Origin of the sequence: 'Nostoc azollae' 0708, from assembly GCF_000196515.1 — a bacterium.
In the GTDB taxonomy this organism is placed as follows: Bacteria; Cyanobacteriota; Cyanobacteriia; order Cyanobacteriales; family Nostocaceae; genus Trichormus_B; species Trichormus_B azollae.
This window is the reverse complement of the sequence record NC_014248.1, coordinates 1669559-2130931: the sequence shown is the minus strand read 5'-3', so window position 1 is coordinate 2130931 and position 461373 is coordinate 1669559. Positions and strand designations below refer to the sequence as shown.

At 38.6% G+C, this 461373-nt stretch carries 379 protein-coding genes, 1 tRNA gene and 86 pseudogenes (2 of these 466 only partly in view); 253 read left to right on the top strand and 213 right to left on the bottom strand.

Features of this window, described 5'->3' with window-relative positions; translation table 11 throughout:
• From AAZO_RS41185 to AAZO_RS29655, 3 genes are all read right to left on the bottom strand, one after another.
• Nucleotides 1-12 carry the 5' portion of a hypothetical protein gene (locus AAZO_RS41185; RefSeq protein ID WP_266888917.1) on the bottom strand. 111 nt of this gene lie to the left of the window's left edge, so the window shows 12 of its 123 coding nt (coding positions 1-12); the start codon lies at nucleotides 10-12; the stop codon falls past the left edge of the window.
• A 45-nt stretch (nucleotides 13-57) separates the two neighbouring features.
• Nucleotides 58-270 (bottom strand): hypothetical protein, encoded by a 213-nt coding sequence (locus AAZO_RS09705; protein ID WP_144031271.1) that lies wholly within the window; start codon nucleotides 268-270, stop codon nucleotides 58-60.
• A gap of 410 nt (nucleotides 271-680) precedes the next feature.
• Entirely contained in the window at nucleotides 681-863 is a 183-nt protein-coding gene (locus AAZO_RS29655; RefSeq protein ID WP_081462746.1) for a hypothetical protein, read from the bottom strand.
• A gap of 2 nt (nucleotides 864-865) precedes the next feature.
• Here AAZO_RS29655 and AAZO_RS29650 point away from each other — a divergent pair, with 2 nt between their 5' ends.
• From AAZO_RS29650 to AAZO_RS09685, 5 genes are all read left to right on the top strand, one after another.
• Nucleotides 866-1240: a thioesterase domain-containing protein gene (locus tag AAZO_RS29650; RefSeq protein ID WP_081462745.1), complete on the top strand. Its 375-nt coding sequence runs from the start codon at nucleotides 866-868 to the stop codon at nucleotides 1238-1240.
• 706 nt (nucleotides 1241-1946) lie between these two features.
• Nucleotides 1947-2441, top strand: coding sequence for an Hsp20/alpha crystallin family protein (locus AAZO_RS09695; RefSeq protein WP_013191121.1), 495 nt, complete (start codon nucleotides 1947-1949; stop codon nucleotides 2439-2441).
• A 131-nt stretch (nucleotides 2442-2572) separates the two neighbouring features.
• On the top strand, nucleotides 2573-4441 hold the full coding sequence (gene dnaK / locus AAZO_RS09690; protein ID WP_013191120.1) for a molecular chaperone DnaK: 1869 nt from the start codon (nucleotides 2573-2575) through the stop codon (nucleotides 4439-4441).
• A 354-nt stretch (nucleotides 4442-4795) separates the two neighbouring features.
• The gene (locus AAZO_RS37665) at nucleotides 4796-5041 is read left to right on the top strand and encodes a hypothetical protein (protein WP_013191119.1); all 246 of its coding nucleotides are present in this window, start codon (nucleotides 4796-4798) and stop codon (nucleotides 5039-5041) included.
• 10 nt (nucleotides 5042-5051) lie between these two features.
• On the top strand, nucleotides 5052-6050 hold the full coding sequence (locus AAZO_RS09685) for a hypothetical protein (protein WP_013191118.1): 999 nt from the start codon (nucleotides 5052-5054) through the stop codon (nucleotides 6048-6050).
• Between the two features lie 161 nt (nucleotides 6051-6211).
• On the opposite strand, the pseudogene AAZO_RS09680 reads toward AAZO_RS09685, so the two are convergent.
• Nucleotides 6212-6598: pseudogene (locus tag AAZO_RS09680) on the bottom strand (transposase); the annotation flags it as partial.
• 122 nt (nucleotides 6599-6720) lie between these two features.
• Here AAZO_RS09680 and AAZO_RS09675 point away from each other — a divergent pair.
• Nucleotides 6721-7422, top strand: coding sequence for a TauD/TfdA family dioxygenase (locus AAZO_RS09675; protein WP_228371589.1), 702 nt, complete (start codon nucleotides 6721-6723; stop codon nucleotides 7420-7422).
• Between the two features lie 15 nt (nucleotides 7423-7437).
• A complete protein-coding gene (locus AAZO_RS37660; protein ID WP_228371588.1) occupies nucleotides 7438-7605 on the top strand; it encodes a TauD/TfdA family dioxygenase in 168 nt (55 codons plus the stop codon).
• A 39-nt stretch (nucleotides 7606-7644) separates the two neighbouring features.
• Here the strand turns inward: AAZO_RS37660 and AAZO_RS09670 are convergent, their stop codons facing one another.
• Together AAZO_RS09670 and AAZO_RS09665 are read right to left on the bottom strand one after the other, a co-directional pair.
• A complete protein-coding gene (locus AAZO_RS09670; protein ID WP_013191116.1) occupies nucleotides 7645-9153 on the bottom strand; it encodes a UbiD family decarboxylase in 1509 nt (502 codons plus the stop codon).
• Between the two features lie 341 nt (nucleotides 9154-9494).
• Nucleotides 9495-11084, bottom strand: a complete 1590-nt coding sequence (locus AAZO_RS09665; protein ID WP_013191115.1) for a B12-binding domain-containing radical SAM protein — start codon at nucleotides 11082-11084, stop codon at nucleotides 9495-9497.
• 204 nt (nucleotides 11085-11288) lie between these two features.
• Between AAZO_RS09665 and AAZO_RS09660 the strand changes: the two genes are divergently transcribed.
• A complete protein-coding gene (locus AAZO_RS09660) occupies nucleotides 11289-11672 on the top strand; it encodes a hypothetical protein (RefSeq protein WP_041639804.1) in 384 nt (127 codons plus the stop codon).
• A gap of 129 nt (nucleotides 11673-11801) precedes the next feature.
• Here the strand turns inward: AAZO_RS09660 and AAZO_RS09655 are convergent, their stop codons facing one another.
• Complete coding sequence (locus AAZO_RS09655; RefSeq protein WP_013191113.1) at nucleotides 11802-12821, bottom strand: ABC transporter ATP-binding protein; 1020 nt, start codon at nucleotides 12819-12821, stop codon at nucleotides 11802-11804.
• 93 nt (nucleotides 12822-12914) lie between these two features.
• Complete coding sequence (gene rsmH, locus AAZO_RS09650; protein ID WP_013191112.1) at nucleotides 12915-13820, bottom strand: 16S rRNA (cytosine(1402)-N(4))-methyltransferase RsmH; 906 nt, start codon at nucleotides 13818-13820, stop codon at nucleotides 12915-12917.
• A gap of 134 nt (nucleotides 13821-13954) precedes the next feature.
• On the opposite strand from rsmH, the pseudogene AAZO_RS26350 reads away from it, so the two are divergent.
• A pseudogene (locus AAZO_RS26350) lies at nucleotides 13955-15225 on the top strand (IS701 family transposase).
• 149 nt (nucleotides 15226-15374) lie between these two features.
• Here AAZO_RS26350 and AAZO_RS09640 read toward each other — a convergent pair.
• The 6 genes and pseudogenes from AAZO_RS09640 to pedR form a co-directional block, all read right to left on the bottom strand.
• On the bottom strand, nucleotides 15375-16301 hold the full coding sequence (locus tag AAZO_RS09640) for a phosphodiester glycosidase family protein (RefSeq protein WP_013191111.1): 927 nt from the start codon (nucleotides 16299-16301) through the stop codon (nucleotides 15375-15377).
• A gap of 113 nt (nucleotides 16302-16414) precedes the next feature.
• A complete protein-coding gene (locus AAZO_RS09635; RefSeq protein WP_013191110.1) occupies nucleotides 16415-17665 on the bottom strand; it encodes a DUF4912 domain-containing protein in 1251 nt (416 codons plus the stop codon).
• 1036 nt (nucleotides 17666-18701) lie between these two features.
• The gene (locus AAZO_RS09630) at nucleotides 18702-19697 is read right to left on the bottom strand and encodes a glycosyltransferase (RefSeq protein WP_013191109.1); all 996 of its coding nucleotides are present in this window, start codon (nucleotides 19695-19697) and stop codon (nucleotides 18702-18704) included.
• 196 nt (nucleotides 19698-19893) lie between these two features.
• Nucleotides 19894-20547, bottom strand: a complete 654-nt coding sequence (locus AAZO_RS09625) for a DUF6391 domain-containing protein (protein WP_013191108.1) — start codon at nucleotides 20545-20547, stop codon at nucleotides 19894-19896.
• A gap of 144 nt (nucleotides 20548-20691) precedes the next feature.
• A pseudogene (locus tag AAZO_RS29640) lies at nucleotides 20692-22108 on the bottom strand (IS66 family transposase).
• A 319-nt stretch (nucleotides 22109-22427) separates the two neighbouring features.
• Nucleotides 22428-22703 (bottom strand): photosynthetic electron transport-dependent transcriptional regulator PedR, encoded by a 276-nt coding sequence (gene pedR, locus AAZO_RS09615; protein WP_013191107.1) that lies wholly within the window; start codon nucleotides 22701-22703, stop codon nucleotides 22428-22430.
• 494 nt (nucleotides 22704-23197) lie between these two features.
• Here pedR and AAZO_RS09610 point away from each other — a divergent pair, with 494 nt between their 5' ends.
• Nucleotides 23198-24169: a carbohydrate kinase family protein gene (locus AAZO_RS09610; RefSeq protein WP_013191105.1), complete on the top strand. Its 972-nt coding sequence runs from the start codon at nucleotides 23198-23200 to the stop codon at nucleotides 24167-24169.
• 378 nt (nucleotides 24170-24547) lie between these two features.
• Here AAZO_RS09610 and AAZO_RS09605 read toward each other — a convergent pair whose 3' ends face one another.
• Both AAZO_RS09605 and AAZO_RS35210 read right to left on the bottom strand, forming a co-directional pair.
• A complete protein-coding gene (locus AAZO_RS09605) occupies nucleotides 24548-27076 on the bottom strand; it encodes a mannose-1-phosphate guanyltransferase (RefSeq protein WP_013191104.1) in 2529 nt (842 codons plus the stop codon).
• 637 nt (nucleotides 27077-27713) lie between these two features.
• The gene (locus tag AAZO_RS35210) at nucleotides 27714-27860 is read right to left on the bottom strand and encodes a hypothetical protein (RefSeq protein ID WP_187289635.1); all 147 of its coding nucleotides are present in this window, start codon (nucleotides 27858-27860) and stop codon (nucleotides 27714-27716) included.
• A 57-nt stretch (nucleotides 27861-27917) separates the two neighbouring features.
• Between AAZO_RS35210 and AAZO_RS09600 the strand changes: the two genes are divergently transcribed.
• Nucleotides 27918-28112, top strand: a complete 195-nt coding sequence (locus AAZO_RS09600; protein WP_013191103.1) for a hypothetical protein — start codon at nucleotides 27918-27920, stop codon at nucleotides 28110-28112.
• Nucleotides 28113-28166: 54 nt separating this feature from the next.
• On the opposite strand, the gene AAZO_RS09595 is transcribed toward AAZO_RS09600, so the two are convergent.
• Nucleotides 28167-28436, bottom strand: coding sequence for a YciI family protein (locus AAZO_RS09595; protein WP_013191102.1), 270 nt, complete (start codon nucleotides 28434-28436; stop codon nucleotides 28167-28169).
• Between the two features lie 319 nt (nucleotides 28437-28755).
• Nucleotides 28756-29049, bottom strand: a pseudogene (locus AAZO_RS43600) (IS1634 family transposase); the annotation flags it as partial.
• Between the two features lie 570 nt (nucleotides 29050-29619).
• On the opposite strand from AAZO_RS43600, the pseudogene AAZO_RS32750 reads away from it, so the two are divergent.
• From AAZO_RS32750 to AAZO_RS43590, 3 genes and pseudogenes are all read left to right on the top strand, one after another.
• Nucleotides 29620-30637, top strand: a pseudogene (locus tag AAZO_RS32750) (IS630 family transposase).
• Between the two features lie 459 nt (nucleotides 30638-31096).
• Nucleotides 31097-32725, top strand: a pseudogene (locus AAZO_RS43595) (IS1634 family transposase).
• A 115-nt stretch (nucleotides 32726-32840) separates the two neighbouring features.
• A complete protein-coding gene (locus AAZO_RS43590; protein WP_013191101.1) occupies nucleotides 32841-33089 on the top strand; it encodes a hypothetical protein in 249 nt (82 codons plus the stop codon).
• On the opposite strand, the pseudogene AAZO_RS09570 reads toward AAZO_RS43590, so the two are convergent.
• Nucleotides 33055-33891: pseudogene (locus tag AAZO_RS09570) on the bottom strand (IS701 family transposase); the annotation flags it as partial. The gene AAZO_RS43590 and the pseudogene AAZO_RS09570 overlap by 35 nt on opposite strands.
• Before the next feature lie 221 nt (nucleotides 33892-34112).
• Between AAZO_RS09570 and AAZO_RS43585 the strand changes: the two are divergent.
• The 8 genes from AAZO_RS43585 (at nucleotide 34113) to fabD (ending at nucleotide 41652) form a co-directional block, all read left to right on the top strand.
• Nucleotides 34113-34268 (top strand): transposase family protein, encoded by a 156-nt coding sequence (locus AAZO_RS43585; RefSeq protein ID WP_187289634.1) that lies wholly within the window; start codon nucleotides 34113-34115, stop codon nucleotides 34266-34268.
• A gap of 1189 nt (nucleotides 34269-35457) precedes the next feature.
• Nucleotides 35458-35682, top strand: coding sequence for a hypothetical protein (locus AAZO_RS09555; protein ID WP_144031270.1), 225 nt, complete (start codon nucleotides 35458-35460; stop codon nucleotides 35680-35682).
• A 33-nt stretch (nucleotides 35683-35715) separates the two neighbouring features.
• Nucleotides 35716-35922: a hypothetical protein gene (locus AAZO_RS09550; RefSeq protein WP_041639789.1), complete on the top strand. Its 207-nt coding sequence runs from the start codon at nucleotides 35716-35718 to the stop codon at nucleotides 35920-35922.
• 94 nt (nucleotides 35923-36016) lie between these two features.
• On the top strand, nucleotides 36017-36199 hold the full coding sequence (locus AAZO_RS43580) for a CHAT domain-containing protein (RefSeq protein ID WP_081462743.1): 183 nt from the start codon (nucleotides 36017-36019) through the stop codon (nucleotides 36197-36199).
• A 405-nt stretch (nucleotides 36200-36604) separates the two neighbouring features.
• Nucleotides 36605-38077 (top strand): leucyl aminopeptidase, encoded by a 1473-nt coding sequence (locus AAZO_RS09545; protein WP_013191100.1) that lies wholly within the window; start codon nucleotides 36605-36607, stop codon nucleotides 38075-38077.
• A gap of 434 nt (nucleotides 38078-38511) precedes the next feature.
• On the top strand, nucleotides 38512-39537 hold the full coding sequence (gene plsX / locus AAZO_RS09540; protein ID WP_013191099.1) for a phosphate acyltransferase PlsX: 1026 nt from the start codon (nucleotides 38512-38514) through the stop codon (nucleotides 39535-39537).
• A gap of 152 nt (nucleotides 39538-39689) precedes the next feature.
• Nucleotides 39690-40691: a beta-ketoacyl-ACP synthase III gene (locus tag AAZO_RS09535; RefSeq protein ID WP_013191098.1), complete on the top strand. Its 1002-nt coding sequence runs from the start codon at nucleotides 39690-39692 to the stop codon at nucleotides 40689-40691.
• Nucleotides 40692-40770: 79 nt separating this feature from the next.
• The gene (fabD, locus tag AAZO_RS09530; RefSeq protein WP_013191097.1) at nucleotides 40771-41652 is read left to right on the top strand and encodes an ACP S-malonyltransferase; all 882 of its coding nucleotides are present in this window, start codon (nucleotides 40771-40773) and stop codon (nucleotides 41650-41652) included.
• Between the two features lie 178 nt (nucleotides 41653-41830).
• Here fabD and AAZO_RS09525 read toward each other — a convergent pair whose 3' ends face one another.
• Both AAZO_RS09525 and AAZO_RS43575 read right to left on the bottom strand, forming a co-directional pair.
• Nucleotides 41831-42022, bottom strand: coding sequence for a DUF2795 domain-containing protein (locus tag AAZO_RS09525; protein WP_013191096.1), 192 nt, complete (start codon nucleotides 42020-42022; stop codon nucleotides 41831-41833).
• A gap of 574 nt (nucleotides 42023-42596) precedes the next feature.
• Nucleotides 42597-44084: pseudogene (locus AAZO_RS43575) on the bottom strand (IS1380 family transposase).
• 142 nt (nucleotides 44085-44226) lie between these two features.
• Between AAZO_RS43575 and AAZO_RS09515 the strand changes: the two are divergent.
• The 4 genes and pseudogenes from AAZO_RS09515 (at nucleotide 44227) to AAZO_RS41175 (ending at nucleotide 46355) form a co-directional block, all read left to right on the top strand.
• On the top strand, nucleotides 44227-44865 hold the full coding sequence (locus tag AAZO_RS09515) for a lysophospholipid acyltransferase family protein (RefSeq protein WP_013191095.1): 639 nt from the start codon (nucleotides 44227-44229) through the stop codon (nucleotides 44863-44865).
• A gap of 545 nt (nucleotides 44866-45410) precedes the next feature.
• A pseudogene (locus AAZO_RS09510) lies at nucleotides 45411-45728 on the top strand (AI-2E family transporter); the annotation flags it as partial.
• Nucleotides 45729-45827: 99 nt separating this feature from the next.
• Nucleotides 45828-46163: a DUF2288 domain-containing protein gene (locus tag AAZO_RS09505; RefSeq protein ID WP_013191093.1), complete on the top strand. Its 336-nt coding sequence runs from the start codon at nucleotides 45828-45830 to the stop codon at nucleotides 46161-46163.
• A gap of 69 nt (nucleotides 46164-46232) precedes the next feature.
• Complete coding sequence (locus tag AAZO_RS41175; protein ID WP_013191092.1) at nucleotides 46233-46355, top strand: hypothetical protein; 123 nt, start codon at nucleotides 46233-46235, stop codon at nucleotides 46353-46355.
• Nucleotides 46356-46488: 133 nt separating this feature from the next.
• Here AAZO_RS41175 and AAZO_RS29615 read toward each other — a convergent pair.
• From AAZO_RS29615 to AAZO_RS35200, 4 genes and pseudogenes are all read right to left on the bottom strand, one after another.
• Nucleotides 46489-47297, bottom strand: a pseudogene (locus tag AAZO_RS29615) (IS5 family transposase).
• A 383-nt stretch (nucleotides 47298-47680) separates the two neighbouring features.
• A pseudogene (locus AAZO_RS43570) lies at nucleotides 47681-47821 on the bottom strand (DUF4351 domain-containing protein); the annotation flags it as partial.
• Nucleotides 47822-47896: 75 nt separating this feature from the next.
• Nucleotides 47897-48109: a hypothetical protein gene (locus AAZO_RS26325; RefSeq protein WP_049790639.1), complete on the bottom strand. Its 213-nt coding sequence runs from the start codon at nucleotides 48107-48109 to the stop codon at nucleotides 47897-47899.
• Between the two features lie 1061 nt (nucleotides 48110-49170).
• Entirely contained in the window at nucleotides 49171-49320 is a 150-nt protein-coding gene (locus AAZO_RS35200) for a hypothetical protein (RefSeq protein WP_013191089.1), read from the bottom strand.
• A gap of 359 nt (nucleotides 49321-49679) precedes the next feature.
• Between AAZO_RS35200 and AAZO_RS09485 the strand changes: the two genes are divergently transcribed.
• The 6 genes from AAZO_RS09485 to AAZO_RS09465 all read left to right on the top strand — a co-directional run bounded on the left by AAZO_RS09485 (nucleotide 49680) and on the right by AAZO_RS09465 (nucleotide 55557).
• Entirely contained in the window at nucleotides 49680-49880 is a 201-nt protein-coding gene (locus AAZO_RS09485) for a UPF0175 family protein (protein WP_013191088.1), read from the top strand.
• A 133-nt stretch (nucleotides 49881-50013) separates the two neighbouring features.
• Nucleotides 50014-50208 carry a hypothetical protein gene (locus tag AAZO_RS09480; RefSeq protein ID WP_013191087.1) on the top strand — a complete coding sequence of 65 codons (195 nt, stop codon included), beginning with the start codon at nucleotides 50014-50016 and terminating at the stop codon, nucleotides 50206-50208.
• 96 nt (nucleotides 50209-50304) lie between these two features.
• On the top strand, nucleotides 50305-50481 hold the full coding sequence (locus AAZO_RS35195; protein WP_013191086.1) for a hypothetical protein: 177 nt from the start codon (nucleotides 50305-50307) through the stop codon (nucleotides 50479-50481).
• Between the two features lie 51 nt (nucleotides 50482-50532).
• Nucleotides 50533-53010: an endonuclease MutS2 gene (locus tag AAZO_RS09475; RefSeq protein WP_013191085.1), complete on the top strand. Its 2478-nt coding sequence runs from the start codon at nucleotides 50533-50535 to the stop codon at nucleotides 53008-53010.
• Nucleotides 53011-53274: 264 nt separating this feature from the next.
• Complete coding sequence (locus AAZO_RS09470; RefSeq protein ID WP_013191084.1) at nucleotides 53275-53883, top strand: DUF3038 domain-containing protein; 609 nt, start codon at nucleotides 53275-53277, stop codon at nucleotides 53881-53883.
• 87 nt (nucleotides 53884-53970) lie between these two features.
• Nucleotides 53971-55557, top strand: a complete 1587-nt coding sequence (locus AAZO_RS09465) for a DUF4335 domain-containing protein (RefSeq protein ID WP_013191083.1) — start codon at nucleotides 53971-53973, stop codon at nucleotides 55555-55557.
• A 172-nt stretch (nucleotides 55558-55729) separates the two neighbouring features.
• On the opposite strand, the pseudogene AAZO_RS09460 reads toward AAZO_RS09465, so the two are convergent.
• Nucleotides 55730-57244 (bottom strand): annotated as a pseudogene (locus tag AAZO_RS09460) (IS5 family transposase); the annotation flags it as partial.
• Nucleotides 57245-57920: 676 nt separating this feature from the next.
• Here AAZO_RS09460 and AAZO_RS09455 point away from each other — a divergent pair.
• Nucleotides 57921-58199 (top strand): annotated as a pseudogene (locus AAZO_RS09455) (YiaA/YiaB family inner membrane protein).
• 49 nt (nucleotides 58200-58248) lie between these two features.
• Here the strand turns inward: AAZO_RS09455 and minE are convergent.
• From minE to AAZO_RS29595, 9 genes and pseudogenes are all read right to left on the bottom strand, one after another.
• Complete coding sequence (minE, locus tag AAZO_RS09450) at nucleotides 58249-58551, bottom strand: cell division topological specificity factor MinE (protein ID WP_013191082.1); 303 nt, start codon at nucleotides 58549-58551, stop codon at nucleotides 58249-58251.
• Nucleotides 58552-58586: 35 nt separating this feature from the next.
• Nucleotides 58587-59393, bottom strand: coding sequence for a septum site-determining protein MinD (gene minD / locus AAZO_RS09445; RefSeq protein WP_013191081.1), 807 nt, complete (start codon nucleotides 59391-59393; stop codon nucleotides 58587-58589).
• Nucleotides 59394-59442: 49 nt separating this feature from the next.
• Complete coding sequence (minC, locus tag AAZO_RS09440; RefSeq protein WP_013191080.1) at nucleotides 59443-60477, bottom strand: septum site-determining protein MinC; 1035 nt, start codon at nucleotides 60475-60477, stop codon at nucleotides 59443-59445.
• Between the two features lie 82 nt (nucleotides 60478-60559).
• Complete coding sequence (locus AAZO_RS09435) at nucleotides 60560-61882, bottom strand: four-carbon acid sugar kinase family protein (RefSeq protein ID WP_013191079.1); 1323 nt, start codon at nucleotides 61880-61882, stop codon at nucleotides 60560-60562.
• Between the two features lies 1 nt (nucleotide 61883).
• Nucleotides 61884-62327: pseudogene (locus AAZO_RS09430) on the bottom strand (DUF29 domain-containing protein).
• Between the two features lie 120 nt (nucleotides 62328-62447).
• Nucleotides 62448-63011: pseudogene (locus AAZO_RS09425) on the bottom strand (hypothetical protein).
• Nucleotides 63012-63013: 2 nt separating this feature from the next.
• Nucleotides 63014-64269 (bottom strand): annotated as a pseudogene (locus AAZO_RS29600) (IS701 family transposase).
• 174 nt (nucleotides 64270-64443) lie between these two features.
• A pseudogene (locus AAZO_RS09415) lies at nucleotides 64444-64716 on the bottom strand (DUF29 domain-containing protein); the annotation flags it as partial.
• 122 nt (nucleotides 64717-64838) lie between these two features.
• Nucleotides 64839-65021 (bottom strand): annotated as a pseudogene (locus tag AAZO_RS29595) (DUF29 family protein); the annotation flags it as partial.
• Nucleotides 65022-65067: 46 nt separating this feature from the next.
• On the opposite strand from AAZO_RS29595, the gene AAZO_RS09410 reads away from it, so the two are divergent.
• A complete protein-coding gene (locus AAZO_RS09410; protein ID WP_013191077.1) occupies nucleotides 65068-65403 on the top strand; it encodes a DUF5615 family PIN-like protein in 336 nt (111 codons plus the stop codon).
• Nucleotides 65404-65479: 76 nt separating this feature from the next.
• Here the strand turns inward: AAZO_RS09410 and AAZO_RS35190 are convergent.
• The 6 genes and pseudogenes from AAZO_RS35190 to AAZO_RS33585 form a co-directional block, all read right to left on the bottom strand.
• Nucleotides 65480-66497: pseudogene (locus AAZO_RS35190) on the bottom strand (IS701 family transposase).
• Between the two features lie 311 nt (nucleotides 66498-66808).
• Nucleotides 66809-68398 (bottom strand): glycoside hydrolase family 57 protein, encoded by a 1590-nt coding sequence (locus AAZO_RS09400; protein WP_013191076.1) that lies wholly within the window; start codon nucleotides 68396-68398, stop codon nucleotides 66809-66811.
• 523 nt (nucleotides 68399-68921) lie between these two features.
• A complete protein-coding gene (gene rsgA / locus AAZO_RS09395; protein ID WP_013191075.1) occupies nucleotides 68922-70034 on the bottom strand; it encodes a small ribosomal subunit biogenesis GTPase RsgA in 1113 nt (370 codons plus the stop codon).
• Nucleotides 70031-70288, bottom strand: coding sequence for a sulfurtransferase TusA family protein (locus AAZO_RS09390; protein ID WP_013191074.1), 258 nt, complete (start codon nucleotides 70286-70288; stop codon nucleotides 70031-70033). The genes rsgA and AAZO_RS09390 overlap by 4 nt, the downstream gene beginning before the upstream one ends.
• Nucleotides 70288-71424: a molecular chaperone DnaJ gene (gene dnaJ, locus AAZO_RS09385; RefSeq protein ID WP_013191073.1), complete on the bottom strand. Its 1137-nt coding sequence runs from the start codon at nucleotides 71422-71424 to the stop codon at nucleotides 70288-70290. The genes AAZO_RS09390 and dnaJ overlap by 1 nt, the downstream gene beginning before the upstream one ends.
• Before the next feature lie 428 nt (nucleotides 71425-71852).
• A pseudogene (locus AAZO_RS33585) lies at nucleotides 71853-72224 on the bottom strand (ISAzo13-like element transposase-related protein).
• 440 nt (nucleotides 72225-72664) lie between these two features.
• Between AAZO_RS33585 and AAZO_RS09375 the strand changes: the two are divergent.
• On the top strand, nucleotides 72665-72883 hold the full coding sequence (locus AAZO_RS09375; RefSeq protein WP_013191071.1) for a WD40 repeat domain-containing protein: 219 nt from the start codon (nucleotides 72665-72667) through the stop codon (nucleotides 72881-72883).
• Between the two features lie 430 nt (nucleotides 72884-73313).
• Here AAZO_RS09375 and dnaK (AAZO_RS09370) read toward each other — a convergent pair whose 3' ends face one another.
• From dnaK (AAZO_RS09370) to grpE, 3 genes are all read right to left on the bottom strand, one after another.
• Nucleotides 73314-75302, bottom strand: a complete 1989-nt coding sequence (dnaK, locus tag AAZO_RS09370) for a molecular chaperone DnaK (protein ID WP_013191070.1) — start codon at nucleotides 75300-75302, stop codon at nucleotides 73314-73316.
• A gap of 116 nt (nucleotides 75303-75418) precedes the next feature.
• Nucleotides 75419-75742 (bottom strand): hypothetical protein, encoded by a 324-nt coding sequence (locus AAZO_RS09365; RefSeq protein ID WP_013191069.1) that lies wholly within the window; start codon nucleotides 75740-75742, stop codon nucleotides 75419-75421.
• A 420-nt stretch (nucleotides 75743-76162) separates the two neighbouring features.
• Nucleotides 76163-76834 (bottom strand): nucleotide exchange factor GrpE, encoded by a 672-nt coding sequence (gene grpE / locus AAZO_RS09360; RefSeq protein WP_013191068.1) that lies wholly within the window; start codon nucleotides 76832-76834, stop codon nucleotides 76163-76165.
• A gap of 93 nt (nucleotides 76835-76927) precedes the next feature.
• On the opposite strand from grpE, the gene AAZO_RS35185 reads away from it, so the two are divergent.
• From AAZO_RS35185 to AAZO_RS09340, 5 genes and pseudogenes are all read left to right on the top strand, one after another.
• Entirely contained in the window at nucleotides 76928-77080 is a 153-nt protein-coding gene (locus AAZO_RS35185) for a hypothetical protein (RefSeq protein WP_013191067.1), read from the top strand.
• A gap of 405 nt (nucleotides 77081-77485) precedes the next feature.
• Nucleotides 77486-79498 (top strand): GspE/PulE family protein, encoded by a 2013-nt coding sequence (locus AAZO_RS09355; protein ID WP_013191066.1) that lies wholly within the window; start codon nucleotides 77486-77488, stop codon nucleotides 79496-79498.
• 112 nt (nucleotides 79499-79610) lie between these two features.
• A complete protein-coding gene (locus AAZO_RS09350) occupies nucleotides 79611-80735 on the top strand; it encodes a type IV pilus twitching motility protein PilT (protein ID WP_013191064.1) in 1125 nt (374 codons plus the stop codon).
• 137 nt (nucleotides 80736-80872) lie between these two features.
• Nucleotides 80873-82096, top strand: a complete 1224-nt coding sequence (locus tag AAZO_RS09345; RefSeq protein WP_013191063.1) for a type II secretion system F family protein — start codon at nucleotides 80873-80875, stop codon at nucleotides 82094-82096.
• 111 nt (nucleotides 82097-82207) lie between these two features.
• Nucleotides 82208-82769, top strand: a pseudogene (locus AAZO_RS09340) (hypothetical protein).
• Between the two features lie 44 nt (nucleotides 82770-82813).
• Here AAZO_RS09340 and bioU read toward each other — a convergent pair.
• From bioU to AAZO_RS09315, 3 genes and pseudogenes are all read right to left on the bottom strand, one after another.
• Nucleotides 82814-83809, bottom strand: coding sequence for a (S)-8-amino-7-oxononanoate synthase BioU (gene bioU, locus AAZO_RS09335; RefSeq protein WP_013191062.1), 996 nt, complete (start codon nucleotides 83807-83809; stop codon nucleotides 82814-82816).
• Between the two features lie 575 nt (nucleotides 83810-84384).
• Nucleotides 84385-85350, bottom strand: a pseudogene (locus AAZO_RS29585) (IS701 family transposase).
• Between the two features lie 398 nt (nucleotides 85351-85748).
• Nucleotides 85749-86823: pseudogene (locus tag AAZO_RS09315) on the bottom strand (ISKra4 family transposase).
• A gap of 249 nt (nucleotides 86824-87072) precedes the next feature.
• Here AAZO_RS09315 and AAZO_RS29575 point away from each other — a divergent pair.
• Complete coding sequence (locus tag AAZO_RS29575; RefSeq protein WP_266888880.1) at nucleotides 87073-87219, top strand: transposase family protein; 147 nt, start codon at nucleotides 87073-87075, stop codon at nucleotides 87217-87219.
• A gap of 553 nt (nucleotides 87220-87772) precedes the next feature.
• Nucleotides 87773-89026 (top strand): annotated as a pseudogene (locus AAZO_RS09305) (IS4 family transposase).
• Between the two features lie 1123 nt (nucleotides 89027-90149).
• Here the strand turns inward: AAZO_RS09305 and petA are convergent.
• Entirely contained in the window at nucleotides 90150-91151 is a 1002-nt protein-coding gene (petA, locus tag AAZO_RS09300; RefSeq protein WP_013191060.1) for a cytochrome f, read from the bottom strand.
• On the opposite strand from petA, the gene AAZO_RS35180 reads away from it, so the two are divergent.
• The gene (locus tag AAZO_RS35180) at nucleotides 91072-91239 is read left to right on the top strand and encodes a hypothetical protein (RefSeq protein WP_187289688.1); all 168 of its coding nucleotides are present in this window, start codon (nucleotides 91072-91074) and stop codon (nucleotides 91237-91239) included. The genes petA and AAZO_RS35180 overlap by 80 nt on opposite strands.
• A gap of 29 nt (nucleotides 91240-91268) precedes the next feature.
• Here AAZO_RS35180 and petC read toward each other — a convergent pair whose 3' ends face one another.
• Nucleotides 91269-91808 carry a cytochrome b6-f complex iron-sulfur subunit gene (gene petC, locus AAZO_RS09295; protein WP_013191059.1) on the bottom strand — a complete coding sequence of 180 codons (540 nt, stop codon included), beginning with the start codon at nucleotides 91806-91808 and terminating at the stop codon, nucleotides 91269-91271.
• 323 nt (nucleotides 91809-92131) lie between these two features.
• Between petC and AAZO_RS09290 the strand changes: the two genes are divergently transcribed.
• Entirely contained in the window at nucleotides 92132-92440 is a 309-nt protein-coding gene (locus AAZO_RS09290; RefSeq protein ID WP_013191058.1) for a DUF3067 family protein, read from the top strand.
• A 23-nt stretch (nucleotides 92441-92463) separates the two neighbouring features.
• Nucleotides 92464-93861, top strand: a complete 1398-nt coding sequence (locus AAZO_RS09285; protein WP_013191057.1) for a cobyrinic acid a,c-diamide synthase CobB — start codon at nucleotides 92464-92466, stop codon at nucleotides 93859-93861.
• 157 nt (nucleotides 93862-94018) lie between these two features.
• Here the strand turns inward: AAZO_RS09285 and AAZO_RS09280 are convergent, their stop codons facing one another.
• Entirely contained in the window at nucleotides 94019-94444 is a 426-nt protein-coding gene (locus AAZO_RS09280) for a cyclic nucleotide-binding domain-containing protein (protein ID WP_013191055.1), read from the bottom strand.
• A 346-nt stretch (nucleotides 94445-94790) separates the two neighbouring features.
• On the opposite strand from AAZO_RS09280, the pseudogene AAZO_RS29570 reads away from it, so the two are divergent.
• The 4 genes and pseudogenes from AAZO_RS29570 to AAZO_RS09265 form a co-directional block, all read left to right on the top strand.
• A pseudogene (locus AAZO_RS29570) lies at nucleotides 94791-96036 on the top strand (IS701 family transposase); the annotation flags it as partial.
• Nucleotides 96037-96847: 811 nt separating this feature from the next.
• Nucleotides 96848-97204: a CHAT domain-containing protein gene (locus AAZO_RS09275; RefSeq protein WP_041639782.1), complete on the top strand. Its 357-nt coding sequence runs from the start codon at nucleotides 96848-96850 to the stop codon at nucleotides 97202-97204.
• A 197-nt stretch (nucleotides 97205-97401) separates the two neighbouring features.
• Entirely contained in the window at nucleotides 97402-100368 is a 2967-nt protein-coding gene (locus AAZO_RS09270; protein WP_013191054.1) for a UPF0182 family protein, read from the top strand.
• Between the two features lie 844 nt (nucleotides 100369-101212).
• Nucleotides 101213-101401 carry a hypothetical protein gene (locus tag AAZO_RS09265; RefSeq protein WP_013191053.1) on the top strand — a complete coding sequence of 63 codons (189 nt, stop codon included), beginning with the start codon at nucleotides 101213-101215 and terminating at the stop codon, nucleotides 101399-101401.
• 355 nt (nucleotides 101402-101756) lie between these two features.
• On the opposite strand, the gene AAZO_RS09260 is transcribed toward AAZO_RS09265, so the two are convergent.
• Together AAZO_RS09260 and AAZO_RS37620 are read right to left on the bottom strand one after the other, a co-directional pair.
• The gene (locus AAZO_RS09260; protein WP_013191052.1) at nucleotides 101757-101999 is read right to left on the bottom strand and encodes a hypothetical protein; all 243 of its coding nucleotides are present in this window, start codon (nucleotides 101997-101999) and stop codon (nucleotides 101757-101759) included.
• A 67-nt stretch (nucleotides 102000-102066) separates the two neighbouring features.
• Entirely contained in the window at nucleotides 102067-102195 is a 129-nt protein-coding gene (locus AAZO_RS37620; protein ID WP_228371687.1) for a type II toxin-antitoxin system HigB family toxin, read from the bottom strand.
• A 305-nt stretch (nucleotides 102196-102500) separates the two neighbouring features.
• Between AAZO_RS37620 and AAZO_RS09255 the strand changes: the two genes are divergently transcribed.
• Complete coding sequence (locus AAZO_RS09255) at nucleotides 102501-104072, top strand: B12-binding domain-containing radical SAM protein (protein WP_013191051.1); 1572 nt, start codon at nucleotides 102501-102503, stop codon at nucleotides 104070-104072.
• A 176-nt stretch (nucleotides 104073-104248) separates the two neighbouring features.
• Complete coding sequence (locus AAZO_RS09250; protein ID WP_013191050.1) at nucleotides 104249-104692, top strand: SRPBCC family protein; 444 nt, start codon at nucleotides 104249-104251, stop codon at nucleotides 104690-104692.
• Nucleotides 104693-104742: 50 nt separating this feature from the next.
• Here the strand turns inward: AAZO_RS09250 and AAZO_RS09245 are convergent.
• Both AAZO_RS09245 and AAZO_RS37615 read right to left on the bottom strand, forming a co-directional pair.
• Nucleotides 104743-105518, bottom strand: a pseudogene (locus tag AAZO_RS09245) (SirB1 family protein).
• A 666-nt stretch (nucleotides 105519-106184) separates the two neighbouring features.
• Nucleotides 106185-106490, bottom strand: a pseudogene (locus AAZO_RS37615) (ISLre2-like element ISCst1 family transposase); the annotation flags it as partial.
• A gap of 307 nt (nucleotides 106491-106797) precedes the next feature.
• On the opposite strand from AAZO_RS37615, the gene AAZO_RS26320 reads away from it, so the two are divergent.
• From AAZO_RS26320 to atpD, 3 genes and pseudogenes are all read left to right on the top strand, one after another.
• Nucleotides 106798-107118 carry a hypothetical protein gene (locus AAZO_RS26320; RefSeq protein WP_013191047.1) on the top strand — a complete coding sequence of 107 codons (321 nt, stop codon included), beginning with the start codon at nucleotides 106798-106800 and terminating at the stop codon, nucleotides 107116-107118.
• 343 nt (nucleotides 107119-107461) lie between these two features.
• A pseudogene (locus tag AAZO_RS43565) lies at nucleotides 107462-107569 on the top strand (PEP-CTERM sorting domain-containing protein); the annotation flags it as partial.
• Nucleotides 107570-107823: 254 nt separating this feature from the next.
• The gene (gene atpD / locus AAZO_RS09225; protein WP_013191045.1) at nucleotides 107824-109272 is read left to right on the top strand and encodes a F0F1 ATP synthase subunit beta; all 1449 of its coding nucleotides are present in this window, start codon (nucleotides 107824-107826) and stop codon (nucleotides 109270-109272) included.
• Here the strand turns inward: atpD and AAZO_RS09220 are convergent.
• A complete protein-coding gene (locus AAZO_RS09220) occupies nucleotides 109269-109442 on the bottom strand; it encodes a hypothetical protein (RefSeq protein WP_187289633.1) in 174 nt (57 codons plus the stop codon). The genes atpD and AAZO_RS09220 overlap by 4 nt on opposite strands.
• A 35-nt stretch (nucleotides 109443-109477) precedes the next feature.
• Here AAZO_RS09220 and atpC point away from each other — a divergent pair, with 35 nt between their 5' ends.
• Nucleotides 109478-109891, top strand: coding sequence for an ATP synthase F1 subunit epsilon (atpC, locus tag AAZO_RS09215; protein WP_013191044.1), 414 nt, complete (start codon nucleotides 109478-109480; stop codon nucleotides 109889-109891).
• Nucleotides 109892-110295: 404 nt separating this feature from the next.
• Here the strand turns inward: atpC and AAZO_RS09210 are convergent, their stop codons facing one another.
• The 5 genes from AAZO_RS09210 to AAZO_RS35170 all read right to left on the bottom strand — a co-directional run bounded on the left by AAZO_RS09210 (nucleotide 110296) and on the right by AAZO_RS35170 (nucleotide 126946).
• Nucleotides 110296-111609: a TldD/PmbA family protein gene (locus tag AAZO_RS09210; RefSeq protein ID WP_013191043.1), complete on the bottom strand. Its 1314-nt coding sequence runs from the start codon at nucleotides 111607-111609 to the stop codon at nucleotides 110296-110298.
• A 165-nt stretch (nucleotides 111610-111774) separates the two neighbouring features.
• A complete protein-coding gene (locus AAZO_RS09205; RefSeq protein ID WP_013191042.1) occupies nucleotides 111775-112635 on the bottom strand; it encodes a Tab2/Atab2 family RNA-binding protein in 861 nt (286 codons plus the stop codon).
• 62 nt (nucleotides 112636-112697) lie between these two features.
• Nucleotides 112698-122573 (bottom strand): non-ribosomal peptide synthetase, encoded by a 9876-nt coding sequence (locus AAZO_RS09200; protein ID WP_013191041.1) that lies wholly within the window; start codon nucleotides 122571-122573, stop codon nucleotides 112698-112700.
• A 155-nt stretch (nucleotides 122574-122728) separates the two neighbouring features.
• Nucleotides 122729-126520, bottom strand: a complete 3792-nt coding sequence (locus AAZO_RS09195) for an SdrD B-like domain-containing protein (RefSeq protein ID WP_013191040.1) — start codon at nucleotides 126518-126520, stop codon at nucleotides 122729-122731.
• A 288-nt stretch (nucleotides 126521-126808) separates the two neighbouring features.
• A complete protein-coding gene (locus AAZO_RS35170) occupies nucleotides 126809-126946 on the bottom strand; it encodes a hypothetical protein (protein ID WP_013191039.1) in 138 nt (45 codons plus the stop codon).
• Between the two features lie 833 nt (nucleotides 126947-127779).
• Here AAZO_RS35170 and AAZO_RS09190 point away from each other — a divergent pair.
• Nucleotides 127780-128784, top strand: coding sequence for a hypothetical protein (locus AAZO_RS09190; protein WP_144031268.1), 1005 nt, complete (start codon nucleotides 127780-127782; stop codon nucleotides 128782-128784).
• Nucleotides 128785-130439: 1655 nt separating this feature from the next.
• Here the strand turns inward: AAZO_RS09190 and AAZO_RS09175 are convergent.
• A pseudogene (locus AAZO_RS09175) lies at nucleotides 130440-131297 on the bottom strand (lysophospholipase).
• A 331-nt stretch (nucleotides 131298-131628) separates the two neighbouring features.
• On the opposite strand from AAZO_RS09175, the gene AAZO_RS09170 reads away from it, so the two are divergent.
• The 3 genes from AAZO_RS09170 to AAZO_RS42440 all read left to right on the top strand — a co-directional run bounded on the left by AAZO_RS09170 (nucleotide 131629) and on the right by AAZO_RS42440 (nucleotide 133371).
• Complete coding sequence (locus AAZO_RS09170) at nucleotides 131629-132552, top strand: lysophospholipid acyltransferase family protein (protein ID WP_013191034.1); 924 nt, start codon at nucleotides 131629-131631, stop codon at nucleotides 132550-132552.
• 305 nt (nucleotides 132553-132857) lie between these two features.
• The gene (locus AAZO_RS42445; RefSeq protein ID WP_338027189.1) at nucleotides 132858-133145 is read left to right on the top strand and encodes a DUF6765 family protein; all 288 of its coding nucleotides are present in this window, start codon (nucleotides 132858-132860) and stop codon (nucleotides 133143-133145) included.
• 13 nt (nucleotides 133146-133158) lie between these two features.
• Nucleotides 133159-133371, top strand: a complete 213-nt coding sequence (locus AAZO_RS42440; RefSeq protein ID WP_338027099.1) for a DUF6765 family protein — start codon at nucleotides 133159-133161, stop codon at nucleotides 133369-133371.
• 775 nt (nucleotides 133372-134146) lie between these two features.
• Here the strand turns inward: AAZO_RS42440 and AAZO_RS09160 are convergent.
• A complete protein-coding gene (locus AAZO_RS09160; RefSeq protein WP_013191033.1) occupies nucleotides 134147-135619 on the bottom strand; it encodes a hypothetical protein in 1473 nt (490 codons plus the stop codon).
• A gap of 208 nt (nucleotides 135620-135827) precedes the next feature.
• Between AAZO_RS09160 and AAZO_RS09155 the strand changes: the two genes are divergently transcribed.
• Complete coding sequence (locus AAZO_RS09155) at nucleotides 135828-138950, top strand: alpha-mannosidase (RefSeq protein ID WP_013191032.1); 3123 nt, start codon at nucleotides 135828-135830, stop codon at nucleotides 138948-138950.
• Nucleotides 138951-139233: 283 nt separating this feature from the next.
• Here the strand turns inward: AAZO_RS09155 and psbN are convergent, their stop codons facing one another.
• Nucleotides 139234-139371, bottom strand: a complete 138-nt coding sequence (gene psbN / locus AAZO_RS09150; protein WP_013191031.1) for a photosystem II reaction center protein PsbN — start codon at nucleotides 139369-139371, stop codon at nucleotides 139234-139236.
• A gap of 258 nt (nucleotides 139372-139629) precedes the next feature.
• Between psbN and psbH the strand changes: the two genes are divergently transcribed.
• The 3 genes from psbH (at nucleotide 139630) to pth (ending at nucleotide 140994) form a co-directional block, all read left to right on the top strand.
• Nucleotides 139630-139833: a photosystem II reaction center phosphoprotein PsbH gene (psbH, locus tag AAZO_RS09145; RefSeq protein WP_013191029.1), complete on the top strand. Its 204-nt coding sequence runs from the start codon at nucleotides 139630-139632 to the stop codon at nucleotides 139831-139833.
• A gap of 154 nt (nucleotides 139834-139987) precedes the next feature.
• The gene (locus AAZO_RS09140; RefSeq protein ID WP_013191028.1) at nucleotides 139988-140260 is read left to right on the top strand and encodes a TatA/E family twin arginine-targeting protein translocase; all 273 of its coding nucleotides are present in this window, start codon (nucleotides 139988-139990) and stop codon (nucleotides 140258-140260) included.
• A 104-nt stretch (nucleotides 140261-140364) separates the two neighbouring features.
• The gene (gene pth / locus AAZO_RS09135) at nucleotides 140365-140994 is read left to right on the top strand and encodes an aminoacyl-tRNA hydrolase (RefSeq protein ID WP_013191027.1); all 630 of its coding nucleotides are present in this window, start codon (nucleotides 140365-140367) and stop codon (nucleotides 140992-140994) included.
• A gap of 231 nt (nucleotides 140995-141225) precedes the next feature.
• On the opposite strand, the gene rpsU is transcribed toward pth, so the two are convergent.
• Nucleotides 141226-141402 carry a 30S ribosomal protein S21 gene (gene rpsU / locus AAZO_RS09130; RefSeq protein ID WP_013191026.1) on the bottom strand — a complete coding sequence of 59 codons (177 nt, stop codon included), beginning with the start codon at nucleotides 141400-141402 and terminating at the stop codon, nucleotides 141226-141228.
• 518 nt (nucleotides 141403-141920) lie between these two features.
• On the opposite strand from rpsU, the gene AAZO_RS35165 reads away from it, so the two are divergent.
• The gene (locus tag AAZO_RS35165) at nucleotides 141921-142097 is read left to right on the top strand and encodes a hypothetical protein (RefSeq protein ID WP_187289632.1); all 177 of its coding nucleotides are present in this window, start codon (nucleotides 141921-141923) and stop codon (nucleotides 142095-142097) included.
• 131 nt (nucleotides 142098-142228) lie between these two features.
• Nucleotides 142229-142369 carry a hypothetical protein gene (locus AAZO_RS35160; RefSeq protein ID WP_187289631.1) on the top strand — a complete coding sequence of 47 codons (141 nt, stop codon included), beginning with the start codon at nucleotides 142229-142231 and terminating at the stop codon, nucleotides 142367-142369.
• A gap of 87 nt (nucleotides 142370-142456) precedes the next feature.
• On the opposite strand, the gene rsmI is transcribed toward AAZO_RS35160, so the two are convergent.
• From rsmI to AAZO_RS33565, 4 genes are all read right to left on the bottom strand, one after another.
• Nucleotides 142457-143332: a 16S rRNA (cytidine(1402)-2'-O)-methyltransferase gene (gene rsmI / locus AAZO_RS09125; RefSeq protein ID WP_013191025.1), complete on the bottom strand. Its 876-nt coding sequence runs from the start codon at nucleotides 143330-143332 to the stop codon at nucleotides 142457-142459.
• 243 nt (nucleotides 143333-143575) lie between these two features.
• Nucleotides 143576-143686 carry a PH domain-containing protein gene (locus AAZO_RS43560; RefSeq protein ID WP_420807060.1) on the bottom strand — a complete coding sequence of 37 codons (111 nt, stop codon included), beginning with the start codon at nucleotides 143684-143686 and terminating at the stop codon, nucleotides 143576-143578.
• Nucleotides 143686-143817 carry a hypothetical protein gene (locus tag AAZO_RS41170; RefSeq protein ID WP_013191024.1) on the bottom strand — a complete coding sequence of 44 codons (132 nt, stop codon included), beginning with the start codon at nucleotides 143815-143817 and terminating at the stop codon, nucleotides 143686-143688. The genes AAZO_RS43560 and AAZO_RS41170 overlap by 1 nt, the downstream gene beginning before the upstream one ends.
• Nucleotides 143818-144192: 375 nt before the next feature.
• Nucleotides 144193-144399, bottom strand: coding sequence for a DUF29 domain-containing protein (locus AAZO_RS33565; RefSeq protein WP_013191023.1), 207 nt, complete (start codon nucleotides 144397-144399; stop codon nucleotides 144193-144195).
• 46 nt (nucleotides 144400-144445) lie between these two features.
• Between AAZO_RS33565 and AAZO_RS09110 the strand changes: the two genes are divergently transcribed.
• From AAZO_RS09110 to AAZO_RS09100, 3 genes are all read left to right on the top strand, one after another.
• A complete protein-coding gene (locus AAZO_RS09110) occupies nucleotides 144446-145312 on the top strand; it encodes a sugar kinase (protein ID WP_013191022.1) in 867 nt (288 codons plus the stop codon).
• A gap of 235 nt (nucleotides 145313-145547) precedes the next feature.
• Nucleotides 145548-146402, top strand: a complete 855-nt coding sequence (locus tag AAZO_RS09105; RefSeq protein ID WP_013191021.1) for a 3'(2'),5'-bisphosphate nucleotidase CysQ family protein — start codon at nucleotides 145548-145550, stop codon at nucleotides 146400-146402.
• A 283-nt stretch (nucleotides 146403-146685) separates the two neighbouring features.
• The gene (locus AAZO_RS09100; RefSeq protein WP_013191020.1) at nucleotides 146686-147315 is read left to right on the top strand and encodes a precorrin-8X methylmutase; all 630 of its coding nucleotides are present in this window, start codon (nucleotides 146686-146688) and stop codon (nucleotides 147313-147315) included.
• A 143-nt stretch (nucleotides 147316-147458) separates the two neighbouring features.
• Here AAZO_RS09100 and AAZO_RS09095 read toward each other — a convergent pair whose 3' ends face one another.
• From AAZO_RS09095 to mnmE, 3 genes are all read right to left on the bottom strand, one after another.
• Nucleotides 147459-148163 (bottom strand): hypothetical protein, encoded by a 705-nt coding sequence (locus tag AAZO_RS09095; RefSeq protein ID WP_013191019.1) that lies wholly within the window; start codon nucleotides 148161-148163, stop codon nucleotides 147459-147461.
• Between the two features lie 29 nt (nucleotides 148164-148192).
• Entirely contained in the window at nucleotides 148193-149029 is an 837-nt protein-coding gene (gene dapB, locus AAZO_RS09090) for a 4-hydroxy-tetrahydrodipicolinate reductase (protein WP_013191018.1), read from the bottom strand.
• 140 nt (nucleotides 149030-149169) lie between these two features.
• Nucleotides 149170-150564: a tRNA uridine-5-carboxymethylaminomethyl(34) synthesis GTPase MnmE gene (gene mnmE / locus AAZO_RS09085; RefSeq protein WP_013191017.1), complete on the bottom strand. Its 1395-nt coding sequence runs from the start codon at nucleotides 150562-150564 to the stop codon at nucleotides 149170-149172.
• Nucleotides 150565-150719: 155 nt separating this feature from the next.
• Between mnmE and AAZO_RS09080 the strand changes: the two genes are divergently transcribed.
• The 4 genes from AAZO_RS09080 to gshB all read left to right on the top strand — a co-directional run bounded on the left by AAZO_RS09080 (nucleotide 150720) and on the right by gshB (nucleotide 154377).
• Nucleotides 150720-150920 (top strand): hypothetical protein, encoded by a 201-nt coding sequence (locus tag AAZO_RS09080; RefSeq protein WP_013191016.1) that lies wholly within the window; start codon nucleotides 150720-150722, stop codon nucleotides 150918-150920.
• A 159-nt stretch (nucleotides 150921-151079) separates the two neighbouring features.
• Nucleotides 151080-152831 carry a GTPase HflX gene (hflX, locus tag AAZO_RS09075; protein ID WP_013191015.1) on the top strand — a complete coding sequence of 584 codons (1752 nt, stop codon included), beginning with the start codon at nucleotides 151080-151082 and terminating at the stop codon, nucleotides 152829-152831.
• Nucleotides 152832-152988: 157 nt separating this feature from the next.
• Complete coding sequence (gene grxC, locus AAZO_RS09070) at nucleotides 152989-153249, top strand: glutaredoxin 3 (protein WP_013191014.1); 261 nt, start codon at nucleotides 152989-152991, stop codon at nucleotides 153247-153249.
• Nucleotides 153250-153414: 165 nt separating this feature from the next.
• Complete coding sequence (gene gshB, locus AAZO_RS09065) at nucleotides 153415-154377, top strand: glutathione synthase (protein WP_013191013.1); 963 nt, start codon at nucleotides 153415-153417, stop codon at nucleotides 154375-154377.
• A 243-nt stretch (nucleotides 154378-154620) separates the two neighbouring features.
• Here gshB and ftsZ read toward each other — a convergent pair whose 3' ends face one another.
• Complete coding sequence (gene ftsZ / locus AAZO_RS09060; RefSeq protein WP_013191011.1) at nucleotides 154621-155910, bottom strand: cell division protein FtsZ; 1290 nt, start codon at nucleotides 155908-155910, stop codon at nucleotides 154621-154623.
• Nucleotides 155911-156940: 1030 nt separating this feature from the next.
• Between ftsZ and AAZO_RS09055 the strand changes: the two are divergent.
• A pseudogene (locus AAZO_RS09055) lies at nucleotides 156941-157246 on the top strand (ISLre2-like element ISCst1 family transposase); the annotation flags it as partial.
• A gap of 475 nt (nucleotides 157247-157721) precedes the next feature.
• On the opposite strand, the gene AAZO_RS09050 reads toward AAZO_RS09055, so the two are convergent.
• Both AAZO_RS09050 and AAZO_RS09045 read right to left on the bottom strand, forming a co-directional pair.
• Nucleotides 157722-158612, bottom strand: coding sequence for a cell division protein FtsQ/DivIB (locus tag AAZO_RS09050; protein ID WP_013191009.1), 891 nt, complete (start codon nucleotides 158610-158612; stop codon nucleotides 157722-157724).
• A gap of 179 nt (nucleotides 158613-158791) precedes the next feature.
• On the bottom strand, nucleotides 158792-159100 hold the full coding sequence (locus AAZO_RS09045) for a hypothetical protein (protein ID WP_013191008.1): 309 nt from the start codon (nucleotides 159098-159100) through the stop codon (nucleotides 158792-158794).
• Nucleotides 159101-159773: 673 nt separating this feature from the next.
• On the opposite strand from AAZO_RS09045, the gene psbO reads away from it, so the two are divergent.
• The 4 genes from psbO to AAZO_RS09025 all read left to right on the top strand — a co-directional run bounded on the left by psbO (nucleotide 159774) and on the right by AAZO_RS09025 (nucleotide 163415).
• Entirely contained in the window at nucleotides 159774-160607 is an 834-nt protein-coding gene (gene psbO, locus AAZO_RS09040) for a photosystem II manganese-stabilizing polypeptide (RefSeq protein WP_013191007.1), read from the top strand.
• 608 nt (nucleotides 160608-161215) lie between these two features.
• Nucleotides 161216-161992 carry an RNA polymerase sigma factor SigF gene (locus AAZO_RS09035; RefSeq protein ID WP_041642856.1) on the top strand — a complete coding sequence of 259 codons (777 nt, stop codon included), beginning with the start codon at nucleotides 161216-161218 and terminating at the stop codon, nucleotides 161990-161992.
• 132 nt (nucleotides 161993-162124) lie between these two features.
• Nucleotides 162125-162985, top strand: a complete 861-nt coding sequence (locus AAZO_RS09030; RefSeq protein WP_013191005.1) for a hypothetical protein — start codon at nucleotides 162125-162127, stop codon at nucleotides 162983-162985.
• 178 nt (nucleotides 162986-163163) lie between these two features.
• On the top strand, nucleotides 163164-163415 hold the full coding sequence (locus AAZO_RS09025) for a hypothetical protein (protein ID WP_013191004.1): 252 nt from the start codon (nucleotides 163164-163166) through the stop codon (nucleotides 163413-163415).
• 173 nt (nucleotides 163416-163588) lie between these two features.
• On the opposite strand, the gene AAZO_RS09020 is transcribed toward AAZO_RS09025, so the two are convergent.
• The 3 genes from AAZO_RS09020 to AAZO_RS35155 form a co-directional block, all read right to left on the bottom strand.
• On the bottom strand, nucleotides 163589-163780 hold the full coding sequence (locus AAZO_RS09020; protein ID WP_013191003.1) for a hypothetical protein: 192 nt from the start codon (nucleotides 163778-163780) through the stop codon (nucleotides 163589-163591).
• Nucleotides 163781-163879: 99 nt separating this feature from the next.
• Nucleotides 163880-164653 carry an imidazole glycerol phosphate synthase subunit HisF gene (gene hisF / locus AAZO_RS09015; protein ID WP_013191002.1) on the bottom strand — a complete coding sequence of 258 codons (774 nt, stop codon included), beginning with the start codon at nucleotides 164651-164653 and terminating at the stop codon, nucleotides 163880-163882.
• Nucleotides 164654-164701: 48 nt separating this feature from the next.
• Complete coding sequence (locus tag AAZO_RS35155) at nucleotides 164702-164860, bottom strand: hypothetical protein (protein ID WP_187289630.1); 159 nt, start codon at nucleotides 164858-164860, stop codon at nucleotides 164702-164704.
• A gap of 1 nt (nucleotide 164861) precedes the next feature.
• Between AAZO_RS35155 and ruvB the strand changes: the two genes are divergently transcribed.
• From ruvB to AAZO_RS35150, 4 genes are all read left to right on the top strand, one after another.
• The gene (gene ruvB, locus AAZO_RS09010) at nucleotides 164862-165977 is read left to right on the top strand and encodes a Holliday junction branch migration DNA helicase RuvB (RefSeq protein ID WP_013191001.1); all 1116 of its coding nucleotides are present in this window, start codon (nucleotides 164862-164864) and stop codon (nucleotides 165975-165977) included.
• 245 nt (nucleotides 165978-166222) lie between these two features.
• On the top strand, nucleotides 166223-166477 hold the full coding sequence (locus AAZO_RS29545; protein ID WP_338027188.1) for an FkbM family methyltransferase: 255 nt from the start codon (nucleotides 166223-166225) through the stop codon (nucleotides 166475-166477).
• Nucleotides 166478-166652: 175 nt separating this feature from the next.
• Nucleotides 166653-167453, top strand: a complete 801-nt coding sequence (locus AAZO_RS09000; RefSeq protein WP_013191000.1) for a tetratricopeptide repeat protein — start codon at nucleotides 166653-166655, stop codon at nucleotides 167451-167453.
• 179 nt (nucleotides 167454-167632) lie between these two features.
• Nucleotides 167633-167800: a hypothetical protein gene (locus AAZO_RS35150; protein ID WP_187289629.1), complete on the top strand. Its 168-nt coding sequence runs from the start codon at nucleotides 167633-167635 to the stop codon at nucleotides 167798-167800.
• Nucleotides 167801-167851: 51 nt separating this feature from the next.
• Here the strand turns inward: AAZO_RS35150 and AAZO_RS08995 are convergent, their stop codons facing one another.
• Complete coding sequence (locus AAZO_RS08995; RefSeq protein ID WP_013190999.1) at nucleotides 167852-168352, bottom strand: dihydrofolate reductase; 501 nt, start codon at nucleotides 168350-168352, stop codon at nucleotides 167852-167854.
• 19 nt (nucleotides 168353-168371) lie between these two features.
• Between AAZO_RS08995 and AAZO_RS08990 the strand changes: the two genes are divergently transcribed.
• Entirely contained in the window at nucleotides 168372-168542 is a 171-nt protein-coding gene (locus AAZO_RS08990) for a glycosyltransferase family 1 protein (protein ID WP_144031267.1), read from the top strand.
• 213 nt (nucleotides 168543-168755) lie between these two features.
• On the opposite strand, the pseudogene AAZO_RS08985 reads toward AAZO_RS08990, so the two are convergent.
• Nucleotides 168756-170141: pseudogene (locus tag AAZO_RS08985) on the bottom strand (cytochrome P450).
• A gap of 339 nt (nucleotides 170142-170480) precedes the next feature.
• On the opposite strand from AAZO_RS08985, the gene AAZO_RS08980 reads away from it, so the two are divergent.
• A complete protein-coding gene (locus AAZO_RS08980; RefSeq protein ID WP_041639759.1) occupies nucleotides 170481-170708 on the top strand; it encodes a transposase family protein in 228 nt (75 codons plus the stop codon).
• A gap of 345 nt (nucleotides 170709-171053) precedes the next feature.
• On the opposite strand, the gene AAZO_RS08975 is transcribed toward AAZO_RS08980, so the two are convergent.
• Nucleotides 171054-171845 carry a TIGR01548 family HAD-type hydrolase gene (locus AAZO_RS08975; protein ID WP_013190997.1) on the bottom strand — a complete coding sequence of 264 codons (792 nt, stop codon included), beginning with the start codon at nucleotides 171843-171845 and terminating at the stop codon, nucleotides 171054-171056.
• A 476-nt stretch (nucleotides 171846-172321) separates the two neighbouring features.
• Here AAZO_RS08975 and AAZO_RS08970 point away from each other — a divergent pair, with 476 nt between their 5' ends.
• Nucleotides 172322-172648, top strand: coding sequence for a 30S ribosomal protein PSRP-3 (locus AAZO_RS08970; protein WP_266889408.1), 327 nt, complete (start codon nucleotides 172322-172324; stop codon nucleotides 172646-172648).
• 56 nt (nucleotides 172649-172704) lie between these two features.
• Here AAZO_RS08970 and AAZO_RS41165 read toward each other — a convergent pair whose 3' ends face one another.
• The 4 genes and pseudogenes from AAZO_RS41165 to AAZO_RS26295 form a co-directional block, all read right to left on the bottom strand.
• The gene (locus AAZO_RS41165; RefSeq protein WP_049790637.1) at nucleotides 172705-173145 is read right to left on the bottom strand and encodes a WD40 repeat domain-containing protein; all 441 of its coding nucleotides are present in this window, start codon (nucleotides 173143-173145) and stop codon (nucleotides 172705-172707) included.
• Between the two features lie 70 nt (nucleotides 173146-173215).
• Entirely contained in the window at nucleotides 173216-173410 is a 195-nt protein-coding gene (locus tag AAZO_RS41160; RefSeq protein WP_049790636.1) for a WD40 repeat domain-containing protein, read from the bottom strand.
• The gene (locus AAZO_RS43555; protein ID WP_420807059.1) at nucleotides 173322-173588 is read right to left on the bottom strand and encodes a WD40 repeat domain-containing protein; all 267 of its coding nucleotides are present in this window, start codon (nucleotides 173586-173588) and stop codon (nucleotides 173322-173324) included. The genes AAZO_RS41160 and AAZO_RS43555 overlap by 89 nt, the downstream gene beginning before the upstream one ends.
• Nucleotides 173589-173601: 13 nt before the next feature.
• Nucleotides 173602-173991: pseudogene (locus tag AAZO_RS26295) on the bottom strand (serine/threonine protein kinase); the annotation flags it as partial.
• A 142-nt stretch (nucleotides 173992-174133) separates the two neighbouring features.
• Here AAZO_RS26295 and AAZO_RS29540 point away from each other — a divergent pair.
• Nucleotides 174134-174942, top strand: a protein-coding gene (locus AAZO_RS29540) for an IS5 family transposase (RefSeq protein WP_228371582.1) whose coding sequence is annotated in 2 segments (ribosomal slippage) — nucleotides 174134-174470 and nucleotides 174470-174942 — 810 coding nt in all. Because the reading frame shifts where the segments join, the coding sequence is not laid out codon by codon here.
• Nucleotides 174943-175031: 89 nt separating this feature from the next.
• Here AAZO_RS29540 and AAZO_RS08950 read toward each other — a convergent pair.
• The 5 genes and pseudogenes from AAZO_RS08950 to tnpA (AAZO_RS08930) form a co-directional block, all read right to left on the bottom strand.
• Nucleotides 175032-175379 carry a protein kinase family protein gene (locus AAZO_RS08950; RefSeq protein WP_013190993.1) on the bottom strand — a complete coding sequence of 116 codons (348 nt, stop codon included), beginning with the start codon at nucleotides 175377-175379 and terminating at the stop codon, nucleotides 175032-175034.
• Between the two features lie 328 nt (nucleotides 175380-175707).
• Nucleotides 175708-177686, bottom strand: a pseudogene (locus tag AAZO_RS08945) (SPFH domain-containing protein); the annotation flags it as partial.
• Nucleotides 177687-177993: 307 nt separating this feature from the next.
• Nucleotides 177994-178203 carry a hypothetical protein gene (locus AAZO_RS35145; RefSeq protein WP_187289628.1) on the bottom strand — a complete coding sequence of 70 codons (210 nt, stop codon included), beginning with the start codon at nucleotides 178201-178203 and terminating at the stop codon, nucleotides 177994-177996.
• A 331-nt stretch (nucleotides 178204-178534) separates the two neighbouring features.
• Nucleotides 178535-178792: a hypothetical protein gene (locus AAZO_RS29530; RefSeq protein WP_144031266.1), complete on the bottom strand. Its 258-nt coding sequence runs from the start codon at nucleotides 178790-178792 to the stop codon at nucleotides 178535-178537.
• A 417-nt stretch (nucleotides 178793-179209) separates the two neighbouring features.
• Nucleotides 179210-179608, bottom strand: a pseudogene (gene tnpA / locus AAZO_RS08930) (IS200/IS605 family transposase); the annotation flags it as partial.
• Nucleotides 179609-179732: 124 nt separating this feature from the next.
• Here tnpA (AAZO_RS08930) and AAZO_RS08925 point away from each other — a divergent pair.
• Nucleotides 179733-182312: a chloride channel protein gene (locus tag AAZO_RS08925; RefSeq protein WP_013190991.1), complete on the top strand. Its 2580-nt coding sequence runs from the start codon at nucleotides 179733-179735 to the stop codon at nucleotides 182310-182312.
• A 275-nt stretch (nucleotides 182313-182587) separates the two neighbouring features.
• Here AAZO_RS08925 and AAZO_RS08920 read toward each other — a convergent pair whose 3' ends face one another.
• Nucleotides 182588-182803, bottom strand: a complete 216-nt coding sequence (locus AAZO_RS08920; protein ID WP_013190990.1) for a hypothetical protein — start codon at nucleotides 182801-182803, stop codon at nucleotides 182588-182590.
• A 241-nt stretch (nucleotides 182804-183044) separates the two neighbouring features.
• Here AAZO_RS08920 and AAZO_RS08915 point away from each other — a divergent pair, with 241 nt between their 5' ends.
• The 4 genes from AAZO_RS08915 to AAZO_RS08900 all read left to right on the top strand — a co-directional run bounded on the left by AAZO_RS08915 (nucleotide 183045) and on the right by AAZO_RS08900 (nucleotide 186457).
• On the top strand, nucleotides 183045-185204 hold the full coding sequence (locus AAZO_RS08915; RefSeq protein ID WP_013190989.1) for a Tex family protein: 2160 nt from the start codon (nucleotides 183045-183047) through the stop codon (nucleotides 185202-185204).
• 103 nt (nucleotides 185205-185307) lie between these two features.
• Nucleotides 185308-185628, top strand: a complete 321-nt coding sequence (locus tag AAZO_RS08910; RefSeq protein ID WP_013190988.1) for a 2Fe-2S iron-sulfur cluster-binding protein — start codon at nucleotides 185308-185310, stop codon at nucleotides 185626-185628.
• 149 nt (nucleotides 185629-185777) lie between these two features.
• The gene (locus tag AAZO_RS08905) at nucleotides 185778-186167 is read left to right on the top strand and encodes a phage holin family protein (protein ID WP_013190987.1); all 390 of its coding nucleotides are present in this window, start codon (nucleotides 185778-185780) and stop codon (nucleotides 186165-186167) included.
• 101 nt (nucleotides 186168-186268) lie between these two features.
• Nucleotides 186269-186457, top strand: coding sequence for a YqaE/Pmp3 family membrane protein (locus AAZO_RS08900; RefSeq protein ID WP_013190986.1), 189 nt, complete (start codon nucleotides 186269-186271; stop codon nucleotides 186455-186457).
• Nucleotides 186458-186916: 459 nt separating this feature from the next.
• Here the strand turns inward: AAZO_RS08900 and AAZO_RS08895 are convergent, their stop codons facing one another.
• Nucleotides 186917-187279, bottom strand: coding sequence for a four-helix bundle copper-binding protein (locus AAZO_RS08895; protein WP_013190985.1), 363 nt, complete (start codon nucleotides 187277-187279; stop codon nucleotides 186917-186919).
• Between the two features lie 640 nt (nucleotides 187280-187919).
• Between AAZO_RS08895 and AAZO_RS08890 the strand changes: the two genes are divergently transcribed.
• Nucleotides 187920-188537, top strand: a complete 618-nt coding sequence (locus AAZO_RS08890) for an MBL fold metallo-hydrolase (RefSeq protein WP_013190984.1) — start codon at nucleotides 187920-187922, stop codon at nucleotides 188535-188537.
• Nucleotides 188527-188637: pseudogene (locus tag AAZO_RS37595) on the top strand (Uma2 family endonuclease); the annotation flags it as partial. The gene AAZO_RS08890 and the pseudogene AAZO_RS37595, both read left to right, overlap by 11 nt.
• Nucleotides 188638-188735: 98 nt before the next feature.
• Here AAZO_RS37595 and AAZO_RS35140 read toward each other — a convergent pair.
• From AAZO_RS35140 to AAZO_RS08870, 5 genes are all read right to left on the bottom strand, one after another.
• Nucleotides 188736-188909 (bottom strand): hypothetical protein, encoded by a 174-nt coding sequence (locus AAZO_RS35140; protein ID WP_187289627.1) that lies wholly within the window; start codon nucleotides 188907-188909, stop codon nucleotides 188736-188738.
• Between the two features lie 18 nt (nucleotides 188910-188927).
• The gene (locus tag AAZO_RS35135) at nucleotides 188928-189167 is read right to left on the bottom strand and encodes a hypothetical protein (protein ID WP_049790634.1); all 240 of its coding nucleotides are present in this window, start codon (nucleotides 189165-189167) and stop codon (nucleotides 188928-188930) included.
• Between the two features lie 90 nt (nucleotides 189168-189257).
• Nucleotides 189258-190388, bottom strand: a complete 1131-nt coding sequence (locus AAZO_RS08880) for a CO2 hydration protein (RefSeq protein ID WP_013190983.1) — start codon at nucleotides 190386-190388, stop codon at nucleotides 189258-189260.
• Nucleotides 190389-190671: 283 nt separating this feature from the next.
• The gene (locus AAZO_RS08875) at nucleotides 190672-192150 is read right to left on the bottom strand and encodes an NADH-quinone oxidoreductase subunit M (protein WP_041639751.1); all 1479 of its coding nucleotides are present in this window, start codon (nucleotides 192148-192150) and stop codon (nucleotides 190672-190674) included.
• Nucleotides 192151-192261: 111 nt separating this feature from the next.
• Nucleotides 192262-194118 carry an NAD(P)H-quinone oxidoreductase subunit F gene (locus tag AAZO_RS08870; RefSeq protein WP_013190981.1) on the bottom strand — a complete coding sequence of 619 codons (1857 nt, stop codon included), beginning with the start codon at nucleotides 194116-194118 and terminating at the stop codon, nucleotides 192262-192264.
• A gap of 659 nt (nucleotides 194119-194777) precedes the next feature.
• Here AAZO_RS08870 and AAZO_RS08865 point away from each other — a divergent pair.
• The 8 genes and pseudogenes from AAZO_RS08865 to AAZO_RS29520 all read left to right on the top strand — a co-directional run.
• Nucleotides 194778-195086 (top strand): carbon dioxide-concentrating mechanism protein CcmK, encoded by a 309-nt coding sequence (locus AAZO_RS08865; protein ID WP_006276527.1) that lies wholly within the window; start codon nucleotides 194778-194780, stop codon nucleotides 195084-195086.
• A 111-nt stretch (nucleotides 195087-195197) separates the two neighbouring features.
• The gene (locus AAZO_RS08860) at nucleotides 195198-195542 is read left to right on the top strand and encodes a carbon dioxide-concentrating mechanism protein CcmK (RefSeq protein ID WP_013190980.1); all 345 of its coding nucleotides are present in this window, start codon (nucleotides 195198-195200) and stop codon (nucleotides 195540-195542) included.
• Between the two features lie 4 nt (nucleotides 195543-195546).
• A complete protein-coding gene (locus AAZO_RS08855; protein ID WP_013190979.1) occupies nucleotides 195547-195852 on the top strand; it encodes a beta-carboxysome shell vertex protein CcmL in 306 nt (101 codons plus the stop codon).
• Nucleotides 195853-195978: 126 nt separating this feature from the next.
• On the top strand, nucleotides 195979-197637 hold the full coding sequence (locus AAZO_RS08850) for a beta-carboxysome scaffolding protein CcmM (RefSeq protein WP_013190978.1): 1659 nt from the start codon (nucleotides 195979-195981) through the stop codon (nucleotides 197635-197637).
• Between the two features lie 319 nt (nucleotides 197638-197956).
• Nucleotides 197957-198724, top strand: a complete 768-nt coding sequence (locus tag AAZO_RS08845) for a beta-carboxysome scaffolding protein CcmN (RefSeq protein WP_013190977.1) — start codon at nucleotides 197957-197959, stop codon at nucleotides 198722-198724.
• 49 nt (nucleotides 198725-198773) lie between these two features.
• Nucleotides 198774-199559, top strand: a complete 786-nt coding sequence (locus AAZO_RS08840; RefSeq protein ID WP_041639747.1) for a beta-carboxysome assembly protein CcmO — start codon at nucleotides 198774-198776, stop codon at nucleotides 199557-199559.
• Between the two features lie 245 nt (nucleotides 199560-199804).
• Nucleotides 199805-200749 (top strand): LysR family transcriptional regulator, encoded by a 945-nt coding sequence (locus AAZO_RS08835; protein WP_013190975.1) that lies wholly within the window; start codon nucleotides 199805-199807, stop codon nucleotides 200747-200749.
• A 212-nt stretch (nucleotides 200750-200961) separates the two neighbouring features.
• Nucleotides 200962-201335, top strand: a pseudogene (locus tag AAZO_RS29520) (DUF4140 domain-containing protein); the annotation flags it as partial.
• On the opposite strand, the gene AAZO_RS35130 reads toward AAZO_RS29520, so the two are convergent.
• Together AAZO_RS35130 and AAZO_RS37590 are read right to left on the bottom strand one after the other, a co-directional pair.
• Nucleotides 201265-201465: a hypothetical protein gene (locus tag AAZO_RS35130; protein WP_049790633.1), complete on the bottom strand. Its 201-nt coding sequence runs from the start codon at nucleotides 201463-201465 to the stop codon at nucleotides 201265-201267. The pseudogene AAZO_RS29520 and the gene AAZO_RS35130 overlap by 71 nt on opposite strands.
• A 202-nt stretch (nucleotides 201466-201667) precedes the next feature.
• Entirely contained in the window at nucleotides 201668-201829 is a 162-nt protein-coding gene (locus AAZO_RS37590) for a helix-turn-helix domain-containing protein (protein ID WP_228371683.1), read from the bottom strand.
• A 378-nt stretch (nucleotides 201830-202207) separates the two neighbouring features.
• On the opposite strand from AAZO_RS37590, the gene AAZO_RS26280 reads away from it, so the two are divergent.
• The 7 genes and pseudogenes from AAZO_RS26280 (at nucleotide 202208) to AAZO_RS08800 (ending at nucleotide 207119) form a co-directional block, all read left to right on the top strand.
• Entirely contained in the window at nucleotides 202208-202555 is a 348-nt protein-coding gene (locus AAZO_RS26280) for a hypothetical protein (RefSeq protein ID WP_049790632.1), read from the top strand.
• 3 nt (nucleotides 202556-202558) lie between these two features.
• Nucleotides 202559-202846, top strand: coding sequence for a hypothetical protein (locus tag AAZO_RS26275; protein WP_049790631.1), 288 nt, complete (start codon nucleotides 202559-202561; stop codon nucleotides 202844-202846).
• A gap of 448 nt (nucleotides 202847-203294) precedes the next feature.
• Nucleotides 203295-203840, top strand: coding sequence for a shikimate kinase (locus AAZO_RS08820; protein WP_013190974.1), 546 nt, complete (start codon nucleotides 203295-203297; stop codon nucleotides 203838-203840).
• Nucleotides 203841-203923: 83 nt separating this feature from the next.
• Nucleotides 203924-204814, top strand: a complete 891-nt coding sequence (argB, locus tag AAZO_RS08815; RefSeq protein ID WP_013190973.1) for an acetylglutamate kinase — start codon at nucleotides 203924-203926, stop codon at nucleotides 204812-204814.
• 116 nt (nucleotides 204815-204930) lie between these two features.
• A complete protein-coding gene (locus tag AAZO_RS08810) occupies nucleotides 204931-205452 on the top strand; it encodes a tetratricopeptide repeat protein (RefSeq protein ID WP_013190972.1) in 522 nt (173 codons plus the stop codon).
• 45 nt (nucleotides 205453-205497) lie between these two features.
• Nucleotides 205498-206325 carry a DUF3153 domain-containing protein gene (locus AAZO_RS08805; RefSeq protein ID WP_013190971.1) on the top strand — a complete coding sequence of 276 codons (828 nt, stop codon included), beginning with the start codon at nucleotides 205498-205500 and terminating at the stop codon, nucleotides 206323-206325.
• Between the two features lie 68 nt (nucleotides 206326-206393).
• Nucleotides 206394-207119 (top strand): annotated as a pseudogene (locus AAZO_RS08800) (Uma2 family endonuclease).
• Between the two features lie 37 nt (nucleotides 207120-207156).
• On the opposite strand, the gene pdxH reads toward AAZO_RS08800, so the two are convergent.
• Nucleotides 207157-207801, bottom strand: a complete 645-nt coding sequence (gene pdxH / locus AAZO_RS08795) for a pyridoxamine 5'-phosphate oxidase (protein ID WP_013190970.1) — start codon at nucleotides 207799-207801, stop codon at nucleotides 207157-207159.
• A 147-nt stretch (nucleotides 207802-207948) separates the two neighbouring features.
• On the opposite strand from pdxH, the gene AAZO_RS08790 reads away from it, so the two are divergent.
• The 3 genes from AAZO_RS08790 to AAZO_RS08780 all read left to right on the top strand — a co-directional run bounded on the left by AAZO_RS08790 (nucleotide 207949) and on the right by AAZO_RS08780 (nucleotide 211410).
• Nucleotides 207949-209046, top strand: coding sequence for an AI-2E family transporter (locus AAZO_RS08790; RefSeq protein WP_013190969.1), 1098 nt, complete (start codon nucleotides 207949-207951; stop codon nucleotides 209044-209046).
• Nucleotides 209047-209129: 83 nt separating this feature from the next.
• Nucleotides 209130-209990: a segregation/condensation protein A gene (locus AAZO_RS08785; RefSeq protein ID WP_013190968.1), complete on the top strand. Its 861-nt coding sequence runs from the start codon at nucleotides 209130-209132 to the stop codon at nucleotides 209988-209990.
• Nucleotides 209991-210240: 250 nt separating this feature from the next.
• Nucleotides 210241-211410 (top strand): nucleotidyltransferase family protein, encoded by a 1170-nt coding sequence (locus tag AAZO_RS08780; RefSeq protein WP_013190967.1) that lies wholly within the window; start codon nucleotides 210241-210243, stop codon nucleotides 211408-211410.
• Between the two features lie 179 nt (nucleotides 211411-211589).
• Here AAZO_RS08780 and speA read toward each other — a convergent pair whose 3' ends face one another.
• Complete coding sequence (gene speA / locus AAZO_RS08775; RefSeq protein ID WP_013190966.1) at nucleotides 211590-213599, bottom strand: biosynthetic arginine decarboxylase; 2010 nt, start codon at nucleotides 213597-213599, stop codon at nucleotides 211590-211592.
• A gap of 456 nt (nucleotides 213600-214055) precedes the next feature.
• Between speA and ndk the strand changes: the two genes are divergently transcribed.
• Nucleotides 214056-214505: a nucleoside-diphosphate kinase gene (ndk, locus tag AAZO_RS08770; protein WP_013190965.1), complete on the top strand. Its 450-nt coding sequence runs from the start codon at nucleotides 214056-214058 to the stop codon at nucleotides 214503-214505.
• Nucleotides 214506-214627: 122 nt separating this feature from the next.
• Here the strand turns inward: ndk and AAZO_RS08765 are convergent, their stop codons facing one another.
• Nucleotides 214628-215347, bottom strand: coding sequence for a TerC family protein (locus tag AAZO_RS08765; RefSeq protein WP_013190964.1), 720 nt, complete (start codon nucleotides 215345-215347; stop codon nucleotides 214628-214630).
• A 107-nt stretch (nucleotides 215348-215454) separates the two neighbouring features.
• On the opposite strand from AAZO_RS08765, the gene AAZO_RS08760 reads away from it, so the two are divergent.
• The 10 genes and pseudogenes from AAZO_RS08760 to AAZO_RS42430 all read left to right on the top strand — a co-directional run bounded on the left by AAZO_RS08760 (nucleotide 215455) and on the right by AAZO_RS42430 (nucleotide 226435).
• Nucleotides 215455-216201, top strand: coding sequence for a COP23 domain-containing protein (locus tag AAZO_RS08760; protein WP_013190963.1), 747 nt, complete (start codon nucleotides 215455-215457; stop codon nucleotides 216199-216201).
• 576 nt (nucleotides 216202-216777) lie between these two features.
• A complete protein-coding gene (locus AAZO_RS08755) occupies nucleotides 216778-217200 on the top strand; it encodes an FG-GAP repeat domain-containing protein (protein WP_187289626.1) in 423 nt (140 codons plus the stop codon).
• Complete coding sequence (locus AAZO_RS08750; RefSeq protein ID WP_228371682.1) at nucleotides 217107-217481, top strand: FG-GAP repeat domain-containing protein; 375 nt, start codon at nucleotides 217107-217109, stop codon at nucleotides 217479-217481. Before AAZO_RS08755 ends, AAZO_RS08750 begins: the two co-directional genes overlap by 94 nt.
• Nucleotides 217482-217772: 291 nt before the next feature.
• Nucleotides 217773-218078, top strand: a pseudogene (locus AAZO_RS08745) (ISLre2-like element ISCst1 family transposase); the annotation flags it as partial.
• A 169-nt stretch (nucleotides 218079-218247) separates the two neighbouring features.
• Nucleotides 218248-218448: a hypothetical protein gene (locus AAZO_RS08740; RefSeq protein ID WP_013190960.1), complete on the top strand. Its 201-nt coding sequence runs from the start codon at nucleotides 218248-218250 to the stop codon at nucleotides 218446-218448.
• Nucleotides 218449-218606: 158 nt separating this feature from the next.
• Nucleotides 218607-219872: pseudogene (locus AAZO_RS29510) on the top strand (IS701 family transposase).
• A gap of 527 nt (nucleotides 219873-220399) precedes the next feature.
• The gene (locus tag AAZO_RS08730; protein WP_013190959.1) at nucleotides 220400-221131 is read left to right on the top strand and encodes a peptidylprolyl isomerase; all 732 of its coding nucleotides are present in this window, start codon (nucleotides 220400-220402) and stop codon (nucleotides 221129-221131) included.
• Between the two features lie 331 nt (nucleotides 221132-221462).
• On the top strand, nucleotides 221463-224468 hold the full coding sequence (locus AAZO_RS08725; protein WP_013190958.1) for a peptidase domain-containing ABC transporter: 3006 nt from the start codon (nucleotides 221463-221465) through the stop codon (nucleotides 224466-224468).
• Between the two features lie 200 nt (nucleotides 224469-224668).
• Nucleotides 224669-226237: a beta-barrel domain-containing protein gene (locus AAZO_RS08720; RefSeq protein ID WP_013190957.1), complete on the top strand. Its 1569-nt coding sequence runs from the start codon at nucleotides 224669-224671 to the stop codon at nucleotides 226235-226237.
• A 42-nt stretch (nucleotides 226238-226279) separates the two neighbouring features.
• On the top strand, nucleotides 226280-226435 hold the full coding sequence (locus tag AAZO_RS42430) for a hypothetical protein (protein WP_228371581.1): 156 nt from the start codon (nucleotides 226280-226282) through the stop codon (nucleotides 226433-226435).
• Between the two features lie 365 nt (nucleotides 226436-226800).
• Here AAZO_RS42430 and AAZO_RS08715 read toward each other — a convergent pair whose 3' ends face one another.
• The 6 genes and pseudogenes from AAZO_RS08715 to AAZO_RS08695 form a co-directional block, all read right to left on the bottom strand.
• Nucleotides 226801-227805 (bottom strand): transaldolase, encoded by a 1005-nt coding sequence (locus AAZO_RS08715; protein WP_013190956.1) that lies wholly within the window; start codon nucleotides 227803-227805, stop codon nucleotides 226801-226803.
• A 156-nt stretch (nucleotides 227806-227961) separates the two neighbouring features.
• A complete protein-coding gene (locus tag AAZO_RS08710) occupies nucleotides 227962-228708 on the bottom strand; it encodes a pyruvate kinase (RefSeq protein ID WP_228371580.1) in 747 nt (248 codons plus the stop codon).
• Nucleotides 228678-229904 (bottom strand): annotated as a pseudogene (locus tag AAZO_RS29500) (IS701 family transposase). The gene AAZO_RS08710 and the pseudogene AAZO_RS29500 overlap by 31 nt, the downstream one beginning before the upstream one ends.
• A 66-nt stretch (nucleotides 229905-229970) precedes the next feature.
• Nucleotides 229971-230228: a pyruvate kinase gene (locus AAZO_RS41150; protein WP_049790628.1), complete on the bottom strand. Its 258-nt coding sequence runs from the start codon at nucleotides 230226-230228 to the stop codon at nucleotides 229971-229973.
• Nucleotides 230225-230569: a pyruvate kinase gene (locus AAZO_RS41145; protein WP_049790627.1), complete on the bottom strand. Its 345-nt coding sequence runs from the start codon at nucleotides 230567-230569 to the stop codon at nucleotides 230225-230227. Before AAZO_RS41145 ends, AAZO_RS41150 begins: the two co-directional genes overlap by 4 nt.
• A 23-nt stretch (nucleotides 230570-230592) precedes the next feature.
• A pseudogene (locus AAZO_RS08695) lies at nucleotides 230593-231615 on the bottom strand (type I glyceraldehyde-3-phosphate dehydrogenase).
• Between the two features lie 277 nt (nucleotides 231616-231892).
• Here AAZO_RS08695 and AAZO_RS43550 point away from each other — a divergent pair.
• Both AAZO_RS43550 and AAZO_RS43545 read left to right on the top strand, forming a co-directional pair.
• Nucleotides 231893-233537, top strand: a pseudogene (locus AAZO_RS43550) (IS1634 family transposase).
• 102 nt (nucleotides 233538-233639) lie between these two features.
• Complete coding sequence (locus AAZO_RS43545) at nucleotides 233640-233882, top strand: hypothetical protein (RefSeq protein ID WP_013190954.1); 243 nt, start codon at nucleotides 233640-233642, stop codon at nucleotides 233880-233882.
• Nucleotides 233883-234551: 669 nt separating this feature from the next.
• Here the strand turns inward: AAZO_RS43545 and AAZO_RS08675 are convergent.
• The 6 genes and pseudogenes from AAZO_RS08675 to AAZO_RS35125 form a co-directional block, all read right to left on the bottom strand.
• Nucleotides 234552-236933, bottom strand: coding sequence for a phosphoketolase family protein (locus AAZO_RS08675; protein WP_013190953.1), 2382 nt, complete (start codon nucleotides 236931-236933; stop codon nucleotides 234552-234554).
• A gap of 383 nt (nucleotides 236934-237316) precedes the next feature.
• Nucleotides 237317-237457, bottom strand: a complete 141-nt coding sequence (locus AAZO_RS37570) for a hypothetical protein (protein ID WP_228371578.1) — start codon at nucleotides 237455-237457, stop codon at nucleotides 237317-237319.
• 34 nt (nucleotides 237458-237491) lie between these two features.
• Nucleotides 237492-238300, bottom strand: a pseudogene (locus tag AAZO_RS29480) (IS5 family transposase).
• Nucleotides 238301-239022: 722 nt separating this feature from the next.
• A complete protein-coding gene (locus AAZO_RS08655; protein ID WP_041639734.1) occupies nucleotides 239023-239397 on the bottom strand; it encodes a type IIL restriction-modification enzyme MmeI in 375 nt (124 codons plus the stop codon).
• A 97-nt stretch (nucleotides 239398-239494) separates the two neighbouring features.
• On the bottom strand, nucleotides 239495-239893 hold the full coding sequence (locus AAZO_RS08650) for a type IIL restriction-modification enzyme MmeI (RefSeq protein WP_041639732.1): 399 nt from the start codon (nucleotides 239891-239893) through the stop codon (nucleotides 239495-239497).
• A gap of 108 nt (nucleotides 239894-240001) precedes the next feature.
• Nucleotides 240002-240154, bottom strand: a complete 153-nt coding sequence (locus AAZO_RS35125) for a hypothetical protein (protein WP_013190950.1) — start codon at nucleotides 240152-240154, stop codon at nucleotides 240002-240004.
• A 615-nt stretch (nucleotides 240155-240769) separates the two neighbouring features.
• On the opposite strand from AAZO_RS35125, the pseudogene AAZO_RS33550 reads away from it, so the two are divergent.
• The 4 genes and pseudogenes from AAZO_RS33550 to AAZO_RS08635 all read left to right on the top strand — a co-directional run.
• Nucleotides 240770-240925, top strand: a pseudogene (locus AAZO_RS33550) (dienelactone hydrolase family protein); the annotation flags it as partial.
• A 208-nt stretch (nucleotides 240926-241133) separates the two neighbouring features.
• Nucleotides 241134-241355: a helix-turn-helix domain-containing protein gene (locus AAZO_RS37565; RefSeq protein ID WP_338027186.1), complete on the top strand. Its 222-nt coding sequence runs from the start codon at nucleotides 241134-241136 to the stop codon at nucleotides 241353-241355.
• A 202-nt stretch (nucleotides 241356-241557) separates the two neighbouring features.
• Nucleotides 241558-241815, top strand: a complete 258-nt coding sequence (locus AAZO_RS37560) for a transposase family protein (RefSeq protein WP_228371577.1) — start codon at nucleotides 241558-241560, stop codon at nucleotides 241813-241815.
• Between the two features lie 223 nt (nucleotides 241816-242038).
• Nucleotides 242039-242629: pseudogene (locus AAZO_RS08635) on the top strand (dienelactone hydrolase family protein); the annotation flags it as partial.
• A 124-nt stretch (nucleotides 242630-242753) separates the two neighbouring features.
• On the opposite strand, the pseudogene tnpA (AAZO_RS08630) reads toward AAZO_RS08635, so the two are convergent.
• Nucleotides 242754-243117: pseudogene (gene tnpA / locus AAZO_RS08630) on the bottom strand (IS200/IS605 family transposase).
• 414 nt (nucleotides 243118-243531) lie between these two features.
• Between tnpA (AAZO_RS08630) and AAZO_RS37555 the strand changes: the two are divergent.
• From AAZO_RS37555 to AAZO_RS08585, 9 genes are all read left to right on the top strand, one after another.
• Nucleotides 243532-244053, top strand: coding sequence for an RNA-guided endonuclease InsQ/TnpB family protein (locus tag AAZO_RS37555; RefSeq protein WP_228371680.1), 522 nt, complete (start codon nucleotides 243532-243534; stop codon nucleotides 244051-244053).
• A 460-nt stretch (nucleotides 244054-244513) separates the two neighbouring features.
• On the top strand, nucleotides 244514-246061 hold the full coding sequence (locus AAZO_RS08620; RefSeq protein ID WP_013190948.1) for a type II CAAX endopeptidase family protein: 1548 nt from the start codon (nucleotides 244514-244516) through the stop codon (nucleotides 246059-246061).
• 322 nt (nucleotides 246062-246383) lie between these two features.
• On the top strand, nucleotides 246384-246659 hold the full coding sequence (locus AAZO_RS08615) for a TM2 domain-containing protein (RefSeq protein WP_013190947.1): 276 nt from the start codon (nucleotides 246384-246386) through the stop codon (nucleotides 246657-246659).
• 451 nt (nucleotides 246660-247110) lie between these two features.
• The gene (locus AAZO_RS08610; RefSeq protein WP_013190946.1) at nucleotides 247111-249513 is read left to right on the top strand and encodes a heavy metal translocating P-type ATPase; all 2403 of its coding nucleotides are present in this window, start codon (nucleotides 247111-247113) and stop codon (nucleotides 249511-249513) included.
• 365 nt (nucleotides 249514-249878) lie between these two features.
• The gene (locus AAZO_RS08605; protein ID WP_013190945.1) at nucleotides 249879-250379 is read left to right on the top strand and encodes an FHA domain-containing protein; all 501 of its coding nucleotides are present in this window, start codon (nucleotides 249879-249881) and stop codon (nucleotides 250377-250379) included.
• Between the two features lie 1113 nt (nucleotides 250380-251492).
• Nucleotides 251493-253064, top strand: coding sequence for a tetratricopeptide repeat protein (locus AAZO_RS08600; protein ID WP_013190944.1), 1572 nt, complete (start codon nucleotides 251493-251495; stop codon nucleotides 253062-253064).
• Between the two features lie 346 nt (nucleotides 253065-253410).
• Entirely contained in the window at nucleotides 253411-254736 is a 1326-nt protein-coding gene (locus tag AAZO_RS08595) for an ATP-binding protein (RefSeq protein ID WP_013190943.1), read from the top strand.
• Nucleotides 254733-255308: a hypothetical protein gene (locus AAZO_RS08590; RefSeq protein WP_013190942.1), complete on the top strand. Its 576-nt coding sequence runs from the start codon at nucleotides 254733-254735 to the stop codon at nucleotides 255306-255308. Before AAZO_RS08595 ends, AAZO_RS08590 begins: the two co-directional genes overlap by 4 nt.
• A 200-nt stretch (nucleotides 255309-255508) precedes the next feature.
• Nucleotides 255509-255826 carry a DUF29 domain-containing protein gene (locus AAZO_RS08585; RefSeq protein ID WP_013190941.1) on the top strand — a complete coding sequence of 106 codons (318 nt, stop codon included), beginning with the start codon at nucleotides 255509-255511 and terminating at the stop codon, nucleotides 255824-255826.
• On the opposite strand, the gene AAZO_RS35120 is transcribed toward AAZO_RS08585, so the two are convergent.
• Together AAZO_RS35120 and AAZO_RS37550 are read right to left on the bottom strand one after the other, a co-directional pair.
• Nucleotides 255792-256016, bottom strand: coding sequence for a hypothetical protein (locus tag AAZO_RS35120; protein ID WP_187289687.1), 225 nt, complete (start codon nucleotides 256014-256016; stop codon nucleotides 255792-255794). The two genes, AAZO_RS08585 and AAZO_RS35120, sit on opposite strands and share 35 nt — an antisense overlap.
• A gap of 134 nt (nucleotides 256017-256150) precedes the next feature.
• Nucleotides 256151-256306 (bottom strand): hypothetical protein, encoded by a 156-nt coding sequence (locus AAZO_RS37550; RefSeq protein WP_228371576.1) that lies wholly within the window; start codon nucleotides 256304-256306, stop codon nucleotides 256151-256153.
• Between the two features lie 307 nt (nucleotides 256307-256613).
• Here AAZO_RS37550 and AAZO_RS08575 point away from each other — a divergent pair, with 307 nt between their 5' ends.
• Nucleotides 256614-256841: a hypothetical protein gene (locus AAZO_RS08575; protein ID WP_041639726.1), complete on the top strand. Its 228-nt coding sequence runs from the start codon at nucleotides 256614-256616 to the stop codon at nucleotides 256839-256841.
• A gap of 178 nt (nucleotides 256842-257019) precedes the next feature.
• Here AAZO_RS08575 and AAZO_RS08570 read toward each other — a convergent pair whose 3' ends face one another.
• Nucleotides 257020-257247, bottom strand: a complete 228-nt coding sequence (locus AAZO_RS08570) for a hypothetical protein (RefSeq protein WP_041639724.1) — start codon at nucleotides 257245-257247, stop codon at nucleotides 257020-257022.
• Between the two features lie 179 nt (nucleotides 257248-257426).
• Nucleotides 257427-257789, bottom strand: a complete 363-nt coding sequence (locus AAZO_RS08565) for a hypothetical protein (RefSeq protein ID WP_013190940.1) — start codon at nucleotides 257787-257789, stop codon at nucleotides 257427-257429.
• 267 nt (nucleotides 257790-258056) lie between these two features.
• Between AAZO_RS08565 and AAZO_RS08560 the strand changes: the two are divergent.
• Nucleotides 258057-258269: pseudogene (locus tag AAZO_RS08560) on the top strand (hypothetical protein).
• A 48-nt stretch (nucleotides 258270-258317) separates the two neighbouring features.
• Here the strand turns inward: AAZO_RS08560 and AAZO_RS08555 are convergent.
• The 3 genes from AAZO_RS08555 to AAZO_RS08545 form a co-directional block, all read right to left on the bottom strand.
• On the bottom strand, nucleotides 258318-258983 hold the full coding sequence (locus tag AAZO_RS08555; RefSeq protein ID WP_013190938.1) for a LapA family protein: 666 nt from the start codon (nucleotides 258981-258983) through the stop codon (nucleotides 258318-258320).
• Nucleotides 258984-259179: 196 nt separating this feature from the next.
• Entirely contained in the window at nucleotides 259180-259800 is a 621-nt protein-coding gene (locus AAZO_RS08550; RefSeq protein ID WP_013190937.1) for a flavin prenyltransferase UbiX, read from the bottom strand.
• Between the two features lie 21 nt (nucleotides 259801-259821).
• A complete protein-coding gene (locus AAZO_RS08545; protein ID WP_013190936.1) occupies nucleotides 259822-262176 on the bottom strand; it encodes a ribonuclease R family protein in 2355 nt (784 codons plus the stop codon).
• A gap of 714 nt (nucleotides 262177-262890) precedes the next feature.
• On the opposite strand from AAZO_RS08545, the gene AAZO_RS08540 reads away from it, so the two are divergent.
• Nucleotides 262891-263709: a hypothetical protein gene (locus AAZO_RS08540; protein WP_041639721.1), complete on the top strand. Its 819-nt coding sequence runs from the start codon at nucleotides 262891-262893 to the stop codon at nucleotides 263707-263709.
• 80 nt (nucleotides 263710-263789) lie between these two features.
• Here the strand turns inward: AAZO_RS08540 and clpP are convergent, their stop codons facing one another.
• Entirely contained in the window at nucleotides 263790-264395 is a 606-nt protein-coding gene (clpP, locus tag AAZO_RS08535; protein WP_013190934.1) for an ATP-dependent Clp endopeptidase proteolytic subunit ClpP, read from the bottom strand.
• A 1328-nt stretch (nucleotides 264396-265723) separates the two neighbouring features.
• A complete protein-coding gene (locus AAZO_RS29460; protein WP_081462736.1) occupies nucleotides 265724-265912 on the bottom strand; it encodes a transposase in 189 nt (62 codons plus the stop codon).
• 678 nt (nucleotides 265913-266590) lie between these two features.
• Here AAZO_RS29460 and AAZO_RS35115 point away from each other — a divergent pair.
• Together AAZO_RS35115 and AAZO_RS08530 are read left to right on the top strand one after the other, a co-directional pair.
• Nucleotides 266591-266737: a hypothetical protein gene (locus AAZO_RS35115; protein ID WP_013190933.1), complete on the top strand. Its 147-nt coding sequence runs from the start codon at nucleotides 266591-266593 to the stop codon at nucleotides 266735-266737.
• 120 nt (nucleotides 266738-266857) lie between these two features.
• Nucleotides 266858-268950 (top strand): annotated as a pseudogene (locus AAZO_RS08530) (thioredoxin domain-containing protein).
• 497 nt (nucleotides 268951-269447) lie between these two features.
• Here AAZO_RS08530 and AAZO_RS08525 read toward each other — a convergent pair.
• The 3 genes and pseudogenes from AAZO_RS08525 to AAZO_RS29455 form a co-directional block, all read right to left on the bottom strand.
• Nucleotides 269448-270539: pseudogene (locus AAZO_RS08525) on the bottom strand (ISAs1 family transposase).
• A 155-nt stretch (nucleotides 270540-270694) separates the two neighbouring features.
• A pseudogene (locus AAZO_RS08520) lies at nucleotides 270695-271214 on the bottom strand (hypothetical protein).
• Between the two features lie 302 nt (nucleotides 271215-271516).
• The gene (locus AAZO_RS29455; protein ID WP_228371678.1) at nucleotides 271517-271732 is read right to left on the bottom strand and encodes a tetratricopeptide repeat protein; all 216 of its coding nucleotides are present in this window, start codon (nucleotides 271730-271732) and stop codon (nucleotides 271517-271519) included.
• A 312-nt stretch (nucleotides 271733-272044) separates the two neighbouring features.
• Between AAZO_RS29455 and AAZO_RS08515 the strand changes: the two are divergent.
• Together AAZO_RS08515 and AAZO_RS08510 are read left to right on the top strand one after the other, a co-directional pair.
• Nucleotides 272045-272589, top strand: a pseudogene (locus AAZO_RS08515) (molybdenum cofactor guanylyltransferase).
• Between the two features lie 173 nt (nucleotides 272590-272762).
• On the top strand, nucleotides 272763-273536 hold the full coding sequence (locus AAZO_RS08510) for an ABC transporter substrate-binding protein (protein WP_338027185.1): 774 nt from the start codon (nucleotides 272763-272765) through the stop codon (nucleotides 273534-273536).
• A 95-nt stretch (nucleotides 273537-273631) separates the two neighbouring features.
• On the opposite strand, the gene AAZO_RS08505 is transcribed toward AAZO_RS08510, so the two are convergent.
• The 5 genes from AAZO_RS08505 to AAZO_RS08485 form a co-directional block, all read right to left on the bottom strand.
• Nucleotides 273632-274579 carry an FTR1 family iron permease gene (locus AAZO_RS08505; protein ID WP_013190930.1) on the bottom strand — a complete coding sequence of 316 codons (948 nt, stop codon included), beginning with the start codon at nucleotides 274577-274579 and terminating at the stop codon, nucleotides 273632-273634.
• Nucleotides 274580-274676: 97 nt separating this feature from the next.
• Nucleotides 274677-275111 (bottom strand): ferritin-like domain-containing protein, encoded by a 435-nt coding sequence (locus AAZO_RS08500; protein WP_013190929.1) that lies wholly within the window; start codon nucleotides 275109-275111, stop codon nucleotides 274677-274679.
• Between the two features lie 186 nt (nucleotides 275112-275297).
• Nucleotides 275298-276326 carry a helix-hairpin-helix domain-containing protein gene (locus AAZO_RS08495; RefSeq protein ID WP_013190928.1) on the bottom strand — a complete coding sequence of 343 codons (1029 nt, stop codon included), beginning with the start codon at nucleotides 276324-276326 and terminating at the stop codon, nucleotides 275298-275300.
• A gap of 904 nt (nucleotides 276327-277230) precedes the next feature.
• Nucleotides 277231-277674, bottom strand: a complete 444-nt coding sequence (locus AAZO_RS08490; RefSeq protein ID WP_013190926.1) for a transposase family protein — start codon at nucleotides 277672-277674, stop codon at nucleotides 277231-277233.
• 136 nt (nucleotides 277675-277810) lie between these two features.
• Nucleotides 277811-278836, bottom strand: a complete 1026-nt coding sequence (locus tag AAZO_RS08485; RefSeq protein ID WP_013190925.1) for a multicopper oxidase domain-containing protein — start codon at nucleotides 278834-278836, stop codon at nucleotides 277811-277813.
• Nucleotides 278837-279182: 346 nt separating this feature from the next.
• Between AAZO_RS08485 and AAZO_RS08480 the strand changes: the two genes are divergently transcribed.
• From AAZO_RS08480 to AAZO_RS08440, 9 genes and pseudogenes are all read left to right on the top strand, one after another.
• Nucleotides 279183-279374: a CbtB domain-containing protein gene (locus AAZO_RS08480; protein ID WP_013190924.1), complete on the top strand. Its 192-nt coding sequence runs from the start codon at nucleotides 279183-279185 to the stop codon at nucleotides 279372-279374.
• Nucleotides 279375-279524: 150 nt separating this feature from the next.
• Nucleotides 279525-280673 (top strand): hypothetical protein, encoded by a 1149-nt coding sequence (locus AAZO_RS08475; protein WP_013190923.1) that lies wholly within the window; start codon nucleotides 279525-279527, stop codon nucleotides 280671-280673.
• 463 nt (nucleotides 280674-281136) lie between these two features.
• Nucleotides 281137-282195: pseudogene (locus AAZO_RS08470) on the top strand (IS701 family transposase); the annotation flags it as partial.
• Between the two features lie 701 nt (nucleotides 282196-282896).
• Complete coding sequence (locus AAZO_RS08465; protein WP_013190922.1) at nucleotides 282897-283820, top strand: energy-coupling factor ABC transporter permease; 924 nt, start codon at nucleotides 282897-282899, stop codon at nucleotides 283818-283820.
• Nucleotides 283813-284463 carry an energy-coupling factor transporter transmembrane component T family protein gene (locus AAZO_RS08460; protein WP_013190921.1) on the top strand — a complete coding sequence of 217 codons (651 nt, stop codon included), beginning with the start codon at nucleotides 283813-283815 and terminating at the stop codon, nucleotides 284461-284463. Before AAZO_RS08465 ends, AAZO_RS08460 begins: the two co-directional genes overlap by 8 nt.
• An 80-nt stretch (nucleotides 284464-284543) precedes the next feature.
• Entirely contained in the window at nucleotides 284544-285308 is a 765-nt protein-coding gene (locus tag AAZO_RS08455) for an energy-coupling factor ABC transporter ATP-binding protein (protein WP_013190920.1), read from the top strand.
• A 121-nt stretch (nucleotides 285309-285429) separates the two neighbouring features.
• Complete coding sequence (locus AAZO_RS08450; RefSeq protein ID WP_013190919.1) at nucleotides 285430-285900, top strand: hypothetical protein; 471 nt, start codon at nucleotides 285430-285432, stop codon at nucleotides 285898-285900.
• A gap of 331 nt (nucleotides 285901-286231) precedes the next feature.
• A pseudogene (locus AAZO_RS08445) lies at nucleotides 286232-286885 on the top strand (DUF1361 domain-containing protein).
• 122 nt (nucleotides 286886-287007) lie between these two features.
• A complete protein-coding gene (locus AAZO_RS08440) occupies nucleotides 287008-288177 on the top strand; it encodes a baeRF7 domain-containing protein (protein ID WP_013190918.1) in 1170 nt (389 codons plus the stop codon).
• A gap of 289 nt (nucleotides 288178-288466) precedes the next feature.
• Here AAZO_RS08440 and AAZO_RS08435 read toward each other — a convergent pair whose 3' ends face one another.
• The 5 genes from AAZO_RS08435 to AAZO_RS08420 all read right to left on the bottom strand — a co-directional run bounded on the left by AAZO_RS08435 (nucleotide 288467) and on the right by AAZO_RS08420 (nucleotide 295618).
• Nucleotides 288467-290809 (bottom strand): putative PEP-binding protein, encoded by a 2343-nt coding sequence (locus tag AAZO_RS08435; protein WP_013190917.1) that lies wholly within the window; start codon nucleotides 290807-290809, stop codon nucleotides 288467-288469.
• Between the two features lie 241 nt (nucleotides 290810-291050).
• Nucleotides 291051-291206, bottom strand: a complete 156-nt coding sequence (locus tag AAZO_RS42425; protein WP_338027091.1) for a hypothetical protein — start codon at nucleotides 291204-291206, stop codon at nucleotides 291051-291053.
• Between the two features lie 75 nt (nucleotides 291207-291281).
• Nucleotides 291282-291470, bottom strand: a complete 189-nt coding sequence (locus AAZO_RS42420) for a hypothetical protein (protein WP_338027090.1) — start codon at nucleotides 291468-291470, stop codon at nucleotides 291282-291284.
• A gap of 2 nt (nucleotides 291471-291472) precedes the next feature.
• Nucleotides 291473-292588 (bottom strand): DNA replication/repair protein RecF, encoded by a 1116-nt coding sequence (recF, locus tag AAZO_RS08425; protein WP_013190916.1) that lies wholly within the window; start codon nucleotides 292586-292588, stop codon nucleotides 291473-291475.
• A 168-nt stretch (nucleotides 292589-292756) separates the two neighbouring features.
• Entirely contained in the window at nucleotides 292757-295618 is a 2862-nt protein-coding gene (locus tag AAZO_RS08420) for a cation-translocating P-type ATPase (RefSeq protein ID WP_013190915.1), read from the bottom strand.
• A 171-nt stretch (nucleotides 295619-295789) separates the two neighbouring features.
• On the opposite strand from AAZO_RS08420, the gene AAZO_RS08415 reads away from it, so the two are divergent.
• Nucleotides 295790-297460 (top strand): transglutaminase domain-containing protein, encoded by a 1671-nt coding sequence (locus tag AAZO_RS08415; protein WP_013190914.1) that lies wholly within the window; start codon nucleotides 295790-295792, stop codon nucleotides 297458-297460.
• A 345-nt stretch (nucleotides 297461-297805) separates the two neighbouring features.
• Nucleotides 297806-299167, top strand: a complete 1362-nt coding sequence (locus tag AAZO_RS08410) for a hypothetical protein (RefSeq protein WP_013190913.1) — start codon at nucleotides 297806-297808, stop codon at nucleotides 299165-299167.
• Nucleotides 299168-299190: 23 nt separating this feature from the next.
• On the opposite strand, the gene AAZO_RS08405 is transcribed toward AAZO_RS08410, so the two are convergent.
• The gene (locus AAZO_RS08405) at nucleotides 299191-300045 is read right to left on the bottom strand and encodes a PD-(D/E)XK nuclease family protein (RefSeq protein ID WP_013190912.1); all 855 of its coding nucleotides are present in this window, start codon (nucleotides 300043-300045) and stop codon (nucleotides 299191-299193) included.
• 116 nt (nucleotides 300046-300161) lie between these two features.
• On the opposite strand from AAZO_RS08405, the gene AAZO_RS08400 reads away from it, so the two are divergent.
• Nucleotides 300162-301589 carry a phosphoglucomutase/phosphomannomutase family protein gene (locus AAZO_RS08400; RefSeq protein WP_013190911.1) on the top strand — a complete coding sequence of 476 codons (1428 nt, stop codon included), beginning with the start codon at nucleotides 300162-300164 and terminating at the stop codon, nucleotides 301587-301589.
• A gap of 105 nt (nucleotides 301590-301694) precedes the next feature.
• Nucleotides 301695-301964, top strand: coding sequence for a lipopolysaccharide assembly protein LapA domain-containing protein (locus tag AAZO_RS08395; protein WP_013190910.1), 270 nt, complete (start codon nucleotides 301695-301697; stop codon nucleotides 301962-301964).
• 83 nt (nucleotides 301965-302047) lie between these two features.
• Here AAZO_RS08395 and murJ read toward each other — a convergent pair whose 3' ends face one another.
• Entirely contained in the window at nucleotides 302048-303652 is a 1605-nt protein-coding gene (gene murJ, locus AAZO_RS08390; protein WP_041642823.1) for a murein biosynthesis integral membrane protein MurJ, read from the bottom strand.
• A gap of 43 nt (nucleotides 303653-303695) precedes the next feature.
• Here murJ and aroQ point away from each other — a divergent pair, with 43 nt between their 5' ends.
• Nucleotides 303696-304187 (top strand): gamma subclass chorismate mutase AroQ, encoded by a 492-nt coding sequence (gene aroQ, locus AAZO_RS26245; protein WP_013190908.1) that lies wholly within the window; start codon nucleotides 303696-303698, stop codon nucleotides 304185-304187.
• A gap of 168 nt (nucleotides 304188-304355) precedes the next feature.
• Here aroQ and AAZO_RS08380 read toward each other — a convergent pair.
• Together AAZO_RS08380 and AAZO_RS08375 are read right to left on the bottom strand one after the other, a co-directional pair.
• Nucleotides 304356-304862 (bottom strand): annotated as a pseudogene (locus AAZO_RS08380) (pentapeptide repeat-containing protein).
• Between the two features lie 61 nt (nucleotides 304863-304923).
• Nucleotides 304924-306429 carry an LCP family protein gene (locus tag AAZO_RS08375; RefSeq protein WP_013190907.1) on the bottom strand — a complete coding sequence of 502 codons (1506 nt, stop codon included), beginning with the start codon at nucleotides 306427-306429 and terminating at the stop codon, nucleotides 304924-304926.
• Nucleotides 306430-306643: 214 nt separating this feature from the next.
• Here AAZO_RS08375 and AAZO_RS08370 point away from each other — a divergent pair, with 214 nt between their 5' ends.
• The 4 genes from AAZO_RS08370 to AAZO_RS08355 all read left to right on the top strand — a co-directional run bounded on the left by AAZO_RS08370 (nucleotide 306644) and on the right by AAZO_RS08355 (nucleotide 311399).
• Nucleotides 306644-307708: a mannose-1-phosphate guanylyltransferase gene (locus AAZO_RS08370; protein WP_013190906.1), complete on the top strand. Its 1065-nt coding sequence runs from the start codon at nucleotides 306644-306646 to the stop codon at nucleotides 307706-307708.
• 244 nt (nucleotides 307709-307952) lie between these two features.
• Nucleotides 307953-309596, top strand: a complete 1644-nt coding sequence (locus tag AAZO_RS08365) for an ABC1 kinase family protein (RefSeq protein ID WP_013190905.1) — start codon at nucleotides 307953-307955, stop codon at nucleotides 309594-309596.
• Between the two features lie 6 nt (nucleotides 309597-309602).
• Entirely contained in the window at nucleotides 309603-310583 is a 981-nt protein-coding gene (locus AAZO_RS08360) for an ABC transporter ATP-binding protein (protein ID WP_013190904.1), read from the top strand.
• Nucleotides 310584-310610: 27 nt separating this feature from the next.
• Nucleotides 310611-311399, top strand: a complete 789-nt coding sequence (locus AAZO_RS08355) for an ABC transporter permease (protein ID WP_013190903.1) — start codon at nucleotides 310611-310613, stop codon at nucleotides 311397-311399.
• Between the two features lie 269 nt (nucleotides 311400-311668).
• Here AAZO_RS08355 and AAZO_RS42415 read toward each other — a convergent pair.
• Both AAZO_RS42415 and AAZO_RS08350 read right to left on the bottom strand, forming a co-directional pair.
• Nucleotides 311669-311939: pseudogene (locus tag AAZO_RS42415) on the bottom strand (transposase); the annotation flags it as partial.
• A 40-nt stretch (nucleotides 311940-311979) separates the two neighbouring features.
• A pseudogene (locus AAZO_RS08350) lies at nucleotides 311980-312650 on the bottom strand (serine/threonine protein kinase); the annotation flags it as partial.
• Nucleotides 312651-312907: 257 nt separating this feature from the next.
• Between AAZO_RS08350 and AAZO_RS43540 the strand changes: the two are divergent.
• The 9 genes and pseudogenes from AAZO_RS43540 (at nucleotide 312908) to AAZO_RS37530 (ending at nucleotide 319404) form a co-directional block, all read left to right on the top strand.
• Nucleotides 312908-314540, top strand: a pseudogene (locus AAZO_RS43540) (IS1634 family transposase).
• 109 nt (nucleotides 314541-314649) lie between these two features.
• The gene (locus AAZO_RS42410) at nucleotides 314650-314892 is read left to right on the top strand and encodes a hypothetical protein (protein WP_013190902.1); all 243 of its coding nucleotides are present in this window, start codon (nucleotides 314650-314652) and stop codon (nucleotides 314890-314892) included.
• Between the two features lie 176 nt (nucleotides 314893-315068).
• Nucleotides 315069-315455 (top strand): hypothetical protein, encoded by a 387-nt coding sequence (locus tag AAZO_RS08340; RefSeq protein WP_013190901.1) that lies wholly within the window; start codon nucleotides 315069-315071, stop codon nucleotides 315453-315455.
• A 10-nt stretch (nucleotides 315456-315465) separates the two neighbouring features.
• Complete coding sequence (locus AAZO_RS08335; protein WP_041639713.1) at nucleotides 315466-315666, top strand: hypothetical protein; 201 nt, start codon at nucleotides 315466-315468, stop codon at nucleotides 315664-315666.
• 218 nt (nucleotides 315667-315884) lie between these two features.
• Nucleotides 315885-316382, top strand: a complete 498-nt coding sequence (locus AAZO_RS08330) for a hypothetical protein (RefSeq protein WP_041639712.1) — start codon at nucleotides 315885-315887, stop codon at nucleotides 316380-316382.
• 304 nt (nucleotides 316383-316686) lie between these two features.
• The gene (locus tag AAZO_RS29440) at nucleotides 316687-316995 is read left to right on the top strand and encodes a response regulator (protein ID WP_338027183.1); all 309 of its coding nucleotides are present in this window, start codon (nucleotides 316687-316689) and stop codon (nucleotides 316993-316995) included.
• Nucleotides 316996-317879: 884 nt separating this feature from the next.
• Nucleotides 317880-318062, top strand: coding sequence for a HaeIII family restriction endonuclease (locus AAZO_RS43535; RefSeq protein WP_041639708.1), 183 nt, complete (start codon nucleotides 317880-317882; stop codon nucleotides 318060-318062).
• Entirely contained in the window at nucleotides 318055-318897 is an 843-nt protein-coding gene (locus AAZO_RS08315) for a DNA adenine methylase (protein WP_013190900.1), read from the top strand. Before AAZO_RS43535 ends, AAZO_RS08315 begins: the two co-directional genes overlap by 8 nt.
• Nucleotides 318898-319170: 273 nt before the next feature.
• A complete protein-coding gene (locus AAZO_RS37530; RefSeq protein WP_041639707.1) occupies nucleotides 319171-319404 on the top strand; it encodes a hypothetical protein in 234 nt (77 codons plus the stop codon).
• On the opposite strand, the gene AAZO_RS42405 is transcribed toward AAZO_RS37530, so the two are convergent.
• A complete protein-coding gene (locus AAZO_RS42405; protein WP_013190899.1) occupies nucleotides 319300-319533 on the bottom strand; it encodes a hypothetical protein in 234 nt (77 codons plus the stop codon). The two genes, AAZO_RS37530 and AAZO_RS42405, sit on opposite strands and share 105 nt — an antisense overlap.
• Before the next feature lie 109 nt (nucleotides 319534-319642).
• Nucleotides 319643-321258 (bottom strand): annotated as a pseudogene (locus AAZO_RS43530) (IS1634 family transposase).
• Nucleotides 321259-322477: 1219 nt separating this feature from the next.
• Here AAZO_RS43530 and AAZO_RS37505 point away from each other — a divergent pair.
• Both AAZO_RS37505 and AAZO_RS08295 read left to right on the top strand, forming a co-directional pair.
• A pseudogene (locus AAZO_RS37505) lies at nucleotides 322478-322759 on the top strand (recombinase family protein).
• Between the two features lie 582 nt (nucleotides 322760-323341).
• Complete coding sequence (locus AAZO_RS08295) at nucleotides 323342-324589, top strand: IS701 family transposase (RefSeq protein ID WP_013190898.1); 1248 nt, start codon at nucleotides 323342-323344, stop codon at nucleotides 324587-324589.
• A 485-nt stretch (nucleotides 324590-325074) separates the two neighbouring features.
• On the opposite strand, the gene AAZO_RS08290 is transcribed toward AAZO_RS08295, so the two are convergent.
• Nucleotides 325075-325563 carry a peptidoglycan-binding domain-containing protein gene (locus AAZO_RS08290; protein WP_013190896.1) on the bottom strand — a complete coding sequence of 163 codons (489 nt, stop codon included), beginning with the start codon at nucleotides 325561-325563 and terminating at the stop codon, nucleotides 325075-325077.
• On the opposite strand from AAZO_RS08290, the pseudogene AAZO_RS08285 reads away from it, so the two are divergent.
• The 11 genes and pseudogenes from AAZO_RS08285 to AAZO_RS37460 form a co-directional block, all read left to right on the top strand.
• A pseudogene (locus AAZO_RS08285) lies at nucleotides 325472-326005 on the top strand (transposase); the annotation flags it as partial. The gene AAZO_RS08290 and the pseudogene AAZO_RS08285 overlap by 92 nt on opposite strands.
• A 575-nt stretch (nucleotides 326006-326580) precedes the next feature.
• A complete protein-coding gene (locus AAZO_RS08280; RefSeq protein WP_013190895.1) occupies nucleotides 326581-327096 on the top strand; it encodes a DUF2231 domain-containing protein in 516 nt (171 codons plus the stop codon).
• Nucleotides 327093-327698 carry a DUF2231 domain-containing protein gene (locus AAZO_RS08275; RefSeq protein WP_013190894.1) on the top strand — a complete coding sequence of 202 codons (606 nt, stop codon included), beginning with the start codon at nucleotides 327093-327095 and terminating at the stop codon, nucleotides 327696-327698. Before AAZO_RS08280 ends, AAZO_RS08275 begins: the two co-directional genes overlap by 4 nt.
• Nucleotides 327699-327718: 20 nt before the next feature.
• The gene (locus AAZO_RS37500) at nucleotides 327719-328030 is read left to right on the top strand and encodes a cytochrome c oxidase subunit II transmembrane domain-containing protein (protein ID WP_228371572.1); all 312 of its coding nucleotides are present in this window, start codon (nucleotides 327719-327721) and stop codon (nucleotides 328028-328030) included.
• A 45-nt stretch (nucleotides 328031-328075) separates the two neighbouring features.
• Nucleotides 328076-328276, top strand: coding sequence for a cupredoxin domain-containing protein (locus AAZO_RS37495; RefSeq protein WP_228371571.1), 201 nt, complete (start codon nucleotides 328076-328078; stop codon nucleotides 328274-328276).
• 2 nt (nucleotides 328277-328278) lie between these two features.
• Nucleotides 328279-328437, top strand: a complete 159-nt coding sequence (locus AAZO_RS37490) for a cupredoxin domain-containing protein (RefSeq protein ID WP_266888769.1) — start codon at nucleotides 328279-328281, stop codon at nucleotides 328435-328437.
• Nucleotides 328438-328976: 539 nt separating this feature from the next.
• A pseudogene (locus tag AAZO_RS08260) lies at nucleotides 328977-330115 on the top strand (transposase).
• 43 nt (nucleotides 330116-330158) lie between these two features.
• On the top strand, nucleotides 330159-330311 hold the full coding sequence (locus AAZO_RS37485) for a hypothetical protein (RefSeq protein WP_228371570.1): 153 nt from the start codon (nucleotides 330159-330161) through the stop codon (nucleotides 330309-330311).
• Between the two features lie 215 nt (nucleotides 330312-330526).
• Entirely contained in the window at nucleotides 330527-330766 is a 240-nt protein-coding gene (locus tag AAZO_RS37480; RefSeq protein WP_228371569.1) for an SMP-30/gluconolactonase/LRE family protein, read from the top strand.
• A gap of 206 nt (nucleotides 330767-330972) precedes the next feature.
• Nucleotides 330973-332362 (top strand): annotated as a pseudogene (locus AAZO_RS43525) (IS1634 family transposase).
• Between the two features lie 114 nt (nucleotides 332363-332476).
• Nucleotides 332477-332727, top strand: a pseudogene (locus tag AAZO_RS37460) (C4-dicarboxylate ABC transporter).
• 106 nt (nucleotides 332728-332833) lie between these two features.
• Here AAZO_RS37460 and AAZO_RS26235 read toward each other — a convergent pair.
• From AAZO_RS26235 to AAZO_RS08230, 4 genes and pseudogenes are all read right to left on the bottom strand, one after another.
• The gene (locus AAZO_RS26235) at nucleotides 332834-333082 is read right to left on the bottom strand and encodes a hypothetical protein (protein ID WP_049790623.1); all 249 of its coding nucleotides are present in this window, start codon (nucleotides 333080-333082) and stop codon (nucleotides 332834-332836) included.
• Nucleotides 333083-333300: 218 nt separating this feature from the next.
• Entirely contained in the window at nucleotides 333301-333516 is a 216-nt protein-coding gene (locus tag AAZO_RS26230; RefSeq protein ID WP_049790622.1) for a hypothetical protein, read from the bottom strand.
• A gap of 36 nt (nucleotides 333517-333552) precedes the next feature.
• A complete protein-coding gene (locus AAZO_RS35110; protein ID WP_187289625.1) occupies nucleotides 333553-333723 on the bottom strand; it encodes a hypothetical protein in 171 nt (56 codons plus the stop codon).
• Between the two features lie 81 nt (nucleotides 333724-333804).
• Nucleotides 333805-334608: pseudogene (locus AAZO_RS08230) on the bottom strand (alpha/beta fold hydrolase).
• A gap of 206 nt (nucleotides 334609-334814) precedes the next feature.
• Between AAZO_RS08230 and AAZO_RS08225 the strand changes: the two are divergent.
• Nucleotides 334815-336344 carry a SagB/ThcOx family dehydrogenase gene (locus AAZO_RS08225; protein WP_013190892.1) on the top strand — a complete coding sequence of 510 codons (1530 nt, stop codon included), beginning with the start codon at nucleotides 334815-334817 and terminating at the stop codon, nucleotides 336342-336344.
• Nucleotides 336345-336542: 198 nt separating this feature from the next.
• Here AAZO_RS08225 and AAZO_RS08220 read toward each other — a convergent pair.
• Together AAZO_RS08220 and AAZO_RS08215 are read right to left on the bottom strand one after the other, a co-directional pair.
• A pseudogene (locus AAZO_RS08220) lies at nucleotides 336543-337283 on the bottom strand (Uma2 family endonuclease).
• A gap of 122 nt (nucleotides 337284-337405) precedes the next feature.
• Nucleotides 337406-338431, bottom strand: a pseudogene (locus AAZO_RS08215) (ISKra4 family transposase).
• 356 nt (nucleotides 338432-338787) lie between these two features.
• On the opposite strand from AAZO_RS08215, the gene AAZO_RS08205 reads away from it, so the two are divergent.
• From AAZO_RS08205 to AAZO_RS08195, 3 genes are all read left to right on the top strand, one after another.
• On the top strand, nucleotides 338788-338988 hold the full coding sequence (locus AAZO_RS08205) for a hypothetical protein (protein ID WP_041639698.1): 201 nt from the start codon (nucleotides 338788-338790) through the stop codon (nucleotides 338986-338988).
• A complete protein-coding gene (locus AAZO_RS08200; RefSeq protein WP_041639695.1) occupies nucleotides 338981-339196 on the top strand; it encodes a hypothetical protein in 216 nt (71 codons plus the stop codon). The genes AAZO_RS08205 and AAZO_RS08200 overlap by 8 nt, the downstream gene beginning before the upstream one ends.
• A gap of 214 nt (nucleotides 339197-339410) precedes the next feature.
• Complete coding sequence (locus AAZO_RS08195) at nucleotides 339411-340910, top strand: hybrid sensor histidine kinase/response regulator (RefSeq protein WP_013190890.1); 1500 nt, start codon at nucleotides 339411-339413, stop codon at nucleotides 340908-340910.
• A gap of 23 nt (nucleotides 340911-340933) precedes the next feature.
• Here AAZO_RS08195 and AAZO_RS08190 read toward each other — a convergent pair whose 3' ends face one another.
• From AAZO_RS08190 to AAZO_RS41980, 3 genes are all read right to left on the bottom strand, one after another.
• Nucleotides 340934-343477, bottom strand: coding sequence for a DUF3769 domain-containing protein (locus AAZO_RS08190; RefSeq protein WP_013190889.1), 2544 nt, complete (start codon nucleotides 343475-343477; stop codon nucleotides 340934-340936).
• 208 nt (nucleotides 343478-343685) lie between these two features.
• The gene (locus AAZO_RS08185; RefSeq protein ID WP_013190888.1) at nucleotides 343686-343802 is read right to left on the bottom strand and encodes a photosystem II reaction center protein I; all 117 of its coding nucleotides are present in this window, start codon (nucleotides 343800-343802) and stop codon (nucleotides 343686-343688) included.
• Between the two features lie 198 nt (nucleotides 343803-344000).
• Nucleotides 344001-344699 (bottom strand): acyltransferase, encoded by a 699-nt coding sequence (locus tag AAZO_RS41980; RefSeq protein WP_013190887.1) that lies wholly within the window; start codon nucleotides 344697-344699, stop codon nucleotides 344001-344003.
• Between the two features lie 1475 nt (nucleotides 344700-346174).
• Between AAZO_RS41980 and AAZO_RS08175 the strand changes: the two genes are divergently transcribed.
• The 5 genes from AAZO_RS08175 (at nucleotide 346175) to AAZO_RS35105 (ending at nucleotide 352695) form a co-directional block, all read left to right on the top strand.
• Entirely contained in the window at nucleotides 346175-346498 is a 324-nt protein-coding gene (locus tag AAZO_RS08175) for a hypothetical protein (RefSeq protein ID WP_013190886.1), read from the top strand.
• A 573-nt stretch (nucleotides 346499-347071) separates the two neighbouring features.
• A complete protein-coding gene (gene glgP / locus AAZO_RS08170) occupies nucleotides 347072-349636 on the top strand; it encodes an alpha-glucan family phosphorylase (RefSeq protein WP_013190885.1) in 2565 nt (854 codons plus the stop codon).
• A 494-nt stretch (nucleotides 349637-350130) separates the two neighbouring features.
• Entirely contained in the window at nucleotides 350131-350970 is an 840-nt protein-coding gene (locus AAZO_RS08165; protein ID WP_013190884.1) for a fasciclin domain-containing protein, read from the top strand.
• A 1032-nt stretch (nucleotides 350971-352002) separates the two neighbouring features.
• Nucleotides 352003-352275 carry a hypothetical protein gene (locus AAZO_RS08160; RefSeq protein WP_013190882.1) on the top strand — a complete coding sequence of 91 codons (273 nt, stop codon included), beginning with the start codon at nucleotides 352003-352005 and terminating at the stop codon, nucleotides 352273-352275.
• Between the two features lie 258 nt (nucleotides 352276-352533).
• Entirely contained in the window at nucleotides 352534-352695 is a 162-nt protein-coding gene (locus AAZO_RS35105) for a hypothetical protein (RefSeq protein ID WP_013190880.1), read from the top strand.
• On the opposite strand, the gene AAZO_RS35100 is transcribed toward AAZO_RS35105, so the two are convergent.
• The 3 genes and pseudogenes from AAZO_RS35100 to AAZO_RS08150 form a co-directional block, all read right to left on the bottom strand.
• Nucleotides 352692-352865, bottom strand: coding sequence for a hypothetical protein (locus AAZO_RS35100; RefSeq protein WP_013190879.1), 174 nt, complete (start codon nucleotides 352863-352865; stop codon nucleotides 352692-352694). The two genes, AAZO_RS35105 and AAZO_RS35100, sit on opposite strands and share 4 nt — an antisense overlap.
• 424 nt (nucleotides 352866-353289) lie before the next feature.
• Nucleotides 353290-353604 (bottom strand): annotated as a pseudogene (locus AAZO_RS43520) (IS1634 family transposase); the annotation flags it as partial.
• A 348-nt stretch (nucleotides 353605-353952) separates the two neighbouring features.
• Nucleotides 353953-354504: a YciE/YciF ferroxidase family protein gene (locus AAZO_RS08150; RefSeq protein ID WP_013190877.1), complete on the bottom strand. Its 552-nt coding sequence runs from the start codon at nucleotides 354502-354504 to the stop codon at nucleotides 353953-353955.
• Between the two features lie 261 nt (nucleotides 354505-354765).
• Here AAZO_RS08150 and AAZO_RS08145 point away from each other — a divergent pair.
• Nucleotides 354766-355457, top strand: a pseudogene (locus AAZO_RS08145) (HEAT repeat domain-containing protein).
• A 74-nt stretch (nucleotides 355458-355531) separates the two neighbouring features.
• Nucleotides 355532-356107 carry a phycobiliprotein lyase gene (locus tag AAZO_RS08140; RefSeq protein WP_013190876.1) on the top strand — a complete coding sequence of 192 codons (576 nt, stop codon included), beginning with the start codon at nucleotides 355532-355534 and terminating at the stop codon, nucleotides 356105-356107.
• 445 nt (nucleotides 356108-356552) lie between these two features.
• On the opposite strand, the gene AAZO_RS08130 is transcribed toward AAZO_RS08140, so the two are convergent.
• A complete protein-coding gene (locus AAZO_RS08130; protein WP_013190875.1) occupies nucleotides 356553-358028 on the bottom strand; it encodes a site-2 protease family protein in 1476 nt (491 codons plus the stop codon).
• A 260-nt stretch (nucleotides 358029-358288) separates the two neighbouring features.
• On the opposite strand from AAZO_RS08130, the gene AAZO_RS08125 reads away from it, so the two are divergent.
• Nucleotides 358289-359062: an MBL fold metallo-hydrolase gene (locus tag AAZO_RS08125; protein ID WP_013190874.1), complete on the top strand. Its 774-nt coding sequence runs from the start codon at nucleotides 358289-358291 to the stop codon at nucleotides 359060-359062.
• Between the two features lie 163 nt (nucleotides 359063-359225).
• On the opposite strand, the gene ctpA is transcribed toward AAZO_RS08125, so the two are convergent.
• Nucleotides 359226-360467, bottom strand: a complete 1242-nt coding sequence (gene ctpA / locus AAZO_RS08120; protein ID WP_013190873.1) for a carboxyl-terminal processing protease CtpA — start codon at nucleotides 360465-360467, stop codon at nucleotides 359226-359228.
• A 349-nt stretch (nucleotides 360468-360816) separates the two neighbouring features.
• Between ctpA and petB the strand changes: the two genes are divergently transcribed.
• The 3 genes from petB (at nucleotide 360817) to AAZO_RS08105 (ending at nucleotide 362957) form a co-directional block, all read left to right on the top strand.
• Nucleotides 360817-361464 (top strand): cytochrome b6, encoded by a 648-nt coding sequence (gene petB, locus AAZO_RS08115; protein WP_013190871.1) that lies wholly within the window; start codon nucleotides 360817-360819, stop codon nucleotides 361462-361464.
• Between the two features lie 281 nt (nucleotides 361465-361745).
• Nucleotides 361746-362228, top strand: coding sequence for a cytochrome b6-f complex subunit IV (gene petD, locus AAZO_RS08110; RefSeq protein WP_013190870.1), 483 nt, complete (start codon nucleotides 361746-361748; stop codon nucleotides 362226-362228).
• A 306-nt stretch (nucleotides 362229-362534) separates the two neighbouring features.
• Entirely contained in the window at nucleotides 362535-362957 is a 423-nt protein-coding gene (locus AAZO_RS08105) for an ATP-binding protein (RefSeq protein ID WP_013190869.1), read from the top strand.
• Between the two features lie 163 nt (nucleotides 362958-363120).
• Here AAZO_RS08105 and AAZO_RS08100 read toward each other — a convergent pair.
• The 3 genes and pseudogenes from AAZO_RS08100 to AAZO_RS08090 all read right to left on the bottom strand — a co-directional run bounded on the left by AAZO_RS08100 (nucleotide 363121) and on the right by AAZO_RS08090 (nucleotide 368797).
• A pseudogene (locus AAZO_RS08100) lies at nucleotides 363121-363845 on the bottom strand (pirin family protein).
• Between the two features lie 335 nt (nucleotides 363846-364180).
• The gene (locus AAZO_RS08095) at nucleotides 364181-365680 is read right to left on the bottom strand and encodes an MBOAT family O-acyltransferase (protein WP_013190868.1); all 1500 of its coding nucleotides are present in this window, start codon (nucleotides 365678-365680) and stop codon (nucleotides 364181-364183) included.
• A gap of 90 nt (nucleotides 365681-365770) precedes the next feature.
• Entirely contained in the window at nucleotides 365771-368797 is a 3027-nt protein-coding gene (locus AAZO_RS08090) for a hypothetical protein (RefSeq protein WP_013190867.1), read from the bottom strand.
• Nucleotides 368798-369149: 352 nt separating this feature from the next.
• Here AAZO_RS08090 and AAZO_RS08085 point away from each other — a divergent pair, with 352 nt between their 5' ends.
• The 3 genes and pseudogenes from AAZO_RS08085 to AAZO_RS29410 all read left to right on the top strand — a co-directional run bounded on the left by AAZO_RS08085 (nucleotide 369150) and on the right by AAZO_RS29410 (nucleotide 372913).
• Nucleotides 369150-369395: a hypothetical protein gene (locus tag AAZO_RS08085; protein WP_013190866.1), complete on the top strand. Its 246-nt coding sequence runs from the start codon at nucleotides 369150-369152 to the stop codon at nucleotides 369393-369395.
• A 104-nt stretch (nucleotides 369396-369499) separates the two neighbouring features.
• Nucleotides 369500-372553, top strand: a complete 3054-nt coding sequence (ppc, locus tag AAZO_RS08080) for a phosphoenolpyruvate carboxylase (RefSeq protein WP_013190865.1) — start codon at nucleotides 369500-369502, stop codon at nucleotides 372551-372553.
• A 102-nt stretch (nucleotides 372554-372655) separates the two neighbouring features.
• Nucleotides 372656-372913, top strand: a pseudogene (locus AAZO_RS29410) (hypothetical protein).
• A gap of 68 nt (nucleotides 372914-372981) precedes the next feature.
• Here AAZO_RS29410 and AAZO_RS08075 read toward each other — a convergent pair.
• Nucleotides 372982-373365 carry a hypothetical protein gene (locus AAZO_RS08075; RefSeq protein WP_041642811.1) on the bottom strand — a complete coding sequence of 128 codons (384 nt, stop codon included), beginning with the start codon at nucleotides 373363-373365 and terminating at the stop codon, nucleotides 372982-372984.
• 197 nt (nucleotides 373366-373562) lie between these two features.
• Between AAZO_RS08075 and AAZO_RS08070 the strand changes: the two are divergent.
• A pseudogene (locus AAZO_RS08070) lies at nucleotides 373563-373868 on the top strand (small RNA NsiR4-regulated ssr1528 family protein).
• 123 nt (nucleotides 373869-373991) lie between these two features.
• Here AAZO_RS08070 and AAZO_RS42400 read toward each other — a convergent pair.
• The 8 genes from AAZO_RS42400 to AAZO_RS43510 form a co-directional block, all read right to left on the bottom strand.
• Nucleotides 373992-374249, bottom strand: a complete 258-nt coding sequence (locus AAZO_RS42400) for a DUF3370 family protein (RefSeq protein ID WP_049790621.1) — start codon at nucleotides 374247-374249, stop codon at nucleotides 373992-373994.
• 80 nt (nucleotides 374250-374329) lie between these two features.
• Nucleotides 374330-374614 carry a DUF3370 family protein gene (locus tag AAZO_RS42395; RefSeq protein WP_338027182.1) on the bottom strand — a complete coding sequence of 95 codons (285 nt, stop codon included), beginning with the start codon at nucleotides 374612-374614 and terminating at the stop codon, nucleotides 374330-374332.
• Nucleotides 374615-374646: 32 nt separating this feature from the next.
• Nucleotides 374647-374805 carry a hypothetical protein gene (locus AAZO_RS42390; RefSeq protein WP_338027087.1) on the bottom strand — a complete coding sequence of 53 codons (159 nt, stop codon included), beginning with the start codon at nucleotides 374803-374805 and terminating at the stop codon, nucleotides 374647-374649.
• Between the two features lie 29 nt (nucleotides 374806-374834).
• Nucleotides 374835-375161 (bottom strand): transposase, encoded by a 327-nt coding sequence (locus AAZO_RS29400; protein ID WP_081462733.1) that lies wholly within the window; start codon nucleotides 375159-375161, stop codon nucleotides 374835-374837.
• A gap of 27 nt (nucleotides 375162-375188) precedes the next feature.
• Complete coding sequence (locus tag AAZO_RS29395) at nucleotides 375189-375614, bottom strand: hypothetical protein (RefSeq protein ID WP_187289624.1); 426 nt, start codon at nucleotides 375612-375614, stop codon at nucleotides 375189-375191.
• On the bottom strand, nucleotides 375560-375766 hold the full coding sequence (locus AAZO_RS29390) for a helix-turn-helix domain-containing protein (protein ID WP_081462731.1): 207 nt from the start codon (nucleotides 375764-375766) through the stop codon (nucleotides 375560-375562). Before AAZO_RS29390 ends, AAZO_RS29395 begins: the two co-directional genes overlap by 55 nt.
• 213 nt (nucleotides 375767-375979) lie before the next feature.
• Entirely contained in the window at nucleotides 375980-376150 is a 171-nt protein-coding gene (locus tag AAZO_RS43515; RefSeq protein ID WP_420807048.1) for a DUF3370 family protein, read from the bottom strand.
• Complete coding sequence (locus AAZO_RS43510; RefSeq protein WP_049790619.1) at nucleotides 376137-376460, bottom strand: DUF3370 family protein; 324 nt, start codon at nucleotides 376458-376460, stop codon at nucleotides 376137-376139. Before AAZO_RS43510 ends, AAZO_RS43515 begins: the two co-directional genes overlap by 14 nt.
• A 952-nt stretch (nucleotides 376461-377412) precedes the next feature.
• Between AAZO_RS43510 and AAZO_RS08040 the strand changes: the two genes are divergently transcribed.
• Nucleotides 377413-377640 carry a hypothetical protein gene (locus AAZO_RS08040; RefSeq protein ID WP_013190862.1) on the top strand — a complete coding sequence of 76 codons (228 nt, stop codon included), beginning with the start codon at nucleotides 377413-377415 and terminating at the stop codon, nucleotides 377638-377640.
• Nucleotides 377641-377785: 145 nt separating this feature from the next.
• Nucleotides 377786-378115, top strand: a complete 330-nt coding sequence (locus tag AAZO_RS29380; RefSeq protein WP_338027181.1) for a helix-turn-helix domain-containing protein — start codon at nucleotides 377786-377788, stop codon at nucleotides 378113-378115.
• A 242-nt stretch (nucleotides 378116-378357) separates the two neighbouring features.
• Here AAZO_RS29380 and AAZO_RS35095 read toward each other — a convergent pair whose 3' ends face one another.
• The 5 genes and pseudogenes from AAZO_RS35095 to AAZO_RS08015 form a co-directional block, all read right to left on the bottom strand.
• Nucleotides 378358-378531 carry a hypothetical protein gene (locus AAZO_RS35095; protein ID WP_187289623.1) on the bottom strand — a complete coding sequence of 58 codons (174 nt, stop codon included), beginning with the start codon at nucleotides 378529-378531 and terminating at the stop codon, nucleotides 378358-378360.
• A 95-nt stretch (nucleotides 378532-378626) separates the two neighbouring features.
• Nucleotides 378627-379139: pseudogene (locus AAZO_RS08030) on the bottom strand (Uma2 family endonuclease).
• Between the two features lie 124 nt (nucleotides 379140-379263).
• Nucleotides 379264-379694 (bottom strand): annotated as a pseudogene (locus AAZO_RS43505) (NUDIX hydrolase).
• 18 nt (nucleotides 379695-379712) lie between these two features.
• Nucleotides 379713-380171, bottom strand: coding sequence for a DUF3531 family protein (locus tag AAZO_RS08020; RefSeq protein ID WP_013190861.1), 459 nt, complete (start codon nucleotides 380169-380171; stop codon nucleotides 379713-379715).
• 112 nt (nucleotides 380172-380283) lie between these two features.
• Complete coding sequence (locus tag AAZO_RS08015) at nucleotides 380284-381216, bottom strand: Sll0314/Alr1548 family TPR repeat-containing protein (protein ID WP_013190860.1); 933 nt, start codon at nucleotides 381214-381216, stop codon at nucleotides 380284-380286.
• Between the two features lie 404 nt (nucleotides 381217-381620).
• Here AAZO_RS08015 and AAZO_RS08010 point away from each other — a divergent pair, with 404 nt between their 5' ends.
• The 8 genes and pseudogenes from AAZO_RS08010 to AAZO_RS41125 all read left to right on the top strand — a co-directional run bounded on the left by AAZO_RS08010 (nucleotide 381621) and on the right by AAZO_RS41125 (nucleotide 386823).
• The gene (locus AAZO_RS08010; RefSeq protein WP_013190859.1) at nucleotides 381621-382292 is read left to right on the top strand and encodes an ABC transporter ATP-binding protein; all 672 of its coding nucleotides are present in this window, start codon (nucleotides 381621-381623) and stop codon (nucleotides 382290-382292) included.
• A 386-nt stretch (nucleotides 382293-382678) separates the two neighbouring features.
• Nucleotides 382679-382861: a hypothetical protein gene (locus AAZO_RS08005; protein WP_049790617.1), complete on the top strand. Its 183-nt coding sequence runs from the start codon at nucleotides 382679-382681 to the stop codon at nucleotides 382859-382861.
• A gap of 558 nt (nucleotides 382862-383419) precedes the next feature.
• Nucleotides 383420-383858, top strand: a pseudogene (locus tag AAZO_RS08000) (ISKra4 family transposase); the annotation flags it as partial.
• A gap of 163 nt (nucleotides 383859-384021) precedes the next feature.
• Nucleotides 384022-384183 carry a hypothetical protein gene (locus AAZO_RS35090; RefSeq protein WP_187289622.1) on the top strand — a complete coding sequence of 54 codons (162 nt, stop codon included), beginning with the start codon at nucleotides 384022-384024 and terminating at the stop codon, nucleotides 384181-384183.
• Nucleotides 384183-384434, top strand: a complete 252-nt coding sequence (locus AAZO_RS29375; RefSeq protein ID WP_081462730.1) for a DUF5131 family protein — start codon at nucleotides 384183-384185, stop codon at nucleotides 384432-384434. The genes AAZO_RS35090 and AAZO_RS29375 overlap by 1 nt, the downstream gene beginning before the upstream one ends.
• A gap of 204 nt (nucleotides 384435-384638) precedes the next feature.
• On the top strand, nucleotides 384639-384974 hold the full coding sequence (locus AAZO_RS07995; protein WP_013190857.1) for a hypothetical protein: 336 nt from the start codon (nucleotides 384639-384641) through the stop codon (nucleotides 384972-384974).
• Nucleotides 384975-386371: 1397 nt separating this feature from the next.
• Nucleotides 386372-386584 carry a hypothetical protein gene (locus AAZO_RS07985; RefSeq protein ID WP_013190854.1) on the top strand — a complete coding sequence of 71 codons (213 nt, stop codon included), beginning with the start codon at nucleotides 386372-386374 and terminating at the stop codon, nucleotides 386582-386584.
• 104 nt (nucleotides 386585-386688) lie between these two features.
• Nucleotides 386689-386823, top strand: coding sequence for a hypothetical protein (locus AAZO_RS41125; protein ID WP_266888747.1), 135 nt, complete (start codon nucleotides 386689-386691; stop codon nucleotides 386821-386823).
• Between the two features lie 497 nt (nucleotides 386824-387320).
• Here the strand turns inward: AAZO_RS41125 and AAZO_RS07975 are convergent, their stop codons facing one another.
• The 3 genes from AAZO_RS07975 to AAZO_RS07955 all read right to left on the bottom strand — a co-directional run bounded on the left by AAZO_RS07975 (nucleotide 387321) and on the right by AAZO_RS07955 (nucleotide 390458).
• On the bottom strand, nucleotides 387321-387650 hold the full coding sequence (locus AAZO_RS07975) for a hypothetical protein (RefSeq protein WP_144031259.1): 330 nt from the start codon (nucleotides 387648-387650) through the stop codon (nucleotides 387321-387323).
• A 494-nt stretch (nucleotides 387651-388144) separates the two neighbouring features.
• Nucleotides 388145-388414 (bottom strand): hypothetical protein, encoded by a 270-nt coding sequence (locus AAZO_RS07970; protein WP_013190851.1) that lies wholly within the window; start codon nucleotides 388412-388414, stop codon nucleotides 388145-388147.
• A 1972-nt stretch (nucleotides 388415-390386) separates the two neighbouring features.
• Nucleotides 390387-390458 (bottom strand) — tRNA-Lys (locus AAZO_RS07955).
• 403 nt (nucleotides 390459-390861) lie between these two features.
• Here AAZO_RS07955 and AAZO_RS37450 point away from each other — a divergent pair.
• Nucleotides 390862-391014 (top strand): hypothetical protein, encoded by a 153-nt coding sequence (locus tag AAZO_RS37450; protein WP_228371568.1) that lies wholly within the window; start codon nucleotides 390862-390864, stop codon nucleotides 391012-391014.
• 1 nt (nucleotide 391015) lies between these two features.
• Here the strand turns inward: AAZO_RS37450 and AAZO_RS37445 are convergent.
• The 3 genes and pseudogenes from AAZO_RS37445 to AAZO_RS37440 form a co-directional block, all read right to left on the bottom strand.
• Nucleotides 391016-391189, bottom strand: a pseudogene (locus AAZO_RS37445) (histidine kinase dimerization/phospho-acceptor domain-containing protein); the annotation flags it as partial.
• A 403-nt stretch (nucleotides 391190-391592) separates the two neighbouring features.
• Complete coding sequence (locus tag AAZO_RS41120) at nucleotides 391593-391724, bottom strand: hypothetical protein (RefSeq protein WP_266888744.1); 132 nt, start codon at nucleotides 391722-391724, stop codon at nucleotides 391593-391595.
• 560 nt (nucleotides 391725-392284) lie between these two features.
• A complete protein-coding gene (locus tag AAZO_RS37440; RefSeq protein ID WP_266889376.1) occupies nucleotides 392285-392524 on the bottom strand; it encodes a hypothetical protein in 240 nt (79 codons plus the stop codon).
• Between the two features lie 879 nt (nucleotides 392525-393403).
• Between AAZO_RS37440 and AAZO_RS41115 the strand changes: the two genes are divergently transcribed.
• Nucleotides 393404-393532: a hypothetical protein gene (locus tag AAZO_RS41115; protein WP_266888742.1), complete on the top strand. Its 129-nt coding sequence runs from the start codon at nucleotides 393404-393406 to the stop codon at nucleotides 393530-393532.
• A 32-nt stretch (nucleotides 393533-393564) separates the two neighbouring features.
• On the opposite strand, the gene AAZO_RS37435 is transcribed toward AAZO_RS41115, so the two are convergent.
• The 6 genes and pseudogenes from AAZO_RS37435 to metH all read right to left on the bottom strand — a co-directional run bounded on the left by AAZO_RS37435 (nucleotide 393565) and on the right by metH (nucleotide 401698).
• Nucleotides 393565-393723: a hypothetical protein gene (locus AAZO_RS37435; RefSeq protein WP_228371567.1), complete on the bottom strand. Its 159-nt coding sequence runs from the start codon at nucleotides 393721-393723 to the stop codon at nucleotides 393565-393567.
• A gap of 59 nt (nucleotides 393724-393782) precedes the next feature.
• Entirely contained in the window at nucleotides 393783-393956 is a 174-nt protein-coding gene (locus AAZO_RS37430) for a hypothetical protein (RefSeq protein ID WP_013190847.1), read from the bottom strand.
• A gap of 100 nt (nucleotides 393957-394056) precedes the next feature.
• Nucleotides 394057-394656: pseudogene (locus tag AAZO_RS42380) on the bottom strand (glycoside hydrolase family 10-like protein).
• A gap of 759 nt (nucleotides 394657-395415) precedes the next feature.
• Nucleotides 395416-396885, bottom strand: coding sequence for a glycolate oxidase subunit GlcD (gene glcD, locus AAZO_RS07935; RefSeq protein WP_013190846.1), 1470 nt, complete (start codon nucleotides 396883-396885; stop codon nucleotides 395416-395418).
• Between the two features lie 466 nt (nucleotides 396886-397351).
• On the bottom strand, nucleotides 397352-397534 hold the full coding sequence (locus AAZO_RS07930) for a hypothetical protein (protein WP_013190845.1): 183 nt from the start codon (nucleotides 397532-397534) through the stop codon (nucleotides 397352-397354).
• A gap of 633 nt (nucleotides 397535-398167) precedes the next feature.
• Nucleotides 398168-401698, bottom strand: coding sequence for a methionine synthase (gene metH / locus AAZO_RS07925; RefSeq protein WP_013190844.1), 3531 nt, complete (start codon nucleotides 401696-401698; stop codon nucleotides 398168-398170).
• Between the two features lie 330 nt (nucleotides 401699-402028).
• On the opposite strand from metH, the gene AAZO_RS07920 reads away from it, so the two are divergent.
• Entirely contained in the window at nucleotides 402029-402913 is an 885-nt protein-coding gene (locus tag AAZO_RS07920) for a peptidoglycan recognition protein family protein (RefSeq protein ID WP_041642801.1), read from the top strand.
• A gap of 335 nt (nucleotides 402914-403248) precedes the next feature.
• Here AAZO_RS07920 and ribBA read toward each other — a convergent pair whose 3' ends face one another.
• The 6 genes and pseudogenes from ribBA to pyrE all read right to left on the bottom strand — a co-directional run bounded on the left by ribBA (nucleotide 403249) and on the right by pyrE (nucleotide 411596).
• Entirely contained in the window at nucleotides 403249-404922 is a 1674-nt protein-coding gene (gene ribBA / locus AAZO_RS07910) for a bifunctional 3,4-dihydroxy-2-butanone-4-phosphate synthase/GTP cyclohydrolase II (protein WP_013190842.1), read from the bottom strand.
• Nucleotides 404923-406060: 1138 nt separating this feature from the next.
• Nucleotides 406061-406854: pseudogene (locus tag AAZO_RS29365) on the bottom strand (IS5 family transposase).
• Nucleotides 406855-407013: 159 nt separating this feature from the next.
• Complete coding sequence (locus tag AAZO_RS07895) at nucleotides 407014-408405, bottom strand: malic enzyme-like NAD(P)-binding protein (protein WP_013190839.1); 1392 nt, start codon at nucleotides 408403-408405, stop codon at nucleotides 407014-407016.
• A gap of 873 nt (nucleotides 408406-409278) precedes the next feature.
• Entirely contained in the window at nucleotides 409279-409416 is a 138-nt protein-coding gene (locus tag AAZO_RS35085; RefSeq protein WP_187289686.1) for a hypothetical protein, read from the bottom strand.
• A 102-nt stretch (nucleotides 409417-409518) separates the two neighbouring features.
• Complete coding sequence (gene psbA, locus AAZO_RS07890) at nucleotides 409519-410601, bottom strand: photosystem II q(b) protein (RefSeq protein WP_013190836.1); 1083 nt, start codon at nucleotides 410599-410601, stop codon at nucleotides 409519-409521.
• 368 nt (nucleotides 410602-410969) lie between these two features.
• A complete protein-coding gene (pyrE, locus tag AAZO_RS07885; RefSeq protein ID WP_013190835.1) occupies nucleotides 410970-411596 on the bottom strand; it encodes an orotate phosphoribosyltransferase in 627 nt (208 codons plus the stop codon).
• A 101-nt stretch (nucleotides 411597-411697) separates the two neighbouring features.
• On the opposite strand from pyrE, the gene AAZO_RS07880 reads away from it, so the two are divergent.
• Nucleotides 411698-412132: a hypothetical protein gene (locus AAZO_RS07880; protein ID WP_013190834.1), complete on the top strand. Its 435-nt coding sequence runs from the start codon at nucleotides 411698-411700 to the stop codon at nucleotides 412130-412132.
• Between the two features lie 350 nt (nucleotides 412133-412482).
• Here the strand turns inward: AAZO_RS07880 and AAZO_RS07875 are convergent.
• A pseudogene (locus tag AAZO_RS07875) lies at nucleotides 412483-412717 on the bottom strand (N-acetyltransferase family protein); the annotation flags it as partial.
• 88 nt (nucleotides 412718-412805) lie between these two features.
• On the opposite strand from AAZO_RS07875, the gene AAZO_RS37425 reads away from it, so the two are divergent.
• Nucleotides 412806-412952, top strand: coding sequence for a penicillin-binding transpeptidase domain-containing protein (locus AAZO_RS37425; protein ID WP_228371566.1), 147 nt, complete (start codon nucleotides 412806-412808; stop codon nucleotides 412950-412952).
• 349 nt (nucleotides 412953-413301) lie between these two features.
• Here the strand turns inward: AAZO_RS37425 and AAZO_RS07865 are convergent, their stop codons facing one another.
• Together AAZO_RS07865 and AAZO_RS07860 are read right to left on the bottom strand one after the other, a co-directional pair.
• Nucleotides 413302-414021, bottom strand: a complete 720-nt coding sequence (locus tag AAZO_RS07865; protein ID WP_013190833.1) for a class I SAM-dependent methyltransferase — start codon at nucleotides 414019-414021, stop codon at nucleotides 413302-413304.
• A gap of 82 nt (nucleotides 414022-414103) precedes the next feature.
• Nucleotides 414104-415753 (bottom strand): dipeptide ABC transporter ATP-binding protein, encoded by a 1650-nt coding sequence (locus AAZO_RS07860; RefSeq protein WP_013190832.1) that lies wholly within the window; start codon nucleotides 415751-415753, stop codon nucleotides 414104-414106.
• A 245-nt stretch (nucleotides 415754-415998) separates the two neighbouring features.
• Between AAZO_RS07860 and AAZO_RS41110 the strand changes: the two are divergent.
• The 5 genes and pseudogenes from AAZO_RS41110 (at nucleotide 415999) to mtnA (ending at nucleotide 418871) form a co-directional block, all read left to right on the top strand.
• Nucleotides 415999-416997: pseudogene (locus tag AAZO_RS41110) on the top strand (cation:proton antiporter).
• Nucleotides 416998-417208: 211 nt separating this feature from the next.
• Nucleotides 417209-417508 (top strand): hypothetical protein, encoded by a 300-nt coding sequence (locus AAZO_RS37410; RefSeq protein WP_228371563.1) that lies wholly within the window; start codon nucleotides 417209-417211, stop codon nucleotides 417506-417508.
• Nucleotides 417509-417542: 34 nt separating this feature from the next.
• A complete protein-coding gene (locus tag AAZO_RS37405) occupies nucleotides 417543-417728 on the top strand; it encodes a hypothetical protein (protein WP_228371562.1) in 186 nt (61 codons plus the stop codon).
• 2 nt (nucleotides 417729-417730) lie between these two features.
• The gene (locus tag AAZO_RS37400; protein WP_228371561.1) at nucleotides 417731-417865 is read left to right on the top strand and encodes an alpha/beta hydrolase; all 135 of its coding nucleotides are present in this window, start codon (nucleotides 417731-417733) and stop codon (nucleotides 417863-417865) included.
• Nucleotides 417837-418871, top strand: a complete 1035-nt coding sequence (gene mtnA / locus AAZO_RS07850; protein WP_013190830.1) for an S-methyl-5-thioribose-1-phosphate isomerase — start codon at nucleotides 417837-417839, stop codon at nucleotides 418869-418871. Before AAZO_RS37400 ends, mtnA begins: the two co-directional genes overlap by 29 nt.
• Before the next feature lie 322 nt (nucleotides 418872-419193).
• Here the strand turns inward: mtnA and AAZO_RS37395 are convergent, their stop codons facing one another.
• The gene (locus tag AAZO_RS37395) at nucleotides 419194-419481 is read right to left on the bottom strand and encodes a hypothetical protein (protein WP_228371560.1); all 288 of its coding nucleotides are present in this window, start codon (nucleotides 419479-419481) and stop codon (nucleotides 419194-419196) included.
• 38 nt (nucleotides 419482-419519) lie between these two features.
• Here AAZO_RS37395 and AAZO_RS37390 point away from each other — a divergent pair, with 38 nt between their 5' ends.
• Together AAZO_RS37390 and AAZO_RS07840 are read left to right on the top strand one after the other, a co-directional pair.
• Nucleotides 419520-419666, top strand: coding sequence for a hypothetical protein (locus AAZO_RS37390; RefSeq protein WP_013190827.1), 147 nt, complete (start codon nucleotides 419520-419522; stop codon nucleotides 419664-419666).
• Between the two features lie 842 nt (nucleotides 419667-420508).
• On the top strand, nucleotides 420509-421042 hold the full coding sequence (locus AAZO_RS07840; RefSeq protein ID WP_013190826.1) for a DUF4330 domain-containing protein: 534 nt from the start codon (nucleotides 420509-420511) through the stop codon (nucleotides 421040-421042).
• Nucleotides 421043-421110: 68 nt separating this feature from the next.
• Here the strand turns inward: AAZO_RS07840 and AAZO_RS07835 are convergent, their stop codons facing one another.
• On the bottom strand, nucleotides 421111-422007 hold the full coding sequence (locus AAZO_RS07835; RefSeq protein ID WP_013190825.1) for an alpha/beta fold hydrolase: 897 nt from the start codon (nucleotides 422005-422007) through the stop codon (nucleotides 421111-421113).
• 1437 nt (nucleotides 422008-423444) lie between these two features.
• Here AAZO_RS07835 and AAZO_RS07825 point away from each other — a divergent pair.
• Nucleotides 423445-424161: a hypothetical protein gene (locus AAZO_RS07825; protein ID WP_013190824.1), complete on the top strand. Its 717-nt coding sequence runs from the start codon at nucleotides 423445-423447 to the stop codon at nucleotides 424159-424161.
• A 61-nt stretch (nucleotides 424162-424222) separates the two neighbouring features.
• Here AAZO_RS07825 and tkt read toward each other — a convergent pair whose 3' ends face one another.
• The 3 genes from tkt to acpP form a co-directional block, all read right to left on the bottom strand.
• The gene (gene tkt, locus AAZO_RS07820; protein ID WP_013190823.1) at nucleotides 424223-426235 is read right to left on the bottom strand and encodes a transketolase; all 2013 of its coding nucleotides are present in this window, start codon (nucleotides 426233-426235) and stop codon (nucleotides 424223-424225) included.
• Between the two features lie 316 nt (nucleotides 426236-426551).
• Nucleotides 426552-427799: a beta-ketoacyl-ACP synthase II gene (fabF, locus tag AAZO_RS07815; RefSeq protein WP_013190822.1), complete on the bottom strand. Its 1248-nt coding sequence runs from the start codon at nucleotides 427797-427799 to the stop codon at nucleotides 426552-426554.
• A gap of 167 nt (nucleotides 427800-427966) precedes the next feature.
• A complete protein-coding gene (gene acpP, locus AAZO_RS07810) occupies nucleotides 427967-428218 on the bottom strand; it encodes an acyl carrier protein (protein WP_013190821.1) in 252 nt (83 codons plus the stop codon).
• Between the two features lie 217 nt (nucleotides 428219-428435).
• Here acpP and AAZO_RS07805 point away from each other — a divergent pair, with 217 nt between their 5' ends.
• On the top strand, nucleotides 428436-429341 hold the full coding sequence (locus tag AAZO_RS07805; RefSeq protein ID WP_013190820.1) for a CoB--CoM heterodisulfide reductase iron-sulfur subunit B family protein: 906 nt from the start codon (nucleotides 428436-428438) through the stop codon (nucleotides 429339-429341).
• Between the two features lie 180 nt (nucleotides 429342-429521).
• Nucleotides 429522-430811 carry a phosphopyruvate hydratase gene (eno, locus tag AAZO_RS07800; RefSeq protein ID WP_013190819.1) on the top strand — a complete coding sequence of 430 codons (1290 nt, stop codon included), beginning with the start codon at nucleotides 429522-429524 and terminating at the stop codon, nucleotides 430809-430811.
• A 110-nt stretch (nucleotides 430812-430921) separates the two neighbouring features.
• Here eno and argC read toward each other — a convergent pair whose 3' ends face one another.
• Entirely contained in the window at nucleotides 430922-431980 is a 1059-nt protein-coding gene (gene argC, locus AAZO_RS07795; RefSeq protein WP_013190818.1) for an N-acetyl-gamma-glutamyl-phosphate reductase, read from the bottom strand.
• A 211-nt stretch (nucleotides 431981-432191) separates the two neighbouring features.
• Here argC and AAZO_RS07790 point away from each other — a divergent pair, with 211 nt between their 5' ends.
• From AAZO_RS07790 to AAZO_RS07775, 5 genes and pseudogenes are all read left to right on the top strand, one after another.
• A complete protein-coding gene (locus tag AAZO_RS07790) occupies nucleotides 432192-432392 on the top strand; it encodes a helix-turn-helix domain-containing protein (RefSeq protein WP_013190817.1) in 201 nt (66 codons plus the stop codon).
• Between the two features lie 135 nt (nucleotides 432393-432527).
• Nucleotides 432528-432701 (top strand): ScaI family restriction endonuclease, encoded by a 174-nt coding sequence (locus AAZO_RS43500; protein ID WP_187289621.1) that lies wholly within the window; start codon nucleotides 432528-432530, stop codon nucleotides 432699-432701.
• A gap of 211 nt (nucleotides 432702-432912) precedes the next feature.
• Nucleotides 432913-433654 (top strand): annotated as a pseudogene (locus AAZO_RS37385) (IS982 family transposase); the annotation flags it as partial.
• 45 nt (nucleotides 433655-433699) lie between these two features.
• Nucleotides 433700-434050 carry a hypothetical protein gene (locus AAZO_RS07780; protein WP_013190816.1) on the top strand — a complete coding sequence of 117 codons (351 nt, stop codon included), beginning with the start codon at nucleotides 433700-433702 and terminating at the stop codon, nucleotides 434048-434050.
• Between the two features lie 30 nt (nucleotides 434051-434080).
• Nucleotides 434081-434278 carry a hypothetical protein gene (locus AAZO_RS07775; RefSeq protein ID WP_013190815.1) on the top strand — a complete coding sequence of 66 codons (198 nt, stop codon included), beginning with the start codon at nucleotides 434081-434083 and terminating at the stop codon, nucleotides 434276-434278.
• Nucleotides 434279-434542: 264 nt separating this feature from the next.
• Here the strand turns inward: AAZO_RS07775 and AAZO_RS07770 are convergent.
• Nucleotides 434543-435852, bottom strand: a pseudogene (locus AAZO_RS07770) (IS701 family transposase).
• A 543-nt stretch (nucleotides 435853-436395) separates the two neighbouring features.
• Between AAZO_RS07770 and AAZO_RS26200 the strand changes: the two are divergent.
• The 6 genes and pseudogenes from AAZO_RS26200 to AAZO_RS35075 all read left to right on the top strand — a co-directional run bounded on the left by AAZO_RS26200 (nucleotide 436396) and on the right by AAZO_RS35075 (nucleotide 439527).
• A complete protein-coding gene (locus AAZO_RS26200; protein ID WP_013190814.1) occupies nucleotides 436396-436983 on the top strand; it encodes a type III secretion system chaperone family protein in 588 nt (195 codons plus the stop codon).
• A gap of 365 nt (nucleotides 436984-437348) precedes the next feature.
• A pseudogene (locus AAZO_RS29355) lies at nucleotides 437349-438052 on the top strand (IS5 family transposase); the annotation flags it as partial.
• A 172-nt stretch (nucleotides 438053-438224) separates the two neighbouring features.
• The gene (locus AAZO_RS41105; protein WP_266888726.1) at nucleotides 438225-438353 is read left to right on the top strand and encodes a hypothetical protein; all 129 of its coding nucleotides are present in this window, start codon (nucleotides 438225-438227) and stop codon (nucleotides 438351-438353) included.
• A gap of 45 nt (nucleotides 438354-438398) precedes the next feature.
• Nucleotides 438399-438629, top strand: coding sequence for a winged helix-turn-helix domain-containing protein (locus AAZO_RS43495; protein WP_049790495.1), 231 nt, complete (start codon nucleotides 438399-438401; stop codon nucleotides 438627-438629).
• Nucleotides 438630-438722: 93 nt separating this feature from the next.
• On the top strand, nucleotides 438723-439202 hold the full coding sequence (locus AAZO_RS07740; protein WP_041639670.1) for a transposase: 480 nt from the start codon (nucleotides 438723-438725) through the stop codon (nucleotides 439200-439202).
• A gap of 172 nt (nucleotides 439203-439374) precedes the next feature.
• Complete coding sequence (locus AAZO_RS35075) at nucleotides 439375-439527, top strand: hypothetical protein (RefSeq protein ID WP_013190811.1); 153 nt, start codon at nucleotides 439375-439377, stop codon at nucleotides 439525-439527.
• A gap of 473 nt (nucleotides 439528-440000) precedes the next feature.
• Here the strand turns inward: AAZO_RS35075 and AAZO_RS07735 are convergent, their stop codons facing one another.
• The 5 genes from AAZO_RS07735 to AAZO_RS07715 all read right to left on the bottom strand — a co-directional run bounded on the left by AAZO_RS07735 (nucleotide 440001) and on the right by AAZO_RS07715 (nucleotide 444161).
• Nucleotides 440001-440261, bottom strand: a complete 261-nt coding sequence (locus tag AAZO_RS07735) for a DUF1016 N-terminal domain-containing protein (protein WP_228371671.1) — start codon at nucleotides 440259-440261, stop codon at nucleotides 440001-440003.
• 91 nt (nucleotides 440262-440352) lie between these two features.
• Nucleotides 440353-441108: a creatininase family protein gene (locus tag AAZO_RS07730; protein ID WP_013190809.1), complete on the bottom strand. Its 756-nt coding sequence runs from the start codon at nucleotides 441106-441108 to the stop codon at nucleotides 440353-440355.
• Between the two features lie 749 nt (nucleotides 441109-441857).
• Nucleotides 441858-442130, bottom strand: a complete 273-nt coding sequence (locus AAZO_RS07725) for a cupin domain-containing protein (protein WP_013190808.1) — start codon at nucleotides 442128-442130, stop codon at nucleotides 441858-441860.
• A 21-nt stretch (nucleotides 442131-442151) separates the two neighbouring features.
• Complete coding sequence (locus tag AAZO_RS07720; RefSeq protein WP_013190807.1) at nucleotides 442152-442490, bottom strand: Mo-dependent nitrogenase C-terminal domain-containing protein; 339 nt, start codon at nucleotides 442488-442490, stop codon at nucleotides 442152-442154.
• Nucleotides 442491-443687: 1197 nt separating this feature from the next.
• Entirely contained in the window at nucleotides 443688-444161 is a 474-nt protein-coding gene (locus tag AAZO_RS07715; RefSeq protein ID WP_013190805.1) for a TspO/MBR family protein, read from the bottom strand.
• 238 nt (nucleotides 444162-444399) lie between these two features.
• Between AAZO_RS07715 and AAZO_RS07710 the strand changes: the two genes are divergently transcribed.
• Nucleotides 444400-444996 carry a DUF3611 family protein gene (locus AAZO_RS07710; RefSeq protein WP_013190804.1) on the top strand — a complete coding sequence of 199 codons (597 nt, stop codon included), beginning with the start codon at nucleotides 444400-444402 and terminating at the stop codon, nucleotides 444994-444996.
• Between the two features lie 11 nt (nucleotides 444997-445007).
• Here AAZO_RS07710 and era read toward each other — a convergent pair whose 3' ends face one another.
• Both era and AAZO_RS07700 read right to left on the bottom strand, forming a co-directional pair.
• The gene (gene era / locus AAZO_RS07705; RefSeq protein ID WP_041639667.1) at nucleotides 445008-445982 is read right to left on the bottom strand and encodes a GTPase Era; all 975 of its coding nucleotides are present in this window, start codon (nucleotides 445980-445982) and stop codon (nucleotides 445008-445010) included.
• Nucleotides 445983-446168: 186 nt separating this feature from the next.
• Nucleotides 446169-446804, bottom strand: a pseudogene (locus AAZO_RS07700) (histidine phosphatase family protein).
• A gap of 150 nt (nucleotides 446805-446954) precedes the next feature.
• Here AAZO_RS07700 and AAZO_RS07695 point away from each other — a divergent pair.
• Nucleotides 446955-448245, top strand: a pseudogene (locus AAZO_RS07695) (carotenoid oxygenase family protein).
• A gap of 34 nt (nucleotides 448246-448279) precedes the next feature.
• Here AAZO_RS07695 and AAZO_RS33510 read toward each other — a convergent pair.
• Nucleotides 448280-448585 (bottom strand): hypothetical protein, encoded by a 306-nt coding sequence (locus AAZO_RS33510; RefSeq protein ID WP_013190802.1) that lies wholly within the window; start codon nucleotides 448583-448585, stop codon nucleotides 448280-448282.
• Between the two features lie 194 nt (nucleotides 448586-448779).
• Here AAZO_RS33510 and AAZO_RS43490 point away from each other — a divergent pair.
• Nucleotides 448780-449813 (top strand): annotated as a pseudogene (locus AAZO_RS43490) (J domain-containing protein).
• A 354-nt stretch (nucleotides 449814-450167) separates the two neighbouring features.
• Here AAZO_RS43490 and AAZO_RS42370 read toward each other — a convergent pair.
• Nucleotides 450168-450368: an alpha/beta hydrolase family protein gene (locus AAZO_RS42370; protein ID WP_338027081.1), complete on the bottom strand. Its 201-nt coding sequence runs from the start codon at nucleotides 450366-450368 to the stop codon at nucleotides 450168-450170.
• Nucleotides 450369-451180: 812 nt separating this feature from the next.
• On the opposite strand from AAZO_RS42370, the gene rpmB reads away from it, so the two are divergent.
• The 12 genes and pseudogenes from rpmB to AAZO_RS07630 form a co-directional block, all read left to right on the top strand.
• Nucleotides 451181-451417 carry a 50S ribosomal protein L28 gene (gene rpmB / locus AAZO_RS07675; protein ID WP_013190801.1) on the top strand — a complete coding sequence of 79 codons (237 nt, stop codon included), beginning with the start codon at nucleotides 451181-451183 and terminating at the stop codon, nucleotides 451415-451417.
• Nucleotides 451418-452055: 638 nt separating this feature from the next.
• The gene (locus tag AAZO_RS07670) at nucleotides 452056-452748 is read left to right on the top strand and encodes a PEP-CTERM sorting domain-containing protein (protein ID WP_013190800.1); all 693 of its coding nucleotides are present in this window, start codon (nucleotides 452056-452058) and stop codon (nucleotides 452746-452748) included.
• A gap of 657 nt (nucleotides 452749-453405) precedes the next feature.
• On the top strand, nucleotides 453406-454794 hold the full coding sequence (locus tag AAZO_RS07665) for a hypothetical protein (RefSeq protein ID WP_228371559.1): 1389 nt from the start codon (nucleotides 453406-453408) through the stop codon (nucleotides 454792-454794).
• Between the two features lie 268 nt (nucleotides 454795-455062).
• Entirely contained in the window at nucleotides 455063-455842 is a 780-nt protein-coding gene (locus AAZO_RS07660; RefSeq protein WP_013190798.1) for a type II secretion system protein, read from the top strand.
• Nucleotides 455843-455867: 25 nt separating this feature from the next.
• On the top strand, nucleotides 455868-456305 hold the full coding sequence (locus tag AAZO_RS07655) for a pilus assembly FimT family protein (RefSeq protein ID WP_187289620.1): 438 nt from the start codon (nucleotides 455868-455870) through the stop codon (nucleotides 456303-456305).
• A gap of 49 nt (nucleotides 456306-456354) precedes the next feature.
• Nucleotides 456355-457092 carry a prepilin-type N-terminal cleavage/methylation domain-containing protein gene (locus AAZO_RS07650; protein WP_013190796.1) on the top strand — a complete coding sequence of 246 codons (738 nt, stop codon included), beginning with the start codon at nucleotides 456355-456357 and terminating at the stop codon, nucleotides 457090-457092.
• A gap of 994 nt (nucleotides 457093-458086) precedes the next feature.
• A complete protein-coding gene (locus tag AAZO_RS07645) occupies nucleotides 458087-458497 on the top strand; it encodes a hypothetical protein (RefSeq protein WP_144031258.1) in 411 nt (136 codons plus the stop codon).
• 399 nt (nucleotides 458498-458896) lie between these two features.
• Complete coding sequence (locus tag AAZO_RS35070; RefSeq protein ID WP_187289619.1) at nucleotides 458897-459034, top strand: hypothetical protein; 138 nt, start codon at nucleotides 458897-458899, stop codon at nucleotides 459032-459034.
• A gap of 240 nt (nucleotides 459035-459274) precedes the next feature.
• Entirely contained in the window at nucleotides 459275-459736 is a 462-nt protein-coding gene (locus AAZO_RS07640) for a hypothetical protein (RefSeq protein WP_041639661.1), read from the top strand.
• Between the two features lie 88 nt (nucleotides 459737-459824).
• Complete coding sequence (locus AAZO_RS35065; protein ID WP_013190794.1) at nucleotides 459825-459989, top strand: hypothetical protein; 165 nt, start codon at nucleotides 459825-459827, stop codon at nucleotides 459987-459989.
• Nucleotides 459990-460025: 36 nt separating this feature from the next.
• Entirely contained in the window at nucleotides 460026-460457 is a 432-nt protein-coding gene (locus AAZO_RS07635) for a hypothetical protein (protein WP_013190793.1), read from the top strand.
• A 564-nt stretch (nucleotides 460458-461021) separates the two neighbouring features.
• Nucleotides 461022-461373 (top strand): annotated as a pseudogene (locus AAZO_RS07630) (prepilin-type cleavage/methylation domain-containing protein); it runs 134 nt beyond the window's last position.

The following is a 461373-nucleotide window of genomic DNA, read 5'->3' as shown; positions in this document are numbered from 1 at the left end:
ACTTGAACCCACAATGGATTCTAATTCGCCAGGAAAAAGAGTATCAGACCCATAAAATCAAGGGAAGTCACTATTAGCAAAAATCCATAACCATTGTTTCACCCCTTTGAGTACCCAGGGTGTTTCATCCCCAAGGATATGAGGCTGGGTTTGTTTTATCCACTGTTTGAGGCTATAAATACTTTGAGCCACTGGACCATCTATTCCTTCATTGGTACCTACTAATGTTCCCACTCCAATTTCTATTTGACCCAGTTCCCACAACAACAAGTGTTGTTGTGGGAACTGGGTCAATGGCCCTAGTTATTGCTCCATCCCAAAAAAGCTTGTCCTGTGATTCCTATATCTTTTACCGGTACTATCTCTGGTGACCAGTGTACACTTTGTGTTTCCCCACACACACTGCAAATCCATTTCCATTGGCCTGTCCACCAAGTCCCCTACTTGTTGTGTTTGGATTTTTATTGGTTCGCCAAACAATTGCCCGTGACCTCACCATCCACACACTTGCTGTCCCACTATCTTAAATCTATTCTATCTACTCCACCAAACCCCTTTCTCCTTTTTCCCCTATGCCCTGGTTGTGCTCCTGGTTTCCGTTTTCGTATCTGGTTCTCTTCTTGTTTCTCTTGTTGTTTGTTATCGCTTTTTTTGAGGATGTCTCCCGATGGTGGTTTGGATCATGTTATGGTCTCTAAATCTCTACTGACTTTGAGTTTCTCTATTTCCTTTTCCAGTTCTACTACTCTATTTGTTAGCTTCTCTATACTTCTCCCCTGGTCAATAATGATTTCTACGAGTTCCTCTGTTGCCAACTGCTTCAATATCTCTCTGTCTAGTTTTGGTGGCAGCTTCTTTTCCATAACTGCTATATTCTGCCTCACCTATCATACTTGTCAATACCCCACCACCTCAATCCTTACCAATTTACAAATTACCATATGCAGAGTTTTGGCAAGAAATTCGCAATTTTAATGGTACTTCTGATGATGTCATAGAAAATGAAGACATTGTCAAACTTTTTCTGCCAATTCTCCGGGCTGATTTTACAGTTTTAGATACCTACAGTTACAGTCATCAAAGACCTTTCGATTGTCCTATTAGTGTTTTTGGTGGTTTGCAAGATCCCACATTTACTGATTATGAGCTAGAAGCATGGGAAGAACATACAACTGCGGCTTTTACTCGACTTCTTGCAGAATTAATTTTATGTTATAATAGGGTGATGTCCTTGTTTTAGCTAAAAGTTAGAGTTACAGGATTATGTTTGAATTAGCGATGGTAAATAACACCAAGAATATATAAAATCTGAAACTCTCTATCATACCACAGAAAGAAGTTTGCAAGAGGTCTACTTTACATAAGTTTCACGGTAATCATTTCTTCATAACATCAAATCAAAATGTTTTACTGAAAAGCATATCTCAATAGTTACAGTAAAACTAAGCAGGTAGACACAAATAAATATAACTATGTAAGAAAATGTAAATTACTTGAAACCCTTGGGATTGCTTGATTCCCCCTTGCTACATTCGCCATAACATAACATAACATAACATAACATAAATTTTTACGCCCACCTACTTATTTCTATTAAAAATAACTTTTACACCTTGGGTAGAGTTATAGTTAACTAATTTTTGATATAGCAGTTCCAAATAATTCATGAATAACAAAATTCCTGACTAATCTAAGAAGTCAACTCATTCTTATAACTAACTTTGTAATAAATTGTGAACCAAGTCAGCAGGTACGGCTATTGCGATTCCCATACCTATAAAACCGAACCAACTGAATTTGAAAGTTGGTGTTATTGTTTAAGTAGGAAGCAAAAGATTAAGCTTCAGGCATCGAAAGATTTAAAAAAATAGTAGTATTTTTTGCCATTTGTGAAGCTTGAATTTAAGCCTCCAAAGTCCAAATACACCATTGTACAGGAGATAGATATGGCACTAGTTCGTTGGGATCCAATCCGGGATATTGAACGCTTAGAACCATTTCGTGAACTTGAACGCTGGGACCCTTTCCGCGAAATTGATAGCCTCCAACGACGGATGAATCGGTTGTTTGAAAGAATGATACCGGGTGATGGGGGTGAAAGAACAGGATTAACCTTTATCCCTGCTGCTGAACTTGAAGAAACTGATAATGCCTTTAAATTAAAACTAGAAATACCTGGTTTAGAAGCGAAAGATGTAAATGTGGAAGTAACTCCTGAAGCTGTTTCTATTACTGGTGAGAGGAAATCTGAAACTACCACAGAAAGAGAAGGTTATACTCGTTCCGAATTCCGTTATGGTAAATTCCAACGGGTAATACCATTGCCTTCTACTGTGCAGCATGAACAAGCACAGGCTGAATATAAAGATGGGATTTTGCGGTTGAACTTGCCGAAAGCAGAACCTCAGAAACAAAAAGCTTTCAAAGTTAATCTTGGTTGATTTATCAGCAAGTTCTGATTGGTGAAAACCTAGATTCTTGTTTTTTCTCATTCCCATATAGAGTATGGGAATGAGATATAGCTGAATGCTTACTAAAAAAGTAAAGTTCTACTGAAGCCCAGGGGGAAGATATGGCAAAAGTAGTAGGAATTGATTTAGGAACTACAAACTCTTGTGTTGCCGTGATGGAAGGAGGGCAACCTTTAGTAATTGCTAATTCTGAGGGGCAACGTATTACTCCTTCGGTTGTAGCTTACACAAAAACTGGTGAACGCTTAGTTGGTCAAATTGCTAGACGACAAGCGGTAATGAACCCAGAAAATACTTTTTATTCTGTGAAACGTTTCATTGGGCGCAAATATGAAGAAATTACCCATGAAGCCACGGAAGTTTCTTATAGAACTCTGCGGGATAGTAATGCCAATGTAAAGCTCAATTGTCCCGCTGCAGGTCAAGAATTTGCACCAGAAGAAATTTCTGCCCAAGTGCTAAGAAAGTTAGTTGATGATGCTAGTAAATATTTAGGAGAAAAAGTTACTCAAGCGGTGATTACAGTTCCTGCTTATTTTAACGATTCTCAACGGCAAGCTACTAAAGATGCAGGTAAAATTGCTGGGTTAGATGTTCTCCGCATTATCAATGAACCAACAGCAGCAGCTTTGGCTTATGGTTTGGATAAAAAGGAAAATGAAACTATCTTAGTATTTGACCTTGGTGGCGGTACTTTTGATGTTTCTATTTTGGAGGTTGGGGATGGTGTATTTGAAGTTAAATCTACTAGTGGGGATACTCATTTAGGTGGTGATGACTTCGATAAAAAGATTGTTGATTGGTTAGCAAATCAGTTTCAGAGTAACGAAGGCATTGACTTACGTAAGGATAAACAAGCTTTGCAAAGATTGACTGAAGCTGCGGAGAAGGCAAAAATTGAGCTTTCTAGTGCAACTCAAACTAATATCAATTTGCCCTTTATTACTGCTACTCAGGCGGGTCCAAAACACTTGGATATGATGCTGACACGGGGTAAATTTGAGGAGATGACAGCCGACCTTCTCGACCGTTGTCGTAAACCAGTCCAACAAGCATTGCAAGATGCAAAACTCAGTAATGCTCAACTTGATGAAATTGTTTTAGTTGGTGGTTCGACTCGCATTCCCGCTGTGCAAGAACTGGTGCGACGGATGACGGGTAAAGAACCTTGTCAAGGTGTAAATCCTGATGAAGTTGTAGCGGTGGGTGCGGCTATTCAAGCGGGTGTTTTATCCGGTGAAGTCAAAGATATTTTACTGCTTGATGTTACGCCGTTGTCTTTGGGTGTGGAAACTATTGGCGGTGTGATGACTAAGATTATTAGCCGCAATACAACTATCCCGGTGAAGAAATCAGAAGTCTTTTCTACGGCTGCTGATGGTCAAAGTAATGTGGAAGTTCACGTTTTGCAAGGTGAGAGGGAACTAGCTAAAGATAATAAGAGTTTAGGTACTTTCCGTTTGGATGGTATTCCTCCAGCACCGAGAGGTGTACCGCAAATTGACGTTACTTTTGACATTGATGCTAACGGTATTCTTTCTGTTACTGCTAAGGATAAAGCCACGGGCAAACAGCAGTCCATTTCTATTACAGGTGCTTCTACTCTCGATAAGCGGGATGTAGAAAAGATGGTGCGGGATGCAGAATCTCATGCGGAGGAAGATAGAAGACGACGTGAACAAATTGATACTAAAAATTTGGGTGATTCTTTAGTTTATCAAGCTGAGAAACAACTCAGAGACTTGGGTGATAAGGTGAGTGCTGTTGATAGAGGACGAGTTGAAGATTTGGTCAAGGATTTGGCGGAAGCTATCAATCAAGATCATTTCGATCGGATTAAGTCTCTGAGCAGTCAATTACAGCAAGTGTTGATGCAGGTTGGTAGTACGGTTTATGCACAAGCAGGAAGTTCTGATGGAAGTAGTAGGAGTGAAGATGTGATTGATGCTGACTTTGTAGAAAATAAATAACAAAAAGCATGAATCCTAAATTAGGAAGGATGAAGAGTTTCATCCTTCTATTTCATCCGTGAGGAGGATGCTTTAAAAACCAAAGTTATCAAGATTCTCACTAGGTAGGGATGAAAGAGTAAAAAGACTTGATTAAATAAATATGAATGGTCATTGCCAGGAAAGTATAAACAGCGGAACAATCACAATGATTAGGAGATTACTTCACTGTTTATTGTTGACAAATAACATTCACATCCTATGCTTGGTTTTATTTTAAGGATTTGAATACAACTTACACTAAAACAAATACTGATGTAGTTTCATTTGGTTGAATAGCTATATTAAGAGTATAGAAATGGGCAATTCTTAATTATGGCTACCAAAACCATTGATGTTAGAGAATATACTGTCAGAGCGCATAAAAGGCTGATTCACACTCGTGTTTTTAATTTTGTTTGTAAAGAATGTAATCAGGCTACAAAACGGGAAACTTTCGGACCTAGACCTTTATATTGTGAAAGTTGCCGTCCTCTTCAAGTACGTAAAAGCTCATTGTCGGAATCTAGAAAAATTAAACCTCGGTCGATGACTTACAAGAGTGATGTTGATTTAGATTGATTGAAGTAATATGAATCCTAAAGAACAATTGCAACCTCCTTCAGAGGTATTTATTACACCGTTGTTGGAATTACGAGACTATTATACTGCTCTAACACAAGAGTACCAACGGCTATTCATAGAAGCGCGCTCGCAACTGGATCATGTGGAGGCTTTGTTGTCTCCTTGGTCTTATGATGAACATGAATCACTTTCTCAACTGGAAGCTGCTGATGAAAACGATTCACCTTTGTCCTTGTCATCTGATGATAGGTCGGATTTAGAGTTGTTGGAGTCTCTAGAATCAGAACCTGCTAATTTGGATAAATGGGAAATAGACAGTTCAAGTTCTGCTACTGTTGCTACAGAGTTAGAAAGTTCTGATCTGATCAATACCTTTTCAGAGAGTCATGAGGCTTTTACGAAGGGGGCAGAAATTCCTATGTTGCTCCAATATCAATCTCTGACTCGCATGGAAGCTCTGAAAATACTGCTGCATGAATATGCTGGTACGGTATGCCATATAGATTTTATTGTGCGATCGCTTTACGGATATTTGGAGTCAACTATTTTCAAAATTGTCAAAGGTAGGGTTCAATCTTCTCTTACCCAAGGTAGAGAAAGGGGTTATTGGTCTGCTATTCCTAATGAACCTGGTTGTTATACTCTGGTGTTAAGTCTGTTAGCCCCAAATCATCATAATGGTGCTTCGTCAGATGCTAAAAGTAGAAAGAAAAGGCCTTTTCTTTCACCGCAAGCTAAAGTTGTTCCGATGCTGGAAGAATTTGAGGGTCAATTTCTGATTGACGCTATCACCTCTTTTTTAGAACAACATCGACAACGAGTTTTTAGTGTCAATGAAGTGGTCAATGGTATTTATGGAGAACTTAATGATCAGGAAATTAGAGAGGTGAAAAACAAAGTTCTCAATGAATTATCTAGAGGTCATCGCACAGGTAGATTCTCTAGAGTTCCTAACCAAATCGGTTTCTATACCTGGGATGCAAGGATGATACAAAAAAGGATGTAGGGATTAGAGTCTAGGGTCAGTTATCAGTTATAGCTGTTCACTGTTCCCTGTTCCCTATCACCTGTGTTTCTTAGTAGATATTCACAAAAGGGTTACGAATGCTATACTTGTAGCTACAAAGGAGTTTCATTTGTGCTCAAGGTTTCTTAATTAGAGATGATTTATAAAGTAAATGTTGAGGAGACAAGAGGAAGTAGCATAATTCTAGTCATAAGAGCATATATAGCCCCTTCCCTCATTTGTGTTAAACGCTCATAATCCTTGCTTAGACGATGATATTGGTTAAACCACCCAAATGTTCTTTCTACTACCCAGGGTTGTGGTAAAACTTTAAATTCTTGCTCAGTAGTTCCTATGACTTCAACATGAGCTTGAATCAGGAACCAAACTGCAAGTGCAAATTTATCACCGTCATAACCGGAATCAACCCATAAAACTTGGACTTTTTCCAATAATTCTGTGGGTTCCTCTAGCAGTTCCATTAGTGCATAGGCAGCAAGTATTAGTTCTGGGGCATTCGCTTCACTAACAACAAGTTTCAACATAAGTCTGTGGGGTAAGACTTTCGTTCCATGAGTAGCTATGTAAATACACTACATTTACGTATCCTATCCTTCCAACATTCCTTTTCCAGTCCCCTTTACATTTACTTTATCAATAGCCTCTTAACATGAATATTATCACACAGCCAATTTCGGAAATAATCGAACAGCAAATCATCAACCAAGACGATAAGAGTATTTTGGAAAGAGACAGAGAAAAAATTATTAATCTCTTTAAAGAATATGGAGTTTTATTGTTTAGAGGATTTAATGCTGATACGGAAATATTTAGAGATTTTAGCAATTTATTCAGTACTGATTTTTTAGATTATGCTGGTGGTCCTTTCAAGAGAAGGGTCATTGATAATGATCAGACTATTTTAAGTGTTAACGATTTCCAGACAGAGATTAAGTTACATGGAGAAATGTACTATGAGAAGAATATTCTCCTGATGTTGTGGTTTTTCTGTGCTAACCCCGCTTCACAACATGGTGAAACAACGGTGTGTGATGGTAGGTATTTCTTTGCAGAACTCAGTAATTCAACTAAAGAATTATTCAGCCGAAACAAGCTTAACTTTACTGTGAGAATGAATAAAGAGCAATGGCTGACGAAATATAAAATTGATGATGTTAATCAGCTAAAAGAGATGTGTAAAAGTCACGATACGCATCTAACCATATATGAAGATGAATCAATTTTATTGGAATATTATATTTGTCCAGTAGTTATTCCTAGCAGATGTGGAAATCATAAGGTTTTTATTAATAGCCTTTTACCATCAATGCAATTGAATCCTGATGTTCTGAAATTTGATGATGATTCATAAATTACTGATGAACTTATGGAAGAATTGAATGGAATTGCGGATAAAATTAGTACCAGTATTTGCTGGAATCAAGGGGATATTCTAATGATTGATAATACAAGAATTATGCATGTTAGAAGGGCTTTTACGGATAAAACAAGAGAGATTTATATTCGTTTGTGTTCTCCAGGTTTTCAATTTTAAAATAACACTCCCCCAAGGAGAGGAGTGGTAATACGTGTATTACTTCATATCATAACCAAACAAATTGGGGTCTACTTCTCCTAGTTTTAAATCTGCTAAACCATATTCTGCCCAGCGTCTTTCTACCATTGCAGCAATATCAGGATCTGATTCTAATGGTTCACCCCATTCATGTTCAGTTTCTGGGGGAATTTTGGTAGTTGCATCTATGCCCATTCTGCCCCCTAACCCGAGTTTTTCACTAGCAAAGTCTAAGGTGTCAAAGGGTGTCTTTGGTAATATGAATACATCCCGTGAAGGGTCTACTTTAGAACTAATTGCCCAGACAACCTGACGTGGATCACGAATGTTGATATGTTTATCAACAACAATCACAAATTTAGTGTATGTGAATTGGGGTAATGCACTCCAAAAAGCTAAGGCTGCTCTTCTTGCTTGTCCAGGGTAAGCTTTATCTATAGAAATAATCGCAGCTTTGTAACTTAATGCTTCCATGGGTAGGAAGAAATCGACTATTTCTGATACTTGTTGCCGTAATATAGGGGTATAGATGCGGTTGAGTGCAATCGCCATCATAGCTTCTTCTTTGGGTGGACGACCGCTAAATGTAGTCAGATAAATTGGATCTTTGCGGTGAGTCATACACTGGAAGCGTACCAATGGCGAATCTTCCACGCCACCATAATATCCCATGTGATCGCCAAAGGGTCCATCGGGTAAAACTTCCCCTGGTGTAATTGTTCCTTCTAAGACAAATTCTGAATCTGCGGGAACTTCTAAATCTACTGTTTTACACTTGGCTAATTGTACCCCTGAACCACCATAAAGCCCTGCAAATAACCATTCTGATAAGTCTAGAGGAATGGGTGTGGCTGCTGCCATAATAATTAAAGGATCAACACCAAGTGCGATCGCAATTTCTAATTTTTTACCAAATTCCGCTGCTTTGCGTAAATGTCTCGCACCACCCCGCACTGATAACCAGTGTACTGTCATGGTGTTCTTAGATTGCAGTTGTAGCCGATATACACCAACATTGGGCGTTCCTGTGTCATAATCCTTGGTAATTACCAATCCTAGCGTAATAATTTTTCCGGCATCTCTCTGATAAGGACGTATCAACGGCAACTTATTTAAATCTACATTATCCCCTTCCACTACCACCTGTTGACAAGCAGGAAAAAAATCCCTTCCTGGTTTCGCTTTCACTACATCAAACAGCACTTTCCCAAAGTCTATCGCTTGGGAAATCTTTTTAGGTGGTTTGGGTTGCTGAAGCATACTCAGTTTCTTTCCCAAGGTTTCCAATTCCTCTGGTTTTTCCATGTTCATCGCCCAGCATATCCTTTCCAGTGTCCCCATTAAATTGACAGCAACGGGGAAAGATGCACCTTTGACATTTTCAAAGATTAATCCTGTCCCACCTTTTTGTAGCATCCGGTTGGAAATTTCGGCAATTTCCATATTTGGGTCAACTAAAGCTGAAATTCGCTTTAATTGTCCTCTTTGTTCTAGGATTTTGATAAATCCCCGTAAATCTCGCGCCATATTTCCCTAAAAGTTAAGAAGTGTAAAGCTATTTTCATCTTAGTGGTCATTAGGAATGATTTAAAGTATTAGTTATAGATATCCTATCAATAGGAAAGATTAAGACTTACGCACGAGTCACGGAATAAGTAACCGCAGAGGAAACAGAGAAGTAGGAGTTTGGGAGAGTTTTTGCGTAAGTCCTAGTACCGCTGTGAATTCAAAATGCTTCTTTCAGAAGAGCTACCCTAACAAAATATCTCCTTCGGAGACCCTACGCGAACACAATTCAAAATGAATACGGCGTGAGCTTTTCAGACATTTAGAATGGTTGGTTTATTTACGCCGTACTGTACTAGCCTCTAAACTAAAACTTGAGCTTTTTCTTCCTCAAGCTTAACTTGAGCTTCTGCTGCCAAAAACTCAGCCATTTGAACCTCAATTTGATCCCGCACAATCTGACGATATTCCAAGAAATGCTCAATTTGAGCGCAAACGGCTAAATAACTACTGATACCACCAGGATTATGCTTGTACATACTCCAGAGATTGCGCCAGAATTGCCAACGAGTATTACGGAACACACCTTGTTGCCAGCAAATAGTCAACAATGCCCGCAGTACCTTCCAATTCAATGGTTTTTTAGCACCTTTGCCCTTTTTGGGATAGGTTGCTTGACCCAAAATGCGGTAGTGCCGATAAGCACGATCTAAAAATCTTGATGGTTCGTATAGTTCCCAAAACGCTTCTACATATTCGCTGGCTATTTCTGCTAAAGGTCTTGTAGGAAAAAAATTCATCAATGTGGTTTGATTAATATTAGCAGATTTATTGCGGAGTCGGTTTTCCTTTTCTAATCTATGCCACAATGCTGTATCAGGCAGGGCCTGGAGCATACTAAATAAAGCGGTGGGAATGGCTGTCTGTTCCACAAATTTAACAATTCTCGCCCCAGCACCCGACTTTTCGCCATCAAAGCCAATAATAAAACCTGCCATGACTCGTAACCCTGAGCGTGTAATTTTATTTACTCCTTCGGTGAGGGAATCTCGAGTATTTTGGAATTTTTGAGTAAAAGTAAGGCTTTCTTCGTCGGGGGTTTCAATTCCCAAGAACACAGCCCCGAAATTACACCTTACCATTGCATCCATCAATTCTTGATCTTGGGCTAAGTCAACGGAAGCCTCTGTGGCAAAGGAGAAGGGATAATGATGTGCAACCATCCAAGGTTGTAGTTCTTTCAAGAATAATTTAACGTTACGCTTATTGCCGATGAAGTTATCATCCACCATAAAAATACTGCGTCGCCAACCTAATTCATAGAGATAATCAAGTTCTGCGAGGAGTTGGGCTGGTGTTTTGGTGCGGGGTTTGCGACCGTAGAGGACGATAATGTCGCAGAACTCACACTGGAAGGGACAGCCACGGGAAAATTGCACTGACATTTCCGCATAGGCATCAAATTCCAGTAGGTCAAAACGAGGAATGGGAGTGTTTGTCACATCTGGTTTTTCACCACCAGAACGAAAGATTCCTGAAGATTCACCGCGTCCGATCGCATCTATAAATAAAGGTAGCGTAATTTCCCCTTCATCCAAAATCAAATAATCTGCTCCCACATCTGTGACTTCGTTAGGTAATGCTGTCGGGTATGGTCCACCCACAGCCACAAGCTTACCACGACGCTTTGCTTCCTGAATCTGTGCGAGTAAATCCTCTTTTTGGACAATCATCGCTGATAAAATCACCAAATCAGCCCAAGCCCATTCTGCTTCGGTAATTTGGCGAATATTCCTGTCTACTAGCTTAAAATTCCATTGTTGGGGTAAAATTGCGGCTACTGTCACCAAGCCCAATGGTGGTAACATCGCTTTCCTGTCTAGCAAAGCTAGTGTTTTTTCAAAAGACCAAAAACTTTTTGGAAACAACGGATATATAAGTAATACATTCATGATGTTAATTGGAAAACCTGAATTTGGCTTGTAAGTTTATTTCCAACAAAGACTGAAAATAAGTCAATCCTACGGTCTATTTATTAATAATAACATCTGATATTTTGAAGCAAATCCTGAGAATCTTGAGCTAATGTATCCTAATAGCACTATTTATCACCAAAATAAAGGTAAGATTAAATGTTGCCAAATTACCAGGATACCATGCAGGAGATATTGCCCTTTCGATTTGAGTTGGATAAAATCCTGATAGCAGGCTCGTGTTTGTGGTCTTTGGCACTATATCTTGCTTTCTCTCCAGTCGGTGAATGGGTGACAGAACAACTAAATCGGTGGTTTAATTTTGCCGAGCGATCGCTGTATACTAGTCAAACAGAGTTTGAAAAAACACGCAAAGCCAGAGAATCACAAAACGCCTTTTACGCGTCACTTTTTAGCATTGTGCCTTTTATCATAGCTGGTATTTTATTTAACTGGGTGATAAAAATCAGTTTAAGTGATAGCTGGGGAATCAGCACGGGTATGCTTGCCTGTATGGGTGCAGGTATTTATCAACTAGGACGTAGAGATGGCGACTATTCTGATTAGACGCAGGAGTGCAGGGGTGGCTGGCGAAACTGAGGAAGCAGGGGTGGCTGGGGAGGGATAGGGCAAATATCTTTTTCTTCTGGAGTCGGGAGTCGGGAGTCCCGACTCCCGACTCCTGACTCGTGACTCCTATCTCATATTTTGCTTTTTCTCGGCTTTGGGCTCACGATTTGCCACACCAGCTAATTCTGCATCTAATAAAGTCCTTCCTGTAGCTGCAAGATAAACATCATCTAAACTAGGACGAGACTGGGCGATACCAAAAATAGGTAAACCTGCATTATTTAAGGCCCGTTGAATTATAATTAATGCATCATTTTGAGGTTTGATAACTAAATTTAAAGAATTACCTTGAGCATTATTAATAATAATTTCCTGCACAAAAGGTAGCTCTTGAAGTAGGTTTTTGGCTTTGTCGGCTTCATCGCTTGGTGAAAATTCCCGAATACGTAAAGTAATGCGATCCCCTCCTACTTGATCTTTCAATTGGGAAGGTGTACCCGTAGCAATTACTGTTCCTCGATCTATAATTGCCACTCTATCAGCTAAAGCATCAATTTCTTCCAAATAATGGCTGGTAATGACAACTGTAGTACCGGCAGCACGTAATTTTCGCAAGAAGTCCCAAACTACAAATCGGCTTTCAATATCCAATCCTACCGTTGGTTCATCTAATACCAACATATCTGGAGAATGAAGTAAACCCGCAGCTAAATCTAGACGTTTACGTAAACCGCCGGAATAAGTTCCTGTTTTTTTATCTGCGTATTCTTGTAAACCAAGTAAGTCCAATATCGTGTTAATTCGCTGTTTGATCACTCCACCCGGAAGATGATAAAGTGCTGCTTGCAACTCTAACAATTCCTTACCTGTGAGCATTTTATCCAAAGCCACTTCCTGGGCTACATAACCCAATTTTTGCCGTGCTAATTTAGGATGATCTAAAACCGAAATCCCCGAAACTTCAATTTTCCCAGCATCGGGAATAGTCAAGGTACACAAAGCCCTCAGAGTAGTGGTTTTCCCAGCACCGTTAGGACCGAGTAAACCAAAGATTTCCCCCGGCTGTACCTGAAAGGAAACGTTCTTGACGGCTTCCACAGTACCGTAGCGTTTTTGTAGGTTTTCAATTAAAACGGCGGCAACCATAACAGCTATAATCCCTAACTATACAATTGTCAACAATCTATCTTCTATTGTACGAGTTAGCTGTGAGATGCTGATAGCTCAATGCTGACAAAATTACTCATCAGGATTTTTCTTTTCTGCTATTCTCAATTTAGCAGAGCGCGATCGTAGATTTTCAGTAATTTCGGACTCTGTACCGAGAATTGGCTTTTTTGTCAATACCTGCAACAGAGATAAATTTCTTAAACCGTGTTTGACCAGCCTATCTTCTAAACTGTGAAAGCTGATAATAGCAATTCTGCCACCAGGCACTAACGAATGAGGTGCTTTATCTATCAAAGTTTCTAAAACTTTCAACTCATCATTGACCACGATTCGTAAAGCTTGGAAAACACGGGTAGCGGGGTGAAGTCTCCCATAACGGTATTTAGGAGGAACAGAATAGGCGATCACATTGGCTAATTCTGTAGTAGTGTGAAATGGACGTTTTTCTACAATTCGTCTAGCAATACGACGTGACAGTCTCTCTTCACCATATTTAAAGAAAATATCCGCCAATTCTCCTTCATCCCAGTTATTAATAATATCACCAGCCGTTAAAAATTGTTGCTGGTTCATACGCATATCTAAATTTGCAGTATTTCTAAAACTAAAACCTCTTTCTGGGTTATCCAAATGATAGGAACTTACACCCAAATCTGCTAAAATGCCATGATATGTATTGGGGGGAAAATCGTAATTAGCAAAATTGCTATGGATAAAATTTACCCTATCACCAAACTCAGCTAAATTAGCTTTCGCAGCTTTTAAAGCATCCTCATCTTGGTCAACTGCTGTGACTTTCACATCTTCAGCAGTTTCTAGTATTAAACGACTGTGGCCACCACCACCAACAGTTAAATCTAAATAATTCCCACGGGGACTTACCACTAAACCTCCAATAACCTGTTGACTGAGAACAGGAACATGAGAAAAAGCAATTTCATTTAAATGTAGTGAAGTTTGTAAATCTGATTGCATTATGAATTTATTGGTAATTAGGGTTTGCTGAAAGAGTTTTTTTGTGAGGTTAACTTAACGGGACTTAAACAAAAGTTAAGAGTAAAAAGGAGTATAATGCAACTTCGGTGTAGCTTTCAAGTTAAAAGAAGCTGATGAAAGAAACCACTGCCGCAGCAATGGCACCATGGTTTGAAAGATGGTGTGATTTGATAATGTATTTACTCATCAAGGGGAAAAAAGAGAGTTTAGACATTATTTAGGGGGATGATTAGGTGAAAGTGAGAGAAAAAACCTATTTTAAATGGCAGAGAATGCCCTAGGGGTGACCTACCACCGATTACACCACGTTTTAACTGAAGCACCTTGGTCCAGTTCCCAAGTCAATGAGCATCGATTAGAGATTATGAACAAGTATAGTCAGAGGAGAATTACCAGAGGATTTAGCTTAATAATTCATGATTATGACCATAGAAAAAGGGGGGATTTTAGGGATGGAGTAGGAAGACAATATATTGGGGAAATTGGGAATACTGGAATAGTAGTAGTAACAACACATCTATATGAATGATGGCAGTAAAAGCTTACCATTAGATATAGAGTTATATCACCACGGTGATTCTTTACCCAAAGGGAAACAAGACCCTCTATTTGAGAAGAAAGAAGAAACCTGAGTTAGGAATTAAATTAATAGATCTGACCTTAAGCCGTGGTTATCAACCAGGAATAGTAATTATAGATCCTGGATATGGCCACAATAGGTCTTCCTTATTAAAGATAGAAAATCGGCATTGAAAGTATTGAGGAGGATTAGCTAAAAATCCCAAAGTCCTTGCTAGTGAGTGACCAAGAGGATAGTCCACAAATAATTAGGTTAGATGAATTAGCATAAAGTTTACCCCAAGAGGCTTTTACAGAAATTCAACTGGAGTTAGATAAAACCAAAACATTATGGGTAGTAACTCAAGAAGTAGAAATATCAGCCTTAACTGGAAAGGGCAATATTGCTATCGTCATCAAGGCTTCTACTTTCTCTCAAGCCACTGATATTGACTACTTTATAACCAATGTTTCTTGATCAATTGTCACACCCCAATGGACATTTGATACATATTCTCAAAGAAATTGGGTAGAAGTTGTTTACAGGGAAGCCAAGGGATGGTTAGGACTCAAAGAATATCAAGTTCGAGATAAAAGCAGTTGACTGCGCCATTTTACTTTGGTTTTCTATGCCTACACTTTTATTCTTTGCCATCAGTGGACTGGAGGATTAAGACCAAGGTGGTCTAAGAAACCTTTGAATACTCTTACTGCAGCTTTAGAAGCGTTGAGAACAGCCATATCTTTTCTATTTATTGATTGGGTCAACTGGAATCCAGACCTGTTTCCTTCTGATAGAGCCAGTTTGGGCTACATTTGGACTTGATTTTTGTTTGCGTCCCGCTAACAAGTTTTCAGAATCATTTGAAATCTCAAAACATCAACAGGTTTTGATGTCATCAAGCCTTATTTTCGCATCTTCTCTACCTGGCAAGATTTTGAATCTTGAATTCCTGCTGTCCAGGAGAAACACATTCACCTTTTATAAATCAACAATACCGAACCAATTGGACCAAAATTTTCCAGATAGATTCTCTTGTTGAAATATAAACCCGGAGACATTCCCCCATCAAATAACATTCCTTCTTGAATGGGTCCTAAACAATTATTTCTAGCAATTCCTGACAACACATCATCAAACTCACTTGGTAGTAACTCTTTATTAATTGCAGAAGTTTGAATACTAGAACTAGCTTTCAGATCATTCACCAACAAAATAACATATCCCTTACTTGTAACTGCTACCATAGAACGATTAGTTGCACCACTACAAGCAAATTCACCCAAAGCTTGACAAATATCTTTAAACTTACCCTGACGATAAAATCTGCCATTACCTCCTACTAAATTGTAATTCAGAAAATTTGCTCCTCGTCTGCCAGTGTCAATAGTAGCTATCCGTTCCCTTGGGTTGCCTCCAGATATCCCAAAAGAAGAACGTTGATTTTTAAATGCACCGGAATACTCAATCCCACGAGAAATATTTAACCCTTGGGGTTTATTTAGAGTATCTATATAGTCAGCATTAATAGCCGCAATTGCTGATTTCCCATTTAACTTAGAGTTTTCATCTGTAATCAGTTGACTAAACTGTTTAGGTATATATTCTCTCTGAAAATTTCCTCTAGTATCTTTAGCATATACTTTATGAGCTAACCCCACATTCACCTTAAAATCTAAAGCTGGTGATTTAGGATTAAAAATAATCACATGATTGATACCTTTGGTGTATCTTTCACCTTTATTATTAGTCTTGAAAAATTCAAGACTAAACTGGGAATTATCACCAGGACAATTAGCAGATAGTTTTGAAGCTGAATTAGCTACCGTATCCTGACAACCTAATAATATACCTGTGGTAATAATCAAAATAGATTTCAAAAGTAATTTATCTGTATTCATCTGTGTTTATCTGCGGTTATAATTAAAAAAAACCCGCTACAGGATTACTATAACGGGCAATATTAAAAAATGCAGTTATGGCGTAATGTAAAATTCAATGTGAAATTGCAAAATTACGCAAGCCATTCCAGAACAGCTTCTTCCTTAGTGTTGGTATTGCGAGAAGGTGTTTCACGTTCAAACCTCATGTGAATGGAACGGCTTTGTTCACTATCAGCAGCAACAGCCAAAATTGGGTAGTCAATTACACCATCTTGGAAGGACATTTGGAAGCGGAATGTACCATCTGAATTGAGTTTAATGGGACGGCCACCAATAGTTACATTTGCATCTGGTTCCGTTGCACCATATACAATCAATTCAGCATCAGCAATTAACCAGAATTTGCGGGGACGTACTGGTACAGCAGAAGCTGAGAAACCAACACCAGACATACCCACACCGGACATATTAATACCAGATGCGGTAGGAACCGCCCACATACCCACACCAGATGGGAAGACGTAGGAACTGATAGCTTGTTCTGGACCTACAGAACCGACTACGTGCTGCATAGAGCCGAACAGAGAACCAGCAACGCGCTGTGCTTCAGCAGATTCTGCCATACCAAAGATTTGGTCGTAAATGGGGTTTCCACCTGCATCGGCAGAAGCCACAGTGGCGATTTTCTTGGCTGGGGGAACGAGTTCATACTTGGTCTTACCACGCAAGTCTTCTTCAAAGTTTACTGTGATGAAGACATCTTCAATCCAATCAGAAGGATAAACGGGAGGAATATGAACTCTAGCAGAACGAGCTAATATCAACCAAGTAGCATCTGCTCTACGATAACCAATATCAATGATATAATCGCGATCGCTCACAGGAACTGGTAAATACCATTCTCTTGCCAGTTCATCAGCAGGATATTCTTGGATACTGTGAGGACTTTGGTACTCAATGTTTATATCAGTAACATCATAAATCCGCAGTGCTAATTGCTCCCCACCTTGGCGGCGCAATTCTTCTTTGTGATTATTGGGAATATCCCAATATGTGTAAGCCCATTGAGGGTCACGTGGTAACAGAACAATGTGACTTTCTCCGTAACCACCTGGTAAATCTGCCAGTCCCTCATCCACATCAGCGAGAGAACCACCAGTACTATCTTCCTGACCTAATTCAAATTTTGCTGCTTCCACGGTTTCCTGTGCCTCCAGTGAACGAGATGGACTAAGCGAAACTTTGTTGGGCTGTACTTCTTGAATCGATGCCAACAGTTGAGATTTACGCATTCGGCTATAGCGAGAAATGCCATATTCACTAGCAACTTTACGAAGTTGCCTTAATGTCATCTCCTCTAGCGGCGGGCGCTCTTTTGCCATTAATTTGGCCTCCAGTAGTGTTAAATTATTAATCCGGGTTATAATAATTTTCCCCAGATGAATTTATTATTACTGACTCCTGGTTTTGCCCAGTTTATAAGTGTTTTAGTGTGTGTTTTAAACAACAATTCACAACCTTTTGATTCCTCATCCTGCAATGATTAGCATTTCTTCGGGATCAGCGATGTGCTTTTGTTAAAGAAATATTAACAGGTATTGATGCCTAGTGAGCAAGGGGTAAGAAGACGGTTTTTCGTCTATTTGACGTATTTATCAGCCCTTTGGGGATGATCATGTTATGGAATGCTAACATAAGCTATCAACGGAGTATTTTATGTCAGGATTCCATGACTTATTTTTTTAATCCTCAGAACCTCGATATCCCTGGCTAAGAAAAAATATAGTTTCACCTTCCGTAAGGGACTGCCAAATCAAAAAATTCCCAATTTGTACGGTGACTTAGGACATTAGTCTGTAACCCACAATAAATTTATGGTGAAAAGAATTGTCAAAGTCACCCATCATTCAATACGGTTGAGTTAAGGAAAATTATCTATTTAAGCAAGGAGGGGAAGCAGGGAGAGAGAAAAAGGCTTATCTGAACTGTATTGCCCCATAATGGGGGGATTGAGGGGGCAAAATAGGCTTTTCAAACACCCTCGTAGGCACACTTTAGCAACTTTATAAGATGAAATAGGGTTTGCGGAAAAAGTCTTTTCCTAAGGGCTAGTAGGAGTCAGGAGGGAGAATTAGAATGAGGTAAGAATAGTCTCGAATCTCAGAAAGTGATTGGCTATGGCTTACGCCACGCCACGCTACGCCACGCTACGCCACGCTATCGCCAGTGCCACAGGCAATCAGTTTTTGATGGTTTCAAGACTTATTCCTTGCACCTTATTCATCTTTTATCCCGCTACAGTCATTGATTTATCCAGGTTTTCTGTTTATATGGCTTAACCCCACGCTACGCTATCAGCAAGCCCGAAATAGTCCTGGACTAAATCAAACCGGATTCCTATATTATATATGATATTGTTCATGAGAAATATTTCTTTTTTACTTTATCATATACTCTCTGTAGAAATAACTTTCTTAAACGCCATTTGGTTAAATTTGTAATATTGCCTGAATAATAATTTTTGTGATCTAGAAATTCATTTATCTCCGCTAAAATAACTGTTAATTTCTTAATTAAATTCTCACTTCTATACTCTGCTAAAACTTCTCCTGATAAAGATAAAGAAAGTGGAGATGATAGACTTTTTAATATCCTCTGTACATCATATTCTAGAGAATATCCAGCGATCTTATAGCAATTAAATCCAGGGTCCAAGTAATCAGAAATTCCACCGTTTATACTAGAAAAAACTTGACATCCACAAGCAAGGGCTTCCATAGGTTGTAGACCAAAGCCTTCACTCACATTCTGTTGTGCCCAATATTCAGCAGAGTCATAGAGATAGATTTTAGCTCGATTGAATAATCCAGGTAAATCTTCAATATAAGAATCAACTACAAAAACTTTACACTGTTTTCGCAATGCGGGGATTAATTCTTGAATTAAATATTCAGAGGATTTTCGTGCTTGAACTAAAACATCAATATCTCTCTCAATATGTAAATTTGTAAATTCATTAGCAATTTGATTAGGTAAATAATAAATCAGATTATTCGGTGCTTTTTGTCCCCAATATCCCATTGTATTGCGACTGACTGTGATGATAGGAATACTGCTAGGAAGATTGAATTTATAACCTGCACTGTGAGCATGATAAACTACATTGTATCTTTGCAATTTACCAGCTAGTTTAGCTATATCAAATCCCCAGCTAATGACAAAAATCACGTTATCTAAACTTTGGGTTTGTAACAAATCATCAAGAAAAAGTTTGTCTTTCTCTTTTTGCCGGTAAGTGACAACTTCTGCACTACAAACTTGTTGAGATAAATTAAATGTTTTTAACTCTGCCCAAAGACCACCACAGGCGAATTTTCTATCTGTTCCCGGAACTAGAAAATACAGTTTTCTCATGGTATCGCAACAACTAAAGACCTAATTAGAGAGCAATTCTGAAGGGGCGATAATTAGCCCAATATTCGTAAGAATTCAGGAGTCAGGAGTCAGGATATTTGAGAAATTGGTTAATTATCAAACAGGTATTTTTGGCGTTAGCCTGAAAAAGCTGACTCCTTACCAATAATCCCATCTGCTTTTAGCAGTGAGACTGTCAATTCCGCCATTTTACTTTAATAAAATGAGCTTCACGTCCCCAAGTGTCTCGTGTACGAATAGTATTTTCAATTGCTAGGTTAAAGGGAATAGCTGTTGTTAAGTAACGTTGGGCGATAGAACCTAAGTCTGGTGCAAGTTCAGAGGCTGTAGTTGCAGCTAGTCCTAAGCCTATCAGTTGTTCAATTGGTCGAAATGGTAACATTGCATATACACCTATAGCAAATCCAGCTGTTAACACCATTGCTACAGATAAATTTGTACCGCAACGGGGATGCACAGCTAAATCCCATTCTCCACTGGTAAGGCGATGTTGGGCTAGTGTTACCGCACGCCGCAAATGACTGATATTGACTTCACCATAAAGGTAAAATCCCTGTTCTGTAGATAACCCGCTTAATGATTCGTTATCAAACTGCACATTGTTCGGGTTTCCGAGAGGGGAATAAACGCTTGTACTTTCGCTCAGAACCCAAACAGTAGCGTGTTCTAGGGCGTGAACCTGACGCAGCATGAGAATTTCTTGCAGCCCAGGGACAAAAGATAGCTGTTTGAGTAAATCGCTATCTTGACTCGGTGATGGTGCGATAAATTCAAGGTTAAAGAAGTTAAAGGGGAATGAGTCACCTGAATAAGATGTTGAAGTATTCATTTTCCGTTAAGGGACTTGCAAGCTGATCAAGCTGGGACAGATTTCTTTCCAATTTAGCGTTTGTATCACTGAAGTGTTACTAATTTTTGTTTATCATTTCTTAAATAGGATTGCTATATTTACGTTTTGTGTAAGGATTCAGGTCTAAGGTAGAGGGATTAAAGAAAGTGTATGGAAAGCAGAGTGAAGCATGGCTTTGATAGGTCGGTCAAAACACTCAATTAGAGAAAGTGCTTGACGGCGACAAGTTTGTATAACCGTCAATAAATTGGCAGGATGTTGGAATAGCTCCAGAGAAAGAGAACCACCACAGACTTTTCCTTGTGTCAGTACTAAATCTAACCTTGGTTCAGCTAAATTATGATCAAGGTCTATTGCCTAAGGAAGGTAAAAGTTTACCAGGTTCCCCTGGGGCTTGATCAATGAATGAATGGAAGATTCAACTTTTGGTTGAAACTAGGATGGGCAAGTCAAGAATTCATGAAGGTTTTGGGTTTGTTGGAATAAAGGGTAGTTTTTAAAACCTTCATCTATGAGGTCCATGAATTTTGTGCCAATTTCTTGGTGATTGAAGCCAGGAATCTTGATTAGTGTCTTGAAGTGACGGGGTAGGGTAGAGATGTGCCTGACATTTCTGTTGAGCTGTGACCGGATAAGCGTTATAGGCAGTAAAGTCATCAGAACTGAGTACACCAGAGTAACTTGAACCCACAATGGATTCTAATTCGCCAGGAAAACGAGTATCAGACCCATGAAATCAAGGGAAGTCACTATTGGCAAAAATCCATAACCATTGTTTCACCCCTTTGACTACCCAGGGTGTTTCATCCCCAAGGATATGAGGCTGGGTTTGTTTTATCCACTGTTTGAGGCTATGAATACTTTGAGCCACTGGACCATCTATTCCTTCATTGGTACCTACTAATGTTCCCAGTCCAATTTCTATTTGACCCAGTGCCCACAACAACAAGTGTTGTTTTTCATAGGGTCAATGGCCCTAGTTATTGATCCATCCCAAAAAAGCTTGTCCTGTGATTCCTATATCTTGTCCCGGTACTATCTCTGGTGACCAGTGTGGCCTTTGTATTTCCGCACACACACTGCAAATCCACTTCCATTGGCCTGTCCACCAACTCCCCTACTTGTTGTGTTTGGATTTTTATTGGTTCGCCAAATAATTGCCCCTGACCTCACCATCCACACACTTGCCGTCCCACTATCTCAAATCTATTCTATCTACTCCACCAAACCCCTTTCTCCTTTTTCCCCTATGCCCTGGTTGTCCTCCTGGTTTCCGTTTTCGTATCTGGTTCTCTTCTTGTTTCTCTTGTTGTTTGTTATCGCTTTTTTTGAGGATGTCTCCCGATGGTGGTTTGGATCATGTTATGGTCTCTAAATCTCTACTGACTTTGAGTTTCTCTATTTCCTTTTCCAGTTCTACTACTCTATTTGTTAGCTTCTCTATACTTTTCCCCTGGTCAATAATGATTTCTACCAGTTCCTCTGTTGCCAACTGCTTCAATATCTCTCTGTCTAGTTTTGGTCCCAGCTTCTTTTCCATAACTGCTATATTCTGCCTCACCTATCACACTTGTCAATACCCCACCACCTGAATCATTACGATTCAGCTAACTATTTTTAAGTAAAAGTCAAGTCACTAATTGCACCATAATTATTGCCAAAGTGACAAAATCAAATTTGAAAATAATGTTATTTTTTAGGATGGGCAATGCCCACCCTAGCATGATTTAGAAGGTACAAGATGTAAGTTACTGAACTTGTGGTAGAGGTTCACACTGAAAAAAAGACGTGAGGAGGAGACTATCAGTAAACCTCAAAATTGACGTTTCAGCATCCCAAAGGAGAGCAGCAGCACTCGACTAGTCAATATTTGAATCATTGTGGTTAGGTAGAATACAGCAGTTAACATCATTTAAACAAACTTTTCCCCACTGTAAAGCCCAGCGAACCAATGCGACTCGGTTGTCTGTTTTGGTTTTGGTGAGGATATTGCTGATATGGTTATCAACCGTGCGTTTGCTGATTTCCAGTTTTGCTGCAATCTCTTGGTTAGTTAAGCCACCGGCCACTAAGTCGATAATTTGCAGTTCTCTGTCTGACAGACTAACAGGGGTCCCAGACTCACTAGCAGCCATGACTTATTTATTCCTCCCTTGGTATATGTACTCAATCGTTCTATCTCATTCTAAAAGATTCTCTCAGAGCTAGACGCTATAAATGTTCCTACTAATACCAAAGTCCATATTTTCTTTGGATTTGATCTGGATTTTCTTTGGATTTGATTTGGATGTTAATCTATTTCCTAAAATCTTATGTAGTAAATATTGCTCCAGTGGTGAAGTCATACGTATATAGTGAATCAATAAAGTTGGAAATTAAAAACCATACATATCCTATTGAAACCCGGTCCAAGTTGAAACCTATAGTTTTTCTAAAGCTCATATTATTAGGTTTTTTTATAGCTTGAGTTGTAAGCTGTAACCCTAACAAAAAACTACAGTTCTCAGTGTAGACGGGGTTTAGTGACGAAAATTGCTATTCTATTGTATGAATAACTGGAGATCGAGGAATAAAGATTGTTGTAGATTTTATACAGGCTCTTAATCCCTAGTCAAAAATCGAAAATGAGATGAGTAATCCCCGTGTTTTGTGCCTTGGCGAAATTCTGTTTGATTGTTTAGCTGATCAAATGGGGCTAAAGCTGGAAGAAGTGAGGTCATGGACTACCTACCCAGGGGGAGCACCTGCTAATGTTGCCTGTGCTTTAGTGAAATTGGGAACGCCAGCAGGGTTTATTGGAGCAGTAGGAGAGGATGAACCTGGTAATACTCTGGTGAACTTGTTACAAGATATAGGTGTAGATACAACTGGAGTACAACGTCATCCTACAGCACCAACGCGACTAGTTTATGTGGTCAGGGATTTGGCGGGTGATCGCTCTTTTGCTGGTTTTGGTAAATATGATACTGGCCAATTTGGCGATACCCGCTTACAAGCTAAACAATTACCTCATTCATTGTTTACAGAGGCAGATTATTTGGTTTTAGGTACTTTGGAATTAGCCTATCCTGAAAGTGAGGCCGCAGTTCACCAGGCATTGAAATTAGCCGAACAATATGACCTGAAAATCATATTAGATGTAAATTGGCGACCTGTATTTTGGCAAGATGCAAATATAGCACGACAAAAAATTGAGGCTTTATTGCAACGATCCGATTTCCTCAAATTGACTAAAGAAGAGGCTGAATTGTTATTTGATACTACAGATCCAGGAGCAATTACTTACCGAATAAACTCATTAGAAGGGGTTATAGTTACAGATGGAGAAAATGGTTGTGCCTATTGTTTAGGTGAAAATGAAGGTAAATTACCTGCTTTTTCTATGCCTGTTATTGATACAACTGGTGCGGGAGATAGCTTTCTGGCTGGGTTTATCCATCAGTTAAGTCAGTCAGGTATTCAAAGTTTGAGGGATGCAGAAACTGCAAAACAAGTTATTACCTATGCTAGTGCTGTGGGGGCGCTGACTACTATTAAACCAGGTGCGATCGCATCCCAACCAACTGCGGCAGAAGTAGATGCTTTTCTGGCTTCCCATTAATTTTAAGTAGTAACAGATTCAGCGGGAATATCAGCTAAATGTCGGTTGATATTCCTGGGTGTTTCTGTAATCCATCACTCCCACAACTACACAAAAGCTATTAATTAATTATAATACTTTGAATGCATTAGATAACCCACAGTCACTCTTACAAGTGAGGAAATTGTTGATAATTAATTTTAAATCCATACGTTATGTTAATTTAGGAGCGATAATGACCTATAATTTTAGGAAAGTAATCTGAGTGCTCTCACTCCTTACATTCCCAAAAAAGCAAACTGACAAGTCAGCGCTCGCGCTATCGCTCTTTATATTCAAATTACCCACAGTAAACAAAAAGGTCCCCGACTTCTCTAGAAAATCGGGAATCTGATCAATTTAAACTTCTGCGGTGTAATGTTCCTGTTCTCTTTCTACAAAAGTCTGAACACGATGGCGATAGCTTCTCAAACTCTCATCAACCCAATCGCGATCGCTACTGTTAGCAAATAAATGTACCATTGGTTCACTAGCATCGGGCAGAACTAACACCCAACTATCATCATAGGGTTGACGAATTTTCACACCATCAATTAATTCCAAATTTTGGGCTGGGTGAGTTTCCACCAAATAACGCATCAGTGCCCCTTTAGCAGTCCAAGGACAACGAATGGTATAATCTTTGTGAATGACACGGGGTAATTCTGAACGCACAGATGCAAGTGATCGCTCTTGAATAGTCAGCATTTCAATCAACTTAGCAATGCAGAACATCGAATCAAACCCCGGATGCAATTGTGGGAAAATAAAACCAGTTTCCCCACTACCACCCAAAACCACATTGGGATTTTTTTGACAGGCCTCCATTAAAGCAGTTGGATTTGCTTTTGTGCGAATTACCTTACTATCATGACGACGCGCGACTTGTTCCACCGCACTAGAAGCATGAACCGGCACAACTACCGAGCATCTAGGGTTAGACGTTAACATCATTTCCACCATCAACGCCGTCAGGATTTCCCCCCGCACTGGGTAGCCAGACTCATCCACTAAAATCAACTGTTCCCCATTAGCTGATACCTGCACCCCAAAATTAGCCTTCAGAGCTTCCACCACATGACCCAACTGAGTCAGCAGTCCTTCCCGGCTAGTAGTTGTCATCGCGGTTTTATTGACACTTGCATTTAATACCACCGCATCAGCACCAAATTTATCTAGCATTTGCGGTAACACTGCCCCGGATACCGCATAGACATAGTCAATAACAACTTTTGCTCGACTATTGCGAAGAGTAGAAACATTCAACAGCTTCTCGAAAGCAGTACAATAGCGGTCAATCACCTGGCTAGGATAGGCCACATCACCAATTTCGTGACTTTGCGCCCTCCGCATATCCTCCTTAAAATACGCGCCCTCAATTTTCTTTTCCTGAGCCTTAGAAATATTAATCCCTTTACCATCCATAAATTCAATCAAGATATAATCAGGCCGGTCTGGGTGTACACGGACATGAATACCACCCACTACCCCCATAATCGGGATCACCGTGCGAGTAATAGGAATAGCAGTAGAATCAAGATTTTGAATATCCACACCTACCGACATCAAACCAGCAATTAAAGAACGAGTTACCATCCGCGACACATTACGCTGATCACGAGAAACCGTCACCTTAGAACCTGGTTTTAAAGTCGAACCGTAAGCAGCCCCCAACTTCACCGCAAATTCCGGGCTGATATCAATATTCGCTAAACCTTGTACACCACGCTGACCAAATAAGTTCCGTTGGGCAGTGTTTCCCCAAATCAGGTTAATGTTTAAAATTGCACCTGACTCAATCTTTTTACTCGGCCAAACCCGCACACCAGGGCTAATTTGCGCCTCTTCTCCCACCGTAGAAAGCGAACCAACTACAGCAGCTTCTAATACATGGGAACGTCTATCTACACGAGTACCACGGGAAATTACACAAGCCGATAACTGGGCTTCATCCCCAATAATCGCCCCATTCCAAACTATAGGCCGCTTCAAATTAGCATCTGCCCCAATAGTGACATTATCACCAATTACCGTTCCATCGTCAATTTGAACTCTTGCCCCAATCCGGCAATTATCACCAATCACAGCTGGAGTTTGAATCTTGGCGCTAGGATCGATATAAGTATTTTGACCTATCCACACCCCAGGAGAAGCTTCTTGATAAGCAAACTCCAGTTTTACCTTTCTGGCTAAAGCATCATATTGTGCTTCCCGATAAGCATCTAAATGACCCACATCACACCAATAACCTTGGGCTACATAACCATAAATAGGTTCATTTGTTGCTAGTAGTAAGGGAAATAAATCCTTAGAAAAATCAGATTCTGTGTGTTCTGGTAAATATTCCAAAACTTCTGGTTCTAAAATATAAGTACCAGTGTTAACTGTATCGGAAAAAATTTCGCTAGTCGAGGGTTTCTCTAAAAATCGGTTAATGCGTCCTTGTTCATCCGTAATTACCACCCCAAATTCAATCGGGTTAGGAACACGGGTTAAAATTAAAGTAGCTTTTGACTGTTTTTGTTTGTGAAATTTAATGGCTGCAGTGAGGTCAAAATCTGTAATACTATCGCCACTAATCACTAAAAAAGTTTCGTCCAAAAGTTCAGCAATATTTTTTACACAACCTGCTGTACCCAGAGGCTGGTCTTCTTCAATAGCATAGGTCATCTGTACCCCAAAATCACTACCATCTTGGAAGTAATCTCGGAGGACATCTGGTAAATAGTGTAACGTGGCAATAATTTCTGTAATGTGATGTCGTTTGAGTAGATTGATAATATGTTCAGCAATTGGTCGATTTAGTATAGGAACCATCGGCTTCGGTAAATCACAAGTTAAAGGACGTAACCGTGTCCCCGAACCACCTGCCATGAGCACTCCACGCATAAATCCTCCTAATTGCAGCCTTAGCTGCATCTAGATCCGTTATAAAATTCGGTTCTTCTTTCTTTAGAAAACTCCACAAAAAGAAATGCCCAATGTCATTCTGAAGGTTCGCGGAGCATCTCTGAAAGAGATGGTGAAGAATCTCCGAGATGTTTCTCTTCGCTATGGCTTATGCCACGCTTCGCGAACGCTACACTCAGCATGAGAAGACAGGATCATTTATTTTGTGGCTTACTCTTAGTCTCCTATGGATTTTGATCTTTGAGAAACTTGCACAAGAAAGATCTCCAGAAAGAATGAATTTTTCAAGCTTCATCACCACACCCAATACTGTTCGGATTCTGTCGGAAAGCGGGAAAAGGGAAAGGACAATAAACAACCATTCCCCAACTCAACTGACAACTTCCACATTGTTAACCGAGTATTATTAACACCACATAATCAGCAAAAAGTAGACTTTCCCTGACTTGTAACTACTGAAGTGCGGAATACTGGGTATAAATTGAGGTTCCTTCCAGATTTTTCTTAAATCAGGAGTATTCCTAAGAAATGTAACATCTGTAATACTAATTTAAACTAGAATTAGGTGACTCTAACCCTGGAATCTGATAGTTTAATGTATACAGCAGATTCCAGATCAATGACCTACAGAATCTAAATTGAAACCTAGACAGCAAGAGAGTTTTATTCCTGACTCCTGACTCCTGACTCCTGACTCCTGACTCCTGACTCGTGACTCCTGACTCCTGACTCCTGCTGTAATTTCTGTATTTTGGGGATACAATTTTTCTAATGTGTGGTAGTTTTTAACTAAAATTCTCTGAAGTTATTAAGGGAGTTAATGGCAGTGAAATTAATTATTATTGGTTTGATAGTGGCTTATGTAGTTGGTGCTTGGAAGTTTTGGAGTGGGTTTGATAAAACTCATTTTACACAAACCCTTCCTAATCGTATCGGTTTTACTTTATTATGGCCAGCATTGTTTATTGCTAATCCGTCCTATCGCCGCAATTTTAGAAGGGCGCTGAAAGGATAATTAGTAATTCATAATTAATTACGAATTAGTAATTAATTATGAATTACTAATTAATTAAAAGGCTTCAATCCACTCTTTAACAGTACATTCTGTCCAGATGCCATTTTGCCAATAGGGATCAGCTTCAACTAATTGATGGACAGTAGCCTCATCATCGGCTTCATAAATACCAAAAACCTTTGTGACATCTTTGGTAGGACCAAGGGTAATTAATACTCCTGATTGTTTTTGTTTTGCTAATCCTTCTAAATGAGCTTGACGATAGGGTTCTCGTTTGGTTAAAACGTCTTCGCAGTAAGTTCCCCACATTACATATTTTGGCATGATTTTTTACTCCTCAGCTAATAAGTGGATAATCTTTAACTAGTGAAAAATTTCAGTTTTTTGTTGTTAATACAGATCTTATAGTAAATGAGCTATGAACACAAAAATACCCAACTTTTTAAAGAAGTGGCATATCTGAACCGAGATGTAATAAATTCTATTGGTATCCTATTCATATATACAGCTATTAATCGTCTTTGAATCCCAGATTCCGCACTTCAATTAGTAGTAAGTAGGTATAGACAAATAAACATAAGTATGCAACAAAATCTAAATGTTTATTCAGTTGATTTTTAACTGTGGATTTTTCAGTTTTTCAAGAGCTTATTAGTTGTCTTTATCCTAGATAATAAACTAAAAGACACAATGCCGATAAAATCATAATTGTGTCTACTCCTTCGGGATTTTTCACAAGAAGACTATCTGCAGAAAATAAAGGGTCTTTGATAAATCTAAATCCTCAGAAAGAGGATTGCTGCTGTTTATAGATTTTAAATAGTTCTCAGGATTCTAACTCTGTCATATCTAAAATATTAGTTGCTAAAATAAATCTCCCAGAAGAGTTTTATTGTTTTGTAATTAACTCGTGATTTTCTATCAATTCACCTCTGACTACAACGCAGTCATGATCAACGGTAAGTTCAGTATCCGTTCTCTGAGTCCTAATTTTCGGTAGTAGTTTTCTTGATTTGTAATGGCTGGTTTCAGTATTACTGAGACCAGCCATTACCTCATCTTCTACCAGTGGTCTGTGTTTCTTTTTTGCGTGGTCTCGATTGGTTTTTGGGGACTGTGTCGTGACTGGTAACAATCGCTCAATTACTTACCTATAATGAGTTGCTCACGATTTTTAACCACTGTAAATACCACCCTTGACAATTTCCCCTTTTCCTTAACTTGTCACCAATAGGGTGGAGGTATATGGACTGTGTTTTGTATCACTTATAATTAAGACTGAATTTATTTGTTTCTTCACCCTGGCTTTTGATCAAAACCAGGGATTTTTTATGACATTGCGGCGCGGCTAGCTAGACAAATTATATAATAGACTAAATTAATTCTTTGGCATGTACTTAGGTATATATAGAAATCATATTTAATTTTTGAAGAAGACCAAGAGATAATACTGAGAAACTGTCTTATCTAATAGCTAACAATCAGCAACCAGGAGCTACAATCTAAAATTGCAGAACTACAAGGATTTATAGATGAGCGTCCAGATGCAAGGGAAGTAAGAAAAGCATTGGCAGTGAAGCTGGTTTATCAAAGCTACAAGTATGAGGAAATTCAAACAATTTTAGATATTTCAGTTGGTTCAATAACAACATGGAAACAAGCCTATGAGAAAGATGGAATTCTAGGACTGCGCCTGAAAAACAAAGGGAGGAAAAGCCACTTGAATACTCAACAAAGAGAAGAAGTACTGGCTTGGTTACAAACGAAGGAATGTTGGGAGCTTGGCGAACTTGAGTATAAATTGGCTTTTGAATATGATGTACTTTATGAATTAAAAGGTAGTTATTACGACTTGTTTGATGCGGCAGGAATTAGTTGGAAGAAAACATCTTCAGGAAATCCAAAAGCTAATGAAGAAGCAGTTGCCGCAAAAAAAAAGAGATGTCATCATTGTTGGCGAGCTGCCGAGAAGATATAGAAGCTGGGCCATTGAGAGTTTTGCTATTAGATGAGTGTCATTTACTTTGGGGAGATAGCATTGGATATGTTTGGGGTAGAACTGACCAAGAAATAAGCATTCCAATTAGTAAGGAACGAGATAAACAAACTTATTATGGAGCAGTTGACTATTTAGGTAAAAATTTATTGTTGAAAACCTATGATACAGCTAACTCAAAAAATACTATTGATTATCTCAGCTATTTACTAGAAGAGTCACCTAACCAACAATTACTTATTTTCTGGGATGGAGCTAGTTATCATCGTTCAAAAGAAATTCAAAATTTTTTAGCATCTATTAACCAAGGTTTACCTTTAGAGCAATGGAAAATTTATTGCGTTCGCTTTGCTCCTAACTGTCCCCTCAAAACCCCATAGAAGATGTTTGGTTGCAAGGGAAAACTTGGCTGCGACGTTTTTGTGCTTTAATCCCAACATTTTCTCATCTTAAGTGGATGTTTGAGTGGTTCATTAAAAACACTACCTTTGATTTTCCATCTCTCCAGATGTACGGAGCATTTTCATGAATAAAATACTAGTCCTATAGATATAGAATTATGCCTGTATGATTTTTACTTTTCCCAGGGTAACAGACGGGGCAGAATATGGTCTAGGAGTTACGCATTGACAAAAAACCCACCCATGAGTATTAAGCAGCACCAGCATTCGCAAGATTTTCCACAATGTAGTCACGCACAACTAAAGTAAATAAGTTCCTTTGCAATTCATACCAATTAGAGCCCACCTTCCGCACCCTAACTGTCACAGGTAGTAGTACACCAGAACTAGAGCTACTGCAAGGAAGAAAAGGCTTAATGAGAACAGTATCATTAAAATGGGAATAGAGTGAGAGAATAAAGTTTTGTAAAGAAGATAAAAGAAAAGAAAATCTAATAATTTAAAAATTAAATTAGAACAGAAGAAGAAATGATTGAATCACAACAGGAGTTGTGGATAATTCTGTTGTGAAATCAAAGCTTCAAAAAATGGAAATTCAAAACCTAGACAATTTAGGCATAGTAGCAGAAATAATAGACGCCATAGGAGTAGTAGAAATAATCCTTGAAATTGGAGAGAAACTAAGTCTAGGTCATGTAGTAAAACCCATGATAATCAACGGGTTAGGATTTGTATAGAAACCGTTATATATGTTTCCCCAGTATTTTTAAAAAATCCCCTGTGACCATCTAATAGGAGCAGGAGTAACACCAGAATATCTCAAGGACGATAAACTGGGGAGAGTCATGGATAAACTATTTATAAAAGGATTGGATAGGATATTTTTTATTGTCGCCTTAAAAGCAGCCCAAAAATTTGGAGTATCCCTATGAGCAGGGCATCTAGACTCATCATAAATGCAGATACATGGGCAATATAATACCAGCTTACCAGAAGTAATATTTGAGAATCAAAAAGTAGGAAATAATCAAGAAATAGAAGAATTACCAGTAAAATCACCAAAACAAATAACTATCACCTACGGTTATTCTGGTGACCATAGACCGGAGTTAAAACAGTTCATCATAATAGAAATGATATATTCAGGAGATGGAGACATACCAATATATATTTTTAAAACTAGCATCGGGACACCAAGCAGATTCATCATGCTTTGGTAAAATACCAGTAGAGTACCAACAACAATTAAAAGTTAATAGTCTCATAGTAGCAGACTGGGCCTTATATACAGAATAAAATCTAAAAATGATGTCAGATTTAAGCTGGTTATATCCAGTGCCATTAAGCGTAGAATCAGCACAATCATTAATATCAACATTAGCAGAACCAGAATTTGTTGATAGTAACTTACCCGGATATAAACTAGTGTCAAGAACAGTAAATTATGCAGGAATAGGACAAAGATGGTTAGTAGTGCAAAGTCAAGAAAGAAGAGAATCAGACCTGGGTAAACTCTCACAAAAAATTACCAAGGCACAATCAAAAGCTGTGCAAGATTCGAAAAAGTTATCAGCAGAAAAATTTGCTTGTGAAGGTGATGCTATCAAGGGGTTATCTAAACTATTCAAACAATTCAAATATCACCAAATTAACCAGAGTAAAGTTACTCAGATAAAATCTAAGAAAAAAGATAGTTCAGGAAAGATATCCTCTGAAATATCAGCTATAGTCTCCCAGAATGAAAGTAAAATTAATACAAAATTTCTGAGGGTAGGGCCTTTTATTTTTGCTACAAACCTTTTGGATTCCAATGAACTTACCTATGACTCCATCTTGAGTGAATATAAAGCTCAACAGTCTTGCGAGAGAGGGTTTGCTTTTCTCAAAGACCCATTATTTTTGCAGACAGTATTTTCCTAAAAAGTTCAGAGAGAATAGATTCCCTGGGAATGATTATGGGTTTATATCTGCTTGTTTATACTTTAGGGAAACGACAAATTAGAACAGCTGTGAGAGAGTCTAAATCAAGAGTAAAAAATCAATTGGGTAAACCAACTGACCACCCCACTTTACGCTGGATTTTTCCATGCTTTCAGTCTATTCATTTAGTTACACTTAACCAAGAAAAACACGTCTCTCACTAGACTCAAGAGAGAGATTTCATTGTGGATCTTTTACCAGAGCATTGTTTTCCCTACTATCAATTGGCTACCTAATTTTTCTCTCTATTAATTTAATTTCTATCATAAAATAACCTAATATCTTTGATTTATAGCTCTATTTTACTATGTCCATAATTTCTTTTTGTACTTCAATCTATTGGTCTAAGTCATGATTTATCTCTTGAATATCTTCATTTATCTGTTGACTCCTCTGGGCGGTATTCTTTCTTATTGCTCCTTATTGAGAATAGCTTTTGATGGTATTTTTGGTGCTTTACTGTTTCTCCAATGCCTTTTTTCACTGCATATGTTTCTTTTTATGCTCCCTTGGATTTTTTCTCTCCGTAATTCCTCTCTGTGGCACTTTAGGGTGAGGAATGTGGGTTCGAGATTATGTTTTCAGAGCGCATTTTTTTGAAACGAAAAAATGCTTGAAGTGAACAAAATATCTGTATTTCAATTCCTTGGCTATCTCTAACCATAAATCGACAAATTCCACATACTTGTTTGATGGCTCTATGAAAACTTTCGATCCCCCAATGAGTGTCATCAATTGTCACAAATTCACTTTTGGTGATTTGATTGAGAGCTTCTTGATCTGGTAGATACACTATATAGTCTCTAGAGTCTTCTTTTTTGAAGTCTTGCCTAAACAGTTTGATCAATCCAAATGCTCTCAAATGAGTTATCAAACCTTCATCGAGGATTTCTAAACTCCTTAATAGACAATACTTTTTCAGTTTATTTGATACTGTTCTATTTTTCTAAATCCCAAACAGAGAACCTAATTTCTGGTTTTTTAAGAATTTTCAGCTTTCTACCCCTGAATAGCAACTGTCTCCTGTAACTATTCTTGGTTTTACACCCCAGTCAATCACTTCCTTGAGCATTTCCTGAAAATAATCGCTCTTCATCTTTCCCTCCTTTTTGCCGTATATTCTGTAATTGATTCGTACTGAATTTCCATACACATCACTGTAGTAAAGTGTGATTAAATTTATTCCTTCGGTGCTGTTATGATATTTCCCAGACCAAAAACAACTGATTAATTCTGCATTTTTTGGGTCACGATACAATTTTCATACTACTGTGTCATCTACACTTGCAATCCCTCCTACTATATTTATGATTTTCTTTACTGTATCGAATAAATCTTTCGGTTCCTATGTCTCTCTGAGTAATAATCTATTCACACTGTCATATGAAACATTTTCTAATAGACCTATCTTTAAAAGAAATCTTGTGGGAGAATAAACAGAAGAAATGTAACTGTGTATATCAATAATGACAAGTCTCTTAGAGAGTATAGAATTATACCTCCCAGGAATTAAAAAGATTAATTTGGATTAAGTATGAAGATTTTATCACATGAGTAGTATTAGCAGAGAAAACGCATCTAGAGAAACAAGCAGAAATTGAAAAAAGAAAAATTAGGTTAATAGTGTCTGGAGGAGGACGTAAAGCAGAAATTATCCCAAAGGAGGGAGTATGTCTATACCTAGTAGACCTGAGACAGAAGCCAACATTTGAAATTCTAGGATTATTATTTGATATATGGAGGACAAAAGCAAATAACACATTTAATTATTGGGTATAGATCCTGAGGGAAATCTTACCTGTCTCCCAAATAGAAGAGGCAAAAAGAGATGAGTGAAAGTATCAAGAATTATGGAAATGACTGATTGAGTATAAATTGATAATGGATAGTGCAGAACAAGCTATAGAAAGACCAGGTGACTATCAAGAGCGCAAGGAAATATTATTCAGGCAAGAATAAAATACATACTCTAAAAAATCAATTTACAGCATTGCTAGGAGTTGAAGATATAGTTTATATTTATATTGGACAATTAGGTCGTATAAGTGATATTACACTATTTATAAATGATCGCCATAACCTACATAACAAATAAAGATTTTTGGGAGACAAGGGTTATATAGGAGAAGAATCTATTACCACACCTTACCTTGTAACAATCCCAAAAAAGCTGAAGCCTTCAGAGATTTAAAAGGAAGAAAATAAGAAAATATCTTCAATAAGAATTGGTGCTAAACATCTCATATGTAGAGTCAAAATTTCTCGAGTAGCCAGTGATAGATTTCGTTTAGCTGGACATGGTTATAATCTGGTGATAATGGCAGTATGTGGGTTAGTTAGGTTAGATCTAGATTACTCATTTATACTAAGTCATGATATTTGAATTATCAGCCTTTAGATTATCTTTTTTAGAAAGCTCTGTTTCTCAAAACTTTTAATAATTTTGATATTTTCATCCCCAAACCCTTATTTTTGCCTTCAGCCATAACTGGTATTTCATCCCAGTTAGAGTTCGTGTAACGCTCTCACAGTAGGCTTTTTATCTTTTGTGGACGAGTCTAATATCTCTGCCAATCTACAACATCCCCCATCCTTTGGTTCTGATAGCAACAACAGAGTGTAATGTTCCAGATTGGATTCTACTGTAGAAGGTTTGGTTATTTCTCTAATTCTCCGATACCTGCTAAGTAGATGAAATTTTTTACCACCACACTATTTTGCTACTTTGTCAATGCGTAAGTCCTATGGAAATAGTGCAACAGTATATTGGTTAAAAGTTAAGGAAAAGGGGAAATTATTAAGGGTGGTATTTGCAGTACTTAAAAAGCGTGAGCAACTTATTATAAGAAAGTAATTGAGCTTAATGGTTTGGGCCCAAGTTTGGGATGTTAAAGGTAGTTTGCAATTGACACCGGGAAAGGCGGAAGATGCCTTATCATCTTGGCAGTAAGGGGAACAATTACAAGATGTGCGATCGCAATCTTTTGTGTTAGGTAATTTAGCACACCTGTATGAATTAACTCAACAATGGTCTATTGCCCAAAATCTGACTGATAAAGCCTTGAACTTGTCCCAGTCTATTCAAGCAGAAGATATCGCCTATCTTTGGCAGTGGCAAATGGGACGTATTTTCCGTCAAGGTGACACTTGTTGCTCGCAAAAGCCAAACCTTAACAGTGCTATTACTGTTTAGATAGAACCTTTTAATACACAACTAATCACCCGGGTGATTTTGGTTGCTACCAATGCAGATGTACAGTTTTCCTTCCGTGAAAGTGCTGAACCTCTATATCGCCGTTTGGTAGATTTGTTGTTGCAATCTCCATCTGCCACAAAGGGAAATCTCAAACAAGCTGGTCAAGTTTTCGAAGCTTTACAAGTAAATTGCAAAACTTTTTACAACAAGCCTGTGAAGATAGCAAATTATAATTAGACGAAGTAACTAATTGATACTAAAAACAAAGTAATTGGTACCGAAGACAAAACAGTCGCAGTTATTTATTCAAATATTTTGAGCGCTCGCAAGTTTGTGGGATCTAGACAACGAAGCCAGCGTTACGTTCAATAAAGAATTTTATCAGCATTTAGGACAACCTAATATTAACAGAGCCGAATCGCTACGTCTGACACAGTTAGCTTTGCTTAAGAATGTCAACTATAATCATCCCTTTTACTGGTATTATTATACTCTTGTATGTAGTTGGCTTTGATGGGAATGATTTTGAGCAAGGTTTCGCGCAAAAACGCAAAGAATGTGAATGTGTATCAGTCATAAATACCCTGATAGCTTGTAAACATCTTGTACCCCGGTAACACTAAAGCTATTCCTGCGTGACAGTGAATTTTACCTGGATATATATATAAGGTTGATCATCAGGAACAGCACCACCAATACGAATATGTATTTTTGGTAGCTATAAATACAATCCAGGAATTAGTCAATCCATGATGTAAGCAATTTCTCTCATGGCTGTATTTTCATCAAGAGAGTTTTTAACAATAAATATTCTTCTCATCTCCCTCATCTCCCCCTATCCTCAATCAACAATCCCCACACCCCGAAGATTTTGAGCAATACTGGTACAAGTAAGGAAGGTTTACAGAACATTACAAAAATGACGATTCAACCTACAAATACAGCTTTATTAGATTGGACTGGTGATACTTTAGCAGTTGGCTTATTTGAAGACGCAGTAGACTTAACAGGGGATTTGGCAATTTTAAATGATAACTTGGGCGGCCTGTTAAAAGAACTGATTGCTGAAGAAGAATTTACAGGTAAAGCTAATAGCACTATAGTTGCACGGGTAGGTGCTGGTCATCCAGTGCGGAAGGTAATTTTAGTTGGTTTAGGTAAACCTGACGCGCTGAAATTAGAAACTTTACGCTGTCTTGCGGCTACAGTAGCGCGGACTGCTAAAAAGCAAAAAACCAAAACTCTAGCCATCAGTTTACCTGTTTGGAACAATGACCAAGCAGCTACAGGCCAAGCTATTGCAGAAGGTACACAACTGGCACTTTACCAAGACATTCGTTTCAAATCAGAACCGGAAGATAAAAATCCCCCCATCGAAACTATTGATTTACTCGGGTTAGGGGGACAAGAAGCAGCTATTACCCGTGCAGAACAAATTGTTTCTGGTGTGATTTTGGCTAGGCAGTTAGTAGCAGCCCCAGCAAATGCTGTTACACCCATTACCATGGCAGAAACTGCCAAAGCCATAGCTAAAGATCACGGTTTACATCTGGAAATTCTGGAACAAGAAGAATGTGAAAAACTAGGCATGGGTGCATTTTTAGGAGTTGCCCAAGCTTCTGATTTACCACCTAAGTTTATTCACCTGATTTACAAACCAGCTACCACACCCAAGCGCAAACTCGCCATTATTGGTAAAGGTTTAACCTTTGACTCCGGTGGTTTGAATATTAAAGGTGCTGGTAGCGGCATTGAAACCATGAAAATTGACATGGGTGGTGCTGCTGCTACTCTTGGTGCAGCTAAAGCCATTGGTCAGCTAAAACCAGATGTGGAAGTTCACTTTATCTCAGCCGTTACGGAAAACATGATTAGCGGTCGCGCTATGCGCCCAGGAGATATCCTCACCGCTTCCAATGGTAAAACAATCGAAGTCAACAACACCGATGCTGAAGGCCGTTTAACCTTGGCTGATGCCTTGGTATATGCCGATAAATTGGGAGTAGATGCGATCGTTGATTTAGCTACTCTTACAGGTGCTTGTGTAGTTGCCTTGGGTGACGATATCGCCGGTTTATTTACACCTGATGATGCTGTAGCTTCCCAACTGCAAACCGCCTCAGAATCAGCAGGTGAGAAACTTTGGCGGCTACCAATGGAAGAGAAATATTTTGAAGGGCTGAAATCGGGTATTGCTGACATGAAAAATACTGGACCCCGTTATGGTGGTTCTATTACTGCGGCTTTATTCCTCAAACAGTTTGTTAAGGATACTCCTTGGGCACACTTAGACATTGCAGGTCCAGTTTGGGCTGATAAGGAAAATTGCTATAACGGTGCAGGTGCAACCGGTTTTGGTGTCAGAACCTTGGTTAATTGGGTACTGAGTTAATTTTCCTCTTTTTCTCCCCATGTTCTCCATGGGAATTAGGACTTATGCAAGAAGTGTCATAATCAAATCTCTTGTTTGTTGAGTGCGTCAGATGTCGGAAATCTGTTAATATTAAGGAATTTAGTCTGACGCACCCTACTAATATGCCAGTTCCGTAAATCCTGGGAATTAATTATAGTAGGTTCTACTTTGGGTGGTACCAGAGACAGAACCTTTTTTGATGGTATTTCTAGCGTTTGACAGATAAAGTTGCGGCAAAGCTTACCTTAGACTATCCTCCCCATGGGATACTATCCTTCAGCGGATATCGACATATATATGAGTCCTTACATAGCCGCAGAAAGAAATCAAGTTTCTTCTGCTTTTTTTGTAATTTTGAATTTTTAAGTATTGCAATCTGATAAAATTTGTAAGGTTTCTATAAGCTCTGAGCAATGGGATCGACTGGTGTAAGGATCGCAATTGACGTAATGGGGGGAGATCATGCACCCACTGAAATCGTCGCTGGCGCAATGCGGGCGAGGGAAGAATTGGGTGTAAAAATCTTATTGGTTGGTGATCCCCAACAAATTGAGGCTGTAATGCCGCCAAAAATAAATATGGCGGAATTGGAGATTGTTCCTGCGGAGGATACCATCACCATGGATGAAGAGCCTTTAAATGCAGTTAGAAAAAAACGTAAAGCTTCCATCAACGTAGCGATGGATTTAGTTAAAAAGCAACAGGCAGATGCTGTATTCTCTGCCGGTCACTCTGGTGCAGCAATGGCATCAGCATTACTCCGGCTGGGAAGATTACCAGGAATTGACCGCCCAGCTATCGGGACAGTATTCCCTACAATCAAAGCAGGACAACCCGTATTAATACTTGATGTCGGTGCTAATGTAGATTGTCGTCCTAAATTTTTAGAGCAGTTTGCTGTCATGGGGTCAATTTATAGCCAGTATGTTTTGGGAATGCCTGAACCCAAAATAGGATTATTAAATATCGGTGAAGAAGACACCAAAGGTAATGAAACAGCCTTTCGCGCACATCAATTATTAAGGGATAATACCCAAATTAACTTTATTGGTAACGCGGAAGGCCGTGATGTATTATCAGGTGAATTCGATGTGATTGTCTGTGATGGCTTCGTAGGTAATGTTTTATTAAAATTTGCTGAAGCGGTCGGAGGAGTAATTCTGCAAATTCTGCGGGAAGAACTGCCCCAAGGGCTTCGTGGTCAAATCGGGACAGCAATTTTAAAACCCAACCTCAAGCGTGTTAAACAGCGTATGGATCACGCAGAACATGGTGGTGCTTTACTATTAGGTGTAAATGGAATTTGTTTTATTGGTCATGGTAGTTCCCAAGCACCTTCTATTTTTAGTGCTATTCGCACGGCCAAGGAAGCTGTAGACAATCAGGTATTGCACAGACTACAGTCACAATATCAAATCCTACAGAGCGAAAGCGATTAGTTTTCTCTACGAGAAACTAGGCTAACAGCTATGTCACTTGTCATTAGTCATCGGTCATTATTGGTACTTAATTATTGGTTATTTCTGCGGTACAAAAGACAACTGACAAAAGACAACTGACAACTGACAACTGACAACTGGGGAGATTAGGAGTGCAGAATTTATTGAAAAATGGTATAGCAATTACAGGAAGTGGCTCGGCAGTACCCTCCACTTCCTTAGAGAACGAGGTTTTAACTCAACTGGTTGAAACTTCAGATGAGTGGATAACCACAAGAACAGGAATTCGTCAACGGCAGTTAGCATTACCGCCTGAATCATTGACTATACTAGCGACAGATGCTAGTAAACAGGCTATTACCGCAGCTGGAATTACAGCAGCAGATATTGATTTAATTTTGCTGGCAACCTCTACCCCTGATGACCTATTTGGTAGTGCTTGTCGCATTCAAGCAGAATTAGACGCAACGAAAGCAGTCGCCTTTGATTTAACAGCAGCTTGTTCTGGTTTCTTATTTGGACTAGTTACAGCAGCCCAATTCATCAGAACTGGTGTTTATCAAAATGTACTGCTGATAGGAGCAGATATCCTCTCTCGGTGGGTAGATTGGCAAGATCGCCGCACTTGTGTATTGTTCGGTGATGGAGCAGGGGCGGTAATTCTACAAGCAAATAATAGCGATCGCTTATTAGGATTTTCCCTCAAAAGTGATGGTACTCAGAATCACCATCTTAACCTTGCCTATGAAGGTACAACCCAACAGGTAACACCAGATATTCACGTACCTAGAGGCACTTATCACCCCATCAGCATGAACGGCAAAGAAGTTTACCGCTTTGCCGTCCAAAAAGTACCAGAAGTTATAGACAAAGCTTTATTTGAAGCTCATCTTACCGTAGATAGAATAGATTGGCTAATCTTACATCAAGCAAATCAGCGCATTATTAATGCTGTAGCTGATCGCTTAAATATTCCTGATCATAAAGTTATCAGCAACGTTGCCCATTATGGAAATACTTCCGCTGCTTCTATTCCCCTAGCATTAGATGAAGCAGTAAGGCAAGGAAAAATCAAACCTAACGACATCATTGCTACCTCTGGCTTTGGTGCTGGACTCAGTTGGGGTGCAGCAATTTTTCAATGGGCAAGATAGGGATTGGGGACTGGGAACTGGGAACTGGGAGATGGAGAAGTAATTTTCCTAATACCCAATGACAAATAACTATTGACAAATGACTAAAACTGCATGGGTGTTTCCCGGACAAGGTTCGCAAGCCTTGGGTATGGGAACGGATTTATTAGAAATACCATCTGCCAAAAGAAGATTTGACCAAGCTGAGGCAATTTTGGGCTGGTCTGTGAGTGAAATTTGTCAGAATGACGAAGAACGACTATCACGCACACTCTACACACAGCCATGTTTATATGTGATAGAAAGTATTCTCGCTGATTTATTACGGGAACGGGGAAAAGAACCAAATTTGGTCGCCGGTCACAGTTTAGGAGAATACATTGCTCTTTATGTTGCTGGCGTTTTTGACTGGTCAACTGGCTTACAATTAGTCAAACGCCGGGCAGAAATTATGGATAATGCTGCTGGAGGTATGATGGCAGCTTTACTCAATTTTGACAGAGAACAATTAGAAAAAGTTATTTCCGAAACGACTGATGTAGTCTTGGCAAATGATAACAGTCCGGCACAAGTTGTTATTTCTGGGACTCCTGACGCTGTACAAGCTGTAATGTCCCAAGTGAAAGCTAAACGTGCTGTTCCTTTGAAAGTTTCTGGTGCATTTCATTCACATTTAATGACAGCAGCATCAGAGGAATTTCAAACAATTTTAGATGTAACAGTTTTTCAAACAGCAATTGTTCCCGTTGCCTCAAATGTAGACCCAGTTCCCGCAACTGATGCAGATATTTTAAAGCAGCGTTTAACTAAACAAATGACTGGTTCAGTCCGATGGCGAGAAATTGCTTTGGAATTCCCAGAAAATGGGATTGAAAAAGCAGTAGAAATAGGACCTGGTAACATTTTAACTGCTTTGATTAAGCGTACTGTTAACAGCGTAGGATTAAAGAATATTCGTAATACTGGGGAGTTACCACATTAGGTAAAATCAATTCACAATATAATATCTGTAAGAGCAATTTCTTTTTTTGATGCATCCTACACATTGGATACTTTTTATTTGGAAGTCCTGTATTGGGACTTAAAGGTTTAAGTCCCACTTTTTTCGAAAATGAAAAACTCTCTAATGACGTAGACCAGAATACAAACTTATTCAACAGTTATTTAACTTGACCAAATTCGTGTTCTACGTCTGCCATGTTGTCATATTCTCGCTCTGGCATCTCTTGCAGAATTTCAATTATCTCCTGATTTGCATTGTTGTCCCTGGCATGGTTGACCAGTTTCTGTTTATTAGCAGGAAAATCTATGCCACTGAGACTTCTGGAAATATCAATCGCTGATACTGCCATAACTTACCTCTTCATAAATTATTTATTGGTTATTTAACATCTAGGCTATTGATATTCACTCCCTAAAATTCTCTAGCTAGGGATGTATCTTCTGATCCAGAAGTGTTGAATATTTAGCATATCTGTGAGGGGAGGGAATAGGAAATAAGGAATAGGAAAATAGTTATTACCAGTAATTAGGCGGACTTGATATTATTTTGGATGTATTTTATTTCAAATAAATTTGTGCAATTTACTTACAATAAAACAGTGCTATCACCACTGAATAGCCTATTCACAGCCTAAATTCTCCTCTGTGGGGTGACTAACCCGGATTTCTCACAAGCAGTAAAAAATAAATTTACATGACCTGATGTGAGACTAAATTTTGATACATCATCAATCAAAACTGAATCGCAGAGATAAATTAAATATAAAATCGCATTTATAAAGCTAAAAAAGTCACTATCTTTTTATTGGTAGTAAAATCAAAATGCTCTGTTCATAAAATTAAGCATGACAAAACAAGACTTGAATCAACCCAAGGGCGAACTATGATTACTTAGAAATAAGTAAAAGGCAATTTAACTTCAAATTAAGCAGTATTAGTGAGCATTATTAAGCGTCTATGAGCAGTAGCAAAGATATGTCTGTATGGGCAAGAACTAGTAATCGCAATTAAAATGGGACGTGTACTTACAGTAATCAAAGCTCCTAACTTCAATAATTTGGTACGAATAGTCCCAACAGTAGCATTTTGTAATTCGGTTTTAGCTAAACATTTTTGACCCAAGGCATTGAGCAAAACCTAAGCTATAGAAGAGAACCATAAACCTAATTGATTTACCGTAAATGTATGGTTGCTTGTTCTATCACTAAAAAGTTCTAATTGTTGTTCTTTAAAACGATTTTCCATCTCCCCTCGCTGACAATATTTTTGTCTATATAGTTGACTAGGAGGTACTTTCTTAGTAGAAAGTGAAGTTACAACAAAACGAACATTAGTCCCTTTTACTCCATATTCAACTTTAAAAACAACACGACGACTACGGCTCCAAGATTCACGAGCTTTATAGTCTAAAGATTTATAGCAAATTGAGTTATTAATCAAGTCACCAGCAAATTCTGCAAGTTCTTCATCTGGTTTAAACATAGTTTCTAAGAATGAAACTACTGTTGATAGTTTTTACTCAAACTCAAGGGATACTCTACTTTGAGTCTTTCTAGTCATCCCAATTAAACGACTATTTTGCGCCAATCCAAAAACATAATCCACACCCATTTGGGATTCACACCATGTCATGATATCGTCTCTAGAATAAGCACTATCTCCACCTACTAAGATCTCAACATTCTTCCATTGTTGACCTATTTATTTAATCACTCCTTGTAGTTCTGATAATGTCCCAAATGCTGGGTCTACGTTTGAAGGGTGAAGTTTGGCTGCTAATAGATGTTTTCCACAGAAAACATAAAGTGGACCATAGCATTATCCCCCATCATAAGTATTGAAGAGAACTTGCTCCTGATAGCCGTGTACTAAGTCATCAGTTACATCTAAATCCAAAACAATTTATCTTGTTTCTTTGGCGTAAGATTCTAGAAATATTTTGACAAGTAAGCTTTCAATTTCTGATGGAGAATGCCAGATTTCATGGTACCCGCTGTCTGCTCCTTGTTCCACATCTTCAGGACAATGTTCCAGGGGATTTAATGTACTCTTTCCTGCCAATGTTGCAGGTTCATTCTCTACTCCAATCCTTTTTGCTAATGCTATAGCAAACATCTGGTCATGACGTAATTATTCGTGGTCATTCAAGTCTTCATACCCCATGACCAACCCGTATATTCTTTGTTTAATTAAGCTCTCTATTGAATGGTCAATCCGATTTGGCTTTCGCTAATCTTGGAAACATTGTGCAAACTGTGATGTGATTTGCAATTTTCTGTCTATTTCAGCAATTAAGCTGAATCCTGCATCTGCTCTTACTTGTCCACCCTGGAAATTGACTATGACTGGCAGCCATTTTCGTTGCTCAAATTTCAACTGTTTTGGTATACAATCTGTTGAAGATGGGGTCATGGTTTACAACTGCTGAAATGCTTGCTATATATACATCCTCGCAGTCTTTAACCCCTTTTTTTTATCTTTTTGTGAGAAATCCGGGACTAAAAACGATCACCATAGCTTATGCTAAATTTTAGTCTCTTTGAAATTATCCTCAGTGACCAGAGAACGCGAACCTTTAATTAGTTGGGTACTTTACCACACCTTTAAGTGGTCATTGCTTAGTCCCATGCTGCACACTTATTTTCGGATAAAAATTCATGGCGTGGAAAAAATCCCTCAAAAGGGTCCAGTGCTAGTAGTTAGCAACCACGCAAGTTACTTTGATCCCCCAATTATTTCTAATTGTGTACGTCGTCCAGTCGCTTACATGGCTAAGGAAGAATTGTTTAAAGTCCCTGTGTTAGCACAAATAATTAAAATATATGGTGCTTATCCAGTCAGTCGGGGTACAGCTGATCGCAATGCTATCCGTGCTGCTTTAGAATGTCTTGATAAGGGTTGGGCCGTGGGTGTATTTTTAGAAGGTACTCGTACCCCTGATGGTCGCATTACTGACCCCAAAAAAGGCGCAGCACTAATAGCTGGTAAGGCAAAAGTACCTTTTTTACCCGTCAGTTTGTGGGGTACTGACAAGATATTACAACCAGGTTCTGCAATTCCCCATGCAGTTTCCATTACTGTCAGAATTGGTAAACTAATTGATCCTCCCAATTCTACTAGTAAATCAGAATTAGAAGCAGTAACACAAAAATGTGCAACTGTAATTAATGAAATGCATGATTTAGGACGATAATAGCAATTTGTAAGACTTCAGGAGTCAGGAGTCACAATTTTTGAGAAATTGGTTAATTATAAAGTAGATATTTTTGGCGTTAGCCTGAAAAAGCTGACTCCTAATGGCTGTTCGCGTAGAGTGCCGTTAGGCATGAGCTGAATGCTTACAGCAATTTCAGATTTTGGATCATGAATTCTTATAGTGCAAACAGAATTTATATACTAAGGAATATGCTTTAAGGATGTAGCGAACAATTCTGGAACTGTATATATTTGAACTTCAGCACTATAAAGGCTTGCTGAAGAAGTTGTTCGTGACGATTAGGAGTCAGGAGTTAGGAGGAACAAGTGGAGGATTTAGAATCGTCTAAAATCTGAAGAAGTGTTGGAGTTTTCATGGTATCAAGGCTTATTTGCTGCATCTTATCCACCTTAAATAACCCTTAAACTATATGATTTATCTAGATTTTTCGTTTCTTCAGCACTATAGTTATAAAATATAAAAACTGAGTAAATGATTTAGCCTTAGTCCGCTTTTTACTCTTAACTTTTGTTTAAGTCCCGATAGTAAGAGTTCTAAAGATGATACCAGGCATAGGTCCAACATTAGGAGTTAGTACAATTACTTTAATTATTTTAGCGCAAAACACTTGGTTATCATTAAAAGTATTGATAGCTTGTATAATTCTCCAGCAAATTCAAGATAACTTAATTGCACCACGAGTTATACAAGGAATAATGAACCTTAAGCCAGTAGTAGTATTTTTTTCTTTACTAGTTGGTGCTGGACTGGCAGGTTTATTAGGGGTTTTTATATCTATTCCTATTGGTGGAATAGTTGTAGCTCTATTGGAATTTGAAGAAATGAAATCAGATATCTAGTTATTCGTGATTGGAAATACGAGTTTTTAGATTACGAATTATTTTACTCAAGTGTATAAATCATGTATCATCAGATTATAAAAGCAAAAATCGAAAATTATGTCTGATTTAAGATCAGAACTAACACAAAACATGGATGAAGCAGAATGGGATTGGTTAATTCCCCATGCACAAAGAGATGCAATAATTGTGGTAGCAGATGGGTTGGATTTGTTGGATGTGGGAGTTGCAATCGCTAGTGATAATATTCCCTCTGTCCAAAATTGGATTGATGAACAGTTATTGGTTAAACCCACACCAGAACAGTTGGGAGAGTGGAATAGCGATCACACCAAGCGGTTTAATGCCCTCATCGTTGAACCTTACGTCTTGGTGCAAGAAAAAGCCGTTTTATCACAGGACAACCCCATTACCAACTGGCCAAGGAATATCTAGAGTAATTATTAGCACGTCTAGGTAATGTCACAACCACTCAAGATGTAAAAAGCGAAGTTCAGGAAATATATGTTTGGTTTGTGCCGACAACATCATCACCTGAAAATTCAGAATAGTAATGTCAGTGAAGAAGACAGGGAGTTAATCATGAGTTTATCACCAGCATATCTCAAACAACGGGAAGAGTGGTGACAAGAGGGAATAGAAGAAGGAGGACAAGAAGGACAGCGTTTGATGGTAGAGAGTTTGTTAGTAGCGCGTTTTGCTTCTTTAGATGAGAAGTTATCTCTTACTGTGAGTCCGATGATGGAACTTTAGAGATGATTTATAAAGTAAATGTTGAGGAGACAAGAGGAAGTAGCATAATTCTAGTCATAAGAGCATATATAGCCCCTTCCCTCATTTGTGTTAAACGCTCATAATCCTTGCTTAGACGATGATATTGGTTAAACCACCCAAATGTTCTTTCTACTACCCAGGGTTGTGGTAAAACTTTAAATTCTTGCTCAGTAGGTCCTATGACTTCAACATGAGCTTAAATCATGAACCAAACTGCAAGTGCAAATTTATCACCGTCATAACCGGAATCAACCCATAAAACTTGGACTTTTTCCAATAATTCTGTGGGTTCTTCTAGCAGTTCCATTAGTGCATAGGCAGCAAGTATTCGTTCTGGGGCATTTGCTTCACTAACAAAAAGTTTCAACACAAGTCCCAGGCTATCAACTAAACTTTGCCCCTTTCTTCCTTTTACCTTTTTATATCCGTCAAAACTATACACATCCCCTTTTTTTGGTCAGTGTTGACCGACTGACTGTCTGCAGCGAGCGCGGTAGGTTGTGTTGATTTACCTAATTTCGAGCGAACTTGACCACCCAATGTATGGTTGAATTTTTCCCAAACCCCATGGCCCTGCCATTTACTGTAATAGCTATATACCGTTGACCTTGGCGGGAAGTCACCTGGAAGCATATTCCATTGACATCCAGTTTTCAAATGATAATAGATGGAATTACATATTTCACCTATATCTGTTGTGGGTAGATGCCCTCCTTCTTTGGCTGGTGGAATCAATGGGGCCAGGATTTCCCACTCTATATCAGTTAAGTCTGTGGGGTAAGACTTTCGTTCCATGATTAGCTATGTAAATACACTACATTTTATGTATCCTATCCTTCCAACATTCCTTTTCTACTCCCCTTTACATTTACTTTATCAATAGCCTCTTATCTGACAGAAAGAACTCATTTATTACTCAACTTATCTAATCTTTCCTGTGAGGAATTATGAACTAGATTTAAAATTGATTTAAATCAGGTTCTATTTGGAAGAAATTAACAACTCTTCGATTAAGGTTGCACACAAAAATACAAAGGGACAAATGGAGGTTGGGTTGAGGGATGAAACCCAACATCATCAATGCTTTTGTTGGATTGCGCTGTCGCTTAACTCAACCTACTTTAATCTTAATCACTGTCATATCCTACCTCATTATTTGTGGAACTTAGAAAATCTGACTAACTATCATAACCAGTATTTTCTTGTAACCAGTTTTCTAAATCAACCATAGCAGAAAAATCAAAGATACTTTCTCCTAATGTTTCTAATTGAAGGATTGATAACTGGCGAATTTTCGGTGCAATTTCTGTATCTAGATTACCAAAATACTTTGCTCATAAGCGAATAACTAAATTAGCTTCACCTCTCAATTTACCTCTCAATTTACCTCGTTGTTATCCTTCCTTAAGAATTGCTTGATACCAGGGTGATTCTCTTAATACTGTCATATCCCACCTCATGATTTGTTGAACTATTCGTATTTCTAGGATAAATGATACAAAAAATGATAATAATGGTTCTAACTCCCTTAACTGTTCATTTTCTCGAAGTTTAAGGACTGCTTTTCTCACAACTGCTTCTTCGGCACCTCCTTTGAGAATTGGCACAAATGGTAGTAAACTTGCTAAATTTTCTTGAAAGACTGAACTAGTGTGACTTGAACCATAAGTTGAGCCAAATGCTGAATCATAAAATGACCAAGAGGTAACGCAAAATCAAGTATTTTAGCCAAAGACGATATCAACCTCTGCATCAGATCATGAGGCAGAGTTAATTTTTTGCACCATAATATAAGCCTGAGTTTAAAAAACCCTGTCGGGCAAAACTTGAAATAAACAACCCTCAAAAAACAGCATAGTTATTAACCTTCATGCCAAGATATAGTTCAAAATTACCATTATATAATTTAAAACATTGTTTTTCTAAGAATTGAGTCTAGCTATTATATTTTATGTAGAGAGATCGTTCTGGAATGGTCTTCACTGAATAAATAAAAATGATAATCATCATATAAAGTCATGTATGAATTACAGGTCAAGCAATCATTCTAGCTTATAAATGATTATTATTCCCTATTAAATAACCCATTTGTAAGAATGAAGCATAAGCTGGACATCTAGATTTTGAAACATAAGTTGAGCAAAAAGCTTAATTGATGTTTCAAGTCATAGTAATCCTCAGCAAATAAAGAAATGTAATAATCTCTTTCTACTAACTCGATTAAATCGCTGATTTTACTCAGAGGGAGTGATCGCTTTTGGTATTTGTTGTAATTATCAGTAAAGTAGCGTAACTCTACGTAATTACCTGAAACTGCCTTCAGGTCAAGGTGAAGAATCTGCACGTGATGATTCTAATATTTAAGATTCTAAAATTTGGCTAATTTGCTTAATTGTGGCATTTTATAGTAGAAATCGTCTACCCTTGCGTCCAACAATCAATCAGGACTTTGGCAATTTTTTATCTGACTACTTCTGTTTATACTTGTGATCCCATTTGGCAATTTGTTCAATGATCGCAATCCTCCCACCAACTAAACCAACTATAAATAGGTAGACACAAATAAACATAAATATGTAACAAAATGTAATTGACTTGAAACTGTTGGGATTGCTCGATTCCGCCTTGCTGCATTCACCATGACATAGTTATAAATTTTTCCGCCCACCTACTTCGTTGCAACTGTAGTTATGATTGGTTCTTTTTTCACATCTTCCAAATCTACTGCATAGTTACCAGTCATACCTTCTATTGCTAAGAGTTCATCAGTAGCTGTGATCAGATTTTCATCTTCAATAGAAAATTTAATGTCTGTCATAAATTTACCTAAGTAAATCACTTAATTATCACAATACAATTGTGGGATTAAGTAGAAAGGTGCGAAAAAATACAAGTATGTAACAAAAAGTAAAGTTGCCTAAACACCTCTTCCCTCCTACCTCCTGCCTTGTAATAACGACAATTTCTAACACTACCTACTTAGAGGCAAAGCCTCTGTAATGGCATACCCAGCCAGAGACTGGCAACAAGATAATACTGTTTAAAAAACTCTGCCTCGCGTTCCAGCCTCCGAGATTTCATTTCTAGTCTAGGCAGAGGCTAGGAAAAAGGAACAGATATAATGTTTCAAGGTACTTTGGGATAAATTATTGATGTACTTCCAAAGTATTTAGGCTCATGAAAGTATCACTAGAGCTACCGGACATTGTAGATATCGACCAACGGTACTTGATGGAAGCACTGGTAGCCATGCGTTATTTCAGAGGTAAACTTTCAGAACATCAAGCTTGTCAAATACTGAATATCAGTCGTCGAGCTTTTGCAGAAATGCTACCCCCATATGGTGTTTCAATTTGTGTGGATAGTGAAGAAAATTGAAACATTGAGTTGAGTGTGTGAGCAATAAACCCTCCATTGTTAGTGATACTCGACCTCTAATTACTCTAGAGAGACTTAGTGATGGGTATAACTTCATTGGCAAGATATATGATCGAATCTAGTACCAACAGTTGTGACTCAAGAAATCTCTCGAGGTGAGTTCTCGAGTTGGAATGCTTATAAGCAACATTATGGAATTCATGATTTGATTGAAGTGATTGATCCTATTTCAAATAACATCTTATCTACGCTTCAATTACTTGATGAAGCAGAAGAAAAAGCTATTCAGTTGCCTTATGAGCAAAATTTACCTTTGTTAATTGAGTAAGAAAAAGGTCGTAATGTAACTCAGAATTTAGGTTTACAAATTTCAGGAATTGCTGGAGAAATACTCAAAGCCTATGGACAGGAGATTATTGAAGTTGTGGAAGTGAAACAAAAACTACAAGAGTTGCTACAAGTAGGGCGTATAGGCAGAAAAATATATATTGGTGTAATGGCAACAATTCAGGAATCAAAATACTGGATTAAACGCCAGAAGATTACTACCATGATTTTTTGCTGTACTGACACTAAAAAAACTTCACCCTGGAAAATTTAGCTTTCTAGCGGCTAGAATTGTTACGATGATTTCAGATTAGATGTTGAAGCCTTGATCCAGTCTGAAACCTTAGAACTACTAGAATGGCATCGCCTCTGCCAGCACCTTTCCACCTTTGCGGCAACTAAGTTAGGGGCGATAGTTGCCCGTGCCTTGCCGATACCGACAACTCTAGAGGAAAGTAAAGAGTTGTTAGCACAAACCAAAGAAGTCTATCAACTGGAAAGCCTGCTGACAAAAGGGTTATCCTTTGAGGGCATTCAAGATATTGGTGATTCCCTAGAACGTGCAGAACTACAAGGGATTTTGTCTGGTGAGGAACTTTTGGCTATCGCTACCACCCTCGCTGGTGCAAGAAATTTACGTCGGTTAATTGACAATCAGGAAGATATACCAATTTTCGCTGAGTTAGTTGCCGAATTACGAACTTACCCGGAATTAGAGCAGGAAATTCACCGTTGTATTGATGAACGAGCACAAGTTACAGACCGCGCTAGTCAAAAATTAGGAGAGATTCGGGAATATTTGCGGAAATCACGTGGTCAAATTACCCAAAAACTGCACAATATCATTCAAGCAAAATCGGGAGCATTACAAGAACCTATTATCACTCAACGGGGTAGTCGCTATGTTATCCCCGTAAAAGCACCACAAAAAGATGCAGTTCCTGGTATTGTTCACGATACATCCACTAGTGGTGCAACTTTGTATATAGAACCTAATAGCATTGTGTCAATGGGCAACCAACTGCGCCAAGCTATTAGAAGAGAACAGGCCGAAGAAGAAGCCATTCGTCGCAGTTTAACAGAGCAAGTCGCCGCAGTTAAACCCGATTTAGAAAAGTTATTAGCAATTGTCACTACTTTAGATATAGCTACAGCTAAAGCTAGGTATAGTTTCTGGATAGGTGCTAATCCACCCCGGTTTGTAAATCGTCAAGAACAGCAAATAATTACCCTGCGGCAATTACGCCATCCCCTGTTAGTTTGGCAACAACACCATGAACAGGGACATCCAGTAATTCCTGTTGATTTATTAATTAGTCCCCACATAAAAGTCGTCACAATTACTGGACCCAATACTGGTGGTAAAACTGTAACGTTAAGAACCTTGGGATTAGCAGCTTTAATGGCCAAAGTGGGCTTATTTGTTCCCGCCCGTGAACCAGTCGAGATTCCTTGGTTTGACCAGGTTTTAGCCGATATTGGGGATGAACAATCTTTACAACAAAGTTTATCAACATTTTCCGGGCATATTCGCCGTATTAGTCGGATTCTAAATGCTTTAGGCACTGGGGATCGGGGAGTCGGGACTAGGGACTGGGAGATGGGGGAGATGAGAGGAGATGGGGGAGATGGGGAAGGAATTTTCCTAATGCCCAATGCCCAATGCACCATGCCCAACTCCCTAGTCTTACTTGATGAAGTGGGTGCGGGTACTGATCCGGTAGAAGGTAGTGCATTAGCGATCGCTCTTTTACAATATCTCGCTGATCATGCCCAATTAACCATTGCTACCACGCACTTTGGGGAATTGAAAGCTTTGAAATATGAGGATATTCGCTTTGAAAACGCCTCAGTAGAATTTAATGACGCTACCCTTTCACCAACCTATCGGTTATTGTGGGGTATTCCTGGACGTTCCAACGCCTTAGCCATTGCCTTGCGTCTGGGATTAAAACCAGAAGTGGTAGAAGCTGCAAAAAGTCAAGTAGGAGAAGCCACGGACGAAGTTAATCAAGTAATTGCAGGGTTAGAAGCACAGCGGCGCAGTCAGGAAACCAAAGCGGCGGAAGCGCAAGAATTATTACGTCAAGCCGAAAAATTATACAAAGAAGTTTCCCAAAAAGCCACAGCTTTACAAGAACGAGAAAAAGATTTGCGTGCTTCCCAAGAAGTAGCAGTACAGCAAGCAATCATCCAAGCTAAAGGAGAAATTGCCGAAGTTATTCGCCGTTTGCAACAAGGAAAACCCACCGCCCAACATGCCCAGGAAGCAACTAGTAAGTTAAGTGAAATTGCGGAGAGATATCAACCCACTCCACCACCCAAACCCAAACCAGGGTTTATGCCCAAAGTAGGAGATCGCATCCGTATTCGTAAACTAGGGCAAACCGCGGAAGTGTTAACAGCCCCTAATACAGATGGAGAATTCAGTGTGCGCTTTGGCATCATGAAAATGATGGTGCAATTACAAGACATAGAGTCCTTAGAAGGACAGAAACCAGAACCCATTGCTAAACCGAAACCAGCACCAGCCGTTACCACACCACCAGCACCAGCTTTAGCTATTCGTACCTCGAGAAATACCGTTGATTTGCGCGGAAAAAGGGTAGTTGATGCCGAATATATCTTAGAAAAAGCGATTTCCGAGGCTGATGGACCTTTATGGATTATTCATGGATATGGTACAGGTAAGTTAAAGCAAGGAGTTCACGCTTTTTTGCATCAACATCCCAGAGTCAGCCACCACGAACCCGCAGAACAAGCAGATGGCGGGACTGGTGTCACAATTGCTCATGTGGAATAGGTGACAAGTCATAGGTAAGTCAGCGCGGTCTTGGAGTTTCCCAAAGACCGCGCTGACTTATCGCTAAAGCGTTCGGGTAGCATGCCGGAGCCATCACCCTTAGGGTGACAGAGAAAAATATCTTAGCTTCCACCTTCTAGCTCCTGTTTGCTAGCTCCTACCTTCTGCCTTCCAAAATGGTATAACTATGGAAAACCAATAATTTTTCTGCTTCTTTCGTTTCAAAATGGGTAACAGTAACAGCCTCTATTCGCCGGATCACCTATGCTAAAAGTTATGCAATCGGCCGCTAATTCAGCCACACCCAATTCCCAGTGGGACGATTTAACTAAGTTTCCGACCCCAAATTCAGTTCAATGGGATAATATCAAAACCCAGTTAGATTTGGTACTGTTGGCGCTAGAAACTTTAACTGGACTTGGTTCTGATGCTATGCTTTCGGCGGCGATTAGTTTAAATTTAGAGACGAAAGTCCCTGATCGAGTAGCTTTATGGCGACTACGCCAGTCTAATCCTATACGCAAAGGTCAAGGAGGGCGAAAGAAACTAGATGTAGAGGAAGCGCGATCACTAGTTCTGATTACTTGTTATCTTGCCAAACAGCACCAAGAATTAATTCGTCGTGCCGTAGGGCTATTAGAAAATATAGCAGCAAAAAATCAAGAACCCCATCAGAATTCTTTACTGGGAGATTATATTGATGCTTTCTGCAATGCCTATCAAGAGCGCATGGAAGAAGATAAAATAGTCTCCACAGAGTTGCTGACTAACTTAGCATTAAAACTGATGGTAGACTTGCTTTTTTATAGCGCCTCTGGTGGACATCGGCAATTGTGGTTAGCACTAATAGACCGTTCCACAAAACAAGTTTAGATTTTCAATTGGAGATTTTAAATTACTAATCAAAAATCAAAAATCAAAAATCAAAAATTTATCTTTGTCCCCCTTGCAATTCCAGCTATGCCCAGACCAAATTCTGTCATTCGTCGCTACACACCCCCTACTTGCACACTAGAAATACTGGCGCACAGTTCACCTTTATCAAAGTGGATGGGGCAAACTGTCATTAAGCAATTGCGTTTTCAGTTGCATTTCCATGATCCGACACTACCAGAAGAAAGTAAAGTACCAGTTCAGGGCGATCAGGATCAGCTAGAAGCTTTATGTCATGCTGTAACCCATTACAGGCAAAAACTCTTACAACAATCAGCAGATAGTTTTTGTTTCAATTTGTTAGAACCGCAAAGATCAAATACAGCATGTGAACAAACAGAATTAAATGAAGTTGCCTCCACTTCACCATTACCTAAAACCACAGATACTTCTAGTATGAGCATTATAGAGGCAACCATTTATGTAGAATCCAGTGATCATTTAACTCATAAACTATTTCTTGGTTCTCTTGGTAACGCCATATCTAGTCCTGTAATTCAACTTACTTTATTACAATTATTTGATTTGGCAAATGCTTTAGATGAATACTCAACTGATGTCATCACATTACCAAATCTCAAAGGTGATAGTTCTTTTCCCAGTGTGCCAAGTTGGACACCAATAGCTGCAATATTAGTATTAGCTCTGGGTTTAACTCCCTTAACCTGGCATTATGCTAATAACATCAGGCAAAATAACGAGCAAACAGCCAAAAAACCAGCTTCAACGGCCGATCAAATTGCTCTTGAATCTTCTCCCTCTTTAAATAATCCGCCAACAGGAATTAACACTTCTGGTAATTTGCCTACTCCGCCAAGCAATACTGCGGCGCTACAAATCCCCAATTTAGATCCCCCTCCTCCACCGGCTGATCCAAGTTTAACCTCCAATCCTCTGGATTTTCCTAATGCAACTGTCCCAGCAACAAATCCAATATTACCGAAAAATCTGACGATACCGCAAACTAACAAGCCTGTTATTTCCAGTAATTTAGGACTACCATTATCCACACAAGCGAATGTTCCACAAAACGGCACAAGGGTGATTACCCAAAGTGGTATTAATTCTACCAATCGTCAAGATTTATCTCTGACAGATATCAGTAGTGTCTCTAATATCCGTCCGTCTGTTACTACTTTACCTAATGAGATTCAAGCTCAAACTTCTGCTCCCGTAACTTCTCAACCAGACTCACAGCAATTAGGTAAAATAGCTGATTCCTCTGTTACAACTTCTTCTCTAGCAACTGATGATAATTTAGTAACAAAATTGCGATCTGCAAGAAACTCCTCCTTACCGACAGATGTAGCGGTTAAGGAAAATACATTATTTGATATACCTCAAGTAGCCGAAGCTAGGGAATATTTGCAAAAGCGTTGGCAGCCTCCTACTGGATTTTCCCAAACATTGGAGTATAGTTTGATGTTGGGTGTTGATGGTTCTGTTGAACGCATTTTGCCATTAAATCGAGCCGCCAGAGAATACGTTAATAGCACTGGCATTCCAGAAATTGGTAAAACTTTTGTTTCTACTAATAAATCTGGGCGAAATATTAAACTCAGAGCAGTTTTTAGTCCAGATGGTAAGGTACAAACTTTTCCAGAAACACCGTAAACTCTCAAGAAACACATTTTATAACCCTTGACAAGGAAGTATTTCAGATTGAAAATCTGAACGTGTTTCTTTCATATATTGCGGGAGCGTAAACCTTGCTCGTGGGAGGCTCATATCTTCCACCTCGAAATAGAGATGTCAAAACCACAACTATGTGCAAGGGGAGCCAGTATTAAATATTAAGTAAAAGACGAGACACAGCAATTTGAGGAATGAAGCATTCAAGGAAAGTAAGTTTTTTTGGGCTGCGATTATCCAAAACATAATTTTTATTAGTGAAAGAATTGAAAAAAGATGTGTTTCTGAAAAATCGCCATGAAAAGACACAAAAAAGCCCTAAGAGAAGAGTAGAAAGATTCATAACTGCAAAAGAAATAGGAATTGTAGTTAAAGAAGTATGAGAAAGTTTAGCCATCACTGTCCCAAGGCTAAATCTTCGTTTAGCTTGTCCGAATTTACCCTCGATACAGTTACGAATTCTCTCGTCCTTTCAACCTTATTTCTTTTTTTCTTTACTGACGTCTTTAGGTGGTCTTCCTTTGAGAAGACCACTGATTCTAATACCTCTTTCTTTATACCAAGCACAGTTGTCTCTATGCCGATAAGTTTTATCAACATAAACTAATTCAGGATAAGAACCCATCTAGGTTTTGAATGCTTCAACTTGTGATTTCAAATCTCCTGATTCGTTAAAACTATCCCAACTGATGCGGTCTAAAAATACATAGCCGTCAAAACAAAGAGCTGAAAACTTTACCCCAAACTCTACGGCTGTTCCTACTTTTCCACGGACAATCGGACGAATGTGTGGTTAACTTAAACTGACAATCCGGTCTTCTATACTCTGTTTTGTATTTTTATATAACCACAGTTGTTGATGATAAACTTCTGCTAAGACTAGCAACATCTTATTATTGCCTATTACTCAGTTTTACGAGTGACGCACCCAAATCTATTAGTTGCTGAGTGTGAGCTAAGTATCTTTTGATATATTGCGGTTGCCTTTTGATAGCATTGCTTCTTTTTTTAAAGCTTTTTTTCTTTTTTTAGCTACTACTGAATAATTTTTTCTCGCTATCTTCCTGTAGGTTTTCGGTTTATTTATGTTTTTGACTTCCAGGGAGTTATATAATGTATCTATAGTTTTTTCTGTTTGCTTTCTTGCTTGATATAATAATCCTAAGTCTGTTGGATAACTGATATCTGCTGGCGCACAACTGGTATCTAATATTAATTTCCCTCGATTGGTAGACTCACTTTTTGAATCTTCTGTTTCTGACTTTTTTGAGTTTACTTCCTCCTCTTTTATTTCTAACCCCTGTTTGAGAATTTCTTGATTCAATTTGTTGACTAATTTTACATCTATTCTTTCTCGAAAGTGAACTAGCATGGAAGCATCAAATAGAGCTGGGTTACTATAGGCTAACATTACTATCAACTATTGCAGATAGGGATTCTCCCTCATTTGTTTTACTGTTTTTCTATCACCTATTCCTAATTTCTCTTTGATTATTAATGCTCCCAACGCCATCCTAAATATTTTGCCTGGTACCCCTATTTATTCTGAAAATATGGCTGCATATTCTCCTTCAAATTCTGACCAATGTATCATCTGTGCCATGATTATCCAGCGGTTATCTGGTGCTAGTTTCCCACCAAAGGGTAGTTCAAAGTTGTCTGGCGCTGTTTCTTATTCTTGCGCTTTTCGATATATCTTAATACAGCTTTATCCAAGGGGTTTTACCTATTTTAACTCGTTTCTTTGCAGTTTTTTCACTTTTTATACCCCGAATCTCTTAATTTATCCAGGTTTTTCGTTTATATGGCTTAACGCCACGCTACGCTATCAGCAAGTCCTAAATAAAAATTACTACTATTAAATTAGATATTACAGTTAATAAACACCACTAAGTACAAAGTTTCGGTTCTTAGGTTTTTTTTATAGAAAACCTGGTTAAAAATTATTAGACCTCTTGCAGAATTAATTTTATTTATGTTTAAATTCCATTTATTTTATTAAAATCGGTCGTTTATCTTTGTTTTAGCCAAAAGTTAGAGCGACAGGGTTATGTTTGAATTAGTGAGCCCAAAGAACACCAAAAATACATAAAATCTAAAACTCTCTATCATACCACATAAACAATTTTGTAATAGGTCTGTTGTGTATTACTCCTTATTGAGAAGGCATCTGAATAAATTTTCCTATCCAAAATTTGTTTTTTTATAGATAACTGTAATTTTTTACTCTTCTTTCATGACTTCACTTCCGTAGTAAACGATTGTGACAGTTAAGAGTGCGAAATGTTGGTTCTTAGCACTGCATTAAATTTGACTGAAAGTGCGTTAGCCAAAAAGAGGGGAATATGCAAAGCTCTCAAAAAGATAGCACTGCTTGGATTATTTAAACATGGGCAGCTTTTCTCATTTCTATTTCTATGACAACTTTTAGTGTTGTCAATTTGCCTGTTGATAACTGGATAAAAGGTTTTATGGGCATGGGTTTAGCTTTCTTTATCGGTTCAACTTTCACCTTGGCTAAAACCACTAGAGATTTGCATGAATCTAAAAAATTAACTTCCAGAATTGACGAGGGAAAAGTTGAGAATTTGCTGTCTCAAGATGATCCTCTAACGCTGAAATAGTTGGTAATTAGGGAAGGTTTACTTTTCTCCTAACTACCAGGTTGTGTTTTTAATCTGAGATTATCTCGCTCGCTTCTAGTTCATCTGTAGTTTCTTTTACCCTGCGGATGGGTAAATTAGCGATTAAGGCTGTTGTGCGTTGGTTACTTTCTAGGGAAAACTCTAAGCCGTCTGTTTCAATTTCCACGTAGCGACAGACTATTGCCAAAATTTCTTGGCGCATTTTTTCCAAAGTTTGGGGGTCTAAGTCGGCGCGGTCGTGGGCTATGACTACTTGCAGCCGACGTTTAACTTGAGTGCGACTGGTGTCAGGTATGCGAACAAACAGTTTTTCTAAAAGTTCAAGGATCATTGCGGGTAGGTCTAAGGCGAAAACTGGAAAATAAGTTAAACAATCTTTGTCCACAACAATTTCCGCAAGCGAGAAAAGATGTTGTCGTTGGGTGAGTCAAGCTCAAGAAATTCAACAGTTTGCCCTTCTAACCTGCGAGCAATGTTTTCAAAGGCTAAGGCAGCTATTGAGGGGGTGTCTGATAATACTAAAGGTTCACCACGGTTGGTAGATACTATTACACGCTCGTCGTCAGGGATTACCCCAATTAAGGGGATGGCGAGAAGTTCCTGAACATCCTGCACAGACATCATATCATTTGCCTGTACCATTGCAGGTCTGATCCGATTAATTATTAAATGAATCTTGTTGACACCTTGTGCTTCTAGTAAGCCCACTACTCGGTCAGCATCGCGGACTGCAGAAATTTCTGGGGTGGTTACAATTAGGGCTTCTTTGGCTGGGGCGATCGCATTTTTAAACCCCATTTCAATGCCTGCGGGGCTATCAATCAGTATATACTGGTATTTTTGTGCTAGTGCATTTACCAGCAGTTTCATTTGGTCGGGAGTGACGGCATCTTTGCTACGATTTTGGGCAGCTGGTAGAAGTACAAGATTGGGTTGTCGCTTATCTTTTACCAAAGCTTGATCTAAACGACATTCTCTGGCTAAAACTTCTACGGCTGTGTAGACGATACGGTTTTCTAGTCCTAGCAGCAAATCTAAATTTCTGAGTCCAAAATCCGCATCAACTAGGGCGACTTGCCGACCTAGTTTGGCTAAAGCCATACCCAAATTTGCGGAAACTGTGGTTTTACCCACTCCTCCTTTACCGGAGGTAGTTACAATAATGCGAGTCATAAATAGGAATTGCGTTCTATTAGGCGTTGTGGAAATAATACTAAATATCTTAGAGGCTTTGATTAATTTTACTTAACTGATTGCGAGAAAAATCGGCTGCTTTAGAAATGCGAATTCCTTGAGTTGTAATGTGTGCTACTTCGGGCGAAAATTGTCTCAGTGATTTTTCTGGCGCTCTTGCTACTGCATCGGCGATTCGCAGTTGGGTTGGTTCCATTTGCAAAGCCATGATTATACACTCACGATTGCCTGTGGCTCCCGCATGAGCTACTCCCCGCAGCCGCCCCCATACAAGAATATCTCCATCTGCTACTACGATACCACCAGGATTGATATCTCCCAAAATAATCACTGTGCCAGGATGACGAATTTCTCCACCAGAACGCACTGTCATTTCTAGATACAGGGCATCTGCCAGAGCTTTGCGGGTAGCTTTAAGATCGGTAGTAAAGGATATTTGTAGTTGTATTTGTTCTACAGAATAACCTAACGTACAAGCTGCGATCGCTGTTTGCCTACGACTAGTCGCCACTGATTTTAGCTGAAGTTGGACTTCATTTAAAGTTTCTTCCAATTGTTGTAGTTGTCTGCTATCTAACAGGCGGTCTTGTGCAACTAGATGTACTATAGTGTTAGGTATCCGCAAGCGATCACTACCATTGAGGCGCTGCTTCATTTGTTGCCAAATTTCTGACCAACTTATTTCTGACCCAGGTACTTGAGATTCGGTTGGCAAAATTAATAACAGTCTTCCCTCTTCTGTTTTTAACTGGACTTGAATCTTATGGTTAATCTTTTCTTCTAATAATCCTAACTCATTATTACTTAGATCACTTAAGTCAGAATTATACCCAGTACTCGTACTAACAGCATTAGCTTGTAAATAAAGGAGAACTGAATTTAAATCAGCATTGGGGATAATAGAATTACTATCTGCATCATCAGTAGAATCTGCCTCTATATTGGCAGTTTTAGCAATATTTTCTTCTACATCAGCTTGTTTAGAAATGGATTTCCCACCAGGAAGTTGAGAATTTGAATCCTGTTGAAAATCATTTGAGGAGTTAGTAGAATCAGAATTCATTCGTAATTGGAAATAGGGAACAGGTGACAGGTGACAGGTGACAGTGATAAGTGATCACTGTTCACTGGTAACTGATAAATGATTATTTTGCCGTCAATCTTTCATAAATTGTACCTAATGCATCGGCGTTACCGACATTACCAGGAAAAAGTACCACTGGCAAGTTAGGAAACTGAGGATGATCAGATGGTGTAATTACCATTGAACAACCTGCTAAAATTTGACCCAGTAATCTGGCTGAAGTTAACGCTAATCCCGTACTCAAAACATCGTTGGAGGTAATCCCACCTTTGCTAATTAAAAATCCTATATCTGCTGGTAAACCCTGAACAATATCCATTAATAAAGCTGAAACTGTTGCCCCAAAGTCTAATCTAGTTTTGACATCTTGAAAGATCAATTCTTGACGACTCGTATAAATTACTGGTGTTTTTCCTGAATTATGTACTATCTTAATTTCTGCTAAACTTTCTTGCAGCAATTGGGCAGTTTGATCTTCTCCATGATCAAGTAATCTAGATACATTGATTTCAATTCCTACTGTTCCCTGGGTTTGTAATAAAGACTCTAATTGTTGAGTCGTTTTTCTAACGTGAGAACCAACTATGACTGCACCTGGTTTACCACCACGCACATATTTCCCCATATTTTCAGCGGCTATGGGTTGGGGAGGTAAGGCAGCTAAAGCTGTTAAAATACTAGCAGCCGAACGGAATAAAAAGCGTTTTCCTTGAGCTGCAGCTGTTAATATATCAACAGCAAAAGTGTTAAGGTCTATTTGGGTTTCTCCGTCTACAACTGCACACTGATTATCATGGAGTTGCAATAATTTCTCTAAACTACCACTACGAATATCTGCCAGTAAAAATTTAGTAACAGTATCTTCTTTGATGCGTCCTTTGGTTTTCTCTTCTACATATTTAGGCAGGTAGCTGTAATTGTAACCAAAGACAGAATCACGGGCAAATTCTGTTTCATGGACTGGGGTAGGAATACCATCAATAGTTAGATAATGGATGCTATCGCGGGTAATTCTTCCACCTTCGAAAAATGCCGGGACGAGAAAATGAGCATCAAATACTCCGAGTTCTTCAGCGATGACATCAGTTTCGATGGGATAATGTCCGCGTAAGGTGGAGTCAGAACGACTAACTACGAGAAAATCATCTATGTTTTCTGCTGCTAAGGCGATTTTTAGATTATGACAAACTTCTCTAGTGACTGTAGCAGCTGCTTCTGGTGTGAGTGATCGCGTATTAGTTAAAATAAAGAAAATGGGAGCATCATCTTTTAATCCTAAACGCAAAGTTTCCACATGCCAACGCATCAACAGTAAACAACTGTGGACGGTTTGACAACCTGTTGGATCATCATCTAAAACGATTATTTTGGGTTGGTTATTCATTTCATAAGTATGTAAATGGTGGTAAATATTCTACATCTAATGTGTAAGGGCAAGTTTGGGGAAAAAAATTTAAACCACTTTCTTTCTTGGCTTGTCCTGCTGCATCATTATATACTTCATCGAGCAGTTTTAACAGATAATTGTAGAAGTTTTTTGATTTAGTTAACTTCCTAATTTCTACTCTAAAACTATCAGTTTCTACTTCCCAATGGTTTTTACAGTCAGGAAGACTCCAATGCTGATACAATAGCAGATGTTTGAGAAGTTGCAGTAGATAAGGTTCCAGTTTCTATCTTTGTTCATTACCCAATGAAGAAATCTCCTCAATTAAATGCTCCCAATCAAGATTTCCTATATCTTGTGCTTGTAATTGTTGTAAAGTTGTTGCTAACCATTGGGGATAATCCTGTTCATAAAGAGTTTGACTCAATAATGTAGATATCATTTAGGATCCTCCTGATTGAATATACAGATTAAGGTTAAAGCATACAATTTGTTGGTTGAAAGAAATCTATGATTACACTTTTCTGAGTTTTCTGATTTCTGCTTGTACATCTAAAGCAATTTACAATGATTGGTTTAGCAGTCGTGCATATTCACCAGGTTGATTACTAACTTTTAAGGTTTGTAGATTGGCTAAATTATTTAGCACTAAATCTTGGTTATTAGCCAGCAGTTTTTCATTATCGCGCAAAATCCGTTCACTTCTTAAGCCACGAACTAAATCCTCTCCAATCAGTTGCAGTGCAGATATTAATATTACTTTGGGAGTTACCAGAGTTATTCAGTTGGTCGTTAATATCTATAGCTTGAACTACTACGTGATATTTATCAACTTCCTATAGGAGGATTTTTAATGCGTGGGGACAGATTTTTTCCGCCAGAGTGATCGCCCCACAATTACGGTAACGGGTACAATAATCAGTAATATAACGCCCAATTTGTTGGAAGATCCTAAGGTGGGTAAAATTATAAAAGCATAAATAAAGCCGATCATAATTGGTGTTAGTGCTAAAGCCAAACCTTCATTGAAGAAAAAGCCCATACGCTTTTCCCTGTTTGCCATAATTGAGGGTCGAAAAACGTTTTCTGGATCAAACCCAGTTAACGGGACGTAAACAAGAATCAAGGCTAAATGTAGCCTAAACTGTCTCTATCACAAGGAAACACATCCAGATTCCAGTTGAAGCAATCAATAAATAGAAAAGATATGGCTATTCTCAACGCTTCTAAAGCTTCAGTAAAAGTATTCAAAGGTTTCTTAGCCCACCTTGGTCTTAATCCTCCAGTCCACTGATGGCTAAGAATAAAAGTGTAGGCACAGAAAACCAACATAAAATGGCGCAGTAAACTGCTTTTATCTCCAACTTGATATTCTTTGAGTCCTAACCATCCCTTGGCTTCCCTGTAAAAAACTTCTACCCAATTTCTTTGGGAATATGTATTAACTATCCATTGGGGGGTGACAATTGATGAAGAAATATTAGGCATAAAGTCGCCAATATCAGTGGCTTGAGAGAAAGTAGAACCATTGATGACGATAGCAATATTCCCCTTTCCACTTAAGGCTGATATTTCTACTTCTTTAGTTACTACCCATAATGTTTTGGGTTTATCTAACTCCAGTTGAATTTCTGTAACAGCCTCTTGGGTTAAACTTTGTGCTAATTTATCTAACCTAATTATTTGTGGACTATCCTCTTAGTCACTGGCAAGGACTTTGGGATGTTTAGCTAATCCTCCTCAATACTTTAAATTCCAATTTTCTATCTTTAATAAGAAAGACCTATTGTGGCAATATCCAGCATCTATAATTACTATTCCTGGTTGATAAGCACGGCTCAAGGTCAGATCTATTGATTTAATTCCTAACTCAGGTTTATTCTCAAATATAGGGTCTTGTTTCCCTTTGGGTAAAGAATCACCGTGGTGATCTAACTCTATATCTAATGGTAAGCTTTTACTGCCATCATATAGATGTGTTGTTACTACTACTATTCCAGTATCCCTTTTCCCAATTTCTCCAATATATTTTCTTCCTACTCCATCCCTAAAATTCCCCCTTTTTCTATGGACAGAATCATCAATTATTAAGCTAAATCCTCTGGTGATTCTCCTCTGACTACACTTTTTCATAATCTCTAACCGACGCTCATTGACTTGGGAACTGGACCAAGGTGCTTCAGTTGAAAAGTGGTGTAATCGGTGGTAGGTCAGCCCTAGGGCATTCTCTGCCATTTTAAATAGGTTTCTTCTCTCACTTTCACCCAATCATCCCCCTAAATAATGTCTAAACTCTGTTTTCTGCGCTTGATGAGTAAATACACCATCAAATCACACCATCTTTCAAACCATGGTGCCATTGCTGCGGCAGTGGTTTCTTTCATCAGCTTCTTTTAACGTGAAAGCTACACCGAAATTGCATTATACTCCTCTTTTTACTCTTAACTTCTGTTTAAGTTCCGTTAAGCGTCTTAGTTCCCCTTTGCCAATTTCTAAGCCGATTAAATATGGATGCACTGCTAGATCCTCCTTGAGGAAGGGTGATTTGTGTATCTCTTTTAATTGTCTTTACCGTGATGATTGCAGCTATATTCAGGAAACCAATTTTCATCGAGGATTTGTTCTAAAGAACCGATGGGAATCAGAGGGAATGTATCGAGGGGAAGTTGTGAGCGAGCAGATGCTTCCTTTCTCGCGTCTTGATAACATTCATCAAATATTTCTAAGATGTAATGTTTTAAACTGGGACTATCTTTAAGTTCATCTTTTATCTGTCTGCGAAATGTTCTAATTTCACCTTTCCAAGGTCCTTGATTACGTTCTCTTTCACTAAGTGGATAGACACAAATAAACATAACTATTTAACAAAATGTAAATTACTTGAAGCAATTGGGATTCCTTGATTCCCCTTTGCCGCATTCGCCATGACATAGTTATAGATTCTCCCACCCACCTACTTATCCCAAGATTTAAGTTTAATTAGATGTACAAGAAGCTTAATTAATAAATTTTGAATTGTCCGTTTTTGAGTTCTACTTAGAGTTTCTAATTCCTCTAATAAATTCTCTAAATTAAGAGCAGAAAACTCCCCTGTGCGAAGTTGAGCGATAGTTGTTCTCAGCCATAGGTAATAACCTTGGTTGTATAGGGTTTAAGTTGTTGTTTTCTCCGGTGTTAGTTGCATGATAATTTGGGTTGATGCACACTTATCACCATCTATTGCTACTTGGATTACTCAGACATTTAGTATAATCGCCTTAGTCTTGCGTGATGTGGGACTAAGAGATGCTGAAGATGAGGACATTTTTGAGGCTGCAAAAGCTCAAGGAGTTATCTTTATCACTAAAAATAGGGACTTTATTGATTTAGTTGATCGTCTGGAAACACCACCACCGCAAGTCATATGGCTAACCTGTGGTAATATTTATAATGCTACGGTGAGAGAGATTTTGAGTGCAAATTTACTAGAAGCTTTGGAAATTTTGTCTTCTGGTGAAGCATTAGTTGAAATTACTTGAGTCCGCTGTCAGAGAACACTACTAAATTTAAATATTATAGAAGTTACGTATTGAGAAGAACAGTCATCCATGGGTATTAAGCAGTACCAGGATTGGTAAGACTTTCCACAATGTAGTCGCGCACAACTAAAGTGAATAAGTTCCTTTGCAATTCATACCAATTAGAAATTATGTTTTCAGAGCGCATTTTTTCGAAAGAAGTGAACAAAATATATGTGTTTTAATTTCTTGGCTATCTCTAACCATAAGTCAACAAATTCCACATACTTGTTTGATGGCTCTATGAAAACTTTCAATCCCCCAATGAGTATTATGAATTGTCACAAATTCACTTTTGGTGATTTGATTGAGAGCTTGTTCATCTGGTAGATACACTATAGAGTCTAGTCTCTAGAGTCTTCTTTCTTGAAGTCTTGCCTAAACAGTTTGATCAATCCAAATGCTCTCAAATGAGTTATCGAACCTTCACCGAGAATTTCTAAACTCCTTAATAGACAATACTTTTTCAGTTTATTTGATACTGTTCTATTTTTCTAAATCCCAAACAGAAAACCCAATTTCTGGTTTTTTAAGAATTTTCAGCTTTCTACCCCTGAATACCAACTGTCTCCTGTAACTATTCTTGGTTTTACACCCCAGTCAATCACTTCCTTGAGCATTTCCTGAAAATAATCGTTCTTCGTCTTTCCCTCCTTTTTGTCGTATATTCTGTAATTTATTCGTACTGAATTTCCATACACATCACTGTAGTACAGTGTGATTAAATCTATTCCTTTGATGCTCTTATGATATTTCCCAGACCAAAAATAACTGATTAATACTGCAGTTTTTGGGTCACTATACAATTTTTATACTACTGTGTCATCTACACTTGCAATCCCTCCTATTATATTTATGATTTCCTTTACTGTATCGAATAAATCCTTCGGTTCCTATGTCTCTGTGAGCAATAATTTATTCACACTGTCATGTGAAACTTTTTCCAATATCTCTGCCAATCTACAACATCCCCCATACTTTGGTTCTGATAGCAACAAAAGAGTGTAATGTTCCAGATTGCATTCTGCTGTAGAAGGTTTGGTTATTTCTCTAATTCTCCCATACCTCCTAAGTAGATGACATTTTTTATCCCTACACTATTTTGCTACTTTATCAGTGGGTAAGTCCTATTAATGTTATCAAAAGGCGAGAGATTTAGCAGCCTCACAAACAGGTTTATCTATTTTTCGCGTGGAATATCCTTTTGATGCTAATTTAGTTGTCAAATCAGATTTTTTACCAGAATAGGAGAATCAATGGTTAGCAGGGGAATACTTAACCAGGAAATGAATTTCAAGAGATAATTCTATTATGTATAAATCTGATACCTAGGGCAGGCAAAATGCCTACCCCAGATGATTTTTACCTACATAGGACGGTAAACTCGATAGTTAATGTTGGGGAAAATATTATCCATTAATTCTACTTTTTCCAACCAACCACTATCAACTTTGCCAATTTTCACATCTTCATACAGTTTATTAAACCGCATCAAGTGTGATCGCGTTCTTCTCACCGCATAGGGAACCATTGTTCCTGTCCGCATAATAAACGCCCAGTCAGAAGATTGTGCTAATAATAACTCCCGCGCTGCTTGATTCAAAGCTTTCCATTGCAACTCATCCTCTGGTTCCAATTTGGAAATTTCAATCATCCGTTCCGCAGCTTTATGTAAATGCGGATAAATCCAGACATTTGTATTGTTCAACCAATATTCATGGAACCCCTTATAACCCCAACTGGACTGGGAAGGACGACAGACTTGTTGTCTCGGGTTAGCGCGCAAATAATCAGCTAAGTGGGTCATTTCATAAGTTCCTTGGTCATACCATGACTTACGGAACAAATAATCAATGAACCATGGACCCTCATACCACCAGTGACCAAATAACTCTGCATCATAGGGAGAAACAATTACCGGGGGACGACCCATAATTCCATGTAAATGTTCAGACTGGCGTTCACGGTTATACATGAAGTTAGCAGCGTGTTCTGCCGCTTTTTCCTTTGCCCAGTAAGGATCATAAAGCGCCTTATCAGAAAGACCTAAACCACGTCCGGTAATTTTATGATACTTAATTCCCGTGTTCTTACGTCGACCATTGGGCATAATGTAGGGCTTAATATATTCATATTCAGCTTCCCAGCCCAAATCTTTGTAAAATTCCCGGTATTCTGCTGCACCAGGATAGCCTACTTCCGAAGACCATACCTGTTGAGAAGATTCATGATCCCGACCAAAAGCAGCTACACCAGTTTCTGTGAAAATCGGGGCATAAGTACCATAGCGGGGACGGGGACGGGCGTATAATATGCCATGTCCATCAGTGAGGAAATAGCGTAATCCGGCATCTGCTAACATTCGCTCTACGCCTTCATAGTAGGCGCATTCTGGCAACCAAATGCCTCTGGGTGCTTGTCCAAAAGTTTGCTCGTAATGTTCACAAGCCACCTGAATCTGTGCCCAAACAGCTTGTGGATACATTTTCATCAGCGGCAAGTACCCATGAGTAGCACCGCAGGTGATAATTTCTAAGTGATTAGAGTCTTGGTACTGTTTAAAAGCTGTAACTAAATCACCGTCGTATTTTTCCCAAACCTTACGGGCTTCATTAAATTCAGTGGCATAATGTTCAGCTAAATAGCGCAAATGCCCATTATGAATATTACGCTCCGCTTCTAGTTCTATTAGTTCTTCTAGTTGAGCTAGATGTGCATCATAGCATTCTTGCAGTAAAGGATCACGCAGCATCGACACTAGGGGCGGTGTCATACTCATCGTGATTTTAAAGTCGATGCCATCTCGCTTTAAGCCTTCAAATACTTTCAATAAGGGGATGTAAGTTTCGGTAATGGCTTCATATAGCCATTCCTCCTCCAGCACGTAGTCACTTTCTGGGTGACGAACGAAGGGCAAGTGGGCATGGAGTACAAGCGCAACGTAGCCTATAGCCATAATGGTCCTGGGGTGTTCCTGTAAGTTGAAGGTCGAGAGTTGGGCAGAAATTAACAATATTTTAAGACTATATCGGGATCATCACAGTAGTTTTATAACTTATGTTTATAAGTCTGTTGGGTTCTGGTGATCTGGACGAAGATAGCTAACAGTTGCCTACCTTGCTATATGAGAGATCCCTTTTCAAAAGATTGAAAATTCATATGTCGTCAGGTATCTAGTACCGTCGTGAATTCAAAATGCTTCTTTCAGAAGAGCTAAGCTAACAAAATAGTACTTCCAGTAAGCAGGCTGCGCAACAAAATTCAAAATGTATACGGCGTGAGCTTTTCAGAGATTTATAATGGTTCGTTTATTTACGCTGTACTGTAATAGGTTTTTATTTTTTCAGTAATAGAGCCGAGTTTTACAAAAATCACAAGAGAGGTATCAAAGCCTGAAAATCCTATTCTAGTCAGGAACACAGTCGCTAAAATCGTTTTATTTATGATTTGATTCCGTGAAGAGATTGGTCTACGTGTATTTATTCTTCAGTTTCTGTATATAAATCTTGTAAATTCTGCACTTGCACACGACGAGAAACACGACGATACTTTTTACTTTCTAACTTCGGTTCATACTGATTTTGACCTTTACCTTTGCTTTTCAGTTTTAATGTAGATTCAGGATCAGCTTGTTGTTTAAGATAATTCTGATATGCGATCATATCATCCAAAAATTCTAAATAATGCTCATACCTTTCCCAATCACTACCCACAGCACAATCAGGTTCATCTCGATGTAAGCAATCACTGAACCGACAACTAGCCACTTCTAACCTTTTTCTTGCTTCGGGAAAATAATATATTAATTCTTCTGGACTAGAATCCAAATCAGGTTGATTAAAACCGGGAGTATCAGCCAATAAACCACCACTACGCATTTCAAATAATTCTACATGGCGGGTAGTATGGCGACCACGGGCTAATTTACCAGAAACTTCTCCCACTCGCAGGTTAACATCGGGAATTAGCCCATTAATTAAGCTGGATTTTCCCACACCAGAAGGGCCAGCAATCACTGTAACTTTATTACTTAAGTATTCGTCAACTTGATGAATATTGATCTCATTTTGGACGCTAATAAATAGTGGTTTATAGCCCCAAGCAAACAGGTGATCGCTAATTTCTTGCTGTTCCTGTGGGGAAATTAAATCACATTTATTCAAACACAACAGCACATCAACCCCTGTAGACTCAGCCTTAATTAAAAACCGACTCAACTGAACAGGTTCCAAAGGTGGATCAGCCACCGCAAACACCAGCAATATTTGGTGAACATTAGCGATCGCAGGTCTGTCCAACTCACTTTGTCGGGGTAAAACTTCAGCAATCGCACCACGTCCTCCAGCCCAATCAGGTTCTTCGACAATCACGCGATCGCCCACCATCACCTGTTGGCCAATTTTCTTCAACCTAGTTCTGCGGGTACACAGGAGATTAGGGACTGGGTACTGGGGACTGGGTACTGGGATAAAATCAAATTCCTTATTCCCTATTCCTTGTTCCCCATCGAGCTGAACACGATAAAAATTAGCCTGTACAGCCAATACCGTACCCACCAACTGTCCAGCAGTAGGAACTGTATACCCTTTCATGCAACAGTTACCGGACGGCGTACTAACAGAGAAAAATAACCAGAACAGTCCGTAATTTTTTCCACGTGATAACCCGCCATAGTCAAGCTATCAGGAACTTGCTCAATAGGTTCTCCTGCATCTAACCAGACTTCTAGTAAACCTCCATTTGGCATTTGTTCCAGACGTAGTTTTGTCCGCACAAAATTAATAGGACAAGGAGTACCACGCAAGTCTAGTTGAGCATCAGGAGTTAATAGAGAAGATATAATCATCACTTAAATAAACTTCCCAAAAATCCTTCTATACCACCTTTACCAGTTCTGTCTCCCTTAATTTTAGCCAATTGCTCCAACAGTTGTCTCTCCTCCGGCGCGATCTTATTGGGAATATCAATTAACACCGTCAACATATGGTCGCCCCGACTAACAGGATTTCCCAAACGGGGTACACCACGATTTTCCAACTTCATCACCGTATTTGGCTGAGTTCCCGCCGGAATAATCAACTCCACAGGACCATCAACAGTATTCACCTCCAAACGACAACCTAAAATCGCTTGCAGGTAACTAATTTTGATTTCTGAGAGAACATTAATTCCATCTCGCTGGAATTCCTCATCCTCATTCACAAACAAATAAACATACAAATCTCCAGCAGGTCCACCACGTTGACCTGCATCACCTTCTTGAGAGATTCGTAAGCGTGTACCATTATCTACCCCAGCCGGAATAGTAATTTTTAGCTTTTTCGTGACCTGATTTGCGCCTTTACCATCACACGCATCACACTTATCCTCAACTACCGTCCCTGTGCCATTACAAGTAGGACAAGTAGAAACTTGAGTAAAACTACCAAACGGCGTTCTAGTCACACGCCGGACTTGGCCAGAACCACTACAAGTGGCACAACTACGGGGACGAGTACCTGGTTTAGCACCAGAACCACTACACACTTCACAAGTTTCTAAATGAGAAATGCGAATTTCCTTTTCACCACCAAATACCGCTTCCCGAAAATCTAACTTCAGGTCTAGCCGTAAGTCATCACCGCGCACAGGTCCACTGCGTCGTCTTTGCTGCTGGGTTGGACTACCCATTCCCCCAGCAAAGCCACTGAAAATGCTTTCAAAGATATCAGCAAAACCGCCCATATCACCCATATCTTGGAAGCCAGCGCCAGCTGCTGCACCAGATACACCAGCTTCACCAAAACGGTTATAACGCTCGCGCGTTTCTGGCTCAGACAAAACCTCATAAGCACGATTGATTTCTTTAAATTGTTCTTCAGAACCCGGTTCTTTGTTCACATCTGGGTGATACTTCCGGGCTTGGCGGCGATAAGCCTGTTTAATTTCTTCTTTGTCGGCGTCACGAGAGACACCCAGAATTTCATAATAGTCGCGGGCCATAGAGCAAGGGTAAAAGTTAGAAGTAAGAAAGCAGAAGTAGCTGAAAGATTAAGGTAAAGGAATAGAGACACTACTTAGTTTTTGTTATTGAATTCTCTCCGGAAAGACAGCCACGGAGATTCTTAAGTAGTCCAATGGGGGAGACCTCCAAGACCGTGTTGCTTCACCGTATTCAGGGAGAAAATCATGATCTACAAAGGAAGCTTTTGATGTAAAGTTCGATAGGTCTTTTACAATTGTGCTACTTAGTTGAGGAAAACTAAGGTTCTTAACCAGAGGTACTAGCCGTACTATTAGGTGTGGAAAACCAACCATATACGTTTAGTTGCATCTGTAGTATGGAGGCATATAGCTCACCAAAGTTGGCTTCTACAATCTAGCAAACCTTGGGATATAAGAGTGTTGCAACTAAAAAATGATCCAAAACGTCAGTCGCTTCGATAAAAGATTTCAACAAACCATTTTTTCAAAGTTGGTAAGCGGTGAATCAGTTCTTCGATGTCCGCCATTGCTTGTTGTGTCAGTTTAACTCCTGTATGATAAGTTGTTTCAACCAAAGTAACCACAGGATTTTTGCCCTTGAAAGTTAGGGTAGAAGCGAATCGTAGTCCGGTATCAACGGTGTCGAGTAAGCTACCACACTAATATTGCTCAAGCCAACCAAAAGCACGCTCAACAGGATTATATTTACTATGATAAGGAGGATAATAAGCCAGTTGAATTGTCAGTTGAAATTTGTGAGCGAATTGAATTTTGAATTTTGAATTCCGCCTTAACGATTTTAGAGCATGTTTAAACAGTTTTAAGAGGTGTAAATTCTCACCCTGAGCGCAATGAAATAGAGAGTATGCCTTCGGAACACTGCGTGAACGCGAAGCGTGCTGGAGGCTCTAGAATCTAGGTTTTGAGAGTGTACTGAGATGTTTCATTCTGCTCCGCTGCATTCAACATGATACAAAGACCGACTTTTCAAACAACCTCTTAGACTATCACTTAGTTGGATTAATGATTCTGGAGACATAAACCATACTGCAGGCTAATTATTCTCTCAGTATCCCTGGTTTTGGATCATTTTTTCCTTGGATTACTCTTAGATATCGCAAAGAACACCAAAATATCTAAAATCTAAACCCCTTTATAATACCACAGAAACAATTTTGCAAGAGGTCTAATATATCAATGAAGATGGATGCTGGTTTGATATTAATCCCATTTAACAACAATCACCAAAATTTAGGTCATGAATAATCAACACCAATCAAATAATTTAGATTTTGATAATCACGGTAATTCCCAAACATTAAATAATATCCTCGACGATATCAAAGAACGCAACCAATTTAAAGGGCATCAGGATTGGTTCTGGAGTGTGAGTTTCAGCCCCCACGGCAAAACCATCGCTACCGCATCATTTCACAAAACAGTGCGGTTTTGGCCTGTGCGGAATTTAGACCGATGACTTGTGCATGGTTGTGATGGGTTAGAGTAATCCAAGGAAAAAATGATCCAAAACCAGGGATACTGAGAGAATAATTAGCCTGCAGTATGGTTTATGTCTCCAGAATCATTAATCCAACTGAGTGATAGTCTAAGGTCGTTGTATATAAAGACAGCACAAAAGGTAAAAGCAAGTTACCGAAGATAATTCATGGCAGAGGTAGTGAAAGGATAGGCACGAGGAGGAGCAACAATTGCAGAACTAGAACTAGGATGGAATCGACGCACAATTCGGAAAGGGATGCAAGAATTAGATCATGGAATGTCGATAGCAGACTCATTCCGGCTCAGAGGCAGAAAACCAACAGAAGATAAACTACCAAACTTACTAGAAGATATACGCTCCCCAGTCCCCAGTCCCCAGTCCCCAGTCCCAAGTCCCCAATGCCCAATTAATCTATTGCTTCATAATCAGCCGAAGCTGTACTATCCTCATCAAAATCAAAGTTGAATTGTGGTATTGATGATGTCTCAACCGCTGAACTTTCTTCGACTAAAGTTAAGGAAATATCAGACAAGTCTTCTTTCTCCTCTAGCTCTTGCGATTGCGACTGGGAACCTACTGACTTACTGGTGCGTTTGTAAAGATCTGCACCAATAACAAATAAAGCTTGTTGGAATTCTTCAAATATCGGCTTCAAGGCAACTGCGGAGATATTGGGATCACTCATTGCTGCTTGGAGACTGTCACATTTCTGACTGGCCAAATCTTTAATTTCTTCACTAATTAAATCGGCATTATCATTGAGTGTAGATGTGTAACTGACCAATAGGTTATCTGCTTGATTTTTGAGCTCAATTAGTTCTTTACGTTTCTTATCTTCTTCAGCATACATTTCAGCTTGCTGTCGCATCCGTTCAACATCGACTTGGCTTAAACCACCTGTATTGGTGATGCGAATACTCTGCTCCCTAGCTGTACCCTTGTCTTGAGCAGAAACTTTGAGGATGCCGTTGACATCAATGTCAAAAGCCACTTCAATTTGTGGTATGCCACGAGGAGCAGGGGGAAGCCCTGCCAAAAGGAACTTACCAAGAGTTTTATTATCTCGTGCCATTGACCGTTCTCCCTGGAGAACGTGAATTTCTACGGAATTCTGCCCATCAACTGCGGTAGAAAAGACCTGGGATTTGCTCGTGGGAATTGTGGTGTTACGTTCAATGATTTTAGTAAATACTTCCCCTAGAGTTTCCAGTCCTAAAGATAGGGGAGTTACATCTAAGAGCAGCAAAGTATCAACTTCACCACCCAGGACTCCAGCTTGAACTGCAGCTCCGAGTCCTACAGCCTCATCAGGGTTAACAGAGCGATCAGGGGTTTTACCATTATAGAATTTGATCACAGCATTAAGAACCGCAGGAATGCGAGTAGAGCCACCAACCAAAATAATCCGATCAATGTCTTTTGGTTTGAGGTCTGTGTCTTTGAGTGCTTGACTCATCGGTTCTATGGTAGCTGCAATTAAATGTACTGTGAGTTCTTCAAATTTGGAACGGCTCAGTTCCATTTCCAGATGCTTTGGTCCTGTTTCATCAGCGGTGATAAAAGGCAAGTTAATTGAGGTGTTTACCATGCTGGAAAGTTCAATTTTCGCCTTTTCTGCTGCTTCGCGCAGACGTTGTAGCGCCATTTTATCCAGGGAAATGTCGATTTTTTCTTGTTTCTGGAATTGCTCTAACATCCAGAGAACAATGCAATTATCAAAATCGTCTCCACCCAGTTGATTGTTACCTCCAGTGGCTTTAACTTCAAATACGCCATCTCCCAGTTGGAGGATGGAGACATCAAAAGTACCTCCTCCCAGGTCGAATACCAAAATTAGTTGTTCTTGGTCTTGTTTGTCTAAACCAAAGGCTAAAGCTGCGGCGGTTGGTTCGTTGATGATTCTCAGAACTTCTAATCCGGCAATTTTTCCAGCATCTTTGGTTGCTTGTCTTTGGGCATCTGTAAAATATGCTGGTACGGTAATTACCGCCTGAGTTACTTCTTCACCCAAAAAGTTTTCCGCCTCTTGTTTGAGTTTTTGTAGGATCATGGCAGATATTTCTTGAGGCGTATAATTACGTCCGCGAATCTGCACATCAACGGTATCGTCTCGACCTTTGACACAGTTATAAGGTACACGAGTGCGTTCTGTGGCTGTATCTGCCCACCGACGACCGATAAATCTTTTGATACTGTAGATTGTGTTTTCGGCATTAGTGATGGATTGGCGCTTGGCTAACTGACCAACCAATAAATCGCCACTCTTGCCAAATCCTACAATACTGGGAGTGGTGCGTCCTCCTTCGGAATTGGCGATCACTATCGGTTGACCACCTTCTACAACAGCAACGCAACTGTTAGTAGTGCCTAAGTCTATCCCAATAACTTTTCCCATACTGACAGTATTTTATTGAGTGCTTTTACCATGATTTTTTGCGGACTATCCTTTTTGGCTCAGGACTGGAGACTCCAGTTAAGGTACAAAACAACAATTAAACAAATTGTTGATGACTAAACAACTAGAATATTTTTTTGTTTGTTTCCTACTGCCACCAAGTATGTCGGTACGCCAGCAGGTACAACTTTATAGACCAAATTAACACACAGATTCATCTTTTTGCCCAGTGTTAATCCTGTGCTGGATGCAGGTACTCGATGAGATCGCTTATGCCACGCTATCAGGATATCTCTTAAATTGACATTAGCATTTATATTACGGACTGGAACTTGTCCACAACTGCTAGCTATAATTATATATATCGTTTGTGACGTAGACTGCAAACGGGTGAAACTTGGACTTATGTCATACTGATAGCGTAGCGTGGCGGAAGCCATGGGTAACTTAGTGCAGCATATACCTTAGGGACACTGGGTGAACGCGGAGCGTGCCGTAGGCTCTAGTATCTCGGAGATTCTTCACTATCTCTTTCAGAGATGCTCCGCGAACATTCAGAATGACACCTTTAAACCGTTTTTAGTATATCAAAGAATGTCTGTGGGAATTATGTAATCCATGTTGCTAGTACCGCCGTGAATTCAAAATGCTTCTTTCAGAACAGCTAAGCTAACAAAATAGTGCTTCCAGCAGGCTGCGCCAACAAAATTCAAAATGAATACTGGGTAAGTTTTTCAAAGATTTGCAATGGTTGGTTTATTTACGCCGTACTGTACTAGTTATCCACTTTCAACAGGGAAAAAGGTGATCGGTAATGGGTAAATTTCCTACCTGTCACCTGTCACCTGTCACCTGCTTGGTTAAGTATTTTCTTGAGTCAACTCATCTTCTTCTGGTGTGGGTGTATCTTCCTTGGGAGCTGCTACTTTTACCATGGCATGACGCAGTACGCGATCGCCTAAGAAATAGCCGCGCACTAACTCTTCTAATACTGTTCCTTCCTGATGTTCGTTTGTAGGTTCTCGCATTACTGCTTCATGCAGGTTAGGATCAAATTCTTGTCCTTCTGGACGCATTGGTGACACCCCTAAACGTTTCAGGCAATCTACTAATTGTTTATAAACCCCTTGATAACTTTTGTGAATTGTCATTTCGCCCTCTGTTTGGGGTTTGAGATGCGCCCGTGCTCTTTCAAAATTATCAACAACAGGCAGCAACTCCATAATCGTATTTCGCTTCATGTGCGTCTCCATGTCTTCTTTTTCTTTGGAGGTCCGTTTGCGGTAATTCTCAAAATCTGCGGCAATCCGCATATATTGAGAATTACGATCTTCTAGTTGGGTTTTCACCAACTCCAGTTGTTGAGTTAAATCTGCTAAAGCTGCTGTATCTGCTTGTGTTGTCTCTGCTGCAGCGACACTATTTTCTTCTGTGAGTTCAGGTTCTTGCGGTACATTATGGGCTGTCATTTGCTCAGTCACCTCGTTGCCTGATTCTTGAGAGTTGATTTCGGCTGGGGAGTCGCTCTTCATTGCTTGCTTTACCTCTATCTACTTGGTTCACCCAATTGCTGGTTGGTGTTCTTTACTTGTTTATTTTCATCTATCATTGTCCACTCATCCCAGATGCTTTTTACGGAACAACGTCAAGCAATTGTGGATTGCGGATTTTGGATTTGTGATTTAGCCCATGCCCAAAGACAGAGACTTAGTTTACGAATTGTGGGTTTTGGTCTTGTGATTTATTCCATAATCGCGAGTGCCATTGATTTGTACTAACTTTTAGATTTTGGATCAAGAAAGACAAAATCTACAAAATCTATATAAAGTTCAGTCTTCCCTAGATTGGAAATTTGAGATTTACGATTTCCTTATTGTGACAAATTGTGAACAGATGAGCGTAGAGCTTCTGAGGGTGGTAAACCGAACAGGTAAAGTAACTCCAGGAATAAATCAGGTTTTTAACTATTTAACGTAATTTACTAGCTAGGAGTCCAGTAATTCAGTCTTTAATAAGAAAAAATAATACATTTTCCTTCTCCTGCGTATCTGCCGGCCAGGAATGTACTGAAAAAAACTTTTTAAGAGGAAAGATTTTACACTGAAATTTAATACACTCATAATGAGAATAATTGACTACAGTCTGGGAATACTTAAATAAGAGGTTTCCCTGAGAGATTGCTTATGACTTACTCGTCACCACAACGGACTAGCACCGCGTTAACTACAAAAACACAGTTTTCGCCCTTTGGCAACCACCTAGTGCAATCTGGCTATGTCAACACTGAACAGATGAAACAGGCACTAATAGAGAGCCGGAAATCTGGCAAGAAGCTGATAGATGTCCTAGAGTTAATTACTGGGCAACAACTATCAGCAGAGTTTATTCGGGAACACAAGAAACAACATCTATTTGAACTAAAAATATTATATGGCGTTGAATCAGTAGATCCAGAAGTCAATCAAATTGGCAATCTGATGGTTGGACAATTGATTGATAGTCTGATACCAGTCGATGTCTGTCGTCGTCATCGTTTGGTACCGCTATGGAAACGGGAAGACCAAATACCACCTTATGTTTTAGTGGCAATGGTGGAACCAGATAATCTGGATGCTTCTGATGACCTGAACCGAATCTTGCGTAACAAAAACTTATCCTTACAGCGGATGGTGATTACCCAAGAAGATTACCAGCATCTCATCAACAAATATTTAGATGAGTTGGCTATTCGGGAAAAGGAAAAAGAACAAAAAAGAGATACTGATATTAATCAGGATATAAAATATCTGGAAGATCAGGATATAGAAGAATTTGGTGAGGACAAGGATGCTGATATCAATGCATCAATTAAGGATGCTGAAGATGCACCCATTATCAAACTCGTCAACAGAATCCTGTTTAAAGCTTTGCAAGAAAAGGTTTCGGATATTCATATCGAACCACAAGAGGAAAACTTACGCATTCGCTTCCGTAAGGATGGGGTACTGCATGAGGCTTTTGACCCTGTACCTAAAAAAATCATTCCGGCGGTGACAGCCCGATTTAAAATCATTTCCAATCTTGACATCGCGGAAAGGCGTTTACCTCAAGATGGACGCATCCGTCGTTTATTTGAAGGACGGAAAGTTGACTTCCGGGTGAATACCTTACCCAGTCGCTATGGGGAAAAGGTGGTGTTACGGATTCTGGACAACTCTTCTACCCAACTAGGGTTGAATAAGTTAATTACTGATCCAGAGACTTTGCATATTGTCCAGGATATCGTCAGCAAGCCCTTTGGCTTGATTTTGGTAACTGGTCCGACTGGTTCTGGTAAAACGACTTCGTTGTATTCGGCATTGGCAGAAAAGAACGATCCAGGAATTAACATTAGTACGGTAGAAGACCCGATTGAATATAGTTTGCCAGGGATTACCCAAGTACAGGTAATTCGGGAAAAAGGGTTGGATTTTTCCACAGCATTGCGGGCGTTCTTGCGTCAAGATCCCGATGTGTTGCTTGTGGGTGAAACACGGGATAAAGAAACGGCAAAAACAGCGATTGAAGCGGCTTTAACAGGTCACTTAGTATTAACTACCTTACACACTAATGATGCGCCTGGTGCGATCGCACGTCTAGGAGAAATGGGAATTGAACCCTTCATGGTTTCCAGTTCCCTAATTGGTGTTTTGGCACAACGTTTAGTGCGTCGAGTTTGTTCACAATGTCGAATTCCCTACACTCCCACTACTGAAGAACTGGCTCGTTATGGTCTGTCAGCATCCAAAGAAACATCAGTAACTTTTTACAAGGCTAATTCCTTACCTCCAGAATCTATAGCAGAAGCTAAAACCAAAAATGAAATCTGTGGGGCTTGTAATGGCATTGGGTATAAAGGACGTTGTGGTGTTTATGAAGTTATGCGAGTCACAGAAAACCTCCAAACTCTCATCAACCAAGAAGCACCCACAGAACGCATTAAAGAAGTAGCTGTAGAAGAAGGTATGAAAACCTTGCTTGCTTACAGTCTAGATTTAGTGCGTCAAGGTTCTACAACTCTGGAGGAAGTAGAGCGCGTAACCTTTACTGATACAGGTTTGGAAGCTGAATTAAAAGCCAAACGTAAGAGTGGTCTAACTTGTAAAACTTGTGATGCCACATTACAACCAGAATGGCTCGATTGTCCCTACTGTATGACACCTCGTTTTCAAGATTAGCACCAGGACTTAGAGGGGCTGGGGATATAGCGGGAGCAGGGCGAGAAAGATTTAGTCTTTTTCCTGAACTTTTATTCCCTTTTCACTATTTTAAAATTGGAGCGAAGCGACTATGGAAATGATCATTGAAGACTTGATGGAACAGTTGATTGACATGGGTGGTTCCGATCTGCACTTATCCGCAGGTTTACCTCCCTACTTCCGCGTGAGTGGTCATCTGACTCCTATTGGTGATCATGTGCTGACTGCAGATGAATGCCAAAGATTAATTTTTAGTATGCTCAATAACACCCAGCGAAAAACCTTAGAACAAACCTGGGAATTAGATTGTTCCTATGGTGTCAAAGGATTAGCTCGTTTTCGGGTGAATGTCTACAAAGAACGTGGTGCTTATGCTGCTTGTTTGCGAGCATTGAGTTCTAAAATTCCTAACTTCGAAAAATTAGGTTTACCAAATATAGTTCGGGAAATGTCTGAAAAACCCAGAGGATTAATTCTGGTGACAGGCCCAACAGGTTCAGGTAAAACCACTACTCTAGCAGCAATGATTGACCTCATTAACCGCACTAGAGCAGAACATATTTTAACCGTTGAAGACCCTGTAGAATTTATTTATGAACCAATTAAAAGCCTAGTTCACCAACGTCAACTAGGGGAAGACACCAAGAGTTTTGCTAATGCCTTGAAAGCAGCTTTGCGGGAAGATCCAGATATCATTCTGGTAGGAGAAATGCGGGATTTGGACACAATTGCTTTGGCAATTTCTGCCGCAGAAACAGGTCACTTAGTCTTTGGTACAATGCACACCAGTTCTGCTGCCCAAACAGTTGACCGGATCATCGACGTTTTCCCGCATGAAAAACAAACCCAAGTACGGGTACAATTATCAAATTCTTTAGTAGCAGTATTTAGCCAAACTTTAGTATCTAAGAAAAATCCCAAACCAGGTGAATATGGTCGGGTGATGGCTCAAGAAATTATGGTAATCACTCCTGCTATTTCCAACTTAATTCGTGAAGGTAAAACAGCGCAAATTTATTCAGCCATTCAAACTGGTGGTAAATTGGGAATGCAAACTTTAGAGAAGGTTTTAGCTGATTTATATAAAGCTGGAACTATCTCTTTTGAAGCGACTATGTCTAAGACTTCTAAGCCTGATGAAGTTCAACGTCTCATTGGGTCAGCACCACCACAAGCATCAGCAGCAAAATCTGGTACTGCTGCTAAAGCTCATTAGATTTCCTAATTTGTAATTGGTAATTCATGATTATAATGCCAATTACAAATTATGAATTACCAATTACCCATTGGCTAATTTTAAATTTTCTTGCCGTAGCCTGCTGTAAGCACTATTTTGAATTTTGAATTGATACTATGCCTACCTACCTTGCTCGTATTCGCGACTCTCAAGGAAATTTACGAACTCAGAAATTTGTCGCTGATTCCCTAAGGGATGCTCGGACTAATCTCAGAGATAAGGGCTTTATAGTTCAAGACCTGAAAGAATCTCAAAGTTTATCTTCCCGCTTTGATTTAAAAAAATTCCAGAATTCCTTAGTTAAGGTTTCTGTAAAAGACAAAGCTGTTTTTTCCCGTCAGTTTGCTGCTTTAGTGAATGCAGGTGTAGCAATTGTTAGAGGACTCGCAATACTTGGGGAACAGTGCAATAATCCCAAATTGAAACAAGCTCTTATTGAAATTGGCGGTGATGTGCAAACGGGAGTTAATCTTTCTGATTCTATGGGTAAGCATCCTGACTGTTTTGATGGTTTGTATGTGAGTATGGTTCAGTCCGGAGAAATAGGTGGTGTGCTAGATGAAGTATTAAATCGTCTAGCCAAACTATTAGAAGATATGGCTCGATTACAGAACCAAATTAAATCGGCTATGTCTTATCCATTAGTAGTGGGTTTTATCGCAACTGCTATCTTTGTAGGTATGACTGTGTTTCTAATTCCCATCTTTGCTAATATTTTCAAAGACATAGGTATTGAATTACCAGCACTAACACAATTTCTGATGACTTGTAGCGAAATATTACGAAGTTATTGGTCTTTAGTAATTATCGCTGGTTTTATGGCAGCTTCCTTTACCTGTAAGCAGTATTACAAAACTCCCGTAGGTAGAGAAACTATTGACCGCCTATCTTTAAAAGTACCTTTGTTTGGTGACTTGATCCAAAAATCTTCAGTTGCTCGATTTAGCCGCACCTTTGGGGCTTTAACTCGTTCAGGTGTACCAATTCTAACTTGCTTAGAAATTGTGCGGGATACATCAGGAAATCAAGTGATTGCTAATGCCATAGATGCAGCTAGGCTAGATGTTCAACAAGGTGGGATGATTAGTGCCGCTTTGAAAAAAGATGCAGTTTTTCCATCTATGGCTATTGCCATGATGAGTATTGGTGAAGAAACTGGTCAATTAGATGGAATGTTGATGAAGGTTGCTGATTTCTATGAAGATGAAGTAGAACAGGCAGTTAAATCATTAACAAGTATTTTAGAACCATTAATGATTGTGGTTCTTGGGGGGATGGTTGGTACAATTTTGCTGGCAATGTACTTACCCATGTTCAAGGTCTTTGAAAAACTGGGGTAAAAAAACAGTTATCAGTTAACAGTTAACAGTGAAAAGTGTTTTCAACTGGAAAATAAAAAACTTGTACTGAGAACTGATAGCTGATAACTGACTATTGTTAAATTAAAAATCATGTCTGGACAAAAATCTCTTTATGAATCTAGTTTAGCGGAATATAGCAATCATTTAGCTGCGATCACACTCCTTAAACAGCATCGTCCATATTTGGAAATAATTCCTAGTGTGCGTCGTCCATCGGAAAGTGTCATCACTATCCCTTTACCCATCGTTCGTATCCGTGATATTGAAGCTAAAACTTCAAAAACGATGGCTTTGCCCTGTGATATATCTATATATGATGTGTGATCCGGAATGGAAAATCAAAACCGGTGTAGAAATATTACTATTTATTCATCGTCCCCATGAAGACCTGTCTGATTTATTAGGAAGATGGAGACAAAGCCAAGTTTGGTTAGATAAAGAATATGAATGGATTATGCATCCCCGTCATAGTCATATTTTGAGTGAGGGTGGAAATATCGTTTATCCGTTGTTTGTAGTTCTTGATCAAACATCAGAACGCATCCAACGGGGTTTAATTGGTGCAGAATTACCTTTTGTCATTCAAAGATCATTATCTCTAGCTGAGGAAGAATCGATAGAGTCTTATTCCTCAGAACTTCCACCAGCTTAGATGTAGGTGAGGTAATAGGTGACTAATTACCAATTACCAATCACCTATTTTACGAATTTAGGCATGATTTCCACAGCGGTAAATAAACCATAAATACCCCGTTGATGTAATTCTTGACCAGCTTTTAAATAACCAAAAGCGGGACCGCACACATTAGCAGCCATACTGGTTTCATCTCCTAATATAAAGGTGTGGGTAGAAATTTTACCTTCAAAGGTGCATCCTGTGATTTTCACATTGGTACTGAGGGGTTTTTTGGGGTTGCGGGTATCAACTACACCACCTACAGTCACTCTATCCCGTGAACAAATTCCTGCTATTTCTAACATCACATCATCGGCATGTTCCATATTTTCCAAAGTCAGCACGCCGTTAGTTTTATCTAGTAATGCTTCCACCTCTGCGTCAGTCATCGCCCTAGCAGCTTCTACAGTATAATCGGGCATATGTCCAATATCTTCCCGAACGGTGGCGCGGTAAGCTTCCCACTTAGCAATACCGACACCAAAAGTAATTTCCACATTGTGAATTTCGGCGTAACTTTGGGCGGCTAATGCGGCGGCGGCGGTTAACAGTCCTGGTGTTGCACCACAGCCTGTCATACAAGTAATTCCCGCTGCTTGCAGTTCATCTTTCATGGCTAGAAGTTGTTCTACTGCAGTGGTGCGTTTTATCGCATCCACCAGCACACCGCGCCAACCAGCTTTGATGAATTCTTTGGCGACATTGGGGATAAAGTCGTTGGGGAGGTTGGGTAAAGCTAGGAAATAACCATCTACAGCGTCACCGATGGCTTGAATTAAATCTTGAATACTGTTATTGCTTAATGTCCCGACTGGTTCTAAATAACCAACTGTACCTTGATTTTGATAGGTGGTGATGCAAGCATCGCTGTTTAAGCCTTCTGTGGAGTATGCGTAGCCTTTTTGGTCTGCGGCTGCAACTAGGATCATTTCTCGTTTACTCGAAAGGAGTTTGGCTGCTGCTTGTCCAAGTCCGCCAAAACCCAAGACTCCGACGCGAATAGGTTGTGTGTTCATAGTGTTTTTCCTGTGTTGGTTAATGGTTAATTATGCTTTATTTTCCTGGCTTCTCAAGTGGAAAAAGCTATAATTATGTGAAAGTTATTTAAGGTAACTTAAAAATCGTGAGCCAACTCTTGACCCTGGAAATGAGTGATGAAGTTTATACTGCTTTACAACAACAAGCTACTGTTGTGGGAATTTTGGTAGCAGAATGAGTTGCTGCGTCCCTACATCGTCAGTATACGTTGTCTGTTCCTCCTAAATCCGATGCTGAAGAAACATGTCAGCGTTTGCTTGGTTATGCTAGTGTAATTAGTCAGGGTTATGCTACAGGTACGGTTAATTAAAGTATTGATACTGATCTGCTTAAGGCTTAAGATTTAGTAAAATGTGTCTACAAAAATAAAATCATGCAAAGAATTAAGGTTTCAGATACATTCATCTACTAGACTTTGCTTGTAAAAGAACTACAGCGATATTGAAATGAGATAAATTTTGCTGAAAAGATAAATTCCTATCAACAGTAACAGGACTTACGCAACTAGCACAAATAGCGGGCGGGATGTAGCCCTGGCACGCAACAATTGAACTCAAACCAAGCACATAGGAAGACTTGGGCGTTTTAGTTGCTGAATTAAATAATTAGAAAGCAATCTATGCTTGTTTTGATAAACAGTTTGACCAGTTTGATAGGCTAAATTCTTTAATCTAATCTAAACCAACATTGCACAAGCAATATGATTTATTTGAAGCCTAGCTTTACGACATTGACAAGATTCAATGCCACTTATTTGTTTAATCTCTCGGTGAAAATCCTCGATTCTCCAACGAATTTTACACACCTCTTGTACAACATTCGTAGAATTTTGAGATAAATCGTTAGTAGCGACATAATCCGTTCTGTTGGTAGAAACAGCAACCCGGAATAGTTTCACTTTTTTCTGAGCGGGAAACCCTTTAATTTTTATAATTTTACCACATTCTAACTCTTCAGTACTCCATTCTCATAATTCAATAGGTTTATCTTTTTCTTTGGCAAATGTATCATCAACTAACCGATCCTTTTTTAAAGGGCAAGAATAAATTTTGTCTAAGCTATCAATATACAGCATGAAACTGTTTAGTGCGTATCATGTGTCCATCAAAACCTTATCAAATGGGAAAAGCTGATGATACACCAGTTTTTGCAGCATATCTTTCACATGGTCTATCTTGGTTTTACCATCCACATCAGAATTAAAAATGCGGTAATCTATTACCCCAAATCTTTGAACTTTAGGATTCACATATACACAACTGACTACACCAATTCCTTTGAGTATGCCATGTTCATTACCACTATATTGTCTCCTCACCATCTCTACTTCTTCAGAATATCTTTTGTCTAAAACACTGTCATCAAATATGATGTACCCATTACCATCAGGTTCTACTACCTCTTTCACCTTATCCCATAGTAAACGAGATGTTAACTTTTCGGTTTTTAAATAATAGTTAATTGCATCATGGCTAATACTTTCTAAATGCTCTGCTAAATTAGTAATTGTATAATTAATTTGACTACTTAATAAGTATTAGCAGTAATCAAGTTTAGTAAATCTCATTACCTTCAGCAACATTTATCTAATACAATCTCCTACCTATTTTCTCATGAATATTTGAATAATGTTTCCTGTTGCAGCTACTTCTTATGGGTTGATAAAGCTTTCCATATCCGATTTATTTAATACGGATGTACTATATTTCACCCATCGCCTGTGCCAGTTGCCTAACTCCTGAGTAATCAAAACATCAAATTCTTTTTCTATTAAAACCAGTACTTTGCCGTTTTTAGTTCCCGCCTATCCCATCTGAGGAAGAGTTATGATTTCATAACCTATAAATTTTTTAGCTAACCTGCGATCAATATATTCATCTAAAATCAATTGGGAGGATCGAGTTTTGGCAGAAAGACTCAAATAGGAAGCAAACCATTGATATAAGCACAAGGAAGGGAAAGGATTTGGTAGACACTTTCAACATTCCACTGTGGTCCAGAAATTTTAATCCTTGCTCCAATCTGTTGAATAGCAGATTCGACAGATCCAGAACCAATAGAACACAGTTGTTTAGCTCGGTAGTAGGTGTAGTTAATAATCCCAGTGGGATGTTTTTCGAGATAAGGGAAAAACTTTTTAACTTGTTTACCTCGACAATTATTAAATAAAGGTTGAATCGGCTCTATCTGACCTTGCCACAATAAACTCTCAACAGCTTGGAGATGCTTTAAATAACCACCAATTTGATAAAGATTCTCTTTGAGGTGATACCAATCCAAAATTTCCAAAGGTTTGGATTTTTCAGTTCCAAACTCTTTAACTAAATTCCAAACTCCATCATGACCATCCCCCAAACACACAAGGGGGTTAACCAAAGACTGGCTATTAACATAATCAACTTATGATTGATTAGTTGTTATCAAAAAATGCGCCATAATGAATTCCTTGTAGACGAAGGGTTTTATTGATAGTCTCGCCAGTAGCAGCCTGGTTGTGGTTTGCTCCCTAGTCGTACTTTTCCACCATCCACCCTCACTTCACAGACAGCTTGTTTTCCTTGTGGTAGCTCCCAATCTTGTTCCACAACTAGTTTTTGTTGCCTCCTATGGCCAACTTTTACTCCTGTTAATGCCTCAATTTCAACTTCTGCCTTTTGATATGATTCCTTCCTTAGCTTATAGCCTTAAGCAGCACTTTTGAAGTAATAGACTTAATCGACTTCTTGGCTTTAAACCCAGTCTCTGCAACTGTTTAGCCCTTAGTATTAGTTCTCCTACCCAGGTTTTGACTTTCCTGGTTTTACCTACTTTCCTTCCGCTTGTTTCTTCGATAAAAAAAGGGCTATTTCTGGACTTACCACTTCTAATATTTGACTCCTTACTGTTTTTTCTATGCCTTCCAAGTCTATTATCTGACTTTTGTCTGCTTCTTCAACAATGTTGCCTATTCTTCTAAGCAGGCTTTGAGCCGTTCTTGTTTATCCTGGTTCATGGTTGCTAATCCACACTTGTTTATCCTTATATTCTCCTATCACTTGTGTATCTTCCAATAGTGGATCCTCCCTACTAAGAATAACTACTTACTAGGAATAACTAACCATCAGTTTCAAGACTTGTTAGCCCAAGCTGAAATGCAGGATGAAAAACTTCAAGCTGATATAGGAAGTAAAAGACACGTATACATCAGAAAGGAGGAGGTGGAAAACCGAAACTAGAGATAAAACAACAGGGATGTCTATGCTTGTTCTATTGGAGGAAAATACCAACATTTGAGGTTTTAGGTTTGCATTTCGGTATATCTAAAATGGAAGCAAAGGACACATTTCATTACTGGCTAAAGATATTACGAAATGTTTTCCCTGCTAGTCTCCCAATACTGCTCGGGTAAGGAAAAAGAGGGGGTAAGATCAAGAGAAATGTATTCGCGTTTTGTTTACGAGAACTAACAGATTGACTTTTTCTCTTTGAGACTATCGTATAATTCTACCCAATTTTGCCTAAGATAATTAATACACGACTGCAAGTGGTAAATTTGGGTTCGTCTGGCAACCGAGAGGACAGCATGAATATGATTTGGGCTTCCAGCCTTGCCTAAATGCTTATATTCGCTGAGTTTATCAGGTGATTGAGTAGGGAAAATAGGCTTGTTAGCCTACAACTTGTAATAGCAGTAAGTACCCTGCTGACCCGATGCTTAGTAACAGAAAACGCAACATCCAGGAGGTGCTACCTAGAAGCCTGAATTTGTTGAATAGATAGTTGTAAAGTCGCAATAGCTTGTTGTATTAATTCGGCTCTAGAAATAATATCCGAGTCTTTTGCAGGCATTGACTTACGGGGGGAATGAGAAAAATTAACTTGTTCACGGAATATTTACGAGAACAAATACCCATTCATTTTATAGTTTTTTAAAACTATAATGAAACTGAACAGAGGTGCAAATGTCACTAATCAACTTTGAAGTCATTGCAGCATCAGTGGCCAAAGCGCAATTGCTTGTGGCGTTAGAACAAGTCATTCCCGCTCAAACTATACACAGAGCAATTATCAATACTTCTTCTCAAGAACGAAGAGAAGGAATACTACCCACTCACGTAGTTGTAGCTTGAGTCATTGCCATGAGTTTTTCCTCAACTGACTCTATAGTTGATGTCTTCAAAAATCTGATTCAAGGTTTGAGTGGTTTACAAATACCCCATCGTCTACGTTTTATTGCACCAACTTCTTCATCAATCAGTGAAGCACGTCAAGGAATTGGTCCTAAAGAATTGGTCCTGGTGTGATGACTCGTTTGTTTGAAATGGTAGTAAAACCCCTGGCCACAATACAAACACCAGGTACTTTTTTGGGAGGATTAAGATTGATGGCTGTAGACGGAACAGTTTTTGATATCCCTGATACTCCAGCCAATGGTAAAGTATTTGGTTATCCTGGTTTACCACCGGGTACATATCCAGCTTTTCCAAAGGCCAGATTGGTTTTTTTAGTAGAAGCAGGAACTCATGTAATTGTTGATGCTCTCTCTATTAAGTCCCTATGGAATTGGTGAAAGAAAAAGAGCAATTCAAATCCTTCCCAGTGTTGGGGAAGGAATGTTGTTAATGTGGGACAGGGGATTGCATTCTTTTAAAATGGTTCATGCCGCAATCAAACAAAAGTGTCATATCCTTGGTCGTGTGCCAGCGAATGTGAAATTTGAGCTCGTCAAAACTTTGGGTAATGGTTCTTATTTGTCTTGGGTTGCACCTGATGGTAAATCTAAAAAGAAAGGTGCAAAGAGAATTCCTATTTGTGTAATTGAATATGTGATTGAAGATAATGGTTCTGATAAAGTATACCGTTTGACTACTGATTTGATGGATATTTCGACTTTCCCAGCACTGATTTTAGCTCAAGAATATCATACTAGATGGGAAGCTGAGAATACTTTGGATGAATTAAAGGTGCATCTATTGGGGCGTAAAACTCTGATTCGTTCTAAGAGTCCTCGTGAAGTAGTCCAAGAAATTTATGGTTGGTTGTTAGGACATTTTTGTATTCGTTGTTTGATGTTCCAAAGTGCTTCCGAAGCAGGAATCTCGCCATTAGGTTTGAGTTTTACTGGTAGTTTACGATTAATTCGACGTGCTGTTCCTCAATTTCCACAAGCTGCTACTGAAGATTTACATCTATTTTATAGTTGGTTAGTTCCATAAATTTCATATTTAGAAATACCACCTCCTAAATTTAGAAGTAATCCTAGGATTCTGAAAAAGACGCGCTCCAAGTTCCTGAGTAAAAAATGATTTTATCGTGGTAGTACCACTGTCAATCAACCTTCTTTTATGTTTTTAACAACTGCTATTTAGCCTTATCATATTTTCGCGTTTCTACCTTTATATCTACCTTTATATTTGAGCAATTAAATATTATTTATTGATGGGGACACTCTTCTTTGTTCATAGTGTGGCTTTTCTGTTTTAACGGGGCTCTTAATTCTCGTAACTCAAACGCGAACTCTTTTCTCCTGATCTTACCTCCTCTTCTTCCTTAACCGAGCAGTATTGGCTAGTCTCCTTGAACAGGTAGAAAAACATGATAGGGATTATGCGATGGAAACTCAGAACAAAAGGTAGGAAGTAAAGAGTTTTCTACCAAGGGTATTTTTGTTGAACAGGTCATTAGACTTGTAAAAATATTCCGGGTACCTCAACAAAGATTTCCCCTGAATTCCCCAATTTACTCACAAGTAATTCTTACTAACTATTGGTGGTTTAGTTATATTAGGAATTGGTTCATTAGTTTTGCCCATTGCATTAGTTTTGTCCATTTCATAAATGTTATGGATATGAGGTCAGTTACGAATTTTTCATCAACATCTTCATGGATAGTCCCTATCCGTAACTATTCCCAACCCTGATTCTTATCTTGGCTCTTTCCTCATCTTAACACTATGGAAAGCCAGAAACAGACTCCTTTCTAAATTTTCCTCTCTATTGATGTAGAATGAGAGCGATAGCTACGCTCGCCGCAGGCATCGCATTGTTGATTTAGATTGCTCAAGTTCTCCCAATCTCTAAAGATGTCTTAAACCAGGCGGTCATTTTGCGACAACAGAAAAAATGAGTTTAGGTGATGCCATTATTGCCAGTACTGCGCACTGCTTCAGTCTATGGGCTGATTTTAATAACAAGAAATGTAAATGATTTTCGTTGCATAACTCAACTGAGATTGTGGAATCCGTTTGAATCTGATCAACCCAGTTGAGGAAAGATCTTGATACCGATAAAAAAAGACAGGCTGATAGCCTGTCCTAAAATAAATTATTTAGCAGAGAATTTAGAAATTCATTTCAGCAGCTTGGACTTTTTCCACCTGTTTCTTCTTCAGCACTAGCATCACTTGTGCCAACATTACTAAACAGATAAAGGCAATCATACCTGCAACTCTGGTGGGGTTTTGTAAGACAATCTCTGCATCTTGTTGACCAAAACCACCGACGTTGGGGTTGTTGGTTAAAGCATCACCAGATGCAACTGTTTCTCCTTCAGAGACTATTAAATCTGGACCTGCGGGAACGGTATCGTCAACAACTTCACCAGCTTCGGTTTTGATGCTAACAACATATTTAACGTTACCGTCTTCATCTTCTGTTTTAGCAATCTTGCTAATTGTGCCAGCAGCAGAAGCGTTGTAAATGTTGTTGTTGCTCTTTTCACCTGTGGGGTAAACTTGTCCACGTCCTCTGTTACCACCTACATGAACAGAATATTTGCCAAAGTGGATATTGCTGTCGGTAGCAGGGTTGGGTGAAAGAACAGGGAAGACGATTTCCTGATATTCTTTGCCTGGTAAGGGGCCAACAATGACGATATTTTCTTTGTCTTCACTGTAGGGTTGGAAGTAAATATCACCTAGTTCGTCCTTCATTTCTTCAGGAATCCGGTCTTCTGGTGCAATCTTGAAGCCGTCGGGTAACATCAGTACAGCACCGACGTTTAAGCTGACTTTGGAACCATCAGCACCTACTTGCTGTACGTTGGTATCGTAGGGGATTTTGACAACGGCTTTAAATACAGTGTCAGGTAATACTGATTGAGGTACTTCTAGTTGTGTGTCTTTTGGTGCTAAGTGACAGTTAGCACAAACAATCCTTCCTGTGGGTTCACGGGGGGTTTCAGGATAGGTTGCCTGCGCCCAGAAGGGATAAGCAGAAGCAGTTTGGGGTAGGGCTAGATCGCTGGTGAAGAAAAAGGTCACGGTGGCGATAGCTATAACTAATGTGTTTAAGATCACTTTAGCAGTGCGAGTTAACCTCGCTGGTGTACAGGCGTTTCTCATCTCTATAAAGTCATTAGTCAGTGGTCAGTTGTCAGTTATAATTGGTCAGTTGTTATTGGTCAGTTGTCAAGAGTTGACTCAAGACTAATAACTCACGACTCTACACTCAGCCCTCGATTAACTCCACCAAGGTTCTTCACCGGTGCGGAAGTCTGTTTCTGTCCAAGGGGTTAAAACGATTTTGTCGCTGTGTGTTTTGGCATGAGCCAAAGCTAAGGACTTGGGTGCAGGTCCGCGGACAACTTTACCAGTAGCATCGTACTGGGAACCGTGACAAGGACATTTAAACTTGTTCTCTGCTACGTTCCAAGGCACTACACAACCTAAGTGGGTGCAGATAGCATTAATGCCATAGTCTGTGATCGCTTCTTTACTCTCTACCACAATATATGTAGGATCTCCCTTTAGTCCTTGTACCAAGGTGCGATCGCCTACATTATGGCTTTCTAAGAATTGACTAACACTAACATCTTTACCCAGTTCATCTTTTGCTGTCACACCACCACCAGCACCACCGCTGGCTGGAGGGATAAAGTACTTAATTACAGGGTACAATGCACCTAGCGCCACTCCAGTGACAGTACCAAAAGTGAGCAGGTTCATGAACTGACGACGACCCATATCAGGCACGTCCATTGATTCGGAAAGTTGAGCCATAATCTACGCGCTCTTTGTGTAATTTGTTAAGCACCTTGACAAGAGTACCAGCACTTTAGCTACCCTTGTCTGAATCGAAATACTAAGGCCATCAGCGATGCCACAATTCTTTGTTCCAAGATATCTTTAGCATCTTTTCTGTTAGCATTACATTTCTTTATATGCTTATCATACTGGAGTTACGGAACTTAACATCATAACTAAATGTAAAATCTAATTGAGAACAGCCATGATCCCAGAAGGATATGGGCTGTAATGTTTCACAGCGAAAAAACCGTCTCAGCATATGATTGCTAATCTCAAATCCAAAATCCAAAATTTATATGATAGGACAGGAATTTCGTCAACTGTTAATTGATAAGTGGGGATACTCTTATGATGTCCAATTACGCAGGACTCAGGGGAAAATATTTCTGCAAGTGATGTGGAAATATCTTGAACAAGCTTCATTCCCTTTAAGCGAATCTCAATACCAAGAGCATCTTGATAGCATTACTAATTATCTCAATGCTTTGGGAGGAACAATACAAGTACAAACTTTTATTACTCAAACAAAAGAGCGTCCCCGACTGGGTAAGGCTGTTAGTATACCTCTAGATTTGGGCGATCGCTCTTCCGAATGGATATTATGAACAATTTAAAATTGGTACTATTTATGTCAATAATTATTGCTGGAGAACGTAGCGGTGTTGGTAAAACAACTGTAACGCTCACACTTTTAGCCTCATTATGCCATCGTGGAGTCACAATACAATCTTTTAAAGTCGGACCAGATTATATTGATCCGATGTTCCATCAATATGTTACAGGTCGTCCTTGTCGAAACCTAGATACTGTATTGACTTCAGAAAGTTATGTACAGGAATGTTTTCACTATCATTCCCTAAAATGTGAATATGCATTAGTTGAGGGAGTTATGGGTTTATTTGATGGTGTTGGTCAATCGTCAGTCATCAGTCGTCAATCTTCAAATAAAGGCGACGACATGACATTTGCCAGTACAGCACATATAGCTAAATTATTAGATATACCAGTGGTATTGGTAATTGATTGTAGTCGGTTGTCTAGTTCAGTCGCTGCGCTCGCACATGGTTATTGTTCATTAGATAGTAGAATTAAAATCGCCGGACTAGTATTGAATCGTGTGGGAAGTGATCGGCATTTATCATTATTGAAAAATTCCCTAGCACCTCTACAAATCCCCATCCTGGGTGTACTCAGAAGACAAGATAGTATTACTATTCCTGATCGTCATCTGGGATTAATCCCCACCGCAGAATTACCAGAATTAGATAGTATTATTAATCGTCTTGCAGATTTAGGTGATACTTGCTTTGATTGGGAACAACTATTACCCCTCCTCAAGTCTCCCTATTTCCCCACCTTCTCACCTTCCTATCTCCCTATTTACCCATCTTGTGTTAAGATTGCCGTTGCAAGAGATAAAGCCTTTAATTTCTACTATCAAGATAACTTAGATATATTAGAAAAATTAGGTGCAGAATTAATATTTTGGAGTCCTTTAAAAGATACAGAATTGCCAAGAGATATTCAAGGAATTTATTTCGGTGGTGGATTTCCTGAAGTATTTGCATCAGAATTAGCTGCAAACACGGAAATTTTAAAATCAGTTAAAACAGCTATTTGTGCAGGAATACCGACAATTGCTGAATGTGGTGGTTTAATGTATTTATGTGAGGAAATTATTGATTTTGAAGATAAATCTTGGTCAATGGTAGGAATATTACCCACATCTGCACAAATGGATAAAAAGTTAACTTTAGGATATCGTCGTGCAGTAGCTTTAGAAGATAGTTTCTTATTTGATGTTGGAACAAATGTTTATGGACATGAATTTCATCGTTCCCATGTAATTACTGATCCTCAACGACCATTATTTGATACCTATCGCTTTGACTGTGATGAAAATACAGGATTTGAAGGTTGGAATTTACCTAATGTTAATGCTTCATACATCCATCAACACTGGGGAAAAAGTTTAGAAATTCCCCAAAATTTTCTGCAACAATGTCTCAAATATAGGAGGGAATAGGGAATAGAGTCGAGATAACAGGAAAAAGTTAATTATAAGTAATTAGCCTCATCTGAATATAACCTAGAATTCCTTTAATTCCTTAATAGTAACAAACCCTAGATTTATGCGTGTAATCAATCCAAAATCCAAAATCCAAAATTGAATGACTAAGTGACTAATGACTAATATTTTCATTCAGTCTGCGAATGATCCGAGATAGTTCACGAATAATATTTACAGCAATTTCTGGAGTTTCTTCAATCGCATCATAAAGTTGCTCTTGAGTGAGTTCCAAACAATCACAAGGTTCTAAAGTAGTGACAGAAGCCGAACGAGGCTGAGTATCAAATACAGCCATTTCACCAAAGTATTTTCCTGGATCTACTTCTGCTAATTTGGTATCCCCAATATGGACTTCCACTCGACCGGATACAATAATATAGAGCGAGCGCCCCTCTTCTCCTTGTTTAAAGATACTGTGATTTGTAGGATATGATAACTCATTCATCACTGAAGCTAGTCGGACTACAAAATCATCTCGCAATTCATTAAAAATAGGAACACGTCGGACAAATAACAAACGATCAACGCTAGTCAGCATAATTACTAATTATATATAAAAGATTGCTACTAGTATATAACCAACTCAATCAGGCAATTGGACTGATTGAGTTGGTTATAAAAGAACGACATTATCCCACCCTAGATGCTAATAATACCCCAGGCTTTGTGACTCTCTGAGGTTTATTTATCAGAATTGGGTACCCCATCCCTCCCCTCTTAGGGGTCTACAGTCTACACAGAAGTCCTAGATTCCTTACTTGATAATAAAGCGTTTGCTGTTTAATCCGCTACGAATGATTAGCGGGACTTAAATAAAAGTTAAGAGTAAAAAGGAGTATAGTGCGGTTTTGGTGTAGCTTTCACGTTTGCCCCAGTAATGGGCACCATGGTTTGAAAGATGGTGTTAAAGGTTTGATGATGTACTTACTCATAAGGCGCAAAAAAGGAGTTTAGACATTATTTAGGGGGATTATTGGGTGAAAGTGAGAGAAAAAACCTATTTAAGATGGCACAGAATGCCCTAGGGGTGAACTACCACCGATAACACCACGTTTTAACTGCAGCACCTTGGTCCAGTTCCCAAGTCAATGACCGTCGGTTAGAGATTATGAAAAAGTGTAGTCAGAGGAGAATCACCAGAGGATTTAGCTTAATAATTGATGATTCCGTCCATAGAAAAAGCGGGAATTTTAGGGATGGAGTAGGAAGAAAATATATATATTGGAGAAATTGGGAAAAGGGATAATGGGATAGTAGTAGTAACAACACATCTATATGATGGCAGTAAAAGCTTACCATTAGATATAGAGTTAGATCACCACGGTGATTCTTTACCCAAAGGGAAACAAGACCCTCTATTTGAGAAGAAAGAAGAAACCTGAGTTAGGAATTAAATTAATACATCTGACCTTAAGCCGTGGTTATCAACCAGGAATAGTAATTATAGATCCTGGATATGGACACAATATATCTTTCTTATTTAAGATAGAAAATCGGCATTGAAAGTATTGAGGAGGACTAGCTAAAAATCCCAAAGTCCTTGCCAGTGACCAAGAGGATAGTCCACAAATAATTAGGTTAGATGAACTAGCACAAAGTTTACCCCAAGAGGCTTTTACAGAAATTCAACTGGAGTTAGATAAACCCAAAACATTATGGGTAGTAACTAAAGAAGTAGAAATATCAGCCTTAACTGGAAATGGCAATATTGCTATAGTCATCAACGGTTCTACTTTCTCTCAAGCCACTGATATTGGCTACTTTATTACCAATATTTCTTCATCAATTGTCACACCCCAACGGATAGTTGATACATATTCTCAAAGAAATTGGGTAGAAGTTGTTTACAGGGAAGCCAAGGGATGGTTAGGACTCAACGAATATCAAGTTGGAGATAATAGCAGTTGACTGCGCCATTTTATTTTGGTTTGCTGTGCCTACACTTTTATTCTTTGCCATCAGTGGACTGGAGGATTAAGACCAAGGTGGGCTAAGAAACCTTTGAATACTTTTACTGCAGCTTTAGAAGGGTTGAGAACAGCCATATCTTTTCTATTTATTGATTGGTTCAACTGGAATCTGGACGTGTTTCCTTCTTATCGAGACAGTTTGGGCTACATTTGGCGTTGATTTTTGTTTATGTCCCGTTAGTACCAACGCAAATTCTAAATTCAAAATGAATACACTGTAAACCGGATTTCTCAAATTTGGAATAGGTTGTTTATTTCTCGGTGCGTTACGGCTAATCCTCACTCTCTCAAATCCTCAAATCTTTACATAGCTGTAATACAGCCTACTTAATACTTACTTTATAAGTACTTTCATATTTGCCTAAAAAAGTCTACATTTGGGTCTGAATTCCTCTATTAATGAGTAAGTTTGTCGGCTGGCTCATAAGTAAATATACTTTTATAGTATATCAAAAAATACTTCAAATAGTGTATGCTAACTATCCTATCACTGTCATGTATCAATAATTATTAAATCTTGGCAGGATAAACTTTCTGGGTAGTTTCAAACTAGAAGATTGATATTCCCACTAGATATTTCTTGATTAAGAGTATCTTGCCTTAAGGGTATTATTAGCTACTGCCTAGGCACTTATTGTCCCTTAGAAAATCATAATCATGTACATAGCAAAATTATCTATGAACATCAAGTTACCCCAAATCATTCTTTAAAGTCAAATGCTTTCAATGAGTCTGGTATTATTCTTAACCAAGAATCTATCAATCATGAAACTTCTACAGTATGAGAAATTCCTGCTAATTACTTAAGTCAAATTCCTGGAACAGATAAGGATCGAAAAGTGGATTCTGTTGGTGCAAATAGCTTGCAAATAGAACCTAAATATACTGGATAAAAGCTATTTAAACCCCAAAAATTAACCTTAGTATTAGAAAATAGAAAAGCGGCTCCGTCTTCATCTCAGGAATTAGGATTGAGTGAAGAACCTAAAGTAGAAATGTTGGTTTTGAGTGCCTTTAAAACTGCTGTGGGTAGTGATGAGGCAGAATTAGTATTTTCGGGTTTGGCTGTGCAAGCAGGGGTAAAAACTGTTTTGGGTAGTTTGTGGTATGTGAGTGATCAAGGTTCTTTGGCGCTGATGACAAAATTTTACGATCAGTTGAATAATACTTATTTGCGCTCTCATTCTATTAAACAAGCCCAGTTAGCGATGCTAAAGGGGAAAGGTATAGCTGTCCATCTGCTATACCTTTCCCCTGAAAAAAACATTCCTCTAAATCAAGAAATGACTAATTTAGGTAAGATCGAGTTATCCCATCCATATTATTGATTATTGGTCTGCTTTTACGGTAATTGGTAATTGGAATTAACAGTTATGAGTTATCAATCAGTTATCAGTTACAGTAGGAGTCAGGAGTGAGGAGTGAGGAGTAAAACTCTCTTGCTGTCTAGGTTTCAATTTAGATTCTGTACCTCATTGATCTGCAATCTGCTGTATCACTGTTCCCTCTTATTTAAGAAAAATGAATGTCTTGGAAATGGTGCTTTAGAGTTATTATCGCTTTGTTGGGGCTGTGGCTATTCTGGGATATAGTTTCCCATCTAGGGGCAGAGATTTTTTGGTTTCAGGAAGTTGGCTATTTGCAAACATTTCTGCTGCGCTTGGTGACTAAGGGTGCTTTATGGGTGGGTGTGGTCAGTGTTAGTTTTACCTATCTGTTTTTTAATCTGGCTTTAGCACAACGCTGGAAATATCCCCAGTCTCTGAAAACTGAGTTGGTCAGAAATGAGGAGACAAGACTGAGTAAGCAACTCACAAAATTTCTCAGTCCACAGTATGGCACAGTCTATAAACCTCCTTATGTTGAGACTGGATACAAAGAAATTAGATTGCGCTGGCTGTTACCACTGACGTTAGGCTTGAGTTTGTTGGTGGGGTTGATGGTAACCCATTATGGACAAGTCGCTCTAAGTTACTGGAATAGAGAAGTTAATCAGGTTATTTCACCTTTTACAATTCTATTTAGACCAGAGATTCTTTGGAATTTCGGACACACAATTATTTTTCAGGACTGGTATTTTGGTGTGGCTTTAGTAATGGCGATCGCACTCTTAATATATTCTCACTTTTTGCTGAGAGCGATCGCACTTATTTTTAGTCTTGGTTTTGGCTGGATACTATCTCAACATTGGTGTAAAATACTACTTTATTTCCACTCTACTCCCTTCAATACCAACGACCCTTTATTTGGCAAAGATATCGGTTTTTATATTTTTTCACTCCCTCTGTGGGAACTTTTGGCATTTTGGCTACTTGGATTATGTTTATATGGCTTTGTGTCCGTTGGTCTCACCTATCTTTTATCAGGAGATAGTCTAAGTCAAGGCATTTTTCCTGGTTTTTCTCTACCACAACAATGTCATTTATTCGGTTTGGGTAGCTGTTTGATGTTGGTAGTAGCCTTTAGTTATTGGTTAGGTCGTTATGAACTGGTTTATTCTCCCCGTGGGGTGAGTTTTGGCGCTAGTTACACCGATGCTAAGATCCAGTTGCCAGTTGACACTATGTTATGTGTTTTAGCTGTAGTGCTCGCATTTTATTTATTATGGCAAACTTTCTTCTGGAAACCCAAATCGCAACATCATCGTTGGGCAATTTATAGTTTATGTATTTATATAATTTTAATAATTACAGGTGATTTTCTTGTACCTGCTGTTGTCCAATCTTTAATAGTTCAACCCAATGAATTGCAGCGAGAGAAGCCTTACATCCAACGTACTATTAACTTTACTCGTCAAGCATTTGATTTAGAAGCAGTTGATTCTCAAACCTTTAATCCCCAGGGAAACTTAACCCAAGCTGATCTCAAAGTCAATGATCTAACAATTCGTAATATTCGTCTTTGGGATCAAGAACCATTATTAAAAACTAACCGCCAATTACAACAAATTCGTCCCTATTATCAATTTCCCGATGCTGATATTGATCGTTACACAATAAAAATTGAACCCAACCAAGAAGCAACCGCATCAACCGAAAAACGTCAGGTACTAATTGCAGCCAGGGAATTAGACTATAATTCTGTTCCACAGCAAGCTAAAACATGGGTAAACCGCAATTTAGTTTACACCCACGGTTATGGCTTTACCATGAGTCCTGTGAATACTGTTGCTCCTGGTGGTTTACCAGAATATTTTGTTAAAGACATTAGCGGTAATGATAGTGCGCTAACTACTTCTAGTGAAGCTATTCGTGAAAGTATTCCTATTGGTAAACCGCGAATTTATTATGGAGAAATTAGCAATACTTATGTCATGACTGGGACGAAAGTTAGAGAATTAGATTATGCCAGTGGCAGAGATAATGTTTACACCAGTTATGATGGCGTGGGTGGAATTAGAATTGGTTCTCTGGGTCGAAGATGGCTATTTGCTACATATTTGAAAGACTGGCAAATGATATTTACACGGAATTTTCTACCAGAGACAAAAGTATTATTCCGGCGAAATATTAACCAACGAGTTCGTGCGCTCGCACCTTTTCTAAAATTTGACAGTGAGCCTTACTTAGTAGCTGCTGATGCCAATCCTGACAACAAAAATGAACAATTCCCGGCAACAAAGAATAATCTTTACTGGATTATAGATGCTTATACAACAAGTGACCGCTATCCCTACTCTGACCAAAATGGTGATGGCATCAACTATATTCGTAACTCCGTTAAGGTCGTAATTGACGCTTACAACGGCACAGTCAGATTTTACGTTGCTGAACCAAAAGAGCCTCTAATTATTGCCTGGTCGAAAATATTCCCACAAATGTTCCAACCGCTGGCAAATATGCCTGTTAATCTCCAGAGTCATATCCGCTATCCAGTGGACTTTTTTAAAATTCAATCTGAACGGTTAATGGTTTATCATATCACTAACCCCCAAGTATTTTACAACCGCGAAGATCAATGGCAAATTCCCAATGAAATATATGGAACGCAAACCCGTCAGGTTGAACCTTACTATTTAATTACTAGTCTTCCTAACGTTCCCTTTGAAGAATTTATTTTACTGCTTCCCTACACACCCAAACAACGAACAAATTTAATTGCTTGGTTAGCAGCGCGTTCAGATGGAGAAAATTACGGTAAATTGCTGCTGTATAACTTTCCTAAAGAACGGTTGATTTATGGGACAGAACAAATAGAAGCGAGAATTAACCAAGATCCAGTAATTTCTCAACAAATTTCTTTATGGAATCGTCAAGGTTCGAGAGCAATTCAAGGTAATCTTTTGATTATTCCCATTGAACAATCTTTGTTATATGTTGAGCCAATTTATTTAGAAGCAACTCAGAATAGTTTACCAACTTTGGTTAGGGTGGTTGTTGCTTATGAAAATCGCATTATCATGGCAAAAACTTTAGAACAAGCATTACAAGGAATTTTTCAACCAGAGGTAACACAAGCACCGACAATTATTCGTCCTGTGGAACAAGAATGAATACCATCGAGTTAGAGTGAACAGCGGAATGATTTGATTGAGAGTGCAATCGCATTATTTACTGTCTCGTTCTGAACCTTTAATGGTGATTGTCAGCACTCTTTTAACGCACTTCATAACTTGATTATAGATTAAATCTGTGACCTTTTTCTCCCTTTAGCTGGTTATTTTTATCTCTTAACCGTTGATTCTCTGACTCTAAGTCTTTTACTTTTGATTGTAATTTGAGAACAATGATTGTATGATTTTGAATTTGACTGCTAAGATTTTGAGTGAGCGCCTATGATAAAAGGAAGTTGTAAGCAAAGATTAGGCGTTGGTAAAGCCACTTTCACTCTTCCCCAATCATTCAATAGCAAGCTGGACATTCATTGATAGTTGAGTTTAAATTTATCACCGTGTACTCTTGCTTTTCCCCTACCTGAATATGCTGGTACTCATCCCCACAAATATTGGTTGGAATGTAAGCACATCAGTTGTTGTCTTATAAGTACTTGACCACTTACGATGGAATACTGGATACAGTGATCAGTCTCCCAGACTGTAGACGTTGCGTGTCAGCAATATTGCATCCGTCATTTCAAATGTTGCGTCCTTAGCCCCACATAAACATTGGTATGCTGCTTGACGGAATTCCTTTAGTTGTGCAAAAAGATCTATAGCGGTTGATAAACGTTGGTAGTGCTTCTTTCATCTTCCGCTACTGGGGTGCTTGTTCTTACAGGCATCCCTTTACTTTTGTAATTCCACTCCCTAGCGATCACTCTCTTTTACTCTAAAGTCCAGTTAAGTCTGCTTGCCTCCTTATTCTCGTTTCAGGTCTGATAAAATATTTGGAGGGTTTATGAACTTTTCTAAGAAAGAACAAGTTTTAGCTTTTGTTGTTTTAATTTTGGTTTTCGGTTCATTAGTTTTGGGAGTAATTGATCCCTCAACTCGTGGGACCTTTACAGATTTGACAAAAGTAGCTGTAGGAACTTCCATAGGTTTCCATATACTTGCACCAAATCAAAGAAATAGGACTTACGTATAAGATCATAAAAGTAGAGGTAACTCATGAATTACCTCTACGGAATAAAAAGGTTTTCAGTCACATTTTGCGTAAGTCATAAAAAATTAGCTTTTTAGCTAAATCCATAATTTCTATTTAGTAGCCTTCTTGCCAAAGTAGCTTTTCTCTTTTCTAGACTTTTGCAAGAAGTCTATTAGTTGAATACTGCAAATTACTCAACTAAATAAGTAGGATCTATTTGAAAAAACACTGCCAGATCTTGAATGTGCTTTTCTGTTAATTGGCGTTTACCATTGATAACATCTAAAACTATTGACTCACTTTCTGAAATAGAAACTAAATCCTTTGGTTCTAGGTTAGATTATTCTAGCAACCGTTAAAGCAGTGCAACACCTTTTAGAGTAGGCATTTTTTCATGTTGCTGTTCATAATCATAAACATGAGTACCTAGAACCTTGAGATAGTCTACATCATCTTGTGTAATATTTCCTTTATCCAAAATAGAATTAATTTTATTTTGGGTAGCAATTAATTCTTGTTCATTGGTAATGGGACGTGGGGTAAATGTGGTAAGTAGCTTTATATAGTAGTTACTAGGAGTTTTTAAACCACTCGTCATTTTTCCATTTCTCCTTATCATATTCAGCTTGAGTGAGTACAGCGCGTATAAATAATAGTTAAAACTCCTAATTTATATAGGTTATAAGTTGGTAATGATTACCTTTGATATTCAAAACAGTAAAGTTACCAACTAAGTCTGCTGATAGAAAAATTTTCCTAACATCATTAAAAGTTCCTAATTCAGAATCCGATATGGGCTAATACCAGAGTAAAAGCCCGGATTCTGATTGGGAATGCTTTTCCCAAAATTTCCTAAGTCTTCTTTTTCTAAGAAAATGCATTCTAACAAAAAATATTGTATCTATTTTCAGGTAAATTTACTACAAATTTTTTTGTCTCATAATTTCGACACAGATAATTTTTATACTGAAATTTATTTTCTTAATGACGAAGCTTAAAAAAACTGTACCTCCAGATGGATAAAAACTAACTTCCTCAGCTTTTATAGTTCAAAACTAAATGGGTTTTGATAAGAAAGCAAATCGAGGGGATGTGCTAAATGAGAGCTTTACTACTCTGGCCGATCATGCCTAATTCTTTCTGGTCTTATCAGGAAACCCTTGCTTTGGCTGGGTTACGTGCGACAAATCCCCCACTAGGTTTAATCACAGTAGCAGCGATGTTACCGAGTGATTGGGAAATTAGATTGTCCGATCGCAATGTCCGTCTAGAAACAGATGCAGATTGGGAATGGTGCAATATTGTCATCCTCTCTGCAATGATTATCCAAAAACAAGATTTTGGTGAATTAATTCAAAAAGGTAAAAGGTTAGGTAAAAAAGTCGCAGTCGGTGGACCTTTTGCTACATCTGTACCAGAATTTGTCTTAGAAGCAGGAGCAGATTATTTAATTTTAGATGAAGGAGAAATCACCATCCCGATGTTTTTAGAGGCTTTAGAAAAGGGAGAAGAAAAAGGTATTTTCCGAGCTACAGAAAAACCAGATGTTACCCAAACTCCCTTACCTAGATTTGATTTATTAGACCTAAATGCTTACATAGCTATGACCGTACAGTTTTCACGGGGTTGTCCATTTCAATGTGAGTTCTGTGATATTATCACCCTTTTTGGACGCAAACCCCGCACGAAAACACCAGAACAGATCTTAGTAGAATTGGAAGTATTATATCAGATGGGTTGGTGGCGTTATGTATTTATTGTTGATGATAACTTTATCGGCAATAAACGTAATGCTAAAATCTTTTTAAGGGAACTAATTCCCTGGATGGAAAAACGAAATTATCCTTTTGCTTTACTCACCGAGGCTTCTTTGAATTTAGCAGAAGATGATGAATTATTAGAATTAATGGTAAAAGCTGGTTTTGTTCAGGTATTCATGGGTATTGAAACTCCTGATGTAGAAAGTTTAGTAGGAGCAAATAAAGAACAAAATACCCGTAAGTCTTTAGTGGAGTCCTGCCACAAAATTACCAAAGCCGGACTACAAATTATGTCTGGTTTTATCTTAGGATTCGATCATGAAAAACCTGGTGCAGGTAAACGTATTCAAGAGTTTGTGGAAGAAACTAATATTCCCCAAGCCCATCTTAATTTATTGCAAGCATTACCAAATACAGCCATGTGGAATCGGCTGCAAAAAGAAGGAAGGTTAATAGATGCGTTAGGTGAATTTCTAGGTTCTCAAAAATCTTTAATTAACTTTGTTCCTACTCGTCCCATGACAGAAATAGCTGACGAGTTTATCGAAACTTTTTGGAATTTGTATGAACCCATACCTTACCTCAAACGTACTTTTCGTCATTTTATGATGATGGAGGGTTGGCGGGCTAAATATCAACGGACCTTAACAAAAGCAGAGTGGGACTTTTTAGGGGCTATTTGTTGGAGACAGGGAATATTGCGTTCTACAAGATTTCATTTTTGGTGGCAATTAATAGTTATGGCATGGCATAAACCAAATTTATTATATGACTATTTAATCGCCTTGGGTGTGGGTGAACATTTTTTCAGTTTTCGTCATGAGGTAAAAGTAGAAATAGAATCAGAATTAGCATTATTACAGCAGCAAGAATTCGATAAAAAATCAGCAACGTTAAGTTATAAACCGTGAGTTAATTACAGTTAAATTATATTCTGAAGTAGCGCCTTTTATAATCCATAAAAAAAGATACCAGACTTCTTTAAGAATCCGGGTATCTGAATATTAGGCTAATTTTGTGTTCATGAATGATTTAGAATTGCTATAGTAGTTGACAATAAACTCAGCAATAACATCACCACGAAAAAATGTCCCAGGTTCTAGAACAATCAATAAGGATTCTTGCCGCTGCTACGGTAGTAGAAAGCTGTTTTACGGATTTAAATCTAATGCATCGTTGGCTTAATCCTCTTCTGCGTTGCGAACCTGTGGGAACAGTGTGGAGTACAAATATTGGTAGTCGCAGTCGGTTTATAATTCAAATTCCTGTGATTAAACCCACTTTAAACACTGTAGTGATAGAAAGGCAACCAGGTTTGGTAGTATGGGCATTTAAGGGATTCTTTCAGGGAAGTGATCGCTGGGAATGTCAACCACTACCAAAAGGTACACTTCTCCTTAACCGCTTTGAGTTTCAAATTCCTAACCCTGTAGTCAGTTGGGGTTTTAATACGTTTGGTGCATCTTGGACAAAAGCAGATATGCAAGCTCAACTGCGTCGTCTCAAACGAATAGCAGAAAGCTTTGAATAATAGATCCTGCACGTTATAGCAGAGTTGATAAGATATGTATCAGGATAAGATTAACCTAGTTTCTCCAATAATTGACGAATCACATCTGCATCTTCCGCATCTGGTATTTTAACTCGATAAGTTTGTAAATCTTCCATAGCTTGAGAAAACATCCTAAGTTGGAAACATAGCAAACCTCTATCTCTTAATTCCAAACTTGTCCCTGGAAACAACAGCAAAATCCTTTCTACCGTTCCCAGACTCTTTTCTAAATCCTGCTGTTTGAGGTAAATATACTTCAAATTCGTCAATATCTGCGCCAAAAATTGCCGCTTACTAACTGTTACTACAAATTGTGGTGTAGACTTACCAATTGCTGATAAATTTGTGACAGCCTATCCTGGCAATCTTGTGCAAACATGACTTTACCACCATTGAAGGCATCAACAAAAATCCCTATATCCTCTATATTTGGACGGATGAGGAAATATCCCGGCATTCCTATTCCCAGCATTGGAAAATCAAGCCGCCTTCCCACTTCCATATAAACTAGTGCCAAGGTAATGGGAATACCAGTTCTGCGTTTAATTACATCATTGAAAAAGCTGTTACGTAGGTCATAATAATATATGTTCTTACCACTACAACCGAACTCTTCCTAAAAGTACTGGTTAATGCTTTGAATCATTCCCAGCAGATAGGGCTAGGAAGGTAGACGTCCTTGTAACTTAAATGCCATTGTATCAAGGGCATTTAAATATTCTTTTGGGTCAAGGTCGGGATATTCTTCCTGTGCAATATATAAAGCTGCCTTGTCCAAGTTGATAGACTCGTCACGTTGTTTAATCTCTTAGTAAAAATACCGACGTGCTGACGAGAAATTCATAAGCAGTAGGGATGAAGCGACATAATCTCATTTTAAGGTAATTGAGGTAGTTTAGAGCAGAAATTCACCTTTGACCCTTTAATAGGGAACAGGTTTGCAAAGAGAGAAATCTATGATCATCTATAGTATAAACAATCGTATTTTTACGGCTTCGTCATAACTTTAAATATCATTATTTATTGAATCTACTACTCACTTGTTTGAAAGCTTGACAGTTTAAGTGTTTTAACCCTACCCCCCCCCGAATTAATAGTTTTTTATCTTACTGAATTTTATGTGAAGTTCCCAGAAAAACGCTTTACAGGTATTGAAAAACCGTATTAGTATCAGTGACATTGAAGGCAACAAGAAAAGGGAGCAAGGCGATTTTGTGAGGTGGGGCAAAAAGTGTACCTTTACCTACGCCAACCATAGACATAGCTAAAATATTATTCTGGAACTAAGGTGAAATAAATCACATCAAAAAAATAAAATTCCAAGACAAAGTATCTTCTCAAAATATCCTCAGAAGACTTGCATTCATTAATTTGTGGCTGGTGGGAATAAGCTGCTTAGGTCAGTTAGCAAATAAGCAGGTATTGATTACCATAGAAAATTATGTTAAATGGGAGTTGTAGGTATAAAATATTAGACAGGTTGAAGATGGATAAAAGAGGTAAAAATCGAATTACAGGAATTATGCGAACTTCCAGCTATCCGATGTAAAATAATTTCCCCATTTTCTCTTAACCAAAATTCACTGTTTCCTTTCATTCTTCAATTGACAACTTGGCGGATTAAACTTCCCATAGCTCCACTACCAATAGGTAATTTACGGGCTGAAACTTTAGCATAGTTCAAACGTTCTTCCCCATAGGCATGTAAAAGATAGTTTCTTTGTTTAACCAGAGTTTTAGAATGCTCTCCTAGTGCTGAAGCAATAAATTCATCCATATTAATGCACCTTCTCTAATCTTTTCTTCATGGGCCTTAAAAGTTCGTCCATTCCATTGGGGAATGTTATTTTTTTCTAAAATTTTCGTAACTTGCTCTTGAAAATCTTTCAAACATTTGGTCAAATTAAGACTTGAATATATATTTCTTGTCATTAATTAATGGTAGGTATTCCCTGTTTTTTCTTTGGAAATCCTACCTTTTTTTTGACCACAACAGCAGTGTGTCTCAACTTCTCTCACCTGATAAATTTATTTAAGTAACTTCACTTTAGTTCGCTGTATAGGATATTTTAGTAGTACGGTAAATGATTTTTATCGATGCCTGTTTTGGGTTTAGTGAGGGCACACTTTTTGCCCCACCTCACAAAATCGCCTTGCTCCCGAAGAAAACTCGTTCTTCAGGAATAAATACTATGAGTACAGTAAATCTATTGACAAAGTTATCAATGGCTACAGCAGGGGCAAAAGTAAGAGCACTGAGTGTAGCAGTAAATGCTCAAGCTGCGACGATTACTCTTTTAGAGGAAAATTTTAACACCGAGAATAATGGTTCTGGCGTATTAAATTATGGTAGCTTTACTAAGTTCGATTTCATAGATAGATGGGACAGTGGATATAATAGGTAATGGATATTCCAACTTCTTACCTGGTAATGGACTATACTTAGATCCAGACGGTTCAACATCCAATGCTGGTAAGCTCTCATCTAAATCCATCTTTGTGTTTGGTGCACGTGACTTAGTGAATCTTTTATTTAAACTAGCTGGAGACCAACGAAATAATGGAAATAACTCGGTGATGGTATCTCTGGGTAGCTTGTTTAACGAAAGTTTCATACTGCCACCAACCCAAGATTTTACTACTTTTACCGACAGTTTCACGGTTGCTTCAGATACAAGTGCTAAACTAGCTTTTGAGGGAGTTGGTGAAGATAATATTGGATTGTTAATTGATGATGTCACCTTGACCAAATCAGTTCCCGAACCTGCTTCTCTCATTGTTATCTTCGGCTTAGGTGCTTTTGGTGTTACCTCTCTTCCCAAGCGCAAACAAGAAAAAGTTGCGGTTAAAGCGTAACCAGCAATAAATAAATTTACTCTTAAACTTAACTTCTACTGTGTCACGGCTTAACTGACATGGTAGTTTTGCTTTTAAGTCTGTGGCATTGCTTTGGAGACCATAGCGGCAAAGTTGATTCCACACACCTGTCTTAATAATGAATTTATGGCGAAGAGAGGGGTCGTTAAGTGCTAACCTAAAAGATGATATTACTTGATCTCAGGTCTTAGACGACCGACTCTCAAACATAGCTTCAATCATTTAGGCGCAGCATGGTCACCACCGCAGAAAAAACAAACATAGGTTACATTACCCAAATCATTGGTCCAGTTGTAGACGTTAAGTTCCCCGGCGGTAAATTACCCCAAATCTACAACGCTTTGACCATCACAGGCACTAACGAAGCTGGACAAAACATCAGCTTGACCGTTGAAGTACAGCAATTGCTAGGCGACAACCAAGTTAGAGCCGTGGCGATGAGTAGCACTGACGGATTAGTACGTGGTTTGGAAGCCGTTGATACTGGCGCTCCCATCACCGTACCCGTAGGTAAAGCTACTCTGGGTAGAATTTTCAACGTTTTGGGCAATCCTGTAGATAACCAAGGACCTGTAAACGCTGAAGCCAGACTACCCATCCACCGTGATGCTCCTAAATTCACAGAATTGGAAACCAAACCTTCTGTGTTTGAAACTGGGATTAAAGTTGTTGACTTGCTGACTCCCTACCGACGCGGCGGTAAAATTGGTCTGTTCGGGGGTGCTGGTGTTGGTAAAACCGTGATCATGATGGAATTGATCAACAACATTGCTACCCAACATGGTGGTGTGTCTGTATTCGCAGGTGTGGGTGAACGTACTCGTGAAGGTAATGACCTCTACAATGAAATGATTGAATCTGGGGTTATCAACAAAGACAACCTCAATGAATCTAAGATTGCTCTAGTTTACGGTCAAATGAACGAACCACCCGGAGCTAGAATGCGGGTTGGTTTGTCTGGTTTGACAATGGCTGAGTATTTCCGTGATGTGAACAAGCAAGACGTATTGCTGTTTGTTGACAATATTTTCCGGTTTGTACAAGCTGGTTCTGAAGTATCCGCACTATTGGGACGGATGCCTTCTGCGGTAGGATATCAGCCTACTCTGGGTACAGACGTTGGTGCATTGCAAGAACGGATTACTTCTACCACCGAAGGTTCTATTACTTCTATTCAAGCTGTATATGTACCTGCGGATGACTTGACTGACCCCGCACCTGCAACTACCTTTGCTCACTTGGATGGTACAACAGTATTGTCTCGTGGTTTGGCAGCTAAGGGTATCTATCCAGCGGTTGATCCTCTGGGTTCTACTTCCACCATGCTACAGCCAAACATTGTTGGTGATGAACACTACAACACTGCTCGCAGTGTACAATCAACTCTACAACGTTACAAAGAACTACAAGACATCATCGCTATTCTGGGTTTAGATGAATTGTCTGAAGAAGACCGTCTGATTGTAGCACGGGCGCGGAAAGTTGAGCGTTTCTTGTCTCAGCCTTTCTTCGTAGCTGAAGTATTTACTGGTTCTCCTGGTAAGTATGTGAAGTTGGAAGACACCATCAAAGGTTTCCAGAAGATTCTCTCCGGTGAGTTGGATGCTTTACCAGAGCAGGCTTTCTACTTGGTAGGCGATATTAACGAAGCAATCGCAAAAGCTGAAAAGCTCAAAGGTTAATAGGTAATGGGTAATGGGTAATGGGGGTAATGGGTAATGGGTAATGGGTAATGGGTAATGGGTAATGGGTAATGGGTAATGGGTAATGGGTAATGGGTAATGGGTAATGGGTAATGGGTAATGGGTAATGGGTAATGGGTAATGGGTAATGGGTAGGAAATTTCTGCCAATTACCAATTACCAATCATAAGTAGAAACTAAGAATATGACACTAACCGTTCGTGTAGTTTCCCCAGATAAAACTGTGTGGGATGCTCAAGCTGATGAAGTAATTCTTCCCAGCACAACTGGTCAGTTGGGTATCCTGACTGGACACGCACCAATGTTATCTGCCTTAGATACAGGTGTAATGCGTGTTCGTGCTACCAAAAATTCCAATTGGCAAGCGATCGCACTTCTAGGTGGTTTTGCAGAAGTTGAAGAAGATGAAGTTACCATTCTTGTTAATGGTGCTGAATATGGCGATGCTATTAATTTAGAAGAAGCCCGTCAGGCTTACAACGAATCACAAACCAAGTTGAACCAAGTTGCCGCAGGGGATAGACAAGCTCAAATCCAAGCAAATCAAGCCTTTAAACGCGCCCGTGCCCGTTTTCAAGCTGCTGGTGGTATGGTTTAAACCTGTATTGGTAATTTAATCATTTCATTTAATATTGCATGGTGGTTATAACCATCATGCAAATTTTTATGGTTTTTTAACCAGGGGTTTCATAAAAAACCTCACGGGAGTGTAACCTGTCTGTTCGGTAGCATCCTTTTAGATTCCCCTAGCCTAAAGGCTAGGGGAGAATCAAATCAGGCGATTGTATTTCTGCTGCTGCAAGTCCAACAGCTGACGCTAACAACTGGACAAGATATACAACTTCTACTTGATTTTGGAACAAGACTCCGTATACCTTAATATTCTGGAATCCTATTGCCTCTTGCCTTTTGCCCCCTGTCTAAGCAAGTAACTATGCCTTACGCCAAGAAAGCTATTAGGAATCAAACCGGATTCCTATATTACTCCTATTTGTTGTTGAGTTAACTATTTTTTCCAGTAGTAGAAAGTCCTTCAACTATTAATGAAGGAGTATAACAAGCACCATTCCAATCTGCATCTCCACCCAGTTTGACTATTTGTTTAAGGGCTGTGTAAACATTACCAACCACCATTGTATCTTTAACTCTGCCAATTATTTGCCCTTTTTTTACCCGATAGCCCAAATCAATGTTGATGGAAAAGTCACCAGAAATTCCGCCACTTTCTCCTAATATTTGATCCACGATTAAACCATCATCCATATCTTGAATTAATTCTTGTAAGGATGCGGTACCCGGTTGGATGAGGAAGTTAAATAAACCAGGGGTCGGATAACTACCCAAACCAGGACGAAAACCATTCCCTGTGCTACCAATTCCTAATTGTTGTCCGGTGGTGTGATCGCTATAAAAATTCCGTAAAATCCCGTTTTTAACAAATATCAAAGATTTTGTAGGATTGCCTTCATCATCAAAAGGACAACTATAAGGCCCAGCTTCAGGATCTTGGTAAAGAGTGAGAGTGGGTACAACAATTGGTTTACCTAACCTTTCTGCCCAAGGAGAAGCTTTTTCTAAGACTTGCTTACCATTTAAAGCAGCTTGTACAGTTCCCCACAGCATATCTGCCGCTTTGGAAGTGAATAAAACTGGAAGACGACCGCTAGGAGTATAAACGTTTTCTTGCGCCCAATTTAATCGCTGTAAAATTTGATGAGCGACTTTATCGGGGTTGAGTTCACCACGTTGAGTTTGTCCATCAGCAACGCTTAAAAAATCATCACCTCTAACCCATTCTGCGGACATATAGCAACTGAGAGTAGTATCACTATAGTGACAATCTAAACCTTTGCTGTTGATTAACCTGGTATTTTCAACATCACATTCCCAGTCGCTATTACAGAGAACATCAGGATAGATATCACGAATCAGAGCGATCGCTTCTTTACCCCAGTTAATCAACATATCCACTGGTACAGCTTCCCCCAAATCTGGGTAAAATTCCAGAGATTTACTGACTAATTCTACTGATTCAGGTTGATTTAATTGACTCAAATCGAGCGAGCGCTCTACCATCACCTGGGGATCTACAGAACCGTAAGCCACAGTCAGTCCGGGACGACCGTTTCTCCATAGCCGCAGTGCAGTACCTTCAGATTGACTAGTTTCTAGTTGTTTAAGGCGGTTAGCCTCAAAAAACACTGGACGAGAAAGCGATCGGGACTGATACACTTCCGCAGCCTCTGCGCCAGATTTTAAGGCAAGTTCTAGCAGATCTTCCGCTAGTGTATCTTGTGACAAATTTGCAGAACCCATTTTCCTTGATGAATTGTGGATTTTGGATTGTAAAGCCTAGATAGACGCTGATCATTATCCCATCAGCTTGCCTCAACAGTTGTAAATTTCATGGAATTGGGCATGGGGCATAGGGTAATTGGTAAAACTCTTCACCCCATCATCCTAATCCCCAGTCCCCAATCCCTACAGACTCACCTCTTGTAACAGCCAAAAACCAGAAAAAGATTGAACTTGAGGATCAGACTGTACACCGATAAAATGTACTCCATTGGCTTTTTGCTTCGTTTCTTCAAAGCCTTGAGCTTCTTTGAGAAGTTGGGGAGTGCGGATATTTGCCAAGACCCAGCTTTCTGTTGCACCGGTTTCTAAAATTAATCTGTCACCTTGACTAGTATCAAATCGCAAATAAGCCATTTCTAAACCAGACATCCATCCAGCAATAGGTAAAGCCCTAGGTGAAAAAATCAAAATGCCAGGAATGCGAATTTCTGGTGATAATTGCGCCAATTCTAGGGGAAAAGCTTCACCAAAGGCAATTTCCCAATCTGGCATATCCACAAAATCCTTGGCTTCTAAAGTCACAAATGCCCATTGTTTGCCTTCCAAAGCATCTGGTAACCGCTGCGGTAAAGGTCTATCTAAACGGACTGAAGGATTAGCCTCCCCTTGATATCCTAGTTCTTGAGGATAAACTTCCTCCATACGTTGCTGTAGCCATTGGTTGAGAACCAATGCCCGCCGACTAGGTAAAGCGGGAATACCCGCATCCTGACAAGCTTTGGTAATCATATTATTCATTTGACGACGGAAAAAGCGGATTTTGATTGGCGCTTCCCCGGCTTTATTTATCGCTTCCTCCAAGGCTGTCCGCAACCAAACCGAATTTACTTGAGTACTAGGGCAATATTGAGCATAGCGAAACAAGGAATCAGTTTTCGTGCGGACATCCACAGGACTTTCACACACTAAGATTTCCCAAACTTTTTTTTGATTTGCGTCCAAAATCGGACGGGAGTAAAAATCGAGTTCCCAAATACTGCCCATGTTATGCGGTGAAATCTGGCGAGTTGATGTTTTGTTATGTTTTTACTCTACCAGTTCACTGCTTATCTGTTTAAACAGTCCTTTAACTTTTGAGCCAAAACCAAAACATGAGGTTCAGACATGATACTATCGTGATTCCCTGATATATCATGAATTTCCACGGACGCAGTTGCTAACTCCTCCCATTTTTCCATATGACGAGCATATTCTTCCATGTGATCAATTGCTCGAAAAAAGATTATTTTACCTGGATAAACTTGAGGACAATAACTTCTATAGGCACGAACGATCGCATCTCTAACTGCTAAATTGCTGAGGGCATGAGGTAAAGGTAGATTCCTCTTCACATAAAATTGATAGAGATTATCCTTAATCATATCCTGAATGCGTCGATTAATCTTTTCCCAAATCGCAATGATCTGCTGTTTAAATGTTAAATGACCAAAATAGCTGCGATTACGCTTAATCATATCCATTATAGATGAATAAGTACGAGACACTGTTTTTATTGAAAAATAAGGATTTAAAACTGTATTGTCTGTAGGTATCATTTGTAGAGGATAGGCATCGAAAATAGTTAGTAATTTAACACTCTCTCCTTGAGCATGAAGTTGTTGCGCCATTTCATAAGCTATCATACCTCCTGCACACCATCCTCCTAATAAATATGGTCCATGAAGCTGAATAGTCTGTATTTCTTGAATATAGTGAGAAGCCATATCTTCAATACAAGTATGAGGAGAACTTTTCCCATCTAATCCTTGTGCTTGTAAACCATAAACTGGTTGATCAGCATCTAGTTTAGATAACAAATTCAAGCTGTGTATCAAACCTCCTGATGCCGTATGAATATAGAAGAAAGGTGGTTTTGATCCTTTGGTTTGAATAGGAACTAACGAAGACCACAAGGTTGAGCATCCTTCTTGTCTAAGGACATTAGCTAGTTGCCTAATTGTAGGACATTGGAAAAGATAAGTGAGAGGAATATTTTTGCCAAATGTCTTGTGAATTTGAGCAAACAGGGTTACAGCTAGTAATGAATGACCTCCCAAATCGAAAAAATTATCACTTAATCCTATGGGTTGAATACCTAAGACATTCTCCCAAATCTTAATAAGTTGCAGTTCTAAATTATCGGCAGGTTGGAGATTTCCTTCTGATTCCAAATTTCTAAAATCGGGAATAGGAAGGTTATAATAGTCTATTTTTCCATTAGCAGTTAAAGGAAAAGATTCTAATACCACAAATGCAGCAGGAATCATATAATCAGGTAGCTGCTGTTTTAGGTATTTACGTATTTTATGCGATATTTCTAATGGAGAATTTTGATCATAAGTGGGGATAATATACGCAATTAATCTTTCTTTGCCAGGAATATCTTCTCTTGTGATAACTTTAGTTTCCCTCAGAGATGGATGTTGGTTTAATACTGCTTCTATTTCTCCTAATTCAATTCTGAAGCCGCGTATTTTCACTTGGTCATCAATTCTACCCAAGAATTCTAAATTACCATCAGATAAATAACGTGCTAAATCACCTGTTTTGTACAGTTTGGCATCAGGTTCATTACTGAATAGATTAGGAATAAACCTTTCAGCAGTGAGTTCTGATCTATTAATATAACCTCTAGCTACACTATCACCACCAACGTAAATTTCCCCTGAAACACCCAAGGGGACAGGTTGGCGATATTGATCGAGTACATAAATTTGTGTATTGACTAAGGGACGACCCAAAAGAACCGTATTTGATAACGCTTCAGTAGAGGCCGAGCCTAAAGGATAAGTGAGTACACCAACAGTAGTTTCTGTAGGTCCGTAGTGGTTAAAAATTTGGCATTTTGGCGCTAGTTTATTGACTCGTTTAATCAACTCCCAACTAGCAGCTTCACCACCCAGAATTAGACGTTGACGAGGCAAAAGTTTTTCCGGCTCAGAACCTGTTAATAAAGAAGATAGGTGTGAAGGGACTATTTTTAAGCAATCTAGAAAATAGGACTGATTATATTTAGTAAATGCCACTGGGTCAGTAGCAACTTCCTCAGCAATGATGTGTAGACATCCACCTATACACAATGCTGAGAAGATCATCGTGTTTCCCAAATCTGTGAAAAATGGAGAAACAGTAGCAAAATTTGCAGCAGTTGGTAAATCTAATCTATCTAAAATCCCCTTCACATAATTGAGCAGTTGTCCGTGTTCTACTCCCACTCCCTTGGGCTTACCTGTAGAACCAGAAGTATAAATCACATAAGCTAAGTTTTTACAATGTGGAGATTTCAAAGTATTCCCTGAAAGTAAATCTTGGATGTCTTCATCAAGAGAACCTACTACGAGCTTATTTTCAGCAACTAATGGCAGTTGATTAATTTTTGCTAACAGGTGTTTTTGTGTTAATAATACCCCTACTTTAGCATCATCAAGCATACGGTAAATACGCTCTGTGGGATAGTTAATATCTAAAGGTACATAAGCTCCACCTGCTTTCAAAATCCCTAAGAGTCCTATCACCATTTCTATAGAGCGTTCTGTATATATACCAACTAAAACCTCGGGTTGTACTCCCAATGTTTGCAAATAATTTGCTAATTGATTCGCACGTTGATTGAGTTTTCCATAAGTTATTTGTTGATTTTTAAACACCACAGCAACCGCATCTGGTGTTTTTTCAGCTTGTTCTGCAAACAAATGATGAATGCACTTATCGTGAGGATAATCTTTTTGAGTCTGATTCCATTCAACTAATAATTGATGTCTTTCTTGTTCTGTAATTAGAGGCAATTGCCAAATTTTTTGATTAGAATCAGTCAATATCCCAGATAATAACATCTGGAAATGTTCTATCATGCGTTCTATGGTAGAAGTATCAAACAAATGCGTATTATATTGCCACTCACCAATTAGCTGTCCATTTTCTTCCGTCAACGACACAGTAAGATCAAATTTTGCAGTTTGCACTGCTGGTTCTAAAGTTGTTACAGTTAAATCTGGTAACTGCAATTCTCCCATGAGTGAATTTTGCAAAGTAAACATCACCTGAAATACAGGAGTATGACTTAAATCGCGTTCCGGTCCCAATACCTCAACTAACTGCTCAAAGGGTAGATCTTGATGGGTATATGCTTCTAAACATACCCGTCGGACTCGACTTAGTAATTCGTTAAAACTGGGATTATTACCTAAATCAGTTCGCAATGCTAAAGTATTCACAAAAAATCCCATTAATCCTTCAAGTTCTCTCCGGTTACGTCCCGCAATGGGAGTTCCCACTATCACATCTTCTTGTCCACTGTAGCGACAAAGTAATACTTTGAAAGTTGTCAATAAAACCATGTATAAAGTCACTCCCTCTTCTTGGTACAGTGACTTAAGACTTGCAGTTAATTCTTTTGAGAATATAAAGGATTTTGTTGCCCCAATATAAGTTTGAATTCGTGGACGGGGGCGATCTATGGGTAATTTTAATATAGGTAAAATCCCACCTAATTGTTGTTGCCAGTAAACAAGTTGAGACTCTAAAAATTTCCTAGTCAGCCACTGTCTTTGCCACAGAATAAAGTCTGCATACTGAATATATAGTTGTGGTAATGCAGAGGTCAAACCCTGGCAATAAGATGTATAAATTGCTTTCAATTCCGCAAATAATACCCCAAATGACCAGCCATCAAAAATAATGTGATGAATATTAAATATCAGTAGATATTCCTCTGCACTCAATCGCAATAGTTTGACGCGCACTAGGCGATCTTCTGCTAGATTAAATGGTGTTTCTGCTTCTTGTTGTGAGATTTTTGCCGCTTCTATATCTCGTTGTTCATCAGGTAGTAATTGTAAGTCGGTGATAGGTAAATCCCAGTTAATATTTTTGGTAATAACCTGTATTGGTTGTCCGTCTGTTGAAATAAAATTCGTTCGCAGAATTTCATGCCGCTTTATAATTACTGCTATGCTTCTTTCTAAAGCAGTAATATTGAGTAAACCCTGAAGCCGCAGAGTCAACGGCATAGTGTAAGCAGTGCTATTGGGTTCTAATTGTGCTAGAAACCAAAGGCGTTTTTGAGAAAAAGAAAGTGGTAAATTTTCTTTTCGCTGAATTGTTGGTTCAATTGGTGGTAATAATAAGGAATTATTTTCTCTTTCGGTAATACGGATCTGCTCATAAAGTTGTGAAACCGTAGGGTATTCAAATAGTAAGATTAGTGGTATTTCTTGGTTAAAGGTTTGTCTGAGCCGCGAAATGAGAAGTGTCGCCAGTAAGGAATGTCCACCTAATTCAAAGAAATTATCATCAATGCCAATATTTTCTACTTTGAGAACCTGACTCCAAATTTGCACAATGATTTCTTCTGTGGGAGTACGGGGGGCAACATAATTACTTTGAGCAGCCCAAAAATCGGGAGCAGGAAGAGCGCAATGGTTGATTTTGCCGTTAGTAGTTAATGGGAAAGTTTCCAACACCACAAAGGCAGCAGGAATCATGTAATCAGGTAGCTGCTGTTTTAGGTAGTTGCGTATTTGATACGGTATTTCTAATTGTAATGAAGTAAATTCTTGATTAAATTTTTTCTGTTTACTGGTCCCTGTTACCTCGGTGGAAAAGTTGGGAATAATATAGGCAACTAATCTTTGATCACCAGGTATATCTTCTCTAGTGATTATTCTTGCTGCTTTCACATTTGGATGTTGGTTTAATATTGCTTCTATTTCTCCTAATTCTATCCTAAAGCCGCGAATTTTAACTTGGCTATCAGTCCGTCCCAGGAACTGAATATTCCCATCTGGTAGATAGGAAGCTACATCCCCAGTTTTATACAATCTTGAATTATCAAAGGGACTAGGAACGAATTTTTCATCTGTTAATTCAGGTCGATTTAAATAACCACGTGCTAAACCTATTCCACCAATGTATAACTCTCCCGCAACACCGATAGGGACGCTATTTTTATGATGATCAAGAATATATATTCTACGGTTTGGTAAGGGACGACCAATAGGAATGTTGGTATAGGATTCTATTAGTTTGATGTTTTGAGGAATTGTAAAAGTGATTGCGGTTATGCTTGTTTCAGTTGGTCCATAAGCATTGATTAAACATATTCCTTTCATGGGACTGTTGTACCAGATTTTCAGTATTCCTGGTGGTAGTACTTCGCCTCCACAAATAACTAATCTAAGTTCATTGATATCAATAGCATAAGTGTTTTCATCTAGAGATTGCAACCATTGAGTCAAGTAAGCTATGGGAATGGCAATAACAGTCAAACTGTAATCAATTAATTTTCGGTGGAACTCCCAGGGAGTTAATGATTGTGCATCAACTAAGATTACTGTTGCTCCAACTGTGAGAGTTGGTAAAATTTGCTCTAAAGAGACATCAAAACTCAGAGAGACAGACTGTAAAATGCGATCGCTTGCATTCAATTGATAGTGTTCTACGATATTCTGACAATGATATGCGATCGCCTGATGTTCAATCAAAACCCCCTTCGGTGTTCCTGTTGAACCAGAGGTATAAATAACATAAGCCAGATTTTCCCCTGTTAGGCAACTTTGGAGATTATTTGTAGATTCTGTTGCAATCTTCTCCCAGTCTCCATCTAAATTCACAACTTGTAGAGAATTTATTAAAAACTTATCAGCTAACGATTCTTGAGTCAAAAGAATAGAAACTTGTGCATCCTCAATTATAAATCTGAGACGTTCTTGAGGATAAACCGGATCTAGGGGTACATAAACACCTCCCGCTTTGAGGATTGCTAACAAACCAATAATCCTTGCTAAGGATATTTCTAAACACAATCCTACCAATTTATCGGCATTGACTCCTAATTTCTGTAGATAATTTGCCAATTGATTTGCACGTTGATTGAGTTCTTGATAAGTTATTTTTTGCTCCTCAAATATTACCGCAATTGCATGTGGTGTTTTTTCTACCTGTTCTTCAAATAGTTTATGAGTCCACTTAGTTTGACTATAGTTTATTTTATTTTGATTCCATTCAAGTAATAATTGATGTTTTTCTGCTTCTGTTAATAAAGGCAATTGCCAAATATTTTGGTTAGAATCAGTCAATATACCAGATAATAAGATCTTAAAATGTTCACTCATTCTTTCTATCGTCGAATCATCAAATAAATCAGTATTATATTCCCATTCACCTATTAACTGTCCATTCCGTTCTTCCATTGATAAAGTCAGGTCGAATTTAGCAGTTTGTACTGCTGGTTTTAAAGGTGTTAACGTCAAATCTGGTAACTGTAATTCTCCCATTGGTTCATTCTGCAAAGCAAACATCACCTGAAATATAGGAGTATGACTTAAATTCCGTTCTCGTTGCAAAATTTCAACTAGTTGCTCAAATGGTACATCCTGATGGGTGTATGCTTCTAAACATATCCGTCGGACTCGACTTAGTAATTCGTTAAAACTGGGATTATTACCTAAATCAGTTCGCAATGCTAAAGTATTCACGAAAAATCCCATTAATCCTTCAATTTCTCTCCGGTTACGTCCCGCAATGGGAGTTCCCACTATCACATCTTCTTGTCCACTGTAGCGACAAAGTAATACTTTAAATGCTGTTAGTAAAGTCATGAACAAAGTTACAGCCTCTTTTTGAGCAAAGGATGTGATACTTGCAGTTAATTCTGGGTATAAGATGAAGGTTTTTATTGCTCCTTGGTAGCTCTGCACTCTGGGACGAAGACGGTCTGTAGGTAATTCTAATATAGGTAAATTTCCACCTAATTGCTGTTGCCAGTAATTTAGTTGCGATTCTAAAATCGCACCAGTAAGCCACTTTCTTTGCCATAAGCTAAAGTCTGCATACTGAATACTAAGTTTTGGTAATGGAGAAATCAAACCTTCATAATAAGCTGTATAAAGTACTTTTAATTCATCAAATAAGACTCCAAAAGACCAGCCATCAAAAATAATGTGATGAATATTAAATAACATTAGAAAATCTTCTGCACTCAGTTGCAACAGTTTGACAGAAAATAGAGAACCTTCAGCTAGATTAAAAGGTTTTTCTGCTTCTTCTTTAGTTATTTTTTGAGCTTCTATTTTGCGTTGCTTGTTAGTTAGAATTTGTAGATCAATGATGGGTAAATTGAACTCAATATTATTAGTAATAACCTGTGTTACTTGTCCATCTATAGCTACAAAATTTGTATGTAGGATTTCATGACGCTGTACAATTTCACCTATGCATTTTTTTAATGTACTAATATTAAGTTTACCTTTAATCTGAAAACTGTAGGATAAGTTATAAGCAGTGCTATCCGGTTGTAATTGATCTAAGAACCAAATACGCTGTTGAGCAAAAGATAGGGATAATTTTATTTGAGGGTTTCTGGTATCAATGGGTGATTCTAATACAGGATTATTGGTTTGTTCTGTATTACTGATTTGTTCCGATATTTGGGCAATAGTAGGATATTCAAACAATAAGAGTAGGGATAGTTCTAAACTTAAGGTTTGTCTAATACGAGAAATGACTTGTGTGGCTAATAATGAATGTCCTCCTAATTCAAAGAAGTTCTCATTCATACCTATAGTTTCTACTTTTAGTACCTGACTCCAAATCTGCGCGATTATTTCTTCTGTAGGAGTTCGAGGAGCAACATAATTACTTTGAGTAGCTAAAAAATTAACAGTAGGAAGAGCACGATGGTCAATTTTACCGTTAGGAGTTAAGGGGAAAGTATCTAACACCACAAAAGCAGAAGGAATCATATAATCTGGTAACTTCTCTTTGAGGTATTCACGTATTTTTTGAGATATTTCCCCTTGATTATTTTCCTGTAAGTTGGTAATAACATAGGCAACTAATCTTTTGTCCCCAGGGATATCTTCTCTACTGATAACTTTAGCTTCTCTCAAATTTGGATGTTGATTTAATAAAGCTTCAATTTCTCCTAATTCTATTCTGAAGCCGCGGATTTTTACTTGGTTATCAATACGTCCTAGATACTCAATATCTCCACTTGGTAAATAACGAGCTAAATCTCCTGTTTTGTAAAGACGAGCTTTTGCTTGATTGTTAAAAGGATGAGGAATAAACCTTTCAGCAGTTAACTCTAGGTTATTTAAATACCCACGCGCTAAACCTGCACCTCCTACATAAATTTCCCCAGCAACACCTACAGGGACTGGTTGGAGATGGGAATTTAATATGTAGAGTTGTAAATTGGGAATTGCACAACCAATAACTTTTGGTGAAGAATTGAGATCATCTATATTGATGGGACGATAGGTAACATGAACTGTTGTCTCTGTAATCCCGTACATATTTACTAATTGGGTAAACTTGTCTCGATGTTTATCAACCCAAGGTTTTAAACTTTGAATATCAAGAGCCTCTCCACCAAAAATAACGAAACGTAAGCTTAAATCACTGTGGTTATTTAAAGATGTTTCTAGTTGAATCAATTGCTTAAATGCTGAAGGTGTTTGATTGAGAATCGTAATTCCTTCTTGAGATAATAACTTATAAAATAATTCTGGTGAACGACTTACATAATAAGGAATAATAACCAGACGACCGCCATATAAAAGTGCACCCCAAATTTCCCATACGGAAAAGTCAAAAGCATAGGAGTGAAAGCAACTCCAAACATCATTATTGTTAAATTGAAACCATGGCTGTGTGGCTGCAAATAAACAGACGACGTTATGGTGCAGAATGATAACTCCTTTGGGCTTTCCTGTTGATCCAGATGTATAAATAATATAGGCTAAATTATCTGGTTCAACTGTTATTTCTGTGTGTTGTATGGGTATTTTAACAATATCTTCCCAATCGTTATCTAAACAAACTACTCTAGCTTGATTTCTAGGAAGTCTTTCAACTAGATGTTGTTGTGTTAGTATAATTGATAGTTGGGAATCTGAAAGTATGAAAGCTAAACGCTCTTTGGGATAGGCAATATCTAAAGGCACATAAGCACCACCTGCTTTGAGAATACCTAATATTCCCACAATCATTTCTATCGAGCGTTCTGTACAGATACCAACTAAAAACTCTGGTTGCACTCCCAATGATTGTAAATAATTTGCTAATTGATTTGCACGTTGATTGAGTTCTCTATAAGTAAGTTTCTCATTTTCAAACACTACCGCAACGGTATCTGGTGTTTTCGCTACCTGTTCTTCAAATAATTCATGAATGCACTTATCTTGGGGATAATCTGTCTGAGTTTGATTCCATTCTACTAATAGTTGATGTCTTTCCCACTCTGTGAGTAAAGGAATATTCGCAAGTGTTTGTTCAGGAAGAGCAATTATATTTGTTAATATAGTTTCCAAATGTCCTAGCATTCTATCTATGGCATCATCTGCAAATTGAGTTTGCTGATAGTTGATTCTTAGTAATAAATCTGACTCTGCATCAATAGATAAAATTAGAAGATATCTAGCCTCTTCAAGATGTTCTATGTTTTCATAATTTCCACATATTAGCAGCGTCTCAAATAAGGGAACTTCTGGGGGAATTTCACTCCATTGTTGGATTTGTAATAAGGGAGTAGATTTATATTCTCCCAAAAAATAGCATTGTGTCTGTAATTCTGTCAACCACGATAATACTGAAGCATCAGCTTCAACAGAAATTCGCATAGGTACAATGTTAAAATCCAGTTCCTTTATCATTGCGCCAAACAGAATATCTGTTTCTCTTGTATAGTGACTTAAAAGTATAGCAACTGCCCCTTGAATAAAAGTATAAAGAGTTAATTTATGGTTTTGAGCAAAAGTTATTAAATCCGAAGTTTTACTGCCTAAAAGGCGAACTTCTTTGGTTTGACGAGATGGGTGGGATAAGGAGTCAGGAGTCAGCATTGGTAATGTGATAGGGGCTGTAAAACCGCGCAAAAAAGCCCGCCAGAATTTTTCAGAACTTGAGTATGAATCTAGATAAATATCTTCTATTATTTTCATAATTAAGCTAGTTTTTAGTGAATCATTTTGTGTATATTTCCTGAATTGAGTATATCATATTTTTTATAAGTATTAAAATCCCCCCTTCAACTTTGGGTTGAAGGGGGGATTTTTTAGTTCAATTAGGAAGCCCCAAAATTGGTATTTCTAGCAAGTTATGGGTTTCCTCCGTAGGAAACATTATCTGCAAGACCAAGACTGTTATTGTAACCATCCAAGTTGCTATTAATCAAGTCACCAGAATCCAAGGGATAGAGGACATTTGTGTTGGATCTATAGGCGCTTAGTAAACTGGAGCCGCGGCCAAAACTAGTAGTCCAGACACTATTAGCAAGGTGAGGACTATTAACGCTACAGATACCCGTCATTTGGTAGATCGCACCATCACCTTTATTATCTCCATTCTCGTCTGGAGTTAAGGCTCGTAACCAATTGATGCCTTCGTTGATGTAATATCGTTCATCCTGATCAGTTGTATTGCCGGTATCAATGGGGTTGCCAGCAAGATAGTTCAACCAACCAGCAACTAGAGAATGACCAAGATCGTACCGCTTATCTGTGTTGGGGTGCAAGTTGGAATCAACAATTTGGCGTGCTTGATCGAGAGTATAGAAGATTGTGTTCTCACCTGCATCAGTTTTACCGTTGCGGTTGAAGTCACCAATGAGTAACCCTATGTCATAAGATCCGCTTACAGGATCAAGAACTTTTCCAGGCTGTTCAGAATTGGTATAAGGTGCGAACAGAAGATCACTGTCGGCGAAATTGGACTGTGTTTTTTGTGATGGTTCGTTGCCTTGGATACGATCCCAGAACTTCTGCCAGTCGCAATTTTCCCAGAAGTCAGGGGTAGGAACACCAGGAGCAGATGGGACAGTAGGAGTAGCAATTACGGTGTCAGTGTCGGTGGCGCTGTTATTGCTGGTATTGGTGTCAGTGAAACCAGTGGGAGCAGTTACTGTGGCAGTATTAGTCAGAGACACTGTTGCTAGTGCAACATATTTCTGAACATCTTTCTGAACATCTAAATACCAAATCTTGAATTTATCTTCTGTATCATCCGTCTTAGCGGCGATTACTAGAGTGTTACCCAGGTTTTGATTAGCATTGATATCTGCCCAGCGATTACTACTACTACCTAAGTTGATTTCAGTGAAGCCAAAGCTGTTGAGAATTGAGTCGCTTAAAGTTGTGATGGTATTGTTAAATTTAGCAATCCAGACAGACATATCACTGTCATTAACGACGTATTGCAAATAGGCTTGATTTACAACAACTGATTCAGAGAATTGGAACAGGACGTAGTTATCTCTGCCACCGACGTTATCAACGCGATCAGAACTAGTGGATTCGCTGCTATCGGTGACAGCTAAACCACCACTATAGCTACCAAGATAGGCATTATTCCAAGCTCCATTTGTACGATCTACACGGCTAAAGGCACGTGCTGTAACAGAAATACCATCCTTTTTGAATGTGACGGTATTGCCGTCTGTTCCATCTGTCGAACTACTGCCATTAAAGTCGAATGTGGTGAGACTGCCTGTAGAATTTGTGGAAACTGCGTTGGCAGCCACTATACCTGTCACCGTATAGGTGATGCTGCTACCCGCTGTCAGGGTTACGTAATCGTTGATAGACCCTCTACCACTAGTTTGATTATCAGTAGCTCCTCCGCTGGCCACACTTGTCCAAGTGACATTTGTCAGATTAGTTGGCATGATATCGCTCACCAAGGCATTGGTAGCAGTAATCAAACCATTATTTTGAGCCGCGATAGTGTAGGTTATCTGCTGTCCAGGAGTTACTATCGTCAAACCATCGGTTTTGGTAATCGACAAGTCATCGGTACTTTGATAAATACCTGCATCCACAGTAGTGTTGTTTTCACCAGAAGCAAGAGTAACAATCTGGGTTTGTCCCGTGCTGGTACTAGCATCAGAATCTACAGTATCATCAGTACCTAAGTTAGCTTGAGTGAACTGATATCCTGCAGGTAAATTCGAGAATCCGACTTGATATTGTTGACCAGGTGTTAGTCCATCAAAGTTGTAGCTGCCACTAGCATTAGTAGTTGTAGTCAGAGTAGTGTTGTCCCCAGTGGTACTAATTAGTCCATCAGTTCCCCCACTAGTCAGGGTAACAGTTACACCACTTACTCCTGCTTCAGTAGTATCTTGAATACCATTATTGTTGGCATCATTGAATACAAAGTTTCCTAATGAAGCTGTTTTATATAAGCCTGAATCAACTGTGGTGTCATTGTCTCCAGCAGATAGATTAACAACATCGGAGATGAGTCCATCGCTATCAACACTATCATCACTACTAGCATTAGCGGGACTTACACCGTTAATGCCTGTGGGTTGTACAAACTGGACTTTGTAATCTCCTGGTTGCAGATTGGTGAAGGAGTAGAGTCCATCACTGCCTGTAGTCGTAGTAGCGACGACGGTGCTATCTGCATTTAATAGTTTGACAGTGGCATTACTTATACCTAATTCCCCGTCATCTTGAATACCATTGGCGTTGTTATCCAACCACACTCTGTCACCTATACTGGCTGGTGTGAGTTCACCGAAATTATTACCAGTGCCATTTGTCCCTGATGTCAGGGTAATGCTGCTGATATTGTCGTTATTTAATGTTCCACCTTGAGTACCTACCGCATCTTTACCATCTAGGTAAGCACTAGGTTGGCTTTCTGTCAGGGTATATGTTCCAGGACGCAGGTTGTCTACTGTGTAGTTACCATTAGCATCTGTGGTGGTGGTGCGGCTGACTGTGTTTCCTGAAGCATCTGTACCTGTGAGGGTAATGGTTGTCCCAGCAATGCCTGTTTCATTTGCATCTCTGACACCGTTGTTGTTGGCATCTACGTATACGCTGCCAGAAAGGCTTGCAAGATTGAAAAATCCAGCATCAACTGTTTTGTTAATTTGTCCAGTAACTAAGGTAATGGGAGTTGAAGTAAAATTGTTGCTGGGGTTGGTGTTGGAATCTAGATATGTGTTATTACCTTGGAGATATGGACTGACTGTGTTAAAGCCATTCGGCAAGGTAAATTTCACCTGATAAAAGCCACTGGGGGCATTAGTGACACCAGCGGCATTAACGGTGATATTACATAAAAGTGGTCCAAACTGATACCAGCCCTTCTCAACTATTATTGTTGTCTTGGAGTTGTCTCCGGTCGTAGTAGTACCAATAACAGCACCGCTTTCATTGAGCAATGTGACTGTTGCTCCATCAATTCCTGATTCGTTAGCTTCCTGAATCCCATTCGCATTCAGGTCTTCCCAAACAAAATCTCCAATACCCGCTGTCTTAACTTCCAGTAAGATAGGCTGTAAATTCAAACCCTTAACAATGACACCAAAATCTTGTCCTGCTACAGGCACAAAGTCAGTACCATTGGTTACAGCCAGAGCAATGAGATCATTTGCCTTTTGATGGGTTGTGTCATAGGTCCCTAATGTACCACTGTCTGTAGTGTCTACCGGGTCGCCAAGGATTTTCCATATGGCTAACTGTACATCACCATACGTATAGTCAACATTATTGTAGCGGTATTTGTTATTGACTAAGTTGGCTGCTTCGGTAACGTTGTTCATCAGCCAGTTGATTCGCTGAAGTTTATCCAGGTAGGGATCGTGATCTGAGGCAACTGTCTGTAAATCTGTATAAAGGATATCAGTGGGTATGCTTCCATAGCTAGAATATACACTAGCGTTGTTAAAACTGCCTCCGTTCAGGTTAGTTGTAGCGTTAATACACCAAGCGTCATAACTTCCGTTGAGTAATCCACCGTTAGTGATGGTGACATTGACGTAGCTGGGTAAAATTGATTTTGTAGTTGTTGATGTATCTTGTTGATCACGTATGAGTATTTCGGTAGCTGTAGTTGGTAATGTGGAGTTGAATATTGAGAGAGTATTGTCTGCCATAATTTTTGTTTCCTTTTTATTAATTCCAACAGTGTTTTTGGTTAGTCTAGGAATTGTTTAGCTATTTATTGAACTGTGGTTTCTTTGTATAGCAAAGCTATTATTAACCTCCAGATGTTTGGTTTAATTAAGTGCAAATAAGTCTTAAAAACAAAGGTTAAAATCAAACTACCTCAATGGTGGTTCTAACAGCAGAAATAACTCATCCGTGTAATTAATATGTATTACACCACTAATAAAAAAAATGTAGTGATCTCTCCGCTAAGTAATTAGCACTATTTTTCAGCATTATTTGTGGACAAATAAAGAACGATAGTTTTTAATTTGTTGGTGATGAATTAACATTTCATACATAATAATATTACTGGTAATAAAATTACTAGTCTTTTTTCGTAAATTTTCAGTCAAAATATGTGTAAATTCCATGAAGATTGACTTTTCTCAAATCAGAGTAATTACTTAGTATGCTGCACCGGAGATAAAATAGCCATCCCTGATTTCTGAACAGCTAACTGTGTATAGGTTTTAAATTTTAACTACGTGACTTAGGCAACTGGCACAATCGCTCTTGGTAGGACCTAGATATGAACATTAAGCCGCTCAACCAAACCTAACGTTCCCGGAGCATCTCTGAAATAGATAGTGAAGAATCTCTGAGATAAGTAGGTAGACACAAATAAACATAAGTTTGTAACAAAATGTAAATTACTTGAAACCCTTGGGATTGCTTAATTCCCCTTTGCTGCATTCGCCATGACATCGTTATAAATTTTTCCGCCCACCTACTTACTAGTATCGCCGTGAATTCAAAATATATACGGCGTGAGCTTTTCAGAGATTTGTAATGGTTAGTTCATTTACGCCGTACTGTACTAGAGCCTACGGCACGCTCCGCGTTTACGCACTTTCCGGAAGGGATAGGCTGCACTATCAGTATTACATAAGTCCAAGTTTCACCCGTTTGCAGTATACCAAATCAACAATCACGCAGTCCCAGATGACAATTCTTGAAACTTTACGTGACCGTATTTTGTCTGAACTGAAGTTGGGTAAGCAAGCTCCTGGTTACAAAACTGCCCTCAAAGCTCTCAATCATTTCATTACCCTTAAGTCAAGGTTGGCAGAACTTTTTGAAAAATATTGTTGAACATCTACAAGCGGGATTGCTAGGCTGGCTGACTGGAGGTTTGGGTATCAAGCAAGAAATTAATCTTGAAAGTCCCCAAAGTATCTTTAGTTTGGCACTGGGACTACTGGGGGTGAACTGGAATTATATTCGCCAAAAAGCTGTCAAGCACAAGAAAATTGGGGAAGCAAAAGTTAAAAGGCTAGAAACCAGCTTTGAACTTTCAAAAACCCTGAAAGATAAAGGGGTAGTCCGTTTATGGCAGCAAATACAAAACACGATAGGCGACTTCAAACAAATAGTGATTGAGAAAATTAAGAATCTGCTCATCACAGATGTGATAACTAAAGCAGTGCAGCAGTTGTTGTCAACTATAGCTCCACCAGGAACTATAGTTAAACTTGCTGAAACCTGTTACAAAGGAGTCAGCTTCTTAATTGAAAAAGCAACAAAAATTATAGAAGTAGCCAATACAGCAATTGGAGCAGTGAATAAAGTTGCATCTGGCAAGGTAACAGATGCGGCTAATTCAGTAGAGACAGCTTTAGTTCAATCGATTCCTGTTTTGCTTGGGTTCTTTGCTCGATTAGTTGGCATTGAAAATCTAGGAATAAAAGTGAAAGAGTGGTTATCAAGGCTCAAAGCGAGGATAGATAATTTCATTGATACACTCTTGAATCAGGCCGTTAATTGGTTGTCGAAGTTCCCTAAAGGGACAAAGACTGGTAAGCCTAAGCCACCTTCAAATAACAATACGACAGCCAGCCCTAGTAACCAGCCAGATTATGATAATAAGGTTCGAGTTGGTCTGGCTCAGATTGACAAGAAAGAAACAACATATTTAAGAAAAAACATATTTAAAGAATGGCAGGATTTGGAAGAAATATGCCCAGGAGGTAGGGAAAAAGTCACGAAACATAACCCTATCTTTAAGTCAATTACTGTAGTTTATGGTGGTGAAACCTGGGATTATGACTGGGTTGCTAGTAACGGAACAAAGAAACGAGAGAAACAAGCTGAGAAAGCTCAGAACGATTCGGGAATTATAGAAAGTGATACTCGTCCATCCTTACCAGACTATAAGCATATCTTTTATCATGGAACTATTGAACCAACGGCTGGAAAACTGAAAAAGTAGGATATAGAGGCTATCGGTGGTAATGATTTTGGTAAATGTTTCTACGTTCATACAAAAGAGAATTGGCACAAAGCTAAAGAATGGGTCGAGGGTAAAGATGAAGGTTGGGGAGTTGTTAGTTTCCTGATCCCCGAAGATATATGGAAACAAGAAGTCCAACCACTTGACTAAGTCATCTTCCGATTCAATAAACAACAGCCAGGTAATATGCCTAACAATACTGATACAAAGAAGCCATTCAAAGATTGGGCTGATTTCGTTGACTATAACAAGGAATTTAACGGCAAGAACAGACCCCGAAATAAGTTACCAACATGGAAATATAAAATTATCCAGGGGCCAATGGGATGAACTTTTGAACCGGGTGAACCGCAAACAACTAACACGAATAACGTTCATCAGGTGGCATTTACGCAAACTGGAGTATATATTCTCAATCTTCCAGAAGTAAAAAATCTGAAAATAGCTGTGGGCAAACCAAATAAAGATAAAAGAAAAAAAAGTAATTTATTAAATATTGAGAGGAAAATAATGAACGACTTAGACAGAGGATATTCTCTATCTTACCGAGGTCTTGGCAAATTAAGAAGACGAAGATGTGCAGGATTATTTAGAGTATTCTATTGAACAAATACAAGCTAGACCTAAGCCAGAAATTCCCCGTGAACAGTGAGTGGCTTTACAGAGCTTGGTTTACTGAACCTACCATTAATGCCAGTTCAGAGGTTCTTCAATTTCTCTCAGATGGAACTGGTAAATATCTATATTTCAATATGGGTGTCACTAGGGATGAAGCTCCATTTCAATTCCCAGTGGAAGGGTAGCAAATCTCATTTCTGTTTGAGAACAAAAGTCAATGGATAGACACCAAATTGGAGATGTAGAAAACTACATACGACTATCCTCATGAAGGAGATGTACCCTGTTTGACACTAGTGTTTCAACTAAATCCTTTAAACCCTCGCTACAGAGAAAGAGGTGTAACTTATTATCACGTTTTTGGGAGTACTCCAGAGATTTGGCGTTAACTCAAAAAAATATTTTATCACGTAGACCTCTCTATAAAAGCGAAAAAGCCCACTGTGAAAGGATTACATGAGATTCTGTTGAGATAAAACAGCTATCGTTGCTGAACGTAAAAATTAGGGTTTGGGGATGAAAATCTCGAAATTTCTGATAATGTTGAGAAATATAGCTTTCTAAAAAGGTAAATGTGAAATCTGATAATTCAAATATTGTGGCTTAGTATAAATGAAGCATTTAAGTAGGTGGGCAGAAAAATTTATAACTATATCATGCATGGCGAATGGAGCAAAGGGGAATCAAGCAATCCCAAGGATTTAAAGTAAATTATATTTTGCTACATAGTTATGTTTATTTGTGTCTACCTACTTAGATCTAACCTCACTAATCCACATACTGTCTCTATCACGTGACTATAACGATGTCGAGCTACACGAAATCTATCACTGCATAAACACACCCCTTCTTTTGGTGTCATTTCTGCTTTACGTCCTCCTCCAGAAGCAATTAACCTAACTTTTCTTTTTTCCTTTTCTGCTTGTTTTTCCCTATGCCTTCTCTTTCAGAGAGGCTCCGCAAACGTTCAGAATGAGACTTTTAAACCGTTTTTAGTATAACTCTGTCTCTAACTGTCATGCTTCAGCTAGTAAATGCTGATCCATCCAGTTGCTCAAATCAGTCAGCACTTGACAATGATTAATGTCACAATGTAAATCTTGACAGGCTCCTGGATATTCAATGCGTAGCTTATCTGGGTAAGTTACACGCTGATGAAAAATTTCACTTCCCCCAGGTAACGCTACTCTGTCAGCATCACCATGCAAAATCAACAGCGGTGCTTTCCATTCATGGGCATGGGCTTGAATCCACTCCAGTGTAGCAAAGAATTATGTAGAAAACCGGGCTGTAGCACGGGTATGACGCAAAGGGTCTTGGGTATAGGTAGATAAAATATTTGGATCTCGTGAACCAGCTGTTCTGTCTAGTCCTGTATTTAAGGAAAAACGTGGCCACACGCGCGATAGCATTTTTCCTAAAAGCACGCGGATGGGTGATACTCCCACTTCTCCAATACTAGGTGCAAAAGCAATTACTCCTTGCAATGCAGATGTATCTTTTGGATAACGCAAGACGTATTCTAGGAAAATCATTACCCCCATGCTATGTCCAAACAAAAAAATTGGGCATCCTGGCTGTTGCTTCTGTAACATATTTAAAAAGGCTCGGACATCATCCCGAAATTCAGTCCAACTATCGATATAACTTATTTTACTAGATGAGGATCCATGACCACGCAAATCTAAGCTATAAACAGCATACTGTTTTGGTAACAAGTGGTCAATTATATTCTGGTAAAGTCCGCTGTGTCCTCAGAGTCCATGCACCAAAGCTAATACTGCCTTTGCTTTACCCCCTGGATTCCAGCTTTGGTAATGCAGGTCAAGTCCCCCAACACCTATAAATGTGCCTACGCTGTGGTAAATCGTCATGATTAATTTTTTACGTAATTTCCCAGCAAGCTATACTGCAAACGGGTGAAATTTAGACTTATGTCATACCGATCTTAACGTAGTGCAGCAAAGTATCTCGGAGATTTTTCACTATCTCTTTCAGAGACGCTCCGCCAACGTTCAGAATGAAACGTTTAAACCGTTTTTAGTATATTAGCCTATCAACCTACATTGTAGGGAAAATTGCTTCTAACTGTGGGAGGAATTACGGATTTTGATCAGTTCAAAAGTTATCTACGAAGAATGGGTATGGGGTGGGTGTAAGAGTGTAGAGGAAAAATTTAATTAGCAATTTAGGTTAAATGATCAGATGGAAAATACTACGGACTCGGAAACTTTACCACCTTTGACTGAGACTGCTATTAAGCGGGTATGGGAAGGTGTAGCAGCGGCAAGCGATCGCACTATTCGTCATACTATAGAAACTACTCTCAATGGGCTTTCAGCTATTGATCAGGAATATGGGGAACGGCGAGTTAATGCTAATATCAGACGTTGTGTAGTGCGATCACTCATTCATTCCCTATTCTGTGTGAAAGTCGAAAATATTGAAAATATCCCTCACACACCAGCAATCTTGGCTGCTAACCATCTTCACCACATCGACCCATTAGTTTTGCTCACAGAGATACCAACCCAGCCACACTATTACATTCTCGGTGATGCCCGCACTCTCTATAACAAATGGTGGAAACGCTGGATTTTAGGTTCTGCAGGTGGTGTGATTCCTTTAGAACGCATCTGGGGAGAAGAACTGGCTGTTATTGCTGCTGCGAACACTGGACGAGATGATTTAAAAGAACTTTCTCAAGTTATTAAAGATACAGTTAATCCTGGTGGAGATATCCAAACGATACGCCGTATAGACCGCATTGTTTCCGCAATTTTAGCCCGTGGAGATGGTTTGATCATTTTTCCTGAAGGAAGACTGGGAACTGCTGAGGGTTATTTACATCCGTTTAAACGCGGAACAGTAATTTATGCTTTGCGGGGAGGAGTACCAATTGTACCCTTATCATTAGTCGGAACTCATGACCTATTTTTGAGAAAAAAGTTAATAGTTAGGGTGGGTGAACCTTTATATTTCCCCCTAACTAGCAGGCCAAAGCGTCAAGAAATAGATGCAGCTTTGGAAAATTTACAGCAAGCGATACAGGCTTTGTTACCTACTGATTATCAAGAACCAACGGGGATAAAGTTGTTACAAAATTTTCTCAATCGGATGTTGTTCTAAAGTAGCGAATTTGATCACTTTGAGTAACCTGGGAACTTTTTCAAATTAACTAAGTTGTGTTGGGAAACTGCAAATATGAATCGCTCTGGTGGCGGGAAAAAAAGAGATAATAAATTTAGGTTGGGTTTCCTTCAGTCAACCCAACCTACCATAACTAGAGTTTAGCAAACAGATGTCGCAGTTTGAGAACTGCTATCAGGTAAAAATACAAGCAATAATACTTAAGAATTTTTATTCTATACGTAAATTCACTAACTCATAACCGACTCAAGATGCAAATAGACTTTTATGATGGTGTCACCTAGATTGTAGCGCGACTAGCTGGTTTTGAACATGAAGGTGCTAGTATTGTCGCTTACTGCGCCCAGTATGTAGCTGATGCGATTAATGCCGATTTAATCCAATTCGATAATGGTACGATGTGTACCCGCATCAGTTGGGCTCATAAAATGCTAGATTATCGCAATTTTCAGGAGTTAGTAAATTACCAAGTTTGGATTCCTTTTCATTTTTTACCAGGAAATGCCGCGAAAAAATCAGGTGAAGATCCGGAAGGGAAGTTTATTAAAAAATTGATTTGTCGTCCTAAGTGATGTGGCGCAGCAAATGGTGAGGGAGTGCATTCAGCATCGTGAAAGTGCTTATGGTTTGCATCCTCTGGGTATTACAATGCACGCTTATGTTGACATCTGGGCGAATCAAGGTTTTGCTGGTGTGAATCATCGGGTCAATGAAGCGAAGAAATTGCCAGATGAAAATGACCAACCAGATCGTAATTTGATGGATAGATTGAAGAATTATTTTATCAGTGAAGCTTGACCTTTAAGACATGGTGCGGTTTTGAGTCATCCTGATAGACAGACGTTTTACGTTGGGGCTATATCAACGCTAGAGATGAGAAAGTTAGCCGTAATAATCCTGAAGATTTTCTGGATATTACTGATAATATGTGTAAGGCTATGCAGCGTTATTTAAAAGGTGATCCAGATGCGACTGTTCCAGGATTAGCAGAAGCATATAAAAGGGTAATTACGTTTATGTTCGAGAATATTTAGGATATTCAAGGTAGTATACGTCATTAAAAATAGTTAGATGCGATCACACAAGGTAGATTTATTTTTGGTGAAGCTAATATTAACTATATTCCTAAAGCTCAAGATTCCTGGAAATACCAAGCTTTGGGAACTGAAAACCTTGTTGATAAAGATAATGAAATTTTCCCCTATCATCCCAGTTTTTTAGCCGGCAATTGGAAACTATTTCACGATGCTTTACAAGCACATAAATTTTAGATCATTCACGATTTGCTACCCCAATATGGAATTTATGTAGCTTAGAAGGTGACAGTAGGCAAAAGGCAGAAGGTCAAAGGATATCTGAATATATGGGAAAGGTATATTTTGCCATATATCCTATTAGAAAGGCTTAACTTTATACCCCTGTCCGCATCCGAGAAGGGTTGGGGACAGGTTTATCGAACTCGCGTTAAACTGTAAGCATTCAGCTTTTTCAGACTAACGCCAAAAATACCTATTTGATAATTAACCAATTTCTCAAACATTCTGACTCCTGACTCCTAACTCCTTGCGTTGCACTAAACCTGTAACAACCCTTTAAAGAAATAAATCATATTCATAAATATCATCTCTATCCAAAGCATCACATGATCCAACCAGGCTAAGATCTGCTCTAAGGGGTGATTTTCATAACCTAAAAATGTGGCAGTTGTTTCTATCCAATCTGGTTCTAATTGATATTGATGTTTTTCTGTTTCTCTCCCATTTTCATCATGAGAGTGAGGAATGTTTTTTGTTGATTGTTTATATTTAAATAAACGTTGTTGGGTATCATCTGTAAATGAATCACTCGCTTTAATTTGATTAAATTCATCAACATTAATTTCATTTATTGCTAAGCCTCCAAATAAATCACCCCAAGTTAGCCAGGAATCTGCAGTTAAATCTGATTCCTGCAATTGATTATTTTTAACAACTTGATTTACTGGTTTAGTTGGTAGTTGTAGGAATGTTTTATTTTGGGCGATCTTGGGAATTTCTCGGCTACCAAAAAAGTAATTGATTGCGGCTTTAATTAATGCGGAAATATGCAGGATTAGATTTTCTAAATCACGGGCATTAACTGTAATATCTCTTCTCGCTTCTATCGATCTTTTACCATAAATAAATATATGTAATTGAGCTTTAGTAAGTTGAATAATTTCTTGACTACGTTGTTTGACAGGTACTAAAGTTTTAGCTTCTAATTCCGCTAAAGCTGTATCTAACACTACCAAAAATTGACCAGCATAAGATTGTATATTTTCTGTAAATCTGCTTTCAGTAAAACCTGCTACACCAGGATTGGTATTACTAGTTAGTTTGGTTAAGATGCGGTCAATTTCTGGGAATAATTCCTGTTCTCTTTTGGCTTGGACTAACTTCAAAGAATGCCAATATTCAGCGACTTCACTATTGATTTTATCTGCTAATTTTACTTGTTGTTGAATTGTCAAAACATCGAAAACTCTGTTATCTTCGCTCACCAGTATGAAATGACGATTGTCTAATTTGACAGCAATTCCCTGTACCGTTGGTAGATGGTATAGGAGGGTGTTTTCTGGCTGGGGAGACTGAGTAAGACAAGATTTAATATGCGGCTGATTTTTAACAGCTTTTCCCCACCCTAAACGGGTAGCGACTTCCCGCATGGTATTACCCAAGAAGGCTAAAGGGTTGAGATTGTGTGAAGTTTGTGAATCAGAAGCAGCCGCAGATGGTAGATTTTTAATGAACTCTAGTACGTGCTGAATAGGTGCATCAGCAGGTGGGTGAGTTTCTGGTTGTAACTGTGGTTGAGGTTGATTAGCTTTGGTTTGCAGCCTTTTTCCCTCAAGTTCATCTGGCTGAAAGATTTGGTAAAGTGGGTAAAGTAGCGCCTCCACACTCCATTTAGTAGCAACTTGTAAATGTCGGATGGTATTTTCCCACTGTTGAGTCAACCGCTGAGAATGCTGGTTGAGAAAGTTAAAGACTTTACTTTGATAACGACTAGAGGAATCAGAAGACATGGTAGAGATTTGTTAGTTTGAGTGTGATTAAGTTTTGAGACTCCCACAAAACTGTTATTTATCTTTATTCACTGCCACTATCATAACGGAAAATAGGCTCAATTACGTTTAATTTAGACAATCTCAATTTCCCACCGAATGTTCATAAAAATCTTTCTTGACTTCTAATCTTTAAGTGTTAGTTTTTAATTGTTAATTTTTACTGCTTATGACTCTTCCTTTATCTCTATCCCATACTGGATATATATCACGAGCAATTGCAAAATTGCGTTCTTGCTGTCAAATTAATGTACAGTCTTATTGGTTATATCAGCAATTCGACTGGGCAATTACTGAAGTTATAAATTCAGATTTGTCTGATTGGCAACCTATACAGCTAAATGAGAAAGCGCATATCCTTTGGAAAGGGGGAAAACAGGTGCTGTGGTTGCAGCAAAAGTTGGTTGTTCCCCAAAATTTACACGGTTATGTTTTAGCTGGTTTATCTTTGCGGTTGGCTTTGGTTTGGTGCGCTGATGCTGCAGAAGTTTATGTTAATGGTGAGTTGGTATTAACGGGTGATTTATTTGATTCTTCCCCACAGGTGCTTCTGTGTCAAGGAGTCACTGCTGGTGATGAGTTTGTTGTTGCTGTAAGGTTGGTGAGTCCGGGACATTGTGATGGGGCGTTGATGCGATCACTTGTAATCTACGAGTCAACTGATTACAATTATCCCGATCCTGGTTTTATTGCTGATGAATTAGCTGTTGTGCAAATATTTTTGGAAAGGTTTGCACCGGAAAGGTTGGTTGGTTTGGTTGCGGGGATTGAAGAGTTAATGAACTGCAAAGGCGAGAAGGATGCGAAGGAAGAGAGGAAGGAAGAGTGGGATAGATTCCTGTTAAATATACGAGAAAGTTATCTCAAGTCATCTGCGTTTATCTGCGGTTTAAAATATAAAATGTATTTGTTAGGTCATGCCCATTTAGATTTAGCATGGTTATGGCCTGTTGCGGAAACTTGGAATGCAGCACAAAATACTTTTGAGTCGGTTTTAAAGTTACAACAAGATTTTCCAGAATTAATCTTTTGTCATACTACACCTGCTTTGTTTGATTGGGTTGAAAAACATCGTCCTGATTTATTTAGAGAAATTCAAAAACAGGTAATATCGGGAAGGTGGGAAGTTTTAGGTGGTCTTTGGGTAGAACCAGATTTAAATTTGATTTCTGGTGAGTCTATTGTTCGTCAATTATTATATGCTCAGCGTTATTTTTTAGCGAAGTTTGGAAGAATATCTTCTGTGGTTTGGGTTCCTGATACTTTTGGTTTCTGTGCAACCTTACCTCAGTTTTTCGCAAATGCAGGAATTGAGTTTTTTGTCACCCAAAAGCTACGCTGGAATGATACGACTAAGTTTGATTATGGTTTATTTTGGTGGCGCTCGCTTGATGGTAGTCAAATATTAAGTTTGATGTGTGCACCTATCGGCGAAACCATTGACCCGATTAAAATGGCTCACTATGTCTGTGATTGGGAAACTCAAACCGGTTTACAAGATGCTCTTTGGCTTCCTGGTGTCGGTGATCATGGTGGTGGTCCAACTCGTGATATGTTGGAAATAGCCAGACGCTGGAAATATTCTCCTATTTTTCCCAAGTTAGAATTTACAACAGCAGAAAATTATTTACAGCACATAAAATCCCAGTCAGAAAATCTGCCAATATGGGAAGATGAACTTTATCTAGAATTTCATCGCGGTTGTTATACTACCCACGCAGACCAAAAACGCTGGAATCGAAGATCTGAACATCTATTATATCAAGCTGAGTTATTTGCGACTCTCGCAACAGTGATTTGTCATATCGCATATCCAAAAGCTGAAATAGAAACTGCTTGGAAGCGAGTTTTATTTAATCAGTTCCACGATATTCTCCCCGGTTCTTCGGTTACTCAAGTTTACCAGGATGCTTTACCAGAATGGCAGCAAGTGGAACAGGTGGGAACGAAGATATTAGATGAATCTTTAAGTGCGATTGCATCTCACATCAATTTACCACAACCACCCCAAGCCAACAGTATACCCATCATAATTTTTAACTCTCTTAATTGGCAACGTTGCCAAGTCCTCAGCGTTACCCTACCTATAGGAGCAGTTAACCAAACATGGCAAATCTATGATACTGTTGGCAACAAACTTCCATCCCAACAAACTGAAAACTCTTTATTGTTCCTCTCGACCGTCCCATCAGTAGGTTATAACATATATTGGCTTTCCCCATCTTCTCATCAAACCAGCACATTCCCCACAGACTGGAAATTAGAAAACGAATATCTGCGAGTGCAAGTCAACCCAGAAACCGGAGACTTAGAAAGCGTCTTTGACAAAACCCAGCAACGCGAAATTTTAAACGGTGCAGGAAATCAACTTCAAGCTTTTGAAGATAGTGGACAATATTGGGACGCTTGGAATATCGACCCCAACTATACAACAAAACCTCTACTTCCAACAGCATTAAAATCAATTCAATGGCTAGAATATGGAGAAATACAACAACGCTTGCAAGTAGTGCGTCAACTTGGAAAATCTGAGTTTTGTCAAGATTATATTTTACAAATCGGTTCACCTCTTTTGAAAATTGTCAATACTGTCAATTGGCAAGAAAATCAAGTATTAGTTAAAACAGCATTCCCTCTCAATATCGAAGCTGAATTTGCAACTTATGAAATTCCCTGTGGTGCTATTCGTCGTTCTACCAATGCCCAAACACCCACAGAACAGGCAAAATGGGAAGTACCAGCTTTAAGATGGGCAGATTTAACCACAGAAACAGAAGCCGTGAAATACGGTGTTAGTCTCCTTAATGATTGTAAATACGGTTACGATACTAAAACCAATCAACTACGTCTGACTCTCCTCAGAAGTTCTAACTGGCCAGACTCTCAAGCTGATAGAGGTATACATGAATTTACTTATGCTTTATATCCTCATGTGGGGAGTTGGGAACAAGCAGATACAGTCAAACGCGGTTATGAGTTGAATACACCATTACAGGTATTAGTAAATCCACAAACTCAACGATCTTTATTGAATACTTTCAAAAGCCAAAGTTTTCTCCATTTGTCAGCAGATAATTTAATTTTAATGGCGTTAAAACCCAGTGAGGATAACCCACAAAAATTTATTATCCGCTTTTATGAATGTCACGGAAATACAGCGGAGTTATCTTTGGAAAGTGATTTTTTCAACTTAGAAAAAGCAGTTGATTTATTAGAAACACCGATAAATCAAGAAATTGATAAAGTCGGACCTTGGACAATTGCTACTTTTGAAAGTATGGCAAAAATGTGATGTTAATCAGAATCAGTCCATTAAAAATCTCAATACTAACCAAAATCCTCAAAATCTCAATATATAATATATGTAATTATGTAATATACTAAAAACGGTTTAAAAGTTTCATTCTGAACGTTCGCGGAGCGTCTCTGAAAGAGATAGTGAAAAATCTCTGAGATGCTTTGCTGCACTAGGTTACGATAATTATGACATAAGTCCAATTTTCACTCGTTCGCAGTATAACTAACATAGGATAGGGTGGGCATTGCCCACCATTATATCAAATTAATGAACGTTTCTAATCTTCGTGATCTTCAAAAGGATCGCTTAATTCCTTACTTGGAGGTCCAAAAGATGTATAAACTGCAATACCAGTAATAGCAATCAGAATGGCACAGAAGGAAACACCAAGCACTAAACCGGGTTCTAAGTCCATAAATTTAGAGTTATATTATGAGAGCTATGTTTATACAATATTACAAAACTTAAACTAAATAATAGCAGAAGTAATGATATCTCAGGCAGGTGGGTACGAAGTAAATGGTAATATATAAAATGGATAAATCAGAATGGCAAAACCTTTTACCGGGGCAAACGGAAAGAGGTGGATTCCATCCAAAAATCCACGCCCTTACAGGGTTTGGGAATGTAAAACAAGATTAAAAAAGCTTTAGCAACTGATCTTAGGTGAACTATGGCACAACGGACTAGGTTGGGAGATATCCTCAGACCCTTAAATGCTGAGTATGGTAAGGTAGCTCCTGGTTGGGGTACAACACCTGTAATGGGTGTTTTTATGGGCTTATTTTTCGTGTTTTTGCTAATTATTCTGCAAGTTTACAATAAGTCACTGTTAATTCAGGATGTGCTTGTTGATTGGCGCAGTCTAGGCGGCTAATTGCTATACAGCCATCATAACTTGGATCACAAGTTACCATAGACCCGGCTTGTCCGGGTTTTTGATTGTTGTCAGTTGTCAGTTGTCATCAAAAAATCAAGCCTAATAATTGATTAAACTAAGGATGTAATGTCAAGTTTCGAGGCGGGTTGAAATGAATATATTTGGTATCGGTCTGCCAGAAATGGCTATAATTATGGTAGTGGCGGTGTTAATCTTTGGACCAAAGAAACTACCAGAAATTGGTCGGAGTTTGGGTAAAACCATTCGAAGTTTCCAAGAAGCTTCGAATGAATTTCAAAATGAGTTTAAACGGGAAGCAGAACAAATAGGACAAGCTGTAAAAACTACTGCTGAAATTGAATCTAAGCAAATTGAATCTGCTAAATCGCAGCAAGATAATGCTGGTTCTACTGCCACCAGCTAGGAAAATAATGTATGGCGAACATTACCAATAATTCGTTGGTGTAAAAGCCTCCGGATAAATCCGGAGGGTCAATCCAAAATCCAAAATCCAAAATCCAAAATCGGATGACAGAAGCTATTACCCAAGGGTCTTTGGTGATTCCTCAGTTAATTGTCGGGTTGGGGAATCCTGAACCTAAGTATGAGCAAACTCGCCATAATATTGGTTTTACAGCTATAGATGCCCTTTCTCGCCCTTGGCAAATTCCACTGGCGGAAAATCGTAAATTTCAAGGACAGTTTGGCGAAGGTACTGCACCAGGTGGCGGTAAAATCGGTCTTTTGAAGCCGCTAACTTATATGAATCGTTCGGGACACTCAGTGCAAGCGGTAAGAAGTTGGTATAAATTACCGCCTGAATCGGTTCTGGTGATTTATGATGATATGGATTTGCCTTTGGGGAAAACTCGCCTGCGTTTATCTGGTTCGGCTGGCGGACATAACGGCATGAAAAGTATCATCTCACATTTGAGTAGTCAAAATTTTCCCCGGTTAAAAATCGGTATTGGTAAACCTAAGGGTGCAGCTAATGAAGATAATACCGATACTGTTTCCCATGTGTTGGGAAGGTTTTCTGCTACGGAAACTAAATTAATGACTTTGGTGTTGGAGTTTGTGATTGAGTGTGTAGAACTTACCTTGAAGCAAGGAGTAGAAAAGGCTATGAATTGTTGTAATAGCTGGTCTGCTAATTAAGCCTAACTTCTTGTTTCCAAGGGGCTTGATTTTGGTTGATGGATAGCGATTTTTGCTTGTTCCATCTAACCAAGTTCAGAGGCTTTCGCACAAACTTAAAAACAATATTACACCCGAATCAGGGGTACGTCGCAGCTGACTAATTTTTTCTAAGAAAATGGTAAAGTAATTTTGCTTGTTGCAATTAATTAATTTCTTCAAGCAACGCCAATACCAACCCGAATAGGTTTATTAAAAACGACGTTTCCGTCTAGCTGCGACTGCTTTACGTTTGCGCTTTTCCAGGGGGGTTTCAAAGTGACGATGATACTTAACGTCGGCCAAAATTCCAGCTTTGGAAACTTGGCGTTTAAACCGACGCAGGGCTGAATCTATTCCTTCGTTTTCTCCTAGAACCACTTGGGTCATTCTGAGTCTGTCCTCAATTTCTCAATAATCTCCATTGTAATATTAGCCTCAAACTGGGCAAAACCATCTGGTCTAAAGCTGAACAGCTTGCAAGTTTGGAATTTGGGATTTTTTAGATATTTAATTCGGCTTACAGCACGAGTCAGGAGTCAGGAGTCAGGAGTAAAACTCTCTTGCTGTCTAGGTTTCAATTTAGATTCTGTACCTCATTTATCTGTAATTTGGTGTATTTGTATTTCATCTAGTTGATTAGTAATAATTTTGCAGTGGATGTTCTCAATCCAACAGTTAACTTAACCCAATATGTAAGCATACAAATCAGAGAAATTTAAGCAATTAATAAATTGTAGTTAACCTCTTATTGTAACTTTTGTTAACAAAAGTATGGTTATTTGAGAATTACTTACAAAAATGGAACTAGTCCATCTAACTATACTTTTGTACGGTTTGTATATCACAGACCTGACGGATGTTTGAACTGGGACAAACTTGACTAAGCTGGTGTTCACCTTGGTCACATGGAAGATCAGCTAGGTGGAACATATAATGTTGGTGCTGTTACTAATGCTACAGGTGCTAAGGCTTACGCTGAATCCTTTGGTTTAAAAGCAGATGGTTCAGAAATTGAACCTTTATCTGGCGCTTCTAACACAGGTAAAACTATGTACAGTAAGCGATCCCAGCTAATAAAGTAACTACTTTAGTTCAATCAGGTGCAAGAATTGCACCTGGTACAGCCGCCTTTGTTGCTTAAGTTGGTGAACTGATTCGTCCTGATGGAAGTAGAGTTCCACCCAGACTAAGGGCTGCTGATATCGCCAAGCAGGTGATTGAATCAGGTGTTGATTTTATCCTGGGTGATGGTAGCATAGATAGACTAATGGGTACTTTTGGTGTTGCTTGGGTAGGTGCTCCCGATTTTCCCGGTAGCATTGTTTCCAAGGACTATGTTGTTTTTGAATTCTGATTTCAACTTCTGATTTTCAAAAGTCAGTAGCCATCAACCAGGGAAGAAGATTAGTTTTTCTATATTTTCTTCTCCCTGGTTCTTTTTTTATTCTGACGTAATGAGAGATTCCGAATCTAAGTCAATGGTAAGTGCTAATTGATATATTTGACGACGGGAAATTAATGTATCTTTTGCTAACTGTCTGCTGGCTTGGGAACAGGAAATTCCCTGTTTCATTATTTTTATTAATTCGGCTTTGAGTTCTGCTTCTGTGAGTTGGGGTTTACTCGGTAGAATTCCTGCAACTAACAGGGTATATTCGCCTTGGGGTTCTTTTTGTTGATAATGGGCGATCGCATCGGCTATTGTCCCTCGCCAAAATTCTTCATATAATTTAGTTAGTTCTCGTGCTATAATTATTGTGTGCTCGCTCCCCAAAATATCTGCAAAATCTTGTAGTGTATCCCGCAATCGGTGGGGAGATTCATAAAAGACTAAAGTCCGCGATTCTGGTAATAATGATTCTAAATATTCCCGTCGTTGTTTACTTTTTGCAGGTAAAAAACCATCAAAAAGAAACCTATCTGTTGGTAATCCAGCCGCACTTAAAGCGGTAATTAAAGCACTTGCACCAGGAATAGGAACAACAGTTATTCCTGCATCAACACAAGCTTTTACCAGTTCATATCCAGGGTCAGAAATTCCTGGCATTCCGGCATCACTTACCAGTGCGATCGCTTTTCCAAATTGCAAATATTCCAACACTTCAGGAATACGACTACTACTGTTATGTTCATGATAACTCATCTGGCGAGTCGTCACTTGAAAATGTTGCAGCAATTTTCCCGTATGTCTTGTATCTTCTGCCGCAATTATATCCACAGCTTTTAAAATTCGTACAGCCCGAAAAGTCATATCTTCCAGATTGCCAATCGGTGTACCGACAATGTATAATGTCCCTGGTTTTGGTTCAGTTTGCATACAAATATCTTACATCTTACAAGATAAAAACCACAGTTCTAATTTAAAAATTTGGTTGAGCGGAAGAACCATCCCACATAATAAAATAAGCAATTACACTTGGTTTTATTTCTTCACTCAGCCTAATATTTAACTATGGTGCAATATAGCTTTTAGGAACATCAATAGAATAGGATTGCTCACCCATTATTCACTTAATTTCTATATCCATACCTATTGTTCCTGATGTTTATAACTAATATGCTAACTATAACTAAACCTTTTGATTAAGAGTTTCTTGCTCACCGCAGAACTTGCATCAAGATGAATCAAAGCTAAATTAGTAAAACAGTATTCATCAGTTTTCGATTTAATCAGAAAATAGATTTTTTTACCCTCTTCATGTATACATAGTCATCACTATCAACTTTGTTATAATCTTGGGGCCTGATCACAGCAGCAATATCACTCAAACCCAGTGTATCCATCGCCATGTTTTTTAACATAATTTGTTCCTCTCCAAACAGAAAATGATTTTTACTATTATAGTATCATGTTTATGATATATCAGTGGGTAGAAATTCTACTATAAAGATTTATCTTAAGCTGTAAGGACAAGCTTCCGAAAATGAAGATAATCCCGTTTCTCGTTCTGCGCTAATAATAGCAAGTTGATAATTCTTTCTAAAAAATCCGCTAAAAAAGAGTTAAGACTCGGTTCTCTCTCAAGAGTCTTTCTAAATGTAAGCGTTTTTATTTGATAGTCAATTGCGAACTACGAGAACGTAAATTAGGCTGAAATTGCCATTTAGAGAACTCCACAAAAAGAAATACCCAATGTCATTCTGTGTCCCGAAGGGACACAGAATGACAAGACAGGATCAATGATTTTGTAGCTTATTCTTAAGCAGATGTATAAGTAATACTTCTAATCTACTTTCTAATTCTCGTTTTTCAGAACGTCCCGTGTCTTCCAGTTCTTCTGCAATGTGAGCAAAATCAATTTGATGAAATTGTCCTTTTCTAAGCAGATGAGCCTGTTCTTGTGTCCAAGCAAAAAAATCACTATCATGGTTAGCTTGATTCATACATCAAATATTCTATAATTTATCTAATAAGTTTAACCAATTACAAATGACCAAATTTGCATTATTTGTAGGTTTAATTACCTTAGACCTAATTTACCTTGCCCAATCACCTCCAAAGAATAATCAAAAATTAGTTGCAACTGATTATGCTGTAGCAGCAGGTGGCCCAGCAACCAACGCATCTGTTACGTTTAGTCACTTAGGTAATAAATCGCAACTTTTAGGTGTACTTGGTTTACATTCCATGACACAATTAATTACTACAGACTTAGCAAATTACCAAATTACAATTGTTGACTTAGATTGTAATAAACAAACATCACCACCAGTATCTTCAATTATTGTCACCCAAGGGACAGGAGAAAGGGCGGTAATTTCTATTAACGCTGTGAAAACACAAGTGAATATTAATTATATCCCACCCAATATATTAGAGAATGTTGATATTGTTTTAATTGATGGACATCAAATGCTAGTAAGTAAAATTATTGTTCAAAAGGCTAAAATTCAAAATATCCCAGTTGTTATTGATGGTGGTAGCTGGAAACCAGGATTTGAAGAAATTCTACCTTTTGTAGATTATGCCATTTGTTCTACTAATTTTTATCCTCCTAACTGCAAAAATGGAGAAGATGTTTTTAACTATCTGCAAAGTTTTTACATTCCTCACATTGCCATTACTCAAGGAGAAAAACCAATAGAATATTTAAGTTATGAAAAAAGAGGTTTGATAAATGTTGCCAAAATTCAAGCCGTTGATACATTAGGCGCAGGAGACGTTTTTCATGGCGCTTTCTGTCATTATATTTTACAAACAAACTTTACAGATTCTCTAGAATTAGCTGGCAATATTGCAGGTAAATCTTGTCAATTTTTTGGTACACGCCGTTGGATGAAAACCGTAAAAATATAATATACTACTAGCTGTGGAAGTGATACCCATTAATAATGCAGATGCCAAGCCTAGTACAATCAGACGCAACTTTCGTTTTTTCAGGTGGCGCTTAAAGATTGCTAAAAGGGGAGAATTAATACTAATATTAAATACTTAATGACCAATTACTTTTGCCAACACAATAAGCTTTAAAAAACCGTTTATTAGGATAGATTTCAGATAGCGGTGATCCATAGTTTTCAGGAATAAATTGATGAAAGATTTACAAGAAATACTAAAAATTACTCGTGAAGTGGGTTGGGGTGCAGCTAAGTTACTGCGGTTTTATTATCAAGGAACAGCCCCAGATCCATATTTAAACGTACAATATAAGCAAAATGAGCCTGTAACTGTGGCTGATGTAGCTCTTAGTCAATATATTTTATCCAAGCTACAGGAAGCTTTCGGTAATGAAGAATTTGGTTATATCAGTGAAGAAACTTATAAAACCCAACATCGTAAAAATTCTGCCGATTTGGTATGGATTATTGATCCGTTGGATGGCACACGAGACTTTATTGATAAAACTGGGGAATATGCAATTCACATTGCTTTAGTTCAAGACACACGGCCAATTTTAGCGGTGGTGGCAATACCAGAAGCAGAGAAATTATATTATGCGACAAAAGGCGGTGGTACTTTTGTGGAAACCGTTAATGGTTCTTTGCCTTTGAAAGTTACTGCTGATAAATCTATGGAAGATTTAACCGTGGTTGTCAGTCCTTCCCACCGTAATGAAAGATTAGAATATTTACTCCAAAATTTACCCTGTCAAAAACAAAAAGCGATTGGAAGTGTAGGCTGTAAAGTTACAGCTATTGTTGAACAACAAGCTGATATTTATATTTCTCTTTCTGGTAAGTCTGCACCCAAAGATTGGGATATCGCTGCTCCTGAACTAATTTTAACAGAAGCTGGTGGTAAATTTACTTACTTTGATGGTAAGCCCTTAGAATATAATACTGATGACATCAATCAATGGGGAGGTTTACTAGCTAGTAGTTCTCAAGAACATGAGACATTATGCCAGAAAGCAAAGCAAATATTAGTAGAGTTTGAGGCTAAGTAGGAGTATGAAAGGGGTATATATAGGGGGTAGGTGTAGCGGAGCAACGCAAAACAGTGAGATCATCGTCAAATTAGCAGGGTGAGAAAAGAAAATAGTTTTAGTTCTCATTAAATTAGTTATAACTCTTACTAGCTGACTAATACACGCATTTTCCGTATCTAGTTAAGTCCCCACCTCCCCTTGCTTCCCCTTCTCACAAAATCGCGTTGTTCCCGTTCCCAATCACCTTATTTTTGCCTTCTGATGATAAGCTGAAAGTTGATATGTGAGAAGCTTAACAGCGATGGAATGGCACGTAACTGATGCTCAAAGCTTGGCAATCATTGATGGTGAAATTGGCGATCATGTCTTTTCCCCAGCAGAGTATGAGATAGTCCGGCGAGTAATATACGCCACATCTGATTTTGAATATAAGTCTTTGATCCGTTTTTCAGAACACGCTTTACAAGCAGGAGGAGCTGCACTAGCAGCACGGACTACAATTGTAGTAGATGTGCCAATGGTACAGGTGGGTATCGCCTACGACATTCAAAATACCTTTGCAAATCCTGTGTATTGCAGCATGGACGCTTTGACTCGTCCCCAGGAAGAAAAAACTCGTTCTGCTTGGGGAATTGAAACCCTGGCCAAGCGGTATCCAGAGGGAATCTTTGTGGTTGGTCAAGCCCAAACTGCGCTAACTGCACTTGTAGATTTAATTGAAATTGAGGAAATTCGACCAGCTTTGATAATTGCTACTCCAGCAGGATTTGTGAATGTGGATGCTGATAAAGAACGTTTGCAAGAATCTTTAGTACCTTATATTACTATTAATAGCCGGAAGGGTAATGCAGTTGTGGCTGCTGCAATTGTTGATGGTTTGGTTGATTTAGCTTGGCAAGCTTATGGTCAAGATAGGAATGGAGGAAGTTAAGTAGGTTGACGTTGAAAATTGTCATTATGGCAAAGCAAAAGGCAAAAGGCAAGAGGGAAGAGACTTTTAACAATTTTACATTTTGTTACAAACCTCCATTTTCTCACACCGACTTAGTTAAATGAGTTATCAGTTATCATCTATCAGTTATAATCTTCTCTTCTATACTTTTCTCGTTCTGGACGGCGACGACGAGGTTTTTCCTGTTGGTCTTCTCGTAAGCGGAGACTGACTTCGTTAAATAAATCCTGTCGCAATAATGGATAGTCGCTCACCCATAGGTTACGACTAGGGATGTAAATATTGCTAAATCCTTCGATGCTGCTTAAATCTGGGTGACTTGACATGAGTATCATTTCTGCGATTTGACCACGTGCGATCGCTTTGTGAGTAGGACGCAATGGTGCATCAAACTCGATTCTAAATCCTGTATCATCTCCCACTTCTAAGTTAATTCGTTTTTCGCGGTTTTCAATAATTACCAACTCGCCTTTGTTGTTGACGGTTTCTTGTTTACCTGTCAACTTGTCTGTGATCCACCAATCTAAAACTCTTCCTCGGAAAAATCCGCTGTACTTGTAACGGCGGCTTTTTGCATTGCGGATACTGGCTTGAAATACAGGATACCACAACCAAAAAAAAGCGCCAAATACGCTAAATACAAAAACCAGCCCAAAATCTAGTCTGAACAAGATTTTTACTAGGAAAATTACAACTACAGTCACGAGAGAAATTAATATTCGCTGTAACAAATTGCTGAATTTTCCCCAGTAGTATTTGTACTGCGGCCCACTGGCTATGAGGGGGATAATTTGTTCAAATTTTTGGCGAGTGAGGGGAACAAGCATATTTTAGAAAGAGATGATTGCTGAGTTTTCTAAAGAATTTTTTCTAGTCCATATACTAATGACTTTAGCTGGTTGACTTTCCGAATTGCTAGTAAGACTCCGGGCATATAGCAGGAGCGATCGCTTGTATCATGCCGTAAGGTGTAAATTTGTCCTGCTGCGCCAAATATCACTTCCTGATGGGCAATTAGTCCTGGCAGGCGCACACTATGAATTCTAATACCTTCGTCGGATAAAGATCCTCTTGCTCCTGGTAGTTTCTCTGTTTCTTCTACTTGGGGCGGGTTAAAGGTTTTACCCATTTCGGCTAGTAATTGGGCTGTTTGAATAGCTGTACCGCTTGGTGCATCAGCTTTTTGGTTGTGATGCAGTTCGATAATTTCTACATGATCAAAGTATTGAGATGCAGTTACTGCGGCTTGTTGCAGTAATACCATACCGATGGAGAAGTTAGGAATTATTAAACAGCCTGTACTAGCTTTTTCGGCAAAATCGGCTAAATTTTTGAGTTGTTCGGGACTTAAACCAGTGGTTCCCACTACTGGACGAATGCCATAGGCGATCGCACTGCGTACATTGTCATAAACTGAATCTGGATGGGTAAAGTCTACTATTACCCCTGGTTGTAGCTGTCGTTCTCCTGCTACATAGCCCAACATTGGCTCTAACTGATTGGTAATTGGTACTTCCAAGGGTTCGCTAAAACCCGCCAATTCTCCTGCATCTTTGTCTTGATGTTCCGGTGAAGTATCAAGAGCGCCCATTAAAATCATATCCGGTGCTTGAGCAACTACTTTAATTACTTCACGTCCCATTTTGCCAGCTGCACCGTTGACAATAACTGGGATAGTAGATTGATTAGTCATATTTCCTTCAAATGCGTTTTTGACCATTTTACTCTTAAGAAAGACATTTTATAACCCTTGCATAGTAAGGATTTAAGGTTTTTAATCTCAATGTGTTTCTTTCATCCCCCACCGGGATATTATGCTTGTACTGATAAAATCTACTTTCCGATACAGAATTTACTGAAAATTCTATCCAAAACAGATTCCGTTACCTCCTCTCCGGTAATTTCTCCCAATGCATAAATCGCTCCTCTTAAATCAATTGTCCAAAAATCTAAGGGTAATTGCTCTATAATTGTGACTTGCACTTGTTCCAAAGAAATCTTCGCTTTTGTTAAGGCTGCTGCTTGTCTTTGATTAATGGCTAAATCAATATCAGCAGCTTGCACTTTTCCGGCTTTTACTATTTCTAAAACCGCGGTTTCTAAACTGTCAATTCCTTGATTTTGTGCTGCGGCTGTGACAATTTTGGATTTTGGACTTTGGATTTTAGATTGAAGAGTTTGTTTTTCTGCTATGGAAATTAAGTCTATTTTATTAATTACCAAAATCACTGGACGGTGTTTTACTTGTTCATAAATTTCTTGGTCTGCTTGTGTCCAACCTGCGGAAGCGTCAATGGTAAATAATACCAAATCAGCAGCACTAGAAGCACGACGAGATCGCTCTACTCCGATTTTCTCCACCTGGTCTGCTGTTTCCCGAATCCCGGCTGTATCTAAAACCTGTACAGGAATTCCCCCCACAACGAGCTGCGACTCCACCACATCGCGGGTTGTACCGGGTAAATCTGTAACAATGGCGCGATCACTCTGACTCCAAGCATTTAATAAACTCGATTTTCCCACATTCGGACGACCAACAATCGCTACTTTTAATCCAGTTCGCAATAATTCACCTTGATCTTTTGTTGCTAAAAACTTGGTTATTTCCAACGTCACTTGATCAATTTCGGAAATAATTCTTTGCTCATCTAAAGGTGGTAAATCTTCTTCAAAATCAATGCGTGCTTCAATTTCCGCTAAAATATCCAAACATTGAGCGCGTAACTGACGAATAGGATGAGCTAATTTACCCTGTAACCCAGCTAAAGCAGTTTGTGCTGCTTGGGGTGACTTTGCACCAACTAAATCGGCTACACTTTCTGCTTGGGTTAAATCTAAACGTCCATTTAAAAACGCTCTTAATGTGAATTCTCCCGGTTGTGCTAATCTTGCACCATTTTCTAAACATAGTTGCAATACTTGTTGTACCGCTATAATTCCCCCATGACAATGGAATTCCACCACATCTTCACGGGTAAAAGAACGGGGTGCTTTCATAATCAGTAACAAAGCTTCATCTACCAGTTGCCTTGTTTGGGGTTGACGGATGTAACCATAAAGGATACGGTGACTTTCCCAAACTTGTCGTCTAGGTGCAGAAAATAGAGTTTGGGCGATCGCTATTGCTTTATCACCAGAAACCCGCACAATTCCCACACTACCTTGTTGGGGAACAACAGCAGTAGCTATAGCAGCGATCGTTCCAGTATTAGCTAACAGTTTTGACATGGGAGTTTTAGGATTTACAGGAGTTAAATAGGGGATGAGCATTGATTGCGCTTTACCCCCAAATTCCAGGATAATATTTAGTTCTTGACCCATTACCAATAATGTAAAATTGATCTAAACGGTAAAAGCGCCCAAATGTAGAGAGGGAATTCACTGTGGAGCAGAAAATTAACTGCGCTGAATCTTGTGTTAAAGGGTGTATTTTAGGCGACAAGTGTCCCAATATCGAGTCTAGAGAAGCTGCCTCAAAATTTATTGAAGAGACTTCTTTAGACAAAATGCTAGAAATGGCTGAAGAGAGACTGAAGAAAGAAATGATAGAACCGCCAAAATGGGTATTTCCAGAAGATCCATAAGTTGACATACTCGAAAGAAACACCCTTACACCCTTACACCCTTACATTTTTGATCATCTCCTAAAAGGAGAGAGTATCCAAGCCTAACCTTGTTGTAAAATAAATATATAGAACATATAGAAAGATTAGGGGGGGCCAGTTTACTGGTCATAAGCGCCTATAGAGACTATCTTCGGAAACCTCCAAGGTTTAAAGTCCAGCCAGCGGAAACAACTACAGCGGCTGTACCACCAGCGTATATCGGGTGATCGCGTTACAACACCAGAGTTCGCCCAACGCCTGGCTGCAATTAGCACGGAATTAAATCAGCCTGTATGTACCTACCTCAACCGTCGCGGACACGTCGTCCGGGTGGGGGTAGGCACTCCATGTCAAACCCAAATTCCACCACTAGAACTGCCTCGTTACAGTGCACAACGTCTTAGCGGTATCCGTTGTATAGCTACCCATCTCAAGGCAGAACCACCAAATGAGGCAGCACTGACAGCAATGGCGCTACAACGGTTAGATGCTCTCGTAGTTCTGAATATTACCGGCACGGGATTTACCCGAAGGGGTGGTGGTTCAACTGGGTACGTGAAAGAAGCTTATTTAGCTCATTTGCTAGCCAATAGCAAGCAGTTGCTTTTCACTCAGTCTTCGGGTCAATCTTCGGGAATTACCATCCCAGACACAAACCTATATTCCAGCGTATCGCCACCTCTAAGTTTAGATGCGATCGCCGACGAGGATTTTCTGGACTTGGTGGAAAGTCTAGAAGAAGAATTCAGTCGGGAATATATCGCCCAGGAAGTAGATGCTGACCATGATCGCGTGGTCATTGTCGGGGTGTTAACTGATAAGATGACTTCCCAACAATTCCAAGACACCATACTAGAACTAGCGCGGTTAGTAGATACAGCCGGTGGTGATGTCTTGCAGACGCTACAACAAAAGCGATTGCGCATTCATCCCCAAACCGTTATTGGTGAAGGAAAAGTCCAAGAAGTAGCTCTCACAGCTCAAACCCTGGGAGCTAATCTTGTGGTTTTTGACCGCGACCTCTCACCGACTCAAGTCCGCAACCTAGAAGCGCAAATTGGTATCAGAGTTGTTGACCGCACAGAAGTAATCTTAGATATCTTTGCCCAACGTGCCCAATCTGGTGCAGGCAAATTACAAGTCGAACTCGCGCAGTTGGAATATATGCTGCCACGACTCACCGGCAGAGGCCGTGCCATGTCCCGACTAGGGGGTGGGATAGGGACTCGTGGACCTGGTGAAACCAAACTAGAAACGGAACGCCGGGCAATTCAAAAGCGTATATCTCGACTGCAACAAGAAGTTAACCAGTTGCAAGCACATCGTTGTCGGTTACGTCAACGGCGACAACATCGGGAAGTTCCTTCAGTTGCGTTAGTGGGTTATACCAACGCTGGCAAGTCCACCTTGCTCAACGCCCTCACTAACGCCGAAGTTTATACAGCCGACCAACTTTTTGCTACACTTGACCCCACCACACGCCGCTTGATTATTCCCCATGTGGGTACAAGTGAACTACAGGAAACCCTAATTACAGATACAGTAGGGTTTATTCACGAGTTACCTAACTCCTTAATGGATGCCTTCCGTGCCACCTTGGAGGAAGTAACAGAAGCAGATGCCCTCATACATTTAGTGGATTTATCCCATCCTGCCTGGTTGAGTCACATTCGTTCAGTTCGGGATATTCTCGCTCAAATGCCCATCACTCCTGGGCCGTGCTTGGTTGTATTTAACAAAATCGATCAAGTCGATAGCGAAGCCCTGGCTTTAGCAAGGGAAGAATTTCCTCTGGCAGTGTTTATTTCTGCCAGTCAGCGTTTAGGCTTAGAAACCTTACGCCAGCGTCTGTCCCAGTTGATTCAATATGCTGTAGACGGCGATTGTTGACCGAAAACAGGGTGTGGGGTGTAGGGGAAAGAAAAGGGTGTACGGGAAAGTCGAATGCCCAATGCCCCATGCCCTGCCAAAACCCACAAATGTGACAACGGGAGTATTTTTTAGTTTTGGTTAGAATTGAAAAGTATTTGTTCAAAATCAGAATATTATGACTGCAAAAGTAGAAATTTACACTTGGACTACTTGCCCATTTTGTATTCGTGCCAAAAACCTACTGATAAATAAGGGAGTTGATTTCCTCGAATATACTATTGATGGAGATGAGGTAGCCAGAAGTAAAATGGCTGAAAAAGCAAATGGTAGACGTTCTGTACCTCAAATTTTCATCAATGATGAACACATTGGTGGTTGTGACGATATTTACGCTTTAGACCGTCAGGGTAAATTAGACGACCTACTACTAACGTAAGATTCTGTAGTTAAAATATTCCATTCATTAACCTCAACCTGACGGGAATTCTGGGGTGGAATTTGCCCCTCATCCAGGCTCAACACATGATCATCTGAAGAGACGCTCACTCGAACAAATGGACATGATATAACAATTACATTTCCAGGTATTGAGGTAAAGAGGGTGAAACTGGCTTTTATTATTGATCCCATCCATCAGCTTGACCCTGGTCATGATACCAGTGTTGCTCTTATGGAAGCTGCACAAAAGTTAGGACATGGAGTTTGGGTTACACAGACAAACCTGTTGAGTGTGGTGAAAGGAAAAGCTTGGGCTTTGCTTCAGCAGGTGGAACTTGTACCAGTGGAGGTGGTGGAGGGGCGTTGGTTAGCAGCGAATCCTTGGTATAACTTGAGGGAATGTTCTTTTACTCTCTTAGAAACAATGGATGCTGTGTTTATGCGGACAGATCCACCAGTTAATGATGCTTATTTATATGCAACTTATACTCTGGATTATATTGACCAAAATAAAACCTTGGTGATTAACAATCCCAGTGGTATCAGAGCCGCAAATGAAAAAATGTATGCTCTCCAATTTAGCCAATGTATTCCCGAAACAATTGTCAGTGCTGATAAACAGGTGATCCGCCAATTTGTAGAGGCCAAGGGTTCAACGGTTCTTAAACCACTGGGGAATAAAGCTGGGGAGGGGATTTTATTTTTGCAATCAGGTGATCGCAATTTTAACTCTATTGTCGAACTGAGTACCCTTCAAGGTCGATTACCAGTAATGGTACAGAACTATCTACCAGAAGCGAAAGAGGGAGACAAGCGGATTATTTTGCTCAATGGTAAACCCATAGGGGCACTCAATCGTCTCTCCAGTGGCAGCGATTTTCGTAATAATATGGCAGCTGGCGGCACTGTGGCACAAACGGAAATTACACCAAGAGAGCAGGAAATTTGCGGCTTATTAGCCGACAAACTGAGTCAAGACGGTTTAATTTTCGTTGGCATTGATGTCATTGGTGGATACCTTACAGAAGTCAATGTCACCAGTCCTACAGGGATTCGGGAAATTGATCGTCTGGATGGAACTTGCCTTGGTCATCAGGTTATTCAATGGTTAGAAAAGAAGGTATAGCAGGGTGTAGGTTAGGCCAGGCTGAATTTCTACTTACTTCTTCACGAAAAACTGTTATGGCTTACGCCACCCTACCCTATCAGCAAACCCTAAATACAAAAAAACTCCAATAAAATATGGGGTTGGCAACTTAATTGCTGACCCCTATCGTAGTGAAATCAATCGAAAACACAGAAATTGTATACAGCACTCAACCGAAACTGAGACTGTAAATTTAATCTAAAATTTCAAATCTAGAATCACTTAATTTTTAGGTGGTGTGCGTCGCCGTTGGAGAAAATCAGGAATATCTAATACTGGTTTTTCCTTGGGTTCTGGAGTTGTTGTATTTGGTTGATTAACCGTTGGTTGTGGTGTAGGTTTCCTCGTATTTGTAGGAGTTACAACTCTAACGTTAGCCACATTTTGTTGTGGTGCAGCTTGGATTTCGCCTGTAAACCCAGTCGCAATAACAGTAATTCTGACTTCTCCTTGCAGTCGGTCATCAATTACTGCGCCGAAAATTATATTAGCGTTGGGATCAACTACTTCATAAATTGTTTCTGCCGCAGCATTCACTTCATGTAGAGTCAAGTCGCTACCACCAGTAATGTTGAACACAACTCCTCTAGCTCCTTCAATCGAGCATTCTAATAATGGTGAAGAAATAGCTGCGATTGCTGCTTCTCTGGCTCTAGATTTGCCAGAACTTACACCAATTCCCATCAATGCTGATCCTGCATCTGCCATGACAGCACGTACATCAGCAAAGTCAACATTAACTAAACCAGGGATCGTAATGATGTCAGAAATACCTTGCACCCCTTGACGTAGGACATCATCAGCATAGCGAAACGCTTCTTGTACTGGTGTTTGTTCAGGAATTACTTCCAACAGCTTGTTGTTGGGGATAATGATCAAGGTATCTACCCGACTCTTTAATCCTTCAATTCCTTGTTCAGCTTGGGTGGTGCGTCGTCGTCCTTCAAACACAAATGGCCGGGTAACTACACCCACAGTCAAAGCGCCCATTTCTTTGGCCACTTCTGCCACAATTGGGGCTGCACCTGTACCAGTTCCACCCCCCATCCCGGCGGTGATAAATACCAGGTCTGCACCTTCTAAAGCCGTGGCAATTTCATCACGAGATTCCTCTGCTGCCTTTTGACCAATGGCAGGATTACCCCCTGCACCTAAACCTCTTGTTAGTTTTTGTCCGATCTGCAATCGACTGGGAGCGCCAGCTAAGGTAAGAGCTTGGGCATCGGTATTAATTGACCAAAACTCAACCCCAGAGACATCAGATTCAATCATGCGGTTAACAGCATTACCTCCGCCACCACCGACACCAATCACTTTAATATTGGCGACTCGTCCAGGAACAATTTCACCAATGCGGCTGTTTTCAACCATCTTTTTACTATCATTACTTTGTCCGAAGTTCAGCCCAGAACTACCAAAGGGATTGTTGGAATTAATTGCCAAAGATAACCCTGGCTGTCCCAGGGTTTGGGAATTTTTATAGGTAAGCTCTTGGTTATTATCAAGTGTCATTGGATTTGTGAAAGGTAGATAAACGACTTTTTCGAGTTTTCTTTACTTAAGAGTCAACAATATTTTGACACTGGCACAATCTCTGGCACTGTTTTCTATTGTTCTCTCTGCTTCCTAATCCAACAGGATTGGATGTGAGATAATTAGCTATCGAATCAGTCTTAAACTTGGGCGATCGCACAGAGTGCAGCACCAGAGGCAATAATCGCATAACTAATTCTAGAAAAGTATACCTAGCATTGTCCGAATAACGGTCTATATAACTTGATCTAGACATTAATATTTTTAATGCTACGTTGCTGATTTCTCCCCATATGTCTTTGTTAAAGTTATGCTCAATATCCTCCCACTATTTCTACCAAAAATTCTTATTAGTGATAAATTTTACAAATTCGCTTCTCCTTTTCTGGATTAGTTACTGCTTTCTTCTGAGTTTATTGTATAATTTTTGCCTTTCTATGGCTTAAAATACTTAACAAAGGTATTTTGTCTGATTTTAGAGTTGATTTTCATCCAAAGCTTAAAGTATTTCTTATACACCTTAGCAGAGTAAAAGCAACTCTACACTCTAAATTCTCAACAAACCAGAGTAGTTGTAAACATACATGATGCTAAATTTTAGCTGCGTTATTCAGATGGTTAGTAGATGTCACTAAGGCGATTTTGTGAGGTGAGGCAAAAAGTGTGCGCTCACTAAATCTAAAACAGGCATCGATAAAAATCATTTACCGTACGACTAAAATATCCTATACAGCGAACTAAAGTGAAGTTACTTAAATAAATTTATCAGGTGAGAGAAGTTGAGACACACTGCTATTGTGGTCAAAAAAAAGGTAGGATTTCCGAAGAAAAAACAGGGAACCCCTACCATTAATTAATGACAAGAAATATATATTCAAGTCTTAATTTGACCAAATGTTTGAAAGATTTTCAAGAGCAAGTTACGAAAATTTTAGAAAAAAAACATTCCCCAATGGAATGGACAAACTTTTAAGGCCCATGAAGAAAAGATTAGAGAAGGTGTATTAATATGGATGAACTTATTGCTTCAGCATTAGGAGAGCATTCTAAAACTCTGGTTAAACAAAGAAATCATCTTTTACATGCCGATGGGGAAGAACGTTTGAACTATGCTAAAGATTCAGCCCCTAAATTACCTATTGGTAGTGGAGCTATGGGAAGTTTAATCCGCCAAGTTGTCAACTTAAGGATGAAAGGAAACAGTGAATTTTGGTTAAGAGAAAATGGGCAAATTATTTTACATCGGATAGCTGGAAGTTGGCATAATTTCTGTAATTCAATTTTTATCTCTTTTATCCATCTTCAAACTGTCTAATATTTTATACCTACAACTCCCATTTAACAGAATTTTCTATGCTAATCAATACCTGCTTATTTGCTAACTGACCTAAGCAGCTTATTCCCACCAGCCACAAATGATTGAATGCAAGTCTTCTGAGGATATTTTGAGAAGATACTTTGTCTTGGAATTTTATTTGTTTAATGTTATGTATTTTACTTTAGTTCCAGACAAATATTTTAGCTATGTCTGTGGTTGGCGTAGCTAAAAGCACGACTTTTAGCCCACCTCATAAAATCGCCTTGCTCCCATGTCAATATCACAGATCATTGGACCTTATAGATCCAAATTTTGCCTTTTACTCTCTACTCTTTTAGCTTGATGGCAGAAAAACTTAATGTTTGACAATATCAATGTTTGTTTCAAAAGCCCGACCGCTTAGTTGATTTCCTCAAACAAGCAAGAGTTGACTAGGGATCTGGGGAATTAATCCGCGTTGTTTGATTCAGTTTTACTGATTCACTTGTACTAATGGAGAGTCAGGATTTTTAAGATCAATATATGCTATCTGTCCAGGATTAAATTTTGCAGGTAAATGTCTCATTTGGACGAGTACCTTGATTTTTTGAGGTAGTTGGGCATTGGGTAAACCAAGATGCACATTTCCTAACTCGGTTTTCAATATTAAATTTGCGGGATCTTGACAATCAATTTCCATGACTTTGACAGAACTTTGACTGACAGCTTGATACATTTGAGTCCAGTAAGGGCGGTATTGTTCTGGTGGACCCACAACTTTAAGACTCGGTAATTTACCGCTAGAATTTAGGGAAGTGTATTTTTCCAGGGGGATCAAAGCCCCACTAGCATCTAGTAAACCCACATCAGTCTGTTTTCTCTGAGAACTACTATTTTTCAGACATGGTGGTGTTAGTTTTGCACCAGACCTATCTGAGAATTGGGGTTGAGTATTGCAGCTAGTTATTTTTGACAACGGGAGGGTGTGAGTAATTGCAACTGGAAATCTTTCCTGGATTTCAATGACTAAACCAGGGGGAAACAAACGACGGCTGACAGTTGCTTTTGCGATCGCAGGTTGTTGTTCCAATGATTCGGCAATAGCAGAAGGCTCAATTCGCCACAAGGATTGGGGATAAGATAGCACCAGAAGCGACTGAATTGTCTGCTCAGATAAGAATTGATTACCGGATATCATAACTATTTGTGTAGGTGCTTTTAGCACCCACATTGGTTGGATAATCAGCCAGAGTAATCCGCCTGCTAGACCACTCACGGCGAATGTTCGCCAAATAGTCTGGATAATTTTCATCTGCCGTTGCCAACGTAATTTTTCACGCCTCTGGGCTAAATCCTTGCGGGAAATTGAGACTATACTGGCCATTAAAACCCCTTGTATTTGGTCATTAGTGATTGGTCATTAATTATTATTCATCAGCAAAAGGCAAAATTAAAGATAAATATTCTCCCCCTACTCCCCTAGTACCCTGGTTCAGGCCCTAGCACCTAATATTTCCAGTAATTATCACTATCAAGCGTGTGATTATCGTTTTTGATCACAGGTTATTCATCGCCAACTTCTACAGGCAAATTTACTAGGAATGATTGTAATCGCATACGTTCAATATAAGGCCAACCCCCTTCAGACTCAATATTTTTGAGAAGTGAGTAAAGTCTTTGGCGGTTATCTGGCAAACTATCTTGAAACATTCCATCACGAATCTCTCTGTGTAACTTCTCTAACTGACGCAACAAAGCTAATAGCGCCGTTACATCTCCTTGATAAACTTTGGCGGCATCTTTGATGACATCTGTAATCACCTGTAACTTATCTGTCCGCTGCTCGAATTCAGAATTCTTATTATTGCTCATGCACATTTCTCCATATATATATACAGGCTCAACTCAAATTTACCTAAGATTAGCTAGAAAGTCTTGACAGCAAAAAGGTACTGGCTCTGGAATAGGTGGTTTATTTCCCCCAACCTGTACTAGTTATCCAGTTTAGGCTGGTCGTTGGTAATTCCTCCCCACTGTCCCAGTCATCTTTTATAGTTCCTCAAAAATTATTGGGATCACTTCTAAAACCCAGCCATAACGTGCAGGACAAACCCCATTACAGCTCAACGGGATCAATAAGTTCTTGTTTCCAATCAGAGTGTTTTGATTTTGAGTTAAAAAAAATCGTATGATCTGGCTGATTTCCCAATTAAAAAATGGGCTTTACGTAGTGGTAGCACATACATACATAAGACAAAATATCTTGGGCAACGCCGCTGTTGTCAAAAGCAAAACCCCCTTGCTATTCCTCAAGATAATGCGCTCAATCTCAGTAAAGAAGGGGTTAGATTCGCCGTATTAGCCTGTGGACTGGATCGTGCCGACACTTCCAGGAAGAAGCAGGAAGAAAAAGCTGGCTCTTATTAGCATTAGTTAGCTTTTTTGTATCGGATTAGGACTCTGTAGCAGATCGTGGTGTAAGCCATACTCCTGTATTCTTTTTGTTGACAACTTTAGATATTAATTTTTGACATTGAGGTTGACCATGAGGTATCGTGCTTTAATCGTTGCATTCTTAGCTTTATGCTTAGGGCTAATCACTGCTTGTAGTGATGCACCCTCTACTAACAGCAGAGACTTACTTACTTACGAACAAATTCGAGGCACTGGTTTGGCTAACAAATGCCCTCAGTTGTCAGAAACAAGCCGTGGTTCTATTGCCCTAGATGGCACTCAGTCATACAGCATCAAGGAACTTTGCTTAGAACCTACCAATTACTTTGTCAAAGAAGAACCTGCTAACAAACGGCAAGAAGCAGAATTTGTAGCTGGTAGATTGTTGACAAGATATACTTCCACCATTGACCAAGTACAAGGCGACCTAAAAATCAATCCAGATAATAGTCTCACCTTTGTAGAAAAAGATGGTCTTGACTTCCAAGCCATCACTGTCAAACTTCCTGGTGGGGAACTAGTTCCTTTCCTCTTTACCATTAAAAACCTGGTTGCACAAACACAGCCTAATTTGACCAGTATCAACACCTCTACAGACTTTGAAGGCACTTTTAAGGTTCCTTCCTATCGTGGTGCTGCTTTCCTAGATCCCAAAGGTCGTGGTGTGGTTTCTGGTTATGATAATGCTGTGGCTTTGCCAGCCCAAGCGGATGATGAAGATTTGACTCGCACTAACGTTAAGCGTGCAGAAATCCTCAGTGGCAAAATTTCTTTACAAGTTGCCAAAATAGATAGCTCTACCGGAGAAATCGCTGGTACTTTCGTGAGTGAACAGCCTTCTGATACAGATTTAGGTGCAGGTGAACCTAAAGAGGTCAAAATTCGTGGTTTATTCTACGGTCGAGTAGAACCTAATCGCGCCTAAATATTGTTGATTAATAAAACTTAACTCAATTGCCCTGCTGTTTTCAGAGGGCAGTTGGGTTTTTTATTGAGTTCAGGAGGTTCAGGAGTAAGCATTAATTCTTCTCCCCATCGCCCCACACCCTAAGTAGTCCTCTGTGAATTATTCCGTGAATAGACAATCGTTAAATGAAGCTTTTACAAACTTACGTGAACTAAATGGCTTTAATACGTAATTCTACTTACTTAATATTTTTACGATTTCGTAAAAGTATTAAGTAGTATTGCTTAATATCTATGAATAAATCTCATATTGCATTTGTTAAATTAAGTACTATCTCGGTTTGATATTGGGGACACAATTGTATACTTTTGAGTCTATGGTAGTGGTTGGATAAGCTACAACCTACCAAAATATAATTCAATAAGAAAAAGACCGGTTCCCTTCAAAATCGCATCAAAATTGTACTAGATTTTCAACTCAGCCTGGAAAATCCTTTTCTAGTAAGTTTTTGCCTGCCATAGTGTTTATGGATTATGCAAAAAGGTTATTTATCAGTAAATTGTACGAAGCGGCTAGGTTTAAAAACAGTTAATTCACTCAACTATTTGCTTAATCCCCAATGTGCCATGCCTACTACAGCCACGAACGAACTCAAACATGAGATTTCCCAATTATTGCGAGAGTATCAGCAATGTCCCTCAGAACGTCTCCGCAATCAATTAGTGAAAGTAAATTTTGGACTAGTGAGAAAAGAAGCTCATTACTGGATTAATCAATGCCAAGAAAGCTACGATGATTTGATCCAGGTCGGCTGTTTGGGCTTGATTAGAGCTATTGAAAAATTTGAACTTTCTAAAGGAAATGCTTTTAGTTCTTACGCCATTCCTTATATTCGTGGAGAAATTCAACATTACCTCCGAGATAAAGGCGTGACTATGCGAATCCCCAGACGATGGTTGGCACTGCAACAACAAGCAATAGGACTGTCCCGTTCTTTACGCGAAAAATATAACCGCCAACCTACTGATGCGGAATTAGCAGCAGTATTGGCAATTTCCCTGAGTGAATGGGAGGAAATTAAATTAGCATGGATGAATCGCTCCCCCTTGAGTCTTGATGTACCCATAAAAGATGGAGAAGAAGGTGCTTCCTGTTTGGGTGAACTAGTTCCAGATCCTCATTACCGCAGTTTTCAACTGGCTCAAGAAGACCAAATTCGTCTACAACAAGCATTGGTACAGCTGGAAAATCGTACCCGCGAAGTTTTAGAGTGTGTATTTTTGCAAGATTTGACACAGAAGCAAGTTGCAGAACATTTGGGCATTAGTGTAGTTACTGTGTCTCGTAGAGTCAAAAAAGGACTGGATTTGTTGAAATATCTTATGGGTGTAGCAGAAGATTAACAGCACACAAGTTCAAACTGTGGTTTTGCTGGTCTGTTAATGTTAAAAATCAGCCTCGAAATGTCAAAATGTAGGTTATAAATAAAACAGTCTTCGCCAAGCAAACTTTCCTATAGCTTTCGAGAACAGCTAATGAGTATAAATACAGAAATTACAGCTACGGCTATTTTAACTTTGGTGATAGCTGGATGTGCTATTGGTGGAGAAACACCAGAAGCGAATCACACTCCTCCTGCTACAACTCCCCAAGATACAGCCCAAAAATCACCCGCACCTTTTCCTAGTCCTTTGGTATCTCCTCCAGTTAAAAACTCTATAGTTGCTAGAGGTACTGACTTAATTCCGTCTACAAATACAGATTTGCAACGGCAGATTATACAACAAGGACGAAGCGACCCGTTTGCAGAAATTGTTAAATCTCCCATCAGTCAAACAAATACACCGCTGACGATTCCAAACTCACGGACAGTTGTTCCTACATTACCTCCCCTTCCCATTCCACAAAGACCACAAACAGGGCTAAAACTTGATGGTGGACAATCACGAAGAACTCCAAATACAGTAGGTAGAGCTGGTGAGACTCAGGGAAAAATTGCTGGTGGACCTAAACCCAAGCCTCCCATAGTTTCACCCTTGCCTAAAGTTTTCCCTCAAACTCTCCCGAATTCATCCATCAAACCTGTATTGCCACCACAACCACAGCCTGAAACTGCAAGGGCAGTTTTAGTCAGTGGTATAGTTTTAATTGGTAGGCAACCTCAGGCAATTATTAAAGTACCGGATGAACCAACAAGTCGCTATGTCCAAGCAGGACAAAGATTAGGTAACGGGGTTTTAATTAAGCGGATTGAAATGAACGGTGGTTCTAATCATATTGTCATTTTTGAACAATACGGGATTGAAGTAGCCAAAGCCGTAGGAGAGAAACCACCTTCTTCTGAGCCGTCAAAGACGGCTGCTGGTAGTTCGATTTCAACGGGTACACCACTTTAAAAGTGTGTGATATCTGCACTTTCAACTAATTTAAATGGGCTATCAATCTGAAAAAACAGCTTATATTAACCTTTCTTAACTAATTAATTTCACCTGATTCAGATGGCCATATACGGTTGAAAGAAACAAAAAACAAAGTTTAATAACCGGATATTTCCGATTTTATATTATTATTTGTATGGAACAGATTCAGAAAGAAGTTGAATTTCGTAATTTGCCCTTAACTGTATATCAGGAAATAGCAGCGCATTTGTGTCAAGTTGAAGGGGTAGAAGTGGATTTAATGCCCCAGACATCTTCTGAATTTGATTACAATCAAAGTCAAGTTGGTGGCTTGTCTATTTCATGGACAGCAAATACCAACGAGGAAAGAGTCAAGGAAATTTTAGCTTACTATCAAAAACGCTATGGCAGTTCTTGTTCTGAATAAAATAGGACTTACGCATAAGGATTATGTCTAATAGCATGCTATGCATACGGTACTTGCTGTGTAAATTGCCTTCCGTAGGTTACCCGATCAGGAGGAAGAAAGAAGAATCAACATGGAATACAAAAGTCAGTTGTTCCATTCACAGCAGGTTCTAAACCGCCTGTGCTGATCTGCTAAGATACCTTTAACAGATAACTTATACAGTGACCCATTAGGAAGTAAACTACTAACATCGCTGCTGCAGCTACAGCAACTAATGTACCAGCTAACATTAGCGAAAATTCTTTGCTCTCGTAGGCTCTCTCCATCAGGTGTAGTGACCAGGCTACCAGCGCCACATCGAAAATTAAAATAGGAATCAACATATTTCTTAATATTTCTTAATACTAGTAAACTAATACTAACATTGTTTTGGGGAAATGTGTCTAACCTGGGAGAGATGTAATTGGTCTCTACATCTTTTATTAACAAGGGATTCGTACTGGAACAGATCGTTCTAGTAGGTAAGTTTTAATTTGTGCCACGCTTAATTGTCCGTAATGTAATAGGGATGCCAGTAATGCTGCTTCTGCTTTGCCTGTGGTTAAGGCATCGTGGATGTGTTCACAGTTTCCAGCACCACCAGAGGCTATAACAGGAACTTGGACTGATTGAGCGATCACTCGTGTTAACTCTAGGTCATAACCAGCTTGAGTTCCATCTGCGTCCATACTTGTAATCAACAATTCTCCCGCTCCCCGTTTTGTTACTTCTTCTGCCCAATATAAGGCATCAATACCAGTATTCTCCCTGCCTCCACTCACATACACATCCCAACCTGGGTTTTCGGGGTTGAGTCTGCGCCTGGCATCAATAGCAACTACAATACACTGGTTCCCGAAGCGATCACTTGCCTGATTAATTAAATCTGGATTGCGGACTGCGGCAGAATTAATACTAACCTTGTCAGCGCCGGCTCGTAACAAACCTTTAACATTTTCTAAGGTTTGAATTCCTCCTCCCACAGTCAATGGAATGAAGACCTGTTCCGCAGTCCGGTAAACCACATCAACAATCGTGTCTCGGTCTTCATGAGTCGCTGTAATATCGAGAAACACTAACTCATCAGCACCAGCTTCGTTATAAACCTTGGCCAGTTCTACTGGATCACCTGCATCCTTGAGATCTACAAAGTTAATTCCTTTGACAACTCTTCCCGCCTTGACATCCAAGCAAGGTAAGATTCTTTTAGACAACATAACTTTTTCACTCCTCGTATTTGCTCGGAATTTAAATTGTAAATGTAATTAGGTGATTGGTGATTGGTGATTGAGGGAGAATATCCATCTTCCTACTGACAACTGACAACTGACAACTGACAACTGACAACTGACAACTGACAACTGACAACTGACAACTGACAACTGACAACTGACAACTGACAACTGACAACTGACAACTGACATTATGGCGATAATCTCCTCGAAAAAACAGCCTCCAGAACCCAACAGACAACCAAAGCAGCAGCGGGAGTCAGCCAAAGCACCTTCCCAAAAAGCACCCCCCCATGAAAATATACTGCAACCGGACGCAGCTATTAATGAAGAAGGTAGGCAAGAAGAGAGTATTCGACCCCAGCGATTTGCTGATTACATTGGGCAGAAAGATTTAAAGGATGTGCTAGATATTGCTATTGAAGCAGCTAAGTCTAGGGGTGAGATTATAGATCATCTGCTGCTGTATGGCCCTCCTGGTTTGGGTAAAACCACAATGGCGATGATTTTGGCTTCCGAAATGGGGGTTAATTGCAAAATTACCAGTGCCCCAGCTTTGGAACGTCCAAGGGATATAGTTGGCTTATTGGTTAATCTCAAGCCAGGTGATGTGTTGTTTGTCGATGAAATACACCGACTATCGCGGATGACTGAAGAAATTCTCTATCCGGCAATGGAAGATTATCGCTTGGATATTACTGTAGGTAAAGGTTCTAGTGCCAGAATTAGAAGTATACCGTTGTCCAAATTTACTTTGGTGGGAGCTACAACCCGTGTTGGTGCGCTAACTTCACCTTTGCGCGAGCGCTTTGGCTTAATTCAAAAACTGCGATTTTATGAAGTGGATGAACTCAGTAGAATTGTTATCCGCACTGCTGAATTGTTAAAGACTACAGTTAACTGCAGTGGTGCTACTGAAATTGCTAAACGTTCACGGGGAACTCCCAGGATTGCAAATAGGTTGCTAAAGAGAGTACGTGATTATGCTGAAGTTAAATCTAGAACGGAAATTAATGAAACCGTTGCTGCAGAAGCTTTACAATTATTCCAAGTTGATCCTTGTGGATTAGATTGGACAGATAGGAAAATGTTAAGTGTCATTATTGAAAACTTTAATGGTGGTCCAGTGGGATTAGAAACTCTAGCCGCAGCGACTGGAGAAGATACCCAAACCATTGAAGAAGTCTATGAACCTTATTTAATGCAAATTGGTTATTTAAGCCGGACTCCTCGCGGTAGGGTAGCGACTAAGGCAGCTTATCAACACATGGGCTTTAAGCCACCTAATGAGCAGTTATCTTTGTTATGATTGCACGAAGACTCCTGACTTTTTGGAGAAATAGGGAACCTAAAGTTCTCAATTTGTAATTAAGCATTCAGCTAATGCCTAACCGCACGCTACGCGAACAGCAGTCAGCCTTTGCAGGCTAATACGAAAAATACCTATTTGATAATTAAGCAATTTCTCAAATATTCTGACTCCTGACTCCTGAATTCTTACCAACAGGTTTCCAAGGGAAACAAGTTAATTGTCAATTAAAAAGAGTCTCATAAATTATCCCTGAATATCAAATTGAGCAAGTTGATTTACTAAAAGTAGATGTAGAAAAAAGTGAACTAGATGTATTGTTGGGTATCGAAACTGAGGATTGGAAAAAGATTAAGCTAGTATTTGTGGAAGTACACGATTTAGATGATCGTCTAGACAAGATAAGTAATTCACTGAAAGATCAAGGATTTGCAAATATTAAGGTTGAAAAAGAAGCAATACTTAATAGATATAATATTTTTAGTTTGTATGCTTGGTGAGAAAAGGATTGACAAACTTGAGACTTCTTAGACATCCTTGGTTCCTGTCACTATCAGAATATCCTCTAATTACCTACTTTTTATTTTTTTATTATTTTAGAATAACTGGGACTATTTTCCTAGTTAGTTGTTGTTTGCTATATCATTAATTCTGTTGCACATCAAAGAGCCTTAAATGATTAAGATAGTTGGTATTTTCTTGAGTTTATTACTGATGTTTGGCTTTTGTATACCAGTGATGGCACAATCCCAACCAATTGCCACCCAAGAGTTACAACTAGGGGATGAGTTGGCAAATAAGGCGTTTGCGGCTACTAATAGGGGTGATTTTGTAGCAGCTGAAGACTATTGGACACAGATTATTGAAAAGTTTCCTATTAATGCAGGTGCTTGGATTAATCGCGGTAATTCTCGCGTGAGTCAAAATAAGTTGGAAGCAGCACTGACGGATTACAACAAAGCGATTGAGTTAGCACCAAATCTTACAGATCCCTATTTAAATCGGGGAACAGCGTTGGAAGGTTTGGGAAAATGGGAAGATGCGATCGCAGATTATAATTATGTCCTGGCACTAGATCCCAATGATGCCATGGCGTACAACAATCGAGGTAACGCTAAAACAGGTTTGGGAAAATGGGAAGATGCGATCTCAGATTACCAAAAAGCTACAGCAATCGCTCCTAATTTTGCCTTCGCTCGTGCTAATTATGCCTTGGCACTCTATGAAACTGGTCAAACAGATAAAGCTATCCGAGAAATGCGAAATATTGTTCGTAAATATCCTAAGTTTGCTGATATGCGTGCTGCTTTAACCGCTGCTTACTGGGTTGGAGGACAAAAAGGTGAAGCTGAAAGTAACTGGGTAGCAGCTTACGGACTTGATACACGCTATAAAGATATGGATTGGGTAACAAATATCCGTCGGTGGCCACCCAGTATGGTAGCAGCCTTGGACAAATTTTTAAAACTAAACTAGGCAATTATGCTTAAACTGCTTAGAAAGCGTACTTTTTCTTGATGAAAAGAAACTAGTACCGCCGTGAATTCAAAATGCTTCTTTCAGAAGAGCTATGGTAACAAAATAGTGCTTCCAGCAGGCTGCACCAACAAAATTCAAAATGAATACTGGGTAAGTTTTTCAGAGATTTGGAATGCTTGGTTTATTTACGCCGTACTGTACTAGGTTCAAAGCCTATCGGTGTCAACGGGGCTAAGGTGTACACACAAGTGGTCGAATTTAGCCAAGCCCTCACCGAACCGCCCCTAACCCCCAATACTGATGGGACAGGAATTTTCAAAGTCCCCCATGATTGGGGGATTTAGGTGGAAAAATAGACTCACACGAAGACACTCAAAATTTAACTCACAATTTAACTAAAACCTTTCAATCTCCACAAACTTAAACTGAAAGTCATTTTCCTGGGAATGCTCTTCTTTCGTTACTGTGCCAAAATTGGTAAATTCAGGAAAGTATACATCTCCCTCAAAATTACCTTCTACAATTGTTAAATACAGCTTATTAGCAAATTTAATTGCTTCTGCAAAAATTTCTCCTCCACCCGCAATAAATATTTCCTCCTTTTCACTCATTTTAGCCCATGTAACTGCCTCAGATAGTGAATAAAAAACAAGACAACCGGGAGCTTTATAATCATGACTTCTAGTAAGGATTATATTTGTACGATTTGGCAACGGATGATTAAAAGCAGCATAGCTTTTACGACCGAGAATCACAGGATGTCGCCAGGTTTTTTTCTGAAAATGTTGTAGATCGCTAGGAATATCCCAAGGAATACCTACACGAATGTGTTCCTTTTTTGAGTCAGCTAAAATCCGATTTTCGGAAATGGCAGCAATGAGACTAATCAGAGCCATAATTGACAATATCCTGATTTTGGAAACGGTTGAAGGATTACCTTCTGCTGTTAAGACTCTCACAACTGATAAGACAATGAAAGCTCGCGCCCGTGCCTTGGAAGAAAAAATTAGCTCTGAAGATGGTGTAGCAAGACCAGTTGAAATTTTTGATCCCTATACTAAAAACAGTTTACAAGTGTCATTCTGAACGTTCGCGGAGCGTCTCTAAAAGAGATAGTGAAGAATATCCGAGATACTAGAGCCTACGGCACGCTCCGGGTTCACCCAGTGTCCCGAAGGGATACACTGCACTACGTTAACCTATGGCGTAAGCCACACTGCGCTATCAGTATGACATAAGTCCAAGTCTCACCGGTGTGCAGTATACTGACCATCTTCTTCAGTTATTCAGTTTTCAAAGTCAAATCATCCTAGAGTCAAAAACTCGCTGACTTTGAAAACGCTTTCCCTTCACAACCATTTTCACACCCCCAGACGGACCCAATAAAGCGCCCTTCCGTGCAGGTTGTACTAGTTCAGTATCAGCCAATTCCATCTCCCATTGAGACAAGATAGTTGGTAAAACCAACTTCATCTTAAACAAAGCAAAAGCCATACCAATACAACGAAGATTTCCACACCCAAAAGATAAAAACTCAGAAGTGCTAAATTGACGTTCTAAAAAACGCTCTGGTTTGAACTGCTTAGAATCAGGATATAAATCTTCTCGATGATGGGTTAAATAAATACAAGAAATAACCAAAGTTCCAGGTTCTAAATTATAACCCATCACCTCCACCGGTGATTTTACCAATTTATTTAAAGCTAACATCGCTACCGGATACAAACGCAATGTTTCTGAACAAACAGCATTTAAATAGGGTAATTTGAAAATCTCATTAGCATCAGGCTTTTCACCCAAATTATCCAATTCTTGGAATAGTTTTTCTCGCATCTGTGGGAAATGATGAATCCAGTAAAGCGCCCATGTTAACGAAGTTGCAGTAGTTTTATGACCAACTACCAATAGAGTTATTAACTCATCCCGTAACTCAACATCACTCATTTGTTGACCTTGTTCGTCCTTAGCAGCCATCATCAAGGACAATATATCAGTGCCAGATGGATCTCGGTTCTCCTGAGGTTTCTTAACTTCCGCATAAATAATGTCCATTTGATCTGTTAACTGTAAGAATTTTCCCCAAGGACTCCACGCACCTAAATCTTTTTGCAATAATGGAAAAACTAACATCATTACTCTTAAAAAAGGTTGCTCAGTATTGAGGATTGTTAGTAGTAGTTTCTTAAGTTCCTCATAACGTGACCTACTCTATAAACCAAATACAGCTTTTAAAACTACCTCAAAAGATATTTATTGTATGGAATATAGGAGAGTAAATGGTTTTTCCAATTGCCAGTTATTAGTCACCTGCTGTGTAATTGGGCGGATTAAATCACCATAAGCCAGCATTCTCTTCCCGTGTAAAGGAGAAGTTAACAACTTGCATTGGCGTTGGTGTGGCTTACCTTCTACGGCGAGTAGAGATTTGTTTCCTAACAACGGTGCTTAAATACCCGCAGGCGCACCGGAGTCTAATTGTTTTGGGTCAGTGGTAAAAATTTGTTGAATAGCTTGGGGGTTGTTCATGAAAACTTGTGGCTTAAAAACGGGATCAATTCTTAAGGAGAAAATCTCACCGTAGTTTTTAGTACATTCTTCCATATATCCCAAAGGGTCTTTCAAGCATTGGAAAGTCTGTATCCAAGGGTGGTATTGAGGTCCATCGGGCAGTTTAAATGCAGACATTTTCATTTATCTCCCAATAATTCCAGCAACAAAAGACCTGTCAGGAAAATTAACTTGGTGTCAAAAAAATGGTAGAAGAGAATTTTGAGGGTGTAGGAAAAGGAAAAATCCACTAAATTAACTATATTCAAGAACATCCACATCGTAGAAAACAAATACTAGGAATAACTAACCATCAGTTTCAAGACTTGTTAGCCCGAGGTGAAATGCAGCATAAAAAACTTCAAGGTGACATAGAAAGTAAAAAGATAGGTATAAATCAGAAAGGAGCAGGCAGGGGGGAAACCAAAACTAGAGATAAAAGAACAGGTATGTCTATCCTTGTTCTATTTGAGGAAAATGCCAACATTTGAGGTTTTAGGTTTGCATTTTGGTATATCGAAAATCGAGGCAAAGGACACATTTCATTACTGGCTAAAGATATTACGAAATGTTTTCCCTCCTAGTCTCCTTGAACAGGTAGAAAAACATGATAGCGATTATGCCATGGCGACTCAGGATAAAAGGCAGGAAACAAAGAGTTTTCCACCAAGGGTATTTTCGTTTAATAGGTCATTAGACTTGTAAAAATATTCCGGGTACCTTACCTCAACAAAGATTTCCCCTGAGTTCCCCAATTTACTCACAAGTAATTCTTACTAACTATTTATGGTTTAGTCACATTAGGAATTGGTTCATTAGTTTTGCCTATTTCATAAATGTTATGGATATGAGGTAAGTTATGAATTTCTCATCAACATATTCATGGATAGGAACTATCCGTACCTATTCCCAACCCTGATTCTTTCCTTGGCTCTTTCCTCATCTTAACACTATGGAAAGCCATACACAGACTACTTTGTAGATTTCCGGACGTCTCTCTTATTATCAATCGGTAATTTCTACACCATCACTTCATTGATATTAGAACATTTATTTTCTTTCCCACTCCTGAATCTGACCTGGTGTTAATTCCTGCACATTACTAAATACTATCTTTGCACCGGCTTTCATCAGGGTTTCAGTATAAGTATCCCTTCTTACTGCTGTTTCCTGGACATGAGGTGGTAAAACTCCCACACCCAACCAAGTCCGAGAATTATCTACAGCTTTTGCTTTTTCCACGGTGTGCATATCTGCTACCGTATCTCCTACATACACCACCGTTTGTTTTGTTTCACTACCATTTTCTAACAAATTAATCGTAGCAAATAATCCCGTGGGGTCTGGTTTGCCTGGTGCATCTTCCATTGCTATTAATATAGGAGACTGTAAACCCAAGCGTTTTTCTAAGACGTAGTTAGCAGAACCCTGTGTGGCACCACTGAAAAAACCCCAAGCAATACCAGATTGAGTTAGTTCTTGAAAATAACTAGGTTGTGCTAATAAAGGTTCGTTACAAATATATCCATTCCAGTTTTCTGGGTCTGTACCACGGTAACGAGTTTGAAAATAGCTAACAATCTCTTGATAATTTAATTGCAGTTGGGCACGGGTTTTTCCTTGGTTGACAAAATGGCCGTAAATTAATTCTTCGGAAGCTTCCCAATCGTTATTCCAAATCCCTTCTGATTTGAGATTGTCGATGTCTGTTGGTGTGGGACGATAGGCTTGGGCGGTAAAATGTTCTACAGTATCTGATATGGCTCGACGATAGGAACCGCTAACGTCACGAATTACGCCATCTATATCAAAAATGATGATTGTATTTGTTTGTTTGGTCATGGGAATGGCAAATTAATTAATGTTTTCAAGATTTCAATCTCGATTACTACCAAATTTCAATTGATTTGCTCTGTTAGATGAATACACAAAGGCATTAAGTAGCAAAGCTTACATATTGCTTTTACTCACTAATAGGGATTATTTGAAATTTCAACTAAGGTTCGATTGCTCGGATGGTCTAATCATAGTCCATTTCAGAAATTGTATCAACAGGTAAAATAGCTGAAACCTTTGCTTTATAAGGTGTGTGGGTGTGTGAATTACAAAAAATGCCTCAAACCACATTGTCCAGATAGAGATTCAGATATTTTTTGCAGTATCTGATTTTTTACACCCACCCATCTGTGCAAAAATCGAAAATCAAAAATTTCTGCATTCTGTCACCTGTCACCTGTCACCTTTATGTTAATATTCAATCTCATTAATCAATTGGGCAGATATTAAGTTACAATAAGGGGTCGCAAACTTAGTAAGTCATAGCCGGATTTGTCCCGGAGGTACGATTGACGAAATTTATCTTAAAAATTCTCTGGTTAGATGAGAACGTTGCCTTAGCAGTCGATCAAGTTGTCGGTAAAGGCACAAGTCCCTTAACTAAATACTTCTTCTGGCCTCGTAATGATGCTTGGGAAGAACTCAAAAAAGAGTTAGAATCCAAACACTGGATTACTGATGTTGATCGCGTTGAGTTGCTGAATAAGGCAACAGAAGTGATTAACTATTGGCAAGAAGAAGGCAGAAATCGCCCGATGGCAGAAGCGCAGTTGAAGTTTCCTGAAGTGGCCTTCACAGGTAGCGCCTGATTGTTTTAGTTTGGTGATTGGGTAATTGGTGATTGGTAATTGGTAATTGGTAATTTTTAATTACTACCCGATTTCCAATTATCCCACAGTTTGATGGTTTTGTCCCTGCTACCACTGGCAATTAGTTGTGAATTTGGACTAAGGGCAATTCTAGATACTGAGTCAGTATGATCAAAGAGAGTGGCTATTTCCAATAGTTTACTGATATACCAAAGTTTGATTGTTTTATCCCAACTGCAACTAATTAGGGTTCCACTATCGGCTGTAAAAGCTAATCCTGGTAAGTACCAGGATTCCGCTAGATGTGTGCTAATTAACTTACTTGTGTTGACATCCCACAATTTAATGGTGTTATCGTCGCTACCAGTTGCTAAAATCTGTCCGTTGGAACTAAAAGCAACTGCTAGAACTGTTCTTGTATGATCTACAATGGTTGCTAAGAATTGATACGGGTAGTTCTGTAATTTTTGGTCTATTTGTAGTTTCCATAGACGCACTGTGCGATCACAACTGGCACTAGCTAATATATCATTTTTGGAACTGAAGGCGATCTCATTTATTTATAATTTATAATTTATGTCCTGTCAGTGTACAAATTTCTGCACCTGTATTTACATCCCAAACTTTAATAGTTTTATCCCAACTACTACTGGCAAGAATATTGCCCGCATGGTTAAGAACTACTGATTTTACAGCGCGTAAATGTCCACTTAATGTAGCAATTTCTTGCCATGTATTTACATTCCATAATTTTATTTTCATCACTTGCTATTGCTAAAATTTGTCTATTGGTGCTAAAAAACACTGATTTTACATATTTTGTATGTCCTGGCAAGTTAGCTAATAATTTTTGAGTTTTTACATCCCAAATTTGAATGTTTTTACTATCATCACCGCTGGCTGATATTTGGTTATCTGGTGTAAATACTAAGGTGTGAATTTGGCTATCAGGATTATATTGAATGGTGATATTTTTTGAACTGCAAGATGGAAACAGATAAATGTGGATGATGGTTTTTTATTCCTAGTATGGTGATGATTTCTGATGTTGATTGCCAGCGTTGTTGTAAGTCGGGGTTGATGATTTTTGTTAGGGTTTGCGCTAGATGTTCCCTAACTGTTGTAGTTAAATACTCTCGCCAAATCCAGGTATTGTTGGCAATATCAAATAAATCAAAGGGGGGAATTTCTGTCAGTAGATAAATACAAGTGACTCCCAAACTATAAAGGTCACTGGTAAAGGTTGCTGTTCCTTGTATTTGTTCTGGGGCGCTATATTCAGGACTAACAATTATTTGTTGTTCTCTGATATCGTTAAATGTGGTTAATGGTTGAGCATATCCAAAATTAACTAAGACTAAATTCTACCATTTTTGATTACGAAAGGATTCTCTAAGAGGCTGATAAAGTAAATGTAAAGGGGAGTAGAAAAGGAATATTGGAAGGATAGGATACATAAAATCTAGTGTATTTACATAGCTACTGATGGAACGAAAGTCTTACCCCACAGACTTAACTGATATGGACTGGGAAATCCTGGCCCCATTGATTCCACCAGCTAAAGAAGGAGGGCATCCACCCACAACAGATATAGGTGAAATATGTAATGCCATCTATTATCATTTGAAAACTGGATGTCAATGGAATATGCTTCCAGGTGACTTCCCGCCAAGGTCAACGGTATATAGCTATTACAGGAAATGGCAGGGCCAGGGGGTTTGGGAAAAATTCAACTATACATTGGGTGGTCAAGTTCGCTCGGAATTAGGTAAATCAACACAACCTACCGCGCTCGCCGCAGACAGTCAGTCGGTCAACACTGACCAAAAAAAGGGGATGTGTATGGTTTTGACGGATGTAAAAAGGTAAAAGGAAGAAAGGGGCATACTTTAGTTGATAGCCTGGGACTTGTGTTGAAAGTTGTTGTTAGTGAGGCGAATGCCCCAGAACGAATACTTACTGCCTATGCACTAATGGAACTGCTAGAGGAACCCACAGAATTATTAGAAAAAGTCCAAGTTTTATGGGTTGATTCCGGTTATGACGGTGATAAATTTGCACTTGCAGTTTGGTTCATGATTCAAGCTCATGTTGAAGTCATAGGACCTACTGAGCAAGAATTTAAAGTTTTACCACAACCCTGGGTAGTAGAAAGAACATTTGGGTGGTTTAACCAATATCATCGTCTAAGCAAGGATTATGAGCGTTTAACACAAATGAGGGAAGGGGCTATATATGCTCTTATGACTAGAATTAGTCTACTTCCTCTTGTCTCCTCAACATTTACTTTATAAATCATCTCTAATAATTAGATTTTCTCGTTTTATATGACAATGAATAATTTACCGCTTGTGAATAAAGTTAATAACTGGTAATAAGGTTTTTAATATTTTTGCCAAATTGGCATTTCTTGAAAAATACTTTCTTTAGCTGAAATAGCTTTTAAATTATCACCAGCAATAAATTCATAAACTAAATAATCATCTTCATGATAATCATCTTCATATTCTGTATGAAAATATACTAATTTAGTAATTTGTGGATTATGATTTAATATTTTTAATTTTTCAACCTTGTTAATAAATACAGTCGTGATTTGTTGATTTTGAGGCAATTTATGCACAATACAAGAAACCGAGGGGAACCGACCTTTATCAACGGCGAGAAAAGTCTGATAGTTTCCCACATCACCAATTAACTTAACTAACCGATAGCGTTTTTGTATTAACAAAATTTCCTCAAAATCAACTTTATTTTACTTGCGTGAGAATCATCTTCTTATTAGACCTCTTGCAAAATTGTTTCTGTGGTATGATACAGGGTGTTAGATGTTATGTGTTTTTGGTGTTCTTTGGGATCGCTAATTCAAACATAACCGTGTAACTCTGACTTTTGGCTAAAACAAAGACAACCTCCCATTATGACATAAAATTAATTCTGTAAGAGGTCTATTCTTTAGGTAACTCACTGATGATTTGACTAGCGTTATGTTCTTCGCTTTTATTAGATGGTCGTAGTGGAGGAATTCCACCTGCTTTAGTTGGGTTATGATCGGTTTAGTTCCAGAGAATCATGGATAATAAACCATCTACTAATCCGTTGCTAGTGCCGTTGTTACTACCTACCATGATATCGGGGATTAACCGGACATTGCCATCACTGATAATTTGCATTAACTGCATGGCTGTGTATCCTTGCATTCCCAAAGCTTGGACATCGGTGCGGTAGGTTTCGGCTTTCGCGTTACCTGTAGCGCGGATACCTTCAGCTTCTGCTAAGGCTTTCAGCTTGGTTGCTTCTGCTTGTCCGTTAGCTTCTTTAATCCCAGCTTGAGATTTCAACTCTGTTATTTGCACACTTTGTTCTGATTGAACCATTTATTGCTGAATGTTAGCGAAAGCAGTTTCCCGTACCATTTGTTGGCCTTGGGTTTGTGCCATTTGCTCAACTTCGTAGGTTTTGTGTTCTTCTTCGGCAATTTTTCAGTCTGTTTGTGTCTGCATCAAGGTTGCAGGGGGCTGAATATCACTGATGAGAGTATCTATAGCTTGGACATCATAGGCACGCACAGCGGTTTTAATATAGTCTGCGGCTTCGTTTTCTCGTTCACTCCGGGCTGTGAGGAAATCGAGTACGGTATAATCTTGGGCAGAGTTGCGGAAGTAGTTACCAATGGTTAGTTCTAGGACATGATCTACTAAATTCTGCATTGAACCAACACGGGAAATTACCTTGGGTGCGTCCAAAGCAGGGATGTGGATAATTTGTGCTACTTCTAAATCAAAAGCGAAACCATCACGCGATCACACAGTTAAAGATTCAAGTTCGGCATCATAACTATGGCATTCTGTCCGAAGTGACCAGTTTAAAACAATTTTGGTCGTCGGTACTAACTCAATTTTCATAATTCGCGAGTTCAGCGGTTGTTTACCAGGATAAAGCGGTTCTACCCATACACCTCTTTATGTCCTAGGTCAAGTAAGTTACTCTGGGTGAAAGCTGCACGACTCACGTCTTCTTGATCTTGACCTACGAAAGAAATTACCACACCAACATAACCAATCCGAATTTCGGTCATCGGTAGTTGTTCAACTTGTACGAACCAAGGGTTTAAGTTCCAAGAACCAGAAAGTAACATCTGTTCTTGCAAACCTCTTCTCCCATAACCATTCAGGAATTTTTGCCCATTTTGGAAGTTATCATGTCCTTCAATTACAGGCCCAGCGATTTCACCAGGGGGAATAGGCAAACCGTCTAAGGTGGTAATACTACCTTTATCACGTAAAATACTATACAGCCGCAGTTGATCAGGATTCATGCCGTGACTACTAGCACTAGCAGATGTAATCACTTTAAACAAGGCAGTGTTAATCCTATCAGTACCTGCAGTGAGAAAACCCATTTGTCGGCCTTTTTCTCCACCTTTGGTTAAGAATTTGCGGGCATCTTGGAAATTATAAGATTCGAGAATTTTGCCCAAGATCCGTTCTGGAGGGTTTTGTGCGCCATCTACAGTGACAGTGACAGCAATTTGACCTTGAGGGAGAACTATAACAGGTTCTTTTTTAACCGAGTATTGCCAAGGACAATGACCCCAATGTCAACCAGGTGCGAGGGTATGTGCTTGTAAACCCGCTTCTCCATTCATGGCTATTAATCTACCTGGTGGTGGTTCTTTACCTGTGAGAGCAAATTTTTTTACCATAATTCCCACTTCTCATTCACCGATCACTACCAGTCCACGAAATACTAAGGGGACAAAGATCACCACACCACCAAATAAAATCAGGGGAATCAGAGGTTCTACCCCCATTGCTTGATATTTAATCCCGCTCGTTGCTAGCCGGTTAATATCAGGTTGGGTTTGACCAGGCTGGACTGAAGTAGAAACAAGTTCTTTTGCTGTGGGTACTTTTGTTGTTGCAGTATTAGTAGCATTCATAGCACGTGCTAAAGCTAATACTGTTACCGCAGATGGGGACAACTGTACAAATTTATTTTTTTTACTCTTACCAAGAGAAGATGCAAAACTTTTCATAATGTTTGCCCTTTTGGGCAACTAATCATTTAAGTTATCACTTCAAGTCCAAGATAGTAAACTTCTTAAACTTGATGTAGATTTTTGACGAAAATAGGTTGTATGTTTTCCTATATATGATTAAAATCACAATAAGTAGGTAGACATAAATAAAGATAACTATGTAACAAAATATAAATTACCTGAAACCCTACTGATTCCACTAAGGTTTAAACCTAGGCTCCTCGCTACTTTGCTTAAAATATTTGCAGCGCCATTAGTATGAGCATTTAAGAGAAAGTTACTAGGTGTTCTAAACCAACCACGTTTAACACGCACGCATTCCTGAAGATTGCCACTGTTCGGGGTTTTCACCATATTTTGGTAGCACATCATTATCTAAAAATGATGTAATTGAAGTATAAGATTCTTCCGTTTCTACAAACCCAATTCCATATTGCTCAAACAATTTGGCCATCCTATCTTTCAAACGTAGCCTAGGAACCTGAAGAAATGTTTGATTGTTCTTCTTACCCATATCAACACCGTCTTTCTGTCCTTTGTTCCATCCAAAAACAACTGTAACAATGTTGTTTTATAAACAATGGGTGATGAAAATTATTGCCGCTTTATTAAAAGCATCACTGAGTTGACGGTTACGTTATTCCGTTATATATAGGCTAATTTATCGTTCCAAAACCCCTGTGGTTTTCCTTCTTTAATTGTGGAAACTTGTTTGTTATACCATTGCTTCATCCACTTCAGGTGTTTACCATCGATGATGAAACTATTACCAATATTAGAAATACAGGTTAACCAATTGTTAATACCGTGGTCGATTCATAGTACTTTGGTTTGGTCTAGGTTAACTATTGAATATCATGTTGCTTGTACACATATTCAATGTAGAAGCACTTGTTTCCTCGTACTATTCTAAATTCTTCTACATCCGAAGAATTGATGTTTGATGGCATTGGTAGATGTAAGGCATCTAGAGCAAACCACGTTGTTACCTTGCTACCAAGAGGAAATCGTAATAAACCATCTTTAACTTTGACACCAGCTTTTGGATAAGTAACAAGTACTAATCCACCTTTACAATACCCAGGTAGTTTAGGACGTTGCACTGATGTTCCGTTTTTGATACGTTGAAGCAAACCAATATAAGACTTAAAACACTCTGCTAGTGTATGTTGCTTTTAAAGGATTTGTGCAAATCAAACGAGATCGGAATCTTACCAGTTTTGAAATACAATTGTCTTGCATAAATAATAAGTACAGCAGTTAGCAAGCTTTACTAGACCTCTTGCAGAATTAATTTCATGTTATAATGGGAAGTTGTCTTTGTTTTAGCTAAAAGTCAGAGTTACACGGTTATGTTTGAATTAACGAGCTCGAAGAACACCAAAAATACGTAAAATGTAAGACTTTCTATCATACCACAGAAACAATTTTGCAAGAGGTCTACTGATTCACCACACAAAAACTCCAAAACTGCAACTACGTCTACATCTGCATTAATTAAATGCTGTTAACAACTATAACTAGACATTTTTGATTCTCAATTTTTGATTCTCAATGTATTTTTTAATAACCGATATCGGCGCACCACCAACTGTAGATACAAAATAACTGTTTGTCCATAATTTTGGAAGTAGAGATTTTAACCAAGGAAATTCTTGCCTCACATACCTTGACGAACGCCCCTTCATGTACCGAATAACTTTTGCAATCCCAAACTGAGGGTCTACGTCAATTAACAATTGTAAGTGGTCTGGCATGACTTCCATCTCAACAATTTCACTATTAAATTCATTAGCAACTTCAATTTTAATTTCTTTAAGACGAACATCAACACCCTGAAATAATACTTGTCTTCGATATTTGGGACACCACACTACATGGTACTTACAAGAATAAGTAATATTGTGATTTGACTTGTATCTTTAAATTCATCATACCATTATACAAAAGCGAATTGTATAATGGCACAAAATGAAAATAAAGATGATATGAACTTTAGCTATATATTATTACTGCGGCTGAAGCCGCTACCAACTTATCTCCATGTCTAAAGCTAGGGGCTTGCGTCTCCCTTTTTGGTCAATGGGATATGCTAATGCCGAAGCTTCGATGATCGGCATAGTTGCTGCTTTATCTGCTGTTTTACTGAAACAAGGTTCAGGATGCTTGGGTACATGGCGAGTTCATAGTACCCAATTTGTACCTGCTTGGCTCATTTTACCGTTAATTGGCATGAGTTTTGGGTTTTTAGCTGGTTGGTTGGTACAAAGGTTAGCACCAGAAGCCGCAGGTAGTGGTATTCCTCAAGTTAAAGCCAGTCTTGCCAATATACCAATCAAGTTATCCTGGCGGGTGGAAGGTATAAAATTACTCAGCACAATCATCTCCTTGGGTTCGGGTATAACTTTAGGAAGACAAGGCCCCACAGTTCAAATCGGTGCAAGTTTAGCAGCGGGAATGAGTCGCACTTTTCCCACCTCTCCAGAACATCGCCGACAAATGATTGCTGCCGGTGCAGGTGCAGGTTTATCGGCTGCTTTTAACGCCCCAATTGCGGGGGTATTATTTATTATTGAAGAGTTACTGCAAGATTTATCAGGACTAACTTTAGGAACTGCCATTATCGCCTGTTTTATCGGTGGGGTAATTTCCCGGTTGTTAGGTGGTGGAAGTTTGCAATTAAACCTGCAATCAATGGAATATTTTAGTAGTTTCTCATTGTTGGAAATTCCGATCTTTTTACTATTGGGTATTTTCGCAGGTCTACTAGGTGCAATATTTAATCTGGGCTTAATTTTTAGTGTTAAAACTTATCGCGGATTACATATAAGTTTACCACTACGAGTGGCTCGAACTGGTTTATTTTGTGGTTTAATTGTCTCTGCTCTCCCTGAATATTACCGTGACAATACAGGTTTACGGGAATATATGATTGCCAGTCAACCTAATCCCAGCTTTGCTGCAATTACTTTGATTGCTCAATTTATTTTAACCTTAATCGCCTTTGGTTCTGGCGCACCTGGTGGATTATTTGCACCCAGTTTGATTTTAGGTTCTTGTTTAGGACACTTGGTAGGAGTGTGTGAGTTTCAACTGTGGGGTTTAGGTTGTCCTACTACCTACGCTTTAGCTGGAATGGGGGGCTTTTTTAGTGCGGTTTCTAAAGTACCAATTACAGCTATTGTAATTGTGTTTGAAATGACTACTGATTTCAATCTGGTGTTACCTTTGATGATTGTTTCTGTAATATCATATTTAGTTGCAGATCAGCTAGTACCTGGTTCACTGTATGACAAACTTTTACTATTAAATGGCATCAAAAAAGATGCAACCAGAGAAGGAGTCTTAACTCAATTAACAGCCCAAGATGTAATGCAAGAACGGGTGGAAACTCTAGAAACACAGATGTCTGTTGATGAAGTTATTCAAGCATTTTCTCGTTCTCATCATCGGGGTTTTCCGGTGGTAGAAAACTGTAAATTGGTAGGAGTTGTTACTGAATCAGATTTACAGAAAATACCTGTGAGTCGGGATACTCCTTTAAGAGAAATCATGAGACCCCAGCCTGTCACAGTTACTCCTAAACAAACTCTAAGTAATGTGCTTTATTTACTTGACCGTTATCAAATCAGTCGTTTACCAGTGGTGGAAAGACAAAAATTGGTCGGGATTATTACTCGCGCAGATATTATTCCGGCTGAAGCAGATCATCTTAATTGTGAAAACGGAGTTTCTGGACCCCAACCAGAACCTTCTTATGTAGTTTACCAAACGAGATCGCCTAACATTGGTAGAGGTAGATTATTAGTTACAGTCGCAAATCCAGATACAGCCGAAACTCTTTTACAAATGGCTGCAACTATTGCCCGCGATCGCCATTATGAACTAGAGTGCTTACAAATAATCCTCATCTCCCGTCATAGTTCCCCGTCCGAAACCCAAGTCAACACCACAAAAAGTCGCCGTTTACTCAGGCAAGCGAAAGCTTTAGCAAAAAAATGGCATATTCCCATCCATACGCAGATTCGAGTCGCCCATGATATCGCCCAGGCAATTTTGGAGACAATCAATGAACGACACATTGACCTAATTTTTATGGGTTGGAAAGGTAATACTTCTACTCCAGGACGTATTTTTGGTAATGTTGTAGATACTATCATTCGTCAAGCAGCCTGTGATGTTGTCTTAGTAAAATTTGGTAATATTTCTGACTCTAACCATTTCAACCGTTGGTTAGTCCCTATGGCTGGAGGACCCAATGTTACTAAAGCCGTTAAATTATTACCGGCTTTAGTAACATTGGGAAATAATACCCAAATTCATCTCACTCAGGTATTTAAACCATCGGAATTAAAGCCAGATATAACAGTTTTAGAAGAATCCACTCATCAACTAATGCGTCACCGCAATTTACAAAGTACAGTTGTTGCTGCACCAGTACAAGCAAATTCTGTTTGTGAAGGAGTCATTAATTTAGTGCAAACAGAACGCTATGATGTTGTAGTTTTGGGCGCTTCTCGTGAGGGATTATTACAACAGACAATTCAAGGTAATATTCCCGAAACTATTGCTTCTGGTGTTGAAAGTACAGTGATTTTAGTCAGAGGGGAAATTAATTCTTAATTCGCAATTTGTAATTCGGAGCAAATTTGATGAATTTAGGGTGTGATCTGGCTTTATAAAGATATAAAAACGAACATCCCCAGTATTGCCAATCGTTACATAGGAATCCGCTTTGATTCCTGATAGCTTGTCTGGCGTAAGCCGTAATTGTTTGCTTAGGCAGGCAAGAGGTACGAGGATTGTAGAGAATTAGTTGTACTGAGTTTTATATCGCTACGCCACACAAGCTATCAAAAATCAAATAGGAGTCCTATTCTGATACAGAATAATTGATATTATTCATACATTTTTTTTTGCAACAGTTTTTTGCTACCAAACAGTACAACTACTAACAAGCCTAACTGAACTTGCCAAGGTGCTAAAATCAAGGAAAAAATCAAACTTATGGCTGTTAGCACACCAGAAATGTAGCCAATTTCATCATTTTCCTTGTTTAAAAAATAGCCAGTTATTAAACCAGTAAATAGTGGAATCAGAAAAAATAGAGGCATTATACTACATCCTGAACTAACTGCCGAGTGGTTGAATAAACTAATTTCAAACTGTCTTTGATAATAAATCCTGATTATACACTTAACTAGGTTTTATTAACAATACTTTATTTAAAATGGAGATATAAACCTCCTCAGATTATGTAATTATTTGGTAGATTATCCAAGGGTCTAGGCTTGTACTGACTATTGCTCTAGCATATTACATTTAGTAAGTCACGTTTTCAATTATATTCACCCAATGTTGAACATTCCACAACTACTAGCAACTGAACTAGAAATTAAACCCAATCAGGTGCAAAACGCGCTGGAACTTTTGGCCGAGGGTGCGACAATTCCCTTTATTGCACGTTATCGCAAAGAACGTACTAATGAGATGAATGAAGTGCAATTGCGAGATTTAGTTGATAGGTATACATACTTAACAGAATTAGAAGAAAGGAAGAAGGTGATTTTAAATGCGCTCGCTGAACAAGGTAAACTCAGTGATGAGATCAAAGTCAAAATTACCTCCTGCTTACAAAAAATAGAACTTGAGGACTTATACTTACCATATAAACCAAAACGCCACACTCGTGCTACCATCGCCAGAGAAAAAGGACTAGAACCTTTAGCAGCATTTATTAAATCATTAAATGAGAAAAATAGTGTAGCTGCTTCCCTAGAAACAGAAGCCGCAAAGTACGTTTCTCAAGAAAAAGGTGTGAAAACCGAAGAAGAAGCATTAAAAGGCGCATCAGGTATCTTAGCAGAAGAAGTTGCCGAAAAAGCCGAATTACGTGCCTATTTACGCGATTTTATTTTACAAACGGGAGTATTTATTTCCCACATCAAAGATGAACATCCAGAAGGTACAACCAAATTTGAAATGTACCGTAACTATCAAATCAAAGTTAAAAATATTGCACCCCATAATATGCTGGCATTGTGTAGGGGAGAAGCAGAGAAAATATTAAAGTTTGAAATCAACTTTGATCAAGATTTTGTACTTTCTTATTTAGAATGCCAAGAAATTAAAACCAAAGTTCGTACAATCAGAGATTTTTATCAGCCGATGTTAAAAGATGCCTTTAACCGATTGATGAAAACTTCTCTAATTGGGGAAGTAATTTCCGAAAAGAAAACTTATTCTGATATTGAATCCATCAAAACCTTTGAAGCAAACTTGCGGGAATTATTGCTATCTGCACCAGCAGGAATGAAACCAACATTAGCTATAGATCCAGGTTTTAGAACCGGGTGTAAAGTAGCGGTACTAGAACAAACTGGTAAATTCTTAGAATATCAAGCCGTATTCCCTCACCAAGCTGCTGAACAACGGAAAAAAGCAGCGCGAACCATCAAGAAATTAATCGAAAAATACCAGATAGAACTAATAGCCATTGGTAACGGAACTGCTTCCCGTGAAACAGGTGAATTTGTAGCAGAAGTATTAGCAACCTGCGAACGCAAACCAATTCAAGTCATGGTAAGTGAATCTGGTGCTTCCATATATTCTGCCAGCAAAGTTGCACTCGAAGAGTTTCCTGAATTAGATGTAACAGTGCGCGGTGCAATTAGCATTGGACGTAGATTACAAGACCCATTAGCAGAATTAGTAAAAATCGCTCCTAGATCAATTGGAATCGGACAATATCAACACGACGTAGATCAAAAATTGCTGAAAAAGAAATTAGATGAAACAGTAGAAACCTGTGTTAATTATGTTGGCGTAGATTTAAACACCGCGTCCAAAGAACTGCTAACATTTGTTTCAGGGATTACACCCACAGTTGCTAACAACATTATCGCCTATCGTAACCAAAATGGTGCTTTCAAAAATCGCCGACAACTATTAAAAGTTGTGAAATTAGGACCAAAAGCATTTGAACAAGCAGCAGGTTTCTTAAGAATTAGAGATGGAGAAAACCCTTTAGATAACACTGCAGTACATCCAGAAACTTACTCAATTATACAATCCATAGCTACTGATTTAGGTGTACCATTAAATCAAGTTACCCAAATTGCTGAAAAACTTAAGAAAACCAACTTAAAGAAATACGTCACCGACACCATAGGAGAACCAACACTGCGCGATATTCTCAAGGAACTAGAAAAACCAGGAAGAGATCCCCGTGCAGAATTTAAGTATGCAAACTTCAAAGACGGAATCAAAGAAATTAGAGACTTAAGGGTGGGAATGAAACTAGAAGGAATCATTACCAACGTTGCTAACTTTGGTGCATTTGTTGATATCGGTGTACACCAAGATGGATTAGTACATATTTCCCAACTAGCAGATAGATTTGTTGATGATCCTCAGAAAATAGTCAAAGTTGGACAAGTTGTAAAAGTTCAAGTTTTAGAAGTCAATGAAAAATTAAACCGCATTGGCTTATCAATAAAAGCAGTCAAACAATAGAATTAAAGCTCACGCAAATACATACGCACAGAGAAAATTTATTTATCCTCTCTGTGACTCTGCGTGAAACAACATCAAAAAATAAATTCAAAATTGATATGATATGATAGTTTATCAAGTTCGACTAATTAATGATAAATTAGGATTAGATCGTACAATTCAAGTACCAGATGATCAATATATCATCGACATAACAGAAGAAGGGGGTATCCGTTTACCATCTGGGTGTAAACAAGGGGAATGTTCAGCTTATGTAGCTAAACTTATCAGCAGGGAAATAAATCAAAGTGAGCAAAAATTTCTCCGTCCCCATGAAATTGAAGCTGGTTATGTTATTACCTGTCTAACTTATCCCTTATTCGATTGTGTATTAGAAACTCACCAAAAACAACTCTTATATAAATACTCCCTCTACTATAAATGAATCTGAAAACTAAAAAAACCAGCGTTCCTCTGCGTTAAAGAATCCTCCTTGCGATATATTCTATTCCTATCTATCAACAGAGGTGAAAAATGGAATTTTTGAGTTAAATATTATTATATATATAGGTAGCACTTACAGAGGTAAAAATAATGTGGGCAACATTCTTAAGCGCACTTGCTACAGCATTAAGCCTGTTAATTGTGGATATTATTTTTCCAGGGGTTGATATTGCTAATTTTCCCGCAGCTTTAATAGCGGCTTTAGTAATTGGTTTGATTAATAGTTCAGTTAAACCAGTTATTTCTACCCTATCTTTACCATTGACATTCGTAACTTTAGGCGGATTTTCCTTAATAGTCAACGGAATTTGCTTTTGGTTAGTATCAGTTTTAGTTCCTGGGTTTAGAGTCGAAGGAATTATCGCTTTTATTCTCGCTCCAGTTGTCCTATCTTTGGCAAATACATTGATCAGTAAATACTTTGCCGAAAAAAATAATATGGACTTACAAAGCAATACTAATGTCAAAACTGAATCTTAATTTGGTGATAGTCGTCAGATAAATCCTCAGAAGGAGTGAATTTGAAAATTTCCTCTCCACAATAAATCTAAGTAGATATTAAAAAATACCAATACAATCCCATGAAATTAACTCGTTTGCTACTTGCTTTATTCTTACCTCCAGTGGGAGTATTTCTCACAGTGGGTATTAGTCCAACTTTGATAATTAACATTTTGCTCACTCTTCTCGGTTGGCTTCCTGGTAGTATTCATGCACTTTGGGTAATTACCAAACATGAAGAAAGATTGAATAGAGGAGAAGGTTTTTAGAAAACTTAAGTCCTTGCTAGACAAGGATTTAAGAGGATATTTAGAAAGTCATACTCTACCTTGCTTCCCGGAGGGTACGTAGGGCTGCGTAGTGAAGCATCTCAGAGCGATCCGCTCAAACCCTAGATTCTAGAGCCTCCGGCACGCTTCTCGTTCACGCAGTGTCCCGAAGGGATACATTCCAAGTTGTTTCACACAGAATGACAAATTATACCTTTTCTAACTTTTCAAATACCCTCTAAGATCAAAAAGTAAAACTGTTAAGTTATCTATTGTTTAAATTTATAACTCAACTACTAAGGCCACTAAACCTTGCTTGTTAAATTTTACGATATTCCGCTTTATGTGGAGAGTATGAAAATATTTATTTGCAAGATTTGATAAAAGTAGGCGTCCAAACTGAAACAGTCTGAACGCTTTAATAATTAGGTTGCAGAATTTATCTGCTATTTAAGAGAACTAAGCAGGAATCATTGGCATTGATCTACAGGCTTCAGCACATTTACGACAAGCTGTTGCACATTCGCTCATTCTGCTGTCATCACTGATTGTTTCACAAGCTGCTGCACAGCTATCGCACATTTCCGCACAAAGAGTACAAGTACGTCCCATAAAGTCAGAACCGCCCATCATCATATTCATACACATCATGCATATTTCTGAGCAGTCGCGCATCATACTCATAATTCCCATATCCATATACCTACCGCCTTTGCTGATACAGTAAGTCATCGTTTCTAAGCAGATTTTATGACATTCCATGGAAGCGTTGATGCAGGTTTGCATTTCGGTGGTCATGGATTCAGTCATCATCATCATCATAGTAAATATTCCTGTTTTTTTGATGAGTGAGTATAGTTCTAAACGGAAATCATGACAACATTAATTCCAACTATTTTCTATGTAAATAGGACGTTAAACCCTGAATCTATCAGCTTAAATAGTGAATTGACAAATTTACCAAATTATAGCAATAGATTCATATAACTTCCACTGCTATTTTGGCAGATTTTACTACCGAATATTAATGGTAAAATTACCCCTAAAAAAGCTTGATAATTCTAATTTATTAGCCCTTAAGTTGGATACATTAATGGTCAGTGATTTTCTGTTCAATCCTAATACAATGTCGGTTTGTAACAGTATTGATTAACTTATATTACTGGATTTTTTCCTTCTACCTTATGGCTGATTTCTAAAATAGAAAATAGTTTATGAAGGGCTATCATGGGATTATTTAAACTGCAATTTTTTCCCTGCTGTTCCTTTTCGCCTTAAATGATAAGTATGAGCTTCATTTCATCGTTTTTACTAACACAGCAACAACTTCTTATCAGTTAGGTAACTATTAATGATACAGTATTAATACTGTTATATCAAAACTTATGTCTCGTACCATTCACCATAGACTGGTGCAAGATGTCAGAAAAACAGCTATTGAAAGTCCTAAACCACAATCATTATGAAATCTCTGCACCGTCCTGATTTATATAGCTGGTCTTGTTTCAATCCAGCAAGAAATATTGATTTTAATGGCTTTGCCTGGATTCGTCCAGAGGGTAATATTTTGATTGACCCAGTAGCCTTATCAAACCATGATTGGAATCATTTGGAATCTCTCGGTGGTGTAGTTTGGATTGTTTTAACGAATTCGGATCATTTAAGGTCAGCTAAAGAAATTGCTAATCAAACCTATGCAAAGATTGCTGGACCTGCTGGGGAAAAGGAGTATTTTCCGATTTTGTGTGATCGCTGGTTAAATGATGGTGATGAGTTAGTACCAGGACTGAAGGTGGTTGAACTCCAAGGTTCTAAAACTCCCAGTGAGTTGGCCTTACTGTTGGAGGAAACTACTTTGATTACTGGGGATTTAGTGCGATCACATTCCGCAGGTAGCTTAACCATGTTACCAGATGAAAAGTTAATGAATCGAGATCAAGCGGTGGCTTCGGTTCACCGATTGGCTGGTTTGGAGAAGGTAGAAACAGTGCTGGTGGGTGATGGTTGGTCTGTTTTTCGAGATGGGAGGGTGCGTTTGCAGGAATTGGTGGAGACTTTAGGTATTACCACCAGCAAATGAACGGGGACATTATCCGATTACACCTATGGGTGTTGAGATAGGTATATGGGAGGGTGAATATCAGAATGTAGAATTACCTTGGTTAAGTTGGTGGGATTGAGATGGTAATTTATTATTAGATGGTGATGATGGTGAAGGATGTTCAAATCCAAAAGCATCCAATATTGTATCATCCAATAAAGTATAAGTTATTAGTTTTTAAGGTTTCTCCATCCATTTAGGAAACCAACTTATAAATAAGTCACGAGTTGCTTCCCCAACTTGTCGCCAAAAATAAAAAGTTACTAATTTTTCACCTTCACACATTAACCGCCAACCAAAATGTTGATTCCACCGAATTGGTTCATAAATTATGGTACAAAGCACATACAAAAAATCAGCATTATCTATTTAAAAACGCCGATGAATTGAGTTCACTCTTTGTAATGCTTCTTGACCTCTCTCACTCTTTAAACCCCATTTAATAATCTCCGTCAACATGATAGAGGTATCATCATAACGTTTTTGAGGACGATAGATAAATTCTCTGGTTTTATTCAGCAATTTAGAAATACTAGGAAGATAATAAGTTCGCATTAAAGCCACTTCTAAAGCCTGAATACTATCCGAAGGAAATTCATATCCCAGCATCAAATGGTAAATCTGCCAAAAATTCTTTTCTGGATCAAGTTACTGAATTAGATGTAGATTCTTGTAGCGGTTTGGCATTTACTAAATATCCTATTTATTAACTTCCATTATCTGCGAAGTTTTTAACCTATCCATCCACTTTTCTAGGTAAACACGGTTAGCATTTTGCTCAGACTGATTTTCTGTATCCATAGGATAAGGTAAAAGTCCCAAAATTGCAGCAGTAGTTACACAAAACATTGACTTTTGGAAACTCATACAAATTTGCACTCGCAAATCATCTTCTCCGCGAGGACTGCGACGATAAATATTATGTAAATATTCTGGTAAATAATGGCGCATATCTTGCATTAATAATGTGGGAGGAATACCCGCACTGCCAATAGGTAAAGGATCGGCATATAATGCACCATATTGAAATCGAGATTGATCTGGGGGAACTTGATATGCTTGCGCGTTTAGGGAAACTGTACCCAGAAACGGAGTTCCCCGGAAGAAAACTGCTTCTACATAAGGAACTGCGGTATCTGCAAGAAAGGTTAAACTGACTGATTTGGGAATGATTTCATAGACTTTATCCCTAATTTTTACATTGTATGTAATTGGTTTTAAAGCATCTGCTACCAAACCAGCTTTAATATATTTTACAACTTCAGGAATTGATTTAATTTTCCCTTGGTCATAGCAGTCTGATAAAGTTAGAAATATATTAGCCATGACTTGCCAAAATTGACCTAATCCACTGTAATAGGCAGAGACACGCAACTGTTCTATTAAAAAGTCGGGAAATAGCTGATGTATACCCAACATGAAGGGGTTATTTTTGAATTTAATATTAATCACAACTTTGCATATATCAGCAAACTCCTGACTATCTAAATAGGCATCTAAACCGCCACCACCATGCCACATCATGGTTTTCATGCAATATTCTGCATATTCAAAATTAATTCTGTCATGCCACCAGTGACGAAATAATTTTTGGATAGAAATCTCGCCATCAAAATATTTAAAGAAGGGAAAATTTACTAGAAATTGATTTTCAGCAATATAAATGAGATTTTTAGAATAGGCATCTAAAACTACACCATAACTTTTAAGAATACCAACAACTTCTAAAACATTTTCAGGACTATCTTTAAGTAATGCTTGACCCGTTTGTAACCGTTGAATATATTCGACTAAGGGATGATTAACAGGTTTATTTTTCATATTAAGCATTACTATGTCTCCAAATTTCTTCAATAATTCAAGGTATGGGTATTTCTAGATTTTAACAAAGATTAAACACTGTATTGAATAGAATTCTTATAATTAATAGTAATTTTTAGTACTTTTATTTATTAATAAAAACGGTAGTACCAGTTAATTGAACTTGTAAATAAAATATCATATACAGTTTCTCAATAATATGGACTGCTATTGAAGACTAGAATTGGGAATATCAAGGTAAACTTTCCCAATCTCTAGCATCGATAATTTAATTGTTGTTTGTCAGTTGATCTCAAAGTATTTTAGCTACTAGGTTTTGAGTATTTACCATGGCTGTAATAGTAGCTTCTGTCCAATGCACTAACCAAGAGGGTTCGATGCCGAAAACTACTATTAAGACAGCTAAGATAAATGCAGGAATGCGATCGCTCCAATAAACCCGTGGTAAATTAGTAACTTGTGCAGACAAGCGCCCAAAAAAGGCACGATTGAGGAGAATTAAGAAGTAAACCGCAGTTAAGCCTGTACCTAGCATTGAAATTAGGGTTTGTACTGGGAAAATCTCGAAACTACCCCTAAAAACAATGAATTCGGAAATAAACCCTACCATTCCCGGTATACCTGCGCTGGCCATGACTCCCAAAACCATCAAGAAGCCGATGACAGGCATTCCCCTTTCTGGGTTCAGCAGTCCCCTAATAACTTCTAAGTCACGACTACCAGCTTTTTTATACACAACTCCTACCACTAAAAACAACATGGCAGAAATTAAGCCGTGGCTAATCATTTGCATGACAGCACCCAAGACGCTTAATGGTGTTGCTGCTGCTGCTGCTAACAAAACATAACCCATGTGTCCGATAGAACTATAGGCTACCATTTTTTTCATATCAGTTTGGGCGATCGCACAGGAAGCACCAAACAACACACTAACAACAGCCCATGTTGCTAAAGTCGGTGCTGCATATTCCCAAGCTTCAGGCAACAAGTTCATCCCAAACCGCAACAAACCATAAGTGCCTAATTTCAACAATATCCCAGCTAATAGTACAGAAATGGGTGTGGAAGCTTCAACGTGGGCATCTGGCAACCAAGTATGGAAGGGAACAAGAGGAATTTTAATTCCAAAACCTACCAAAATTCCCACCAGTAATAATATTTGTGTCCCTAAAGGTAAAGTGTGGGTATTTAAGGTTGCTAGTCCAAAACTGGGCGAATCACTCAACCAAACCATACCTAAGAAACTGGCTAAAATCAAGATTCCCGATACAGAGGTGTAAATCAGAAACTTTGTGGCTGCATAACCCCGTTTTGCACCACCCCAAATTGCAATTAGCAAATACAAAGGTATCAATTCTAATTCGTAGAATAGGAAGAATAACAATAAATCCTGTGCTAAAAATGCTCCTATCACTCCTGCGCTTAACAGCAGCACTAAGGAATAATAAAATCTAGGACGCTGAATAGATTCATCGCCACTGTAGATGGCAATACAAGTTAAAACTCCATTTAAAAGCAGCAATGGCAAGGATAAACCATCTATGCCTAGATTATAGTTCAAGCCTAAAGCATCTATCCAGGGCAAAGACTCAGCAAACTGTTGTCCAACTTCCCCTGGATCAAACTCAATTGTTAGGAACACTGTCCATAAGAAAATTATGACAGCGAAAGCCAACGCTACTCCACGGGCTAGTTTCCCACTGATCGCAGAAGGATAAAAACCGATTAAAGCTGCACCCAGCAAAGGTAGCAAAATCAATGTACTCAGCATCATAATCAGTTATCAGTTATCAGTTATCAGTTATCAGTTATCAGTTATCAGTTATCAGTTATCAGTTATCAGTTATCAGTTATCAGTTATCAGTTATCAGTTAACTGCTGCCTAAAAGGGCAATTTGTCAAGTAAACCCAATGACCAGCTAATGAAGAACCCAAGAACGCTAATTACGACGAGGATAGTCAACATATAGCCCTGAGATTGACCGGAAATACTGTACTTTAAACTTTGTCCACCAAAAATGGCAGCAAAGCCGACTAAGTTCACTATCCCATCTACTAAATAGCGATCACACCAAGAGGAAATCTTGGACAACAATGCTACTGCACTAACTATCGTCAGCCGATAAACTCGGTCAATATAAAAATCATAACCTAGTAAATCTTGAACAAATCTCCATCCCAGAATTGTGGATCTTGACCAACCTTTATGTAGGTAAATTTTTGAGCCAATACTTACTCCTAAAACAGTAGAGGTGAATAAAGATAATGTAATGTACCAATCAATACTTTCCCAATCAGGTAGTAAGTACCATTGCTGTAGCATCAGTGGTAACAATAGGGTTAATATGGTCAAAGTCACCATTGGGAAAGCCATTTGCCAACCAACTTCGGGAGCGCGGCGGGTCTTTTGTTGCGGGTTACCCCAGAATATCAATCGGAAGACTCTGGTTAAATTCAATGCTGTCAAGCCATTAACTAACAGTAAAACTACAATTACCCAAGGACTAACTTTCACTAAGCCATCAGCCCAAGCCAACATTGCCCAAAAGCTACCCAGTGGTAACAATGTCACCATTCCTGCTGAACCGACGACAAAAGCAGTAGTAGTTGCTGGCATCCGTGACCATAAACCCCCCATTTCTGTCAAGTCTTGACTTTGGGTAGTGTATATTATAGATCCAGAACTCATGAATAATAATGCTTTTGCGATCGCATGAGTTAACAGCAACATCAAAGCCACACCACCTTGTTGCAAGCCCACTGCTAAAAATACCAATCCCATATAGGCACTTGTAGAGTGGGATAGAGCGCGTTTAATATCAATTTGGGCGATTGATACTAATGTTGCCCCCAGAGCAGTTACAGTTCCCATCACAACTAAAGCATTCAGCGCTACTGGTGAGAGTGCTAACAATGGTTGAATCTTGTACAATACATAAGCACCACTACCGACTACCAAAGAGTTTCGCATTACTGAAGCCGGATTTGGCCCTTCCATTGCTTCATCTAACCATAAATGCAAGGGAAATTGGGCGCATTTACCAGCAGGACCAGCAATCAATGCTATACCCAGTAATGTTGATGTAAATGGGTTTAAGTCAGCAGTTTGCACCCACTCGTACAAATCGGAATAGTTCAAACTACCAGCTTGAGTTGAAAGGACTACTACCCCCATCAACAAGAGCAAATCTCCCACCCGCTTGGTTAAAAACGCATCTCGCGCTGCCGTTACTACCAATGGTTGGGCATACCAAAAACCCACGAGCAAGTAAGTAGAAAGGGTGAGAACTTCCAACAACGCATAACTTAGGAACAAAGAATCACTAATCGCTAGACCAGTCAAAGCTGCTTCAAAAAATCCCAGCAACCCAAAAAACCTTGCTAACGACCAATCTTTTTCCATGTAACCCAGGGCATAAATTTGGGCTAACAGACTTAATCCTGTAATTAGCACTATTGCCCCAATACTAACTGGCGAGAGTTCTAAGGCAAAGGTTAAGTTAAAGTCCCCAGATTGAAACCAAGTAATTACTAAAATTTCTGGATCTCTATTCCAAATATCTTGAAATACAAATAAGCTATGGAAAAAAGCTACCAAAGTCGTCAGTGAATTCAAGTATGCCGCAGGTCTTGGTCCTGTTCGTTGAATTATTCCTATGCTCCAAGGCAAGGTTAAAATTGCACCTAATAAGCTATAAAAAGGTACAAACCAACTTGTGAAAAATAGAAACTCATGCATTTGAAATTTTCCTTGATGACTCAGCCTATAGGTTCTCAAACAACATTAAAAACATCATTCGCTTAAAAAAAGTTAATCTGGGAAAAATCAAGTTTTTTTAACTATTTTTTCAAGAAAACTTAACCAGCATTTTTACCTGAACATCCCGTATTAAATGCTAATAAAATATGACTGTAAATATTTAAAAGCATTTACTTGTCTTCATAAGTCCTCTGGCTACGAATTTGTATTTCTACTCTGAGTAAAGAAGTTTATATGATATATTTGACAAACTTATATATCGTTCACTTAAATCTATGTCTAAATAGCAAAACTTGAAGAAAGTCAGAGACAGTAGAATATACAGCCTGTGATTGACCATCACCAGATAGGATTAGACCCAGTTATGAATGTTATTTTGGAAATGTGATAAAGAAATTATAAAGCATAAGCGGCTGCTCTAGGAATCCGTAAACTTTAATAGATTCCAGGGGCATATTAAGTTTTGTTAAGTTTTCTAAAACTTTTTTATTACAAACTATTATAGTAATTTATGTTGCCAGGGATGCCAAGGTTTCATATCCTTAATTTTAGAAGTGTTTTCTTCACTCAAGATCAGCATCCCCGTCAAAATTTTCCACGCATAGTACAGATTGGATTAAATTTTTAGGAGTTCTGCGATGCCAATTGCAGTTGGAATGATTGAGACTAAAGGCTTTCCAGCAGTAGTAGAAGCTGCTGATGCTATGGTGAAAGCAGCCCGTGTTACCTTAGTAGGATATGAGAAAATTGGCAGCGCCCGTGTGACTGTGATCGTCCGGGGTGATGTATCTGAAGTTCAAGCTTCAGTAGCGGCTGGTATCGAAGCAGCTAGAAGAGTAAACGGTGGAGAAGTGTTGTCTACTCACATTATTGCCCGTCCTCACGAAAACCTAGAATATGTCCTACCTATTCGGTATACAGAAGCAGTAGAACAGTTCCGAACTTAAAAACTGTTGACACAAAGTAATGAACGGGGTTGCTTGCTTGAGTGCAAATGATTTCCCGGTTTGTTCGCGTCCTGTAGCACAAACCATTAACTTGATTAAAGGATTAAAATAATGTCGATCGCAGTAGGAATGGTTGAAACTTTGGGCTTTCCAGCCGTAGTAGAAGCTGCTGATGCAATGGTAAAGGCAGCTCGCGTTACCTTAGTAGGATACGAAAAAATTGGTAGCGGTCGAGTAACAGTAATTGTGCGGGGAGACGTTTCCGAAGTTCAAGCATCAGTAGCAGCTGGAGTGGACAACGTGAAGCGCGTCAATGGTGGACAGGTGCTGTCTACTCACATCATCGCTCGTCCTCATGAAAACTTAGAATATGTCCTACCTATTCGGTATACAGAAGATGTAGAACAATTCCGGGAAGGAGTTAACGCCATTCGTCCTTTCGGTAGAAGACCGTAGTTAGATGCAAATTGCCAAAGTGCGTGGCACGGTAGTTAGCACTATACAAGATCCTACTCTTAGAGGTGTAAAACTGCTGATGTTGCAGTTAGTAGATGAGAACGGCAATCTCCTACCTAAATATGAGGTAGCAGCAGATAATAGCGTAGGAGCAGGTATAGATGAGTGGGTACTTGTAAGTTGTGGTAGTGCCGCTCGTGAAGTTCCTGGCAATAAACAACGACCAGTAGATGCCGCCGTCGTGGCGATCATTGATTCTATTTACGTAGAAGATCGTCTCATTTACAGCAAAAAAGACCAATATAGATAGTCACCCCTGAAGGGGAATTCAAAATTAAAAATTCAAAAAGAAGAAATAAATTTTGAATTTTGAATTTTGAATTGAAGTGTAGCGACCGACTACTGACAAAAAGCTTATTTCAGGAGGAATCTCACAATGGTAGTCCGCAGCACGGCGGCACCCCCAACCCCGTGGTCAAGGAGTTTAGCTGAACCCGATATCCATCAAACCGCATTTGTACATTCTTCTTGTAATTTAATTGGGGATGTACACCTGGGTCAAAATGTTATTATTGCTCCAGGAACTTCGATTAGAGCAGATGAAGGAACACCTTTTTTTATTGGTGAAAATACTAATATTCAAGATGGTGTAGTAATTCATGGGTTGGAGCAAGGCCGAGTAATTGGTGATGATGGCAAAAACTACTCGGTATGGGTTGGTAAAGATGCTTCTATTACCCACATGGCGCTGATTCATGGGCCAGCTTATGTAGGGGAAAGTTGCTTTATTGGCTTTAGGTCTACAGTATTTAATGCCAGGGTAGGGGCTGGTTGCATCGTGATGATGCACGCTCTAATCCAAGATGTAGAAATTCCACCAGGTAAATACGTAGCATCTGGGTCGATAATTACTATGCAGCAGCAAGCTGACCGATTGCCAGATGTACAAGCTCAGGATCAGCAATTCGCTCACCACGTTGTGGGGATAAATCAGGCTTTGCGGGCTGGTTATCGCTGTGTAGAGGATATTAAGTGTATTGCCCCGATTCGGGACGAGCTTAATCTGTCTGGTGATAGATCTTATACAAGTATTATTGTTGACGAATTGGAAAGGAGCAGTGAAGTGGCAAGCAAATTGGGTGCAGAAATAGTAGATCAGGTACGTTATCTACTGAATCAAGGTTACAAAATTGGTACAGAACACGTAGACCAACGTCGTTTCCGTACAGGCTCTTGGCAAAGCTGCCAGCCTATTGAAACCAGATCATTAGGAGAAGCGATCACAGCATTGGAATCTTGTCTAATAGACCACAGTGGCGAGTACGTGCGTTTGTTCGGCATTGACAACGGCAGAAAACGGGTATTAGAAACTATTATCCAACGTCCTGATGGTGTAGTAGCTACAAGTACATCTAGTTTTAAAACTCCTGCTGCATCTTACAGCAGCTACAACGGTAATGGTAACAGTAACGGTGCAGTTGCTAGTGGCAGCCTCAGTGCTGAAACAGTGAACCAAATTCGCCAGCTCTTAGCTAATGGTTACAAAATTGGTACAGAACACGTAGACCAACGTCGTTTCCGTACAGGCTCTTGGCAAAGCTGTAACCCTATTGAGGCAACCTCAGCTAATGATGTAGTTGCTGCTTTGGAAGAATGCATGACTTCTCATCAAGGCGAATATGTGCGGTTAATTGGCATTGACAGCAAAGCCAAACGTCGTGTATTGGAAGCAATTATCCAACGTCCTAACGGTCAAGTAGTATCCTCCGGTAGTGCTAAAACATCAGGTACTTTATACAGTGGTGCAACTGCAAGTGCCACTGCAACTAGCACCCGCTTGAGTACCGAAGTAGTAGACCAACTGAAACAGTTGTTAACAGGTGGTTTTAAGATTAGTGTTGAACACGTAGACCAACGTCGTTTCCGTACAGGCTCTTGGGTAAGCTGCGGTCAAATTCAGGCTACATCTGAAAGAGATGTGCTCGCTGCACTAGAAGCTGTTATCTCTGAATATGCAGGTGAATACGTGCGTTTAATCGGAATCGACCCCGTAGCCAAACGCCGCGTGTTGGAAGCAATCATCCAACGTCCATAATTTAGGTGACAGGTGACAGGTGACAGGTGATAGGTGATAGGTGATAGGTGATAGGTGATAGGTGATAGGTGATAGGTGATAGGTGATAGGTGATAGGTGATAGGTGATAGGTGATAGGTGATAGGTGATAAAAATTCAGGAATAAGGTAAAAAAGAGAAGAATTCCCAATCCCCAGTCCCTAGTCCCCAGTCCCCAATCCCCAGTCCCTAGTCCCCAATCCCCAGTCCCCAATCCCCAGTCCCTAGTCCCCAGTCCCTAGTCCCCATCTCAAATTAATTTTCAATACTCATTCTTCCGGCTTCTGAGGTAATAAATTCCATGTCTGTGCCGTTGCTTCGCCTCAGGGACAATTTTGATAAGTATATTAGTGGCGAGGTAAATATTGATAAGAGCGCGGTACTTGCTCCAGGGGTAATACTCCAAGCAGCTGCCAACAGTAAAATTATTATTGGTCCTGGGGCCTGTATTGGCATGGGGTCAATTCTCCAAGTCAATGAGGGTATCCTAGAAGTAGAAGCAGGAGCAAACCTGGGAGCGGGGTTTTTGATGGTTGGCCCTGGTAAAATCGGTGCTAATGCTTGTATTGGTGCAGCTACAACAGTATTTAACTGTTCCGTAGCACCTGAACAAGTCATACCATCAGGTTCCGTTTTGGGAGATAACAGTCGGCAGATTGATCAAAATTTACATGAAGAGCCAACTTCCACAAACACCACTTCTACAAATCCCCCAGAGCAACAACCAGAGAAAAAAGTAATTACTACTACTCAATTCTCTGCTGCGGCCTTTATAGGTTTTAAACAACAATCTACTTCCCTATCTCCACCTTCTCCAACTCCTAAAAGCCAGTCGCCTCCAGTTGCAGAAACGCCCCTGGTTACTGACTCCATCACAACAGAAACAACTCTCCCAGGTTCTCCAGAAACTCACTCTCAAGAATCCGAACCCAGTTCAGCTAACACTGAACCCAATAACACTTTTGGGACACAGATATATGGACAAGGAAGTATTAACAGACTCTTGATTACATTGTTTCCCCATCGGCAATCCTTGAGCGACGAAAACTCTGACAATTCTTCAGAGTAAGTGTTAATTGTTAGTTGTCTTTCTTTGGAAGTATCCTGGTGAATTCATGATGGAAACATACAATCAACGCTCTCTTAGCACCATCCAGGCATCACTTCGCCGCGACAATCTCAAGGATACTGCCTTGGGTTTAGTATCGGCCCTCAGCTTTCCAGCTATAGTTGGAACGGCTGACATGATGTTAAAGTCGGCTGGAGTCCACTTAGTAGGCTATGAAAAGATTGGTAGTGGTCACTGTACAGCTATTGTCCGGGGTGGAATTGCTGATGTGCGTCTAGCTGTAGAAGCTGGCGTACAAACAGCGGAACAGTTTGGACAGTTGGTTTCTAGCTTAGTCATTCCCCGACCTTATCCCAATTTAGATATAGTTCTGCCTATCAATCGCTTGAGTCAAATGATAGAGGATGCCAGTTACAGCCGTCTGAGTAATCAAGCTATTGGTTTGGTGGAAACTCGTGGTTTTCCAGCTATGGTTGGTGCTTGTGATGCCATGCTCAAAGCAGCAGATGTACATTTAGCTTCCTATGAAAAAATAGGGGCTGGTTTATGTACGGCCATTATTCGTGGTTCTGTTGCTAACGTCGCTGTAGCAGTAGAGGCCGGAATGTTTGAAGCAGAAAGGATTGGGGAGTTGAACGCAGTCATGGTGATTCCTCGACCTTTGGATGAGTTGGAACAAACCTTACCAGTAGCTAATTGTTGGGTGGAAGAACGTCAACCCTTAAATATTCCCTTGAATATCAAGGATAAGATTGTGGATGCAGTGGCAGTGGAGTTACCAGATTTAGCTAAATTACCTGTAAAAGTTAAAGAAGAACTTTGGATGGATGAATGATGAATGGTGAATAATCAATAATTTGGATATTCAACATTCATCTTAGGTTGGAAGGCATCTTACGTTTTGTGTTGTTTTGATGATAACCTCTCAATTCCATAAGTCCAATACCGCACTTCTGATAGCGAAAATAGATATTTATCTATGCTTAGACTTATAACTTGGTATGTGTGATACTACATAATAGGCTAGTGTGCAGTGATACTAAATATATGTTTACGAATTGCTATTAGAGGAGAATCACCTTGAACCAAGCGACGCTGCACCAGTTGAAGGTGTTCGAGGCCGCTGCACGGCACGGTAGCTTTACTCGTGCTGCTGAAGAATTATTTCTCACCCAACCTACCGTTTCTATGCAAATCAAGCAGCTAACAAAATCGGTAGGGTTGCCATTATTTGAGCAGGTGGGGAAGCGGTTATTTTTGACGGAAGCGGGACGGGAGTTATTTGCTACTTGTCGCCAGATTTTTGAGACTATATCCCAGTTTGAAATGAAGGTGGCAGATTTAAAAGGGCTGAAACAAGGTCAATTACGATTGGCAGTAATTACCACAGCAAAATATATTATTCCGCGTTTGTTGGGTCAGTTTTGCCAACTTTATCCGGGAATTGATATCTCGCTGCAAGTTACGAATCATGAACGAATTTTGGAACGAATGATTGGTAATATGGATGACTTGTATATTCTGAGTCAGGTTCCAGATCATGTAGATGTCAGTTTTGAAGCATTTTTAGAAAATCCTTTGGTGGTTTTTGCACCTGTGAATCATCCTTTGGCACAGGAAAAAAATATTCCCATTGAACGACTGGCAAATGAACCGTTTATTATGCGCGAACCAGGTTCAGGTACACGCCGTGCTGTGCAGTCCCTTTTAGATGAACATGGCATCAAGGTGAAGGTGAAGTTGGAATTAGGGAGTAATGAAGCGATTAAACAAGCAATAGCTGGAGGGCTGGGAGTTTCGGTTTTATCTCGTCACACTTTATTGACAGATGCTCACGAGTTCAGTATTTTGGATATGCAGCATTTTCCCATTAAGCGGACTTGGTACATAGCTCACCCAGCAGGCAAGCAGTTATCTATTGTCGCTCGCACTTATTATCAGTATCTGCTAGAGGCGGCAAAGAAGATTGTGGACCTAGAAGATATTGCTCTTCCAACTACTCCGGTTCCTAAACTTCCAGAATGAATTCTATACTGGAATTTTACAAAGCTTGACGATAAAATCGGAAATCATTGACAATTCACCAGCATCACCATTAGATCAGGTAATTAGGTAACAGGCGTCAGTAATAACTGGTATCTGATGAATGGTAACTGATAACTGATAAAAATGGGGGGATAAATTTGGTAATGACTAACCCGTAATTATCATCTTGGCACAAAACAGTACAAAGCAAGATTTTTGCTGTCACAGTGTATGGTGACAAAGCTTTAGTGACAAGACGAGGTGTAATCTCTTGAACGGGAGAAGAACAGGAGTTATTAATTACACCATTACCTATAACTCTGGAAATGGAGTCTGTAAGGGTAAGCGGTACTGGTAAGGTAGGAGTGCGGTTGCTGGGAGTAAGCATTGATAGCATTTATACTACTGAAGCAGTGGCAGAACGAGTAGCACAGTTGACAAGATAAATTCAGCAGCTAGAAGCAATAAAACTAGATTGTAAGCCCAAATAGATGCTTTGGCATTACAATCTAGTTTTATTGCTGGTTTAGGGGAAAAGACTGAAGAACCCTTTGCTCAGAGTCTGTCGCGGAAGAATTTGAGGTTAATTCTCCTTTACGTGGTTTCTTATAAGGTGTGCTAATATTCTTTCCTCCTTGATATACTTTATCTCCTTCAAACATTTGGTTGTTATGGGACTTTTCTTGTTTCTCTCGAAATAAGCTAATATCACTCACTGGTTGGGCCTTTTCTCCTACAATATCTTTTCCTTCTGGTAAGCTGACAAAATGTGTGCTGATTCTTCTTACCTGAAAAATACTTTTTCTGCTCCTGATTATCTGAAGGCCTTTCTCGTGGCTGTTCCATGCTGTCGACTATTAAGTGAAACTCCGTTAATAGTTCTATCGCGATGGCATAATCGCTATCATGTTTTTCTACCTATTCAAGCAGACTAGCAGGCAAAACATTTCGTAATATCTCTAGCCAGTAATGAAATGTGTCCTTTGCTTCCGTTTTCCATATACCGAAATGGAAATCTAAAACCTCAAATATTGGCATTTCCCTCCAATAGCACAAGCATAGACATACCTGTTGTTTTATCTCTAGTTTCCCTTTCCCCCCTCCTCCTTTCTGATTTATACCTATCTTTTTACTTTCTATCTCACCTTGAAGTTTTTTATGCTACATTTCACCTTGGGCTAACAAGTCTTGAAACTGATGGTTAGTTATTCCCAGTATTTGTTTTCTACGATGTGGATATTCTTGAATATAGTTAATTTAGTGGATTTTCCCTTTTGGTACACCCTCAAAATTGCCTTCTACCATTTTTTTGACACCAAGTTAATTTTCCTGACAGGTCTTTTGTTGCTAGAAATAATGTAGATATTAAAGCCAAACTTAAAGATAGACGAAACCACATCTCTAAATACCAAAATTGCCCAACTGATTCATGCTTTACGCAAAGTTAGTTGTATGTTCGTGTTAGATAACGTAGACTCGATTTCATCTAGCAATGGTGACAGTTCTGTAGCTACTAGTAAGGCTGATCCACTTTTACAAATTCAATATCTTCCTGGTTATGAAGGTTCCGGTGAGTTAATTAAAAGCATAGGAGAATCTCAACATCAAAGCGGCTTGTTAATAACTGGTCGGGAAAAACCGCCAGAAATTACAGAGATAGAAGGAGAAAAACTACCTGTTCAGTCTTTAAGATTGACTGGTTTAAGCAAAACACAAAGCTTGGGTATCCTTCAGGTTAAGGGAATAGCCCAATTAGACCATATAGAATCTCATATATTGATTGACTCCTATGCTGGTAATCCGTAATTTTTGAAATTAGTTGCTACCACCATTCAAGATTTATTTGCTGATAGTGTTTATCAGTTTCTAGAACAGGGTACTTTGGTTTTTAGTGATATCCGCAGAATTCTAGACCAGCAGTTTAATCGCTTGTCTGAGTTAGGAAAATATATTATGTATTGGTTAGTACTTAATCGAGAGTGTAATTCTGTCGTAACTTTAACAAGTCACATCATACCCGGACGATCACCACGGTTAGGAAGAAGACTAATTTTAGAAGCTCTAGAATTACTGCAGCGACGATTATTTATTTATTGATATACAAACAGATAGTGTATCTCCTAGTAAAGTGTGGAGAGGTTATATAATTGAACGCTTCAAAGAAAAAGATTTTCAATCTACTACTGGACCCGCTAGTGTCAGATTTGACATTTAGCTTTTTAAAAAGCTTTTTTTCTCAAAATTATCAAAAATCTTGAGATTTTCATCCCTAAACTCTCATTTTTACTTTCAGTAATGATAGCTGTTTTATCTCAATTATATCTCCTGTAATCCCTTTACCGTAAGCTCATTAGCTTTTATGGATAGGTCTAGTTTATTAATGAGTGATCCCACTTTAGTGGTGGAATTGAAAAACTATAGCTGGTGACTAAAAACATGGTGTAGGGGTAACTCTAAAAACTTTTTGGGTTTTTAGGGTTCTATTTCGGGGTTTTCAGCCTACTTTTTTATAAAATAAGGATTTTTAACGGGAGTCAAGAGACTAGTGAATTACTTATTAAAAGGAGTCAACCTTTATTTAACTGGGATGATGGGTGTTGGTAAAACAACAGTGGGACACTTATTAGCACATCAACTTGGTTATGGTTTTATAGATACTGATGATGTGATAGTTAAAGCTGCGGGGAAATCTATCAATGAGATATTTACCGAAGAGGGTGAAGCAGCATTTCGACAGTTAGAAAGTGATGTTTTAGGCCAAGTTTGTGCTTATACTAAATTGACTATAGCTACTGGTGGGGGTATTGTCCTGCGACGAGAAAATTGGGGCTATATGCGTCACGGGTTAATAGTGTGGCTTGATGCACCAGTGCAAATCTTGTTAAATCGGTTAGGAGAGGATGATACAAGACCACTTTTACAAGATTCTGACCCTGAAGGCAAATTGTACTCACTCCTCCAACAACGTCAACCGCTGTACTCCCAAGCAGACTTACACATTACCATCACTGATAACCAAACACCAGAAGAAATTGCCACACGTATCATAGAAGCAATTCCTAGGGTTCTTAAAACTCAACACCAAAATTGATCTGAGGAAATTTTGTAATAGGAAGTTGCTTTCATGTTTTGATCATGTAAAAACCTTGTCTTCAAAATTGACATATTCTCAAAATGATCAACGATACCGAGTATATCAGGCAAGCTGAAGCTAATCGCGTAGAAATACTCAGCGAAGCACTACCTTACATTCAACAATTCGCAGGTCGTACCGTTGTGGTTAAATACGGAGGTGCAGCCATGAAAGATAGCACCCTCAAAGATAAAGTTATCCGCGATATCGTATTTTTATCCTGCGTTGGCTTGCGACCAATTTTAGTACATGGTGGTGGTCCAGAAATTAATAGTTGGTTAGGTAAACTAGGAATTGAAGCCCAGTTTAAAAATGGTTTGCGCGTCACTGATGCAGCAACAATGGATGTGGTAGAAATGGTATTAGTCGGTAGAGTCAATAAAGAAATTGTCTCCCTAATTAACCAAGCTGGTGGTATGGGTGTAGGACTTTGTGGTAAAGATGGACACTTAATTACCGCCCGTCCTCAAGGTGATGAAGGTATCGGCTATGTTGGGGAAGTTAGTAATATCAATATCAAGATTTTAGAAACTCTCTCTAGTAAGGGCTATATTCCTGTAGTTTCTAGCGTTGCTGCTGACGATACCGGACAAGCTTACAATATTAATGCTGATACTGTAGCTGGGGAAATAGCAGCAGCCTTGGGGGCGGAAAAGTTAATTTTGCTTACTGATACACGCGGTATCTTAACAGATTACAAAGATCCATCTACCTTAATTCCCAAAGTAGATATTCCTGAAGCTCGTCAGTTGATTAACGATGGTGTAGTTAGTGGAGGTATGATTCCTAAAGTAACTTGTTGTGTGCGATCGCTTGCCCAAGGAGTCAAAGCCGCACATATCATTGATGGTCGCATTCCCCACGCCCTGCTGTTAGAAATATTTACAGACGTAGGGATTGGAACAATGATTCTCGGTTCTCAATTTAAATGATTTGGGGATTGGTGATTGGTGATTGGTGATTGGTGATTGGTGATTGGAGAAATTAACCTTTTGCCTTTTGCCTTTTCCCATGGACTAAATGACTGATAATTAATAACCAATGACTAATGACTACAGAAAGTTTAGAAATTGCTAAATCTCGCTACCAAGTTGGAAAAGCAGCTTTTGAAAATGGTCAATATCGTGAAGCAGTGGAAAATTTAGAAAAAGCCAGCACCTTATTAGCAAATAATACACGCCTTGCTGGTGAAGTCAATATTTGGCTAGTAAATGCTTATGAAGCGGCTGGGCGTTCTGAATATGCCATCGCACTTTGTCAAAAACTCTGCCGTCATCCTCACTACGAAACTAAGTCACAAGCAAAGCACTTAGTTTATATTTTAAAAGCACCCAAACTGAAAAGACCAAAAGAGTGGATGACGGAAATTCCCGATTTCAGTGGTATTTCTGACAACAAATCAAAACTCCTTCTTACCACTAAACTCCAGATATCTAACCTAAAACAGAACCCTGTAGAACCAGAATATGTTGATCTTAGTCAAGTCAACACAAAAGATAATCGTTTTATCTGGGTAGCCTTGATTTTTGTGGGTTTAATAATTTCCTATCTAGTTTGGTTATGTGTGTGAATAGGTAACAGGTGAAAGTGAATAGATAAATGGAGAAGAATTGATATGAAAAAATCTAATTTCCTGAAATTTTTATTTTCACAGATTAAAACATGGGATTTTATATTTTCAAAAAATAATAAATCACATCATCCAAAACCTTTTTTCCTATTGTTAATCTGTGCATCTTTAATGCTAACGGGTTGTGTTCAATATGATTTAGGAATTAATTTTAACAACACCAACAACGGTGAACTAGTACAACATATTAAATTATCTGAAAACTTAACCAGTTTTAGTGGTGATTATATTTACGATTGGTTAAATAGTCTAGAACATCGCGCCCGAAAATTAGACGGTTCAGCAAAGCGTATTTTTCCAGAAGAAGTGATTGTCAAAATTCCCTTCACGAATGGTCGAGAATTACAAGAAAAATTTAGCGATTTTTTCAACTACCGCACTTCTCAAAAACCTAATGTAGTTACTAATAATGCAGATTTACCGAATACTGCTTCCAGCCTAATCGTACAAGATAATAATTTTTTGCTGTTATCAAGAAATCGCTTAATCTATGATTTAGATTTGCGTTCCCTTTCTGTACTTACTAGTAAAGGGAACGTTGTATCAGGTACAGGTTCAATTCTTAATTTAGAATTTAAATTACAGACACCTTGGGGAGTTAAGAATATTCAACAAACCGAAGATGCTATTCAACCAGAAAAAAGTGGTAACCAACTTATATGGAAACTCAAACCAGGTAAATTAAATCACATAGAAGTAATTTTTTGGTTGCCTAATTTATTGGGTATTGTTAGTTTGATAATTATCATATTTGTTTGGGGTGGCTTTTATCTGAGATATACATTATTAGAATCAGGACTTAAAAAATTATAAAGATATAGCGCATTAAATAATATTTCGTGACAACTATTAAATCGTGTAAATCTCTATTCAGACAACATATGATTCTACAAACTCACCCAATCCAAAAAACACCAACTGTCGCCTGGGAAGCACTCCCAGCCGATTGTATTCTACCTAAAGACCCAGTGGAAAATATTCAAGAGCCCCGTCTTGCAGCTGCACTCACTCAGTGACGCTTTAGGCGCAGCAGGATCCATTCTCCCATAAATGCTGATTGGCTCCGATTTCAGGCTAGTAGCCACTATCAACAGAAAAATCATTGTCAAAGCACCCGACTGGTTTTATGTGCCACAGGTGCATCCTCTAGCCACTAACGTGGTGGGTCGCAGTGATACACGCAACCTAGAAGGTGAACCAGTAGCAGTGGTGATGGAATTTCTCTCTGATACAGAAGCTGGAGAGTTATCAGTGCGTTCCATGCCACCTTATGGAAAGTTGTATTTTTACCAACACATACTCAAAGTTCCAACCTACGTCACCTATGACCCCTACGAACCAAGTTTAGAAGTACGCTGTTTGCAAAATGGAGAATACACTAAACAACAGGCCGATACTAATGGGCGTCTTTGGATTCCTGAGTTCTCATTATTTTTGGGAATTTGGCCAGGTGAAAGATTGTGTCAAACCATGAACTGGCTGCGGTGGTAGGATAGGGAAGGAAATTTACTTGAAGTAATGAACAAGCAGAACAGGAATGCCAACGGGCAGATTTATTAGCAGCTAAGTTACAGGAACTAGGCATTGATCCCAATAGTACTTTATGAAATTCATGGTGCAGGCATCTTTGCCAGCTATAAAATATTAAGGAGACAACCGTTCTATCTGCCAACCCCCATAATCCAAACGGATATAAAGCAATCTGTCATGTAAACGGCTAGAGCGTCCTTGCCAAAACTCGATTTCCTGGGGAATGACCCGAAACCCTCCCCAATAAGGTGGTCTAGGTACTTCCTGATTTTGATATTTTCGCTGAAACTCCTGCCATTGTCGCTCCAAAACTTCCCTGCCAGCAATTACCTCACTTTGATTAGAAGCCCATGCACCCAAGCGACTATGAGGCGGGCGCATCTCAAAATACCCATCAGACTCCTCTGTTGAAATCTTTTCTACAGTCCCCACAATTCTCACTTGACGTTCTAGTTCAGCCCACCAAAACACCAAAGCAGCATGGGGGTTCTCAGCTAGTTCTTGTCCTTTGTGACTGTTGTAGTTAGTAAATAAAACAAAGCCCCGGTCATCAAAATTCTTTAACAGTACCATTCTGCCTGAAGGTTTGCCATCTGGGGTAGATGTAGCCAGAGTCATGGCGTTAGGTTCTGTTAATTGTGCTTCTAGAGCCTGATCAAACCAGAATTTAAATTGTATAAAAGGATTAGGGTTAATTTCCTTTTCGCTTAACTCTTGCAAAGAGTAGTCTTTGCGAAGATCAGCCATGTTTTTATCCATCGTTTTTATTTCCTTATCACTTATCACTAGATTAGCTTATACAAGTATTAGGAGAAAATAATTATGATTATTAATAGCACCAATCCTGGTTAAAAAAATTATCTTTGGTAATTGTTAATTATTCCTCCTGCCTATACATTAAATCAGATGCGCCGTTCAGCCTCTCCTCAAAGTTTGCTAATTTATGGTCTGAGTGTCCCGATTATCGCTCTCAATGTCTGGCTACTATCGGTACTGTTTCGTTATTTCCAGCACCCCATCACTATCCTAAGTATTGCGGCTATTTTGGCATTTTTACTCAACTACCCAGTTAAATTTTTAGAAAAAGCTAGGATTACTCGTACTCAGGCAGTGATAATAGTTTTAATCATCACTTTGGCTTTGTTAGGAATTCTATGTGTTACCCTTGTACCAATGGTAATTGAGCAAACAATCCAACTTTTAAATAAGATTCCTGATTGGTTAGCTTCCAGTCAAGACAATCTGGGTAAATTGCAGGTAGTAGCGCGTCAAAGAAGAATAAATATTGACTTTAGTCTAGTAACTAATCAAATCAATGCCAATATTCAAAATTTGGTCCAACAGATAGCTTCCAGTGCGGTGGGATTTGCCGGAACCCTGTTATCAGGATTACTGAACTTAGTGTTAGTAGTCGTATTAGCCTTTTATATGCTGTTATATGGCGATCACGTATGGTATGGTCTAATCAATCTCCTCCCGTCTAATATTGGCATCCCCTTCAACAAGTCATTACAGTTAAATTTCCAGAACTTTTTCCTCAGTCAACTATTGCTGGGACTTTTCATGGAACTAGTCCTTACTCCCATTTTCCTATTTTTGAGAGTACCATTTGCCCTGTTATTTGCCATTGTTATTGGTCTTTCGGAACTGATTCCCTTTGTCGGAGCAACTTTAGGCATTAGTTTAGTCACAATTTTGGTATTACTACAAAATTGGTGGTTAGCATTTCCAGTAGCAACGGTGGCAATTGTCCTACAACAAATCAAGGATAATCTCTTAGCACCTAAGTTACTAGGTAACTTTATTGGACTCAACCCAATATGGATTTTTGTCTCTATTTTGATGGGATTTGAAATTGCGGGTTTATTGGGAACACTAGTTGCTGTACCAATTGCTGGCACTATCAAAGGTACATTTGACGCTATTAAAAGTAGTAAACATAATGAATATGTATCAAACTTTACCGTCACTTATGAATCAAAATCTGGTGAAAATGATAAATAGGGTATTGGCCATTGGACATGGGAAAATTAATCAACTATTGCCTCTCTTGCCTCTTACATTCTTCCACTGATAAATGATAACTGATGGATGCTAACCAGCTATTAGAAACAATTACACATCTCATTGAACAAGCCGAACGAGGGGAAATAGACCCTTGGGATGTACAGGTGATTGAGGTGATTGACTGCTACTTAGAACTAATGGTACCAGAGGCAACAGCAAGAGGTTACGAGGCTGACTTGTCCCAATCTGGACAGGCATTTTTATCAGCATCCATGCTCATATTATTCAAAGCAAATACCTTAATGCATTTGTCAACAGTAGATAATATTATAGATAATGTGTCTGATAATTCAATGTTAGAAGATCAAGATGGGGGATTATATCCCATCCAGCGTCTGCAATTAGAGCGACAGTTGCGCCGCCGTCCAGCCGCAATGCCACCACCAAAACGTCGTGTGACTCTACAAGAGTTAATCACACAATTGCAGATTATGGCTAACCAGCTAAAACGGGTAGAGAAATCTAGCAAACCTCACCGTCCTAAGCGTCAGCCTAGTATGCAAACCATGAGGGAAGCACTAGAATTAGCTCACCAAGAAAATCTGACAGAAGTAGGTTTAGAACTAGAACAGGTATTGCATCTTTCAGCAAGGGATCTAAATTTAGAGGAAGAATGTTTGAATCTAGAAGAACTGGTACAGTTGTGGACAAAAACAAAGCAGCCACAAAAAAAAGGTGAGTGCTATGAATCAGAACATGGTAACTTAGTGAGCGTTTTTTGGGCATTACTACTGCTGTCTGCCCAATCTAAGGTAGAGCTATTTCAAGAAGAATTTTACCAGGAGATAAAAATCCGCTTACCAACTTCTTACCAACTTCAGCCAGCAGCTACAAACCAATCAACTGAACTTTTGTGTCAGCAAAACCCAGAATCCTATTGAAAAGATAACTGACTGATGATTATCTAGCTATACCTTTAAGTTAGAAGAGAAATAAAAACTGATGATTAAGTAGTACGTAGGTGGAAAAATTTATAACTATGTCATTGCAGACGGAGTGAATCAAAGTGAAACAATTACAAGGGTTTCAATTCTTTTAAATTTCGTTACATAGTTTGGTTGATTTTGTGCCTACCTCCTTAACAATCTCTCAATGAAAGTAAACTGGCTTGTGGCTGAGGAATAAAATCTAATGAAAGCAATGATTCTCGCAGCTGGTAAAGGTACTCGTGTACGTCCTATTACTTATACAATTCCCAAACCGATGATTCCTATCCTGCAAAAGCCGGTGATGGAATTTTTACTGGAACTGCTGCGCCAACATGGATTTGACGAAATTATGGTCAATGTTAGCCATTTGGCTGAGGAAATAGAAAATTATTTCCGTGATGGTCAAAGGTTTGGTGTACAGATTGGCTATTCTTTTGAAGGAAAAATTGACGACGACGGTAAACTTGTAGGAGAAGCAATTGGTTCCGCTGGAGGAATGCGGCGTATCCAAGACTTTTCTCCTTTTTTTGATGACACTTTTGTGGTGTTATGCGGTGATGCTTTGATTGACTTAGATTTAACTGCTGGGGTGAAGTGGCATAAAACTAAGGGTTCAATTGCTACTATCATTACGAAATCTGTCCCCCAGGAAGAAGTTTCTAGTTATGGTGTAGTGGTGACAGATGATGATAATCGGGTAAAAGCTTTCCAAGAAAAACCCTCAACTGAGGAAGCACTCAGCACTAATATCAATACGGGTATTTATATTTTTGAGCCAGAGGTATTTAACTATATTCCCTCTGGAATAGAGTATGATATTGGAGGTGATTTATTCCCTAAACTTGTGGAAATTAATGCACCTTTTTATGCAATCTCGATGGATTTTGAATGGGTAGATATTGGTAAAGTACCAGATTATTGGCGGGCAATTCGCGGTGTGTTGCTAGGTGAAATTAAAAATGTGCAGATTCCTGGCCATGAAGTTGCTCCTGGTATTTACACTGGCTTAAATGTAGCAGTGAATTGGGATAAGGTGGATATTACTGGACCAGTGTACATTGGTGGTATGACCAGCATCGAAGATGGGGCAAAAATTGTTGGGCCTGCAATGATTGGACCTAATTGCTGGATTTGTAGTGGTGTAACTGTGGATAACAGCGTGATTTTCGAATGGTCGCGTTTGGGACCAGGTGTGCGACTGGTGGATAAGCTGGTATTCGGACGTTACTGTGTGGACAAGACTGGGGCGGCGATTGATGTCCAAGCTGCGGCTTTAGACTGGCTAATTACTGATGCTCGTCAAGCTCCACCAGCTGATACTCCTATTGAACGCCAAGCGATCGCAGAATTGTTAGGTACAAATTCAATTTAGTGCTTGGTAATTGGTAATTGGTGATTGGTAATTGGTGATTGGTGATTGGTGATTGAACTTTCCCTTAAACCCTTACACCCTTCAGGCATTTAGGAGACAGGAGGCAGAAATTTATTAATTCATTTATCCTCATATTCCCCAGTTCCCAGTCCCCGGTCTCTAGCCCCCAATCCCCAGTTCTAACTATTCAAATACGTATATCTCCTGAGACTTTGCTCGTAGGTTTGTAATAGTCGTTGAGATTCAGCTAGGGTAATGCGATTTTCTTCTAAGGCTTTTTCACAACGCTGGCGGATATTTTCTACCATATCCTCGGAGTCATACTGCATGTAGCTAACTACTTCACTCATGGTATCACCCTTAACAACGTGTTCAATTTGGTAGCCTTTAGGTGTTAATTGGATGTGAACAGCATTGGTGTCACCAAATAGGTTGTGTAAATTACCCATGATTTCCTGGTAAGCTCCATTAAGGAACATTCCTAGATAATAGGGTTGATCTGGTTTGAATTTATGCAGTTCTAACACTGATTTGACATCCCGCAGATCGATAAATCGGTCGATTTTACCATCGCTATCACAGGTGAGGTCTGCCAAAATTCCTCGTTGTGTGGGTTCTTGATCTAGCTTATGTATGGGCATAATGGGAAATAGTTGATCAATTGCCCAACAATCTGGTGCTGATTGAAACACGGAAAGATTAATGTAATAGATGGAAGCCATGATTTTTTCTAGGTCTTCCAGTTCATCAGGTACGTAGTCTTGTTGTCGTGTAATATCTAGAATCTTACCGCAACAAGCCCAGTACAGTCGCTCGGCTTTGGCTCGTTCTCTAAGTCGTAAAATTCCTAAGTTAAAGCGGCTTATGGCTTCTTCTTTAAATTGAGCCGCGTCGTGGTAGAACTCCTGATAGTTCTCTTTGTTAATAGATTGGTAGGTTTCCCACAGGTAATTAATGATTGGTGATTCTCCCTCTTGTGGTTGATCTGGGAGTTCGAGGGGGACATCACTGGTGCTGAGAACGTCAAAAATGAGGACTGATTGATGGGATGCGATCGCTCTACCACTTTCACTAATGAGTATAGGTACGGTAATTTGACGTTCTGCACAGGTATCTTTTAACTCTGCCACAATATCATTGGCATAGTTTTGCATATTGTAGTTTTTAGAGGCGTAAAAATTAGTTTGAGAACCGTCGTAATCTACACCCAAGCCACCACCAACATCCAGATATTTCATATCTGCGCCTAACATCGCCAATTCTACATAAATACGACTGGCTTCTTGGATGGCATCTTTAATCACATTGATGGCGGAGATTTGTGAGCCAATATGGAAGTGTAACAATTGCAAGCAACCGAGCAAATTAGCTTCTCTTAACTTATCAACCGCTTCCATAATTTCGGGAATTGTCAACCCAAATTTAGCGCGATCACCTGTGGAAGTTCCCCAACGTCCCATTCCTTGGGTACTTAATTTCGCTCTTACCCCCAAAATGGGTTTAATTCCTAATTGAAGGTTAGCTGCAATCACCAAATCTACTTCTTCAATCTGTTCTATAACAATGATTGCTGTTTGTCCTAACCTTTGAGATAACATTGCTGTTTCAATGTATTCTCGGTCTTTGTAACCATTGCAAACTAACAATGCACCTGGTGTATTCAGTAAAGCGAGCGCAATCATTAATTCTGGCTTAGATCCCGCTTCTAGTCCAAATTGATGAGGTTTGCCAAAACGCACCAAATCTTCTATCAAGTGTCTTTCCTGGTTGCATTTAACTGGAAAAACACCACGATAAACGCCAGGATAGTTATAACGTGCTATAGCTTTAGCAAAACAAGCATTCAACCGTTCAATTCGGTCTTCTAAAATATCAGAAAAGCGAATCAACAGAGGAAGACCCAAATTACGTTGCTTTAAAGCATTGACTAATTCAAACAAATCTAAGGAACCACCGCGATCACCCTTGGGAGAAACTGTTACGTTCCCAGCCGCATTAATGGAAAAATAAGGCTTTCCCCAACCTTCAATTCGGTAAAGGTCTTCGCTGTCCTCAATTTTCCAAGCACGAGGCAAATCTCCTGTCGTAGTAGGTGGCAGCAGTTTCTTGTGTTTTTGGCTTTTCAATTCGGATTTATGCCCATTAGGAGGCACTTTGACAATCTCATCAGCACTTGACTCGACACCCATTTCTTACTGACCTCTGTTTTTCGCCCACGAACAACAATTTAACAAATTAGCCTGGTAACGGATATGCACGTAGCAAGAATTTTTGATTAGTTAGAAAGAAGGAGTTCAGGAGAACAAAATATGTCCTCATCCCCCCATCTTACAGGTATAGGTTTTTACACTTGGGTGGAGGTAGGACTTGGAAAATAAGGAGGGAAAGTAGACAAGGAAGATTTTCTACCCAAAATGGTCTTTTGATGGTCTGTTCTTGTGACCAAACGTACATGATTTGTATTGTTTTCCTCCCTTGTGACCTTGTCTGTCTTCTCCACCAAGTCTTACCCTCACGAGGAAGTAAAAAACCTACCCTTGTGAGTCTCCCTCCCCTGAGTAAATATTCTGCAACTACTGGACAGAATACATAATAACGACTGACAATTAACGCATAAAAACTTTATTAAGTTTTGGGAGATAGCTTTGGAACGCACATTTTTAGCAATCAAGCCTGATGGAGTCCAGCGCAGACTGGTAGGTGAAATTATCCGTCGCTTTGAAACTAAAGGCTTTACCCTCATTGCCTTGAAGTTTCAAAAAGTCAGCCGGGAATTAGCTGAGCAACATTATGCTGTTCACCGGGAAAGACCTTTCTTCCCTAGTTTGGTAGAATTTATCACTTCTGGACCTGTTGTAGCGATGGTCTGGGAAGGTGATGGTGTTATTGCTTCTGCCAGAAAAATTATTGGTGCAACAAACCCCTTAAATTCAGAACCAGGAACAATTCGCGGCGATTTTGGTATTAATGTTGGTCGCAACTTGATCCACGGTTCTGATGCTCCTGAAACTGCACAATATGAAATTGCGCTGTGGTTTAAGGATGAAGAATTAGTTGCTTGGCAACCACAGTTAACTCCTTGGTTACATGAGTAGTTAGGTGATTGGTGATTGGTGATTGGTGATTGGTGATTGGTGATTGGTGATTGGTGATTGGTGATTAGGAAAATTACTTCCCCATCATCCTCATCACCCCCATCTTCCCCAGTCCCCAATACCTACTTGGACACTTCACTTTTTTCGGGTTCTTCTGCAACTGATTTTATGAGTGTGCGTTTGGAAAATCCCCAGCCTAAGATGATAGCGATCGCACTAACCATAATCCATTGGGGTGGAACTAAGTCATCGTTGATGACTTTGAGCAGCAGGCGTAAACCCACAAAGGCTACAGTAATATAACCAGCATCTTCTAAGTTTTCATATTCATCTAACCAGCGAATAAATAATCCAGCCATAAAGCGGAGTGCCACAATACCGATGGTTGTTCCTGTAATTACCAACCACCATTCTTGAGAAACAGCGATCGCAGTTGTTACACTATCCAAGGAAAACGCCAAATCAGTAAAAGCAATGACAGGTATAGCTTGCCACAAAGAATTAAAACGCGGACCGTGATGGTGATTTTCTTCCTCTTCTTGTGAAAAGTGTTGGAACACTAGCCACAGCAGGTAAGCAGCCCCCAGTAGTTCAAATTGCCAGAATTTTTGTACCCACGTAGCTGTTAGTAACAGCGTGATTCGCAGGACATAGGCAAAAACTAACCCGATATTTAGGGCTTGACGTTCTAGAGTTTTGTCTTCCAGTCCTTGAGCGATTGCAGCGAGGGCGATCGCATTATCAGCAGATAGCACCGCTTCTAGGAAAACCAAGATTAGCAATACTATCGGGGCTTCAATGGTGAAATGAAAGTGTAAATAATCAAAAATGTGGTCTAACATTCCAATTTCTCAAGCAGGGAAAATTTTAAAATAACAGGAACAAAGATGAATCAAAAAATAAAATTCTTCGTCATGGTAAACATGAATATATATTTAGCGCTTGAATTATGCCATCACAATCAGTTCAGTTCTTATTGTTGAGTAGTCTGAGTATATCCTTACTTGTAGGAAATTCTGTAGCTTGTGCCCAAACTGATAGTGTTGTTGTTCCCACTGTACCATCAGGCTCACCCACCAATATACCGACTTCCAGAACTTTGGATAGTAGCAAAAGATTCAGTTGTCAATATTACAACGGTCAATATACCGTAATGTACCAGCCCCAAAGTCAACCAGGTCAATTTTTTGCTTGGGCTGCACCACAAAACATGGGTGGTGGTTGGGATGCTCAAAAACGATGTGATGCGATCGCCAATCGGTTAGAATTATATCGCCCAGACGGCTTACAAGAACTCCAGATAGGTGTAGAAAATAACGAAAATATTATCTGTGTCACTACTGAGGCTAACTCCGGTTGTCGCATTGTTCTCACCGTGCCTCGTGGTAAAGATCCTTATGCTGTCCGAAGTAGTGTTTTCAATAACTTAGCTAATGCTGATAACGGACAACAAACCATATCTGTTAACACTTATACTAATGGCAACCCAGCAGGATCTAACGAATTAGACAATTTAGGACGCAGCCTTTTAGGTCGTAATAATCGTGCTAGTTCATCCAGAAGTGGAATTAATTTGAAACCATTCCTAGATCCCAAAGATGGCGGCACAGCCAGTAAACTGCGAAATGGAGTATCAATTCATCGTCAGTCCCAACCACAAAATCGTACTATCTTGAATCCCCGCCGATTCCGCTAATCGGTAATGTATCTTAACGAAGATTCTTGTAACGAAATAATCAAGTAGTCGTGCAAAATCAATTTCATATTGAGGAGAGAGAATAGTTAACAGGCAAGGAATACAGAGATTTTTGTTGAGAAGATCTGCAATAAATGTTACTCAGGTATTTATTAATAAAGCAGTTACCAGGGTAATTAGGACAAATTCATATTTGCCAATCCTGATTATACAAGGATAGCTAAAACCTAAAACCTAAAAGGTAACTGCTAAATACTATGAATAAAACTTTGGCTTCTTTGTAGATGTTTACAAGGAGGCTTTTCCCTGTGATTATTTTTTATTTTTAATAAAATAAATTTTTGGTAAAAATATCGTAATCATTATTAGTTAAGAGATATTTTCAGCTTAAAGTAATTGGTAATAATTCCAGAGCAGGTAGTATTCGTCAGTAGATGAAAATGATCCTGAACCGGAGAAATTCAGTTTATATAAATAAACTGAAAATACTAAAACAATTTTAGCTAGCAAGTTGTGTCAATATTATTTGCTACAGTAGACCATCTTGCGGACGGAGATCGCTCTTATTCTGTAGTTTTGGGAGACCTCACCGGAGACAGCAAGCTAGATGTAGTAGTAGCGAACTATGGTGATGAAAATGTCTCAGTCCTATTGGGCGATGGCACAGGAAGCTTCGGCGCTGCTGCTAACTTTAGTGTAGGAACTTTGGGTCCTTTGGTGTCTGTATCAGTATTTACAGGAGACTTCGACAGTGATGGCGACCTGGACTTGGCAACAGCAAACACTGACTTGACAACTTTCAGTAGCAGCAATATCTCAATCCTTTCAGGTAATGGGGATGGTACTTTCAACACAGTCAAGAATTCAATTATGCTATTCCTCAAGCTGGACTACTTGCGACCGCACTGGGAGACTTCAACAGTGATGGGAAGCCAGACTTACCAGCAGGGTCACTTACACCTGGCAAAAATGATCTTCACGTGTTATTACGTAATTTAAATGATAGTTTTAATACCCCTACTTTCACATACACAATCGGTCAGACTACCCGCGCACTTACTCTCGGTGACTTCAAAGAAGATGGATGGACAGATTTGGCACTAGTCAGGTCTGGACAAACCAAGGTTGTCGTGCGATTTACTACTGGCACAGGTAGCTCTGGAGAACTTATTCTTGCTAACATGGAAAGGGAGCAACGCGATTTTGTGAGGTGGGGTAAAAACTGTGCGCTCACTAAACCTAAAACAGGCATCGATACAAATCATTTACCTTACTACTAAAATATCTTATACATGTATCTCACATGAAATTGCTTAAGAAAATTTACCAGATGAGAGAAGCTGAGACACACTGCTATTGTGGTCAAAAAAAAGGTAGGATCTCCAAAGAAAAAACAGGGAATACCTACCATTAATTAATGACAAGAAATATATATTCAAGTCTTAATTTGACCAAATGTTTGAAAGATTTTCAAGAGCAAGTTACGAAACTTTTAGAAAAAATAACATTCCCTAATGGAATGGACAAACTTTTAAAGCCCATGAAGAAAAGATTAGAGAAGGTGCATTAATATGGATGAATTTATTGCTTCAGCAGTAGGAGAGCATTCTTAAACTCTGGTTAAACAAAGAAATTATCTTTTACGTGCCTATGGGGAAGAACGTTTGAACTATGCTAAAGTTTCAGCCCGTAAATTACCTATTGGTAGTGGAGCTATGGGAAGTTTAATCCACCAAGTTGTCAATTTAAGAATGAAAGGAAACAGTGAATTTTGGTTAAGAGAAAATGGGGAAATTATTTTACATCGGATAGCTGGAAGTTGGCATAATTTCTGTAATTCAATTTTTACCTCTTTTATCCATCTTCAGACTGTCTAATATTTTATACCTACAACTCCCATTTAACAGAATTTTCTATGCTAATCAATACCTGCTTATTTGCTGACTGACCTAAGCAGCTTATTCCCACCAGCCACAAACGATTGAATGCAAGTCTTCTGAGGATATTTTGAGAAGATACTTTGTCTTGGAATTCTATTTATTTAATATGATTTATTTTACTTTAATTCCAGAAAAATCTTTTAGCCATGTCTTGGCTGGCGTAGCTAAAAGCACACTTTTGCCCCACGTTATGAAATCGTGTTGCTCCCCTTTAAACTCTACAGCTTTAATTTACGGTACAGGTGTGACTACAGCTACTGATAGCTTACAACCATACCTGATTTACAACACCAGCAACGGTGCATGATTCTTTGATACTGATGGTAATTACGCGGGTTTAACTGTTCGTAGTGCAACTCTAGCTGGTTAGCGTCTTGTGGGTAATAGTGATATTACTGTAATTTAATTAACGGGACTTAGGAGTATAATGCAATTTCGGTGTAGCTTTCACGTTAAAAGAAGCTGATGAAAGAAACTACTGCCGCAGCAATAGCACCATGGTTTGAAAGATGGTGTTAAAGGTTTGATGATGTATTTACTCATCAAGGGGAAAGAAGAGAGTTTAGACATTATTTAGGGGGATGATTAGGTGAAAGTAAGAGAAAAAACCTATTTTAAATGGCAGAGAATGCCCTAGAAGTTACGTACCACCGATTACACCACGTTTTAACTGAAGCACCTTGGTCCAGTTCCCAAGTCAATGACCGTCGGTTAGAGATGATGAACAAGTGTAGTCAGAGGAGAATCACCAGAGGATTTAGCTTAATAATTGATGATTCTGTCCATAGAAAAAGGGGGAATTTTAGGGATGGAGTAGGAAGAGAATATATTGGAGAAATCGGGAAAAGGGATACTGGAATAGTAGTATTAACAACACATCTATATGATGGCAGTAAAAGCTTACCATTAGATATAGAGTTAGATCACCACGGTGATTCTTGACCCAAAGGGAAACAAGACCCTCGATTTGAGAATAAACCTGAGTTAGGAATTAAATTAATAGATCTGACCTTAAGCCGTGGTTATCAACCAGGAATAGTAATTATAGATCCTGGATATGGCCACAATACATCTTTCTTATTAAAGATAGAAAATCGGAATTGAAAGTATTGAGGAGGATTAGCTAAAAATCCCACAGTCCTTAGCAGTGACCAAGAGGATAGTCCAGCAATAATTAGGTTAGATGAATTAGCACAAAGTTTAACCCAAGAGGCTGTTACAGAAATTCAACTGCAGTTAGATAAACCCAAAATATCATGGGTAGTAATTAAAGAAGTAGAAATATCAGCCTTAACTGGAAAGGGCAATATTGCTATCCTCATCAACGGTTCTACTTTCTCTCGAGCCACTGATATTGACTACTTTATGACCAAGGTTTCTTGATCAATTGTCACACCCCAATGGATAGTTGATACATATTCTCAAAGAAATTGGGTAGAAGTTGTTTACAGGGAAGCCAAGGGATGGTTAGGACTCAAAGAATATCAAGTTGGAGATAACAGCAGTTTACTGCGCTATTTTATTTTGGTTTTCTGTGCCTACACTTTTATTCTTTGCCATCAGTGGACTGGAGGATTAAGACCAAGGTGGGCTAAGAAACCTTTGAATACTTTTACTGAAGCTTTAGAAGTGTTGAGAACAGCCATATCTTTTCTATTTATTGATTGGTTCAACTGGAATCCGGACGTGTTTACTTCTTATCAAGCCAGTTTGGGCTACATTTGGGCTTGATTTTTGTTTACGTGCCGATAGAACAAACAGGATTGAGTGTAGTGTGTAGGCTACACACTACACTCAATCCTGTGTTCAATGTGCTTGTTACCCCCTCATCAGGAGGCTGCGCGATTTATTGAAGGAAAAGAAAAAAATATGTTTCGAGGCATACACTACAAGACATACAGCGTCTTGATTTGAAACCTTGGATTTTTAAAGTTTATTACAAGTAATCAGCCGGACAAGATGTTCAATTTCAAAGTTTTCCTACCAGACTGCCAGTTTAAGGTTGCAAATTCAAAAAATTATGATAGCTTGGTACGATATATGCAAATAGATGCGTTTGTTGCTAGAGTTGACAAGAGCATATTCAGTTTATGCCATGATTTTTAGTAACTATCTATCCACATACAGAAAGAGCTAAAAATGAAGGAGTAGGTTGTAAAATATTTGCTAACTTAACCTTTAGATAAACTAACTAAAATCTATTTCTATTAAGTTGTTAAAAGCAATTGATAACGGTGGTAAATCTGCTCACAAGTGATATGAATCCAGTTCTGCAATTTGGCGATGCCTCCGGCGAGGAAAGATCTCACTTACTCACAGCCCCAGAAGTTCTGGAATTACTGGGCAAATACCAATTAATCCCTCCATTACTTAAAGAGGTAGTTATTGACCAAGCGATCGCACAGATTGAGTGTACGCCACAAGAAGAAAAACTTGCCTGTGAACAGTTAGCTCAACAATATCAAGGGCGACAAGAACAGAATATAAGTTCTGAACAGTTGAATACAATGGCAATTCGCCAACTCAAACTGGAGAAGTTCAAAGAAGCTACTTGGGGACAAGATTTACACTCTTACTTTTTCCAGCGCAAATCCCAGTTGGATCGAGTTATCTACTCCCTAATCACCACCTATGAAATTGGTATTGCCCAAGAAATTTATTTCCGGATCCAAGAAGGAGAACAATCTTTTGCTCAACTAGCACGGGAATATGCCCAAGGGACTGAAGCTCAAACAGATGGTTTAGTTGGACCGGTGGAACTACAATCTCTTCATCCACGGTTGATACAAATCTTGTCTGTGAGCCAACCACAGCAACTTTCACCACCCAATCAAATAGGAGAATGGATAGTAATTGTCCGTCTAGAAAAGTTCTTACCTGCCCAATTAGATCGTCCTATGCATCAGCGATTGCTCAATGAACGGTTTCAGAGTTGGCTACAAGCACAAATAGCCGCACAAAACTGGCAAATTAAGCAATTAGATATGTGAGTTTTCAGGAAGATGAGGCATAAAAAAACCTTATAGAGCGTATCTAATATAAGCCTGGTTGATTTAGTTCTGATTCCTGCATCTGTAAAAAAATCTGAAATATCCCTGATACTTTTATGTATCAATGATAAATCTAGAATCAGAAATGATATTGGATTTGCCAGGGTAATGATTACCAGCCCAAAGTTTCAAATTTTTATCATCCAGGTAAAAGTTATCACAAGTTCCATGCTGGTGGCAAACATCAACCAGTTAATTAATTTCCCATAACTGATATTAATTAAATTAAATAGTTTTCATAAACATGACCTATTAAGTATTTTTCATAAACATGACTTATAGTAATAACGCCTTTACTGAATTTCTCAATACCGTTGACGGATTTGAACTACTATCGACAGCGGACAAAAATAATTTACTTTCACAACAGCAAGCTTTACGCTACCGTATAGGTCAAAAAATAATTGGTAAAGAAAAACTACCCGATCGCATAGCAATTCCTTATGAAGGAAGAGTGCGGTTATTAGCATATCACCCTCAGACTAAATTGCCAATTACTTTAAAAATACTAGAACCCGGAGCAATAATTGGGGAGATTAGTTTATTAAGGCATATTTCCTGTGAAACAGCTATCGCATCCACCGAAGTTATCTGTTTAACCTTCAGCACAGCCGATTACTTAGGTTTACTTGCCCAAAATTCGGCATTTGCAAATGCGCGTCAGAACGTGAGTAATTTAATCGAAATATTCGATATTCTCAGTCCACAGTTAGCCCAACAAGCCAATGCTAGTTTAAATTTAAAAGAAATTACCCAACAAATTGTATCAAGTGTAAAAATCCAGCACCTACCACTAGGAAAAACTTCCTTTAACCAACTGGAAACTAATCGCATCTGGTTCGTCAGCGGTGGTGGGACAATAAGTAATATTCCCCCTGGTTCTCAGTTAGAACCTAACAACTTAAGAGATATTGTAGAGGTAACGGGGAACGCTCCAGCAAGGTTAGTAGGGATCAATGCCGCAGACTTATTATTCTTGAATAATGATCATACAGAAGAAGAACTTCCAGACAATCAAGAACAAATCAGAGATGAGTTAGAGATTCCCTACGCATCAACAGAAGAAGTTTTTGCCTCACCAACCCAAACATCACAAGTTAAACAAAAAAATAAAGAATATCCATTTTTTCGCGGACAGGGTGAATTAAATTCTACTCTTGCCTGTTTCCAAATGCTGGCCAAGCACTTAGAAATTCCCTTGCGTAAAGAAGTAATCCGTCGGCTTTTAAACGAGCAAATTAAACGCCAGGGTGTCATATCTTTTCAACTTTGTGCTTATTTAGGAGAATTAATTGGCCTCAAAACCCAATTAGTAGATGTTCCTGCTACCTCTATTACACGGATCCCCACACCAGCATTAATTCAATATAGAGATAGTTTTGCTGTCATCTATGCAGTAGAAGCAAATACAGTAGTTTTAGCTGTGCCATCAAAAGGTATCATCAATTGCAAACCCGGCAAACTACTCGAAGAATTAGAAACTGATGAAACCAACTTACAGCCACAACTAAGGGCACTATTATTTAGTGCGACACAAGAAACACCCCAAGAACGCTTTGGTTTAAGCTGGTTTTTACCATATCTATCACGTTACCGTCGAGTCTTAATAGAAGTATTCATTGCGTCATTTTTTGTACAACTGGCAGCATTAGCCAATCCTCTAGTTATTCAGTTAATCATTGATAAAGTCATTGTTCAAAATAGTATTAGTACCCTGAATATTTTAGGAGTTCTACTATTAGCCGTTGGTGTATTTGAAGCAATTCTCACCACATTACGGACTTACTTATTTGTAGATACGACTAATCGGATTGATATGAGCCTGGGGTCACAAATTATTGACCACTTACTCAGATTACCATTGCGCTATTTTGAACGCCGACCAGTAGGTGAACTCTCTACTCGTATCAATGAATTAGAAAATATCCGTCAGTTCCTCACAGGTACGGCTTTAACAGTGGGATTAGATGCAGTATTCTCGGTGGTTTATATCATCGTTATGCTGTTTTATAGTTGGCAACTGACCTTAGTTGGGTTAGGGACAATTCCTCTATTTGTGGTCATTACATTAATTGCCGCTCCCACAGTAAGTCGACAGCTACGAGCCAAAGCTGAACGCAACGCCGAAACTCAATCTTATTTAGTTGAGGTCATGTCAGGCATTCAAACAGTAAAAGCGCAAAATATTGAGTTGCGCTCGCGTTTTTCCTGGCAAGAACGTTATGCAAGGTTTGTGGCCGCAGGGTTTAAAACTGTGATAACTTCCACTTTGGCTAATTCCACCAGTCAGTTTCTCAATAAACTAAGCAGCTTACTAGTTTTGTGGGTAGGAGCTTATTTAGTATTACAAAAAGAGTTAACTTTAGGGGAATTAATCGCCTTTAGAATTATCTCAAGTTACGTTACTAGCCCCATCTTGCGTTTAGCACAAATCTGGCAAAACTTCCAAGAAACAGGATTATCCTTAGAACGATTAAGCGATATTATTGATACACCAAGAGAAGCAGAATTAGACAGAGATAATATCCCCTTACCTGCAATACTTGGGGCTGTAAAATATGAAAATGTTTCTTTCCGATTTGCTCCTAGTGGACCACTGCAACTGAACAATGTTAGCCTCGACTTTTCAGCGGGTAGGTTTGTGGGTATTGTTGGGCAAAGTGGTTCCGGTAAAAGCACAATGATGAAATTACTGCTCAGACTTTATAATGTCCAATCTGGCAGAATTTTGATTGATGGTTATGACATTAGCAAAGTTGAACTTTATTCTGTGCGTAGACAAATTGGTGTCGTTCCGCAAGACCCACTATTGTTTGATGGCACAGTTCAGGAAAACATTGCCCTGACAAATCCTGATGCAACAACAGAAGAAATTATCGAAGCTGCACGAATTGCTGTTGCTCACGAATTTATCATGAACCTGCCCAATGGTTATAACACCAGAGTTGGAGAAAGAGGTTCAGCCCTCTCTGGGGGGCAAAGACAGAGAGTTGCGATCGCACGTTCAATTTTACAAAAACCTAAATTATTAGTATTGGACGAAGCTACCAGCGCCTTAGATTATCCCACCGAAAGACAAATATGTCTCAATTTAGCCAGAGCATTTCAAGAAACAACCGTCTTCTTTATTACTCACCGTATTAATACAGTTAGTAATGCCAATACAATTGTTGTCATGGATGGTGGTCGTGTAATTGAACAAGGTAGCCATCGAGAATTAATGACTGTTAAAGGGTATTATTTTTACCTTTATCAACAACAAGAAGTTAATTTTTAATTAGTTCAGTTGTCACTTATCAGTTGATAAGACTTGAGACTAATTAACAATTGCTCATAGATAAGTTATCAATTCAAAATTCCAGCATAATATACGGAGCGAACTAAAATCAGTATCAATCTTAAATCATCTCCAAATCAATATTAATCCTCTTAAATCTCTTAGTCATCAAATCCTGAGTAAAGAAAACTAAAATTGTTATGACTCAACTTAATGCTAACCAAATCAATAGCAACGGCAATGGAAAAAATCAAAGTCTACAGTTGCTGACACCTCGCAAAAAAGCTAAAATAGCATCCTTAACTAATGCCTATAAGCAGGATGAATTTGAACAGTCTATAGTCTTATGTCAATCACCAATATGGTCACGTACCATCATGATTACCTTGATGGTTGTAGCCTGTTTTGGAGTTGGGTGGGCTTATTTTTCCAAACTTGAACAAGTAGTTCCAGCAACAGGTCAATTAAAACCAGAGGGAACAGTCAAAGAAGTACAAGCTCCCATTAATGGAGTTGTAAAATCTGTTTATGTAAAAGATGGTCAAACCGTAAAAAAAGGAGACTTGATCTTAACATTTGAATCGGTTGCAACTTTAGCTGAGTTAAGTTCCTTAAATAAAATTCGCGTTGCTTTAACTAAAGAAAACGATATTTATCGTCGCTTGATGGGAGCAAGCACAGGTATCACCTCAGAGTTGGACTTTTTACGTAGTAACTTGTCACCAGAATCTGCTTTTCTCCTTAAACATCGAGCATCATTAGTAACAGAAAATGAACTACTGCGTTCTCAATTAAAGAATACTCCACCAGAAAATAGCAACGGAATTGATGAACAACAACGCCTCATAGCAGCGAAGAGGGAATTAGATTCCCGATCTAGCGCAGCTAAATTAGAAGTTGAAAAAATCAGGAAGCAACTATCACAAACCATCGTCAAAATAAGAAATACTCAAGATAGTTTAGCCATTCAAACACAGATTTTGGATAAACTCAAAATATTAGCAGTCGAAGGTGGAATTTCTCAACTGCAATATCTCAATCAGCAACAACAAGTACAAACTTTAAAAGCAGAAATATCACAATTAACTGAGGAAGAAAAACGCCTCCAGCTTGATATTCAAAAAGGACAGCAGGAAGTAACTAATACAGTAGCAGTTACTGATAAAAACGTTCTGGAGCAGATAGCTAACAACAAAAAGAGGATTGCCGAAATAGACAGCCAATTTATGAAGATTATTCTGGATAATGAGCAGAAATTGGGAGATATTAACAGTAAGATTTCCCAGACGCAATTAAATGTTAGATATCAAGAGGTCCGTGCTCCTATAGAAGGGACAGTGTTCGATATGCAAGCCAAAAATCCTGGGTTTGTAGCAAACACCACCCAAAAATTATTGCAAATTGTACCTAATGATAAATATGTTGCTGAAGTATTTATCACCAATAAAGATATTGGATTTGTAAGGGTAGGTATGAACGTAGATGTGAGAATTGATTCCTTTCCTTTTAGCGAATTTGGAGATATTAAAGGTCAGGTGATTGATATCGGTTCAGATGCTTTACCCCCAGATCAAATTCATCAATTTTATAGATTTCCAGCCAGAGTTAGCTTGCATAAACAAAAACTAGAAACTCAAGGCAAAAAGATAGCATTACAGTCTGGGATGTCAATTACCGGTAATATTAAAGTTCGCGAGGAACGTACTGTACTTAGTTTGTTCACGCAGATGTTTACCAAGCAAGTGGAGAGCTTGAACGAAGTGCGTTAATATCTAACCCATATTTCGCAAATCCCCAATTTATTTAAGAAGTTGGGGATATATAACAAAGATCATGGGTTCTTGGAAGGAGTTTCAGAAATAGATGAACAATTATTGAGGATTATCAAAAATATGACCTTGGATTTAGAAGTTTCTAAGTGTTCACTTGGTGATTGGGAGAAGGCAATCTGCCTGCATGGGCTATGAAGTCTGGCGACAAATTGAGAGAAATCGGGGTGGTATGGTAGTGATTGATATGGATGCAAGTTTCATAGCTTATCAAGGAAAATAAATGTAAAAAATATTGATAGGGAAAATATCACGAACTTATCCCACTAATCCAAAAACACCTATTTTTTAAACTCACGATGTGGTATAAAATCTTGATTTTTCGTTTTTTATTTGCAACAAAATGAAGACTTTTGACCGCAAATCATATTAGTGGGATATATTCATGCAAGCATACAAAGTCAAAGGAAAAAATTTATACATCTTGTAACAGATACATCTACCCCTAAACAATAGGGTGGGGACTGCCCACCCCAGATGTATCAAATTATTGGTCAATTTTCCTAACCAGCAGCTACCATTTCACTCTCTAAACGAGCTAATCTTTCTGCTAGTAATTGTTCTAAGGTAATTAAAGCCTTGGTGAAACCATCTATACCTTCTGCAAGTTTATTAGATGCCATGTGATCGCCAGCGTGCATCTTATCAAAGCTGGCTTTATCAACAGAGATTTTTTCAATTGACAAACCTGGTACCTTTGCGGGATCAAGTTTCCGTGGTAATTCGGCAACAGTATTTTGCAATTCAGTTAATAAACTGGGAGAAATAGTCAACAAATCACAACCAGCAAGTTCGGTAATTTCGCCGATGTTACGGAAGCTTGCACCCATAACTTCAGTTTTATAACCGAATTTCTTGTAGTAGTTATAGATTTTAGTGACAGACAATACACCTGGATCTTCAGCAGAGGGATAGCTATCTCGTCCGGTATCTTTCTTATACCAGTCTAGGATGCGTCCCACGAAGGGGGAAATTAGAGTGATACCAGCTTCAGCACAAGCTATCGCTTGGTGGATACCAAATAGTAAAGTTAAGTTACAGTGAATACCTTCTTTTTCCAAAATTTCCCCAGCCTTGATACCTTCCCAAGTAGCGGCAATTTTAATCAAAACCCGTTCTTTAGCAATACCAGCTGCCTTATACTGAGCAATCAAATCCCGTGCTTTAGCTACAGTAGCATCTGTATTATAAGATAACCGTGCATCTACTTCAGTAGACACCCGACCGGGAATAATTTGCAAAATCCTCAACCCAAAGGACACCGCCAAACGGTCAAAAGCCAAAGAAACTACCTGTGCTTGGGTAGCTTGAGAACCTGCATCTTTTTTAGCTTTGATTAAAGTTTGGTCAACAATATCCTCATATTCTGGCATTTGTGCCGCAGTAGTAATCAGTGAAGGATTGGTAGTAGCATCTTGGGGTTTAAACTTTTCAATTGCTTGGATATCCCCAGTATCAGCCACGACAACGGTTACTTCCCGCAACTGTTCCAGTAAATTCTTAGGCATAACATACTCCGTGAATTTTTTTGGTGTAGGATTTACCAATCCCCAATTATTTAAACTCTTTGATCTTCCACATAATTCGGATTCTGGCAATTTTTCTTAACTATTGCCTAATGAAACCTAGTCGAGGAAAGCAAAAACCGCTTCCTTAGCCCCATTTTAGATGTCTGATGCTGTAATTGGCTGTCCAATTGAATGCACTTTGATTAAACTGGTTGTTCCTGATTGACCAACTGGGACAGCAGAGGTAATTACGACCTTGTCACCTTTTTTCACACAATCCCTATCAATAACTGTGTTTACCACATTTGTAAACATTGCCTCTGCATGATGAACAGCTTGAATTAGCAAAGGTTCTACACCCCAAGATAAAGCTAACTGACGGTAAGCAATAGCCTTAGAGGTGAGAGTAATAATCGGAGTCAGGGGACGGTATTTAGAAATTAGTCTAGCTGTATTCCTGGAAGTAGAATTACAAAGAATAGCTTTAGCGCCCGTTTCATAAGCAATCCGACACACTGCTTGGGCTACTGATTCCGTGACACTCAGACAACCCGCTTCACTATTCCAAGTCTGTTTAGCACCCTCCTCCAGCACCTTTTCTGTTTGCACAGTGTGCATCGTCTGAACAGCCGCAATGGGATATTCATCTACAGCAGTTTCTCCAGACAACACCACGGCATCCGTACCATCCAAGATAGAATTCGCAACGTCAGTGGCTTCAGGGCGGGTAGGGTCAGGGGCGCTAGTTGACTCTAGCATTTGGGTAGCCTTAATTACGGGCTTATCAGCAATATTACAGCGACGAGTGATCTGATTTTCAATCAGAGGAACTTCGTGAATAGGTATTTCTACGCCTAAATGACCCCGCGCAATCATAACGGGACGTAATTCCAGTTGAACCAATCAATAAATAGAAAAGATATGGCTGTTCTCAACACTTCTAAAGCTTCAGTAAAAGTATTCAAAGGTTTCTTAGCCCACCTTGGTCTTAATCCTCCAGTCCACTGATGGCAAAGAAAAGAGTGTAGGCACAGAAAACCAAAATACAATGGCGCAGTAAACTGCTGTTATCTCCAACTTGATATTCTTTGAGTCCTAACCATCCCTTGGCTTCCCTGTAAACAACTTCTACCCGATTTCTTTGAGAATATGTATCAACTATCCATTGGGGGGTGACAATTGATGAAGAAATGTTGGTCATAAAGTAGTCAATATCAGTGGCTTGAGAGAAAGTAGAACCGTTGATGACGATAGCAATATTGCCCTTTCCAGTTAAGGCTGATATTTCTACTTCTTTAGTTACTACCCATAATGTTTTGGGTTTATCTAACTCCAGTTCAATTTCTGTAAAAGCCTCTTGGGGTAAACTTTGTGCTAGTTCATCTAACCTAATTATTTATGGACTATCCTCTTGGTCACTGGCAAGGACTTTGGGATTTTTAGCTAGTCCTCCTCAATACTTTCAATGCCGATTTTCTATCTTTAATAAGAAAGATGTATTGTGGCCATATCCAGGATCTATAATTACTATTCCTGGTTGATTACCACGGCTTAAGGTCAGATCTATTAATTTAATTCCTAACTCAGGTTTATTCTCAAATATAGGGTCTTGTTTCCCTTTGGGTCAAGAATCACCGTGGTGATATAACTCTATATCTAATGGTAAGCTTTTACTGCCATATAGATGTGTTGTTACTACTACTATTCCCATTATCCCTTTTCCCAATTTCTCCAATATATTTTCTTCCTACTCCATCCCTAAAATTCCCGCTTTTTCTATGGTCATAATCATCAATTATTAAGCTAAATCCTCTTGTGATTCTCCTCTGACTACACTTGTTCACAATCTCTAACCGACGGTCATTGACTTGGGAACTGGACCAAGGTGCTTCAGTTAAAACGTGGTGTAATCGGTGGTACGTCACCCCTAGGGCATTCTCTGCCATTTAAAATAGGTTTTTTCTCTCACTTTCACCCAATCATCCCCCTAAATAATGTCTAAACTCTCTTCTTTCCCCTTGATGAGTAAATACATCATCAAACCTTTAACACCATCTTTCAAACCATGGTGCCATTACTGGGGCAGTGGTTTCTTTCATCAGCTTCTTGGAACGTGAAAGCTACACCGAAAGCCCATTATACTCCTTTTTACTGTTAACTTTTATTTAAGTCCCGTTAATTCCATCAGAAACTTTGAAGATATCATCTAGCTGTGCTACAGCTTCAGGGCGTTCAATTTTAGCAATGACGCGAATTTTGGCACCAGTAGCTTCAATCATGGGTTTTACTAGTTCTAAATCTTGGGGCGATCGCACAAAAGAAACTACCACCCAGTCTACACCCAACTGAATACCAAACCGCAAATCCATCAAATCCTTTTCCGTGATTGAACTCAAAGGTAATGGAGTAGCAGGTAAATTCACACCCTTATGAGTAGAAATCGACCTCCCAATATGGACATGGGTGCAAATTTTATCAACTTCACACGACTATCATTAATCAAAATCGGTTCACCAGGTCGCATCATTGGGAATAAAGTTGGTAGTGGTAGGGGAATTTCATCAATACTTTCACCCTTTTTCTGGAAGAGAAAGATAACTTCACTACCCGTTTCCAGCATCAACCCTTCCGCTGGTAGGTTCCCCAAAAGAATATTCAGACCACACAAATCTTGCAGAATAGCCATCGGTCTTTTTAACTCACTACTAATACACCGCAAATGGTGAAAAGTTTGGGCGTGGACTTTATAAGCCCCATGCCCCAATCCCCAGTCCCCAATTACCTAAATCACTCTTTCTGTGCCATTGAGAACATCAAATTAATAACAGAGTTGGAATAACCCCATTCGTTGTCATACCAACAGACAGCTTTGAAGAAATTGGAATTTAATTCAATTCCTGCACCTACGTCGAAAATACTGGAATGGGTATCACCTTGAAAATCAGTAGATAACACTGCCTCATAGTATACCTCAGAACACTTGCTAACTCACGCGCAGATGCCTTTTTCATCGCTGCACAAATTTCTTTGTAACTGGTAGCTTTAGCAGTTTTGAAAGTCAAGTCAACTACAAAGACATCCGGTGTTGGAACTCGGAAAGCCATACCAGTTAACTTACCCTTCAACTCCGGTAACACCAAAGCCACAGCCTTAGCCGGGCCTGTGGAAGAAGGAATAATATTTTCGCTGCATGCTGCACTACGTCCACCGCGCCAATCTTTTTTACTTGGGCTACCTACCGTGGGTTGAGTAGTTATCATCGCGTGAACTGTAGTCATCAACCCTTTAGTTAAACCAAAGTTGTCATTGATAACTTTAGCAATCGGGGCTAAACAATTTGTATTTCAATTAGCATTGAAAAAAATTAAATCCTTTGCTGGATTAAACAACTGATGATTTACACCCATCACCATTGTTTTTACCTTGTCTGCTTCCTTGGTACGTGCAGAAATTACAACTCGCTTCGCACCAACCAGCTTTCAGATAGTTTTTAGCCCCAGCATAGTCGGTGAATCCAGTACATTCAACAACATAATCTACGCCTAATTTACCCCAAGGCAATTCCGCCGGATTTCTTACCGATACACAAGGGATAAAATGACCATCAATTATCATTCCATCTTCTCTAGCTTCCACCTTACCTTTTAACTTACCGTGTGTAGAGCCGTACCTTAAAAGGTAAGCAAGATTATCGGGTGTAACTAAATCATTAATACCTATAAATTCAAGGTTAGGGTTTTTAATTCCCGCCCGCAGTAAAAGTCGACCGATACGACCAAATCCATTGATCCCAACTTTTAACTTCACCAAAATTTAACCTCATGTATTTAGAGATTCAACCCACCTTCCGCACCCTAACTGTCACAGGTAGTAGTACACAAGAAGTGAAGCCCCTTCAAGGAAGAAAAGGCTTAATGAGAATAAGTATGATTAAAATGGCAATAGAGTGAGAGAATAAAGTTTTGTAAAGGAAGATAAAGGAAAAGAAAATTTAATGATTTAAAAATTAAATTAGAACAGAAGAAGAAACGATTTAATCACAACAGGAGTTGTGGATAATTCTTTTGTGAAATCAAAGCTTCAAAAAATGGAAATCCAAAACCTATACCATTTAGGCATACTAGCAGGAATAATAGACCCCATAGGAGTAGTAGAAATAATCCTTGAAATTGGAAAGAAAGTAAGTCCGGGTCATGTAGTAAAAGCCATGATAATCAACGGGTTAGGATTTGTATAAAAACCCTTATATATGTTTCCCCAAGATTTTGAAACAATCCCCTGTGACCATCTAATAGGACCAGGAGTAAAACCAGAATATCTCAAGGACGATAAACTGGGGAGAGTCATCGATAAACTATTTATAAAAGGATTGGATAGAATATTTTTTATTGTCGCCTTAAAAGCAGCCCAAGAATTTGGATTATCCCTATGAGCAGGGCATCTAGACTCATCATAAATGCACATACATTGGCAATATAATACTAGCTTACTAGAAGTAATCTTTGAGAGTCAAAAAGTAGGAAATAATTAAGAAATAGAAGAATTAGCAGTAAAATCACCAAAAGAAATAACCATCACCTACGGTTGTTCTGGTGACCATAGACCGGAGTTAAAACAGTTCATCATAGAAATGATATGTTCAGGAGATGGAGACATACCAATATATATTTTTAAAACTAGCATCGGGAAACCAAGCAGATTCATCATGCTTTGGTAAAATAGCAGTAGAGTGCCAAAAACAATTAAAAGTTAACTAAAAGTTAACAGTCTCATAGTAGCAGACTGGGCCTTATATACAGAATCAAATCTAAAAATGATGAATGATGTCAGGTTTAAGCTGGTTATGTCCAGTGCCATTAAGCGTAAAATCAGCACAATCATTAATATCAACATTACCAGAAGCAGACTTTGTTGGTAGTAACTTACCCGGATATAAACTAGCTTCAAAAACAGTAAATTATCCAGGAATAGAACAAAGATGGTTAGTAGTGCAAAGTCAAGAAAGAAGAGAATCAGACCTGGGTAAACTCTCACAAAAAATTACCAAGGCACAATCAAAAGCTGTGCAAGATTTGAAAAAGTTATCACCAGAAAAATTTGCTTGTGAAGGTGATGCTATCAAGGGGTTATCTAAACTATTCAAACAATTCAAATATCACCAAATTAACCAGAGTAAAGTTACTCAAATCAAATCTAAGAAAAAAGATAGTTCAGGAGAGATATCCTCTGAAATATCAGCTACAGTCTCCCAGAATGAAAGTAAAATTAATACAGAATTTCTGAGGGCAGGGCCTTTTATTATTGCTACAAACCTTTTGGATTCAAATGAACTTACCCATGACTCCATCTTGAGTGAATATAAAGCTCAACAGTCTTGCGAGAGGGGGTTTGCTTTTCTCAAAGACCCATTATTTTTTGCAGACAGTATTTTCTTAAATAGTCCAGATAGAATGGAGTCACTGGGAATGATGATGGGTTTATGTCTGCTGGTTTATACTTTAGGGCAACGACAAATTAGAACCCCTTTGAGAGAGTCTAAATCAACAGTCAAAAATCAATTGAGCAAACCAACTGACCGCCCCACTTTACGCTGGATTTTTCCATGCTTTCAGTCTATTCATGTAGTTACACTTAGCCAAGAAGAACACATCTCTAACTGGACTCAAGAGAGAGATTGCATTCTAAATCTTGTACCATATCATTGTTTTCCCTACTATCAATTACTTACCTAATTTTTCTCTCCATTAATTTAATTAATATCAGAAAATAACCTAATCTCCTTGATTTATAGCTCTATTTTACTATGTCCATAATTTCTTTTTTTACTTCAGTCTATGAGTCTAAGTATTGATCTGTTGACTCCTCTGGGCGGTGTTCTTTCTTATTGCTCCTTATTGAGAATAGCTCTTGATGCTATTTTTGGTGCTTTACTGTTTCTCCAATGCCTTTCTTCACTGCATATGTTTGTTTTTATGCTCCCTTGGATTTTTTCTCTCCGTAATTTATCTCTGTGGCACTTTAGGGTGCCGAATGTGGGATTCAACCAAGGATTATTGGCCGGGTTAACTCTACTCTGACTTAGCTGATTCTTACAGTTAAAAAAGGTATGAAGCTGATTTAGCTGGCATATTTTAAGGTTTAGTTATTAGTCATTAGTTATTAGTGATTATTAGATACATTTTTAAAATAACGGTATATCTGTGTTTAAAGTATACAGCAGATTACAGATCAATGAGGTACAGGATCTAAATTGAAACCTAGACAGCAAGAGAGTTTTACTCCTCACTCCTGACTCCTGCTGTAACTGATAACCTATACCAAATGAAAGAATGATGGCAACACATCGAAAAATCAACAGTTTATACAGCAACACTTTCTCAATTAACCATCCAAAATGGTATTACCTTTTACCTAATTCCCAATCTTCACCACCGGGTAATTGAATTAAAATTTCTGCAATAGCTTTTTATAAATCTTTAAAGCAATAGATATAAGTCAGTTATATAAATTTTAAAGCAGTGGAAATAGCCTGGATTCGATCTACCATTTCTACTATTTGAAATTCATGAATTATATATTCCGTTCATGACTTCAATACTAGCATCACCTATTGCTAATTCAATTTCTTCTTATCAAGAAATATTTCATTAATATTGATTAATTTAATAGGATTTTTTATAATCTTTTAAATATTTACCCCAAACAAAAGTAGAGACGCTTATAAAAAACGTCCCTACATTCCTATTCTAATAGGACCAAGTCCAATCTCGAATTTCCGGCATATCTTCGCCGTATTTCTCAATGTAATACTTATGTTCAATCAACTTATCTTGTAATTTTTGCTTCACGTAAGCGCCTTTATAACCCAACTTGGGTACACGGTCAATTACATCCATGACCAGATGGAATCTATCTAGATCATTCATCACCACCATATCAAAAGGTGTGGTTGTTGTTCCTTCCTCCTTATAACCACGTACATGAAGATTTTTGTGGTTAGTATGACGATAGGTGAGACGATGAATTAACCAAGGATAACCATGGAAAGCAAAAATAACCGGTTTATCAGTGGTAAAAATAGTATCAAACTCTTTGCTGGTTAAACCGTGAGGATGTTCACTTTGTGGCTGTAGTTTCATCAAATTAACTACGCTCACTACCCGCACTTTTAGTTCTGGGAAATACTGACGCAAAATATCCACTGCTGCTAAGGTTTCTAAAGTTGGAATATCCCCAGCACAAGCCATCACTACATCAGTGTCACCACCTTGATCACTACTTGCCCATTCCCAAATTCCTAAACCTTTGGTACAGTGTTTAATAGCTGTATCTATGTCTAAATATTGTAATGCAGGTTGTTTTCCAGCCACAATGACATTGACATAGTTACGACTTCTTAAACAGTGGTCGGTTACTGATAACAAAGTGTTAGCATCAGGTGGCAGATAGACGCGAATAATTTCGGACTTTTTATTAATAACATGATCTAGAAAACCAGGATCTTGGTGAGAGAAACCGTTATGATCTTGTCGCCAAACATGGGAAGTGAGAAGATAATTTAAAGATGCAATTGGTCTTCTCCAAGAAATATGACGAGTTGTTTTTAACCATTTAGCGTGTTGGTTAAACATCGAGTCAATGATATGAATAAATGCTTCATAACAGGAGAAGAAACCATGACGACCTGTAAGCAGATATCCTTCTAACCATCCTTGACAGTTTGTTTCGCTAAGCATTTCCATTACCCGACCATTAGGTGATAAATGGTCATCTTCCGGGAGAGTTTCAGCAACCCAAGTACGATTTGTGACTTCTAACACTGGGTCGATGCGGTTAGATGCGGTTTCGTCGGGTCCGAAAACTCGAAAGTTGTGGCTTTCCTGGTTTTCTTTCATGATATCCCGCAGGAATTTGCCGGTCACTTTGGTGGCTTCTGCGTTAACTGTTCCTGGTTTCGGAACTTCTACTGCATAGTTGGAAAAGTCTGGCATGATTAAATCACGCAGCAATATACCGCCGTTTGCGTAGGGGTTGTCTCCCATGCGACGCTGACCTGTAGGTGCGAGTTCTGCCAGTTCGGGAAGGAGTTGACCGTTTGCGTCAAATAGTTCTTCTGGTTTGTAACTCTTCATCCAGTCTTCTAGTAGTTGCAGATGTTCTGCTCTACCAGCTATATCACCAAATGGGACTTGGTGTGATCGCCAATAATCTTCTGTTTTCTTACCATCTACTTCCTTTGGTCCAGTCCAACCTTTAGGAGTACGTAATATTATCATCGGCCATTGCGATCGCTTTTTGAAACCATGTATCCGCACTTCTCTTTGGATACCTTGAATTTCGGCAATAACTATATCTAAAGTTGCCGCCATTTTTTGGTGAACATCCGCAGGGTCAGAACCTTCGATAAAGTATGGTTTATAGCCATAGCCAATAAACAAACTTTCTAGTTCTTCATGGGGTATCCGTGCTAAAATAGTAGGATTGGCAATTTTATACCCATTTAAATGTAAAATGGGAAGAACCGCCCCATCAGTAACAGGGTTGAGGAATTTGTTAGAATGCCAACTGGTAGCTAAAGCGCCGGTTTCTGCTTCTCCATCACCGACAACAGCAGCGACAATTAAATCAGGGTTGTCAAAAGCAGCACCATAGGCGTGAACTAAAGCATAACCCAGTTCTCCTCCTTCATGGATAGAACCAGGGGTTTCTGGTGCGACGTGACTGGGAATACCACCAGGAAAAGAGAATTGTTTAAATAGTTTTCGCATCCCCCCAGCATCTTGGGAGATGTTGGGGTAATATTCGCTGTATGTGCCTTCTAAGTAAGTATTAGCGACAAGTCCGGGTCCACCGTGTCCAGGCCCAGCAATATAAATGGTGCTGAGGTCATATTTTTTAATGACGCGATTGAGGTGGGCATATATTAAGTTCAGCCCTGGAGTTGTTCCCCAATGTCCTAACAAACGCGGTTTAACATGATCTATTTTTAGCGGTTCTTTCAGTAGGGGGTTGTCGAGTAGGTATATTTGTCCGACTGAGAGATAGTTGGCTGCACGCCAATAAGCGTTGATTTTTTGTAATTCTGTGTCTGATAATGGCTTTATTTGTCGAGTGCTGGCTAATGTCATTTCTAACTCCGGTAAGAGGTATTTGCACCAATGTTCTTAGTGTATTGGTTTGCTGTTTTGGTGTCATCTTACCTGTGATTAATTTTTTCGGTGGGAAGTTACAGATTTTTTACCTCACGCAGAGGCGCAAAGAGAGGAATGAAGTATTTAAACATCTTGAAAAAAGACAGCAGGAGAAATATGAAAGAAATTAGCAAGTTCTTGTATGTGATTCACAGTCATTTGTTGTTCTCCTGTTAAAACCTCAGATCAAACAGTTGCCTCCTCAAAAATTTGTATTAAATATTTGGGTTGTAATTTACATTACTTGAGTAATACTCTTAAGAATTCTACTCCATAAATATCAGCTACAGGATGATTGTTTTCTTCATATTCAGATACTACTATACTAATCCTAATAGATGCAGATAATCTCGTTGGTCAGGAGATTTTAACTCCTGATCTAATAAAGAATCAATTATATTCTTACTGGTAGCTAATTCCTCCTCTAATTTAATTTGCCGAGGAGGAAAGGAAGTAATCAATTCTAGATATATTTTAGGTGTACTAAGAGATGATTTATAAAGTAAATGTTGAGGAGACAAGAGGAAGTAGCATAATTCTAGTCATAAGAGCATATATAGCCCCTTACCTCATTTGTGTTAAACGCTCATAATCCTTGCTTAGACGATGATATTGGTTAAACCACCCAAATGTTCTTTCTACTACCCAGGGTTGTGGTAAAACTTTAAATTCTTACTCAGTAGGTCCTATGACTTCAACATGAGCTTGAATCAGGAACCAAACTGCAAGTGCAAATTTATCACCGTCATAACCGGAATCAACCCATAAAACTTGGACTTTTTCCAATAATTCTGTGGGTTTCTCTAGCAGTTCCATTAGTGCATAGGCAGCAAGTATTCGTTCTGGGGCATTCGCTTCACTAACAACAACTTTCAACACAAGTCCCAGGCTATCAACTAAAGTCTGCCCCTTTCTTCCTTTTACCTTTTTACATCCGTCAAAACCATACACATCCCCTTTTTTTGGTCAGTCTTGACCGACTGACTGTCTGCGGCGAGCGCGGTAGGTTGTGTTGATTTACCTAATTCCGAGCGAACTTGACCACCCAATGTATGGTTGAATTTTTCCCAGACCCCCTGGCCCTGCCATTTCCTGTAATAGCTATATACCGTTGACCTTGGCGGGAAGTCACCTGGAAGCATATTCCATTGACATCCAGTTTTCAAATGATAATAGATGGCATTACATATTTCACCCATATCTGTTGTGGGTGGATGCCCTCCTTCTTTGGCTGGTGGAATCAATGGGGCCAGGATTTCCCAGTCCATATCAGTTAAGTCTGTGGGGTAAGACTTTCGTTCCATCAGTAGCTATGTAAATACACTACATTTTATGTATCCTATCCTTCTAACATTCCTTTTCTACTCCCCTTTACATTTACCTTATCAATAGCCTCTAAGGGTCTTCTCTCCGACTTTGTTTGTCATATTTTGTCATATTATGTATGGGTAAGGGTTTTAAACTTACCAAGATTATCATTTTGTGGGGTGGGCATATTCCCCAATAACAATTAACTATTACCTCTATCTACATATTGCCAGGGTGTTACACCATTTTCTGTTGAACTGACTAAAATATTGAAGCACTCTAAACTTTCTAAATGGTCTACTATGGTTTTCTCTTGTTTTGGTGTAATTTTGAATTTGGCTATAATTTGTCCTAAGGTCCATTGACCACTAATGCTCCGTAATAAATCGCATATTGCTGCTAGTGGTTCTTTAGATTTTTTTGGGAATGGTTTTTGTTCTGTGCGTGTAATCGTGGTTTCTTGAGTTTCGGTAACACCTGCTATTGTGAGTTGAGTTGTAACTTCGTCAGGTGCTTAATATTCAGGATACAAGCAGTCAATTATACCCTTACTTTCTTCTTCTGCAAGTTCCGCGTTTATGGCTACTAATTTAGATAATATTTCTTCGTCTGTTAGGGTTTTTTCCCAGTCATAAGCAGCGGAAATACCCGCGTATAATTCATCGTAAATTTGTTTGAGTATGGAAAATAAAGCTTTATCAGAATCGGTGAATGGTTTTCAAGCGGGGAGTTTTTCTAACAGATTATATATTCCAGTGATGGTAATTTCGGGATGTTGGTTTTGGGATTGTTTACGATGTGCATCTAGTTTTCCTCCTAATTCTCTGATTGTCTGTTTTTGTTCTGGTGTCGCATCTGGGAACAGGAAAGGAGCGAAGCAGGTAGTTTTTACATAAACGGGTCTATCTTCTAATCTTCCACCTGCTGCTAATGCCCATATAACATGAATTCCACTGGATAAAATACCTAAAGAGTAAGCATCTTCCAGAGCTATAGCAATTAGTTTATTATCAGGTATAACATCATAAATTGAAATTATAGAGACACGGTATTTAGCTGTTTGACCAGTAAGGTACTCTTTGCATAAATTCATTAATTAAATCTACTGCTTTCTCTTTATTTGCTGCGCTGGGTTCGAGTTGATCACCTTCGAATTTGAAAACTTGAGCAACAACGATTTCTGTTTCTAACTAATCTTGACGCAAAGTTTCTAAAACCACCGGACGCACTAACCTTTCAACATAGGCACGCGGGGTATAATCTGGGACTAATTCACTACGTTCTATACTATCTAAAGCCCTTTCTAATAAGGTACCAAAAATAGCGGGTTCAATTGGACTCCAATCCTTTTCTGCTGCTGCGAGTAAAACTTCTAATTGTGCTTTTCCTGAACTAAAGACTATCACATCTGCAAATAAGCTACCATTAAATGGTAAGATAGCATCAAACCCAAAATTACCCCTAGTGTTCATGGTTTTCCATAAACTTTCAGTTTCTGATTGAAACTTGTTAGGGTTCGATATCCATCTGGATCTTAATGCTGTAGTAGAAACTTCGCCGTTGAGTAATTGTATATCTTCTGCAAACATGGTGGGTGAAAATACAACGCATCAAAAAATTAGCCACCTTTTGGGGGTTATATTCCTATTTTTCTAACCAAGATGCTAATTTAGCTAAATCATCGGTAACTTGTCGTGTTACTTTAGCTCTAATTTTTTCTGGTTTACCTTTTTGATATCTGTAAACATATCAACAAATAAATCAAAAATATCTGGTTTTAATAAATCATCAAGTTTAATTTTTTCTCCAGCCCCATGACCACCATAGTCACCACTAAAGCCCATCCACATTTAAAAGTGTAAACCGATACCACAGGTTAATAACAATGGTGGTTTGACTGATAAATGAGGTGCACACGCTGTAGCTTGGATAAAAGCTTCTTGCATATATTTGTTATATGCTGTACTTACTCTTTTCGGTGTGCTACTCCCAGATTTCGCACTGCCTTGTTTACCTTCAATATATATAAAATGTCCTTGTTGATAGAAGTCAATGCCTCCCTGTTTTACTTCGCCACTGGTTTGGGGTATTTTGACATTTTTTTTCTAAACAAGAGGGATAGCAATAATACCACCTTGTGGTGGTAGCATTTCCACTCCTAGTGCTGTTCATAAATCTAAACAAAATAAGTCTTTATTGGCGATTTTATTACTGCTAGAATTACGCCATTTATTAATGAATGCTTTAACCCTACTATTATCGGTTTCGTTCATAACTTGGTTAAGTAAAGGTATATTTTAAGGCGTTACTAATATAACATACCATCCCTTGTTAAGGGAGCATACCAAATGTGTACGTCTATTGTCATGCTCCCTTTTTTAAGAGGTCTGGAAGATTATAAGAATTTACTGATTATTAGTAAATCTGAAGGATTACAAATTAACACATTAATAAAAAATCAGAAAATGCAAATCGTTAAACCCAATATTGAATTAAGAGTAAATGATAGTTTAATGCGGGTTTATGTCGCTTCTCCTAAAGCAACTGGTAAATATCCGGCAATTGTTCTTTACAGTGATATTTATCAATTAGGTGATGCCATAATTCGGTTAGTTAATTATTAGACCTGTCAGGAAAGTTAACTTGGTGTCAAAAAAATGGCAGAAGGGAATAGGGAATTTTGAGGGTGTACCAAAAGGAAAAATCCACTAAATTAACTATATTCAAGAATATCCACATCGTACAAAATAAATACTGGGAATAACTAACCATCAGTTTCAAGACTTGTTAGCCCAAGGTGAAATGTAGCATAAAAAACTTCAAGGTGAGATAGAAAGTAAAAAGATAGGTATAAATCAGAAAGGAGGAGGGGGGAAAGGGAAACTAGAGATAAAACAACAGGTATGTCTATGCTTGTGCTATTGGAGGGAAATGCCAATATTTGAGGTTTTAGATTTCCATTTCGGTATATGGAAAACGGAAGCAAAGGACACATTTCATTACTGGCTAGAGATATTACGAAATGTTTTGCCTGCTAGTCTGCTTGAATAGGTAGAAAAACATGATAGCGATTATGCCATCGCGATAGAACTATTAACGGAGTTTCACTTAATAGTCGACAGCATGGAACAGCCACGAGAAAGGCCTTCAGATAATCAGGAGCAGAAAAAGTATTTTTCAGGTAAGAAGAATCAGCACACATTTTGTCAGCTTACCAGAAGGAAAAGATATTGTAGGAGAAAAGGCCCAACCAGTGAGTGATATTAGCTTATTTCGAGAGAAACAAGAAAAGTCCCATAACAACCAAATGTTTGAAGGAGATAAAGTATATCAAGGAGGAAAGAATATTAGCACACCTTATAAGAAACCACGTAAAGGAGAATTAACCTCAGAACAAACGGCAGGAAACAAAGAGTTTCCCAGCAAGAGTATTTTTGTGAAACAGGTCATTAGACTTGTAAAAATATTCCGGGTACCTCAACAAACATTTCCCCAATTTACTCACAAGTAATTCTTACTATTTATAGTTTAGTCACATTAGGAACTGGTTCATTAGTTTTGCCCATTTCATAAATGTTATGGATATGAGGTCAGTTATGAATTAGTCATCAAGATCTTCATGGATAGGAACTATCCGTAACTATTCCCAACCCTGATTCTTTCCTTGGCTGTTTCCTCATCTTAACACTATGGAAAGCCAGACACATACTCCTTTGTAAATTTTCGGACCTCTCTATTTAACAGGTTTTGGTTATGTTGTCGCTGCACCCTATATTTTTCACCGCATTGAACCTGTGGGTTCTGTAATTGAACCTAATCATATTGGTAGAATGGCTGGTAATGATGATGCACAAAGAACGTTAATTTCTGGATATGATGCTGATACTCGCGGTGTAGTTGATTTTCTCAAAGATGATAGTTCAGTGATTGCCGATAAAATTGGAACTTTGGGTTTTTGTATGGGTGGATATTTGGCTTTTCGCACTCCTTTTGAAAATGAAGTTTAGGCTTGTATTTCTTGTTATCCTACTGGTATTTATAGCGGAAAACTAGCTAAAGGTGTAGCTGGTACAACTCATCATAGATTGCAAGAAATTAAGCGTGAAATGTTGTTAATTTTTGGAACTCAAGACCCGCATATTTCTGAACATGACAGACATACTATAATTAATACTTTAGAAAATGCCAAAGTCCATCATCACTGTTTTGCTTATGAAGCGGAACATACTTTTATGAGAGATGATTATTGTCGTTATGATGCTGTTGCGGCTACTTCAGCTTGGGAGCAAATTATCGCTGTCTTAGGACGGAAATTTAAAAGGTAATCATCAACATATATCCCCAATATCTGAAAGAAGTAGGCGATATTATTTTTCGTGTATCATCATATTTGTTAAAATATATGATTTAAGCAAGGGATATTTATTTAATTTATCGAAAGGTGAGGTTTTAAACCCCGTCCTTATAGGACGGATTTTCTTGATTTTGGATGTATTTTGTGAGAACCTCAATTGGCATACCCCCTACCGAAGATACAAAGTAGCTAGGACTCCAAAGAACATCTGTCAGGTTTTGGATATCCAGCTTGACCATACCGACGGCTAGACACCCCTTTAAGAGAATTAACCATTTGGGATATTGAAAGCTTCGGAGGATAGTCCAACAAAAGATAAATATGGTCTGACTCGCCATTAAATTTAAGTACATTAAAATCCATTTTTTGAGAGACTTTTACAAATGACTTGTGAATTAGTTCAAGGCTTTCATAGGTAAATACTTTTTACCTATATTTAGTCACGCAGATCAAATGTATTTTTAAGTCTGAAACACTATGCCTTTCTCTTCTTCACCCACTTGTCATGTCAGCCTAAGTAATATACAATAACCTAACAGACCAATTCATTCTAGCATAAGCGATGAAAGCAAGGTATCAGTATAGGTTGTACCTAACAGATCAACAGTAAAATTGTTTAACCCAATTGTTTGGTGGAGTTCGCGTAGCTTAGAACGATGCCTTAGCTTTCTGCAAGCAGTCCGTAAAATTGCCAGGATACAACAAACTATCTGTAATGCTTACCCAAGCTAAAAAGACTGAAGTTAGAAAGTGATTGTCAGATATTTCTTCAGTACCATTACAGCAGTCTCTTAGACATTTGGATGTTGCCTACAAAAACTTTTTCAATTCACGTAACGGGAAGAGAAAAGGTGGCAGAGTGGGTGTACCAATATTAAGGCAGCATTTTCTATTAAAGATGGAGATGTTTACCTTGCTAAAATTGGGATCATCAAACCCATTTGGTCTAGGGAGTTACCATCAGAACCTAGTTCATTAACAGTAATTAAAGATTGTGCTAACCGTTACTTCTTGAGTTTTGTTGTAGAAGTTGAGCCAAATCTAACCAGTGCCAAACGCCAAAGCATTGGTATTGACTTGGGAATTAAAACTTTTACTGTCATGAGCAATAGTGGAAAAGTTCAAAGTCCTGACTACTCAAAGTTAGACCGGAAAATTCGCAAGTTACGGCGAAAATTAGCACGGTCTCAGAAAGACTCAAAGACAAGAAATAAAACTTGCGTCAAGTTTGCTACACTACACAACCAAACTGCTGATAAGAGAAAAGACTTTCTACACAAACTATCAATAAAGATAATTAGCAATAACCAAGTAATTTCGCTAGAAGATTTGAACGTATCGGGAATGGTGAAAAATCGTAAACTATCTAGGGTAATCAGTTTGCAAGGATCGTGAGAATTTAGAAATCTTGGTGAGGCTAAATCCGAAAAATTCCACCGTGATTTTCGCATATATAGATAGATGGCAACCAACAAGCCAAATATGCTCATACTGAGGTTTTTGTTGGGGCAAAATTGACCTCTCTGTTCCCTCAATACTCTGCTTAAGTTGTGGTAGTGAGCAAGACAGAGATGAGAACCCATCTAAAAATATAGAAATGCTCGGGATGGGGCATCGCCACGACCTTAAAGGGACAGGGAGTGACTGTCAGACTACAAAGAGAGCAAGTTACTGTGAACTCTCAAGAATCTCCGCACCTTCAGGTCGGTGAATATGTCAATAAGAACATCCAAAATCCTCAAGCCCCCGGATTTATCTGTAGGGTGAATTCAAAATCCAAAATTCTGTTAGAGGATGACTGGCTTATAATTTCCAAGAGGCGCACGCTCTCAACTGGTAAGTTAAAGGGGGATAGATGACATTCAAACGGTTGCTGTTAATTGTGCTAACACTGTTAGCCATCATGACATCAGGCTTGTCTTTATTTGGTAGTTGGCAAAAACCTCAGCTCCAAAGTCGTCTGGAACTATACCAAACAAATATTGTCTTGCAAGCCCAAGCATGGCAACCAGAACGCAGCAGCGATGAGAATTTTTTGGTTATTCGGGAAACTATACTGGGTGATAAACCCCTAGAAAGTGCTACCAAGCAATATCAACAAGCGCGGGAATCTGTCGAAACCAATTTAGACAAAGCCGAAATTCAATTGGCAAAACTTGGCCAAGACACACCTCCTAAACCTCTACCAGAACTCTCTTCCCAAGAACAGCAGCAACAATTACGGAAGTCTGTTAACGAACTACAAAAATTACGGGATGAGTTGGACTTGCGTCTGGGAATTTTACAAGTACAGCAAGGTGAAATAGATAAGGCCTTAAAAACTTGGAGTCAAGTACAGGAAACCTCCGAGGTTAGTTCCGAATTAAAGCAAACCGCTCAAGTCTTAAGCGGGTTATGGAGCAAATCTCCTCAGTTGCTACCAAATGCTCAACAACTTGTTCAAAAAAATTTAGAAGGTTGGTTTCGCTTCACAGCTTTAATTCAATTGTACCAACTCCAACAACGTGAATATATATTAGCTGATGTTAAAGCTGGACAACAAGCGGCTGCTAGCGATGCTATGTGTAAATTAGCGATAATTGCCACTATTCCCAGCTTAACTGCCTTCATTGGTATCATATTGCTGGTAGCTTTGATTATTCAACTCTTACTCAAGGGAAAAGAGTCTATATTAGGTGCAAATGCTGACAACCGTTGGTCAACACCTTGGGATGTGGAAACAATTTTACAGGTTTTTGTTCTGGGATTTTTCCTCATGGGACAATTATTTATACCTGTATTCTTCAGCCTTATCCCTATTTCCCGTTCTTCCAGTAATGTACGGGTTCAGGCTTTTTCTGTATTAGTTAGTTATTTACTGGTTGCGTTGGGTGCGTTGTCAGTGTTGTATTACTCTATTAAGCGTTATTTTCCTTTGCCACAAGGCTGGTTTCGTTTCCGATTTCAAAGTAATTGGTTTTTGTGGGGACTGGGTGGTTACTGCACTGCTTTACCAATTGTGGTGATAGTGTCGTTGATTAATCAACAATTATGGCAAGGACAAGGTGGCAGTAATCCACTATTGCAACTGGCGTTGGAAAGTAGAGATAATATAGCATTAGGGATATTTTTCTTTACTGCGGGTATAGCTGCGCCATTTTTTGAAGAATTTCTATTTCGCGGTTTTTTGTTACCATCCTTGACTCGTTATGTCCCTGTTTGGGGCGCAATTGGTGCTAGTAGTTTGTTATTTGCTGCGGCTCATCTGAGCTTGTCAGAAATCCTCCCACTAACAGCATTAGGAATTGTATTAGGAATAATATACACGCGCTCGCGCAATCTTCTCGCCCCTATGCTCCTTCACAGTCTCTGGAATAGTGGCACATTACTGAGTTTATTTCTTTTAGGAAGTGGCAATAGTTAATACTAATTCACAATTTTAATAGGGTAAAGACACAGATTAATCCTACAGAATTCCTAATAGTTCAGATGTAGTTTGACCTAATAAGATCCCCGATTTCTTCATGAAGAAATCGGGGATATATATTTTGAGTATTTTATGTTTAATTACGCTGAATTATTAAACTTTTTTGTGTGCATATAGACTGACAACTTCAGAAAATGAATGTATTCTCATTATTACAGCAAAGTCAAAAAATATCCTGACATAATTACTATTAACCTGTAGGTACTTAGTACCTCTGCACAAAAGTGAGAAGTCAACACACAAAGGAAATGAAGTGAATATGGCTAATCTCAACCCATCCCATGCGACTAAACAAATTTTAGCTGCTTACTGTGGCATTATTTGTGGTGGATTTGGACTACATAAGTTTATTCTCGGTTACGCACCAGAAGGTTTTATCATGTTAGTAATCTCGGTAGTTGGTGGTTCTCTCACCTACGGATTTACATTGCTAATTATGCAACTTGTAGGTTTAATTGAAGGCATGATTTACTTAAATAAAAACCATGAAGATTTTGTTAATACCTACTTTGTCAAAAAGCAGGGCTGGTTTTAGAAATTTGTATTATCACCTATATATTTTCGGCGCATAACAACCATTACCGATCTCAAATATCACATTTATGGGTATGGTAATTTTAAAATCTAAGCAGAGGACTTCGGTGGACTTCGGTAATATTATTACTTTTACGTATGGTTGATTTCAGCACCATGCCTAGTTTGGAAATCCACTATTTTTATAAAAGCCTAATTTTCATGTTGCCTATGCAGATAGCACCAGTGATTTATATGAGACCTCGGTCTAGGTGTAGGGGTGTAGAGGAAACTGAACTCCTGATAGCGTAGCCTAATGTAGTGTCCTGTACGCATAGCACGGAGAAGGCCACACTCCTAAACTTATGCTTTTTTATCTCATAGTTGTCCATAGTTCCAGATTTAGCCTACGCTCAAAGTAGACAATCCTTTTGTCAGGCGTTGAATTTTGGTAGCAAATCTCAAAACTTGCCATGCAACTTCTCAAAGAAACTCAACTTACCCCAGAATCTACCCCAGTTACAGAAAAGATTATTTTAGATGTTGGGGGTATGAAGTGCGCTGGGTGTGTGATAGCAGTAGAAAAACAGCTAATCCAACATCCAGAAGTGAAGAACGTCTGCGTCAACCTGGCCACGGAAGTAGCTGTTGTGGAAGCTGAAGTTGGTACACTAGATGCAGATGCACTGGCAAAGGCATTAACAGCAACAGGATTTCCTACGCAAACCCGCAAGGCTAATACTACACTAGCAGGTCAAAAATCGGCTCTTGAAGATTCGGCTACAAGACAACAGCGGGAAATGCAAGCAGTAATCAGACAGTTAGTGATTGCTGGAGTATTGTTGGTGTTTTCAGGTATTGGACATTTTACTGACACCATCATCCCGATATTGAATAACATCTGGTTTCACTGTGGACTAGCAACAGTGGCGCTATTAATTCCTGGACGCCCAATTTTAATAGATGGGTGGTTAGGTTGGCGACGGGGTGCGCCAAATATGAATACTTTGGTTAGTTTGGGAACTATGACGGCTTATACTGCTAGTTTGATAGCTCTCTTGTTTCCCCAAATGGGTTGGGAATGCTTTTTTGATGAACCAGTGATGATGCTGGGTTTTATCCTGCTGGGCAGAACTTTAGAGAAACAAGCTAGAGGCCGTGCTGCATCAGCATTTAGGCAGTTACTTGCACTCCAACCCCAAACAGCGCGATTGATTCCTAACCCTGATTCAGAGAAATTAGTGGCAGGGGCTAATATTGTGGAAATACCTGCTGAACAGGTGCGGGTTGGTGAATGGTTACAGGTGCTGCCAGGAGATAAAATTCCTGTTGATGGTGAGGTGCGCTTTGGACAAACGACGGTGGATGAGTCAATGTTAACTGGGGAAGCCGTACCAGTTATTAAGCAGTTAGGAGATGGGGTGGCTGCGGGAACTATTAACCAGTCTGGTGCGATCGCAATTCAAGCGACTCGTACAGGCAATGATACCACTGTGGCGCAAATCGTAGCTTTGGTAGAAGCTGCCCAAACTCGCAAAGCACCAGTCCAAAAATTAGCAGATACGGTCTCTGGTTACTTTACCTATGGGGTTTTAACTGCTTCTTTATTCACATTTCTCTTTTGGTACTTTTTTGGTACTCACATTTGGCCAGATATCACTATCTCCAGTAGTATAGAAATGGTGAATCATTCAGCACATCACCCAACCTCAAATACAGAATACTCTTCACTATTAATTAGTTTAAAATTAGCGATCGCAGTCATGGTAGTCGCCTGTCCCTGTGCTTTAGGACTAGCAACCCCTACAGCCATTCTCGTCGGTACTGGTATGGGTGCAGAACAGGGTTTATTAATCAAAGGTGGCGACGTTTTAGAACGAGTCCACCAGCTAGATACAGTTGTTTTTGATAAAACAGGCACTCTGACGACAGGTAAGCCCATAGTTACAGACTGTTTAGTGCTTGCAGAATCACCAACTTCGGAAAAGTTTTCTCCATCACTTCTCCAACTCGCCGCAGCAGTAGAAAGCGGTACTTACCATCCCCTCGCCACAGCCATTCACCAAGCAGCAAAACAGCAAAATTTGTCCATTCCCCATGCTGTAGACTTTCATACCGAGCCAGGAATGGGCGTTTCTGCTATCGTAGAAGGCAAAACAGTTTTATTGGGTAACTGGGAATGGTTGAACTGGCATGGAATTAATCTCAGTGAAACAGCACAAGAACAAGCCCAAAAAATGGCAACATCTGGTAAAACAGTAATTAACGTTGCCATTGATGGCACTTTAGCAGGATTAATTGCTGTCAGCGATACCCTCAGACCAGACGCAAAAGCAACAGTAGAAAAATTGCGTCAGATGGGTTTACGAGTCATGCTCCTCAGCGGTGATAGATTAGAAGCAGTCAGTGCACTCGCAGAGCAACTGGGAATAAACAACACCAATATAATGGCAGGTATCCCCCCGGCAAAAAAAGCAGAAGCAATACAATCTCTTCAAACAGGGCAAAATCAATCCATCGTAGCAATGATAGGAGATGGGATTAATGACGCTCCCGCTTTATCTCAAGCAGATGTCGGGATCGCTTTACACTCTGGCACAGACGTGGCTATGGAAACAGCCGCAATCATACTTATGCGTGACAATCTGAACGATGTCATAGAATCAATTTTGCTCAGTCGTGCAACTTTCAATAAAATACGTCAAAATTTATTCTGGGCTTTTGCATATAATACAATTGGTATTCCTTTAGCAGCAGGTACTTTATTACCTAGCTTGGGTTTTATTCTAAGTCCATCCAGCGCAGCTGCACTGATGGCTTTCAGTTCACTTAGTGTTGTCACTAACTCAGTTTTATTAAGACGCTTTGCTCATTAACTGTAAACTTATAACTGGGAGGTAGTATCTCAAAACGAATAACTCAGATGGCTAATAATCTCGCTATAGTCATAACAGTTATCCAGCTTGAAGTCGGAAATTTCACCCCGACACCAATCTCTAACACTAAATTTATTAGCACTAAATTTATAAAGTGTAGATACCATTCATTCAACGATCTAGATAAAACTGATAGCTGTTAAACTATTTTAGTGGGGTATTCAGCCCATTCATAAAGTTTGTACTCACTCCTCCCAGAGATAATACTCTTAGAAGAGTATAAAATCTACTCTTATCTACCTAGCAAGATATGTAGTTTCAAATCTTATTAGATTTCATATTAAATAAATAAATTGTCTGGAAAAATGCAGGAAAAATATACACAGCAAATTCTTGCGTATCAAAGTTCAACAAATTGTAGCAACCATCTGTCAATGGCCGCACAACCTAATGAAAACCATCTACTGATCATAGAAGACGATCAAGGACGCAAAGAATTTCCTCTGGAAAATCCCGTCTATTCTATCGGTAGAGATCGTAATTGTAATATCCGATTGATATCACAGTTTGTTTCTCGACACCATGCTACATTAGTCAGATTACGGCGCATGAATAATAGCAACAGCTATTACTACCGTATTGTTGATGGTGATCCCAAAGGCAAACCCAGTTCTAATGGTTTGATGATTAATGGACGCAAAATGCTAGCCCATGATCTAAAAAACGAAGACGAAATTGTTTTTGGACCCCAAGTACGAGCAATTTATTATTTGCTCAAAAATAGTCAACGTTCAGGACAAACAGATGCAAGTGAGTATGATATTACACTGATCAACCCTGGAATGACAGAGGAGGAAGAAGACTGACAGAATTTGAGATTTTAAAGTTTGGATGTTGAATTGAACAATTCAACTCAACATCTTGACACTACCTCAAATTTAGCTAGAGCGTACACAAAATTCCTAAAAACCTCGTTTAATAAAACACCCTCTAGGCAAGGTTTTAAGATTATTAATTCCGCTATCAACGGAAAAAATTTGCAGGTTTCTTAGCTCGCTGAGAAACACAATTTTTTGCATAGCTGAACACCCCATTGAAATCGCTCAATATCAAACATCACAGAAAAATTCTATGATTTGTCCACTATTTTCCCATAATTTAACTTTAGGATCATGGGATAGAAACTCAGTAGTTGCCTAAACTAACATCTAGTCCAACTGCATTTTTGGTTGCTTGTGTTTCAATTTCTCAGTCTACCCCAATGCAAAAAAATTCAGCATAATAACCAATACTTCTTATAAGCTTAATTTGGTAGACAAGTAATTCATAAGTTCCAGTGAATTTAAGTTTCCCAATTTCAAAATTGTCTGTCACTGAGTTAAGCATTTTCTATCTGCGGAAAACTTTCATTTATTCCCTAAAAAATGTAGTACCCAGAAAATGTTTTGGATTTTCTGTGTGCTATTGGAGAGCCTTCAAAAGTCCAGTATTTTCTGGTAAATAAAAATTGACAATATATAAACCCTATCTTTTTTACCTCCTTCCTTATCCCCATAAAAATATTCACATAGATATTGTCAACGAATGTATGTAAGTATTAGGAGGAGATAAGTGTTTTCACTAGATAAAAGGCTAACTAATAAAAGAAGACTATTTGCAATTAAGTATATTTACACTTATCTAAGTATGGCTACGGCGATATTCTTGCTTAGTTACCCGTGATATTAGCTAAATTATGCTATTGCTAATATTCATTATTTCTCACGAAGCATTAACAGTATGAGATTAGCCATAATGAAGTGAGCAAGATTAACTCACAAAATTATCTAAATTTTTATTCTTGATTTTACCTAATCTTATGAACAAGATTCTGATTGCTAAAAATGACTTTCACATACGAAACAAGATTATTAGTGTTAATAGTGTAGAATTTCTGCCCATTCGTCATTTTTTACGACAGCATCTACTATGAAATCTATATGACACTTAATTACAGTACCTGGGATGATGATTTCCCTCCAGATCCTGAAGAAATTTATCAAGATTTACTTTGCGCCGTGGAAAGGAAATCAGGATTTGGTTTATACTTTGTACAATGTAATCCTGTGGGATCTGATCGGTTTATTAATAAAATTCCCCAGGATATTCCACATAAAAAAATTGCCGTATTACGCTTATTTGAACCAGTTGATAAATTATATCAACAAATCACTAATTGCATTCAAGACCAACAAATTGATATCTTATTAATTAAAGGTCTGGAATATTCTTTATATAAATATGAAAAAAGAAACTTTGGTGAAATCACTGAAGGTCAATTTATAAATTTAAGCAAAGTCCCGCCAATACTAAATCATCTCAACCAACAACGAGAAAGATTTAGAGATGACTTTCCATTTTGCTTCGTATTTTTATTGCGTTCATTTTCCCTTAACTATTTAATTCATCGCGCTCCTGATTTTTTTGATTGGCGATCTGGAGTATATGAATTACCAACGACACCAGAATTAGTTGAAGAAGAATCTCGTCGTCTTCTATTAGAAGGAGATTATGAAAAATATCTGCAACTTACTCCAGAAGAAAAAATTGAAAAAGTTCTAGAAATCCAAGAACTGCTTACAGAAAAACATCAAACAGATAGTAATAGAGCAAGTTTACTATTTGAACTAGGAAATCTACTTTATTCTGCACATGAGTACGAAACCGCAATTACATTCTATGAACAAGAACTAAAATTTCAACCAGATGACCATTATGCTTGGTACAATCGTGGAAATGCACTATTGAATTTAGGAGACAATGAAGAAGCAATTTTATCTTATAACCAAGCCATAAGAATTAAACCTTATGACCACTATGCTTGGAAAAATCGTGGAAATGCACTGCGGAACTTAGGACGTAATGAGGAAGCAATTTTATCTTATAATGAAGCTATAGATTATAATTCTCATGACCACTATTCTTGGTACGAACTTGGCAATACACTGCGGAACTTAGGACGTAATGAAGAAGCAATTTTATCCTATAATGAAGCTTTAAAATATAAACCTAGTGATCATTATGTTTGGAATAACCGGGGTATAGCATTGCGGAATTTAAGACACAATGAAGAGGCAGTTTTCTCTTATGACGAAGCTTTAAAAATTCAACCTGATGATTACTACGCTTGGTATAATCGTGGTATCGCACTACGAAGTTTAGGACGGAATGAAGAAGCGATTTTTTCTTATGACCAAGCCCTGAAACTCAACCCTTATGACCATTATGCTTGGAATAATCGTGGCAATGCACTTGATGATTTAGGACGTACTGAAGAAGCAATTTTTTCTTATGACCAAGCCCTAAAAATAAAACCTGATGACAATTATGGTTGGTATAATAAAGCTTGCTGTTATGCTCTTCATGGTGACATTGAGCAAGCATTAGAAAACTTGCAACAAGCAATTAGTCTCCAACCAACAGAAGTTTTAACAAGGGCAAAAACCGATCTTGATTTTGATTGTATTCGAGAAGATAGAAGATTTCAAGCTTTAATGCAATTAGAAATATAGGACTCCTATCTGTCTCCTAAGTAGATAAACACAAACTAAATATAACTATGTAACAAAATGTAAATTACTTAAAACCCTTTCAACTGCTTGATTCCCCTTTGCTGCATTCGCCATGACATAGTTATAAATTTTTTCCGCCCACCTACTTATTTGATTTTTGAAAGAATTCCGTACAAAAGGAGTTCCATTCTTGCCTATTCCCTGCCCTTCCGAGTAATTTCAGAAACAAAATCTCCTATATGACATTTTCACTTTCTTCGATTAAAATTGGATTTCTTGTTTACCTCTGCCTATTTTTACTGTTTTTTTAGTCTCATTAATACCCAAGAACATAAGTTGTTTACCTATGACCAATAATTCTGAATTACTCAAAAACCTCTACAATGCTTTTAACCCTTTTCAGCCCCTACCCGCAGGTGATCCTAATTATGTAGACTGTCAAGCTGTGCGAGGAGATGCAGATATTCTAGAAGAGCTAGGAAATCGCATTCAATTAGCAAGTCAAAATACTTGTCAACTATATTCTGGTCATAGAGGTGCGGGTAAATCCACAGAATTACTGAGACTAAAAGAATATTTAGAAGCAAGACAATGTTATGTAGTTTATTTTGCTGCTGATGAAGAAGATATTGATTCAGAAGATGCCCAATATACAGACATTCTGCTTGCTTGTACTCGGCGGTTACTGCAAGAATTGCGGACCATGGGTAATCCTAAACCAGTGCTAAATTGGCTGAAAGATCGTTGGCAAGATTTAAAAGATTTGGCACTAACTGAAATTCAGATTGAGGACATGAATGTAGAACTACAAATTTGTCAGTTCGCCAAATTAACAGCAAATTTAAGAGCCGTTCCCGAACTACGTCAAGAAATTCGAGAAAGAGTAAATCCTCATACTGTCACTTTAATTAAAGTTTTAAATGAATTTCTTACGGATGTAAAAAAGCGTCTACCCGCCAACTGTAATCAACTAGCGGTAATTGTTGATAACTTAGACCGAATGGTTTTAGTTAAAGATGGTGAACGTACAAATTATGAAGAAGTTTTTTTAGATCGGTGTGAACAACTAAAATCTTTAGATTGCCACCTAATTTATACTGTACCCATTGCAATGGTCTATTCCACAAGAGCAACAGACTTACGTGATATATACGGTGATCCTCAAATTTTACCAATGGTGATGGTTCGTACTCCCAAAGGTGAAATTTATCAACCCGGAATAAATAAGGTTAAAGAAGTAATTTCTCGGCGGATTAAACAGTTTTCGCCCAATAAACCTATAGAAACTGCAATATTTGACAGTCTAGAAACCCTAGAACGACTTTGTTTAATGAGTGGAGGTCATGTCAGAAATTTGCTATTGTTAACTCAGGATGCGATTGGACGCACTCAAAATTTACCAATTTCCGAAAGAGCAGTTCGACGCGCCATTACGCAAGCTAGAGACACTTATCGCCGTGCTGTAGAAAACCATCAATGGAGTTTGTTAGCAGAAGTATCCCGTTCTAAGCGGATCATTAACGATGATCAGTATCGGAGTTTGATGTTTAATCGTTGTTTGTTAGAGTATCGCTACTTGGATGAAGAAGGGGAAATGCAACGCTGGTACGATATTCACCCACTTATTCAAGGCATTCAGGAATTTAAAGAAGCTATAGAAAAACTTCCATGATGAAAAATTATAGCCATTTGGATGAAGACTTACTCCCTGATGAAAAAGAAGAATATCAAGACTTAATTAGCCATCTGACACGCAACAGAAAATTTGGCTTATATTTCGTGCAGTCTACACCGTTAGACGATGAAAAAATAATTACCAAAATAATCTATGATTTGCCAAATAAGAAAGTCGGAGTTTTGCGTTTAATTGAGCCAATTGATACTTTATATGAAAGAGTGCTTGAGCTTTATAATAATCAACAATTTGATGTTTTATTAATTACAGGTTTAGAACATTCACTCTACCAGTATGAACAAGAAAATTTTGGACAAATTACAGAAGATAAATTTAGTAATTTAACCAAAGTACCACACATCTTAAATCACTTAAACCAAAAAAGAGAACTGTTTAGAGATAATATTCCTATTAGTTTTGTTTTTTTAGCGCGTCCATTTTTAATTAGCTATTTTATCTATCGCGCTCCTGATTTTTGGGATTGGCGCTCTGCTTTATTAGAAATTGGCAGTATCAACAAATTCATAAGTATGAGAAAAAACGTTTTCTCTTCAGATTGTCAAAGCTGAGTATGGATTGATGTGAAAAAATTTAGCAGAAATTACCAATCTACAGCTATTGGTCATTGGCTCTTCTTCTTGAGTTATAACCAATGATATCTATTACACATAAACTAACGGAATGACATACCGAGATTTAAAAGATGAGATGATGATTGTAGAATAGGATCAAGGCTGGAGAAAGGCTGTATTTTACAGTATAAAAAGCCATGAAACTTCAAACTCAAGAAACATTATACAATCAAGATTGTTCTCTGTGGTTTGAAACTAAGATAGGAAAATTACGAGATTATGAATTTCAATCTGTGGATATTGAAAACTTAATTGAGGAACTTGAAACTTTGGGAGGAAGTGAAAAGAAAGCTTTCCGGAGCTATCTGAAATTAATTGTCATGCACTTGCTCAAATGGCAATATAAAGCTGAGAAGCGTTCTAAAAGCTGGGAAATTACTATTAGGAACAATGTATCTCCTGAATATTTCGGGGAAGGAGTTATTGGGGCATCGATGAACAACCAAAGGAATTAAGAGAAGACTGCTCACGAAGAATAGTTGCTAAAATCGGGATTTTCCTAGTGTGAGAAATGCGGTCATGGACATACTCAAAAAAGCCGATACCTAACTTACGAGTAGTAGGAACAAGAGACATAAAAGTCTCCCACGCCTGAGTACCTTCTAGAGTTTGAGTGGCATAACTAATATTACGTCGCTGCACCATCGTCCGGCAGCTAACTCTGCCGGACGATGGTGCAAAGGTAATTCAGGATGCTCTCAAACATATAAGAACTCCGCAATTTTCAGGAGCGTTAACTGTTTTTGCTCATCCAACTGTTGATAACCACTTTTAGTATCCTAAAGTTTCCAAAACTCAGACCGGAGTTTTCCAGCCTTTTGCTCACTGGGTGCATCTTTGTAAGGGAGTAAATCTGGATAGTAATCCCAGAAATCATCCAAGAATCGAGGCATATACTTCACCTTTCTCCCTTTCAAAATCAGCTTGGTTTTCAATCAGTTAACCTGTCAGGAAAATGAACTTGGTGTGAAAAAAATGCTAGAAGGGAATTTTGAGGGTGTACCAAAAGGAAAAATCCACTAAATTAACTATATTCAAGAATATCCACATCGTAGAAAACAAATACTGGGAATAACTAACCATCAGTTTCAAGACTTGTTAGCCCAAGGTGAAATGCAGCATAAAAAACTTCAAGGTGACATAGAAAGTAAAAACATAGATATAAATCAGAAAGGAGGAGGGGGGAAAGGGAAACTAGAGATAAAAGAACAGGTATGTCTATGCTTGTTCTAGTGGAGGGAAATGCCAATATTTGAGGTTTTAGATTTCCATTTCGGTATATGGAAAACGGAAGCAAAGGACACATTTCATTACTGGCTAGAGATATTACCAAATGTTTTCCCTGTTAGTCTCCTTGAACAGGTAGAAAAAGATTATAGCGATTATGCCATGGCGACTCAGAACAAAAGGCAGGAAACAAAGAGTTTTCCACCAAGGCTATTTTTTTTGAACAGGTCATTAGACTTGTAAAAACATTCCGGGTACCTCAACAAAGATTTCCCCAAAGATTTCCCCTGGATTCCCCAATTTACTCACAAGTAATTCTTAGGATTTGTGGTTTAGTCACATTAGGAATTGGTTCATCAGTGTTGCCCATTTCATACATGTTATGGATATGAGGTCAGTTATGAATTTGTCATCAACATCTTCATGGATAGGAACTATCCGTAACTATTCCCAAACCTGACTCTTTCCTTGGCTCTTTCCTAATCTTAACACTATGGAAAGCCAGACACATAATTTCTAAATTTCCGGCCCTCTCTATTGCATCTATCTTACGGCATAGATGGAGCGATCGCCAGATCACATAATCAAACTGATCTTCAATCTCCTGTGCTAACTTGATAGAAAAAGCAGTTTTACCAATTCCACCCATTACCAAAACTATAACGAACTGACAACGCTGATTGACAATCCATTCTGAAACTCTGGTGAGTTCTGTGTTTCTTCCACAGAAGCCACTGATATCAACAGCTTGACCCGGATATTGAATTTTGGTTGCTTCAACTTTTGGTAATTCAGTTTATTCCTCCCTGGTATTTGTGATCAATTTGGTTATTGATGGTATTTAAAATCAGTTCTTTTATACCCAGCTTTTTCTAATAAATGAGTTACATGACTCCAGTTTTTCACTTTAATTAAGCATCCTGCCTGATTACTCAGCATATCTTGTATGTATTTATATAATTCATTACAAAGATAAACTCTGACAGTGCTGCTAGTGCTACTTTGATAAACTTTTTTGGCTACTTCCGCAGGACTACAACCACAAAGCAAACCTCTCACCAATTTCTTTTCCATGGGTGTGAAAGCTTTTCTCTTGGCAGAAGCTAAATCTACGTTTAATTTGTTTAAAGCCCAATTTTTTTGAGCTTCTGTAAATTCTTCTTCGATTGGTGGGGAATCTACTGCCGCCATTATTGTCACTAGTGGATTTACGGTTAGTAGTGGATTTACCGTAACGGTAAGGATATACTAACGCTTAGTATATAAAGTCTGAATAAACTAAAGATAAATAAATTATTAACGAATTTAATAACAAGTGTTAGGTGCATTTTTCTTTACTACTTAGGTATGCTTAAACTTAACGGAAACCTTATAGAACTTGTTGGAAACTTTAGGGAAATAAATTTTGTCAAAATTAGAAAGTTCAATGAGTTTTATATTACTAATGAGGGATCAACAATGACTCAAGTCCGAGACATTGTGCAAACAGCTTTAACAACTGGCTATTTGACTTTCCAAGCAGAGAACCAACTCAGACAACTTTTATCTGCTTGATATGATTTTGAATATCTTAATGCCTTTATGGCTTTACAGGAAGCCGCAATGATGGGTGAAATCATACAAGAATCGCGGGAGTACAGAGACAAGTGCAGGGTGTATAGTTCTTGCTGAAGTTGGGAAAAGGTTAAGAGGTAAAATATTTACTTATTTTGGTTGTTTCTACTGTCGAGTAGATTTTTTATCATAGTCCAAATCTTCATCTTCAAAAAAATCCCAATCATCATCATTTGTTTGATCAGTAGTTGGTGGTTGATAAGGAGGGATTATTACTCGATAATCAGCATCATAAATGGGTTTAGTTTTTCCCACTCCAGTATTTTTGGTTTCTTGGGAACTGTAGGAGTAAACAGAATCATAAGGGGAACTATTTTTGGGTGGTTGCTGAGGTGAGGAGCTTTTCGAGCTTGGTGTCTGTGGTGATTCGTCAAAATCCCAATCGTTCTCTTGATTACGATTTGTGTCCCAATCATCAAACTCGTTATTAGTATTGTAATCAGTTGTACTTGTTTGCTTGTATGAGGTTTGAGAAGTTTGTCTATTTTCTCCCCTTGCATTTGTCTTGGTGCGTGGTACATTTGCAGTTGATTTGACTGTGGTTGTTGATGACTGTTGAGCAAAATAATTACCAAATTTTAATAAGGTAGTAATTAAAAAAGATGTAAACCCACCAGCCACTATGCTAAATAAAATCCATAAACTTAATGGTAATGGTTGAGTCCGCATACCCAAAAATACCAGGGGAAGGGCAGGGGAAAAATTTTGGACTAATAATAGTGTTAGTCCTCCCAGTGTGACTACTAACAAGATTAAGCGAATTATAGCCATTTTTATCAACTGTTAGGAAATAGGGAACAGTTATCAATAAGTAGGTGGGTGTTACAAATTGTCGTTATGACAAGGCAAGAGGCAAGAGGTTTTGGTGAATTTTACTTTTCGTCACATACTACTCTCCGAGAAGCCGCTGCCCGTCTACGGTTTCTTGTGCCTTCCTACTTAAATAGTAAAGAAACTGATAACTGATTTAAAGATGACCTTGCCAACGTTGAATAGGTATACAGTCAATATCTAGCTGATCTAAAGCACGGGCTACTACAAAATCAACTAAATCTTCAATGGTTTGGGGATTGTGATACCAAGCAGGTATAGCAGGAACTACTCTCACTCCTGTTTCTGCTAAGGTTGTTAAGTTCCGTAGGTGAATCAGGCTAAAAGGAGTTTCCCTGGGAACAATAACCAGCTTACGTCCTTCTTTAATTTGGACATCTGCTGCTCTTTCTAGCAGGTCGGAACTCATCCCTACAGCTAGTTTGGCCACTGTACTCATGCTGCATGGCATAATGAGCATACCCAGAGTTTTGAAAGAACCACTAGCGATTCCAGCACCAACATCACTCCAAGGATGACAGCGGAGTTTACCAAGTAGGGGAACTCCGGCTTCCTGTCGCCAAAATTTCTCTTGTGCTTCGGGATCTGCTGGCATACGAATATCTTGCTCTGCTTGCCAAACCATGTAAGTTGATTTGGAAGCAACGAGTTCGATTATATACTCTGCTGCTAAGAGAAATTTTAGAGTGCGAACGGCATAAATCAGACCAGATGCGCCTGATATACCTAAAATAAGTGGTTTTGTGCTAGTTGACACGGAATTAATTATCTGGGAAAGTTACTCATCCTCATCGTATAAATCTAAATCAAGAGTGTCTGTGTGATCTTCTAAGTAACCATCGGATGTATCTTGATTTCCTGCTCCAACTCCTAAGTCTTTGGCTACACCATCAGCACCAACTGTGACTAAGTCAATTTGCTGGCGATAGTAATCTACACTTTTGACTTGTACAGCTACGCGATCGCCTAGTCGATAGGAGGCGCGATTTTTGCGGCCAAAAAGAGCTTGTTGTCTAGCGCGGTATTCATACCAATCATCTTTGAGGGAACTGACGTGAACCAGTCCTTCTACTCGCAATGGTGTACTCAGCTTGGAACCGATTTCTAACTCAGTGGCTGGAACTTCAATTTCGACAAAGAAGCCGTAGGATTGAACCCCAGTAATTACACCGGGAAAGACTTGACCGATTCGCTGTTTCATCAGTTGGGCTTTTTGCAGTCCGGCTAAATCGGCTTCAGCTTCTTGGACTTCTTTTTCTCTGTCATTAATCTGAACAAGGACTCTGGTTAAATCGCTTTGTAGTTCTTGTTGGAGTTCTGGAGGGAGAACATTCCAGTTAATTTCCAGATGGGAAGCCGAGTGACGCAAGTTAACACGCTCTTTGACACGGGTGTTACGGCGATCGCGCCCGTATTCCAGTAGAGCATGATACACCCTTTGCATTAATAAATCTGGATAACGCCGTAAGGGAGAACTAAAGTGAAGATACTGTGGCAGAGCTAAACCAAAGTGCGGAGTTTTGGTGGTGCTGTATAAAGATGGCTTGAGAGTATCTTGTAACAAGTAGGTAAGGACTTGTTCCGATGGTGATTCTGTAAAAGCTCTAGTTAAGTGTTGATAATCTAGAGGTTGAATTTCCAAATCTGGATCAAGTGTCAGTTCCACACCCAAATTAATGGCTAATTTCAGCATTTCCTGAACATCTTCAGGATCGGGTGTCCCTTGGACTCGCCAAATAGCGGGAACTCCCAAGGCGCTGAGATGCTCTCCCATCAGTTCATTAACCAACAGTACATACTCTGTGATGAGTGATCGCACTGGTGAGTCATTGACTACCACAGCCCCCATCGCTCCCTCATCATGGTAAGGATTTTGGCTAGGTGGTAGGTTCAATTGTAAACTACCGCGAGACAACCGAGCTTGTTTAGCTGCTTTAGCCAAAGTGGCTAGGTTATGTAATATCTCTATACTTTCCGCAGATGCTTTTGTTGATTCACCTGTGAGAACTGCTTGTGCTTGTTGTTTGCTGATGGACTGATCTACATTAATGACACTGGGTTGAATTTCCCATTCCAACACTTCTCCCGATTGGGGATCAATAGTAATCACAAAAGAGAGACAAAGGTGATCGCTACCTGGCATCAAAGAACAACGTTCTCCCACAGTATCAGGTAACATCGGTAAAATTAATTCTCCGAGATACACTGACCTCCCCCGTTTGAGTGCTTCTCGGTCTAATATTTCATCAGCCTGAATATAGTGAGATAAATCAGTGACATGAACAATCAACCGCCATGGGCCACTGGGATTTTTTTCCAAGCTCCAAGCATTTTCTATGACCCTATCATCACCGTTTACCCCTTCTATCGTCAGAGTAAACAAGTTACGTAAATCTACGCGATCTTTCAAATCTGCTTTCAGTAACTTTTTGGGCAACTTAGCGGCTGTATCTAATACGTTTTCCGAAAAATTCCGAGATAAATCGTGTTTACAAGTTACCAAATCTATATCAGCAGCAGCTTCTGCATCACTACCCAGTATTTGTACAACCTGCCCGAGAGGTGGATACTGAGCTAAAGGATAACGCAGAACTTCTACATGAGCCAGGTGGTCGATAGCTTCTTCTAATTTCATGCCGTTTGTTAACAATTTCAATTCAAACAGCAGACGATCATCTAAAGGAACAGCACGGAAACCCCCTTCCACTTGCTTAATCCGTGCGAGTAAAGTGTGATTGGAACGCTCCAGAATCAACTTCACTTCGCCTTCAGGAGAACGCCGACGACTACCTTCTTTTAGTACTCTGACCAAAACGCGATCGCCATTCCAGGCATTACTAAGATGACTTTCCCGGATGTAAATATCCTCAGAGCCTTCCACGTCCTGAATTGCAAAGCAAAAGCCCTTGCTAGAACAGCGGAGTTTAGCTTCAATTAGCCCCTCTTCTGATACACGGCGATATTTACCACGTTCTTTTACTAACAGCCCAGTTTTTTCTAGCACCTCCAAAGCAATGTGAAGTTTTTCTAAACTGTCTTCATCCTCACAACCCAGTTTTTTTTCCAAAACCTTCCGAGCTACCAATTTATCATCAGTAAAATTGGTAAGGAGTGTAGCGATTGAAAATTCCATGCAGTGAACCGACCTTTGGTCAAAACATCATTTTTCGTGTAATCTGGTTCTTCCCTGTATATCCTCACAGCCTACAGACACTTTTTGCCAACGAATTACCCGTTTGGATAGCGTCTCGTAGAGAAGGCAAGGCTGCCTAAGTTCCTGTTAGAGGAACCCTCTCCTCTGCTCGGACTTCTCACTGCACGACACTCTCAGAGTTCACCTGGGTTCAACTTTCTTCACCTAACCAATGTTACAAAGGACTCCTGATACTCGATTTCCACCTGGTAATGATGCTCGTGGTTTTTGAGAGATTTGGTTTAGAGAGCTCTCCATTTTACCTACAAACTCCTACACAAGGCAAGAAACAGGTGTTTGATTGTTTAGATTTCAGGTAATTTTACGCCATGAGAATCTGAGTTTTAACTAGGAGAAACTGCCGATAAACCCAATTTTCCCATCTGTAGAATCGGTAAGAATCAGGTAAGCAGCTTAACAAGCAATGAGGGCGAACCTTATCTTTATTATTGTAGATTTAGGGCGCACTTCCAGAAAATACTTCTAGATATTGATTTGGGTAATTAGTATAGCATTGAAAGGAAGAACACCCTGAGTGAGTCAGCAGGAGTTAATTTCTGCTACAATCGTGACAGATGATCATAGCGCGAAAAGTACCAGGAAGTCCTATCAAGTACAAATAAATTTAAACAGATTTAGATTGGTGGCAGTATGATGTTGGCTCAATTCCAGAGCTTGTATACCAACGGCAGCATGATTTCCGAATTGGTACAGATTTTTCAAGGCAAATATATTGTCCGAGTTAGTGTACAAATTGAAGGTGTCACCCGTGCCACTGGTATGTCAGCAGCAGAAACTGTAGAAGTTGCCGAAGATCAAGCCAGAAATCGGGCGCTGATGGTTTTGGGAATCACTAGTACTGGGGAAACAGTGCCATTTTCTGCAAAACCCATTTCTCCGGCTCAATTAAACCCTACCGTAAATACTACGAATGTATTAAATGAGTCGGTCTCTGCATCGAGTGAAGTTGTCAGTAATCAATGGTCACTGGACAGTAACACAGAAACAACTTCACCCCCCGCAATTAGACAAAACAACAACACTACAAGAGATATTGACAACCCAGCGTTAAGTCAAAGTTTTTCTGGAACTAATACCAGAGATCAAGAAATTTATACTTCAGCGCCCGAACTAGAGATGTTATCTAGTCCAGAACCTGAACTTCAACCCTTACCAACAATTAGTGCAACTAACATCACACCATTTACACCACGCAGTTATTCTCCTACCGACGATATTAGCTCACAATCAGCGCTCGCTAAAAGGAAGAAGAAAAACGAACCAGTAAATTTATCCCATGTCATTGCCCAAACGGATGTGCAGATAGAGCGTTTAGGCTGGACAAAAGAACAGGGAAGAGAACATCTCAAAAAAACCTACGGTAAGTTAGGGCGTTCTTTACTTAGCGAAGAAGAATTGCTGGATTTTCTCAACTACCTCAAATCTCAACCTGATCCCATAGCGGGGTTTTAAAAGAAGGGAATGGGTAATTGGTAGTTGCTGGTTGGTAATTGGGTATTTTGACCAGTCCCCAGTCCCTAGTCCCCAGTCCCCTACACCACCGCCATTGGACGGCTACCGGCGGCGTGACGGTCAATTACTTGGTCAATTAAGCCGTATTCCTGAGCTTCTTCTGGAGACATGAAGAAGTCTCGTTCTGTATCTTCCGCAATACGCTCAAGTGGTTGACCTGTGTGTTGGGCTAAATACCCGTTCAGCTTGCGCTTGTGGTATAAAATTTCCCGCGCCTGGATTTCAATATCAGTCGCTTGTCCTTGTGCGCCACCTAAAGGTTGGTGAATCATAATTCGTGAATGTGGTAAACTCATACGCTTACCTTTGGTTCCAGCACTAAGAAGGAAAGCGCCCATACTCGCTGCCAGTCCGGTACAAATGGTACAGACATCAGGGCGGATATTTTTCATGGTGTCAAAAATGCCCATCCCCGCCGTCACTGAACCACCAGGAGAATTGATATACATATAAATGTCTTTCTCCGGGTCTTCAGCATCTAAAAACAACAATTGGGCAACAATCAAGTTAGCTAGACCGCTATCTACCTGTTGTCCCAAAAAGATAATGCGCTCACGTAACAGCCGTGAGTAGATATCAAAGGCGCGTTCACCTCGACCCGATTGTTCAATAACGATAGGAATCATGAGCGTGTTTGTAGCTATTTGTCATTTATTCTATCTAACGCAAGTTGCTAGTTGGGAATTAGCAGTAAACCAAAAAGTTTTTAAGAGAAGAGCGAGCACTAATCACTTTTAAGTATATGCAGGTGCTATAAACTACTGAATTCATATTTAAAATGGGTCAAAAAATGAAATGATGAAAGTAGTGTGTAGCATATTGGCCGAAGAAGTTGACGGTTTCATAAGAAGAACTGGTTTTAACAGACTCAGAAACTCCTGAAGAGGTTATTGAGTGTTTAGTAGAAAATTTCTCCATTGAAACTCAGGGGGTATGTTACCACCAAACCTTATTTAAGATTATAATAAAGGCAGCCAGCAATGGATATTCTATTGAGAATACAGCCAAATTATGAAAGAATGTTCTTACAGGTAATAATAATATTAGATATCATCTCAATAAAATTAATAATTTTGAGGAATGAGAGGCGGAAATGAATCAATTGTTGAAAATTCAAATTCCTTGATTTCTTTAAAAAAGGGTGTTTAAAAATAGTGATTTATTTAAATTTAGTTAATGTTATGGCTGATGGTAAGCAAGTAAACCGTCCCCACCAAGCAACACATCATACAATTCTTCCAGTGGAGAGGATGGTATTTCTAACATTTAGCAAACTTTTCCTGAGTCTCCCTTGAAAATATAAAGGAAGAAAGTAATTATAGAAGGGAGATAAAGCTGGAACCTAAAGACGAGGTTTCCAGTCTCGCCATAAAGCTTCAGATGTCATCGATTTCTGGTTGTCCGTTTTTCGCTAATTGTTTACAATAAACTTAAATTACTAAACTGTTTGCTCATTTCCCCAGAGAATCCTAAATATTGCTGTAATCCCGTCAAAGTTAAATTCAAAGTTCGGCAAATCGATTTATGGTAACTCAAAGATATCAGCATTATCTGGCTTTTATGGGGCTGGTTTATTTGCCCAATACTTAGCTTCTTCAAGAATTGGGTTTATTTGCTGTTTAGTAACATCACGAGTTTTGTCTAAGTCACCACATCCACTGCGTTTCCAATGATCAAGAAGTTTATTTAAATCTCTTCTCTGATCCTCATAGGTTTTTATATGCCCATTCCAAGAGCCTACTCCACGTTTGGGATTATTTCTATACTTTTTATAAAGTCCCTGTGTGTCTTTCTTTAGTTTTTCTTCATCAGGGTCAAGATGATTTTTAACCCATAATCGATCAGCCAGAGAAATAGGATCAAGATTGATGTGATCCTGAAAGTGATAAAGAGCCTGAATTAAATCAACTTGAGATAGATAGCAAGTATGATAAGTTACATCCTCTCGTAACTACTACCAAAGATGTTCAACAGGCATAAAATCAGGACTATAAGCGGAGAGCGGTTGTAAATTAATTTCCAGCTCCTTGGCTGCATCTTGAGTAATTTGAGAGCGATGATAGGGCGCGCCATCCCAAACCAGATTCATGGGTTGGTGAGGAAATTCGGTTTTGAGGTTGTTGAGAACCTCAATAGTATTAATCCCATTAGCTGTTTAATAGGGTAAAATCCTGACTTCACCTAAGTTATAAATATAAACACCATAGAAAGATACCTTGGTTCTACTAGGTGAGCAAGAACTAATCCAAACACGTTCACCTTTAACTGACTAACCATAGCCTTAATCAGTGTCAAGATGAATATGAGCTTCATTGATATACACTAAAAATTTTTCCTTGTGTAGAGCTTTGTCTAGTAGTTCCTGAAGTGGTTCTAGATACTCATGTGGGAAAAGTCTAAAATCAGATATCTCAAATCAAAATTTTTTTATCGGCACCTTTTGAGGCGGATCGGAGTCTAAGTAACTATCGTGATGTGAAAAGAGGGTTAAACGAATGGTTAATCAACGCCAGATTAAGTCCTATTCTCACCTTTCTACACAAGTCCTTAAATATTGACCAATAGTTGATGGTACAAGCCCCCAGATTTGTCCTTGAAATCAATCCAAAATCGAACTCAGGTATAATTTGGCTTGCCTGTATTTGGCAACTATAGCTTAGTTAAAATTTTTTTTCAGGTATTAGTAACTTTTTTCACAGGTTAATTTTTTTTCTGGTTAATTATCCGGAGATATTTTGCAAATCGGGTAAATCAGGAGTATGAGGTGTATTTAGAATAACCAATTTTACTTAAAATCTTATTATTAACAGAGAGAAGTACTATGCTGGAAAGACTTATGCAAGCTGCTTTAATCACTTTTTTGCTGCACTTAATCGCAGCACTAAATCCTAGTAATCAAATTCCTCAAAAGTCAGTATCCCCTGTTTCAGAAATGCCAGCACCTGTGCTGGGTTCAGCAGTACGCTAGTTTAAATAAGAGAGCAAATAGTTCGTATCTGTTCATACCGATCCCACTTAAAGCGAAACAACTGATAACTGTTTACGGTGGAAATGCTAGACTGACAGTGAAGGTTGGGAAACTGTAATTATGACTAATCGCCTTGCGGAAACGATAAGCCTTTATCTTCGCAAACACGCTGAAAACCCGGTTGATTCGTGGCCTTGGTGTTATGAAGCATTGGAAACTGCAAGGGTGCAAAATAAACCCATTTTTCTCTCTATTGGCTACTCTAGTTGTCACTGGTGTACGGTGATGGAAGGGGAGGCGTTTTCTGATTTTGAAATTGCTCAATAAATATATCAATGCTAATTTTCTCCCTATCAAAGTAGACCGGGAAGAAAAACCTGATCTTGACAGCATCTATATGCAGAGTTTGCAAATCATGAGTGGTCAAGGGGGTTGGACTCTCAATGCTTTTCTGTCTCCAGATGATTTGGTGCCGTTTTACGCTGGGACTTATTTTCCTGTTGATCCCTGCTATGGTCGTCCGGGATTTTTGCAGGTGTTACAAGCTTTACATCGTTACTATGATATGGAAAAAGAGGAGTTACGCCAACGGAAAGCAGTAATTGTTGAGGCTTTGCTGACATCTGCGGTATTACAAAACGGTGCTAGTCAGGAAGTTGAAGACCATCAATTATTGCAAAAAGGTTGGGAAACCTGCACGGGGATCATCAATCCTAAGCAGGTTAGTAATAGTTTTCCCATGATCCCCTATTGTGAGTTCCCTTTGCGGGGAACTCGGTTTCATTATCAATATCGGTATGATGGACAACAGGTTTGTACTCAACGAGGACTGGATTTAGCTTTGGGTGGGATTTATGACCATGTGGCTGGTGGTTTTGATCGCTACACTGTTGACCCCACTTGGACTATCCCCCATTTTGAAAAGATGCTTTACGATAATGGTCAGATTGTTGAATATCTGGCCAATTTGTGCAGTGCCGGAATTCAGGAACCGTCTTTTGAAAGGGCGGTGGCTGGAACTGTAAAATGGTTACAACTGGAAATGACTGCACCAACTGGTTATTTTTATGCTGCTCAAGATGCGGATAGCTTCATTCATTCCACAGATACGTAACCGCAAGAAGGTGCTTTTTATGTATGGAGTTACAGGGAATTACAAGAACTGTTAACAACTGAAGAGTTAAGGGAATTACAACAGCAGTTTACTGTCACTCCTAATGGGAATTTTGAAGGTAACAATGTTTTACAAAGACTGCTTCCTGGTGAACTGAGTCAAACCATAGAAATTGCTTTGAGTAAGTTGTTTGTTACGCGTTACGGTGTTGCACCTGATTCACTGTAAACTTTCCCCCCACCGCGAGATAATCAGGAGGCGAAAACTACTAACTGGCCTGGTCACATTCTGCCTGTGACTGATACTAAGATGATTGTAGGCTGGAATAGCTTGATGATTTCTGGTTTGGCTAGGGCGGCTGAGGTTTTCCAACAACCAATTTATCTGGAATTACCAGTACAAGCGGCTAAGTTTATTTGGGATCATCAATTTGTGGATGGACGTTTTCACCGACTTAATTATGAAGGTGAAGCGACGGTTTTGGCTCAATCTGAAGATTATGCTTTTTTTATTAAGGGATTGCTGGATTTATACCAAGCCGCTGTTGATAATTCTGATTGCTTGGAAAAGGCTGTTGCTCTGCAAGATGAATTTAAGGAATTTCTGTGGAGTGTTGAATTAGGTGGTTACTTTTACACATCCACCGATAATAGTCAAGATTTAATTGTGCGGGAGCGTAGTTATCTAGATAATGCTACACCATAATGCTACACCTTCAGCCAATGGGATTGCGATCGCTAATTTAGTGCGTCTGTCTTTGCTAACTGATAATCTACATTATCTTGATTTAGCTGAAGCTGGATTAAAAGCCTTTAAAAGTGTAATGAGTGAATATCCCCAAGCTTGTCTTAATTTATTTACTGCCTTAGATTGGTATCAGAATTCTACTTTAACTCGTAGTACCACTGGAGAAATAAAGTCATTGATACGTAAATATCTCCCAACAACAGTTTTTGCAGCCGTATCAGATTTAGCATAAGGAACTGTGGGTTTAGTTTGTCAAGGATTAAAATGTCTTTGCGCACCAGGAAGTTTGGAACACTTGTTAGAACAAGTGCACCGTAACCAAAATAGAGGTAAATATACTGCCAAGGGGTGAAACTTGGACTTATGTCATACTGATAGCGCAGCGTGGTGGAAGCTATGGGTAACGTAGTGCAGCATATACCTTAGAGATACTGGGTAAACGCAGAGCGTGCTGTAGGCTCTAGTATCTCGGAGATTCTTCACTATATCTTTCATAGACGCTCCGCGAACGTTGAGAATGACACTTTTAAACTGTTTTTAGTATAGCAGGTGACAGGTAATATGGGATCTTTTGACAGGGGAAACGCACCTTATTTCCTAATAAAAACTAATGAAGATTTTAAAATCATCTATATATATAAGTGCAAAGCTTAAGGGATATATAAACAAAATCAATCACTTTTTTATTAAGCCATGGATTAGCTTATCTCCCATTGAATAACTCTTAGCTAAGGATAAATGAGCTAACTATTCATCCATAAATAAGTAAACTTATCTGTAAAAATAAGTAGAAGAAAATATTAAGTAAATTGTTGACAAGTTAGTTGAGGCTAAAGCTAAAACTCTTTCTCAAGAGTTATTATCCATTGCTGCCAAAAACTGTTTATTTTTTATCCCCCGCTTCACGGGGTTCTCTTTACCCAAAAGATCGACTGCTATGTGCCGCATTACTGCAAAGTTTTGTTGAGCATTATCTTTCCTAATCCGGCAGTCATCTTGTTTTAAAGCTACATCTAATACCCAATGCAATGAATTTTCTATTGCCCAATGGCTGCGGACAGAATTAGCCAATTGTTCTCCATTTGACTCAAGACTACTAATAAAATAACGAGTCTCTACTGTTGTTTTATCATCCACTTATCCGATAGATTCTACCATCCCAACACTTTTTAGATTTGACCAAACTGAATCAGGATCAAGCTGAAACCCAAAGTTGCGGATTTCATGAAGACCATGCCCTCTTTCTTCGGGTTTATATGTGCTATGTTGAAGCTCTTGAAAACCTGTACTTATCCCTGACTTCAATAGCTGTTCTACTGACTCATACAGATTACCTTGGTTCTTTTTTAAAGTAATTACATAATCTGCATTTTCTTGCGTAATTAACTTTACTATGTCTTTGTGACACCCGATGGCATCAATCCTGACAATACATCCAGCTAATTCTAAAACCTTTAATAATTCGGGAATTGCTGTAATTTCATTTGATTTCTCATGCACCTTCACCTGTCCCAACACTAATTTATTTGTAGTTGCCCATGCACTTACCATTTGGATTGCACTCTAGTCACTATTTTTACCATGAGAACTACATAAAGTTTTCCCGTCAATTGCCACAACTTCACCATCCCTTATCTTATGTACTGATTTCATCCAGTTCAAAAAACAATTTTGAAATTGTTGCGGATTCAATTGTGCAAATACCCTTCCAAATGTGTCCTGGGACCGGAGCCCATTTCCTAGTTCTAAAAAGGTTTTTAACCACTCATATTTTGTGCAGCCATACAGTTCAATTGCCACCCAACTATCTGCTCCACAAATTACTGCACAAATTCCAATGGTAAGAATGTCAATTAACTTGTGTCGTTTCCTCCCCTCTACTCTTGGATCTTCCATCTGTGCAACGTGGTCAGTAATCGTGATTGTGGGCTTGAGCTTCACACTTTTTGGGACTTTCTTCTTCTACTTTTACAATGACTTTACCATCAGAGCCTCATTGGTCAACCTCCATATCATCAGCCCTCCCTACCTTTCTCGTTCCTTAGTATATATGTACCATAATTACATGCGTTCGCCCTGGATCTTTTGATTCCTGATTACCTTTTTCCTATTGTCAAATCTTCACCATCAGGTAGCTGAGTGAATGCTTCTGCTACAACAGTGGGTAATTCTTTAGCTGAATAGGAATAAGTTAAAGTTATAAATTTAAAGCCGTTGCAATTAACTGTTGTCTATCTATTATCCCAGCTAGTTGAAATTGATTATCAATGCCATTTATGACTTCCAAACTTGCATCAGCTATAGCATCTTCAATTACTTCCTCTTCTATGAAAATTTCCCATTCATGTTGATTGATGTAGTAATATTTATTATTATCTTTGATATTCATTTTTTTATTTGTCTCATTGAATTATGAATAGGAGCAGACCAGGAATTTTTCAACTCCTATTCTATTTTATTTTTAATTAAGTGAATCAGTAAAATCTTTAAATAAGATTGGATATTACCCAGAATTGCTTGTTTACTCATTCCTTGTAATTAATTTACAAGTGCTAAAGCATCTGTGTAACGTCCTTGTAAGGTACTATTTCTGAGGTCTATTAATTCTTGTGTCATTGGTGTTAACCTATACTCTAGCTATATTGATATTTTAACCTAAAGGTCATGAAGAACAATAAAATCCCCGAGTTGTTCAAAAAATTAGGGATATGAGATCAGTAGTCATACAAAATAAATTTTACATTTAGAGGAGGGAACTTTTAACAGGGAACAGATAAGCAATACAGAGATTCCTGTTTTTCCCAAAAATGTTTAATTAATTGTGCCCAGGTACTTACTTGTGGATATTAACGCAACTTTGATAACAAGGTTCTGATCTGGGGAGTAGATAGGAATTTATGAGCATCTGTAATTATGCTTTAACGCCATAAATGCTTTTCCATGCAGTGAAAATCAGCAAAATTTTTGTCTAATTTTAATACCTTTTCTGCTAACTGATAAGCCTGTTGTTGTTGACCTGTAGCATATAAAGCCACAGCTAAAGCTAAGGTGGCTTCCGCAGATTGATTATTAATTTTTATAGCTTGTGGCCATTGTTGAATCGCTGTTTCTTTATCACCCTGTTCATATTTAATGAACCCTATATTATTGATAGGTGCTAAAAAGTTAGTATCTTTAGGAACTAGTTAATTATAATTAGACATGGGAGTTAGATAATTCCCTAATGGATGATAAATAATACATCTACTATTGTAAATATCTGCAAAATTAGTGTAATTTTTACACTTATTAATATAATATAAATATTCGAATTTTACGGTACTGTCATAATAATTAATTATATGTACTTCTTTTCTTATCAGAATCAGGATGTACCCTAGCGTTAAAGCTCCTGTGATAGTGACAACAGATTTGTGAAAAAACGTAGCAAAAAATATTTTGTTCCTATGACTACATTAAGCACCATAGTCCTAAGAGGTGGTCAAAGTTCTTGCATGGGAGAGGATAAAGCTTTAATTCTTATTCAGAGTATACCCTTGTTGGAAAAGGTTTGTACTGTCGCTAAAAGTTGTACTGATACTATATATATAATAGTCACACCTTGGACAGAAAGATATCAACACTTGCACTTATCTGGATGTGAATTTATACAAGAAAACTCCATTAAAGCACAAGGAGGCCTAGTAGGCCTTGTACAAGCACTAGAGAAAGTCAAAACAGAATGGGTATTATTATTAGCTTGCGACTTACCCAACTTGCGAATAGAAGTGTTGCAAGATTGGGTAAATAGACTAGATAATGTAACCTCTCTGCGGTTTTTATCGCCGTCACTCTTTGGCTTTATTATTAGGTTTTATCAACCAAGGAGGACGCTCATTTTAACAGTTGCTAAAGCTATATCCAGTTAGTTGCACATTTACCATTATCAGAAGCAGATATGCTATTTAACTGTAATACCCCAGAAGATTTACAGCAAATTTTAGCTAATTAAACCATAATAAAAATACACTCCTCTCGTATTCATTGCCGAAAACCTCCGTGTTACTATGCGTTAATAAATAATTAATTATGTGTTGGAAGTCATCTATAATAGCACTCCTCTTAACTCTCCTATTATGCTCCTGTAGCACAGCTAAGACTTAAACATCACCAACAAAATCAAATATCATCACAGAACAACACACATCAGCGAAAAGCGTCATCGCACTTTCATGTCTTGCTGCTGATATTATCTCTCAACTTGATCAAAAAAAACTTGTAGGAATTTCTGGTAGCTCCTTATTTAAAAAGGACTCAAGATTGCAAGGTATTACTCATATTAGTGAGGGACAAAATGCACCTAACTTAGAAAAAATTGTTTCTTTAAAGCCAGATTTAGTAATTGGTGCAACAGGATTTTCTAATGTACCTTTGCAAAAACTTCAGCAATTAGAAATACCAACTTTATCCACAAAAGTAAATAGCTGGCAATCTTTAGAACAATTAACTAAAACACTTGCTAACAAAATAGATATAGATCCCCAACTATTATTAAATAGTTACAAAAACTTTTTAACTGCTAATCAAAACCAAAATATTTCTACTTTAATTCTGGTGAGTCGTCAACCGATTTCAACACCAAATAAAAACAGTTGGGCTGGGGATTTAATGTCCAAGTTTGGAGCGAAAAACATAGCTTCAGAATTACAAGGTAATAGTCCCATTGGTGGATATGTGACACTTTCCGCTGAAAAAGTTTTAGAAGCAAATCCAGATGTTTTAATTATTGTTAATGCTGAACCAAATCTATTAAATTCCTTGAAGAAAGAACCTTTTTGGCAGAAGTTAAAAGCCAGTAAAAATAATCGAGTTTATGTGTTTGATTATTATGGGCTTGTAAACCCAGGTAGTCTAAATGCCATTGAAAAAGCTTGTCAGGAGTTGGAAAAAGTATTTTGAGTAAAATGTCATAATTCAGGAATCATGAGTCAGCTTTGATTTTTACAAAACCCTACAATACTTTTTGCCTTTTCTTTCGTTTACACAAAAATTTCTTATTTTTGAGCCAGAGGAAAGCGTTTTTGACTTGGAGTTTTTCCACCCATAATGCTGCGGAAATACAACCCACCAATGCTTAGTAAAAACCCCAAATATCCTACTGCTTGTACTATATAGAGTTTATCTCTGTAACCAAATAAAGACCTAAGAATAATACCAGGAAAGTGCTCATCAGGTAATATTTTAGCAGTATTCCAAACCATTGGACCTAAGATACAAGAGTGAACTTTGGTAAAGTGTTCATAATAGAAACACAGATTTTCTGATGATCGACTACTCAGAGCAAGATTAGCTGTAGCTTCATCAAAGCTTTGTAAAGCTGAAACTACTAAACCAGCCACAATTAACACTAATAAAATTCCCATTACTTGGAAGAATTGGCGAATATTAATTTTTACACCCCATTTAAATAATAAGACACCAATTGTTGCTGCTATTCCTAAACCACTAATTGCACCTAAACTGGGTAATAAACCTTGTTGAAAATTTGCGGCTACAAACAAAACTGTTTCAAATCCTTCGCGGATAACGGCTACTAAAACTAAAGTAAAAACTCCCCAACCAGCATTTGAATTTTGTGTTAATGCTTCTGTAACAGCTACCTCAACTTGTGCTTTCATAAATCTGGCTTGTTTCGTCATCCAGATCAGCATCCAACTGAGCATAAGTATTGCTAATATACTAAATACACCTTCTAAAATTGGTTCAACTACAGAAGTGTATTGAGGATTAATCGAACCGAGTATTTTAATTAGCCAAGTAAATAAAACGCCTATCAAAGCACTCACGAAGATACCAACAGCAACACCAGCGTATACCCAAAAATTGAGTCGGGATTGTTTAGCTTTTTTCAAAAAAGCTAGGACAATACCTACAACAAGGGCTGCTTCTACTCCTTCTCGAAGGGTAATTACAAAAGTAGGTAAGGCTGTACTAAGGTTCATAGTTATTAGTCATTGGTCATTGGTCATTGGTCATTGGTCATTGGTCATTGGTCATTGGTCATTAGTCCTTGAACTAGTGACCAATAACTTTGAAATATTAGCTAAAATCACGTAACATTTTTTTCAGTTCGAGATTGTGCATCTCTTCTTGTCCAATCATACCGCGAGCAAATTCTTCGAGATATATGCTGGCAGCAGTGACGGTTTCTAGAAGACTTTTGTACATATCCAGTGCTTTCTTTTCATGGGATAAACTTTCTGTCAATATATCCTTGACTGTATGTTTGAAGGTTTCTTCCATTGGGGCAATTCTCAGGGTAGGATGTCCCTCTAAACCTGTAAGAATTTCTCCTACTTGTTGGGCATGAAGTAGGGATTCACTAGCTTGGGCTTTGAAAAAAGCTACAATTGGGATGCGGTTTGGACCAGTTACCATCAAGGAATAATGGGTGTAGCGAACTACTCCAGCTAGTTCAAATTCCATGATGGCGTTGAGTATGTCAATTGTTCTTTGGTGGTCGAGTTCTTGCATCAGTTGTTAAGATAAGCAAAATTTCAAATGAAGAGTTATTAGTTATAAGTTATGAGTTAGAAGTTACACTCTTCTTATGTTTATGTGTTGAAAAATTAAACTATCCTGACTCTTAACTCCTAACTATTTCTTCTCTTCTCACTCATTTTAAACTTGTTATTCTGTGTTTCCAATGGTGTAAAAATACTAACTTTGTGTTTTAGTGTTAGCTTTTTCCAATATTTTTTGGGTGTTTTCCTCTATGGTTTTCACTAGTTTGGTAACATCATTAGGGGTTTTGACTGCTTGTGCGGGTGGGATAGCAGCAGGCCAAACTTTTAATAGTTCAGTCAAAGTAGTATCTATGGCTTTGTGCGCTTCAGGATCCGATTGTGCCATTGCGCTGGAGATGGTTTTATATAGTTCATGAGAGTAGATTACAAAGCCGCGAGAATCCTGATATTCTATTGGGGCGCTAATTTTTCCATTGGCTACAGCTGCGTCATATTCGGCGTTAGCTGAATCTAACAACCCGTTGATTACCTGTAGTACGAATTCTGGTTTTGAGCGTTGTTCGGCTGCTAAGGCTGCGATCGCACCATGTACATTTGCCATCGAAGTGGTTAAATTAGTTTTAATCTTGGCATCTGTAGGATTAGATTTGACTAAGTTAGTCAAACTCACCAAATTGGTTTTAAATTCCTTAACCTTGCGCTCATTTAGCTGTTCTTCAACATCAACATAAATCTCTTCAACTGGGTGTCCAATATGAGGTTCAGCTTGTTTTGGCTGATTCTGCTCTACGAGTTCTTTTGCTACTAAAAGATGCCCCTTCATTAATCCCAATTTTGTCATGTAGTCAACATCTTTCGCTTCTCCTGAGAGAAGCACTTCCTCCACAGTCACCATATCTTTAATTTGGTCAAACTGTTGCTCAGTAACTACCTTTTTGGCAACTAAATCTTTTGGAGAAGCATAGGGACGACTAGCTTGAATTTTGTTAGATAAGGCTGAAACACCTAGTTTAGCTTCAAATTTATCCAATTCTGATAAAATAGCACTATTAATATTAATTTTGGCTTTGCTACCGTGACCACTGTGGGTGGTAGTTTCTGTAACTGTTGCTGTACTTGATGTTGATTGAATATTCGCTGATGGTATTTCTCCACTGCAAGAACTCAGGGAAACAATGAAACAAGCAGCAATAGACAAAAATATGTACCGGGATTTGATCATTTTTACTCTAGTATTGGGAATTGGGTAAAAGTTGTTTCTGATATCTAATCAAAAAAAACTGATAAGTATTTTTAGTAGTCGTTTATAGGTATTTATCATAGATGCAACTATTTATCAACTATTTTTTGAATATGGGGTATAAATTAATAATTTTTTAAAATTAATGCCCTTTAATGCCCTAAATTTATAGCATTGAAAGCTATAATCTAATTTCAGATACTCATTCCCAGGTGGGCGCTTGGAAATGCGAAATCAAAAACAAGAATAACTAACTAGAACAGTAGGGCGTAAATAAACCAACCATTCCAAATCTCTGAAAAGCTCACGCCGTATATATTTGAATTTTGTTGGCGCAGCCTGCTGGAAGCACTATTTTGTTAGCTTAGCTCTTCTGAAAGAGGCATTTTGAATTCACGGCAGTACTAGACTCCATTGCAGCTATCTCTATCAAAACGGCATGGGGTCTTTACTTTACAGACTCTGAGTAATATTCACCTTCAACTCGTAAAGATTTAACATAACAGCCCTTAAACTTTTCTTTCTGACTAATGCGGATCATTGAAGTGGGATAAACAGTTAATAGAGAAAAAAACTCATTAAAACCCAGATATACTTTGTGAATAAAATTTATATTATTCTTCATTACTTATTATAGCAAAGTATTAATTAAACATCAAAACTTTGTTGGAGAATCAAGGTAAAAAACTAAAATATATGAAAGACCTCTAAGATATTAATTTATAATAAAACCTGTATTTTTTGAATGGCAAGGGTTTGATGGTTTTCATGAAGTGAATTTAGCATAATACATACGGAAAATTGACTTATATTTACTTTTATAAAGTAAGTTCTTCTTTCTTTAAGATGATGATTCCAGTAATTTGCTTGAATAGAATTAATTAAATTAACTAAAAGCCATCTTGGTTTTTTCCTCGTGATTGAACAAGTTAACAATATTGTTAACTTGTTCAATGCTGAGGTCTTCCTGTTTAGTCACTTTTTCAAAACTGGAATTATGAACTAGATAGTAAATCATTTCTTCGTATCTTTTTGTGTACTTTCTGCGCCAATTAATAAATTCTAGTTGTTCTGTTACGTAACGTTGACAAAATCGACAATAAAACTGACACCGTGTTAAATTCAAGTGAACTTGTTTAGCAAAAGTGGGTAAATCTCTCACTAAAATAGGTCTAACTTGATGTAATTGTGTTGTATATTTACGGCAATAGGGACAGTGAATTCCTGAGATGAGAATGCTCAAATTAAAACTAAGGGAACTGTCTGAATAATCCCAAGATTCTACTGTTACTCCTGGTAAGTCCAGTAAATTGCTTAAATTTTCTTCCATCGTCACATTTTTCCTTATGAATGAACACATGGTTTAAATTACTATGAGTAACCACAACTGATAATTTGCTTATACAAATGGAAATTAGTCTCAAAATTAAGAGAAAAAATATTGGCAAGGATACTTGAAAGTTAGGTCAGGTTGGCTTTACGGGAGTTTTAGTATCTTTTTCGGCTATGACTTCAAACTGTCCCATACATCCGTTTTCAGCTAAGGCATCCTGATGTGGATGAAACATATACTTACCTGGATAACGAAACGCAAATTCCAAAATATGCCTTTCTGCGACACCCATAGTCAAAACATCGGTTTTCTCACTGGGAGTCATCGTCATCCCAGAACGATAAACATCAAAAAAGTTAGCGTGGAGATGAAACGTCACAGCATAGTCAAATTCAATCATATTTAGAACATATAAACGAATTAATTGATTTTGATAAATTTGAATAGGATTGTGCATATAATGATGAGGCAATCCATTAAATGCATAATATTCATTCCGGTTATCATCATTTATGTCATAGCCAGACATGATTAAAACTATTTCATCCGCAGGTGGACGAGGTTTCGGAGGATCAATAATAACCATTCCATATAACCCCTTTGCAATGTGACGGGTTACAGGTTCTACATGACAGTGATATAAGTGAATGCCATAGGGTTCAGCATCAAATTCATATATAGTTGCTTTACCATTACTAATTGGACGTACCCCATCCATTTCTGAAGGATGTACACCATGAAAATGTAAAGAATGGGAATGTCCAGCTTTATTGAGAAAAAGTATTCTTATTCTTTCACCTTCTTTAGCTCGTAATGTTGGACCAGGGATGCGTCCATTTAAGTCCCAAATATTGTATGAGACAGAACTGTTAAGCTCAATGGTAGAAGTGCCAGCAGTTAACTGAAATTCTCGAATAATCCGTCCATTTTCACGCTTAATTGTCCCATAATCAAAGTTTCGTAATACTTGCATAGGGTTAGTAGCATCATGAGAATCAGGCATTTCCATTGGTGGAATTCTCACAGAAGTATTGTTTTTTATATCTAGGATTTGCAACAATGCTCCCGTACATGCTACTCCGCCACCAAATAATCCTAGTTTCAGGACTTGACGACGATTCCAAAGTTTGTCTTTACTCTGAGTAAAGTTATCAGACATGAGCTTAAGAGGGATACAACCTACCAATAAATTACGAATAATTTGCAATTAGTTTTATGTTATGTATCCTATAAAAAATAGGAATATTTGTCAATAAGTTAGAAATAGAAATGTGAGAACGATGCAAAGCAAAGAAAGTGTGAGGATTTGTGGATATTACCTGGGTTAATGATATACAACAGAACTCAGGAGTAAAAGCTGCTTGATGTTTGATAGCGCAGCTTGGTTTATGACCATATTGTGTACCTGATTCACTTGTAATCTGTGCTGTATATTGATTGTTACTGAACGGCAAAATAGACTTTAATTTGATAAATTAGCTTTCATTAGTTACGGGAGTTCAAAAATGACAACTTTTTCTTCTAGCTCAGTATTACAGAAAACAGTAGGTATTACCTTATCCAAGCCAGTACAGGTAACTCTTTATATGTTGTTATCTTCCTTAGTAATTTGGACTGCATTGTTTTCTACTTATCCTGCTGCTCATAATGCAACACACTCAGTACGTCACCATACATTAGGTATTGGCTGTCACTAAACATATTAGATAGTAGAATTTATTAGGGTTTAGCATTGCTAAACCCCTACAGTTAACATTAGATATGACTTCATTGAGATGTAATCTGCTGTAACTAAAATATTCTTCTGCCTTTATCTGCGCTTATCTACGATTAATATCTAATTAACCATGAAAAAATATCGACTTTTTGTAGTTATCACTGCTGTTTACATTAGCTTATCAATTCTTTATTCCTTAGTTGGTGTTTCCCAAACTCCTAAATCTAAAGTTATACTTTCCACTAATCCACTGTTAGAGCGTATTTTTCCACTGGAAGCCGCAACAGAAAAAGCACAATCTCCGGTAATGTTTACTTTAGAAGCTGTTGATGCTAGTGGGAAACTTTTAGAAAATGCGTTAATTAATTTAGAGATTTCTACGCCAAAACCGACTCCTTGGCTAACAACAGATTTTCCAATGGTGGAAGGAACGAAGTTGTTAGAACTGGAAGTAGCTGCCCTAAAAGGTAAGCTAGAATTTCAGCAGGTTCTACCAATTCGTGGCAATTATGAATTGTTAGTAAAAGTTGCTCCTTTGGTAGCTAATGCTTTTGCTCCTTATCAGGAGAATCTGAACTTTTATATTCGGGAAAATCCTGTTAAATATAAGTGTTTTGCTGTGGTAGCAGCTATTTTATTATCAATAGGATTATTAGGTGGTTGGGTAATTGGTGGACATGAAGAATTGAGGGATGGAGAAATTGCTCCTCAATCTGTACGGTTGTTATTAAGTGGTTTAACAGTAATTGCCATAGTGACATTATTGTTTATTAATATCACTGGGGAAGTTGCTGAAGCTCATGGGAGTGAACATGACTATAAAACAGAAAATATTACCCCATCAGTGGTAAAGTCACAGAATTTAGATGTAAAAATTGACGGTGATAAAAACGCGACTGTAGGGAAATTGGCGAATTTCTCAGTTGAGGTCAACGATAATATGGGAAAACCGATTAAAGATGCGGTTTTAGATGTAAAAGCCATTGCTTTAGAAAAGGATCTAACGGTTTTTGCTTATAAAGGATTTCCCAGTCAAGATGGTAAATTAGTATGGCGATCGCAATTTTTTGATGGCGCTCCCCATAAAGTAGAGGTAGAAGTTAGTAATCGTCAATTTCCACCTATTAAAGTAGCCCAATTGGTGGAAGTTGAAGGAATACAACCACCAATGTTAATACGGTTAATTAGTTTATTTTACTTGACAGCTATTGTGGGAATAGGAATGACAATTGCTTTGGTCATGCAGGAGTTGAGAAAACGACAATTGAGAGGAATTTAGAAATTTTTTGTAAGTAGTGATGCCTCTCTTCCGATTGAGGGTATAACTTAAATTATACTCTATCTCCATTCCAAACCCAATAACCAAACAATATAGGGTTAGCAATTCTAAACCCTTACAAACTTGATAAATAATTAATACTATAACTCCCAACCTCCTAACTAATGCGTAACTAATGCGTATCAGGAAGTAATTGAGAAGAATCAGAAGGACTTAGGGTATATAAAGGATCTTGATAATCGCCGAAACCCTGATGATTATAGGATTGGGTAGATATTACCCCTTCTTGGGAGTCAAAGGATAGCTCAAATATAGATGCTCCTTTATGTAAAGAGTGGTAGATTTGTGACCATACTTTCTAACATAAAATGTATATAAATATATAGGACTTATCCATTGATATCATAAACTAGCAAAATAGTGTAGGGATAAAAAATTTCATCTACTTAGCAGGTATGGGAGAATTAGAGAAATAACTAAACCTTCTACAGCAGAATGCAATCTGGAACATTATACTCTGTTGTTGCTATCAGAACCAAAGCATGCATGGGGGATATTGTAGATTGGCAGAGATATTGGAAAACGTTTCACATGACAGTGTGAATAGATTATTCCTCAGAGAGAGATAGAAACAGAAGGATTTATTAGATAGAGTAAAGAAAATCATAAATATAGTAGGAGGGATTTTAAGTGTAGATGACACAGTAGTAGACAAATTGTATAGAGACCTAAAAACTGCAGAATTAATCAGTTATTCTTGGTCTGGGAAGTATCATAAGAGCATCAAAGGAATAAATTTAATCACACTGTACTACAGTGATGTGTATGGAACTTCAGTACCAATAAATTACAGAATATACGACAAAAAGGAGGGAAAGAGGAAGAACAATTACTTTTAGGAAATGCTCAAGGAAGTGATTGATTAGGGTGTAAAACCAAGAATAGTTACAGGAGACAGTTGGTATTCAGGGGTAGAAAGCTTAGAATTTTTAAATTAAAATTTTTAAAGAACCAGAAATTGGGTTTTCTATTTGGGATTGACAAAAATAGAACCGTATCAAATCAACTGGAAAATTATTGTCTAGTAAGGAGTTTAGAAATTCTCAATGAAGGTTTGATAACTCATTTCAGAGCATTTGGATTGATCAAACTGTTTAGGCAAGACTTCAACAAAAAAGACTCTAGAGACTATATACTGTATCTACCAGATCAAGAAGCTCTCAATCAAATCACTAAAAGTGAATTTGTGACAATTCATGATACTCATTGGGGGATTGAAAGTTTTCATAGAGCCATCAAACAAGTATGTGGAATTTGTCGACTTATGGTTAGAGATAGCCAAGGAATTAAAACACAGATATTGTGTTCACTTCAAACATTTGCTCGTTTCGGGAAAATGCGCTCTGAAAACATAATTTCTAATTGGTATGAATTGCAAAGGAACTTATTCACTTTAGTTGTGCGCGACTACATTGTGGAAAATCTTATCAGTACTGATGCTGCTTATTACCCATGGACGAGTTTTTTTGTCAATGCGCAACTCCTAACATGTATATTTTGTATTAAAGAGTTGGTTAATTTTATCGGTTTAGTATCTGTATCTTTATCACTATACAATAGGAGAATTATGATAACTTTGCCTTTTGGAAGCTTATTATGGCATTGATTCAACATGAACAATATAGGATTCAGATAAGAACCTTATTATTGCTGCTTTACACCTAGTTGTAAGTGTAATAGCGCCTTCTCTGTAATTTACCGTAATCTATGTAAATTATTGAGGATATGAAGTAGTATTTTGATCCTTTTGTCTCAATCAGGATTTACAGGATTTTATCTGTATTTTTTAACTCTCAATCAATGAAAAACATAATCATGCGATCGCATGATTATGTTTTTCATTGATTGTTATCTACTAAGTAGGCAGGCGGAAAAATCTATAACTATGTTATGGCGAATGCAGCAAAGGGGAATCAAGCAATTGTAAGGGTTTCAAGCAATTGACATTTTGTTACAAGTTATGTTTATTTGTGTCTACCTACTTAGATAAACATACAAATATTAACAGTGAAAAACATAAGTACAATATTCACAGTATTTTTTATCATAAATATTCCCTAAGTAACACCCAAAAAATCATTAAATAAGTCATTGTATAAACAAGAGAAAAGAGTAATTCTCTTGTTTAAATTAGTGTGAAAAAAGACAAAGACAGGGATTTTCATGCATATACCTGATGGATTTGTTTCTGTATCGGTAGCAGGTGCTACCAGTTTAGCCAGTGTGGTAGCTTTATTTATTGCTGTCAAGCGATCAAAAACAGCTTTTGGTATTCGTCGCGCTCCCATCTTAGGCTTAACCACAGCCTTTATTTTTGCCGCCCAAATGATTAATTTTCCAGTTGCAGGAGGGACTAGCGGCCACCTATTAGGAGGAACATTAGCCGCCATTATTTTAGGTAGTCCCTGGGCGGGAATATTATGTATTGCTACCGTATTAATTATTCAAGCTGTACTATTTGCTGATGGTGGAATTACCGCTTTAGGTGCAAACATTTTGAACATGGCAGTTATTGGAGTTTGGACAGGTTGGATATTAACCCAAACCTTACAAAAGCTACTAGGAAGTCCTCAAAAACGCTTGCCCTTAGTGGGAGGTATTGCCGCAGCTTTTAGTGTTGTTGCTGCTGCCATAGCTTGTGCAATTGAGTTAGCCCTATCAGGAATAGCACCATCTATAGTTGTTTTACCCACCATGACAGGAGTACATATTTTAATTGGCATTGGTGAAGGTTTAATTACTGGCGGTGTATTAACTTATTTAGCCACAACCAGACCAGATTTATTACCCGGAGAAGAACAAAGATTTCAAGGTTGGTTAGTTCCTATCGTGAGCGTTTTTTTAATAGCTGGTGTACTTTCCCTATTTGCTTCCGCATGGCCAGATGGTTTAGAAAGAGTTGCCGAAAGTTTAGGTTTTATTAATTTAGCAGAAGTAGTGAGAGTCAATATACCTACCCCATTTGCAGATTATGGAATTCAAGGTTTAGGACAAATAGGTACTAGCATTGCTGGGTTTTTAGGCTCAGGGTTATGCTTTGGTGTGGCTTTTGGAATTGCCAAATTTGTGAAAACAAATAATGTTTAATCTTTCATTACCTTTAAGATTGCAACTGTCCCTAATCATTGTCATTGGGACAGCGTTGTTAAAATATCATGCTTGGTATAACTTAATTGGATATGGTGCGAGCGCACTTATTTGGACTTGGTCTTTACAAGTACCTATTCCCAAATTAGGCCGTTTACTAGGCTCAGAACTAATTTTCCTTTCTCTAGTAGCCCTACCTTTGGGATGGGAACGAGCTAGTTTTTTGCTTCTCCGTTCCGTCATTTGTCTCATTACCATGAACACTTTTTTATTGACCCTACCCCCTCACAGTTTTGGCATTGCCTTGAAAAGTCTACCCATACCTACAGGATTAAAAGAGAACCTAATCCTAGCTGGACAATACTTAGAAATATTACTCTCAGAAGTAGCACAAATGCAGCGCGGCGCACAACTACGTGGTCTAAATAATACAGGACGATGGCTACGTTATGTCAGTACATCCATGATTGGTGCATTATATTTGCGTACCTTAGATAGAGCCGAAAGGGTATACACAGCAATGTTAACTCGTGGTTATAATGGAAAATTACCCCTAGATTCACCCCTCAACCCCAAAGAACGCTTTATCCTAATAATAGTGGGAGTAGTTGGGACTTCTATCACTGTCAGTTCTTATTTATAGGTTTAGACTTCCTATCCCAAACAACAACTGTCTAAACAAGATACCCCACAGAAAACGGTTAATATTTTGAGTTACTAATCTTGACATCCTTAACTTCTCATCCCCAAATTTCCATTTCCCAACCGCATCAATCTGTAGTTGAAGTACAAAATCTTGTATATGCCTATCCTGACCAACAACCAGTATTAACAGAAATTTCCTTTACATTAAATGTAGCCGATCGCGTCGCCTTAATTGGTGCAACCGGTTCAGGAAAAAGCACACTCCTAGAAAACCTCATCGGACTCAAACAACCCCAAAGCGGTAAAATTACCATCAATGGTATTCCCATAGCCCCAAACACCCTACCCCAAATTCGGCGACAAATAGGTTTCAGCTTCCAAGATGCCAACGACCAATTATTTATGCCCACAATCTTAGAAGACATCACCTTCGGTCCCCGTAACTATGGTATTTCCCACGTAGCAGCCAAAGATAAGGCACAGCAAATATTAGCTGAATTTGGACTAGAACAATACGCCCACCGTTCCGCCTACGAACTTTCCGGAGGACAAAGACGACTAGCGGCTCTAGCAGCCATCTTAGCCCTAGACCCAGCCATTCTCATCTTAGACGAACCCACCAACGGACTAGACCCCGCCTGGCGAAGACATTTAGCCCAAATATTATTAAAATTACCAGTGCAAGTTATATTAATAGCCTCCCATGATCTTCACTGGTTAGGAAAAGTCACTCAACGCGCCCTCGTCCTGTCAGGTGGTAGCATTCAAATAGACAGCCATATTCAACCATTGTTAAAAGATGGCACAAACTTAGAAAGATTCGGTTTACCAATAGATTGGTAATTCGTAATTCGTAATTATTGATTTTCTACCCTGCACCCTGACTAATACCAAATGTCTCATAACTAGAAACTTGCGCTAATATAAATGCAATTTTACTGCTGTTGAGATAGATCTATTTATTGTGTGTAAGTATACCATTATTGCTCCTCTGAGCCTGAGTATTGCTTTGTTAATGACTGGTTGCAGCGAGAGTAAAATCTCCCAGTGTCAACGATTGGTTAAAGTCGTTAATCAAGGAACTTCTTTGATTGACAACAATAAAGGAAAACAAGTAACAACCAGTTTGCAACTATCCAAAGATTTGCAAACTGTCACCAAATCAATTCAACACTTAAAATTAATAGACCCCAAACTCCAGGAATTACAAACCAGTTTTGCCAAAGTTTTTGATAATCTCAGTCAAGTCATTGGCAAAGCAGGTAAAGCTCTTGGTGCAACCAAGACAGCCGAAGCATCCTCCGCTGGTAGAGAAAAAATCCAAAAAGCCAGAATAGATATTGATTCAGTCCTGACAGCCGCAGCAAAAACCGTTGGTAAACAATCAGATACCTTCGGGAATAAGCTGAATGAATACTGTAGTCAAACACAATGAAGAAGTAGGTGGATTTGAATACTATATAAGTTAAGAATAATTATAGGTTGGGTGTCACTGTCGCTCTACCCAACAAAATCCTAAAAATATTAGTTTACCCTAGATTAAGCTGCTCCGCTTCTACATTCCTTAACCAAATTCTTTAACCAAATTTACGTAATTTAAGCAGCGTATTTAGGGATTGAGTGACACAAGCCCCCGGATTTATCTGTGGAATCAATCCAAAATATGATGACAGCTTTTTCATATTAAAACATAATCACTAAGTCGCTGGACAAATTTACAAGTACTTTTTATTCCCTATTTCCTTACTCTGAGAAGTTATTTAGATATGAAAGCAGAATTGATTGAATTAATAGCCAAATTTACCCAGGTATTACAAATCAATATGCGTTGGATGACTTGGAATTTATTTCTGGCTTTTATTCCTTTAGTTTTGAGTGTTTGGCTGTTTCGTACCAAAGGCGGACGCTCTTGGGTTTAGTGGCTTGGTTTCTTAATTTTCTATGCTTTTTTACCCAATGCACCTTATTTACTAACTGATATAATTCATTTGATAGATGATATCCGCCGAATTCAATCAGTATGGATAATTACATTAGTATTATTTCCTGTTTATTTCATAGTGATTCTAGCTGGACTTGACGCTTATGTAATTTCACCTATAAATTCAGGTCATTACTTGCATCGTATTGGCAAGAGTAGATGTATTTTTGGCATTGAGTTGATAACTCATGCACTCAATGCTATAGGTATTTATTGGGGAAGGTTCTTCCGCTTCAACAGTTGGGATTTTATTACTCAACCAGATGCTATCCTGACTATAGGAGTTGAGGAACTTCTCGGTAAACAACCTTTGGTAAGTATGACTATCACCTTTGTGATTCTTTGGGGATTGTACTGGCTGATGAAACGAGTAACTTTAGGGTTCATGAATAAAAATATCACTTCACAATCTAATCCTCACATTCCCAAAGCTGGCTAATTATCCATCTAAAGAAGGGAATATAAATGGGTAATTGTTTATCAGAAGAAAGATGCCAAAATACCACGTCTAGGTTTGAAATAAATCTAGATTATGCAAGTTGATGGACGTGGTTTAAATATATGGCTATATTGTCTATTGATGAACTTAAAATATTAGTCGCAAATCCCCAACCCCCCTGTGTATCTCTGTATATGCCTACACAAAAAGCAGGGGCAGAAATCCGACAAAATCCCATTCGCTTCAAAAATTTAATACGGGAAGCTGAGGAACAGTTAGATGCGCTAGGAATACGCCATACAGAGGCGGTGAATTTTCTCCAGTCGGCAATGGAATTGGATAGAGGTGATTTCTGGGAACATCAAGATGAGGGATTGGTGGTTTTTATTGCCGAAAATCTTTTTCGTTACTATTGCTTACCAAGAGACTGTTCGGAATTAGTAGTTGTGGGTCAGCAATTTCACGTTAAACCCTTGCTACATTTAATTAATAACGATGGTAATTTCTACGTTCTGGCTTTGAGTCAAAAAAATGTCAAATTTTTTGCAGGGACAGGCTATAGTTTCAACGAAGTTCAAGTAGAAAATATGCCACAAAACTTAGAAGCAACTCTTTTAGAAGATGTGCTACAAAAAGGTGTACAACATCGCATTGCCAAATCTAAAGGGGGAACGTCTAATCCTTTTCAACACCCAGGTTCATTTCATGGACAAGGAAGCCCTGATCAAGATAGGCATCTAGCAGATATCTTACAATTTTGTTACGCTGTTGATACTGTATTGCATGAAAAATTAAGGGAGGAAAAAGCGCCTTTAGTATTAGCAGGAGTTGAGTATCTATTCCCTATTTACCGACAAGCAAATACTTATCCCCATTTATTAGCAGAAAGTATTAATGGTAATCCAGAAACTATCACCTCAGAACAACTACATGATGAGGCTTGGCGAATTGTTTCACCTTCATTTCAAGAAAATAAAAGGGTAGGAATAGAACTTTATGAACGATTAGTTGGTGAAGATACTGGAAGGGCTACTAATAATATCAAAGAAATTATTCCAGCAGCTTACTATCACCGAGTTGATACTTTGTTTGTATCGGTATCTGAACAGAAATGGGGGAAATTTGATTCAGAAAATACGATTGTGGAGTTACACACCGAACCAGAACCAAATGATGAAGATATGTTAGATTTTGCTGCTGTTCACACGCTGTTAAATGGTGGCAGAGTTTATACTCTTGAATCTCAATATATGCCAAATGGGTCAACAGTGGCAGCAATTTTTAGATATTGACTGATGAGTGGTGTGTTGTTATTTTTAGACAATGCACCATTATAAAATAAAAACCTAATATATTGAAATTACAATACAACTTTTCAATCTTGCTACATCATATTTACATATTCCCCTAGTTTATACATCCGATAGGCAATTCGATCAATTTGATTTCTAATCTCTATTTGTCTAGGAGAAAAACCTTCGAAATCTGCTCTACGTACTTACTGTGCCACTCTATTTGCAACCACTTCAATACTGGTTTTTCTCTGGTCTTGATGAGCAGTTAAAAAAATACTAAAAGAATTTACAAACTTCCCAATTGCTTCCGTGCTGCTGCTAAAATTAACCGTTGTTCAGCACGAGCGATCACACCATAAGTCCTCTCCACAGCTTCTGGTTCTACAGAAATAGAAGTAATCCCCCATTCCACCAACTTATCAATAATTTCTGGATAAAGAACAGGTGCTTGACCGCAGATTGAACAAGGAATGCCTCCATCTTTAGCCATCTTAATTAATTGTGCGATCGCACCCATCACTGCTGGATGACGTTCATCAAATATTTTGGCTAATTCTCCTTGCTCCCGATCTACTCCTAAAATTAATTGAGTTAAGTCATTTGTGCCTATAGAAATACCTGCTACACCAGCTTTAATATATTCAGGTAATAAAAACAGCACACTGGGAACTTCTGCCATAATCCATAATCGAAAATGGCAATCTTGAGTTAAACCAGCTTCCTCAACTTTACGACGACAAAAAATAAACTCTTCCACCGTCCGCACAAACGGTAACATCAAGTTAATTTTACTAAAACCAGCTTGTTGTACAGTTGCTAAAGCCTTCAGTTCTAATTCGAAAATTGTGGAATTGCGTACATAACTTAAAGTACCTCTTTCCCCAAGCATAGACTGTAGCAAAGAAGATGAACTATCATTCCATGATGACAAATCAGGCGATCGCCAATCCAAAGATCGATAAAAAACTGGTCTTGGTGCAAAAGAACAGGCAAATTTCCTGATTTCTTGTGACCATCGTTCTAATAATTCCGTCTTTTTTCCATCCAAAAGCCAAGCATGGGGATTTTGTCCCTGCAAAATATTTAACACCATCAATTCTGATCGCAACAATCCCACCCCATCTACAGGTAAATTTTGCACTTGCGAAATCAGGCTAGACTGACTCAAATTAACCAGTAGTTGAGTAGAAATCATCGGTATCTGAGGAGTTAGCAATGTAAAATAGCTTTTGGATTCATTCCCTCTGCTCATCTGCTCATCCACTCCCCTGGTTTCTTCCCCATCCTCTCTGTGAGGATAAACTTCACCTCTGTCACCATCGAGTAGTAATCGTTCCCCTGTTTGAATCAGATTTGTGGCACTTGTGGCACTAACTACAGCTGGAATTCCCAATTCTCTTGATAAAATTGCCCCATGACTCGTTAATCCACCCCGTTCTGTAACAATTCCTCCCACTTCATGCAGTAAAGGCAACCAATCGGGAGTGACAGATGGTGCAATTAAAATTATTCCCTTGGGTATGTGTTCTGGCTTTTGTTGGGAATTAGTAATTACATAAGCATTAGCCATTACCCTACCTCTAGATGCTCCTATTCCTTTCACAAATTGGAAATTGGTAATAACAGATTGGGGATGGCTAACTTGAGTAATATAGAATTCGGGGGTTTTCTGATCTTGAGCAAGACTCCATTTGATCTTTACCTTTGTACCTAGTTCACTAACTAATTGATTTCCTAAGATAATTAGTTGTTGTAGGTATTCTTCTGATAAAGCATACTGTTTTCGTTCATGCTCACTCAGTACATAAGTAGATAAACAGTTGTGGTCTTTCATCAAAAATGATGTAGACTGAGATTCCTCAGCAGTTACCACTGTAGGATCATTAACCCGATAGGCGATAATTTTATTCCCCAATTGTTGTTCTTTGACAACTCCAGTTTTTTCATGGATGTAGTAAACATCTGGTAATACTTCCCCGTTAGTAATTGCTAATCCTAATCCCCAAGTGGCTTCAATTTCCCATCCTGATTTGTTGGTGTGCAATAAACCGGAGGCGATCGCATTCTCCACAGGTTGCACTAATACCGCTAAATTAATTTGTTGTACATTAATGCCTACACGCTGCCAATACAGTAAACTTCTAGCACGAAACAACTGACTCCAAGTTAATTTTAATGCTTGTGCAATCGCCTCTTCATTACAAGCACAAAACACCGACTCCAATAAACCAGATATATTCTTCTCACCCTTGCTAGTATTGGGTAATGCCAGACTTGGACGCAAAATTAAACTATTGTTTTCCCATTGTCTAGCAGCTTCAAAAATTCCACTTACCCAATCAGGTGCTACACTAGCCGTGATAATTTCCTGACGCAAGCGGCCAGCCACCTGTTGAAGTTGTCGCCAATTCTCTACATCTAAATGTAATGAAGAATGAGGTAAGTCCGCAACTAATGCCTCTGAACTATTTAGGCTGTCTAGAAATTCTTGCAAAACTTCCCCAGATACAACAAAACCCGGCAGAACAGGGTAGCCTCGTTGTTTTATTTTACTCAAATAAAAGGCTTTCTCACCCACTTTGGCGCGATCTTGGAGTTTAATCTGGTCAAGCCAGTAGAGTTTATCCACTCAATTTCTTAGGTATCATTTATTCAGGTATTAGGTCTCAGTTGTCAGTTATCGACCCACTGACCCTATGGTAAAATAGAAATGCTGTATTTTTTCATTATGCCGTACTGTACAGTCAGTTTAAGTTCTGCATTAGGGTTATGAAACTTAGCTGCGTAACAGCTTATCACAGAAAGTGCAGAAGAACTCAAGCAGATGCTAGTAGCACAAAGATAAAAATATCAACTGAATGCCCCATGCCCTATTCCCTGTCAAATAAAACTAATGGTTTGATAAAAATTTCTTCGTCTGGTCTGGTTTGCAAAATTGATTTGACTAGATCAATAAATTCTTGATCCCTATCATGATCATTTTTCACTATTTTACTAGCTGCATAAAAACTGATATCATCAATCACTAGTTCATTAGTAATGCCTGTCTTTAAGATTGGTTATTTACTACAGCAAAATAGAGATTTACCGCGCAATGTAAATTAAAACCAAGTAATTTGTTGATTATTTAATTCAAAACACATATCAAAATAAGGTTCTCCTCCTTGAAACCAAATTTTCTTTATAAATTCCTGGGAAATTTGTTTCAATAATTTTGGTTCAATCGCTCTTAAGGAAGCACCTAAAGATGCTATCTTATTTTTATCTAAAATATGGTTTCTATAATTCATCTTTAATTTATAATTTTTCCTGTTCGGACATATAAAATCTGTGAAGATTTTAACCACTGAGAATCGAAAGCACCTAAATGAGTGGTAGTGATTAGGGTTTGAAATCGCTCTTGGATCGCATCAAGTAATTGATTTTGGCGAAATGGATCTAACTCAGCTAAGACATCATCTAAAAGAAGTAATGGGGATTCATTAATTACTTCTTCAATTAATTGTAATTCGGCTAATTTTAAAGCCAGAACTAAAGTTCTTTGTTGTCCTTGAGAACCATATTGACGTGCAGGTTTCTGATTGATGCTTAATTTTACTTCGTCGCGGTGAGGCCCCACTAAGGTAGTGCTTCTGTGCAGTTCAGATGCCGTTCGCTGTTGAATTTTCCCGAGAAAAGCTTGCTGCACTTCTTCTGCATGGTTTTTTGCTAGGGGTACATTAGGAGCATACTGGATTTGCAGAACTTCTGTACTACCACTTATACTAGCATGCCAACCTGCGGCGATGGGTGCTAATCTTTGGATAGCTCTGTCACGTCTGATAATGAGTCGTGTCCCTGCAGTGACTAACTGTGCATCCCAAATGGAAAGTTGTGACTCTTGACTCCTAACTCCTGACTCCTGACTCTTTTTCAAAAAAGCATTACGTTGACGTAAGACTTGATTATATTGCTGCAAAATGTGAGCATAAACTGGTTCGAGTTGGATTAAAAGGGTATCTAACCAGTTACGACGATTTTCAGGACTTCCCCTTACTAATTCTAAATCTAAACTGGAAAATTCAACTGCATTGAGAACGCCGAGGAAATCCATTTGGCGGCGGACTATTTCGCTGTTAATGGCTACACTCCGGCGAGCATGACGGTGTAAAGTTAATGTTAAGTCACTTATGCCTAGGGCTCGTTCTAGAGTGGCATTAATTTGAGCGATTGCATCTCCATCTCTAATTAAATCGTGATCGCGTGCCAATCGGTGTGATCGCAATGTTGCCAACAATTCTACAGCCTCCAAAAAATTCGATTTTCCCTGAGCATTATTACCCACTAAAATAGTTTTAGGTGCAGTAAACTCAATTTTTTGGTCTTGGTAATTGCGAAACTGTCGGAGGTGTAGAGTTTTGAGATACATATACAACAATTAAAACTTAAAAAATTTTATTGTAGGAATTTTTTAAAAAATTAAAAATGAAAACCCTTTGTAGAGGTTTAGTGGTGCTAAACCCCTAGTAAATTCTGAATTCTTAATCAACAATTAAAATCCACAAAAGTCGAACTTTGAATTTTGAATTTTGAATTTCTAGACACTCCTTTTGCCCATCAAACGGAAAAATATTTTTTCTCCTTCAATCCAAACAAACATCAAGGCGCTAAAACCAATACAAACTAGTAACTCATCTAGAGGTAGGTAATGAGTGCCAAAAAAAGCTTGTAGAGGTGGAACATATACTAGCATCAACTGTAAAATCGTAGTAGCCACTACAGCCCCCAATACGAATGGGTTAGAAAAAGCATTCATCTCAATTGTGAGTTGATTATTAGAACGAATGGCGAGCGCATGACCCATTTGAGCAAGACACAGAGAAGTAAAAACCATTGTTTTCCAACGTTCGGGATCTAGACCTTCTGCTGTGGCGGTTCTGACGTGAAAATATGCCCATTCCATCAGAATAATTGTAATGATGGCAAACACAATGCCAATGCGAACTATGTAAGAACCTAAACCCCTGGCAAAAATGCTTTCACGGGGACTAAAAGGAGGACATTGCATTACATCTAGTTCTGGAGGTTCTACAGCTAATGCTAAGGCCGGTAAACCATCTGTTACTAAATTCATCCAGAGAATTTGCAAAGGTGTGAGGGGAACACCTCCCAATCCCAAAATTGGTGCAGCAGCGATGGTGAGAACTTCACCAATATTACTTCCCAAGATGTATTTAATAAAGCGCCGAATATTGGTATAAACAACTCTACCTTCTTTAGTAGCGGCGACAATGGTGGCAAAGTTATCATCTAACAGCACCATGTCGCTGGCTTCCTTACTCACATCTGTACCAGTGATACCCATAGCAATCCCGATATCAGCTTGCTTCAAGGCTGGTGCATCATTAACACCATCCCCTGTCATGGCGACAAATCTACCGCGACGTTGTAGAGCTTGAACAATTCTGAGTTTGTGTTCTGGAGAGACTCTGGCGTAAATACTAACTAAATCAACTTTTTCCTTCAGTTCGGTGTCACTCATGCGTTGCAATTCTTGCCCGGTGAGGACTCTAGCATCTGCATCAGCTATACCCAAGTCTACAGCGATCGCCCGTGCCGTTAATTGATGATCCCCAGTAATCATTACCGGACGAATACCTGCCTGACGACATTCTTTTACAGCATCCCTCACTTCTGGGCGTGGTGCATCCAGCATTCCCACTAAGCCCAACCATACCAAATCTTGTTCAGAAATATCCTCAGAAGCTTCGGTCGGTACATCTGTGAGAGGTTTATAGGCAAAACCCAACACCCGTAAACCTTGACTCGCCATGTAATCATTGGCTACCGAAATTTGAGTGCGTTGTTCTTCGTCGATGGGGATGGAGCGATCGCCTAGATATATCCGATTACAACGTGCCAAAGTTAATTCTGGTGAACCTTTAGTAAACATTAAATATGGTTCAGATTCTAGAAACCCTGCTATTAGTGGGTCAACCCCACTCATGGCTGGATCAACTGTAACAACTTCCTCCACTTGACAAATTACACTCATGCGTTTCCGTTCTGAGGAAAAGGGGAACTCAGACACGCGGGGTAATTTACTATGCCATTGATCTTTTTCAATCCCAGCTTTACCCCCCAAAGTCATTAAAGCGCCTTCGGTGGGGTCTCCTAAAATTGCCCATTCTCCAGCTTCTTTTTGCAGCACAGAGTCATTACACATAGCACAAGCAACTAACAAAGCCGATATTTCTGGATTTTCATCTGGGTCAACTTTTTGGCCATTTAACTGAAAATCCCCAACAGGAGCATAACCTTCTCCTGTGACTCGGAAATTTTTATGATTGGTGTAGACTAACTGCACCACCATTTTATTTTGAGTCAGAGTCCCGGTTTTATCAGAACAGATGGTAGTTACAGAACCGAGAGTTTCCACCGCAGGAAGTTTACGAATCAAGGCGTTGTGGCGCACCATCCGCTGGGTTCCCAGTGCTAGAGTAATAGTAATTACGGCTGGTAAACCTTCAGGAACTACAGCCACCGCCATACTCAGAGAAACTTCTAAAAGTTCTTGTAAATTGGTAAAACCCCTGGCTTGGATAATACCACCGACTAGCACAATCGCCACTAGCACCAAAGAACCTGTCACTAACACATTACCAAGTTGAGTCATGCGCTGTTGGAGAGGTGTAGGTTCACTTTCTACCGACTGCAACATTGTGGCAATTTTGCCCAATTCCGTTGTCATGCCAGTATTTGTAACAAGAACCTTAGCCCGTCCTTGGACTACTTCTGTTCCTTGAAAAACTAAATTAATGCGATCACCTAATGCCGTATCTTCTGGCAATGTGAGTTTTGCCTGCTTATTTACAGCTTCAGCTTCACCTGTCAGTGCTGACTCCCGCACTTGCAAATTAGACTGTTCTATTAAGCGTCCATCCGCAGCTAATTGCACACCAGCTTCCAGGAGCATCACATCTCCTGGTACTAGTTCCTTACCTGGCACATCCGCCAGTTTACCATCACGGATAATGCGGACTAAGGGAGAGGATAGTTTTTTTAGTGCTGCTAGGGCTTTTTCCGCACGGCTTTCCTGCACATAACCCAGAATGCCATTTAAAGACACAATCGCCATAATTGCAATTGTGTCTTTAAATGGCACTTCACCAGTTCTTAAGGTGCCTTGTTGCCAAGCCATAAAATCTAAAAAACCAGAAATTAGGGCGACACCGATCAGCATCAATAACATAATGTTAGTGAACTGATCTAGCAAAATCTCCCAAGGGCTACGGCCGCCCTGTTCTTCTAGTTCATTGAGTCCGTATTTTTGTAAACGTTGTTCAACTTCTTGGGGTGTTAAGCCGCTGTCTGCATTGCTATCAAGCAGTTCTAAAGCTTTATCAACTTCTAAACTATGCCAAACTGCGGCACCTTCAGGTAAAGAATGAGCAGACATCGTGTAGGTTACAGGAAATGGTTACAAAATTTGATCATAATTGAGTAATGCCTGGAATTCCATTAACCAAAGTTACATTGGGGACTGGGTCAGTTATCACTTATCGCTGTTCACTGCCTCTTGCCTTTTCCCACTCCCCAGTCTCCAGTCCCCAATGACCAATAAAGTAATATGAATTCTGCACTCCCTAGTTTGACTGTTAGCCAGATGTTTGGGCAAAAAACAATCCGACCGCTTACTGCTGCTACGATTTATGGTATTGCTTTCATCAAAGATAGACTTATTGCTATCGACACGATTAAAGGTCATCTGTTGGAGATTGACCCTATCTCTGATAACAGTAAAATTCTCAATCCTCACCAAGTCAAGGAATTTCAGGACGTTACTGGTTTAGCAGTGTGGGAAGATACACTGTGGATCAGTCGTCGTAATGGCATTTATTTGTGTAACTTTACCTCCTTGGGTCTGGAGCACTTTGTTACTTTGCCTTATGCTGCTGATGGTGTTGGTGTTTGGGAATCGACGATTTATGTTAGCTGCCAAAGACTAGCCTCTATTATCGTTTTCGACCGCGATACACGCAAAGAAATTACTAGATTTCATACTCCTGGTGTTGGTATAGAAAATTTAGCTGTTAGTCAGGAAGCTTTGTGGGTTTGCGATCACACTGAACAAACAGTTTATTCTATGGATCGGGCAACTGGAGAATTTCGCTTTAGTGTTATTACACCTTTTGCTTCTCCTACAGGTATCGCTATTCATAGCCAAGACGCAACAGGCAAGGATATTCTTTATGTTTCCTACTCCACAGAAGAGCCCTATATCCGTGATAACCCCAATGCTGACCCTAGTCATGAGCTAACATACCGAGATATCACTTTTATTCATCCCCTGTATTATCATTACGAGCCAGATAAACGCTACGCGCTATCTAATGGTTATCTGGTAGAAATGTCCTATGTAGAGGAAATTTCTCCCTTGGAGGAGGTTTATTTACCTAATGTAGAATGGCGTATCGCGCTACCATCAGAAACAGAACGCCAAAAGGTCAAACAAGTTGAACCGATTGGTTTACCCTTCACAGAAGAAATTATTGATGGACAACGGGTAGCCGTATTTAAGTTTGATTCTCTCGCTCCCGGAGAACGTCATATATTTGGCTGGAAAGCACTTTTGGAAGTCCGGGGTATTAAGTATCGCATCACTCCTAAAGATGTAGAAATTCTGCCTGAACTGACACCAGAACTACAAACGCGCTATTTAGTAGATGATGATGATTTAGCAATGAATACTGCTATTGTCAATCGTGCAGCCCGTGAAGCGGTCGGTTCGGAAACAAATATATTGCGAAAAATGTACAGTATCCGCAACTATGTTTATGATGAGTTGTCTTATGGGATTAAACCCTATATAGATACGCCAGATATCGTTTTAGAACGGGGAGTCGGTTCATGTGGCGAATATGTAGGAGTATTATTGGCTTTGTGCCGTTTGAATGGCATTCCTTGTCGGACTGTAGGTAGGTATAAATGCCCCCCCTATGGTGAACAACAGGGAGTTCCGCTGCAACCCGATTTTAATCATGTTTGGCTAGAGTTCTATATCCCCAGTTTTGGTTGGGTGCCAATGGAATCAAATCCTGATGATATAGGTGATACTGGTCACTATCCCACACGCTTTTTTATGGGATTATGTTGGTATCACGTTGAAATTGGAAGAGGAGTCACTTTTGAAACTTTAACCAGTAATGGTGATCGGTTAACAAAAGAAGACATATCCATTGGCGACTTGGCCATTAATCATATTCGGTTTACAATTCTTAAAGAATTACCACCTTTTTAATTTGGAAATTCGGAATTGGGAACTTGTAGCTGGTAATGAGGTATTAGGTTAAGCATTGGTGAATTTGTTGCAAATTCCTCTCTTGGTGCAAGTTCCCTACCTCCCTTAATCAAAAATTTAAATTGAGGCAGCAAAGACTTATGTTCGCTTTAACGAGAAAATAAGTAATCTTTCGGCTTAACCTATAAGATATTGATAAGAGATTCTTCCATATATTTATGGATACTTATGGAGAATATAATTCAGTTAAGTATTTCTTAGACCGTATAAAATCGGTTGACAAGCCTAGAGTTGTGTACAAAAAATGACTTAAATATTATGCCAGTTTGTAAACGGTAATCAACGGTGAAAAATTGGACAAGTTCTGAATCTGAAAAAACTGTAGAACAAACACGATCTGCAAAAGTGCATGGTCGTAGAGGACAACACTTACATAATTATCATGACTGTTATCAAGAAGAACAGTTAATATATCATCATTTACTTCATTTGGTACAAATGGAATCTCCAGACCAAATGATTGAAAGGTTTCGCGCTCTATTTATTGAACGTGCTAATTATCCTGAGCCGGAAATTATCCCAATTTTAGACAAAATTACCGCTTCTAAGACAGCAACTGAGGATTTTAAATTCTTCCTCAACCGTTGTTGCCATATTTTAATTAACCGTTGGTATATACAACCCCAGTTGCATTACGCAGTTGTTGATTTGATTAAATTATTTGATACACCATTTAGCAGATTGGCAGGAATTTCTTTCCGTCTGCGAGAAATTAGGCGCTTGCGGGAACTATTAAGTATTTTTACCGCGAGTGATCAGTATATAATCTTGCGGCGATTTACTCAATTAGTGAATCCCACTCATAACTTGAATGGACGCACCTATAAGCAGCCTTTGGTAAATTTAATCAGTCGCTATCCTTATTTATATGAGCATTGTTTAATTAGTGAAGATTCTACTTTTGAACAACAAGAAACCGTTAGAAGTTTTCAGGTACAGGTGCAAAAAAAATTTGAAGTTGATCTGTCGCGCTACGTAACTTATAAAGTCAGGAGTGTGCATATTTCTCAGAAATATTCACCGTTTGAGGCGCATCGGATTTTACAACCTGTGAATAATCCTACATTATTGAGCGATCGCGATCTCCACAGTACCTTGAGGTACTTTATTGGTAAAAGTGAAGGTAACTATACTTATCAAGAAAAAGCGCAGCAGTTCTTAAAATATAGTAGTCAAACTACCAAATTTCATGATTTTAAGGATGATTTATATGATTATCTAATATCATCAGTTGATGGACAATATGGCAAATGCCTATTTAATCAACGTTTATATAATCATTTACAAAATACATTACCCGATGCTAATGATTTAATACCTAAAGATTTCTTACTTGTGAGAACTTGTTGTCAATTATTAAATTTTCTAGTTGTCAACAGCCAAGCATCACCACAACATTCAACTTTTCTAGATTTGATTAGTAATCAAGGTTCTTTGCCAACCATTGGTTTGTTGCTGAAAGTTGTGTTAATTTGTCGTAAAGTTAAACCATATTTAGAAAAAAGATTTGCAATTTTGTTTAACCACTATGAAACCGCTACTACGGATGGTGTTGATTGGTTAGTGGGAACATTAGAACAATTAAATATTGCTATGAGTATTCATTTTGGCGATATTGATTTATCATTTTTTAAGCAATTTTGTTGAAAGTTGAGACTAAGTTTAGCGAATTAAGAACGATTTTTAGTAATTGGCATGGACAGGGATTTATCGAACTGAAGATGAGAGAATTCACAGATTGAATTAAATGGACAGAAATGGCAGTGATGTCCAGGATTAGGGGGAAAAATTTTGCTAAAATTACTGCTTTTAGCTTGATATTTCTGTAAATCTAGTTGGTGCTTGTAAGCTATATTAGCCAACTCAGATTCTAGAGATGCTAACTCGTTATTATTAATAGTAATTAATTCAGACTTTTGACAAATTTCTAAATTATAGAATGACGCTACAGCAAGTTTTCCGGGATAAAGATAACGGGCTGCTAATAAATAAACTAATGCTTGTCGTTTATCAAAAGCAGATTTACCCGTTTTAAAATCTAAAATATGTAAAGTGCTATCAGACTCGATAAATACACAATCCATAGCCGCATATAAACGAAAGCAATAATTAGCTTGTTCAATGACAATTGGTTTGGGAAATCCTTCATCACCAGACGTTAATTGGATGATCCGTTTACCCAACAGTAAAGGCGATTTTTGATATTTTTGTAAAATTTGTAGTACCCGTTGCTTGACTTTAATAGTAAAATTACTTAAGTTCAGTAACTGGGCCACTTTTTCCACACCATCGGACTGAGTTAACCAATGTAGATGATGATGAAACTCATACACACCTTTTTGGGCAAGTATGCCAATGTGTTGAGGTGGAGTAGCTTTTGCTAATAAGGCTTTAACTTCTGGTTCATGTTGTCTAGCTTTAATAAATCCTCTTCTCATTTGGCAATGCCAATGTTCTTGCCCTCTAGCAGGGGCAACTAAAGACCAAAGGTGGTAACTGGCAAAGGGTCTATCGGGGGTTGACATTGCTCAGGTAGAGTGAGAGAAATTACCTTGGGGATACTTGCGGCACAGTGGCTGTTCCACAGGCTTTGCGGGATGCTTCCTAATAGTAATGATGATGCACGGGAGAGAGTGGCAAAATGAGTAACCCTAGCAATTCAGGTAAGATAAAATTTGGTACTGATGGATGGCGAGGTATTATTGCCGATGATTTTACTTTTCCCAATGTGCGGAAAGTAACCAGGGCAATAGCTAGCTATCTGGAAACTGCCTATAGCAAGGACAGACCAGTTTTAATAGCCTACGATACACGGTTTTTAGCTGACGAGTTTGCCCGTACATCTGCCGCAGTGCTGGCAGATTTGGGTTGGAATGTGAAAATTACTGATCGAGATTGTCCCACACCAGTAATTGCCTACAATGCGCGTCACCTCAATTCCGCAGGGGCGTTGATGTTTACTGCTAGTCATAATCCTGCACCCTATTGTGGGATTAAATATATTCCAGACTATGCTGGGCCTGCTACTCCAGAAATTACTGATACTATTGTGGCAAATATAGAAACTGCATCCGATGAGTTGCCCGGAAGTAACCCATCAGGTACTATTTCTATTTTTGATCCTAAGCCCGATTATTTGCATTTCATCTACACCTTGCTAGATGTGGAAAAAATTAAAGGTGCGAATTTAAAGGTTAAGTACGATGCTCTCTATTCTACCTCTCGTGGCTATTTAGATGAGGTGTTGGAACATTGCGGTACTCAGTTAGAAAGTTTCCATATTTGGAGGGATGTACTTTTTGGCGGTGGTATGCCTGAACCCAAGGGGGAACAGTTAGTTGAGTTGGTGGAAGCTGTTAAGACTGATAAGGCTGATTTGGGTTTGGCAACTGATGGGGATAGTGATCGCTTTGGTATTGTTGATGAACAAGGTAATGTTCTTACTCCTAATACAGTGCTGTTAGTTTTAGCACGGCATTTAATAAAAAACAAGGGTAAAACTGGCGCAATTGTTCGCACTGTGGCGACTACTCATTTGTTAGATAATTTTGCGGCTAAATATGGTTTGCAAATTTATGAAACTGCTGTTGGTTTTAAATACATTGGTGAAAAAATGCGGGAAACCGCTGTTTTGATTGGTGGTGAGGAATCTGGTGGTTTAAGTATTATTGGCCATATTCCTGAAAAGGATGGTGTTCTAGCCGATATGCTGGTGGCTGAGGCGATCGCTTATGAAGGTAAGCCTTTGAGTCAGTTGGTGCAGGAAGCGATCACAGAAGCTGATGGTCCTTTGTATAACAACCGCTTGGATTTACACCTTACTGAGTCTCACAAAAATGCTGTGATTGATTCCTTCACCTTAATGCCTCCTTCCGAAGTAGCAGGAATTAAGGTGAAGGAGGTGGGACGTAAGGATGGCATTAAGCTGTATTTGGAAGAGGGTAGTTGGGTATTACTGCGTCCTTCTGGTACAGAACCTTTGGTGAGGGTGTACATGGAAACTAATTCACCGGAAAAACTTAGCCAGATTGCAGCGACTATGGAAGCTGAAATTGCTAAGTTAGCATAATAGGTGACAGGTGACAGGTGACAGTGAAGAAGGGAAAGAATTCAGAATTGAAAATTCTTGATCCTGATTCCTGACTCCTGACTCCTAAATTTTTATATATAAATTATGAAAAGTTTTGTGAACTTAGTGATAGCGGTAATTATAGCTGTTTGGGTGATGACGATCGCGCTGATTTCAGTACAGAATGCTACACCTGTATCTTTACGGTTTTTGGGGTTGCAATCAATACACATGCCTTTTGGGTTGGTGTTGGCATTTGTTGTGGCTGGAGGTTTGCTTACTATGGCAATTTTGCAGCCTCTTTGGGGTTTGGGTGAGTTGAAATCTAGAGTTGATGAGGAAGCAGATTTTTTTATTGATGATGAGGATTTTTAGGGTGTGTTTCATGCAAAGAGGCAAAGAGGAAGAAGAGAGATTTTTTGTTAGTCGGTTAAAACCGACTTTTGCTTTTAGGCAATCTACCTCTTCAAAAACTTCTGCCGCATCTTCACCACAAAACTATTAACCTCTGGTATCCTCATCATCCCGGCAATAACCGCAAATACAAAAATTCCCACCGCACCGGAAAGACACAACTCAATTATTAAAACTACTAAACCCTTATTCCCGAAAACCTGCTGACAAGCAACCAAAGTCCCATAACTAGCCACTCCAGCCACCACACTACCAGCAGTTAAACCCAGAATTGGTAAACTCCATTCCCGGAAAGGCAAACCGTTCAATTTGCGATTTAACAACCACAACAACATTAAAATTGAACTGCAATTTACACTAACTGTAGCTAACACTAAACCAGGCGCACCAAAGGGTTTAACTAAAATAAAATCTAACCCAGCATTGAGTAAAATATTAAAAGTGCTAATTCTAAAAGGTGTTTGTCCATCACCTAAAGCATAAAATACCCTTACCAAGACATCACGAACTAAATAGACAAACATCCCAATTCCATAAGCAATTAATAAAGAAGAAACTAACTCAGTAGCTTCTTGTTTAAATGCACCACGTTGATAAATTAACTGCACAATAGGCTCAGACAGAGCTATCATTAATGCGCCCAAAGGTAGCATAGTGACAGCAGTTAATAAAAGTCCTTGCCGAATGCGTAACTTTAAATCAGGCCAGTTTTCTGGTTCTGCTAATTTGGCAAATATAGGTAATAAAGGCAGTAAGATAATATTAGAAATAATTCCTAACGGAGTTTGTACTAATAAATTGGCATAGTTAAAACCTGCTGCTGCACCTTCAATTGGACTAGCAAAATATAAATCTGTAGCCACATTAATCGGCATCATTCCCGAAGAAACTGTTGCCGGAGTCATGATTTTAATTACTTCTTGAACAGCAGGAGATTTGAAATCGAATTTCAGTTTTAATGAACCTAAACCTAACCGCCACTGTACGATTAATTGTACTCCCCATTGCAGAATTGCACCAGCTAAAGTTCCCCAAGCTAATATCATGCCACCGATTAAAGCGTATTCTGGGTTGATGATATCTTTGCCATATTGCAAAGCTAAAATCCCAATACCTGCAATTACGGTAATGCTGGATAATAAAGGACTAATTGAAAGTAGCCAATATTGATTTGCTGCGTTGAGAGTACCGAAAGCAATGCCGATTAAACCGGAGAATAAGGCCATGGGAGCCATTATTTGCAGTTGACGAATCGCCAGCGCTCTCGTGGTAGGCTCTAAACCATAACCAACTATATCAATAATTGGTTCTGCCAAAAAAATCTGAGCGACTGTCACCACCAAGAGCAAACCACTGACTAGAGTTGTGATAGTTTCTACTAAGGGTGCAGCTTCCTCCCTTTTACGCTTGGCTAAAACACTAACAATGGCACTGTGTAGGGGACCATTGACACCACCTAATAAAATTAACAGAAAACCAGGGATAATGTAGGCATAACTATATGCAGTAGCAGCAGCACCAACACCAAAGGCAGCTGCGATAGCTTGTTGTCTAATTAAACCAAATACTTTACTAAGTAACGTTGCTGCGGCAACAATACCAGCAATACCGGCGAAAGAACGAGATAGTTTTTCTTCTTTTTGTGTCACGAATAATACCCAAGACATGTTAAGGCAGAAAGTAGAAAATCTTATGAAAGAAGGTAATTCAATGAAAGTGAATTATCGCAGAAAATTTTCAATATTGCCTATAAATATAATTCTAGTTGGGTTATTATTCGCTTGTCAGCATTTTGTTCTCTTCCCAGCTTGGGGTAGCGAATTAGCAGCTATCCATGATGTTTGTCAAGTCAAACAACAGCTACGGTTAGAAAAGTTACTCAGATTAATAAACCAGCTATTGCTGATTGCCCATGATGTTGCTCGCTGGAAGTGGAATAAAAAACAGGCTATACAAGATAAACGAGGAGAACAAGAATTACTCACCAAATTGAGTCAACAAGCAACTAAATATGGTCTAGAAGCCGATACTTTAACTAACTTTTTTCAAGCGCAAATTACAGCTAGCAAGTTAATTCAAACAGCAGATTTTCAACAGTGGGAACAGCAAGGGATTAGATCTTTCAAGAATGTACCAGATTTAAACCAAAGCATCAGGCCATCATTGGATCAATTAAACACATAATTTTTATCTGTATTAGCCAAACTTCAACCTGTTCTTAGCTCTCCAGCAATTCAAAAAATTATTAACTCACGTGCAGAAATAATTATTCCTGGGAATGGCATTAATCAGAATGTACAGCATTTTACTATTGTACCGCTATTAGATGTTAAAACTACCGCGTGTCCTTAGTTAGCGACACCCCAAACTATCCCGTTTAGAAAGACCAGTTACAGGATTAACACCATCAGCCCTTTCACACAATAGCGACACCTGATAACAGTCAATTCAAGCCTCTGTAAAATCAGCATCAGTGATATCCGCATTATAAAAACGGCTACGGGTCAAAGTGGCTTCTGTAAAAATAGCATTCTTGATATTAGCACCGTCTAGCGTCACGCGATCAACTAAAGCACCTGTTAAATTAACATCTTATAAATTTGCCTTGAGTAACACACCTTTAGTTAAAATAGTGTTAGTTAAGTTGGCACCTTGAAAATTTGCCCCGCGCATTTCTGAGGCCACAAAATTAACTCCTGTTAAATCAATATGAGAAAAGTCACGATGTTCTAAAGAAGCGTCGTTATAGTTAATGCTTTTAATTTGAGCAAAAGCAGGTTTAGGATTAATAATTATCCACAACCAAGCTAATATCAAAATCAACACTGAACTTAAAAATCTCAACAAAATTTTTTTCATAAATTCATAGGTAGTCATTGGTCATTTGTTAATCTTTTAACTAATGACTAATGACTAATGACTATTTCCAATCTTTACCAATGCGAATTGTCAGGTCAGAACCTAAATCTCCATTTGCAGAAACTTCAATTTGACCCAACCCTAAAACTCCTTGCAGTTCCACTCCTGGTTGTGAGTTTCCTTTCTGGACAATTATCTGTGTTTGACGCTGGGTATCAGGCCAATCAGGAACTGTGTAAATTTTTGTAAAACCTTTGCCTTTGAGATAGGTAATAACTTTTTCCGTTAACTGAGGTTGATTGGAAGCGTTTTGAATAGAAATTTTGAGACGAGATACAGGTCGTAAATCTGATTTTAAACTAGGTACATCTACCCCAACATAGTCATTCAATAAGCTTTGTTGTCCAGTGAGATTCAACCAATAACTATCTGGGTCTTTACTGAATTTACTAAATGTACCGGGTAGCATGGTCATTTGGAAATTATCCCTTTCTACATTTACAGAAAAATTCGCCAATGCCATCATTTCTTCCATTTTCAGGTTGGTGTCAAAATACTTTCGCATAATGCGAGTAATTTGAGGCAGCCTGGGTAAGACTGTGGGACTATTTAAACGTTGAACTAAAGCTGTGATGAGTGCTTGCTGTCGCTGTACTCTGGGTATATCACCTACACTTGATTCCCGGAAACGGGCAAATAATTCTGCTTGTTCACCTTTGAGTGTTTGCCAGCCGCTGACTAAATTCATCGACAAACCACCAGCGTTATCTTGATAATTCATCGCTTGGGGTACAAATACATCTACCCCACCTAATTGATCTACTAATTGCCGCAAACCGCTGGTAGAAATGCGAATATAGCGATCTATAGGAGCATTGCTTAAGGTACGACTGACTACCCGTGCAGCCAATACTGGCCCACCTTTGGCGTTAGCTTCAGATACCTTGGTTAATCCCTGTTCTGGGAGGGAAATCATTGTCCCTCTGGGAATTGAAAGCACGCGAATAGATTTATTGCTGGGATCTAGTCGAATCAGCAACATGGTATCACTGCTGCCCGCAAAACTTTCTGGAGAACCGTCAACAGTGCCTTTAACTGGTTCAATTCCCATGACTAAAATATTCATGGGTTTTGATAGTTGGTACTGAGAAAGTTTATTCCATAAATCCCCTGGTACTTTTACTTGGTCTTTGATGGTAGATCCAAAATCATCATCTTTAGCTTGATCTAGATTACTCCATAGCGGAGTCCATAAAGCCAAAGCTGATACTAGTAATCCAGATAAAATCATGCCGACGACAAAGGTTAAGATCCACAATAGCCACCGAGGCATTGTCAAACCTAAGCGTTCATAGAGTTCATTGGGGATAGCACCCACGGATTCAAGAACGTTTAGGGAATTATTTCTTGGCTGTTTTGGTTGAACCGCTTCCCCTGATCCTGGTATTGGGGTCGGTATGACCTGATTTTCCGTTCGTTGAAATTGTTGTGGTCTTCCCTCCTGATCTGAGACTGGTACTTGCTGAGGTATGACCTGATTATCTGACCATTGAACTTGTTTTATCACAATTCTCTCCCCACTCAACCACTCCCTAAAGGTATGTTAGTGCAAGCTGCAAATCTTGCCAGATTTTTAGATTTTTTTTGGGCTATTGCAATTTCCTACTGAGAAGTAAGTCATAAATTCAACATCTTCGCAAACAATACCAAATCTAAAATCTCAAATCCAAAATTGAATGAATGTACACTTGTATTATTATGAAGTAGGTGTATAGGACAATATGAGTAGTTCATTGATCCCTGTAATTCTTGCTGGCGGCAAAGGTGAGCGTTTTTGGCCTCTGAGTCGCCGAGATAGACCCAAGCAATTTTTAAGTCTTGATGGCAGTTCTAGAAGCCTACTCCAAGGTACTGCTGATCGACTGTTAACATTCGCTGGTGGTTGGGATAACCTGTGGGTTATCACTTCTAGTCAAATAGCTCAAGGAGTAAAAGAACAATTACCCGATCTGCCATCTCAAAATTTGCTGATCGAATTAGAGGGAAGAGACACCGCAGCAGCTGTTGCTTGGGCAAGTTTGGAAATTAAAAAGCGTTATGGAGAAGACGCCGTTATTGGCTTTTTCCCTGCTGATCACTGGATTGCCGATCAAGATGTGTTTGCACATACTTTAAGTGCGGCTACTGAGTTAGCAAATAGCACAGCGGCGATTGTCACTTTGGGGATCAAGCCTGTTTTCGCATCAACTGGTTACGGTTACATTGAACAAGGTGAAAAGATTGGTTGCTTTAATGAGTTGCCAGCTTATCACGTCAACTGCTTTACTGAAAAGCCCAACCATGAAACAGCAGAGACTTTCTTACATACAGGACGTTTTAGCTGGAATAGTGGTATGTTCGTTTTTCGGGCTCGGGTGGTTTTGGAGGAACTGCGTACCCATTCCTCTGAAATTATCGAACCTTTAGAACAACATGGCCCTGATATTTATCCCCAGTTACCTAAAAAAAGTATAGATTATGCGTTGATGGAAAAGACAAGTCTAGCATACGTTTTACCGGTGGAATTTGGTTGGGATGATCTAGGCGATTGGAATGCGATCGAACGCTTACTTAAACAAGAACATAATCCTAATGTTGAATTAGGTACCCATGTAGGGCTAGATACCCAAGGGGCTATTATTTATGCTTCCAATCCCGATGATGTAGTTGTGACTATTGGGCTAGAGGATGTGGTGATTGTACGCGATCGCAATGTTACCCTGATAGTTAAAAAGGAACGTACTCAGGAAATTAAGCAGATCCTCAAAACCCTGCAAAGTGATCCCCGATTTACTCACCTACTGTAAAAGTTAGAACCCTTGATAGAGGCTCAAAAGTCTTGTTATCAATTATAACTAGATTGTCTATTGTATTCTGTGACATTTAGGTTAATCAAGGATTTTGAGCCTGTAGTCAAGAGGACCGCTATTAAATTTAATATTTTTTAACTAAAAATATATTTCTTAATCAAAAGGACTCGGTAATTAACCAAGAATCAATCTTTTACCGTAATTGTTAATTTTTAATCCTGAATTCATCTGTCCCCAGAAAATGTTCTTAACCCAAACTGTACCCAGACAACGAGAAATTATTGAAGTAGTCCTCCGCAATGGCTGGGACTATATGCGAAGGCTGCTTACTGGTGGTAAAACGGATGAACCCCAACTACCTACACCAGCCATATTAAAAAATATTCTAGTGGATTTGGGTCCGGTATATGTCAAACTTGGCCAGCTACTTTCCACCCGTCCAGATTTATTAAGTGCTGCTTATATTGAAGAACTGTCAACTCTACAAGATGAAGTACGACCTGTTCCTTGGTCAGAAGTAGAAGTGGTGATCCGCAAACAGCTAAAACGCCCACTGGAAGAAACTTTTCGGATAGTTAATCATTTCCCTGTAGCTGCGGGATCAATTGCCCAAACACATCGCGCTACTCTAGCAGATGGACGGGTAGTAGCTCTCAAGGTACAAAGACCAGGGATCGATATTACTATTGCCCAGGATATCGCCTTAATTCAAGGTATCGCGGATTTAGTGGCGCGGACTGATTTTGGACGAACTTATGATATAAAAGCTATTGCTGAGGAATTTACTAAAGCTTTAGAAGCAGAATTGGATTTTACAAGAGAAGCTGGACATACAGACCAACTACGACGCAATTTATCCCAGAGTCGTTGGTATGATCCCACACAAATCGTAGTTCCGGAAATTTACTGGTATCTGACCACCGAGAAATTACTGGTAATGGAATGGTTGGATGGTGTTCCGCTGTTAACAGCAGAATTGAGTAGCAAAAATGGTCAAAATGCGAGCGCTAAACGCAAAGAAATAACTACCTTACTATTTAGAGTATTTTTTCAGCAACTATATATTGATGGCTTCTTTCATGCTGATCCCCATCCCGGCAACTTATTTTATCTCATAGATGACCGTGTTGCTCTTTTAGATTGTGGCATGATAGGCAGACTTGATCCCCGTACCCAGCAAATTCTCACCGAAATGTTGTTAGCCATTGTTGATTTAGATGCTCAAAGATGCGCTCAATTAACTTTACAACTCTCAGATTCTGCCCAACCAGTAATTTTATCTCGCTTAGAAAATGATTATGAGCGAATGCTGCGAAAATATTATAATGTCAGCCTGACCGAGATAAATTTCAGTCAAATAATCTATGAAATTTTACAAATTGCCCGCAATAATAAAATGCGCTTACCCAGCAATATGGGTTTATATGCTAAAACTTTAGCAAACTTAGAAGGAGTAGCGCGTACTTTTAACCCAGAAGTTAATTTATTTGATGAAATTAAACCACTAATGACCGACTTATTTAGTCGTCAGTTATTAGGAGATAATCCTGTTCGTTCCCTCCTGCGTACCGCCCTAGATATCAAAAGTCTATCCTTACAATCTCCCCGCCAAATTGAGCTATTATTAGACCGTGTAACCTCAGAAACCTTACAATGGAATCTATCACTAAGGGGTTTAGATGGTGTACGCCTTACAATGGATGATGCAGCTAACAGGCTTGCTTTTAGTATCTTAGTAGGTTCATTGATAATGGGAGCAGCTATTATTTCTAATCGAGCTACAACATCACAATTATCTTATGTTAGCAGTATCCTCTTTGCTGCTGCTAGTTTGTTAGGCTTATGGTTAATAATTAGTATTTTACGCTCAGGGCGTTTAAGGTGAAATAGTATGTCAATCATCGTAGCAGAAAACCTGAGTCAATCCTATCCAGTAGCAATTAAAGAACCTGGTCTTCGTGGGACTATCACACACTTTTTTCGCCGTACATATCGCAATATTAATGCTGTTCAAGATGTCTCTTTTAATATTGAACCTGGTGAAGTAGTCGGTTTTTTAGGACCCAATGGTGCTGGAAAAACTACTACTTTAAAAATGCTCACAGGGTTAATTCATGCTTCCAGTGGCACCGTCAAAGTTGCTGGATATGATCCCTTTCGTCGTCAAGAAGCATTCTTACACAAAATCACCCTAATTATGGGGCAGAAACAGCAATTAATTTGGGATCTACCAGCAATAGATTCCTTAAAAATTAACGCTGCCGTTTACAACATTTCTGATAAAGAATTTCATCGGCGAGTTGGCGAATTAACAGAAATGCTATCTCTAGAAACTAAACTAACCCAGCCAGTCAGAAAACTTTCATTAGGTGAAAGAATGAAAGCCGAACTGTTAGCATCACTTTTACACCATCCCCAAGTTTTATTTTTAGATGAACCAACTTTAGGACTAGACGTAAATGCTCAAGTTGGAGTTCGTGACTTTTTACGAGAATACAATCAACTTTATCAAGCAACAGTATTATTAACAAGCCATTATATGGCAGATATCAGAGCTTTATGTCAACGAGTGCTATTAATTTACCAAGGAAAGCTAATGTATGATGGGAGATTAGATGGACTATTAGAAAACTTCGCACCTTACCGAGAGATTTATGTCGAATTATCTCAAGTATTACCAGCAGAACAATTAATGTCCTATGGTGATATTCAACTGTTAGAAGGACGAGCAGTGCGGTTTATAGTGCAGAGAGAAGTACTCACTCGCACAGTATCACGAATTCTAGCTGATTTAGACGTGATTGATTTAACAGTAACTGAACCACCAGTAGAAGAAGTAATTGGCAAAGTTTTTAAATCTGGTGTTTTTTAAAAAACAATCAATAGCAAAATAAAAAATATGAAAAATTTTTTCAAAAAACCCCTGACTCTACTAACAGTATATTATAGCTATATGCTGGAATATCGATCAGAACTAATATTATGGGTTTTGTCTGGTTCTTTACCAATTATTCTTATGGGTGTCTGGATAGAAGCTGCAGAAGGAGGAAATTTTGAGTTAAGAGCAGTGGATTTTGCACGTTATTTCTTTGCTGTTTTTCTAGTTAGACAACTTACCGTTGTTTGGGTAATTTATGAATTTGAAAAAGAAGTAGTACAAGGTAAACTATCACTCCGACTATTACAACCTATAGACCCAGTATTTCACCATCTGTCCAACCATATTTCCGAAAGATTTGCCCGGATGCCTTTTGTATTTCTATTAATAGGATTATTTTTTATATTATATCCCCAAGCTTTGTGGGTGCCTAATTTAGCAAATTTAGTGTTTTTTACCTTGTCTGTGGTGCTGGCTTTTGCCTTACGTTTTTTAATTCAGTACACGCTGGCAATGTTAGCATTTTGGACAGAAAGAGCAACAGCTTTAGAAAATGTTTGGTTTTTATTCTCTCTGTTTTTATCAGGCATGATTGCACCTTTAGAAGTCTTTCCAGACGCGGTGCGAAAAGTAGTGATGTTTACACCATTCCCCTATTTAATTAATTTTCCTGCTAGTATTTTGGTAGGTTTACCAGTAGATTTAACAAGGGGATTTTTATCAACTTTAGGTTGGTTGCTGATATTTCTAGGTGCTAATCGTTTATTATGGCGTGCAGGATTGAAGCGGTATTCGGCAATGGGAGCATGAGCAATTCAAAGATTTACTTAAGCTGGTTTATTAACCTTGATTAATATCATTTTCACTGGAGTGGATATTTTGCATAATAAATAAATTCCTGCAATTCATTGAGAGTATTTACAGTTAAAACTCCTTTCTGAATATATATTTTTTAAAAGTTCCAAATCAGAAATTTGTGATATTTCCGGTATCAGTTCTAAACCTTCAGCACCAAATCTAACCTCTAAAGCCAACTCAATCCCTAACAGCCTTTCTTTTATGGGAAGATTATATTTTTATTCTGCTAATGCCGCATAAGCCCGCATTCGTTTGGGCATTTCTGGTTTATATCGTAATTCTAGCTCATTCTAGCTCGTTGAGTAAGACAAATTCGCCGTACTTCGGGCTGGTGGCTTTAACTAAGCCATCGCTTTCCCGGCTTATCCATTGAAATTCTGAATTGAGAATTTCTCCGGTGAGAATGTAGGGAATTTGTGTCACCCATTTTACCAAGTTTTCGGGAGCGAGGCTGATTAGTTTCTTGGTGCTGATATCTGCTTTCTTGAGAATAAAGGGAATAAGATTTATTTCACACAGAGGAGGAGAGAGATTAAAAGTTACTGAGTGTAGTTTTAAACTTATCTGCTGAACAAGGAGAATAATCTTCTAATTTAAAATCAGCAAATGGTTTTTCTCTCATCTATCTCTTAATGCTTCATCTAAAATGAATCCTTCAGCTTGTTTCTTGACTCCAATGATAATAATACTGCGTTGACAGGCGGTTGAATCCTGACTAGCTTGACAATCTTTTCCCTGAAATTGTCCCAAATTTAATAACCGATAACCTTTAACACTGCAAGTTTGACTAAATATCTTTTTTGCTCAAATTTGAATTTGCTTGGAACGCTCTAAAGCGCGACTTTGTTCGGCGGGTGTATCACTTTCACAAGAAGCTATTCCTACAGAGATAATCTCACTAGTACTTTCCATTATTCTCTGTATACCTTCTTGTTCTAAGTTAGATACAGAGTCGAGGGTAATAGTTTGATCGTTATATTCAATTTGATAGGTGCTGCCTAATTGCCATTTATATTCTACTGATAACACTGCAATATTGAACTCTGCTACTCTCCCTTGACTATCTTTGCCTTCTTCATAAGGAAAATAATCTACTTTGCCTCTTTTAACTGGCGTTTATCCATAGTCGGCAGTTAGAACTGTAAATTTAGTATTTCGGTTTGCTAGTGCTACTATCCACAGCAATAATAAGGAAACTAATAACCCACCTTCCGCACCCTAACTGTACCCTAACTGTCACAGATAGTAGTACATACGAACTAAGGCTCCTGCAAGGAAGAAAAGGCTTAATGAGAATAGTATGATTAAAATGGCAATAGAGTGAGAGAATAAAGTTTTGTAAAGAAGATAAAAGAAAAGAAAATTTAATGATTTAAAAATTAAATTAGAACAGAAGAAGAAATGATTGAATCACAACAGGAGTTGTGGATAATTCTGTTGTGGAATCAAAGCTTCAAAAAATGGAAATTCAAAACCTAGACCATTTAGGTATAGTAGCAGGAATAATAGACATCATAGGAGTAGTAGAAATAATCCTTGAAATTGGAGAGAAAGTGAGTCCGGGTCATTTAGTAAAAGCCATGATAATCAACGGGTTAGGATTTGTATAAAAACCCTTATATATGATATTTCCCTAAGATTTTGAAACAATCCCCTGTGACCATTTAATAAGAGCAGGAGTAACACCAGAATATCTCAAGGACGATAAACTGGGGAGATTCATGGATAAACTATTTATAAAAGGATTGGATAGAATATTCTTTATTGTCGCCTTAAAAGCAGCCCAAAAATTTGGAGTATCCCTATGAGCAGGGGAGCTAGACTCATCATAAATGGACGTACATTGGCAATATAATACCAGCTTACTAGAAGTAATATTTGAGAGTCAAAAAGTAGGAAATAATCAAGAACTAGAAGAATTAGCAGTAAAATCACCAAAAGAAATAACCATCACCTACGGTTATTATGGTGACCATAGACCGGAGTTAAAACAGTTGATCATAGAAATGATATGTTCAGGAGATGGAGACATACCAATATTTTTATAACTAGCATCGGGAAACCAAGCAGATTCATCATGCTTTGCTAAAATAGCAGTAGAGTACCAACAACAATTAAAAGTTAACAGTCTCATAGTAGCAGACTGGGCCTTATATACAGAATCAAATCTAAAAATGATAAATGATGTCAGATTTAAGCTGGTTATGTCCAGTGCCATTAAGCATAAAATCAGCACAATGATTAATATCAACATTACCAGAAACAGAATTTGTTGATGGTAACTTACCCCGATATGAACTAGCTTCAAAAACAGTAAATTATCCAGGAATAGAACAAAGATGGTTAGTAGTGCAAAGTCAAGAAAGAAGAGAATCAGACCTGGGTAAACTCTCACAAACAATTACCAAGGCACAATCAAAAGCTGTGCAAGATTTGAAAAAGTTATCACCAGAAAAATTTGCTTGTGAGGCTGATGCTATCAAGGGGTTATCTAAACTATTCAAACAATTCAAATATCACCAAATTAACCAGAGTAAAGTTACTCAAATCAAATCTAAGAAAAAAGATAGTTTAGGAGAGATATCCTCTGAAATATCAGCTACATTCTCCCAGAATGAAAGTAAAATTAATACAGAATTTCTGAGGGCAGGGCCTTTTATTATTGCTACAAACCTTTTGGATTCCAATGAACTTACCCATGACTCCATCTTGAGTGAATATAAAGCTCAACAGTCTTGCGAGAGAGGGTTTGCTTTTCTCAAATACCAATTATTTTTTGCAGACAGTATTTTCCTAAAAAGTCCAGAGAGAATAGAGTCCCTGGGAATGATTATGGGTTTATCTCTGCTGGTTTATACTTTAGGGCAACGACAAATTAGAACCCCTTCGAGAGAGTCTAAATCAACAGTAAAAAATCAATTTGGCAAACCAACTGACTGCCCCACTTTACGCTGGACTTTTCAATGCTTTCAGTCTATTTATTTAGTTACTCTTAACCAAGAAAAACACATCTGTCACTGGACTCAAGAGAGAGATTTCATTGTGAATTTTTTACCATATCATTGTTTTCCCTACTATCAATTACTTACCTAGTTTTTCTCTCTATTAATTTAATTTCTATCAGCAAATAACCTCATGTCTTTGATTTATAGCTCTATTTTACTAGAATTTCTTTTTTTACTTCAATCTATGAGTCTAAGTTATGATTTATCTCTTGAATATCTTCATTTATCTGTTGACTCCTCTGGGCGGTGTTCTTTCTTATTGCTCCTTATTGAGAATAGCTTTTGATGCTATTTTTGGTGCTTTACTGTTTCTCCAATGCCTTTTATCACTGCATATGTTTCTTTTTATGCTCCCTTGGATTTTTTGTCTCCGTAATTTCTCTCTGTGGCATTTTATGGTGCCGAATGTGGGTAATAAGTATTGCCGATACGAACAGTGAGCGCTTGTGCCAGAACCATATTTGAAGGCTAACCAGTAGCGCACAAGCAACCCCAACTACGACCCTTGGGCATTTCTCCAACACGATAGCCTGTAAGTCTTTCGCTCACTCCCGGCAGACAACCCGTTTAAGATTCACCTGGGCATCGGTGCAATAGTGTTCGGGGGAATAGCACTGTGGGCCACTTGCAAGGCAAGGGATTATCTAAGCTATATCAGAACTACGGAGCTACCAAACAATTTGAGGGAGTCAAGGCTAATTACTCTGTGAAACTGGGTGGGCAAATATTATCCATGTCTGGTAATGAGTTACTGAAATATTTGCGTGGTATCAAAATCGCTGAAGCTAGACAGTCGTTTATCGCGAACATCACACCAGCGCAAGTAACAGTCCTACTTATGGCGATGAGTGCTGAGTATTACAGAAAATTTGGGTATTTACTACATCCTAGGGCAAGCTTTGATAAATTTGAGCGCCCCCAGGCGCAATTACCGTACGGCATACCAGGGACTGTAACCGAGCAAGCACAGCAGCCAGCTATCGCTAACACTGACAAATACTAATGGATGAAAAATGCCATTGGCTACCCTGCTTTACTGTTTGGGGGCATGGGTTCGGGTAAGTCATGGACAACTAGAGAGATTGTCTGGCAGAAGGTCAACGCTGGATGGATGGGATGTTGTAGCTCTAGACCAGCAAGGCACTGAGGTTGAATGGCGAGGTGTGAGGCTGATTACTGGTTACAGGGAAATCCCTGATTTCATGCAATGGTAGATGGATGAGATGCGTTTGCGCTACGCTGCTTACCGTGAGTCGGGCATGACTGAGGAAGGAGCAATGGACGCAGCTTAAGGGCATCAGGTAAACAGTTATCCGTGATTTGTGAGGAGTTCACCACATGGACGGATCATATTATTGAACCGATGCCTCATGATGTACCTGACAACTGGAAACCTGACCCAGACTTCATTGGTAAATAGTTTCGCTGTCCCATGACTGAAAGCCGCAAACAGTTGATGATTCCCCTATTTGTAGCACACGACCCCACGATGGAGACTTTAGCCAAGGCTAAGGGACTATCTAAACTTAGAGATGCGGCTTTATTAGAGATTGAGTTAATCGCACAAGTTGACCCAATTACTACAGAGGTGACAGCATCAGGTATGGGGAAAGTTAAACTACCGGGGCATGGTCAATGGTTGCCGATTGAACTGCCTAAACTTGATCACAAACGGATTGATTTTAGGCTAAATAAATCCGTGAAAACTGATGAAGCACCGCCAATAGATAAAGCGACATTAGAAAGCATTTATGAACTGGAATTTAATATCGGTGGCAAGACTGGTGATACTCCAAATCAAAGAACTAAACTATCACCAATGGCGCAGGAATTGTATGAATACCTCACACGTACAGAGCGAATAGGAGCTCATGTAAGAGAGTTTAAATGCAATTTAAAAGTGAACTCAGAGAGATTCACTGTAGAGTAAATCAAGGGCTAGATGTACGAAATTATCGGGGCTAATTTAGCTGACTGGATAGGTGAGGGTATTATCAGCCCCAATCAAATTTGACTGCCATCGGTATCTGGTGTCCTGCATCCGCTAAAAAAGGGCGTTTTTAACGGATGCAGGACACCAGATACCACAGAGACTAAACCCCAACACTGCTATCTAGCCTAGACATCAGCAGAGACCACCCCAGATACTGCCCAGACACGAAGTGTCTGGGCAGTATCCGCTAGACACAAATAATAAATCTGCCAACAAATAGCCATTCATTTATTATTAGAAGATTAATAAAATCATACTGAGAATAGTAATTATTGAACAGGAGACATTCACACTCTTAGGTATCAAGGCTGCTATTGACCAATCATCTGATATAGAAGTTATTGGTGATGGCACTTCTGGACAAATACCTTTTCAGTTAATTGAACAGACTAATCCTGATGTTGTGTTAGTTGATTTAATATTGCCCGATATGAGTGGTTTAGAACTTACTCGTTCAATTAAAAGAGAGACTAATAGTAAAGTTGTAATTTTTACTAATCAGACTCATTCAGACTTTATTAACTCGGCTTTCCGTCATGGGAATGAATGATGTATTGGTGAGGAGAGCGAAAGGATTAAGTTGGATATTGGTGGGTTTTAATTCTTACTTGTATCAAGTATACATCTCTACATAGTCCATAGATAGTAAGAATACTTCTGTTGTAGCTGCTTTTATGTAATTCTATGATGCTCTGAGATCACGTTACTTCCCTAGATTATCGCTTATTCTATGGAAAAATATAATGTTCCACAAATGTGACACCCCTTTCAAACCTGGATAGTCGTGTATTAGAGCACCTGATAAGAGAAGTAATAATTAGAACGCATCCAGGAATAAACCTAACAGTTAGAGCTGATAATGCTCAACTTAGAGATGCCAGCAGGTTAACAGACTTAAATTCATTACTCTTAAATGAATTGGAACTAGCGGCTAATGCGGTGCTGCTACTCTGGCTTAATCCTCAGTTTCACTTGTCCTAGCAACCATCAATTACAGTAGATCGATTACCAGATGAAAATCAAAATGATGTTACTGACATTCGCGTAACTTCAAAAGCATGGACAGTCAACTTATCACTCACACACAACCATACCGCACTCACACACCAACGCCCTGGGACAACTCCAGTTCACTGCGGTTACGCTAAAAATGACCCACAGATGCAGCAGTTTAGACAATAAAACCGACCAAGTACACAGGAGTTCATGCAATATATCGGGCAGGCAAAGCTTTTTGCAGAATTACCTCCTGCTTTGATTAAAGAGTATTTATATACTCCTATCTGTAATTTGGTGAGCCAATTTATCAATCACCATGCTTCCATTTGTGCCACTAACTTATTTCAATACCTTGTTGGTGATCTGAATTATTACAAAATAATTGTTGATACCTACGCCAAAATCCTAACTATTCAGTAGTTTAGACAAATCCAAATGCCTACTAACGTGATAGCAACGCTCAACAAACAGTATGTAAATTTGATTTTTGACAATGGATGGGAAATTTCTATGCGCTTACATACTGCATCAAGCCAACTAAAAAACTCTCCTAGTTTGAAATTCGATACTAAAGCACTAAACAATCTGCTTCCTGCTACGATAATTCCTTATGCTTAAAAGTCCATTACGTTATCCCGGTGGTAAACAAAAGGCAATTCCTCAAATTGCTCACTACCTACCATCTACATTTAAGGAGTTCCGCGAACCTTTTGTTGGCGGAGGTTCTGTATTTTTTCATGTTTCACAGCAGCACCCTAGTATGCCTTGCTGGGTTAATGATCTCAACCCAGAACTATTTTACTTCTGGCATCAAGTCAAAACTAGTCTACCAGAGTTAGTTGAGTCTATCTGGAAAATAAAAAAACAAACAACAGATGGATGTGCCTTGTTTAAGTCTCTCGCCGCCGCAGATACAAGTACCATGAGTCCACTTGAGCGGGCTGTGCGGTTGTTTGTTCTTAACCGGATTACCTTTTCAGGAACGATTGAGAGTGGTGGTTATAGTAGTGCTTCTTTCATAAGTAGGTTTACAGACTCTTCGATTGAGCGGTTAGCAGCCTTGGATGCTTGTTTTATTAATACCCGTGTCACTAACTTGGACTACAGCACCCTACTTACTGAACCAGGGGATAATGTATTTATCTTTCTAGATCCACCATATCTCAGCAAGACTCAATCTAAGCTCTATGGTAAGAAAGGTGATTTGCATACGTGTTTTGACCATTCTCGCCTTGCCAAACTGATGTCAGAGTGTTCACACAAATGGTTGATCACTTACGATAACTGTGAACAAGTGCGGCATGACTTTTCTTTTGCGTATATTTATGAATGGCAGTTGCAATACGGGATGAACAATTACAAACAGCAGAAGGCAGACAAAGGCAAGGAGCTGTTCATCACCAACTATCCTGTTGAATCATACAATTTACCTAGAATTATGGAGCTTGTGTGAGAAGTTTGTAACTGGTGTTTCACTGATGGAATTTTCAAAGCTACTAACCTTGTGAAACAAGATTTGGGTGTACCTCACTAATGCTTCCTTGATACGTTATTTGCTTTCACTGTTTTACCCCAAATCCTCAACCCTTTTAGTACCATCTTCTTCCATTAACTTAAAGATAATGATTAAAGACAAGGAGATCGCGCTATAATTTCTTGTACATTAAATTGTGTATTATTATAATAATAACTAAATAAAAACTTCTCATTGATACTGAGAGGCAGTATGAAAGAAAAGCTTCTCAAGAGATTTTTTAGAGTGATCGCCAGTTCAGATCAAGAGGCGATTGATAAACACACGTACCTAGTGATTGAGGAGGAATGCAAGAGGGGACATACACTATTAGCTGATCAGCTAGAAAATATTATTAAAACCCACATTCGGCACCATAAAATGCCACAGAGAGAAATTACGGAGACAAAAAATCCAAGGGAGCATAAAAAGAAACATATGCAGTGATAAAAGGCATTGGAGAAACAGTAAAGCACCAAAAATAGCATCAAAAGCTATTCTCAATAAGGAGCAATAAGAAAGAACACCGCCCAGAGGAGTCAACAGATAAATGAAGATATTCAAGAGATAAATCATAACTTAGACTCATAGATTGAAGTAAAAAAAGAAATTCTAGTAAAATAGAGCTATAAATCAAAGACATGAGGTTATTTTCTCATAGAAATTAAATTAATGGAGAGAAAAATTAGGTAAGTAATTGATAGTAGGGAAAACAATACTCTGGTAAAAGATTCATAATGAAATCTCTCTCTTGAATCCAGTAAAAGATATGTTTTTCTTGGTTAAGTATAATTAAATTAATAGACTGAAAGCATGGAAAAATCCAGCGTAAAGTGGGGCGGTCAGTTGGTTTGCCCAATTGATTTTTGACTGTTGATTTAGACTCTCTCAAAGGGGTTCTAATTTGTCGTTACCCTAAAGTATAAACCAGCAGACATAAACCCATCATCATTCCCACGGACTCTATTCTATCTGGACTCTTTAAGAAAATAATGTCTGCAAAAAATAATGGGTCTTCTCTCGCAAGACTATTGAGCTTTATATTCACTCAAGATGGAGTCACGGGTAAATTCATTGGAATCTAAAAGGTTTGTAGCAAAAATAAAACGCCCTGCCCTCAGAAATTCTGTATTAATTTTACTTTCATTCTGGGAGACTGTAGCTGATATTTCAGAGGATATCTCTCCTGAACTATCTTTTTTGTTAGATTTGGTTTGGGTAACTTTACTCTCGTTAATTTGGTGATATTTGAATTCTTTGAATAGGTTAGATAACCCCTTGATAGCATCAGCCTCACAAGCAAATTTTTCTGGTGATAACTTTTTCAAATCTTGCACAGCTTTTGATTGTGCCTTGGTAATTGTTTGTGAGAGTTTACCCAGGTCTGATTCTCTTCTTTCTTGACTTTGCACTACTAACCATCTTTGTTCTATTCCTGGATAATTTACTGTTTTTGAAGCTAGTTCATATCGGGGTAAGTTACCATCAACAAATTCTGTTTCTGGTAATGTTGATATTAATCATTGTGCTGATTTTATGCTTAATGGCACTGGACATAACCAGCTTAAATCTGACATCATTTATCATTTTTAGATTTGATTCTGTATATAAGGCCCAGTCTGCTACTATGAGACTGTTAACTTTTAATTGTTGTTGGTACTCTACTGCTATTTTAGCAAAGCATGATGAATCTGCTTGGTTTCCCGATGCTAGTTATAAAAATATTGGTATGTCTCCATCTCCTGAACATATCATTTCTATGATCAACTGTTTTAACTCCGGTCTATGGTCACCATAATAACCGTAGGTGATGGTTATTTCTTTTGGTGATTTTACTGCTAATTCTTCTAGTTCTTGATTATTTCCTACTTTTTGACTCTCAAATATTACTTCTAGTAAGCTGGTATTATATTGCCAATGTACGTCCATTTATGATGAGTCTAGCTCCCCTGCTCATAGGGATACTCCAAATTTTTGGGCTGCTTTTAAGGCGACAATAAAGAATATTCTATCCAATCCTTTTATAAATAGTTTATCCATGAATCTCCCCAGTTTATCGTCCTTGAGATATTCTGGTGTTACTCCTGCTCTTATTAAATGGTCACAGGGGATTGTTTCAAAATCTTAGGGAAATATCATATATAAGGGTTTTTATACAAATCCTAACCCGTTGATTATCATGGCTTTTACTAAATGACCCGGACTCACTTTCTCTCCAATTTCAAGGATTATTTCTACTACTCCTATGATGTCTATTATTCCTGCTACTATACCTAAATGGTCTAGGTTTTGAATTTCCATTTTTTGAAGCTTTGATTCCACAACAGAATTATCCACAACTCCTGTTGTGATTCAATCATTTCTTCTTCTGTTCTAATTTAATTTTTAAATCATTAAATTTTCTTTTCTTTTATCTTCTTTACAAAACTTTATTCTCTCACTCTATTGCCATTTTAATCATACTATTCTCATTAAGCCTTTTCTTCCTTGCAGGAGCCTTAGTTCGTATGTACTACTATCTGTGACAGTTAGGGTACAGTTAGGGTGCGGAAGGTGGGTTATATTGGCAGGTTTCGGGTCGAGAGAAAACCGGGAACGAGTTTACCAGTTTGTCCTACCCCAGGATGAGCGTCAAGTGATTTTCCAAGGGTGGCTACACCGGGATCAGGCTAAGATTGCGTCTACGCAGGACAAGTTTCATAGATCCTAATTCTGTGTCCACCCCTAATAATAAGAGATAAATATATCAATAACCTTGGACACATAAATCATCAATCCCTGGACAATTAAGATGACCTAAAATACTGATCAACTTTCGCCAAAAACTGAAAGTATAAAACACAAAGTTACTGAGCATAGCATTTAGCTAAATACCTGCTCATCTCAGCAGTAAGTTGGTAATTTTGAGAACCTAAATAACATCCGTCTCCCTAAACATATGGTCAATTCCTACTCTTAGTCTTGGAAATGGTCCTCCATATTATGGACCTCCAACCTTGGCTAAGACCCTAATAGGGGTAGGGACCTAAAATACTCTAATCGGTTGAACCTGCAATTAAGGGATTTTCAAACCAGGATCGAATGTAAGTGACCGAAAGTCCTGTTAAATAGTTGTTTAGCAGTTTACTCAGAAAATGCTCCAATTAATCAACAAAAGTATTTGAACTTCACCCAGGATTAATTGCAATTGTAAAGGTAAGAAAACGAGTGGTTTTTCTTACCTTTATTATTACCGTCAGTCTGAACCACAAGCAAAATCAAGTTCCGTAAAGAAACTTGGTAATTATATCAATGGTAAAATATCCTGTTAGGTAACGAGTTTATTTACTTATTGGGGTTTAAAGTATATTGATAGGCTATGCCAGAATTTCAACAGATGACCAAAATCTAAACTTGTAAATGGATACTTTGCAGTTTACAGGTTGCGAGAAAATTTACTCTGACCGAACAAGCGGTGCAAAAGTAGAACGATCTGGACTCTGCTTAGCATTGGAAGTAAGTAGTACGGACTGGTGACGTTTTGCTGGTATGGCGGCTAGACTGCTTGGGAAGATCGCTCAAGGATCTCATTGAAATGATGGAAACCTTAGATAAGTGAGGAATTGCACTTTCTAGCTTGCAAGAATCCATCACCACTACGAATAACAGTGGTAGATTAATTTTTCATTTGTTCGGTGGATTGGCTGAATTTGAGCGCCACCTTATCGGTGAACGTACTACAGCGGGACTTGTAGCAGCACGAGGAGGTGGTCATAGGGGTCGCAGACCAAAGGCCCTTGATCTAACTGAAAGTCAATTATAAGTAGTATTTTATACCTGTAAATAATATAGAGTTACTGAAATATGTAACTTGATGGGAATTTCTAAACCAACGCTCTACAACTATATTGCAGATATAAGAACCGAATATGCCGTATAAATAATCCTTTTAGAGGCACTTATTAAGTGATACCATTGCCTCAACTGGTTACCTAGCCGTTGTCAAGAGCGTTGAATTCTGATCAAAGAGACAGAGCACTCTATGTAATAACAACAGATACACTATATCGCGACTTGAGTAACTCATCACGCCTACAATCCATAAACCGCTGAGATAGTGGGATCCCCAGAAAACTTTCACTCGCTGAAATTGGACGTTAGTGCAAGTTGAGCACGGCCATGAAAATCTGTAATAGTAACAAGAAAGAGCGACATATCTCCACAGTCCGGGCAGTTGAACTGTTGGATCGAGGAGTTTAGGATGGAAATACTTAATGGTTGTGTCCAACGGGAAAAGGTGTGTTAACTAGAAGTACTGTCAATTATTACCGGGATTTGGACAAAAATTAAGATTAAAAAGGAGTATAATGAAATTTCACCATAGCTTTCACATTAAAAGAAGCTGATGAAAGAAACTACTCCTGCAGCAATGCCACCATGCTTTGAGAGATGGTGTCAAAGGTTTGATAATGTATTTACTCACAAGGCGCAGAAAAGAGAGTTTAGGAATTATTTAGGGGGATTATTACGTGAAAGTGAGAGAAAAAACCTACTTCAAATGGCAGAGAATGCCCTAGGGGTGACCTACCACCGATTACACCACTTTTTAACTGAAGCACCTTGGTCCATTTCCCAAGTCAATGACCGTCGATTAGAGATTATGAATAAGTGTAGTCAGACGAGAATCACCAGAGGATTTAGCTTAATAATTAATGATTATGTCCATAGAAAAAGCGGGAACTTGAGGGATGGAGTAGGAAGACAATATAATATTGGAGAAATTGGGAACACGGATAATGGGATAGTAGTAGTAACAACACATCTATATGATGGCAGTAAAAGCTTACCATTAGATATAGAGTTATATCACCACGGTTATGATTCTTTACCCAAAGGGAAAGAAGAACCTCTATTTGAGAAGAAACATGAGTTAGGAATTAAATTGATAGACCTAACGTTAAGCCGGGGTTATCAACCAGGAATAGTAATTATAGATGCTGCATATGGCAACAATACATCTTTCTTATTAAAGATAGAAAATCGGCATTTAAAGTATTTAGGAGGATTAGCTGGAAATCGCAAAGTCCTTACCAGTGACCAAGAGGATAGTCCACAAATAATTAGGTTAGATGAATTAGCACAAAGTTTACCCCAAACGGCTTTTACAGAAATTGAACTGGAGTTAGATAAAACCAAAACATTATGGGTAGTAACTAAAGAAGTAGAAATATTGGGCCTAAGTGGAAAGCGGAATATTGCTATTGTCATTGACGCTTCTACTGTCTCTCAAGCCACTGATATTAACTACTTTATTACCAATGTTTCTTCATCAGTTATCACACCCCAGTGGATAGTCAATACATATTCTCAAAGAAATTGGGTAGGAGTTTTCTACAGGGAAGCCAAGGGATGGTTAGGACTCGAAGAATATCAAGTTCGAGATAACAGTAGTTTACTGCGCCATTTTATTTTGGTTTTCTGTGCCTACACTTTTATTCTTTGGCATCAGTTAACTGGAGGATTAAGACGAAGGTGGGCTAAGAAACCTTTGAATACTTTTACTGAGGCTTTAGAAGCGTTTAGAACAGCCATATCTTTTCTATTTATTGATTGGTTCAACTTGAATCCGGACGTCTTTCCTTCTTACTTATAAAGTCAGTTTGGGCTACATTGGGGCTTAATCTGTGTTTAGCTCTCCCTATTGCTGAACCAGTTCACTAAAGATCTTTACAAATTCACCAATGTTATCTTGATGTAACCATAAGTCTAGCCTTGGTAAATAAAGTGGTTCACTTCTCGATCCCCAAACCCTTTAGACTTCAGAGCATTAGCAAAGTTTTTAGCACCGGCTTGAGCAATCCGCAGGTTATTTGGCTCACCCTATTCAGGACGGACTACAGCTATATATCCGATTCCGCCTGGATTTTTCTAACAGACTAAAGCAGGAATCCCTTTTGCTGTAGCTTGTGGTGCTTCACTAGCACTCACTTTACTTGATCCATTTCCAGGGCTACTTAACCAGTCATGCATATCATTGGCTTCCTGTTATTTCTCACCAATCCAGTGAGTTAAAGGGGCACGTAGACAGCGCATTACATCTCTAGCAAATATATTGTAGAAGGTTTGTCCACCTTGAGGCTAGTATCTTGCGTTATTATTATCTTCAACATTGAAGTACTCAATTACTTGACGAATTTGATCTTGACAACGATGTTGTGGATCTTTGATAACAGGCATATCTTTATCTTGAATATACCGTGCTCTTTGTCCTGCTTCTCCTAGCCATCTCTTAGGATTGGACGAAATTGCTGGCTTTGCAAATCGGCTCCCAAAATTAGTTGGAAAGAAAAAGCCTGTCTCTACGATTGAGCCAACATCCTCAAATTTTACTAGGCTAAAAGCTACATCATTATTACCACTACCAGGATCAGGATAAGGACTAGTAATTAAAGCTTTCCAAGTCTGTGTCGCTACTTCCCGATCTAAATCGAGATTTACTGACCTTTGGAAGGCTATTACAGCAGTTTTAGTTTTGTCTCGGAATTCGCTATCTACTTCTCCAGCACTAAATCCTTTATCATATTGCCCTTTAAAAAAGGATCGGTTAGTTGATGATACATTTGCCAAAGAAAAAGATAAACCTATTGAATTATGAGAATGGAGTACTGAAGAGTTAGAATGTGGTAAAATTATAAAAATTAAAGGGTTTCCCGCTCAGAAAAAAGTGAAACTATTCCGGGTTGCTGTTTCTACCAACAGAACGGATTATGTCGCTACTAAGGATTTATCTCAAAGTTCTACGAATGTTGTACAAGAGGTGTGTAAAATTCGTTGGAAAATTGAGGAGTTTCACCGAGAGATTAAAAAAATAACTGGCATTGAATCTTGTCAATGTCGTAAAGCTAGGCTTCAAAGAAATCATATTGCTTGTGCAATGTTGGTTTGGATTAGATTAAAGAATTTAGCCTATCAAACTGGTCAAACTGTTTATTAAAACAAGCATAGATTGCTTTCTAATTATTTAATTCAGCAACTAAAACGCCCCAGTCTTCCTATGCGCTTGGTTTGAGTTAAATTGTTCCGTGCCAGGGCTATATCCCGCCCCCTATTTGTGCCAGTTACATAAGTCCTGTATTATGGAGTATATTTTCTACTTAAACTATTGCTAACCCACTCACACAAATTACAGGGTTACGTATTTAATTAATTGATAGGTATTTATTCAATCCTGGCATTAATCTATGAGTTTGCGTTGGTGATCACCTCCAACTATGAGAAGAACAAATACTTCTATCCCAAGGTATATAAAGTTTTCATTTGCTTTTCATAATTGTATGACATGTTGAAAGCATGCAGGTAGCAGTACTTGTTTCTTAAAAAGAAAATATAGCTTATGAAGATTTTTAGATTTATTGATTTTGGTTAAAAACAATAGTGACTTCGGTAATAAAGATGAATATTTTATTTTTGAAGAAGATCTATCTTACGATAGTGTTTTAGTTGTATTTATTATGTGATCTCTCTGAGAGAATCGTTTATTGAAGAATAATTTTCCTAGCAAATTCAATATATGAATTCAACAATAAATTTTGTTTTTACTCAGATAAGTTATTCAGAGCACCTGGATATCTCAAGGAGAAAGCGATGTTTGCTCTGACTCTTAATAGCCAAAACCTCCCCTACCCCGACCCCATACACCCCATCGTTGTACATTTCATAGCGATGGTGTTCTTCTCGTTTATTTGCGATATATTAGGTCATTCTACATACAATGCACACTTATTTGAGGTAGCGTTTTGGAATATATTGGTAGGAGCGATGGCAACTTTCGTAGCCATAGTTTTTGGGCAGTTCGAAGCAGGGCTGGCACAAGTGTATTCAGTAGTTCAATCAACACTGAATTTTCACACACTCATAGGTTGGTCACTGGGGGCGATCATTGCTGCTATTACAGCTTGGCGGTTTATGATTCGCGATCACCTACGGCGGGCGGAACGCCATCGCAATCCGCTAAAACTTCCTCCTGGTTACCTTGGTATTGCTACGTTTTTAATTTGCTTAGTATTCTTGCAAGTTTATTTGGGGAGCAAGCTGTTTTGGGTATACAGTTTACACGTTGAGGCTGTGGTTAAGGTTATGAAGCAGGGAGTTTCACCATGAACTCACAATGGATTGACTCTTTAGGATTGAGGTTAGGCACTAACGGGCTACCTTACGAAATTCCTATGCATCCACAACTGGTGCATCTGACATTAGGTTTATTCATCATCGCCATCTTATTTGACATAGCAGGAGCTATTTTTCCTATAGAACGACCAATCTTCAGATTTTTGGGTCTTCCTGCTATCCGTTCTGGCTTCTTTGATGTTGGTTGGTACAACCTGCTAGGAGCATCTATTGTCACATTTTTCACCGTCGCCTTTGGTTTCTGTGAGCTACTACTGACAAATGCACCAATTAATCAAAAAAGTGATTGGGGCTTAAACGCCTCTTGGACACTGCTGTTACATGGTGTGGGTGGGGTTCTGCTGTTGGGGGTAATTGTTGCCATGACTTTCTGGAGAGGCTTGCAACGCTACCACTGGCGTAAAGGTGCTTCCAGACAAGTACAGTGGTTTTACTTGTTAGTAGGGATTGTAATCATGGGTATCTTGTACATTCACGGCACTTTAGGAGGGCAATTAGGATCGGAATTCGGGGTTCACGTTACTGCTGCTAAGTTAGTCCAAGAGGGCGCAAACCCAGACTTACTACCTAAATAAACGAGAAGTATTGTAAGTGTATGTCTAGATTTTTAGAGTATTTACTAATAGCTGGCTATATTGCAGTTTTGCTTGTCGTCAGCCATTGGATTGGACAGATAGCGTATTCTTGGATGCCTATTGAAGCTACAGCAGAAGCACAAAAAGTAGATAGTTTGTTTAGCTTCTTAACTGCTATTGGTGCATTTATTATTCTTCCGCTTATAAGCATGATGGTGTACTCAGTACTTTTCTTCCGCGCACGTCCAAATGACTACAGTGAGGGACATCCATCAAGAGGCGATTTAAAACTAGGACTTTTATGGACAGCCACTCCAACATTGCTAGTTTGATGGCTTGCTTTCCAAGGCTTCAATATTTATCAGCAATTAAATATTTTGATTTTAGGGCAAGTTGTACACTTGCATACACCTCTAGAAGAACCAGCCTATGCTGTAGGCAGTGATGACAAACCTAAACCAGCAGCTGAAAGCATTGATGTTTTCGTGAAGCAGTGGGATTGGTCTTTCAGATATCCAAATAATATTACCAGTAATGAATTACATTACACTTACCTGTCAGTCGTCGTACTCCCTTGAATATGCACGCCAAGGAGGTACTCCACACTTTTTACGTCCCTGAGTTCCGCGTACAGCAATATATTGTCCCTGGACGCGACGTAGATCTTGTAGTTACACCCACTCGCATAGGCAAATACACGCTTAAGGATTCTCTATTCAGCGGTACTTATTTTGCTTGAATGGATACTAATGTAGATATTAAATCTCTTTAACAATATAAGCAGTGGCTTAGTCAAGCCCAATACGAACCAACAAGCATTAAAAATCAGGCAGTAGCTGAGTATACCCAGCCGCCCAAAACATTCTTTAAGAGCAACTGGTACACTGTTGTACCTGAACAAAGAGCGATACTCCAAGGGAGCCGCCCAAAGGGCTAATGCTAATGAAAGGAAAGTAATTAATGACACATAATTCTAGTGAAAATATAACCGAAGATAGAGAGCCTAAAAACGAGTCAGAGAATAACTGGCAACGACAGCTCAGCGTCAGGAGCGACCATAAGGTAATCAGCGTTCAGTATATATATGGTGAGGACTTTTATTTTCTTCTTGATTGGCAGACTGTTGGTGATGCTTATCCACAGCGAACTTACTAACGGGACTTAAACAAAAGTTAAGAGTAAGAAGGAGTATAATGGGATTTCGGTATAGCTTTCACGTTAAAAGAAGCTAAGGAGTATAATGGGATTTCGGTATAGCTTTCACGTTAAAAGAAGCTGATGAAAGAAACCACTGCCCCAGCAATGGCACCATGGTTTGAAAGTTTGATGATGTATTTACTCATCAAGCTGAAAGAAGAGAGTTTAGACATTATTTAGGGGGATGATTGGGTGAAAGTGATAGAAAAAACCTATTTCAAATGGCAGAGAATGCCCTAGGGGTGACCTACCACCGATTACACCACGTTTTAACTGAAGCACCTTGGTCCAGTTCCCAAGTCAATGACCGTCGGTTAGAGATTATGAACAAGTGTAATCAGAGGAGAATCACCAGAGGATTTAGCTTAATAGTTGATGATTATGGCCATAGAAAGAGCAGGAATTTTAGGGATGGAGTAGGAGGAAAATATATTGGAGAAATTGGGAAAAGGGATAATGGAATAATTAGTAGTAAAAACACATCTATGATGATGGTAGTAAAAGTTTACCATTAGATATAGAGTCAGATCACCACGGTGATTCTTTACCCAAAGGGAAACAAGACCCTCTATTTGAGAATAAACCTGAGTTAGGAATTAAATTAATAAATCTGAAAATAATTAGGTTAGATAAATTAGCACAAAGTTTATCCCAGGAGGCTTTTACATAAATTCAGCTGGAGTTAGATAAATCCAGAAAATTATGGGTAGTAACTAAAGAAGTAGAAATGTCAGCCTTAACTGGAAAGGACAATATTGCTAGAGTCATCGACGCTTCTAGTTTCTCTCAAGCCACTACTGATATTGACCACTTTATGACCAATGTTTCTTCATCAATTGTCACACCCCAGTGGATAGTCAATACATATTCTCAAAAAAATTGGGTAGAAGTTTTTTACAGGGAAGCCAAGGGATGGTTAGGACTCAAAGGATATCAAGTGCGAGATAACAGCAGTTTACTGCACCATTTTATCTTGGTTTTCTATGCCTACACTTTTATTCTTTGCCATCAGTGGACTGGAGGATTAAGACCAAGGTGGGCTAAGAAACCTCTGAATACTTTTACTGAAGCTTTATAAGCGTTTAGAACAGCCATATCTTTTCTATTTATTGATTGATTAGTTCAACTTGAATCCGGACGTGTTTCCTTCTCACCAGGCCAGTTTGGGCTACATTTCATTTAGGCTTGATTTTTGTTTACGTCCCGTAATCAGGTACTAAGTTAAATAACAGGAGGTTCTTATGGCTAAAGCCATAGAGATTCATGGCGAGCCTGCTTGCTATCCTATCCCCATACCCACATGCTTCACGGCAAAAGCTGGCTAAAGGCGCAGTTCACAGTGAAGGCCCTGTTTATATCCAAGAAGATGATAGCGTTATGTGGAGTGATGCTCATGGCAATCGTCTACTGTATTAGAATCCTAGTAACAGTGTAACTATCCTACATGACTCATCTGATTACCAAAGCGGTAATTACCGACACTTGGAAGGTCGTATAGTTGCTTGTTCCTTTAGTTTGCATGCTATTTTCCGCCAGGAACACGATTGAGAGTGGAAGGTTTTAGCCGATCACTACCAAGGTAAACGCCTCAATAGCCCCAATGATTTGGTTGTCAAAAGCAACGGCAGAACTTGGTTTACCGATCCGGAATTACCGAGCCAAATCAAGGGTATGGTGGCGAACAAGAACAAGCTGGAAGTTACGTATATCGCTTTGAACCACCAACAGGTGAGATTTATCCTGTAGTGACAGATATGGTGCATCCTAACGGAGTGGCGTGTAGTCCTGATGAAAGCCTCTTGTATATTTCAGATACAGCTGCATTTAATATTTCCAGCGGGGCGCATTATATCCCACCTTCGGCACCCTAACTGTCACAGATATTAGTACACAAGAACTAAAGCTCATTCAAGGAAGAAAAGGCTTAATGAGAATAGTATGATTAAAATGGCAATAGAGTGAGAGAATAAAGTTTTGTAAAGAAGATAAAAGAAAAGAAAATTTAATGATTTAAAAATTAAATTAGAACAGAAGAAGAAATGATTGAATCACAACAGGAGTTGTGGATAATTCTGTTATGGAATCAAAGCTTCAAAAAATGGAAATTCAAAACCTAGACCATTTAGGTATAGTAGCAGGAATAATAGACATCATAGGAGTAGTAGAAATAATCCTTGAAATTGGAGAGAAAGTGAGTCCGGGTCATTTAGTAAAACCCATGATAATAAACGGGTTAGGATTTGTATAAAAACCCTTATATATGATATTTCCCTAAGATTTTGAAACAATCCCCTGTGACCATCTAATAAGAGCAGGAGTAAAACCAGAATATCTCAAGGACGATAAACTGGGGAGAGTCATGGATACACTATTTATAAAAAGATTGGATAGAATATCTTTTATTGTCGCCTTAAAAGCAGCCCAAAAATTTGGAGTATCCCTATGAGCAGGGCATCTAGACTCATCATAAATGTACATATATGGGCAATATAATACCATCTTACCAGAAGTAATATGTGAGAGTCAAAAACTAGGAAATAATCAAGAACTAGAAGAATCAGCAGTAAAATCACCAAAAGAAATAACTATCACCTACGGTTATTCTGGTGACCATATACCGGAGTTAAAACAGTTCATCATAGAGATGATATGTTCAGTAGATGGAGACATACCAATATATATTTTTAAAACTAGCACCGGGAAACCAAGCAGATTCATCATGCCTTGGTAAAATAGTAGTAGAGTAACAAAAACAATTAAAATTTAACAGTCTCATAGTAGCAGACTGGGCCTTATATACAGAATCAAATCTAAAAATGATGTCAGATTTAAGCTGGTTATCTCCAGTACCATTAAGCGTAAAATCAGCACAATGATTAATATCAACATTACCAGAACTAGAATTTGTTGATAGTAACTTACCCGGATATAAACTAGCTTCAGAAACAGTAAATTATCCAGGAATAGAACAAAGATGGTTAGTAGTGCAAAGTCAAGAAAGAAGAGAATCAGACCTGGGTAAACTCTCACAAACAATTACCAAGGCACAATCAAAAGCTATGCAAGATTTGAAAAAGTTATCACCAGAAAAATTTGCTGGTGAAGCTGATGCTATCAAGGAGTTATCTAAACTATTAAAACAATTTATTTTTTGCAGACAGTATTTTCCTATAAAGTCCAGAGAGAATAGAGTCCCTGGGAATGATTATGGGTTTATGTCTGCTGGTTTATACTTTAGCTCAACGACAAGTTAGAACCACTTTGAGAGAGTCTAAATCAAAACTAAAAATCAATTGGGTAAACCAACTAACCGCCCCACTTTACACTGGATTTTTCCATGCTTTCAGTCTATTCATTTAGTTACACTTAACCCATAAAAACAGATCTCTCACTGGAGTCAAGAGAGAGATTTCATTATGAATCTTTTACCAGAGCATTGTTTTCCCTACTATCAATTACTTACCTAATTTTTCTCTCTATTAATTTAGTTTCCGTGAGAAAATAACCTCATATCTTTGATTTATAGCTCTATTTTACTATGTCCATAATTTCTTTTTTACTTCGATTTATTAGTCTAAGTTATGAGTTATCTCTTGAATATCTTCATTTATCTGTTGACTCCTCTGGGCGGTGTTCTTTCTCATTGCTCCTTATTGAGGCTTTGGATGCTATTTTTGGTGCTTTACTGTTTCTCCAATGCCTTTTTTCACTGCATATGTTTGTCTTTATGCTCCCTTGGATTTTCTCTCTCCGTAATTTCTCTCTGTGGCAGTTTAGGGTGCAGAATGTGGGTTTAAGGAAGGTGAACCAGGCTAATAATGGTAATTTTTAGGTGGTTGTTGTGGTGGTTTAACTGTTTGATTGGTGGTTGTTTGGTGGAGGATTTCTGTGGTTAAACCACCGACTATATTCACTGTTGCTGAGGTACTTCCTATAAGTTAATTTTCTAGTTCTGTCAATTTATCTAATATTTTTCTGGAATTTTGAGGAAGTTGATGAATTCCATTTAACATTAACCAATCAATAAAATATAATAGTAATGGGGAAACATGATTTGCTAAATGTCGCCATTTTATAATACCCAGGTGAGAATCATATAATTGAGCAGGTTGACATCCTCTTAATAAAAATACAAAGGTGCTTCCTAATGCAAAAAAATCTGATTGGGGAATGGCCTGACCATGCATGTTTTCTCTGGGACTATAGCCAGATGATGAAATGGATATCACACCGCCATTATTAGCTACATAGTTCCTAGTATTTTACCTGCTTTAGCCAAAATAATTAATACTAACTACCCATCTGGGCGAATCATAATATTGGCTGGTTTAATATCTCGATGCAGATATTGTTGGTTCTGAACTAAGCCTAAGATTTCTGCTAATTGTTTTAACCAAGCTAAGGCTTATCCTTCAGAAATGGGGCTGTTTTGTTGTTGTTTTAGACATTGTTCTAAATTGGGTCCTTCAGTTTTTTCTATCACCATGTAATGCAAGGTTAAACCTGCTCTGGTTTGATATGGAAAGTACCCTTCTGCTTGGGGAATACCAGGATGGTGTAATTGTTCTATGACATTTATTTCTTGCTGAAATAGTGAGACAGCTTTGCTATTATTGGGCAATTCTTGTTTGGTAATTTTGATAATTTTTGGTATGTCTTATTGATATTCTTCATAGACTTTGCTAAACGCAGCTTTCTCACTTAATAATCGGAGTACCCGATAACGGCCTAATAATTCCAATTGAGAACCACAACTTTGACACAAGCAGTTCTCATCGTTGTTGGGGTGGTTAGGTTGAGGACAAATCGGGTTAATACAAAGACTCATAATAGGGACTGGGGACTAGGGGACTAGGGACTAGAGAATAGAAACCAATTACCAATTACCCATTACCAATTTGAGATTATCTCATTTTTGTTCTGCTAAGAATTCGGCTACCGTTTGATTAAATTCTTCTGGTTTGGTTAAAAATGGCCAATGATTACCGGGAACTTTCTTGAGTGTGAGGTTTTTGAGGTTGGTTTTGTAGGGTTGAATTTGCCAATTTTGGCGGTTTACTCCTTTTTCTGGTTGTATAAAGAGGGCAGGAACATCAACTGGGGTGATAAAACCTGGTACTTGCATAACTGCGTCAAAAATGCCGTCACGGGCAGCGATGGTAAATTTGCTACCCCAACTTCCACCAGGTTTTTGTTCAATTCCAGCTTGAAAAACTTGCTGTTGTATGGAACTCTAGCTTTGATATTGACTGAGTTGTCTGATTTTTTGTTCGGCTTCTTCATAAGTTGCAAATGGTCCCATACTTTTGAGGAAACGTAAAACGCTGTACAAGAGGGGAAATATTAATTTCAAGAAGTTGGGCATTTTCCAAATGAAAATTGGATCTGCCAGGGTGATACTCTGTAAGCATTCTGGATCTTCTCTAGCCCAGATGGCTGCTAATTTACCTGTCCAAGAATGACTGACGACATGAGCAGTAGTCCATCCTAGTGTATCCATTAATGTTTCCAGGTCTGTGATCACACTCTCAAAACTATAATCTCTTTCTGGTTTACTACTCTCTCTATGACCACGCATATCTGGTGCGACTATATGATAATCTGCCGCTAAATAATTTCCCAAGGTAGACCAAACTAAGGCATTGTCAGCCATACCATGTAATAACAGCAATGGTTTTTCACCTTGGTTCCATTCCAAGTAAGAAATTTCCATATCCTCTATTGTTATGCTTTTACGTACAGGTATGCTTTGGTAATTCATGATTGATAATCAGTAACAGGGAATGGTGAAAACTCAAGAAACTGATAACTGATAACTGATAACTGATAACTGATTTATTGTACCCATTAGCACGAAATAATAAGGCAGATGAATGTCAAGATCAAGAAATAACACTCCTTGAGGATATTAAAATTACTATGCCAGAAATACATCAATCAATCGCCCAACATTACCATGAGCGTACTAAATACGACCCTGACACACTGGCTTCTAAAAGTCAGAGGTTAGACTGGGCTAAACAGCCAGTACCGTTTAAAGAGTACAAAATTGGCTCTGATTATGACCTTAAACCCTATTTGCAACAGCAACCAGAGTCTTTTGCTAATAATCCAGATGCTAAATGGTGGCAAAGACTTTCCCAACTACTATTTCACAGCTACGGACTGACTGCAAAAATGCCTTCTATGGGAAGCGCGGTATATTTGCGATCTGCACCTAGTGCAGGGGGTTTATATCCTGCTGAGGTATATTTGCTTTCTCGTGGTACACCATTGTTACCTGCTGGACTCTACAATTATCAGTGTCGGACTCATTCTCTAATGCAATATTGGGAAGATGATGTTTGGCAAGCTTTACAAGCAGCTTGTTTTTGGCATCCTACTTTAGAAAATACCCAACTGGCTATCATTACTACTGCGGTTTTTTATCGTTCAGTATGGCGTTATGAAGATAGGGCTTACCGTCGGATTTTTCTAGATACAGGTCATCTTTTAGGCAATATTGAGTTAGCCGGAGCAATTACTGATTATCGCCCCCATTTAATCGGTGGTTTTGTTGATGAAGCCGTCAATGATCTACTTTATATTGATCCTGAACAAGAAGGAGCAACTGTTGTTATCGCTTTGGCAGATGTATTAGATGTTAAACAAAATTTGCCTTTGGGAAAAACTGCATTGCCTTCGACTATTCACACTAGTTATCCCTCAATTCCTGATGGTGAACTGCTAAGATATTTTCATTTTCATACCCAGATTCAATCTGGCATAAGCTACCAGAATTTAACAACCATAAAAATAGAAAACACATTAGAGGATAAATATAATTTTCCCTTTTGTGACAAACTTTCTACTATTACGACACCAATTCATTGGGGGGGAAATCTTTCAGAATTAGAAAATACTATCTATAAGCGTCGTTCTACTCGTGCTTACAGTGGAGTTAATTTAACCTTTGATGAACTTAAGATGTTACTTGATTTTACTTACCAACCACAAAATTATATTGACCAAAACCTAGATAATTCTCCCGATTACTTTGACCTGAGTTTAATTGAAACATTTATTGCTGTTTCTGGTGTTAAAGGACTTGATTCAGGTTGTTACTATTATGCACCTAAAGCACAAGAATTAAGACAAATTCGCTTTAAGAATTTTCGCCGTGAGTTACACTTCCTTTGTTTGGGACAAGAATTAGGACGGGATGCGGGAGCAGTGATATTTCATACTGCTGATTTAAAAACAGCGCTCGCTCAATATGGTGATCGCGTTTACCGTTATTTACATCTGGATGCTGGTCATTTAGGACAAAGGCTTAATTTAGCAGCTATTCGCTTGAATATAGGTGTTAGTGGTATCGGGGGCTTCTTTGACGATCAAGTCAATGATGTTTTGGGTATTCCTGCTGATGAAGCAGTTCTCTATATCAGCACCTTAGGCAGACCACGGTAAGTTATCAGTTAACTAACTAGGCAACATTAATTAAACATTTTTGAGAAAAACAGAAATCTCTGTATTGCTTATCTGTTCCCTTTTAAGGGTTCCCTGTTTCCTCCTCTAAATGTGCAATTTATTTTCCACGACTACTTATCAGTTATCAGTTAGAGAAATGATATCCCCTGATTCTTCAGAAAGTCGGGGATCTAAATTTTATACTTCTGGTTCAATACCCAAAGAGCGTAATTGGGCAATTAGGCGATCTTTTTTCTGACGTTCCTGTTCAGCCCGTTGGTATTCCCTTTCAGCCGGTTCTTCTCTACTTAACAACAAATTACCATCTAAATCCCACCAAGGTAACCAAGGCAATTCTACATTTTGATATTCACCTTGCCAAATTCCTAATTCAACCCCCAAAGCCGCAACAGGATAATGTCCGCGATCATTGGCTGGTAATAATTATTTACCTTCAATCAACTGATAAACTTCCACACTGGCCTTATTCACTTTGTAAATACCATAAAAAGCAGGATAAATCACCTGTTCATAAATCCAAGATCTCCCTTTCCACAGAGTTTTATCTCGTTCTTCATCAACATTACCAGAAACAAATTCTAAAACAATGAATGGGGAAATATACTCTTGCCAAAGTACATAAGAACGCCACATTTGACCTTTGAGACTAGGCGGTACATTCGGCACATAAAACCAATCCGGTGCTTCTGCACCCTGTTGTGGAGCATCAGTAATACGCCAGTAAATACCACTATATTGACCTATACAATATTGTCCATCAGGGTGAATTTTTTGTTAAATAGGCCTAGTAGATTCTGTTAGCAAAATGCTTTGAGGATACTCCTGAAAATTTATCACAAAAGTACCATCAAACTCTGGAAGTTGAGTATGATCTGGAAGAGTAATTCCAGATGTAGGAATATTTGTGGTAGAGGTCATATACCCCTCGCGCTCGTGGTGTTTTTTTCAGTGTACCAATAAAGTCAGCATTCAGCACTAAACCTCTGGTTGTAAATCTACACTATAGATTTTCTGGGAGGATCGAGTTTTGGCAGAAAGACTCAAATAGGAAGCAAACCATTGAGATAAGCACAAGGAAGGGAAAGGATTTGGTAGACACTTTCAACATTCCACTGTGGTCCAGAAATTTTAATCCTTGCTCCAATCTGTTGAATAGCAGATTCGACAGATCCAGAACCAATAGAACACAGTTGTTTAGCTTGGTAGTAGGTGTAGTTAATAATGCCAGTGGGATGTTTTTCGCCTATGTCGAAAAACTTCTTAACTTGTTTGCCTCGACAATTATTAAATAAAGGTTGAATTGGCTCTATCTGACCTTGCCACAATAAACTCCCAACAGCTTGGAGACGCTTTAAAGAACCACTAATTTGATAAAGATTCTCTTTGAGGTGATACCAATCTAAAATTTCCAAAGGTTTGAATTTTTCAGTTCCAAACTCTTTAACTAAATTGCAAACTCCATCATGACCATCCCCCAAACACACAAGGGGGTTAACCAAAGACTGGCTATTAACATAATCAACTCATGATTGATTAGTTGTTATCAAAAAATGCGCCATCATAAATTCCTTGTAGACGAAGGGTTTTATAGTCTCGCCAGTACCAGCCTGGTTGTAGTTTGCCCCCTAGTCGTACTTTTCCACCATCCATGCTCACTTCACAGACAGCTTGTTTTCCTTGTGGTAGCTCCCAATCTTGTTCCACAACTAGTTTTTGTTGCCTCCTATGGCCAACTTTTACTCCTGTTAATGCTTCAATTTCAACTTCTGCTTTTTGATATGATTCCTTAGCTGATAGCCTCAAGCAGCACTTTTGAAATAATGGACTTAACCGACTTCTTGGCTTCAAACCCAGTCTCTGCAACTGTTTAGCTTTTAGTTTTAGTTCTCCTACCAAGGTTTTGACTTTCCTAGTTTTACCTACTTTCCTTCCGCTTGTTTCTTCGATAAAAAAATGGCTACTTCTGGACTTACCACTTCTAATATTTGACTCCTCACTGTTTTTCCTATGCCTTCTAAGTCTTTTATCTGACTTTTGTCTGCTTCTTCATATAACAATTTTGCCATTTCTTATAAGCACGCTTTGGGCAGTTCTTTTCTAGACTCGTTTATGGTTGCTAATCCACACTTATTTATCCTTAAATTCTCCTAAAACTTGTATATCTTCCAATAGTGGATGCTCGCGATTTTCTTCCCATCTAAATTGTGGAATGTAACAGTTAATAATTCTGTTTTTCCACCAATTTTCACAGTCCTGAAAAATTGAAATCCTGAACTGGGTGGTTGATTTAATTTGATATCAACAGATGCAGTTTTAAACTTCACTTATAGTCCAAAAGTATTATCTAAAGGATTTCCGAACTCATGATATTTTTGCACAACTATACGCTAAAACTGAATATCATCAGTGTGTAATTAACCTGATGAAGTTTGCACAACCAGTTTGGAATGACCTTAAATATCAGTTGCAGGATGGTTCTATACTAGATATATATTGGACTAATATCTACCTTCCCAATGGTCAAATTCTCGGTATTGGTAAAGATATTACAGCACACAAACAAAGTGAACAGCTGCTAAATGCTCAAATTGAACGAGAGAAATTGATGCGAACTATTGCATAACGTATTCGAAATTAATAATTTGGTTTCGGGTCTGCTCATTTCCTATCATATAGTTCCCGGTCAGATCAGCCTCCAAACTAATATAGATGCAGTCAGCTTAAATGTTGATGAAGCTCTTGCTTGTGGTTTAGTGGTTAATGAATTAATCTCCAATGCTCTCAAGCACGCTTTCCCTAATAAACAAAAAGGTATGACTAATATTAGTTAACATAATATAAATAACTATATTCAATTAGGTGTTCAAGATAATGGTATCGGCTTGCTAAATGGCTTAGGTTGGAAAAATAATAATTTTTCGGGGCTGTCATTAGTTTATGATTTGGTTACAGAACAACTAGAACGTAATATTCTTGTAGAAGGTAATCACGGAACATTATTCCACATTCAATTTCCACAATTAACTTTGCATAACTTAATAGCAAATGGAGCAAGCTAAAATTTTAGTGGTTGAAGACGAAATCATTGTGGCTAGAACTATTTCTAACCAATTACATCAATTAGGTTATATTGTTACAGGTACAGCTTCTTCTGGTAAAGCTGCCATTTCTAAAGCATTAGAAAGTCAGCCAGGATTAGTCTTAATGGATATTATCCTCAAAGGAGAAATGGATGGAATTACTGCTGCTCTTAATATTCGTGAAAACTTAGATATACCGATAATTTTTCTCACTGCTTATGGAGATGACCAGACTTTAAAACGTGCTAAAATTACTCAGCCCTTTGGTTATATTGTCAAACCATTCACCATTACAGACTTACGTATAGCTATTGAAATAGCTCTGTCACAACACAAATTAAAACGTGAATTACGGGAAAATAGAGACCAGTTAGCAACCCTATTAAATTGCATGAATGATGCGGTAGTTGCTATAAATGAGCAGGGAGTGGTGACATTTATGAATCCTGTAGCAGAGAACTTAACTGGTTGGAAACAGGAAGAAGCTTTGGGATATAATATCTCAGATATTCTCAAAATTATTGATGATGTGACTGAAGAAATCACAGCAAATCCTATTGCTAATGTTTTACAGCAGCAAGAGGTTGTTTATTTAGGGGAATTTAATTCTTTAATTAATAAAAATGGACAAAGAATACCAATCGGCCATAGTGCTTTACCATTCAAACTAAATAATGAAATTAGTGGTGCAGTAGTGGTTTTTTGGGATCTCAGCGAACGCCGTCAAAAAGAATATCTGGAACAAGCTTTAAAGAAAGAACAAGAACTAAATCGTCTCAACTCTCTATTTATTTCTACAGTTTCCCATGAATTTCGTAATCCTTTGGCAATGATTCAAACAGCAGTAGAACTAATAGAGATTCAAGGCAAGAATTTAACTGAAACTAAAAAAAATACTTATTTTACCCGCATTTATGATGCTGTACAATCAATGGAAAAACTCATGGAAGATGTATTATTCATGGGTAAAGCTGAGGCAGATTACCTGGGTCATAATCCTGTATCAATTAAATTAGATAACTTTTGCCGAGATTTAATTGAGGAATTTACTTTTATTAAAAATAGCTCTCATAAGATTATTTTTAATTGTAATAGTCATCATACAGATGCTATGATGAATGAAAGATTATTACATTATTTATTCATAAATTTACTTTCTAACGCTGTTAAATATTCTCATCCTGGTAGTGAAATTCAATTTAACCTCTCTTGTGATTTAACAACAGGAGTAGCAATTTTTGAGATTCAAGACCAAGGAATTGGCATTCCCAAATTAGACCAAAATCGAATTTTTGATTCTTTTTTTCGAGCCTCAAATGTCCAATCAATTCATGGTAACGGACTCGGCCTGGTAGTTGTAAAAAGATGTGTGGATGCTCACAATGGTGAAATTAATATCAGCAGTCAAGAGGGTATGGGAACGACATTTACTGTCACCTTACCGTTAAATTCAGTTATCAGTTAACAGTTATTACTGTCGCCTATCGCTTAACTATCCTGACGCACACCACCCACAACTGGCTTAACTTCGTCTGAAGAAAATGGATCAGTACCACCTGTCCAGTTAAAATCACTAATACGGATGGTAAGTCCTCCTAATTCCAACACTGGATTGTAACGCAAAATAATTCCGTAGGTGCGGCGATTATACTCTACAGTGTAGTCTGTGCTGCTTTCTTTTCCTGTATCGAGGTTAATAGATGTTTGCAACCCTAAGCGAAATGGGCCATATATTTGCTGTGAAATCCCAGCACTTATAACTTTATTATCTACGGAGCGATCAAATAAAAAGGGTGATAATCCGCTGTTGAAGCCTTGGGAATAACTAATATTAAAAGCTGTGTAATCTAAAAATGGTCGAGAAAAATGACCAAGCTGCCCAACTAAACCGATTGTACCAATTAAGGTACTTTGATTATCGCCACTAGTGTAATAACTTGTAGTACAAGTTACACCTGCGAGCGCTTGGAAATAAGGTACAACTGGATTAGATGAATATTTTAATCCTTCCGTGGGAGTTGGTGGTAATGGTTTTCCTTGCCACAGTAAAAAACCCTTACTCACAGACGCACTTCCTTGTAAGCGACCTAGAGAAATGCGATCATTCTGGCGCTCAGGGTCTAGTAAATCTTGGCGATCCGTATTAGCATCTATATACTGAGTGCCTGCTTGATAGCTGAGATTAATCCCACTTTTACCCAAGGGAATAATTGGGGAAGTAATCACTCCACCGAAACTACTCTGAACAGTTTGAAAGCCGAGAGTACCATTGTAAAGGCGATCGCGGTAACTATATTCTAGATTCAATGTGTGGGGATTTACTTCACCTAAAGCCTGACGCAACCGCAAACTCCCCCGTAAATTATTTTCTAGTTTGTTAAAATCGAGACTTGTTAAGTCTCCCTTGCCTTCAACAGTAGTTTTGGGACCTAAAACAGAATTCAACTTAGTTTTTACACCAAACAAATCTGCAACATTACCACTACCCTCAAAAGCCTTCTGTACAAAAAACTGACGTGTAATGCTCCAGTGAGTCTGATCATTATTTATAGCTGAAAAATTACGTTCAACAAAAAAACCACCCCGCTTGCTACCATCAAATCCTGGAGAGACAATGAATGGACTCACATCCCGTTCACGACGGTCAATTTTTTGGTTATCAATGGGAATCGGTAAAGTAAAATTTTGGTCAAATACTAAACTTTGATCCTGCGTATTAACACGGTCTAAGAAAGGTGCTTCTCGTGTCATAGTCACCTTAGAAGCCCGTAATTCTAATTCAGGTGGTGAGAAAGGATCATTAGTAATTCGTACATCCTCAGCTTGCCAACCATTGGGATAAAAGTCAATGCCTTGGGCTTCGAATCGCAACCGTTTGAGAACACCACCTGTTTTTGGTGGGGGAATATTTCTCGCATCTGCTTGACCACCAATAGTAACATCAATCCCTCCGGAACTTTTGATATTACTTACAGGTTGATTAGCGCGAATACGGTCACTCGGTGGGCTACTAGGCACACCACCAGCAGTAATATCTGTGGTTGCAGAGGGTGAAAAAACCAAATCTGTTTGAGTTGTGGGAACGTAAATTTCTCCCCTGCCATTTTCCAAATCCCCATTGTCTTGGATAAAATTATAGGTAAAACGTTGTCCCCTTAATACCTGATTCCCCCTAGTTAAAGCAACATTACCTTCTCCCACCGCAATCAAATTATCCAAATTTACCTGCAGTCTATCAGCATCTACTACCGCCCCATCAAATCGCACCACCACATTACCTTCAGCAGTAATAATTCGTCTTTGTTCATCATATTCTTGGCGATCGGCAATCACCTGCACAACTCGTTGTCTGACTTGTGGAGTATTTCCAGAGGGTTGATTATTTGGAGAAATAGGTCCTGGGCCTGGTGTAAATTCTACAGTAGTAGAAGTTGACGGTTGGTTATTAGCATTACGCAGCTTCAACTCAATAATATTTTGAACTGGCACAGGACTTGGGGGATTTTGTGCCGTTTCTGTCTCACCAGTAAGATTAATTTTATCCCCTGGTTTGTGTAAATTTACATAAGTTTTGTGTGGTACTGGGGCTGATGTTTTAATAACAACTGGCGACTCAGACAACCATACATTGTTTAAATTATTTGTATTGACAACTTCTCCAGAAAGTGATGCTGAACTAGCATCTGGTATTTTTTCAGCCACAACATATTTTGTCTGGGGATAACCAACTTCTAAACCCGTTACCAAAACAGCGGCATTCCCCCCAGTGTGTTGAGGAGAAAATTCTGGAGGTATATTCTCCGACTGAGGTGACAAAGATAAGGGTTCAGCAACTCCTGAGTCATTTTCATTAGCCTTTTTAGCAGCTTTTGTAGGAGTTGGTAGACCTTGAGAAATATCAATATTTCTTGAATTTCCCAGTTTTTGCATAGCAGTTCCCCCCTCTACAACTGAAGCAGAAGAAAGAGACTGGGCTAGTTTTATATATTCAACAATCGGGGGTGAGTCAGGCGGCAAAACTGGATGAAGCATATCTTAGGAAAATCAAGCTAACGAAAAGGCAGATATTCAGCTGGAAGGACTTGATTAGACATTTGCCTTCCGACTTTCGCCTTCTGCTAATTTGCAGTAAGCCGCCAAGAGGAGGACACTCACTCTATCATTGTTCCAGATTAGTCGCCAGGTTTCGGGGGTTTAGTGTCTTCCGCCTTCCAGCAGTGGCAGATAATGTCTTGTATTCTTATTCTAGATCCCGACGGCCAGGGTTGCGAGCCGGGTCATTTGATAGAAATCCAAACACAAAAATTCCTACGAAGAAAGCAACAACAATATAAACAGCGATTTTCAAAGTCACCATAGAAATATCTCCCAGGGGTATGACAAAAAAGTTCTCAGCAAACAGCTACGCAGAAAAGATAGCTTTTCTATCTTACCCACATCTGGTTCTTTTGTGGAGGGATGTTTCAAGGCAGGAGTTCAGGACTTTTGTAGAAGAAAATATTTCCTTTATCTTCCTCATCTTCCTCATCTCCCCTACCCCTTTTATCTCCCCTCCCTACACCCTAATTTTTTCCACCAAATCCTTAGCGTTTCGGTTTTTGATCACTCTTGCGGGTGTACCCACTGCAACAGAGTAAGGAGGAATATCTTTATTGACAACCGCTCCTGCACCAACGACACTACCCTGACCAATATGTACACCATCTAATACAGTTACTCCATGTCCTAACCAACAATCATCTTCAATAACAATTCCTTGACAAGTTACACCTTGATGTCTTATCGGTAATAATGGGTCTGCGAAAATATGACTGTTAGCATATATACCTGTATGAGATCCAATCATACATTGCTTGCCAATTCTGATATCCCCTGGACCTGCAATACAGACGTTAGGAGCAATGAAAGTATTATCATCAATATAGATGCAAGTATGATCCATAGCGCCTATATCAACATTGCGTTCAATAGCCACTCCATTTCCTAGATAAATTCTATTGCTTGGGTGTCCTTTGGCATCTAGACGGACATTTTTAAATATGTGTACCCCATTACCTATTTCAATATAAGCAGTACAGATAAATTCCGCACCATGCTGAATGTAGACTTTTTCACCTATAGAAGCAAAAATACGCCGATATAGCAACCTTCTCAAATGGGGACCTAAACCAATGGTAGGAATATCTCCTAATAAGGTAGTTATGAAAAGTTCTTGAAATCGTTCTAATTTGGCTGAATATTGCTGGCTAATCATGGCTCAAAATATCTCCAATAAATTGTTTTGGACAAGGTTGAAAACTGATCTAACTTTGTATCTTTGCTTGTAGTCTCTTCCCTAAGATGCAGTTAATTAGTTAGCATTCAGCATGAAGCCAATAGGCTAGTTCAACGACAGTCCTAAGTCGTCTCAATCCCTGAAATAAATAATTTTCCCAGCCTTTATTTAATAGCCATTAACCTGTGTTAAATAACTCTTGTATCCATTCCAAAAGCTCTATCTACACCAAGCTGAAAGCAAAGAAATCCAGCCAGAATGCACTGGTTTCTCTTTTTCAAAGAGTTGAGGAAGCCAGATACGTAATATCAAGTCCAGCTAATTACTTATAAGACAGGTGTAATGGCTACTAATTGATTTTTCCCCATTATCAGACCTGATAGATATGATAAGTATCCAAACAGACATGACATACAGCAGAAGTCATAAGTCAGGAGTCAGGAGTAAAACTCTCTTAATGTCTAGGTTTCAATTTAGATTCTGTACCTCATTGATCTGCAATCTGCTTTAACTACTAGTAGAGATTGGCGTAAATAAACCAACCATTCCAAATCTGTGATTCCAAATCTCTGAAAAGCTCACACCGTAGTGATTTTGACTTTCACCCTGCGGTACTACCCTAGTAATGGTCAGCAAGCATGAAACGATAAGAGTACATCGACAAAACTTGACAAGCTTTCTATGCAACTTATGCAACTATTGATACAGTTATGTTTCCGTTAAATACTTTCTATCAGACGGTTTTGGTACTTTTGCAACCAACTGATATCAATAGGCTATGTAACAACAAAAATACATTTAGTAATTAAGGTCTTCTAGAACTATATTCACCTTTTTACTTAACGTGCCATGTAATTTTTGTTGAATGATAATTTAGTATTTCTAAGTATAAAAACTAGGGTGGAGTGTCACCAACTTCTGCCATGATATTAAAGTTTACCATAGGTGCAAACAAGTAAGGACTTCCCCGACAGCTATGACGGCTTTCTGACAACGAATTTCTAGAGTAAGTGGCTCTAATCATGTCGCAGACAAATGACTTACAGGCTAACAAAATCACGCTTTTAATAACATTAGCGGCTTATAGTTAATAATTTAGTTTAACCATAACATACTTTATTTTTAATAGACAACTTTCTCGAAAAAATCCGTCTATTCTCTAGGATTTGTATCTGTAACAATTGATATAAGCTAAGTTTTCATATATGTCTAATTTCTGTAAGTAGCCATCATGAACTCCGTATCCTATAACCCATGAAAATAAATACTTTCTTAAGCATTCAGCTATCAGCTAATGACTTCGCTCCTGCTAGATATGGCCATCTGGGAAAATCGCTTAACCACTGACAGGCAGATTTCCAAATTCGTTCGTTTTCTTAGTTAGAAAATTTTACAAGACAAAAACGAACTTACAGAGTAAAATATGCCTTTTAACTGACACACAGGGTTGGCTTATGATGGCAATTACAGAAATTGTGCAGCAAGCTTTAACTACTGGCTATTTGAGCGTTATGGCACAAAACCAGCTCCGTAAACTTCTGCAAACTAATTATGACTCAGAAGACTTAGATGCTTTGATTATTCTACACCGTTCTATTGTGGCAGGTGAGGTCAAAAAAGAGTCACTCGGACAGAAAAATTACCGTTCTGTTAAACATAAGGACGCTTCATCAAATATCAAACTTGCTTATCAAGTCGCTGCTGAGATGGCCTTTGCCGCTGCGCTGGCTCTAACTATGTCACATAATCCCCATGATCGGCCTTCTGTAGGTGCATAATTGATGGCATTTTAATTTGTTTTTGAGCATAATATTAATTTTTGGTGAATTTTTGCAAGCCTGAGTGTAATAGCGCAAGCACTGATCTCCCTCTCCTAAACGTTAGTTGTGAAAATTGCTTTCTCAACTGTTGAATTGGACAAACTTTAGCTGTTTATGCCCATATAAATAGCAATGACAGAATTTTTTCCTTCCTAACTAGATATAATAATTAATTTATTAAGAAATAATTAAATTTTTTATATTAAGAAATAATTAAATTTTTTATAGTAAAAGATGTAGATAGCATCATAATGTGCGCTAATAGCCGTCACTAGTCACTAGTAAAATTCTCTTTTTGTATATCTTTAGCACTAAATTTTGTACTCCCTTGATTACTCATGGTAGGAAATTAGTGAAAGAAACCCATAGACCGATCACTTTTTTTGGTGTAAAGTCTAGCAAAGAGTGAGAGAATTATTCTCAATGCTTAACAAAGTCATCAAAAACTCACAAACTTAGTATAAAGAATTGGCAACATTGGGTAAAGACAGTAAACAATAACCATATCTGAATTTGAACTTTTGTCAAACTATGCAGCCAATTCGCACTTTTAACGTTTCTCCTTCCATACCCCAAAGACTAGAACCACTGCGGAAACTAGCATACAATCTGCACTTTGATTGGAATGTTGAGAGTAAAGACTTATTTCGTCGATTAGACCCTGATTTATGGGAATCTAGCCATCATAACCCGGTGTTAATGCTGGGTACTATTAGCCAAGGGCGGTTATTGGAAGTTGTAGAAGATGAAGGCTTCCTGGCACAAATGGATCGTGCTGCTCGTCAATTAGAGGATTATTTGCAAGAGCGCACTTGGTATCACAAACAACGCGGTCAGAAACAAAAGGAATGTTATGCTTATTTTTCTGCTGAGTTTGGACTGGTAGATTGTCTACCTGTTTATTCAGGTGGTCTAGGTGTACTAGCGGGGGATCACCTCAAATCTGCTAGTGATTTGGGATTACCTCTAGTTGGTGTGGGCTTGTTGTATCAACAAGGTTACTTTGCCCAGTATCTTAATGCTGATGGTTGGCAACAGGAACGCTACCCCATCAACGATTTTTATAATATGCCCTTGCATTTGGAGCGTAATCCTGATGGCTCTGAGCTGCGGATTGCGGTAGATTATCCAGGACGCAAGGTATACGCTAGGGTGTGGCGTGTGCAGGTGGGAACAGTGCCACTATATATGCTGGACACCAACATTGAACCAAACAAGGCTTACGACCACGACATCACTGATCAGTTGTATGGTGGTGATATTGATATGCGTATCCACCAGGAAATTATGCTGGGTATTGGTGGTGTCCAGATGTTGAAAGCCTTGGGGTATGAGGTTACTGCTTACCACATAAATGAAGGTCATGCAGCTTTCTCGGCTTTAGAACGCATCCGTATTCTGATTCAGGAAGAGGGTTTGAGTTATGCTCAAGCTAGACAGGTAGTGGCTTCTAGTAATATTTTTACTACCCACACTCCTGTACCAGCAGGTATTGATTTGTTTGCTCCTGATAAGATTTTGTATTATCTGGCTTACTACGCAGATATCTTTAGTTTGCCTAAAGAACAATTCTTGGGACTGGGACGAGAAAATACAGGGGATTTATCTGGTCCTTTCAGTATGGCGGTGCTGGCTCTGAAGATGGCAACATTTTCTAATGGTGTGGCACAATTGCACGGTGTGGTATCGCGGCAAATGTTCCAGGGTTTGTGGCAGAAGGTACCAGTTGAGGAAGTACCAATTGCGGCAATTACCAATGGTGTTCATGCTCGCAGTTGTGTGGCTAAATCAACTCAAGAGTTGTACGATCGCTATCTTGGACCCAACTGGTCATCAGCACCACCAGATAGTCAGTTATGGGAACGGATGGATTCTATTCCTGATGAAGAGTTATGGCGTAATCACGAACGCTGCCGATTAGATATGATCCTATATGTCCGGGAGCATTTGGTGAAGCATTTGCGCGCTCGCGGTGCTTCTGCTTCTGAGATTGCCCAAGCTCGAGAAGTTCTCGATCCCAATGTTTTGACCATTGGTTTTGCCCGTCGTTTTGCTACCTACAAACGTGCTACTTTATGGATGCGTGATTTGGAGAGAATTAAGCGGATTTTATTGGGTAATAAACACCGCAAGGTGCAATTTGTAATTGCTGGAAAAGCACACCCTAAAGATATTCCCGGTAAAGAATTGATTCGGGATATCAATCATTTTATCCACGAACAAAACTTGGAAAAACAGGTGGTGTTTGTTCCTAATTACGATATTCACATTGCCCGTCTGATGGTAGCAGGTTGTGATATCTGGTTAAATACTCCCCGTCGTCCCCGTGAAGCTTCTGGTACTAGTGGCATGAAGGCAGCTATGAATGGACTGCCTAATTTAAGCGTACTCGATGGCTGGTGGGATGAAGCTGATTATGTCCGCACTGGTTGGGCTATAGGACATGGTGAGAATTACGAAGATCCTAATTATCAGGATGAGGTAGAAGCTAACGCTCTCTATGAGTTACTAGAGAAGGAAGTTGTACCCCTATTCTATGATCACCGTGATGGGGATGGTTTACCTCGTCAATGGGTGGATAAAATGAAAGATGCAATTCGTTTGAATTGTCCTTTCTTTAACACAGCCCGTATGGTGCGGGAATATGCACAGAGGGCTTATTTCCCAGCGAGCGATCGGTATCGTACTCTCACACTTGATAACTACGGCCCAGCTAAAGAATTAGCGGCGTGGAAAGCAAAATTAGGTGAACACTGGTTTAACATCAAAATCAAAGATATTGATGTATCCGCAGCCTCAGAAATTGAGGTTAATCAAACTGTGGCAGTGAAAGCTAAGGTTGATTTAGCCACTTTAATAAATGATGATGTACGCGTGGAATTATATCAGGGTTCCATTGATGCTAATGGCGAAATTGTTAACGCTGTACCTGTGGTGATGGATTATCAAGGACAGGATAGCCAAGGTTTAAGTGTTTATACAGCCGATATCACTTACACCACCTCTGGTTTGCAAGGTTTATCTTTGCGAGTCTTACCACAAAACCAATACCTTTCTACTCCTTATGAACCCAGGTTAATCGCTTGGGCTGAGTAGTTAATTCCTTAAAATTAGGCGTTGCTGATTGAAGTTGGCAACGCCTTTTATTATGGTGGTTTTAACCATGCTGGACGTTTAAGTCTTGTGAAAATGACTTTTAAGGTTATTCAAGGTAGAGAAGATGCCCAGAAGTAAGCCTTTATAAGCTGTTACGCATTTACTTTTTTTGCCCAAAAAGATTTCTACAAGGACTATAGGCTACTAAATATAATATTAAATTTAGCTGCGTAATAGCTTACTATTAAAACTCCAAGACTCTTTCAGGTTCGATATTATAGATAATGAATTCAAAAATCCAGATATTTTCAGATGCTCTGCGATTTAAAATCTGAAGGTGATAATTGAGAGCAATAAATCTTTCAAATTTTATCTTGACAGCAATGTCTAATCTTTGCCGAGAAAATCTTACTTCCTGTTGCAGTTATATTTTAGCTTGGCAAAATGTTATAAGTCTTTATGTAGCTTGTGAAAAATCTAGAAAAACAGAATTTATGAAGGCTAATTACGACAAATTATTGACCCAAATCGCTGGGATACTAGGAGTAACTAGCGTCAGTCTCTTGATTACTTTACCATGTCAAGCAAAAGAAGTCCTCAATCCTCATCCCCATATTTTCCAAGAAGCTCCCTATAATCGGGATCAAGGTATTCAACCAAATTCTCATTCCATCTCTGGTGAACAGGCTTTAACAACAGAAAAGGGCAACAATAAAACTAAAACACAGGTAGCACAATCCAGTGGCAGTAGCAAAATTAACCCTAAACCAAGTATTTTCAACGAACCTCCCTATAACAGACGCACTGTACCCAGCGAAACCCTACCCGTTAAGCCACCAACAAAAACACCAAGCACTCCAGGAAATCAAAAACCAACAGCACCTGAACTAACACAACCACCCGCAGGGGCAACATCAAGCAAAAACGTCATAGAAGTAGCTGAATCAGCAGGTTCTTTTAAAACCCTCATCAAAGCCTTAGAAGCAGCTGGACTTACAGAAGTTTTGCAAGGAAATGGACCGTTCACAGTTTTTGCTCCCACTGATGCAGCTTTTGCCAAATTACCCCAAGATGCAGTGCAAGATTTGTTAAAGCCAGAAAACAAAGAAGTATTGGTCAAAGTTTTCACTTATCATGTAGTAGCTGGTAAAGTCTTTTCCCGTGATTTAAAATCTGGTCAAGTCACTAGTCTGCAAGGTGATCCAATTAGTGTTAAAGTCAATCCATCTGAAGGTGTATTAGTCAATGATGCTAAAGTAATTAAGGCAGATATTCCAGCGAGCAACGGCGTTATTCATGAAATTGATAATTTGATTTTGCCACCTAGTTTGTAGAACTAACCCCAATACCATTCAGTTAGGGAAAATTATCTGTTTAGGCAGGCAGAGGAAGTAGAGGAAGAGAAAGAGGCTCATCGGAACCATATTGGAACTAACCCCTTGCAAATTAGCTTTGCAAGGGGTTTACCGGAAGATTGGGTTTAAAGCCGCAACCTTAGAGGACGGTTTTTTATTTGTTTATGATTTTATCTGCAATACTTCTTGATAAAATACAGGCATGATAATTAGAGAAGCCAAACTATTAAACGGAACAAAAGAGCAATATTTGGTATCGGCTCAATAAGTAGGGGTAACAGAGGGAAATAACTGAAGCGAGGTACACAAAGTGTCATAAGATAGAACACATGATACAAGAGCTTATTTCAAATGACTTTTCAGTGTCTAATTTGCTCCAAACCATCGAGCCAAAAGGGATTGCAGAAGAGTCCATGCATCATACAGTAGAGGTATTACTGAACTTAATAGAGCAATTACAATCACAAGTTAAAGAATGACGGGCATAAAATCATTTTCTCTGAGCTAACAAGGTATTCAAGCTTGTCTGTATAATATTCCTTTCTGAAAACCTATAAATTTATAGGTTTGAAGCAAGTTCGACGGATAGAAACGAATAGTTTTGATGTTGTAGCAAAAATTTTTCATTTGCCTTTATCAAAATAAAACTAATTTCTTAGTTAACCTTTATAGTATAATCATTCCTCTAAAAATTTTTAATTATTAATATTGATTTACTTATCCAAGTATAAATAAATACTAGTTATTTGAACTTAATTAAAATATACTACTGGCTAGTATGGGTAGAAGATCATGAATTTAGAAAAAATAAGGGAACTTTCAATAAAGCAATTGAATCAAGTGATGCCAACCTCTTGAGAGAATGCTTTTATTTCCTTAAAACTACCTTATAAGATGCTCAAATTTATGCAGAACATTTTGATTTTCTTGCTGACTTAGTCAATCAAGACAAGTTTTTAGAATCAGGAGGAGAATGGTATTTCCTCATGCTCTTACAAGAAATGGTGTTAAATGTATGTAGCCGCTAATGAACAGCAGATTTTATTACCAGCGATACAAATAACAAACGAAGCATTTGATAATGTCAATCCAAAGATTATTGAAGAAGCTATTGAACAAGCTATAATTGCGGGTGAAGAAATACAGATGCAAGAATATGCTAATACCATAATATTGGCCTCTATGTCGATGAAGAATTATTTTCCCGAATATTACTTTGACCTAATTATTACTTTACTTAAACAGGAAGAATTTAGCTTCAAAGATTTCATGGCATTTCCTTAAAGTGATATAATTTAACTTTAGACTTTTATCTGATGCTCAAAAAGACAACCTGTTTCCATTACTAGAAACTTTAGATCCAGCTTTTACTGATTGGATGTCCTATTTTATCATTTCCGAAGTTTTAGGACAATGTTTTGCTGATGAATGGGCGTTTGAAATTTTATGCTCCTTCAGGAATTTGGCAGCAGAAGAACCACGCGTATATACAGAACTTATCTGGGCAAGAAATTATTCATCTAGCAGGAAGTAATAAATAGTATGATTCACCAGGGAGTGCAAAAGGCCGCAGCTTGGAATCATCAACATGATACGCCAATCAAGAAGCAGCAGCAGAAAATTCAACCCAAATCTGCTTCGTCATCAGGACTTTCAGCACAAGAAAGGATAGATTTTTTACCAAATGTCCCAGCTATACTCTAAATGGCTAAGACCTGGACTTTTTTAAATGTCTGAAAATTGAGAGTCAATAAGCTATCTAGCTTTTCTTGTTTGTCAGTGTTTGCAGTGATAATACAGTTAGAAATCGCTGCTTTGAAATCAGCCGAATTAGCATAGTATGTAGAGTATAAATATTCATCTATAACCCACATTTTTTTGCACTTCAAAGTGAAGTAAACTAAAACTACACTCAAGGAAAATTCAATATGATAATTTGGACAGCTAAGTAATATTTAAAATAATAAATCATAATTATGCAGTTAAAAATCACCAGCTTTAACAATATTTCTATGAAAAATCCAGTTCAACAGGAATATTTAATCTCAAGTTCTTATATTCTTAAAAATTCAAGAATATCTAATACATAATTAGATATTCTTAGGTGACTGAAGAATACTCTTCTTGACAAGAAATAGGACTAAATTGCAATATTTGACAACGTTCATTAATCGAGTTAATAATTCATTTGACTCTTTATGTAATCAGAAAATGAATTCCTTAGAAACATACGCCAGTTGTTACCTCCTTCAGAGGAGCTTCCCTAACAATTTGGGGAACCAGCCCAATGCACTGGCTCTGAAATATGCAAAGCAAAGTAGGAGGTTCTGTGAGTTTATTTACTTGATTTTTAACTGTAGATTTTTCAGTTTTCAAAGAGCTTCTTAGTTGCCTCTGTCCTAGATTATAAACCAAAAGAAACAATGGCATTAATATCATCATTGTCTCTACTCTTTCGGGATTTCTTACCAAATAACTATCTGCAATAAATAAAGGGTCTTTGATAAATCTAAATCCTCGTTCTGAAGATTGCTGCTGTTTATAGATTTTCAGTGTTTCTAGGGCTTCTAACTCTCTAGTATCTAAAATATTAGTTGCTAAAACAAATCTACCAGAAGAGTCTTGATAATTTGTAATTAACTCCTAATTTTCCATCAATTCACCTCTAACTTGATAAACTATGAGTCTGTTAATACCTTACGGATCTATGGTTATAGCTTGCGTGACGACGTAGGAGTCTTACACCAAGCTGCACATCAGCCCTTAGCAATTTTTCTAAGAATGCCTGTATTAATTACCAAGGTAATTAACTATGTTTATTTAAGTTCTATAGGTACTTTTAGTAGCAGTATATATATACTACAAAATGAAGTGGAGAATATGGGTTCTATAAACCATGAACAAGAATCCCCATCCGTTTTACGGCGGGGAGTATGTCAATTCCATGCAATAGGCTATAAGTTAGCGAGATTTCGCAGTAGTTTTACCATCTCCAGATTTTATTTCCTGAAGCAACTGTGGTAGCAACTGCTCTAATTTCTGTGCTGTCTGTTCTTCTTGTTGCAGGTTTTGTTGTAGCAACTGCACTACTTCTCGTTGTCCCATCTGTTCAGCACCTTTGATCAAGCCACGATAGCAGGCAATCTCGAAATGCTCAACTTTTGACTGTCCTCCTATTAAACCCAATTCCAAAATTGTGGGATTATCAGGAGCTAGTAGCATGAGTTTTTGACCATCGCTAATCACACCAGCAGCAGCATTACAAGTTACCCGTTGTGGCTGTTGTCCCAAGGTACTAAAAACCTTCTCTAAGTTCCTAATTTGCTGCTCAGTTTCCCCGATGTGTGTCTCAATTAAAGACTGAAATTGATTGTTTTGACAACATTGCCACATCACTTGCTGTGCTTCTAAAAATCGATTTTCTGCATCGTACATTGCACCAACTTCATAGATGAATTTATCTTGGAAGCTGGTGATTTTTTTAACCCCTGGACGTTCGCTAAGTTGAACCATTGTGATTCTCCTGAAGGTTTGACCCTGTAATCTAAATTCGTACCTTTTAACCCTACGTTTAGCCTTCAGTGTTCTCGTCATCCCTGAGATACAGTTTCAATGTTACGTTTGGCTACAACTTGAATACATAGCTATGAGACTTAAGACAGATATCAATAAATCACTTTTTTGTTTGTTGAGTCTGGGTGTGAGATATGGCGTGTAGGACTTACTGTGAATTACTTAAAGTAAACATAAGTAAAGAATATGATTTAAAATATAATGATTGCTCCCAGCTTAGAGGCAATTTCTACTCAGTTAGAAAGTCCAAATTTAGGCGATCATATGGTAGCTCTTGCCAGCTTACACCATATAATATCAGCAGAAGAGGCAAGTACCTTTGATTAAAAAGGTCTTAAATAATGATAAATCTCTGCAACTAAGTTCCATGGCCATATTTGCTCTAGGTATCAAACAAACATCAGAATGTTATCTGAACTTAGTGAGAATTCTGGAAACAGACCCAGATTATGACATCTGTGCTGGTGCATGCTGCCTGTACTTTAGGATATTTGGGTGATAACAGAGCAGTTGAAGCACTATCACGAGGTTTTTTTTTATTGAGATACTGGCTAGTTAGATTTAGTGCGGCTGTTTCTTTAGGCAATATTAAAGACTCTCGTGCATACAATATCCTCATCCAAGCACTGGATAGCAAAGAAGTAGTCATCCAACAGGCAGCTATTTCAGCTTTAGGAGAAATTAAATCCATTGAATCTGTAGATTCTATCCTGCGCTTTGCCCAAGCAAAGGATTGGTTAGTGCGCCAACGTCTTGCAGAAGCCTTGGGTAATCTCCCCACACGCAAAACCATCTCAGCGTTGAAATACCTAGAAAAAGACAGTCATCCTCACGTTGCTGAATCCGCGAGTATTTCTCTTCAGAGACTTGAGGAAATAGGTAATCAAATTTAAGATAAACGCTTCTTGTTACCTTTTAATAATAAAAGTGGGATTTTTGTGTATTTCGATCCAGGATAATTTGATTCATGAATATTGAAGAATTTTTTGAGTTAAGTGCTGGTAAATGGTTTTCACACCGTACAAGTCACCATTTAGCCTTTAAGCAATCGGAAGATGGTAAATCAGACATCGTAATTGAGACGCTGACCGCAGATCATCCAGAAGTAGTGAAACTGTGTGAACAGTATGAAGTTGATCCTAGTGCGGCTTCCTGTAGTGCGAGAGTTACCTGGAAGGGAACAATGGAATGGGACGAAGAAAAACACGAAGGTTGTACTGTGTTGGTAACAGTACCGGATGCAAATAAACCCGGTGAAGGTAAGTTACTGCGAGAAATGGGTTATGCAGAAAAAGCACCCGTAGCAGGAACCTACAAAATTGGTGAAGATGGGGCTTTAACTCTTATTACTGAGTATGAAACCATGTGGTCTGAGGAAAGACTATGGTTTGCTAGTCCCAACTTGCGGATGCGAGTAAGCCTACTAAAGCGATTTGGTGGCTTTAGTATGGCTTCCTTTACCTCTGAAATTCGTATAGGTAACACTACTGCATCAACAGAATCTACTGAAGCGGCTAATGCAGTTCAAGCAACCGCAGGTTAAACGCTTTTTAATTTGCAAAGTAGGGGTTTAGCATTGTTAAACCCTTACCAGTTTGTTCCAAAATACATATAGAGAAAAAGATTTAGGAATACCAAGTTTTTTAGAATATCCAATCCTTAATCCTTCCTGTTTATCCCATCTTTACTACCAACTAACCGAGGTAAATAATCCTTCTCAACTTGATTTTTAATCAAATGTACTAGCAGCACCTTTAGAAAAGACTTAACTTGCCGTAGGATCGCCTTTTCGCTCATTCCCTCCAACTCATCTACAATAGCTAAAGCATCTGCACAACGCTTTTCTAAAATACTATTTTTGAGGTCTATTAATTCCTATGTCATTTTGATTAACCTCAAATCAATTTAACTAATCTGAATCTAATTCACAATTTTAGATAGATAGAAATGAAATGGGGAAGATGAAAAAAATAAACTCCCCTTAGCTTTTAAATCTGTAATACGCGAGCGATCGCTTCAGGAAGTGGCAATACAATTAACAATAACACTGCTATTGCTAGTAAACCTAAAACATCCCGTTTATTGTCTAGTTCTGTCACATCGTTGAGAGTGGGTTCATCAATTAAGGGAATAAATAATAACAAAATTGCCCACAACAAAAGTTCCTGCCGGACAAAAGACAATAATAGTAACAACAAGCGAGCAATGTGACCAATAACAACTGCGGTGCGTTGTCCAAACATGGCATGAACTATATGACCACCATCTAGTTGTCCTACTGGCATCAAATTTAATGCTGTCACAATCAAACCCAAAAATCCAGCTATTGCCAGGGGATGCAAATCAAGAGCGGATTTTGCGGTTAATTCACTACCCAGGGCTAACTTTGAAAGTAAAGCTAATAAAATTGAATATTTAGGATTAAGGGCATTGGGATTTAACATTCCCATTTTGTCGTTTAAAGAGACTACTTCAGAATGGGATAAACCCCATAAAAGTAACGGCAAAGTAGCAATAAAACCAGCAGTTGGCCCCGCAATACTCACATCAAATAAAGCTTTGCGGTTGGGTATTGGACTTCGTATTTGGATAAATGCACCAAAAGTTCCTAAGAAAAAAGGTACAGGAATAAAATATGGCAAGGTCGAGCTAATTTTATGGAATCTGGCTGTAAAATAGTGACCAAGTTCATGGATTCCCAAAATAGTAATTAACCCTAAAGCGTAGGGTAAACCATTTGCAAGCAGAGTGAAGTCAGATGTCAGTTTCGTTAATTCCACTCCCTCAATTTGCGAACCGATCAAAGTAGTAGTGATTAAAGTCAGGAACAGCAGAAAAAGTGCCGTTCCTACTTGAGTCAAGTTTTCTAGACCGCGTCTTGTATTTTGTTTACTCGCTTGAGTATTAGGAACGAGGACAAAGAATGGTTTACCATCCATACCTTCTTGAAATATCACCAAGAAGCGATCACCAAATTGCCCTTCAATATTAGTTTTAATTTGCTGGTAAGCCTGACTAGCACCAGTTCTTAACTGACCCCGACAGATCACAGCTTGGGGTCGATATTCAATATTTTGAATATAGTATACAGACCAAGGGAAACAACTTCGCAGATTAGTTTCTTCTATTGGTTCAATGGGACGAACAGGTAATAGTTCTGCGTGAGAATGATTAGCCAATTGAGATCCTGTAGCTTGGGGTTGAGTCTGGGTATCTCTTGGTATTTGACGACCCGACTGAAATAATATCCAGTATAACAGCAGACAGATAAATAAAGGCCAAATAATCAGTGCTGGTGGGGGTGGTTGTTTTGCACCATAGATCAGCGTCCAACCAATCAAGATAAATGCTGGTGTCATTAATACCAGCCACAGTAACCAAACTGGTGTTCTGGTAATGTGAGAAACACTAAGCTGAACTATGAGATAAGTAAGCCCCATAAAGAGGAGAAACCAAAGTGCCATGTTATGTTCACTAATGTTGACCGAAAATAGGGTGTATGGTGTAGGGAAAGACTGTTAAACCGTAAAGGTTTTTCTTTCTTCCGGAAAATTCTTTGTGGTTGAGTGATGTCTTAGCTCCTCAACTCCTTTTCTCTGATGGATATGGGTTATTCTGGACATTGAAAACGCTTTCCACCCAAAAATTCTCTTCAGATAGCGGTACTTCTGTTAAAGAGACCTACGACGAAATAAGAATTCTTGATTTTGAAATCCTTTGATTTATGTCTCCTTTACCTCAACAACCAAGTTATACAATTAAGCCCCCACAGATTGTACTTTCTAGTGAAATGCCAGTACGAGAAATTCTTCCTACTTGGACGGCAACAGAAGCACCATCTACCGACTTGAGCATCAGTAAAATTTTTGCCTTTCCACCAAATCGAGATACATTAGGAGGGACTTCTTATCTTATTGTAAGAAGTGAAGCTAATATTCTCATCGACTGCCCAGCCCCAGAGCAAATAAATGAGGATTTTTGGGAATGCCTGCAACATACTAACCCAAAGCAAGTCGGTGTGCGTTGGTTGTTTATTACTCATCGTGGTGCTATTGGTAAAGCAGCAGAAATTCAGCAAGCTCTTGGTTGTGAGATTTTGATTCAAGAGCAAGAAGCTTATTTATTACCTGGCTTAACTGTCACTGCCTTTGGTCAAGAATTCGCTCTTGATGCCACCACACAAATTATCTGGACACCAGGCCATTCTCCAGGCTCCTCATGTCTATACTATCGTGAATTTGGGGGAGTTCTTTTTTCAGGACGGCATTTAGTCCCCAACCTCCAAGGGGAACCCATGCCATTACGCACTGCAAAAACTTTTCACTGGCCAAGACAAATTAAAAGCACTCAAGCTTTGTGCGATCGCTTTACACCAGAAACCCTACAATACATTTGCCCTGGCGCTAATATAGGTTTACTCCGAAGCAAACACACCATAGACCAAGCTTATCAACGATTAGTCATGAATCAAACCATTAGTCATGAATCAAACCATTAGTTAGTTATTAGTTATTAGTTATTAGTTATTGGTCATTAGTTATTTAACTTATACTCCCTTCCCACTAAAAGAATAAGGTCATACTAATAGGGTAGAGGGATAATACTTCTGCGTAAGGTGGAATCCCACACCCCTAATTTCATACTGGGAAGGGAGTAACTGACTACGAACCAGCTACAACCAAATCTTTGGTTAGCAGTTCCATTGCAGCTTGATATTGACTATCCCCTTCCGTCCCAATTTGCTCCCGTGTAATTGGTTGTTGGGGAATTAGTTTGTCTGGTTTAATACCTAACTTGTTAATGTCTCTGTGCTTGGGAGTTTCATACTTGGCAATTGTCACTGCTAAACCTGAACCATCTGATAATTCAAACAAAGATTGAATTAGACCTTTACCAAAGGTCGTTTCACCTACTAACTGGGCGCGTTTATTGTCTTGTAGGGCACCAGCAAGGATTTCACTAGCACTAGCAGTTCCTTCATTCACCAAAATCACCAAGGGATCTTGTGTTAACGCTGGGCCAAGGGCTTCAAAATTGCCCTGAATACCTTGACGATTGACAGTGTAGACAATTGTGCCTGAATCTAACCACTGACGGGCAACTTCAATTCCGGCTTGTAATAGCCCACCAGGATTATTTCGCAAATCAAGAATGTAGGCAACTGCGCCTTTTTTTTCTAGGCTATTAAGAGCGTCTGCCAACCTGATTACCACATTAGCATTAAATTGAGTTAGGCGTAAGTAGCCAATGGGTTTTCCTTCGGGGGATAAACGCAATTCAGCTACTACAGGATTAAGTTCTATGCGATCGCGCACTAATATCACTTCTTTGTATTCCTTTCCCTCTCGTGCAATCAAGAGAGTTACAACACTACCAACGGGACCGCGCATCCGTTTAGCAGCTTCATCAAGAGTCAGATTTTCTGTAGATAATCCTTCGATTTTCAAGATGCGATCGCGAGGTCTTAACCCTGCTTTCTCAGCCGGTGAACCCTCTATAGGTGTAATTACCTCCAATCCACCCGTCTGGGGATTGAGCGCAATTTGTAAACCCACTCCGGTCAGTTCTCCAGAAGTATTAACTTGCAAACTGCGGTATTGCTCTGGGTCTAAAAACCTGGTAAAAGGGTCATCAAGGCTTTTTAGCATCTTCTGAATAGCCCTGTATGCTGCTTGGTCATTTGGCAGTGGTTTCCTTAGCGCCTGTTGACGTACATCAGCCCAGTTTTGATGATTAAATGTTTCATCCAGATAAGAGCGATTAACAATTCGCCAAACCTCAGAAACTAGCTTTTGCTCCTGTGTTAAAGCCATTGCAGGTGAAACAAGCGAGCCAAAACCCAAACAAAAAGCCAAAAGTAATGAAAATCCCAACCGAAAAACCTGTTTGTTCATGAACCCCATTTTCCATTCCATGTCAACCCAAACTACCTAGAACTGACCATTTACCACGTTTTTGATGAAATCTATCTCTCGATTATGTTACTTTTTTTATAGAAGAGGTCATTGCTCTCATTAAGTTGTTAAGCAACAGGTGCTTAGTATATCCCTCCTCAAAAACGATAAAATCTACTTTGTCACCAACATTTTCAGCGTTGGCTTGCAAAGAGATCGCAATATATTCCATATTTACAGAATGTTAAGTTTCTGAAAACCTTAACCATTCTTCGACAAAGCTACTCTTTGTGAAAATCCCAAAATTTCTATTGGGAGATATATCAACCGCAACTGATTTTTAGGAACTTGAGATTGTATGGCCAACGTTTATGACTGGTTTGAGGAACGCTTAGACCTTGAAGCGATCGCTGAAGATGTAACCAGTAAGTACGTACCTCCCCACGTCAATATTTTTTACTGCTTGGGTGGAATTACCCTAGTTTGCTTCCTGATCCAGTTTGCCACTGGATTTGCAATGACATTCTACTACAAGCCCACAGTAGCGGAAGCTTATTCCTCGGTACAGTACATCATGAATGAAGTCAACTTCGGTTGGCTGATTCGCTCCATTCACCGCTGGTCTGCCAGCATGATGGTGCTAATGATGATTCTGCACGTCTTCCGAGTTTATCTAACCGGTGGTTTCAAAAAGCCCCGTGAACTAACTTGGGTCAGCGGTGTCATTCTCGCTGTCATCACAGTTTCCTTTGGTGTTACTGGCTACTCCCTGCCTTGGGATCAAGTTGGTTATTGGGCTGTGAAAATTGTTAGTGGTGTACCAGAAGCAATTCCAGTAGTTGGTGTTCTGATTTCTGACTTACTACGTGGTGGTTCTAGTGTCGGTCAAGCTACACTAACTCGCTATTATAGCGCCCACACTTTCGTTCTACCTTGGCTGATTGCAGTATTCATGCTGTTCCACTTCTTGATGATCCGCAAGCAAGGTATTTCTGGACCTTTGTAATCTAAAGTTATCAGTGAATAGGTAAAAACTGTTTCCAGATCAAAGTAGTTTGTTTTAAACTTAGAACTAGTAATATTTAATTTAAGTTAAAAACAGACACTATTCTCTGAAAGCTTTAAGCCCTAAACACTATAGACACTTACTTCAACCAACAAAGCAAAACTTAGTGTCATACTAAATTTGTGGCTTACCACCAAACGGCAAAGCGTGGGGCTTACCTAAATAGCTGATAGCTTTCACAAATGCTTTAACGTAACCTAAGCAGGAGAGCGCATTTAAAAATGTCAACGCAAAAAAAACCGGATCTGAGCGATCCTCAGTTAAGAGCTAAACTAGCTAAAGGCATGGGTCACAACTACTATGGTGAACCTGCTTGGCCCAATGATTTGCTCTATGTATTCCCCATCGTGATTATGGGTTCATTCGCTTGTATTGTGGCTCTAGCTGTGCTAGATCCCTCAATGACCGGTGAACCTGCTAATCCTTTTGCTACTCCTTTAGAAATTCTGCCGGAGTGGTATCTTTATCCGGTTTTCCAAATTTTACGCTCACTTCCTAACAAACTGTTAGGAGTGTTGGCTATGGCTTCTGTCCCCTTGGGGCTGATTGTAGTTCCCTTCATTGAGAACGTTAATAAGTTCCAAAACCCCTTCCGCCGTCCAGTAGCAACAACAGTATTTTTGTTTGGTACTCTTGTCACTATCTGGTTAGGTATTGGCGCTGCGTTGCCATTGGATAAATCTCTAACTTTGGGACTGTTCTAATTCAGTTTCCACAACGTGCTGTAATGCCTGTGAGTTTCAAGAGCATATAGCAAAGTTAGCTGTATAATGATGACTAGCCGTAAAATCTATACAGCCCATTAGCTGCTTATACTTCTGACTCTGACTTATATGCTCTTGAAAATCAAGGCGTTAGCTTTTATGAGAAAATAGGGAGAAATTAAAATCCAGACTTTATCTTAAATTTTCAGTTTTGGATGTAAAATAAAATCTATTCCAGAATCTCAACCCACCAAAAAAGAAAGAACAGCGATATTTCTCACTTACTTAATATTCTAGTCAAGGTCAATGCTTACCATAGTGCAGCAAGACCATCTGACGGTGAAGAGCGATCTTAAGTTCTTCAACCAAGTGCAACAATGGTTTGAAAAATTTTCTCTGCAATATTTAATTCAACGAGGCTGGTCAAAAAGTCAACTTTATCGCCTCAACCTAGCATTGGTAGAAGGATTTACCAACGCCGTTCGTCATGCTCATTTGTCTTTACCCCCAGAAACAACTATAGAGATTGAATTGAGTCTGTGGATGGATAGACTAGAGATGAGAATTTGGGATTATGGGAAACCATTTGATCCGAATGAGGTTCCTGAACCAAAACCAGATAATCTACAAGATCATGGGTACGGATGGGTAATCATTCGGCGTGTAGCAGATCATTTTGTTTATGAACGTGATTCTGACAGCAGAAATTGTCTGTTAATTGTCCGTTAATCAAACATTGGGACTGCGATTAATTTCTTTTTAAGCCAAGTCAAAGGGAACAGGTTTGAAAGTCCTTTTGTGTTTTTATGTAAATTCTGTACCTTGGGCAAGAGCATACGGTTATCAATCACCAGTCCGTTAATCAAACATTGGGACTGCGATTAATTTCTTTTTAAGCCAAGTCAAAAAGCAAAATTTCTGCTTTGAGATTTGCACTAATTTGTAACTTCTCTTCTCCAGTAATTTCTACTCCGTCACCTGCTATGACTTCCTGACCATTTAAGGTTGCTTCACCTGTGGCTATTTGCAACCAGCCATAACGATGGGTTTGGATATGATAAGTTATCATCACCCTTGTCTAAAATAGATGTGTATAAATCAACGTCTTGCTGAATAGTTACAGCACCATGGCGTCCGTCTTTAGCAGCAATTAAACGCAGTTTCCCCTGTTTTTCTTCTACAGGAAAAGTTTTTTGGTCATATCTTGGTGTTAATCCCTGTTGATCTACCAAAATCCATATTTGTAGCATTTGTAGCAAGTGCAATGCTTCCGTTTGCGAGTGATTAAATTCGCTATGCATGATACCAGTACCAGCACTCATAATCTGTGCTTCACCAGGACAAATTACTGAACCTGTACCGAAACTATCTTTATGTTTGACTGCATCTGATAGAACATAGGTGAATATTTCCATATCCCGATGTCCATGAGTAGCGAATCCTCCTCCTGGTGCAATACGATCATCATTCATTACTCTGAGAGAACCAAATCCCATCCCTTTGGGATCATAAAAATGACTGCAGGAAAAAAGTATAGTAACTATCAAGCCAGTCAACTTGACTATGACCCCGTGAATTTCGGTTATGAATGATATGCTTAATGGTATTAAGAGACATAATTTCACCTCATGAGGTATTTGTATTTAATTTGTATACTAAAAACGGTTTAAAAGTGTCATTTTGAACGTTCACGGAGCGTCTCTGAAAGAGATAGTGAAGAATCTCTGAGATACTAGAGCCTAAGGCAAGCTCCGCGTTTACCCAGTGTCCCGAAGGGATACACTGCACTACGTTAGCTATTGCTTACGACAGCCATGGCTTAAGACACGCTGCGCTATTCAGTATAACATCAGTCCAAGTCTCACCATTTTGCAGTATAAATAATCTATTTTGTTGTTATTTCCCAATTAAAAAGGCAATGAATGATCCAAATTTTACCCTATAAGAGTTTGCTAAAAGTCAAAGTAGATATAAGGTAAGCCACCTTCAGGTGCTAGTATCCAAACGGCGTAGAAACATAAAGGGACAAAAACAAGTTTAATAGGCCAACTGAACTCTAACTTCATGAGCCGTTTAAAGGCGTAAATTATACTCATGATTATAGCGAGTCCCAGGAGTAAATAGGAGAGTTGATATTGACTGATATTTAGGGCTTCTACATAGACTTTTTCCGCAAACTGGGCATCAGCAGTATGAGCCCAAAGGTGTTTTATAACTAAAGCAGAATCTTGGACTTTAGGGAGACGAAACCAAATCCAAGATGTGAAAACCATGATTTGAGTTAACAACCAAGCGAAAATTATACCGATAGGGTTTTGCCAAAATAGGGTTAAAATTTTTGATCGATTGCAGATGGCATGTGTAAGACGATGAACTACTAAAGCTACTCCATGCAATATTCCCCAAATGATAAAACCCCAGGCAGAACCATGCCAGATACCAGCTACCAACATCACTATCAATAAGTTTCCGCAGGTACGCATCAAACCCTGACGAGAACCACCCAAAGGAAAGTATAGATAATTACGCAACCAATCACCCAGAGTTATATGCCAACGTCGCCAAAAATCTGCAATGCTGGTACTAAAGTAAGGAAAATCAAAATTTTCTGGTAAAACTAAACCGAATAGTAAAGCACTACCACGAGCAATATCTACGTAACCATTAAAATCTAAATATAATTCTAAGCCATAAGCAAAGGTAGCTAACCACAAATCTGTACTACCTGCTCTTTGCAAATTACCAAAACATAAATCTACAAAAATTCCCAGGTTGTCTGCGAGAATCCCTTTTTTAACTGCACCAATGGCAATGAACCACAACCCTTCTGCGAATCTATCAACATTGGGAAATTCACGTGTATTGAATTGAACTGCTAAATTATGGTACCGAGTAATTGGACCAGAGATTAGTTTAGCGAAAAATAATTTATAGGTGGCGAATTTCAAAAATTTCTCAGTTGCTGGCGCACCACGGTAGACATCTATTAAATAAGCTATGCACTCAAATGTAAAAAAAGAAATTCCCAAGGGAGTAACTAATTTAAAAGGAGTATCTGGTGAGTTTACAGATATGTTAAATATCCATTTAATGATTAGAGGAAAATATTTAAAACTTAATAAAAGTCCCACATTTAAAATTACACCGAACCATAAAATCTTCAAACGGTTAAGATTCCAGTCAGATTGAGCGATTTGCCAATCTTCATTGGAAATTTTCCAGTCTTGAGTGTGTTTCCCTGGCGAGGTATTTCTACCAATTTCTAAACCTATACGAAAATTAATAAAAGTCAGCACTAATAGTAATGGCAAATATTGAATATGCCAGGAAGAATAAAATACAATACTGGCTAGCAGCAGAATCCATAATCGTAGATTTTGTTCGGCTACAGTCCAGTAAATTCCGAAAATGCTCAGTAAGAAAATCCCGTAAAAAATTGATATAAACTTCATTTTATAGTCATTGCTCATTGGTCATTGGGTATTGGAAAATTACTTCCCCATCACCCTCATCATCCCCAGTCCCCAATCCCTAGTCCTCATTTATTTAAGAGTCCAGGGAATCATGGGATCAATAGCCAGCTTTTTGGAGATTTCATAAGCTCCATAGCGGTTAAGATGACTAGGATCAGAAAAGTATTCATGTCCTTTGAGCCAGATTTGGCTTAAGTCTCGGTAGATAAACTTGGCATTAGTAGTGGAAAAATTTAACATATATTGTTGAAATTGCTGTTCATATTTCGTCCGCGCTGGATCTAGATAATCTGTGGTGAGGGGCATATTCACAAACACGATTGGTATTTGTTGAGTCTTTGTAAACTCAATTACTGATCTGAAAGCAACGTCTTGGTTTCCTATTAATTGAAAAGATTTATAATCGTTGTCGTAACCTCCAGATACTTTGGGATGTTTTTGATAATATGTGGTCGGATTGAAACGAATAGTTAGGGGTAAAAAGCCATCAAAATCAACTGATAATTGAGTATTATCTTCTTGTGGATCGTTTCTTAATTTGTTGTTTGATTTAACTGGCTGAAAGTCTTTACTAAATGGAAGATAGTGTAATTGTTTTTGCAATAGAGTTTTAATGTGATCACGGTTTCTGTAGGTAGCAGATCTACCGACTAAAATTTGATTTAACCATTCATTAGCAGCTTCGTAGCTATTAATATCTGGTGTTTTGTTGGTGAGTTTTTTATCTTCTGTTTTATTGTTTGTTGTTGCTTGGGATAATTTATTGTTATTTTCTGGTTCTGTAGCTCTTTTTAAAAGTTCTTGATAGCCTTTTGATGCGGCAATAGAGTTAAAGGTGATATCTTCACGACCACTGTTAAAAGCCCTAGAACCATCTGCCCAAATAATAATTCTTGGTAATTCTGATGGTTGTAAAACTTGGCGAATAATCAAGTCTACAACTTGGGCTGTAGCACCATTAATACCAAAGTTAAAGACATCAATTTCGCCATAACCTTGAGTTGACAAGGATTTACAAAGGGCAACAGGATCAACTCCTCGCAAGGCACGAGATGAACCAATAATTAAAATATCTGGTGGTTTGCCTGTTGTTGCTAAACGTTTTTTATAAAGTGCTAATTGTTCGTCTAGTTGCCTTGCTCCAAAGCTTGGCATTTGAGAGCGTGCTGCTAAAAGAATAGCAGTGGAATTAGCTTTTTGTTTCAATGGTGCATCTGGTAAATTTCCAGCCCTATCATTTTGGGTAAAACCAGAAGCATTAAAGGCAGAATTACTGGACTCAGAAGACTTTATATTGTTACTACTGGTGAAAAATGCGGTGCTTTTCGGTTCTGCTCCTAATGTCAAAGATACCTGGGTCTGTGAGGATGATCGGGATAAAATACTAGCACCTTTGGGTGAATTCTGAATACTAGTAATGACGTAACCCAACATCCAATCACTTTGGAGTGTGAGCATTAATCCCAAAGCTACCCAAATTAAACTTCCCGCTACTCCTTGTTCATTAGGGTTTTGTTCAATTGATTGGTTAGTTTCTGCAAACAGTTGAGTTCCCACTAACAAATTTTTGACTTGTTTGTGAGCCCTTTCTACCCAATGTTGTGCAGCTTCAGTCACGAAACTTTGAACTTCTTGGGTTGTTAAATCAGGGCGCACAATTGGTTCGTCGGTTTCGTTGGTGAGCAAATCATCAACATATTGAGCAGTAGCGGCAAATTCTGGTGTTGCTTCTGGCACTAAGCGGTGGCGTTGTTCAAAATCGAGTCCGTGATGCCAAACAGGTTCATTATCACCGGCACGACGACCGTAAACTCTCACACCAACAATACCAATAATGTTAAGTTGGCGAATAAATTCGCTGACTTTGGTGGCTACTTGCTGGCGTGTGGGACAATTGGGTGCATCACACATGACCTGGAGTAAATCACCTTTGCGAAGTAGTAAAACGCGAATACCACCTGTTTTTAACCGCCAATTCATGTCATGATTGAGCAAACGTTCTAGTAAGAAAATTAGGGCTGGTTCGTCACCAGAACTACCTAATGCTAGTGTCGATGTTGCTAAAGCCGGATGTATTGAAGCAGGTAGAGATGCCCAATCTACCCAAGCGGGTTGTAAATCACCTGTTTTTTGTCCATAGATAGCAGCGGCGAGAATACCTTGAGGTGCGATCGCTTCTAGCTGAGACAGAATAACTGGTAAACAAGTTTCCTTGTCAGGATCAGGACCAGTTTTTAACAAGTCAACTGCTGGGGTGCAAAAAATGTGCAGAGTAAATTCTTTAAGAGTAGCTTGGACGGAAATTTGAAAATCAGACAAGACCTCAGTTAATAATAGAGTGATCGCTTGCACATCTCCCCAACGCGCCCATTCTTTGAGCATTGTTTCTGGTGGTGTCAAATCCACGCGCAACCGCCAATCAGGATCATGCTCACCCCGGACTTGAGAAACAATGACTGCATCCTCATAGCCAAAAAGCTTGAGATGTCTCAACTGTTGGGCTATTGGTTCTGCTAATAAGGTCGCATCAGGGCTATAACTGGACTGACAAAAAATCCACAGACGATTACCTATTTTTTGAGAGTTAGCTTTGGAATCATAGGGTCGATTCTTAACTTGGACTGCCACACCTAATTGACTGAGGTTTTCGCTAAGATAGCGGGCAATAGCATCCGGGTTGCCCTGACGTGCCAAACTTTCATTAGAGACAATCAGAGCTCCACTTACCCCAATGGGTTTAGATTTGGCTGCTTCTGTTAACAGTGCCTGCTGTAGTTGCTCTAGATGCCGATCTAACTGATTCAAGTAGACCCGATGACACCATTGAGGACGATGTTCTCCTTTTTTTCGCCCGTAAACCAATACTTGGTATATTGGGGATTGTTCTTCACTGGTTAAGCTATCCAAATCTGTTTGCTGTAGTGCTTGTAGCAAGTCAGACAGAGTTAGCCAACGTTGTGGACAGTCGGTATCTTCACAAAGGATATGTAGGTCATTTCCCAACAACCGGACTTTCACCCCGAAAGTGTTGATTCCTGTTGCTTGGCTTACCCATTGTACTAAGGTGTGCTGGCTATCTAGTAATAATGTTTTCATTATGAAGTCAACTTTAACAGGAAGCGAGTATTGGGCAATTTTCCCTGTACTTGTAAACTAGAAACATAGATTTATCACATTTTGCAGTTTTTTTTAACAATTTTGTTACCTTTGGAGCTTGCAAAATGGGCAAAGATAGTCTTATGAGCCTAAATGGGGTGTAGGGTGTGGGGCGATTTATTATTCTTACTCCTGTAATTTCTGTAACTTTTGATAGCATACCCTACGAAAAGCAAGCTACACGCATTGAGGCGTAGGCATAGCGTGGCGATACCCATACTCCTGTAACTCCTAAACTCGTACCTTCTGCTTCCTCCTATTCTACTCATCTGCCAATTATCAAGAATTAGCAATGTCACTTGTCACACAAAACCATTCACCAACCAACGGATTAAATCTGGTTTTATTGGGGATTCCCCAATCATGTCTCCTGCAAATAGGTACTGCGTCTATGCTACTTCTACTGATAGCAGAGAAAGCAACTAGTAAGGGATTGATAGCTTTAGGGGAAGCCAGTGAAGAAGTATTTAGAGGTGATCGCCTTCCTATTCTCCACTTTCCAGATCCACAAGATCAACAGGAATTAAATCAAAGCTAACCTTTATATATAACCATTTATTTATTGGCTTTGGTTAATCCTATAGAGCTACGAGTAAAACACTAGAATTGTCAACAGTAATTGGCTTTATAAGAGCGAAGAATATGGGTTCCCTTTTATACTCTTCATCCCCAGCAGTGAATCTTTACCCCTCGGAATTATTCTTGCGTCATCGTCTACAGGTAGTAGAGGAATTGTGGGAGTCAGTTCTTCGGCAAGAATGTGGTCAAAAGATGGTAGATCTATTGGGACAATTGCGCGATTTGTGTTCCCCAGAAGGACAAGCTACTCATGACCAAACCGCCTCTGCTGTGGAGTTAATTGAACAACTGAATATCAACGAGGCTATTCGTGCTGCTCGTGCTTTTGCTCTTTATTTTCAGTTGATTAATATCATAGAGCAGGAATACGAACAAAAGCAGCAGTTAACTCGCTATTCTGATTCAGGCACAATCAATCAGGAACATCTCGCCAATATTATTTATTCCACTAACCAAAGAGAAGACGATTTACCTGTAACTAAGGAACTAGGAGCAGATTCCCTATCACAAAGTTGGACAGACACTACGCCAATTAAACAAAAAGGCACATTTGCGGCATTATTTCCCCTGTTGTTTAAACTGAATGTACCACCCCAGCAAATTCAACGGTTGATTTCTCAACTAGATATTCGCTTGGTTTTCACGGCGCACCCCACGGAAATTGTCCGTCATACGATCCGAGATAAACAGCGACAGGTAGTAGACCTCTTGCAACATCTGGATAGCTTGCAAAATCGTTCTGGTGGCTATCCTTGGGAAGCTCAAGAAGTGAAAGAGCGTTTATTGGAAGAAATCCGCCTGTGGTGGCGTACAGATGAACTGCACCAGTTCAAACCAACGGTGCTGGATGAAGTAGATTATGCTCTGCACTATTTCCAAGAAGTCTTATTTGATGGTATTCCCCAACTGTATAAACGTCTCAAATATTCCCTAGAACAAACATTTCCTTGGTTAGAACCACCAAGTAAAAATTTCTGTTCCTTTGGTTCTTGGGTAGGTTCAGATAGGGATGGAAATCCGTCAGTGACACCAGAAGTTACATGGAAAACAGCTTGTTATCAGCGGAAAATGGTGTTGGGAAGATATATTCAGTCGGTGAAGCAGCTGATTGAATTATTAAGTGTGTCCATGCAGTGGAGTGATGTGTTGCCAGATTTGCTGGAGTCACTGGAGTTAGATCAGTCTACGATGAGTGATGTATATGATGCTCTGGCGTTGCGCTATCGTCAAGAACCATATCGCTTAAAGTTGGCCTATGTGCTGAGAAGATTGGAAAATACACGCGATCACAATCTGGCTTTATATAGTCGAGAAAGACCAGCAAATGAAGATTCCCCCATGTATCGTTCAGGGGCTGAATTTTTATCAGAACTGCGGTTGGTTCAACGCAATTTGACAGAAACGGGTTTAAGCTGTCGAGAGTTAGAAAATCTCATATGTCAAGTGGAAATTTTTGACTTTAACCTGACTCAGCTAGATATTAGGCAAGAATCATCTCGTCATTGTGATGCACTGAATGAGATTCTCGAATACCTGCAAGTTTTACCCCTATCTTATAACCAACTATCAGAAGCTCAAAGAGTGTCTTGGTTAACTGGGGAACTGCAAACAAGACGGCCGTTAATTCCTGGAGAGTTGCCATTTTCAGAAAAAACCAATGATGTAATTGAAACCTTCCGAGTTGTGCGATCACTACAACAAGAATTTGGCATCAACATCTGTCAAACTTACATTATCAGTATGTGCCGGGAAGTCAGCGATGTTTTGGAAGTTCTGCTCTTAGCCAAAGAAGCCAGACTATTTGATCCAGCGATCGCTGTAGGTTCAATTAGAGTCGTCCCACTATTTGAGACTGTAGAAGACTTACAACGCTCTAGAAGCGTGATGAAAAAACTTTTTGAACTCCCCCTATATCGCGCCTTCTTAGCTGGTGGCTATGAAGCACTTAACTCCGAAAATACTCCCCCAGATACCCAACCACCCAACTCTCCATCTTCACCCACCCTGAACCCCAACTTGCAAGAAGTGATGCTGGGGTATTCTGACAGTAATAAGGATTCTGGTTTCTTAAGCAGCAACTGGGAAATTCACAAAGCCCAAAAATCACTCCAGAAAATTGCCGAACAATATGGCTTACACCTGCGGATTTTCCACGGACGCGGCGGTTCTGTAGGTCGGGGTGGTGGCCCTGCTTATGAAGCGATTTTGGCTCAACCTGGTAACAGTATTAATGGACGCATCAAGATTACTGAACAAGGAGAAGTTTTAGCTTCTAAATATTCCTTGCTGGACTTGGCTTTATATCATGTAGAAACCATCACAACTGCGGTAGTTCAAGCTAGTTTGTTGCGGACAGGGTTTGATGATATTGAACCATGGAATGAGATCATGGAAGAATTGTCAATGCGATCGCGCCAACATTATCGCGGTCTAATTTACGAACAACCCGATTTTATCGACTTCTTCCACCAAGTCACCCCCATTGAAGAAATCAGCCAACTGCAAATTAGTTCGCGTCCAGCGCGACGACCATCGGGTAAAAAAGATTTAAGCAGTTTGCGCGCTATTCCTTGGGTATTCAGCTGGACACAAACCCGATTCTTGTTACCTTCTTGGTATGGCTTAGGTACAGCTTTACAAGAGTTCTTGAACGAACAGCCAGAAGAACACCTGAAATTGCTGCGCTATTTTTATGTTAAATGGCCTTTCTTCAAAATGGCAATTTCTAAAGCGGAAATGACCTTGGCAAAAGTAGACATTGAAATGGCACATCATTACGTCCAGGAACTATCCAACCCAGAAGACAAAGCCCAGTTTGATAAAGTATTTGAGCAAATTGCTAGTGAATTTTATCTAACTAGAGATTTGGTCTTAAATATCACTGGACACCAACGACTTTTAGACGGTGATCCCATCTTGCAACGTTCCGTACAATTACGTAATGGGACAATTGTGCCATTAGGATTTATACAAGTTTCTATCCTGAAGCGTTTGAGACAGTACAAAAACACCACGACCTCTGGAGTAATTAACTCCCGTTACAGCAAAGGAGAGTTGCTTAGAGGAGCATTATTAACCATTAACGGTATTGCTGCAGGAATGAGAAATACAGGTTGAAGAAGGTGACAGGTGACAGAAAGAAAGGGTGTAAGAGAAGATATTGTTATTTCTCCCCATGTCTCCATATCACGAATCATCAACGATCAGTCCCCAATCACCATGACTAAGAAACGCATTCTAATTTGTACTTTTGTGGCATTGTTATCTGGATGTTTTGGTGGTTTGATGGGTGTACAAATGACCTCAATGCTTCACAGTGAGAAATGCCAAAACCAAGCTTGGGGCTTCCAAAAGATGTGTAATACTTGAATGACACCAGGATCAATCTGGCAAGGTAGCATAGCTGGAGTTTGGACAGGCACAATATTAGGGGCGTTTGTTGGTGGTTCAATCACACACAAATCTAGTCATTGGTGATTGGGCATTGGATATTGGGCATTGGGCATTAGGAAAATTACTTCCCCATCTTCCGCAGTCCCCAGTCCCTATTCACTTGGCGTAATAGATGACTGTAAATCACTCAGGTATTCCCAGGTATTTGTGCTGGTATCAAAACAGCGCCATTTTCCTTTAGGTTCATCTTTATAGCAAAATAAGCTGCGATCGCGATCATCAAAATTATCAGTTAAAAAGTACACCATTCCTCGAAACGGATAAGTTTTACGACTAAGGCGCTTTGCTACGGCTTGATTCGGACATTCGACGATAAACACGGATTCTCCATTAATTTTAGCGAGGGAGAAAATACACATCCGCAAAATTGCTCTCAGCCAACTTTCAGAATTCTCGAAATAATCGTCGATAATTTTGTTAGTTAGAGCTTGTTCCAGGTTGCGGTCTTTATTACGAGGAGTGTGGGGGTCAGACATAGCATCACCTAAATTGCTATACCGCTGGTTCGAGATTAAACCAAAATTTCCAAAAGTGGCAAGTCTGAATAGGGAAATGGGGACTACTGATTTTTCTTCTCTTCTGTACCCTGCACCCCTGCTCACCCGCCCTCCTGCTTCTTATACCCCCTCCCTAACTGATAAAATATACCTAATAACCTTAAGAATAGATCGCCATGACCACTAAAATTAATGTAGGGAATCAAACTAGCACAGGTGCTGATGCTATTGATGTTGCGATCACACAGTGGATAGACTTTGACGGTTCTCCTATTCCTCCAGCTAAATTAGAATTGTATAACCAAGTCATGGGATTAGAAGCAGGTAGACAACGTAGGGGTGTATCTAACACCATACGTTCTCCCATTGTTGGCATTGGTGCCAAGCATATACCGTAATCAGAACTAGACCAAAAGCTTGCAGACGCTGGTTTTGCACCTTTAAAAGAAAAAGAAGTCGCCTTTTTCTACGGCGGTAAATAATACAATTTTAGAATGTGGATTTTAGGTTTTAGAATTGTATAGACAGCGTAACCCAACAAAAACTTTGGGAATGTTAGGTTTCCTTTTGTCAACTATAACCTTTTCCCTGTCACCTATTCCCTGTCATGTACTTTCAATTTCCAAAGTTCTTACCGTGACTACTTGCAGGGGTGTAGAATCAGGTGGGTAAATTACATCTAGCTGCACCATGCGTTTAGTTCCCGGTTTTAACACCACTTTCACTAAAGGATCTAAAACCTGACCAGTACGATGGCGTAAATGTACGTACTGTGTTTGTTGCTTCCCATTATCATCAGTGTATTTTAGCCGCACTGTACCGCGGAAAAATGGAGAATCTACAGATGGTTTTCGGAAACGCACACTGTTTTAAGCTAATTTGTCTTCCTTTAATAGTGTTCCTAAGGTGACAGTTATAGCCTGGTTTATAATGGTGTTATTACTTAAAGGCAAACTGAGTTATATTCAACTCCATAATTTCCATGTGCTTTATCAGCCGTGTCTGGATAACGTACCACCATTTTCGCAGTTTGGCTTTGTTGTGTACTTAATCTACCACTTCCTAAAGTTGTGATCGCATAAGAAATAGCTTTACCCGGTTGGGGAATAGTCAAACTTTGACTTTTGGTATTATCTATCAGATTTACTTTCCAAGTCGCACCTTCAGATACACCAGCTACCCTTCCATAAATTAATTGACCTCCTTTCACATTATTCGCTGTGCGAATTATATCCCTGAAAAGTGTAAAATTACCGTTATTTAATAAATCTTCCCATTCGGCTCAAGTTGTTGTACAGTAATTACAATCAGCATTTTTTTAGCAAACATGGCTAAACTAGCCCTATAAACTTTACTACTACTACTACGCAAATGGAAAAAGCTAGACCGACCATTTACAGGCGTGTCTAAATTTCGCACTAGTAGTCTGCCAAGGCAATTTTGCTAGGTTAAATGCTCGGATATAAACGCTGCATTTTTTTACGTGCATCCTTGGTTTTAAAACCCCAATAAACACTGGGTTTTTGTTGATTACGCTGTGACTCCCAAGTAGCAATTTCAGAAGATAATATTTCTACATTAGGAATACGTCGTTCTAAGCATTGGCGAGATAAAATTGATAATTCAATTCCTACTTGATTCAACCAATAAGCGTGTTTAGGAGTATAGTGAAACTCTAATTTTTCAATAATGCGGCGTGCTTCTTGTGGAGAGAAAACTCCATATGAAACACTTGGAGTATGAATGTTTAGGTTATCAACAAGTAAAGGTATCACATCAGCTTGGGGGTAATAAACATCTACTCAATCTTTTAATTGTTTAGCAAAATCAGCTTTTGTCCGACTTTGTGTAACTTCAATATGCCTCCACCCGGCTATTGGTTCAAAAAAGCCAAATAAATTTACAACACCATTGTGTTTATACTCACAATCATAACCTTCAGGCTGATGTGGTTCTGGTGGCAAAGGAAGTCTTACTTCTTCTACTACTTGATATGGGCGTTCATCTACACAGAGTGTAGGTTTTTTCGGATCATATAGCTCATTGTACAAATCCAAAATATCTTCCATCCTGAACACATACTCTGGGTTAACTTCGGGAATACACCACTGTTCTTTTAACCACGCTTTAATTTCATTTTTTTTAGAGTTTAGCGTATTGTTTCGTCTGAGATTCAATCTATGATACCAACCTTCACTAAATGCTCCGCTAATAATTGCATTGTCCAACGCACTCTTCCTTCTAGCGGAGTATAACAAGCAGTCGCAATCAAAAATGCTTCTTGTTTTTCATCTAATTTTTTGGGTTTTGGTGGATTTTCCCCATCCTTTAAAGCAAACTCTAATCCACCAATCACAAAGTTTTCTCTTGTCCTTTCCACCGTGGCAACATGAACTCGAACTGCGGCAGCGCCGTGTCCGTTTCTCCCTCAGATGCCATTCAAAGAATGTTTGCACGGGTTATACTTCTTGCTTTGTGCTTTCCTTTTTTGAGGATTGCTTGCAGTTGTAAAACTTCCTCTTCGCTTAAATCTACAACATACTTTTTTGCCATGGTCAACCCCTTTTTTGACTAGTTTATCAATTAGAGGGGCTTACCCAGCAACATTGCCTTGGTTGACTAATAGAATGGGATGATTTAATAACATCCGACTTCCCTCAGCAGGAATTACCAATTTAGCCGGAAAATCCTTTTGTCCTACTCCCCGCAAAACATCAGCTACAGCCCTGTCTACTGGGTCTGAAAAGACTTTACTTACCATCATTATTTTCAATAAAATATGGCGCTAAATTTACAAAAGCTACATCTACTATCAAATAACTTGCACCTTGTAAAATATCTACAGTGATAGGTTTTTTAGCCGGATTATACAAAATTACAACCAAATAAAGCGTTTGCAAATTTTTGGGACTATGAGTATAGTGGTGAGCAAATAAATCAAATCTTCCCTGAAAGGGAAAATTCAGATCTGCAGCTGGAATCTTTTTCCCATAACGTGCAAAAGTAGAAAGTAAAATCCCTTCAGTTTTTATCCATTCAGGACTGTTACTGTTAAAGACAGGTATTTTATCCAAGCTACCAGGTCAAGGACGCACTTCTCCAGCTTGGACAATTTCTGGAGGTGCTGGTTTAGGTGGCATTTGGGTATCTGCTATATTTTATTTTTAATTTGAGTTAAATTTTGTACATCTGATACTTCGAGTAATAGCACGTCCTAATATGACTATGAATGCAGGTTTAATGACTTTATTTCTTAGCTGACTAATTTGCATAAGTCTGAATTTTGCAGAAAGCTGTTGTGTTGGAAATGATCAGTTTATTTATAGATACAAGTTCTGGAAAGTTAATTTCTGATTATTTCACAATTACTATCAGCAATTTTCTATAACTAGGGCTAATTTAAATTAGCCTTGTAATTTCGAGTTAGGAGTTAATTTTATGGATGTACTTATTGAGTTGATGGATATACTTATTGAATCGACAAAGGATTTTCAGAAAGATTTATAAAAACTTACGGATAAGGAGAAGTTTAGAATTTTTCAAGAAATAAATCGTAACTTTCAACTTCTCTCATTTGAAAACAGTTCTTTTTATGAACACAGCGAAAAACTCAGCAATAAATATTAGACCTCTTGCAAAATTGTTGCTGTATTATAATAGGGAGTCTTATAATTTATGTATTTTTCGGTGTTCTTTGCGCTCGCTAATTTAAACATAACTGTGTAACTCTAACTAACTTTCGGCTAAAACAAAGACAACCCCAATTATAACACATAATTAATTGTGAAAAAGGTTCATTCAGTTGAATCATGACTATGAGTTAACTATTTTTTGCTTAAAAATTAATGAGGAACAAAGAATAATTTTAACTATTGATAATGCTCCGACTTTTGGATGTATAGTAATCACCTTATTTAGATTAGTCAATTCAGAAGCAGGACAACAAGCATATAGCGCTATTGCAGAGTTTATTTATCAGTATTTCACGGTATAAGAAAATCAAGATTTAGAAATTCACTGTTGTTAATGGGACAAATTAAACCTCTTCTAGATAAATATAGTGTGCTTCATGAAGCGATGAGAATTTTGCCAGAGGAGTTAAAAATTAATTTTCTAGAAGCTTTGGCTGAATTAGAAAATAATGAATGTCACAGAACGAGAAAGTTTCTGAAAACGAGATTACATAAGGTAACGGGTATTAGACCTGTCAGGAAAATTAACTTGGTGTTAAAAAATGGTAGAAGGGAATTTTGAGGGTGTAGGAAAAGGAAAAATACACTAAATTAACTATATTCAAGAATATCCACATCTTAGAAAACAAATACTGGGAATAACTAACCATCAGTTTCAAGACTTGTTGGCCCAAGGTGGAATGTAGCATAAGAAACTTCAAGGTGACATAGAAAGTAAAAACATAGGTATAAATGAGAAAGGAGCAGGGGGGAAAGGGAAACTAGAGATAAAAGAACAGGTATGTCTATCCTTGTTATATTGGAGGCAAATACCAACATTTGAGTTTTTAGGTTTGCATTTCGGTATATGCAAAAGGGAAGCAAAGGACACATTTCATTACTGGCTAGAGATATTGCGAGATATTTTCCCTGCTAGTCTCCGTGAACAGGTAGAAAAACATGATAGCGATTATGCCATGGCCACTCAGAACAAAAGGCAGGAAACAAAGAGTTTTCCACCAAGGGTATTTTTGTTGAACAGGTCATTAGACTTGTAAAAATATTCCGGGTACCTCAACAAAGATTTCCCCTCAACTCCCCAATTTACTCACAAGTAATTCTTACTAACTATTTGTGGTTTAGTCACATTAGGAACTGGTTCATTAGTTTTGCCCATTTCATAAATGTTATGAAGTATGAGGTCAGTTATAAATTTGTCACCAACATCTCCATGGATAGTTCCTATCAGTTACTATTACCAACCCTGATTCTTTCCTTCGCTCTTTCCTAAATCTTAACACTATGGAAAACCAGACACAGACTCCTTTGTAAATTTCTGGTCGTGTCTACTGATTAAATGATTAATACGGTCAATACAAGCAGTATCTCTTCTAGCAATTGGTGACATTTCAACAATTTCTCCATTGGTTAATTCTACTCTGTCCTCTTCTAAGAAGATACCAGCTTCATTCATTTGATAATATTGTTTAACTGTGAAACGTCTGGTTACTAATTGAATAGATATAATTCACTCTCTTGTTTGATGCTATTACTTACAAGTATCTTTAATTAGTTTAAAGCTAAAACCATATTGACACTTAATTTAATTTCGTAAAATGCTTGAATATCTAAAATATCACCACGTTGGAAAGCTTTGATTTCACTATAACCATTGGCGGTAGGCTGGCGATAAACTATTATTACTTGTTCATAAATATCAACTAACCAAACTTCAGAAATACCACTACTCGCATAGAGAATAATTTTGACTTCTCTGTCATATTCAATGTTGCTATCAGCAACTTCAACTAACAATAATATATCGTGTAGTTGGGGATGTCCAGCTTCATAAAAATCTGCGCTAGCTTTGAGTAATACAATATCTACTTGGGGTTATGATACGTTATTTAAAATAATTATTATTTCGAGCATCAACTATTGCTAATTCACCCAAAAGTTCAGAATGTTAATTAATCTTCTCATACAAGTTGCATGTATCCTAGCAATTGGTGACATTTCAATAGTTTCTCCGTTTATCAGTTCTACTCTATCATCTTCTGTCAAAATACGAGCTTGATTCATTTGGTGGTATTTGGAAATATTGAAGCGTCATTTTGCTAATTGTACAACTATAATAATTCTCCTAGCTTGAATTTATAGTTGAACTATAGCAATCCTGTTAAATTTGAGGATTGCTACTTTGTGTTTACAAATAATCGAAAAATACTTCTGGGACTAATCTTAATTCTCCTGATTTAATTTGGTAATATCTATCCATAAATCGCGATGTTTACTTACATTCTAGGGTTTCGGAAAAGGTTAAATTTTCGATTTGGTAAGATCCGCAAAATCGTATTGATACAGTTGTATTATTTTGTGTCCCTATTTACCACCATTGAAGATAAATAGATTCTCTATACAGCTTCAATAGCGAATATTGCTTAAATCGGCTTGAATTTCTTCTTCAAATTCTCCTTCTAAAGCTAGGTGACTAGGTTCGCCGAATTGTACACCACAATCTAATATACGGTAAAAGTTTGATTTTTTGATGGTATCATATCCTTCAGAAGGTAAAACTTGTTTACCATCTCGAATTAGTACTAAAACTATTACTCGACTTTCACCTGGTTTATGCATTGTGGTTATTCGTGATGATTAATAATCGTAAATGGAGTCGGCGTTGGCGTGAGTTTCACTATCTTCGACTGGCCAATCTGAATTTTCACCACCGATATATAAAATTTCTATGGTGACGTATTCTTCGCTTAATTGGGTGAGAGAATTGAGTAAAAGATCTAGTGCAATCGCATCACTTGTTCCTAAATCAAACCAACATCTTCCCCATTCTCCCTCATACTCAAACTCGCTCATGTTGTGCATCAAAGCGAGAAAGCTTTTGTTATAGGCACTAGGATCATAATCCATGTAGCTTATATCTAAACCAGTGTCTTGCACTTGCAGATTTTCAGCGTTAAAAGCTCCTAATTTACCTAGATAAAACCAGGAATTGAACACTTCTTCCACATATTGTTTTTCACGTTCAGAGGGAACGTTACTGAATTTTAACCAAATCCAAACATCAAAGGGATTAAATTCCCGGAATTCAATGTGCATTTTCTGTAATTGGTGATTGGTGATTGGTGATTGGTGATTGGTGATTGGTAATTGAGTTATTCATCTTCCCCGTTCCCTTCTTTCCTAATGACTAATGACCAATGACTAATTATCATAGATTATTGAGTCCATTCACAGCCTGATTGCGTTCATATTCAATTTGTTTGACTAGACTGACTGAAAGTTGGGATTTTTTAGTTAAAGCTTTGTCAAAATGAGCGATCGCATCCTTAATCAAATCCTGGCTTCTTTCCTTTTTCCCCTTTTCGTGGAGGATTTGGGCTTTAAGATAATAAATTTCTGGGTTATCTGCTGTTGTTTTTAAAGCATGATTGACATAATCTAAGGCCTGAGAGGATTTTCTCAAATCCCTATACGCCAAAGCAATACCCCGGTTGACCAAATATCCCGGAGCAGCATTTTTCTCTAACCTTTCAATGGCTTGATCTGGGCTAGTAAAAGGTAAATTAAGGGCTAACATTAAATTCATATAGCCCCAGATTAAATTTAACTCTGGATCATTGGCTGCAATTTCTTCTGCTTTGTCTAAATATTGATAGACCTTTGTTAATCGCCTTAGAGCTTTTGACACAGCATTGATACTGAAATCGCGGAGGAGAATGACTGCACCTTCTAAAAAATTGCCCACACCCATGTATAAATTCCCACGTAATGGATCACTGGTCATTAGCTTTTCTCCAGCGTCCAAAGTTTTTTTGCTGTACCTATCTAAGCCGACTAAATCCTGATTTACATAAGCTAAAGCAGCCTTTATTGCATAAGCCAGAGGTTCATTTGGTTCATCTGAGATGGCTTTTTTGAGATAATCCTCAGCTGCTGGATAATTTCCCTCTTGAAAAATTGCTTTAAAAGCGGTTTCGGTCCGATTACCTATTCTATGGGGTTCACTACTCCGAAATGGATCACCAGCAAAAGCAGGACTTACTGAGAAAAGTATAGTGATTAAAGTAGTAAAAGTAACTTCTGTAAAAGTAGGAAATCGAGAAAACATCATTAATTTAGGAATCAAAAATCTTGTGGACATGGGAATTCACAGAATAATTCTGGTTGAAGTCGTATTATGTTTTACTTACTCCCTTTGCAGTATGAAATTAGGGGTGTGGGATTCCACCTTACGCAGAAGCATTATCCCTCTACCCTATTACTATGACCTTATTCTTTTAGTGGGAAGGGAGTAAAATACAAGAAAGTAGTTAACTGAAAAATGCCTCTACTACTGCCAAAATTTCTACATCATCTAGACCGTAGTGAACAATTCAAGTTTGCTCAATGCTGGTAGCCATTTTCCACTATAAGTCTGCCACAATAAAAGAAGTGAATGACTCTTTCTGCTAGATTAGGTTTTTCATTATGGAACTTTGCAGAATTTGCCAGTTCCTTTCGGTCTAGTTTATTAGTTATTCTCTGACTTTTTGGTAATTTTAACAAATGCTCTATCTCAGAAATCTAACTTATCACCCCACAGCCTGTCCCACAGCAATTCTCAAATCCATTAACCTAGAATTACCACCCCAGCAACTAGGTCTAATTATTGGACCTAGTGGTTCTGGTAAAAGTACATTACTAGAAATTTTATCTGGACTTGCTGAACCCAGCTCTGGTGCAGCTTTTTGGCGAGAAAGACAACTAATAGCTGAACAACTACAACAATTAGCTGGCATAGTGTTTCAGTTTCCAGAAAGGCACTTTTGTGGCGCTACAATTTTAGAAGAACTGCGTTTAGGGCATCCCGAATTAGGATCAGAACGAGTTCACCAGGCATTAACAGAAGTAGGATTAGATCATTTATCCCTATCTAGACCACCCCATGCTTTAAGCGGTGGACAGCAAAGGCGTTTAGCTTTAGCGGTACAATTAATTCGTCAACCAAATCTCTTACTATTAGATGAACCCACAGCTGGTTTAGATTGGTCAATGCGTCATCAACTAGTAAATTTATTAGCGAAACTAAAAAAAGATTGGACATTATTAATTGTAACACACGACGCTGGAGATATGTTGCCAATAGCAGACCGTTTTTGGACACTCAATCATGGTGTATTAGAAACAGTTGACCCTGCAAAATTGGAAAATCAAGTAAAAGAAGCAGTTGTAAAGTAAAAAATTAAGTTCTTAAGTATTGACAATGGGGAATTAATACCTTCAGTAGTAACAACAGATGAATAAGTGTACGAAAAAACAGCTAAACCATAGATTTTTATTTGATTGATTTTTTATTTGATTAATTAAACTATTAAGAGGAAAGGGGGAAGGTTCACCCTTTAAAGCTTACCCTTTTCCCTCAAAATTTTATTTTCTCATTTTCAGCCTAGGGTGGATCTAAATTAATCTCCGAATTTGTTGAAACTTCTCTGTTCAGTTTTGTAATAATGTACTCTCCTACAAAATTTTCTGAACATTTATCCTGCCACCAATTTAAGGTCTTGGTAAGGACTCAGGTGGTGGGGTATTGACAAGTGTGATAGGTGAGGCAGAATATAGCAGTTATGGAAAAGAAGCTGGGACCAAAACTAGACAGAGAGATATTGAAGCAGTTGGCAACAGAGCAACTGGTAGAAATCATTATTGACCAGGGGAAAAGTATAGAGAAGCTAACAAATAGAGTAGTAGAATTGGAAAAAGAAATAGAGAAACTCAAAGTCAGTAGAGATTTAGAGACCATAACATGATCCAAACCACCGTCGGGAGACATCCTCAAAAAAAGCGAGAACAAACAATAAGACAAACCAGAAGGAAACCAGACACGAAAACGGAAACCAGGAGGAGAACCAGGGCATAGGGGAAAAAGGAGAAAGGTGTTTGGTGGAGTAGATAGAATACATTTGAGATAGTGGGATGGCAAGTGTGTGGATGGTGAGGTTAGGGGGAATTGTTTGGCGAACCAATAAAAATCCAAACACAACAAGTAGAGGACTTGGTGGACAGGCCAATCCAAATAGTAGAATCTGTAAAGATATACGTGGATTTGGAGTGTGTGTGGGGAAACACAAGCGCTACTGTGGTCACCAGAGATAGTACCGGGACAAGATATAGGAATCACAGGACAAGCTTTTTTGGGATGGATCAATAACTAGGTCCATTGACCCTATGAAAAACAACACTTCTTGTTCTGGAAACTGTGGGAACTGGGTCAAATAGAAATTGAAGTGGGAACATTCGTAGCTACTAATAAAGGAATAAAGGAATTTATTATTGTGTATTTGTTGATAACAACTAATCAATCATGAGTTGATTATGTTAATAGCCAGTCTTTGGTTAACCCCCTTGCCTGTTTGGGGGATGGTCATGATGGAGTTTGGAATTTAGTTAAAGAGTTTGGAACTGAAAAATTCAAACCTTTGGAAATTTTGGATTGGTATCACCTCAAAGAGAATCTCTATCAAATTGGTGGTTATTTAAAGCGTCTCCAAGCTGTTGAGAGTTGATTGTGGTAAGGTCAGATAGAGCCAATTCAAGCTTTATTTAATAATTGTCGAGGCAAACAAGTTAAGAAGTTTTTCGACATAGGCGAAAAACATCCCACTGCCATTATTAACTACACCTCCTACCAAGCTAAATAACTGTGTTCTATTGGTTCTGGATCTGTCGAATCTGCTATTAATTAAACAGATTGGAGCAAGGATTAAAATTTCTGGCCCACAGTGGAATGTTGAAACTGTCTACTAAATCCTTTCCCTTCCTTGTGCTTGTCTCAATGGTTTGCTTCCTATTTGAGTCTTTCTGCCAAAACTCGATCCTCCCAAAAAATTTTGGGGAGAAAGCATTCGGGGGATTAATCAACCTTAGTAATTTCTTCCATTAATTAGTTACTCTCCCACTCCCCAATGTCATGCTAGGTAATAGCATTGAGTCTCAGTCAGTAATAGATGATGAAGAACGACTTGATTTTTTACATGAACTTGATGATGAGGGCTGGCAGACTTTTGACTCAGTTGAACCACTTCTAGAAGAAGTAGATTCACCACCTACGATTACCCATTTAAATGGGTAATCGTAGGTGGTGAATCAGGTAGCGATGCTAGAGGGTGCAATGTTGAGTGGATTCGGTCAGTTGTTCAAAAGTGCCAAATCAACAAAATCCCTGTTTTTGTAAAACAGATGGGAGGTAATGTCTGTGAGTATGGTAAAGGTAGCTTGGCATATTCATACAGCCCACCTGGATGGAAGAAGGGGAAAGATATAAAATTTGGGGATAGTAAATACTTCCCTCTTGACCTACAGGTGAGGGAATTCCCCCCATGATTATCAGCTTCTCAATCACTGCGAAACTCGCCAAATAACGATCTTAACAACCTTGAAAAATTTGCTGACATGGCAGCAGATTCTGACCAATTAGCATCTTATCTAGACCCATTATTGCTCGCTAAAAAATACTTTGATGCAATGGAAAATATGTCAGATGGTCAAGTTAAGTAGACAGAGTTACGCAGAAAGTTCACTTCTAAAGTGGCTGATTCACTAGCTAAAATCATAACATTTGATTCCGAATTTGGCTTTGATATCGAGCGAATTGATGCTCAGGATAGAAGCGACCGAAGAAAATCACAAGCCAAACGTAAAAATGCTTTAACTGAAATTGCTACCAGCTTGGAGCATAGTTTACACGCTGAATTATTTCGCCACCAAAACAAAATTGCTAACATCACTAGTCGTGAGAAGGTCCAATCCGAGCGACAAGCAATTCAGCAATCTGTTAGGGAGAAACACCAATCACTAATGCAAAGAGTAAAACTTGGCAGTCGTGGGCGCAATCCCCCAGAAGAGAAAATCAACGTTGGTTAATTTTCACTAAAAAGGAGCAAGGCTGATGTTAGTAAGGGACTCTAGAACCGCTAACACCAGCTCCTTTCATTTTAAAGGGCTGAGTGAAAAACAGACAACAGGAACGGTGAACAGGGATAAAATCTGAAAACAACCGTGAGCGAACTTTGAGACGTGCGGCTAATGCTTGTGAAATTGCAGCCGGAACTTGCCTAAACTCAACAATAATTTACCTTCCATCTATTGCAAATTGACACAATAATTTACCTTCCATCTATTGCAAATTGACTCAGCCGGGTTACTGCTGGCGATTGGTACTTGTCATTTTTACTTTACCGCCACTCCTATTGGTGAAAAGTTATTCCCAACTGCAATGGTTGGTGGTACCGGTTCGTTATCAGTTTTGTGCCCTCTTTCTGAACCGACGGGGGAATAGTTTGAGGCTCGAACCTCTGTACATCTTGCCGTTGTGGAAATTGACCGCATTTACAACCCTAAAAATAAATGATCCACCTAACCAATCAGGTGGAGTTGCCATCGCTCTCATCATTTTTGGGGGGAGAGTTGCACTTTCCAAGATACTTTTGAAAAAGTGACGGTTAGTGACGTTCGCAGTGACTGTCAAATTGATGTTGTCAAACCCTTGCCAGATAAGGAAAGTGACGTTTGTTATGTTCGTTACGTTCAAAACGAAAATCATTATTTATTTTGCAGATGAAATATATAAATGAACAACACAAATATCTAAGCAAATTCCAAGAGTCCAATTTTGGAGCCAGAATTTCAATACTGAGATTTGACACACGGGTAGGGGTAGGAATTATCGCCACTGCTCTATTTTCTCGAATAACCGCCAGCTCAATGGCATCGAACGGGACATGATCAGCCAGAATTTACTTCTGTATCAAATCCCCACCGGGGGAAATTTGCGCTGATGAAAAAAACAGGCCGTTTAGAATGACTCGTCACGATTGGGAGCAGTGGGAACTGGCTGGACGCTCTAAGCACGTGCTTTTCAAAAGATTGGAACTCCCTAGCAACCGAGGTAAACCCATTCATTCAGGCAGGATGGGGTTTTGTCAGTTTTACTATGGCCGGCTAGATGCTTAGGCAGTTGCAGTTTGCTGAAAATCAAAAAGCTAAATGGGATCGTCTTATTGATCAGAGAGATGAGGCAATCGCTCAACTCGACACCTAAATTCAACTAAAGGTAACTTTAGAGCCAATGACAATAGGTCAGGCACCGGTGAAGCTTGATAGCTCTAAGAAATGGTTGGATGTTAAGTTACCAAAACTGACAGCTAAATTTACCAAATTTTCTGCTTCACCTGACTCCTTCCTCATTTACTTCACTTTTTAGCCCGGATGACACTTCACCACCTCTCAAAAACCCACCTTTATGTAAGGAAACTGGTGAAGTGAATGAAGCACCAGGTGAAGTAAGTGAAGTAATATCGCTCATCCCCACAAATGCAGATTATGCAATTTGGAGAGGGTTAGGTGTTCTAATGATGGGTCTTACTGCTGCTAGTAGAGATATTTTTAGATGTGGTAATGGTGGTAAAACTTTTCACAAGCTGAAACAGTATTATGAGTTTTTGGAACACCAGTTTGGCAAAATAAAAAAATGAAGGCAAAACGTAAAATCCAAATTCGTATTTTTTTTATGCAGACCGTAACAAATAAATGTATGACTGTCAAATTAACCAGAGTCCCCTGTATTGGAGAAACGATTATGTTTGATTCCAATTCCTTCCCTGAAGGAATTGGAATCAAGGGAACTATATTTAAAGTTGTTCGAGTTAATCACTGGGTGGATGTAGATGATGATGGAATAGTCGGGGATGTTGAAGTCACACTGCAAAGATAATAGTAATGACAATCAAAAAGCGAGCGCGTTTCGGGGGTGACAGGTGACAGGTGACGGGTCGAGTGACAGGTAAGGTGACGGGTCAAAATTCCTACTGTATAAGGAAAGTGACAAGTGTGACGGATAAACCTATTCTTTACCAGAGAATTTACAACGAAACCAGTATATCTACTAAAAGTAATCGTATTTCACTTAACACTTAAGTTCAGTTTTCTAAAGTCCCAATACTACCTGCTTCAAAAGGGCGACTCTATCACCTTGCTTCATGAGTATCACCGCAGTTATGAACTCCGCACCCAAAGCACACGCAGTTTAAGGATCTGGCTCAAGTCTCCTGTGGCCTTCAAGCCCGGTAATGAAATCGGCCAGTAACATACGGCGATGAAAATCAAAATTACCAATATTCAGGACCTTACCCATTATTAGCTCCCTTCCCTATATAAAGCTTGATTTCTAAAATATCTCTACCTAAAGTCTGGAAATGCTCTTTCAACTTATCAGACACCAGCAATATCCCAAGGAAAATTGCTGGTGTCTGATTGGTGCGTAAATGTGCAAAATCCCTTTCGGTTGCATATCGCTTTTTGGCTGACTTTAAATTTCCCTGACTTTGATGGATCAAAAGTAAGCGGTATTTCCTCTATCTCTTCTTTGTGCTGGAGACTCATCCAGTCGATGATAGCCATAACTGCCTTAAAGCATTTAAACCCCTGTTGGTTAATAGCCGCATTCTCTATCATGATGTGCGTAACTATATTTAAAGTGGTATCGACTCTAGTATGATTGTGGAGAATAAATGTGAAAATTTCTCTAATTGCTTCAGCCAAATTCGGAAGTCGAACAATTTATTCCGATTCCCCATCCTTAATTTTTGCGGTAGACTCCCACTCTCCCATTAATTCATCAAGCTGTTCATAATGCCATTTCATAAACTCGCTGAGAGAGTCTATTTTTCTGCCAAACTCTTCTGGCTGGAGTGCATTCTCTGTGAATCAAGTATTTGGTAATTGAGTAGGGGATAGTCCGACTCATTTTAATAGTAAAGCCAAATATTCTCTCAGTTTGCCGCAACAATTATCTCGCATTGGTAGTAGTGGTGCGGGTGGTTTTGGTACGTTGCACTTAAATAAATATAAATATAGGTGTAAGTTCTAGTTGTTATGAATGAATAAGGGATTCAAAAGTTAATTTTTCCATCTCCATCCAAATATTTAAAATGAGTATTGATGTTTTTAGCCGCTGCTTCTGCTGTCCAAGTCGGATTTCCGAAATAAGCTTCATGATAAGATTTATCACGAAATTTTCTTTGCTCTGAATCCCACTATTTTATAGTATCTGGCAATTGATCTGGTGTTATCGTTCCGGCTGGATTAAGATTTACCAACCCAAAATTTAGAGCAATTGCTTTTAATGTGTTTTTGTCGTCTCCCTGATCAGCACTCTGCAAACATCCATCCAATATCTGTATCTTGAGTTTTAAAAATACCCGAAAAACTTTTATCAATATCATGATTTTATGTCCTTTCATCTCATCCCAAGCAAATCCCACTCCAAAAATATTATATCTAAGTCCAGAATAAGGAAATTTCACCTGATACCTTCTTATTCCGGATCGATAAATCACTTTACCAAATCAAAGATTTATCCAACTAATACCACCACAGAACCTTCTTTCAGTCCTTAGTATCACAGAGGGAATTTGTGTATTTATTAATCCCTTGTTTTCCAAACACCAATTACCATTATTCTGAGTTCTGAAATTATAGCTGAGTCCATCAATAATTAAGTTTGTATAGCAAAAAGGTACTTGCTCAGGACAGGTCACATAATAACGCTGATAATATTTTAGCTGCCAAAAAAGGTCAGAAGTACAAGGAACTGAATATACAGGGGGAAGCTTAAATGGATCTTCTGGGAGAGAACATCTTGGATTTCTCCAAACCAACTGGAAAGCTGGTAATCTCATGTATAAAAGAACGCCATGTATCTGAATGCCTTTATTACATTCATCATCAACTATTTTGATTTCAAATCCAATAGGTTTTCTTGCAAATGGGTCTGAGTAATTTGGCGGCTGCCGTGTGGCAGGAGTTGTATAAAAACTACCTCCGATATTTGTGAAATTGGGTTGGTCTGGAGTTCTAAGTATCTAAATAATTATTAATTGTATATTATTTAATAATGAATCCATAAGTGACCATGTTCCATTAATATTCCTCCCTAGCCTAATTATAGGAGTTAGCTAAAATTGGTTATCATCAAGATAATCATCAGTTTCTACTTCATTGACGACTAACTTATTCATTCCTTGAATGCGTTGATAAACACAGCTTAATACTGCTAGGTGATATTGGTAGGAATAATTTTATTTATTTCATTATTTATCAAAATTTTAAGTTCTAACTCGCTCGTATGTATCCCAGTTTGTACCTATTGCTATCATTGGTGTTGAGAACTGTATCGATTGCCTGAAATCAGCGATTGTATATGATCCATCGGAAGCATTCGTTGTCAGATCCAATTCAAAGATGAAATCACTATTCAGATCGATTGCGGTTAGTGCGCTTTCTAAGGTTATTGAATCGTCGTTAAACATAATGCCATTATTATCTATTCTCGTTCCATCATCAGTAATTGTCATAAGTAGGTAGACAAAAATCAACATAACTATATAACATACTTGAAATCCTTGCGATTGATTCCGCTTTGCTGCATTCGCCATGACATAGTTATACATTTTTCCGCCCAACTACTTATCTATTCTACTTCCAGAACTCACCAGTGCCTTACCACTTCCAAACAGGCTGATTATCGGTGCGGTAATATTTTCTTTTAAATCATTAACGGTAACTGCAAACTGTTTTTGATAGCTCCAATTATTACCATCTAAAGTCTGAACTCTAATGCTGTAACGAGATTTAGTTTCATAGTAGACCTATTGCAAAATTGTTTCTGTGGTATGATAGACAGTCTTATATTTTATGTATTTTTGGTGTTCTTTGGGCTCGCTAATTCAAACATAACCCTGTAACTCTAACTTTTGGCTAAAACAAAGACAGCCGACCATTGTAACATAAAATTAATTCTGCAATAGGTCTATTAAATAATAATCTAATGACTTTCTGGGGCTAGTCCACTGAACATTTAGCATTTTTTGGCTTTCTCTTCTCGGCTATCTTCTAGCAAAATTTCTGGGAGAGATACTTCTCCCAGAGACGATATCCAAGCTGTGGCTTTTAGCTAGTGGATGAGTAGAGAGAGATACTGCTGCTAGTTAATGTTAAGCCGATGGTTTCGTGAGTTGAAAAGGTTCTTATGGTCATATAATTACATTCGAATATAACTATATTATCCGATAAGGTTCAGGAGGATGCGATCACACTCCAAACACCAAGGCAAAAAGGAGATTAAAAATACTCTCCTTAATCATTAGGGATTGTTGTTGAATTTAGTCAAAGCTTTGTTGGCTGTTTTCCCGAAGAATCAAGGGTTTTGGAGGCGGATCATTGGGGAATTTAGGGAAGATTTAGTCAGTCCGAAAAATCGTAGTGCCCGAAACGCAGTGGGTGACCTGAGATTCGAACTCAGAACCAGCGGATTAAGAGTCCGATGCTCTACCGTTGAGCTAGTCACCCTTACTAAAACCTATAGTAGCAGACTTTTGACGCTGCCGCTAGTGTTGCAGTTAAAAAACTGGTTCAAGGGGGAATTTGATTGTGAAAGTGATGTGATTATCTGCGTTTACGACATTAATTGAGCCGTTTAGATGTTCCATAATTGGTTTCACCAAAGCCAGTTCTAGTCCAGAATCCCTAGATTTCCAGGGAGCATTATTGGTAAAATGATAAAATGGCTGAAAAACCCTTGTTAATTAATGGTTGGGAATCTCGACATCGGAATAACAGACTTTTAACTCTACTGTGTCTGCACTCAAGTTAGCTGAGATGGTAATTGATTCACCTGCGGGGATGAATTTGCAAGCATTTTTGAGCAATTCTGTGATAATTTGTTCAAGGTTGGTAATGTCTGTTTCTAAAGGTGGCAGGTTTGGGGCAATATTTAACCTTAAGTTTTATTTCTGACAATTGGCAACATCCCGAAAGGATTCAACAATGGGAGTTAGCCAAGTTTGCAAATCAATGGCAATTAATGTTGGGGGTTCCGGTTCAGTTTTTAGATATGTTAGTGTGAGTTAATAGTCGACTAATTGATTTTCGCGTCCAGATTCATTATGTAAACTTTGTAAGAGTTGTGGTACTAATTCAATATCTAAAATACCGTTGGGTGTGAGAAAACCTTCTAAAGTTTGAGCCGCAAGACTAATACTAGTAACGGGTGTGCGCAGTTCTTGGGAAAAGGTTTTGAGGAATTCGTTTTTGTGACGTTCTCGTTTTTCTAGTTCTTTTACTTATGCTTTAGTTTTCTCATGGAGTTGAGAGTGACGAGTTGCGCTCGCACATTTATTAGCTATTTACTGTACTAAGGATATCTCCAATTGCTAGAAAGTTTCTTCTATCGATTTGATTAACCAAATATTGCCTAAAACTCCTTTAGCATCAAAAATCAGACAAGCAAGTTGGCAAACGACTTTTATTTGTAAATTCCACCCAGGAAGAATTTCTAAAGATTGGAAAAATTCTTTTTGTAATAATGACTAATAAACTTGGGGAAAGTCTGAAATCTCTCTAGTTAATCCCTGTCCATATGGCAAAACTGTTGGAACTATATTCACTGCTAACTGTAACTGATCTTTGGTAGATATTATACAGTTATATTTGACATCTTTCTAGTTCTAATAATTGAGCCAATTCTTGAACTGCGGTTCGTAGGACTTGGTTAACATCCAGATAGTTGCAGATTTTCTGAGTAATTCTTCGCACAATTCCTTGGAAATTCTGCATCTGATTTAATTGTGAACTGTACTGTTCTTGTTGTAATTCTAGTTGTTTTTGTAGATATCTTACCTGTTATTGTAGTTCTGCTTGCTGAGTAGCAATACCGATTTGCAGAGCGATCTGTTTGAATAGGTCCATTTATTCTTGTTGCCATTTTCGCGTTTCTCGGCATTGTTGAGCAATTAAAAGTCCCCATAAATTTTGCTGTAATAAAGTTGGGACTACTAGATCAGCTGACACTTGTATAGAGGCGAGAAAATCTATTTATTAAGGGTATAAACATGTGTTATAAATAAATATCTTCACTAACATGAATATAACCACGTTTATAAAATTCTTGAAGCTGAATATCAAAACAGGAATCTTGGATTTTCTGACCGAGTAGGGAATCGCCAGCCATAATTGTTGGTTCAGCCAGAATTACTCCACTATTTTCAGTTTGGAAATAGTAAATTAGGATGCGATCAAAATCCAGTAAATGACAGATTTCTTTAACTGTTTGCTGGAGAATAATCTCTAAATCTTAACATTGACTAATCTTATGGGCAATTGCTTCTAGTAGTCTCTCACTTTCTGCTGTCATTCTTCCAGCTTTTTCTAAATAATTTGGAAGAAGTAATATTGCTGGTAGTACCAATCAATCTGTAAGTTCTAGAATTTAGATCTCGCAATGGAGTTAAAGTGGGACTCCAGCAATTATTGACACCTTGTAAATGCAAACATTGTTTATAGGAAATTGTTTTTCCCAACCGCACACAATTAGCATAACGTTTACGCACCCTAGCAGCATCTACAGGTGAAAGAATATCCTCTGGTTTATTACTGCGCAGTTCCTCTGAGGGAATACCAAGCTATCTCTCATGGGTGGGATTAAGTGCTAGATACTGAAAATCTCCCTCTTCCAAAACATCGACAATAAATGGACCTCTTGCAAAATTGTTTCTGTGGTATGATAGAGAGTTTTAGATCTTATGTATTTTTGGTGTTCTTTGGGCTCCCTAATTCAAACATAACCTTGTAACTCTAAGTTTTGGCTAGAACAAAGACATTGTGCCATTATAACATATAATTAACTCTGCAAGAGGTCTAATATAGATGTTTGCACAAAATTGTACATACTTGCTAGAAGCTGCTCACTACTGCTTGTTTCATCGAGTTGTGTTCTGTACCGAAAAAAGTCTGCCTGGGTGCTGTGCTGTGTTGGTCAACTTGGGGATAGATTCAACTGAATTGATTTTCATGAGAGACCTTATTTGATTTGATATTTCTGACTCTTATAGGCGCTCTCTTGGTATTAATTTTGGTGACAAAAACCCCCTAGCAGCTAAAGCTAAGTATTGTTCAGATTTGACTCATGGATATTTATTTCTCTAATTTTTAACCGAAATATCGTTAAGCGAATAGGTGTAAACGCAAGCATTGCTGCTGGTTACAGACAACAATTTATCTGACGCGCGTAAAACTATACTGAATGTTTGTCAATTATGTTTTAACATTCTTGCATATACTGAGTTATAAATCAGAAAAATCTTCATAATTGTTAAAATTCCTCATATTTCCCCGAATATTTGTAATGGGTAATTGGTAACGTCAAAATGTCTTTCACAGACTATTATCTTTCCGTACAGCGCTACACTCTACCCTTTCTCACTTATGAACGAAACAACTTGTAAGCGGTGATTCCTGTGAGGACTCCTACATTCAACCAAGTAATAGCTAAACCGACAACTTCCCCTGAAAATAACTGTGTGAAGCGGCGCGAAAATATACCTATAATCGAACCAACTGGTAAAGCCACAGCCCAAATTGCTTAATTCAGGAATATCCAAGACTATCCCCAGTGGAGTCATGAAGGAATTACTAACCACCATTGTGCTACTCCAATCACCAAGCTGCCAATACCCCCGGAAATAATTCCAAAGACGATTGTAAAAGATAACAATTCTGTTGATGGTACATACCAGCCTATAGTACCGCCGCCAATGGCGGTAATTAGAGTAACCAACCTAAGACTGTTGATAGTATCCAGCGGAAAGGAAAGATAGTTTGTCTGAGCATATAACTTTAGGGGAATGCGAGCGTAAATCCACCCACAACAGCTTCTAGGATTCCCACATCAGGCCTTTCACCAATTTCAATCGAAAATAAACTTAAGAAAAAACCACTTAAAGTAGTGAAACTCCACAGTAACGTAAAAGTAAAGATATTAAACTTAGTTTTTAATAATGCTAATTGCATCACAATTTTTTTAAATGTAAAGGTTGAACTGCTTTGGTAGAAAACAAATCTAAAAAGCCTTACGCCGCTTTTAAGGAGATTCAGGAGCAATATAACCCCATCAACTTTCCCAATAGAAAAAAGAAAAACCTGCAAAATTGTGATCACCTTTACTGGAGTGAATTCCATCACGCACAATTTGCACTTGTTCTTGAATTCGTTTAATATCCACAGGACTGATAGTAGTTACCGTTGAAATCCTAATACTAACAGGAATCTTAATCATTGCATATTGTACCGCAGGTTTTTCTATTTCTGCAACGAAAGAGTTCTTATCATCTCGATATACCTGCAAAATCAACTCATCGACTAAACCTTTATTTACCCAATTTTCCTAATCTTGCAAATAATATTTATAGGCATAATACTGAAAATTAGGAAAAAGAGATATTTTCAAATGGGGTTTAATTGCTTTAACAGCTTGACTGATTCTCACCATAAAATCAGCAATTCCATTTGCCCGCCACCGCATCCATTCGGCTGCGAAAGGCTCATCACGTGGATTCTTACCTAAATGTTCCTTTTGGTAAAGTTTAACAGTATATGTATATGTATCATAACTAAATTGTACCGACATACCAAAGTAGTCATAAACTTGAATCCCAGCCACATCATAATTTTTGACAACTTCTAAGATTAAATTTTGAATAAGTTCCTGCACCTGGGGATGAAGAGGATTTAACCAAACTTGCCGATTAAAAACACCATTATTCTCAACTTCTTACGGCAGAATTTCATTAATGGAATTAATACCTTTTTGCCAAATTGCTAACCATTATGAGTGTAACTTTGCCAATGGACAATTAGGTAGAGTCATGAACCCATATTCAAACCAAGGAATAATATTTATATCTTTACTTTTTGACGAATTTACCAACTTTGCTAAAGTATCCTTACCACGATGCATAGAATTTATAAAAGGTTGAATTGCATCACCTGTAACAGTTTGGGCAACAGCACTTTTACAAGAAGTGTAACCTCTGTTCTAGACTACTGGATAATTAGTATTAAAATTCAACGATGCTAATTGATCAATAGCACGGTGAATACCCCAAGGGACAAAAAGCATACTACTGGCAACATTAATCAATCAAAGACCGCAAATTTCTGTAGTCAAAGAAATTACTTTCTGAGAAGAAACAGAAGTAGAAGAAATTGGAAATGCTGTTAAACTAAAGATAAGTCCTAAACACAGACAAAATAAAAAATAACGACGGAATACCCTCTTCATTTGCAAATTAAACTTACTATTCTCCTAGTATATATAACTACAAAATAAAATTATATGTGTCAGGATTATGTAATGATATGAAGACTCTTTAGAAAGAAATCAAAAAGGCACAAAATAGATGTAGTAATCATTCAGACATAAAGCACTATCCTTAATACTTACGTAACGTGCCTATACTTTAGCATCAAATTAAAATCTTTCCACACCTGCAAACTGCTGAATTGATACTTTCGCAGCTTCTCCACAAGTGCGCGGTGTAGGGAATATCTTACCAGGATTAGCCAAACCTCGAGGATTAAAAACTTGCTTTACCCATTGCATAGTTTCTAAATCAGCCTGACTAAACATATCTGGCATATAGCATTTTTTATCCGCACCAATACCATGTTCACCAGAAATGCTACCACCTACTTTCACACAAAGTTTAAGTATTTCTCCTCCCGCTTCTTCAACTTTCTCGAACTCTCCCGCTACAGATTTATTAAATAAAATCAAGGGATGAAGATTTCCATCACCAGCATGAAATACATTCGCAATACGATAACCATATTTTTGACTGATAGCTTCAATTTCCTTTAACACATAAGGTAATTGCGTCCGAGGAATTACACCATCTTGAACATAATAATCAGGGCTGATATGTCCCGCAGCAGCAAAAGCAGCTTTTCTACCCTTCCATAATTTTAATCTGGTTTCTGGGTCAGTAGCAGAAGTAATATTACGCGCTCCATTTTTCTGACAAATTCCTGCTACCCGCTGTTTATTGACTGCGACTTCTACATCTAAACCATCAATTTCTACTAATAAAATTGCTGCTGCATCACGGGGATAACAATTAGTAGCGACAACATCTTCGACAGCATTAATACTAATATTATCCATCATTTCCATGCCAGCAGGAATAATGCCGGCACTAATAATATCGGAAACACTTGCTGCGGCAGCATTAACAGTATTAAAGTCTGCCAAAAGTACACAAATTGATTCCGCACTTTTGAGAATTTTCAAAGTTATTTCTGTAGCAATTCCTAAAGTTCCTTCCGAACCGACAAATACACCAGGTAAATCATAACCAGGCATTTCAGGAATTTGTCCACCGACATCAACAATAGAACCATCAGGAAGTACGAGTTTTAAACCCAAAACATGATTAGTAGTCACACCGTATTTTAAACAATGTACTCCCCCGGAATTTTCGGCAATATTTCCACCAATAGAACAGATTATTTGACTAGAAGGGTCAGGTGCAAAGTAAAAACCAGCACCGCTTACAGCTTGTGTTACCCAACTATTAATTACCCCTGGTTGAACAACAGCAAGGTGATTCCGTAAATCAATGCTGAGGATTTCTCGCATTAGAGCAGTGACAATTAACACTGAATTTTCCGATGGTAAAGCGCCACCAGATAAACCCGTACCAGAACCTCGTGCAATGAAAGGAACGGAGTATTGATTACATATTTTTACAACTTCTGCTACCTGTTCTGTAGTTCTGGGTAAAACTGCTACTGGAGGAGTTTGACGATAGCTGGTTAAACCGTCACATTCATAAGTAAGGAGTTCTTCTTTGCGTTTAACTACACCTTTCTCACCAATAACAGCGATAAATTTTTTGATGATGGGTTTCCAGTTGATTTGTTTTTTATCTTGGGTAAGCATAGAGTTTTGATTATGAGTGATTTACTGGTGTGACAAGGTTGTAATTATGTCACTAGAATAATAGTACCAGTTTTAGAAGGAGTAAATTTTAGAGGATGTTTGAAAAGTCCACCAGTTCCGGGAATTCAAAATTCAAAATTCAAAAATCTGATCGTTCAGGCCTGTAGTCTATTTTAAATAGTTGCTCTATTTAGTCCAAAATCAAGATATTAGGTTCATCATTAACAATGAGAATTTTTTGAGTCATACCATTTTGGATTGGAGGTCAATGTTGCCTAGTCGGAACATCCTTAGTAAAGCTGGATTAAATTGTCTAATTTGTCCGTTAATATCAGTAATAAGTAGTCTATCTGCTAGATTGTCAATAATAGCGGTCAGGTCAGCGAATGTTGTTTGCAGTTCTGCGTCTGCCTCTTACCGTCGTAAGCGGGATAGGACTAATAGCCTACTACCTCTATCAACCGACTCAAAAAAATGTGTAAAAGCAGATATTAATTAAAGGATCTCTGCGATCGCGCACGGTTTTAGATGTGCCAATGGTGATCGCAGCCCATATCCGCTCTTTGGCTCTCAAAGTTACACAAATTAAGGCATTATGGCAAGGAAGAATTGGTAAGTGTAGCAATTGATTTCCACTAAAAATGCTCATTGATGTGTCATCCTACTTTTGTCCAATATATACTAAAAACGGTTTAAAAGTTTGATTCTGAAGGTTCGCGGAGCGTCTCTGAAAGAGATAGTGAAGAATCATAGTGAAGAATCTCCGAGATACTTCGCTGCATTACGTGAGGTATGGCTTATGCCTGCCCTATCAATATGACATAAGTCGAAGTCTCACCCGTTTGTAGTATAGTGATACTACTTTTACCTAACACCAAAATTAGTGAGTATTCATTGATCACAATTTAAGATAAAAGCAATTTTTCTCACCGAGAATAACTACTTAAAGTTATTTAAAATTTGTCTAAAAGAGAAAGAACATTAGCCAGGACTTATGTCGTTATTTTATCGGTGCTCTTGTTGTGATCAACTAATTTTTCTAAACTTGAGTATTGTTCTAGTTTTTCCCCCTTTGTTTCTTAGTGACAAAACGCCCCTTCTTCTTCAGCAACAACCTTTAATACTTACTAATGAATGGCATTAAGTGTTAAGTGTTTATAATTATTACCTTTTTTATACTGCTTGGCTGGTATTATTAACGTGTGATAGGTAGGTTATACGCTTGAGTTAAAAGAGTATAAAAATTTATCCCCTCCATCTCATGACAAAGGGGGTGAAAAGTTTAAGCAGTGAAATACTTCGCTACAGGGTGATAAGTAATAATCGCCGTCGTAGACTGTTCAGGATATAACTGTTCACTTTCATCCATGAACATCTTCATCCTGTCAGTTCCCAACAACTCCAACTGCTTAAACTGATCCTGAATATTCGGACAAGCAGGATAGCCAAAACTATACCGAGAACCTTGATAACGCTGCGCCAACATATCCCGAATATTATCCGGTTCAGCATCACCAAAACCCAACTCCCGGCGAATTCTGGCGTGAGTCCATTCCGCCAAAGCCTCCGCCACCTGCACCGCCACACCATGGAAATACAGGTAATCAGTGTATTGATTATCAGCAAATAACTTTTGTGCAAACTCTGTCGCCACTTCCCCCACAGTCACCGCTTGCATTGGGAAAACATCAATTATTCCCGACTCCTTCGGTGCAAAGAAATCTGCAATACAATATCTTCTCCCAGAACGTTGACGAGGAAACTCAAAAATAGCAATTTGTTGTGATTGATTTTCTACATCATATATATGTAGAGAATTTCCCTCAGACTGACAAGGGAAATAGCCATAAATCACCTGAGGATGTAACAAATTTTCTTCAATAATTCGCTGTTTCCAACCTTCTAAAATTGGATAAACCTTCTCAGCTAAAAACGCCTGATATTCCTCTTTAGATTGTTCCTTCAACTTGCGGAATTGCCACTGTCCAGCCACCAAAGCTTGCCAATCCAAGTACCAGAGTAATTCTTCTAAAGAAATATCATCAGGTTGTAAAAATTGCGTTCCCCAAAAAGGTGGTTGAGGACGCTCAATATCTATTGCTACAGCCTCAGAACGATGGGTATCTATTTCCTTCGGTTCAGCAGCTACTTGATATTTAAAAGTATTCTCTACTATTTCTTGATGCCTATGGGTTGATTCTTCAGATCCTCCTAATTCATCTAGAAATCCTTTTAAATCATCCCAATTACCTGCATTTTTGGCTGGCATTAATTTATCCATGAAATGCAAATCACAAAAAGCATCTTTGCCATAAACAACTTTACCTTTATAAGTTCCTTGACAATCTTGATTTACAAATTTAGGAGTTAAAGCCGCACCACCTAAAATTACAGGAATAGTAATTCCTTGTTCATTGAAGACCTGCAAGTTTTCTTTCATGAAAGAGGTAGATTTCACCAGTAAACCACTCATGGCAATACAATCAGGTTTATGCTGTTCATAAGCTTGAATGATATTTTCTACTGATTGCTTAATTCCCAAATTAATCACCTTGTAACCATTATTTGACAAGATAATGTCCACCAGGTTTTTACCAATGTCGTGAACATCCCCTTTTACTGTCGCAATGACAAAAGTTCCCTTAGCATTATTACCAGATTCTGATTTTTCCATGAACGGTTCAAGATAAGCAACCGCAGTTTTCATGGTTTCCGCCGATTGTAAAACAAAAGGTAATTGCATTTGTCCAGAACCGAACAATTCACCAACTACTTTCATCCCATCTAACAGGAAAGTATTGATGATTTCTAAGGGAGGATATTGTTCTAAAGCTTTTGTCAATTGTGCTTCTAAACCAATCCGTTCACCGTCGATAATATGAAGTTTTAAACGTTCTTCGATTGGTAAAGTTTCATCAAAGCTGGTCTTAGGTTTAGTTTTGACTCCTGCAAAAATGCTTGTTAGTTCTCCCAAAGGATCATAAATGCATACATCACCATCAAATTTCCGTTCATCGTAGATTAACTGACGGCAAACTTCTTGATGCTGAGATTCAATTTTAGCAAGTGGTAAAATTTTGCTGGCGCTAACAATTGCGGCATCCATTCCCGCAGTCATCGCTTCATGTAAAAACATTGAGTTCAAGACAATACGCGATGCTGGGTTTAAACCAAAAGATATATTAGAAACACCCAAGATTATATGACATCCAGGCAATTCTTGACGAATACGGCGAATTGACTCGATTGTGGCTTTACCATTTTTCCGATCTTCTTCAATCCCTGTAGAAATCGGTAAAGCCAGAGTATCAAAAAATATTTCTGTGGGACCAATACCATACTCTACGGCTTGGCGATAAGCACGTTGAGCGATCAGAAATTTTTTCTCTGCTGTTCGCGCCATGCCATCTTCATCAATTGTACCAATAATAACACCAGCGCCGTATTTCTTGGCTAATTCCAGCACCTTCAGAAAGCGCGGTTCACCGTCTTCATAGTTGGTAGAATTGAGTAAACATTTACCACCAGCAACTTTTAACCCCGCTTCCATTTTTTCCCATTCGGTGGAGTCGAGCATTAATGGTAAAGTCACATTATTGACAATGCGGGAAACTAACTCGTGCATATCACGCACGCCATCACGCCCTACATAATCAACGTTAATATCTAAAATGTGTGAGCCTTCTTTAACTTGCGATCGCGCCATGGACACCAAACCATCCCAATCTTCCGCGTTCAGTAAATCACGGCATTTTTTAGAACCACTGGCGTTAAGACGTTCACCAACTATCAAGAAAGAATTATCTTGCTGGTAGGGTTGAGTAGTATAAATTGAAGCTGCTGCTGGTTCTAAACTCGGTTGTCTAACTTTCGGTTTTAAATCTTGAGCAATTTCTGCTAATTGTTGAATATGTTCAGGTCTTGTCCCACAGCAACCCCCAATCACTTGGACACCTAAATCTTCAATAAAGTGCATTAACGCCATCCGTAATTCTACAGGTGTAAGCTTGTAATGTGCTTGACCACCAACGTTTTCTGGTAAACCTGCATTGGGAATACAAGAAACTACGAAGGGCGAATGTTCTGATAAATACTTGATATGTGGTTTCATCAAATCGGGACCAGTAGCACAGTTTAAACCGAGAATATCAATGGGATAAGGTTCTAAAATCGTCATAACAGCAGCAATTTCTGTACCTACCAGCATTGTACCCATGGTTTCCATAGTCACGGAAACCATTAAGGGTCTTCTTTCACCTTTTTTGCCAAAAACTTCCTCAATAGCATTCAACGCCGCTTTAATTTGCAGCACATCTTGGCAAGTTTCCACCAAGAATAAATCAACACCACCATCAAACAAAGCTTCCGCTTGTTCGGCGAAAGAGGCTTTCATGGTGTCAAAGTCAATATGTCCCAAGGTAGGGAGTTTGGTAGTCGGTCCAATAGAACCAGCAACAAAGCGGGGTTTTTCAGTGGTAGAAAATTCAGAGGTGATACTTTTAGCTAATTCTGCTGCTTTCTTACTGAGATAATAAGCTTGGTCTGCTAAGTCGTATTCTGCCAGAACTATGGACATAGCACCAAAGGTGTCAGTTTCAATAACATCAGCACCAGCGGTGAGAAAGTCACGGTGAACTTGGGCTACAGCTTCCGGTTTACTATGAACCAAATATTCGTTACAACCTTCATACTGTGCGCCGCCAAAATCTTCTGCTGTCAGGTTTTGGGTTTGCAGGTTAGTTCCCATCGCACCGTCAAAAACGATAACGGGACGTTCTGGACTATGTAGCCTTTTTAGGAAGGGATGTGTCATATTTATTGTCTGAGAAACAATTTAGTTAATCTGGTAATAATAGACGTATATTTATTATTTTCCAAAATCTTGACACTGGACGTAAAATTGACAGAAATAAAATATTTTAATGCTTAAAAGTATCTTTCAACAAAGCCCCGTTACATTGGGTTTTTGCTGGTAATTTTATTTTGTATCTACCACAACCTGAATATTAAGAATGTTAAAATAAATCTACAGACAGAGGGAGAGGTAAAAAAATACTTACACCTCACTAGTATAAAATTATACCTTTTTCTGACAGTCAAAGTATTACTTTTCATGCCAGCAATTTTATCATTATTTAGATATATGAGATTTAGAGATTGGGCATCTAGAGTCACGCTCGTTTTTTTCATGTTTGCTACTCTGATTTTGGTAGTATTTATGAGTGGGTCAAGACAGATACAAAGTCATAGCAATGCTTCCACTTCAGAAGCTACTGTTGGGAGTCAATATCCACAAGCACAATTTCCGTCAGTAATAACTACAGAGGAAAAAAAGCGAACTTTATCTAAAGCACCTATTAATAATCAAAATCAAATTAATAAAATTAATACCCAATACGCCACTACTACCGCTTTTTCCCAATATAAACCCAATTTAGCTAGGGCTGAAGTAGACCCTAGCAATTATGGAGAACGATATACCAAAGATGCTAATGGTGTACCACTAAATAATCAACCTCTGGTCGTACTCCATGAAACTAGTAATTCTGCTTCTAGTGCAGTTAACTTTTTTCAGACACCACACGATGATGAAAATGTGCAAGCAAGTTATCATGCGTTAATTACACTCGATGGCACAATCATTTACTTAGTACCACCAGACAAACGCGCATTTGGTGCAGGTAATTCTGTTTTTAAGGGTATTAATGGTATGGAAACTGTACAGACTAATCCCCAGTTACCACCATCTGTGAATAATTTTGCCTATAATGTTTCCTTAGAAACTCCTCGTGATGCTTGGGGAAAAACTAATATCGACCAACACAGTGGTTATACTGAGGTTCAATATGATTCTTTAGCTTGGTTAATTGCTCAAAGTCAAGTTTTAGATGATAGAATTACAACCCATCGCGCTGTAGATATTACTAATGGGAAAGTTGATCCGTTAAGTTTTGATTTTGATAAATTTTTTAATAAATTGCATTCTTTTCGCGAGTTGAAAACTTTTAATAATGCGAAAAAGAGTTAGTAATTTATTTAAATTCTTTTTGTTCTTGAAGTTCTTTGACTAGAATATGTAGTTTTGTTGATTGATTCGTACATCCATCTTCATTAGGATGCGTTTGTTCTAATTTAATTACATGATTAATTGCTGTGTATTGATGGTTCTTGAGTTTTTCATATAGCAATTTATCACTTTTGTCATAATTATCTCCTTGTTTGAGGATACCAGCTTTCTTTTATTTCTGTTTCTAGTTTTGGACGTAGTTCCTTGTAACTTCACTCAAGCATACAGAAATCATAAACAAATAGCTCTAGCTATGATAAAACTAGAGCTTGATCAATGTGTGAAAATCCTAAATCCTACTTACTAAAACTATAAATCTGCTGTGTCTGCAAGTGGTCGCTCAAAGAAGAAGGTAGTACATCAGAATTAAATGCCTGCCGATCTAACTGTACTTGCAAATTAGTCAGAGGATCACTACCAGAAGAAATTAAGAAATCCAACTTCTGGACATAGGGTAAATTTAGTAATTGATCCAAAATCTGACAAATTGCTTGCAAGTAAGGATGACCCTTCTGTTCATACCAATTAGCGTCAGCAACTTTTGGCTGGTCAAATCCCAAATGAACAGTTAACGATGGCTTATCAAATAAGGCAACTCGTAACGGACGTGCTTCTTCTTGTAAAAGTAAATGATTCGTTTTTGCTAAATGCCGAAGTTTCTCTAAACGTTCATAGCGTTGCGTCACTGAATCTGGTTCATCTTCCCAGTGTAATGCTACTGTCACCAGATAAGTTTGTAACAACATATGTCCCAACTTTTTGGCTTTTGTAGCTAGGTAAGAACAGTTATAATCATTGGCTTCAATTAACAAAGGCACTCGATCTACAACTTCCAAACCATAGCCCTTGACACCAGCAATTTTACGAGGATTATTGGTAATCAGACGGATCTTTTTAATACCCAAATCCATGAGTATTTGCGCCCCCATTCCATAATCGCGCAAATCAGCAGGAAAACCTAAACGCTCATTAGCTTCCACGGTATCAAGTCCCATATCCTGCAACGAGTAGGCTTTGAGTTTATTAATCAAGCCTATACCCCGTCCTTCTTGACGCAGGTAAACAACCACACCTTGACCAGCATTTTCAATCATTTTCAATGCGGAATTTAACTGCATTCTACAGTCACAGCGCAAAGAACCTAAAGCATCACCCGTCAAACATTCGGAGTGCATCCGCACCATCACAGGCTCATCTTGAAAGTTTGCTGGGTCGCCCTTGATGATCGCTACATGGTCAGTATTATCTAAAGTGTGGCGGTATCCGTAAATATCAAATTGTCCAAATTGACTGGGTAGCTTGGTAACGATTTCTCGATACACCAGGCGATCGTTTTGGAGACGATAGCTGATAAGATCGGCAATGCTAATAATTTTAAGTTTATGCGTTTTAGCATATTCGATTAACTGTTGTAATCTTGCCATTGAACCATCAGGATTTTGAATTTCACAAATTACCCCAGCGGGGTATAATCCTGCTAGTCTTGCTAAATCAACTGCTGCTTCTGTGTGTCCTGCCCGTTTGAGTACACCTCCAGCTTTAGCCCGAATCGGGAAAATATGCCCAGGACGTCGTAAATCCAGCGGCTGTGTGACAGGGTTGAGGGTAACTTGAATAGTACGGGCGCGGTCTTCTGCGGAAATGCCAGTGCTAACGCCCAAGTGAGGACCAGCGTCAATGCTGACAGTAAAAGCAGTCTGGTTAGTATCTGTGATGTTACTGACCATTAATGGTAAGTCTAGTTCATCCAGGCGCTCGCCCGTCATGGCTAGACAAATTAGCCCTCTGGCTTCTACCGCCATGAAATTTATCATGTCGGGGGTGGCAAATTGGGCAGGACAAATTAAATCGCCTTCATTTTCTCGATTTTCGTCATCTACCACCACAATCACACGACCCGCTTTGAGGTCGGCTAAAGCGGCATCAATAGAATCAAATTCAAAGGCTTGGCTAGTCTTAGGCTGTGACACAGAAAATTTCCAGCTACCAACGTAAATTTTTTTAACAATTTCTTATTGTAAATTGTAGCTTGTTTATCGAAACCAGATATTATCTGAAATAAGTAATATATCTTTTGCTTGACAAATAATTAGTTCATACATACTATTAAGGGTATAAAATCTAATATACATAGAGTGTGAAGCTATGGATTAGACCTCGTTACAGAATTAATTTCTTGTTACTCCGTTCCCACTAAAAGAATAAGATCATAGTAATGGGGTAGAGGGATAATGCTTCTGCCCAAGGTGGAATCCCATACCCCTAATTTGATACTGGTAAGGGAGTAAACTAAGGGTTTGGCCTTGTTTTAGCCAAAACTTAGAGCTACATAATGTTTGAATTTAGTGATCGCAAAGAACACCAAAAATATCTAAAATCTAAAACCCTCTACCATACCAAATAAATAATTTTGCAAGAGGTCTATTGTTTATTTTCCAAGACTCCTACGTTGTCACGCTGCTACTAGTTCCTTTCCAATTAATAGGTTCAGTCACCATAAAATCTAACATATACTTACTAGCTTATTTTCGGAAATATGTCACTCGGTATACTTCTGACTGCCTATTTTTCCTAACTCCTTGAAAAATGGGCAAACTGGGAGATTGAACATTGACCATTATCGAATGCCTATTCCCTTCCCAGTATGAAATTAGTGGTGTGGGATTCCACCTTACGCAGAAGCATTATCCCTCTACCCCATTACTATGATCTTATTCTTTTAGTGGGAACGGAGTAGTTTGATCAGAAAAACTAAAACTTCTCTAAATTCTTAAATTTCGATTAATAGTTCTACTTCTTGTTTACCTTACAACGTGCCTGCTGCAGGTTCTTGACAGCGCTCTTCAATACTCCCAAATAGTTTTTTCAACTCGACTATAGTTGTCTGAGGTTGGGAATTAACTGGTGGTTCCCCGTACTCGTCAGTCCAAGATTTGAGATGTTACAAAAGTAACCGTGTCTGTCCTGGTAGTCCTGAGTAAAGTTGGATTAATTTGACTGACTATATTTAGTATCAAATGTCTTTTGTTTGAAGAAAGTATATGCTTGTAGAAATAATTCCTAACCATCAGAATCTAATCTCTGAGAGATTACTTATAAAGTAAATGTTTAGGAGAGAAGAGGAAGTAGCATAATTCTAGTCATAAGAGCATATATAGCCCCTTCCCTCATTTGTGTTAAACGCTCATAATCCTTGCTTAGACGATGATATTGGTTAAACCACCCAAATGTTCTTTCTACTACCCAGGGTTGTGGTAAAACTTTAAATTCTTGCTTAGTAGGTCCTATGACTTCAACATGAGCTTGAATCATGAACCAAACTGCAAGTGCAAATTTATCACCGTCATAACCGGAATCAACCCATAAAACTTGGACTTTTTCCAATAATTCTGTGGGTTCCTCTAGCAGTTCCATTAGTGCATAGGCAGTAAGTATTCGTTCTGGGGCATTCGCTTCACTAACAACAACTTTCAACACAAGTCCCAGGCTATCAACTAAAGTCTGCCCCTTTCTTCCTTTTACCTTTTTACATCCGTTAAAACCATACACATCCGCTTTCTTTGGTCAGTTTTGACCGACTGACTGTCTGCAGCGAGCGCGGTAGGTTGTGTTCATTTACCTAATTTCGAGCGAACTTGACTACCCAATGTATGGTTGAATTTTTCCCAGACCCCCTGGCCCTGCCATTTCCTGTAATAGCTATATACCGTTGACCTTGGCGGGAAGTCACCTGGAAGCATATTCCATTGACATCCAGTTTTCAAATGATAATAGATGGCATTACATATTTCACCCATATCTGTTGTGGGTGGATGCCCTCCTTCTTTGGCTGGTGGAATCAATGGGGCCAGGATTTCCCACTCCATATCACTTAAGTCTGTGGGGTAAGACTTTCGTTCCATCAGTAGCTATGTAAATACACTACATTTTATGTATCCTCTCCTTCCAACATTCCTTTTCTACTCCCCTTTACATTTACTTTATCAATAGCCTCTTAGTTAAAGGCTGACTGTTGAGAGATTATGAAATTCTAAACCCACATTAGTGGGTTTTTACTGTTATTAACTTTGAGCAATTCCTTCTTCTCGTGCGGCCTGTTGTACAGCAGCAGCAACAGCGGTAGCAACACGACTATCAAAGACTGAAGGAATAATATGTTCTCGATTCAAGTCGGAAGGTTTAACTAAAGATGCGATCGCACTAGCTGCTTCTAAATACATTGTTGTGGTAATCCTTCTAGCCCGACAATCTAAAGCCCCACGAAAAACCCCTGGAAACGCCAGGACATTATTGATTTGGTTGGGGTAGTCACTGCGACCTGTAGCCATAACTGCCACGTTCTTGGGGGCTAATTCTGGTTGGATTTCGGGGATGGGATTAGCCATGGCAAACACAATTGCATCCTTTGTCATTCCTTGCACTATTTCTGGTGTTAAAACTCCGGGTGCGCTCACACCGATAAACACATCTGCACCTTGCATCGCACCTGCTAAAGTGCCTTGGGCTTTGACTGCAAATTCTTGTTTTTCTTCGTTTAAATCAGTGCGATTGGTGGATATAATGCCTTTGGAGTCACACATCAAGATTTTTTCTGCTCCTGCTTTGCGGAGTAAACAAGCGATCGCAACTCCAGCTGCACCAGCACCATTAATCACAATGCGGATGTCTGCAATTGATTTATTGACTAATTTTAAGGCATTAAACAATGCAGCTAAAGTAACAATTGCTGTACCATGTTGGTCATCATGAAAAACTGGTATATCTAATTCTTGTCGCAGTCTTTTTTCAATTTCAAAACAGCGGGGTGCAGCAATATCTTCTAGATTCACACCACCAAACACAGGAGCGATATTCTTCACTGCTTTGACAATTTCATCTGTATCTTGGGTAGCAAGACAGATAGGGAAAGCATCAAGACCTGCAAATTCTTTAAATAACATGGCTTTACCTTCCATCACGGGTAAAGCAGCACTAGCTCCAAGATTCCCCAAACCCAAAACCGCACTACCATCGGTGACGATCGCGACAGTGTTTTGTTTTATAGTAAGATTGTAAACTTCCTCTGGATTTTGGGCGATCGCAGTGCAAATCCGACCGACTCCAGGAGTGTAAGCCATTGCTAAATCGGAAACACTTTTGAGAGGGATTCTACTAGCGATGCTGATTTTGCCACCACGATGTAAATTAAAGGTGCGATCATAAACACTGATTACCTTGATATCAGGTAATCCTTTTATAGCTTGAACAATAGTTTCCGCGTGTTCTGTACTAGCCGCATCAACTGTAATATCACGGATGGATTGTTTGCGGGTTTGTTCAATTAAATCAATTTGTCCTAGATTACCACCACTGAGTGCGATTGCCTGTGTTACAGAAGCCAACATCCCCACCCGGTTGGGAATTTGTAAGCGTAGCGTCACACTGAAACTAGAATTAGGAGTTAAGTTTGCCATTGTGCTGTGCGATTTGAAATTTTGGATTTTATATTGAATTGCTTGTTAACGTTCTATTTCGACAATAAAATATGATATTTAATCTGTATATTTATGCCTTGACTGTAATAACCAATTCTTTATTGTATCAAAATACATTAGTTTTAACTAATCATTTTCATGATGAATATTGTCATAATCCGGATTTAAGGATTTATGGTTAAAGCTGCCGCTAGAGATACAGCATATTTATAATACAGCTTTAAATACTACTAAATACTGTGATCGCAATTAAAACGGTGATATTGCATAATCAAATTATGACAGTACAAGCTGGCACTAGTTTAGTTGCTGAGTCCTAACCAGAAACCGAATATCAATAAACTCTGAATAAAGCCAGAGAGACGTTTATTAGAAGCAAGTTAAGTAGGTTGGCCTTAAACATTGTTGTTATGACAGGCAGAAAGCAACAGGGAAGAGGGTTTTAGTAATTTTACTTTTTGTTACATACTTCTGTTTCTTCCCGCCGACTTACTTATTCCTTGTTTGCAATAAACCTCATCCACTCTGAAAAACTTACCCAAAAGAAATCACAACTTAAATACTAAGCAGTTTTTATTTCTGACTTACAGCAGATTGCAGATCAATTAGGAAGAGAGTTTTACTCCTGAGTCCTCACTCCTACTGTATGTTCTCAGATTCTTTGTTAACAAGAATCTTATATAGCTCTTCCGTTAGTTTTATGGTACGGCATTAACATCAAAGGTTTATAGGAAATCGTAAAACATAGGAAATCTTAAAACCTCAAAACCCATGGGTGGTAAAGATTATAGTGTAGATAAGAGTTTTATTTGTTATTCGATTCCATAAAAGGTTCGCAAGAACCCTATTTATTTAGCTATTAGGTAAGTTATTTAGGTTAATACCTTGGGAAACTAAATAAGCTATTAGTCTCTCGTTTTGTTGTTTTTCCTGTTCAGACTGCTGTATATCATAAATTTTATCTTCAAATCCTGAATTACACATTTTCATCCTGAAAATTACTCAATCCTGGATATCCTGATTGAGTAATTAAAAAACAAAAATACCCCCCATTTCTGGAGGGTATTTTTTAGTTATGTGAGATACTTAAGATTAGCCGTTGATTGGAGGTGCGGTTAGAGCAACAGGAGCAACATCACCAGCAGCTAAGTCTAAGGGGAAGTTGTGAGCGTTACGTTCGTGCATTACTTCCATACCCAGGTTAGCGCGGTTGATTACATCAGCCCATGTACCGATTACACGACCTTGAGAATCAATGATGGATTGGTTGAAGTTGAAACCGTTCAAGTTGAACGCCATTGTGCTGACACCCAATGCTGTGAACCAGATTCCGATTACTGGCCAAGCAGCGAGGAAGAAGTGAAGTGAACGGCTGTTGTTGAAGGAAGCGTATTGGAAAATCAGGCGACCGAAGTAACCGTGTGCGGCAACAATGTTGTAGGTTTCTTCTTCTTGACCAAATTTGTACCCATAGTTTTGAGATTCAGTTTCCGTTGTTTCACGAACCAAGGAAGATGTAACCAAAGAACCGTGCATTGCGGAGAACAAGGAACCACCGAATACACCAGCTACACCCAGCATGTGGAAGGGGTGCATCAAGATGTTGTGTTCAGCTTGGAACACAATCATGAAGTTGAAGGTTCCAGAGATACCCAAAGGCATACCATCAGAGAATGAACCTTGACCGATTGGGTAGATTAAAAATACTGCGGTTGCTGCTGCTACAGGTGCAGAGAAAGCTACGCAAATCCAAGGACGCATTCCTAAGCGGTAAGAAAGTTCCCATTCACGACCGAGGTAGCAAGCTACGCCGATTAAGAAGTGGAAAATTACCAATTGGTAAGGACCGCCGTTGTATAACCACTCATCTAAGGAAGCTGCTTCCCAGATTGGATAGAAGTGCAAACCGATCGCATTAGAAGAAGGAACAACTGCACCAGATATGATGTTGTTTCCATAAAGTAAAGAACCTGCAACTGGTTCGCGGATACCGTCGATGTCTACGGGAGGAGCAGCGATAAATGCAATTACGAAGCAAGCGATCGCAGATACAAGGGTAGGAATCATCAATACACCGAACCAACCGATGTAAATCCGGTTTTCAGTGCTGGTTATCCACTCGCAGAAGCGATCCCATACGTTAGCGGTTGAACGCTGTTGTAAGGTTGTGGTCATTTTATAAGTGCTTTATTTTGTCTATCTATGATGTTGATAGGTTTTTTTGCCTACCTGACTACAACATTAGAGGGTAAATTGAAATTTGTAAAGATAATTAAAATCAGTATTAGTTATATCAGTTATATGTTTTAGTAATCTATTGAGATTTACAAAAGGTTCTTCACATTTTGACCGAAAACAGGGTGTGGAGTTTAGGGAAGCCAGTAATGGCTATCACCTATTAACTATCACCATATAGGACTTAATAGTGTCACAATAAAGTCCCTTCTAGGGTGCGTCAGACCTAATAAATTGGTTAATATCAACTTATTTTCGACATCTGATGCACCCTACTAATATATGCAAGTTGCGTAAGTCCTGAACTATCACCTCTTACCTGCTATTTTACGGTACTCTTCTTGAAGATCCTGAATTGAAAACAACGCATCAAACTGCAGGCCAGCAGATTTATATAACTCTGCGCCTCCTTGTAGTCGGTCTATCAAAGAAATTACTCGATTTACAGTATAACCTGCTGCTTGCAGACGTTCAACCGCTTTCAGTGCAGACTGCCCCGTAGTGACAACATCTTCTAGCACCACTACTTTTGCACCTGCTGGCAAGGTAGGTCCTTCTATATAAGCCATTGTGCCATGACCTTTAGCTTCTTTACGAATAATCAACGCGGGTAGGAGTCGATTTTCATAAACAGAAACTACACTCACTGCTGAAACAATGGGATCAGCACCCAGTGTTAGACCTGCTACTCCCTGTGTATCTATTGGTAGGAGGTGTAACAACAATCGTCCTACTGCCAAAGCACCTTGAGGATGCAGTGTTACCTGTTTACCATTAATATAGTAAAAACTACGTTGTCCAGAAGAGAGAACAAAATCACCTTCTTGATAAGCAAGTCGGCAAAATAAATCGAGTAACTTCTGACGCAAGGTAGTTAAATCAGTAGTAATTGCCCAAATATCTGATTGGTTAGATGTTTCAGTAGAATAAGACATTACAAACCGTTAAAAGTTTTGCTACACCAAAGGTTGAACTCATCGGAGTTCTGAAATTAAGCATAAATTAAGATTCACAAAAAAGTTGAGGAGTCGTTAACATGAGTATAAATTGGCAAGGCTTGAGTGGGTTATTAGTACTGCTGTTTAGTAGTACAGGCTTTCCTATGGTTACAGTTGCTCAGATGCAACCAGAAAATTATGAAACAATTACTGATACTGTTGAAAGAGCGTATTTTCGCTATGACCCTGATTTTTATGACAATGGCAGTTTAAAGCGTCAGGTAGATTCTTTATTGGGTCCAGGGGGTAAGTTCCGAACAACGTTCCCTGATAATGAAATCGCTAAAGATGCTGAGTTGGTAAACACTGTTTATCATGATGTTCTTACCCAACAAGCTATGAGTGATCCTTATCTTCGTGCTCCTGATTTACCAAGTCCTTACGATTCTTCTTTATTGATGTCTCCTCGCTATAATGCTAATAAGCTAAAACTTGGTACTGAATACCACTTTGACAGTTTAACATCTCATTAATGCTGGTATTAAATGCATTAGGTTTGAGAGGCGTTCCATCGAACGTCTCTATAATACATAATACTGCAAACGGATGAAACTTGGACTTATGTCATACTCATAGCGCAGCGTGGTGTAAGCCATGGGAACATAATGCAGCTTATCTCTTGAGAACACTGCGTGAACGGGGAGCGTGCCTTAGGCTATAGTATCTCGGAGATTCTTCACTTCGTTCAAAATGAAACTTTTAAACCCTGTCTAGTATAAAATCAGACTCTGACTTTATTTTTGAACAGAACTCCGTACACCTTAATATTCTGTAATCCTCTTACCTTTTGCCTCTTGGCTGCCTACGCAAGCAATTATGGCTAATAATAGGCGGGTCTGCCATAATAATGATTGAGAACTCAACCATACGCCAATTACACCATCTACCTCAATGATCCATAGAGGACGTTGTGAGAGTACTCGTCCTTGAAACCAAGACATGCGACTGTCCATAGATACAGCTTCTAAATCGGCGGTGGCCATGCGGCTAGGCACCGCAGCGTTATAAACTTATATAATTGTTGGTAGGTCTGTCTTAGTGGCATGGCGGATTATCATTGCGGCTATGGCAAAATTATTGGTAAAATTTTTACAAAAAATACATGGAATTCATTAAGATTCTGAAGGTTGGAATCAGGATACAAATTTGCGTCAAGCGTTCAAAAATTCAACCGTCTGGTTTTATAAAGTTCTAGCACACAAAGTTGGATATGTACGAATGCAGCAATGGATTCATAAAGTCATTTATGGCAACCGTCCCATTGGTACCTCCGCAGATATTGATCGTTTATAGCTGCAAAGTCCATTGAAAATTACACCCAAAGAGCAAATTGATTTTTTGCAACGTTTGTATCAAGGTAATTTACCGTTTTCAAAACTGACTATGGATGTTGTTAAAAACATGATGGTGCGTGAATAAGCTCCAGATTACACACTGCAGGCTAAAACGAGATGCTTAAGTAGTAATAAACCGCAAATAGGTTGGTTTGTTGGTTATTTGGAAAAAAACGAAAATGTCTACTTTTTTACCACAAATAAATATTGATGGATATCAATAAACCAGATGATTTACCTGCCCGAATTGATGATAGACGCAGCAGTTTGAATGTATTTGGGTCTATTCTAATCTTATAAATGTTGTATCAAAATCTGACTTTGTATAACTCGAATAATTCTCCTAATTGACGTTTTACTATTTTAGCACCTGCGGTTTTAATAGTTTTTTCCCATTCAGATGCAGTTTCTAGAAATACCTCAGCACCTAAATAAGTTTCCAAAATTGCCCAATCTTCTGCTAAAGGTTGTTCTGAATTGAGAATGTCAAATACAAAGTATCCTTCGGGTTTTAATACCCGTTTAACTTCTAGTAATACAAGATGCCAATAATCCAGTGGAAAATAACAACTAAATCCGGTAGCTATTACTAAATCAAATTGTCCGGAAGGATGGTTTAAATGATGTGATGCCCCTAATTCTACACCTTTGAAAAGTTTTGAGTTCAACTGTGAACCACGGGAATTGAGAGTATCGCGTGCTATGTTACTGATTTCTTGCCCATAGAAACATGCTTGCCAATCTCGCCAAGGATATATTAAAAAACTGACACCGCAACCGATATCTAAGCAGTGTTGCTTTTCTTGAGGTTGGGCAATTTCCCAGAATGGTGAAACAATTCTACTATTTAAAAAGCCTGTAGTCCATTCTCGAAATATTGGCATTGCTCGTACTTCATCTGATACTTCAAAGGGTTGATTTTGATATTGTTTATTGAAGCGATATGCTACTTCGGCTATTCTTTCTTGCCATTTGTCTGAGTGATTTATATTCGTTGTGTAAGATTTTGATGTTGGATTTTTAGACATTATTTAATTTGGGGATTGGGGAAGATGAGGGAGATGAGGGAGATGAGGGAGTAATTTTCCTAATGACTAATAACTAATAATATTAAACCTTGGCTAATAAAGGTGCAGCAGCTAGGAGGGTTTTGGTGTAGGGATGTTGGGGATTGATGAAAACTTCTTTGGTGCGACCTATTTCAACTATTTTACCACCATTCATAACGGCGATGCGATCGCAAAAAAATCTCGCTAACCATAAATCATGGGTGATAAACAAGTAAGTTAACTCGAATTCGGCTTTTAATTGCAACATCAAATCTAGAACTTGTGTCTGTACACTTGCATCTAGCATACTCACTGGTTCATCACATATTACTAGTTTAGGACGAGTAATTAAAGCCCGTGCGATCGCAACTCGTTGTTGTTGTCCTCCAGATAAGTCAGATGGATAACGTTGATAATAAAGTTCTGCTGGTGTTAGTCCCACTTTTTCTAACATCCACAAAACCTTTCCTTTGGCTTTTTCAGCATTCGCTAAATTGTGAATTAATAAAGGATCAGCTATACTTTGTCCCACAGTCATGGCTGGATTTAAACAGGCGTGAGGATCTTGGAATATCATTTGTATTTGTCGGCGAGAGGAACGGATTCTTTGCTGCGATACTTTAGTTAATTCTTGTCCTAAAAACTCGACTTTTCCAGATATAGGAGGAATTAACTGTAAGATTGTTCTGGAAAGTGTACTTTTCCCACAACCAGATTCTCCTACTAATCCTAATATTTCGCCTGGGTATAATTCTAAGTCAATGCCATCTACAGCTTTAATTGTTTGACCTGATCCTTTAAATAGACGTTCAATAAAATTAGGTTCAATGGTGTAATGTTGTTTAAGTGCTGTAATTTTTAAAATTGGTGATTGATGATTGATAATGGGTGATGGGGACTGATCTTCAACTTCATCAAATGCTTGTATATGTAAAGCTGCTTTTAATAGAGATTGGGTATATTCATGTTGGGGATTACTAAATACAGATGATGTTTTTCCCATTTCTACCATTTTGCCATGATACATAACACCAATGCGGTCGCAATATTTCGCGACCATTGCCAAATCATGGGAAATTAATAATAATCCCATGTTTTCCTCTGCACACAATCGCGTCAATTCTTGTAAAATCTGGGCGGAGACTGTCACATCTAAACTAGTTGTGGGCTCATCAGCAACAATTAGTTTAGGATTAAGAAGTAAAGCTAGTGCGATCACAACTCGTTGACGCATGCCTCCGCTAAACTCATGGGGATACTGATTCCAGCGATTAGGAGGAATTTTCACCTTTTCTAAAGTTGCTAAGGCTTTTACCTTTGCTTGCTGTGTGGATAATTCCGGGGAATGTGCTTGTAAAGTCTCTAGACAATGATTACCAATAGTCATCAACGGATCAAGGCGTGTCATCGGGTCTTGAAAAATTAAAGCTACAGCTTCACCTCGAAATTCTCTTAGCTGAGTAGGTGTTAGGTTTAATACTGAGTATCCATGAAAAATTACCTGTCCCTCTAGCTGACTTGAGGAGGGTAACAAACGCATTACTGCCCGTCCGATTGTAGATTTACCACAACCAGACTCTCCTACCAAACCCATTCTTTCACCAGGTTGGAGGGTAAAAGATACATCATCAACCGCCCAAGTTACTTCTTCTCGGTGACGTTGTGGATAAGCTACACGCAAATTCTTAATACTAAATAAGGATTCACTCATAAATATTTACCAACTTTAATAAATTCTTGGACGGGAGAATTTGCCTAATTTGTAAAAATATATCTAAATAATAGTAACCAAAAGGTTTGTGTTTTGAGAAGCTACTAGATATTTTAGTGGAGTGCCAACGTAATACCTAAATATATCTATTAAAGCAGATGCTATTAGCTTTTTCCTACCTGCCATTGTTGCTACGCCCATTAAAGAACCTATACCCGTATTTTTGATGATTTTTTTTGGGCATTATGCTGATTGCACCCCTATTCTTTGAAAAAATGCACCTACCGGGAATTGTAGGGTTAATACTGGCAGGGGTGATAGTTGGGCCTAATGGCTTGGAACTTTTGGTACGGGATAACACAATTGTTATTTTAGGTACAGTTGGTTTATTGTTTCTCATGTTCATGGCAGGATTGGAAACCAGCTTGGATGACATGAAATATAACGCAGATAAGATGTTAATTTTTGGTTTGTTGACATTTACTGTCCTGATGATATTGGGTACGGGGGGTAATGTTAGCAATTGGTTACGGATTTCTACGTCCGATTTTAGTCGCTTCTTGTTTTGCTTCCCATACCTTGCTGGCATTACCTATAGTCAGTAAAATGGTAAAATCATGCAATCACAAGTTTTAACTACTACTTTTGGTGGCACTTTAATCACTGATATTTTGGCACTATTAGTATTAGCAGTAGTAATAAGGGCGCATCAACTTAGTTTCACATTCCGGTTTTGGTTATTTTTAATTCCTTCACTGATTATTTATACCTTCCTTACCCTCTGGGGTGTTTCTCGCTTGGGAAAGTCGTTTTTTCGCAAATTCGGACATGATGAAGGGGCAGAATTTACTTTTATTCTTGCTACTGTATTTTTAGTTTCCTATGGGGCAGATATAGTCCAAATTGAACCGATTATTGGTGCTTTTTTAGCAGGAGTCGCTATTACCCAATTGATACCCCACCTTAGTCCTTTAATGAGTCGGATTCAATTTATGCGTAATATTATATTTGTGCCGTTTTCCCTAATTTTTATGGGAATGTTGGTAAATCCCAAAATTCTCATTCAAGAACCAAAATCCTTAATAGTATCTGGTGTGAGAATGACAGTTGCCATTATTGCTAAATATCCACGTGCTTGGGGTGCAGGTAAATTATTTGTATTTAACTTTGATAGGGTGATGGTAATGTTTGGATTATCGGTGGCACAAGGTGCTTCTACCTTGGCTGCAATTACCGTTGCTTAGAACATTAAATTGGTAGATCAATTAACAGTGAATGGTACAATTACCATGATTTTAGTTACCTGCATTGAGTGTTGTTGGGTGACAGCAAAGTGGGGAAAAAACTAAAACCAGAAGATGCTACTAGTCAAAAAGTGAAGGTGGAAAATTAGGCGATAACGTTTTAGTTTCAGTTGCTAATCCAAATACAGAGGATAAGCTGTTAAAATTACCCATGGTCTTAGCAAAATCAGCCATCGGTATATTATTACCTCTCCACATTTTAATTGAAGCAGGTGAACCAACTTTTCCAGCAGATAAAGCTAGACGAAATCAACTACTTCCCACCGCAGAAATGATTGCCCATGCAGCAGTTACCACAGTTACAACTATTGGTAGAATTGATGAATCAATTGATAAAACAATTGCAAGGGTAGCAGAAGAAAAACAAGCCAGTGTCATAAACCTTAGCAACAGAACTCAAAGCACCCTTACAACTTTTACAAGTCATCCCCTCAAGAGGAGTAGATATTGATTTAAGTGAGAGGATACTACCAGCGGATACACCTGTGCAAAAGGTGTGGGGTAATTTTGTCACAGAAGTGTCGCGGTTATTGAAACCTAATGATTTATTGGTGTTAAATGGGTCAGCATCACAAAAAGGCCAGATATTTTCACTACTTGGTCATGTTCCCGAAGCGATCGCACATATTCACCCTAAACTTGCTATAATTATCGCCTATTTGCCACAGTAGCAGTGGATGCGAATTGGGGACTGGGAATTGGGAACTGGAAAATAACTCTTAACCAATTACCAATTACCAATTACCAATTACCAATCACCAATCACCAATCACTAATTTATGCTTTACCCCGTTGTTTGGAAAAATAACTCAGTTTTACTAATCGACCAAACCCGCTTACCAAATGAGTATGCTGTGGTAGAAATCCACCGCAGTGAAGACATGGCTGAAGCAATCAGAACTATGATTGTTAGAGGTGCGCCGGCGATTGGTGTGGCTGCGGCTTATGGTATATATTTGGGTGCAAGGGAAATTGAAACTAGCGACAGACAAGAGTTTTTACACCGTTTAGAAAAAGTTGCCCAGTTATTGCGTTCTACCCGTACCACAGCAGTAAACTTATTTTGGGCTATAGGTAGAATGATGCAAACTGCCTATAGAAGTTTAGGAACAATCGCAGAAATTAAACAAATTCTCCTAGAAACTGCGCAAACTATCAACGCTGAAGATATCCAAACCTGTCAACAAATAGGTGATCATGGCTTAGAAGCTTTACCGAAAACTCCCGAAAAATTAACCATACTTACTCACTGTAATGCCGGTGCTTTAGCAACTGCTGGTTATGGTACTGCATTGGGTGTAGTGCGTTCCGCTTGGAGAGAAGGAAGATTAACACGAGTATTTGCAGATGAAACTCGTCCCCGTTTACAAGGTGCAAAACTCACCGCTTGGGAATGTGTACAAGAAGGAATTCCCGTTAGAGTTATTACTGATAATATGGCCGCACACTGCATGAAACAAGGTTTCATTGATGCAGTTGTGGTCGGTGCTGATAGAATTGCTGCAAATGGGGACGCTGCTAATAAAATCGGTACTTACGGTTTAGCAATTGTTGCTAAAGCCCATAATATTCCGTTCTTTGTTGCTGCACCTATTTCTACCATTGATGTTGCTTTAGCTGAAGGTAGTCAAATTCCCATTGAAGAACGTCACCCAGTAGAAATTTATCAAGTTGGTAACACTATTCTTACACCTTCAGGAGTGGAATTTTATAACCCTGCTTTTGATGTTACTCCCGCAGATTTAATTACAGCCATTATTACAGAAAATGGTGCTTTTGCTCCTGGTGAGTTGATTAAATCTAAGTTAAAATAAGGAGTTTAAATTACAAGCTAATGAAAAATTTAATTCCTACAATTTATTTAATTCTTTCCTGCATCTCGCCTGTTAGTTGTAGTAATTCACCAAATAGCACAATACAACTAAAATCTACTAAGACTGTTGTACAGTCTCAACTGGAAACTTCCCCAGAGTCTGTAACAGACAATCCAGGTAAAAGAGAAACGAATATTGAGACAGAATCTGCTTCTTCAAACCTTAACAATATGACTAAAAAAAATCTAAACCCCACCAGGGAATTACCAAAATAGCCACAAGTTGGGACGGTTAAGGAATTAGTGAGTGGTGATTTACTATGTTATGTCACCTGAGTAGATAAAAAAGGTATTGAAAATCGAGTTGGTGCAAGTTTTGATATTTGTGCAGAAGAAGGAGAATCTTTAAATAAGCAAGTACACGCTGTTGACACAATAGAATCAGTAAGTGATTGCCAAAGTGGTGAACCATGTGGAAACACACGGCAAGAATCTATAATTACCAGAATGGAAGTTTTAGAAGAAAAAAAATCATCTAAACCTAAAACTGTTACATCAGTAACCATGAGTTTGGGGAATGAGGTTGTCACTGAAGAAATATCAGGAGACAAATCTGGCTCTGCAAATAATAAGACCCAAACTATAAGTAATGGTGATATGGATAATTACAACAGATAATCATGACTCTTGGATGGGAGTTAATAATACAGGAAATTTTAGTTATAAAGGATGTGATGTAAAAGGTAAATGTATTGAATTAACAGGGGGTAAACTTTTCTGTCGAGATGCTCAATGAGTTACAGGGTGGATAAATGCAGATTATATCTACATCTGAGAACAACCAATTACAGAAGACGGAAGTGCTGAATCAACTCTGATCGTGAGAAAAGATCGTGAAAAAAGGTGATACGGAAATTCTTAAATCTACAGGATTGAAAGCTAGTGACAGGTGATAATTGAAAGTTGACAGGGTGGAAATTCAGTTTTTGACACTCCCTCTCCAACTTAAAGATCTAGGTAGGGATTCTTGGTTCAGCGAGTCCACTTAGAATAAACCTATTGTGATGCGTCATAGCCATGACTTTTAGATTGATTCAATCTCCTCCTTTCCATACCCTATGGGAAGGGTACGCCTACGTAATGATAATTGGGCATTTTTTTCACTTGAAAAACTCTAATAAACCTCTTGCAGAATTATTTTGATGTTAAGGTATATGGTTTTGGTTTAATGCCAATGAGTGGGATCTTTGAGAAAGGCGATACGTTACGAAGTAGAAACAGCAAGATTTTAGTTGTTAAGGTCAAGCACTGCATTGGGCGGGTTTCCCGACTTGTTAGCGAAGCTCCTCAGAAATAGGCAGCCAGTAGCAGTGCAGCGTTTGCATATTAGGCAGCACAAGGGCGTTTAGACAGGTTAATTACCCTTCCCTATTGCTTTCTACTATAATTATTAAACTACTGAGGTGTTTACGCCTTAATTAGTTTTCATCCCTGCTATCAGGGTCTTCACCCTATTTTCTCATGAACCATCAATTCACAGACGTGATAAACTTTCGCATAACTGCACTGTCCAGGCATTTTGAGTTATTACCAAATAAAGCCTGAGTTTACTTCACTTTAAATTTCCAAAAACTTGTTATGCCTATTTTAGATTCCAAAGGTCGGTTATTCGGCAAAATCAACTTACTCGATTTAGGTGCTGCGCTGGTAATCTTACTAGTGATAATTGGTATCTTTATCTTTCCCGGAACTTCCGGTTCTGTAGCTCAAGTCGGTACAAAAACACTACCTATAGAAGTAGACTTAGTAGTGCGTGGTTTAAACATCCGCAATCCTGAACAATTATTTAAACAAGGATTTAGCAAAGGCGGTAAAACAAATGTCATTATCCGCAATCAACCCTATGGTCAAGTAGGAATTAAATCCATTCAACAACTAGAAAGGACTATTACTGTTCCTCAACCAGATGGTTCAGTTAAAGAATTAACAGATCCTAGAGTAAATAATTTTAGTACAGATTTTCTCTTGACTTTAGAAGGAAGAGCTCAAGTTACCGATAACGGGCCAGTTTTAGGTAATAGTAAAGTAAAAATCGGGATGCCTTTTGAATTGGAAGGTTTTAACTATAACTTCAACGCTTCTGTAATTGATATTCGCTTAAAAGATAAATAGTATTTTGTTAAATATGTAATGGGCATCGGGGACTCGGTAATTACCCATTACCGAGTCCCCGATGCCCATTACATATTTAACAAAGTTAAAAACTTACGAATTAGTCCAATTGTTACCGCTGGTAATTCTAATTGCGGTGTTAATCCCACATTTTCCAAAGATTGGAAATATCGAATAGCTTGGGGATTAATTTCCGCAAATCGCCGACCAATTTCTGGACCAGTAAATTGCGATTTTTGTCCCCAAATAATAGCAGTGGGAGTTGTTAACTGTTGAATGTAAAGAGACAAATCAAAGCACAAATCTCCACGGACAAAAGATAGTGCTGCATATTCAGCATTCGGTTGCTGGGCAGATTGTAAATAGGCATCTACTATCTCTTGATAGACTCGATTAGAGTAGGCAAATTGTCGCTGCTCTAAAAAACTGCGGATCCCCGCATCAGTAGCAATTCCCGTACTATACAGTAACCGGTCAACCAAAGGCACGCTAACTAACTGGGCAAAAAAACTGCGGGAGTAGTCTTGCCCAAAATCCGAAAGTCCAGCAGGACTAACTAGAATTAAAGACTTAAATAAATCTGGATGGGAAATTGCCACTCTAATGACAAATGCTGCCGTCAGAGAAGAGGCGACAACCATCACTCTCCCTGTGCAGGTTTGTTCAATAAACTCCCATATTGTGGTTAAATAGTCCTCAATTTTGTAATTGCGTTGTGGATGTTCAGACCCACCCCAACCAATTAAATCTGGTGCAATCACCCGATATTCAGCCGCAAAAGCAGGAAATACTTTCGACCATTCATAAGCAGAAGACCCACCACCAAAACCATGTAAAAACAGCAAAGTTTCCCTGTCAGGTTTTGTACTTTCATCCTGCCAAGGTGAGTCAGTAGCAGTATGGTATACCATCTTACCCAAGGAGGTATTGATGAAGCGTTGCTCAAATCCCAGTAATTGCAACATAAGCATTTTTTGTGATTCTTTTGACTAAAGAGCATTTTTAGCACTGAGGTTGCACCAAAGTGCTGACTGATTTTGGTAAACTCCTCACTCTTATTGATTATCGGCCAACTAAGCACAGCAGAACTTCTGACTCTTGTTAGATTAAGGAAATGTAAAGTTACGAAATGACTTATAAAGATCTTGTATTAATTTTTTAATCAAACAGATAAGTTATGTTGAAACTACCAAGCAATAATTGTTTTTTATAGGACTGGATATAATAGTACTAATGAATACTTATACAGATAAGTTATGTTGAAATTACCAAGCAATAATTGTTTTTTATAGGACTGAATATAATAATACTAATGAATACCTATGTGGTGTTTGTGGTATTTATGGTAGCCTAACAGAAAAATCACCGTTAACTCTAAGCGTTAAAGATAGCTGGAAGGCTGAAATAAATCGGCATTACTGATTCTATTTGTATATGCTAGAACAAGAGCCTTTCTATTGACGTGATTACTGTCTAGGAATGGTAAAGCAGGGTATCATGGTAAATTGAGCTACTCTTCAATTAGAACAAGTACAAAAGCTGGAAAAGACTAACCAGCTTGATAGCTCTAATGTACCTAAGTAAATTATTACTTCTGTAGGAGAGGATCTATTTGATAAACATTTTGATGCCCAGCAGGTAATTTTATCTAGATCTATTCGTTTAAATTTTGACAATTTGAAATCTTATGAAAGAGTAGACACCCAATTTAAACGATACGGTATTATTTTTAATAATTCTTTAGGTATACAACCTTCAAACCCAGCTTTTCCAAGGCACTCAGAACTAAACCTTTTAATAGGACCTCCCAAAAACGGATTGTTAGAAGAGTTGTTTTCTTACGTCCTGTTAACTGGGTTAGTGCCTTAGTGACTAGCTGACAGCGATGAGTTGTTGATGCCCCTATGACGAAAATGATAAATTGCTGGATGAATCAGTTCTCCCCGCTGGTAATATTGTAAATTCTGGGTCGGAGATACCTCCAAATACTATGCTATCTATAACAATAAATTACATTCAAAAAGTGAGCTTCTGTTGTTTTGATGGCCACTTCACTCTTGATAAATTTAAGTCTTGTTTTTCTCACTCACCGAAAGTAGGGTGTGGGGTTTAGGGAAAGATAGTTTTTCCCACACCCTAAAAAGTATAGAGCCCAGATCTTTCACTTCGTTCAGGACGCTTCGTGATTCATTGCGTGATTTATTGATGGAGAAGAAAATGTAGTTCGAGACGCGCGACACCAGAAATACAATGTCCTGATTTGAATCCTGATTTTAATTATGGGGTTCCCCACAGGTCTGTAATCTGAGCAGTTAAATGAGGGAACAGTGAAGAGACTGATAACTGATAACTGATAACTGATAACTGATTAAGTAGTTTTGTAATCAAATAGGTAAAAAATTGTGGTACAGGCTTCGTCTTCTTGGCGGCAATTAATTAACCAGTTTCCAGAGATCAAGATAGGAAGCCCAAGGCAGCGAAATTTAAAGCGTTTCTTTGAATCTGGAAGTATTCTTGGCTTCTTGACAATCATTGTTGCTATGCTGTTTTGGAACTGGAAGTTGTTGTTAGCACTTGCTGTTGGTATTCTAGTAATGCTTGTGGCTTACTCAATACCTAAGTGGAACTGGCAACTAAGTTGGTTAGAAATACGCAGGTTTTTAAATAGTGCCAATATTCGGTTGGCTTTAGCTGTTACCAGTGGTGGTATTGGGACTGTTATTAGTTATATAGCTGCTGAAATCTGGGTTGATTCCCCAAGTCATTGGCTGGCTGTTGCAACTATTGTCCAAGGTGTGGGGACGTTGCTAACTTTAATTTTGTTGGTTTGGCAAATTTTCAGCCTTCAGGGAAATCGAGAGGAAGAATATTTTGACCAGTTGTTGAATAACTTAACAGAAACAGATTCCTTAAAGCGCTTGCTTGCTGTGCGTAGATTGGTTAAATTTAGCACTCGTAAAGAAGTGAATCTTTCAGTACAGAAAGAAGTTCTTGAATGTTTAGGACTTCTATTGAGTAGGGAAGAAGAAGTAGTAATTCGAGAAGCGGCCTTAAATAGTTTGCAAACGTTGGATGCACTGCAAATGATAATATCCAGCAGTAGCAAACCTCCTGTATGACTAAAAAAAAGGTGAGCCATTTGGCCCACCCTAAAAAATAAAAGAAATCAACTATTGCTAATTAACCCAACAATCCGATCGCTTTAGCTAATACATTATCAACAGTGAAGCCAAATTTCTCCATACAAATACCACCAGGAGCAGAAGCACCAAAATGATCAATGCTAACAGTGTCACCTTCACTTCCAACATATTTATGCCAACCGAAACTGCTGGCAGCTTCTACAGAAAGACGCTTGGTGACTGCTTTAGGTAGAACAGACTCTTTGTAAGCAGCATCCTGGGCATCAAATAAATCTATGGAAGGCATGGAAACAACACGGACTTTCTTGCCTTGTGCTGTTAACTTTTCACCAGCACTTACACACAGGCTTAATTCCGAACCAGTACCAATCAAGATGAGCTCAGGGGTACCAGCACAATCGACAACAGTGTATGCCCCTTTCTTCACGGCTTCAATTGATGTACCTACTAAGTTAGGAACATTTTGACGGGTGAACGCCAACAGAGTAGAAGCTTGTGCCTTAGACTTCTCAATTGCGACTGTGTAAGCTCCTGAACATTCGTTTCCGTCTGCGGGACGAATTACGGTTAAATCAGGAATAGCTCGCAGAGAAGCTAGTGTTTCAATGGGTTGGTGAGTGGGCCCATCTTCACCTTGTCCAATGGAATCGTGAGTCATCACCCAAATTGACCCAGCTTGAGACAAAGCGGCCAAACGAATGGCAGCACGCATATAGTCGGTAAAAATGAGGAATGTTGCACCGTAGGGGATTAATCCCGAACCATGTAGCGCCATACCATTACAGATTGCGCCCATAGCATGTTCACGCACCCCAAAGTGAATGTTACGGTTTTGGTATTGTCCTTTTTGGAAGTCACCAAAGCCCTTGATTTCGGTGAGGTTGGAGTGAGTTAAGTCAGCTGAACCACCGATTAATTCAGGTAAAACTGCTGCCAATTTATTCAGGCAGGTTTCTGAATGCTTACGGGTGGGTAGTGCTTTATCTTCCGTAGTGTAGGTGGGTAGAACTTTATCCCAACCTTCGGGTAATTTACCACTGATGAAACGTTCAAATTCAGCAGCTTCGGCGGGATACTTAGCTTTGTAGTCAGCTAAGGCTTTGTTCCAGTCACTTTCGTAATCCGCACCACGTTCTACTGCTTTCCGTGTGTGGTTGAGGACATCACTGGGGATTTCAAATGGTGCATATTCCCAACCTAAGTTTTTACGAGTCAACGCTGTTTCATCTACACCCAAAGCGGCACCGTGAATACCAGCGGTGTTTTGCTTGTTCGGAGAACCATAACCAATGGTGGTTGTTACCTTAATCATGGTGGGCTTGTCGGTGATAGCTTTGGCTACTTCGACGGCTTTGGAGATTGCGTCTAAATCGGTGTTACCATCTTTAACGTGGAGGACGTGCCAACCGTAAGCTTCAAATCGTTTAGAAACATCCTCTGTAAATGCTACATTTGTAGAACCATCAATGGAGATATGGTTATCGTCGTACAGAGCAATCAGCTTACCTAAGCCATAGTGACCGGCTAAGGAAGCAGCTTCACCGGAAATACCTTCCATGTTGCAACCATCACCAAGAAGTACATAGGTGTAGTGGTCTACAATCTTGGCATCGGGTTTGTTGAATTTAGCAGCTAGATGTGCCTCAGCCATAGCCAAACCGACGGCGTTAGCGATACCTTGACCCAATGGTCCAGTGGTTACTTCTACACCAGGGGTTTCAAAGTTTTCTGGATGTCCAGGAGTTCTAGAACCCCATTGCCGGAATTGTTTGATATCTTCGATGGTGACGCTATCGTAGCCTGTCAGGTACAGCATGGCATACTGCAACATACAGCCGTGACCAGCAGATAGGACAAAGCGATCGCGGTTGAACCATTTGGGATTTTTGGGGTTATAGCGCATAAAGCGATCCCAAAGGACAAAAGCCATTGGAGCCGCGCCCATCGGCAGTCCGGGGTGTCCCGATTTGGATTTTTCTATGGCATCAACAGCCAAAAAGCGAATCGAGTTAATACAAAGTTCTTCGAGGGATTGGGTTGCAACAGCCATAATCTCTTGTTTTTAACAACGGGTTAGCACTCTTTGTAGCTTTCTAATTCTGGGGTCATTATAAAGTGATCCCACCATTCTCATCATCCCATTCCTACTTGTAGATGGACAAGCGGGATCTTCTGAGTTTCTGGTGATGAATAGAGCTACTAATTGGGTCATGCCGAACCCTTGGTTGAGCTGGGAATGATTATTATATATAATACTTTCCGCAGGTTTACTTCAGGAGGCAGGAGCTAGGGGGCAGGGGGTAGAGGGCAGAAGGTTATTCTTTCCGTACATCCCACACAACACACCCTTACACCCCAAATTAGTATTAGAGGTATTTCTTAAAGGCCAGGGTGACATTATGACCACCAAATCCAAAGGAATTAGATAGGGCTACATCTACTTTTTGCGCGCGGCTAATGTGGGGTACATAATCTAAGTCACAACCATCATCAGAATGATCTAGATGGATAGTTGGGGGGATGTGGTCATTAGCGATCACTAGAACTGTAGCCACTGCTTCAATCCCACCCGAACCTCCCAACAAATGACCTGTCATGGATTTGGTGGAACTAATTGCTATCTTGTAAGCATGATCGCCCAATGCTTTTTTAATTGCTGCTGTTTCTGTGACATCATTAGCTGGGGTGCTAGTTCCATGAGCATTGATGTAACTAATCATTTCTGGTTTCAGTTTGGCGTCTGTGAGCGCTAGTTCCATCGCTCTTGCCGCACCTAAACCACCGGGTACGGGGGAGGTCATATGGTAAGCATCACAGGTCATACCATAACCGATCATTTCTCCATAAATACGAGCGCCGCGTTTCAGAGCGTGTTCTAATTCTTCAAGAATTAAAATTCCTGAACCTTCTCCCATGACAAAGCCATCACGATCTTTGTCAAATGGACGACAAGCCTTTTTAGGGTCATTCCGAGTGGAAAGCGCCCTGGCAGCAGCAAAGCCCGCTACCGACAATGGTGTAACGGCTGCTTCTGATCCCCCACAAATCATGGCTTGGGCATAGCCATTTTGAATCAAACGAAAAGCATCACCTATGGCGTTTGAACCAGCCGCGCAAGCTGTCACTGAGCAGGAATTAGGACCTTTAGCTCCGGTGTGGATTGCTGTTAATCCTGCTGCCATGTTGGCAATCATCATGGGTATCATGAATGGACTACAACGGTCTGGACCCCGACTGAGGTAGACTGTTTGCTGATCTTCTAATACTTTAATGCCACCAACACCTGAACCGATCATGACACCTATCTGTTCAGCATTGAGGTCATTGATAATTAATTGTGCGTCTGATATAGCCTGTTTAGCAGTTGCGATCGCAAATTGGGCAAACCGATCAGTGCGCTTGGCTTCTTTGCGCTCCATATATTCATGAGGATCAAAGTTTTTCACTTCCCCCGCAATCCGACAGTCGTGTTTAGACGCATCAAAAGCTGTAATATAGTCTATACCATTGCGTCCACTTAACAATCCTTCCCAATACTCAGATGGTGTGTTACCAATAGGTGTAATCGCGCCAACACCCGTTACAACAACGCGTTTACGTTTATAGTCTGTCATGATTCAGTTAAAGGTGGCGAAAAAGCAGCAGGTAGAACAATGCAGAACAGTATAGAGACGGGGAACAGTGAACAGTGAATATTGAACAGCGACCAGTAAATGGTGATAACCGATAACTGACTCATCTCCCCAGTCCCCTGTTCCTACTCCCCAGTCCCTTAGAACTTCTAGGCAGATGCAGCAATGTGAGAGTTGATGTAGTCTACTACCTCTTGTACTGTTAAAATCTTCTCGGCATCTTCATCAGGAATTTCGATCTCAAATTCTTCTTCCAAAGCCATTACCAATTCCACTATATCTAGAGAATCAGCTGCTAAATCATCTGTAAATGAGGCGCTTGATACGACCTTTTCAGGGTCAACATCTAGCTGTTCAACGACGATTTTCTTTACTCTGTCAAAAATATCAGGTTGGCTCATAGATAAAAGTCCTTAACAAGTTGCTATGATCTGCTCTTTATGGGAGATGATTTTTTGAGCATATACATCTTATCGGAAAGCGTGATCCTCAGTACAGTTATTAGTAACTAGTGGAAAAAGATAGGAAGTAGGAGGCAGAAAAGCTCGTTCTATAAGCTATTGTTTTTAGATAAACATGGAAATATAAGCTCTAAAACAAATATAAAAATATAATCTTATGCTATCACAAACGCTAAAATACGCTTACTACCCCGGTTGTGTCGCTCAAGGAGCCTGTCGGGAGCTTTATTTATCTACTCAGTCCTTGACTCAAGCATTGGGTATTGAACTAATTGAACTCAAAAAAGCTGCTTGCTGTGGTTCAGGTACATTTAAAGAAGATTCCCAATTCCTGGAAGATACTGTTAACGCTAGGAATATTGCCTTAGCAGAAGAATTAAATCTACCACTTTTGACAAATTGTAGCACTTGCCAGGGTGTTATTGGTCATGTTGATCAACGTTTAAAAGAATCACAATCAACCAACCCCGATTATTTGAATCAAGTTAATCGACTGTTAGTAAAAGAAGGTTGTTCACCTTATCGGGGAAGCACAGAAGTTAAACATCTGCTTTATGCCTTGGTAACAGATTATGGCTTAGAGAAAATTAGCCAGCGAGTCACTCGTAAGTTAAGTGGAATCAAATGTGCAGCGTTTTATGGCTGTTATCTCCTCCGCGCTCAAAAATCCATGCCCTATGATGATCCATTCCAACCAGAAGCTATGGAAAATGTCTTTCGGGCAGTAGGTGCAACACCTATTTATTATCGTGGACGCACTAAATGTTGTGGTTGGCCTCTATCTAGCTATGCCACTACAGAATCTTTCAAAATGGCAGGGATGCACATTCAAGAAGCATTAGCTGCTGGTGCTGATTGTATTGTCACACCTTGTCCTTTATGCCACTTAAACTTAGATTCTCGTCAGCCAGAAGTAGGAAAAGTAATTGAGAAAAGGTTGGGTTTACCAGTATTACATTTACCTCAATTAATTGCTTTGGCACTGGGAGTTAGTCCGAAAGAACTGGGTTTAGAACGTCATATTGTTTCCACACAACCATGTTTAGAAAAATTGGGATTTTAGTTTAGCAGTGACCAATGTTCGGTTTATTACTTAATAGGTTCGCTTTAACCCTTCATGATTGAAAATCTACTTTAATCTCAGCCTATTTCTCCTCAGAAACGCATAAACTAACGGTTGGTTCAGAATTAAACTGAAAAGTCTGAACCTTTAAACACAATATAAACGAAGGAAAAAGCAGAAATGACAAAATTTCTGGATACCGCTATTGAAGCTATTATCGCCCGCGAAATTCTTGATTCACGGGGAAGACCGACTGTTGAGGCTGCAGTACATTTGGCTAATGGTACAGTAGGACTAGCGCAAGTTCCTAGCGGTGCTTCCACAGGTACTTTTGAGGCTCATGAACTGCGAGATGGTGATAAAAGCCGTTATGGTGGCAAAGGAGTACTCAAGGCAGTGCAGAATGTGAAAGAGGTATTAGCACCCCAATTGTTAGGCTTGGATGCCCTAGACCAAGAATCATTAGATAAAATCATGATCTCTTTGGATGGTTCACCCAATAAAGCTAATTTGGGCGCAAATGCAATTTTGTCGGTTTCACTAGCAGCTGCTAAAGCTGCTGCTGAGTCTTTGGGAATTCCTTTGTATCGCTATGTGGGTGGGCCTTTAGCAAATTTGCTACCTGTACCTTTGATGAATGTGATCAATGGTGGAGCGCACGCAGCCAATAATGTCGATTTTCAGGAGTTTATGATTGTACCCGTCAGTGCGCCTTCCTTCCAGGAAGCTTTGCGTTGGGGTGCGGAAGTTTTTGCAACTCTCAGCAAGGTTTTGGATGATAAGGGTTTGCTGACTGGTGTTGGTGATGAAGGTGGTTTTGCACCTAACCTGGACTCTAACCAAGTAGCTTTAGAATTATTGCTAGCTGCTATTAAACAAGCTGGTTACAAGCCTGGGGAAGAAGTTGCTTTAGCCTTGGATGTGGCAGCGAGTGAGTTTTACAAAAATGGGCAGTATGTTTATGATGGTAAACCCCATAGCCCAGTTGAGTTTATTGATTATTTAGGCCAGTTGGTTGACCAATATCCGATTGTTTCCATTGAAGATGGTTTACATGAGGAAGATTGGGAAAGTTGGCAATTACTGACTCAGAAGTTGGGTTCACGAGTACAGTTGGTGGGTGATGATTTATTTGTTACTAACGCTACTCGGTTACAAAAAGGGATTGAGCAAAAAGCAGGTAACTCGATTTTGATTAAGTTGAATCAAATTGGTTCACTGACTGAAACTTTGGAAACTATTGATTTAGCTACTCGCAACGGTTTCCGCTCAGTCATTAGCCATCGTTCTGGTGAAACTGAGGATACAACTATTGCTGATTTGGCTGTAGCCACTCGTGCAGGTCAAATTAAAACTGGTTCTCTTTGTCGTAGTGAACGGGTAGCAAAATACAATCGTTTACTCAGAATTGAAGATGAATTAGGCGATCGCGCTGTTTATGCTGGTACTGTTGGTTTAGGACCTAAGTAGGAAATAGGAGTTCAGGAGTATGGCCTACGCCACGCTCCGCTATCAGGAGTTCAGGAAGAAGAATTTATTTTTCTTCTTTGCTTCCCCTTTTCCCTATTCCCTATTCCCTCTTAAGGATAAAATCCGACTTTGGGCAACCCCAAGGTTTCATCCCAGCCTAGCATGACGTTCATACACTGAATTGCTTGTCCAGCTTGACCTTTAATCAGGTTGTCAATGGCTGACATGACGATGACGCGGCCTGTCCGTGGGTCTACTTCTATGCCTATATAGCAAGCATTACTGCCACAGGCCCATTTGGTTTGGGGGTAAGTACCACTATGACAGATCTTTACCCATGGGGAATTACGGTAAAAAGCGGTGTAGATCGTGATTAAGTCATCACGAACTAAACCGGGGTCTCGCAGTGTAGCGTAGACGGTGGCTAATATTCCCCGCACCATTGGGATGAGGTGGGGTGTAAATTGGATTGTTACTTCGTGTCCTGCTAAATCGCTACAAATTTGCTCGATTTCTGGGGTATGGCGATGACGGGCAACGTTATAAGCCCCTAGAGAGTTGTCTGCTTCGGCTAATAAGAGGTTAATTTTGCCTTGTCTACCACCACCAGATGTCCCAGATTTAGCGTCAATTATGGCTGTTTCTGGAACGATCAAACCTTGTTTGAGGAGTGGTGAAAGTGCGAGTAGGCTGGCTGTGGGATAGCAACCAGGACAGCCAATGAGTTGAGATTCGGCAATGCGATCGCGGTACAGTTCTGGTAATCCATAAACTGCTGTAGCTGCAATGCTGCGATCACTTCTTTGTGTACCATACCAAATTATATAAGTTGCTAAGTCACTGAATCTGTAATCTGCACTCAGATCCAGCACCTTAGATCCTTTTTCTATAAGTTGGGGAGTGATTTGACAGGCTAAACCGTTGGGTAAAGACAGAAACACTACTTCACATCGACTAGCAATGATTTCTGGATCTACCGCTTCAATTTTTAGGTCAACTATATTACCCAGATGGGGGTAAAGATCAGCAAAGGTTTTTCCGGCGCTGCTTTCACCACCCAAATAAACCAATTCAACTTCAGGATGATCCATCAAGAGTCGAACTAGTTGCACTCCGCCATAACCTGACGCGCCAACAATTCCAACTGGTACGCGCCTTAAATTACCCATGATCTGAAATCCTTATCCGCTTTTGGTTAATTTATTATCAACTATCAACAATCGAGCTATTAGCTCATTGGTGATCACCTATTTATTATTGAACTTTCGCTGCATTGTATAGCAAATAGCTGCTTTTAGCGTACTTATGAATTGATCTTTACCAAAAAATCACACTTATAGTGTATAGAAATTAAATACCAGGAAATATTATGTTCTTTATGTGACACAATATTCTCAACTTCAAAAATTTGGCAAAAACGTTCGCAAGGTCAGGAAAGCTAAGGGTCTTTCCCAAGAACAGTTAGCAGAACTAGCAGGACTATATCGTAACTACATAGGTGGTGTTGAACGTGGCGAAAATAAATGTTACCTTCTTGAACATTATCCTGATTGGTCGTGCTTTGGGAATGTCACCCAGTAAATTATTGCAAGGCTTAGATTAAATGGTATCTCCTTACTTGGGTATTGATAAAAATCATTGGACAGAAACAACAAAGCAATTGATCAAAGAACATCCTTGAGAAGTTGATGTTATGAGGGATATTGCTTTGGTTAGTTGGATGTTCTATGGCAAACTAAAATAGGAGAGGGAGATATATCTTTGAGTCTGGCAGAAATTGATCCTCCAGCTATTGTAGTTGGATCCTTTTTTGAGAAATTCTGTGTAAAAGAACTACAAAGACAACATCAAGAACAATGGAGAGGAACACAAAACAAAGATGATAAATAAGTTGTTTGTCTCGTAGCTGATAAATATTAGACATCTTGCAGAATTAATGTTATCTAACTCTAACTTTTGGCTTTGTTTTAGCCAAAAGTTAGAGTTACATGATTATGTTTGAATTAGCGAGCCCAAAGAACACGAGAAATATCTAAGATCTAAGAATCTCTATCATACGACAGAAACAATTTTCCAAGACTCCTACATTGTCACGCTGCGCTATCGCTCTAGTTACCGCAATTTTAATAAAGATTATTACCTGAAGCATATGCGAAAATATTGCCAAGGTGAGTTTCCTCAGTTACTAAGTTATCAAAGATCTATCGAATTAATACCAAATGCTTTAATGCCTTTGATTTATTATCTGAATAGTCTGAAAGGAGTAAACACAGATATCAATAAAGTTGATAGTACCTCTATTACCATTTGTCATCCTAAAAGAGCGAAGACAAATCAGGTATTTAAAGGTTTAGCAGGTTGGCGTAAAAGTTCAGTTTGTTCGTATTTTGGCTTTAGACTTCATTTCATTATTAATGACCAAGGAGAATTACTTGCGTTTCAAATTACTCCTATTAATGTAGATAACTGAGTTACTGCTCCTACTTTAACTAAGAAAATATCTGGAAAATTATTTGGAGATAAAGGATATATTCCTCAAAAACTTCGGCAGGAACTTTGGTCTAATGGACTCAAGTTAATCACTCCTTTTAAGAAGAATATGAGAAATAAGTTCTTCTCAGTTGAAGAAAAATCAATGTTCCGAGAACGTTCTTTAATTGAAAGAGTTAATGAGCAACTCAAATATATATATTTCACAACTTGCTCATTCTCAACATCGTAGTGTTATTAATTTTATGGTTAATGTGATTGCTGCTTTAATTGCTTATACTTGGCAACCAAGGAAACCTTCTTTAGGATTCACCGATAATAAAGTTGAAACCCTAGCTGTTTATTTAGCTTAATTAGTAATTAAAGATCAATATTAATTAACAGTACCATCTGAAATATTGACAGAGATTTGGAATATACAAAGTTGTCAGCGCTACTGGTTAATCGAAGAATATATAGTTTTTAAGTCTAAGAATCAAAGACTAGCAGTAGCAAATATTACTCCCTATGGAAGAAAAGTTGCAGTAGTTCGGAAAGATATTAATCAAGTACATATTTATTATATTGATCAAAATGTCATCATTCAAATATTGGATGATGGTCCCAAGGAAGGACTTTGGGCAAGTTTCAGTCCAGACTTATCCTATTTTGCTGCACTCAGTATCTATGCAAAATATTTCCTATGGAATTTAGAAATAGGAGAAAGGTACTTAGCTGACAGATTTATCCCAGAGTATAGTGCATACTAGTCAGTTTGTTTTCATCCCAACAGTGAATATATGGTATCAGGTTCATTAGTAGGCTCTATTGTAATTGTTAGACTTAATGACGGTGAACGAGTAGTGGTGCAAAAAGTACATGAAGGAAGAGTTTCGCATTTAGCTTTTACACCAGATGGCAAGAAGTTAATTTCAGCAGGGGAAGATAGACTTTTGTCAATTTTAGAATTCAACGACATACTATATCATGAAGGATGATAACTGCGTAGCGCAGCTAGAAGATTACAACGGCTCAATTTGTTGAAAACCTAGTTCCAAGGAGAAGATTTAATTTCTACTCCCATTAAGAAACCCAAAAATCGAGAATTAACGATTGAACAGAAATAAGAAAACCAGAAATTCTCAGGCAAACGGGTATTTACTGAACACCGCATTCGTTCTGTAAAAATATTTCGAGTTGTCCAAGAATGATTCAGGTTAAATCCCCATAAGTATGAACAAGTAATTTTGACAATTTGTGGATTAGCGGGACTTAAACAAAAATGAAGCCCAAATGTAGCCCAAACTGGCTTTATAATAAGGAAACACGTCCGGATTCCAGTTTAACCAATCAATCAATAGAAAAGATATGGCTGTTCTCAACGCTTCTAAAGCTTCAGTAAAATTATTCAGAGGTTTCTTGGCCCACCTTGGTCTTAATCCTCCAGTCCACTGATGGGAAAGAATAAAAGTGTAGGCACAGAAAACCAACATAAAATGGCGCAGCGCAGTCAACTGCTGTTATATCGAACTTGATATTCGTTGAGTCCTAACCATCCCTTGGCTTCCCTGTAAACAACTTCTACCCAATTTCTTTGAGAATATGTATCAACTATCCATTGGGGTGTGACAATTGATCAAGAAACCTTGGTCATAAAGTAGTCAATATCAGTGGCTCGAGAGAAAGTAGAACCGTTGATGAGGATAGCAATATTGCCCTTTCCAGTTAAGGCTGATATTTCTACTTCTTTAATTACTACCCATGATATTTTGGGTTTATCTAACTGCAGTTTAATTTCTGTAAAAGCCTCTTGGGGTAAACTTTGTACTAATTCATCTAACCTAATTATTTGTGGACTATCCTCTTAGCCACTGGCAAGGACTTTAGGATTTTTACCTAATCCTCCTAAATACTTTCAATTCCGATTTCCTATCTTTAATAAGAAAGATGTATTGTGGCCATATCCAGGATCTATAATTACTATTCCTGGTTGATTACCACGGCTTAAGGTCAGATCTATTAATTTAATTCCTAACTCAGGTTTATTCTCAAATAGAGGCTCTTGTTTCCCTTTGGGTCAAGAATCACCGTGGTGATATAACTCTATATGTAATGGTAAGCTTTTACTGCCATCATATAGATGTGTTGTTACTACTACTATTCCATTATCCCTTTTCCCAATTTCTCCAATATATTTTCTTCCTACTCCATCCCTAAAGTTCCCACTTTTTCTATGGTCATAATCATCAATCATTAAGCTAAATCCTCTGGTGATTCTCCTCTGACTACACTTGTTCATAATCTCTAACCGACGGTCATTGACTTGGGAACTGGACCAAGGTGCTTCAGTTAAAACGTGGTGTAATCGGTGGTAGGTCACCCCTAGGGCATTCTCTGCCATTTGAAATAGGTTTTTTCTATCACTTTCACCCAATCATCCCACTAAATAATGTCTAAACTCTGATTAAAAATGTTTCCTAGTTTTTTCCCCTTGATGAGTAAATACACCATTAAACCTTTGACACCATCTTTCAAACCATGGTGCCATTGCTGCGGCAGTAGTTTCTTTCATCAGCTTCTGTTAACGTGAAAGCTACACCGAAACCGCACTATACTCGTTTCTCTTTACTCTTAACTTTTGTTTAAGTACCGTTAGTCAGATTACGAATTGGTTCGCTCATATTACCAATAGAAATAAATCCCATTATACTGGGCTAAAATTGACGCCTATAACTTCGTATTTCCGCCTTGTTGTCATCAGTAAACAACCACTGCTGTACCCAGATTTGAATCATGCACATACTTCTCTTCATCAACTTAGTCAATCAGAACCCAATCATCTACTTTTTAATACAGAAATTTGCTTAGGCTTACAAGTTAAACAACCACGTTTACCAGTTGAAACAAGCTACCGTAGCTTCTGGGATCACCTCAACCCTGTAATAAATAACGACATATCTGAACTGACAGCGCAAATTTTAACAGCGCCATTATCAATTTCTTCCAGGATTGGACAGAAAATAATCTTCAATCAATAACTGATGAAACCATTGTTCAGTCTCTAGATAAAATAACGAAAGGGCTGGAAGAATGGATAGATAGTAGTATATCTGCTATGGATGAAGAAACTATTTCCCAAAGAGTTGAGGAAGTAGTAGAGGGGGTTAAAGAATTAGCTAATCCTAGTTATAACTATGAAGATATTTTTCAAGGATTGGTCAAGTTTTTTATAGAAGATGACTGGGCATTGATCAAAATTGAAGGTGAACCTATATTATGTCTTACCTACCAAGGTAAAAATTGTAGATGGAATTGCTACGCTAAAGTATATTCAAAACAGCAAATAGTTTTTTACTCAATTTATCCTACTCTCGTACCTGCAAATAAACTGTTGCTTGTTGCAGAATTTATCAATAGAGCTTATAAACTAGTTATAGGGAATTTTAAACTAGATTTTGAACTGAGAGAATTTCGCTATAAAATTAGTTTCGACGTATCTGTTGCTATTCCTCCTGTCGTACTCATCAACAACTTTGTTTATACAAACATCACGACAATGGATGAATTTTTACGAGGGAGTTATCTATTACCACAATATGCTACCGACCAGATTGAATATATGCCCGATTATACAGAATCCTATTCTTTGATTTATGAGGGTATTACAGTAACAGATGTTATAGAAAAAGCAGACAAAATTTAAAACTATCCACAGTCATCACATGTAGAGGAACAGCAATTATCTATCTAGAGGATATATTGATGAAGAAAAGATTACTAATGAGAACCATCCCCTGACCTTAGTCGATAAGCTAAAAGAGAAGTGTCACAATATATTTCATATATCGTCAATATTAACAGCAATATTAACACCAGAAGAAATTGCTCAATCTCATGCAGTGTTCCAGATGCAAAAACCCTATCAAATGAAACAGGCTCAAGTTCTCGTTGAGCAAGTTAAAAATCAAATGATTCAGAGGCTATTGATAAAGTAAATGTAAAGGGGAGTAGAAAAGGAATGTTGGAAGGATAGCATACATAAAATGTAGGGTATTTACATAGCTACTGATGGAACGAAAGTCTTACCCCACAGACTTAAGTGATATGGAGTGGGAAATCCTGGCCCCATTGATTCCACCAGCCAAAGAAGGAGGGTATCCACCCACAACAGATATAGGTGAAATATGTAATGCCATCTATTATCATTTGAAAACTGGATGTCAATGGAATATGCTTCCAAGTGACTTCCCGCCAAGGTCAACGGTATATAGCTATTACAGGAAATGGCAGGGCCAGGGGGTTTGGGAAAAATTCAACCATACATTGGGTGGTCAAGTTCGCTCGAAATTAGGTAAATCAATACAACCTACCGTGCTTGCCGTAGACAGTCAGTCGGTCAAGACTGACCAAAAAAAGGGGATGTGTATGGTTTTGACGGATGTAAAAACGTAAAAGGAAGAAAGGGGCATACTTTAGTTGATAGCCTGGGACTTGTGTTGAAAGTTGTTGTTAGTGAGGCGAATGCCCCAGAACGAATACTTACTGCCTATGCACTAATGGAACTGCTAGAGGAACCCACAGAATTATTGGAAAAAGTCCAAGTTTTATGGGTTGATTCCGGTTATGACGGTGATAAATTTGCACTTGCAGTTTGGTTCATGATTCAAGCTCATGTTGAAGTCATAGGACCTACTAAGCAAGAATTTAAAGTTTTACCACAACCCTGGGTAGTAGAAAGAACATTTGGGTGGTTTAACCAATATCATCGTCTAATACCACGTCTAAATGAGTGTAGATAGAACTGTAGAATAAAGATTATGGAAGATAAAGACTCATGAGGAAGCAATGGCACGCCCTTTCAATCTAGAAGTTCAAGAAAGTGCTGACTATTTGTCAAAAAGCCTGAAAAATGCGCGGACAGCATTAGACAAATAACGTTTACAAATGCTATGGTGGATAAAAACAGAACAATTAACCCAGCATCAAGAAGTGAGCCGAAGATTGGGCAGAGATGGGTCAACAATAACAGGATGGTTACAAAGGTATGGAAAAGGAGGACTATCTTCTCTTTGAGAGGTAAAAACTGCGCCTGGGGCAACTCCTTTAATACAAGGTGAAATGCTATCACAACTAATATCAAAGTTAGAATCCCCCCAAAGGTTTAGCAGTTATAGGCAAATTGTGGAATGGCTAGAGCAAGAATGGCACGTCCAAGTCAAATACAAGACAGTTTACAGTTTAGTGCCCTACAAACTAGGGGCAAAATTGAAAGTACCTCGACCCATCAGCTCATCACAAGATGAGCAAGCTATAAACCTTTTTAAGAAAACATCCCCCTTGCCTTGGTAGCTTTAGAGAAACTATTGGGTGGGGGAAAACGACTGAGTTACCTGTGCCAGGACGAAACCAGATTAGGTTTGAAGACCGAAACTGGACGAGTGAGTGATTACGGCTCGTGGTGTTAAACCTGTAGTGAGGGTGCAGTGGCCACGAAAAGCATTTTGGCTTTATGGAGTTGTTGAACCCACCTCTGGATGGCATTTTTGTCAGGAATATCCTCATCTAAACAGTGAAAATTTTCAGAAATTCTTGGATGTCCTATTTCAGGAATTAGGTTCTGATATGGCATTAATGCAGATGGATCAAGCTTCTGCACACCAAGCTTTGGCACTGTCTTGCCCTAAAAATATTATTCCCATTTTTCAACCATCTCACTCTCCTCAACTTAACCCCATGGAGCGATTATGGCAGTTTATTAAACGTCAGTTCAAAGGTGAAAGTTTCTCACATCTCGACCAATTGCGTCAAGGAGTTCAACATGAATTAGCTCAATTATCTTCTGAGGTCATCTCCTCTTTGACCAGTTATGATTTCATCCTTGAAGCTCTGTTTTACCAAGCTTTATTCTATGCAGCCTCATAGAAAATTGGTATAAGCAAGGATTATAAGCGTTTAATACAAATGAGGAAGGGGCTATATATGCTATTATAAATAGGATTATGCTAATTCGTCTTGTCTCCTAAACATTTACTTTATAAATCATCTCTAAGAATTGAATTGGCAACATTGTTCTTCGGAAAAATGAGTTTAAGTCATGAAATACTCAACTATTACAGGTTTATTCGCAGCAACTTTAACCTTATTTACTACTATTACTAAAGCCGAAGAGACTCCATTATCATATTCCGTAAATTCCCGAAATCTCATCACCAGTAAAATATTAAAGACTCAAAAACCCCACCTCTAAAAAATTTTTCAGGAGCAGCACAAATCGCTTTAGCGGAATACCTTAAAAAAACAATTAAAGCGAAAAATTATGGTGCTTTCTGGTGTCCATGTTGTCACCACCAAAAAGAACTATTTGGTAAACAAGCATGGGCAAGTATTACATATATTTAATATGATCCTAAAGGTACTAACCCACAACCTGATTTATGTCAGAAAGCAAAAATAAAAGGTTATCTGACTTGGGAGATTCAAGGTAAAATCTATGCAGGAATGCAATCTTTAGAAACTCTAGCTCAGATATCTAGTTATAAAGGAAAACGCAATTTCAAGAACTAATTCAAAGACAAGTTTCCCAAGTATTGAACAGGATGTTGGTAAAGTTATTGGTGATGTATAAAACAACTGTAGCTCTCCCTTAGCCTCTTTGACATAGGATGGGCATCTTGTCCGTCCTTATATTCCTTATATAATAATATAATAGATAAACATAGATCAACGGAATTCCCCAGACACTGTCTCGGCAATTTGCCATTGTAGGTAAAAACGCCGCATTTGTTCTAAATTACTTTTTGATAATCCTTTACCACATTTGGCTATTAAGTCTTTTGAAAGTCTTTTTATAACTGATGCACCGTATTCTGCTCGTTTCTCTCCACCTTGGTCAAGTTCTACAATTCGGCGCCCAATTTCCCAGTAGGTGGCTGTCATGATAGCATTAAGTGAACGAGCAGCAGCACGTTGACATGATTCCAGAAGTTGAATAAAATCTGTGAGAGTGTTTTCGTACTCGTTAATTACGATATTTTGAGCAGTTTAATTTCTATCATTATCTCACGTAAAAAGTTTATTTACTTTCTTCTTCCTTCACAAACTCCAAATATCGCTTACTTAATTCCTCCACAGCCAAATCATAAAACTGTTTCCCATGTTCTGGAGTAGCTAAAGCAGGATTGGAACCCATACGGCCATCGTGGTAACGTAAACGAAAATCAACAGCACCATAAATTTTATGTCCAGAAACAACTTCTGGACACAGGTATGCTTTTTTTATTGCTTCTGGATAAAAATATTGAGTCACAGCTACCTCACTAGGAGTTGCATGAGAACCTTCTTGATCACTGTATAATTCTTGAGCCAGCTTATACACAGAACCACACATAAACCAATTAGCAACTTGACATTGCACTTTTGATGCATTAGGAATTTGCAAATCTTCTAAATGAGCGTAAATTTCTGAAAAAGCTGCTTTGAGAGTAGCAATATTTCCACCGTGTCCGTTGATAAAGTAGAACTTGGTAAAACCAGCTTTGGCTAAACAAGTTATATAATCTCGCACTACCAAAATTAAAGTGCTAGGACGCAAACTAATTGTCCCTGGAAAAGCAGTATGATGTAATGCCATACCGACATTGATTGTTGGTGCAACCATAGCTTGAGTTGCTTGACCAACTCCACGGGATATAGCTTCTGCACAAATAGCATCAGTACCAATTAAACCAGTAGGACCATGTTGTTCTGTAGAACCAATGGGCAAAATAATTCCCTGAGAGTGCTGTAAATAAGTTTCTACTTCAGGCCAAGTGCTGAGATGTAATAACATTTTATGTAAATCTTAAAACCCAAATTATATATAAATTCTGAACGATTTATGAATACTATAATAAATCTATCTGGCGTTATAAATTTGTAAGCATTCAGCTAATGCCTAACGGCACGCTACGCTAACAGCCATCAGCAGTCAGCTTTTTCATACTAAACGCCAAAAATACCTATTTGATCATTAAGCAATTTCTCAAACATTCTGACTCATAACTCCTGACTCATAACTCCTGACTCCTGAATTCTTACATAAATTTTTAATTTTTAATTTTTAATTTTTAATTTATAGGGATGGAGTGACAACAAGTTTTGAACTATACAGCTCTACTGATATCTTGCACCTCTCTGTACAAACTCAGGTAACCTAAAAAGATACGCCATAAGACTACCTTAATTTTTATTGGTCTTAAGCGGTAAATTAAGGGTTTTAGAATTATACGGTGTAATTAAATTTGCACCAATAGAAATTGGTGCAAGATGTGAGCCTCCCACGAGCGCGGTTTACACTCCAGCAATAAATGAAAGAAACACGTTCGTTCATATTAAAAACCTTAAATACTTGCTTGGCAAGGGTTATAAAATGTGTTTCTTGAGAGTATTAAGATTTTAGCGATACTGCAAGTTCAGCTGATGATACTTGTTGCGAATCTCCAAACAAGACCTAGTCCAAGTTAATGATGGGATGTTTGTTTTCTGTATTGTCAACTCTACCAGGAGAAAAAGATAATAAATTTCAGTCTTGGTGGTGAATTAATCAAAGCAATAATGTTTTTTTACGTCTTGGGTAATTTCCCATGTACAACACATGCCAGCCCCAAAAGTCACTAAATCACCTTTACCGATTTGCACTGGTTGTCCGCCATCAGGAGTCACAATTACATTACCTTCTAAAAAGTAGCAAGTTTCTTGAGAATCATAAGTCCACGGGAATTTAGAAACTTCTTTTTGCCAAATTGCCCATTTGTATACGCCTAATTGCTTGAGGCTCTCTTGAGTGGGTTGATGCTCTATCTTAATTTCCATCTGTATTGAATCTAGTTGCTTTTAGCAGTAGGATTGGATATCCTCTCCACATTGATCTACTAAATAACACAATGCCCGAAAACGCAAGCCAACTAGTTGATCATACAGTGGATTGAGCTTACACATTGGAGGAATGTGAGCTACTTTCCGACCTAAGAACATTATATCACGTTCAAAGGGACATTGAGCAGGAATCAGTTTAGCTATAAATTTAGCGAGTTTACGGTTGTGAATTTCAATTTCATCTAACCATTGACGGAGTGGTTGTAGTAAATCAGATTGATTACTTGTCTGATGATGTTCTCCAATGGGGCTAATTAAAGTAGGGAGAATAATAGGTTGACTATTTGTGGTGATCATAGTTCTAAATCCTGTTGTCTTTAGATGGATGAAATTTTGCAAATTTATTTAACTGTTGTCCATGCAATTTATTGCATAAATCTGCGTTGTCTTGGTAATTATAGTGAAGACAATTCTGACTTAGATATCTTACATGGAATCAGCAGAGATATCCTTCAACTAATTGCTATTTAAACTCACCGGATGTTGAAGAACTGTCCCGTTATATACAAAATAACAAAGAAATAATAAAAATGGTATTACCTTAACTTATTAATTACTGATATCGAATATTGCGATCCCATATATCAATCCCAAAAGCTTGGTGAGAAAAGTACTCGGTGCTACAGACTGTAGCTGTGCAAATTAAAATGTAGCTGAGATTAAACAAAAATCAGGTTTGACAAATATTTAGCCATTTGCACAGTCAATTTTAGAACTGAAGAATATAGACAAGAATGTTATATAAGTTACATAGGCCAACCTGAATCCTTACTCACTGGTAGCAAGGCAGCATCTGATAAGAATAAACTAATCGACTGTAAAATTAGCTGATCAAAACTCAATATCAATTATTGCATTTCTAAATGGTAATTAGCTAGATACAAATCAACATAACCATGTAACAAGATGTAAATTACTTGAAACCCTTGGGATTGCTCGATTCAGCTTTGCTGCATTCACCATGACATACATAGTTATAAATTTTTCCGCCCATCTACTTATATGATATGAACAGATATATTTCCTAGCCCCTCTTTCCTGTCTTCACGGATATGATGGAATCCTATTTTATTTTTGCGAACTTAGGTAGACCTTGATTCATTTATTCCTTAATATTTCCTATTAATATCCTTTACCAGTAAAAATAGCGACTTACAGCAGGAATGAGGAGTCAGTAGTAAGCTGTTACGCATTTACTTTTCTCCCCAAAAGGCGTGCTACAAGGACTCTAGGCTACTAAATATTAAATTTAGCTGCTTAACAGCTTAAAATGCTCTTGCTGTCTAGGTTTCAAATTAGATTCTGTAAATCATTGATCTGCAATCTGCTGTAATTCTTATTTGATTTTTACAGGAGCTTGTAATAGTTCAATATCTCGAATTAACAGTATTCCTCGACTCTCAAATTGAATCCTGATCTAAATGTTCACAGGATCTGTTTCTTTTTCAAAATAAGCACGTACTTCATAAAACCAGAAATCATGTAATTATTCAGTCAAACATTTTGCCGATTGATGTGAATCATTTCCCAAGTTGTATATGTGCCAATGAGACTCCACAATAAATAAGGAACTAGCAATAATGCTGCCCAAATAGAAACAGATAAAACTGCGAAAGTGACTAAAAGACAGATGATAAAACCTGTACCACCAAGAATTGTACCTACTTTGAGACTACGTAACCTAAACATGACGGGTGTGTAAGCAATGGTAAATATTTCTAGCAGCAGGTATAAACCCATCATTAACCAGGTTGTATCACTACCAGGATTGTGTTCCCAGATCATATAAGCTGACCAAGCGCCACAAATAAAGATTACTGTCCAGATTAACGGAATTGCGCCTTCAAAAGTCAGCCATCTGGGTCTTTGTAAGTGCCTGAACCACTGGCGATCGCTAGGTGTAATCCGGGTACTTGCAAAGGCTACTAAGGAAGCCACACTTCCAATTACCATCCAAGATTTAATCATAGTTTCCTATCCTTGGTGCTGACCTTCTTGAAGAAGAACACAGTAATTCTATCAGTAAACAACGTGTTAATTGTATGTATTAGTAATTGAAGCGTGGGAAGAGGTTATTATTCTTTTCCTATTTCCAAGTTCTATCTTATGCCTTAATATTTGGTGGTAATTATGTCTGGAGGTGGGTGTATATAGTCACTTGATGGAACTAAGGTTTGCAAGAGGGGGATATAACAAGTAATCAGTCATGAATATGCACACTGAATCGGAAGTGCCATCGCATCACCATGATCAGCCATCGCTTGCACCCAAGCTACAAGATATCGCTAAAACTATTAGTTTTACTGGCTGGATAACTGTATGGGTGCAATTGGTACTATTAATAGTCAGCGGCTTGGCGTTGTTGTTTGCTGCTACTGGTCGTGATTTTGCTCAACAACAAAATACAGGTCTAGGAGTTGGCATATTTTGGGGTGTGTGCGGAATTGTAGTGCTGTTATTTAGTGTTTATTGGAATTTTCGTTACACACGCCTCGGTAAACGCCTAGCAAACCCCAATATAACTTTACATCCCAGTAAGGCAGAAACCGTTAGAGCTATGCGACTGGGAATAATGGTGAGTTTAGTGGGGATTTTAATCAGCATCTTGGGTGCAGGTGCGACGGTAGGTGTGTTAGTAGCCAAATCTGTCTCCCAACCCCCAGGAGTGGCAATTACTGACCCTTATAGGATTATTCGTGCTATGGATGTATTTGTGGAAGTTGCAAATATTAATAGTATTGCAGCTCACTTTTTGAGTACTGTGGCTTCTCTGTGGTTATTAGAAAAAGTCAATCACCATTAATTTGTAATTATTTATTCTTCTACTCGATACCCTAATTCTGCTAACCTCACTCGTGAATGTCGCCATTTGGGTTGCACTTTCACAAATAATTCTAGGTAAACTTTACCAGCAATCAGTTTTTGTATTTGTTCACGAGCTTTACTACCAATAGCTTTCAGCATTGTCCCACCTTTACCAATCAAAATCCCCTTTTGGGAGTCTCTCTCGACGTGGATAGTTGCGAGTACACGGGTAATGCTTGGGGTTTCTTCTACTAAATCAATTGCGATCGCCACTGAATGAGGTACTTCTTCACGGGTTAACAATAAAATCTGTTCCCGAATTAATTCCCCCATAATAAACTGTTCTGGCTGGTCTGTAACTAGATCTGGTGGATAATAGAAAGGCCCAGGTTCTAAATGTTCAATTAATAATTCTTGCGCTTCCACTAATCCTAAAGCAGTCTTAGCAGAAAATTTGATAGTTTCCCATTGATGTTCCTTCGCCAACTGAATATAACTATCATCCAGTTTCTCAGCATCTGCTGGTTGTTCGTCAATTTTGTTAATCCCCAATATTACTGCTGTTTGACTACGACTGAGTAACTCAGTAATAAAGCGATCACCTCCACCACAAGCCGCTGTTCCATCAACTACAAATAATACAACATCTACCGACTCAATTGCGATTTTGGCATTTTTTACCAGGACTTCTCCTAATTGATGATGAGGTTGATGAATTCCTGGTGTATCAACAAAAATTAACTGAGCTTTATCTGTAGTTAAAATACCCCGTAACCGATTTCTAGTAGTTTGAGCTATAGGTGATGTAATAGCAATTTTTTGTCCTACTAATTGATTCATCAGAGTGGATTTACCTACATTGGGACGACCAATAATGCCGATAAAACCAGATTTAAACTCAGGAGGAGCTTGGGGAATTGTTACTTCTCCTGAAAACGAGAAGCTATAATTATCACTACTACTCACCTTGGACTCCACCTTCATATTTTACAATTCGGATAAATTCTCATTATTTAGTTTAATCTATTACTGAATATATTTTCTTATGTTCTTCAAAATAAGATCAGCAATCACCCAACACGAAATTGGGAATTCATCATTCAAAAACTTCACATAACCCACTTACTTCTCTAAAAAATCCAGCTTATTGTTCATAACTGATTACTAAACTTAAGTTCCTGGTAAATTTCGCAATCTCACATTTAAATAAGTCCGATCTGCTAAAGTTTGCAATATGGGACCATGTTCAGTAAATTCAATAATACTTACAGAACCAACTGGACACTCCCAAAGATAAGGAAAACGTCCCATATCAATTCCTAGCAAACTACAGAGAATCATTCTAATAGTTGCTGTATGGCTTACAACTAAAACATTACGGCTGCTATGAAGATACTTAATTTCTTCAATTACCTGCATAGCTAGAGAAGCAATTGTTACTGCTAATTCTCCGCCATTGGGCGCATACCAAGCAGGGTCGGCTGACCACCAGATATAATCATCATGATATTGACGGCTAATCACTTCTCGAGTTTTTCCTTCCCATTGACCATAGTTAATTTCCCTTCAACCATCTAACAATTCTGGTTGTATTCCTATAGCCTTAGATATGTGTTTTGCTGTTTCCATAGTTCGTCGCATAGGACTAGAAAAAATTGCTTACCAAGAGGTAGAACTGTATGCAGCAGCAAAAGCATTTACCATTTCTACACCTTCAGGAGTCAATTCTGAGTCGGCACCGCAAAAGGCATGATTACGACTGCATTCTGTTTCTCCATGACGGAGTAGGTAAAGAGTTAACCTCATTTTCTATTTTCCTATTCGGGGATCTAGGTAGAGAATCTGGTATGGCTATATTAATTAAAGAAAGTACCATCATAAAACTCAACAATAACAATGATAAAAACCACAGTAAATCCATATCTTGATGGCAACTTTTCCCCTGTTTGCCAATAAATGACTACAGGAGCCCTCAAAGTCATCGGTGAACTACCCCCCGACCTTTCTAGGATGTTTGTCCGCAATGGAACGAACCCCCAACATTCACCCATTGCTCAGTATCACTGCTTTGATGGTGATGGAATGTTACATGGCGTTGAAATTAACAACGGTCAAGCCACCTATCGCAACCGTTATGTCCGCACTAGAGGCTGGAATATTGAATACGAAAGAGGGAAAGCTGTTTGGAGTGGAATTTTATAACTACCTCACACTGACAACCCATACGGATCAGGGAAAAACACCGCCAATACTGCCTTAGTATGGCACGCCGGACAATTTTTAGAACTGTGGGAAGGAGGAGCGCCCCACAATATTAAGACTTCCTGAATTAGAAACTATTGGTGAATACAGCTTTAACAACAAACTGACTTCCCGTTTTACTGCCCATCCTATTACCGGGGAAATGATGTTCTTTGGCTACTTTTTTGCACCACCGTACCTAGAATATGGTATAGTTTTCCCCCAAGGTGAATTATTGCGAACCGTACCTATTGAAATACCAATGGCTGTAATGATGCATGATTTTGCCATTACTGAGAATTACACCATTTTCATGGATTTACCCCTGACATTCAGCCCAGAAAAGATGTAACGGGAAGAACCGATGATGATGTTTGAGAATGATCGCCCCAGTCGTTTTGGTATTATCCCACGTCATGGAGAAAACAGCAATATCCGTTCCTTTGAAAGTCCTTGCTGCTAAGTCTTCCACACCCTTAACGCCTACGAATAAGGAGAAGAAGTAATACTTATTGCTTGTCAGATGGGTTCCACTAGCGTATTAAAGAGTGGGTCATCAACAGAGCCCACAGTAGATATTCCCCTATTACATCTTTGGCGATTTAACCTCAGCACAGGTACAGTAACACAAGAAATGTTAGACGAGGTACCAGGGGAATTTCCCCGTATTAAAGAAAACCTGCTGGGAAGAAAAACCCAATACGCCTGCGCAGCTAAAATGGCCAAAGATTCTCTGCCATTATTTGACAGCATAATTAAGTATAACTTGATCAGTGGCAAATCCCAAACCCATGAATTTCAACAACGGCGTTACGGAGGTGAAGCCGTGTTTGGGCCTCGTTTTGGTGCAACAACAGAAGATGATGGCTGGCTGATCACCTTTGTTTATAATCAAAACTTAGAAACTTCTGAATTAGTAGTTATAAATGCTCAAGATGTTACTAGTGAAGCTATTGGACGAGTAATTATTCCCGAAAGAGTACCCTATGGTTTCCACGGTACTTAGATATCAGAAGTACAATTGAGCAATACTATCTAATTCATCGAATACTTAAATCTTGCACAATTCTCAATAAAGTAGGGTGGGCAATGCCCATCCACAAATTAATCAATTTCTCGAACATTCTGACTCCTGACTCCTGACTCCTGACTCCTGACTCCTGACTCCTGACTCCTGACTCCTGACTCCTGACTCCTGACTCCTGACTCCTGACTCCTGACTCCTGACTCCTGACTCCTGACTCCTGACACTCCAAGATATGAAATAGTCTCTTGTAGGGTGCATAAATCCTATTCAGCCTAACGGCAAAAATACCTATTTGATAATTAACGAATTTCTCAAACATTCTGACTCCTGACTCCTGAGTCCTGAATTATTACACTCCAAGATATGAAATAGACCATTAGATAGATTAAAGTTATTTAACATAAATACCTACTCAAAGAATAGTAAAGTAAAAATATAAATTTACTAAATCATAATAATTACACCTGTCTACTTACTAATATCTTGTAAACCTTAAACTTACTGACCTTTGTCATGCCTAAAAAAATCAAGTCTGCATTACCAACATCCTCAAGCACAACACTAGCACTTTCTGAAATGCATATATTATCGTCCCTAGAAAAAGAACACCACTCACTCATCAAACAAACTAAGAGAAAGCGAACAGAGTTAAATGAATTCGTCGAACAAATGCGTTCGTTAGCTACAGGAATATTTCAGAAAGCCACTCCCAGTTTTAAGAAAATTGCAGACCTAGATCAAGAAAATCATGCTGTTTTCAATGAAATTCTCACTACTACGAAATTTCGCAAACAAACAAAAAAAGTATAGAATCACTTTACTTGACCCTACAAATGACAGGAATAATTAGTCCGAAATCTGCTCATGAAGAAGATGATTAGGAACATCCAGAACTAGACGAACTATTTGAGAAGCCAGAAGTAGAGGGAAATGAAACCAATATAAACCGTCATCAATATTGGGACTCACAACAGGAAATACAATCTACTTCTGCTAGTAGAACAGGGGATTATAGAAAAATTCGCCAGACATTTTTGAAATTAGCAGAAGTCTTTCATCCAGATAAAGTACAAGATAGTGAAACCCATAAGTCTCATGCAGAAATCATGAAATAAATAAATAGGGCCTATCAAGAAGGAGATTTAGCAAGACTTTTAGAAATCGAGCGACAGCATCAGTTAGGAGAAACTATTGATAATACTAGTGAAGATTATGTAACTCGCAGATGTATACATCTAGAAAAACAAAATGAAATCCTCAAAACTCAATATAAAAAATTAACCCAGGAACTACGTTTAGCTAAAAATACTTCCGAATGTGCAATGGTTTCTGATTCTCGCAAAGCTGCCAAACAAGGCATTGATTATACTAGTATAATGTTGAAATAACTAAAATCTCAGGTTAATATCATTGCTGATATTCATGATTTTATCAAGGATTTCATAGAACAAAAAATTACCATCAAGGACTTTCTCTCAGGTCCACCCAGGTTGCGCTCCATCAGAGAAGAAATGATGGATGAATTTGGGACTGTAATGATTTTTTAAAAAATACACTAAGCTATAGATGTAGGTTGGGTTGACAAAAACCAACGCTATCTAAACCGAACCACTTCCGAACCCGTCAATTCTGGGATGACAAGAATTTTCTCAATCCTCCTATTGGGGATTTAGGTGGCTAAATAAGCTGAAACTAAGACAGGTAGGACTTCTGTATACACAATATACATACCTTTCGCATACTTTTCAGGTATCCTTGTACTCAAATGCCAACTTTTCAGATATCCTCTAATTTTACAACACTAAATCAGCAAACTCTCGCAAAGTTTTTCCATATTTTTCTCCTGCAACAGAAGACAGATCATTATGATCTGCATCCTCCACCCACAGAGAAAGCTTAGGTCAATTTATAGCCGCCAACAAATGTTCACTATGGTTAAAAGGGATAATATCATCTAATTTACCGTGTATCACTAAAACAGGACATTTTACTTTTTGGATCATCTTATCCAAGTTATTAAATTTATCAAAAGGTAAAATCTGAAAAGGTACAACTACGCCAAAAGCTGAAGTAAACGCACTTTCAATAGTTAAACCAGCCATCGGTTTTCGAGATGCTAAATCTACTGCGGAAGCACCCCCAACTGAACGCCCATAAACTATAATCTAGTCCGGTTTAATATTTAAGTTTTTAATTAACTAATTATAAGCCGTATCAATATCTTCATAAGCATACTTTTGTCTAGGTATTCCCTGACTCCTACCATAACCACGATAATCGTAAGCAAAAACGCTAAAACCGAAATTCTGTAGTTATTTTAACATTTCCTGAATATCGCCCAAGTCTTGCGAATTTCCGTGAATATTCGGAAGACTGTACTTAGGTGTAGAACTTTGCAAATAAACAGCGGAAAATTGCTGATTTTCCTTGTTGTCCAGCTGGAGGGTGTCTTTAGTGTCTTGATAGCTGGATGGTTGGGGCAGAAAAATCATGCTATCTGCACGGAGATATACTTATGCCCCAAATAAGATATAGATGAAAACCACTGATTTTAGCATCCAGTGCTAAGTAATATGATTGATGAGCAGTTTTTTTAGACGCTGTTTATCTATAATTGACATGAAAAGTTGGGCTTTGCTTAATCAACGTATGAAGCATACCGCACTTTTACCCGGCATTTCGCACTTTTACCTGGCAATATTCAATATTGATCAACATTGTTTAACTCCAAGCGATATAATAATTCTTTGATGGTACAAGTACAAGCCCCCAAATTTATCTGTGGAATCAATCCAAAATCGTTCGATCGAGGCTCCCGAACGTCCAAAACCCAAAATCCAATGACCATCACCAAGGCTTTTATGCCTATACAATGGAAAAGTTGTATGATATAGACTTTTGGAGATAACTAATAATGTCCCGTCGTTGTGAACTCACCGGTAAAAAAGCCAATAATGCAATGGCTGTTTCTCACTCCCACCGTCGCACCAAGCGTTTACAACACGCTAATCTGCAAAGCAAGCGAGTTTGGTGGGCAGGTGGTAATCGCTGGGTAAGACTAAAACTTTCCACAAAAGCTATCAAAACCTTGGAAACCAAAGGTTTGGAAGCAATGGCTAGAGAAGCAGGCATCAATCTGAATCATTACTAAATTCAGCTAATTTCAAGAGGGAGTCTGATTGTATACTCCCTCTACTCACAGTTAAATTCATGATTCAAGATAATGCACCAGGACTTACGCAACTGACATATTAGTAGGGTGCGTCAGACTTATTAAATTGGTTAATTTCAATAAATTTTCGACATCTGAGGCACCCTACAAGAGACTTGATTGTGACAGTTGTGTAAGTAAATTACAAGCACATATAAAAGCATATTACATCTATCCAAAGATGTATTTTCAGTTATCTTAAAAAAAAAATATATTGTAACAACCGTGTCTTAAAAGAGCTGGACAGAATGTAATTATACAGCTTCTATAAGTAATCCAAACAAATTGGAGGTTTCAAAGTCAGCATTAATTTAAGCCTGAATATTTTTCCTAACGCAGTAAGGAGGCTTCTTCCTGTAAAGATTTCATGAAGTTTAGCCCTAATTATGACGATGTTTACATAAGTGGAATTTTTATTCTTTATACTCGTACAAAAGTGCATTTTTCTGGTACTTGTACTGATGCACCAGCTTATTGATTAGTGTTTATGATAATACTGGTACTGCTCATTGCATACTTACATCACAACATATCAATCAAGCAGAAACAACCCAATTATAGAATTAGGAATGATTTAGATGAGTACATTAAAGAAGTTAGGTCAATTATTCTCTCAAAAAGCTTTACGCTCCTTGAGTACAGGTCTAGCGGTAAGTAACATCATTATGCTGGGATTTGGTGCTTTCGCTAAACCTGCAAGTGCAGTAGTATTAATAGGAGGAGTAGAAGTAGAAACTAACGCGTTAGCAGATATTTTACTAAATTCTGCAAATGTGACCTCAAATGGAAACTCCGTAGAAAGCGCAATCCTTGATGGCAATGTTGCTACTACTGTATTTGCATCGACGACTCCTGGTGCTTATGTGAGATTGGGTTTCAGCAATCCAATATTAAACTCTGTAGGAGATGACTTGGCTTTATTTGAACTTGGTCTTCCTGATAGCTTTTCAGTCGAGATCAACGGACAGACTTTCGATTATCAAACCTATGAGACTGGCGATTTTACAGATAATCCAGTGCGTAGCATCAACGTAGCTACTTTGGACTTCAATGATTTTGGCATCGCTTTGGGCGATTACGTCAGTGAAATGTTGATTAAATTAGACAACATATCGACGAATTATGGAACAACACCTGCCCTTGGTTTGGTAGCTGGTATCCGTTCTGTTCCCGAACCTTCAGCTATGTTTGGCTTATTAGCAACTGCTGGCTTCTTGGCTTGCCAGCGCAAGCAATTTAAAGCTGTCAAAAGAAGCGTAAGCTTGTCATAGCAGCTTATTAATAAGATAATACGACCAATGGATAGTTAATATCAAATTGTGGAAAAATGAAAGACATTTTCCTCTGAAAAACGGCAGCACAGATATTTGCGTTCTGCTGTTTTTTATGTGTACACGATTATTCATTGGTCTCAGGGACAGATGATCATCACAACAAAAAAATATTGGTTCTTCGGTTCTTTTTATAGAAAAACAGGTTCAAAATCCTTGAAAGCCTTATTCCTCAATCACCATAAAAAGAACGCAAGAGCCAAAATATTTTACTCTTTGTGATTAATTTAACGGTGATGACATAATACGGTAAAATTTTTAATAAAATTTATGATGCAGTCTTTCCTCAAACATCATAAATTTAGTGAAATTGCTGAAAGCTGCAACAAACAATATAATAGGGTATTTTAGAAATAAATCAACACTCCATACTTTGTCTTCTGATCACAGTTCAATCAAGCCTGCAATCACTCAAGCTGCCTCAATACTTGAATAGAATGTCTGATCAAGCAATCATTCATTTCTAATAACTCCATTGAATTCACTATAAAAATATAACCTGAGTTTTCTGCAATAATTAGGCATTGATTTATATATCTTCGTCATCAACTAGTTAACAATAACCTGAACAAGATTATTATGAACACCAGATTAAAAATGGCTTTGCTTCTTCACTCTGGAGAATCAGGATTTGCTATAGTAATCGCTGTAGCACTGGGATTAATTATGATCTTAGTGGCGTTAACCATGACGATAAGATCTCAAGGAGATCAAATATTAGCGTCAACCCGAAAAGAAACAGAGCGGTCACTGGCAGCCGCAGAAAAAGGTGTTTCCTATTACCAAGCATTCCTCAACTCTAACCGGCTACTGCCCAGATATCCGGATTGTACTCAAGATCGTACATCTTCTGGTACTTGTCCTGATTCTGGATCTCAAAAAAGCTGGTCAAATCCCTCAGCTATTCCCGGAATGAGTGACAGCCCTTGTACTGGTAGTTCAGCATCCACAGCAACAATACAAGGAAATGCCGACACAAACCAGTGGAATCTGGTTGATACAAATGACTCAAGCAAGGGACAATATAAACTGGTTTCTTATAAAATTGCTGATTCTGGAGATGATACTTTGCAGGCAATGGGCATATTAACCATTGAGGGAAGAATAACTAATTCAACAGCTAACAGCAAAGCTAATAAATCTATTAGTAGGGTACAGGTAGCTATTCCTGTTAACTTACCTAGTATTAATAGTGTTCCAATTCCTGGAGTATGGATTGGTGATTCTACTACTAATAGTGGTACAGGTGGTAATACAATCCAAGGTAATGTATTAGTTAATAGTTGTAATGTCACCCTTTCAGATATCGAAATCGATAGGAGCACTCCACAGTATTCGGCAATGTATACAAATTTGAGAATGCCATCAGTCCCAACAATGCCAGAAGCGGCAAATAATTCTGTCACTCCACGGGTTGCAGGTACTATTTCCTTGGGAACAATAAATACTGATACCACTCTCCCTCGGCTCACTGGTGATACACCTGATTTGCCTATAACATTTAACGGGCAATCAAGATATGTATATTTAGCGACTGATATAGTCAGAAGTGGGGGTTCAACAGCATTGACAATTACACCAGGGAAAAAAGTAGTTATATTTTTATCTGGCAATACAAGTAAAAACGTTGATATTTATCATGAATGTGGTAGTGTTAGCGGTTGTCTACCTACCGATTTTCAAATTTTTGGCACTAAACCTAGTGGTGGTGAAATATGTCTAAATGGGAATCATCTGCTAGATGCTTTTATCTTAGCACCTACTTATACAGTCGGGGTTGCAGGGGGAGGCAATAGTGGGGGCATAAATGGTTCTATTTGGGCAAACCAGTGGAGTAATGATTCAGGTTGTGGTTCTAACTCTAACAACGTAGTTGTTAGACAATCAGCAAATTGGAGTGAATTAACTGGGCTCCAACCAGATAGTAGTGAATTACCACTTTCAATTAAATCTATAAGGTCTTGGAAACGAAATGTGGTGAATTAAGAGGGTGTTTGAGAATGCATACTGTAGCTTGCTTCTCGTAGGGTAAGTAGCGCAGCGCAGCTTTCCGGAGGCTCTAGTATCTGAGATTAATCGCTCAAACCCTATATTCTAGAGCCTCCAACTCCTGTAAGGGATACATAATCGAAATTATACCTTTTCTAACTTTTGAAACATCGTCTAAGTCCAGATATTAGCCATTCTAAATCATTTGTGAACATCACCTATTAGTTTTTGCTTTTGCAAAAGTTAAACAAGAATAGTCATAATTATGAAAAAGCCAAAATGCCATTCAGAATCAGGCTTTAGCTTACTTGAAGTTCTATCTGCTATTCTCATAGTAACTTTCTTTACAGCAGCGGCCATGCAAATGATGGTAATTTCTGCTGCTTTTAAAGCTAAAGCTAAAGAGTACACAACCGCAGCCAACTTGATTGAAAAAGACTTAGAAACAGTGAGAAATATAGCTGCTCAATATGAATTTCCCATAGTCGCTTCTCCTGTGCCAACTCTGGGTGCGATGGCAATCACATTATCATCTGGTAAAGGATTAAAACAGGACGATAAGATTCAGTTTTCAGGATCATCTAATGTTTACAGTATCACTGCACCTAGTCCAATACCTTCAGCTAGCCCAACTATTATAATAACGCCAGGTATAATTTCACCAGCTCCATCTGCCAGTACTAGAGTCGGAAGCAATACAGTCTGTAGTGCTACCTCTGCAAGCACAGGATTAGCTAACTATTTGCAGCAAATCACTCAAGGTAGTGCTTATATCGACAGTTCAAAAACATTTAGTATTACCGAAGGTGGCTCTAGTGTTATTTATGGCGCTGTCATAGGTGCAAATCCTTACATTATCCCTGATACCAGTAAGAAACTTTGGCTCATGCGAAATGATAATAATCTTAATGCTGCGCCTTATAATGTTTTGCAGGTTAGGTATTTAGTTGTCAAAGATAACAACGGTTCTCCAAGTAGTAATAAAATTGTAGCCAAACTCGCTAGTGAGGTAATACCCAATGCGTCATTCCAGTGCATCCAATGATCAGGGATTTACAATCCTTGAAGCAGTGGTAATAGTAGCTATTGTCGGTATATTTATGGCTTTTTCTGCACCGAGTTACTTAGCATGGTCTCAGAGGAAAAAAGTGGATTCTGCACTAACTAGCATTGAGGGAGCTATGAAAGAAGCTCAAAGACAGGCAATAGCTAAATCATTAACTTGTAACGTAACATTGAATACATCTACCTTGAAAATTACAAGTACCACCAGTAGTAGCTGTCTTTTAACGGGCGATCGCGAACTAACCAGCGTAGCTCTTGCAACATCAGGTACTACAATTGATTTTGATTATTTAGGGAACAGCTCAACTGAGATCACAGTTGTTGTTTCTTCTTCTGCCAATCCTAACTTTAAAAAATGTCTAGTTTTATCTAAACCACTTGGCTTAATTAGAACTGGTAACTATGCTGATAATGGTACTAGTTCTAGCAATTGTAGCAAATAAAACCATATCTTATCTTAGCAGGAATTTATTGATTATCTAAGTCAAAGAAATGAAATCTTACATACAAAAAACCCTCAAATCAGATGTTGATGTTAACAAAGGCTTTACTTTAATAGAATTATTAGTAGCAGCGGCAATAATGTCAATTGTAGTTGCTTTAGTTGGAATTGCATTTGTAGGAATACTGAAACAAAATCGAAAAGCAGAATTTAATAGTGAGCGTCGTACTAACTTAAATCGTGCCTTAGATTATATTGCTAACGAAGTTAGAATGGCAACAACAGTAGCTGTACCTACTGCATCTCCAACCACAACCATATATTCAGGTACAGGAGTTCTGCGCTTAAAAGTTCCTGTTCCTAATCCTGCAAGCGGTTCAGTATATAATTCTCGATTATATACTGTTGTTTACTATAGATCTAATAGCTGGACTGGGTGGGATTCGCCAAATTCAATTTGGCGTTATTCAAACGTTCCTAATCCTGTTCCTATTCGTTCTGCGGCTCCTCTTGTGACTCCTACGCCTAATAATGTTACTACAGTTCCTAGTCCCAGTCCTACTTCTGCTACTACCTTTGATCATAACTTTTTGGTGGATGGGATTAAAACTCCAGCGACACTCCCAAGTTGTTCAACAGGACTTATAGGTGACGGTGGCTTTTATGCTTGTATATCTACAGATGGAAAACAAGTTGATCTTTACTTGTATGGCAAATTATCAAATAATACAAATGAGACAGAGACAATGGAAGTTAAGACTACTGTATTTACTAGATCCGCCGTATAAAATATACACTAACAAAATCTAGGAGCATCCCAATGGGAGCAACGCGATTTTGTGAGATCATCACAGAGAGAGCAGGGGAGCAGGGAGCAGGGGGAATGGAAAAAGAACTTTCTTATAAGCCATGAAGACTTGGAAGTATATCAAATGGTATTTGATGTCGCCATGAAAATCTTTGAAATGTCAAAGAAGTTTCCTCTGGAAATGAATATATATACATTTGGTGATTAATCTTTATTAAAAATAAGTCCTGACATTGATGGTAGTGAAAGCATCGAAGAACCAAACAACAATAGACCTATTGCAAAATTGTTTATGTGGTATGATAGAGACTTTTAGATTTTATTTATGTATTTTTGGTGTTCTTTGGGCTGGCTAATTCAAAGATAACCGTGTAACTCTAACTTTTGGCTGAAACAAAGACAAACGTCGATTATAACATAAAATTAATTCTGCAAGAGGTATTATACACTAATAGAAGAATATGAAACCCTATAAACCGCTTGGAGATTTCCGCTATATACAGATAACAATGGTAAATTTGACAGTTATAACCTTTATAGCATTTACTTTAGAAATCCTCCGGTAAATAGTAATAGATACACTCGTGCTAGAACTCCACCCATGAATTCTGGTAGATTCAGTGCAGCTTGTAAAAATATTTTTGATATAAATGCCAGTCTAGTAGATATTAATGGTTGGTTTCAAATTGGCAGCAAATTGAAAAAATCCTTTTTCTGTCTACACTGCTATAGTTCCTATCACTACAATAAATACTATTCCTACTGATATTTATACTAAGTATGAAATCTACAAAGGATCAAAAGGTTTTTCTGCGTTAGGAAATCAGCAAGACCGTGTACAAATACCACTAATTAATAAACTACAAAAAGAATTAGTTGGTGTAGAATAATCTTTAGGCGCTGGCGCTATCGTTGGTAACAACTTACGTGAACTATGGTGGGATAGTAATAAAAATCGGTTTGTCGGTGCAAATTTGGATGATAGCCAAAATATTACAGCCATGAATTGGGATTTGGGAACCGGAACAAAAACCCGTCGTTCCACCATACAAACACTAGCAGATTTAGCAGCAACAGATAAAGATGGAGACTGGGAATATGCAGCAGCGCAAATACCAGAAAATCTACAAACACCCATTGGTGGCTTAAGAGTAGTTACAGGTGCAGGTATTTATTTACCCAGAAATGCAAATGCTGCAACTACAGACCTTACTGATGCATTTGTACAAATTTGGTCGGATATCTTGTCAGTACCTCAAGCCCCAGCACCAGCACAAACTATACAATCATATTTGATGTATGATCCATCGCTACAATTTCATTTGCCCAAGCTGCTTGAAAGTGATATAATTAGCCCTTATTTAAAGATGTGGAGTTATTTATAATTACAAATCGGCTAATTACAATCAAAATAATGCCTCACCTATAGCTTGTATTAGTAGCTTTTATATACCCACTAGCAATACCACAGTGAAAAATATTGATACATTACCTAATGCTCTGGGGATAGAGAAAGACATTAACGGTATAATCTATGCACCACCCACCAAAACCGTAAGTGATTATACAAATTTACTAAATTATAAAAAGATTTGCAGTATCGTAATGGACGCTGGGTAAATGGATGACTGAGAAATTCATTAGGAAAAACACAACGCACTCTTGCAGAAAAATCTGCCATTGATGCTACCCTACCTGATGCTAGTGCAGGTATTACAGAAGCAGCAAAATTAGAAAGTCTAGTAGACTTTAAACTCGATTCTACCCGTCGTCCTAACGGAATTATGATTATCAGTAGCGACAGTCCCACAAAAATATTTCGTGGTACAAGTAATACCTTCAGAGAAAAAGAAAAAGGTTTAATTCTCGCTACCAATTTACCTGCTTATATTAAACGCGACTTTAATCCACACACCCAATAAGAATAGCTTTTAAAAAAGATATTATAACTAGTGAATTAACAACTCCCATTTCCGTTTACGGCGTAGATAATGACAGTAAATTGCAAGCATTTACAGTATCATAAACAACATTACCCAGACTAGCAGAAGATCAACATGGCAACTCTTTTCTCATGCCTTGGTTAATACCTGACAATAATGGAATTTGGCAACCAGTTTTACAAATTAACCAACCATTTGCTACACCTAGTGATCCAAATAATGCACTATAATGCACTTAATATTAGCCCTGAAAACTACGATAATTGGTTAAGAATAGCTACAGAAACCACTTTTAACTTGGTCATAGCTGCGGGAGATAATCCCAGTCGTCCCACCGAATATAAGGGGGGTTTAGAAAACTTTATCCGCTTCATGGAAAACTGGAGTCCTAGCAGTAGTCCTATTGCAGTTAAAATTATTGGTGGTTTTATGCAAATGATAAAAAGTGTCTATTCAACCGCGAGTTATGCCACATCTATAATCAATCAAACCAGCGATTTTCAATATAAAATTAGCCTTAACAATGGTATGTCTTCAGGTCTCCTTCCTCCAGCAAAACAATGGAGTTATGATGTAGGGCTTTTATCTCAATTATTTGACGTATTCTCCCAAAAATTACTAGAAATACCTGCTGAACTACCAGATGAGTATTTTCGAGAAGTTGGACCAGATGATAAATAGGTAGAACGTTTATTATGTGCAGAAATAACAAGAAATAATGATGCTCTTGATAAAGACCAAAGTCCGGCTATTTGCTAATCACAAGTAAATGATGAAACTAAAAAAACAGCAAAAAATCATATCTCTAAATGATACTGGTTTCTCAATTCTTAAATCACTGGTAGGAATGATTATTTTCTATCTATTATTAGCTGCCATCGCACCAGTATTAGTGATGTCAACACCCATTAGAACTCAAGCTAGACGAGTGTAAATTGCATCCCCAGGAGCTAGAACATTTATTGATAGTGTGAGAGTTGGTTTAACTACAAAACCAGATATAATATCTCAACGCGCTGTTGCTACTACTACTTCACCTAGAAATATTTCTAATAGTCCTGATGACTATTTAATAAATGCTACAGAAATTCCAGCACCTTTATCAGCAACTGGTATGTATTGCTATTTAGAAACTGGTATTTCTAGTGCTAAAACTTGTGTCAATAATCAATTTTACATTCCAGCTGGTCGAATTGTTCAAGCTAACGAAGTAAATGATGGTTATCCTTTAGCAATCAGAGTTTATAGAACAGATTTAGATTTTACTAAATCCGTAAGAATTAATACAGATTTAGCAATTAAACAAACTACATCAACTATCACTGAAAGACTGGGTGATAAACAAGCACAATTAATAGAAATGAGTACTGTAGGCAATAGTAGCAATAGATTTCAGGCTTGATGTCAGCGGTTAGGTACTCCATTAGTTACAGCAACGCCACCAGCAATTTCTGATCCTGTAATTTGTCAATGGATCTGATTGCTAATGATTGAAATTTTTTAAGTTTAATGGGCGATGACAATAATCAACTTACTGCTCAAATTTACAATCAAATTATCAAATACATCCTTACCAAAAAGTGAGTTACTTTATTTATAAAACATTATTTCATCCTTATATAGACCGAGTAAGAATGCATTTTGCGTCTAATAACAAAAGTTGTCTAATAACGATTAAAAATAAACATATAGTCCGGTTTAACAGACTTTAGTTATTAGTCCGTAACTTCAGTTCTGGTCTTTGAGGTAATGCAGTGAATCGGATCAACAATAATGCAGGTATCAATTACAGTTCTGATCGCAAAGCTTATTATCCTACTGGCAGTATTAAATTACAAGGTCGCGGTTATGTGTATAAGTAAATCGTTAATTCGTAATTAGTAAAATTAAAATTTTAATATTATGGATCATGAAGAGAAAAAAGAAGAAATTATCTTTCTAGAAATCTAGCAGCAGGTTCACGTTATTGGAAAATTTGGTTTTTCTTTTAATAATAGGGATACTAGCAGCAATTCTAATTCCTAGTTGGTCTACTTTTATTAAAAATCTTCGTCTTAATGCTGCTCAAAGTGAGGTTTATCAGGCAATGCGTCAAGTACAAAGCCAGGCTAAAAAGGAGAAATTGACTTGGCAAATTAGTTTTCGTGAACAAAATTGTATATTCCAATGGGTAGTTCATCCAGCTACATTTATTGTCACTAATGCTGTATGCAATAATTTAGATTCTACTGTCCAGTTAGATGAAGAGACAACTTTACAGGAGTTTGATGGAGTCAGAAGTATCCAGTTTGATTATTTAGGCAGCGTCAAACAACCAC

Bases quoted from the DNA above. Each gene is read 5' to 3' on its own strand.
- AAZO_RS26200 (WP_013190814.1), top strand. From the start codon at position 436,396: ATGGATGAAGAAACTATTTCCCAAAGAGTTGAGGAAGTAGTAGAGGGG.
- fabF (WP_013190822.1), bottom strand. From the start codon at position 427,799: ATGACAGACTATAAACGTAAACGCGTTGTTGTAACGGGTGTTGGCGCG.
- AAZO_RS08085 (WP_013190866.1), top strand. From the start codon at position 369,150: ATGTCACTTGTCACACAAAACCATTCACCAACCAACGGATTAAATCTG.
- ctpA (WP_013190873.1), bottom strand. From the start codon at position 360,467: ATGGGGTTCATGAACAAACAGGTTTTTCGGTTGGGATTTTCATTACTT.
- AAZO_RS07670 (WP_013190800.1), top strand. From the start codon at position 452,056: ATGAGTACATTAAAGAAGTTAGGTCAATTATTCTCTCAAAAAGCTTTA.
- eno (WP_013190819.1), top strand. From the start codon at position 429,522: ATGACAAAATTTCTGGATACCGCTATTGAAGCTATTATCGCCCGCGAA.
- AAZO_RS08485 (WP_013190925.1), bottom strand. From the start codon at position 278,836: ATGTCTGATAACTTTACTCAGAGTAAAGACAAACTTTGGAATCGTCGT.
- AAZO_RS08590 (WP_013190942.1), top strand. From the start codon at position 254,733: ATGATGAAAAATTATAGCCATTTGGATGAAGACTTACTCCCTGATGAA.
- AAZO_RS09505 (WP_013191093.1), top strand. From the start codon at position 45,828: ATGTCTGATTTAAGATCAGAACTAACACAAAACATGGATGAAGCAGAA.
- AAZO_RS35185 (WP_013191067.1), top strand. From the start codon at position 76,928: ATGCTTTTTACGGAACAACGTCAAGCAATTGTGGATTGCGGATTTTGG.
- AAZO_RS08675 (WP_013190953.1), bottom strand. From the start codon at position 236,933: ATGACATTAGCCAGCACTCGACAAATAAAGCCATTATCAGACACAGAA.
- AAZO_RS08975 (WP_013190997.1), bottom strand. From the start codon at position 171,845: ATGACCAAACAAACAAATACAATCATCATTTTTGATATAGATGGCGTA.
- AAZO_RS08095 (WP_013190868.1), bottom strand. From the start codon at position 365,680: ATGAAGTTTATATCAATTTTTTACGGGATTTTCTTACTGAGCATTTTC.
- AAZO_RS08895 (WP_013190985.1), bottom strand. From the start codon at position 187,279: ATGATGATGATGATGACTGAATCCATGACCACCGAAATGCAAACCTGC.
- rsmH (WP_013191112.1), bottom strand. From the start codon at position 13,820: ATGCAATCAGATTTACAAACTTCACTACATTTAAATGAAATTGCTTTT.
- AAZO_RS09410 (WP_013191077.1), top strand. From the start codon at position 65,068: ATGATAATTTGGGTTGATGCACACTTATCACCATCTATTGCTACTTGG.
- AAZO_RS09675 (WP_228371589.1), top strand. From the start codon at position 6,721: ATGAATATTATCACACAGCCAATTTCGGAAATAATCGAACAGCAAATC.
- AAZO_RS09030 (WP_013191005.1), top strand. From the start codon at position 162,125: ATGAGTATAAATACAGAAATTACAGCTACGGCTATTTTAACTTTGGTG.
- AAZO_RS09435 (WP_013191079.1), bottom strand. From the start codon at position 61,882: ATGAATAACCAACCCAAAATAATCGTTTTAGATGATGATCCAACAGGT.
- AAZO_RS08995 (WP_013190999.1), bottom strand. From the start codon at position 168,352: ATGGCTCTGATTAGTCTCATTGCTGCCATTTCCGAAAATCGGATTTTA.
- AAZO_RS08440 (WP_013190918.1), top strand. From the start codon at position 287,008: ATGGCTATATTGTCTATTGATGAACTTAAAATATTAGTCGCAAATCCC.
- AAZO_RS41175 (WP_013191092.1), top strand. From the start codon at position 46,233: ATGTTTGGTTTGTGCCGACAACATCATCACCTGAAAATTCAGAATAGT.
- AAZO_RS09610 (WP_013191105.1), top strand. From the start codon at position 23,198: ATGAGTAATCCCCGTGTTTTGTGCCTTGGCGAAATTCTGTTTGATTGT.
- AAZO_RS08360 (WP_013190904.1), top strand. From the start codon at position 309,603: ATGTCAATCATCGTAGCAGAAAACCTGAGTCAATCCTATCCAGTAGCA.
- AAZO_RS09200 (WP_013191041.1), bottom strand. From the start codon at position 122,573: ATGAAAATAATAGAAGATATTTATCTAGATTCATACTCAAGTTCTGAA.
- AAZO_RS43545 (WP_013190954.1), top strand. From the start codon at position 233,640: ATGAGTCTAAGTATTGATCTGTTGACTCCTCTGGGCGGTGTTCTTTCT.
- AAZO_RS37665 (WP_013191119.1), top strand. From the start codon at position 4,796: ATGGCTACCAAAACCATTGATGTTAGAGAATATACTGTCAGAGCGCAT.
- AAZO_RS08860 (WP_013190980.1), top strand. From the start codon at position 195,198: ATGTCGATCGCAGTAGGAATGGTTGAAACTTTGGGCTTTCCAGCCGTA.
- AAZO_RS07805 (WP_013190820.1), top strand. From the start codon at position 428,436: ATGCTATCACAAACGCTAAAATACGCTTACTACCCCGGTTGTGTCGCT.
- mtnA (WP_013190830.1), top strand. From the start codon at position 417,837: ATGCTTTACCCCGTTGTTTGGAAAAATAACTCAGTTTTACTAATCGAC.
- AAZO_RS09160 (WP_013191033.1), bottom strand. From the start codon at position 135,619: ATGTCTTCTGATTCCTCTAGTCGTTATCAAAGTAAAGTCTTTAACTTT.
- AAZO_RS08015 (WP_013190860.1), bottom strand. From the start codon at position 381,216: ATGTCCACAAGATTTTTGATTCCTAAATTAATGATGTTTTCTCGATTT.
- AAZO_RS41160 (WP_049790636.1), bottom strand. From the start codon at position 173,410: ATGAAAATAAAATTATGGAATGTAAATACATGGCAAGAAATTGCTACA.
- AAZO_RS08790 (WP_013190969.1), top strand. From the start codon at position 207,949: ATGCGCCGTTCAGCCTCTCCTCAAAGTTTGCTAATTTATGGTCTGAGT.
- petA (WP_013191060.1), bottom strand. From the start codon at position 91,151: ATGAGAAACGCCTGTACACCAGCGAGGTTAACTCGCACTGCTAAAGTG.
- AAZO_RS07895 (WP_013190839.1), bottom strand. From the start codon at position 408,405: ATGGCAAACTTAACTCCTAATTCTAGTTTCAGTGTGACGCTACGCTTA.
- glgP (WP_013190885.1), top strand. From the start codon at position 347,072: ATGCAGCCAATTCGCACTTTTAACGTTTCTCCTTCCATACCCCAAAGA.
- AAZO_RS41120 (WP_266888744.1), bottom strand. From the start codon at position 391,724: ATGCAGAATTTCCAAGGAATTGTGCGAAGAATTACTCAGAAAATCTGC.
- AAZO_RS07720 (WP_013190807.1), bottom strand. From the start codon at position 442,490: ATGATCACCACAAATAGTCAACCTATTATTCTCCCTACTTTAATTAGC.
- rsgA (WP_013191075.1), bottom strand. From the start codon at position 70,034: ATGAAAGGGTATACAGTTCCTACTGCTGGACAGTTGGTGGGTACGGTA.
- AAZO_RS35075 (WP_013190811.1), top strand. From the start codon at position 439,375: ATGAAATACTCAACTATTACAGGTTTATTCGCAGCAACTTTAACCTTA.
- AAZO_RS09020 (WP_013191003.1), bottom strand. From the start codon at position 163,780: ATGTTGATTCCTATTTTAATTTTCGATGTGGCGCTGGTAGCCTGGTCA.
- AAZO_RS08890 (WP_013190984.1), top strand. From the start codon at position 187,920: ATGAAATCTCTGCACCGTCCTGATTTATATAGCTGGTCTTGTTTCAAT.
- AAZO_RS08505 (WP_013190930.1), bottom strand. From the start codon at position 274,579: ATGAACCTTAGTACAGCCTTACCTACTTTTGTAATTACCCTTCGAGAA.
- AAZO_RS08595 (WP_013190943.1), top strand. From the start codon at position 253,411: ATGACCAATAATTCTGAATTACTCAAAAACCTCTACAATGCTTTTAAC.
- atpD (WP_013191045.1), top strand. From the start codon at position 107,824: ATGGTCACCACCGCAGAAAAAACAAACATAGGTTACATTACCCAAATC.
- AAZO_RS37390 (WP_013190827.1), top strand. From the start codon at position 419,520: ATGGTGATATGGATAATTACAACAGATAATCATGACTCTTGGATGGGA.
- AAZO_RS08500 (WP_013190929.1), bottom strand. From the start codon at position 275,111: ATGCAAGAACTCGACCACCAAAGAACAATTGACATACTCAACGCCATC.
- AAZO_RS08720 (WP_013190957.1), top strand. From the start codon at position 224,669: ATGACTCAACTTAATGCTAACCAAATCAATAGCAACGGCAATGGAAAA.
- AAZO_RS09000 (WP_013191000.1), top strand. From the start codon at position 166,653: ATGATTAAGATAGTTGGTATTTTCTTGAGTTTATTACTGATGTTTGGC.
- AAZO_RS08475 (WP_013190923.1), top strand. From the start codon at position 279,525: ATGAAAAAATATCGACTTTTTGTAGTTATCACTGCTGTTTACATTAGC.
- AAZO_RS09635 (WP_013191110.1), bottom strand. From the start codon at position 17,665: ATGGCAAAAGAGCGCCCGCCGCTAGAGGAGATGACATTAAGGCAACTT.
- AAZO_RS43590 (WP_013191101.1), top strand. From the start codon at position 32,841: ATGATTTATCTCTTGAATATCTTCATTTATCTGTTGACTCCTCTGGGC.
- ppc (WP_013190865.1), top strand. From the start codon at position 369,500: ATGGGTTCCCTTTTATACTCTTCATCCCCAGCAGTGAATCTTTACCCC.
- AAZO_RS08615 (WP_013190947.1), top strand. From the start codon at position 246,384: ATGGCTAATCTCAACCCATCCCATGCGACTAAACAAATTTTAGCTGCT.
- AAZO_RS09210 (WP_013191043.1), bottom strand. From the start codon at position 111,609: ATGGGTTCTGCAAATTTGTCACAAGATACACTAGCGGAAGATCTGCTA.
- AAZO_RS09375 (WP_013191071.1), top strand. From the start codon at position 72,665: ATGAATAATCAACACCAATCAAATAATTTAGATTTTGATAATCACGGT.
- AAZO_RS08075 (WP_041642811.1), bottom strand. From the start codon at position 373,365: ATGTCTGACCCCCACACTCCTCGTAATAAAGACCGCAACCTGGAACAA.
- argC (WP_013190818.1), bottom strand. From the start codon at position 431,980: ATGGGTAATTTAAGGCGCGTACCAGTTGGAATTGTTGGCGCGTCAGGT.
- AAZO_RS09355 (WP_013191066.1), top strand. From the start codon at position 77,486: ATGACTTACTCGTCACCACAACGGACTAGCACCGCGTTAACTACAAAA.
- AAZO_RS35135 (WP_049790634.1), bottom strand. From the start codon at position 189,167: ATGCTGGGATATGAATTTCCTTCGGATAGTATTCAGGCTTTAGAAGTG.
- AAZO_RS08185 (WP_013190888.1), bottom strand. From the start codon at position 343,802: ATGGTGACTTTGAAAATCGCTGTTTATATTGTTGTTGCTTTCTTCGTA.
- AAZO_RS09695 (WP_013191121.1), top strand. From the start codon at position 1,947: ATGGCACTAGTTCGTTGGGATCCAATCCGGGATATTGAACGCTTAGAA.
- AAZO_RS08910 (WP_013190988.1), top strand. From the start codon at position 185,308: ATGATAGTTTATCAAGTTCGACTAATTAATGATAAATTAGGATTAGAT.
- AAZO_RS08845 (WP_013190977.1), top strand. From the start codon at position 197,957: ATGTCTGTGCCGTTGCTTCGCCTCAGGGACAATTTTGATAAGTATATT.
- rsmI (WP_013191025.1), bottom strand. From the start codon at position 143,332: ATGCAAACTGAACCAAAACCAGGGACATTATACATTGTCGGTACACCG.
- AAZO_RS35165 (WP_187289632.1), top strand. From the start codon at position 141,921: ATGGAAGATCAGCTAGGTGGAACATATAATGTTGGTGCTGTTACTAAT.
- AAZO_RS09050 (WP_013191009.1), bottom strand. From the start codon at position 158,612: ATGGCCAGTATAGTCTCAATTTCCCGCAAGGATTTAGCCCAGAGGCGT.
- AAZO_RS33510 (WP_013190802.1), bottom strand. From the start codon at position 448,585: ATGTTTGAGAAATTCGTTAATTATCAAATAGGTATTTTTGCCGTTAGG.
- AAZO_RS09670 (WP_013191116.1), bottom strand. From the start codon at position 9,153: ATGGCGCGAGATTTACGGGGATTTATCAAAATCCTAGAACAAAGAGGA.
- AAZO_RS07930 (WP_013190845.1), bottom strand. From the start codon at position 397,534: ATGAGCATTTTTAGTGGAAATCAATTGCTACACTTACCAATTCTTCCT.
- AAZO_RS08655 (WP_041639734.1), bottom strand. From the start codon at position 239,397: ATGAATTTATGCAAAGAGTACCTTACTGGTCAAACAGCTAAATACCGT.
- pdxH (WP_013190970.1), bottom strand. From the start codon at position 207,801: ATGGATAAAAACATGGCTGATCTTCGCAAAGACTACTCTTTGCAAGAG.
- AAZO_RS09105 (WP_013191021.1), top strand. From the start codon at position 145,548: ATGAAAGATTTACAAGAAATACTAAAAATTACTCGTGAAGTGGGTTGG.
- petD (WP_013190870.1), top strand. From the start codon at position 361,746: ATGTCAACGCAAAAAAAACCGGATCTGAGCGATCCTCAGTTAAGAGCT.
- AAZO_RS08905 (WP_013190987.1), top strand. From the start codon at position 185,778: ATGTGGGCAACATTCTTAAGCGCACTTGCTACAGCATTAAGCCTGTTA.
- AAZO_RS08415 (WP_013190914.1), top strand. From the start codon at position 295,790: ATGAATTCTGCACTCCCTAGTTTGACTGTTAGCCAGATGTTTGGGCAA.
- AAZO_RS09345 (WP_013191063.1), top strand. From the start codon at position 80,873: ATGCCTACCTACCTTGCTCGTATTCGCGACTCTCAAGGAAATTTACGA.
- pedR (WP_013191107.1), bottom strand. From the start codon at position 22,703: ATGGCTGCTAGTGAGTCTGGGACCCCTGTTAGTCTGTCAGACAGAGAA.
- AAZO_RS08865 (WP_006276527.1), top strand. From the start codon at position 194,778: ATGCCAATTGCAGTTGGAATGATTGAGACTAAAGGCTTTCCAGCAGTA.
- AAZO_RS08810 (WP_013190972.1), top strand. From the start codon at position 204,931: ATGACTACAGAAAGTTTAGAAATTGCTAAATCTCGCTACCAAGTTGGA.
- AAZO_RS08600 (WP_013190944.1), top strand. From the start codon at position 251,493: ATGACACTTAATTACAGTACCTGGGATGATGATTTCCCTCCAGATCCT.
- AAZO_RS08130 (WP_013190875.1), bottom strand. From the start codon at position 358,028: ATGGCACTTTGGTTTCTCCTCTTTATGGGGCTTACTTATCTCATAGTT.
- AAZO_RS43495 (WP_049790495.1), top strand. From the start codon at position 438,399: ATGCTATCACAACTAATATCAAAGTTAGAATCCCCCCAAAGGTTTAGC.
- AAZO_RS09365 (WP_013191069.1), bottom strand. From the start codon at position 75,742: ATGGCTTCCGCCACGCTACGCTATCAGTATGACATAAGTCCAAGTTTC.
- psbN (WP_013191031.1), bottom strand. From the start codon at position 139,371: ATGGACTTAGAACCCGGTTTAGTGCTTGGTGTTTCCTTCTGTGCCATT.
- AAZO_RS07665 (WP_228371559.1), top strand. From the start codon at position 453,406: ATGGCTTTGCTTCTTCACTCTGGAGAATCAGGATTTGCTATAGTAATC.
- AAZO_RS08465 (WP_013190922.1), top strand. From the start codon at position 282,897: ATGCATATACCTGATGGATTTGTTTCTGTATCGGTAGCAGGTGCTACC.
- AAZO_RS09255 (WP_013191051.1), top strand. From the start codon at position 102,501: ATGAGAGCTTTACTACTCTGGCCGATCATGCCTAATTCTTTCTGGTCT.
- AAZO_RS09525 (WP_013191096.1), bottom strand. From the start codon at position 42,022: ATGGCAGTATCAGCGATTGATATTTCCAGAAGTCTCAGTGGCATAGAT.
- AAZO_RS08315 (WP_013190900.1), top strand. From the start codon at position 318,055: ATGCTTAAAAGTCCATTACGTTATCCCGGTGGTAAACAAAAGGCAATT.
- AAZO_RS41125 (WP_266888747.1), top strand. From the start codon at position 386,689: ATGTTTGATTCCAATTCCTTCCCTGAAGGAATTGGAATCAAGGGAACT.
- petC (WP_013191059.1), bottom strand. From the start codon at position 91,808: ATGGCTCAACTTTCCGAATCAATGGACGTGCCTGATATGGGTCGTCGT.
- AAZO_RS07860 (WP_013190832.1), bottom strand. From the start codon at position 415,753: ATGAGTGAATCCTTATTTAGTATTAAGAATTTGCGTGTAGCTTATCCA.
- AAZO_RS29655 (WP_081462746.1), bottom strand. From the start codon at position 863: ATGGAAAAGAAGCTGCCACCAAAACTAGACAGAGAGATATTGAAGCAG.
- AAZO_RS08040 (WP_013190862.1), top strand. From the start codon at position 377,413: ATGGGACAAATTAAACCTCTTCTAGATAAATATAGTGTGCTTCATGAA.
- AAZO_RS09025 (WP_013191004.1), top strand. From the start codon at position 163,164: ATGGAACAGATTCAGAAAGAAGTTGAATTTCGTAATTTGCCCTTAACT.
- AAZO_RS42440 (WP_338027099.1), top strand. From the start codon at position 133,159: ATGGTGAGGGAGTGCATTCAGCATCGTGAAAGTGCTTATGGTTTGCAT.
- hisF (WP_013191002.1), bottom strand. From the start codon at position 164,653: ATGTTGTCTAAAAGAATCTTACCTTGCTTGGATGTCAAGGCGGGAAGA.
- AAZO_RS08160 (WP_013190882.1), top strand. From the start codon at position 352,003: ATGTATGTAGCCGCTAATGAACAGCAGATTTTATTACCAGCGATACAA.
- mnmE (WP_013191017.1), bottom strand. From the start codon at position 150,564: ATGTCAAAACTGTTAGCTAATACTGGAACGATCGCTGCTATAGCTACT.
- AAZO_RS43535 (WP_041639708.1), top strand. From the start codon at position 317,880: ATGCCTACTAACGTGATAGCAACGCTCAACAAACAGTATGTAAATTTG.
- AAZO_RS09605 (WP_013191104.1), bottom strand. From the start codon at position 27,076: ATGCGTGGAGTGCTCATGGCAGGTGGTTCGGGGACACGGTTACGTCCT.
- AAZO_RS43515 (WP_420807048.1), bottom strand. From the start codon at position 376,150: ATGATGGTAAGTAAAGTCTTTTCAGACCCAGTAGACAGGGCTGTAGCT.
- AAZO_RS08495 (WP_013190928.1), bottom strand. From the start codon at position 276,326: ATGATCAAATCCCGGTACATATTTTTGTCTATTGCTGCTTGTTTCATT.
- AAZO_RS08870 (WP_013190981.1), bottom strand. From the start codon at position 194,118: ATGCATGAGTTTCTATTTTTCACAAGTTGGTTTGTACCTTTTTATAGC.
- AAZO_RS08920 (WP_013190990.1), bottom strand. From the start codon at position 182,803: ATGCCTCTATTTTTTCTGATTCCACTATTTACTGGTTTAATAACTGGC.
- ruvB (WP_013191001.1), top strand. From the start codon at position 164,862: ATGGCGATAATCTCCTCGAAAAAACAGCCTCCAGAACCCAACAGACAA.
- AAZO_RS09155 (WP_013191032.1), top strand. From the start codon at position 135,828: ATGACTCTTCCTTTATCTCTATCCCATACTGGATATATATCACGAGCA.
- AAZO_RS08650 (WP_041639732.1), bottom strand. From the start codon at position 239,893: ATGTTTGCAGAAGATATACAATTACTCAACGGCGAAGTTTCTACTACA.
- AAZO_RS09665 (WP_013191115.1), bottom strand. From the start codon at position 11,084: ATGAATGTATTACTTATATATCCGTTGTTTCCAAAAAGTTTTTGGTCT.
- AAZO_RS35125 (WP_013190950.1), bottom strand. From the start codon at position 240,154: ATGTGGATGGGCTTTAGTGGTGACTATGGTGGTCATGGGGCTGGAGAA.
- minE (WP_013191082.1), bottom strand. From the start codon at position 58,551: ATGATCCTTGAACTTTTAGAAAAACTGTTTGTTCGCATACCTGACACC.
- AAZO_RS07715 (WP_013190805.1), bottom strand. From the start codon at position 444,161: ATGATTAAATCTTGGATGGTAATTGGAAGTGTGGCTTCCTTAGTAGCC.
- recF (WP_013190916.1), bottom strand. From the start codon at position 292,588: ATGTATCTCAAAACTCTACACCTCCGACAGTTTCGCAATTACCAAGAC.
- AAZO_RS08730 (WP_013190959.1), top strand. From the start codon at position 220,400: ATGAATCCAGTTCTGCAATTTGGCGATGCCTCCGGCGAGGAAAGATCT.
- minD (WP_013191081.1), bottom strand. From the start codon at position 59,393: ATGACTCGCATTATTGTAACTACCTCCGGTAAAGGAGGAGTGGGTAAA.
- AAZO_RS08855 (WP_013190979.1), top strand. From the start codon at position 195,547: ATGCAAATTGCCAAAGTGCGTGGCACGGTAGTTAGCACTATACAAGAT.
- AAZO_RS09285 (WP_013191057.1), top strand. From the start codon at position 92,464: ATGTCAATAATTATTGCTGGAGAACGTAGCGGTGTTGGTAAAACAACT.
- AAZO_RS37490 (WP_266888769.1), top strand. From the start codon at position 328,279: ATGCACGCCAAGGAGGTACTCCACACTTTTTACGTCCCTGAGTTCCGC.
- AAZO_RS35065 (WP_013190794.1), top strand. From the start codon at position 459,825: ATGATGAAACTAAAAAAACAGCAAAAAATCATATCTCTAAATGATACT.
- AAZO_RS37410 (WP_228371563.1), top strand. From the start codon at position 417,209: ATGGTCTTAGCAAAATCAGCCATCGGTATATTATTACCTCTCCACATT.
- AAZO_RS08140 (WP_013190876.1), top strand. From the start codon at position 355,532: ATGAATATTGAAGAATTTTTTGAGTTAAGTGCTGGTAAATGGTTTTCA.
- AAZO_RS37660 (WP_228371588.1), top strand. From the start codon at position 7,438: ATGGAAGAATTGAATGGAATTGCGGATAAAATTAGTACCAGTATTTGC.
- bioU (WP_013191062.1), bottom strand. From the start codon at position 83,809: ATGAACACACAACCTATTCGCGTCGGAGTCTTGGGTTTTGGCGGACTT.
- AAZO_RS09270 (WP_013191054.1), top strand. From the start codon at position 97,402: ATGTCTTGGAAATGGTGCTTTAGAGTTATTATCGCTTTGTTGGGGCTG.
- AAZO_RS07640 (WP_041639661.1), top strand. From the start codon at position 459,275: ATGCACTATAATGCACTTAATATTAGCCCTGAAAACTACGATAATTGG.
- AAZO_RS07775 (WP_013190815.1), top strand. From the start codon at position 434,081: ATGGTATCAGGTTCATTAGTAGGCTCTATTGTAATTGTTAGACTTAAT.
- AAZO_RS35145 (WP_187289628.1), bottom strand. From the start codon at position 178,203: ATGGGTAAGAAGAACAATCAAACATTTCTTCAGGTTCCTAGGCTACGT.
- AAZO_RS08010 (WP_013190859.1), top strand. From the start codon at position 381,621: ATGCTCTATCTCAGAAATCTAACTTATCACCCCACAGCCTGTCCCACA.
- AAZO_RS09280 (WP_013191055.1), bottom strand. From the start codon at position 94,444: ATGCTGACTAGCGTTGATCGTTTGTTATTTGTCCGACGTGTTCCTATT.
- AAZO_RS08585 (WP_013190941.1), top strand. From the start codon at position 255,509: ATGAAACTTCAAACTCAAGAAACATTATACAATCAAGATTGTTCTCTG.
- AAZO_RS35090 (WP_187289622.1), top strand. From the start codon at position 384,022: ATGCTAGGTAATAGCATTGAGTCTCAGTCAGTAATAGATGATGAAGAA.
- AAZO_RS08620 (WP_013190948.1), top strand. From the start codon at position 244,514: ATGACATTCAAACGGTTGCTGTTAATTGTGCTAACACTGTTAGCCATC.
- AAZO_RS09545 (WP_013191100.1), top strand. From the start codon at position 36,605: ATGACGATTCAACCTACAAATACAGCTTTATTAGATTGGACTGGTGAT.
- metH (WP_013190844.1), bottom strand. From the start codon at position 401,698: ATGACACATCCCTTCCTAAAAAGGCTACATAGTCCAGAACGTCCCGTT.
- AAZO_RS08980 (WP_041639759.1), top strand. From the start codon at position 170,481: ATGCCAACATTTGAGGTTTTAGGTTTGCATTTTGGTATATCGAAAATC.
- grxC (WP_013191014.1), top strand. From the start codon at position 152,989: ATGACTGCAAAAGTAGAAATTTACACTTGGACTACTTGCCCATTTTGT.
- AAZO_RS09470 (WP_013191084.1), top strand. From the start codon at position 53,275: ATGCTAAAAGTTATGCAATCGGCCGCTAATTCAGCCACACCCAATTCC.
- AAZO_RS07865 (WP_013190833.1), bottom strand. From the start codon at position 414,021: ATGTCTAAAAATCCAACATCAAAATCTTACACAACGAATATAAATCAC.
- AAZO_RS09485 (WP_013191088.1), top strand. From the start codon at position 49,680: ATGAAAGTATCACTAGAGCTACCGGACATTGTAGATATCGACCAACGG.
- psbA (WP_013190836.1), bottom strand. From the start codon at position 410,601: ATGACCACAACCTTACAACAGCGTTCAACCGCTAACGTATGGGATCGC.
- aroQ (WP_013190908.1), top strand. From the start codon at position 303,696: ATGAAAGAAGGTAATTCAATGAAAGTGAATTATCGCAGAAAATTTTCA.
- AAZO_RS08090 (WP_013190867.1), bottom strand. From the start codon at position 368,797: ATGAAAACATTATTACTAGATAGCCAGCACACCTTAGTACAATGGGTA.
- AAZO_RS08900 (WP_013190986.1), top strand. From the start codon at position 186,269: ATGAAATTAACTCGTTTGCTACTTGCTTTATTCTTACCTCCAGTGGGA.
- AAZO_RS08725 (WP_013190958.1), top strand. From the start codon at position 221,463: ATGACTTATAGTAATAACGCCTTTACTGAATTTCTCAATACCGTTGAC.
- plsX (WP_013191099.1), top strand. From the start codon at position 38,512: ATGGGATCGACTGGTGTAAGGATCGCAATTGACGTAATGGGGGGAGAT.
- AAZO_RS07710 (WP_013190804.1), top strand. From the start codon at position 444,400: ATGAATATGCACACTGAATCGGAAGTGCCATCGCATCACCATGATCAG.
- AAZO_RS08840 (WP_041639747.1), top strand. From the start codon at position 198,774: ATGGAAACATACAATCAACGCTCTCTTAGCACCATCCAGGCATCACTT.
- AAZO_RS07725 (WP_013190808.1), bottom strand. From the start codon at position 442,130: ATGGAAATTAAGATAGAGCATCAACCCACTCAAGAGAGCCTCAAGCAA.
- AAZO_RS09140 (WP_013191028.1), top strand. From the start codon at position 139,988: ATGAATATATTTGGTATCGGTCTGCCAGAAATGGCTATAATTATGGTA.
- AAZO_RS08610 (WP_013190946.1), top strand. From the start codon at position 247,111: ATGCAACTTCTCAAAGAAACTCAACTTACCCCAGAATCTACCCCAGTT.
- AAZO_RS37530 (WP_041639707.1), top strand. From the start codon at position 319,171: ATGAAAGAAAAGCTTCTCAAGAGATTTTTTAGAGTGATCGCCAGTTCA.
- AAZO_RS08565 (WP_013190940.1), bottom strand. From the start codon at position 257,789: ATGGCGGCAGTAGATTCCCCACCAATCGAAGAAGAATTTACAGAAGCT.
- dapB (WP_013191018.1), bottom strand. From the start codon at position 149,029: ATGACTAATCAATCTACTATCCCAGTTATTGTCAACGGTGCAGCTGGC.
- argB (WP_013190973.1), top strand. From the start codon at position 203,924: ATGATCAACGATACCGAGTATATCAGGCAAGCTGAAGCTAATCGCGTA.
- dnaK (WP_013191070.1), bottom strand. From the start codon at position 75,302: ATGGGAAAAGTTATTGGGATAGACTTAGGCACTACTAACAGTTGCGTT.
- AAZO_RS35170 (WP_013191039.1), bottom strand. From the start codon at position 126,946: ATGGAATTTACACATATTTTGACTGAAAATTTACGAAAAAAGACTAGT.
- AAZO_RS08005 (WP_049790617.1), top strand. From the start codon at position 382,679: ATGGAAAAGAAGCTGGGACCAAAACTAGACAGAGAGATATTGAAGCAG.
- AAZO_RS08460 (WP_013190921.1), top strand. From the start codon at position 283,813: ATGTTTAATCTTTCATTACCTTTAAGATTGCAACTGTCCCTAATCATT.
- AAZO_RS08915 (WP_013190989.1), top strand. From the start codon at position 183,045: ATGTTGAACATTCCACAACTACTAGCAACTGAACTAGAAATTAAACCC.
- AAZO_RS08395 (WP_013190910.1), top strand. From the start codon at position 301,695: ATGAAAAGTTTTGTGAACTTAGTGATAGCGGTAATTATAGCTGTTTGG.
- pth (WP_013191027.1), top strand. From the start codon at position 140,365: ATGACAGAAGCTATTACCCAAGGGTCTTTGGTGATTCCTCAGTTAATT.
- AAZO_RS09265 (WP_013191053.1), top strand. From the start codon at position 101,213: ATGAACTTTTCTAAGAAAGAACAAGTTTTAGCTTTTGTTGTTTTAATT.
- AAZO_RS08355 (WP_013190903.1), top strand. From the start codon at position 310,611: ATGAAAAATTTTTTCAAAAAACCCCTGACTCTACTAACAGTATATTAT.
- AAZO_RS09595 (WP_013191102.1), bottom strand. From the start codon at position 28,436: ATGCCAAAATATGTAATGTGGGGAACTTACTGCGAAGACGTTTTAACC.
- AAZO_RS08545 (WP_013190936.1), bottom strand. From the start codon at position 262,176: ATGGAATTTTCAATCGCTACACTCCTTACCAATTTTACTGATGATAAA.
- clpP (WP_013190934.1), bottom strand. From the start codon at position 264,395: ATGATTCCTATCGTTATTGAACAATCGGGTCGAGGTGAACGCGCCTTT.
- AAZO_RS07835 (WP_013190825.1), bottom strand. From the start codon at position 422,007: ATGTTGCAATTACTGGGATTTGAGCAACGCTTCATCAATACCTCCTTG.
- ftsZ (WP_013191011.1), bottom strand. From the start codon at position 155,910: ATGACACTTGATAATAACCAAGAGCTTACCTATAAAAATTCCCAAACC.
- AAZO_RS35095 (WP_187289623.1), bottom strand. From the start codon at position 378,531: ATGAATGAAGCTGGTATCTTCTTAGAAGAGGACAGAGTAGAATTAACC.
- AAZO_RS08570 (WP_041639724.1), bottom strand. From the start codon at position 257,247: ATGGGTGGAATTGGTAAAACTGCTTTTTCTATCAAGTTAGCACAGGAG.
- AAZO_RS08765 (WP_013190964.1), bottom strand. From the start codon at position 215,347: ATGTTAGACCACATTTTTGATTATTTACACTTTCATTTCACCATTGAA.
- AAZO_RS09600 (WP_013191103.1), top strand. From the start codon at position 27,918: ATGGCAGTGAAATTAATTATTATTGGTTTGATAGTGGCTTATGTAGTT.
- atpC (WP_013191044.1), top strand. From the start codon at position 109,478: ATGACACTAACCGTTCGTGTAGTTTCCCCAGATAAAACTGTGTGGGAT.
- rpsU (WP_013191026.1), bottom strand. From the start codon at position 141,402: ATGACCCAAGTGGTTCTAGGAGAAAACGAAGGAATAGATTCAGCCCTG.
- AAZO_RS09465 (WP_013191083.1), top strand. From the start codon at position 53,971: ATGCCCAGACCAAATTCTGTCATTCGTCGCTACACACCCCCTACTTGC.
- AAZO_RS08125 (WP_013190874.1), top strand. From the start codon at position 358,289: ATGTCTCCTTTACCTCAACAACCAAGTTATACAATTAAGCCCCCACAG.
- AAZO_RS08205 (WP_041639698.1), top strand. From the start codon at position 338,788: ATGAAGTTTGCACAACCAGTTTGGAATGACCTTAAATATCAGTTGCAG.
- AAZO_RS09195 (WP_013191040.1), bottom strand. From the start codon at position 126,520: ATGGCAGACAATACTCTCTCAATATTCAACTCCACATTACCAACTACA.
- AAZO_RS09035 (WP_041642856.1), top strand. From the start codon at position 161,216: ATGCCTACTACAGCCACGAACGAACTCAAACATGAGATTTCCCAATTA.
- AAZO_RS08105 (WP_013190869.1), top strand. From the start codon at position 362,535: ATGCTTACCATAGTGCAGCAAGACCATCTGACGGTGAAGAGCGATCTT.
- AAZO_RS09640 (WP_013191111.1), bottom strand. From the start codon at position 16,301: ATGAATACAGATAAATTACTTTTGAAATCTATTTTGATTATTACCACA.
- AAZO_RS41105 (WP_266888726.1), top strand. From the start codon at position 438,225: ATGCTATGGTGGATAAAAACAGAACAATTAACCCAGCATCAAGAAGTG.
- AAZO_RS35100 (WP_013190879.1), bottom strand. From the start codon at position 352,865: ATGTGGGTTATAGATGAATATTTATACTCTACATACTATGCTAATTCG.
- AAZO_RS08420 (WP_013190915.1), bottom strand. From the start codon at position 295,618: ATGTCTGCTCATTCTTTACCTGAAGGTGCCGCAGTTTGGCATAGTTTA.
- AAZO_RS09260 (WP_013191052.1), bottom strand. From the start codon at position 101,999: ATGACGAGTGGTTTAAAAACTCCTAGTAACTACTATATAAAGCTACTT.
- AAZO_RS35085 (WP_187289686.1), bottom strand. From the start codon at position 409,416: ATGAAAATGTGTAATTCAGGATTTGAAGATAAAATTTATGATATACAG.
- AAZO_RS08880 (WP_013190983.1), bottom strand. From the start codon at position 190,388: ATGCTTAATATGAAAAATAAACCTGTTAATCATCCCTTAGTCGAATAT.
- AAZO_RS08405 (WP_013190912.1), bottom strand. From the start codon at position 300,045: ATGTCAACCCCCGATAGACCCTTTGCCAGTTACCACCTTTGGTCTTTA.
- AAZO_RS08365 (WP_013190905.1), top strand. From the start codon at position 307,953: ATGTTCTTAACCCAAACTGTACCCAGACAACGAGAAATTATTGAAGTA.
- AAZO_RS35155 (WP_187289630.1), bottom strand. From the start codon at position 164,860: ATGTCAGTTGTCAGTTGTCAGTTGTCAGTTGTCAGTTGTCAGTTGTCA.
- AAZO_RS42405 (WP_013190899.1), bottom strand. From the start codon at position 319,533: ATGATTTATCTCTTGAATATCTTCATTTATCTGTTGACTCCTCTGGGC.
- AAZO_RS09660 (WP_041639804.1), top strand. From the start codon at position 11,289: ATGCAGGAGATATTGCCCTTTCGATTTGAGTTGGATAAAATCCTGATA.
- AAZO_RS09250 (WP_013191050.1), top strand. From the start codon at position 104,249: ATGTCCCAGGTTCTAGAACAATCAATAAGGATTCTTGCCGCTGCTACG.
- AAZO_RS42370 (WP_338027081.1), bottom strand. From the start codon at position 450,368: ATGGCTGGTTTAACTATTGAAAGTGCGTTTACTTCAGCTTTTGGCGTA.
- AAZO_RS26235 (WP_049790623.1), bottom strand. From the start codon at position 333,082: ATGCATGGTCAGGCCATTCCCCAATCAGATTTTTTTGCATTAGGAAGC.
- minC (WP_013191080.1), bottom strand. From the start codon at position 60,477: ATGAATTCTGATTCTACTAACTCCTCAAATGATTTTCAACAGGATTCA.
- AAZO_RS08605 (WP_013190945.1), top strand. From the start codon at position 249,879: ATGCAGGAAAAATATACACAGCAAATTCTTGCGTATCAAAGTTCAACA.
- AAZO_RS09630 (WP_013191109.1), bottom strand. From the start codon at position 19,697: ATGAGAAAACTGTATTTTCTAGTTCCGGGAACAGATAGAAAATTCGCC.
- AAZO_RS08225 (WP_013190892.1), top strand. From the start codon at position 334,815: ATGCCAGAAATACATCAATCAATCGCCCAACATTACCATGAGCGTACT.
- AAZO_RS08575 (WP_041639726.1), top strand. From the start codon at position 256,614: ATGCCAATATTTGAGGTTTTAGATTTCCATTTCGGTATATGGAAAACG.
- AAZO_RS09110 (WP_013191022.1), top strand. From the start codon at position 144,446: ATGACCAAATTTGCATTATTTGTAGGTTTAATTACCTTAGACCTAATT.
- AAZO_RS08740 (WP_013190960.1), top strand. From the start codon at position 218,248: ATGATTTATTTTACTTTAATTCCAGAAAAATCTTTTAGCCATGTCTTG.
- AAZO_RS09625 (WP_013191108.1), bottom strand. From the start codon at position 20,547: ATGAATACTTCAACATCTTATTCAGGTGACTCATTCCCCTTTAACTTC.
- psbO (WP_013191007.1), top strand. From the start codon at position 159,774: ATGAGGTATCGTGCTTTAATCGTTGCATTCTTAGCTTTATGCTTAGGG.
- psbH (WP_013191029.1), top strand. From the start codon at position 139,630: ATGGCACAACGGACTAGGTTGGGAGATATCCTCAGACCCTTAAATGCT.
- AAZO_RS08785 (WP_013190968.1), top strand. From the start codon at position 209,130: ATGGATGCTAACCAGCTATTAGAAACAATTACACATCTCATTGAACAA.
- AAZO_RS35200 (WP_013191089.1), bottom strand. From the start codon at position 49,320: ATGACAGACATTAAATTTTCTATTGAAGATGAAAATCTGATCACAGCT.
- tkt (WP_013190823.1), bottom strand. From the start codon at position 426,235: ATGGCTGTTGCAACCCAATCCCTCGAAGAACTTTGTATTAACTCGATT.
- AAZO_RS08850 (WP_013190978.1), top strand. From the start codon at position 195,979: ATGGTAGTCCGCAGCACGGCGGCACCCCCAACCCCGTGGTCAAGGAGT.
- AAZO_RS08280 (WP_013190895.1), top strand. From the start codon at position 326,581: ATGTTTGCTCTGACTCTTAATAGCCAAAACCTCCCCTACCCCGACCCC.
- AAZO_RS07920 (WP_041642801.1), top strand. From the start codon at position 402,029: ATGAGATTTAGAGATTGGGCATCTAGAGTCACGCTCGTTTTTTTCATG.
- dnaK (WP_013191120.1), top strand. From the start codon at position 2,573: ATGGCAAAAGTAGTAGGAATTGATTTAGGAACTACAAACTCTTGTGTT.
- AAZO_RS08875 (WP_041639751.1), bottom strand. From the start codon at position 192,150: ATGCTGAGTACATTGATTTTGCTACCTTTGCTGGGTGCAGCTTTAATC.
- AAZO_RS35105 (WP_013190880.1), top strand. From the start codon at position 352,534: ATGATTCACCAGGGAGTGCAAAAGGCCGCAGCTTGGAATCATCAACAT.
- AAZO_RS09350 (WP_013191064.1), top strand. From the start codon at position 79,611: ATGGAAATGATCATTGAAGACTTGATGGAACAGTTGATTGACATGGGT.
- AAZO_RS26320 (WP_013191047.1), top strand. From the start codon at position 106,798: ATGATTTTTATCGATGCCTGTTTTGGGTTTAGTGAGGGCACACTTTTT.
- AAZO_RS08195 (WP_013190890.1), top strand. From the start codon at position 339,411: ATGGAGCAAGCTAAAATTTTAGTGGTTGAAGACGAAATCATTGTGGCT.
- glcD (WP_013190846.1), bottom strand. From the start codon at position 396,885: ATGCTTACCCAAGATAAAAAACAAATCAACTGGAAACCCATCATCAAA.
- dnaJ (WP_013191073.1), bottom strand. From the start codon at position 71,424: ATGGCCCGCGACTATTATGAAATTCTGGGTGTCTCTCGTGACGCCGAC.
- AAZO_RS35110 (WP_187289625.1), bottom strand. From the start codon at position 333,723: ATGAGTCTTTGTATTAACCCGATTTGTCCTCAACCTAACCACCCCAAC.
- AAZO_RS08480 (WP_013190924.1), top strand. From the start codon at position 279,183: ATGACAACTTTTTCTTCTAGCTCAGTATTACAGAAAACAGTAGGTATT.
- AAZO_RS09205 (WP_013191042.1), bottom strand. From the start codon at position 112,635: ATGGGCAGTATTTGGGAACTCGATTTTTACTCCCGTCCGATTTTGGAC.
- AAZO_RS33565 (WP_013191023.1), bottom strand. From the start codon at position 144,399: ATGAATCAAGCTAACCATGATAGTGATTTTTTTGCTTGGACACAAGAA.
- AAZO_RS09685 (WP_013191118.1), top strand. From the start codon at position 5,052: ATGAATCCTAAAGAACAATTGCAACCTCCTTCAGAGGTATTTATTACA.
- AAZO_RS42410 (WP_013190902.1), top strand. From the start codon at position 314,650: ATGATTTATCTCTTGAATATCTTCATTTATCTGTTGACTCCTCTGGGC.
- AAZO_RS37430 (WP_013190847.1), bottom strand. From the start codon at position 393,956: ATGCAATTAGCATTATTAAAAACTAAGTTTAATATCTTTACTTTTACG.
- AAZO_RS07650 (WP_013190796.1), top strand. From the start codon at position 456,355: ATGAAATCTTACATACAAAAAACCCTCAAATCAGATGTTGATGTTAAC.
- pyrE (WP_013190835.1), bottom strand. From the start codon at position 411,596: ATGTCTTATTCTACTGAAACATCTAACCAATCAGATATTTGGGCAATT.
- AAZO_RS08555 (WP_013190938.1), bottom strand. From the start codon at position 258,983: ATGGCTATAATTCGCTTAATCTTGTTAGTAGTCACACTGGGAGGACTA.
- AAZO_RS07880 (WP_013190834.1), top strand. From the start codon at position 411,698: ATGAGTATAAATTGGCAAGGCTTGAGTGGGTTATTAGTACTGCTGTTT.
- speA (WP_013190966.1), bottom strand. From the start codon at position 213,599: ATGGGTGTCGAGTCAAGTGCTGATGAGATTGTCAAAGTGCCTCCTAAT.
- AAZO_RS08490 (WP_013190926.1), bottom strand. From the start codon at position 277,674: ATGGAAGAAAATTTAAGCAATTTACTGGACTTACCAGGAGTAACAGTA.
- AAZO_RS09095 (WP_013191019.1), bottom strand. From the start codon at position 148,163: ATGCTTGTTCCCCTCACTCGCCAAAAATTTGAACAAATTATCCCCCTC.
- AAZO_RS41170 (WP_013191024.1), bottom strand. From the start codon at position 143,817: ATGTTAAAAAACATGGCGATGGATACACTGGGTTTGAGTGATATTGCT.
- AAZO_RS09045 (WP_013191008.1), bottom strand. From the start codon at position 159,100: ATGAGCAATAATAAGAATTCTGAATTCGAGCAGCGGACAGATAAGTTA.
- AAZO_RS08175 (WP_013190886.1), top strand. From the start codon at position 346,175: ATGATGGCAATTACAGAAATTGTGCAGCAAGCTTTAACTACTGGCTAT.
- AAZO_RS35115 (WP_013190933.1), top strand. From the start codon at position 266,591: ATGCTGGAAAGACTTATGCAAGCTGCTTTAATCACTTTTTTGCTGCAC.
- AAZO_RS08780 (WP_013190967.1), top strand. From the start codon at position 210,241: ATGAAAGCAATGATTCTCGCAGCTGGTAAAGGTACTCGTGTACGTCCT.
- acpP (WP_013190821.1), bottom strand. From the start codon at position 428,218: ATGAGCCAACCTGATATTTTTGACAGAGTAAAGAAAATCGTCGTTGAA.
- AAZO_RS09655 (WP_013191113.1), bottom strand. From the start codon at position 12,821: ATGGTTGCCGCCGTTTTAATTGAAAACCTACAAAAACGCTACGGTACT.
- AAZO_RS08190 (WP_013190889.1), bottom strand. From the start codon at position 343,477: ATGCTTCATCCAGTTTTGCCGCCTGACTCACCCCCGATTGTTGAATAT.
- AAZO_RS37485 (WP_228371570.1), top strand. From the start codon at position 330,159: ATGGCGAGCCTGCTTGCTATCCTATCCCCATACCCACATGCTTCACGG.
- AAZO_RS08275 (WP_013190894.1), top strand. From the start codon at position 327,093: ATGAACTCACAATGGATTGACTCTTTAGGATTGAGGTTAGGCACTAAC.
- AAZO_RS08165 (WP_013190884.1), top strand. From the start codon at position 350,131: ATGAAGGCTAATTACGACAAATTATTGACCCAAATCGCTGGGATACTA.
- AAZO_RS37500 (WP_228371572.1), top strand. From the start codon at position 327,719: ATGTCTAGATTTTTAGAGTATTTACTAATAGCTGGCTATATTGCAGTT.
- AAZO_RS07660 (WP_013190798.1), top strand. From the start codon at position 455,063: ATGAAAAAGCCAAAATGCCATTCAGAATCAGGCTTTAGCTTACTTGAA.
- AAZO_RS09100 (WP_013191020.1), top strand. From the start codon at position 146,686: ATGGAATGGCACGTAACTGATGCTCAAAGCTTGGCAATCATTGATGGT.
- AAZO_RS09170 (WP_013191034.1), top strand. From the start codon at position 131,629: ATGGAAAATACTACGGACTCGGAAACTTTACCACCTTTGACTGAGACT.
- AAZO_RS41980 (WP_013190887.1), bottom strand. From the start codon at position 344,699: ATGATTAGCCAGCAATATTCAGCCAAATTAGAACGATTTCAAGAACTT.
- AAZO_RS08400 (WP_013190911.1), top strand. From the start codon at position 300,162: ATGAGTAACCCTAGCAATTCAGGTAAGATAAAATTTGGTACTGATGGA.
- AAZO_RS08330 (WP_041639712.1), top strand. From the start codon at position 315,885: ATGACTGAAAGCCGCAAACAGTTGATGATTCCCCTATTTGTAGCACAC.
- AAZO_RS08805 (WP_013190971.1), top strand. From the start codon at position 205,498: ATGAAAAAATCTAATTTCCTGAAATTTTTATTTTCACAGATTAAAACA.
- AAZO_RS08715 (WP_013190956.1), bottom strand. From the start codon at position 227,805: ATGCCTAAGAATTTACTGGAACAGTTGCGGGAAGTAACCGTTGTCGTG.
- AAZO_RS08925 (WP_013190991.1), top strand. From the start codon at position 179,733: ATGTCTAAAGCTAGGGGCTTGCGTCTCCCTTTTTGGTCAATGGGATAT.
- AAZO_RS09390 (WP_013191074.1), bottom strand. From the start codon at position 70,288: ATGATTATATCTTCTCTATTAACTCCTGATGCTCAACTAGACTTGCGT.
- AAZO_RS09290 (WP_013191058.1), top strand. From the start codon at position 92,132: ATGATAGGACAGGAATTTCGTCAACTGTTAATTGATAAGTGGGGATAC.
- AAZO_RS08760 (WP_013190963.1), top strand. From the start codon at position 215,455: ATGCCATCACAATCAGTTCAGTTCTTATTGTTGAGTAGTCTGAGTATA.
- AAZO_RS07840 (WP_013190826.1), top strand. From the start codon at position 420,509: ATGCCTATTTTAGATTCCAAAGGTCGGTTATTCGGCAAAATCAACTTA.
- AAZO_RS08150 (WP_013190877.1), bottom strand. From the start codon at position 354,504: ATGGTTCAACTTAGCGAACGTCCAGGGGTTAAAAAAATCACCAGCTTC.
- AAZO_RS08540 (WP_041639721.1), top strand. From the start codon at position 262,891: ATGTTGGCTCAATTCCAGAGCTTGTATACCAACGGCAGCATGATTTCC.
- era (WP_041639667.1), bottom strand. From the start codon at position 445,982: ATGAAGGTGGAGTCCAAGGTGAGTAGTAGTGATAATTATAGCTTCTCG.
- AAZO_RS08335 (WP_041639713.1), top strand. From the start codon at position 315,466: ATGCCATTGGCTACCCTGCTTTACTGTTTGGGGGCATGGGTTCGGGTA.
- AAZO_RS08020 (WP_013190861.1), bottom strand. From the start codon at position 380,171: ATGCACATTGAATTCCGGGAATTTAATCCCTTTGATGTTTGGATTTGG.
- AAZO_RS42420 (WP_338027090.1), bottom strand. From the start codon at position 291,470: ATGAATTATAGAAACCATATTTTAGATAAAAATAAGATAGCATCTTTA.
- rpmB (WP_013190801.1), top strand. From the start codon at position 451,181: ATGTCCCGTCGTTGTGAACTCACCGGTAAAAAAGCCAATAATGCAATG.
- AAZO_RS08370 (WP_013190906.1), top strand. From the start codon at position 306,644: ATGAGTAGTTCATTGATCCCTGTAATTCTTGCTGGCGGCAAAGGTGAG.
- petB (WP_013190871.1), top strand. From the start codon at position 360,817: ATGGCCAACGTTTATGACTGGTTTGAGGAACGCTTAGACCTTGAAGCG.
- fabD (WP_013191097.1), top strand. From the start codon at position 40,771: ATGACTAAAACTGCATGGGTGTTTCCCGGACAAGGTTCGCAAGCCTTG.
- AAZO_RS09400 (WP_013191076.1), bottom strand. From the start codon at position 68,398: ATGGCTATAGGCTACGTTGCGCTTGTACTCCATGCCCACTTGCCCTTC.
- AAZO_RS35120 (WP_187289687.1), bottom strand. From the start codon at position 256,016: ATGGTGCAGCGACGTAATATTAGTTATGCCACTCAAACTCTAGAAGGT.
- AAZO_RS07730 (WP_013190809.1), bottom strand. From the start codon at position 441,108: ATGTTATTACATCTCAGCACTTGGCCTGAAGTAGAAACTTATTTACAG.
- AAZO_RS35070 (WP_187289619.1), top strand. From the start codon at position 458,897: ATGATTATCAGTAGCGACAGTCCCACAAAAATATTTCGTGGTACAAGT.
- grpE (WP_013191068.1), bottom strand. From the start codon at position 76,834: ATGAAGAGCGACTCCCCAGCCGAAATCAACTCTCAAGAATCAGGCAAC.
- AAZO_RS08295 (WP_013190898.1), top strand. From the start codon at position 323,342: ATGAAAGAAACTACTCCTGCAGCAATGCCACCATGCTTTGAGAGATGG.